Genomic DNA, 454,023 nt, shown 5'->3' with positions numbered 1-454,023 from the left:
CCCAGGAGATACGCGAGAAGCTGGCCGGGCTCCTCTTCGGCGACGACGGCCTGGCCCTGAACATCGCCCGCTACAACATCGGAGGCGGCAACGCCCCCGACGTCAAGGACTATCTGCGCCCCGGGGGCGCGGTCGAGGGCTGGTGGAAGGCCCCGGCGGGCACCACCCGCGAGGACACCGACTGGTGGAGCGCCACGGACCCGGCCGCCTGGAACCCGAAGGCCGACGCCACCCAGCGCTGGTGGGTCGACCGGATCAAGGACGACGTCGACCACTGGGAGACGTTCAGCAACTCGCCGCCGTGGTTCATGACCGAGAGCGGTTATGTCTCGGGCGGCTTCGACGCGAGCGACGACCAGCTCAAGACCGAGTCCGTCGACGACTTCGCCTCCTACCTGGTGGGCGCGACCGAGCGTCTTGAGAAGTCCCACGGCATCAAGGTCGACACCCTCGATCCGTTCAACGAACCGAACACGGACTACTGGGGCACCCGCCTGGGAGCGGACGGCGAGCCGGTCGGCGGCCGCCAGGAGGGAGCCCATATCGGCCCCGAGCTCCAGCAGAAGGTGATCCGCGCCCTCGACCCGGCCCTCAAGAAGTCCGGGACCGGAGCGAAGATCTCCGCGATGGACGAGACCAACCCCACCACCTTCACGCGGAACTGGAACTCCTACCCCCAGGAGGTCAGGGACGCCGTCAGCCAGATGAACGTCCACACCTACGGCACCGAAGGACGCACCAGCGTCCGCGACTTGGCCAAGGCGGCGGACAAGCCGCTGTGGATGAGCGAGGTCGAGGGCGACTGGGGCGACGGCCAGGACTTCGACGACATGCGGCCGGGCCTCGGCATGGCCCAGCGGATGGTCGACGACCTGCGTGAACTGGAGCCGAAGGCCTGGGTGTTCTGGCAGCCTGTGGAGGACTACGACAACATGAAGCCCGGCGGCGAGTCCGCCAAGGGCGGCAACTGGGGCAGCATCCAGCTGCCGTTCAGCTGCACCTCCAAGGACACCCTGGAGACCTGCCCCATCCGTACGAACACGAAGTTCGACACGGCCCGCAACTTCACCCACTTCATCAAGCCCGGCGACCGGCTCGTCAAGGTCGACGACACGTCGAGCGCCGCCGCCGTGTCCCGGAAGGGCGACGCGGCGACGGTCGTCCACGTCAACAGCACGGCGGCCGAGCGCACGGTCACGGTCGACCTGTCCAAGTTCGGCCGCGTGCGCGGCGCGGCCACCGTCACCCCCGTGGTGACCAGCGCCGAGGGCAAGCTCGAACGGCACGACGCCATCGACGTCAGCGGCAAGAAGGCCACTTTCACGGTGCCCGCACAGTCGGTTACCTCCTTCCTCGTCAAGGGAGTCTCCGGTGTCGCGAAGGACGCCGCCCCGCTGCAGAAGGACCACACGTACGAACTGACCGGCGTCCAGAGCGGCAAGGAACTCACCGTCGCCGACAACGGCACCGGCCTCGTCATCAAGACCGCCGCGGACACGGCAGGCCAGCGGTGGCGGCTGCGGCAGATCAGCGGTGACCCCGGAAATCAGCGGCGGTACGTGTTCGCCGACGCGGCGCAAGGAAGGCGGCTGGCCGTCCGTGACGGCGCGCCGGTGGCCGAGCCCGACACCGGTCCCCGCGACAAGGCCGCCCAGTGGATCATGTCCACCACGGGTGACGGCACATGGACCCTGGTCAACGCGGCCACGGGCCGACTCCTGGAGGTCGGCGGCCAGGCCACGCACGACGGAGCCGCCGTCACGACGTGGAGACCGAACTCCGGGCCCAACCAGCGCTGGAAGGTGACCGAGCGGTAACCCTGCCCTCGTCGGCACTCCTCACCAGGCATCATCACGCAACGCAATCGCTTGACATGCACTGGGTTACTGCCCATGCCACGATGAGAAAACCAATCCGCCCTCACGAGGAGTGAACTCATGGGCAAGCAAAAGCGGTCCGTCGATCCGTCCCGTCAGGCCCCCGGCCGCCAGGAGCCGGCACAGCGGGGCCGGCGCGAGCAGGATCCCGCACAGCCGGGCCAGAACCGCCGGCAGGAGCGCAACCCGGGCGATGCGCGCGCGCAGCAGCGCCAGGACGTGGACGACGACCTGGTCTGACGCTTGGACCGCGTAGATCCCGAGGGGCGCACCCAGTACATGGGTGCGCCCCTCGGCATGATGGGAGACGCGGCCCCGCATTTTCCGACCCAGGAGAGGTGGCCCCTTTGGTGGATGTGGACGGGTTCACCGACCGGCTCGACTACCCGATGTACGTGGTGACGGCCGCCGCCGACGGCCTGCCCGCGGGCTGCCTGGTGGGATTCGCCTCGCAGTGTTCGCTTGATCCGCCCCGTTTCGCGGTGTGGCTGTCGCGGGCGAACCACACGTATCGAGTGGCCCTTGGCTCCGCGTTCCTCGGCGTGCATCTCCTCGGGCGCGAACAGCACCAACTGGCGCGGCTGTTCGGGGGCGAGTGCGGCGACCGGGTCGACAAGTTCGCCGGCATCCCGTGGGAACCGCGCACGGGCGGGACTCCCGTGCTCGCGGACTCCTGCGCCTGGTGGGTCGGCAAGGTCGAGCGGCGCGCCGACTGGGGAGATCACGTGGGCTTTCATCTCACTCCGGTGGAGGCGGGCGCCGACCCACCGCCGCACCAGGAGCTGCTCCGCCTGAGCGACGTCGCCGACCTCACCCCCGGCCACCCGGCCTGATCCGGGTCCCGTTCGACCCCGGAGGGGCAGCCCGGCAGGACTATCCTTGAGCTTGACGAGAACCAACGGCAGCGCGTGCCCTCAGCTGCTGGAGGTAGCCATGAAAGGCGAACGCCCCGGCCGCCGCGGACACCCGCACACGGCGTCCGGCCTCCCGAACCCTGGACCGCGCGCCCATGGTCAGGACGGCGCGTCCCCGTTGCACACTCAACGCGCCCATCGCCTGCGCCATCTGCTCACCTACGTCTACACACCGCTCTTCCTGGTCCTGGCCGTGCTCTTCGGGGTGTGGGCAAGCGGCGGGCCTCCCAGCCCCTGGGCGTTGGCGGGCCTGGCGATCCTCTTCGCGGTCCTCGCCCTCCTCGCCCTGGCCGTCCACTCGGCCCTGCACCACCGCCACCGTGACCACGGCGGCCCGGGGCACTGAGCCCCTGCGACCCTCCCCCTCCGCCGCGCTCCCCCTCCGGCCCGCGCCTCCGCTACTCCGTCTTGCTTAGTACCGGTAGTCAGCGTTACCGTGTACCGGTACTCAGTGGCGCTGACTAGCGCAGGGATTGCCGTCAACCAACTCACCCCCAGGCACCTCAGCCTCGAACGGGAGCGCCCCATGCCTTCATCTGTCATGCCCACACCCAGGCAGAGCGATGGTCAGCCGTCGTCCGCCACCCTCTCCGCCGCCATCTCCGCCGTCGGTCTGCGCAAGTCCTACGGCGACAAGACCGTGCTCGACGGCATCGACCTGCGCATCCCGGCGGGGTCCGTGTTCGCGCTGCTCGGCCCCAACGGCGCCGGCAAGACCACCGCCGTCAAGATCCTCTCCACCCTCATCGGCGCCGACGCCGGAACCCTGCACGTCGGCGGCCACGACCTGGCGACCGACCCGCAGGCCGTGCGGGCCGCGATCGGCGTCACCGGCCAGTTCTCCGCCGTCGACAACCTCATCACCGGCGAGGAGAACATGCTCCTCATGGCGGACCTGCACCACCTGCCGAAGCAGGAAGGGCGGCTGGCCGCAGCCGAGTTGCTGGAACGCTTCGACCTCACCGAAGCCGCCAAGAAGCCCGCATCCACCTACTCCGGCGGCATGAAGCGCCGCCTCGACCTCGCCATGACCTTGGTCGGCAACCCGCGCATCATCTTCCTCGACGAGCCCACCACCGGCCTCGACCCGCGCAGCCGCCACACCATGTGGGGCATCATCCGCGGGCTCGTCTCGGGCGGGGTGACCGTCTTCCTCACCACGCAGTACCTGGAGGAGGCAGACGAACTCGCCGACCGCATCGCGGTGTTGAACGACGGCAGGATCGCAGCCGAAGGCACGGCCGATGAGCTCAAGCGGCTCATCCCCGGCGGACACATCCGCCTCCGCTTCACCGACCCGGCCGCCTACAAATCCGCCGCCTCCGCACTGCGCGAAGTCACCACGGACGACGAGGCGCTCGCGCTCCAGATCCGCAGCGACGGCAGCCAGCGCAAGCTGCGCTCCATCCTCGACCGGCTCGATTCAGAGGGCATCGAGGCCGACGAACTGACCGTGCACACCCCCGACCTGGACGACGTGTTCTTCGCCCTGACCGGCCCGGCCGACATCCCCAACAAGACCAAGGAGAACGTCCGATGAGCTCCCTCGCCCTCGCCGTCCGCGACTCGAACACGATGCTGCGCCGCAATCTGCTGCACGCGTGGCGCTACCCGTCCGGAACCCTGAACCTGCTGCTCACGCCGATCATGATGCTGCTGCTCTTCGTCTACATCTTCGGCGACGTGATGAGCGCGGGTATCGGAGGCGGCGGCGCGGACCGCTCCGACTACATCGCCTACATCGTCCCCGGCCTGCTCCTGATGACCGTCGGCAGCACCGTGATCGGGGCCTCCGTGTCCGTCTGCGTGGACATGACCCAGGGCCTCACCGCCCGCTTCCGCACGATGGCGATGTACCGGGGCGCCCTGCTCGTCGGGCATGTCGTCGGCGGCGTGCTGCAGTGCGTGATGAGCGTGGTCCTCGTCGGCGCCGTCGGGGCGGCGATGGGCTTCCGGTCCACGGACGCCACGGCACTGGAGTGGCTGGCGGCGTTCGGGCTGATCACCCTGTTCGCCCTGGCACTCACCTGGATCGCGGTCGGCATGGGGGCGGCCAGTCCGAACCCCGAGGCGGCCGGCAACATGGCCATGCCGCTGATCCTCCTGCCGCTCATCTCCAGCGCCTTCATTCCGGCGGACACGATGCCGGGCTGGTTCCGGCCGATCGCCGAGTACCAGCCCTTCACCCCGGCCATCGAGACCCTGCGAGGCCTCCTCCTCGGCACCGAGATCGGCAACAACGGCTGGATCGCCATCGCCTGGTGCGTCGCCCTGATCGCACTCGGCTACCGCTGGTCGACGGCGCAGTTCAACCGCGACCCCAAGTAGGCGCGCGGGCTGTCTCCCCTCCGGCAGCCCGCCCCGCCCCCCGGGCGACGCGCCCCGACACCACGTCAGCCCGGTGACCACTTCTGGACGCTCCACGTCTGGCGGGTCAGCCGCCGTCCGGTCACGCCGTCCGGCCTAGCCGTCCCGCAGCCGGACCGCCGCGCGCCCGGACTCCGGGTCAGCCTCAAGCACCACGTACCGACCGAGGACGGCGAGGGCGACCAGGCAGCCGCTCATCTCCAAACCCTCCTCCACGATCGTTCCCAGCATCAGCACGGTGCTGTGACCGTGCGCGTGCGCCCAGCCGTTGAACGCCTCGGTCAGCAGCGCCCCGCCCAGATACACCCCCAGTGCGGCAAGGAGCCCTCGCCGCAGGTCGCGCGGGAGCTTGCGCGCCCACAGCACGGCGCAGACAGTGCCCGCCCCCGCGAGCACCGCGCCGGGCAGCACCCAGGCGTGCGTGGGAAGTGAGCCCCCGGCCCACTCCTTCCACGACCGGCCGACCTCGCCGAGGCGCTCGTGCAACGAGACCGTCTCGTCGACGCTGAGCAGTGCGGTCGCGCCGACAAGACCCAGCCAGGACAGCCGCCCGGGGCGCGCGTCGCGCCCGCTGAGCAGCGCGGCGGTCAGCGCCATGCCCGCCACGGCCAGCAGCAGCGTGCTGTTCCACCAGGTGGCCAGGTTGGCCTCGACGTCGACGTTCACCAGCCTGCGGACGCCCGGTATCGGGTCGTAATGGTTGTAGGCGCGCGTGGCGAGGTCGGCGAAAAGTAAGGCCGCGGTGCCACCCGCGGCAAGCCACAGGACGCGACGAGCCGGCGGTCTCGCGAGCTCACCCGCGAACCGGTCGCGCGTTTCAATATCGGTCATGCGTACGGAGGTTAGCGGTTTGAGCAGAGGACGAAGGCCCCGGGGCGCCCCGTATGGTGCTCCTTCCGACAGACCTCCTGCGGCTACTCATACGCGATGAACTCAGTCACTGCGTTCCGCGGCCTCAGGCGCGGCCTGCCACGTCATGGCCCGTGACCGCGCGAGCGTAGGCACGCAGGGCGGTGATCACTTCGGCGCGGGTGCGGCGGCCGGCGAGGACTTCCATCTGGTAGCCGTCCTCCATGGCGACGAAGCTGGCGGCGAGCAGGCGCGGCGGGTCCGGCAGGGTGAAGTGCCCCTGAGCCTGCCCCAGGACCAGGATCCCTGAGTAGACGGCGATCTGACGCTCCGTCAGCGCACTGTCGAGGGCCGCGGCCTTGGCGTCGCGCAGGCAGCGCGGCCAGTACTCGAAGAGCAGCCGCGTCAGCGCGTCGTCGGGCCCACTGGCGACCCCCTTGTCGATACAGGCTCCGAGTTGGTCCCGGGCGTCGGCGAAGTGGTGCGCGGCCTCTTCGCGTTGCTGGCTGTAGCGCTCGATGGCCTGCTGGTAGGTCACGTGAACCAGGGCGTCCAGGTCGCCGTAGTAGAGCACCGCGGCGGGCGTGACCCCCGCCTCCTCCGCGACATCGCGCAGCCGCAGCCCCTCAAGACCCCGCGCCACCAGAGCGCGCTCCACGGCCTTGCCCAGCTCGGCCCGGCGGGCCTCCTTGCTACTGCCCTTCCTGGCGGCCACGCCCAACTCCTCTTCAGCCCTGTTGCATCGAAATTTAACGATAGCTCGATGGCTATTGACGATCCAGCGGGCCACGTCTTAAATCTGCGTTTAACAAACCTGCGGCCCACGGAGGCACCATGCCCGACCCAACCGACGCCGAGGCCGGAACGGGGCCCGCGTCCGCCACGGGCAAGGGGCTGCGCGGGGGCTCGGTGGGCCTGCTCGCGTCCGTCACTCTCGGGCTGTCCTGCGTCGCCCCGGCCTACAGCATCGCCATCACCCTCGGCTTCGTGACCCTGACCGTCGGGAACCTCGCGCCGGCCGCACTGCTGCTCGGCTTCGTCCCGATCCTGCTCACCGCGTTCGCCTTCCGCGAGTTGAACCGCGAGATGCCGGACTGCGGCACCACCTTCGTCTGGACCACGCGGGCGTTCGGCCCGCTGACCGGCTGGCTCACCGGCGGCTGGGTGGTGCAGGTCGCCACGCTCATCGCGATGACAGCCCTCTCCCAGGTCGGTGCCACGTACCTGCTCCAACTGCTCGGCCTGCACTCCCTCGCCGGCAGCAGCACGGCCGTGACGATCACCGCGGTGGCCCTGCTCGCGGCGGTCACCTCGATCGCCTACCGGGGCCTGCATCTCGCGGCGTCCGTCCAGTACGTACTGCTCGGACTGCAGTTGACCGCCCTGCTCGGTTTCGGGGCCGCCGCCTTCGCCCGCCACGGCGCCGTCACCCCGTCCCTGAGCTGGCTCAACCCCTTCGCCTTCGACGGCTTCGGCCCCTTCGCCGAGGCGGTGATGCTGTGCCTGTTCATCTACTGGGGCTGGGACGCGCTCATCACCGCGAACGAGGAGACGCGCGACGGGGAGCGCGTCGCGGGCCAGGCCGCCGTCATCTCCACCCTCGTACTCCTTGCGACCTACCTGTTCACCGCCTTCGCGGCGATCAGCTTCGCCGGCATCGGCACCGGCGGCACCGGGCTCGGCAATCCCGACAACGCCGCCGACGTCCTGTCGACCCTCGCCCCACCGGTCCTCGGCACAGCGGCGGCCAAGGTGATGCAGCTGGCCGTCTGCGTGTCCGCGGTCTCCGCCCTGCTCACCAGCCTCGTCGGCTCCTCCCGCGGCACCCTGTCCATGGCCGCCCACGGCGCTCTGCCGGCCGCCTTCGCCCGCGTCCATCCCCGGCACCGCACCCCCGGCTTCGGAACCCTCTTCATCGGCGCGACGGCCGCCGGTCTGCTCGTCCTGCTCACGCTCGTCTCCGCTGACTTCCTCGGCGACGCCATCTTGTGCATCGGGCTGCTGATCGCCTGCTATTACGGCACCACCGCGCTCGCCTGCGTCTGGTACTTCCGCGGGCGGCTGCGCAACTCGCTCCGCGACCTGTTCCTGCGCGGGATCCTGCCCCTGCTCGGCGGGCTGATGATGCTGGCCGCCTTCGCCCGCAGCGCCCACGACATGTACGACCCGGCCTACGGCAGCACCTCCTTCCACGGCATCGGCGGAGTCTTCCTCCTCGGCGCCGGCTCCATCGCCTGCGGAACCCTGGCCCTGGCCGTGGCCCGCACCCGCTTTCACCGCTTCTTCCGCGACGGCCGCACCACGGTGGCCGAACTCACCATCACCGAGGACTGACACACCATGCGCACGCTCGCCATCGCCGCCCTGCAGACCACCCCCGTACCCCACGACCTGGAGGCAAGCTGGCAGCGCTTCGCCGACCAGGTCCGCACCACCCGCGCCCTGTTCCCCCACGTGCAACTCGTCATCGCTCCCGAGCTGCTGCTCGCCGCGGAAGGCGCGCTGCTCCAGCCGGCCGCCGACGACTGGATGGAGCAAGCCGCCGTCGCGATCCCGGGTCCGCTCACCGACCGGATCTGCGCCCTGGCCGTGGAGACCGGCCTGTGGCTCGTCCCGGGCAGCGTGTACGAGCGCGCCGATGACGGGCACGTCTACAACACCGCCCTGGCCGTCTCACCGGAGGGTGAGATCGCCGCCCACTACCGCAAGGTCTTCCCCTGGCAGCCGTACGAGAAGACCACCCCTGGTCACGAGTTCACCGTCTTCGACATCCCCGGCGTGGGCAGGGTGGGCCTGGCCATCTGCTACGACGGGTCGTTCCCCGAAACGGTGCGCCAACTCGCCTGGATGGGCGCGGAGATCGTCATCCAGCCCACCCTCACCCCCACCCGCGACCGGGAGATGGAACTGGTCTGTGCGCGCACCAACGCCTGGACCAACCAGGTCTACGTCGTCAACGTCAACGCCGGCGACCCGGCCGGGGTCGGACAGAGCGCCGTCGTCGACCCAGAGGGCATCGTGCGCCAGCAGGCCGGCCCCGGAGAGGAGATCCTCGTCGACGTTCTCGACCTCGACACCGTCACCCGGGTACGCAGCTACGGCTCCGCGGGCATCAACCGCCCCTGGAGCCAACTCGCCCGCTACGGCGAGTCGGTGCAGCTCCCGATGTACGGCGGCGGAGGATTCCGCACACCGGACTGGCTCAAGGGCGAGACCCGGACTTGAGATCCGACATCAGCGAGTCGGTGATCCGTCAACCCGTGTCAGAGGGCTCAGCCGGTGAACTCGTCGACGCCGAGGGCGAAGTCCCAGTGGCCGACCCCGTTGCGGGCGAGGCTCACCGTGACCAAGCCCATTCCTTCCAGCCAGTGCGCCATTTTCAGGCCGCCGACGTCCAGCGGGCGCAGCCCGAGGCTCTCGACGAATGCCGCCACATCCGCCTTGGCCTGCGTATGGTCGCCAGCGATGAAGACGTTGGGCCGCCCCTTCTCCAGGACATTGCCGAAGATGGTGTTGAACGCCTTCACCACGCCGGCGCCCGCCGGGGCAACCTTGGCGACTTCCCCCGCGATCGAGGTCTCCTCGCCGTGGGCCAGTCCGTCGAACGTGGCGTTGAAGGGGTTGCTGATGTCGACGATGACCTTGCCCGCGAGAGCGTCTCCGTACCAGGTGACGACCGGAACGACACCGTCGTACAACAGGGCCGTGATGACGATGTCCCCGGCCGGGACGGCGCCCCACTTGCCCGCCGTCGTGCCGCCGCCCAGAGCCTTGGCCAGGTCATCGGCCTTGGACTGATCGCGTCCCATGACCTCGACCGTGTTGCCGCCCGCCACTGCGAGCGTGCCGATGGTCCGGGCCATGTTCCCCGTGCCGATGAGAGTGATGCTGCTCATGAGGTGTGCTCTCTCTTCCTGTTGTCAGTTTCGATATGGAATTCTTGTGCTGAATTCACTTCGGCCCCCTAGGTACCAATTCAGCTCGGTACCTATTCAGGTTGTCATTGGCCTGAGTAGGCGTCCAAGACTTCTTTTAGCCGTGGTGATACCTTGAAGGCATCACCGAACTGGGGGCGCCATGGATCTGGACCTGCGCAAACTGCGTTACTTCGTCGCCGTGGCCGACCAGTTGCACTTCGGCCGCGCCGCCGACGAGCTGCATATCGCGCAGCCGGTGCTCAGTCGGCAGATCCGCGCGCTCGAAAAGGATCTCGGCGCCACGCTGTTCACCAGGGATCGCCACGGCGTAGCGCTGACCGACGCGGGCCGGCAACTGCTGGACGATGCCGGCCCGCTGCTCGCCTCCGCGCACGCGGCCCGTCGCCGGGTGTCCGTCGCCGCCCGCGGCAGCCGGCGGCTGACGGTCGGTTTCCGGGCCGGCATCCCGGTCATCCCGGCGGCGCGGGCGTTCGAGGCCCGGCACCCGGACGTGATCGTGGACGTGCAGCGGATCGAAGGGGACGACCAGGCCCCGATGCTGCTCGACGGCCGCATCGACGTCGCCTATGTGCGGCTGCCCATCGACGAGGCCGGCCTGCGCGTCACCCCGCTGTACACCGAGCCGAGGGTGGCGGTGCTCCCCGCCGGCCACCGGTTGGCCGGCAAGGAGGAGGTCACCGAGGCCGACCTGGCCGGCGAACCGCTGGTCTGGCATGCCGACCCGAGCACGCAGCCCACCCGGCGCCCGCACCCCAACGCCGGGTATGTGGTGCGCGGGGTGGACGAGACGCTCGAGCATGTCGCGGCCGGCCGGGGCGTCTCCTTCCTGGCCCGTTCGGCGGCCGTGTTCTCCTCACATCCGGAAGTCGTCTATGTGCCCATCCCGGACCTGGCGCCCGATCAGGTGTGCCTCGCGGCAGCGGAATCGCGCACCTCGCCGGTGGTCGATGACTTCTTCACCGCGGCTCAGGCGACGGCCGAGATCACGGCAGAATGTGGGAACCATGAAATGTGGCAGGCTGGAATCGATGCTGTTTCAAAGCGCGGTTGAGAAGTCCGACTGAAAACAGCTCGGCATCATCGAAACCGCGCCCGATTTGTTTCCGGATCAGTAGCCGTAGATCATTCCTGAGGGATCGCACCACTGGCCGTTGGAACCATTGCCGTGGCGGCTGGTGTCCACGACGTAGAACCCGTCGGTCATGGTCGTCGGGTCGGCCGCGTGGGCGGACGGTGCGGCGGCGAGTGCCAGCGGCAGCCAGGAGAGCGCTCCCACAGGAAGCGCTCCCCACGGCAGAGTCGGTCAGCGGGTCGAGTTGGTCTGGGTCAGGGAGCGCCGCGGGTGGTGGCGGGCGTGCCGCCCAGTGTCGTCAGGACCGCGTTGTACGCCGCCTTCTTGTTGCCGCTGCGGTCGAAGAGCAGCGGATTCTCCGCAGCGCGCCAGGAGTCGCTGTCGCGGATGCCCCAGACAGTGATGCCGGTGCAGCGTGCGACGTTCATGCAGGCCCTGACCGTGTTCGCGTACGCGGTCGGCGAGGCCTGCGCGATGTCCAGTTCGGTGATCTGTACGTCCACGCCGAGGGCGGCGAAGTTCGCCAGCGTCGTCTGGAAGCTGGCGGGCGGGCCGCCGGCGCCGAAGTGGGCCTGGAGGCCGATGCAGTCGATGGGTACGCCCCGCGCCTTGAAGTCGCGCACCATGCGGTAGGCGCCCTGGGTCTTCGCGGCGTTCCAGTCCTCGATGTTGTAGTCGTTGTAGCAGAGCTTGGCCGACGGGTCGGTGGACCGGGCGGTCCGGAACGCCTGCTCGATGAAGCCGTCGCCGAGCACGTCCCGGAAGACCGAGCTGCGAAGCTGGCCGCTGGTGCCGTCGGCGAACGCCTCGTTCACCACGTCCCAGGAGTGGATCTTGCCCTTGTAGCGGTTCATCACGGTGCTGATGTGGTTGTTCATCACGCCCCGCAGGGTGTTCGCGTCCCTGATGGAACTGACCCAGCCGGGCAGTTGGGAGTGCCAGACCAGGGTGTGGCCGCGCAGCTTCTGGCCGCGTGCCGTGGCGCCGTTGACGATCTGGTCGGCAGGGCCGAAGTTGAACGCACCGCGGGACGGCTCGGTCGCGTCCCACTTCATCTCGTTCTCGGGCGTGACCGAGTTGAACTCTCGGCCCAGGATGCCGGTGTACGTGCCGTCCCCGAGCTTTCCGGCGGCCACGGCGGTTCCGAAGTAGCGGCCGGACTGGGCCGCCTGGGCGCCCAGGGTGGATGCCTGGATCGTGGGGTCGGGCGCGCCTGTCGCGGTCCCGGGTGTCACCAGGACGGTCGCGGCCAGCAGGCCCAGGACTGCGGCTCGGCGACAGCCGAGCCGTTTCAACGGGTTCATGTTCTCTCCTCGTGGGGTGGATGGGGATTGCGTGGTGCGATCGGTGGTGGGGAGCCCCGGATTCAGGTACGCGGCGTGGTCCGCGCCGACGTGGGTGAGGAACGCCTTGGGCGCGGGCAGTTCGTCGTACGCCCGCCGGGCCAGGGCCTCGGAGACGTCCTTCGACCATTCGCCTCCATGGACGGAGCCGAGGTTGGTGTTGTCGGAGAACGAGGGGCGGGGCAGATGAAACCGGCGGAGGCCATCGCGTGGGTCTGCGAGGCGTAGGAATCGGAGTTGAGCGGGCGCCACGGCTCCAGTTGAACCGGCGCGCTCCGGGTACCCAGCCCCGCTGTCGCGGCCGCGGTCAGGCCGAGGAAGGTGCGCCGGCTGAACGACATGTGTGACTCCTTGCGTGGGGGGACAGGGAGGCCTCAGCAGATGGAGTTGGTCTGGGTGGCCAGGCCGAGCCGGTAGGGCAACTGCGAGTAATCGCCACTGGAGTTGGGGTCCCGGCCCTGATAGAGGAGCCGGAGCCGGCAGGGGTCGATGGTCATCGTCTGGTCGTTGGTGGCGCGGAGCAGCTCGCCGTGACTGATGTCCTTCGTCCAGGCGCCGCCGGGGAAGGTGACGTTGGTGGAGCGGGCGAAGGGGTTGGCTTCGGTGGCGGCGAGCGGCTGCCACGTGCCGGTCAGACCCTTGGAGGTGAAGGAGCGGTAGTACCGGTTGCCGTCGCTGCCGATGGCCTCCCACATCAGCAGGTAGGTGTCGGTGCCCTTGACGCGGTAGACCGCGCCTCCTTCGAAGAGCGCGAAGCGGGAGTCCTGGAGCACGATCCGGGTGTTGCCGAAGCCGTTCGGGAAGTTGGCGACGGTGGTCTCGGACCGGTACACGTGTCCGTTGTCGTCGGCGGAGAACAGGTAGCACTTCGCGTCGTCGCAGATCACGTAGAAGTCGAGCCAGTTGCCGTTGCCGATGTTCTCCCGGACGACGTCGGGCATGCTGCTCATGAGGTTCTTCGGCGCGGACCAGCTGGTCGGATCGTTGATGTTCTTGGTGGTGGAGTACGACGGCAGACCGGTCTGGTAGACGAGGTACCACTCGTCCTTGGGGGCGAAGTAGAAGGCGTGCGGGGCGGCCCGGTAGCCGGGGCCGATCTTGGAAGCGGTCTCCAGGTGGGTCTGCTTCGCGGCGGCAGCCTGGGACCAGTCGGAGAAGCTGGTCTGCGCCAGGCTCCAGTCGCCGGAGGTTCTCGCGGCGGTGGTCATGAAGACGTGCCACTTGCCGTCCTTGCCCTGGACCACCGAGGGGTCCTTGACGGCGACGGAGTTGCTGCCGTCCTGCTGGGGTGAGATCACCGGTCCCGTGGAAGACCATCGGAAACTGCCCGGCAGGTCCTGCCGGGGGGTGCCCGCCGGTGTCGCTCCCTCGGCGGGCACGGCCAAGAACGCTGCCAGCAGGGCGATGAGCAGGGCCACATAAGCGTGGCGGCGATGGGGACGGGGGCGGAGACGATGCGTCAAGGGCATGGGTAACTCCATAGCGGCTCGACTGGTGCGCATGGGGTGATGCGGGGAGGTGGCCGACTGTCCGGTCCAGGCCGGACCAGCCCGAGGCTTGGTCGGCATACCGAACGACGGACGGATCGTCGGACGTAGGAATAATGGGGCGCTTGACGGAGCCCGGTCAATGCCGTGCGCGCAACATTTTCGGCCTTTCACCGAAAGTCTTACGCGACACTTTCAACACCTACGCTGAGCTGGGGACTTGGTCCCCTGGTGGCGCTGTTCTCAGCCAACCGGAGGGCCCTGCTCCGGCGGACCACGAGTCGCGTGGCGATCTCCAGGCCACGCTGCGGCACCCTCTCGCCGCGGCCGAGTGCGAGGGCCAACTCGGTCGCGGAGGCGGCCATTTCACTGAACGGCTGATGCACCGTCGCCAGCGGAGGATCGGCCGTGCTGCCGGGCCAGGCGCGGGCTACTTGACGCGCGTCTCGCACCACATCCGGCGCTCGTGCCCGACCTCGCGCACCGGTCCGGTCAGGGTGAGCGGCACGGTGTGGTGGGTCCGGGCGCTGGAGGCGGCGACGCGCAGTTCGAGGGCGCCGGGTTCGACGACGCGACGGCCGTCGGCGCCGGTGTACGCGGCGAGGTCGGCGGGGAACGTGGCGTGCACCTCGGCCGCGGCACCGGGCTCCAGCGGGACCCGGGCGTAACCGACGAGCCGGACCTCGGGGCGGGCGACGGTGCCGACCGGGTCGTGCAGATAGAGCTGGACGACTTCGGTTCCGGGACGGTCACCGGTGTTGCGGACGGTCAGGCGCAGCGTGGTCTCGCCGTCGGTCGTGAACTCCGGGGCTTCGCACACCGGTTGGCCCCAGTTGAACGTGGTGTACGACAGGCCGTGCCCGAACGGATACAGGGGTGTCGGGTCCACGGCGCTGGGGAAGCCGTGCCGGCCGAGCGGCGGGGCGAGGTACGGCGCGGGCTGGCCGCCGGGGCTGCGCGGCACCCCGATGGGCAGGCGCCCGGAGGGGTCGACACGGCCGGAGAGGACGCCCGCGACGGCGCCACCACCCTCCTGCCCGGGGAAGAACGCCTGGACGACGGCGGCGGCCCGGTCCGCCCAGCGGCCGAGTGCGTAGGGCCTTCCGCTGAGTACGACGATGACGACCGGCACGCCAAAGGCCATCGCCTCGTCCATCACCTCGCCCTGCCCGTACGGCAGTTGCAGGTCCTCGGCGTCGCAGCCCTCGCCCGACGAGCCGCGCCCGAACAGACCCGACCGGTCCCCGACCACGGCGAGGCAGACGTCGGCCGTCGTCGGATCGTCGACGAACACGGCGTGCGGGAACTCGACGCGCAACGCCTCGTCGAGCGTCGGCACCTCGACACCTGTGGCCAGTTCGGGATGGTGCACGCCCACGTGCCGGGGGAACGTGTAGCAGCCGAGCATGGCGGCCTGTTCGTCGGCGAGCGCCCCGACGACGGCGATGCGCGGCCCGTCACTCAGTGGCAGCACCGCGGAGTCGTTGGCGAGCAGGACCACCGACTCCTCGGCGACCTTCCGCGCCAGCTCCCGCATGTGCGGGGGGTTCAGGTCGACGGTCCCTCCGCCCGCGACGGGCTCCCGGTCGGGGTCGAGCAGCCCCAGTTCGCACTTCTGCGTGAGGACACGCAGCACGGCCCGGTCGAGCAGGTCCTCGGGGAGCGGGTCAGCGGGGTTGAAGCAGCGGGCCGCCGGCAGCTCCACGTCGACACCGGCCGCGAGGGCGAGCCGTGCGGCGTCGCCCTGCCCGTCGGCGATCCGGTGCGCCTCCTCGAGGAGCGAGACTCCGTAGTAGTCCGAGACCACGGTTCCGGTGAACTGCCACTGCCTGCGCAGGAGTTGCGTGAGCAGCTGCGTGTGGGCGTGGGCGGGCAGGCCGTCGATGTCGTTGTAGGCGGGCATCACGGAGCGGGCGCCGCCGTCGCGCAGTGCCATCTCGAACGGCGGCAGGATCACGTCCGCCAGCTCCCGGGAGCCGAGCGAGGCGGGCGCGTGGTTGCGGGCGGCGCGCGAGGCCGAGTACCCGGCGAAGTGCTTGAGTGTGGCGACGATCCCGGCCGATTCCAGGCCTCGCACATAGGCTGTGCCGATGGTGCCGACGAGGTACGGATCCTCGCCGATCGCCTCCTCGGTACGGCCCCAGCGCGGATCCCGCACGACGTCCAGGACCGGGGCGAGCCCCTGGTGGACGCCGACGACACGCATCGACGTACCGATGGCCTGCGCCATCTCGGTGATCAGCGCCGGGTCGTAGGTGGCACCCCAGGCCAACGGGGTCGGAAAGACGGTGGCCTGCCAGGCGGTGAACCCGGTCAGGCACTCCTCGTGGGCGATCGCGGGCAGGGCGAAGCGGTTGCCGGCGCGGATGGTGCGCTGCAGTTCGGCGAGGCGGGCGACGCCCTCGGCGGGTTCGACGGGCACGGTGCCGAAGGGGCGGGTGAGGTGGCCGAGACCAAGGGGCAACAGGGCGTCGAAGGCTGCGCTGCGGGCCGCGTAGGTGTGCTGGCCGGGGGCGACGTCGGAGGCCCCGCTGCCGTCGGGCTCGGCGCCGATCCATACGCCGGACAGCTGAGCGGTCTTCTCCTCGGTGGTCATCCGGGCAAGCAGGTCCGCCGCCCGGGCGTGGGCGGGCAGGGTGGTGTCCTGCCATGGCTCGACCATGGAACTCCTCAAGTGCGGTGCGAACAGGGGGTGTTGGTGCCTGAAGGCTCAGCTGTTGATGCCTGAGGGCTCAGCCCTTGGTGGCGCCCATGGTGATGCCGCCGATCAACTGCCGTTCGGCGACGGCGTAGAAGGCGAGGGCGGGCACCATGGCGAGGATGAGATAGGCGAAGACGCGGGCGATGTCGGTGGCGTACTGCCCCTGGAACTGCTGGACCCCGATGGGGATCGTCCACCAGGTCTGATCACTGAAGACCAGCAGCGGGAGCAGGAAGTTGTTCCAGCTGCTGACGATGGCGAGGATGGACACGGTGCCGAGCGCGGGCCGCGCCATGGGCAGCAGGATCCGCCAGAAGAAGCCGAACGCCGAGCAGCCGTCGAGGGTGGCGGCCTCCTCGAGCTCGCCGGGGATCTCCCGGAAGAAGCCGCGCAGGATGACGATGGTGATGGGCAGTCCGAACGCGGCCTGCGGCAGGATCACGCCCCAGGGGTTGTCGAGCAGACCGAAGGTGCGCAGCAGCACGAACAGCGGCAGGATCGCCACGGCGAACGGGAACATCAGCCCCACGGCGAAGAGGGTGAAGAGCACCTCCCGGCCCCGGAAGGCGAATCGGGCGAGCGCGAAGGCGGCCAGGGCCGCGGCGCCCACCGTAAGGACGGTCGTGCCGACGGCGATCAGTGTGGAGGCGCCCAGCATGCGCCAGAACGAGCCGGAGGCGAGTACGTCGGTGTAGTTGGACGTCACCCACGGCGATGGCAGTCCGAACGCGTTGTCGGAGAGCTGGTCGGTGGACTTGAACCCGGACACGAGCGCGTACAGCAGTGGCGTGACCATGGCGATGCCGACCAGCCACACCATCACGTACAACGGAACGGAGCGCAGCTTTCTGCGCACGCCCGCGCTCATCGGGAGGCTCGCATGGTGGTGAGGGCTCCTTGGGTGTCGCGGCGCAGCACGGAGCGCTGGTAGATGAGAGCGAAGACGAGGCTGATGAGGAACATGCCGATGCTGATCGCGCTGGCGTAGCCGATCTGGTAGCGCTTGAAGCCGAACTGGAACATGGTCACGGCCATGGTCTCGGAGTGGTGGTCCGGCCCGCCCTGCGTGACCACCCACACCAGGTCGAAGAGTTGGATGGCGCCGATCACGGAGAGGAAGACGCTGATGCGGACCGTCGGCCCGAGCAGCGGCAGGGTGATGTGACGGAAGCGCTGCCATGCGCCCGCGCCGTCGATGCGGGCCGCGTCGTGCAGTTCGGCGGGGATGCCCTGCAGTCCGGCCAGGTACAGCATCATGTGGAAGCCGAAGTACTTCCACGTCATGACGAGGAACAGCGTCGGCAGCACATGGTCCTGGTCGGCGAACCACAGTCCGCCGAGGCCGTCGAGGCCGACCGAGCCGAGCACCCTGTCGGCGAGCCCGTCGTCCGGCGCGAACATCATGGAGAACAGGACGCCGGTGATGACCTCGGACAGGACGTAAGGGGCGAAGAACAGCATGCGGTACAGGGCCCGCCCGCGCAGTTTCTGGTTGAGCAGCACGGCCATGGCAAGGGCGAACGGCAGCTGCACGCACACCGAGAACAGCACGAGCAGCAGGCCGCGCCACAGGTCGCCGAGGAAGACCGGATCGCGCAGGAGCCGACTGTAGTTGTCGAGGCCGACGTAGTCCGAAGGGGACCCGAATCCACCCCAGTTGAAGAGGCTGACGTAGAGGGCGTACAGGATCGGGGCGAGCACGAGCGCGCCGAACAGGAGCAGGGCGGGCAGGGTGAAGCAGAAGGGCGTCAGCCAGTCGACGATCCGCCGGGCCAGTGGCCGTCTTGCCCTGGTGACGGGCTGCCGCGGGGGGACGGTGGCGGGCGTGGGGTCTTTCACGTACGTGGAGGCCATGTCGGTCACTGGCTCTTCGCGACCTGGGTGACCGAACGGGTTACCTGCTCGGGCGACTTGGAGCCGGCGATCAGGGCGGCCACCGAGTCGTTGATCTCCTGGCCGACGGCGGGCGGGTATGCCTGGTCGAGGTAGAGCTGGAAGGCGGTGGCCTGGTCGACGGCTTCGGCGACGTCCTTGAGATTGCGGTCGGTCAGGGAACTCTGTGCGTCCTTCACGACGGGCATGATCGCGGCCTCCTTCACGAGGATGCGGTCGGACTCGGCCGTCATGAAGAACTTCAGGAAGTCGACGGCTGCCTTGGGCGCCCCCTTGCGCACCGCGTAGCCGCCTCCTCCGCCGAAGATGTCAGTGCGGGCGCCCTTGCCGCCGTCGACCGCGGGGAACGGGAAGAAGTCGAGATCCTTGCCGATTCCCTTGCCCGCGTCGGCCTGCACGACGGGCCCCCACTGGCCCATCAGCTCCATCGCCGCCTTGCCGTTGCCCATGGCGGCCGCCTCCCCGGTGGGCGTGGAGTACGCGGCACCGAGGTGACCCTTCTGGAACGGCCGGAGCGATACGAGCTCCTTGAGGTGCTCGCCCGCCTTGACGAAGTCGTCGCCCGTGAAGTCCTTGGCGTCAGCGGCCTTCTGCATGCCGTCGACCCCGGCGATCCGCATGGACAGGTAGGCCCAGTAGTACATGCCGGGCCACTTCTCCTTGCCCGCGAGGGCGATGGGGGTGATCCCGGCGCTCTTCAGCTTCTTGACCGCGTCGAGGTAATCGGCCCAGGTGGCGGGCGGCGCCTTGATGCCGGCCTTGGCGAACAGCGCCTTGTTGTACCAGAAGCCCACCGCCCCGATCTCGAAGGGCACGGCGTACGTCTTCCCCTCGATCTCGTACGGCTTCAGCGAAGCCTGCATGAGCGTGTCCGCCCAGGGCTTGATCGAGGGGGTCAGGTCCTCGACAAGACCGGCGTCGATCTGCTGCTCGAGCACACCGCCGCCCCACGTGTGGTAGATGTCCGGCAGCTTTCCGGAACTGGTCAGCGCCGTCATCTTCGACTTGTAGGCGTCGTTCTCCAACGAGACGAGCTTGATGCGCACATCGGGGTTCTCGGCCTCGAACGCCTTGGCCCGTTCGGGCCAGACGGACTGCGACGGCTCCGTGGTCTGGATGTGCCACCACTCCACCACGGTTCGGCCCTGGCTGTCGGTGGTGGTGGACCCTGAGTCCGAGCAGGCGGAGAGACCGGCCGCGCCCAGTCCCACCGCCGACGCGGTCGCCAGGACTCGGCGGCGGGAGAGAGCTGAGGACGCGGCGCCGGACGCGGACGTGACGGCTCGGTCGAAGGCTGGCATGGCGCACCTTCCGGAAGGTTTCCGAGAACTATCGGGAGACGGCCATGGAAATTACGGGCATGCGTAGGGGGTGTCAACGCCCCTGACAGAAAAGGGCGTTGACACCCCCGGAGTGTCCCGTTCCGCTATGCGCGGCGCGGCGCGGCGGTGCTCGCGCGGACCACCAGCTCGGTCGCCAGTTCCACCCGCGGCGAGGCCAGATCGACGCTCCGCGCGAGGTCGAGCAGCATCCGCGCCGCCAACTTGCCCATCTCGGACAGAGGTTGACGGACCGTCGTGAGCGGAGGCGAGGACCAGCGCACCTCCGGCAGGTCGTCGAAGCCGACGACGCTCATGTCCTCCGGCACCCGCAGGCCCCGACGGCGCAGCGCCTCGATCGCGCCGAGCGCCATCTGGTCGCTCGCGGCGAAGATCGCGGTCGGCGGTTCGTCGAGGTCCAACAGCCGCCCCGCGCCGGTGAATCCGGACTCGTGGTAGAAGTCACCAGGCATCACGAGCGCGTCGTCGACGGCGACCCCGGATACATCCAGCGCGGCCCGATAGCCGTCGAGCCGGGCCCGTGAGCACAGCAGCCGCGGAGGGCCCTGGATGAACCCGATCCGCCGGTGCCCGAGCTGGAGCAGATGCTCGGTGGCCGCCATCCCGCCCGCCCAGTTCGTGGCGCCCACGGTCGGCGCCTCGGTGGCGGGGGATCCGGCCGGGTCGATCACCACCAACGGCACTCCCAGGCGCTGCAGTTCGTCCTGGAGCCCGGGTTCGAGCACCGACGTCACGAGGATCACCCCGTCGGAGGCGCGGGCCCGCAGGTTGGTCATCCATTGCCGCGCGTCGCCCGCCCGGTCGTGGATCGCGGAGACCACCGTGCCCACGCTCGCCTCGTGCGCGACCTCCTCCACGCCCCGGATGATCTCGACGGCCCACGGACTGTCCAGGTCGTTGAAGACCAGGTCGAGCAGGGCCGCCCGGGCCCCGGGCGCGGTCGACCGGCGCCGGTAGCCGTGCCGGTGCAGCAGGTCCTCGATGCGGGCGCGGGTCGCGTGCGAGACGTCCGAGCGCCCGTTGACGACCCGCGAGACGGTCGGCACGGATACCCCGGCCTCCCGCGCGATCTCGGTGATCGTCACCTTCGCCACCCCATCCGGGCTCCCCGTGCCTGCCTTGCGCTGAGTGCGTTCCCCGGCCACCATCCCCACCTCCGTAGCTGTACGCCCGGAAAGCCTCCGGACGACTTCCGGAAACCGTAGGACATGCCGTTGGCCGCCCGCCGGTCACCCCGCCCGTCCGTCCGGCCCCTCGAACGTACCGTGCGATGCGTGACGCCGTGTCACTGCCCGAATCGGCAGGCGCAGATCTCCCTGGCAGGATCCCGCTCGTCGGTGGCTGCATCTGCGTCCTCTGCATTGTTCGTCCGTCTCTCGATGCGCTCTTCGGGGGCAACCGGTGCTCGCGACGGCACAGGAGGGCGGGCCTGAGCCGGTCCGTACAATCCCGGGAATGCCGATACCACGCGTCATCAGCCGGGTTGCTCTTGTCTCTGCTTGTGCGCTGCTCGCCGGGTGCGGAACGCAGGGGTCGCGCTCGGCTGACCCGGAGACGAGTGGCTCCCGTTCCGGTGGAGCAGCCGCCCAGCGGGCCTGGGCGTACGAGTACGTCTCCGACGTCGACTCCGTCGGCAGTCAGGTGCTCGACATCGCGGCCGTGTCCCGGCACGAGGCCTGGGCCATGGCGGCGCTCGGTGATCCCGGCGGCTCAGGTCCGCGGACGCGGATGCTGCGGTTCGACGGCTCACGGTGGCAGCGGTACGACCTGGACTCTGATCTGCGTGACGCACTGGGCGGCGGCACGCTCAGTCCGGTGAGTCTGCACGCCGGTGTCGGCAGCGCCTGGCTGTTCGGGCGCGTTCACCACGGGCCGGGCACGTCGCCCACAGCGGTCGCCGCCCGGTTCGACGGCAACCGCTGGGTGGCCGTCGAACCGCCCAGGGCAAGTCAGGTGACCGGGGTCGCGGTGCTGGGGGCCTCGGACGTCTGGGTGCTCGGGCAGCCCGAGCAGCGGACTGCCTGGCACTGGGACGGGCATGGCTGGACCGCCACCCAGTTGCCTGTGGAAGCCCACGCCATCACGCCTGAGACGGCCGGCGGGGATCTCCGGGTGGCCGGGAATGTTCCCGACCCCAAGGCGGACAAGGCGGACGAGGCGGATCCGGACCATCCGAAGCCACGTCCTCTTCGGCTCGGGGCGGCGCGATGGGACGGGCGGCAGTGGCGTGCGGAGTCGATGCCGGACGTCGAGACGGCGGATGCGCGGTTCCGCGGCTGCCGGACGCAGGTGCGCACCCTCGTCGCGCGGGGCGCCGAGGACGTGTGGGCGATGGGGATCGAGTACGGCCCGTACACCGGGCCCCGGTACGCCCCTGTGGGCGATCGTCCCTGCGCTCTGCACTGGGACGGCGAGCGGTGGGGCACGTCGCGTTCCCTGCCTGCGGGAGTCCTTGACGCCAAGAGGGTGCGCGGCGCGGACGGGAAGGTGAGCCGCATCGCACGGCCGCCCTACGTCGCCGGGACCACCGGGAAGGTCACCGGGGTCGACAGGAAGCAGTCGTTCCGGCTGGCCGAGATCGTCCCGGTCCCGGGGACCGATGAGGCATGGGGCGTCGGCTCGGCCGAGCTTGGAGCATTCGGCGAGGCGAACTTCAGCCGCGCCGTGATCGTGCGCCACCGGCCCTAGCACGAGCGGCGGTGTACAAGGTCATCACACCGGGCAGCTGCCCCTGCGCGACCGATATACCGCTCCTCGGTCATCCGCAGGCAGCGGGCGACGTTTCAAAGCCGGACAGTTCGAGCACAGCCCGCGCCACCTGGTGCCTTTCCCTCGATAATGACCTCAGGTCCGGAGTGCGGAACCGCCAAGATCGAGAATTGGAAGTACTTGGTCTGACCTGCGAAGACACTGCCCAGAGGCTCAACTGCTCATCTCACCAGGAGGTACCCATGAAGATGCTGATCAACGTGGCGGAGACAGTCGTCGCGGACGCGTTGCGGGGTATGGCGGCCGCGCATCCCGACTTGACGATCGACGTGGAGAACCGCGTGATCGTGCGCAGGGACGCTCCCGTAGCCGGGAAGGTCGCCCTCGTCTCCGGCGGGGGCTCCGGGCATGAGCCGCTGCACGGCGGCTTCGTGGGGCCGGGCATGTTGTCGGCCGCCTGTCCCGGTGAGGTGTTCACCTCGCCCGTGCCCGATCAGATGGTGCGCGCGGCTGCCGCCGTGGACAGCGGTGCGGGGGTGCTGTTCGTCGTGAAGAACTACACGGGGGACGTCCTCAACTTCGACATGGCCGCCGAGCTCGCCGAGGACGAGGGCATCCAGGTCGCCAAGGTGCTCGTCAATGACGACGTGGCCGTCACCGACAGCCTGTACACGGCCGGGCGTCGCGGCACCGGTGCGACGCTGTACGTCGAGAAGATCGCGGGCGCGGCGGCCGAGGAGGGCATGCCGTTGGAGCGGGTCGAGGCGATCGCGCGGCAGGTGAACGAGAACGCGCGGAGCTTCGGGGTCGCGCTGAGCGCCTGTTCCACGCCCGCCAAGGGCAGCCCGACCTTTGATCTGCCCACCGGCGAGCTGGAGTTGGGCGTCGGGATCCATGGTGAGCCCGGACGTGAGCGGCGCGCGATGATGACGTCCAGTGAGATCGCGGACTTCGCCGTGGACGCCGTACTCGAGGATCTGCGTCCGCGTAACCCGGTGCTCGTGCTCGTCAACGGCATGGGGGCCACTCCCCTGCTCGAGCTGTACGGCTTCAATGCCGAGGTCCAGCGTGTCCTCGCGGAGCGCGGCGTCGTCGTGGCGCACACACTGGTCGGCGACTACGTGACCTCGCTGGACATGGCCGGGGCCTCCGTGACCCTGTGTCAGGTCGACGAGGAGCTGCTGCGGCTCTGGAACGCCCCGGTCCGTACCGCCGGGCTTCGGTGGGGTGTCTGATCCCGGCCGTCACCCGGCCAACCCGACGCCCTGTCATCCCGAACGACTCAGTCCCTCTGCCCAACTGTTCTACCGCGCAAGGAGTTTCCGTGCTCGATGCCGCATTCTTCCGTCAGTGGCTGACCTCGGCCGCCGCACTCGTCGACCGGGAGGCGGAGCGGCTCACCGAGCTGGACTCGCCGATCGGTGACGCCGACCACGGCAGCAATCTGCAGCGCGGGTTCGCCGCCGTGGCGGCCACCCTGGAGAAGGACGCGCCCACCACACCGGGGGCCGTGCTCACCCTGGCGGGGCGGCAGTTGATCTCGACCGTGGGGGGTGCGTCGGGGCCGCTGTACGGGACGTTGCTCCGGCGTACCGGCAAGGCCCTCGGTGATGCCGCCGAGGTCAGCGAGCAGGAGTTCGCCGACGCGCTGCGCACCGGCGTCGACGCCGTCGGCGCGCTGGGCGGCGCCGTGCCCGGCGACAAGACCATGCTGGACGCCCTCGTCCCCGCGGTCGACGCGCTCTCGGAGTCGTTCGGCGCGGCGCGCGAGGCGGCCAACGAAGGCGCCCTCGCCACGACGCCCCTGCAGGCGCGCAAGGGGCGGGCCAGTTATCTGGGCGAGCGCAGCATCGGGCACCAGGATCCGGGGGCGACCTCGTCGGCGCTCCTGTTCGACGCCCTCGTGCAGACCGCGGAGGCCGGCCGTGAGTGACGACAAGCTGGTCGGCATCGTCCTCGTCTCGCACAGCGGTGCCGTCGCCGAATCGGTCGCCGCGCTGGCCACAGGGCTCGCGGGCGGCGGGTCGACCGCGCCCGTGGCCGCCGCGGGCGGCACCGAGGACGGCGGCCTCGGCACGAGCTCGGAGCTCATCGCCCAGGCCGCCGCGAAGGTGGACCGCGGCGCGGGCATCGCGATCCTCACCGACCTGGGCAGCGCGGTCCTCACCGTGAAGGCGCTGATCGCCGAGGGCGACGAGCTCCCCGAGGGCGCCCGCCTGGTGGACGCCCCGTTCGTCGAGGGCGCGGTCGCGGCGGTGGTGGCCGCTTCGGCGGGCGCCGATGTGGACGCGGTGGAGGCCGCGGCCGCGGAGGCGTACTCCTACCGGAAGGCGTGAGCAACCCCGCCGGGCGATCCGGTCAGTTCTGCCGGAGGAACTGCCGGGCCAGCGCGTCACCTCGGGTGACCGCGGCCCGGTGGCTCTGGATGGGCGACGCCTTGGGCCCCTTGAAGACGAGGTAGGTGACGCCCGCGTCGGTGCCGCCGGACCTGGGGTCGGCGCGGATGCCGAGCGACTTCGCCGCCGCGTAGGACGCCTCGCCGATGAGGCGGGTGGGGCCGGTGTCGCCGACGACGGCGTACAGGACCTTGCCCCGGTGGATCACGGCGGCCACCGAGCCCCCCGTGATGCCGTGCGCCGCGTGGTTCCAGCGGCGGCTCGCGCCCGGCACGACGATGTACGGGAGGCGCTCCGCGCTCAGCTGGCGGCCGTTGGATTCCTGGAACGCGGTGGCGTGGAAGAACAACGGGTCCGTGCGCCGGTTGCAGGCCTTGCTCGGCCGGCCGTCGCAGTCGATGTCCATGTCGGCCTTCCAGAACACCGCGCCCCGCTTGCCGCAGACGGGGATGTTCGCGCGGGTGCCGTCGTCCGTACGGTACTTGCCGCGCGAGATCTGTTTGCAGGATCCGACCTTGGCGAGAAGCGCCGAAGCGCTCACACTCCCTTCCCGGGCGGCCGAACCCCCTTTGTTCTCCGCTGACTTGCGGGGCGGCGCGGTCTCCTGTGGATACGCCGCGGCGGGCAGGGACACGGGGGCGAGCAGGGCGGCTCCGGCCGCCACGGCGAGCGCCGTCGTTCTGGTTCGCACGAGAAAGGGCCTTCCTGGGAGGAACTGACGGTTGGTCGGATGAGCGCGGGCAGTCGGCCCGAGCTCGTGACCAGACATCCCAATCTGTCCCGGGTCGTACACCTCGGTCACCGCTCAGGGCCCGGACGGCGGACGCGCACACCCCCTCGAAGTGCGACCCGCCTCTTGATGTGCACTCGACACCCCTGTCAAATAGGTCCGGACCAATGCCGCCCGAGTGGAAGGCACGACCGTGCGACGGACCCCCCACCTGTCCACCCCCTTCTCCGCCCTCCTCCTTGCCACCACCTGCACCCTCACCTCCTGCGCCTGGGGCGGCGGCCAGGACACGAAGGACGTGCAGCCCCCGGCCGCCCCCCGAGGCGTCACCGTCCAGGCGGGCAGCGCCACCACCGCCCACGTCATGTGGAACCAGGCCACGGACGACACGGAAGTCACCGGCTACGACGTGTACCGAGGCGCCACCAGGGTCGAGCGCGTGCCGAGCGCCAAGCACATGGTGGACGTCGTCGGCCTGAAGCCGTCCACGGCCTACAGCTTCACCGTCCGCGCCCGTGACGCCGAGGGGAACGTCAGCCCTGCCAGCAGGAAGCTGACGGTGACCACACCAGCCGCGGCCGCCGCGGACCGCGAACCGCCGTCCCGGCCCGGCTCACCGCGGGGTGCGGCCGAAGGGAGCCGGGCGGTGACGCTGTCCTGGGGTGCCTCGAAGGACGACAAGGGCGTCGCCTCGTACGAGATCTATCAGGGCACGTCGAAGATCCACAGCGTGGCCGGGAGCGAGCGCGAGACCCTCGTCACGGGGTTGCGTCCTGGCACGGCCTACCGCTTCACCGTCAAGGCGCTCGACGCGGCCGACAACGCGTCGCCCGCGAGTCGCGCCGTCCGCCTGACCACCGCGGCGGGCCGGGACGACGGGCGGGGCACGGCGCCGACGGACTTCCGCGCGAAGACCCGCCACGCCGACGGGGCGTACTACATCGACCTGGCCTGGACGCCGCCGCACACCGGCGGCGCGGTGGCGGAGTACCAGATCCACCTCGACGGCAAGACGGCCACCTCGCTGGTGTTCGGCGGCGCCGCACCCCGGAAGAAGGCCACGCACACCTTCTACGTGGGCAAGAAGCCGGGGGACACGCACCGCGTGAAGCTCCGGGCCAAGCTCCCCGACGGGACATGGGGCGGCTACTCCGCCGAACGGACGGTCACCACCGGCTGAAGCCCACAAGGCGACGGACGCCCATAAGGCAACGGACGCCCATAAGGCCACGGACGCCCATGACGCCAGGTCAGCTGTCGGCCGTACGAAGGATTCCGTCACCTGCCCGGTGGCTGTCCGCATGCGGCATCGGCGAAGGGCACGTTGGCTCGTCGTCAGGTAGCACGGGCGCTCCCCGACCCCCGGCGGCGCATGGGATGTACCGCCTCCCGTGCCACCGGAGGGCAGACTCATGCGTACCACTCAGATATTCGTCCGCGCCGGCCTGACCATCGCCGCCGCTGCTGCACTTCCGCTGGCACTGACCGCTCCGTCGGCGTTCGCCGCCGGAGGAATCACGGTCACCGCCACGGGATCGACGGTCACGGTCACCACCGCGGCCTGCGTCAACGGAGGCGACGCCTCGCTGATGAGCAACGGCCAGTCCAGTTTCGCGCAAGGAAGGCAAGTGGAACTGACGGGCGGCAGCGCCTCCTGGCAGAACGTCAGCACCGGCGTCCATACGGTGGCTGTGGTCTGCGAGGACGGTTCGGCGGCCGGTTCCCAGACGGTCACCGTCGGGGCATCGCCGACCACCTCGTCCACGACGGCGCCCGCGCGCGGCGTCCGGGGCGGTCTCGGCGGTGGCAGCGAGGACTACGGCACGCTCACCCTCGCCGCGGGCGGGGCCCTCGTGGCCTTGGCCGGCGTCGGTGGTGGCACCTGGTACCTGCGCCGCCGCGGCGCGCAGCACCGGCTCTGATCCGGATCCAGGGATCCAAGGATTCAGTGCCACAAGGAATGCGGCTGCCGCCGGTCCCGACTCACGTCGGGCCGGCGGCAGCCGTCTCTCACACGAGCACCAGGCGCGAGGCACTGAGGAACGTCAGGCGTCCGGCGTCCCGAGCTCCTCAAGGGTCCGCTCAAGCCACTGCGTCCAGAACGTCTCCAGATCGATCCCGGCCCGCAGCACCACATGCCGCAACCGGTCCTCCACCGCGTCCTTGCCCGGCGGGAAGTCCCGCTTCTCGATCTCCTCGTACTCGGCCAACTGCCGCTGGTGCAGGGCGAGATGGCGGTGCAGGTCCGCCTCGATGCCCTCCGTTCCGACGACCGCCGCCGCCCGCAGGCGCAGCAGCAGCGTGTCCCGCAGCGGCTTGGGGTCCTGGCTCGCGGCCGTCCAGCGGGCCAGCTCGGCGCGGCCCGCGGGCAGGACCTCGTACTCCTTCTTCTGCCCGCGGGTCGTCTGCTGCTGCTCAAGGGCGCGGATGGCCCCGTCCCGTTCCAGTTTCCCCAGCTCGCGGTAGATCTGCTGGTGCGTGGCCGACCAGAAGTAGCCGATCGACTTGTCGAACCTGCGGGTGAGCTCCAGCCCGGACGAGGGCTTCTCCATCAGGGCGGTGAGGATCGCGTGCGGGAGTGACATGGCGGCCATCCTAGGTACGGCGTCCGAGGGCGGACGCCCGGTGTCACAGCGCCGCGGCCAGCTCCGTGCCCTGCTTGATGGCGCGCTTGGCGTCCAGCTCGGCCGCCACGTCCGCGCCCCCGATGAGGTGCGCGCTGTGCCCGGCGGCAAGGAGGTCCTCGTACAGGTCGCGGCGCGGGTCCTGGCCGGAGCAGAGGACGACCGTGTCGACGGGGATGACCGTGGACTGTCCGTCGACCGTGACGTGCAGGCCCGCGTCGTCGATCAGGTCGTAGCTCGCGCCCGCGACCATGGTGACGCCGCGGTGGCGCAGCTCGGTGCGGTGGATCCAGCCGGTGGTCTTGCCGAGGCCTTGGCCGACCTTGGACGTCTTGCGCTGCAGGAGGTGCACCTGGCGCGGCGGGGTGGGGCGGTCGGGCTCGGTCAGGCCGCCGCGGTCCTTGTAGTCCATGTCGACGCCCCACTGACGGAAGTACGTCGCCGGGTCCAGGCTGGCCTTGTCGCCGCCGTCGGTGAGGTACTCCGCGACGTCGAAGCCGATGCCGCCGGCGCCGATGATCGCGACCCGCTCCCCCACGGGCGCGCTGTCGCGCAGCACGTCGAGGTAGCCGACCACGCTGGGGTGGTCGATGCCGGGGATCTCCGGCGTGCGGGGCGTGACTCCGGTGGCGACGACCACCTCGTCGTACGCGGCCTTCGCCAGCCCTTCCGCCGTGGCGCGGGTGTTCAACTGGACGTCCACGCCGTGCCGTTCGAGCTGCGTGCGGTAGTAGCGCAGGGTCTCGTCGAACTCTTCCTTGCCGGGGACCTTGCGGGCGACGTTGAGCTGACCGCCGATCTCGGACGCCGCGTCGATGAGCGTGACGGCATGGCCGCGCTCGGCCGCGGAGACCGCGAAGGCGAGGCCTGCCGGGCCCGCGCCCACGACGGCGACGCGCTTCTTGGTGCGGGTCGGCGCGAGGACGAGCTCGGTCTCGTGGCAGGCGCGCGGGTTCACCAGGCAGGAGGTGATCTGGAGGTTGAAGGTGTGGTCCAGGCAGGCCTGGTTGCAGCCGATGCAGGTGTTGATGGCGTCGGAGTCCTCGGCCTTCGCCTTGGCGACGAAGTCCGGGTCGGCCAGGAGCGGGCGGGCCAGGGAGACCATGTCGGCGGCGCCGTCGGCGAGCAACTGCTCGGCGATCTCCGGGGTGTTGATGCGGTTGGTGGTGACGAGCGGTACGGAGACCTCGCCCATGACCTTCTTCGTGACGAAGGTGTAAGCGCCGCGCGGCACCGACGTCGCGATGGTGGGGATGCGCGCCTCGTGCCAGCCGATGCCGGTGTTGATGATCGTGGCGCCCGCGGCCTCGATCTCCTTGGCGAGGTGCACGACCTCTTCGAGGGTCGAGCCGCCGGGGACGAGGTCGAGCATAGAGAGGCGGTAGATGATGATGAAGTCCGCGCCGACGCGCTCGCGTATGCGCCGGACGATCTCCACGGGGAAGCGGATGCGGTTCTCGTAGGCGCCGCCCCAGCGGTCCTCGCGCTGGTTGGTGGGGGCCGCGATGAACTCGTTGATCAAGTAGCCCTCGGAGCCCATGACTTCGACGCCGTCGTAGCCCGCGAGCTTGGCGAGCTCGGCGGCGCGCACGAAGTCCTCGATGGTCTGCTCGACCTCGTCGTCGGTGAGAGCGCGGGGCACGAAGGGGCTGATCGGCGCCTTGATCGCGCTCGGCGCGACAAGGCCCTCGTGGTAGGCGTACCGCCCGAAGTGCAGGATCTGCATGGCGATCTTGCCGCCCGCGGCGTGCACGGCCGCGGTGACGCCCGCGTGTTCCTGGGCCTCCGCCTCGGTGGTCAGCTTGGCACCGCCGTCCCAGGGGCGGCCGAGCTCGTTGGGGGCGATGCCGCCGGTGACGATGAGGCCGACACCGCCGCGCGCACGGGTCGCGTAGAACTCCGCCATCCGCTCGAAGCCGTTCGGCGCCTCTTCCAGGCCCACGTGCATGGATCCCATCAGGACCCGGTTGGGCAGGGTGGTGAAGCCCAGGTCGAGCGGGTTCAGCAGGTTCGGGTAGCGGCTCATGCGGGCCCTCCGTACGCGGTGTGTCGTCAGGACAGTTCTAGAGGACGCCGACCCCTTGTGCAACTAGTTGCATAAAGACGTGGCGGGCGCCACTTCGGCGCAGCACGCTCCCCCGTGACCGTTTTGACCGCATTGCCGGAAGATTCACCGTGCGCAACAGGGGATTGACCATTCAACGAAGCGCTCCTACGCTCCTCGCACCCCCGCAGGTATATCGATTAACCGCCCTGGTTGGAGACATCCCGCTGTGCGCTCAACGATGAGTCGGCGCGGCTTCCTCGCCGCAGGTTCAGGCCTGGCCGCCGCCACCACCCTGCCCGCCCTCGCCGGCTGTTCCACGCTGGCGTCGGCGGATTCCGATCCCGACACGCTCGTGGTGCACAGCCAGCTCGGCACCACCGCTCCGGGCTCGCCCACGTACCTGTCCGCCCTGAACGCCTTCCGGGACGAGAATCCCGGCCTGAAGGTGAAGAACCTCGTCAACGGCGACGACCTCGCGCAGGTCTACGAGACCTCCCGGCTTGCCCGCAAGGAGCCGGACGTCGTCATGGTGAACCTCTACGACAAGACGCTGGCCTGGACCGATGTCGGGGCGACGGTCGACGTCTTGGGGTACATGGACGACTGGGGGCTGCGGAAGCGGGTCCTGCCCGTCGCCCTCGACGCCTGGACCGACGGCAAGGGGCGCCTTCGGGCTTTCCCGTACTTCGCCACCAACTGGCCCGTCGCGTACAATACCGCGCTGCTCCGCAAAGCCGGTGTCGACGAGATACCCACCACCGGCGACCAGCTGATCTCCGCCGCCCGCAAGCTCCGCGCCAAGGGCATCGCACCGGTGACGGTCGGCGGCAACGACTGGACGGGCCAGAAGCTCCTGGCCCAGATCATCCAGACGTTCCTCTCGCCCGACGAGGCGCGAAAGGTGTTCACGAGCGGCGACTTCAGCGGCAGCCGGGGCGCACGCGAGGGCATCGAGTACTTCGCCGCCCTGCGCGACGCGGGCGTCTTCGCCGACAAGGCACAGGGTCTGACGTCGGACACGATGACGACGCAGTTCAACACCGAGTCCGCCGCCATCGAGTCCGCGATGTCATCGGCCCTTGCCAAGGTCCCTCAGAAGGTCGCCCGGCACACCGAGGTCGGCGGCTGGCCGCTCGCGCCGGACGCCGCGCACACCAAGCCGACGATCCTGCGGACGTACACCCTCATCGGCTTCTGGATCAGCCCGAACGGCACGAAGAAGCTGGACGCCGTCGAGAAGTTCGTGCGCTTCATGTACCGCGAGGACACCGTCTCGCGCTTCATCAAGGAGTCCGGCCGCGACATGGCCCTGCGCTCCGACACCCTCAGCACGGACTTCCCGCTCGTCGCCGAGGCGCAGAAGCTCGGCACCGACGTCAGCCAGGCCCTGCTGCCCGACATCTACGTCCCGCCGGCCGCGACGCAGCCGCTGATCACCGCGACCAGCACGGCGTTCACGCGCGGCACGAGCCCCGCCAAGGTGCGCTCCGTGCTCGAAGCCGCGTACCGCACCGCATGAGCCGCCCGCCCGAGCCTTCTGGGAGTCACCCGAGATGACGACACTGACGTCGACGCCGGGCGGGACCGAGGTCCGCCCCGCACCGTCGAAGCCCCCTGTCCGCAAGCGCCGCCGCGAGGGCGGCACGATCCTCGCCGTCCCCGCCCTGGTCTGGTACCTGGTCTTCATGGTCGGCCCGATGGTCGCGATCTTCGTGATCGCGGCCCTGCACTGGCCGGGCATGCTCCAGCCAGTCTCGTTCGCCGGGCTCGACAACGTCCGTACCGTCTTCGACGACCCGGTGTTCTGGGACGCCGTGCGCAATACGGCGGTCCAGCTCGCCGTCGCACTGCCGATCATGATCGTGTGCGCGTACATGCTGGGCTACTACGTGGCGCAGAAGCCGCCGGGCCACAAGGTCCTGCGCTATCTCCTCTTCATCCCCGGCCTGATCTCCACCCCGGCCAAGGCGATGGTCTTCTACGCGGCGCTCTCCCCCGACGGCCTGGTCAACGGGGCGCTGAAGTCGGTGGGCCTCGGCTCGGTGACCGACGCCTGGCTCGCCTCTCCCTCGACGGCCCTCGCGTGTCTGATCGTCCTTGACATCTGGGGCGGCATCGGCTTCACCGCCGTCCTGTTCGCCGCCCGCCTCGGCAGCGTGCCCGAGGAGATCGGCGAGGCGGCGCAGTTGGACGGCGCCGGGCACTGGCGGACGATGTGGCGCGTGCACTTCCCGGTCATCCGCGAGTACGTGGGCGTGGTGACGATGCTCCAGTTCCTCTGGACGTTCTTCGGTTCCGCCCAGCACGTCCTGCTGCTCACGCAGGGCGGGCCCGGCAGTTCCTCGACGACGCTCTCCTTCCTCGTCTACCAGAAGGCGTTCATCGCGGCCGACCTCGGTTACAGCCAGACCGTGGGCGTGATCCTCTTCCTGGTCGGTCTCGTCGGTCTGCTCACCATCCGCCGCGCGTTCCGCCAGAACTACTGACGCCGCACGACCCCCGATTGGAGCCGGTCACCTTGAAGCACGGAAAGTCCTGGCTGCCCGCGCACATCCTGGCGTGGGCGTACGCGGCGCTGCTCGTCGTCCCCCTCTATTACCTGCTGGCCTCTGCCTTCAAGACGAACGACCAGATCTTCGCCAGCCCCTTCTCCCTCCCCACCTCGCTGTCGTTCGGCAACTTCGGCACGGCCTTCGAGAGCGCCGATCTGGGGCTCGCGGTCGTCAACTCGGCGCTGGTGACGGCCTTCTCGCTCGCGCTGACGCTGGCGCTCGCGATCCCGGCGGCGTTCGCGATCGCCCGCGCGACGGGCCCGCTCGGGGCGTTCGTCGAGAAGGTCTTCTCGCTGGGCTTCCTCATCCCGACGTTCGCCGCGCTCTTCCCGACGTTCCTGCTGGCCGCGGCGACAGGCCTGTTCCACACCCGCCTGTTCATGGTGCTCTTCCTGCCCGCGACCGCGATGCCGCTGTCCGTCGTCATCCTGGTGCAGTTCATGCGGACCATCCCCAAGGAGATGGAGGAGGCGGCCCGGATGGACGGCGCCTCCACCTTCGCGGTCCTGCGCCACGTCTATACGCCGATGTGTCTGCCCGGCATCGCGACGGTGCTGCTCCTGAACTTCCTGACGTTCTGGAACGAGTACCTCTACTCTCTCGTGATCATCGGCCCCGACCCGTCCCAGCGCACCGTCCAGGTCGCCCTGCCCACCCTGAAGTCCCTCACGGGGACGGATTACGGGGTGCTGACCGCCGGTACGGTTCTGACTCTCGTACCGGTATGGGCCGTCTACACGGTGCTGCAGAAGCGGATGCAGCAGGCCCTCGTCAGTGGGGCGGTGAAGATGTGAGCGGGTCGGAGACATCTCGCAGGGACAACGGCAGGGACAGCGGCGCGCGTCCGACGATCAAGGCGGTCGCCGCGGCGGCCGGGGTCTCCACGGCCGCCGTCTCGCAGGCCTTCAACGCCAAGGGCCGCATCTCCGAGGCGACCCGGCGCCGCATCCTGGACGCCGCCGCCGAGCTCGGCTGGTCGCCGAGCGCCACGGCGACGGCCCTGCGCAGCGCGCGGACCCGCACACTCGCCCTCGTGGTGCGCCGCCCCACGGACGTGCTCGGCGCGGACCCGCACTTCAGCGAGCTGATCACCGGTCTTGAGGGCGAACTGGCCCCACGCGGCTACGGCTTGCTGCTCCACCTGGTCACGGACGTGGCCGAGGAGAGCGCGCTGTACGAACGCCTGGCCGCCGAGGGCCGCGTCGACGGCGCCGTCCTGACCGACGCCCGCGCCGACGATCCGCGCCCGCCGCTCCTGCGGGGCCTCGGCCTGCCCGCCGTGCTGCTCGGCGCGCCCCGGCCGGACGCGCTCGTGCCCACGGTGGGCCTGGGCAACCAGGGCGCCGGCATACACGAAGCCGTCGACCACCTCATGGAACTCGGTCACCGGCGCATCGCCTATGTGTCGGGGCCCGGCGAGCTGCTGCACACGGGGCTGCGCCGCGCTGTCTTCGAAGAGACCTTGCTGCTCAAGGGAGCCCGGCCCGCTGCCGTCCTGAGCACCGACTTCTCCGAGGCGGCGGCCGTCGCCGCGACCGAGCGGCTGCTCGGCATGGCGGAGCGTCCCACGGCCGTCATGTACGCCAACGACTCCATGGCGGTGTGCGGCATCGGCGCGGCCCAGCGCGCCGGACTCCGCGTCCCGGACGACCTGTCCGTCGTCGGCTACGACAATCTCCCCATCGGCCGCTGGCTGCATCCGCGTCTGACGACCGTCGACCAGCAGGTGCAGCGGGTCGGCGCCGCCGCCGCGCGTGCGCTCCTTGCGCAGTGCGGCGAGGACGTGCCGCCCGCGGCGCTCGACGACCGGCCACGGCTCGTCGTCCGCGAGTCGACGGGCCCCACCGGCTGACCTCCGCTTCCGATCACCTCTCCATCCCCGTACGGAAAGACCTGAGTACCACCATGCGACGCCACAGCGCCCAGCTCACCCATGACTCCGCCGTCCTGCCCTGGATAGGTGCCAACTTCTGGTCCCGCACCGGCGGTCCGCTGATGTGGCGGAACTACGACCCGAAGACGGTCCGCGAGGAACTGGCCGTGCTGCGCGAGCACGGCCTGACGATGACCCGCTCCTTCTTCTACTGGCCGGACTTCCACCCCGAACCGCACCGCATCGACGAGGAGTTGTGCGAGCGCTTCCGTGACTTCCTCGACGCGCACACCGAGTTGGGGATGGGCACGGTGCCGACCTTCATCGTCGGGCACATGTCCGGCGAGAACTGGGACCCGGCGTGGCGCGGGGACCGCGACCTCTACGAGGACGTGTGGCTGGTCGGCCGCCAGGCGTGGTTCGTCTCGCAGATGACGCGCCGCTTCAAGGACCACGCGGGGGTCACCGGCTGGCTCATCACCAACGAGATGCCGGGCTACGGCCGCATCTACCAAGTGGACCCGCCCTCCAGCGATGTCGTCACCGCCTGGGCGCAGTTCATGTGCGACGCGGTGCGCGCGGCGGGCGGCACGCAGCCGGTGTCGCTCGGTGACGGCGCGTGGGGCATCGAGGTGACGGGCCGCGACAACGGCTTCTCGCTGCGGGACACGGCCGAGTACGTCGATTTCGTGGGCCCGCACGTGTACCGCTCCGACACCGACCGCGTACGCCAGCACTACCGCGCCGCGTTCGAGTGCGAGCTGGCGGCGGTCACCGGACAGCCGGTGATCCTGGAGGAGTTCGGGCTCTCGACGGACACCGTTTCCGCGGAGAACGCGGGCATCTACTACCGCCAGACGCTCCACAACTCCCTCCTCGGCGGCGCGACCGGCTGGATGGCCTGGAACAACACCGACTACGACGACCTGTGGGACCAGTCGCCCTACGACCACCACCCCTTCGAGATGCACTTCGGCATCACCGACAGCAAGGGAGAACCGAAGGCACCGCTCGTCGAACTCGCCGCGTTCTCCCAGGTGTTGGAGCAGGTGGACTTCGCGCACTGCCGCCGTTCGGACGCGGACGCGGCCCTCGTCGTGCCCGCGTTCCTGGAGCGCGGCTACCCCTACAGCCGACCCGCCGACCGGCCCCTGATCTTCACGTCCCTCCACCAGGGTTACGTCGCCGCGCGCGGGGCCGATCTCCCGGTGGGCCTCACGCGGGAGGCGGACGGGATGCCCGGGGACGCTTCCCTGTATCTCCTGCCGTCCACCCGGCAGTTGACCACCCGCACGCGGCGCGAGCTGGAGCGGCGGGCCCGCGAGGGCGCCACCGTGTACCTGTCGTTCTGCTCCGGCGAGCACCCCGGCACGCGCGGCCCGTGGTTCGACGATCTGGACGGGCTCTTCGGCGTCGAGCTCCAGCTCACCTACGGGGTGGCCGAACCCATCGAGGACGACGTCCTGGAGATGACCTTCACCGAGGAGTTCGGCGGCATCCCGGCGGGCGAGACCCTGCGCTTCCCTGTCGCGGGCAACGAGGACAGCCGCGCCTATCTGCCGGTCGTCCCGACGGGGGCGCGGGTCGTGGCGAAGGACGCGCACGGGCGCCCCGCGCTCCTGGTCCACGAGACGGGGCGCGGCCGTACGGTCCTCGCCACCTACCCGCTGGAGCACATGGCCGCAGGCACGGCCCGCGTCAACCCGGAGCAGACGCACCGGCTGTACGCGGCGTTGGCCCAACTGGCCGGTGTGGAGCGGACGGTGACCGTGGACAGCCACTACGTCTCGGCAGACGTCCTCGTCCACGAGGACGGGCGGCGGTTCGTATGGCTGGTCAGCCAGTCGGACGAGGAGCTGACGGTGCGCCCGGCGGTGGACGGTTCGCTGCACGACCTGGTGACGGGTGAGGCGGTGGAGGAGGCGCGGCTCGCCCCGTTCGGCGTGCACGTCCTTCAGCAGCGATGAGCGCGGCGAGCGCGCCCCTGTACCGGGATGCGGGCGCCCCGGTCGCCGACCGGGTGCGCGACCTGCTCTCCCGGATGACGCTCACCGAGAAGGTGGGCCAGGTCAACCAGCGGATGTACGGCTGGGATGCCCATGAGCGGACGCCCGAAGGCCACCGCCTGACGGACGCCTTCCGCGCCGAGGTCGCCGCGTTCGACGGGATGGGCGCGCTGTACGGACTGCAGCGTGCCGACCCGTGGTCGGGGGTGACGTTCGCGGACGGCATCACGGCCGCGGACGCGGCCCGGGTCGCCGACTCGGTGCAGCGGCATGTCATGTCGAGCACCCGGCTCGGCATCCCGGTTCTCCTTGTCGAGGAGGTCCCGCACGGCCACCAGGCCCTGGACGGCACGGTGCTTCCGGTGAATCTCGCGGTGGGCGCGACCTGGGACCCGGATCTGTACGAGGCCGCCGCGGCGGGCGCGGCGGCCGAACTGCGCGCCCGGGGCGGCCATGTCGCCCTCGTGTCGGCGCTCGATCTGGTCCGGGATCCGCGCTGGGGACGCGCGGAGGAGTGCTTCGGCGAGGACCCGTACCTGGCGGCGCGCTTCACGCGGGCGCTGGTGCGGGGCATGCAGGGTGACGGTGCCGCCTACGCCCCCGACCGGGCGGCGGTCGTGCTCAAGCACTTCGCCGGGCAGGGCGCGACGGTGGGTGGCCGCAACAGCGCGGCCACGGAGCTCGGCCCGCGCGAGCTCCACGAGATCCACCTGGTGGCGGCGCGGGCCGGGGTCCGCGCCGGGGCTGCGGGTGTCATGGCCGCGTACAACGAGTACGACGGCCTGCCGTGCGCGGCCAGCCGTGACCTGCTCACCGGCCTGCTGCGCGGGCGCTGGGGGTTCACCGGTCTGGTCATGGCCGACGGGTGCGCCCTCGACCGGCTCGTGCGCCTCGCCGGTGACCCGGTGGCGGCGGGCGCGCTCGCCCTGGACGCGGGCACGGACCTGAGCCTGTGGGACGGCTGCTTCCCGCGGCTCGCCGAGGCGGTGGAGCGTGGCCTGGTCTCCGAGGACGCCCTGGACACGGCGGTCGCCCGCGTCCTGACGCTGAAGTTCCGCCTGGGCCTCTTCGAGCGGCCCTACGTCGACGAGGCTGCCCAACAGACTTCCCAACAGCCAGAGTTGAGTGAACGCCTGGCCCGCGAGTCCGTCGTCCTGCTGAGTCATGACGGGCCGACGCTCCCCCTGGCGGAGCCCTCCCGCATCGCCGTCATCGGCCCCAACGCCGACGCGCTCCCCCAGCAGCTCGGCGACTACACCGCGCCGCAGCGCCCCGGCACCGGGCTCACCGTCCTCGACGGCATCAGGGCGGTGGCGCCGCCGGGCACCGAGGTGGCGTACGCGCGGGGCTGCGATCTGGTCGGCGGCGACCGGGGCGGGGTGGCGGAGGCGGTGGCGCTTGCCGCCGGTGCCGATACCGCCGTCCTCGTGCTCGGCGGGTCGAGCGCGCGGGAGGCCGACACCCGCTTCGACAGCAATGGGGCCGCTGTCGTGGCTTCCGGCGCCCCGGCGGGCATGACGTGCGGCGAGGGGGTCGACCTCGCCGAACTGGAGCTTCCGGACGGGCAGTTGGCGCTGCTCGATGCCGTGGCCGCCACCGGTACGCCCGTCGTCGTGGTCCTCGTCCAGGGGCGGCCGCATGCCGTGCCGGAGCTTTCCGGGCGGGCCCGTGCCGTGCTCTGCGCCTGGTATCCGGGGCCGTGGGGAGGGCGGGCGGTCGCCGACGTGCTCTTCGGGCGCGCGGAGCCCGTGGGGCGGCTTCCCGTCTCCGTGCCGCGCTCGGCGGCCCAGCTCCCGGTGTTCTACAACGCCAAGGATCACGGCTACCGGGGCTACGTGGACCAGCCCGCCACCGCGCTGTACGCCTTCGGTCACGGTCTCTCGTACACGACCGTCGAGTACGGGGAGCCCCGGCTCTCCCGCACCCAGGCTCCGGTCGGCGATCCGGCGCTCACCTGCACGGTTGCCGTGACGAACACGGGTGCGCGGGCGGTGCGGGAGACCGTGCAGCTCTATGTGCGCCGGGTCGCGGGCTCTAGCTCCTGGCCGCGCGTCCGTGAGCTGCGCGGTTTTGCCCGCATCGACCTGGACCCCGGAGAGCTGGCCGAGGTCGTCTTCGTCGTCGATGCGGATACGCTGGCCTCGCTGGACCGCGCTCTGGAGTACGCCGTGGAGCCGGGCGAGGTCCTCCTGGAGACGGGCCCCTCGTCGGATCGCACCCGCTGCGCCCGGCTGACCCTGACGCCCGCCGCGGCCCCCGGGTGAGCGCCACGTCCGAATCCCGCCAGCCGCGCGCCCGCGAAGACCGCAGACTTGTGGGCGTCACCGGGACACCAGGGAGCTCGGGACACTAGGGAGCAACTGATGACCAAGGTCATGGCCAAGGCCGTCTACACGACCGTCGACAGCCCGCTGGGCGAGCTGCTGCTGGTGGGCGAGGAGTCGGCCACCGCGAACGGCGGCACCGCGCTGGCCTCGCTGTCCCTGCCCGGGCAGAAGGGCGGCGCCGTCGTGCGGGACGGGTGGGTGCGTGACGACGAGGCCTTCGCCGTGATCGCCGGGCAGTTGCGCTCGTACTTCGAGGGGACGCGTCGGCACTTCGACATCGAGTACGTGAGCGGCGTCGGCACCGACTTCCAGGAGCGGGTCTGGCACGCCCTCGACACGCTCCCGTACGGCACGACCACCTCGTACGGGAAGCTCGCCGAACAGCTCGGCATCTCGCGCGCCGCGGTCCGCGCCCTGGGCACGGCGATCGGGCGCAACCCGCTGCTCGTCGTCCGCCCCTGTCACCGGGTCCTCGGCGCCGACGGCTCGCTGACCGGGTACGCGGGCGGCCTGGAGGCCAAGCAGCTGCTCCTGGACCTGGAGTCGAAGAACTAACCCGGAGTCGAAGAAGACCGGCCCCGAGTCGAAGATCTAGCGTCCGCCCCGGTGGCCCAGGCGCTCCGAGAGGTCGCCCGCGCCCTTGGCCGCCAGCTCGGCCAGTTCGTCCTCGCGCTGCTCGCTCCAGCGGATCATCGGCACGGAGATGGACAGCGCCGCGACGACGTGGCCCGCGCTGTCGCGGACCGGTGCCGCCACGCAGCTCACGTCCGGGTTGGACTCGCGGTGTTCGGCCGCGACCCCGCGCTCGCGGACCTCGGCGAGCGCTGCCAGCAGTGCGTCCGGCTCCGTGATGCTGTTCTGGGTCATCGCCACAAGGTCCCGTCCCGCGAGGCGTGTCTCCAGCTCGGCCGGGGGCAGCGAGGCGAGCAGCATCTTGCCCACCGACGTGCAGTGCGCGGGCAGTTTGCGGCCCGCGGCGGAGACCATGCGCACCGCGTGCGTGGAGTCCACCTTGGCGATGTAGATGACGTCCGTGTCCTCAAGGACCGCCACGTGGACGGTCTCGTCGCAGGTCTCCGCGACCTCGCGGGCCACCTGCTGGCCCTCGGCGGCCAGGTCGAGCTGTTCCGCGTACCGGCTGCCGAGCTGGTAGGCGCGGACACCGAGGCGGTAGCGGCCCGTCTGGTCCGGGATCTGGACAAGGTACGAACGGGCGGCGAGGGTGGTGAGCAGTTCGTGCACGGTGGTGCGCGGCAGTTGGAGTCTGCGGGTGACCTCGGGGGCGGACAGTGTCCCGTCGCCCTCCAGGAACAGCTCCAGTATGTCCAGCGCCCTGGTCACCGCGGGAACGAGTCGTCCCATGGTCGGCCTCCCACCCCGTGCGTCCGAAAGTCTCGTCCGAAACTTCGGTCAACGATCGATATGACGAACACAGGCTAGACACAGCGAGGTTCGGCGCGCAACGGCCTGAGGGGCACCCGTGGGTCCAAGACCGTTTCGCGCGACCCATTGACACCCTGCCGCCTGCGTGAATACGGTCACGCCAACATTTCGAACGTGTGACGAAATACCGAACAACCAAGGGGCAACTGCCTTGCGTATTACGGGAATCAGCACGCACGTGGTGGGGACGCCGTGGCGCAATCTCACCTACGTCCAGGTCCATACCGACGAAGGCCTCACCGGAGTCGGCGAGACCCGCATGCTCGGCCGCACCGACGCGCTGCTCGGCTACCTCCAGGAGGCGGCGGCCAACCACATCGTGGGGTCCGACCCGTTCGCGGTCGAGGACCTCGTGCGGAAGATGAAGTACGGCGACTACGGCCGGGCAGGCGAGATCGTCATGTCGGGCATCGCCTGCGTGGAGATGGCCTGCTGGGACATCAAGGGCAAGGCCCTGGGCGTGCCGGTCTGGCAGCTGCTCGGCGGGAAGGTGACCGACAAGGTCAAGGCGTACGCCAACGGCTGGTACACCACCGAGCGCACCCCGGAGGCGTACCACAAGGCCGCTCGGGCCGTGGTCGAGCGGGGCTACCGCGCCCTGAAGATCGACCCGTTCGGGACCGGGCACTTCGAGCTCGACCAGGCGGGCACGTCCTACGCGGTCTCGCTGATCGAGGCGGTGCGGGACGCGATCGGCCCGGACGCCGAGCTGATGCTGGAGATGCACGGGCGGTTCAGCCCGTCCACGGCCGTGCGTCTGGCGAAGGACATGGCGCCGTTCCGGCCGGCCTGGCTGGAGGAGCCGGTGCCGCCGGAGAACCTCAAGGCGCTGGAGAAGGTCGCCGCCAAGGTGGACATGCCGATCGCCACCGGCGAGCGCATCCATGACCGGATCGAGTTCCGCGAGCTCTTCGAGTCCCAGGCCGCCGACATCATCCAGCCGGACCTCGGCCACATCGGCGGCATCCTGGAGACCCGCAAGCTGGCCGCGACGGCGGAGACGCACTACACGCTGATCGCGCCGCACAACGTCGGCGGCTCCGTGCTCACCGCGGCCTCGCTCCAACTCGCCGCCTGCACCCCCAATTTCAAGATCCTTGAGCACTTCAACGACTTCGCGGACGCGGAGATCAAGAAGGTGGTCAAGGGCGCGCCCCAGGTGGTCGACGGCTACTTCGAGGTGTCGCACGAGCCGGGCCTCGGCGTCGAGCTCGACACGGACGCGGCGGCCGAGTTCCCGCAGCAGCAGGCGCGGTTCGACCTGTGGGCCGAGGGCTGGGAGAAGCGCGCCCCCAAGACGGCCGGGAAGTGAGCGAAGTGAGCGGCGACTCACGCGCGATCGTCGTCGACCGGCCGGGCTCGCACCGGCTCACGGTCGGTGCGCCGCCCGAGCCCGGACCCGGTGAGGTCCTGGTCAGGGTGGCCGCCGCCGGGATCTGCATGAGCGACCGCGAGGTCTACGACGGTCACCGGGACGCCGCCTATGTGCGCTATCCCGTGATCCCCGGGCACGAGTGGTCCGGCACCGTCGAGGCGGTCGGCGAGGGCGTCGACCCGGCGCTCGTCGGACAGAAGACGGTCGCCGAGGGGTTCCGGGCCTGCGGCACCTGCGAGCGGTGCCGGTGCGGGGAGACGAGCCTGTGCGGCGGCGGGTACGCGGAGACCGGGTTCACCGAGCCCGGTGCCTTCGCCGACCATGTGGCCGTACCCGCCCGCCTGTTGCACCTCCTGCATCCGGACGCGGACCTGGCGGCCGCCGCCCTGCTCGAACCCGCCGCGGTGATCGCCGGCGCGGTGCGGACAGGGCGGCCGAGGCCCGGCGAGCGGATCGCGGTGGTCGGCGCGGGCACCCTCGGGATGCTCGCGGTGCAGCTCCTCGCCGCCTCGTCGCCCGGCGAGCTCGTGGTGATCGACCCGCGGGCCGAACGTGGCAGGCAGGCACTGGACTTCGGGGCGAGCGAGAGTCTGACGCCCGCCGAATCGGAGGCGTACCACGGTCGTTTCGACCTGGTCGTGGAGACCGCGGGCGCGCCGACCACGGCCGCCTCCTCGTGCCTGCTCGCGCGCAGGGGCGGCCGGGTGGTGCTTACCGGCATGTTCACGCCCGGCGCCGTCGGCATCGATCCGGTGCATCTCTCGCTGAGCCAGCTGGAGGTGCGCAGTGTCTTCGGTGCTCCGTCCTCCGCCTGGTCGGACGCGGTGCGGGCGTTCGGGCTCGGTCTGCTCGGCCCGGCCCCGCTCATCACGCACGAGTTCCCGCTTGAGCGGTTCGGCGAGGCCGTCGCGCTGGTCGGCGGCGGTGACCCGAAGACCGGGAAGGTGCTCCTGCGCCCCTGACCCACCGGGGAGTCGTGGCCGTATCGGTATGCGCTCCTTGAACCGACCAACGTACGAAATATCGAACACAGCAGAATTCACTGCGTATGGGAGTCCCGTGACCAGCCCGTCAGCACCCCGCCGTCCCGGCGTCGACGCCCTCGCCCGCATCGGGCACCCCGTACCCGCCATCGACCCGGCCGACGCGTCCCCGCACGCGTTCCCCGACGGTGGCACCTGGCGCACCGAGATCCCCTCCGTGGAGGGCCCCGAAGCGCTGGCCGTCGTCCTCAAGGAGAGCTCGCGGCTCGACGTACCGATCCACCGGATCAGCCAGGGCAGCGGAATCTGGATGCTCTCCGACGACGAGATCACCGAGATGGTGGATGCCTGTGCCGAACGGGACATCGAGCTCTGCCTGTTCACCGGGCCGCGCGGCACCTGGGACATCGGCGCCGCGACCCGCACCGACTCCGGCGGCGGCGGCCTTCGCTCGCGCGGCCACGACGCGCTCGCCGGATGCGTCGAGGACGCCGTGCGCGCCACCGAGCTGGGGGTGCGCTGCCTGCTCGTCGCCGACGAGGGTGTGCTGTGGACACTGCACCGGCTGCGGGTGGCCGGTGTGCTGCCCGCCGACACCACGTTCAAGGTGTCGGCCCTGATCGGCCCGGTCAACCCGGCCTCGTACGCGGTCTACGAACGGCTCGGCGCCGACTCCCTCAACATCCCCTCCGACCTCACCCTGGACCACCTCACGGAGATCCGCCGGGCGAGCCGCGCCCCGATGGACCTGTACGTCGAGGCGCCCGACGACCTCGGCGGCTACGTCCGGATGTACGAGGCGGCCGAGCTGATCCGGCGCGGCGCCCCGCTCTACCTCAAGTTCGGCCTGAGTAAGTCCCCCGGCATCTACCCCTACGGTGCCCACCTGCGCGACCACACCCTGGCCACCGCCCGTGAGCGGGTCCGCCGCGGTCGTCTCGCCCTCGACCTGCTCGCCCGGCACGGAGCGGACGGCGGGATGTCGCCGCTCGGCTCGCGCCTGCCCGGCGAGCTCCAGCGCTTCCCCGTCCCGGAAGGGGACTGACCCATGACCACCCGCACATCGAGAAAAGTACGGCTCACGGCCGCCGTGGCCACCGCTGTCCTGCTCGGCTCCCTGACCGCCTGCGGCCAGGAGGCCAAGGGCGGCAGCCGCTACCAGCCGGAGGAGGGCAAGGGCAGCACCATCGGTCTCGCGATGCCCACCAAGGCCTCCGAGCGGTGGATAGCCGACGGCAACAACATGGCCAAGCAGTTCCAGAAGGCCGGGTACAAGACCGATCTGCAGTACGGCGACGACAAGGTCGAGAACCAGATCGCCCAGCTGGAGAACATGATCACCAAGGGGCGCAGTCTCCTGGTGGTCGCCGCCATCGACGGCTCCGCGCTCACCGAGGTCCTGCAGCGCGCGCACGACGCGGGCATCCCCGTGATCTCGTACGACCGCCTCATCCTCGGCACGCCGTACGTCGACTACTACGCGTCGTTCGACAACGAGCGCGTCGGCCGACTCGAAGCCCAGTACATCGTGAAGAAGCTGAAGCTGGGCGAGCCGGAGAAGGGCGGCGACGCGCACAACATCGAGCTGTTCGCGGGCTCGCCGGACGACAACAACACCAAGTACTTCTGGAACGGCGCCATGAAGGTGCTTGAGCCGTACTTCAAGAGCGGCCAGCTCACCGTGCGCAGCAAGCAGACGAGGATGAACCAGGCCACCACGCTGCGCTGGGACGGCGGCACCGCGCAGAAGCGCATGGACGACCTGATCAGCAAGAACTACGGCTCCCAGAAGGTCGACGCGGTCCTCTCGCCCTACGACGGGATCTCGATCGGCATCATCTCCGCCCTGAAGAGCGCGGGGTACGGCTCCAAGAGCCAGCCGCTGCCGGTGATCACCGGGCAGGACGCCGAGCTCGCGTCGGTGAAGTCCATCATCCGCGGCGAGCAGACGCAGACGGTGTTCAAGGACACCCGCAAGCTGGCCGCGCAGACGGTGTCCATGGGCGACGCGGTCCTGAACGACAAGAAGCCGAAGGTCAACAACACCAAGGACTACAACAACGGCAAGAAGACCGTGCCGTCCTTCCTCCTCGACCCGGTCAGCATCGACAAGTCCAACACCCAACTCCTGGTCGACGAGGGTTACTTCAAGGCTGGGCAGCTCCAGTGAGCGGGCCCGTACTGGAGATGCGCGGCATCACCAAGACGTTCCCCGGCGTCAAGGCGCTCTCCGACGTGAATCTGACCGTGGGCGCCGGGGAGATCCACGCGATCTGCGGCGAGAACGGCGCGGGCAAGTCGACGCTGATGAAGGTGCTCAGCGGCGTCCACGAGCACGGCAGTTACGACGGCGAGATCCACTTCGAGGGCCGTCAGATGGCCTTCAAGGACATCCGCGCCAGCGAGAAGCACGGCATCGTGATCATCCATCAGGAGCTGGCACTCGTCCCGTATCTGTCCATCGCCGAGAACATCTTCCTGGGCAACGAACAGAGCACCCGGGGCTTCATCGACTGGAACGACACGCTGCGCAGGGCGAGTGCGCTGCTCAAGCGGGTCGGTCTGAGCGAGAAGCCGCAGACTCCGGTGGCCGACATCGGCGTGGGCAAGCAGCAACTGGTGGAGATCGCCAAGGCCCTGTCGAAGGAGGTGAAGCTGCTTATCCTGGACGAGCCGACGGCCGCGCTCAACGACGATGACAGCGCCAAGCTGCTCGACCTCATCCTGGAGCTGCGCGATCAGGGCATCGCCTGCATCATCATCTCGCACAAGCTGAACGAGATCCGGGCCATCGCCGACTCGGTGACGATCCTGCGCGACGGGCAGACCATCGAGACGCTGACGGTCCGTGAGACTCCTTCGGCCGACCCGCAGTTGTCGGAGGACCGCATCATCCGCGGCATGGTCGGACGCGACCTCGACCACCGCTTCCCCGACCGCACGCCCTACGAAGGCGACGACGCGGGATCTCTCGCGCTGTCCGTGGCGGGCTGGACGGTGCGGCATCCGATCGACCACCAGCGCAAGGTCGTCGACGACGTGTCGCTGACCGTGCGGCGCGGTGAGATCGTCGGCATCGCGGGCCTGATGGGCGCGGGCCGCACGGAGCTGGCGATGTCCGTCTTCGGGCGTTCCTACGGCTCGTACGTGGCCGGAACGGTGGCCGTCGGCGGGCGCGACGTCGTGACGAAGAACGTGCCCGCCGCGGTCGACGCCGGGATCGCGTACGTGACCGAGGACCGCAAGCAGTACGGCCTCAACCTCATCGACAACATCAACCGCAACATCTCCCTGCCCTCGCTGCCGGGCATGCGGCGGGGGGACGGCTTCGTCGACGAGCACCACGAACGCTCCGTCGCCGAGCGCTACCGCAAGTCGATGAACATCAAGACCCCCACCGTCTTCGAGCAGGTGGGGCGGCTCTCCGGCGGCAATCAGCAGAAGGTCGTCCTGAGCAAGTGGATCCACGCCGACCCCGAGGTCCTCATCCTCGACGAGCCGACGCGTGGCATCGACATCGGCGCCAAGTACGAGATCTACACCGTCATCGACAAGCTGGCGGCCTCGGGCAAGGCGGTGCTCTTCATCTCCTCCGAACTGCCCGAGCTGCTCGGGATGTGCGACCGGATCTACACGATGGCCGAGGGCCGGCTGACCGGTGAGGTCGACCGCGCGGACGCCACCCAGGAACTCCTGATGCGCCACATGACCAAGAACAGAAGCTGAGGCATCCGCCATGACCACCACGACCACGCCGCCACGTGACACCTCGTCCACGCCGCCCGCCAAGGAATCGGCCGGGGCACTGCTGCTGCGGAGCGTGCGCTCCAACATGCGCCAGTACGGCATGCTCGTCGCCCTGGCCTTCATCGTCATCCTGTTCCAGATCTGGACCGACGGCACACTGCTCCTGCCGAACAACGTCTCCAACCTGATCCAGCAGAACGGCTACATCCTCATCCTGGCCATCGGCATGATGATCGTCATCATCGCCGGGCACATCGACCTGTCCGTCGGCTCCCTTGTCGCCTTCGTGGGCGCCATGTCGGCGGTGATGATGGTCAAGCACGACATGCCCTGGGTACTCGCGCTCGTCCTGTCGCTCCTCATCGGCGCGGTCGCCGGTGCGTGGCAGGGCTTCTTCATCGCGTACGTCGGCATCCCGTCGTTCATCGTGACCCTGGCCGGCATGCTGCTCTTCCGCGGTCTCACGCAGATCGTCCTCGAGGGCCAGTCGCTGTCTCCGTTCCCCGAGGGCTTCCAGAACATCGCCAAGGGGTTCATCCCCGAGATGGGCCCGTACACGCAATACCACAACCCGACGCTGCTGCTCGGCACGGTGACGGTCGCGTTCCTGCTCTTCCGTGAGTGGCGCAGCCGCAAGCAGCAGTTGGCCTACGACCTCGACGTGACGCCGACGAGCCTGTGGGTGGCCAAGCTGGTCGCGATCACCGCCGCCGTCGTCGCCTTCACGCTGACCCTCGCCAGCTTCCACGGCGTTCCCGTCGTACTGCTCATCATGTGCGGCCTGCTGATCACCCTCGGCTATGTGATGCGCAACGCGGTCGTCGGCCGCCACGTGTACGCGCTCGGCGGCAACAAGGCCGCGGCGAAGCTGTCCGGCGTCAAGGACAAGCGCGTCACCTTCCTGATCTTCGTCAACATGGGCGTGCTCGCCGCGCTCGCGGGCTGTGTGTACGCGGCGCGCCTGAACGCGGGCACCCCGCAGGCGGGACTGAACTTCGAACTGGAGGCGATCGCGGCCGCGTTCATCGGCGGCGCGTCGATGAGCGGCGGCGTCGGCACGGTGATGGGCGCCGTGATCGGCGGCCTGGTGCTCGGCGTCCTCAACAACGGCATGTCCCTGGTCAACATCGGCACCGACTACCAGCAGGTCATCAAGGGCCTGGTGCTGCTTGCCGCGGTCGGCTTCGACGTCTGGAACAAGCGGAAAGTCGGCCGCTAGTCCTCACCCCCAACTTCGCTGTCTGGAGTCGCACATGGAAACGAGCAGACGCACCGTCCTGGCCTCGGCCGCCGCCGCCGGCCTCACCGCCGCCGTCGCGGGCACCTCGCACGCCTCGGCGGGCCGCACGCCCACCAAGGAGCTCTTCGGGAAGCTGGCCGACGGGACCAAGGTGTACCGCTGGTCCCTCGCCAACGGCGGCACCCGCATGAAGGTGCTCTCGTACGGCGGCATCGTGCAGTCCCTCGAACTCCCGGACCGGCACGGCCGGTACACCAACGTCTCCCTGGGCTACGACACCATCGAGGCGTACGTCGCCGGAACCACCTTCTTCGGCGCGCTGATCGGCCGCTACGGCAACCGCATCGCCAAGGGCCGCTTCACCCTGGACGGCAAGACCCACCAGCTCTCCGTGAACGACGGCGACAACAGCCTGCACGGCGGGGCCAAGGGCTTCAACACGCGGGTGTGGGACGTGGAGCCGTTCGCCGACTCCACCGGCGTGGGCCTCGTCCTGCGGTATGTGAGCGTCGACGGCGAGATGGGCTACCCCGGGACGCTGCGCGTGAAGGTGACGTACACGCTCACCGCGCGCGGCGACTGGCGCATCGACTACGCGGCGACCACGGACAAGGCGACCGTGGTGAATCTGACGAACCACACGTACTACAACTTCGCGGGCGAGGGCAGCGGCGACATCCTGGACCACGAACTGGCCCTGGCCGCCGCCCGGTTCACTCCGACGGACGCCGGTCTCATCCCGACCGGTGAGCTGGCGAAGGTGGCGGGCACGCCCTTCGACTTCCGGCGGGCGAAGACGGTGGGCGAAGACATCCGTGTCTCCCACCCGCAACTGGTGACCGCCAAGGGCTTCGACCACAACTGGGTCCTGGACAAGGGCATCACACAGCGCCCCGAGCCCTTCGCGACGCTGCGCGACCCGGAGTCGGGACGCTCCATGAAGATCGCCACGACCGAGCCGGGCGTGCAGTTCTACTCCGGGAACTTCCTCGACGGCACCCTCACCGGGCCTTCGGGGCGCACCTACCGGCAGGGCGACGGTCTGTGCCTGGAGACCCAGCACTTCCCGGACTCCCCCAACCAGCCGAAGTTCCCCTCGACGGTGCTGCGGCCCGGGCAGACCTACCGGTCCAGCACGGTCCACAGCTTCTCGGCGCGCTGAGCCGTGCGCACCAGAATTCTGATCCCGCTCCTTGCCCTGATGGTCGGTCTGCTCGCAACTCCCGCGCACGCAGAACCCACCCATGCCAAGCAGAAGTACGCGGGCTACCTCTTCAGCTACTTCACCGGTGAGGGCACCGCGGACGGCGAGCAGATCCGCATGGCGCTCAGCGACGGCAACGACCCCACGCGTTACCGGGAGTTGAACGGCGGCAAGCCCGTGCTGACCTCGCAGCTCGGCACCAAGGGGCTGCGCGACCCGTTCATCATCCGCTCGCCGAAGGGCGACAAGTTCTATCAGATCGCCACCGACCTGCGGATGTACGGCGGCAGCGGTGGCAGCTGGGACCAGGTCCAGCGCACCGGCAGCAAGTCGATCATGGTGTGGGAGTCCACGGACCTGACCCACTGGACCGACCAGCGCCTGGTGAAGGTCGCCCCGGACACGGCGGGCAACACCTGGGCCCCGGAGGCGTATTACGACGAAAGGCTCAAGACGTACGTCGTCTTCTGGGCGTCCAAGATCTACGGCGCCGACGATCCGGACCACACCGGATCGACGTACAACAAGATGCTGTACGCGACCACGAAGGACTTCCGTACCTTCAGCAAGGCCAAGGTCTGGAACGACCCGGGCTATTCGGTGATCGACTCCACGGTGGTCAAGGACGGCGGGAACTACTACCGCTACACCAAGGACGAGCGGGACCCTGCGTCGGGCACCCCCTGCTCGAAGTTCATCACCTCGGAGAGGTCGAGGAGCCTGACGGACACGTCGTACGACTTCGTGGCCGACTGCATCGGGAAGGGCGTGATCGACCGGGGCGAGGGGCCCGCGGTGTTCAAGTCCAACTCCGGGGACAAGTGGTACATGCTCATCGACGAGTTCGGCGGGCGCGGCTATGTCCTCTTCGAGACGACGGACCTCGCCTCGGGCACCTGGACCGAGACGAAGGACGCCGCCCTGCCGGCGGGTGCCCGGCACGGCACGGTCCTGCCGGTGACCCAGGCGGAGTACGACCGGCTGCTCGGCACCTGAGCACCGGGCAGCACCTGACACAGCGATGCGGCACGGCCGAGGGTGGCCGTGCCGCATCGCCGTTTCCGCTACTTGTAGCTGATGTCCGAAGCGGTGAACTTGCAGTACTTGCCGTCGGGGCCCGTGCCCGTCTTGGGCGGCTCGGCACCGGTGTTGTTGCCGGTGAAGCGGTCGCAGGTGGCGATCTTCTTGTTGCCGTCGCCGTGGATGCGGATGTTGCGCAGCGCGGCCGTGTCGCCGTAGTTGGTGTTGATGCCGACGATCGACTTGCCGGGGGCGGTGATGTCGACGTCGTTCACGATGATGTTGCGCTGGTACTGCTTGGAGCAGTTGCCGCAGGCCCGCACCAGCTTGCCGAAGTCGGAGACCTGGAACTTGGTCACGACCAGCTTGCCCGCGCCGTTGAACTGGAAGACCTTGTCGTCGGCCTTCTTCGCGCCACCGCCGTAGACGGTGTACGTCGAGTTCGCCGATGTGCCCTTGAACGTGGCCGCGTCCTCGCCGACGTCCTCCCACCACACGTTCTGGAGGGTGCAGCTGCCCGAGCAGTGCACGCCGTCCGCGGCCGGGGAGCCGAGGATGACGTTCTTCAGGACCGCGCCGTCCTTCAGCTTGAAGAGCGGGTCCTGGCCCTCGTCCTGGCCGTCGCCGCCCAGGTCGCCGGTGCCGTAGTGGCGCTTGAGGCCACCGTCGTAGGTGCCGGAGACCTCGATGGTCTTGGACGTCGGCTTCTGGCCCTTGGCCTCGGGCCACGCGGTCGCCGCTCCCGCGCTCGACATCATGGTGCTGGTGACGAGGGCGGCGCCGGTCATGCCGAGCGCGGCGATGCCGCCGACGACGGCACGGCGCTTGGTGAGACCTCGGCGGTGACGGACGCGCTTGGTCGCTCGTGGGGTCATGTTCCCGGATCATTCCTTCGGTGGTGGACGGCTTGCATGTCCTTGTCGCCGCCGCCCGGCGAAGGGTTGCCGCCCGGGTCCGCCCAATCCGCCACCGTGCGCACCGTGAAGGCGCGTGCGCTCCCCTCGGCCGTGACGCGGACCCCAGCGCCGTCCCGTTCCGCTCGGAAGACGGCCGCGGGCCTGCCCTCCAGGTCGGGCACGGTGATCTCGGTGCCGTCCTCCGTGTCCGGGGCGACCAGGAGGGTGAGGTCCTGGAGCCAGTCGCCGTCGGCGCGCTGGTCGTCGGCGCCCAGCGGGAGCAGCGCGCCGGGCCGGACGTACAGGGGCAGGCTGTCGAAGCCGTGGGTCTCGTGCCGCCATGCGGGGCCTGTGACGCTCTCCCCGGTCAGCAGGTGGGTCCAGGTGCCTTCGGGCACGTAGAACTCGACGTCCCCCTCCGCGGTGAGGACGGGGGCGACCAGGAGGTCGGGGCCGAGCATGTACTGCCGGTCCAGGGTGCGGCAGGCGGGGTCGTCGGGGAACTCCAGGAACATGGGGCGCATGACGGGGACGCCCGTGCGGTGGGCCTCGACGGCCACGCCGTACAGGTACGGCATGAGGCGGTGCTTGAGCCGCGTGAACTTCCGTGCCACGTCGACCGCTTCGTCGCCGAACGCCCACGGCACCCGGTAGGAGACGTTGCCGTGCAGGCGGCTGTGCGAGGAGAGCAGGCCGAAGGCGAGCCAGCGTTTGAAGACCGCGGGGTCCGGGGTGCCTTCGAAGCCGCCGATGTCGTGGCTCCAGAAGCCGAAGCCGGAGAGCGACAGGGAGAGGCCGCCGCGCAGCGACTCGGCCATGGCACCGAGCGAGGCGAAGCAGTCGCCGCCCCAGTGCACCGGGAACTGCTGGCCGCCCGCCGTCGCCGACCGGGCGAAGACGACCGCCTGTCCGGGGCCGCGTTCCTTCTCCAGGAGTTCGAAGACCGTGCTGTTGTAGAGCTGCGCGTAGTAGTTGTGCATGCGCTCGGGGTCCGAGCCGTCGTGCCACAGGACGTCGGTGGGGACGCGTTCGCCGAAGTCGGTCTTGAAGCAGTCGACTCCCTGGTCGAGCAGGTTGCGCAGCAGGCCCGCGTACCACTCGCGGGCGGCCGGGTTCGTGAAGTCCACGAGCGCCATGCCCGGCTGCCAGAGGTCCCACTGCCAGATGTCGCCGTTCGGCCGCCGGACGAGATACCCCTCGGCGGCGGCCCCGGCGAAGAGTGCGGACTTCTGCGCGATGTACGGGTTGATCCACACGCTGACCTTCAGGCCGCGCTCGCGGAGCCTGCGCAGCATGCCCTCCGGGTCGGGGAAGACCTCGGGGTCCCAGCGGAAGTCGGTCCACTGGTACTCGCGCATCCAGAAGCAGTCGAAGTGGAAGACGCCGAGCGGGATGTCGCGCTCGGCCATGCCGTCGACGAAGGCGGTGACGGTCTCCTCGTCGTAGGGCGTGCAGAAGGAGGTCGTCAGCCACAGGCCGAACGACCAGGCGGGGGGCAGCGCGGGGCGGCCGGTCAGCGCGGTGTAGCGGCGCAGGACGTCCTTGGGCGTGGGTCCCGCGATGACGTAGTACTCGATCGACTGGTCCTCGACGCTGAACTGGACCTGGCCGACGGATTCGGAGCCGATCTCGTAGGAGACCTTGCCGGGGTGGTTGACGAAGACGCCGTAGCCGCGCGAGGAGAGGTGGAAGGGGATGTTCTTGTAGGCCTGCTCGCTGCTGGTGCCGCCGTCGGCCTGCCAGATGTCGACGTTCTGGCCGTTCTTGACGTACGGGGTGAAGCGCTCGCCGAGGCCGTAGATGTACTCGCCCACTCCCAGGGCGAGTTGGCCGATCATGTGGTGGCTTCCGTCGGGCGCGGTGGCGAAGCCGGTGCCTCTGCGCTCGACCGCTGTCAGCAGCTTGTCGTCGGCGTCGAGGAATTGGAGGCCCCAGGGCTTGCTGGTGTCCAGGCGCACGGTGAGCGGGCCGCTGGCGAGCTCGATGACGGTGCCCTCACGCTTGAGGATTCCCGCGCCCTCGGTCTCGTACAGGCGGAAGTCCGGTCCGTGCGCGGCCTTTCCGGCGTGGTGGGTCGCCCGGACGCCGATCACGCCGTCGGCGGGCGAGAAGCATTCGACGGTGACGAGCGGGGTGTTGAGGGTGTCGCCGCGTTCACGGACCCGGTGGACGGCGGCGTACGCCGTGAACCGCCCCTCGCCCTCCCGCACGTCGCGCACATCGGTCGCGTACGAGGCGCGCACCCCGTCACGCATCAGCCAGAAGCCGTCGGTGAACTTCATGCGGTCTCCCTCGGCTGTGCGGTGGCGGTGAAGGCGAGCCGTGCGAGCCGCAGGGGGCCGCGCAGCCGCACGCGCAGATCGCGCACTCCGGCGGCGGTGAAGCCGGAGGTGCGCAGGCGGTAGTCGTACGCGCCGCCGGTCGCCGGGACGGTGACGGTGGTGGCGGTGCTGCCCGAGATGAGGTCGACGGCTCCCTCCCCCGAAGCCTCGACCGAGACCGCGCACACGCCGTCTCCGAAGTCGCAGTCCCGGAAGAGCAGTTCACCCGTGCCGCCGTCCACCGCGCGCACGGCATCGCCGGCCGTCCTGGTGCGGTCGACGATCTCGGTGGCGTCCTGTTCGTCGTAGCCCGCCGCCGCGAGTCCTGCCTCCCGCACCGGCCTGGCGGCGATCGGGGCGGCGTCGACGTCGACGGTCGCGGCGATGCGGATGTCGGCGCTGGAGGCTCCGGCAAGCATCTCGTACGCACCGGGCGCCACGGCCCACCGGTCGTGGCGCACGTCCCAGAACGCCAGCTCGGAGAGCGGCAGTTGGAACTCCAGGCGGCGCGCGGCCCCGGGCGCGAGGTGGATGCGGCGGTGCGCCATGAGTTGCCGGTGCGGCAGGGCGAGGGCCGCCGCGGGGTCCCGGGGTGCCCGGGTGTAGAGCTGGGCCACCTCGTCCGCGGCGCGGGGGCCGGTGTTGGTGACGGTGAACGCGACCCGGATCAGGTCCCCTTCGCGCGCGGTCACCAGGTCCTCGTACGCGAAGGAGGAGTAGCCGAGGCCGTGCCCGAAGGGGTAGAGCGGGGTGCCGTCGAAGTAGAGGTAGGTCTGCCGGGAGCCGATGACGTCGTAGTCGAGCAGGTCGGGCAGGTCGGTGTCGGCGGCGTACCAGGTCTGCGGGAGGCGTCCTGCCGGGGAGACGTCGCCCGCGACGACCCGGGCGAGCGCGGTGCCCGCGGCCTGTCCGCCGTGCGCGGTCCACAGCAGCGCGGGCAGCTGGGCGTGGGCGTCGGCGACCGCGTACGGATAGGCGGAGACCAGGGCGAGCGCGGTGCGGGGGTTGGCCGCTCGGGCGGCGCGCCAGAGCCGGTCCTGGTGGGGTGGCAGGTCGAGTGTCGTGCGGTCCTCGGTCTCGCGGCCGTTGATGTGGGGGTCGTTCCCGGCGACGACGATCACGGCGTCGGCCTGCGCAGCGGCACGCGCCACGGCCTCGTCGCCGCGCTCCAGGAATTCGAGGGTGAAGACCTGCGGCTCGTCGGCAACCTTCACGCCGTCGGCGGCGACAGAGACGTACCCACCCGTCCCTGTGTGCTCGATGAGGTACCCGTCCCCGTGGCCGACCAGCGCGAACGTCTCCTGTACGACCCAGCCGCCGGGCTGGTCAGCGGACGCGCGCACGAAGCCGTCGTCGGCGACCGAGAGGTAGCGGCCGTCGGGGGCGCGCAGCGTCCATGTGCCGCATCCCCAGTCGACGAGGGCGAACTCGGTCGGCTCGGGGCCGCAGGTCAGGGGGGCCAGGTCGGTGCGGCCGGTGAGCAGGGCCGGGTCCAGGGCGATCTCCGGCCCCTGGGGCGGCACGGTCTGGTCGGAGTCCGGCACCCGGAGCCATCCGGCCGCGCACTTCAGGCGCACCCGGTCCACGCCTTCGGTGAAGGTGATGCTGTCGGCACCGAACCGTTCGCGCAGTCCGTCCAGGGGTGTGCTGCGGCGGATCAGGGTGCCGCTGTACCAGTCGGTCTTGCACGCGTCGGCGAGCAGGCCGACGACCGCGATGCGGGTGCCTTCGGGCAGCGGGAGCAGGCCGTCGTTCTTCAGCAGGACGACGGCCTGCTCGGCTGCCTCCTGGGCGAGCGCCTGGTGTCCGGATGTGTCGAAGGCGTGCGATGCCGGGTCCGCGTACGGGCCCTGGCCGGGGTCGAACTCGCCGAGCCGGAAGCGGACGGACAGGTGACGGCGTGCCGCCGTGTCGATGTCGGCCTCGGTCAACAGGCCCGGCTCAAGCGCGCGTTGGATGCGGCCCGTGATGATGCTCGCGTCGGTGCCGTGGTCGGTGAAGCTGTCGACGCCCGCGAGGAGCGACGCCGCGGTGGCCTCCTCGTGGGTGTCGAAGTACTTCTCGGAGTCGACGAGATTGCTGGGCGCTCCCGCGTCGGAGCAGACGAGCAGGTCCTGGTCCGTCCAGGTGCGCAGGTGCTCGCGCAGGTGGGGCGAGACGTGGTTGGGGCGTCCGTTGACGAGGTTGTACGCGGGCATGACCCCGGCGACGGCCCCGGCCTCGACGGCCGCGCGGAAGGCCCGCAGGTCGTACTCGTGCAGGACGCGCGGGCGCACGGAGGCGGAGGACGTGTCCCTGTCCGTCTCGTTGTTGTGGGCCAGCCAGTGCTTGAGCACGGGGGCCGTGCGCCAGTGGTCCGGGTGGTCGCCGCGCAGGCCACGGGTGTAGGCGACGGCGATGGCGGAGGTGAGCCGGGGGTCCTCCGAGTAGCCCTCCTCGTTCCTGCCCCACAGCGGGTGGCGGAGCAGGTTCATCGTCGGTGCCCAGAGGTTGAGGCCGACGCGGTCGTCGCGCGCCCGCATGGCGCGCGCCTCGGTGGCGACGGCCTCGCCGATGCTGCGGACGAGGTCGTCGTTCCAGGTGGCGCCGAGACCGACCGCCTGCGGGAAGACGGTGGCGGGGCCCATCCAGGCGACGCCGTGCAGGGCTTCTTGTCCGGTGCGGAACGCGGCGACGCCGAGCCGTTCGACGGCCGGCGTGAACTGGTGCAGGAGCGCGATGCGTTCGCCGGTGGTCAGCCGGGACAACAGGTCGTCCACGCGCTGGTCCAGGGGCAGTTCGGGGTCATGGAAGGGCAGCTGTTCCGGGGCGCGGAGCGGCGGCGGGCTTGCGGTCACGTGCGGATCCCCTTGGCGAGCGGTGGGCACGGAGGAGCTGACTCGTTCACGTTCTTGTGCTCATTCTTCGAAGCGCTTCGATGCTCCGTGCCGTCCAGGGCTCATGTCAAGGAGAGGAACGCGAGACACCCACGATCTCGGGCCAGTTGGCGTGTTCTGGGAACTCTCCCGCGCCTGGGAGGAATTCAGAACCGAGTCTTGTTACGGCCCAAGCCTTCACTTAACCTCGCAGCAACATCGAAGCGCTTCGAAAGCCGACCGGCGGTGACCGCCGTGTGTCCGGGCGCGCGCCACGAAGGGTTGACGCAATGACGCCGAACTCCCCCTCCACCAGCTCCCGTTCGGGACGCCCCGGATCGAGCCGGAGAACCTTCCTCGCCCACTCCGGCCTGGCCGCGCTCGTCGTGGCAGGCGGGGCCCCACTGCTCACGGCCTGCGGGGGCAGCGGGTCGAAGAACGAGGGCACCACGACGGGGAAGAAGCTCAAGGGCCTGCTCCCGACGTACGCCGCGTCGTCCCTGGCCAGCCCGGACATCCCCGCCAAGAACGGCTCGGCGGCGGGCTTCACCAAGGCCCTCCCGGCGGCCGACCTGAAGGTGTCGGTTCCTCAGAAGCTCGGCAGGGGCGGCGAGTTCACCGTCATGGCGCCGATCTGGGGGAACGTACCCAAGCAGGGCAATCCCTACTGGGCGGCGATGGACGAGGCGGCCGGCGTCCGCGTCAAGTGGCAGAACCAGCAGGGCGACACGTACGGCCAGAAGCTGGGCGCGGTCCTCGCCTCCAGCGGCGTCCCGGACGCCGTGGTCGTGCCCGGCTGGGAGCTGACCGGCAAGATACCGAGCGCCATCGCCAACAAGTTCGCGGACCTCGGCCCCTACCTGAGCGGCGACAAGATCAAGGAGTATCCGAACCTCGCCGCGATCCCCACCGGCGCCTGGCAGCGCTCCATCTTCGGCGGCAAGCTGCGCGGCCTGCCGATGCCCTCCGCCACCACGCCGAACATCGCGCCGTTCTACCGCACCGACCTCTTCGAGAAGGAGGGGCTCGAAGCGCCCACCAGCGCCCAGGAGTTCTACGACCTGTGCAAGCAGCTCAACGCCCCCAAGAGCAAGGTGTGGGCGTGCGGCGACATGAGCTGGGCGGCCTGGAACATCTTCGGTGTGCTCCCGGAGAAGCCGTACTACTGGAAGCTCGTCGACGGCAAGCTCGTCAACCGCTACGAGACCGATGAGTACCTGGAAGCCCTGGAGTGGTCGCGCAAGCTCTACTCGGCGGGCTTCGTCCACCCCGACGCGAAGGCCGAGACCGGCAGCATCGGCGACCTGTGCGCGGCGGGCAAGGTCTGGATGTACTGCCAGGACCTGTCCGACTGGTACGGCAAGGCGGCCGTGCAGCGCGTGGACAACAAGAAGTTCCGCATGGAGGCGTTCGACTACTTCTCCGCCGACGGCGGCGCGCCCACCCTGTACGCGCGTCCGCCCGCCGACATCTGGACGTTCATCAGCGAGAAGGCCGACGAGAAGACCGTCCGCGACATCCTCGCCCTCGCCAACTACACAGCCGCTCCCTACGGTTCGAAGGAACAGCGCCTTCGCATGTACGGCGTCGAGGGCGTCCACCACACGTTCAAGGACGGCGTCCTCACCAAGAACGGCAAGGGCAACAACGAAGTCTTCTCGACGTACGAGTACCTGGCGTCCCCGGCGCCCTTCGTCGCCTACCCCGATCTGCCGGACGTCACCGAGGGCATGGTCGGGTGGCAGCAGCGCCAGGGCGCGCACACGAAGAAGCCGCTCTTCCACGGCATGATGATCATCGAGCCGACCCGGTACACCGAGCTGAACGCCGAGTTCGAGGACCTGGAGAAGGACGTCGTGCGGGGCCGCAAGAAGGTCTCCGACATGCAGCAGGCGGCTTCGGACTGGAAGTCGGGCGGCGGCGACAAGCTGCGCGGCTGGTACAAGAAGTTGCTCGATCAGACCGGGGCGACCGGCGACTCGGCGTCCTGACATGGCCCAGAGCACGACTCACGCGCGCGACACCACCGAGCGGGCGCCCACCGGGCCCGTCGAAGCCGCGCCCCCCGCGAAGAAGGCACCTGCCCGCGTCCCGCTGCGGCACCGGCTGCGCCGCGACCGCGCGCTGCTCCTCATGGTGCTGCCCGCGCTGCTGCTCCTGCTCGTCTTCAACTACGTACCGCTGATCGGCAACGTGGTCGCCTTCCAGGACTACGACCCCTACATCGCCGACAACGCGTTCCAGGCGATGACGCAGAGCCCCTGGATCGGCATCGAGCACTTCCGGCACATGGCCGACGACCGGCTGTTCTGGCAGGCGGTCAGGAACACCCTCGCGATCTTCGCGATCCAGCTGACGCTGTTCTTCCCGCTGCCGATCGCGCTCGCGCTGTTCATCAACAGCTTCGTGCGGCCCCGGGTGCGGGCGGTCGCCCAGGCGATCCTCTACCTGCCGCACTTCTTCTCCTGGGTCCTTGTCATCACGGTCTTCCAGCAGATGTTCGGCGGGGCGGGGCTTGTCGCGCAGGTCCTTCGGGACCACGGGCACGAGGGCTTCGACCTGATGACCGACCCGGGCCTGTTCAAATTCCTCGTCACCTTCGAGATGGTCTGGAAGGACGCGGGCTGGGGCGTCATCGTCTTCCTCGCCGCACTCGCGGCGGTCAGCCCGGACCTGTACGAGGCGTCGGCGATGGACGGCGCGAACCGCTGGCGGCGCATGTGGCACATCCAGCTGCCCGCGCTGCGCCCGGTGGTGGCGCTGCTGCTCGTGCTCCAGGTCGGCAACGCGCTCACGGTCGGCTTCGAGCAGATCCTGCTCCAGCGCACCGCCGTGGGCCCCACGGCCTCCGAGGTCCTGGACACCTACGTATGGAACACCGGCCTGGACAACGGCAACTTCGGCTACGGCGCCGCCATCGGCATCGTCAAGGGCGTCTTCGGCCTCCTGATGGTGCTCGGGGCCAACAAGGCCGCCCACCTCATGGGCGAGCAGGGGGTGTACAAGCGATGAGTCAGGGCCTCTTGAACTTCGGCATCAAGCCCGGCAGCCGCACCGGCCTGCGCCCCGTGTGGGAGGAGCCCCCGACCCGGGCCGGCCTGGCCACCAAGGGCGTGACGCTGACCCTGGTGTGCCTCGCGGTCCTCTTCCCGGTGTGGGTGGTGGTCGTCACCAGCCTCTCCTCGGTGAAGACGATCACCGAGACGGGCGGTCTGGTGGTGATCCCCCGGGGTGTCACCTTCGTCCACTACCAGGAGCTGCTCGGCGGCGGCCAGGTGGCGCGGGCCACGCTGGTCAGCGTGGGCGTCACGGTCGTCGGCACGCTCTTCAGCATGGTGGTGTCCGTCCTGTGCGCCTACGGCCTCTCGCGCCCGGGATCGGTCCTGCACCGCCCGATCCTGCTGCTGATCGTCGCCACGATGTTCTTCGGCGCCGGACTGATCCCCACCTATCTGGTGGTGCAGGGCCTCGGCCTCACGGACACCTATCTGTCGCTGATCCTGCCGAGCGCCCTGAACGTCTTCAACATCCTCGTCCTGCGGGCGTTCTTCATGGGCACGGCGCAGGAGCTGATCGAGAGCGCCCGCATCGACGGGGCCGGTGACCTGCTCATCCTGTGGCGGATCGTCATGCCCCTGTCCCGGGCGGTGATCGCGGTCATCACGCTCTTCTACGCGGTGGGGTACTGGAGCGCGTGGTTCAACGCGTCGATCTACCTCAGCGACCCGGGCATGATGCCGCTCCAGAACGTCATGCAGCAGCTGGTGATCAAACAGCAGAAGCCGACGGGTCTGGCCCAGGCGATCAACACGGGGCATCTGTCACCGCTCGCCATCCAGATGGCCGTGATGGTCCTGGCGCTCCTGCCGGTCGCCGTCCTCTCGCCGTTCGTACAGCGGCATTTCAAGCAGGGCATGCTCACCGGCGCAGTGAAGGGCTGATCCCACCGATGCCTTCCCTCGACGACACCACCCGCGGCCGGATCCTGTTCGGCGGCGACTACAACCCCGAGCAGTGGCCGGAGGAGGTCTGGCTCGACGACGTACGCCTGATGCGCGAGGCCTCGGTCAACTCCGTCACCCTCGGCGTCTTCTCCTGGGCGAGGCTCGAACCACGGCCCGGCGAGCGGGACTTCGGCTGGCTGGACCGGCTGATGGATCTGCTGCACGCGCACGGCATCGGTGTCGTCCTGGCGACGCCGACCTCCGCTCCCCCGCCGTGGCTGGGCCGCCTGCACCCCGAGACGCTGCCACGGGACGAGAACGGGCAGGTGGAGTGGTGGGGCTCGCGTCAGCACTTCGCGCACTCCAGCGCCGACTACCGCAGATACGCCGCCGCCATCACCGAGGACCTGGCGGCCCGGTACGCGCACCACCCCGCGCTCACGATGTGGCACATCAACAACGAATACTGCACCTACGACTGGGGCGACGAGGCGGCCGTCGCGTTCCGCCGCTGGCTCCGTGCGAAGTACGCCTCCCTCGACGCTCTCAACTCGGCCTGGGGCAGCGCCTTCTGGGGCCAGAGCTACGACAGCTGGGCGCAGATCCTGCCGCCCCGCCGCGCCCACTACCTGAAGAACCCGACCCAGGTCCTCGACTTCAAGCGCTTCACGTCGGACTCCTGGCTGGAGTGCTTCCGCGCCGAGCGGGACATCGTCACCGCGCACACCCCGCACCTGCCGGTCACCACCAACTTCATGCCGCTGTGGTCGGGGCAGGACGCGTGGGAGTGGGCCGCGCACGAGGACGTCGTCTCCGTCGACATCTACCCCGACCCCAGGGATCCGCTCGGAGCCCAACAGGGCGCACTGGTCCAGGACATGACGCGCTCCCAGGCGGGCGGCGGCCCGTGGATGCTGATGGAGCAGGCGGCGGGTCCGGTCAACTGGCGCGGGGTGAACCACCCCAAGCCGCCCGGTCTGAACCGCCTCTGGTCCTGGCAGGCGGTGGCGCGCGGCGCGGACGCCGTCTGCTACTTCCAGTGGCGTCAGTCCCGGCAGGGCGCGGAGAAGTTCCACTCCGGGATGGTCAGCCACGCGGGCGAGCACGGCCGCACCTTCCAGGAGGTCAAGGAGCTCGGCGCCGAACTCGCCGCGGTCGGCCCCGCGGTGGCCGGCATGCGCGTCACCGCCGATGTGGCCGTCCTGCACGACTGGAACTCCTGGTGGGCGAGTCAGCAGGAGGGCCGCCCCTCCACCCTGGTCGACCACGCCGATGTCCTTCGCGCCTGGCACCGCGCGCTGTGGGAGGCGAACACTCCCGTCGACTTCGCCCATCCCGAGCACGACCTGAGCCCGTACCGCGTGGTGGCCGTCCCGCACCTGTACCTCCTCACCGACAGCGCGATCGACAACCTCCTGTCGTACGTACGCGACGGGGGCACCCTCGTCTGCGGCTTCCTCACCGGCGTGGCCGACACCGACGACCGGGTGCGGCCCGGCGGCATGGACGCCCGCCTGCGCGAGCTGTTCGGCATCCGCACCGTGCACGAGTGGTGGCCGCTCGATGCCGGGGAGAGCGTGGACTGCGGGGAGTTCACCGGAACGCTCTGGTCGGAGGAGCTGGAGGCCGACGACTGCGCGAAGACGGTCGCGAGCTACCGGGGCGGCGAGCTCGACGGTCTTCCCGCGGTCCTTCGCCACGACCGCGCCTGGTATCTGTCCACGCTTCCCGAGCCCGAGGCCCTGCGCGAGCTGCTCGCGCGTGTGGCCGCCGAAGCAGGCGTACGGCCTCTGCTCGCAGGCCTCCCCCGCGCGGTGGAGGCCGTACGCCGCGGCGATCTCCTGTTCCTCCTGCACCACGGCCGCGGGCAGGTGACCGTGCCCGTGCCGGGCAGGCACCTCGATCTGCTGACCGGCAAGGAGGCCGAGGGCACGATCACCCTTGGCCGCCACGGTGTGGCCGTGCTGCGCCACGCCGACGACGACCGCGGGCCCGACCCGGACCCGCGGCGCTCCTCCCCCCCCACCCTGGAGACCCCACATGACACGACACCCCCGCCGCACCCTGACCCGCCTGCTGCTCGCCCCCACCCTGGTGGCGGGCGCGGCGCTCGGGCTCGCATCCGCCCCCGCGCAGGCCGCCGTCTGGAGCTCCTGCGACCAGTGGGGCAACACCACCCTGGACGGCTACACCCTCTACAACAACATCTGGGGCTCGGGCGCGGGCAGCCAGTGCGTGTCGGCGGACTCCGGCACCAGGTGGAGCGTGCACGCCGACCACCCGAACACCAGCGGCATCAAGTCCTACCCGAACTCCAAGAAGGTCATCGGCAAGCCGATCGACTCCCTGTCCTCGCTCAAGAGCTCGTACGACGTCAAGGTCCCCTCGGCAGGTGACTACAACTCCTCGTACGACATCTGGGACACCGACCACGACTACGAGATCATGCTCTGGGTCAACTACAACGGGAACGTAGGCCCGCTCGGCACCGCCCAGGGCACCGTCAGCCTGGGCGGCCACACCTGGGCGGTCTACAAGGGCACCAACGGCGCCAACGAGGTCTTCTCCTTCCTGCGCACCTCCGACTCCTCGTCCGGGACCGTCGACGTCCTGCCGATCCTCAAGTGGATCAAGAACACCAAGGGCTGGATGGGTAACGAGACCATCGGCGACGTGCAGTTCGGCTACGAGATCAGCGGCTCGGCCGGAGGGCTCGACTTCACCACCAACTCCCTCACTGTGTCGGGCGGTTAGCCGGAGAGCTGGTCGCCGACCAGGGCGAGATTCTGGATGGCGGCAAGGCCGAACAGTGCGGTCTCATTCGTGTTGATCCGCAGGTTCTCGTACCCGGGCTCCAGGGCCGCAGGGCCTTCCAGGTCCGTCTTGGCCCAGCTCATGGCCTTCGTGTAGCCGTCGCTGTCGTGGAACTTCTGCCAGGCGCGCGTCGCGAGCTTCCCGTCCTTCAACTGGGCGGCGGCGTAAGCGTCCTGGCGGGAGTGGCCCTGGAAGAGCAGCAGGCTGCCGAAGTCCTTGCCGTAGCGCTCCTTCTGCTCGGCCTTGGTGGCGTTGAAGTAGCGGCAGTAGTCCAGCCACGCCGATTTGAACTTCGGCTGGTCGACGAGGTCGATGAGCTCGGCGCACATCTCCACCAGGCCGAACATCGCGGAGAGGTGGGAGACGTTCACGGCGGGCTCGGTGGCCACCGCGAACTTTCCGGTGTCGAGGTCGTAGAGGCCGCTGCCCTGGACGAAGCCGTTCGGCTGGGCGGCGATGGTCTCCATGGTGGAGCGCAGGCGGGCCTCGGCCTTCGCCGCCTTGGGGCCGCCGCGCTCCCATTCCGTGAGCCAGGCCGCCGCCAGGCCGCTCCAGTCGGTGCCGAAGCCTATGGACAGGGCGTTGCGGTCGGGCTCGTACGGCTCGGTGCGGATCTTACGCAGGGGGTCGAGGACGAGGAACGTCTCGTCGGAGTCGACCAGGGCGTGCATCAGGTCGCCGACCCGCTCGTCGGCGGTGAGGAAGTAGTAGGGGCGACGGTAGACGGCCGTGGAGATCCGCTGCTGTTTGGCGCTGTCCGCGAAGTGCTGCACTCCGTGTCGGGTGCCGAGGCCCGCCCACTTGCCGAGGTGGTAGGAGTCGACCTCGCCGGTGTGGCGGGTCATGGCCTCGGCGAAGCGGAAGATGTCGGCGCGGCCCGAGCGCAGGTAGGCGTACCAGAGCCACAGGTCGGGCGAGAGCTCGGAGTTGTCCCAGGCGTAGCCGCCGACGTCGTACCGCCACTGGTGCCGGTCCTCGTCGTAGGTGTGCATGATGTCGCCGTAGTCCCAGAAGCCGTACCAGCGGCGCTGCTCGGCCTGGTCCTTGTAGTACGCGAAGAGGAAGTCCAGGTGGTCCTCGATCGTGGCCTTCGCGGGCGTGGAGCGGTCGACGGGCGAGAAGAGACCGCCGAAGACGCCCGTCTTCGTCACATGCTCGGGGGCGGCGGCCAGTTGGGGCGGAGTGCGCACTGCGGTGGCCTGGTCGACGAGGACGGACGCGGAGGGGGTCGCGGCGTTCGCCCAGAACATCAGCTCGCTGGTGCGGGCGATGCCGTACGGGGTGCCGAAGCCGGGTTCGTAGTCCTCGTAGGTGATGTTGAGGCCCTCGATCTGCTCGGGGAACGTGTCCTGGCCCATGCCGTCGTGGTACGTGCGCAGGTCCATCGGCTGCGCCTCGGGCGACCAGAGCCAGAGCGTGACCTCGGCCGTGTCACCTGCGGCGCCCCTGATGTCCAGCTGGGCGGGGTGCTTCTCCCAGAAGTCCCGCAGGCCGAAGGAGAAGCCGCCGCCGGCCCCGCCGACGTACCCGAATCCGGTCGCACGGCCGCCGCCTCCCGCCGTGATCCAGGTGTGCCCCGGCTTGGTGCGCTTGCGCAGGGTGAAGCCGTCGGCGGAGAGCTGGGCGAGGGTGTAGTCGCCCCACGTGGGGACGTACTGCAGGCGGGTGGTGACCCGCTGGTCCCAGGTCGCCGGGTCCGGCAGCTTCTCGCCCTTGACCTGGGCGGTGCGGATGGCGGCGCCGGGGTCACGGCGCAGGCCGGTGATGCCCTTGACCGCCTCGGTGAGGAATCCCTTGCCCTCGCCGGCGATCCGGATGTGCCGGTCGTACGCCGCGTCGCGCATCGGCACGCTGAAGCGGACACCGAGGCCGCGGATGAAGTCCTTCTCCGCGTCGCCGTCGTACGTGATGGTGTGCACCATGCGGAAGGAGTCCGCGCCCGCGTAGAAGTAGAGACGCACACTGAAGGGCAGCCAACTTCGGCTGCCCTTGCGGTGCTTGCCGTCGATGCGGACGACGGCACGCACCGGCCCGCCCTGCTCCGTCTTCGCGCCGCTGATCTCGCCGTCGAACCGCTCCCACTTGGCGTTGCCGTGGTCGCCGTCGTCGAGGTCGCCCTGGCGCAGGAGCACGAGCCGCCCGTCGGTGGCGATCTTCGTGCCGTCGCGGGTCACGGACTCGACCAGCCGCTCCCCGTCCTTGGCGATGACGGCCTTGATGACGCCGGTGTCGACGGTGATGGCACGGCGGGTCTCGGTGACGCTGACCTTCTTGTCCGGTGCGGCGGGCGTCCCGGCCTTGAGGGTGAACTTCTCGGCGCCTGCCGCCGGGCCCACCGCGTGTGCCGTCCACTTCACCGAGCCGTCCGGCCAGTGGGCGGTGGTCCAGGTCTGTACGGGGATGTCCTTGCCGTCGGCGGTGGCGAGGGCGAACCTCTGCCCGGCGGGGTGGGCACCCTTGGGCCACGGGACGCCGAAGGTGGAGCCGGGCGCGGCACCGAGCCCTCCCTTCTCCAGCCAGCCGACGGAGACGGGGCCGTCGGCAGCCGCCGCGCGGGGAGCGGCTTCGGCGTCACCACGGCCGAGCGCCCAGCTGAACTGCGCGGCGGCACCGGCCACTGCGGCGGCCTTGAGCAGGGACCTGCGGGGAATCGGAGACATCGTGATCCTCTCTCTTTGCGTGGGCATGACAGATGCCGATGTGTGCGGATGGCTCGATGCGGGCCGGTCCGGGAGCGCGGGGCGTCAGACCGCCGTGCCGCGCCGTTCGACTGCCAGCGCCGCCGCCGCGACCATTCCCAGCGCGGGAGCCGCGAGCGGCAGGGCGAACCACGCGGACGCCACGACCACGGCGAAGCCGCACACGATCACCAGTGAACCGGCGGGATCGCGCAGCGTGCGGCGCACCGCTTCGGTCAGGAGCGTGCGCCACGACGCACCGGGGCCCCAGTTCGCGGCCGCCCGCAGGCCGGTGACGACCAGGACGAACAGGGCCACGACCCCGACCGCGCCGACGAACGCGCCGCCGGGCAGACCCGCCCGTACGAACGCGATGTCCGCCAGGAGCAGCGCGAGCGCCGCCCAGCCTGCGAGGCCCACCAGCCAGCCGCGCCGCACCGCCGCCCGCAGATCGGCGGTGAACTCCCGCCACCCCGAGGTCTCGTGGGCCAGATGCCGGTTCAGGTGACGGGCCCCCGCGGCGAAGGCGGCGGGCAGTGTGACCAGGGGCAGGGCGGCGAGCGCGATCCACACCCCGGTCAGCAGACATTCGGCGAAGGTCCCGAAGCGGTCCATCGTCCTGGCCTTCATCGGCGCTCAGCCCTTCAGACCCGACGTGGCCATACCGTCGATCAGGTACCGCTGGAAGGCCAGGAAGAACGCGAGGACCGGCACCAGCGCGACGAGGGACATGGCGATCATCCCGCCGTAGTTGGCAAGGCCCTCCTGGTCGACGAACATCTTCAGGCCCAGCGAAACGGTGTACTTGGAGGGGTCGTTGAGGTAGATCAGCGGACCCATGAAGTCGTTCCAGGAGTTGATGAAGGTGAAGATCGCGCTGGTGATCAGCGCCGGCCTGCACAGCGGAAGGACGATCGACCAGTAGATGCGCAGATGCCCGCAGCCGTCGAGCCGCGCCGCCTCGTCCAGTTCCTTGGGCAGGTTCCGCATGAACTGCACCATCAGGAAGACGAAGAAGGCGTCCACCGCCAGATATTTGCCGAGCAGCAGCGGCGTATAGGTGTTGATCAGGCCCATCTTCTGGAACAGCACATACTGCGGGATCAGGAGCACGTGGTACGGCAGCAGCAGGGTGCCGATCATCAGCGCGAAGAGCACGTTGCGCCCGGCGAACTTGATCCGCGCGAAGGCGTAGCCCGCGAGGGAGCAGGAGAAGAGCACGCCCACGACCGAACCGAGCGCCAGGAACAGGGAGTTGGAGAAGAAGGTGGCGATGGAGATGTCGGCGATGCCGTCGGCGAGTCCGGCGTAGTTGGCGACGATGGGGTCGGTGGGGAACAGGTCGAGGCTTCCGACGATCTCGTCGTTCGCCTTGAACGAGCCGCCGATCGCCCAGATCACCGGGTAGAGGACGACGGCCAGAACCGCCAGGGAGCCGACGTGCCAGGCCAGCGAACCGGCCCCGCGACGACGGCGGCCGGACAGCGCGCTCGGTGCGGTCATCGGGATCCCTCCTCGTAGTGCACCCAGCGCTTCTGGGACCAGAACAGGACCGCCGTCACCAGGGCCACCGCGAGCAGCAGCATCCAGGCCATGGCCGATGCCAGGCCCATCCGGCTGTTCTCGAAGCCCTGGACGTAGAGGTAGCAGGTGTAGACGAGCGAACCGTCCGCCGGACCGCAGGCGTTGCCGCCCGCGCCGCCGCCGACGATGTACGCGGAGGCGAAGATCTGGAAGGAGTGGATGGTCTCCAGGAGGACGTTGAAGAAGAGGACCGGGGAGATCATCGGCAGGGTGATGTTCCAGAACCGCCGCCAGGTGCCCGCGCCGTCGACCTCCGCCGCCTCGTACAGCTCGCGCGGCACCTGCTTCAGACCGGCCAGGAAGATGACCATCGGCGCGCCGAACTGCCAGACGGTCAGCGCGATCAGGCTGTAGATGATCCACTGCGGGTCGCCGGTCCAGCCGCCCACGTCCATGCCGAAGATCGCCCGCTGCGTACGGTCGACGATGGCGTCGTCGGAGAAGATCGCCTTCCAGACGACGGCGATCGAGACGCTGGCGCCGATGAGGGACGGGGCGTAGAACGCGGCTCGGTAGAAGGCCTGTCCGCGCCGCTTCTGGTTGAGAAGGAGCGCCACGCCGAGCGCCGCGGCCAGCTTGAGCGGGGTGCCGACGATCACGTACCAGAGCGTGACCTCCACCGACTTGCGCCAGCGCGGGTCACCGAACATCTCGGTGAAGTTGTCCAGGCCGATCCACTGGGGAGCGTCGAACAGGTTGTAGTCGGTGAACGCGAAGTAGAGCGAGGCGACCATGGGCCCGGCGGTCAGAACCAGGAAGCCCGCGAGCCAGGGCGACATGAAGAGGAACCCGGCGATGTTCTCGCCCCGCCGTCGCCGCCGCGCGGCCTCGGGGAGGCGGGTACCGCGCGGCGGCTTCGGCTTCTCGGGGGTGGCCGGGGCCACGGGGGTCTGCAAGGACGCCATCGTGCCGCCCATCAGGAACCGAGCGCGGTCTTGCACTCGGTGAAGAACTGCTTCACCGCTTCGTCCACCGACCGCTCCCCCAGGGCCAGTTCCTCGGCGATGCGCAGGAACGCCGCCTCGCAGACGTCGGCGCCCGCCGGGTGCGGCGTGATGGGCTCCAGTACATCGGCGTCGACCAACTGCTCCTCGTACGCGGCGATCTCCTTGTTGACCGCGGCGATCACCTTGTCCTTCTCCTCGGCGGGCTTGTACGCCTCGTACTGCGCGGTCGTGGTGGGCACCCCGCGGTCGTATCCCATGATCTTGGCGACCTCGGGGTCGTGCACCATGAAGTCGATGAACTGCGCGACCTCCTTGGGGTGCTGGGTGCGCTTGGAGCCGCTGAGCATCAGCGAGCCGAGGTACTGCCCCGTCTTCTTGCCGTCGGTGGTCGGGAGCGGCGCGAGGCCGTACTCGCTCTTGCCCTCGGCGGTGTAGCGGACGGTGAAGTTGTCCCAGGTGAACTCGCAGGCGGCGATCTCGGCGGCCACGGCCGACTTGGGCTTGATCTGGGCGACCTTCTTCGGGTCGGAGTAGATCCCCGACTTCACCCCGGCGTACCCCTTGGTCCACCACTCCTTGAGGTCGGCCTCGTCGAAGCCCAGGCCGTCCTCGGTGAAGAAGGCCTTGCCCCGCTGGCGCAGGTAGGGGTCGTAGAGGTACATGACACCGTACAGGCCGCTGTCGCCCGACCTGCCCTGCTTGCGGATCTTCTCCATCGCGGAGTGGTAGTCGTCCCAGGTCCAGCCCATCTTCGGGGTGACTCCGGCCTTCTCGAAGACCGGCTTGTCGATCACCAGGGCCATGGAGTTGCTGCCGACCGGAACGCCGAGCAGCTTGCCGTCGACCTCGCCGAACTTCTCCAGGCCCGCGCGGAAGCCTTCGAGGCGCAGGTTGCCCGCCTTGGCCTGTGCGTGCAGGTCGAGCAGCACATTGCGCTGGTCGTACTTGCGCAGGAAGCCGATCGCGTTCTGGAAGACGTCCGGCGGATTGCCCCCGGAGGCCTGGGTGTTGAACTTCTTCCAGAAGTCGAGGTAGGGCTGGAAGTCCGTCTTCACCTTGATCTTCGGGTACTTCTTCTCGAAGAGCTCGATGGTCCGGTTGATCCGCTTGGCGCGGTCGTCGGAGCCCCACCACGCGTACCGGATGGTGACGGTCCCGTCCCCCGACCCGCTTCCACCGCCGCAGCCCGCGGCGGTCAGTCCGAGGGCCGCCAACGAGCCGCCGGCCAGTTTCAACAGGCCGCGCCTGTCAACTTCCCCATGAGTCGGCACAGTTCGTCCTCCGCTACGCGATTGAATCGTTTTAGGAAAGCGCTTGCCGGGACAAGGTAGGGAGCCGGGATGAGTACGTCAACGGTTCGGGCAGGAACGGTCGAAGCGCTTCGAGCCACCGGGCTCCAACTCCGATATTTCGAACGAGTTTTCTTGCGCGAAACGTTGACGCGGGCCGGTCGGCGCCCTAGCTTCATCGCGTCGTACTTCGTACGTCATATATGAGACGCGATACGCGATGACTGCACGACGGCTTCACGCGATGGCTGCACCACGGCTGCACGACGACTGAGAGCTTCGATGAACTTTGCGCCCCACCCCATCCCCTCGCGCACGCAGTACGTGCTCGAGGCGGTCAAGCACCGCATCCTCACCGGGCAGTTGGCGCCCGGCCAGCCCCTCGTCGAGACCGAGCTCGCCGCCCAGTTCGCGGTCTCCAAGACGCCCGTCCGGGAGGCGCTGAAGACACTCGCAGGGACCGGGCTCGTCGTCATGAGCCAGTACAAGGGCGCCACCGTGCGCACGGTGGACGCGGCCATGGCGCAGGAGGTCTACGACGTCCGCCTGCTGCTCGAACCGGAGGCGCTGCGCCGCACCGTCCGCTCCGGCGCCCTCCTGGAGGAGGCGCGCGACGCCCTGGAGCGGGCGGACACCGCCGCGGACGCGGCCGAACGCTCCCTGGCCAACCGGGAGTTCCACCGCGCGCTCTATCTCCCGTGCGGCAATCCGCTCCTTTCCCGCATGCTCGACGAGGTGCGCGACCAGGCGGCCCTGGTCTCCGCCGTCGCCTGGGCCACCCTGCCCTCCTGGGAACGGGAGGCGGCCGAGCACCGGGAGATCCTGCGGCTCGCGCTCGCCGGGGAGGCCGACGCGGCGGCCGCCGGACTCCACGACCACATCGCCTCGTTCGTGCGGCGCGCGTTCCCGGAGGGGGATCCTTCATGACCGGTCCTGGGCCCGACTCGAGCCACAACTCCCGCTTCGAATCACAGCGTTCCGCGCTCGCCGACGTCGTGGCGATCCCGGTGACCCCGTTCGCCGATGACGGCTCCGTGGAGCGGGACACCTACCGCACCCTGGTGCGACGGCTCGTCGACGGCGGCGTGCACACGCTCACCCCGAACGGCAACACCGGCGAGTTCTACGCCCTGGACCCCGAAGAGCGCCGCCTGGTCACCGAGTTGACCATGGAGGAGGCGGGCGACGAGGCCACCGTGCTCGTCGGCGTCGGCCATGACCTGCCGACCGCGGTCGCCGCCGCCCGGCACGCGCGGGACGCCGGCGCCCACATGGTGATGGTGCATCAGCCCGTGCATCCGTACGTTTCCCAGGACGGCTGGGTCGACTACCACCGTGCCGTCGCCGACGCCGTGCCCGAGCTCGGCGTCGTCCCGTACATCCGCAATGCGCGTCTGACAGGGCAACGCCTCGCGGATCTCGCGGAGTTGTGCCCCAATGTCATCGGCGCGAAGTACGCGACCCCGGACGCCGCCGCCTTCGCCGCGTTCGCGCGGGACGCGGGGCTCGACCGCTTCGTGTGGGTGGCGGGTCTCGCCGAGCTGTACGCGCCCGCGTACTGGGCCGTCGGCGCGACCGGCTTCACCTCGGGCCTGGTCAATGTCGCGCCCGAGGTGTCGCTGCGCATGCTCCAAGCCCTGCGGGCGGGTGACTACCCGGCGGCCATGGACGTCTGGGAGCTGATCCGGCGCTTCGAGGAGCTGCGCGCGGCCGACCAGTCCGCCGACAACGTCACCGTCGTCAAGGAGGCTCTCGCCGCGCTCGGTCTGTGCCGCCGCGAGGTGCGCCCGCCGAGCCGGGTCCTGCCCGTCGAGCGGCGCGAGGAGATAGCGTCGCTGGTGAAGGCGTGGTCGCTGTGAGGCCGGACGAACTGCGCAGCCACCAGTGGTACGGCACGGACGGCCTGCGGTCCTTCAGCCACCGGGCCCGCACCCGGCAGCTCGGGTACCTGCCCGAGGAGCATCTGGGCAAGCCCGTCATCGCGGTCCTCAACACCTGGTCCGACATCAATCCCTGCCACGTCCATCTGCGCGACCGCGCCCAGGCGGTCAAGCGCGGCGTGTGGCAGGCGGGCGGCTTCCCCCTCGAATTCCCCGTCTCCACACTCTCGGAGACCTTCCAGAAGCCGACCCCGATGCTCTACCGGAATCTCCTGGCCATGGAGACCGAGGAGCTGCTCCGGTCCTATCCGGTGGACGGCGCCGTGCTGATGGGCGGCTGCGACAAGACGACGCCCGCCCTGCTCATGGGCGCCGCGAGCGCCGACCTGCCGACCGTCTTCGTGCCGGCCGGGCCCATGCTCCCGGGGCACTGGCGCAACGAGGTCCTCGGGTCCGGCACCGACATGTGGAAGTACTGGGACGACAAGCGCGCCGGGCTCATCGGCGACTGCGAACTGGCCGAGCTGGAGAGCGGGTTGGCCCGCTCCCCCGGCCACTGCATGACCATGGGGACCGCCTCCACGCTGACCGCGGCGGCCGAGGCCCTCGGTGTGACGATGCCCGGCGCCTCCTCCATCCCCGCGGTGGACTCCGGGCACGACCGGATGGCGGCCGCGTCCGGGATGCGGATCGTCGAACTCGTCCACCAGAACCTGACGTTGTCCAAGCTGCTCACCCAGGACGCCTACGCGGACGCGGTCGCCACCGTCCTCGCGCTCGGCGGCTCCACCAACGCCGTCATCCATCTGATCGCGATGGCGGGCCGCAGCGGCGTACGGCTCACGCTCGACGACTTCGACCGGATCGCGCGGACCGTGCCGGTCCTGGCCAATCTGCGTCCCGGCGGGCAGTACCTCATGGAGGACTTCCACTTCGCGGGCGGACTCCCGGCGTTTCTGGCCCAGTTGACCGACGTGCTCCATCTGGACCGGCCCACCGTCGCCCACGACACCCTGCGCGAACAGCTCGCGGGCGCCACCGTGCACAACCCCGAGGTCATCCGCCCCCGCGACAAGCCGCTCGCCGACGAGGGCGGAGTGGCGGTGCTCCGCGGCAATCTCTGCCCGGACGGCGCCGTCATCAAGCACATCGCCGCCGAGCCGCACCTGCTGCGGCACACCGGCCCCGCGGTCGTCTTCGACGACTACAAGGAGATGCAGCGCACCATCAACGACCCCGCGCTCGGCATCACCGCCGACCACGTCCTCGTGCTGCGCGGCTCCGGCCCCCTGGGCGGGCCCGGGATGCCCGAGTACGGCATGCTCCCGATCCCCGATCATCTGCTCAAGCAGGGGGTGCGCGACATGGTGCGGATCTCCGACGCGCGGATGAGCGGCACGTCGTACGGCACGTGTGTGCTGCACATCGCCCCCGAGTCGTTCGTGGGCGGGCCGCTCGCCCTCGTGCGTACGGGGGACCTGATCACCCTGGACGTCGAGGCACGCTCGCTCCATCTCGACGTTTCCGACGAGGAGTTGGCGCGGCGACGCGATGCGTGGACGCCGCCGCCCGCGCGCTACGGACGCGGCTACGGCGCCCTCTACAGCGAGCAGATCACCCAGGCCGACACCGGCTGCGACTTCGCGTTCCTGGCCCGCGAGGGCGAGGTCCCCGACCCGTACGCGGGCTGAGCCCTCCCGACCACTCTTTTTGTACGAGATCTCGAACAATGTCTGCGAAGCGCTTCATCTCGCCGACTGTGTGCCGCCCATGAGAACGGAGAAGCAGACATGGCCTCAGCTGTGGCGAAAGCGCCACCGCAGCCACCGCCCCGGCGCCGCACGCCGGGTGCGCACCGGCGCCGAACGGGAGCGACCCCGCGCCGCCTCCCGTATCTGCTGATCGCGCCGGCCGGACTCCTGATGCTGGGCTTCATCGCCTACCCGGTCATCAGCGTCTTCTACTACAGCCTGCGCCACTACAACCCCACGAAGCCCTGGCGTGACGGCTTCGCGGGCTTCGACAACTTCGTCACCGCGTTCACCGAGGACCCGCAGTTCTGGCAGACGCTCGGCTTCAGCCTCCAGTGGGTCGCCGTCGAGGTCGTCCTGCAACTGCTCCTCGGCCTGGGGCTCGCGCTGATCGTCAACCAGACCTTCATCGGCCGTGCGATGGCGCGCGCCCTGGTCTTCTCGCCGTGGGCCGTCTCCGGCGTGCTCACCTCGACGATCTGGCTGCTGATCTTCAACTCGCAGACGGGCATCACCCGTTACCTCGCGGACATGGGGATCGGCTCGTACGGCACGTCCTGGCTCTCGGACACCAGCACCGTCTTCCCTGCCGTCGTCGTCGCCGAACTCTGGCGCGGCGTCCCCTTCTTCGCGATCCTCATCCTCGCCGACCTCCAGTCCGTCTCGAAGGATCTGTACGAGGCCGCGGAGGTGGACGGCGCGAGCCGCTTCCGGCAGTTCTTCCACATCACGCTGCCGCACCTGAAGGACGCGATCATTCTCTCCACGCTGCTTCGCGCGGTCTGGGAGTTCAACAACGTCGACCTGCTCTACACCCTCACCGGCGGCGGACCCGCGGGCGAGACGACGACCCTGCCGCTGCGCATCGCGTCCATCGCCGTCGACTCGCACGACTTCGGCTACGCATCCGCGCTGACGTCCATCGCGTTCGTGATCCTCCTCTTCTGCTCGATGGTCTATCTGCGGCTGAGCAAGTTCGGAGGTCAGGACAAGTGACCACCACTCAGCACCTCGACAGGGAAGCCCACATGGCGGCCACCACCGCACCCACCAGGCCGCGCGACGGCGGCCCGCGCGCCCCCAAGCGGCGCCCTTGGGACGAGGCCCCCCGCTGGCAGATCTACCTCCCGCTCGGCCTCTACCTCCTCTTCACCATCATCCCCTTCTACTGGATGCTGCTCTTCGCCATCCGACCGGCGGGCTCGACCTCGCTGCTCCCCTGGCCGATCACGTTCGAGCACTTCGACAAGGTGTGGACCGAGCGGAGCTTCGCGCTCTTCTTCCAGAACAGCCTCATCGTCGGCGTCCTGTCGATGCTGATGACGACGCTCGTCGCCCTGGCCGGCGGCTATGCCCTCGCCCGTTTCGACTTCAAGATCAAGCGCGGCTTCATGCTGGCGCTGCTGTGCTCGCAGTTCATCCCCGGCGCGCTGATGCTGGTGCCGCTCTTCCAGATCTTCGCCAACCTCCAGATGATCAACTCACTGGGCAGCGTCATCATCGCCGAGGCCGTCTTCCAGCTGCCGCTCTCGATGATCCTGATCAGCGGGTTCATCAAGAACGTGCCGTACTCCCTGGAGGAGGCCGCCTGGGTCGACGGCTGCGGACGCTTCCGCGCCTTCTGCGCCGTGGTCCTGCCCCTGCTGCGGCCGGGTCTGATAGCGGTCGGCTCCTTCGCCTTCGTGCACAGCTGGAACCACTTCCTGTTCGCCCTGATGTTCCTCTCCAACCAGGACAAGCAGACGATCCCGGTCGGCCTCGCCACCCTGATGGGCGCCGACAGCGTCGACCTCGGCGCGCTCGCGGCGGGAGGCGTCATCGCCGCCCTGCCCGTCGTGATCGTCTTCGCCTTCATCCAGAAGTGGCTGGTCACCGGGTTCAGCGCAGGGGCGGTGAAGGGATGAGCCACCTGTCGTCATCCCTTCCGGGGAGGATCCGATGACCCCAGGCCCGGGGCCCGCGGCGCCCCGCACCCCGCTCCCGCTGGTCCTCGCCGGTGCGCGCGGGCACGGCAGATGGCACCTGGAGAACATCCGGCGCCTCCAGCAGGCGGGCCGCGTACGGCTCGTGGGGATCTGTGAGCTCGAACCGCTGGCCGGCGCCGAGCTCGACGGGCTCGGTGAGCCCGCGCAGTCCGCGGACTTCGCCGGTCTGCTCGACGCCACCGGAGCCGCCGTCGCCGTGATCTGCACGCCCATCCCCACCCACGCGGACCTGGCCGTCGCCGCCGCCGCACGGGGCGTGCACCTGCTCCTGGAGAAGCCGCCCGCCCCTTCGTACGCCGACTTCCGGCGGATCACCGACGCGGTGGCCGCAGCGGGGGTGGCCTGTCAGGTCGGGTTCCAGTCACTCGGCTCACATGCCGTGCCCGCGATCCGCGCGCTGGTCGCCGACGGGGTCATCGGCGCGTCGATGGGGGTCGGCGCGGCGGGTGCCTGGGCGCGTGACGAGGCGTACTACCGGCGCGCGCCCTGGGCCGGGCGGCGCCGTCTGGACGGCGTGGACGTCGTGGACGGGGTCCTGACCAACCCCCTCGCCCACGCCGTCGCCACCGCCCTCGCGGTCGACGGCTCCCCGCGGGCCGATGACGTCACGCGGGTGGACACGGAGCTGTTCCGCGCCAACGCCATCGAGTCCGACGACACCTCGTTCGTGGGGATCGCCACCGCGCGCGGCGGCCGCATCGGCGTCGCCGCGACCCTCTGCGCCGAGCGTCCCGACGAGCCGTACGTCATCGTGCACGGCACCCAGGGCCGCATCACGTTCTGGTACAAGCAGGACCGGGTGCTCGTGCAGCGCGCCGGGCACGGGCCCGAGGAGGTCCTTCACGGGCGGACGGACCTCCTGGAGAACCTCGTCGACCATCTCGCGGGCCGCGCCGAGCTGCTGGTTCCGCCGGCGTCCACGGGCGCCTTCATGAAGGTCGTCGAGTCGATACGCCGTGCGCCCGATCCGCGGCCCCTGCCCGTCGAGGCCTGGCGCTCCGTGCCCGGTGAGCACGAGGGCGTGCGGCGCCGCATCGTGCACGGCATCGACGGCCTCGTCGCGGCGAGCGCCGACACGCTGTGCGGCTACGCGGAGCTCGGCACGTTCTGGGCGCTGCCGTACGGGGCCCCGGCCGCTCGGCCCCCCGAGACTCCGGCCCCCGCACCCGAGCACCGCGTCGGCAGTGCGGTGCCAGACCCACGGTCCGGTGGGGGCTGATCGCGCAGTTCCCCGCGCCCCTTACGGGGCGCACTCCCGAGCCAGCCGTCTCTCCATCCCCATCGCCGAGACCCCACCGAGGTGAGAACGCCATGAACAGAACCGCGACCGACACCGCGCTCATGCTGCGCTGCTCGGGCCGCCCCGTCGGCCGCTACGTCATCCACCCCTCGGCCGACGCACGGCTCGCGCCCCGCCCCTACCTCCACCCCGTCCGCACCTTCGGCGGCCTCCCCGTCACCGAGTACGGCCCCGCCGACCACCCCCACCACCTCGGCGTGGGCGTCGCCGTGCCCGACGCGGCGGGCCGCAACTTCTGGGGCGGGCGCACCTACGTACGCGACCAGGGGCCGACCGAACTCGACAACCACGGTGAACAGCGCCACCTGGAGTTCAAGCTGCGCGACCCCGACGGGTTCGTCGAGGAGATCGGCTGGCTCGACGGCGAGTGCGAGCTCCTTCGCGAGCGGCGCACCGTCGCCGTCACACCCCTCACCACCTCCGCCTGGGCCCTCGACTTCACCTTCTCCCTCACCAACCCGGCCGCCGCGGAGATCTCCCTCGGCAGCCCCGCCACCAACGGCCGCTCCGGCGCCGCCTACGGAGGCTTCTTCTGGCGTGCGCCCAAGGAGCGGCAGGCCCCCGAGGTGTTCACCGCGGACGCCGACGGCGAGGCCGCCGTGCATGGCGCCGCTGCCGACTGGCTGGCTCTCGCGGGCCAGGGCTGGACCCTCGTCTTCGCCGGGGCGACGCCCGAGACGCGGCTCGATCCGTGGTTCGTGCGGACCGCGGAGTATCCGGGTGTGGGCTCCTCCCTCGCGCACGCGCGGCGCCTGCCGATCGGCCCCGGCGCGACCGTCGTACGCCGCGTCGTCACCGTCGTCGCCGACGGCCGCCCGAGCCGGGCCGAGGCCGCCGGGCTCGTCCGCAAGGCGGTGACCGCGTGACCGCGCCCCGGGCCGCGGGCCCGTACAAGCTGGGCGACCTCGGTGACGGGACCTATCGCAATCCCGTCCTCGCCGCCGACTGGTCCGACCCCGACGTCGTCCGGGTCGGCGACGACTTCTACCTCACCGCGTCCAGCTTCGGGCGCGCCCCGGGCCTTCCGCTGCTGCACTCCCGCGACCTGGTGAACTGGACCCTGATCGGGCACGCCCTCGATCGCCTCGAACCCGCGGAGTCGTTCGCCGCGCCGCGCCACGACTGCGGGGTGTGGGCGCCGTCGATCCGGCATCACGAGGGGCGGTTCTGGATCTTCTGGGGCGACCCCGACCACGGTGTGTTCCAGGTCAACTCCCCTGACATACGTGGCCCTTGGAGCGCCCCGCACCTCGTCAAGGAGGGCAAGGGTCTCATCGACGCCTGCCCGCTGTGGGACGAGGAGCGCGGCGAGGCGTATCTCGTGCACGCCTGGGCCAAGTCGCGCTCCGGCGTCAAGAACCGGCTCACCGGCCACCGCATGAGCCTTGACGGGCGTGAACTCCTCGACGAGGGGCGGGTGTTGATCGACGCCGACCGGATCCCCGGCTGGTTCACCCTGGAGGGGCCCAAGCTCTACCGCCACGACGGCTGGTTCTGGATCCTCGCTCCCGCCGGCGGGGTGGAGACCGGCTGGCAGGGCGCCTTCCGTTCACGCTCCTTCCACGGCCCCTACGAGGAACGGATCGTCCTGGAGCAGGGCGACACCGCCGTCAACGGCCCCCACCAGGGCGGCTGGGTGCGCACCCCCTCCGGCGACGACTGGTTCCTGCACTTCCAGCAGCGCGGCGCCTACGGCCGTGTCGTCCACCTCCAGCCGCTGCGCTGGGGCACGGACGGCTGGCCGGTGATCGGGGACGGCGGCGCCCCCGTCGACGTACACCAGAAGCCCGGTCTGCCTCCGCAGCCCGTGTCCGCGCCCGCCACCGACGACGACTTCCCCGGCGGGCGCCACGGCCGCCAGTGGCAGTGGTCCGCCAACCCTCGTGACGGCTGGGCCACTTCGCACGCCGCGGACGGTCTGCGCCTTGCCTGCGTGCGCTCCGCGGACGCCCACGACCTGCGCCGCCTGCCGCATGTCCTGACCCAGCGGCTCCCGCTCGCGCCGTGCACCGTCGAGGTCGGTCTGCGGCTCGACGGCACGGCGGCCGAGGCCAGGGCCGGGCTCGCCGTGCTCGGCGACGCCTTCAGCTGGATCGGCCTCGAACGTGACGTCACGGGGACGGTCCGGCTCGTCCACCGGTTCGCCGAGTCCGTCGCCGAGCGGGAGCGGGACGCCGAGCATCCGCGCGCGGCCCCGGACGGCACCGCACGGCTGCGGATCGACATCGCGGACGGCGCCCGCTGCCGCTTCCTGGCCGACACCGGCGACGGATTCCGCCCCTCGGGCCAGGTCTTCGCCGCGACGCCGTGGCGGTGGGTGGGCGCGCTGCTCGGCCTGTTCGCCACGGCCCCGGCGGGACGGAACGGGGCCGGGACGGCGCTGTTCACACACTTCCGCGTCACCACCACCGACTGACCCTTCCCGTACGCCTGTTGGGAGCCGCAATGGAGCAGCACCTGCACAGCACGAGACGCCTGAGGGCCCGTGCCCTCGCCGCGGTGGCCGCGCTGGCCGTCGTCCTCGGCCTGACGACCGTGCACGACCCGGCACGGGCCTCGGCGGCCCCGTCCCACGACCGTCTCTCCGGCACCGCGCACGGCTTCGCCTCGCTGGCCGGGGGCACCACCGGGGGCGCGGGCGGCAAGGTCGTCACCGTCACCGACCGGGCCTCGCTCGCCAGGTACGCGGGCGCCGCCGAGCCCTACGTCATCCGCGTGAAGGGCACGGTGGCCGTCGAGCCGTTCGGCTCGGACATCGTGGTGGCGTCGGACAAGACGATCGTCGGCGTCGGCACGTCCGGCGAGATCGTCCACGGCGAGCTGCACCTGAACCCCGGCACGAGCAACGTCATCATCCGCAATCTCACCATCCGCGACTCGTACGTCGAGGGCGACTGGGACGGCAAGACGCAGGACTTCGACGCGATCCAGATGGACTCCGTCGACCACGTCTGGATCGACCACAACCGGCTCACGCGCATGGGCGACGGCCTGATCGACCTGCGCAAGGACAGCGAGTACGTCACCGTCTCGTACAACCGCTTCGAGAACCACAACAAGGCGTTCGGCATCGGCTGGACCGACCAGGTCAAGACGCAGGTGACCATCGACCACAACTGGTTCAGCGGCACCAAGCAGCGCAATCCGTCCGCGGACAACTGCGCCTATGCGCACCTCTACAACAACTACGTGTCCGCGCAGGTCACCGACGGCGACCCGGTGTGGACCTACGGCAACTGGGCGCGCGGCAAGACGAAGATGGTCATCGAGAACAGCTTCTACGAGGACGTCCAGCACCCCTACCAGGCCGACGAGACGGCCGAGTTGGTGCAGCGCGGCTCGATCACGAAGAACACGACGGGGCGCCACGACACGCACGGCGCGGCCTTCGAACCGCGCGACCTCTACGCCTACGACCTCGACCCGGCGGCGGCCGTGCCCCGCCTGGTGAAGAAGTTCTCCGGGCCGCAGAAGGCGATCGCCCCCTGACCCCACAGCACCTCGCACCACCCGAACACGTACACCCGTACATCTGGAGAAGAGAGCCGACCATGAACTTCACCATCCGTGGAAACAGAAACAGCAGGAGAAACAGAAGCCGTCGCGCGGTGGCCGCCGTCGCCTTCACCGCCGCGTTCGCGCTGACCGCCACCGCCTGTGGCGACGACGGCAGCGGGGCCGGCGGGGACAAGGGCAAGGAGGGTTCGGGGAAGGGCGAGATCACCTTCTGGGACAACAACGGCGGTGTCCGCACCGACGTCTGGAAGGAGATCATCAAGGACTTCGAGGCGAAGAACCCGGACATCCACGTCAAGTACGTGCCGATCCCCGCCGAGAGCGTCCAGTCCAAGTACGACACCGCCATCCAGGGCGGCGGCCTGCCGGACGTCGGCGGTGTCGGCGCCGCGATGCTCGCCGGGATCTCCGCGCAGGACGCCCTGGAACCGCTGGACGACCGGCTGAGCCAGAGCTCCCTGGAGGGCAAGCTGAACCCGGGCATGATCGACAGCGTCCGGGCCGCGGGCGGCGGCAACCGGCTCTTCACGGTGCCGACGTCCGCGAGCAACGGCGTGCTGTACTACCGCACCGACCTGTTCAAGGCCGCGGGCCTCGAAGCCCCCACCACCTGGGGCAAGTTCTACGCGGCGGCCAAGAAGCTCACCGCCAAGGACGACAACAAGTTCGGGTACACCATTCGCGGCGGCGAGGGCTCCATCGCGCAGGCGCTCGACGCGGCGTACGGCCAGTCCGGCATCGGATCGTTCTGGGACGGCGACAAGGCCACCGTCAACGACCCCAAGAACGTGGAGGCGTTGAAGAAGTACGTCGCGCTCTACAAGAACAACACCCCCGCGGCCGACGTCAACAACGACTTCAAGAAGATGAACGCCCAGTGGGACACGGGCCAGATCGGCATGCTCAGCCACAACCTCGGCTCCTACACGGACCATGTGAAGGCGCTCGGTGAGGGCAAGTTCCGCGGCCTGCCCAACCCGACGACGGACGCGGGCGTCCGCGTCCAGGTCTCCAACCCCGTCGACGGGCTCGGCCTGTTCAAGTCCAGCAAGAAGAAGGCCGCGGCCTGGAAGTTCATCGAGTTCGCGGCCTCGCACGAGTCCAACAGCAAGTGGAACAAGTCGGCGGGCGCCATCCCCGCCAACACCGCGGCCTCCAAGGACGCCTGGGTGAACGAGGCCGAGCCGACGAAGCTGGCCGCCGCCGCGCTCAACGACGGCTCGCTGAAGATCGTGCAGCTGCCGTACTACCTGCCCGACTGGAACACCATCAGCAAGGCCGACAACGAGCCGAACTACCAGAAGGTCCTGCTCGGCAAGATGTCCGCGAAGGACTTCCTCGACACCCTCGCCGAGCAGCTCAACAAGGCTCAGGCCGAGTGGAACGACCAGAACAAGTGACAGCGCGCCCCGCGCACGGCGTCGGCCGACGCCGTGCGGTCGCGGCCCTCGCGAGCCTTCCGCTCGCGGCGGCCGCGGCCCCGGCCGCCCTCGCCCGCTCGTCGAAGACCGCTCCCGCGAGCACGCTCTACATCGCCGGGGACTCCACGGCCGCGCAGAAGTACACCGACGCGGCCCCCGAGACCGGCTGGGGCATGGCCCTTCCCTTCTTCCTCCACGACCGCGTCAGGGTCGCCAACCACGCGATGAACGGCCGGAGTTCGAAGAGCTTCGTCGACGAGGGCCGCCTCGCAGTGATCCTTGAGGCGATCAGACCCGGCGACCGGCTCCTCATCCAGTTCGCGCACAACGACGAGAAGACCGCCGACCCGACGCGCTACACCGAGCCGTGGTCCACGTACCAGGACTACCTGAAGCAGTACGTCGACGGGGCGCGGTCCCGTGGCGCGCGGCCGGTGTTCGCCACCGCCGTCGAGCGCAGGAAGTTCGCCGCGGACGGCACCGCGCTGCCCACCCACGGCGACTACCCGGCGGCGATGCGGGCGCTCGCCGAGGCCGAGGGCGTGCCGCTGCTCGACGTCCAGGCCCTGTCGCTCGCCCTGTGGCAGAAGCTCGGCGTCGAGGCGACCAAGGCCTACTTCAACTGGACAGCCACCGAGCAGGACAACACGCACTTCAATCCACCGGGCGCGATCGCCGTGGCCCGCCTGGTGGCGGCCGAGCTGCTGCACCGCGGGGTGCTCGCGCCGCGTGACGTGCGACGGCTCGACGACGCGATACCCGACTCCTGGATCACCTGGCCGGAAGGACCGTGACGATGACGACGACAAGAACGAGGCGCGGGGCTGTCCGCCGATCTCTCACCCTGCTCGCGGGGTGCACCGCCCTGGTCGTGGCCGTCACGAGCGCCCCGGCCTCGGCCGCCGGCGCCCGCGACGTGCTGCCGCCCCGCGACGGCTGGGCGTCCGCCGACGGCGGGACCACGGGCGGCGCCGGTGCCGACCGAGCGCACACCTACACGGTCACCACCTGGGGGCAGCTGCGGGCCGCGCTCGCCGACGACCCCGGGGCTCCCCGTGTCATCAAGGTCAAGGGGACGCTGAACGCGACGGCCGCGGGCTGCGCCGCGTTCGAGGCCGATGGCTACGACTTCGACCGGTACCTCGCCGACTACGACCCCGCCGTGTGGGGCCGTGACACTCCGGTGAGCGGCGCGCAGGAGGACCTGCGGGCGGCATCGGCGGCCCGGCAGGGCGCGGCCATCAAGGCGTACGTCCCGGCCGACACGACCATCGTGGGCGTCGGGAGGAACGCCGGGATCACGGGCGGCAGCCTGCAGATCCAGGGCGTGGACAACGTGGTCGTCCGCGATCTCACGCTGGAGAGCCCCTTGGACTGCTTCCCGCAGTGGGATCCCACGGACGGCGCCACCGGGGCCTGGAACTCCGAGTACGACAGCATGGTCGTCCACGGCTCGACGCATGTGTGGGTCGACCACAACACGTTCACCGACGGCGCGCACCCCGACAGTTCGCTGCCGTCCTACTACGGCGAGATCTACCAGCAGCACGACGGCGAGCTGGACGTCGTGCGCGGCGCCGACCTCGTCACCGCCTCCTGGAACGTCTTCGCCGACCACGACAAGACCCTGATGATCGGCAACAGCGACAGCGCGGGCGCCACGGACCGCGGCAAGCTGCGGGTCACCCTGCACCACAACGTGTTCCGGGACATCGTCGAGCGGGCGCCGCGCGTCCGCTTCGGGCAGGTCGACGCCTACAACAACCACTACATCGTCCCCGCGGGCGGCTATCAGTACTCGTTCGGCATCGGCCAGGAGTCCCGACTGGTCGCCCAGAAGAACGCGTTCACGCTTCCGGACGGGGTCAGCGCCGCGAAGATCCTCAAGAAGTGGAAGGAGGCGCCGGTCACCGCCGACGCCAACTACGTCAACGGCAGGCGCGTCGATCTCATCGCCGTCCACAACGCGGAGCTGCCCGAGGAGACCCTCGCGTCGGGTGCGGGCTGGACGCCGAGCCTCCGGACGCGGGTGGACGACCCGCGCAAGCTGCCCGGCCTGCTCGCGCATCAGGCGGGCGCGGGCAAGCGCCGCTGACCCCTCTCCCTCCCCCTCCCTCTTCCCCTCCCCCGGTACCTCCTCACCTCCTCACCGAGCCGCACAGCGAAGGATCAGCCATGCCCTCGCACCACTCCCACGTCCCCCTCGGAGCGGGCTTCAGCCGGCGCACGTTGCTCACCGCGAGCGCGGGCGCCGGCGCCGCCCTGGCCGTCGGCCACACCTCTCCCGCGCGAGCCGCCGCACCCCGCCCCACCCGTCGGACGCTGTACGTCGACCCGGCGGGCCGCGGCGACCACACCACCGTCCAGGCCGCCGTGAACGCCGCCACCGGCACGGACTGGACGCTCGTCCTCGCCCCGGGCACGTACCGCGAGACGGTGACCGTGCCGGAGGCCCTGGCCGGGCTCACGCTGGTCGGCGCGAGCGGCGACCCGCGCGACACGGTGATCGTGTACGACAACGCGGCGGGCACTCCGAAGCCCGACGGGTCCGGCACGTACGGCACGAGCGGCTCGGCCACCACGACCGTGCGGGCCGCCGGTTTCACCGCCCACGCGATCACGTTCGCCAACGACTGGCTGCGCGCCGACCACCCCGACTACACCGGAACCCAGGCCGTCGCCCTCAAGGTGACGGGCGACCGCTCGGCGTTCTTCCGCTGCCGATTCCTGGGACATCAGGACACCCTCTACGCCGACACCGCGGACCTGGGTGCCTTCGCCCGCCAGTACTTCCGCGACTGCTACGTGGAGGGAGACGTCGACTTCGTCTTCGGCCGGGCCACCGCCGTCTTCGAGCACTGCCGCTTCCACACGCTCACCCGCGGCGACCTGGCATCAGCGCCGTACGGCTTCGTCTTCGCGCCGTCCACCGCCGTCGCCAACCCGCGCGGCTACCTGGTCGTCCGCAGCCGGGTGACGAGCGGCGCCCCGGACGCGTACTACAAGCTGGCCCGCCCTTGGGTCCCCACCTCGGACACGACGGCCCGCCCGATGCTGACGGTGCGCGACACGCATCTGGGGCGCGGCATCGACGCGGTGAGCCCGTACGCGAACATGCGGGAAGCCCATCCCTGGCAGGACCAGCGGTTCGCCGAGTACCGCAACACCGGGCCGGGTGCGGCCGTGACGGTCCCGGCGAACCGGCCCCAACTCACCCGCGCCCAGGCCGGGTCCGCGACCCGCGCCGCCTACCTGAGGGACTGGACGCCGGTACGGAAGGACCGCTGCTGAGCAGCCACAGCCACAGCGCCGCCCCCACGAACTGGAACACGGCGATGCTCAGCATCAGCCCATCCGCACCGAGTTGACCGGCGAACACCCCGGTCAGCGCCGCACCACCGGCGGACGCACCGATCTTCAGGCTGCCGCCGGTGGTGTTGACCTGCCCGAGCCGGTCCGGCGGCGACTCGCGCTGACGGAGCATCAGCGTGGCGGCGAAGAGCGGCCCCTCGGCCAGGCCCGCCCCCACACAGACGGCCCACGCCCAGGGCAGTGACGGCACCACCGCCAGGGCGGCGACCGCCGTGCCGAATCCCAACAGGCCTGCCATGATGGCCCGTTCGGACCTGCCGGGCGTCAGCCACCGTGACGCGGCCAGCGTCCCCACGAGGGATCCCACGGCGAAGAAGGCAATGAGCTGCCCGCCCGCCGCGGGACCCGCCCCGATGTCCTGGCCGAGCAGCACCGCCGCCACCGCGAACCCGCCGTACCCGAACCAGGCGAACATCGTCGACACGGTCAGGGCCCGCAGCACCCGGTTCTTCCCGAGGACCGAGAGCCCGCCCGTCACGACCTGCGCGACACCGGTCCGCGTCCGCTCGCGCGCGACAGGGGGCCGGGCCTCCGGCGGCGGGATCCGCAGCAGAGGGAGGAAGAGCAGGCCGAGCACGGCGGCGGCCACGGTCACGGTCCCGGCCTGTCCCCCGCCCACGAACGCGGCGACCAACGCGGCGAGTCCCGGCCCGGCGATGGCCGCGACGTTGTAGCTCGACGCCTCCAGGCCGTACGCGCGCGAGAGCCGTTCGGTGGGGACGAACCTCGGCAGCAGGCTGGTGAGCGCCGCCACGACCGGCTCGACGCAGCCGACCACGGCGGCCACCATCAGCACGAGCACCAGCGGCGAGCGCCCCGCCGACATCATCAGCAGGGCGATCGCGACGGCATAGCCGCACGCCAGCGCGATCACGAGGCGGCGCGGCCGGTCGGTCCGGTCGAGGGCATGGCCGATGACCGGCCCGCTCAGCACGTACGGAAGCGTCATCGCGGTCTGGACGAACCCGGCGCTCGCCGCGTCCCCGGTGCGCGCCTGCACGGTGAGCACCAGGGCGGTCGCGGCCCCTTCGGCGGACACCCTGAGCAGCGTGGCGGCCGTCAGATGCGAGCGGAGCAAGCGGGTCCCCCCTGAGCCTCGATCCCGAGGACCGATGCATGGGGCACCGATCCATGAGTCGACTCAATCACTCGCCGCCGGTGTCAGGGAGATGTTCCAGAAATCGCGGGTCACTGGCGGCTCGGGGTTCCGCGGCTACTGGTAACTGATGTCCGACGCACTGTACTTGCAGTACGTTCCGTCGGGGCCGCTGCCCGTCTCGTCGGGCTCGTCGCCCGAGTCGTTGCCCGTGTAGCGGATGCAGGGCTTGATCTTCTTGTCGCTGTCGCCGTGGATGCGGATCTTGCTCAGGGTCGCCGTGTCGCCGTAGTTGGTGTTGATGCCGACCAGGGACTTGCCGGGTGCGGTCACGTCCACGTCGTTGATGGTGATCGTGCGCTTGTACTGCTTGGAGCAGTTGCCGCAGGAGCGCACCAGCTTGCCGAAGTCCGAGACCTGGAAGCCGGTGATGTTCAGCTTGCCCGCGCCGTTGAACTGGAGGACCTTGTCGTCGGCCTTCTTCGCTCCGCCGCCGGTCACGGTGTACGTGGAGCTGGTCGACGTGCCCTTGAAGCTGGCCGCGTCCTCGCCGACGTCCTCCCACCACACGTTCTGGAGGGTGCAGCTGCCCGAGCAGTGCACGCCGTCGGCGGCCGGGGAGCCGATCACGACGTTCTTCAGGACCGCGCCGTCCTTCAGCTTGAAGATGGGGTCCTGGCCCTCCTCCTGGCCGTCGCCGCCGAGGTCTCCGCTGCCGTAGAAGCGCTGGAGTGCGCCGTCGTAGGTGCCGGACACCTCGATGGTCTTGGAGACGGCCTTGTCGCCGGTGGGGGTGGGCCAGTCGGCCGCGGCGGTCGCCGCTCCCGCCGGGGAGAGCAGCACGTTGGCGCCCAGGGTGGCGCCGGTCAGCAGGAGCGCGCCGCCCGCCGCGCCCACGGCGCGGCGGCGGGTGAGGCGGCGCTTGCGGCTGTTGCGCAGTTCGGCTCGTTGCGTGGTCATGGGGACCGCTCTTTCGCTGGGGGGGATGACCTTGCGTCTGCTGGTCTCCGCCCGGGTGCGGAAGGTTGCCGCCCTGCGGGATTTTCTCCCCTGGATGCCTCGGTGGTCTCAGGATGTGCGGGCGAAGTCGCCGCGCACCGCGGCCTTCCGGCCCGAGGCCGTCGCCTCCGCCGCGTACGTGTCCTCGCCCGCGTCCCTGCCGCCCTCGGCGTGGTTGTACTGGCCCGCGAAGACGTGCTCCCCCGCGGGGACGGTCCGGCCCGCCTTCAGCGTCCAGCGGTAGACCAGCTCGCCGCCCTGTTGACGTACGGAGATGGTGAAGTCGTCGGCGGGCAGGGAGCGCCAGTTGCCCGCGTCGGCGACGCCGCCGGTCTGCGCGACGCGCAGTTCGACGGTGAGCGCGGTGAGCGGTTTCCCGGTCTTGAAGGTGAGGGTGCTCTGCGCCCAGAAGTCGTTGCTCTGCGGGTCGATGGAGCCGTCGCTCCAGAGGTAGCCGTCCTCGACGCTCCTGGCGTCCGGGGCCACGCGCTGCGTGGGGGGCGACGGATCGGCCTTCTCAGACGGCCGGTCCTCGTCCTTGCCCGTGTCCGGCGCGCCCTTCGTCTCCTTGCCTGACGGGCGCGTGGGCTCGGCCGGCGGGCTCGACTTGGCGTGCGCGTCGTCCGGTACGGATGCCGAGGGGCTCGGCGCGGAGGTGGAGTCGGGGGCGGGCGGCGTGCCCACGGTGCTCGGCGGCGGTTCCTCGCCCTGGACGACGGAGGCCACGGCGTAACCGCCGAGCGCGAAGACTCCGGCAACGGCGGCCGTCGCGCCCGCGATCCGCAGCCAGGGGGCGGGCCGTGGCAGCCTGCCGCGGTGCGGGGCGCCGAGGTCGGCGGCGTCACGCTCCATGCCGCGCTCGACCCGGGCGAGCATCCGTTCCCGGTCGGGGCGGTGCTCGGCCGCGGCATCGCGCAGCCGCTTGCGTACGTCGTCCATCACTGCCTCCCTCCCACGAGTTGCGACGCGGCCAGGTCTCCCAGGAGCCGTTGCAGCTCCGCCATCCCCTTGGACGTCTGGCTCTTCACCGTACCGACCGATATCCCGAGGGTGAGCGCGGTGTCCTTCTCCGACAGGTCGAAGGCGTGCCGCAGGACCACACAGGCTCTCTTACGGAACGGCAGCGTACGCAACGCCTCCTGGACGTCGACGACCGCCGGTACGTCGGGGTCGTCGACGCCTTCCGCGCGCTGCCCCCAGAACAGGGCGACGCGGCGGCGCTCGCGGACGGCGCTGCGGATGCGGCTGCGCGCCATGTTGGCGACGACACCTCGGGCGTACGCGGCCGGGTGATCGGCGGCGCGCACCCGGTCCCAGCGGTGCCAGAGCGCGACCAGGGCGTCCGCCGCGAGGTCGTCCGCGGCGTCCTTCTCGCCGGTCAGCATGTGCGCGAGGCGGGCGAGTTCGGCGTAGTGCCGCTCGAAGAAGTCATGGAACTCCGCGGCGGCTGCGTCATCGACGGCTGTCCCCACGGGTGACCTCATTTCTGTGCTTGCGCGGCTCTGCACACGCGCTGGTGGCCCCCGTGCCGCCGAGTGCGGTGCGCGAGCATAGCAACGTCCGTGCGAGAGATCGAACAACGTCCGGAACCCCAATCAGGTCTGAGCCAGGCGGTTTGGGGCCATCCGGCCCGGTTCGCCTCGGCCCGGCCCGTGGTCCGCACGATGCGGATGTGGTCGTCACCACGCTCGATCTGACGGAAAGTCACTTCTCCGCCCTGGCCTCGCCCCTACGTGTCCACGGCCCGCCGCGAAGAGTTCGTACAAGCGGCAACCTTCCGTGCGTCCTGCGGCGACTGAGTCGAGGCACTGTCTCTCTCCCCGCAGGAGCACCCCATGGCCGAGCATCCGTACGCCGAAAGCCGCCGCCGCAGAGGACGAAGAGGGCGGCGGGCCCGTGGCCGGGTCCTGATCACCGCTGTCGTCGCGGGCGCCCTCGCCGCCGGTGGGCTCATCGCTCTGTCGTCCACCTCCTCCGCGGCCACCACCCGGCAGGCCGAGGCGCTGGACCGGGGTGTGGTCAGCGTGCACACCGACGCCGGGAATCTGGTCAGCTGGCGCTGGCTCGGCACCGATGACGACGACGTGGCCTTCAACGTCTACCGGGGCGGTACGAAGGTCAACTCCTCGCCGGTCACGGGCTCGACGAACTACTTCCACGCGGGCGCCCCCAACAGCGCCGACTACACCGTGCGCGCGGTGGTCGACGGCACCGAGCAGGGCGACTCCGTGCACGCGGTGCAGTTCCGCGCCGGGTACAAGGACGTGCCGATCACGCCGCCCGCCGGTGGCACGACACCGGACGGCGTGGCGTACACCTACGAGGCCAACGACGCCTCCGTCGGCGATCTCGACGGGGACGGCGCCCTGGACTTCGTACTGAAGTGGCAGCCCACCAACGCCAAGGACAACTCCCAGTCCGGCTACACCGGCAACACGGTCGTCGACGGCATCAAGCTGGACGGCACCCGCCTGTGGCGGATCGACCTCGGCAGGAACATCCGCTCGGGCGCGCACTACACGCAGTTCCAGGTGTACGACTACGACGGTGACGGCAGGGCCGAGGTCGCCCTGAAGACGGCGGACGGCACGAAGGACGGCGCGGGCACGGTGATCGGCAGCTCGTCCGCCGATCACCGCAACTCCAGCGGCTACGTCCTGGCCGGGCCCGAGTACCTGACCATGTTCGACGGCCGGTCCGGCGCCGCGATGGACACGGTCGACTACGTCCCGGCGCGCGGCAACGTCGCCTCCTGGGGCGACAGTTACGGCAACCGCGTGGACCGCTTCCTCGCCGGGACCGCCTATCTCGACGGCAGCAGGCCGTCCCTGATCATGGCGCGCGGCTACTACACGCGCTCCGTCATCGCCGCCTGGGACTGGCGTGGCGGAGCCTTCACCCGGCGCTGGACCTTCGACACCAACTCCTCGACGAACACCGGCAAGGGCTACGACGGTCAGGGCAACCACAGCCTGTCGGTCGCGGACGTCGACGACGACGGCAAGGACGAGATCGTCTACGGCGCGATGACCGTCGACGACAACGGCAGCGGCCTGTGGACGACCAAGCTCGGGCACGGCGACGCCGGGCACGTCGGCGACCTCGATCCGTCCCGCACCGGCCTGGAGTACTTCAAGGTGTCCGAGGACAGTTCCAAGCCGGGCTCCTGGATGGCCGACGCCCGCACGGGACAGCGCCTTTGGACCACGGCGTCCGGCTCCGACAACGGCCGGGGCGTGTCCGCCGACATCTACGCCGGTTCGGCGGGCGCCGAGTCGTGGTCCGCGGCGGACAGCACCCTGCGCTCACCGTCGGGTGCGTCGGTCGGCCGCGAGCCGTCCAGCGTCAACTTCGTGAACTGGTGGGACGGCGACACCACCCGTGAACTCCTCGACGGCACCCGGATCGACAAGTACGGCACGGGCGGCGAGACCCGCCTCCTGACCGGGGCGTCGGTCGCGTCCAACAACGGCACTAAGGCGACCCCGGCACTCTCCGGCGACATCCTCGGCGACTGGCGCGAGGAAGTCGTGTGGCGCACCTCCGACAACAAGGCGCTGCGGATCTACTCCACCCCGCACGAGACCAGCACGAAGATCACCACACTGCTCCACGACATCCAGTACCGCACGGCGCTCGCCTGGCAGAACACGGCCTACAACCAGCCCCCGCACCCGAGCTTCTTCATTGGATCCGGCATGGCGAAGGCGCCGCGCCCGGTGGTCTCCACTCCCTGAGCCGCCCCGGCGAGCGGCCCCTACTTCGCGGGACCGGGCCCCGAACTCGCCCGCACCGTCAACTCCGGTACGAGCAGGGCGACTTCATCGGCACCCTGCCCCCGCAGCTTCGCGACGACCTGCTCCACCGCCTGCCGTCCCATCTCCTGTGCGGGGATGGCGACGGAGGTGAGGCGCACCGAGGCCTGGGTGGCGACCTGGTCGGGGCAGATGGCGATGACGGAGACGTCTTCGGGGATGGCACGGCCCTGCCGGCGCAGCAGGCTCAGGAGGGGTTCCACGGCCGATTCGTTCTGCACGACGAACCCCGTGGTGCCGGGGCGTTCGTCGAAGATCCTTGCCAGGGTCGCGGCGAGTGCGTCGTACGTCCCCTCGCAGGGCCGGTGCAGCACCCGCACCCCGTGCTCACGGGCCCGCGCGCGCAGCCCGTCCAGGGTGCGCTCGGCGAACCCGGTGTGCCGTTCGTACACCGCGGGCGCCTCGCCGATCACGGCGATCTCGCGGTGGCCCAGCTCGAAGAGGTGGTCCACGCACTGTGCGCCGGTCGCCACGAAGTCGAGGTCGACGCAGGTCAGGCCCGTGGGGTCGGCGGGCAGGCCGATGAGGACGGCGGGCCGGTCCGTCTCGCGGATCAGCGGAAGCCGCTCGTCGTCCAGCTCCACGTCCATCAGGATCATCGCGTCGGCGAGCGCGCTGCCCTCGATGCGGCGGACCGCCTCGGGGCCCTCCTCGCCGGTCAGGAGCAGCACGTCGTACCCATGGGTGCGTGCGGTGGTGGCGACGGCGATGGCTATCTCCATCATCACCGGCACGTACATGTCGGTGCGCAGCGGCACCATCAGCGCGATGATGTTGGACCTGCTGCTGGCCAGGGCACGGGCGCCGGCGTTCGGGTGGTAGCCGAGCTCCCGGATGGACTGTTCGACGCGGTCCTTGGTGGAGGCCGAGATGGACCGCTTGCCGCTGAGTACGTAGCTCACCGTGCTGGCCGAGACTCCGGCGTGGTGGGCTACCTCGGCAAGGGTGACCATGCGGCTCTCCCAGACAGATCGACAGGTCGTGAGGCGGTGGCGAAGCGCTTCGACGTGGGGCCCTCTCGACCCTAGAGGGACACCCATGTGCTGTCCATAGGCGTGTCGAAGCGCTTCGACTACCCCTGTCAGCCGGGGGAGTTGTCGTCCCCGTAAACAATGCCACGGCCGTTCGTGGACACGTACACCCGCCCGTAGATCCGTGGATCACCGGTGATGGCCGCGCCGGTCCAGCCCCACTGGTGGGCGTCGTCGTTGATGCGCAGCCAGCTCTCGCCCGCGTCGGTGGAACGGAAGATGCCGCGCACCCCGTCGATCCTCGCGCTGGTGTAGAGCGTCTGGTGCTCCGATCCCGGCGCGGCCTTGCCGAAGCCGATCGTGTCGGCCTCCTCGACGCCCTGGACGCGGGTGAAGGTCGCGCCGGAGTCCGTCGAGTGCCACAGACCGTACGTCCCGCCGGCCTTTCCGCCCGCGAGCCAGATGTCCCCCGCCTTCCCCGGTACGGCCTTGAAGCGCACCGGCCCCTCGGCGGGAAGACCGGTGGACGCCTTCGCCGTGAAGCTCGCCCCGCCGTCCGTACTGACATAGAAGGTCCCGGACTTGAAGCCATAAAACGTCTTCGGCTCTGCCCGGTCGGACTCGACGACCGCGCCCTGCGGGATGCCGGAGGACGCCGTCCACGACGCGCCCCGGTCACCGCTGGTGTGTACGCCCGTGCCGTCCGGGCTCCACACGAAGCGGCTGCCGTCGGCGGACGCGGCGACCGTGCCGCCGCCGGAGACTCCCGAAGGCTCCTTGCCCGCAGACCAGTTGGCGCCGTTGTCGCCGGAGAAAGCGATGCGCGGACCGCTGTCGAGCTGGCCGACGCGCACGACCGTGTCCGGGTCGGACTCGGCGTGGTCGAGGCTCGTCGTGGTGGTGAAGTTCGGCTCGGTGTACATCAGGGGCGGCACCGTGGTGACATCCGCGTGCCGGAAGCCGCCGATGTCGCCGAGCGCGCTGAGCAGCGGCGCCCCGGAGGCCGGCACCGCGAGGTCGTTGACTGCGGTCTCCTCCAGACCCTCCACCATCGGGGTGATGGTGAACTTGCCGCCGCTGTCCCACTGTTGAAGGTTTCTGGTGCCGTAGACGGTGGCCCCGGTGCCATACATCATCCGGTCGGAGTCGAAGGGGTCGATCTCCAGGGCCTCGGTCATCCAGCCCAGTTTGGGGCTCTGTTCGGGTGGCGCGGGGTTCGCGCCCCACGACAGCCACGGCACGGACGAGACGTCCATGGTGTAGCGGTTGGTGCGCTCGGGATAGGCCGCGTAGCTCCAGGCGCCGGTCCAGCTTCCGCCACTGTCGGTGGAGCGGAAGATCTGGGTGTCGGGGAACCATGAGCTGTAGCCGGTGACCATGACGGTGCCCGGATGCTGCCGGTCGACGGTCAGTCCGCTGTAGCCGTAGTAGGTGTCGGCGTCGGTGGCGGGGCTGATGTTCTTCCACTCGCCGGTGCGCGTCGCGTACCGCCACACCTGGCCCTTGCCGCCGTCGTAGGGGCCGCCCTTGTCGCTGTAGGCGAGGTAGAGGTAGCCGTTCTCCGCGTCGAGCACGCCCTTGTGGGCGAGGTGTCCCGTGGGCTGGTCCGCGAGGCGGGTCCAGGTGGCGCCCGCGTCGGTCGAGCGGTAGACGGCGTTCTCCTTGTCGGCGACGCCCACGTAGACGGTCCTGGTGGGCGATCCCGACGTGCCCGTCGACTCGTCGAAAGTGACCCAGGCGATGCCCTGGTTGTCGGAGGCGTAGCCGGTGGAGTCCCCCGGATCCTGCTGGTAGTTGCCGGGGTTGGGGAACGCGGTCACCTCCGACCAGCTGGCGCCGGAGTCGGTGGAGCGCCACAGGCCGTGGCCGCTCGGCGCCCCGAGGTACAGCACGCGGTTGTCGTGCGGGTCGACGGCGAGGCGCTCGCCCATGCCGCGGCCCGGCATGTTCCCGCCGAGCTTGAACGGAAGGTCGGCCTTCTTCCAGGTCTCGCCCCGGTCGGCGGAGCGCAGGACGGCGCCCTTGCCGGGGTCCCAGTCGTTCGTGTAGGTGCCCACGGCGGCGTACACCTTGTCCGGTTCGACGGTGTCGGACGCGATGCTCACGACGCCGGTGTGACCCCAGTCGTCCCAGCCCACCGAGTCGAGCAGCGGGGTCCAGGTCCGGGACGACTCCTGCCAGCGGTAGGCGCCGCCGATGTCGGTACGGGCGTAGGCGAGGTTCTTCTCGGCCCGGTTGAAGACGATGCCGGGGACGAAGCCGCCGCCGTCCACGCGGACGTTCTTCCAGGTGTACGCGGCCGATGCCTTCTCCTCGGCGTCGTCGGCCCCCGAGGACGGGGCGGCCACGAGCAGCATCCCCGGGATCAGGCAGAGGGCGCCGAGCAGCTTTCCGCCGCGCGTCCCGCGGCCGGTCACCGCGACCCCGGCCCCGGTTCGAGGAGCTCCGCGTACGCGCCCATGGCCAGCGCGATGTCGGCCTGCGCCCAGAAGCGGTGGTAGGTGAACTGCGGTGCCGCTCCCCCGGCGAGGTAGGCCTCGACCTTCGGCCAGTCGGGGTCGTCGCGGTAGAAGGAGCGGATGGAGGCGAAGTCGGACCCGGAGTCGATGGTGTCGCCGTTCGGCATGGTGCCGGTCCAGCCGCTGGGGACGTACACCGCGTCGTCGAACCGGTTGTAGTCGGCGCGGCTCTCGGGCACGGCGATGCCGAGCGGGTCCTGGTGGTGCTGCCACATGCCGTCCAGGAGGGCCTTGGCCGTGGTGGCGGCCGCGCTGTGGCCGGTGGCGGCGGCGTAGTACGTGAGGGTCTTGGCGTAGGCGGCGGCGACGCCCACGTCGTTCGTGCGGTCGACGACGGAGACGTGAAGTCCCGTGTTGGCGCCGGGGTTTGACGGGGTCCAGGTGTCGGGCTTTCCGGACCACTTCAGGGTCGAGGGGAAGGTGTACGTGCCGTCGGCGGCGATCTTCGTCTCGGACAGCGCCCACGCCACCCACTTGTCCATGACCGTCTTCGCGGCGGGGTCGTCGGTCTCGTGGAGGTACTCGGCGACCCGCTCCATCGACCATGCCTGGAAGCCGAACCACTGGTTGGACGGCGGGTCGTGGTAGACGGGCTTCTCGTCGTAGGCCATGCCGTAGAAGGTGGGGGTCCCGGCCGGGGGCTCGGCGTAGCTGCCCTGCCAGCTGTTGGTGGCGCCGCCCGCGATAGCGCCTTCGGCGGACTGGAGCCAGCGGTAGAACTCGATCTGCCGGGTCAGGCTCTTGGTCCAGTCGGCCTTGCCGGATGCCGACCTGGGGGCAAGCGGGGCGTAGGCGCTCAGGGCGAAGGCGGCCAGGGGGTTCTGGTATCCGCCGTGGCTGTGGCTCGACCCGATGCGCCAGGCCCAGCCCGCCGAGGTGTCGGTGGCGCCGCCCCAGGCGTAGTACCAGGACAGCAGGTAGTGCGAGCTGTTCTTGCCGCTGCCCGGCGCGCAGCCGGACGGGTCGGTGCAGTCGCCGATGGACTTGAAGTACTTGTCGAACAGGGCGTAGCGCAGGTAGTCGCCCATCTTGGCCGCCTTGGCGACCGTGGCCGCGACCTCGGACTCCTTGCCCTGGGCCGAGGCCCACACATGAGCCCAGTAGGCGGCCTGCACGGCGCGGGCGTCGGCGTCGGGGGCGTTGGTGTACTTCCACTGCTTGGCGTAGGAGGCGTCCCCGGTGAACAGGTCGAGGTAGCCGTTCCTGCCGCCGTGCTCGAACTCGTCGCGAGTGGGGTGCGGGACGGTCTCCCAGACCGACTCCTGGGGGCCGCGCTGGAAGGTGTTGATGTAGACGGGACCAGCGGCGTCGCCGCCGTAGCCGTAGACGTTGTCGACGTCCTGGAGCCAGTGCATGCCGTAGATGTCGTCGGTGCCGTACGCGCTCTTCAGCTCGGCGGCTATCGGGTCTGCGCCGGCCTGGATCGCGGGGTCGAGCCGGGCCGGGTACTGCGCGGGCTGGTCGTGCTCGGGGGCGTAGGTGGCCGGTTTCGCCGCATTGTAGAAACTGTTCGTCGGCTGGTCGGCATGGGTCGGGATCATGAATTTCTCCATGGTTTCCCAGGCTGCGTTGAATCGTGTCCAGTCGCCGCTGACCTTGCCGTACATGGCTTGCAGCCAGAGCAGATAGCTGTATGCCTCGGATGTCGTCTCGTGGCCGTGGTCGGGGGCTTCGACAATGAGGGTTTCGACGGAGTGGTACGGAATACCGTCCGGCGAGAAATAGCCGTTCGCGGAATCGGTGATCTTCGCGTAGAGGTCGAGGAAGCGCTGCTCGTACTCGGTGGCCGCGGTCGCCGCATAGGCGCTGTGGCCTGCGGGGTTGAGCGCCACGATGACGGGGGCCAGCGCGGCTCCGGCGCCCAGGGCGAGCAGATTTCGGCGGCTGATTTCCGGTCTGGAGGGGCCGGGGCGGGGGGAACGAGGGAATGCGGACATGCGGGGTTGTCTCCTGAAGGATCGATGGGGGGCGCGCTCCGCTTGGGGAGCGAGGGAACCAGTGGGAGCGCTCCCAAAATTCAGCCGGACGGGCGCGATGTCAAGAGCCCGCACACGAAAGGGAGTTGTCGAATGAATTCGACAGCGGCGATCCGAGAAATCTGAGAAACCCGCCAACCTTTCTGTTCTCGGCGGCGACTTCCTGCTAGCTTCCACGGCACCAGTGGGAGCGATTCCGGTTCGATCCGAGGAGTCGCTCATGCCCCGCCCCCCGCATCTGCTCCGTCCCCCGCGCCTGCTCCGCCCCTCGCATCTGCTCCGCACCCTCGCCGTGCTCGCGGGCGCCGTCCTCATCGCCGCCGGACTCGCGACGCCCTCCGCCCTGCCGACGGCGGTCGCGGCGCAGGCCGCGGCGGCAGCACCCCCCGTGCTGCACGCCGAGGGCAACCGGCTCGTCGACGCCGACGGCGCCGCGCACCGGCTGCTCGGCGTCAACCGCTCCGGCGGCGAGTTCGCGTGTGTCCAGGGCTACGGCATCTTCGACGGCCCCGTCGACGACGCCTCCGTCAAGGCCATCGCGGACTGGAAGGCCAACACCGTACGCATCCCGCTCAACGAGGAGTGCTGGCTGGGAACCGACAACATCGACCCGCGCTACGCGGGCGCCAACTACACATCCGCCATCGAGGAGTTGGCCCGGCGCGTCCAGGACCACGGCATGACCCCGATCGTCGAACTGCACTGGTCCCACGGCCAGTACACCGGCAACTCGGCGGGCTGCCCGGACGTGCACGCCAGCTGCCAGAAGCCGATGCCGAACGCGCGGTACACCCCGGCGTTCTGGACGTCGGTCGCGAACACCTTCAAGGACGATCCGGCGGTCGTCCTCGACCTGTTCAACGAGCCCTATCCGGACCGCGCGACGCCCACCACCGAGCAGGCCTGGGTCTGCTGGCGGGACGGCGGCACCTGCCCCGGCATCGGCTACGAGGTCGCCGGCATGCAGGACCTGCTCGACGCGGTGCGTGACACGGGCGCGAAGAATCTCGTGCTCGCGGCCGGCATCGCGTACTCGAACGATCTCAGCGGCTGGCTGGAGCACGCGCCGACGGACCCGGCGGGCAATCTCGCCGCGGCCTGGCACGTCTACAACTTCAACACCTGCTCCACCAGCAGCTGCTGGGACGCCCAGCTCGCGCCGGTCGCCGCCGAAGTCCCGCTCGTGGCGGGCGAGATCGGCGAGAACACCTGCTCCCACGGCTTCATCGACTCCGTCATGAAGTGGCTCGACGCGCACCAGGCCTCGTATCTCGGCTGGACCTGGAACACCTGGGACTGCTCGTCGGGGCCTGCCCTGATCAGCTCCTACGACGGCACACCCACGGCGTTCGGCGCCGGGCTCCGCGACCATCTGGCCGCGCTCCAAAGCTGACCCGTCCGTCTGACCCGTCCGTCTGACTCGTACGACCCATCCGATCCGTACGACCCATCCGAACCGTCCGAAGGGAAGCACCCCCACCATGAGCCGCACGCACACCAGGCACCGCAGATCCCGCACCCTCTTCCTGGCCGCACTGGCCACCGTCCTCGCCACGACCGGCGGCACCGCGCTCGCCGTGGGCGACAGTCCGGGCGGCACGGCCGCGGCCCAAGCGGCGGCGGCGCGCGTCGACAACCCGTACGCGGGCGCCAAGCCCTATGTGAACCCCGAGTGGTCGGCGAAGGCCGCCGCCGAGCCGGGCGGCGACGCCATCGCGGACCAGCCCACCGGCGTCTGGCTCGACCGGATCGCCGCGATCGAGGGCGCGGGAGACTCGATGGGCCTGCGCGACCACCTCGACGAGGCGCTCCAACAGGGCGCGGGCGTCATCCAGTTGGTCATCTACAACCTGCCGGGCCGGGACTGTGCCGCGCTCGCCTCCAACGGCGAGCTCGGCCCCACCGAGATCGGCAAGTACCAGACCGACTACATCGACCCGATCGCCGCGATCCTCGCCGACGCCAAGTACGCGAACCTGCGCATCGTCACGACCGTCGAGATCGACTCGCTGCCCAACCTGGTCACCAACACCGGCGGGCGCCCCACCGCGACACCCCAGTGCGACGTGATGAAGGCCAACGGCAACTACGTGAAGGGCGTCGGCTACGCCCTGCGCAAGCTCGGCGCCGTCCCGAACGTCTACAACTACGTGGACGCGGGCCACCACGGCTGGATCGGCTGGGACGACAACTTCGCCGCGTCCGCCCAGGTCATGCACCAGGCGGCGACCGCCGACGGCGGCAGCGTCGACAACGTGCACGGCTTCATCACCAACACGGCCAACTACAGCGCCCTCAAGGAGAGCAACTTCAAGATCGGCGACACCGTCAACGGCCGGTCGGTCCGCGAGTCCACATGGGTCGACTGGAACCGCTCCGTCGACGAGCTCTCCTTCGCCCAGTCGTTCCGGGGCCAGCTCGTCTCCACCGGCTTCAGGTCCGACATCGGCATGCTGATCGACACCTCCCGCAACGGCTGGGGCGGCGCGGCCCGGCCTGCGGGCCCCGGTCCCACCACGGACGTCAACACCTACGTGGAGGGCGGTCGCAACGACCGGCGCATCCACATAGGCAACTGGTGCAACCAGTCCGGCGCGGGCCTCGGTGAACGGCCGACGACGGCCCCGGAGACGGGCATCGACGCCTACGTATGGATCAAGCCGCCGGGTGAGTCCGACGGATCGAGCAAGGAGATCCCGAACGACGAGGGCAAGGGCTTCGACCGCATGTGTGACCCGACGTACGAGGGCAATCCCCGCAACGGCTTCAACCCCTCCGGCGCGCTCCCGGACGCGCCGATCTCCGGGAAGTGGTTCTCGGCCCAGTTCCAGGAGCTCCTGAACAACGCGTATCCGGCGCTGTAACAGGCGCTGGGGCGGCAACCTCGCGAGGGCGGGCGGCGACAACCACTTGCCGTACCGCCCCCGCGTAACTCCCTTGAGGTCAGGCGGAGTTGCGCCTCACCGCTTGGAGACCGGAGTGAGCCGCACGCCCAGCCGTACCCCCAGCCGCACCCCCACCGCCTTCCGGCGCAGAGCCCTCGTCACGCTGCCTGCCGCCGCCCTGCTCGCCCTCGTCCCGAGCAGCGCCACCGCCTATCCCAACCCCGGCCAGGTCACCGGCGACGTAGTCGTGCACGACCCGACCCTGGCCCGCACGTCGTCGGGCAAGTACCTGCTCTACTCGACCGGCGACGGCCTGCAACTGCGCACCTCCACCGACCGGATCGCCTTCGGCCGCAGCGGCTCCGCCTTCCCCACGCGGCCGAGCTGGTGGAACAACTACAACTCCACCGGGGACGTCTGGGCCCCCGACATCTCGTACCACGGCGGCAAGTACCTCATGTACTACTCCGTCTCATCGTTCGGCTCGAACAAGTCGGCCATCGGCCTCGCGGCCTCCACGACCGGTGAGCCCGGCTCCTGGACCGACTACGGCGCCGTGTACACCTCAACCACGTCCAGCGACTACAACGCCATCGACCCGAACCTCTTCGTCGACGACGACGGCAAGTGGTGGCTGTCGTTCGGCTCCTGGTGGACCGGGATCAAGATGATCAGGGTCGACCCCTCGACGGGCAAGCAGTACGCGGGCGACACCGCCCGGCGTTCGCTCGCCTCGCGGCCCACCGGCACCAAGGCAGTCGAAGCGCCCTACATCGTCAAGCGGAACGGCTACTACTACCTCTTCGCCTCGTACGACACGTGCTGTGCGGGCACCAGCTCCACGTACAAGATCAAGGTGGGCCGCGCCTCCGGCGTCACCGGGCCGTACGTCGACAAGAACAGCGTCGGCATGATGAACAACGGAGGCACGGCGGTCCAGGAGAGCCACGGCCGCTACATCGGCCCCGGTGGCCAGTCGATCATGAAGGACTCCGACGGCGACCTGCTCGTCTACCACTACTACGACGGCCAGGACAACGGCACCCCGAAGCTCGGCGTCAACCTCCTGAACTGGAGCTCCGGATGGCCCGTCGCCCACTGACCCTGCTCGCGGCCTGAACCGGAGGCGGGCGGGCGGCAACGTCCGCCGCGCCGGTGGAGACAGACAAGGGGGCGGGATCGACCCACCCACCGAATGACCGGAGGACAACTCATGCACGGAGCGCGCAGGACGAGCGCGATGGCCGCACGGATCGGCGTGGCCGCGGTGGCCGGCGCCGCGATCGTCGGGGCGGTCGCCTGGAGCGGGAACGCCGCCGAGACCTCCGGGTCCGACGAGGGCGCCGTCGCGACACCGAAGGCGGCGCCGGCGGCGGTGGGTGTGCCGGTCGGCTTCGGTGCGGGCACCACGGGTGGCGGCAGCGCCACCGCCACCACGGTGAAGTCGCTCGCGGCCTTCGAGGCCGCGGTCGACGGTGAGAGCGCCAAGGTGGTGAAGGTCGACGGTCTGATCTCGCTGTCCGGTCAGGTCGACATCGGCTCCAACACGACGGTGCTCGGGGTCGGTTCGGCCTCCGGGTTCACCGGCGGCGGCCTGCGCATCAAGGAGGCCACCAACGTCGTCGTGCAGAACCTCAACATCAGCAAGCCGCTCGCGCCGGCCGACGGCATCACAGTCCAGGAGTCCACGAAGGTGTGGATCGACCACAACTCCTTCTCCGCGGACCGCGAGCACGACAAGGACCACTACGACGGGCTGCTCGACATCACGCACGCCTCCGACGACGTCACCGTCTCCTGGAACACCTTCAAGGACCACTTCAAGGGCTCCCTCGTCGGGCACAGCGACAACAACGGCGACGAGGACACCGGCCACCTGAAGGTGACCTACCACCACAACCACTTCAGCAACGTCTACTCGCGCATCCCGAGCCTGCGCTTCGGCACCGGGCACTTCTACGACAACTACGTCCAGGGCGCCGACACCGGGGCGCACTCCCGGATGGGCGCGCGGATGCTGGTCGAGAACAACGTCTTCCGTGACACGAAGGTCGCCATCACGACCAGCCGCAGCAGCGACGAGGACGGCTACGCGGTCGCGCGCGGGAACGATCTCGGCGGCGCGGCCACCGAGATCTCCCAGGTGGGCGACTTCACCAAGCCGCCCTACGCGTACACGGCCGAGCCCGCCTCGTCCGTCGTCGGCACGGTGACGGAGGGGGCGGGCGCGGGCAAGCTCTGACCTCGGTGTGAAGGACTCAGCCCAGCCGGATCACGTTCCATGACAGTGGCTCCAGGACGGCGTTCAACGTGCCGTCCTGGAGTGCTGTCCCGGTGACGCCGTGCGGGGTGACGCGCTCGGGATCCGCGAGGGTGTTGCGGGCGTCCGGGTCCGGGTCGGCGAGGGCGCTGTGCTCGACGACGGTCGTCAACTCGATCCTGTGGAGCGCGACTTCGAGCGGCAGGGGTTCGCTCTGGCTGCGGTTGACCGCGAAGACGGTGACGGATCCGTCGTCGGCGCGGACGGCCGTCGCGTGCAGCAGGGGCACCTCACCGAACTTCCGCGTCCCGTGCGCGGGCGATTCCACGCGTACGTCGAGGACCTGGCCACGGCCGTGCCGCGAGGCCTGCGCGAAGGGGAAGAAGGTGGTCTGCCGCCAGGCGGGGCCGCCCGGCTCGGTCAGGATCGGCGCGATGACGTTGACCAGCTGGGCCAGACACGCGACGGCCACCCGGTCGGCGTGCCGCAGCAGGGCGATCAGGAGTGAGCCGACGACGACCGCGTCGGTGACGGTGTAGTTGTCCTCCAGAAGGCGCGGCGCCTCGGGCCAGTCGCGCAGGTTCTCCTCGATCTCGGGGTGCGGCCGGGACTGGTACCAGACGTTCCACTCGTCGAAGGACAGGTTGATCTTCTTCTTGGACTTCAGGCGGGCGCCCACGTGGTCGCAGGTGGCGACGACGTTCTCGATGAAGGACTCCATGTCGACGGCTGAGGCCAGGAACGAGTCCCGGTCGCCGTCGGTCTCCTCGTAGTAGGCGTGCAGGGAGATCTGGTCGACGAGGTCGTACGTCTCGGCCAGGACCGTGGCCTCCCACTCGGCGAAGGTCGCCATGGACTGGCCGGAGCTGCCGCAGGCGACCAGTTCGACGTCCGGGTCGATCTGGCGCATGGCGCGGGCGGTCTCGGCCGCCAGGCGCCCGTACTCCTCGGCGGTCTTGTGGCCGGTCTGCCACGGACCGTCCATCTCGTTGCCCAGGCACCACATGCGGATGCCGAAGGGGTTCTTGTCGCCGTGCGCGGCACGCAGGTCCGAGAGCGCGGTGCCGGCGGGGTGGTTGGCGTACTCCTGGAGTTCCAGGGCCTCTTCGACGCCACGCGTGCCGAGGTTCAGGGCCATCATCGGCTCGGCCTGCGGGCCGATCTTGCGCAGGAAGGCGATGTACTCGGAGAGCCCGAAGCGGTTGGTCTCCGTGGAGTGCCAGGCCAGGTCGAGACGGCGCGGCCGCTCGTCGACGGGCCCGACGGAGTCCTCCCACTTGTACCCCGAGACGAAGTTCCCGCCGGGGTAGCGCACGGCCGTCACGCCGAGTTCGCGGATCAGGTCGAGCACGTCGGTGCGCAACCCCGCCTCGTCGGCCGAGGGGTGGCCCGGTTCGTGGATGCCGGTGTAGACGCAGCGGCCGAGGTGCTCGACGAAGGAGCCGAAGAGCCGGGGGTCGACGTCGCCGACGGCGAAGGCGGGATCGAGCGTGAAGCGGGCGGAACGGGTCATGATCCCCTCAACTTGGTTCGACATACCGGACGTTGAACGAATTCCCGGACAGACCGTAAGGCGGGCGCCGCCGCGGGTCAATGGGTTCAGTGGCCGCGGCGGCTCTTGATGTGCCGTCACACCCCGTCGTCAGGGAGCCGCATCAGGCGCAGGATGTTGCGGTGGTAGATCTGGTCGCGTGCCGTTTCCGTGAGGTCCAGTGCCTCGATGACGCGGATCGTCTCGCGGACATAGAGGGGGCCTCCCTCGGGGTCGAAGGGGCAGTCGGTGCCGAACAGGACGTGCTCGGAACCGAAGAAGTCCAGGCCGCACCGGGTGCCGATGGCGGAGCCCGACAACGCGGTGTCGGCATAGAACCGGCGGAAGTAGTCAAGCGGCCGCTCGGGCAACCGCTCGCGGCGCAGCCGTTCGTATTCCTCCCCGGCCGTGCGGCTGCCGAGCTGGTCGCTCCAGCCCAGGCCGATTCTGCCTTCCAGGTAGGGGATCATCGCTCCCAGGTGGTGGGTGATGATCTTGATGTCCGGGTGCCGCTCGATGAGGCCGGAGAAGACGAGCCGGGCCATGGCCACACTGGTCTCGTAGGGCCAGCCGAGCGCCCACCAGATCTCGTACGCGGAGGTGTCCTCGGTGGCGTAGTCCGCGAAGGCGGCGCTGCGGGTCGGGTGCATCCAGACCGGCAGGTCTCGCGCCGCCATCTCGGCGAACACGGCCCGGAAGGCCGGGTCGTCCAGCGGCCTTCCGTTGACGTTGGTGAAGACCTGCACGCCGCGCGCGCCCAAGTCGTCGATGGCGTAGGCGAGTTCGACGAGCGCGGCGTCGGGGTCGTTCATCGGCAGGGCGGCCACGAACGCCGGGAACCTGTCGGGGTGTCGCGCGCACAGCTCCTGCATCGACGTGTTGGCGAGCCGCGCGAGGGCCGGGGACCGTGACGGTCCCGCGAGCAGTTCGACCGGCGGCGACGACAGGGTGAGCACCTGCTGGTAGCCGTCGCCGAACTCGTCCATCATCCGCAGTCGCGCGTCGAGATCGTGCAGCGCGGACAGGTCGAACCACCGCTTGAGGGCACCCCTGTCGACGGCGAGCTCGCGCATGCGCGCGAAGTACGGTGCGGGCAGGATGTGGCTGTACGCGTCCAGCTTGCGGGCGGTCATCAATGCCCCCTCGACGTCTTCGGAACCCAGCGGGTGACCCTGCGGTCGACGGCCTGGACCAGTGCGGTGGCCGTGAGCGCGACCGCGATCACGACCAGGAGCACGGCGAGGACGCCCGCGCTGTCGAAACGCCCGCCCGCCTCGGTGACGACGTGCCCCAGACCGACGACGGCGATGAACATCTCGCCGTTGATCATCCCGGTGACGGCGCGGCCGACACCGAGCCGCACCCCGGCCAGGATCAGGGGAGCGGCGGCCGGCAGCACGACGCGCAGCAGCACCTGGCCTTCGCCCGCGCCGTAGGAGCGCGCCATCTCCACCAGCTGCGCGGGGGCGGACTGCACGGCCGACGCCGTGTTCACGATGATCACGAACATCGCGTACATGACCACCACCGCGACGATCGAGGCGCGGCCCGCGCCGAGGAGGGCGAAGAAGACCGGCGCGAAGACCAGCGACGGGGCCGTGAGCAGCGCGTACACATACACACCGAGCGCCGCCTCGACCTTTCGTGAGCGGCCCATGGCCATGCCGATGCCGAGCCCCGCGACGAGGGAGACGGCTAACCCCAGGGCCAGGTTGACCAGACTGTCGCGCAGACTCGCGTAGATCAGTCCGTCCGCCGCAAGCTCACGCAGCCGGGCAAGGACCGTGCTCAGCGGCGGAAAGAACGAGGCATCCGCGAGGCGCCCGGTCAGCTCCCAGGCCGCGGCGCCGACAGCGAGGCTGATCGGTGCGGCCGGCGCTTTCACCGGACCGCCTTCGACGGGCGGTGCTCCGTGTGCATGTCGCGGAGCCGGTCCCAGAGGTACGCCGTGATCTCGGTGTACCTGCCCGACCGTTCCAGGGAGCCGACGTCACCGGAGCGCGGCCGGGGCAGATCCACGGGCACGATGTCCGCGATCCGCCCCGGCCGGGCGCTCATCAGGACGACGCGGTCTCCGAGGAGCACGGCCTCCGCCATGCTGTGGGTGATGAACACGACGGTCAGCCGGTGTTCCTCCCAGAGCGACAGAAGCTCCTCTTGCAGCAGGCGCCGGGTCTGCTCGTCCACCGCTCCGAACGGCTCGTCCATGAGCAGTACTTGGGGTTCCACCGCCAAGGCCCGTGCGATGCCCACGCGTTGCTGCATGCCGCCGGACAACTCACCGGGCAGCTTGCTCTCGAAGCCCGCGAGTCCCACCGTCCCGATCAACGAGCGGGCGCGTTCCTCGCGTTCGGCCCGGCCGACACCGCGCATCCGCAGACCGAAGGCGACGTTGTCGAGGACCGTCGCCCAGGGCAGCAGCGCGAAGTTCTGGAAGACCACGCTGCGGTCGGGGCCGGGGCCCCGCACCGGTGCGCCGTCGATGCGGATGTCGCCGGTGTCCCAGGGGGTGAGCCCGGCGACGGCCTTCAGCAGGGTGGTCTTGCCGCAGCCGCTGGGGCCGAGCACGGTCAGGAACTCATTGGCGGCCACCTCCAGGTCGACGCCCCGCAGCGCTTGGACGGTGGTGCCGTCCTGTCCGACGAAGCTCTTGCCAAGGCCTTGGATCGTGATCATCGAGCGCCTCCGGTCGTCTGCGTCCGTGCCCATCGGGTCAGCTTGCGTTCGCCCCACCGGGCGAGAGAGATCAGGAGCAGCGCCTCCGCCAGGATGATCACGACGGTGCCGTAGAGCTGCGGCGCCTGGAGCAGGCCGCGGTATCTCAGGATCAGCCCGCCCAACCCGTCGGAGACCATGAGCAGTTCGACGATGACCATGCCGGTGACCGCGCGGCCGATGCCGAGCCGGGCGCCGGTCATGATCGCGGGAAGGGCGCCCGGCAGCAGGATCCGGGTCCAGATCCGTCCCTCTCCGGCCCCGAAGGAGCGGGCCATCTCGATCAGGGAGGGGTCCACCTGCCGCACGCCGGTCCGGCAGTTCACGACCACCATCACGACCGAGAAGACCGTGACGAGAAGGACCCGCGAGGCCAGACCCACACCCACCGACATCACGAGCAAGGGAATGATCGCGGCCATCGGCGTGACGAGGAGGATGTTGAGGTAGACGTCCGTGTACCGCTCGAGCAGCCGGAACCGGCCGAGGACGATGCCCGCGGGGACACCGACGACGAGGGCGAGGCCGAAGCCGAGTACGAGCGCCTGGTTGCTGACGTACAGGGCACGCCACAGCTCCGCGTCGGCGAGAAGCCAGGACGTGGCCCGGACCGTCTCGGCGAAGCCCGGAAGGAGCAGGCCGCCCCGTTCGCGTGCGTAGAGCTCCCAGGCCGCGGCGAAGAGCACGAACGTGAGGAGCCGGTAGGGCCAGTTGGCGTCCAGGATCCGTCGGCGTGCCGTCACGACGTCTCCCTGATGAGCCGTCATGACGACGCCCCCTCGATGAAGCTGAGGTCGGCCGCGTCCCGCGTGGTCATCCCCCGTTCGATCACGCCGGCGCGGGCGAAGAAGTCGATGGTGCCCTGGACGTTGCGCCGCGTCAGGGCCGCCGCGTCGAAGAGCTTCGCGTCGCGGTAGCGCCGTGCGGTCGTGGCCACGTCCTCCTGGTCCTCCTCCGGCAGGTACTTCCGCACCAGGGCCACCAGGTGCCGCGGATCGGCGTTGATCCTGCCGTGCTCCCGCACCAGGGCGGTGACGAATTCCTGTGCCACCCCGCGGTGTTGGGTGAGGAACGCGGTGTTCGCGTACACGGTCTGCGGATGCAGGTCCGGCAGCGTCTCGGCGAAGTCGACGACCTTGGTGAGCCCGGAGGCGCCCGACGACTCCAGGGCGACCGCGTCGGAGATCTCCAGCGGCGTCGCGTCGATCTCCCCCGAGGCGAGGGCCTGTGCGCGCACGTCCGAGCCGCCGATCGTCAGGTAGTCGGGACGCTTGCCCGCACCGCACTCGCCGGCCACCCAGTCCTTGGCGATGGCGGTCGCCACCGCGCCCTCGCTGAAGATCCCGAACGGGCGTCCGTTCAGGTCGTCGCAGGACGAGACGGCGGACCTGCCGTACAGCGCCCACTGATTGCCGACGACATCGGCGATGATCTTGATGGGGGCGTCCTGCTCGATGGCGCTCAGTGCCGGGCCCGTCGCCTCGGCGGAGATCGCGTAGTCGCCCTTGGCCAGCCCCTCGACGGCCAGTTCCGGTTCTGCCAGTTCCACGACATCGACCTCGTGGCCCTGGTCGCGCAGGGTGTCGACGGCCGCCAGGAGCGGCACGGTCGTGAGGTCCGGTTCGATGAGCGCCACGGTGAACGAGAGCTTCCCGTCCGCGCGGACATGGGTGCCGGGGCCGCCACAGGCGGTCGCGGCGACGACGGACAGGAGCGCGACAGCGGCGAGCCGTTTCGCGCGGGTCCAGACGTGCATGATCTCCCCCTTCGTTCTCCTCCACTTGCTTCGGTGCTTGCTTCGGTCGCCTGCTCTTACTCGTACGTTCTCCAAGGTCATCGCCTAGGAAAACGTCTTCCTTCCTCGGATGGTAGCGAGCCGGAACGGGCAACCGTCAAGAGGTCAACTCAGGTCATCGAGCTGGGAGTTGCTCGCCCCCATTGCGAACCATCGGCGTCCTGTGCCATGTTGAGGCAAACGTTTCCCGTGGAGGTGGGCCGTGACGTCACTGGTGGATGTCGCACGGGCAGCGGGGGTGGCCGTGGCCACCGCGTCGCGGGTGCTGAGCGGATCCGACCATCCCGTCTCGGCGAAGACACGCGCCAAGGTCGTCGCGGCCGCCGAGAAGCTGGACTACTCGCCCAGTGCCCTGGCGCGGGCGATGGTCTCGCCCAACAGCCGTCTCATGGGCGTTCTGGTGAGCGACATCGTCAACCCGTACTTCTCCGTGATCGCCCGAGGCGTGGACGACGTGGCGACCCGGGCCGGCTACGTGACCATGCTGTCCAACGTCGACCGGAGCACCGCCACGGAGATCAGCCGGCTGCAGGCGATGCGGGACTACCGCGCCGCGGGAGTGATCTTCGCGGGCAGCGGTTACGTCGACGACCCGCACAGACCGGGCCTGCTCAAGGCCGTCCGTCAGGCGCGGGAGCAGGGCATCCTGGCCGTGTCACTCGCCGACCGCGACCTCGGCTGCCCGACCATCACCGTCGACCATCACGCCGCCGCCCACGACATCACGGACCACCTCGTCGCGCTCGGCCACCGCCGGATCACGTTCATCGAGGGGCCGTCCGGCATGACCGTCACCCGGCAGCGCAGGGAGGGCTTCCTCGCCCGCATGCGCGACGCGGGACTCGGCGGCGGCGCACGCTGCGTGCCGGGCGGTTTCGACTACGAGGCCGGTCACACCGCGACCCTGCGGCTCATCGCACGCCGGCCGCTGCCCGATGCCGTACTCGCGGCCAACGACGAGGTCGCGGTCGGTGCGCTCGGCGCCCTGCGTCAGGCGGGCATCGACGTGCCGGGCGAGATCTCCGTCGCCGGCATCAACGACCTCAGGGTCGCCCAGCACGTCGGCCTGACCACGGTGAGCCTCCCGCTGTACGAGATGGGCTCCCTGGCCGCCCGCCACATCATCGAGTCCGCACCGGGCGCCGCCACCGATGGCGCTGCGACCACCACGCTCAGCCATCGGCTCGTCCCCCGGGAGACCACCGCCCGGCGCCCGCCGGAGCGATGAGGTCCCGCCGCTTCCCGGCCCGCTACTGCCCGGCCAGACCGGTATGGGCCACGCCGCTGACGATCTGGCGCTGGAAGAAGACGAAGACGACGATCAGCGGCAGGCCCGCCATGAGGCCGCCCGCCATCAGCTGCGCCCACTGGATCCCGTAGGAGTTCATGACGGTCGCGATGCCGTTCGGCATGGTCATCAGGTCGGGGTTGTTCGTCACCATGTAGGGCCACAGGAAGTTGTTCCACGACGCGATGAACGTGAAGATCCCGACGGCCGAGAGCGAGGGGCGGGACAGCGGCAGGACGATGGTGAAGAAGACCCGCCAGCGTCCGGCGCCGTCGATGTACGCGGCCTCCTCCAGCTCGTGCGGGATCGACTGGAAGAACTTGTAGAGGATGTAGACCATCGCGGCCGGCGCGCACTGCGGCAGGATCATGCCCCAGTAGGTGTCGACCATCCCCATGGACTGGACGGTCGTGAAGAGCGGCACGCCGAGCACGGCGGGCGACACCATCAGGCCCGCCATCACCAGGCCGAGGAGTGCGTTCTTGCCGCGGAACTCGGTGCGCGCGAAGCCGTATCCGGCGAGCGCGCTGACGAGTACGACGATGAAGGTGACGCAGACCGAGACGATGACCGAGTTCACGAACCAGTTGGTGATGTTGCCGCTCTCGAAGAGCGCCTTCCACGCCTGGCCCGTCCACTCCTGGGGCACCCAGTGGGTGGGCACCTCGACGGCCTCGGTCTCCGACTTCAGGGAGGTGAACAGGGCCCACAGCAGCGGCGTCATCCACACGGCGGAGACGGCGACGCCGAGCGCGGTGAGCACGATCTGGCTGGGGGTCCACTTGCTCTTCCTGGGCACTGCGGCGGTGCTCATCGCACGCCCTCCTCACGCTTGCGAAGGAGCCACATCCGGCCGAGGGCGACGGCCGCGATGAGCACGAAGAAAATGATGGAGATCGCGGAGGCGTAGCCCACGCGGTAGGCGGTGAAGCCCTCTTCGAGCGTGTACTGGACGAAGGTCCGGGTGCTCTCCTCGGGCCCAGGGCCGAAGTCCTGCATCACCACGGCCTGGTCGAAGACCTGGAGCGAGGCGAGGATCTGCAGCGTGATCACGAGGCCGGTGATGTTGCGCAGCATCGGCAGGGTGATGTGCACCATCCGCTGCCAGGCGCCCGCGCCGTCGAGCTCCGCGGCCTCGTACAGGTGCCGCGGGATGTTCTGCAGGGCCGCGAGGAAGAGCAGGAAGCTGAAGCCGACGGTCCACCACAGGGTGGTGATCACGACCGCGAGCAGGGCGGTGGACTTCTGGGTCAGCCAGGGCGTGTCGAGGCCGAAGACGTGGTTGATCATTCCGGTGCCCGGGTTGAACAGCCACTGCCACAGGTTGCCCGCGACCGTGGACGGCAGCAGGAAGGGGGCGAAGAAGCACAGCCGCCACAGCCACTTGGCGCGCTCGATGTGGTGGGCGAGCATCGCGAGCAGGAACGCGAGGACCACGATGCAGGGCACCACGAGCAGGGTGAAGTACGCGCTGTGGCCGAGGGAGTCCCACAGGAGCGGGCTGTCGAGGGCCTCGCGGTAGTTGTCGAGGCCGACGAAGCGTTCGCCCGTCCCGGAGATGTTGGCGTCGGTGAAGCTCAGCCACAGGCCGCGGCCGATCGGGAACAGCACGAAGAGCGCGAACAGGGTCAGGAACGGGGCGACGAACCAGCCGCCGTGCTGAAGACGGCGGGTCAGCCGGGCCCGGAGCGCATCGGTGCCCGCCGCCGGGACGGTCCGTACGGCGGCCGGTGCGACCGCGGTGTCGACGGCGCTCACGCGGCGGACCCTCCCTCGGCCGCGGACCGGCCTTCCATCGGGTTCTTCATCGCGACCAGCTTTTCGAGTACGTCCTTCATGCGGCGGGCGGTGGCATCCGGCTTGGCGGAGCCGACGTTGGAGGAGGCGATGACGGGGCCGATGCGCTGGGCGAGGAGTCCGGTGGATCCCGCGAACCAGGCGGACGGCTCGACCGCCATGTGGTCCATCGCCGAGACGTACTCGGACTGCGGCTCCAGCGACACGTACTTCTTGTCGTCCAGCGTGGGCAGGTAGGCGGGGATGTGGCCGCCGCGCGCCCAGGCCGTGGCGTTCTTGACGACGTACGCGGCCAGTTGGTGCGCTCCCTCGTTCGTGGCGCCGCCGCGCTGCGACTGGTGCGGCAGGACGAAGCAGTGCGACTCGGTGTGCGTTGCGGGTTCGCCGAAGACGGGCGGCAGCGGGGTCGCGCCGTAGTCGAGCTTCGCGCCGCTGAAGACGGGCACCGACCAGTTGCCCTCCCAGGTGAAGGCGGAGCCGTTGACGAAGGACTCACCGTCGGCGATGCCGATCGCGGTGGAGTAGCCGTCGGTCAGGTGCTGCCGCAGGAACTCAAGGACCTGGGTGGCCTTGTCGGTGTCGAGGGTGACCTCCCGGCCGTCGGCGCTGAGGCAGGTGCCGCCGAGCTGGGTGTAGAAGGAGAGGAAGAACCACCAGGAGAAGTTGGGTTCGTCGGCCTTGATGCCGATGGTGTGGACGGCTCCCTCGACGGCCTTCTTGGCGGCCTTGAGCGCCTTGAACCAGTCCTCGGGCGAGGTGACCTTCGCCAGGTCACCGTCCGCGCCGAGCAGTCCCGCCTTCTCGCACACGTCCCTGCGGTAGAAGCAGAGCTGGGCGTGGATGTCGAGGGGAAGGCCGTAGAGCTTGCCGTCGACCACGGCGCGCTTCCACAGGACGGGGTTGAAGTCCGCCTCGCGCACCCCGTACTCGGCGAGCAGCCGCACGTCCCAGGGGTCGAGCAGCTGTCCGGGGGCGAAGCCGGGGATCCGGCCCAGGTGCATGACGGCAAGGTCGGGGGCGCGGTTCCCGGAGGCTGCCATGGCGAGCTTGGTGTAGTACGGATTGCCCCACTGGAGGGTCGAGTCCAAGACGCCGACCCGGGGGTTCGCGGCGCGGAAGGCGTCGAGCATCGCGATCATGTTGGCGCCGTCGCCGCCGGAGAACAGATTCCAGTAGCGGACCCGTACGTCCGCGTCCGACGCCAGCGCGGAGGCGCTGCGATTCGCGGCGGCGAGTCCGAAGCTGCCCGCGACGGCGAGCGCTCCGATGCCGCCGAGCACACCTCGTCGGCTGGGGAGGGGTGGTGACATTGCGGCTCACTTCTGTTCGATATTTCGAATGCTGCTCGCAACTTCGAACGGGACCGTAAGGTTGAACGCCGGGCACGTCAACGGTTCGGACAGAGCCGGGGCCGAAGTCCCAGGAATTTCACGGAAGTTGTTCGACATCACGAACCTCGGCACGCACCTCGGCCACTTCCTGCGCAATGCGTTGACGTGCCGCTCCGCGCTACCTAAGTTGCCGTTCGACCTACTGATCAGCGTTCGACATACCGCACACAGACTGGGGTACGCATGGCACGCAGACGCTGGAGACTCGGGCTCACCCTCGGAGCCCTGCTCGCCGGAACGCTCGCCGCGGGACCCACCGCCGCGGCCGAACCCACCGACTACACCCTCTCCGTCGACCAGGCCCGCACCGGCGCGAAGATCGACGACTCGATGTACGGCGTCTTCTACGAGGACATCAACCGCGCGGCGGACGGCGGCCTGTACGCCGAGCTCGTCCAGAACCGCTCCTTCGAGTACTCCACCGCCGACAACGCCTCGTACAAGTCGCTGACCTCGTGGGACACGTCCGGCTCCGCCCAGGTCCTGAACGACGACGGCCGCCTCAACGCCCGCAACCGCAACTACCTCTCCCTGGCGGGCGGTTCATCCGTCACCAACTCCGGATACAACACCGGCATCGCGGTCACCCAGGGCAAGCGGTACGACTTCTCGGTCTGGGCCCGCAGCGGCGGGACGGGGAACGGCGCTGCGGGGAACGCGCCGCTGACCCTCACCCTGCGCGACGCCTCCGGCGACCTCGCCCCGGCCCGGCGCGTCACCGCGCGCGGCGGCTGGGCGAAGTACAAGGCCTCGTTCACGGCGGGCCGCACCTCCGCCACCGGCAGGCTCACGGTCGCCTCCGGCGCCCCCGTCGCCCTCGACGAGATCTCTCTGTTCCCCCGCGACACCTACAAGGGCCGCGCGAACGGCCTGCGCGCGGACCTCGCCCAGAAGGTCGCCGACCTGAAGCCCGGCTTCCTGCGCTTCCCCGGCGGCTGCCTGGTCAACACCGGCTCCCACGAGGCGTACGACGAGCAGTCCGGCTGGCAGCGCAAGCGCTCCTACCAGTGGAAGGACACCATCGGGCCGGTCGAGCAGCGCGCCACGAACGCCAACTTCTGGGGCTACAACCAGAGTTACGGCCTGGGCTACTACGAGTACTTCCAGTTCGCCGAGGACACCGGCGCCATGCCGCTGCCCGTGGTGCCCGCCCTGGTGACGGGCTGCGGTCAGAACAAGGCCACGGACGACCCGGCCCTGCTGAAGCGGCACATCCAGGACACCCTGGACCTGATCGAGTTCGCGAACGGCCCGGCGACGAGCGAGTGGGGCAAGAAGCGGGCGGCGATGGGCCACCCCAAGCCCTTCGGCCTCACCCACCTGGAAGTCGGCAACGAGGAGAACCTCCCCGAGGAGTTCTTCGCCCGCTTCAAGGAGTTCCGCTCGGCCATCGAGGCGAAGTACCCGGACATCACCGTCATCTCCAACTCGGGCCCAGACGACAGTGGTTCGACCTTCGACAAGGCCTGGCAGCTCAATCGCGACGCGGACGTCGCCATGGTCGACGAGCACTACTACAACAGCCCGCAGTGGTTCCTGGAGAACAACGACCGCTACGACTCCTACGACCGCAAGGGCCCCAAGGTCTTCCTCGGCGAGTACGCATCGCAGGGCAACAAATTCTCCAACGCCCTGTCAGAAGCTGCCTTCATGACTGGCCTTGAACGCAACGCCGACGTCGTCAAGCTCGCCTCGTACGCCCCGCTGCTCGCCAACGAGGACTACGTGCAGTGGAAGCCGAACATGATCTGGTACGACAACGACCAGTCGTGGGGCTCGGCCAACTACGAGACGCAGAAGCTCTTCATGCGCAACGTCGGCGACGAGGTCGTGCCCTCCACGGCCTCCGGCACCCCCGCCACGTCCGGTCCCATCACCGGCGCCGTCGGCCTCTCCACCTGGGCGACCAGTGCCGCGTATGACGACGTGTTGGTCACCGGTGAGAACGGCGGCACACTCCTGACCGACGACTTCTCCGGCGGTGACGGCCAGTGGAGCAAGGCCGCGGACAAGGGCACCTGGGCCGTCCAGGACGGCGCCTACGTCCAGTCCGACGAGGCCGCCGAGAACACCCTGGTCACGGCGGGCGACAAGGGCTGGCAGAACTACGACCTGAACGTGAAGGCCACCAAGAAGGCGGGCAAGGAAGGCTTCATGGTCGCCTTCGGGGTCAAGGACACCGGCAACCACTACTGGTGGAACCTGGGCGGCTGGAACAACACCCAGTCGGCCGTCGAGAAGACCGTCGACGGCGCGAAGCAGACCATGGTCCAGGACACGACGACCATCGAGACGGGCCGCAGCTACGACCTGCGCGTGGAGGTGCGCGGCCGCCAGGTCACGCTCTTCCTCGACGGCAAGAAGTGGGGATCCTTCACGGACGACAAGCCCGCCGAGCCGTTCCGCCAGGTCGTCACCCGCGACAAGGCCACCGGTGACCTCATCGTCAAGGTCGTCAACGCTCAGGGCTCGGATGCACGCACCAAGGTGGGCCTGGGTTCGGGCTCGAAGGTGGAGCGGAACGCGAAGGTGACCACGCTCGCCGCCGACCCGGCCGCCGAGAACACGAAGGACGCGACGCCGGTCAAACCGGTGACCTCGACGTTCAGGGGCGTGTCCGACACCTTCTCGTACACCTTCCCGGCGAACTCGGTCACTTTTCTGAGGATCAAGACCGGCTGAGGCAACCTTTCCCGCATGCGGCGGGGACAAGGGGGTGGCGGCTGCCCGGAGGTCATGGGGTTTCCCGGGCAGTCGCCGCACCACGTCCCCCCAGGAGAGGAACGACCGCTGTGAGCAGCAGCACCGGACGCCACCGCAGGACCCGCACGATCACCCTCGCCGCCGCCGTCGCCGTGGCGGCGGGCGCGGGAGGCGTCCACCTGGGTCTGGCCCCGGACGACGCGGACGCGGTCGCGGCGAGCAGCACCGTGGTCGTGTCGACCTCCGCGGCGCTCGAGTCCGCGGTGGCGAGCGCGTCGGCGGGGACCACGATCCAGGTCCGCGGCGGCACGTACCACCCGGTCAAGACCCTCAAGTCGACGGCGGACGGGAGCGCGGCCGCGCGCATCACGCTCGCCGCGTACGGCACCGAGAAGGTGAAGATCGACGGTTCGAAGCTCGCCGAGGGCTCCTGGCTCGCCGGGATCCACGGCGACCACTGGACCGTGCAGAATCTCACCTTCCAGAACTCCCCCGCCCAGGGCTTCGTCGCCACCTCCTCCGTCGGCGGCATCTTCAAGAACCTGGTCACCGCCGACAACGGCGACTCCGGGTTCACCCTGCGCGGCGACGGCACGACGGACAACCTGGTGCAGAATCTCGACAGCCACGGCAATTACGACGCCGCCACCCATGGCCAGAACGCCGACGGCCTGGCCGTGAAGTTCGGCTCGGGCACCGGCAACAAGATCACCGGGGCTCGTCTGTTCAACAACGCCGACGACGGCATGGACCTGTGGCAGTACGCGTCCCCCGTCACCGTCGAGCACTCCTGGGCCTTCGGCAACGGCAAGAACCGCTGGAACGACTCCGCCTGGGAGGGCAACGGCAACGGGTTCAAGCTGGGCGGCGGCGGAGCGAGCGCCGCACACCTGGTGAACAACAACGCGGCCTGGGACAACACCCTCCACGGCTTCACCGAGAACTCCAACCCCGGCGCCGCCGGCCTCAACCGCAACACGGCGTACGCGAACAAGGAGACCGGCTTCTACTTCGCCACGGGCAAGGGCCGCCTGGCCCGCAATCTGGCCGTGGCGAACGGCACGGGTACGGCCAAGCTCGGCTCCGGCACGGTCTCGGCCGCCAACAACTGGGACAGCGGCGTGGCCACCCCCGCCTTCAGATCCACGAACGCGGACACGGTGTACGGCGCCCGCCGGGCGAGCGGGGCGCTCCCCGCGACGACGTTCCTGACGACGGGGAGCACCGCCATCGGCTCGACCATGGACTGAATGCCGACGACATCATGCCTGGTCAGCAGGGTGACAGAGGTCTCACCGGGGGGTTCGGTTGGCGGCCGGGTAAGGGGCAGTGACAGGATGAGGTCCATGACCACCAAGGCTTATTTCGACATCACCATCGACGGCCAGCCCGAGGGCCGCATCACGTTCAACCTCTTCGACGACGTCGTGCCGAAGACCGCGGAGAACTTCCGCGCGCTCGCCACCGGCGAGAAGGGCTTCGGTTACGCGGGCTCGAAGTTCCACCGCGTCATCCCGGACTTCATGCTCCAGGGCGGCGACTTCACCGCCGGCAACGGCACGGGTGGCAAGAGCATCTACGGCGCCAAGTTCCCCGACGAGAACTTCCAGCTCAAGCACACCAAGCCGGGCCTGCTCTCGATGGCCAACGCGGGCCCCGACTCGAACGGCTCGCAGTTCTTCATCACCACGATCGTGACGAGCTGGCTCGACGGCAAGCACGTCGTGTTCGGTGAGGTCGCGGACGAGGAGAGCATGGCCCTCGTCAAGAAGATCGAGAGCTTCGGCTCGCAGTCGGGCGCCACCAAGGCCGAGATCGCCATCGCCGCCTCCGGCACCCTCTAGTTCCGGCTGGTACCTGGCACGAGCCCCCGCCGCACCGGCGGGGGCTCACCCATGTCCCGGTCAACGGCCCGGGTCCGGCCGTGGGCCGTCTCTACTGGGCACGGCCGGTCACGTAGCGCAGGCCGCCCAGGAGGTGGGCACGGAAGTCCGGGTCCGCGTAGGCCTCGTCGGCGTGGCCAAGGGCCGTGTAGAACATCGGGCCGCCCTCGTTCTCGTGGCACCACACCAGGGGGTGGTCCGCGCCCATCCCACCGCCTTCGTACGAGGTTTCGTCGGCGGACGCCAGGACCCGCACCGCGCCGCGCGGCGAGGCCCGGAAGTCGTACCATTCGTCGGTGAACTCCCAGGTGGCGGGGAGGTGTTCGGTGGCGGGGTGCGCGCGGTCCTCGACGGTCAGGCGGCCTGGCTGGTAGGCGGGGTGGCGGGCGAAGCGCGCGCCGAGGAGCTCGCCGTAGTACGGCCAGTCGTACTCGGTGCAGGCCGCTGCGTGGACTCCAATGAAGCCGCCGCCCGCCGAACGGTGTGCGCGCAGAGCCTCACGCCCCGCAGGGGTGAGGACGTCGCCGCTGGTGGAGAGGAAGATGATCGCCGCGTAGGCGGACAGGTCCTGCTCGAAGGCGGCCGGATCCTCGGTCGCGTCGGCGGAGCAGCCGCTCCCGGCGGCGAGTTCCCTCAGGGCGGTCACGCCCGCGGGGATCGACGCATGGCGGTACGCGGTCGTTCGGGTGTAGATCAGCAGGCGGGGGCTCATGGCCCCGATCGTAGGAGCCACGGTCATAGTCACGACCACGGTCATGGGCTGATGGACGGCAGCCGTGATGCGGAGGTCGCGGATGCGGAGGTCGCGGATGCGGGCGACCTCTCCCCCGCGCCGGGCGGCCCAAGGTAGCGTCAGCGGCAGTAATTGATTACCGAACATTGTTCCAGGTATCGAACGACCACGGCACAGAGGAATGGCGCCCATGCCCGATCTCACGCCCCCGCCCTCACCCCTGGGACCGATCCGCCTCCGGGCGACCGCGCACACCGCCCTGCGCCCGGCGGTCGCCGCGCGGATCACGGGCGGCTTCTGGGCCGCACGGCGGCACACCAACGCCTCGGTGAGCATCCCGCAGGGGCCCGAGCGCCTCGACCAGGCGGGCAATCTGGCCAACCTCCTTGCGGCGGCGGAGGGTTCGGGATCCTTCGTCGGGGACTTTCCGTTCCAGGACTCCGATGTCCACAAGTGGCTCGAGGCCGCTTCCTGGCAGCTGGCCGACGGGCCGTCGACCGACGGGCAGTCGACCGACGGGCAGCCAGCCCGCGATCCCGGCCAGGGCCGACTCGCCGCGGACGTGGAGCGGCTCGTGTCCCTCGTCGCCTCCGCCCAGGCAGCCGACGGTTACCTCCAGACGTACTACCAGGTCGCCCACCCCGAACGGCGCTGGAGCGAGCTCGACCGGGGCCACGAGCTGTACTGCGCGGGGCATCTGATCCAGGCGGCGGTCGCGCACCACCGGGCCACGGGCCGCCGCGAGCTCCTGGACGTGGCGCTCGCGTTCGCGGCGCACATCGACTCCGTCTTCGGGGCCGACAAGAAGATCGACGGGATCTGCGGGCACCCGGAGATCGAGACCGCCCTGGTGGAGCTGTACCGCGAGACCGGCGCCCGGCGCTTCCTCGATCTCGCCCGCCGCTTCACCGACCGGCGCGGCCACGGACTGCTCGCGGCGGGCAGCGGCAGCGGCACCAGCAGCGGCCACGACGATCCGGGGCCCGCGTACTGGCAGGACCACCTCCCCGTACGTGAGGCACCGACCGTCACCGGGCACGCCGTGCGCCAGCTCTACCTCCTGGCCGGGGTCACCGACCTGGCCATGGAGACCGGTGACGCGACGCTGCGCGAGGCCCTGGAACGGCTGTGGCACGCCATGGCCGCCACCAAGACCTACCTCACCGGCGGAGTCGGCTCGCGCCACGAGGGCGAGGCGTTCGGCGACCCCTTCGAGCTGCCGCCCGACCGGGCGTACGCGGAGACGTGCGCGGCCATCGCCTCCGTGCAGTGGTCGTGGCGGATGGCGCTGCTCACCGGCGAGACCCGCTACTCCGACCTCGTCGAGCGCACCCTCTACAACGGCTTCCTGTCCGGTGTCTCACTCCACGGCGACCGCTGGTTGTACGTCAACCCGCTCCAGGTGCGCGACGACCACGAGACCCGTACCGGCGACCAGGCGGCCCGCCGCACGCCCTGGTTCCGCTGCGCCTGCTGCCCGCCGAACGTGATGCGCCTGCTGGCCTCGCTCCCCCACTACGTGGCGAGCGGCGACGCAAAGGGCCTCCAGCTGCATCAGTACGCGACGGGTTCGTACGCGACGGACGCGGCCGGGGGCGGTGACGAGGCCGGGGCGGTCACGGTGGAGACGGACTACCCCTGGAAGGGCCGCGTCACGGTCACCGTCGACGCCGCGCCCGCGGACCGCGACTGGACGCTCTCGCTGCGCATCCCCTCCTGGTGCGCCGAGTTCACGGTGGCCGCACCGGACCGGCAGGACCGCACCGAGGCGGACCGGGGCTGGCTGCGGATACGGCGCCGCTGGCTTCCCGGCGAGCGCGTCGTCCTGGACCTCGCCCTGGACGTACGGCTCACGGAGCCGGACCCACGGGTGGACGCGGTCCGCGGCTGCGTGGCCGTGGAGCGCGGGCCCCTCGTGTACTGCCTGGAGAGCGTCGACCAGGAGGCAGGCCTGCGGCTCGACGAGGTGACACTGACGCCGACCGCCCGCACCGTCACCGAGCACCGTCCGGACCTCCTGGGCGGCGTCACGGTCGTCACGACCACCGGCCACCGCCGCTCGGGGCGGGCGGAGACTCGCCTGACGGCGGTGCCGTACTACGCGTGGGCGAACCGGGAGGACGGGGCCATGCGGGTCTGGATTCCGGGGAGTTGATGCGTGAGCCGGGGGCGGGAGGGGAGGTCGAGCAAGGCCGGGCGGCGCGTCGGCGTCATCGGGCGATGCCCGCCGCGATCCCCCGGAGCAGGTCCGCCCCCGAGTGGTGACCGACGGCCAGCAGGGGCGCGAGATCCAGTGCCTCACCCCTCCCCAACCCCCGGATCACCTGCGCCACTTGGGGTACGCACTCACCCCGCACCGCGTGCCGGAGCAGCGCTGCCGACACCAGGGGCGTGCGCGCCTCTGCCCCGCCCACCGCGGCCGCCAGAGCGCCGATCGGACGCCCCGTGGCGTGCCGGGCGAGGAGGGCGCCGCAGAGGATGTCGTCGCCGGACGGGGTGAGACCCGGGCCACGGCCGACGAGGGCGCGGGCCGCTTCGAGGACCCGGCCGGTGTCGTCCGTGCGCAGGGCTTCGCGCAGCTCCGCGGAGCACGGCGTGCACGAGTGCGGCGTGGACGAGTGCGGCGTGCACGAGTGCGGCGTGCGGTCACCGCCTCCGGCCGCGGCCCGTGCAAGCTCCGCGCGGCGGGCCTCGCGCACAGGAGCCGTGCAGAGCAGGTCCTGGGCGCGGGGCGGCGCCCAGGACCCGTCCGCCGCGACGCGCCAGGCGCCGAACTCCACCCGCCCGGCACCGAACCGGGCAGGCGTTCCGGGACGCACCCCTGCCCACCCCGGCCCCGGCCTCGCGAGGACGACCGCGTTGGGCACCCTGATCGCGTCCGGGGCGATCACTGCCACGGCGGGCAGTTCCGTGTCGCCCGTGGCGAGGTACACGGCGAACCGGGTACGGGCGGCCACGCGTCCGGAGCGCGGCGGGCCGTGCACGAGTCGGGCGACCGCGTCGCTCACCGCACCGACGATCACGCGGGCGGCTCCTCGAACGAGTCGCACGCGTCGCGCTCCTCGATGTCGTCGCTGTCGTCGAACGCCTTGAGCGCGCCCGTGAAGCACCGCATCGGCGCCACCGTCAGTCCGGCGCCGATCTGTCCGATGCCGGGCTCGCGGTGGGAGATGCCCGTCGTGATGACGGGTTCGATGCCGGTGTCCACGACCTTGCGGATGTCGATCCCGACGGGGCTGCCGACGAAGTCGAGGCCCGGCAGCTGGTAGTCGCGGTGCCTGCCGACCGTGAGGGTGGCCATCTCGCGGCTGATGCGGCGGGCACGCTCGGGGGTGCCGCCGACGAAGCCGACGATCGCGGGCGCGGCGGCGATCGCGAAGCCGCCGAGTCCGTGCACCTCCGCGATGGCGCTGTCGCCGATGTCCGGGTTGGCGTCGTCGGGCCCGAACCCGGCGAAGTACAGGCCGTCCACGGAAGCGGCAGGGGCCCTGAACCAGGCGTCGCCGAGCCCGCTGACCCGGATGCCGACGTCCACGCCGTTGCGGGCGAAGGCGGTCACGAGGGTCGAGTGCTCCACGCCGTGGCCGGCCATCATGGCCAACTTGCTTGCCGCCATGGAGAAGTTGAGGAACCAGTAGTTGTTCCCGCTGAGGAAGTCGAGCGCTTCGACTCCCCCCAGGTCGGCGGCGTGGGCGAGACCGGCGGCCAGTTCACGGGTGAGCAGAGCGCTTGCCGCGGTGTTGCGGCTGTGGCACTCGTCTCCCATCTGGAGCGCCTGTGCGGTGACCGTCCGCAGGTTCACCGGCTCGTCGCGTGCGCGGATCGCGGCGCGCAGGCTCGGCCCGAGACGCTCCCCCATCCACCGCAGCCGGGTCATCACGTCCTCGCCGAGCGCGCCGTAGCGCAGGCAACGCCCTTGCCCCTCATTGAGGTTGGAGTAGGAGCGGCGGCCGGTGACCGTGTCCTCGACCACCAGGAGCGGCATGGACCGGGAGATGATCCCGGCCATCGGACCGACGGCGTCGTGGTGATGGCACGGCTCGAAGCGGATCTCGCCGCCCGCGGCCTGCCGCTCGGCCTCGTCGGGCGTGTCCGCCCACCCTTCCAGGAGCACGGCTCCCGTGACGGCGGCCCGCATGGGCCCGCACATCCGCTCGTACGGGATGGGCGGCCCGGCATGCAGCAGCAGGCGTTCATCGGCGAGCCGGGGAATCACCTCCCCGGCGGGTGCGACGTCCACCAGGAGCGGCTGAACCGCGAGGACCGCGCCCAAAGCACGGGCGTTGGCCGCCTCGATCACGGGATGGGCGGTGAGCCGCGCCAGCTTGCCCCCGAGCCCCGCATCCCCACCGGCGGGCGGCCGCCAGTCGACGGCGTACACCGCGGCGCCCGATTCCCGCGCGGGCCGCGCGAATCCCTCCACGCCGACGGCGACGATGCGCGGCGGCGCGGCAAGCAGTGAGCCGGGACCACGCGATGGGCCCCCGGCCCCGTTCGCCACTGCGGCCCGGGGCACCTCCCCAACCCGGGGCACCTCCGCGACCCGGGGCACCTCGGCCGGACCGGCCATGCCGGCCGAGCTGGAGGCCGTCGCATCAGCGGAGGCGGTCCTTCCGGCCGGGACACCCGTCTCGGCCACACCAGTCACCCCACTCACCTTGCCCGCCCCACTACTGACACTCGCCCCACTCGCCCCACTCGCCCCACTCACCCTGCTCACAAGCCACCTCCCATCCGCGCCCCGGCCGGTTCCGCAGCCGGTTCCGCAGCCCGCGCAAGGGACCGCGCCGCCACCCCGGCGGCGATGGTTCCGCTCTCCACGACCACCGCGCCCGCATCCCTCAACACCCGCTCCTGAAGGTCTAGTTGCTGGGGATCCCGATCGGTCCCCACCACGAACGTCAGCACGGCAGGGCGTTCACCCTCGTGCGATGTCAGCGCTCTCGCCACCTCGCCCGCTGGATCCTCCGCCGCCCCGTGGCCGAGTACCACGTCGAGGATCACCGCAGCGGTCGTCGGGTCGTCCAACGCCGCCCGCAGATACGCGGTGCGCACCCCGGGGTCGATCATCGGGTGCGGTCGGCCCGCCGTGTACGCGTCGTCGCCCAGGTCGAGGACCACGTGCCCGTCGGGCAGCCGCGGCACCTCGGCCGGTACCTGGCCTGACGCTTCGCGCGCGATGTCGCCGAGTGCGGGGCGCAACAGCCACTCCGCCTCGTACGCGAAGGTTCCGCCTGCGTACAGGCCGCGTATCCAGCGGCGCGGGGCGCGCGGGGCCGGGAGTTCGGGCGGCGCCGCGGCTGTTGCCGGGCGGCCGAGCGCCAGGGTCGCCGCACACCGTGCCGCCTCGTGCAGGGTGGGGGCCAGTGTCACCTCCGGTGGAGCGGTGCCGCTGCCGTCCCAGCCGAGGAAGCAGGCGATCACCGGCTTTCCGGTCCCGGCGGCGCGCTCCAGGACCCGCGCCGCGACCTCGGGCGCGGGCGGTTTGGACACCAGCACGACGACATCCGTGGCCGGATCGGCGGCCAGGGCGTCAAGGGCTCCCAGCATCGAAAGGCCGCCCACATCGGCGCTCAGGTCCCTGCTGCCGGTGCCGATGAGGTGGCTGACGCCCGCGCCCATCGCGTGCAGCAGACACGACACCTGCTGGAGCCCCGTGCCGGAGGCCCCGGCGAGGCCCACGCCGCCACGGCGCACGGCGTTGGCGAAGCCCAGCGGGACGCCGTCGATGAGCGACGTGCCGCAGTCCGGGCCCATCACCAACAAGCCCCGGGACGCGGCTTCCTGTTTGAGCATCAGTTCGTCCTCGACCGGGACGTGGTCGCTGAAGACGAAGGCGTGCATCCCTCGGCGCAGGGCCTTGAGCGCCTCAGCCGTGGCGTACGCGCCCGGGGTCGAGATCAGCGCCAGGTCGGCGTCCGCGGGCGCGCCCGCCAGGGAGCGCAGAGGCAGGTCCTCCTCGGGGCCGTCCGACTCCGGTCCGCCCGACTCCGGTCCGCCATCCTCGGTCAGCCCGGCCAGCGCATCCGCGAGCGCGGCTTCCGCCACGGCATCGCCCTCCTCGTCGGAACAACTCACCGCGACGATCAGGTCGTTCGGCCCCGCGCTCCGGCCCTCACCGGCCAGCATGCCCGCGCGGTCGAGCACCTCCTGGTTGGCCGGAGTGCCCATCACCAGGCTCGCGGTCAGGACGCCCGGCCGTTCGGCGAGGCGTGCGGCCACCCTCATCAGGGCGACCGAATCGGCGTACAGATCCTTGTGGACGGCGTTTCGCAGCACCATGCCACCGACTGTAGGGAGCACACCCCACCCGGCGGCATGGCTCCGGATGCCAGCACCGGCCAGGGGTCTACCGGCATCAGGTGACAGTGACCCGGCCGCGCCCGCCCCCTGACGATGGGATCTTCCCGCACCCGACTTCCCACCCGACTCCCACCCCCGCCTCCCCGCCTCCCCGCACTGGCCCCCCGTGCACGCACACCCCGACACGAAGGGACCGCCATGCCCCGTACCGTCAGCGAGGCGACCGAGGACTTCGCCGCCTCCCGTCTGCCCGAGTCCGAACGCCGCTCGACCCTCTCCATCACGCTGGTGCGGATGGGCTTCACCGTGTCGGCGACCGATCTCCTCTACGGCATGTCGCTCGGCCTCTTCTTCGACTTCTGGACGGCCGTGGCGATCGCGCTCGGCTCGTCGCTCGTGGTCAGCGCGGTGTCGGTGCTGTGCGGCCTCATGGGTCAGCGCGAGCGCGTGACGACCGCGATCGGCATGCAGCTGACGTTCGGCAGGGACGGCAGCCGACTGCCGTCCCTGGTGATCGCCGTCCTGTCGGCGGGCTTCGTCGGCTACAGCACCGGCATCACCGCCGGTGTCCTGCCGGGCGGGGACGACCCGGTGACCGGACTCGTCTACTGCGTGCTGCTCAGCGCCGTCTACACCGCCCTGTCGATCATCGGCTTCGGCAAGGGCCTCACCTGGGTGGGCCGGATCAGCGTCCCGCTGATGCTGGCCGCCGTCCTCGTCGCGGTGGTCGCGACCGTGCGGCACGCGGGCGGCCTGGGCGCCGTCCTGGCGAGCGATCCGGTGCGCGGCGGCGAGGTCACCGTACTGGCGATGTTCGCGCTCGGGGTGAACAAGTGGATGACGGGCGCGACCGTCACGCCGGACATCACGCGGTTCGGCAGGACTCCGGGCACGGTGTGGACGACGACGCTCGCCGAGTTCGTCGTCGGCAACTTCGGCTTCAACATGCTCGGGATCCTGATCGGCCTCGGCGTCGGGCTCGGCGACATGGGCGACGCGTTCGCCGTCGTGGGAGTCGCGGGGCTCGCGGCCGTGGCCGTCTTCGTGCAGGGCTTTCCGCACGAGGTGAACAACATGTACGCGGCGAGCCTCGCCGGGCGGTCCGCGCTCGGTCTGCCACGGCTCGTGGTGAACGTCCTGGCTGGTCTCCTCGGCGCGGGTCTCGCGTACTACGGCCTGAGCGCCGGAATCCTGGACGCGTTCCTGACGTATCTGGGCCATCTCGGCTATGCGATCCCGCTGATCCCGGGCATCCTCATCGCCGACTACTTCGTGGTGCGGCGCGGTCGCTACGACCTCGATCTCGCCCAGGTGTCACGGGTCAACTGGCGTGCGATGGCGGCGTACTTCGGTGGGCTCGGCGTCAATCTGTGGCTCGGTTTCGGGCTCGGGGACGAGCTGTGGCACGCGCTGCCGCTGACCGGGGCCCTCCTCTATCTGGCCCTTTCGGCACGGCAGATCCGCGCGGCACGGGACGCGGCGGCGACCGCCCCGGCTCAGCCGCGGTCGCGGGCCGCCAGCATCCGGCGGGCGTGAACGGCGAGTTCGGCCTGCAGACGGCTCATCGGGTGGCGCTCCAAGCCCCCGGTGAGCCGTTCGATCTGGCGCAGGCGGTAGCGCAGGGTGTTGTAGTGGACGTGCAGGCGGGCGGCCACCGTGACGCCGTTGCGGTCGTGCAGCAGATACGCGCCGAGGGTCTCGACGAGGCTGCCCTCGTTGAGGCGGTCGTAGTCGAGGAGCGGTCCCAGGGCGTCGTCGACGAGGCGGCGCAGTTCGCTGTCGGGCAGCTGGCCGAGCAGGCGGTAGACGCCGAGTTCGGTGTAACCGCGGACGAAGTCGGGGCCATGCACCTCGCGGCCGAGGGTCAGGGTCTCCACGGCCTCCTCGTAGCTGTGATGGAAGTCCGCGAAGTCCTCACGGACGGTGCCCGCGGCGACCACGACGTCCCAGGCCGGACGGGCGGCGGCGATGGCGGCGTGCACGGCGCGACAGCGGCCGGTGAGCGAGTCGCCCGGCTCGACGAGCATGGCGAGGCCGCTCTGGCTGCCCCAGACGACGGCGTCCGCGCCCACCACGCCGCGCACCAGCGGCACCAGGCGCTCCTCCAGGGAGAGTTCGGTGACCGGCGCGCCACCTGACGGGTCGTGCACCTCGACGAGGACGGCGGCCCGCGGCACATGCGGGTTCCAGCCCATGGCGGCGGCGCGGCGCACGGTCTCCGCACGGTCGCGGGGCGGCCGGGACACCAGTTCCATCAGCATCAGGGCCCGGTAGCGCTGCTGCCGGCTGGTGACGGCCCGCTCCTGGGCCGCGACGGTGGCCGCGACGGTGGTGGCGTGTTCGAGCGCCACTTGCTGGTGGGCGTCCCCCTGCCCGGCGTCGGCGGTGGTCCACAGTCCGACGCTGCCCACGGGCGCGCCGTCGACGTGGATGGTGCGGGCGGCGGTGGGCGGGCTCTCGGCGGGCGGCGCACCGGCCGAGGCGACGATCGCGCCGTGCTCGTCGCGCACGGCGGCCGCGCAGCCGGAGAGTTCGAACAGGACGTTCATCAGCTCCTGGTAGGAGCCGCCGCTCAGCGCGACCCGGGTGAGCCGCTCGTGGATGGCGCGGGAGCGTTCGAGCTCCAGGGCCTGCCGGTTCAGGACGGTGCCGATGACCTCGGAGAGGATGTCGTTGAACATCACGGCGCCGGGCAGCTTCACGATGGGGAAGCCGAGTTCGTCGGCCGCCGCCAGCATGTCCGGGGGCAGTTCGGGGAGGTAGGGGCCGACCTTCACGCCGAGCCCGGCCAGGCCACGCTCGGCGAGGACCGGCACGAGCGCGGACAGCGCGTCGGTGTCGTCGCGCACCGCGTAGGCGGTGGTGAGGAGGAGTTCACCGCCGCGCATCCAGCGGACGATGTCGGGGACTTCCATGATGTTGACCACGCGGATACGACGGCCGTCACCGCGCGCCCCGGCCACCAGGCGCGCACCGCCGAGGCAGGGCAGGGCCAGGGCCTCGCGCACGGTCAGACCCGCCCCGGGCGCGGTCGGGGCGTCCTGGGCGGAACCGGTCCCGGATATCGTCATGCCCAGTCACTATGCGTCGGCTCGGTGCCCTGGGTAATACCCGCGGCGTAACTTCCGTGTTTCCCGCCGCTCACCTTCCCTCCTGTTGTCGCCGGGTGTCAGTCGGGGCGGCGCCAGGCTGGCATCTCGTGCCCATGACCGGCCCGGATGCCCAGACCTACGGTTTCGGCATGACTCCCCGAACAGCGCACCGTACGGCGGTGGTTGCCATCGGAGGCAACGCGCTGCTGCGGGGTGGCGGTCACGCCACCATCGCCGAACAGTTCGACGCCGCACGGCGCCTGGCCGTCCCGCTCGCCGCACTTGCGGGCACGGGACGGCGGCTCGTGATCACCCATGGCAACGGCCCTCAGGTCGGCTTCATCAAGCGCCGCTCGGATCTGGTAGCGGACCTGGCTCCCGAACTCCCGCCGCTCGACCTGGACATGTGTGTGGCGGACTCGCAGGGCAGCATCGGCTACATCCTGGCGAGCGCGCTCGGCGGAGCGCTGCCCGCCGAGCGGGTCACGGCGCTCGTCACCCACACCCTGGTGGACCCCGACGATCCGGCGTTCGCCCGACCGACCAAACCGATCGGTGCGTTCTACCCACAGGACGTGGCGCGCGTCCTCGCCGCCGAGCACGGCTGGAGCGTCGCCGAGGACGCGGGGCGCGGCTGGCGCCGGGTGGTTCCGTCGCCCCGGCCGCGCCGTGTCCTGGAGACGGAGGCGGTGCGCACGCTGTCGGCCGCCGGGTTCACGGTGATCGCCGGGGGCGGCGGCGGGATACCGCTCGTGAGGGATGCCGACGGCGGCCTCAGGGGCGTGGAGGCCGTCATCGACAAGGACCTCACCTCGGCGTGGCTCGCCGGGGAGCTGGGCGCGGAGCTGCTCGTCATCACGACGGGGGTGGACCGGGTCGCCGTCGACTTCGGGCGGCCGACCCAGCGGTTCCTGGACCGGCTCGGCGCGGACGAGGCCCGACTGCTGCTCGAAGCGGGGCAGTTCCCCGAGGGCAGCATGGGCCCGAAGATCCGGGCCGCCCTGGAGTTCTTGGCCGGCGGGCCCGGCCGCGAGGTGCTCATCACCTCGCCGGAGGGGCTCGCGGCGGCGCTGGGCGGCAAGGGAGGCACCCGGATCACCACAGAAGGAGACACTGATGCTGCTGGCAGCGGGGCAAGGCCCGATCGACGGCGCGCACTACATGGAGGCCACTGAACAGAACGTCCTCTGGGGCCGATTGCCGTGCCGCGAGACGAAGGCGGTCCTCACCGTCGACTCCGGTGACACGGTCACCTTCGACACGGTGTCGCATGAGGGCATCCTGGAGGACCAGGGCCGCGATCCGGTGGCGTTCTTCGGCGGGTACGGGGTTTCGGAGCGCGATGTCCTGCCCGACGCACGGGAGTTGGCCGCGTCCGCGGTCGCACGCGACCCGGGCGCCGACGGGCCCCACGTCGTCCTCGGGCCGGTGCGTGTCCGCTCGGCGCAGCCGGGTGATCTCCTCAAGGTGGAGATCCTCACCCTGTACCGCCGCGCCGACTACGGAATCGTCTCCACTCGGCACGGGCACGGCGCGCTGCCGGGTGAATTCGCCGAGAAGGGCCCGGAGTTCACCTTCTGCAGGGCCGACGGCGACACGGGTTCCATCGCGTACGGCGTCGGCCGCAGCGTCCGCTTCCCGCTCGCGCCGTTCCTCGGCATTCTCGGCGTGGCCACCGACTCCGACACGACGGCGCACACCGTGCCGCCCGGCGCGCACGGCGGGAACCTGGACATCCGGCACCTGGTCACCGGCAGCGCGCTCTACCTGCCCGTGCAGACCGAGGGCGCGGGCTTCCACACCGGCGATCCGCATTACGCGCAGGGCAACGGCGAGGTCGCGCTCACCGCGTTCGAGGCGCCGCTGCGGGCCACGGTCCGCCTCACGGTCGTCAAGCAGGCGGCGACGGACCTGGTGGCCCGCCCCTTCGCCGAGACCGACACGCACTGGATCCCCGTCGGCCTGCACGAGGATCTCGACGAGGCGATGCGGGACGCGGTCCGCGCGGCCCTGGACTTCCTCACCGGGCGCTTCGGGATGGAGCGGCACGCCGCGTACGCGTATCTCAGCGCCGCGGCCGACTTCGAGATCTCCCAGGTCGTGGACCAGGTCAAGGGCGTGCACTGCCTGATCCGCAAGTCCGACTTCGAGACCTGACCGGGAGCGGCACCCATGGCTGATCTGATCCTGCTCGACGCGCGCGTCGAGGACGCGGCGCACCCCTGCGACATCGTCGTCACGGACGGCCGCATCACCGGCCTCGGCGACGCACCGCCCGGCCTGACCTCCGATCTGGAGATCGACTGCGCGGGCCGTGTCGTCGTCCCCGCGTTCGTCGAGCCACATCTCCACCTCGACAAGGCCCTCCTGGACGGGGTGCGCGCCAACCCGGACGGCACCCTCGCCGGGGCGATCTCCGTCACCGGCGCACTCAAGGCCGGCTTCACGCGTGACGACGTACGCGACAGGGCGCGCCGCGTCATCGAGTCGGCGCTCCTGAACGGCACCACCGTCATCCGGGCGCACCCCGACGTCGACCCGATCGCCGGCCTGCTCGGCGTGGAGGTGCTCCTGGAGCTGCGCGGCGAGTACGCGCACGCCCTCGACCTCCAGATCGTGGCGTTCCCCCAGGAGGGTGTCCTGCGCTCACCCGGCACGGAGAAACTGCTGCGTGGCGCGCTGGCCGCAGGGGCCGATGTCATCGGCGGCTGCACGTACAACGAGGCCACGCTCGACGACTGCCGCGCCCAGGTCGAGCTGGTCCTCGACCTGGCGGTCGAACACGGCGTCCCTGCCGATCTGCACGCCGACTTCGGCGACGACGCGTCCGACCCCCGGTACGCCCTGGCCGAGTTCATCGCCGCGCAGACCGCACGGCGCGGGCTCGGCGGCCGGGTCGCGCTCGGCCACATGACCTCGCTCGCGGGGCGCCCGCCCGCCGAACGGGCCCGCGCGACGGCGGCGCTCGCCGACGCGGGCGTGGCCGTGGTGCCGCTGCCCGCCACCGATCTGCACCTGGGCGGCAGGAACGACAAGGCGGCGATCCGCAGAGGTGTCGCCCCGGTGCGTGAGCTGTGGGACGCGGGCGTGGTCACGGCCTGCTCCTCCAACAACATCCGCAACGCCTTCACCCCGTACGGCACCGTCGACCAGCTCGACACCGCTCTGCTGCTCGCCCAGACCGGGCACCTCTCGGGTGCCGACGACCTCGGCCGGGTGCTGCGGATGGTGACCCACGAGGCGGCGCGCGTCGTGGGCATCGCGGACGACTACGGCGTACGGCTCGGTGCCCGCGCCGATCTGCTCGTCCTGGACACGACGTCGTACGACGACATCGTCCTCGACCGTCCCGAGCGGGCGTATGTGATCAAGGCCGGAAGGGTGGTGGCGCGCTCGATCCGGACCCGCGAACTGCTGGGCCCCTGAACCCACTTCGACCCAACTGCCGCACCCCGCACCCCGCACCCCGCACGGCTTTGCGCACTCTCCCCTCCCCCTCCCACCCAAGGAGCCCTCATGCGCGAACGCCTCCCCCATGAAATCGTCGCCTCCGTGCTCGCCGGACTCACGGCGTTCATCGGCGGCAACGCCCTCCATCTGCCGCCCTGGGCCATCTTCATCAGCTGGGCGGGGACCTTCCTGCTCGGCGGCCCGAGCCTGGCCAACGCCAAGCGGCTGTGGCTCGCGATGCCCGCGGGCTCGACGTTCGCCCTGCTCATCGTGCTCATCGAGGAGCACGCGGCGACGGCGCTCGGTGAGGGCCAGTTCGCCCGCAACTGCATGCAGGCGCTGGTGATCCTCTGCGTCAACAGCGCGCTGATGTACGTGGGCAGGATCAAGGCGCTGTCCCTGATCCCCGGCATGTTCTTCGGCTTCGCGAGCTACTTCGCCACGTTCTTCGGCGGCTTCGGGTACGACCCGGGCAACCCCTGGTCGGCGTGGGTCTGCGTCGTCGCGATGAACGCCCTCGGCCCGGTCTTCGCGTATCTGTCGATGAAGCTGACCTTCCCGGTGAAGGAGACTTCGGACACGACGGCTGCGACGCCTGCGACCCCGGCGAAGGCATCCCTGCCCATCAATCACCCCTCACGCCCCACCGGTTGAGCATGCCCACGCCCGCGTACGTATGTACGGGAGACACCACCTTCACCATCCGGAGCTCTCCCATGGCAGACGCGGGCAACGTCACCGCCCTCTTCCGCGCGTCGACCGCGCACAGCCCCTCGTACTCCGCGCTGAACAGGGCGGCGGCGGACGGCGGACGGCCGCTCGTCGACTTCTGCATCCCGTGCAATCCGTACTTCCCGACGACCGAGATGTACGAGGAGCTCGGCGGGCGGCTGCGGGACATCCTCACCTACTACCCGAGCGGCGCCGACACCATCGCGGCCGAGCTCAGTGCCGTGCTCGGGCTCAATCCGCAGACCGTCGTGATGGGCAACGGTTCGACCGAACTCATCACCTGGATCGACCACTTGCTGGTGCGCGACGCGCTCGCTGTGCCCGTGCCGACCTTCGGGCGGTGGACCGACCAGTCGATGGAGACCGGCAAGCGGGTGGACATGTACCTGCTTCCGGAGGCCGACGGCTTCGTGCTCGATCCGGCGGCCTACGTCGACTTCGTGCGCGCCCGCGGCTCCCGCACCGCGGTCATCTGCAACCCCAACAACCCGGACGGAGGTCTGCTTCCGCGCCGCTCCGTGCTCGCGCTGCTGGACGCGCTGCAGGATCTCGACCTGGTCGTCGTCGACGAGTCGTTCCTCGAGTTCGCCGACGCGGGGCCGGAGTCGAGCGTCGCCGACGAGGCGGTGCTTCGCCCCAATGTCATCGTGCTGCGCAGCCTCGGCAAGAACTTCGGGCTGCACGGCGTGCGCTTCGGCTATCTCGTCGCCAATCCGGGCCTGGCGGGACGGGTGCGGGCCGCACTGCCGAAGTGGAACCTCAACTCCTTCGCGGAGACAGTGGTGTTCATGCTGAAGCAGCACCGCCACGCCTACGACCTGAGTCTGCGTCAGGTGCGCCGCGACCGCCAGGAGATGATCTGGCACCTCGGGCGGCTTCCCGGGCTCACCAGCTATCCCTCGCAGGGCAACTTCGTGTACGTGCGGCTGCCCGACGGCGTCGACGGAGCGGTCCTGCGGGACCGGCTGCTCGCGGAGCACGGCATCCTGGTCCGCGAGTGCGGCAACAAGATCGGCAGCTCCAGCCGCTTCCTGCGCCTGGTCGTGCGTCCGCCGGTCGACGTGGAGCACCTGGTGATCGGTCTTGAGAAGGTGCTGTACGCGACCGGGGACGCCGGACTCCTGCCGGTCCCCTACGGCTCGGGGAACCCCGCGGTGGACCGCCTGGTGATGCGGGCCTGAGTCAGGTCATCGGTGCGCGAAAGCGCTCATCGCCTCCGTGGGCACGCCGTCGTAGTCGAAGAGCGCCTGGTTCTCCCAGGCGTTGCCCGTCGAGGGGACCGTCGGGTCCCAGCCGTTGCCCTCGACGGCGGTCCAGGTGGCGTCCCACCAGAAGACGCCGAGCCCACGGCCGGACGGGACCGCCTCGACGACGCTCTGGACGTCGCGGAACCAGGCCGCCTGGCCCGCCTCGGTCGCGGGGTAGCCGCCGACGAGTTCCTCGGCCTTGTCGATGACGTTCTCCCAGTCGTCGTCGCTGTCCAGGCGGAAGGGGTAGGCGGTCTCGGCGACGTAGAGCGGCTTGGCGTAGCGCGCCGCGAGGTCGTCCATGTTGGCCTGGAGGTCGCTGAGGGCGCCGTGCCAGTAGCCGTAGAAGGACAGGCCGATGACGTCGAAGGGCACGTTGCGGGAGACCGCATTGTCGAACCACGTGCGGTACAGGGCGTTGTCGCCGCCGTTGGCGAGGTGGAGGGCGACGAGCGTGCTCGACGAGACGGCCTTCGCGGCCGTGGCCCCCGCCGTCAGTAGACCGGCCAGCTGTGCCCAGTTGGAGGTCGAGCCCGTCGGCCAGAGCATTCCTCCGTTCAGCTCGTTGCCGATCTGCACCATGTCGGCCGTCGTGCCCTGCGCCTTGAGGGCGCTGAGGACGTCGTACGTGTGGTCGTGGACGTCTGTCTTCAGCTGGGCGTAGGAGTGCCCCGACCAGGCCGACGGGATGGTCTGGGCGCCGGGGTCGGTCCAGGTGTCGGAGTAGTGGAAGTCGACGAGGAGCTTCATGCCCCGCGCCTTGACGCGCTTGGCCACGGCGAGTACCCGGGCCTTGTCGCAGTAGCCGTCGGCCGGGTCGACCCATACGCGCAGGCGGGCGTAGTTCATCCCGGCGGACTTGAGCACGGCGAGCGCGTCGGCCGTGGCGCCCGACCCGGTGCGGTAGACGCCGCCGAAGTCCTCGCTCTTCTTGAGTGAGGAGATGTCAGCACCCTTGACGGGCAGGCTGGTTGAGCCCGGGGTGAGCGCGATGTCGTCGAAGTTAGCCCAGTTCCCCGCGTTCGCGTCGGAGTACAGGCGGATGGTGCACGCGTTGCCGGTCACCGTGACGGAGGTGACGAGGCGGATCCAGCTGCCGTTCGGGGTGGGCGGCAGGTCGGTGCGCTGTTCGGCGGAGCCGCTCTTGAGGGCCAGGTAGGCGGAGTTCTGCCCGCCGCTTGAGCGGACCCAGGCGGTGAGCGTGTACGTCCCGTTGGCGAGGCCGGTGAGGTACTGGTACGTCTCGACCTTGTACGCCGACGCCGACCAGTGCGCAAGGCGCAGGCTGCCGCTGCGGCCGCCCGCCTCCGTGAACGAGGCGCCGGTGCTGCCGTAGGTGCTCCAGCCGGTGGTGCCGCTCTCGAATCCCCCGTTGGTGAGGGTGGACGCGGCGCTCGCGGACCGGGCGGGCAGGGCCATGGCGGCGGCGCCTCCGAGGGCGGCCGCCAGGACGGCTCTGCGGGTGGCGCGTGCTCCGCGTGGCTCGCTCGAACCGGGCGTTGTTCCGTTTCCGTGCATCGTCGATGTCCCTTCGACTTCGCGGTACTTGGGGTGGGGATGGGGGGGCGGTGGCGCCGCGCCGGAGGATCTCCGCGCTCAGAGGTCTCCGCGCGACGCCACCGGGCCGGGTGGGGTCCCCCACGGACCCGCCCGGCGTCTGGGGGGGTAGGTCAGCCGTCGAGGCGGACGACCCGTACGGCGCCCGCGGGCACGGCGAGGCGGCCCGCGGCGCGCTCGCCGGTGAGGAGTTCGGTGCCGTGGGCGTCGAGCGGCACCTTGGCCTCGGACTCGGTGTGGTTGATCGCGAAGACGAAGGTGCCGGTGTCGCCCCGCCGGGTCACGACCTCGACGTCACGCGGGAGTTCGGGCCGCTCGGTGACGCCCGCGTCGGCGCAGGCACCGGCGACCAGGGTGTCGAGATCGCGTGCGGTCAGCCGCGTGGAGACGTACCAGGCGGTGCCGTCGCCGATGCGGTGCCGGGTGACGGCGGGCCGTCCCGCGGCCAGGCCGTCCGCGTACGTCCACACGGTCTCGGCGCCGCGCGGCACGACGAACTCGGTCCACACGTCGCCGGTGAGTTCGGCGCCGTCGGGTCCGGTGATGCGCACCGAACGGCCGTCGAGCAGCGGTGAGAACTCCTCGACGGTCAGGCCGAGCACGTCGCGCAGGGCGCCGGGGCAGGGGCCGGGGTGCACGGCGTCGTGCTCGTCGACGATGCCGGAGAAGTAGGAGACGAGGAGGGTGCCGCCCTGCGCCACGTACTCCTTGAGGTTGAGGGCCGCGGCCTCCGTCGCCAGATACAGCGCTGGCACGACCACCAGGGGGTATGCCGACAGGTCGGCCTCGGGGTGGGCGAAGTCGACGGTGAGGTGGCGGTCGTAGAGAGCCTCGTAGAACGTGTCGGCGCGCTCCCGTGCGTCGTGGTCCTCGCTGGGCCGCCACTGCAGGGACTGCGCCCACCAGGAGTGCCAGTCCCACAGCATCGCCACGTCGGCGACGGTCCGCGTGCTCTTCAGCGAAGCCAATTCACTTACTGAAGCGCCCAGTTCGACCACCTCGCTCCAGACCCGGGAGTCCGTTCCCGCGTGCGGCAGCATCGCCGAGTGGAACTTCTCCGCGCCGCTCCGGGACTGCCGCCACTGGAAGAACAGGGCGCCCTCGGAGCCGCGCGCGACGTGGGCCAGGGAGTTTCGGGCCATCTGCCCCGGCGCCTTCGCGGGGTTGCGGGGCTGCCAGTTGACGCCGGACGTGGAGTGTTCCAGGAGCAGCCAGGGGGCGCCGCCCGCGACGGAGCGGGTGAGGTCGGCGGCCATGGCGAGGTTGACGTGGGTGCGGCGGCCGTCGGTGATCAGATAGTGGTCGTTGGTCACGAGGTCGACCTCGCGGCCCCAGGCCCAGTAGTCCAGGGAGTCGCACTGGCTCAGGGCGGTCATGAAGTTGGTGGTGACGGGGGTGCCGGGGGCGAGGCGGTGCAGGATGTCGCGTTCGCGCACGAAGTTCTCGCGCAGGGTGGCGTCGGCGAATCTGCGGTAGTCCAGGGCCTGGGCCGGGTTGCCGACCGTGGGCGTGACACGCGGCGGCTCGATCTCCTCGATGGAGCCGTAGCGCTGCCCCCAAAACGCCGTGCCCCACGCCTCGTTGACCGCCTCCACACTCCCGTACGCCGCCCTGAGCCAGACCCGGAAGTGCGTGGCGCAGGAGTCGCAGTAGCAGGCGGAGACCGGCACCCCGTACTCGTTGTGGACGTGCCACATCGCGAGCGCGGGGTGCTCGGCGTACCGGCGGGCGAGCTGCTCCGTGATGGCGGCGGACGCCTCGCGGTAGGCGGTGTTGCTGTGGCAGATGGCGCCGCGTGAGCCGAATGCGTAGCGCACGCCCTCGGCGGTGACGGGCAGGGCGTCGGGGTGCGCGCGGTAGAACCAGGCGGGCGGCGCGACCGTCGGGGTGCCGAGGTCGGCGCGGATGCCGTTCTCGTGCAGGAGGTCCATGACCCGGTCGAGCCAGCCGAAGTCGTGCGTGCCGGGGGACGGTTCGAGCAGAGCCCAGGAGAAGATCCCGACGCTCACCATCGTGACGCCGGCCTCGCGCATCAGCGCCATGTCCTCGCGCCAGACGGATTCCGGCCACTGCTCGGGGTTGTAGTCCCCACCGAAGGCGAGCCCGGTCAGGCCCGTGGGGGTGGTCTCCGGCATGGATCTCTCCCGAGTCGTCGATCAGTTGGGAACGTGAGTGGAAACATCAATTGGGAACGTGCACACACACTTTCACGGTTCTGAGTTCAACATAACCGCACAGCAACAACCATTGACAAGTGTCCTGGATGTTTCTCTACTGTGAACGCTCACAGATGCGTGGCAGGCCGCTCGACACAGCGGGCACAGCCACCCGGTAAGGGGAGACCATCCATGCCGTTCACGAAGCACCGCCGCTTCTGCGCCACTTCGCTCGCCCTCGCCCTCGGCGCCGCGGCGCTCACCGCCTGCGGCTCGTCGGACGACGAGAGCAAGGGTGATTCGGGCCCCGCCTCCCTGACGTACTGGGCCTGGACGCCCGGCATGGACAAGGTCGTCGACCTCTGGAACAAGGGGCCCGGCAAGAAGGAACAGATCGACGTCACGGTCAAGAAGCAGGCGTCCGGCGACACGCTGGTCACCAAGATCCTCACCGCTCACAAGGCCAAGAAGGCCCCCGACCTGGTCCAGGCCGAGTACCAGGCGCTGCCGACCCTCGTCAGCAACGACGCGCTCGCCGACATATCCGGTGAAGTGGGCGTGGTGAAGGGCGAGTTCCCCGAGGGCGTCTGGCAGCAGACGACACTCGGCTCGGACGCGGTGTACGCGGTGCCGCAGGACTCGGGGCCGATGATGTTCTACTACCGCGCGGACCTCTTCAAGAAGTACGACCTCAAGGTCCCCGCCACGTGGGACGAGTTCGCCGAGACGGCCCGAGCGCTGAAGAAGAAGGCGCCGGACAAGGACCTCACCACGTTCTCCGCGAACGACTCCGGGCTCTTCGCGGGCCTCGCCCAGCAGGCGGGCGCCAAGTGGTGGACCACCAAGGGCGAGAAGTGGAAGGTCGGCATCGACGACGGCGCCACGCGCAAGGTCGCCGACTTCTGGGGCGGCCTCGTCAAGGAGGGCGCCGTCGACAACCAGCCGATGTACACCCCCGCCTGGAACAAGGCCCTGAACACCGGCAAGCAGATCGCCTGGGTCAGTGCCGTGTGGGCGCCCGGCACCCTCACCACCGCCGCACCCGACACCAAGGGCAAGTGGGCCATGGCGCCGCTGCCGCAGTGGTCCAAGGGCGAGCACACCACGGGGAGTTGGGGCGGATCCTCGACCGCCGTCACCACCGACAGCGGGCACAAGGAGGCCGCCGCCAAGTTCGCCGCCTGGCTGAACACCGACCCGAAGGCCCTGGACGCGCTCGCGAAGGAAGGCGGCATCTACCCCGCCGCCACCGCCGCCCAGACCAGCGGCGCGTTCACCGAGCCCCCTGCCTTCTTCGCCGGCCAGCAGGACTTCTACCCCCAGGCAGCGAAGATCGCGAAGACCGCGGCTCCCGGCGCCTGGGGCCCGAACGTGAACGTCGCGTACACCTCGTTCAAGGACGCCTTCGGCTCGGCCGCCAAGAACAGGTCCGACTTCGGCGGCGCCCTGAACACCATGCAGGACACGACCGTGGCCGACCTGAAGAAGCAGGGCTTCGGAGTCGCGCCGTGACCTCCGCACGCCCCCGCCGCCGCACGTCCCACGGGGTCAGGAGCGCTCCGTACGCCTTCCTGCTCCCCGCCACGCTGCTCTTCGCGCTCTTCTTCGCGCTGCCCATCGGCTACGCGCTCTGGCTCAGCCTCCACAAGGTCGAGGTGGAAGGCCTCGGCCTCGGCAAGGACGCCCGGCGCGAGGTGTGGGCCGGGATCGGCAACTACACCGACGCGCTCACCGACTCCGAGCTCCTGCACGGCGCGCTGCGCGTGCTCGGGTACGGCGCCATCGTCATCCCGGTGATGCTCGGCCTCGCCCTGCTCTTCGCGCTGCTCCTGGACACCGAGCGGGTGCGCCTCACCCCCTTCACACGCCTCGCGATCTTCCTGCCGTACGCCGTGCCCGGGGTCATCGCCGCGCTCCTGTGGGGATTCCTCTACCTCCAGGACGTCAGCCCCTTCTTCTACGTCCTCGACAAGCTGGGCCTGCCACAGCCCGATCTGCTCGACGGCGGCCCCCTCTATCTCGCGCTCTCGAACATCGCGGTCTGGGGCGGCACCGGCTTCAACATGATCGTCATCTACACCTCGCTGCGGGCCATCCCGGCCGAGGTCCACGAGGCGGCGAAGCTCGACGGCTGCTCACAGCTCCAGATCGCGCTGCGGATCAAGATCCCGATGGTGGCGCCCTCGCTGGTGCTCACGTTCTTCTTCTCGATCATCGCGACGCTCCAGGTGTTCAGCGAGCCCACCACCCTCAAGCCGCTCACCAACTCCGTCTCCACCACCTGGAGTCCGCTGATGAAGGTGTACCAGGACGCCTTCGGCAAGGGTGACATCAACTCCGCCGCCGCCACCGCCGTAATCATCGCGGTCGCCACGCTCGTCCTGTCCTTCGGGTTCCTGCGCGCCGCGAACTCCCGTACGAAGAAGGAGGCGACCCGATGAGTTCGCCGGGCTCACTCGCCGTCCGCAAGACCCGGCCCGCCGCGGGCACCACCCCCGGCACCGCACAGGGCCCGCCCCCGCCCCGCCGGATCGCCGTGCTTCCGACCGCCGTCCTCGCGCTCGGCGCCCTGTACTGCCTGCTGCCCGTGCTCTGGGTGGTGATCGCCTCCACCAAGTCGGGCCGCGAGCTGTTCTCCACGTTCACGTTCTGGCCCGGCAGCGGCTTCGCCGACAACCTCACGGACCTGTCCGCCTACCGCGACGGCATCTACTGGCAGTGGATGGGCAACTCCGCGCTCTACGCGGGCCTGGGCGCGCTCCTGTCCACGGCCGTCTCCGCGGTCAGCGGCTACGCGCTCGCGATCTACCGCTTCCGCGGCCGCGAGACCGTCTTCAACATCCTCATGGCGGGCGTCCTGATGCCGCCGGTGATCCTGGCCGTGCCGCAGTACCTCCTGCTCGCGAAGGCCGACCTCACCGACTCCTACGCATCGGTCCTGATGCCGCTGATCCTCTCCCCCTATGGCGTGTACCTCGCCCGGATCTACGCCGCTTCGGCCGTGCCCGGCGATGTCGTGGAGGCCGGGCGGATGGACGGCGCGAGCGAGTGGCGGATCTTCACGCGGATCGCGCTGCCGATGATGGTGCCGGGCCTCGTGACGGTGTTCCTCTGCCAGTTCGTGGCGGTGTGGAACAACTTCCTGCTCCCCTACATCATGCTCAGCGACGACGAGAAGTTCCCCATCACGCTGGGTCTGTTCACGCTCCTGGAACAGGGCTCCAACACCCCCGCGCTCTACACCCTGGTGATCACCGGGGCCCTTCTGGCCGTCGTACCGCTCATCGCCCTCTTCCTGGTCATCCAGCGCTTCTGGAGCCTCGACCTGCTGTCCGGAGCCGTAAAGTCGTGACCATGAACGCAACGGGGGGCAGGCGCAGGCCGCCGACGATCCACGACGTGGCCCGCGAGGCCGGCGTCTCGCGCGGCACGGTGTCCCGCGTCCTCAACGGCGGGCACTATGTGAGCCCTTCCGCCCAGGAAGCCGTCAACGCGGCCATCCGCAAGACCGGTTATGTCGTCAACCGGCACGCCCGCTCGCTGATCACCGGGCGCTCCGACTCGGTGGGTTTCCTGCTCACCGAACCGCAGGAGCGCTTCTTCGAGGACCCGAACTTCAATGTCCTGCTGCGGGGTTGCACCCAGGCGCTCGCCGCGCACGACATCCCGCTGCTCCTGATGCTGGCCGGAACCCCGGACGAGCGGCGCCGCATCATGCGCTACATCACCGCGGGCCACGTCGACGGGGTGCTCCTGGTCTCCAGCCACTCCGGCGACCCCGTCGCGGACGAGCTGCGCGATGCCGGAGTCCCGCTGGTGGCGTGCGGGAAGCCGATCGGGCAGGCCTCCAAGGTGAGCTATGTGGCCGCGGACGACCGGGACGGCGCACGCGACATGGTGCGCCATCTCCTCTCCCTCGGGCGGCGCCGCATCGGCACGGTGACCGGGCCCCTCGACACCCCCGGCGGCGTGGACCGGCTCGCGGGCTACCGGGAGATCCTCGCCGAGGAGGGCATCACGGTCGACGAGCGGCTCATCGCGTCCGGCGACTACAGCCGGGCGGGCGGTGAGGCCGCCGCGACCCGGCTCCTTGCCCAAGCCCCCGATCTGGACGCCGTGTTCGTCGCATCGGACCTCATGGCGCAGGGCGTCCTCACCGCTCTGGACCGCGCGGACCGCCGCGTCCCGCAGGACATCGCGGTCGGCGGCTTCGACGACTCGCCCGCCGCCCTGACCGCACGCCCGGAGCTGACGACGGTCCGCCAGCCCTGGGACCGCATCAGCGCCGAGATGGTGCGGGTGCTGCTGGCCCAGATAGGCGGCGAGGACCCGGCCGCGGTCATCCTGCCGACCGAGCTCGTGATCCGCGGCTCCGCCTGACGTACAAGGACGAGGCCGCGGGGTGGGTTTCTGTCCCGCGGCCGTGAGGGAGGGACCCGAACATGACTGACGCCTTGGCCACCGGCCGGGACGGCGCCGTGACCAACTGGGCAGGGAACATCACCTTCTCGGCCCGTGAGTTGCACCGGCCCGCGTCGCAGGCCGCCCTGCGGACCCTCGTCGCGGGCAGCCGCCAGGTGCGGGTGCTCGGCAGCGGCCACTCGTTCAACCGGATCGCCGACGTGGACGGCGCCTGGGCGGACACCGCCCTGCTCTCGCTCGCCGCCCTTGAGCCGTCCGTCGACGTGGACACCACGGCGCGCACCGTGCGCGTGTCAGGAGGCGTGCGGTACGCCGAACTCGCCCGGCACGTCGCCTCGCACGGGCTCGCCCTGCCGAACATGGCCTCGCTGCCGCACATTTCGGTGGCCGGTTCGGTCGCTACCGGGACGCACGGCTCGGGCAACGGCAACCGGTCTCTCGCGGAGGCCGTACGCGCGGTGGAGCTGATGACCGCCGACGGGGAGACGCGCGTACTGAGCCGGGGCGACGACGGCTTCGACGGCGCAGTGGTCTCGCTCGGCGCGCTCGGCGTGGTCCTCGCCCTCACTCTCGACCTGGAGCCAGACTTCACGGTGAGCCAGCAGGTGTTCGGTGAACTCCCCCTGTCGGGACTGGACTTCGATGCGGTGTCGGCGGCGGCGTACAGCGTGAGTCTGTTCACGGACTGGCGTGGGCCGCGCTTCAACCAGGTGTGGCTCAAGCAGCGCGGCGATGCCGCCGCCGCCTTTTCCTGGGCGACGCCCGTGAGCGAGCCGCGGCATCCGGTGCCTGGCATGCCCGCCGTCAACTGCACCGAGCAGCTGGGCGTGGCGGGGCCGTGGCACGAGCGACTCCCGCACTTCCGGGCCGAGTTCACGCCGAGCAGCGGGGCCGAGCTCCAGTCGGAGTACCTGCTGCCGCGCGAGCACGCCATCGCCGCGCTGCATGCCCTGGATGGACTCAGGGGCGAGGTGGCGCCGGTCCTCCAGGTCTGCGAGGTGCGCACGGTCGCCGCCGACACCCAGTGGCTGAGCCCCGCACACGGCCGGGACACCGTGGCGTTCCACTTCACCTGGGTGCCGGACGCGGCGGCCGTGCTCCCGGTGGTCGCACTCGTCGAGGAGCGCCTGGCGCCGTTCGCGCCCCGGCCGCACTGGGGCAAGGTGTTCGCCGCGGACCCCGCCGAGCTGGGCAACCGCTATCCGCACGCGGCCGACTTCGCGACTCTGGCGCAACGCCTCGACCCACAAGGGAAGTTCCGCAATGCCTTCGTGCGCTCTTTCGTGCGTCCCCTTCTCCAGTGACCCGGCCACGTGAGAGCCACGGCTACTCCGGGCCGTCCTCGGAGTTCCGGCGTAGAATTGCAGCAAACCGGTCAATTCGACCAGCAGTGGCAGAGCGCCCCGCCCGCAGCTTCCTGGCCGAAGGATGGGGAGCGAAATGACCGCGCAGACACATGACCTCGACCCGGTGCGGCAGGAGCGGTTCGCGGAGCGGATGGTCGAGGTGCTCAATGACTCCTGCCTGGGATACCTGTGCAGCCTCGGTCACCGGACGAGACTGTTCGACGTGCTGTCCGGCCTGCCTCCGGCCACCAGCGAGCGGATCGCCGAGGCCGCGGGCCTGGATGAGCGCTACGTACGGGAGTGGCTCGGCGGGATGACCGTGGGCGGCTTCGTCGAGTACGCCCCGGACGACGGCACGTACTGGCTGCCGCCCGAGCACGCCGCTTCCCTCGTCCGGGCCGCCGGCCCCGACAACATGGCCTCCTTCCTGCAGGACCTCGCCCTCCTGGGCATCGTCGAGGATCAGGTCCTTGAGGCGTTCCACAAGGGCGGCGGCGTGCCGTACTCGTCCTACCCCCGCTTCCAGGATCTCCAGGCCGAGGAGACCGCGAGGGTGTACGACGCCGCCCTCGTGGAGTCCATTGTCCCGGTGGCGCCCGGCCTGCCGGAGCGGCTGCGTGAAGGCATCGACGCGCTGGACGTCGGTACGGGGCAGGGGCATGCGGTGATCCTCCTGGCCGAGGCGTTTCCCGCCAGCCGCTTCCGCGGCGTGGACATGTCCGAGACCGGCATTGCGGCAGCTCGCGACGAGGCTGCGCGGCGCGGTCTTGCGAACGTCCGGTTCGACGTGGCGGACTCGGCCGAACTGACCGGCTCGTACGACTTGATCACTGCCTTCGACGTGATCCATGACCTGGCCCGCCCGGCGCGCACCCTGTCGGCGATCGCCGACGCCCTGCGCGACGACGGTGTGTTCCTCATGGGGGACATCGCCGCCTCGAGCAAGCTGGAGGAGAACCTCGACCATCCGCTGGGCCCCACCCTTTACACCTTCTCGGTCTTCTACTGCATGACCGTCTCCCTCGGCGAGGGCGGCGCCGGCCTCGGCACGGTGTGGGGCAGGCAGACCGCCCTGCGCATGCTGGCCGAGGCCGGATTCGGCGACGTCGACGTCCGCCAGGTGGAGGGCGACATCCTCAACGTCTACTACGTGGCACGACCGGGACACTGACGGGGCTCATGACCCCCCGGCGGCATCGGCGACGGGGATGCCGAAGTCCGGTGTGCCGTCGGCCTTCCAGCCGAGCCTCTGGATGCGGGTGTGGCGGTTGGGGTCGTGCAGGGGGTCGCCGACGATGTCCTTGTACTGGCGGGCGTGGTAGACGAGGACGTCGGTGCGGCCGTCCTCGGCGACGGTGAAGCAGTTGTGGCCCGGACCGTACTGCTTGGTCGTGTCGTTACTGGTGAAGACCGGGGTCGGCGACTTGGCCCAGGAGGCGGGGTCCATGAGGTCGCTGCGGGTGTCGGCGGTGAGCAGCCCGACGCAGTAGTTGGAGTCGGTCGCGGACGCCGAGTACGAGAGGAAGACGCGGCCGCCCCGCTGGATGACGGAGGGCCCTTCGTTCACCTTGAATCCGACGCACTCCCAGTCGTACTCGGGTGTGGTCAGGCGTATCTGAGGTCCCGTCAGAGTCCAGGGATTCGCCATCCGCGACAGGAAGACGCCGGTGTTGTTGTCCATGCCGGGCTCGTACTGCGCCCAGGCCAGGTAGCGGCTGCCCCGGTGCGTGAAGGTGGTGGCGTCGAGCGAGAAGGTGTCCCAGGCCGTGGTGAGCTGCCCCTTCTCGGTCCAACTCCCCTTGAAGGGATTGGCGTTGGCGTTCTCCAGGACCCAGATGCGGATCTTCCACACGTCGTCGGCGGGGGCCGCGGCGAAGTAGATGTACCACTTGCCGTTGATGTGGTGGAGTTCCGGCGCCCAGATGTGCGAGGCCATGTCGCCGCTCGTGTGCCGCCGCCAGATGACGGACTCGTCCGCCCGCGTCAGGCCCCGCAGGGTGCGGGAGCGGCGCAGAATGATGCGGTCGTACTCGGGAGAGGTCGCCGTGAAGTAGTAGTGGCCGTCGGTGTGGCGGTGGATGTGCGGGTCGGCGCGCTGCTCGACGAGCGGGTTGCGGTAGGCGGCGGCCGCCCGGGACGCGGCGTGGGCGGGCGCCTGGGCGAGGGCCACCGGTGCGGCGGCGAGGGCGCCGGCGGCCAGCGATCCTCTCAACAGGCTTCTACGGCTGGGTACTTCGTTGTGGCTCATGCGGCTCCCTGGTAGGCGGGGTCGGATCTACGGGACGGACTTCTCCGCGGCGGACGGCGCCCCGGGAAGCGGTACGGCTGAGGGCGCGGGCGGCGTACTCAGCGCGCGCCGCAGCAGAGGGACGGCGAGCAGGCCGAGCACGGCCACCGAGAGCAGGAACAGCAGGCCGGTCAGCGCGCTGCCAGTGGAGTCGACGACCGCCGCGATGCCGAGCGGGCCGAAGCCGCCGCCGAGGTTGCCGACGGCGTTGACCGCGGCGATGCCCGCTGCCGCCGCGGCGCCCGTCAGGAAGCGCGGGATCAGCGCCCAGAAGGCGGGCTGCGCCGCGTATCCGCCGACGGCCGCGGCACACAGGCCGAGCATCTGCACAACGGGAGAGCCGAAGAGCGCGGTGACGGTGAACCCGGCGACGGTCAGGCCGAGCATCGCCGCGGTCCACAGATAGGGGGTGTCGCGGCGGGCCACCAGGCGGGGCACGACGACCAGTCCGGCGGCGACGCACACGTAAGGGATGGCGGAGACGAATCCGACCTCGGTGCTCGTCAGGTCACCGAAGCCGTCGATGATCGTGGGCAGCCAGAAGGAGAGGCCGTAGGTGGACAGGGGAAAGGCGAGGAAGAACACGGCGGCCGTCAGGACGCGGCGGTCGCGCAGGACCGCGAGCGCGTGCTGCGGCTGCTGACCCGCTTCCGCCCGGTCGGCGGCCAGGGCGTCGGTGAGCCACTGGCGTTCGTCGGCGGCGAGCCAGCGCGCCTTCTCCGGTCCCGCGGGCAGCCGGGCGAGGACGACCGGGGCGACGAGCACGGCCGGGATGCCGGTGGCCAGGAACACCCACTGCCAGCCGGTCAGGCCCCAGGTCCCGTCGAGGTCCATCAGGACGCCCATCAGCGGGTTGCCGACGATGAAGGAGACGGGCGCGGCGAGCATGAACGCGCCGATGGCCCGGCCCCGGTGGCTGCCGGGGAACCAGCGGGAGAGGTAGTAGAGCACTCCGGGGAAGAACCCGGCCTCGGCGGCGCCGAGCGCGAAGCGGGCCAGGTAGAACTGCCAGGTGCTCTGCACGAGGACCGTGGCGATGGTGACCAGGCCCCAGGTCAGCAGGATGCGGGCGATCCAGCGGTGCGCGCCGACGCGGTGCAGCATCAGGTTGCTCGGCACTTCGAAGAGGGCGTACGCGGTGAAGAAGAAGACCTGGCCGAGGGTGAACGCCGTGGCGCTGACGCCCAGTTCGGCCTGGAGCTCCAGCTTCGCGAAGCCGACGTTCGAGCGGTCGATGTAGGCGATCACATACAACAGGCCGAGAAACGGCAGCAGCCGCCACGCGGTCTTCCTGAGCACTGTGCGCTCCATGGTGCGAGCGTCCCCTCATACCGACGTTCGTGATTTCGAACGCCATCTGATACTCCGAACGCCGAAACGGTAAGGGGGTGTTGGGGCAAGGTCAACGGTTGCGACGAGATACGCCCGCGGGCTCCTGCTGGACCCGCCCGAGCGCCTCCTCGCACGCCTTGATGTACGCGCTGACCAGCGGGCGGCCGTCGTCGCCCGCGCGCCAGGCCAGGGCGAACCGGCTGGGCGAGATGCCGCGGACCGGGCGTGTGACGACGCCACCGAGCGTGATCAGGGGCGCGTTGCCCGCGGCGACCAGGCAGACGCCGCGACCGTCCACCAGCGCCTCGTACGTCTCGTCGGTACTGGCGATCTCCGCGCCGATACGGGGCGCGGTGCCCTCGCGGGCATCCAGGGCGAGCCAGTAGTCCCGCAGCGCGCCCGCGCTCCCGGGCAGGGCGAGGAAGGGCTCGTCGGCGATGTCGGCGAAGTCGACCTCGTCCAGGCCCGCGAGGCGGTGGGTCGCGGGCAGGGCGACGTGGCGCGGCTCTTCGGCGACCACCACCCACGCGTAACGCTCCAGGTCGGGAAGCGGCAGCCAGACGAAGGCCACGTCCGCCGTGCCGTCCGCGAGGCCCGCGCTCGCGTCCTGCCAACTCACCTGCCGCAGACGGATCGTGGCCGCAGGACGGGCCTCGCTGAAGCGGGACCGCACCGCGGGCAGGAGTCCGCCGCGGGCCGGTCTCGTGCTCATGCCCACGGTGAGCGTGGCCCGCTCCTCGGTCTTCGCGCGCTCCACCGCTCCGACCGCCGACTGCCAGCCCTCAAGCACCTGTTGGGCGTGCGGCAGGAGCGCCGCACCCACGGAAGTGAGCCGCACTCCACGGTGGTCCCGCACGAACAGCTCGGCCCCCAGCTGCCGTTCCAGCGTCCGTATCTGCTTGCTCAGGGCGGGCTGCGAGACGAAGAGCCGCTCGGCGGCCCGCGTGAAGTGCAACTCCTGCGCCACCGCGACGAAGTAGCGCAGATCCCTGCTGTGTACGTCCCTGCCGTGTAGGTCCATAACCATCAGCTATCACGTCAGGTCTTGGACGAGCCACCAGATTCTTCCGCAGGATGATCCACACAGCCGGGGAACGTATGACCCGGCCTACATGTCAAGGGAGTTCATGATGACGAAGGTATGGCTCGTGACGGGCGCGAACAGCGGCTTCGGCCGGGCGATCACCGAGGCCGCCGTCGCCGCGGGCGGTGTGGTCGTGGCCACCGCCCGCAACGCGTCGTCCCTGGACGACCTGGTCGCCGCCCACCCCGACCAGGTCGAGGCGCTCACCCTGGACGTGACCGACACGGCGGGCATCGAGGCCGCCGTGCGCGACGTCACCGACCGGCACGGGCGCATCGACGTCCTGGTGAACAACGCGGGCCGCAGCCACGTCGGCGCCCTGGAGGAGGACTCGGACGCCGAGCTGCGCGCCCTGTTCGACGTGCACGTCTTCGGCCCCGCCGCGCTGACCCGCGCCGTGCTTCCGCACATGCGGGCACGGCGCTCGGGCGCGATCGTGCAGATGAGCAGCATGGGCGGGCAGATGTCGTTCGCGGGGTTCTCGGCGTACAGCGGCACGAAGTTCGCCCTAGAGGGAATGTCGGAGGCGCTGGCAGCTGAAGTGGGCCCGCTCGGCATCAAGGTCCTGGTCGTGGAGCCCGGCGCGTTCCGCACAAGCCTGTTCGGCAACACCAGCGCGAGCCCCGTGGAGATCCCGGACTACGCGCAGACGGCGGGCGCCACCCGCGCCATGGTCGCGGGCGGCGACGGCGGGCAGCCCGGCGACCCGGCGAAGGCCGCCGCCGCGATCGTCACCGCGCTCGACGCCGACGACACTCCGCTGCGGCTGCCGCTGGGCGACGACGCCGTGGACGCGGTCGTCGGTCACCTCGACTCCGTCCGTGCGGAGATCGCCACGTGGGAGAAGGTGACGCGGGCGACCGCCTTCGACGCCTGACGCAGTCTCGGAACCGGGGTCAGCGGTCGCGCTTGACCGCCCGCAGAACCACGAACTTCGGGTCGCTGGCCACCACTTGGGAGTTGCCGAAGAGCTTGCGCAGCTTCACGTGGTACCCGAGATGGCGGTTGCCGACGACCCACAGCTCGCCGCCCGGGCGCAGCGCGGCGCGTGCCCCGTTGAACATCCGCCAGGCGGTCGCGCCGGAGGTCGCCTGGTGGCTGTGGAAGGGCGGGTTGTTCAGGACGAGGTCCACCGTCCCGTCGGGGACGGTGGACAGCGCGTCGCCTGCGACGAACTCCGCCCGTGTGGACGCGGTGGCGTTCGCGCGGAAGGTGGCCTTCGCCGACGCGACGGCGGGGTACGACTCGTCGATGAAGGTGACCGTGGCCTCGGGGTCCGCGACGGCGGCGGCCGTGCCGAGCACGCCGTTGCCGCAGCCCAGGTCCACGATGTGCGCGGCGCCCCTGCCGGTCGGCAGGTGGTGCAGGAAGAAGCGGGTGCCGATGTCGAGGCGGTCGGCGCAGAACACGCCCGCGTGGTTGACGACGGTAAGGCCCGAGCCCGCGCCGGAGTCGGCGTCCAGGACGTAGCTGCGTGGCCAGGGGCCGGCGCCGGGCTCGCGCTCCGGATCCGGCGTGCTGAAGATGAGCCGCGCCTTCTGCCGGGCCAGCGACGTCCGCGTAGGACCGATGATCCGCTCGAAGAGGTCGAGCGTCGAGGTGTGGATCTCGTTGACCATGCCGGTGCCGACGACGACCGTGCCCGCGTGCAGGGCGGGCGCGAGCCGGTGCAACTGGTCCTCCAGGAGCGACAGGCTCTTCGGCACCCGGACCAGGAGTACGTCGATCCTGCTCGGCGCGGCGTCGTCGGTCGTCGCGAGCCGTACCGCGTCCGGCGCGAACCCGGCACGTGCCACATTGGCCCGCGTCGCCTCCCGCGCGAGGAACGAATCGGTGATCAGCGTCGGCCCGTACTCGGCCAGCGAGGTGGTCAGCGCGCCCCAGCGGTCACCGACGACCGCCACGGAGCCGGAGAGGTCGACGGGCTTCGCCCCGTCCTCCGTCTCGCCCGCCAGATGCCGCAGCAGGTAGGCGTCGGCGGCGGACCAGGCGCGCAGCGGATCGCGGGAGTCCTCGGGAAATCGTGTGAGGTCGTACGCGCCCCATGACGTGCTCAGTCGGTTCATCGTGCCTTCAGGCTAACCGAGTGGCGGGCGGACGATCTTCGCGGACGCCTGTTCCCGCTGGAGCGGGCCGAGACCGCTGCGCCGAATAGCGGCTCATGTAGTGCGGACGCGGCCCATTCTCCTTACCGTCCTTTCGTGGAGCACCCGCGCATCCCATCCCCGAGGAGCCGTCATGCCGGAGCTGTTCATCGGCGGAACATGGACCACTGCCGTGGACGGGCAGGTACGGGAAATCCGCTGCCCCGCGGACAACACCCTGGTCGCGACCGTCGACGAGGCCGGGCCGAAGGACGCGGCGGCGGCCATCGCCGCCGCCCGTGAGGCCTTCGACCACGGACCGTGGCCCGCCACTCCGGCGGCCGAACGCGGCCGCCTGCTGTTGCGCGTGGCCGACCTCCTCGAACGCGACAAGGACGCGCTCGCCCGCGCCGAATCCCTGGACACCGGGAAGCGGCTCGTGGAGAGCGAGTACGACATGGACGACATCGCGAACTGCTTCCGCTACTTCGGCAACCTGACGGCCGCGGGCGGCACCGACCGGGTCGTCGACGCCGGGAGCCCGGACGTGGACAGCCGGGTGGTGCACGAGCCGGTCGGGGTGTGCGCGCTGATCACTCCGTGGAACTATCCGCTGCTGCAGACCGCCTGGAAGGTCGCACCGGCGCTCGGCGCGGGCAACACCTTCGTCCTCAAGCCCAGCGAGCTGACCCCGCACACCTCCATCATCCTGATGCGGCTGCTCACCGAGGCCGGGCTGCCTGCCGGGGCGGCCAACCTGATCCTCGGCGCGGGCCCCACCGCGGGCGCGCCGCTCAGCGAGGACCCGCGGGTCGACATGGTGTCGTTCACCGGCGGTCTTGTCACCGGACGGCGCATCATGGCCGCCGCGGCGCCCACGGTGAAGAAGGTCGCCCTGGAACTGGGCGGCAAGAACCCGAACATCGTCTTCGCCGACGCCGACTTCGAGGCCGCGCTCGACTACGCGCTGATGGCGATCTTCCTGCACTCCGGCCAGGTCTGTTCGGCCGGGGCGCGGCTGCTCGTCGAGGACTCGCTGCACGACAGGTTCGTCGACGCGGTGGTCGAGCGCGCGCAGCAGATCCGGCTCGGCGGCCCCTTCGACGTCAACGCCCGCACGGGACCGCTGATCTCCGCCGCGCACCGCGACAAGGTCGAGGCGTACGTGGCGGCGGGCATCGCCGAGGGCGCGGTCCTTCGCTGCGGCGGCGCGCGCCCCGACGACCCGGCGCTGAAGGACGGCTACTACTACCCGCCGACCGTGCTCGACGAGTGCACCCCCGGCATGTCCGTGGTCACCGACGAGTCGTTCGGCCCGGTGCTCACCGTCGAGCGGTTCCGGGACGAGGCCGAGGCGATCGCGCTCGCCAACGACACCGTCTACGGGCTCGCGGGCGCCGTCTGGTCGCAGGACACCGGCAAGGCCCAGCGCGTGGCGGCCAAGATGCGCGCCGGGACCGTCTGGATCAACGACTTCCACCCTTATGTACCGCAGGCGGAGTGGGGCGGCATGAAGCAGTCCGGCTTCGGCCGCGAACTGGGGCCGGCCGGCCTCGCCGAGTACCAAGAGGCCAAGCACATCTGGCGCAATCTCGCAGCGACACCGCAGAGGTGGTTCGAATGAGCACGGAATCCGGCCCAGGACCGGACCCCGCCGTCCCGGAGAGGACGCAGGGCCAGCAGGACGACGATGCGCTCGGCGAGCTCGGCTACCGTCCGGAACTCAAGCGGACGCTGGGCAACTTCCACACCTTCGCGGCCGGGATCAGCTACATCTCGATCCTGACCGGCACCTTCCAGCTGTTCTACTTCGGCGTCAGCTTCGGCGGCCCCGCCTACTGGTGGTCCTGGCCGATGGTCTTCGTCGGTCAGCTGATGGTGGCCCTGTGCTTCTGTGAGCTCGCCGCCCGGTATCCGGTCGCAGGCTCCATCTACAACTGGGCCAAGAAGATGGGCGGCCCGCACGTCGGCTGGCTCGGCGGCTGGATGATGATGACGGCCACCATGGTCACGCTCTCCGCCGTGGCGCTCGCCTACCAGATCACGCTGCCGCAGATCTCCGACTGGTTCCAGTTCGTGGGTGACGGCAGCGGCAAGAACGACGCGGCTGCCAACGCCGTGCTCCTCGGCACGGTCCTCATCGTGTTCTCCACCGCGGTGAACGCCTTCGGGGTCAAGCTCATGGCCCGGATCAACTCGGCGGGAGTGTTCATCGAGCTGATCGCCGCGGTCGCGCTGATCATCTTCCTGGCGGCGCACATCACCCGTGGCCCCAGCAGCGCCCTCACCGAGACGAACGGCCTCGGCAGCGGCCAGACGCTCGGGTACTTCGGCGCCTTCCTGACCGCGTCGCTGGCCTCCGCCTATGTCATGTACGGCTTCGACACGGCCTCTTCGCTCGGCGAGGAGTCGCACAACCCGGGCCGCAACGCGCCCCGCGCCATTCTGCGCGCCCTCATCGCCTCCTTCACCATCGGCGCGTTCATCCTGCTGTTCGCCCTGCTTGCGGTGCCGGATCTGCAGGCCGAGGAACTCTCCACCGGCGGACTGCAGTACGTGGTACTCGAAACGCTCGGCTCGACCATCGGTGAGATCTTCCTCTGGGCGGTGGTCGTCGCCATCACCGTCTGTGTCCTTGCCGTGCAGGCCGCCGGCATCCGGCTGATGTTCGCCATGGCACGGGACAACAACCTGCCGGCGGGCACACATCTCGCCAAGGTCAGCCCCCGCTTCCAGACCCCCGTGGTACCCGCCGTGCTGATCGGCGTCGTGGGTGTCGTCATCCTGGTGATCAACATCAACCAGCCGCAGATCTTCTCGGTGATCACGAGCATCGCGATCATCATGATCTACGTGGCCTACCTCCTGGTCACCGTGCCCATGCTGCTGAAGCGGCTGCGCAGGGGGTGGCAGCCCGCCGAAGGCCAGTTCTCGCTCGGCCGGTGGGGGCTGCCGATCAACATCGTCGCGGTGCTCTGGGGCCTGGCCATGTCCATCAACCTCGCCTGGCCCCGCGCGGAGGTCTACAACGCGACGGGACCTCAGCACTGGTACCTGCGCTGGGGCGCGTTCCTCTTCATCGGCATCGTCGCCCTCGGCGGCTTCGCCTACTACTGGTTCGTGCAGCGGCACAAGACGGGCGTCCTCGCCGAGCACCGCTTCGAGGAGCTGGCCGACCCCACCACTCCCCCGTCGCCGCCCGCCGCCCCCTGAACCCCCTGTGATCTGGAGTCACCATGCCCGCAGAGAGTCCCCAGGCCGAGTTCGACTACGTGGTGGTCGGCGGCGGCACGGCTGGCGCCGTCGTCGCCGCGCGGCTGACCGAGGACCCGGACGTCAGTGTCTGCGTCCTTGAGGCAGGACCTTCGGACGTCGGCGACGACAACATCCTCCAACTGACCAAGTGGATGGCGCTGTTGGAGTCCGGTTACGACTGGGACTACCCGGTGGAGCCGCAGGAGAACGGCAACAGCTTCATGCGGCACGCCCGCGCCAAGGTGCTCGGCGGCTGCTCGTCGCACAACTCCTGCATCGCCTTCTGGGCCCCTGCCGAGGACCTCGACGAGTGGGGCTCACTGGGCTGCACGGGCTGGAGCGCGGCGGACTGCTTCCCGCTCTACCAGCGCCTGGAGACCAACGACGCGCCCGGTGACCATCACGGCCGCTCGGGCCCGGTGAACATCATGAGCGTCCCGCCGAACGACCCCTGCGGATCGGCCCTGCTGGAGGCGTGCGCCGCGGCGGGCATCCCCACCACCCCGTTCAACACCGGCAAGACGGTCACGCGCGGCGCCCACTGGTTCCAGATCAACTCCCGTACGGACGGCACCCGTTCGTCCGCGTCGGTGTCGTATCTGCACCCGATCCTCGGCAAGCGGCCCAACCTGGAGGTGCGCACAGGACTCCAGGCCAAGCAGCTCCTCTTCGACGAGAACCGACGCTGCACGGGCGTCGCGTACCTGGAACCCGACACCATTCACAGCGGCAGCGTCACGGCGCGCCGCGAGGTGATCGTGTCCTGCGGGGCCATCGACTCGCCGAAGCTCCTGATGCTGTCGGGCATCGGACCGGCCGCACACCTGCGGGAGTGCGGCGTGGAGGTCCTCGCGGACTCCCCCGGCGTCGGCGCCCACCTCCAGGACCACCCCGAGGGCGTGATCATGTGGGAGGCGAAGCAGCCTATGGTCACCTCCTCCACCCAGTGGTGGGAGATCGGCATCTTCGCGGACACCGAACCGGGCCTCGACCGCCCGGACCTGATGTTCCACTACGGCTCGGTGCCCTTCGACATGAACACCTACCGGCGCGGCTATCCGACCACCGACAACGCCTTCTGCCTGACCCCGAACGTCACCCGGGCCCGCTCCATGGGCACGGTGCGGCTGCGCACCCGTGACTTCCGGGACAAGCCGAAGGTCGACCCGCGCTACTTCACCGACGAGCACGACATCCGCGTGATGACGTACGGGCTGCGCCTCGCCCGCGAGATCGCCGCGCAGGCCCCGATGGCCGACTGGACGGGCGCCGAACTCGCTCCGGGACCGGACGCCACGACCGACGACGAGCTCTTCGCCTACATCCGCCAGACCCACAACACCGTCTACCACCCGGCGGGCACCGTGCGGATGGGCGCGACGGACGACGCGGACTCGCCGCTCGACCCCGAACTGCGCGTCAAGGGCGTCACCGGACTGCGCGTCGCCGACGCGTCGGTCATGCCGTTCCTGCCCGCGGTCAACCCGTGCATCACCACGATGATGATCGGCGAGAAGTGCGCCGACATGATCAAGGCGACCTGACCGGGACAGCCGGGACCGCTCAGCGAATCACTGCCGGTCGAACCAGGTGGGCTGTTCCTCCGCCATGGCCTGCTTGATCCGGAAGAGTCCGAACTCGTGCAGGTCGGGCAGCTGGTCAAGGGCGAACCAGCCCACTTCGAGGGACTCGTCGTCGTTGACGCGGGCCTCGCCGCCGACCGCCCGGCAGCGAATGGTGACGTCCATGAACTGGCAGGTGTCGCCGTTCGGGTACGTCACCGGCTCCAGGGCCTCGACGAGCACGACGCGCTCGGGCACGCAGTGCACCGCGGTCTCCTCGAACACCTCGCGCACGGCACATGCGGCGGGCTGCTCCCCCGGGTCCGGGATGCCGCCGATGACGGACCACTTGCCGTTGTCGCTGCGCCGCCCGAGCAGCACTCTGCCCGCGTCGTCGAAGACGATGGCGGTGACCCCGGGGAGCCACAACAGCTGGTGGCCCGCGTCGGCCCGGATCGTACGGATGAAGTCAGGAGTAGCCATGCCGTCGACCCTAACGGGCGCGCCTGGCCCGGGCCGCGCCCGTCACCGCCCAGCCGAGTCCGCCGGCCGCGATCAGCACGAGGATGCCCTCGGGCAGCACGCCGAACCGGGTGGCCGGGGTCTGCGAGGAGCGCAGCGGCACCTCCTCGACCAGTGAGTCGGCGGTGAACCACTTCGTCTTCTGGGAGACCCGGCCGTCCGGCATGATGATCGCGCTCACCCCGCTGGTCACCGGGACGGTGACGGTGCGGCTGTGCTCGACGGCGCGGATCCGCGACATGGCCAGCTGCTGGTAGGTCATCTCGCTGCGGTCGAACGTCGCGTTGTTGCTGGGCACCGAGATCAGCTGGGCGCCATGGGTGACGGTGTCGCGCACGGCCCAGTCGAAGGCGGCTTCGTAGCAGGTGGCGAGCCCCACCTTCGTGCCCGCCATGGTGAAGACGCCGGGCTTCGTGCCGCGGCTGAAGTCCTGGCGCACCATGCCGACGTCGCTGCTGAAGAAGCCGACGAGGTCGCGCAGCGGGATGTACTCGCCGAAGGGCTGGATCTGCCGCTTGTCGTAGGTGTCCGTGGGGCCCTTCTCCGGGTCCCACAGGATCTGCTCGTTGAAGAGCTTGCCGTCCTTGGACTCGACGACGCCGCCCACCGAGATCGGGGCGCCGACCGCCTTCACCGCGCGCTCGATCGCCTCGCGGGCGTCGGGGTTGGTGAACGGGTCGATGTCGGAGGAGTTCTCCGGCCACAGGACGAAGTCCGGCTGCTTCGCCTTGCCCGCCTTCACCCGGTCCGCGAGCCGCTCGGTCTCCCGCACATGGTGGTCGAGCACGGCGCGGCGCTGGGCGTTGAACTCCAGGCCCGCCTGCGGCACGTTGCCCTGGATGGCCGCGACGGTCGCGGTGCCGTCCTCGGCGTCGTCGCTGACGAGCGGACGCGCGGCGAAGGCACCGGCGACCGGGACGAGCACGCTGAGCAGGGCCGCCGCGGCGGCTCCACGGCGTACGGAGCCGGTGCCGTGTGGGTCGCGGGCCTCGCGCACCTGGCGGACGACCTCGTACAGGCCGAAGCCGCACAGGACCACCGCGAACCCGAGCACCGGGGTGCCGCCGAGCGCGGCGAGGGGCAGGAAGACACCGTCCGCCTGCCCGAAGGCGATCTTCCCCCAGGGGAATCCGCTGAACGGCACGCGCGCGCGTGCCGCCTCACCGGCGATCCAGAGGGCCGCCGCCCAGAGGGGGTAGCCGGGCAGCCGCGAGACGGCGGCGATGCCCGCTCCGACGAGGGCGACGAACATCGCCTCGATGGCGGCGAGCGCCAGCCAGGGACCTGGACCGACCTCCACACCGGTCCACACCAGGAGCGGCAGCAGGAATCCGAGGCCGAAGAGATAGCCGAGCCCGAGGCCCGCCTTCCAGCTGCGGCCGTGCAGACACCAGGCGAACACCGCGAAGGCCGGCAGCGCGAGCCACCACAGGGTGCGTGGCGGAAAGCTGACGTACAGCAGCACTCCGGAGAGTGCCGACGCGGCGGCCGGGACGAGCGCGCGCAGGACGCGGGCCTTGCGCGAGAGGGGCGCGGACTGCGGTCCGAGCTGCTTCGACTCGTCTGCGGAGGTGGTGGTGGCGGTCACTCGGGGAGTGTACGGCGCGTCACTTGGACACGGACAGGATGGTCATGCCCGGCCATCGGGGACAGGCGCCTCGTGGGAGGCCTTCTCCACGCGATAGACGGATCGTTCCTGCGCAAGACGTCCACATCTCACGTTCCCAGCGACTACGGTGTGCCCGAGTCCCTGACCTGCGGCGGATCACGCCACGGCGTTCGGGGCCCGCACACAGCGGGGGGCGACGGGGTGGGGACAACGGGGATGGCCGCGACGGCCGGGCCACCGGGGGCGTACGAACGGCGCAGCGCGTCCGACGCGACGGGCTGCGCCCTGCTGGGCGTGTGCGCGGCCTGGACCTTGATCACAGCCGGGGTGCACGGCGGTCAGCCCGAGGGCGTGCTCCTCGCGGTGCTCGCCGTGGCCGCGGGGTACGCGGGCGGGCGGATCTGCGGCGCGCTCCTGCCCGTCGCCGCGCCCTGTGCCGGTGCGCTGGCCGGGATCGGCCTCGCGGCGGCGGCCCCGCACCTGTCGCCGGGGCCCGCAGGCACGGCACCGCTCGGCCACACCGGCGCCGCGGCCGCGCTCCTGATCCTGGCGTCGGGGGCGGCCTGCTCCGCGGCGTGGGCGGCCCGCAGACCCGCGACGCGGCTCGCGATGCGGCTGCTCGCCGTGGGGATCGTGGTGGCCGCCGTGGCGCTCGGCTCGATGGCCGGTTCCGTCGCGTGCACCGGGATCCTGCTCTGTTCGCTGGCGACCGCCCTGATGCGGCGCCGGGCGCTCGGCCTCGCGGGGCTCGCCCTGGCGACGGCCGTGGTGACCGGTCTGACCTGGGCGATCGCCGATGACGCACTCCCGGAGGGCCTCAGCGCGTCCCTGGTGGGCCAGCTCGACGGACAGCGGGTCCAGCTGTGGCACGACGCGCTCGCGCTCGCGGGCCAGGAACCGGCGCTCGGGGTGGGGCCCGGCCGGTTCGCCGACGCCAGCCCCACGGTGGCGGAGAACCTCCTCACGGACGGCAGGCCCCATTCGGCGCCGCTTCAGCAGGCGGCGGAGCAGGGCCTTGCGGGCGTGGTCCTGCTCGCTGCGGTGTTCTGCTGGCTGCTGTACGCCCTGTACCGCTCGCCGCGCTCCACCCAGGTCGTCCTGTCGGCGGGCGCTGCCCTGACGGCGCTGGCCGCCGTGGCATCGGTCGGCAACGCGCTGAGCGTCACGGCGGTGACGACGGGCGCGGGGTATCTCGCGGGCATCGCCACGGCGAGACCGCTGGGCGACGAACCGGCGCAGGTCAGGCCGCCGGGCTCCCCGCCACTCCCAGCCGCTCCCGGATGATCCGTACGGCCGCTTCGGCGTCGTCGACGGTGACCGTGAACGTGCGGCCGTCGCCCAGGCTCAGGACCAGGCCCTCACCGCGGCGGACCACGACGGCGGTGCCGATCTCGGGCCGCGAGCGGTAGCCCCAGCCGCCCCACTGCCGGGGGCTGACGGCCTGCGCGAACTCGGCGCCCACCACGTGGGAGAGAAGGATGCGGCGGCGCGGCAGTCCCATGTGGCCGCAGCGCACTTCCAGGGAGTCCTTGTCGACCTTCACGGCGACATGGACGAAGGCGAGGGTGCCGAACAGGATCAGCAGCCCGGCGGCGATGCACCCCACGACGGACATGGCCAGGGCCGCGATCCCGGTCGTCCACATGTTGTCGACGGCCAGCTCGATGCCGAGCGCCAGGCAGAGGGCACCGGCCGACGCCAGCAGCCACTGCACGCGGTTGGTCGCGCTACCGGTCCAGACTTCCGGCGGGGCGTCGGCTGTGCTGCCCCGCTCACCGTGGGTGTGGTCCCTCATGCGTCCGAGACTACTCACGTTCCGGAGGGAAGGCACCGCATCGCGGAGCGTTACTGCTCCGGGTGGACGGGCGACACCGTTCTGTACGAGGGATCGGCGGGCCCTCCGCACGCGGGCTCGGCGTGCGTCCGTACGGGACTCAGCGCGCGGGGCTGACCGCCGCGAGCAGCCTGCCTTCGGCGTACGTGTGGGCGGCGACGGGCAGCTCGGACGGCCGCCCGCTCAGGATCACCGTCAGGCCGCCTTCCGTGCCGGTACCGGGGCCGGGGAGCTCTCCGGTCCTGCGCAGCGCCTGGGCGGCGACGGCTCCGGCGGAGCCGTGCAAGGCGAGGGGCGGCAGGTCGGGCTGCTGGAGGGCCGCACGGATGCGCTCGCCGACCAGCTCGTAATGGGTGCAGCCCAGGACGACGGCCCTTACGTCACGCGGAGTCAGGGCGGCCGCGGCGGCGACCGCGCGGTCGATGGCCGCCTCGTCGGCGTACTGCACGGCGTCCGCGAGGCCGGGGCAGGGCACCTCGGTGACACGGGCGCCGCCGGCGAACTCCTCGATGAGGCCGCGCTGGTAGGGGCTTCCGGTGGTGGCGGGAGTGGCCCAGATGGCGACGGGGCCGCCGCCTGCCGCGGCAGGCTTGATCGCCGGTACGGTCCCGATGATCGGCAGGCCGGGCTCGAACCGGGCGCGCAGCGCGGGCAGGGCGACCACCGAAGAGGTGTTGCAGGCCACGATCAGCGCTTCGGGGTGGTGCGCCGCGGCTGCCTCGGCGATGTCGAGCGAGCGCTGGATGACGTCCTCGGCGGAGCGCGGTCCCCAGGGCAGTCCGTCGGGGTCCGAGGAGAGGATGAGATCGGCGTCCGGCCGCAGACGACGGACCGCCGCCGCGGCGGGGAGCAGGCCGATACCGGAGTCGATGAGCGCGATCTTCACCCGGTCACCATAGTCGATCGGCCTCCGACGCCCGATGCCGTGGGGCAGACTTCGGCGGATGAGCGCCGTTGTGTGGACCGCCGCCGCATCGCTTGCCGCCTGGCTGTGGCTCCTGTTGGGGCAGGGCTTCTTCTGGCGCACGGACCTGCGTCTGCCGCCGCGCCGCGAACCGGACACCTGGCCCTCGGTCTGCGTCGTCGTCCCCGCCCGTGACGAGGCCGCCGTACTGCCGCAGAGCCTGCCCTCGCTGCTGGCCCAGGACTATCCCGGGCAGGCCGAGATCTTCCTTGTCGACGACGGGAGTTCGGACGGCACCGGCACGCTGGCCCGCGCGCTGGCCGACCGGCACGGCGGCCTGCCACTGACCGTCGGTTCACCGGGTGAGCCGCCGCCCGGCTGGACCGGCAAGCTCTGGGCCGTACGGCACGGAATCAGCCTGGCACACACGCGTGGGCCCCGGTATCTGCTCCTTACCGACGCGGACATCGCCCATGAGCCGGACAGTCTGCGGGAGTTGGTCGCCGCGGCGGAGACGGCCGGATTCGACCTTGTCTCGCAGATGGCGCGGCTGCGCGTCGCGAGCATGTGGGAGCGGCTCGTCGTCCCGGCGTTCGTGTACTTCTTCGCGCAGCTCTATCCGTTCCGCTGGATCGCCAAGGAGGGCTCGCGCACGGCCGCCGCCGCGGGCGGATGCGTCCTGCTGAGCGCGGCGGCCGCCGAGCGTGCGGGGATCCCCGACTCCATCCGGCACGCCGTGATCGACGACGTGACGCTCGCCAGGGCGGTGAAGCGCTCGGGTGGCCGCATCTGGCTGGGGCTCGCCGAGCGCGTCGACAGCGTGCGTCCCTATCCCGGGCTCGGCGACCTGTGGCGGATGGTCTCGCGCAGCGCCTACGCCCAGCTGCGGCACCATCCCCTGGTCCTGCTCGGTACGGTCCTGGGGCTCGCCCTGATCTATCTGGTGCCGCCGGTCGCGCTGTTCGCCGGCCTGGCGACCGACCGTGCGGTGCCCGCCGTGCTCGGTGGGCTCGCGTGGCTCGTGATGACGGCGACGTACATCCCGATGCTGCGCTACTACCGGCAGACCCTCTGGCTCGCTCCCCTCCTGCCGTTCACCGCTTTCCTCTACCTCCTCATGACGGTGGATTCGGCGGTGCAGCACTACAGGGGGCGCGGAGCGGCGTGGAAGGGGCGGACCTACGCCCGCCCCGATCCCACTCCCGACCAGCGCTGATCACTTCCTGCCGGGCGTCCAGTTCATGCCCCAGCCGTACGCGTAGTCGATGGTGCGCTGCGGGCTCACGCCGCGCTCGGGCACCAGATAGCGGGCCTCGCGCTGGACGAAGAGGTCGCCGTTGTTGTTCGTGAGCAGGGCGAGCGCGCACACCGTGGAGGGCACCGTGCACTCGTCGAGCGAGAAGTCGATGGAGGCGCCGTGCTGCGGCTGCAGGGTGACCGTGGCGTTGAGGTCGGCGAAGCTGCGCGCGCCTTCGTAGATCGTCACGAAGATGACGATGCGCTTGAAGTCCTTGATGTGGTCGAGGTTGACCGTGAGGTTCTCGCCGCTGGCCACCGCTCCGGTGCGGTCGTCGCCGTCGAGCAGGAGGTACGGGGGCTGGTCCAGCGAGCCGAAGGCGTTGCCGAGCGCCTGGACGACGCCCTTGCGGCCGTCGGACAGTTCGTACAGGGCGCACAGGTCCAGGTCGAGGTCCGCGTGCATCGCCACGGCACGGCCGAGCTTGCTGGCCCACCCCTTGAACTGCTTGCGCACCTCCCAGTTGAGGTTCACGCGCATCGCCCCTGAGGTGCCGCCCTGCTTCTTCAGCGAGACGGACGGCGCGTCCTTGGTGAGCGTGACCTTGGTGAGGCGCACGGGCTGGGCCGCGGGAGCAGGAGCGGCAGCGGGCGGCGGCGCCTGGACGGGGGCGACCGGGGCCGCCGGCGTCACCGGGGCCGCGGGGGCCTGCACCGCGGCCGGAGCGGGAGGTGCCGGCGCCGGCTGCGGCTCGTCCACCGAGATCCCGTAGTCCGTGGCAAGGCCCTCGAGCCCGCTGCTGTAGCCCTGCCCGACGGCGCGGAACTTCCACGCGCCCTGGCGGCGATAGAGCTCCCCGAGGACGAACGCCGTCTCCACAGTCGCGTCCTCGCTGTCGTAGCGCGCGATCTCGGCGCCGTTCGCCGCGTCGACGACCCGGATGAAGAGGCCGGGGACCTGCCCGAAGATGCCGCCGTCCGTCGACGCGGCGAGCACCACGGTCTCGACGGCGGGCTCCACGCGCGCGAAGTCCACCACCAGCGCGTCGGTCACGCGTCCGCCGTCGCTCTTCTTGCCCTCGTGGCGCACGGCACCGGAGGTGTGCAGCGCCTGGTTGTAGAAGACGAAGTCGTCGTCCGAGCGGACCTTTCCGGAAGCGGCGAGCAACAGGGCCGACGCGTCGGCGTCCGGCACCCCGGCTCCCGAGTCCCACCCCAATTCGACGCGCACGGCAGGTGCCGGCACAGGAACATTCGATCCCTTAGGCATTGTCATGTCCGCCCCCATCGCAAGTCACATCGTCAGTCGCCACGTCCGGCCAGGCCGCCGTCCCGTTCATGACCAACCTATTACCCGGACCCCGGGCAGGCCCACGTCCACCGCCGACACCCTGCCGCACGGCCTTCCCGTCAACCGTGCGTCAACCGCCGGTAACCCGTACGGAGCTTGGCTTTTACACGATCCCTACGCCCGTGTGCGACCGATTTTTCCTAAGTTCGCTCGCATTGGGGATGCAGAGTCACTACCGACACGTAAAACAACCCTCTTATCGGTCTCCCCAACCAGCACATCAAGGGCTTAACTTATGTGTCATGACCTCCCCCCGCTCCACCTATGGCGGCGGTTACTACTCCGCGCCGTCCTTCCCGGACACTCCGATCTACGACTCCCTTGTCGCCGAGCGGGGTACTCCTCAGATCGCCCCGATCCGGGTCCCCTCCGCGTACGACACGGGCAGTCACCTGCCCGCGCTCCCGGTAGCAGCCCTGCCCGCCCTGCCGGCGGCCCCGTCCCACCACAACCCCGCGTACGGCTACGCGCAGCAGCCCGCGCCGCTGCAACAGGCGCCCGCGCCGTACATCCCGCAGCAGCCTTCGGCGCCGCGCGGATACCCGGGCCCGCAGCAACAGCAACAGCGTCCCCCGGCCGGAACGGGCTACGAGGCCATGCGCCCCGCGGCACCCCGCCCCGCCCCGGCGACGTACGAGGATCCGTACAACCGCCCCTACCGCGGCTACTGATTCGCCCGCATGCGCCCCTGTCGGTGACTGCTGGCAGGATGACCGCATGCACAATCCAGCGCTGCACTCGATCCACTTCTACCCGCTCAAGGCGGTCGGGGGACACGCTCCGCGTGAGGCCGTCGTCGAGCCCTGGGGGCTCGCGGGTGACCGACGGTGGGTCCTTGTGGACGGCGATGGACGGATCATCACGCAACGGCCGCATCCGAGCCTTGCGTTGGCCGCCGCCGAGCTCCTGCCCGGCGGCGGCATACGCATGTCCGCGCCCGGCCACGAGCCGCTGACGGTCGCCGTGCCGCCCTCCGGCGAAACCGTCAGGGTGGAGATCTGGAAGGACAAGGTCGAGGCGGTGCCCGCCGACGCGGCGGCGCACGCCTGGTTCAGCGCCTATCTGGAAACGGACGTCCGGCTCGTCCACCTCGACGACCCCGCGACCCGCCGCCCCATCGATCCGGCGTACGCCAAGGACGGCGAGACCGTCTCCTTCGCCGACGGGTATCCGCTGCTCCTGACCACGCTCTCCTCACTCGACGCCCTGAACTCGCTCATCGCGCAAGGCGACCACTCCGACGAGGGCCCGCTCCCCATGAACCGTTTCCGGCCGAATGTGGTCGTGGACGGGACCGCGCCCTGGGCCGAGGACGACTGGTCGCGCGTCGCCATCGGCGACGTCACCTTCCGGGTGGCCAAGAAGTGCGGCCGCTGCGTCGTGACCACCACCGACCAGCGCAGCGCGGAGCGCGGCAAGGAGCCGCTGCGGACGCTCGCCAAGCACCGCCGCTTCGGTGACCAGCTGGTCTTCGGCCAGAATCTGGTGCCCGAGACGACCGGACCGATCCGGATCGGCGATCCGTTCACGGTCCTCGATTGAAGGTCCCCGGCTCGGGAACTCGAAGGCCGGGCACGGTCGTTGAGCGAGGATGAGACATGGATGAGAAGGGTGATTTCCCTCTCTCTTCTTCCCGCCGACGCGTGGGCCGTGCCGTTCGCGGTTAAGACGGACGCGGAAGGGGGTGCAGGACTGTGCGAGCACTCGTCGGACTCTGGCGCTGGCGGCACAATCCGCTGCGCCGGAAGACCGACCTCGTCGAGGCCTGGGTGGCCTGCGCTGCCGTGCTGCTCATCGTCGTCGCCGCGCCGCTGGCCGGTCTCGCGATCGGCGGACTCACGCAGGACGCCCTGCTCCAGTCGGTGCGGGAACAGCGCGCGATGCGTCACGAAGTCGCGGGCACGGTGGTCAGGAAGGTCTCCAGACCCCCGGTCGACCCCGACCCCGAGACGTCGTCCGCGCGGGACAGGCACAGCCGCGTGCTCGCCGAATGGACGGCCCCGGACGGCACGGCGCACTCCGGCACGGTGCTCGCCGACCTCCGCTCCCCCGACCCGGGCGACCGCTTCCGGCTCTGGACGGACGAGCACGGCCAGGTGGTCGGCCGCCCGCTGGACGACGCGACCGCGACCACGCATGCAGCGTTGGCCGGATTCGGCGTCGCGGTGGCGGTCGCCGGACTCGTCGAGGGGGCGAGGCGGCTCGTCGTCTGGCGGATCGTCCTGCGGCGCTACGACCGCTGGGACCAGGCCTGGGACAGGGCAGGGCCCGACTGGGGACGCACCGGCACCGGCTCCTGAGAACACCGGCACCGGCTTTTGGGACCGGTGAGAGACCGGCGATGACCAGGTGAGAGCCTGGCGATCGGGTCAACTCGCCCTCGCCGCGCGCGCTACGGTGGACCGGCCGAACTCTTCGGCTCCTTGCGCGAGGTCGTGAGGTCCCGGGTACGACAAGGTGGGGGCAGAGCAACTCCATGGCACAGGGCACGGTCCAGGTGACGCACACCGGCACCTCGCGGTGGCGGCGCCGCACGGGTGAGTACGCATCGCTCGCTGCCGCCTTGGAGGCCGCGAGCGACGGGGACGTCCTCACCATCGCCCCCGGCACGTACCGCGAGAACCTCGTCGTCCAGCGGGCGGTGACGCTGCGCGGCCCCGAGGGCTCCCCCGGCTCCGTGCGCATCGCGCCGTCGGACGGGGTGCCGCTCACCGTCCGGTCCTCCGCCGTGGTGCAGGACCTGCACGTCGAGGGGCAGGACTCGGCGGCGCCCGCGCTGCTCGTCGAGGACGGGGCGCCCGAACTCGTCGACGTCCGCGTGGTGACGCGTTCCGCGAGCGGTATCGAGGTGCGCGGCGGCGCGCGCCCGACCGTGCGGCGCTGCACGGTCGACAACCCCGGCGGCATCGGCATCGCCGTGCTCGACGGCGGGGGCGGTGTCTTCGAGGAGTGCGAGATCGTCTCGGCCGGGCAGTCGGGCATCGCCGTGCGCGGGGGTGCGCACCCCCGTCTTGAGCGCTGCCGGGTGCATCACGCGTCCGGCGCGGGGCTCTCGGTGACCGGTGAGCACTCGGGGCTCGAGGCCATCGGCTGCGAGGTGTACGAGGTCAAGGGCTCGGGCGTGCAGATCACCGGGCGTGCGGTGGCGCATCTGACTGACTGCGACGTGCACCGCACGACCTCGGACGGCGTCACGCTCGACACGGACGCCGTGCTCACGCTCGCCGACTGCCGGATCCACGACATCCCGGAGAACGCGATCGACCTGCGTTCGCGCTCGGTCCTCACCCTGACGCGTTCCACCGTGCGGCAGTTCGGGCGCAACGGCCTCTCGGTGTGGGACCCGGGCACGCGCGTGGACGCCAACCAGTGCGAGATCCACGACAGCACGGGCGACTACCCCGCGGTGTGGGTCAGCGACGGCGCGACGGTCGTCCTGGAGTCCTGCCGGGTGCACGACGTGCCGGACGCCCTGTTCGTCCTGGACCGCGGCTCGCGCGCCGACGTCGTCGACAGCGATCTCTCCCAGGTGCGCAACACGGCGGTGTCCGTGAGCGACGGCGCGACGGCGCAGCTGGACGACTGCCGCATCCGCGAGGCCGCCACCGGCGCGTGGTTCCGCGACCACGGCAGCGGCGGCACCCTGGCCAACTGCACGGTCGACGGCGTCCAGACGGGCGTCATCGTCACCAAGGGCGCCGACCCCACCATCGAGCGCTGCACGGTCACTTCACCCGCGGAGGCCGGTTTCTACGTCTCGGCGGGCGGCCGCGGCAGCCTGCACGGCTGCCGCGTGACGGACAGCGGCGGCTACGGCTTCCACGTCATCGACGGATGCCGTACGACGCTGAAGAAGTGCCGTACGGAGCGGTGCGCGCGCGGCGGCTTCGAGTTCGCCGAGGACGGGCCGCTGGTCGAGGACTGCACCAGCGACGAGAGCGGCGGGGCGCGGACCGCGGCGTCCACGGCGTCCACGGCGAAGGAGTCCGCCCCGCAGACGGCCACGCAGTCCGTGGGCCTGCTCGGCGCGATCCCCGGGCAGCGCACCACCGACCCGGCAGCCGAGAAGAGCGCGGCCCCCGAGCAGCCGTCCCGCTCGTCGAAGGACGTGCTCGGTGAACTCGACAAGCTGGTCGGCCTGGAGAGCGTCAAGCGCGAGGTGCGCGCCCTGACCGACATGATCGAGGTCGGGCGGCGCAGGCAGCTGGCGGGGCTCAAGGCGGCATCGGCGCGTCGCCATCTGGTGTTCACCGGCTCCCCCGGCACCGGCAAGACGACCGTGGCGCGGCTCTACGGCGAGATCCTGGCGTCACTCGGCGTCCTGCAGAGCGGGCACCTGGTCGAGGTGTCGCGCGTCGATCTGGTGGGCGAGCACATCGGGTCGACGGCGATCCGCACCCAGGAGGCGTTCGACCGGGCGCGCGGCGGTGTGCTGTTCATCGACGAGGCCTACGCGCTCTCGCCCGAGGACTCCGGGCGCGACTTCGGCCGGGAGGCCATCGACACGCTGGTGAAGCTGATGGAGGACCACCGCGAGGCGGTGGTGGTGATCGTCGCCGGCTACACGGCGGAGATGAAGCGGTTCCTTTCCGTCAACCCCGGTGTGGCGTCCCGCTTCTCACGGACCATCACCTTCGGCGACTACGCCCCCGAGGAGCTGCTGCGGATCGTCGAGCAGCAGGCCGACGAGCACGAGTACCGCCTCGACACGGGGACGGGCGAGGCCCTCCTGAAGTACTTCACCGCGCTTCCGAAGGGTCCCGCGTTCGGCAACGGCCGCACCGCGCGCCAGACGTTCGAGGCAATGGTGGAGCGGCACGCGGGGCGGGTCGCCCAGTTCGACGAACCGAGCACCGACGACCTCACCCTGCTGTATCCGGAGGATCTGCCGGAACTGCCGTGACCGTCGGGGCTTGTCCGGCGGCCTCGGGAGTCTGCGGTCGCGGGGCGGGCACGGCGGGCTTGAGCCGCGCGAGCAGCCGGGCGCGCTCCTCGGCGAAGGCCGGGTCGGCCTGGTAGTCCCCGTGGCCCAGGATCGGTGCGGGCAGCGGGTGTTCCTCCGTGCGTCCGTAGACCAGGGGGTCCTTGAGGGCTTCGCGGTCGACCTGCGGTCCGTCCCCGTCGGGGATGACCCGGACGGGGCCGCCGATCGGGTCGGTGGTGCGGTGCAGGTTGCGCCAGCAGTCGACCTCGCGGTGCAGGGAGCTGAGGGCGGCCGGACCGAAGTGGGCGGGGAACCACCGGCCGTAGAGGCGCTCGAGGGGTGAGCCGTACGTGAGCAGGGCGACCCGCTTGCGGACGGACGGCCACAGCTGCCAGGCAGCAGCGGCGGCCAGGACGCTGCCCTGCGAGTGGCCGGAGATGACGAGTCTGCCGCCCGTGGCGCGCGTCGCGCGGGTCCAGGTGTGCATGCGCCAGGTGAGGTCGGGGACGGCCCGCTCGGCGTAGCAGGGCGGCGCGAAGGGGTGGGCGGCGCGGGGCCAGAACGTGCCGACGTCCCACAGGATGCCGATGGTGCGGCGAGCGGAGGGGTCGCGGTAGGCGCGGCGGCCCCAGGTCACGAACAGTATGAAGCCGAAGCCGATCAGCCAGGAGCCGAGCGCCTGAGAGGTCTCGGCGGCTCCTTCGAAGAAGAGGGGCAGCCCTTGCGCGGCCTTGCTCGGCACCTCCTCGCTCACCCAGGCGCCGACGAGCGCCCCCGCACCGAGCAGCAGCGTCACCGCCGAGGTGATGCCCACAAGGAGCGGGGCCCGGTCGGTGAGGGCGGCACGCGCGCGCGTGCCCGCGATGCGGCGGCTGCGGGCCGCGTCCTTCGGCTCGCCCGGGTATTCGCTCGGGATGGTCGCCCGGTCGCGGCGGGCCCGCCGCACGGTGCGGACGCCGAGCCAGCCGCAGAGCGCCGCGACGACCACGAGGAGGGGCGGGAGCACGGACGCCTGCCAGGTGAGCAGCACGGGCGGGCCGTCGATGGTGCCGCCGGAGCCGGGCTCCCCCGAGCCGTCGAGCCAGTCGGCCACGCGCTGGGCGCCGCCGCCCGACATCACGCCGCCGAGTGCGCAGGACAGCATGGCGACGGCGGGTCCCGCGAAGCCCCGCAGGGCGGTGCGGGGGTCGGGGGCCGTGCGGTAGAGCGCGCGGGCGACCACCGCGAGGGCGATGACCAGGAGCCCCTGGACCAGGGCGATGCCGCCGAAGGTCGCGTTGCCCGGCAGCCTGCCCTCGGAGGTCCAGCCGGGGCGTGACCACCCTGCGTACAGGAGGGTCAGGACGAGGAGGGTGAGCGCGCCCAGGGGCAGCCGGCGGATCAGCTTCTCGTCGAGGTGCCGGTCGAGCTTGTTCTCGCTGCGGCCCCTGCGCCAGACCACGTGGACGACGACGGCCGCTCCCAGGACGAGCGTCACGTCGAGGATCCAGCCGAGGGCGTCGAGCAGCGCGGGTCCGCCGGGCCGCCGGTCGTGGCGCGCGGCCGATGTGCCGACCGCGGCGGCCACCGTGAGGAATCCCGCGGCCGTGTGCGCGGCGCGCAGCCGGGCCACCAGCCTGCGGCCGTACCAGAAGCCGGGCCTGCCGAGCGCGGTGCGCCCGGTCTCCTCCTCCGGGTCGGCCTGGTGGGGCAGCGGCGTCTGGGATTCGTACGCGCTCCAGGTGCGCTGGGAGAGGTACCAGAGCAGGCCGGTCAGCGCGGCGGGCACGAGCGCGGCGAGCGCGAGGCGGCGTCCCGGCTGGCTCCACCAGCCGCCGTGCCCGGAGGCGTCGGGCGCGAGGAAGCCGAGCCAGGAGCGTTCGGCCGCGCACTCGGGGGTGCCCGCGCACTGCCAGGCCGTCAGGTCGATGGCGACCTCGCAGGCGGCGGCGACGAGCAGGACGGTGAGGCTGAGTCCGGTCAGCCGCACCAGGAGGCCGTACGTACGGACCGTCTTCTTCATGCGGCGCGACGTGGGGCGCATCCAGTGCGCGAGGTTGACCACCATGAAGGGCAGCAGCAGGAGCCACAGGGCCCGCGAGCCGTTCCCGGAGGTCAGATTGCACCAGACGTACGCCTCGGGGACCGGCTTGCCGCGGTAGTCGTCCGGGCGTTTCTCGGCGTCGGCGTCCTCGGTGCGGCGGAAGACGGCCGCCGTCTCGTCACCGGAGACGCGGACGGTCCTCGGGTCGCCCAGCATCTCTTCGGGCGTGGTGCCCCCGACTCCGTGGACGAGGAGTTCGAGAGCCGTCTCTTCTCTTTGGTCTGCTGCCACTGGTCCGCTTCCCCCGAATGTGCGCGTGTTCCCCCGAACGTGCGCATGGTCAGGCCACAAGGATCTCCGCTGACGGCCCCGTCCACACCTCCCGTCACGTAATCTCCCCGTTCCGAGTGAGTGCGTGCTCTCGGGCGGTGGACCGCCTGTCGGTGGCGCATGCGAGGATGAGGCAGCGCATTTGACGGGCGCGACGGGTGTGACGAGGCAGAAGGGCCGGGACGGACGTGAGCGAGAATCAGAACCTCCTCGCGGAGCAGCGCCGCGCCTTGATCCTCGATGAGGTACGCCGCAGGGGCGGGGTCCGTGTCAATGAACTGACCCGCAAGCTGGGTGTGTCGGACATGACGGTCCGCCGGGATCTCGACGCGCTGGCCCGCCAGGGCGTCCTGGAGAAGGTGCACGGCGGCGCGGTGCCGGTGGTCGAGGCGAGCACCCACGAGCCGGGGTTCGAGGCCAAGTCGGGCCTGGAGCTGAACGCCAAGGAGGACATCGCGCGCACCGCGGCCTCCCTGGTGGCGCCGGGCACGGCGATCGCACTCTCCGGCGGCACGACCACGTACGCACTGGCCCACCATCTCCTGGACGTGCCGGACCTGACGGTGGTGACGAACTCGGTGCGGGTCGCGGACGTGTTCCACTCCGCGCAGCGCACCTCGGGCCAGCGTCAGGGCGCGGCCACCGTGGTCCTCACGGGCGGCGTGCGCACCCCGTCGGACTCGCTGGTCGGCCCGGTCGCCGACCAGGCGATCGGCGCGCTCCACTTCGACGTGCTCTTCCTGGGTGTGCACGGCATATCGGCGGAGGCCGGCCTGTCCACTCCCAACCTCGCGGAGGCGGAGACCAACCGGCGTCTGGTGCAGTCGGCGCGACGGGTCATCGTGGTCGCCGACCACACCAAGTGGGGCACGGTGGGCCTCAGTTCGTTCGCCACCCTGGAGCAGGTCGACACGCTCGTGACGGACGCGGGTCTTCCCGCGGCGGCGCGGGTGGAGATCTCCGAGCATCTGCGACGCCTGGTGGTCACGGGCGAGCCCGAGGAGCCGGGCGTCGACGAGCGGGGCGAGCACGGCGAGAGCGTCGGGCAGCCGGAGAACGCCGGAAGCACCGCAGACATCTGACGGTCCGCCAGCTATGGTGACGGTGCCCGGTCAACCACCCGATGCCGCTTGGGGGCTGAGTTCGATGGCACGCCGACTGAGGCCCGTGGGGCTCGAGTTCGTCGAGTCCGCTCCGTTGCGTCTGGTCTTCGCCCGTGAGGTGAGCGCGCCCCCGGAGACGGTGTACCGCGCCCTCGCCGACGACATGACCGGCTGGCCCGAGTGGTTCACCGCGGTCACGCTGTGCCGCCCCGTCGACGGCGCGGACGGCGGCAAGGGCCGCGAGGTCCGGCTCAAGGGCGGCACGCGCTTTCGGGAGACGATCGTCGCGACCGACGTGGCGGAGCGGTACGCCTACCGCGCCGACGAGTCGAACGCCCCTGGCCTGCGCGCCCTCGTCGAGGAGTGGCGGCTGACCCCGGCGGGGACCGGCACCCTCGTGCAGTGGACGTTCGCCGCGGACGGCGCCGCACCCTTCCGCTTCGCCATGAAGCTCGGCAGGGCGGGCATGGGCCGCGCCTTCCGGGACGCCGTCACGGCCCTGGACCGACGTCTCGCGGCGGCCAACGCCTGACTCCTGTACGCCGGTTGAAGGTCAGTCGGTCCAGGATCCGGTGGCCAGGAGCGACTTGATGGCGGCCGCGTACGGCGTGATGTCCATGCCCTGCTCGGCCAGCCACGCGTCCGAGTAGTACTTGTCCAGATAGCGGTCGCCCGGGTCGCAGATGAGCGTGACGACGCTGCCCGTGCGGCCCGCGGCCACCATCTCGGCGACGATCTTCAAGGAGCTCCAGAGGCCGGTTCCCGTCGAGCCGCCCGCCTTGCGGCCGATCGCCTGCTCCAGGGCCCGCACGGCGGCGACGCTCGCCGCGTCCGGCACCTTCATCATGCGGTCGATCGCGCCGGGCACGAAGCTCGGCTCCATCCGGGGCCTGCCGATGCCTTCGATGCGGGAGCCGCAGTCGCTGGTGGCGTCCGGGTCGTGGTTGGTCCAGCCGTCGAAGAAGCAGGAGTTCTCGGGGTCGGCGACGCAGAGCTTGGTGTCGTGCTGCATGTAGTGGACGTAACGGGCGATGGTCGCCGACGTGCCGCCCGTGCCCGCCGTGGCGACGATCCACGCGGGCTCCGGATAGCGCTCCAACTTCATCTGCTGGTAGATCGATTCGGCGATGTTGTTGTTGCCCCGCCAGTCCGTGGCCCGTTCCGCGTAGGTGAACTGGTCCATGTAGTGGCCGCCGGTCTCGACGGCGAGAGCGGCCGACTCGGCATACATCGTGCGCGAGTCGTCCACGAAGTGACACTGGCCGCCGTGGAATTCGATCAGTCGGCACTTCTCGGCGCTGGTCGTGCGGGGCATCACCGCGATGAAGGGCACCCCGATCAGTTTCGCGAAGTACGCCTCGGAGACGGCTGTCGAGCCGCTGGAGGCCTCGATGACCGGCCGCCCCGGCCGGATCCAGCCGTTGCAGAGGCCGTAGAGGAAGAGCGAGCGGGCCAGACGGTGCTTGAGGCTGCCGGTCGGGTGGGTCGACTCGTCCTTGAGATAGAGGTCGATGCCCCATTTCTCCGGCAGCGGGAAGCGCAGGAGGTGCGTGTCGGCCGAGCGGTTGGCGTCGGCCTGGACCTTGCGTACGGCTTCTTTGAGCCAGGCGCGGTACTCCGCGTCGCTGCGGTCCACGTCGAGCGTGGTCATCGGCTCATCGGCTTGATCCTGCTGTGTGGTGCTCACGGCGCGGCTCCTTGGCGTCAACCCGGCCGCGCTTCGAGGGGGCCGGACGCCTCGATCATATGCACCTTCCGCACGCTTCTCACCTGCATAAACACACGTTTGAGACCCTCAAAGGCACACCTGGCGCAGTCGATCGGCACAGGGACACGGCACACTGGTGAGGGGGCGGCGTCCACTTATGACCACGTCTTCATACGCACTGGTGCTCGACGTCAGGTGCGTGCAGACTGCACCGCACGGGACGGCGGTCCCGTACGGAACGGCATACCGAATCGCTCAAGGGGGCGGAACGTCATGGCGGAGCCGGATTTCACGGCCACAGGCGTGCGGATCGGACGACGGCTGCGCTCCCTCACCCGGGCGGGTCAAATCCGTATCACTGACGGCAGGTTCGAGCTGCTGACCAGTTACGGCAGGGAGATCGACAGCGCGCCGGTCCAGACCGTGCGGGCCGGCAAGCCGTGGTTCGCCGCCGACGACCGGGCCCTCGCCGAACTGAACGGCACGCGCTATCGCCTCACCCTCGCCGATCATGATCCGGCGCCCGGCAAGGCAGGGCCGCCGACGGTGCGCAAGTTCATCGACGCGGTGCGCCGGGCCGGAGGCAGCAGGGCACGGGTCTGAGGGAGCCCCGCACTCCGGCCGGGGCGGTGCGAGTTGCACGCCCGCACCCCCTGAGTCACTCTGGTGTCACATCACTCTGGGTTCACCGGCGATGACGCTGCGAACCAGCCCGCCGGCCGCGAACAGCAGCCGGCAGACCCCGCGGCCGCTGCTGAATCCGATCGTCGCCTTCTTCCGGACGCAATTCGGGGAGTCGCAGCCGTGATCAGCCAGCCAAGCAGGTATTGCACGGTGGAGCTTCAGGCTCAGCCGTCGCGGATCGGCCAGGTCCGCAGAATCGTATCGGCGCAGTTGCGCTACTGGCACCTCGATCCGTTGATAGACCAGGCCGCGCTCGGTGTGACCGAGCTCCTGACCAACGTGCACCGGCACGCACAGCCGGACAAGGTGTGCACCGTGGAGATCGAGCTGCTGCTCGACCGCCTCACCGTCTCCGTGCACGACCACGACCCCCGCCTCCCCCAGGTGCGCGACGCCGAGCAGTTCGCGACCTGTGGCCGCGGGCTCGCCATGGTCGCCGCCGTCAGTGAGAGCTGGGGGGTGCGCCCCCACGGTGACACGGGCAAAGTCGTCTGGTTCACCCTCCCGGCCCCTACGTCCGACGCGGCACTGCCGTCCAGGTACCCGGCGTACGGCGCGGCCACGGCCGGTCCCTTCGCGGACCTGGGCGCCGGGCCGCAGTCACTCGCCGACGGGCACGCGCCCGGACATGCTCCCGCCCGGTCGGCCGTTGTCGGCTGACCGGGCGGTGACAGGCTCCGCCGGGCGGGCGTCCTACGTCACTCGGTGGCGATGGCACGCAGCACGTCCAGGCGTGCGGCCCGCCGTGCCGGACGAAGACCCGCGAGGGCTCCCGCCGCCAGGCCCACCAGGACGACCACCGCGAGCTGGACCGGCGGCACCGCGAACGCGAAAGCACTGCTCGTCGCGCCGTCCGAGGCCTTGACGAGCACCCAGCCGAGGAAGCCGCCGAGCACCAGGCCTCCGGCCGTGCCGAAGGCGGCGACAAGGACCGACTCCCAGCGGACCATGGCCCGCAGCTGCGCCCTCGTCTGCCCGACCGCTCGCAACAGGCCCAGCTCACGGGTCCGTTCGTGGATCGCGAGGGTCAGTGTGTTGGCGATGCCGAGCAGGGCGATCAGGACGGCGAGCGCGAGCAGGGCGTAGACCAGCGTGAGCATCATGTCGATGCCGCCCGCCGCCGACTGCGCGTACTCACCGCGGGTCTGCACATCCGGATTGCCGTACTCCTGCGCGGTCTTGGAGACCGCCGCCTTGCCGTCGGCCGCGCTCACGCCGTCCTTGACCGTGACGGAGACGAGACTGTCGGCGTCCTGCATGCGGTGCGGCGCCCAGGCCTCACGGGTGATGACGTAGTCCCCCGCGAGCTCCGACTGGCCGAACAGCGCGCGCACGGTGAAGGTCGCCTTCTTGCCGTCGGCGAAGGCGAGCTCGGCCTCGGAGCCGACCTTCAGGTCCTGCTTCTCGGCCTCCGAGCGCGTGATCGCGATGCCGTTGGTGCCGAGGTCGCCGAGGGATCCTTCGACCTTGCCGAGGTCGAAGGACTTGGCGAAGGGACCCGGGTCGGTGACGGTCAGGGCGCGCCCTTCCCCGTCGACCTCCGCGGCGCCCTTGCCGAGCCCGACCGCGGTCTCGACCTCGGGCTGCTCGGCGAGCGCCGGGGCCAGCTTGGGACTGAGCCCGCTGCCGCCCGCGCCGAAGCCCGGGGTGCTGATGGCGAGGTCGCCGGCGAAGGAGCGGTTCACCGTCTGGTCCATGGTCGCCTTCAGCGAGGCGCCGAAGACCGTGAAGAGCGAGACGACGGCGACACCGATCATCAGGGCGCTCGCGGTGGCGGCGGTCCGCTTGGGGCTGCGCAGGGCGTTGCGCCGGGCGAGCCCGCCCGTGACGCCGCGCAGCCGGTCCAGGGGCCCGCCGAGAATCCGTACCGCCCGCGAGGACGCGACCGGCCCGAGCACGACGAACGCGGCGAGCGCGAGCACCGCCCCGGCCCCTGCCAGCCACACGGACGGACTGACCAGGACGCCGGTCAGCGACAGACCCACGGCGGCGAGTACGAGGACCACGCCGGAGACGGCACGCCCCCGCGAAGCCCCGGAGTGGTCGACCGCGGTCTCGCGCAGCGCGGCCAGGGGTGCGGTGCGCCCGGCGCGGACGGCGGGCAGCAGGGCGGAGCCGAGGCAGACCGCGATGCCGACGGCCAGGGGCAGCAGCATCGACAGGCCGCTGATCACCAAGTCGCCCTCGGGGAAGGGGAATCCGATGACCGGGAAGAGCGCCTGAAGCCCGGCCGCGATCCCGATGCCGCCCGCGAGGCCCGCGGCGGACGCCACCACGGCGACCACGCTCGCCTCGACCAGGGTGGACGCGGTGACCTGCCGGCGTGAGGCACCGAGTGCGCGAAGGAGGGCGTTCTCGCGGGTGCGCTGGGCGACGACGATCGCGAAGGTGTTGTGGATGCTGAAGGTGGCGACGAGCAGGGCGACGCCGGAGAAGACGAGCAGGAAGCTGGTGAAGAGCGTCAGGAACTGACCGGAGATATTGTCGGTGTTCTCCGCCGCCGACGCCTCACCGGTGATCGCCTCAACTCCCTTGGGCAGTACGGGACTCAGCGCGTCGACGAGTTCCTGCTCACTCACGCCGGGCCCGGCCCGCACCTGGATGGTGGCGGCCTCGCCGGGCTTCGGCATCAGGTACTTCTCGGCGTCGGCCTGCGTCATGCCGGTGAAGGTGGTCTGCGCCATGCCGTCCTCGCCGCCGAAGGTCGCGAGGCCCACGATCGTCACCTTGACGGGGTCGGGGGTGCGCAGCGTGGTGGTGTCGCCGATCTTCAGGTCGCCGGATTCGGCGGCGCCTCGGTTGACGACGACCTCGCCGGACTTGGCGGGGGCGCGGCCTTCGGCCAGCTGGTAGGCGTTCAGGTCTTTGTCGTCGATCCAGTTGCCGGCGAGGGTGGGCGGGCCTTCGCCGCCGATGGGCTCCTTGTCCTTGCCGAGGAGCTGGCCCGCGCCCTGGATGGCGGGCGCCGCGGCGGCCGCGCCGTCCGTCTGCTCGATCTTCTCGACGAGCGAGGTCTTGACGGGCTGCCGGGTGCCCTGGCTGTCGTCGGGGGTGGTGATGGTGTCCGCGCTGCGGACGACGGCGTCGGTGCCGCTCGTCGCGTTGCCGAACATCGTGTCGAAGCTGCCGCGCAGGGTGTCGCCCATGACGAGCGTGCCCGCCAGGAAGGCGACACCGAGCATGACCGCGAGGAACGTACCCGCGAAGCGCCGCTTGTGGCCGCGCAGCGAGGACAGGCTGATGCGCGCGGAGGCGCTCAGGGAACTCATGACGGTGCCCCCTTGGTTCCTGCTGTGGTGCTACCAGGTGTGGTGGAACCGGATGCGGTGGCGCCCGATGCGGTGGCACCGGATGCGGTGATGCCGGAGGTCGCCGAGGCCTTCGTGTCGAAGGCCTTGAGCCGGTCGAGGACCTTGTCGGCGGTCGGGTCCGCCATCTTGTCCACGAGACGGCCGTCCGCCAGGAAGACGACCTCGTCGGCGTGGGCGGCGGCCACCGGGTCATGGGTGACCATGACGACCGTACGGTTCATCTGCCGCACCGCGCGGCCGAGGAGGCGCAGGACCTCATCGCCGGAGCGCGAGTCGAGGTTGCCGGTCGGTTCGTCGGCGAAGACGACGTCGGGCTGACCGGCGAACGCCCTTGCCACGGCGACGCGTTGCTGCTGACCGCCGGAGAGCTCGGCGGGCCGGTGGTGGAGCCGGTCGCGCAGCCCCACCACGTCGATGAGGGCGTCGGTCCACTCCGCCGCCGCACCGTCACCACGCCTGCCTGCGAGGTCCATCGGCAGCGTGATGTTCTCGGCCACGGTCAGCGTCGGCACCAGGTTGAAGGCCTGGAAGACGAAGCCGATGCGGTCGCGGCGCAGCAGCGTGAGACGTCGGTCGTCGAGGGCGCCCAGCTCGGTGTCGCCGATGTGGGCGGCCCCCGAGGTGAGGGTGTCGAGGCCCGCGGCACAGTGCATCAGGGTGGACTTGCCCGAGCCCGACGGGCCCATGATCGCGGTGAAGCGTCCGGCGGGAAACCCGACGCTCACCCCGTCCAGGGCCCGTACGGCGGTGTCACCACTGCCGTAGACCTTGACGGCCTCGGTGACGCGGGCGGCGTCGAGGGTGGTGGCGCCGCGGTGTCCGGTCGCGGTGGTCATGCCGCACCGCCCTTGGACGTACGCCCGAACTCCTCGTTCAGGACGGACAGACGCCGCCAGTACTCGTCCTCGTCGATCTCGCCGGAGGCGAAGCGACGGCCGAGCACGGCGATGGGCGAGTTCTCGTCGATGCGTACGGTGCGCTCGGCGCCGTCCCGCTGCCACGGAGCCCGGCGGCCGCGCCACACGGTGCGGCGCAGGAGGGTGATGCCGCCGATCACGACGGCCGCCCAGATGAGCGGGAAGAACAGGATCCACGGGCCGGGCCCGCCATCGAAGTGAGCCAGGGTGTTCATGGTGTCCATCTCCTCGGGAGCGATGTCTGCGGTGTGTTGTGCGATGTCTTGAGCCTCGCGCTCCGAGGGGGTCCGAGTCGTCGTACGGCCAGCGGCAGTGCGTGTACCACTGGGGGAGTACGTGGGGGCTGCGGGGCTGCTCCCGGTGAGGTCGGGGCGGCGGCCGGGAGTCGTGGCCGGGCGTTGTACGTACTGGTATGCACAGGGCTTCGTTGGCCGCCGCCTAGACCTCTGTACCTACTAGTATGTACAGTGCGTTCATGAGCACCCCGGAGCGTCTGATCGAGTCCACCCGCGAACTGCTGTGGGAGCGCGGCTACGTCGGCACGAGCCCCAAGGCGATCCAGCAGCACGCGGGCGCCGGGCAGGGCAGCATGTACCACCACTTCGCCGGGAAGCCCGACCTCGCGCTCGCCGCGATCCGGCGCACGGCACAGGAGATGCGCGCCACGGCCGACGGCGTCCTCGGCGGCACCGGATCGGCGTACGAACGCATCGAGGCGTACCTCCTGCGCGAGCGCGACGTCCTGCGCGGCTGCCCGGTCGGGCGGCTGACGATGGACCCGGACGTCGTCGCGAGCGACGAGCTGCGCGCGCCCGTCACCGAGACGCTCGACTGGCTGCGGGACCGGATCGCCGGAATCGTCCAAGAGGGCCAGGAGCGGGGCGAGTTCGCGGCCACGCTCGACGCGCAGGCGATCGCGGCGACGGTCGTCGCCACGGTCCAGGGCGGCTATGTGCTGGCCCGCGCCTCGGCCTCGCCCGCGGCTTTCGACACCGGAGTACGAGGCCTGCTGGCCCTCCTGTTCGCCGCCACCACCCCTGCCCCGTAGGCGCCACCACCCTTACCCCGCAAAGGAATTGAAGACCGTGCGCATCACTCGCAACCGCCCCGAAAGCAAGGCGGGCCCCGCCGAGAACTTCACCGGCACGGTGTGGCTGGACGAGATCGCCGCGCCGCCGTCCCCCTCCCGGCTACGGATGTTCAACGTCCGCTTCGCCCCCGGAGCGCACACCGCCTGGCACCGCCACCCGCACGGCCAAGTCCTGCACGTCCTGGACGGCGAGGGTCTGGTGCAGCGCGGGGGCGCCGAAGCGGAGACGATCCGCGCGGGAGACACCGTCTGGATCGAGCCGGACGAATGGCACTGGCACGGCGCCGCGCCCCGCACCTTCATGACACATCTGGCGGTCGTCGAGGCCACGGACGACGGCACGACCACGCACTGGGACGCGCACGTGGGCGCGGACGATTACGCGGCGGCCGCGGACGAACACCCGGCAGCCTGAGCCCGAGGAGCGAACCACCATGCACGTGATGCAGTACGAGATCACACTTCCGGCCGACTACGACATGGGCATCATCCGCAACCGGGTGGCGACCAAGGGCCACTTGCTGGACGACTACCCGGGCCTCGGCGCCAAGGCGTACCTGATCCGTGAGCGCGGCGTCGACGACTCCCCCGTGAACCAGTACGCGCCGTTCTACCTCTGGAACACCCCCGAGGGCATGAACTCCTTCCTCTGGGGCCCCGGATTCCAGGGCATCGTCGACGACTTCGGGCGGCCTGAGGTGCAGCACTGGACGGGCCTCGCCTTCGCCGAAGGGTCGGCGTCGGGCGAGCCCGCGAAGTCCGCCGTACGCCACCGGATGCGCATCCCTGCCCGCACCCATCTCGGCGGCCTGGCTACCGAACTCGCCGAGGAGGCAGGGCGTTTGGCACAACGCGAAGGGTCTGTGTACGCCGCGGCGGCCATCGACCCGCGCACATGGGAAGCACTGCTCTTCTCCGTCTGGGACCACGACTCCCCCAAGGGAGAGGGCGACGTGTTCCAGGTCCTGCACCTGTCCGCGCCGGAGCGGGGCCTCCTCCCTGGAGGGCGGCAGTGGTGAGCGCGGACCGCACGGATCGTACGGTCGGTGCGGCTCGCACCGTACGTACGGTGCTGGGAGACGTCGCACCCGAGAGCCTCGGGATCTGCGACGCCCACGACCACCTCTTCCTGACGAGCCCTCAACTCCCGGGCCAGGAAATGGACTCGGTCAACGCGGCGGGCCAAGAACTGGCGGCCTTCGGTGAGGCGGGCGGCGAGAGCCTGATCCAGTGGACGCCCTACGGGATGGGACGCCACGCGGGCAAGCTGCCCTCGCTGTCCCGGACGACGGGCGTACACGTCGTCGCGGCCACGGGTCTGCACCAAGCGGCGCACTACACAGCGGAGTTGCTGGACCACCTGAGAGCCGAAGGGCTCGCAGACCTCTTCGTAAGGGAGTTGACCGAGGGCATCGCCGACACCGGCGTACGGGCGGGCCTGACCAAGGTCGCGGGCGGCTTCCACGGCCTGGACGCGCACGCCCGCTGGACGATGGAAGCGGCGTCCGAGGCGCACCACGCCACCGGCGCCCCCATCGCCGTCCACCTGGAGCTGGGCACGGGCGCGCTGGACGTACTCGACCTGCTGTGCGGGAAGTTGGACGTGCCACCGGGGAAGGTGATCCTCGGCCACCTGAACCGTTCCCCCGACCTCGCGATTCACCACCGGGCCGCCGAAGCCGGCGCGTACCTCGCCTTCGACGGCCCCTCCCGCGCCCACCACGCCACGGACTGGCGCATGCCGGAAGCCGTACAGACCCTGACCGAAGCGGGCTTCGCGGATCAGTTGCTCCTGGGCGGCGACACGACGACATCCGGGGCACGCGCGACGAACGGCGGACCCGGGCTGCCGTACCTGCTGCGCGGGGTGCGGCCGCGACTCGAACTCGCCGCGGGGAAGGACGTGGTGGAGCGGATGCTGACGGTGAATCCGGGACGGGCGTTCGCGGTGGAGTGGGCGTAGAAGCGGCCGCGTTCAGACGACGACCTCGGCCCGGAAGTCCGCTGCCAGGTGCGAAAGCAGCCGCGCCGGTGCGTCGTCCTGGATCGTGTGGCCCGCGCCGTCCACCCAGGTCAGTTCGGCGTGCGGGATACGCGCGTGCAGGAACTCGGCGAACTCCGGTGGCAGCAGGCGGTCTTCGCTGCCCCAGATGATGCGGGTCGGCACGGTCACGTCGCCGAGGAGGGGCTCGAGCACGTCCGTCTGGGACTGTGCGAACTGGCGGTACTGACGGTAGAACGCCGCCTGGCCCTCCGTGCCGCGCCACGGGTCGATGTACGCGTCCAGGACACCCGGTCCGTAGCCGGTGTGCGTGGCGTGACGGAGGTGGCTGGCCACGAGTGACTCATGGGCGTAGTCGGGGAGTTGCTCGAAGACGTGCGCGTTCTCGCGGATGAGCTTGAAGTAGCCCGTCCCCCACTCACCCCCGCCGACCGCGTCCACCAGCGTCAGATCTCCGTACTCCGCACCCTCCAGGAGCAGCGCCCGCAGCGCCACCGCACCGCCCACGTCGTGCGCGACGACACTGGGGCGGGACACGCCCCAGTGCGCGAGGAGACCGGCGAAGATCCTCCCCTGTGCCGCAAGGCCGACGTCCTGCCCCTCCCGCTGCTCCGACTGCCCGAAGCCGAGCAGGTCCCAGACGTAGACCTTGCGCGTGCAGGCCAGGGCGGGGGCGATCTCGCGCCAGATGTACGACGAGAAGGGCGAGCCGTGCAGGAGGACCACCGGGTCGCCCTCACCGAGCGATGCCCACCTCACGTATCCGTCCGAGGTCTCGAACCTCTCCGCCAAGTGCCATGTCACTGGGTACCTCCCGCTGATCGGAATCCGCAGTCCGCCCTGTCGTCGACGCGGCCACTCGTCCACGCGGCCTGGAGATCGACGTTACCAGTAGAGCTTCTTAAGAGGTAACCCCCGACAACCCTCGCGGAGTCCTTGATTCGCATATTGCACTGGCCGTTCCAAAACCGGTATCGTACCGACATGGCCCGACCGAGAACCTTCGACGAGGAACGGGCCCTGGACGCGGCGATGCACGCCTTCTGGGCGAATGGTTACGAGGCCACCTCGACCCAGGATCTGTGCGACGCCACCGGCCTGGGCCGCAGCAGCATCTACAACACCTTCAGCAGCAAGCACGAGCTGTTCCGGCGAGCCCTGGCCCGCTACATCGACTCCATGACATCCATCCAGGTCGAGATCCTGGAGGATGCCGGGCGACCCCCGATGGACCGCCTCCGCGCCCTGTTCGCCCGCATCGTCGACTCCGAGTTCGAGTGCCGCAAGGACGGGCACAGCATCGGCTGCCTGACCGTCAACACGACCGTCGAGCTCGCCGGACGCGACCCCGAGGCCGCCGAGATGCTCGCGCGTGACCTCGCGATGCGGCTGTCCGCGATCAGCGCCGTCATCCGTGCAGGACAGAGCGGCGGCGACATCACGTCCGCGCGGGACGCGGCCGACCTGGCCCGCTTCGTGAACGCCATCATCGGCGGCATGCGGATCGCCGCCCAGGGCGGCGCCGATCGAGCCGCCCTCACCGCCATCGCCGAGACCGCCTTGGACGCACTGAACCGCTGAGCCGCTGAGCCGCTGAGCAGCCAAGCCACCCGCATCCCCACCCGTCGACCTGCCGGTTTCCCAGCCCCCCGGCAGCGATCCCGCACGCCTTCATTTTGAACTGATTTTGAACTGCTCAGTCCATAACCCATCACCCACGCCCTCTCCACCCCACCCCTGACAGGAGCCCCCATGCCCCGCGCCGTCTATCTCCTGGCCCTCGGCATCTTCGCCATGGTGACCAGCGAGTTCGTGGTCGCCGGTCTGATGCCGCAGATGGCCGACGGACTCGACGCCACGATTCCGGAGATCGGCTACCTGATCACCGCCTTCGCCGCGGCGATGGCCTTCGGCGGGCCCTTCCTCACCATCGCTCTGCTGAAGATGCGTCAGAAGTCCGCGCTGATAGTACTGTTCGGCATCTTCCTGACGGGCAACGTCCTCGCCGCCCTCGCCCCGGACTACCGCACCATGCTGGTGGCCCGCGTCATCACCGGCGTCGCATCGCAGGCCTTCTTCGGCGTCTCCATCTCGCTGTGCGCACAGCTCACCCGTCCCGAAGTCCGGGGCAGGGCCATCGCGGTGGCTCTCAACGGGCTGATGCTGGGCACGCTCCTCGGTCTGCCGCTCTCCACCGTCATCGGTGAACACCTGGGCTGGCGCGCGGCGTTCTGGGCCATCACCGGCCTGACCGTTCTCGCCGCGCTCGCCACTCTCGTCGGGGTTCCGCGCATCGAGCGCGCCGACGACGACGGCGGCAACCTCCGTCAGGAGCTCGGCGCCTTCCGCAACCCCCGCCTCTGGCTGACCCTCACCACCAGCACCTTCATCATCGGCGCCACGTTCTCCGCCTTCAGCTACCTCAACCCGATCCTCACCGAGGTCACCGGTTTCTCCACGGGCACGGTTCCTCTGCTGCTCATCGCATACGGAGCGGCCACCGTCATCGGCAACACCGTCGTCGGCCGGTTCGCCGACAAGCACGCCGTCCCTGTCCTGCTCACCGGCCTGCTGCTCAATCTGGCATTCCTCGCCGGCTTCGCTCTCTTCGCCCAACTGAGCGTGGCCGCCGTGGTGTTGATGATGGGTATCGGTCTGGTCGGGGTCACGATGAACCCGGCCCTGGTGACCCGCGTGCAGCGCACGGGCAACGCCCGGCCGCTGGTCAACACCGTCCACTCCTCGTTCATCACCCTCGGCATCATCATCGCGACGTCCGTCGGCGGCCCCGCCATCGATACGTTCGGTCTGCGGGCGCCGCTCTGGATCGGCGCCGCACTCGCCGCACTCGGCCTCGTCACACTGCTGCCCGACCTGAAGCGGATGCGCAAGCTGCGCGACGACCGAACTACGCCCGCCGCAAAGGCAGTTGAGGCGCCGATCAGCCCGGCCACGAAGAAGTCCGCGCAGAAGTCCGCGCAGGGGTCCGCAATGGAGTCAGCGAAGGAGTCCGCGCGCCTCTAGCCCAACGCCCCGAGGGGGTCGTCGAGCACCGGCTGCCAGGCCAACTCGGCGGCCCCCACCAGGCTGTTGTGGTCCAGCGTGCAGGCCAGGATCGGTACGCCGCCGCTGCGCCCCCACAGGCTCCGGTCGGCGACGACGGCACGCAGCCGCTCGGGGTCAGCCTCAAGGAGCGCGCGGTGCAGGCCGCCCAGGATGATGCGGTCCGGGTTCAGGATGTTCACCAGGCCCGCGAGCCCCAGGCCGAGGCGGTCGATCAGCTCCTCGGCGGCCGATCGGACCGCTGGGTCACCGCCCGCGTCGCGGAGCAGTTCGCGGGCCTGCTGCAACAGCCCTTCGGGGCCGGGCTCACGGCCCGCCGCCGTGAGGAAGGCCAGCGGGTCCGTCTCGACGTCCAGGCAGCCCCGGCTTCCGCAGTGGCACGGGCGGCCCTCCGGGTTGACGGTGAGGTGTCCGACCTCGAGCGCCAGCCCCGAACTGCCCGTGTGCAGGCGCCCGTCGAGGACGAGCGCGCCGCCCACACCCCGGTGCCCGGTCGCGACGCAGAGCAGATCGCGGGCTCCGCGCCCGGCGCCGTGCCGGTGCTCGGCGAGCGCCGCGAGGTTGACGTCGTTGGCGGCGAACGCGGGTCCCGTGATGCCCGCGTCCCGTACGCAGTCGGCGAAGATCTGGCGCACCTGCGAACCCGCGGGCCACGCCAGGTGCAGCGGATTGAGCGCGGTGCCCTCCGGTTCGGCGACGGCCGACGGCACGGCGAGGCCCGCGCCCACGCACCGCCTGCCCGTCTCCCGCAGCAGTTGCGCACCGGCGTCGATGACCGAGCCGAGCACCTGCGCCGGGTCGGCGTCGATCGTCTCGCAGCCGGGTGCGGTGGCGACGATCCGACCGCCGAGCCCGACGAGAGCGGCCCGGAACCCGTCCGAGTGCACCTGCGCGGCGAGCGCCACGGGGCCGTCCTCCGCGATGGAGAGCCCGTGCGAGGGGCGCCCCTGCGAACCCGCCGGCGCACTCGGCCGCGCGTCGATCCTGATCAGGCCGAGCGCCTCCAGCTCGGCGGCGACGGCGCCCGCGGTGGCACGGGTGACGCCGAGTTCGGCAGTGAGGACGGCACGGGTCGGGGCGCGCCCGGTGTGGACGAGCTCAAGGGCGGGACCGAGCGCGCCGCGCCCGCGCTCCAGGCGCGTACGCGTGGACAGATCCCCCTCGGTACGGGAGGCAGCCTTGCCGTTCATGAGGGCGAGTCTCCCATGATCCGTACGCCGCCTCGCCGTTCACGCGTCATCTGCTCGTGCACTGCGCTTCCGCCACCCTTCCCCTGCCACCTCGCGAGCACCTTCCGCACACCGGTGACCGCCGCCTCACAGGAACTGTCTTGTACGCCATGGGGGCACACCTCTACTCTGACTTTGTGCCGCTCCTAAACAAAACCACGTCCGCAGCGTCGCGGGCCACTCCCCCGGGCCTCGCCCGGCTCCGTGTCGCACTCACCGTCTTCTTCGCGCTCGACGGATTCATCTTCGCCGGGTGGGTCGTCCGCATCCCCGCCATCAAGGAACAGACCGGCGCTTCGGCGAGCGACCTGGGGCTCGCGCTGCTCGGGGTCTCAGCGGGCGCCGTCATCACGATGACGCTCACCGGACGGCTCTGCCGCCGCTTCGGCAGCCATCCGGTGACGGTGGTCTGCGGGGTGCTGCTTGCGCTGAGCATCGCGCTGCCGCCGCTGACGCACTCGGCGCTCGCGCTCGGGCTCGTACTGCTGGTGTTCGGGGCCGCCTACGGCGGGATCAACGTGGCGATGAACAGCGCCGCCGTCGACCTGGTGGCCGCGCTGCGGCGCCCGATCATGCCCAGCTTCCACGCGGCGTTCAGCCTGGGCGGCATGGTCGGCGCGGGGCTCGGCGGACTGATCGCAGGCTCCCTCTCCCCCACACGCCACCTGCTCGCACTCACCGTGATCGGCCTGATCGTCACCGCCGTGACAGGACGCGTTCTGCTGCGCCTCGGGCCCCCGGCCCCGCCGAGCGACGTCCGCCGTGAGGACGCGACCGGTGCCCCACGGCGCCTGGACAGCCGCACCCGCGGCCTGGTCATCGTCTTCGGCCTCATCGCCCTGTGCACGGCGTACGGCGAAGGAGCACTCGCCGACTGGGGCGCCCTGCACCTCGAACAGGACCTGAACGCCCACCCGGGCATGGCAGCCGCCGGCTACTCCTGCTTCGCGCTCGCCATGACGATCGGCCGCCTCAGCGGAACGACCCTCCTCGAACGCCTCGGCCAGACCCCGATACTCGTGGCCGGCGGCACCCTGGCCGCCGCAGGTATGCTCCTCGGCGCACTCGCCCCCTCCGTCTGGCTGGCGCTCATCGGCTTCGCCGTCACCGGCCTCGGCCTGGCCAACATCTTCCCCGTCGCCGTCGAACGCGCCGGCGCCCTGGCCGGCCCCAGCGGAGTCGCCACCGCCTCCACGCTCGGCTACGGAGGCATGCTCCTGGGCCCACCCGCCATCGGCTTCATGGCGGACTGGTTCACCCTGCCCACGGCCCTCACCAGCGTGGCCGTACTCGCGGCCCTCGCCGCGGCCATCGGCTACACCACCCGGCGGTGACCGTCGCCTGCCACCGGCCTGGCCCGGGACGCGCCCTCAGGCAGGGACGAAGACGTCCTCGTGGGCCCCGTCGAGGATGAACCCGTTGTCGAAGCGGACCCGCACGCTCACGCGAGGCGCCCGTTCCTGGAAGGCGGTCCACGCGGGTTCCAGAGAGCCGACCTTCTCTTCGAGCTGTCTCCTGCTCTCCGTGGGCATCTCGCACCCGAAGGCGTCGAGCAGCGACTTGAGCCGCTCGTACTCGCGCACGTCGTCGCTCTCGTCCTGGTGGCCGACCACCTGCTCGACGGTCCCGCCGGTGCCCGCCGCCAGGGACAGGAACCCGATGACGACCCCCGACACCTCGGCCGAATCGGTCAGCGGCGTGTCCGCTGCCAGCACCACCCGCTGGCCTGTCCTCAGAGTCATCTGCTCCCCATCTCCCCTGCGTCGGCTACGTCCGCTACGTCCACGCGGTGGTAGTACGGTCCCACGAGTTGATCGATCTCCGCCGCCGGGTCGAGGTCACAGCATGCGGTCGACCAGCCCGTCGACGTAGTCCGGGGTGATCTCCATGCCGAACAGGACGCGGATGTACATCGGGGCCAGGATGTGGTCCAGCACGCCGAGCGCGTCAGGTGCGTCTTCGCCACGCTCGCGGGCGCGATCGAGCATGGACTGCAGTTGCCGGGTGCGTTCGGCGCGGAGTTCCTCACCCGCCTCCAGACCCTGCTGCCCCTTGCTCGACAGGGCGACAGCCAGGCGCACCAGCAACAGGCCGTCGGGTCCGGTGATCTCGCGGGCCACGTTGGCCGCGTAGGTGCGCAGGTCGCCGGCCAGGCTCCCGGTGTCGGGCATCGGCGACTGCGCGTTGAGGCGGGTGAGCACCACGTCGCTGAGCAGGGTTTCCAGGCTGCCCCACCGGCGGTAGATGCTGCTGTCGGCCACGCCCGCGCGGGCTGCTACCTGGCCGACGGTGAAGTTGCCGTAGCCGCGCTCGTTGATCAGGTCGATGACGGCCTGGTGCACCTCCGCGCCGACGCGGGCGCTGCGCCCGCCCGGCCGCCGGACTCGCTGTCGCTCGTTCATGCCCCCCACCTTAACGCAGTTGCCACTTGCGTTTACGAGCTAACCCTCCTTACAGTCTCCTAACGCAGCCACCGGCTGCTTTAGTGCGCCCGAAGGCTGACCGCGTCGGCCGTGGAGAGGCGCAATTGACGATTGAGAGGAATCCCCATGGCTGCATCGCCTGAGGCCGCAGGCCGTCGGCCGAACCGGGCCGTGCTGCTCACGGTGACCTGCCTGGGCCAATTCATGGTCCTGCTCGACAACACGATTGTTGGAGCAGCGCTGCCCGATATGCAGCACCGGCTGCACACGGGGCTGACCGGTCTGCAGTGGATCGTCGACGCGTACGTACTGCTGGTCGCCATGCTGCTGCTGTCCGGCGGCATCTTCGCCGACCGGTTCGGCCGCAAGCGGGTGTACCTGACCGGCGTAGCGGTGTTCACCGTCGCGTCGGTGCTGTGCAGCCTCGCGCCCTCGGTCGGCTGGCTGGTCGCCGGCCGGGTGCTGCAGGGCATCGGGGCCGCGGCGCTGGCCCCTGCCTCGCTCGCCCTGCTCGTCGCCGCCTGCCCCGATCCGCAGGAACGGGTCAAGGCGATCGGGCTGTGGGCCGGATTCAGCGGAATCGGTCTGGCCGCGGGCCCCGTGGCCGGCGGCGTGCTGACGGATGCCTTCGGCTGGCCCGCCATCTTCCTGGTCAATCTGCCCATCGGCGCGGTCCTGCTGCTGGTCGGTCTGCGCAGCCTTGAAGAGACCCGCAATCCGGGCGCCCCCGCGATCGATGTCCCGGGGACGGTGCTGTCCGTTCTGGGGGTGGGGGCGCTGACCTACGGACTGATCGAGGGTGGTGCCCGCGGCTGGACGTCGCCGGTGATCCTGGGCAGCTTCACCGCCGCGGTGATCCTCCTCGGCGCGTTCGTCGCCGTCGAAGCGCGTCGCTGCGCTCCGATGCTGCCGCTGCCGCTGTTCCGGCAGCGCCTGTTCACCGTGTCCAACACCGCCATGGTCGTGGTGGGGTTCGCGCTCATGGGCTCGTCGTTCTTCTTCTCCCAGTTCTTCGTCTACGTCCAGGGCAGCTCGATCCTGCGCGCCGGCCTCCAGACCCTGCCGATGTCCGTCGCCATGGTGATCGTCAGCCCGTACGCGGGCCGGCTCGCCGCCCGGTACGGCTTCCGCGTCGTGGTCACCACCGGCCTGGCCCTGGCCGGCCTGGGCCTCCTTGCGCTCGGGATGGTGCACGCCGACACCGGCTACGGGAACGTGTGGTGGCGGCTTGGAGTCGTCGGCACCGGCTTCGCCCTGACCATGTCCCCACTGACGGGAGCCGCCATCCAAGCGGTCAGCCCGCAGGAAGGCGGCCTCGCGTCAGGTATCAGCAGCACCACCCGGCAGATCGGCGCGGTGCTCGGCGTGGCGGTACTCGGAGCCGTCGTCCGCACCCGGCAATCCGGCGGCGCCTCCTTCGAGACCGGCCTCAACAGCGCCTTCCTCGCTGCCGGCACCGTCACTGTGGCCACCGCAGTGTTCACCGGCCTGTGGCTGGCGAGGTCCAGTCCCGCGGAAGGCTCCGCGGCGCCGCTACGTCCCACCGACCCAGGTGCGGTCACCACCTCGAACGAGGCATCCGCGAACAGCCGTTGACGGCGACACCGGCCTTGGCCGGGATCGGCCGGGATCGGCCATGGCTTCGGCGAAAGGTACAGAAGGTGCGCCGATCCCGCTCTCCGGCTGCTCCCCCGCGCCTGCGGGAAGGCCCCCAGGACCAGGCCAGATCGAGGTACTGGGCGGAGACGCGACGGCGTCCACTGCCGTCTGGAAGGCGTCCGATCCGCTGCACGGCGAAGGCGGCGTCGAAGATTGGGAGCATGCCCGCGGCTGCGTGCACGACGCCTGGACTCAGTACAGTGCCGCGTCAGCGGCGGTCACTGGACGTCTCGCGGAGCACGACCGGCAGTTCATGGCTGGGTTCGAGGCCAAGAAGCCCCTGGAGGTCGCGTTCCAGGTAGCCGCACGGCGGGCGCTGGGAACCGATACCTGAGTCACCCGAAGCCGAGGAGGTGGCGCACAGCGGAATTCCGGGTCAGCCACCGGTTGCGGACGCGGATCCGAGCCGTCCGGCTCGTGGGTGTACTGCGTCCCGTACAACTGGGGCTCGCCTGCCGCGACCAGAACCCGGTCGGTGAGGCAGGCAAGGTGACGTGCAGATGCCTCTCCTGCTGCGACGGCGGTCTTCATGAGCTCAAGTACCCGCCGCTGGAACGCTGGAGCGCTGGAGCGCGATCCGCATGCTGCGCAAGAAGCCATGCTTCCTCGGCGCCTCGTTCACCGACCATCCCGACTCCCGGCCGCCGGACGCCCCCCGTCATAGGCGGCAGCTGATCTCCATGCCGTCCTCGACGGGGAAGGTCACGCTCTGGTAGCCGTTGGCCGGGTCGCGGACGTAGCTCAGGTAGGGGCGCAGACTGTCGAGATCGACGTCGTCGGCGATGACGAGGGTGCCTGGTTCGAGGCGAGGCTCCAGCAGGTGCAGGACCGGCAGGCAGAGGTCCTTCCAGCCGTCGAGCAGGACGAGATCGGCAGGAGTGTCGAGGTCCCTGAGGGTGTGCCGGGCGTCTCCCTCGAGGACGGTGATCACGTCGTCCAGGCCGGTCTCGGCGAAGGTGCGGCGAGCCGCTGCGATTTTGGTCCTGCTCAGTTCCGTGGTGATGACGCGCCCCGTGCCGTTGTCGCGTACGCCGGCGGCCAGGTACAGCGTGGAGATCCCGAAGGACGTGCCGAATTCCACGACGGTGCTGGGGCGGACGGCTCGGACCAGGTTGTAGAGCAGTTGCCCGCCCGCGGCGGAGATCGGCATATAGATCTCCGCCGCGGCGTCGGACTGTTCCTGTGGCGTCGTCGGGGCGAACCCTTCGGGCAGCTTCTCCCTGGCGAGGGCTGCGGCGTCTGCGTCGTGTGCTGCGCGCGCGAACATCTGGCTGAGTGCGGCCTCGACCCGGGGGTCGGCGAGGGTGTGTGTGCGGGTCATGAATCCTAGAGTAGACGCAACGTTGCGTTTAATCTAGAGCTTCTACCCTGTACCCCAGGGAGGCGCTAATGGGACGCGCGGTACAAGGCGACGAGGCCATCACTGGCTCGTCCGCAGGGCGGCATCACGGCAACCGGCACGGACGCAGCGCTGCGGCCAGGCAGGCGGTGCTCGAGGCGGCCGACGACCTGCTGGCCGAGAAGGGCTATGCCGGCGTCACGATCGAGGGCATCGCGGCGCGCGCCGGCGTGGCCAAGCAGACCGTGTACCGCTGGTGGAAATCCAAGACCGCAGTCCTCATGGACGCCTTCCTGCAGGACGCGACCGAGGAGCTGACACCGGCCGATCTGGGTGACCTGACCGAGGACTTGCGCTCCTATCTGCGCCAACTGGCGCAATTCCTGAGCCAGTCCGACTCGGGAGCCGTCTTCCGGGCCCTGATCGCACAGGCACAGCATGACCCCGTCTTCGCCGAGGACTTCCGGGACAGGTTCCTCAACGAGCAGCGCGTGCGCGACCGTCTACCGCTGGAGCGCGCCATGCAGCGCGGAAGGCTGCCCAGCAGTGTCGACGTGACCGCCGAGACCGACCAACTCGTGGGTCCGCTCTACTACCGCGTCCTGGTCACCGGCGAACCCATCGAGCCCGAGTTCATCGACCGACTCGTCGACGGGTTCCTGCGACGCTCGACCTGACCGGCCACCGCACCGGGACCCGCCCGCAGCAGTGGCGGTACTCGCGCGCACTCCATCCGGCACACTCCATCCGGCACAATCCCCCGTATGAAGACTGCCGGTACGGAGATCGCCGAACACCTTGAAGTCCTCGACGCGGAAGGCAAGTTGCTGGCCCGCGCAGCCGAAGCGGCCGGGACGAGCGCCAAGGTGACCACCTGCCCCGACTGGACCGTGCGCGATCTGCTGCGACACACGGGAGCGGTGCATCGCTGGGCGGCGGCGTTCGTCGCCGACGGGCACACCTCGCCGCGGCCCATCGGCGACGCGCCGGACCTGGACGGCGCGGCCCTGCTCGACTGGTACAGGCAGGCGCACGGCGACCTGGTCGCCACGCTGCGCGCCGCCGCGCCGGACGTGCGGTGCTGGGCGTTCCTGCCCGCTCCGAACCCCCTCGCGTTCTGGGCGCGGCGGCAGGCGAACGAGACGACGATCCACCGCGTGGACGCCGAGTCCGCGCGCGGGGGTGCGCCGTCGCCGATCGGTACGGAGTTCGCCGCTGACGGGATCGACGAGCTGCTCCGCGGGTTCCACGCGCGCGCCCGCAGCAGGGTGCGCACCCAGGAGCCCCGGGTCCTGCGCGTACGGGCGACGGACGCGGGCGCGGACGCCGTGTGGACCGTGCACCTGTCCCCGGAACCGCCCGTCACGGAGCGGGGCGGCGACGGTCCGGCCGAGTGTGAGCTTTCGGGGCCCGCCGAGCACCTCTACCTCGCGCTGTGGAACCGCGCGCCGATCCCGCACGTCACCGGCGACACCGCGCTGAGCACCCTGTGGAGCGAGACGTCGGGCGTGTGAGCCCCGGGGCACTTGCACCCGGGTACTTGCACCCGGGGCCACTTACGCTCAGGGCTACTTGGAGCCGGGTTCCGCCAGCATCCGGCCGAGGACCGCGCGCTGCAGCGGCCGCACCTCCGCGTGCAGTTCGCGTCCCTTGCCGGTGAGCACGACCCGCACCCCGCGCCGGTCCTCGCTGCACATGGCGCGCTCCACGAGGCCGTCCTTCTCCAGCCGGCCGATGAGGCGGGACAGCGCGCTCTGGCTCAGGTGCACCCGGCCCGCGATGTCCTGCACGCGGTAGGCGCAGTCACCGTCCGCCGCGGCGCCCTCGGAGAGCACGTCGAGGACTTCGAAATCGCTGGCCCCGAGGCCGTGCTCACGCAGGGCGTTGTCGAGTTCGCACAGGGTGCGCGCGTGCACCGCGAGGATGCCGCGCCATTGGTCCACGAGCCCTTGCTCGGCCTTCTTCGCCGCCATGACATCGCACGGTAGCAGAAAAGACCCCCTTTGTTGCATCGGAATTAAATGCACTTGCACTCAATGCATGCGCATGTACTGTGCTCCGCATGACTTCTCCGCTCACAGCTGTCTCCGCGTCCCCGGAGCGCTGGTCCCCGCGACTGTGGGGCACACTGCTCGTGCTCTGCGCCGCGATGTTCCTCGACGCGCTCGACGTGTCGATGGTCGGCGTCGCCCTGCCCTCCATCGGCTCCGAACTGAACCTCTCCACCTCGACCCTGCAGTGGGTCGTCAGCGGCTACATCCTCGGCTACGGCGGCCTCCTGCTCCTGGGTGGCCGCGCCGCCGACCTGCTCGGCAGGCGCCGCGTCTTCTTGATCGCGCTCGCCGTCTTCGCCCTCGCCTCGCTCCTCGGCGGGTTCGTCGACTCCGGTCCGCTGCTGATCGCCAGCCGCTTCATCAAGGGCCTGAGCGCCGCGTTCACCGCGCCCGCAGGTCTGTCCATCATCACCACGACGTTCGCCGAGGGCCCGGTCCGCAACCGCGCGCTCACCATCTACACCACCTGCGCCGCCACCGGCTTCTCCATGGGGCTCGTCCTGTCCGGACTGCTCACCGAGGCCAGCTGGCGCCTGACGATGCTGCTGCCCGCGCCCATCGCCGTCATCGCGCTGATCGCCGGACTCAAGCTGATCCCGCGCAGCGCCCGCGAGAAGAACGTCGGCGGATACGACGTGCCGGGCGCCGTCACCGGCACGGCGGCGATGCTGCTGCTCGTCTTCACCGTCGTCGAGGCACCGGAGGCCGGCTGGGCCTCGGCCCGCACCCTCCTGTCGTTCCTCGCCGCGGCCGTGCTGCTCGCCGTCTTCGTACGCATCGAACTGCGCACCGCGAGCCCCCTGATCCGCCTCGGCGTCCTGCGCTCGGGGCCCCAACTCCGGGCGCAGATCGGCGCGATGACGTTCTTCGGCGGTTACGTCTCCTTCCAGTTCCTGGCCACGCAGTACTTCCAGACGCTGCTCGGCTGGTCCGCCCTGGAGACCGCGCTGGCCTTCCTGCCCGCGGGCGCCCTGGTCGCGCTGTCGTCCACGAAGGTCGGTTCTGTGATCGACCGGTTCGGCACACCGCGGGTCATCGTGGCGGGCTTCGTCCTGCTCGTCGCCTCGTACGTCCTGTTCCTGCGCGTCAGCCTCACCCCGTCGTACGCCTCCATGGTCCTGCCGTCCATGATCCTGCTCGGTTTCGCGTGCGCCCTGGTCTTCCCCTCACTCAACATCCAGGCCACCAACGGCGTGCACGACGACGAGCAGGGCATGGTGTCGGGCCTCCTGAACACCTCGATCCAGGTGGGCGGCGCGATCTTCCTCGCCGTCGTCACCGCCGTGATCACCGCGGCCTCGCACGGCGCGGACGCCTCGCCGCAGGCCGTGCTCGACAGCTACCGCCCCGGCCTGATCGTGGTCACGGCGATCGCGGTCGCCGGACTCCTGATCACCCTCACCGGGCTGCGGCCCCGCCGCAGGCGTCCCGCACAGGAGACGATCGTGGTCGTGAAGTCCGTGCAGCGCGAGGCCGACGAGGAGCGGGTGGCCGTCCGCGACTGACCGGGCCGATCATCAATACGCGTCCTCCGGTGGGCAGTTGCTTGCCCGCCGGAGGCGCACCCCTGACACTCGGGGCATGGGGCAAAGGACGCAGGCCCAGCGGGACGAGGCCACCGTGGAGATCGGTTTCGCGCTCTTCGTCGCCACGACGCTCGCGGGTGCCGCCTTCTTCGCCGTGCCGGCGGCGGCCCACTTCATCGGCCTGTCATCGCCCTCGGGGCACACGCTGAACCAGGTCCGCAGGATCGCCGCCGCCGCGGTCTTCGTCGTGTCCGTGGTGACGGTCCTCGTGCGCCACCGGCGGGCGCGTCAGCCCAGCCAGCCGGGGCGCACCAAGCCCGACTCGTAGGCCAGGACGACCAGTTGGGCGCGGTCGCGGGCACCCAGCTTCACCATGGTCCGGCTCACGTGGGTCTTCGCGGTGAGCGGGCTGACGACCAGACGACGGGCGATCTCCTCGTTCGACAGGCCGATGCCGACCAGCGCCATCACTTCCCTTTCCCGCTCGGTGAGTTCGCCGAGCGGCTCGGGGCCCGTGGGCTCCTTGGAGCGGGCGGCGAACTCGGCGATCAGACGCCGCGTCACGCCGGGCGAGAGCAGCGCGTCGCCGTCGACCACCGCGCGGACGGCGCGCAGCAGTTCCTCGGGTTCGGTGTCCTTGACCAGGAAGCCCGACGCCCCGGAGCGGATCGCCTCGAAGACGTACTCGTCCAGCTCGAAGGTGGTGAGCATGACCACCTTCACGTCGTTCAGGTCCGGTTCGTCGGTGATCCTCCGGGTCGCGGCGAGACCGTCGAGCAGCGGCATGCGGATGTCCATCAGGACGACATCGGGGCGCAGTTCGCGCACCATGCGCACCGCCTCCTCGCCGTCCGCCGCCTCGCCCGCGACCTCGATGTCCCGCTGGGCGTCGAGCAGTGCCTTGAAACCGGCCCTGACCAGCGACTGGTCGTCGGCGAGCAGTACGCGGATCACTGGTCCTCCTGAGGTGCCGAGCGGGTGGGCAGTACGGCGGTGACCCGGAATCCACCGTCCGGGCGCGAGCCCGCCTCGATCGTGCCATTCAGGGCGGCGGCGCGCTCGCGCATCCCCGCAAGACCGTTGCCGCTGCCCCCCGCGTCCGCGCCGGTGGCAGGGCCGTCGTCGTCCACGCGCAGGGTGAGCGCCGCGGCCTCGTACCGCACGAGCACGCGCGCGTGCCGCGATCCGGAGTGCCGTACGACGTTGGTCAGGGCCTCCTGGACGATGCGGAAGGCGGCGAGGTCGACGCCGGGCGCCAGCTTCTTGCCGGTCCCCTGGGTGTCGACTTCGACGGTGAGTCCCGTACTTGCGGCCTGCTGCACGAGCTCGGGCAGGCGGTCGAGCCCCGGGGCCGGGGCTCGGGGTGCCTCACCGGGCGTACGCAGGGTGTCCAGGACCTGCCTGACCTCCCCGAGCGCCTCCTTGCTCGCGGCCTTGATGGTGGTCAGGGCGGTGCGGGCCTGCTCGGGATCGGAGTCGAGCAGCGCGAGGCCGACGCCCGCCTGGACGTTGATCACGGAGATGCTGTGCGCGAGGACGTCGTGCAGCTCGCGCGCCATGCGCAGGCGTTCCTCGTCGGCGCGCCGCTTGGCGGCCTGCGCACGCTCGGCACGCTCCTTCATCCACTGCTCGCGGCGCACGCGGGCCAGCTCGGACACGGCGATGATGGCGACCACCCAGACGGCGACGACGGTCTCCTCGCCCCAGGTCCGTGCGTTGTCGCCGTCCGGCGGCAGCCATCTGTAGAGCCAGTGCGCGACAAGGAGATGTCCCGCCCACAGCATCCCGACGGCGCCCCACGCCGCGCGCCGGTGCCCGGAGACGACCGCGGCGAAGCAGCCGACGGCGACGGTGATCAGGACCGGGCCGTACGCATATCCGGCGCCGAGGTACACCAGCGCTGTCCCTGCCGTGAAGTACGCGACCGGGACGGGGTGGCGGTGGCGCAGCAGGAGCGAGAGCGTGCCCGCGAGCAGCAGGAGCCGGGCCCAGACGTCCAGGTCCTGCCGGTCGAGCTGGCCCTCGGCGGCGTACTTGGAGCCGACCTGCACGAACACGGTGATCGCCAGCGTCGTCAGCCAGGGCAGCCTGCTGACGTCCCCCGCGTCGTCGCGTCGGTTCCACCAGGGCGGCCCCTGCCGCCATGCCGGCGGTCCGCCCCAGGGCAGGGGCGGACCGCCGCGCCTGTGTTCGCGCTGCTCGTCCATGACGGCAACGCTAGACCGCGGGGTGGGCGGCGGGCGTCAGCCGAGCGTGGCGATCACGCGTACTCCCGCTGGAGTACCTCGGGGGTCTTGTCACCCTCCGGGACTTCGTGCAGGCCGAAGCGCCGGTGCAGCCGGCGCAGCGGAGCGGGCGCCCACCAGTTGGCGCGGCCCGCGAGCCGCATGGCGACCGGCAGCAGGACGACGCGGATGAGGGTGGCATCCACGAGGATCGTCAGGGCGGTGCCGACGCCCAGTTCCTTGAGGAAAACGACGCCTCCGGTCGCGTACGTGAGGAACGAGAGCGCGAGGATCCCGGCCGCCGCGGTGATCAGCGGGGCACTGCGCCGGATCCCGGTCGCCACCGCCCGCTCCGTGTCGCCGACCCGCTCGTACTCCTCCTTGATCCGCGCCAGCATGAACACCTCGTAGTCCATCGACAGGCCGTAGGCGACGCAGAACATCAGCACCGGGATGCTCGGCTCGATCGACCCGGTGGGCGTGAAGCCGAGGAGCCCGGACAGGTGGCCCTCCTGGAAGACCCATACCAGGCACCCGAACATCACCGACAGGCTGAGCAGATTGAGCACGGTCGCCTTGGCGGGCAGGAGCAGGCTGCCGGTCATCAGGAACAGGATGGCGAAGGTGGCGACGAGGATGAGGCCGACGGCGTACGGGAGGCGGTCCAGGAGGGTGGCGCGGAAGTCGGTGGTCTCGGCCGGGTAGCCGCCGACCAGGGCGGCCGCAGGTTCCGGGGTGTCGCGGACGGCGCCGACGAAGGCGGGTACGTCGCCGCGCATCGCCGCCTGGGTCGGGATCAGCGTCAGGCGGGATCCTCCTCCTCGGGGTGTGACCTCCGAGGGCCCGGTGCGGTGGCCGTCCTGATAGCGGCCGGTCGGGGCGTCCACCTCGAACACGCCCTGGATGCGGGAGAGTTCGGCGGCGTACCGCTGTGTGGCCCCGGCGCTCGCCGCCTCCCGGAGCACGACCTGGACGGCGTCGGTCGGTTCGGCGGGGAACTCCTCGTGGATGGTCTCGGAGGTGGTGCGGGACGAGGTGCCGGTGGGCAGGGCCCGCTCGTCCGGCAGGCCGAACCGCAGGCCGAGCAGCGGTGACGCGGCGAACAGCAGGACGCCGATCACGGCCGCGCCCGCGGCGAGCGGGCGGCGCATCGCGGCGAGCGCGACCCGCTGCCAGAGGCCGCCGGCCGTGCGCTGCGGGCGCTCCACGCGGTGGCCCCAGCGGGCGAGCGCGGCGGGCAGCAGGAGCAGCGCTCCGGCCACCGCGGTCACGACGACGAGTACTCCCGCGTACGCGAAGGAGCTCAGGAAGAAGAACGGGAACACAAGGAGCGCGCAGAGCGAGACGGCCACGGTGACCCCGCTGAAGATCACGGTGCGTCCGGCCGCGGCGGTCGCGCGGACCACGGCGTGCGGCTGCGCGTGCCCCGCGTGCCGTTCCTCGCGGTAGCGGTTGATGACGAAGAGGCTGTAGTCGATGCCGAGTCCGAGGCCCAGGACGAGTGCGAGGTTCGCCGCGAACGTCGACACTTCGGTGACCTGCGCGATCGCCCGGAGTCCTGCGAGCGTGCCGACGACCGAGAGCAGTCCGACGCCGACGGTGAGCAGGGCCGCCACGGTGCGCCGGTAGACGAGGATCAGCAGGAGCACGACGGCGGGCAGGGCGATCATCTCGGCGCGCAGGAAGTCGGCGCGTGCCTGCTCGCCGACCTGCCGGGAGATCTCCTCCTGGCCGCCGACGGAGACCGTCAACTGTGGTGTGGTGCGGGCCAGTTGAGGCGAGAGGGTGGCGAGCCGCTCGCGGGTGTCCGTGGCGCTGCCCTCCAGGCGGGCGAGGATCAGGGCGCGTTCGCCGTCGGAGGCGCGCAGGGCCGGGCTCTTGCCGGTCCAGTAGGCGCTGACATCGGTGACGCCCAGGATGTCCCGCACCTCGGCGGCCAGTTGGCGCGCGGCGGCCGTCGTGCGCGGCGAGTCGACGTCGCCGTCGCGGGCCGTGACGAGGAGCGCGAGGTTGGGATTCCCCGTGCCGTACTCCTCGCGCAGGATGTCGGCCGCGCGCACGGACTCGGTGCCCGGCGCGTCCCAGCGCGCGAGGTCGAGGTCGGCCTGGGCGCCGGCTCCGTAGGCGCCGAGGCCGAGGAAGGCCAGTACCACGCCGATCAGTACGGCGCGGCTGCGCCGCACCACGAAACGGCCGAGCCGGGTCAGCATCGCTGTCTGCCTCTCTCCCGGGACCCCCCGTACGGGATCCGGTGCCGCCACCGTCGCGGCCACCGCTGGAAGGGTCACTGGAAGGCCCGCTGGAAGATCCACTGGAACGCGGGCGGGCGGGTGCGCGCGGGTGCCGGGTTACGCTCGGCGCATGGGTGGTGTGGGGATGTCCGCGGGGATGCGCTTCGAACTGCTGGGTCCGCTGCGGGCGTTGCGCGGCGCCGAGGAGGTGCCGCTCGGGCCGCCGAAGCAGCGCGCCGTGCTCGCGGTCCTGCTCCTCCAGGAGGGGCGGCCTCTCTCGTACGAGGGCCTGGTCGACGCCGTGTGGGGTGACGAACCCCCGGTCCATGTGCGCAATCTCGTGCAGAAGTACGTCTCCGGGGTGCGGCGCGCCTTCGCGTCGGCGGGGACGACGGACGCGACAGGTACGACGGGCGGCCCGGCCCTGACGTGGACCGGCAGCGGCTACCGGCTCTCCGACGCCGTGGCCGACGATCTGCGCGAGCGGCGGCAGTTGGTCGATGCGGCGCTCGCCGCGCGTGAGTCGGGGCAGCTGCGCCACGCGGGCGAACTCGTCGACCGTGCCGAGGCGTTGTGGCGCGGCGAGTTCGCGGAGGGTCTCAACGCCCCGTATCTGGCGGCGGAACGGCTCCGGTGGCGCGAGAAGCGGCTGACCGTCCTGGAGGCCCGGATCGCCGGGGAGATCGAACTCGGCCGCTCCTTCGAGTACGTCCACGAACTGATCAGGCTCGTCGCCGCCCACCCTCTGCGCGAGCGCACGGTCGAACTCCTGATGAACGCCCTGTACCGCACCGGCCGTTCCTCGGACGCGCTGCTCGCCTTCGAGGAGGCACGGCGCCGGATCGCGGACGCCATGGGCGCGGACCCGGGCCCCGCGCTGCGTTCCCTGCACGAGCGGATGCTGCGCCAGGACCCGGAGCTCCTCACCACGCGGACGTCGGCTCCCGTGCCGGCGGCCTGAGGGCACCCATCCCCGATCAATGGGCCGGAGGCTACTTCTGCTCCAACAGGCCCACACCATGGGCGAGTTGAGTGACCGAGTAGGAGAAGAAGGCCGAACGGTCCTCGACGACGCGGTTGAACTGCCCGAACACCTCGAAGCCCACGAGCCCGAACAGCTGGGCCCATGCCGCGACCATCGCCGCGATCACCGCGGGCGGCAGGTCGGGTGCCAGATCAGCGGCCATCCGCTCGGCCTCGGGACGCAGCCCGCCCGGCAGCGGCCGCACGGCGACTCCGCGCCCCTGATGGGCGTCGCGCACGATGCCGATGAGCAGCAGCCCGACGCGGGCCGCGGCTTCGATCGTGGAGGCGGGCGCGCTGTAGCCGGGTACGGGCGAGCCGTAGATGAGGGCGTACTCATGAGGATGCGCGAGCGCCCAGGACCGTACGGCCTCGCACACGACCGTCCAGCGCCGCACGGGTCCGGCCGACGCGACCTCGGCGTGCGCACCCTCGGCGGCGGCACCGAGGGAGTCATAGGCGTCGATGATGAGGGCGGTCAGGAGCTCGTCGCGGCTGGGGAAGTAGCGATAGAGGGCGGAGGAGACCATGCCGAGCTCGCGGGCCACGGCGCGCAGCGAGAGCTTGGCGGCGCCGTCGGCGGCCAGCTGTCTGCGCGCCTCGTCCTTGATGGCGGCGGTGACTTCGACTCGGGCGCGGGCCCTGGCCCCGCTGGTGGCACTACTCATACGGGCAGTGTGCCACGGGTTCGGAGCAGTGCGCTAAAACGGGATCGGCGCACTCATTCAAGAGCACCGCACATTTTCGAGAGCACTGCTCTTGAAATGGGGCACCGATCTCGTGCACACTGCTCTTAAGCGAGAGCAGTGCTCTCGAAACCTCTCCCGACTCTGGCGGTCACCATGTCTTCGTCCTCGGCATCCTCGTCCTCGGCGTCCTCCTCCGGCTCCCCCGCCCCCTACTACCTCAAGGGCAGCCCCCTGAACGTGCGGCTCAACAGCATGATCGGGTGGCTCGCGCGGCGCGGCGTCAGCCTGATGGGGTCGGCCGAGCTCTCCGTACGGGGCCGCAAAAGCGGGCAGATGCAGCGCGTCCCGGTGAACCCGTTCACGTACGAAGGCGGCCAGTACCTGGTCTCGGCCCGTGGGCACTCGCAGTGGGTGCGCAACATGCGCGTGGCGGGCGGCGGCGAGCTGCGCGTGGGGCGCAAGGTCCGCGCGTTCACGGTCGAGGAGGTCGCGGACGCCGAGAAGCTGCCGCTCCTGCGCGGCTATCTGGAGAAGTGGGGCTGGGAGGTCAACCAGTACTTCAAGGGCGTCACCGCCAAGTCCACGGATGCGGAGATCGAGGCGGCCGCCGCCGACCACCCCGTCTTCCGCGTCACCGTCACCAAGTGACCTACCGGTCGAGCGCGCTCAGTGCCCGTCCCGCCAGCGGATGGTTCCGCACCAGCTCGCCCAGCGTCGTCGAGCCACGGGTGATCCTCGCGAACGCGTTCCACGCGGGCCGGAACCCGGTGATCGCCGCGTGCAGCGCGCCCGGACGGCGCTCGAAGAGGGTGAGCATGCGCCGCCCGACACTCATCTCGACGCCGAGTCCCGCCTTGACGGCGAAGGCGTAGTTCAGGGCCTGGCGGCGGGCGTCGACCGCGTCGTGCGCCTCGCCGATCCGCACGGCCCACTCCCCCGCGAGGCGCCCCGAGCGCAGCGCGAAGGAGATGCCCTCACGGGTCCACGGCTCAAGCAGCCCCGCCGCGTCACCGCACACCACGACCCGGCCGCGCGAGAGCGGCGAGTCGTCGCTGCGGCAGCGCGTCAGGTGGCCGGAGGAGATGCTCGGCTCGAAGCCCGCGAGGCCGAGGCGGGCGATGAAGTCCTCCAAGTACCGCTTGGTGGCCGAGCCTTCGCCGCGCGCGGAGATGACACCGACGGTGAGCGTGTCGCCCTTGGGGAACACCCATCCGTAACTGCCCGGCATCGGGCCCCAGTCGATCAGGACCCGGCCCGCCCAGTCCTCGGCGACGCTCTGCGGCACCGGGATCTCGGCCTCAAGCCCCAGGTCCACCTGGTCGAGCTTCACGCCGACATGTGCTCCTATGCGGCTCGCGCTGCCGTCGGCCCCGACGACCGCGCGGGCGAGCACCGTCTCGCCGCCCTGCAGCACCACGGCGACCGTGCGCCGGTCGGGCACCGCGGAGCCGTGCTGCTCCACGCGCGCGACGGTGACTCCGGTGCGCACCTCGGCGCCCGCCTTCTGTGCGTGCTCGACCAGTTGCTGGTCGAACTCGGGGCGGTTGATGAGCCCGAAGAGCATCTGCTTCGAGCGGCGGGTGCGGGAGAACTTGCCGTCCAGGGAGAACGTCACCGCGTGCACCCGGTCCCTGAAGGGCAGTTCGAACCCGGGCGGGAGCGCGTCACGCGAGGGGCCGATGATGCCGCCGCCACACGTCTTGTACCGGGGCAGTTCGGCTTTCTCCAGGATGAGGACGCTGCGTCCCGCGACGGCTGCCGCATAGGCCGCCGACGCCCCGGCGGGCCCTGCTCCCACCACGACGACGTCCCACACGTACTGAGCGTCGTCCGCTGAGTTCTCGCTGCTCACGTTGGTCTACCGCTCCCGATCCAGCTGTTGGCCGCGCTTTCCAAGGCATCCTACGGCGGGCACCTCCGGCACCCTCCTGTGGGAGGATCACCACACCCGCATACGTACAACGTCGCACCTACGAGGAGCGTGCCCATGTCGCCGGATCCGATCGCCGAGACCGTCGCCTCACTCATGCCGAAGGCGAAGGCGGAGCTCACTGAACTGGTGGCCTTCAAGTCGGTGGCGGACTTCGATCAGTTCCCCAGGAGCGAGAGCGAGGCCGCCGCGAACTGGGTGGCGGACGCGCTGCGCGCCGAGGGGTTCCAGGACGTGGCCCTGCTCGACACCCCGGACGGCACCCAGTCGGTGTACGGCCTGCTGCCGGGCCCCGAGGGCGCTCCCACGGTGCTGCTCTACGCGCACTACGACGTGCAGCCGCCGCTCGACGAGACGGCGTGGACCAGCCCGCCGTTCGAGCTGACGGAGCGCGAAGGACGCTGGTACGGACGCGGCAGCGCCGACTGCAAGGGCGGCGTCCTCATGCACCTGCTCGCGCTGCGCGCCCTGAAGGCGAACGGCGGCGTCCCGGTGACCGTCAAGGTGATCGCCGAGGGTTCCGAGGAGCAGGGCACAGGCGGCCTTGAGCGGTACGCCGAGGAGCACCCCGACCTGCTGACGGCGGACACGATCGTCATCGGCGACGCGGGCAACTTCCGGGTGGGCCTGCCCACGGTCACCGCGACACTCCGCGGCATGACCCTCGTACGCGTCCGTGTCGACACTCTTGAGGGCAATCTGCACTCGGGACAGTTCGGCGGCGCGGCCCCGGACGCCCTCGCCGCGCTGGTGCGCGTCCTCGACTCGCTGCGCGCGGAGGACGGCTCGACGACGGTCGACGGGCTCACGGGCGACGAGGTGTGGGACGGGCTTCAGTACGAAGAGGACACGTTCCGCAAGGACGCCAAGGTCCTCGACGGCGTCCGCCTGGTCGGCAAGGGCACCGTCGCCGACCGCATCTGGGCGCGCCCCGCGGTGACGGTGCTCGGCATCGACTGCCCGCCCGTGGTCGGCGCGACGCCGTCCGTGCAGGCGGCCGCGCGGGCGCTGATCAGCCTGCGGGTTCCGCCGGGCGTGGACGCGGCCGAGGCCACCAAGCTGCTGCAGGCGCACGTGGAGGCGCACACGCCGTGGGGTGCGCAGGTGACCACCGAGCAGATCGGGCAGGGCCAGCCGTTCCGCGCGGACACCACGAGCCCGGCGTACGCGGCGATGGCGGAGGCGATGGGCGAGGCGTACCCGGGCGAGGAGATGCAGTACGCGGGGCAGGGCGGCTCGATCCCGCTGTGCAACACCCTCGCCGCGCTCTACCCCCGTGCGGAGATCCTCCTGATCGGTCTGAGCGAGCCCGAGGCGCAGATCCACGCGGTCGACGAGAGCGTCTCCCCCCAGGAGTTGGAGCGGCTCTCGGTCGCGGAGGCGCTGTTCCTCCAGAAGTACGCGGCGAGCTGAGCCACCGACGCTTCGGCGGCGGCGTCATCCTGCTCGCCGCCGTCGACGGGTACGACCCGGGCTGACGCCGGGGGTCGCCGACGGTTACTGGGGGCCGACCGGGACTCCCGCCTCCAGGTACAGGGCGACCCCGCGCTCCCGTGCGCGCAGGGCCCAGCGCAGCCGTTCGTAGCGCACGGGGGGCAGGAGCCGGGCCGCCTCTTCCTCGGTGACGAAGCGGCAGGCGCGGAGTTCGGGTCCTGGCAGGAGCAGCTGCCGGGCCTCGCCGCTGTCGAGGCTGCCGCCGTCGAAGAGGAACCGCATCCCTCCGTAGCCGGGCGGTGTGGGCGGCTCCCAGTCGACGACCAGGAGCCGCGGGGCTTCGGTCAGTTGGATGCCGGTCTCCTCGGCCACCTCGCGCATGCCCGCGCGCGCGGGCGCCTCGCCCGGTTCGACGACGCCGCCGGGGAACTCCCAGCCGGCCTTGTACGTCGGGTCGACGAGCAGCACCCGGTCCTGCTCGTCGAAGAGCAGCACCCCGGCGGCCAGCGTCTCCGCGGTGGGCTCCGGGGTCTGCACGATGTCGCAGACGGACGCGGCCCCGGTGCGTACGGCGTCGGCGATGCGCTCGGCGGTCTCGTACGGGGTGAGCGCTCCGGTGTCGATGCGGTGGGCGTCGGTGCCGAGCCAGCCCGCGAGTGCGGCGCGGTAGGGCTCGATGTGGTCGAACGACCACTGCCGCACACGCATCTCGCCGTCCGGGAGGTCCGGGACGGGGCGGGCGGATATGCGTTGGCGCAGGATCGTTTCATCCGGGGCGAGGACGACGTGTCGTACGGCGATCCTGCGCGAGGCGAGGCCGCCGAAGATCTCGTCACGGTAGTCCTGCCGCAGCAGGGTCATGGGCACCACGAGGACGCCGCCGACCTCGGCGAGCAGGGCCGCCGCGGTGTCCACGACGAGCCGCCGCCAGATCGGCAGATCCTGGAAGTCGCTCACCTCGGCGAGGCGCTTGGGCGGCAGCAGGTCGGGCAGTCCGCCGCCGATGACCTCGGGGTCGAAGAGTGTGCTGTTCGGGATCAGCTCGATCAGTTCCCGTGCGGCGCCGGTCTTGCCCGCACCGAACGCGCCGTTGATCCAGACGATCACGGTTCCCCCTCTTCTGTTGGCCCCCTGTGGCTTGCCCGCAACACCCTGCCACGGAAACCAGGCCCTGATGAGGCGGTCATCGCCCAGGCCTAAAGGCGCCACGACATGTCAAGTGATTCGCACCCACTTCACCCCATCGGGTGGCAGTCACCGTGCATGAATCGTTCCCTCACTCCAGGGGACGCCCTCCCCCGCTAGCGTGATCCGCCTGGCGCCCCAGCCCCTGGTGACCTCCTGAATCCGGCTCCTTCGGTGCACTCTGCTGCCGCGAGGACCGGGCGACGTCAACCCTGGGGGGACACGTGCGACTCGATGCACTGAACGAATTCGCCTTCGAGGACTCCACCCAACAGCCGCGCGTTTACGGCCATGACGGCGCGGTCGTCATCGAACTGCACGGTGAGATCGACCTGTTGGCCTACCAGAAAATGGCCCCGCTCCTCGACCCCATCACCGGTGGAACCGCGACAACCGTGGTCATCGACCTGACCCGGACCACGTTCTTCGACTGCTCCGGTGTCGCCCTGCTGGTCCGCGCGCACCGCCGGACGACCGCGAGGGGCGCTCGCCTCGCCGTGGTCTGCACGCACCACCTGACGCTCCGCGTCCTGCGCCTCACGGGCCTCACTCCCGTACTGTCACCGGTTCCTTCGCTGGAGGAGGCGCTGGAGAGGGCGCTGGAGAAGGACTGAGCCCGCCCGGCAGGGTGGCGAATTCTCCACTGGGGCGGGGCAGGGGTGCTGCGGGGTCCGGGCAGCATCACCAGCCTGCCCTGTGTACGCCGTTGTGGGGAGTAGCCGCGCACGATGCATATATGCATTCCGTTCACACCCCGTGTGAACCGAGGGCTGCCTCAACGCAGTACGGCCGCCAGCAGGTCGCCGCCCAGTGCCGTCAGATCGGGAAGCTTGAGCGTGTAGCGCACGTAACGACCGTCCCGCCGGTCCGTGAGCAGGTCCGCGCGGCGCAGAACGGCGAGGTGACGGGAGACCTCCGGAGGCGAGAGTTCCCAGGCATGGGCCAGCTCGCGGGTGGTGTGCGGGCCGCGGGCCAGGGTGCGAAGCAGCCGCAGCCGTACGGGATGCGACAGGGCCTCGAGGCGCAGCGTGACCGTCTCGAGCGACACCGGCTCCGACGGGCTCGGCTCGGCCACGGGGTACTGCACCACCGGCTGCCACCCCGGGGAGTGGACCGCCACCAGGTGCGGGCGGCCGTAGACACTGGGGATGAAGGTGACCCCGACGCCGTGGGCGGCGGTCGCCTTGTCCTGCAGCTTGTCCACGACGACGCAGACGCCGTCCGGTGTGAGGGAGACCGCGTCGGAGACCGATGCGAGTGCCGCCCCGATGCCCTGGCGCTTCAACAGGTCGTTCTTCAGACGCAGGTCGGCGGCGAGCCGCACGACGATGCCCGCCCAGGCGGCGTCGAAGAAGGCCTCGGCGCACTGTTCGAGGGTGTGGCGCAACCGTGCCCGTACGGCGGCCGGGTCGTCGAGCAGCCGTTCCGCGAAGGCCTCTTGCAGCGGGCCCCGGGCCTGGGCCAGGTCCAGGGCCCGCTCGCGCGCGGTCGGGTCGGTCAGCGGCGACACGGTGGCGAAGTGGGCCCGGGTCCTGCCGCACGTGGTGACGAGCGCGGCGGTCACATACGTCTCGTCGTCGATCCGGTCCACGTCGTCCAGCTCCTCGGCGAGGGTCGGCCGGGGGCGGGCGGGGACCAGGAAGTCGGCCTGCGAGGAACGCCAGAGGAACTCCGCCTCCCGCAACCGCTCGGCCAGCTCGGGCCGCAGCCCGGCCCAGACATCCGCTGCCCAGCCGGCGAGCTGCGGATGGTGCCCCGGTTCGGCCAGCACGTGCAGCATCGCGGTCAGTTCGGCCAGCGGAGACGCGGCGAACCGCAGCCGCTCGGACGGCAGCCCCCTGATGTCGATCCTCAGCGTCATCCCCGCATCATCGCTGACGGGACGGCCCGCGAAGGCGTCGATTGACGGAGTCCGTCAACCGACGTGGCCGGACCGGCGGCCGAACGCACCGTTGTCGCCATGCCAACGCCAATGCCAACCGCCACCAAGATCCGCCCCCGCACTCTCGTCCGTGCCTCCGGAGGCCCGCGCTATGCCGTCGCCCTGGCCGTGGACGCACTCGGCACCGGCCTGCTGCGGCCCTTTCTGCTGCTCTACGGAGTGGCGGTGCTGAGGCTGTCCGCACCGGCCACCGGCATCGCCATGACGGTCGGCGTCGTCACGGGACTCGTGTGCATGCCCGCGGTGGGCCGGTGGCTGGACCGAGGTGCGCGCAGCACGGTCGTGGCGGCGTCGATGCTGGTGCGGGTGGCGGGCGTGGCGCTGCTGCTCGCCACCCCGGCGGGACACGTCTGGCTGTTCGCGACGGCGGCGCTCCTCCTCGGCGTCGGCAACCAGGCGTGGCCGGCCGCCCACGCGGCTCTCGTCGCCACGGTGGCCCACGGCCGGGAACGCGACACCGCTCTCGCGGCAGGCCGCGCCCTGCGCAACGCCGGCATGGGCGTGGGCGCGCTCATCGCCACCGCCTGCCTGGCGGGCGGCACCACCGCGTTGCAGGCATTGGCAGTCGTCACCGGGCTCGCGTACCTCACGGCGGCGGCCTTGGCATGGTCGGTCCACCTGCACGCGCATCCGGCCGCCACCCGGGCCGAGGACTTGGACGGGGAGACCGGTCCCGCACCCCGGATGCGCGCGCTCCTGTCCGCCAACGTGATCTACGTCTTCTGCCTCAACGTCCCCGAAATCGCGCTCCCCCTCATCCTGGTGACACAGTTGCACGCGTCCCCGATGTGGTCGGCGGCCATCTTCGTGGCGAACACCGTGCTGGTGGTCACCCTCCAGGTGCCGGTCACCGTCCTGATGGCCCGCTTCTCCCGGCGGACCGTGCTGGCTCTCTCCGGCGTGGTGCTCACCGCGTCCTACCTCGGCTTCCTCGCGGCCACCTCACTGGGACACGGCTGGGGCGCCCCCGCCGTCGCCGCGGTGTCCGTCGTCTGCACCATCGGTGAGATCGTCTACGCCGGAAGCGCCACCGCGCTCGTCGCCGCCCTCGCACCTGCCCATGTCCTCGGACGCGCACTCGCCCGCTTCCAGCTCTCCACGGGCTTCGGCCTGGCCGTCTCCCCCATGGCCATCACCGCGCTCGCACCCCATGGCCCGGCCGCGCTCTGGGGCAGCCTCGCCGCTGCCACGCTCGTCTCCGCCGGCGCCGTCGCCACCGAGAAGGACCAGGTCGCGCCGGTCACCCGGGTCGCCCCACCCTCCTGACATGCCCTCACCTGCGCTCCGTCGCGGCCCGGGCGGCGCGTGCACGGTTGGGCCACCTGGTTCTGGTGTACGCGTGGAAGTGGTCGCCTGCGTGATCCTGCCCAAGGGTGCAGTGAAGGACATCACCGGGCCTCTCGTCCCAGCACAGGCCGGGAATGTCACGCGCGTACTTCGGGGCTTTCATGCGGAGCGCTCCGTCTGCTGGAGATGGTCGGTGTGCACCGTCCGACGATCTCAATCCCGCTGTTCGGTGCGGGACATGACGGCCCGTGACACGGAGTGCATCATGCGGACGGCCGCGCGCTCGCGGTGCCGTTCGCATGGCGCTCGTTGTCGTTACGGACGCCAGGGCCGCCGCGTGATCCGCGACGGCCCCCGCTCGTCACCCTCCGGTACCGCCCGCACGACCCCTCGACGCGGACCGGCGATGACCGCTCAGCCCGGAGCCGGCCCCGCGCTCCCTGCCTCCATGACCGGTCCCTCCGAGGGCCCTCGCGCCGTGGACCCTCGGGTCTCCTGCGGCTCCTCACCGGGGCGGGCCACCTCTCCGGCGTCGGCGAGCCGGACGAGTTCGGCGAGCCAGCCCGGGGACTCGCCGCCGTCCGTCACGGACCCTGCCGGGCCCTGCTCGGCCCCCGCCGCCGAGGCGGGCCCGGCGTCCACGGCGCCCGCGGCGGCGGTCTCCCGCGCCACGGAGAGCTGCCGCTCCGACGCGGCTGCCGGGGCCGCGCCCGCGTCCTCCGAGATCGTGACATGCACCTTCATGGGCTTCCCCCGCCTAGTTGAGAACCGCGTACCGGCCTTCGAAGTTCATCTGGGTGCTGCCGATGTTCTTCACCGTCAGCCAGTACGTGACCGTCGTGGCCGTGGCCCGTTCGACCTCGGTCTCCCACTCGATCTGCGGGCTGCCCGTCTGCGGTGTCGTCGGCATGAAGTACCAGATGACGTGCCAGCCCTGCGGCCAGTTGAAGGTGAACCAGCGCCCGGTCTGCCCGGGGTTGAGTGTTCCGGTGAACTGTGTGCCTACGCGCATCGTCGTTTTCCTCTCACCATCCGAGAACCGCGAACCGGGCCTCGAAGTCGACCGAGTCGGCCACGAGGTTCGTCACGTCGATCCAGTACGTCGCGTACGTGTCGTTGGCCCGCTCGACCCGGACCTTCCAGCCGATCTGCGGGGCGCCCGTGCGCGGACTGGTCGGGACGACCGTCCACACCACGTGCCAGTGGGCGGGCCAGTTGAAGGTGAACCAGCGGCCGGTGCGGTTCCCCGCGAGGGTGCCGCGGAACTGGACGCCGACCCAGCTGTTCGTCTGGAGGGCCGCCGGGATGAGCTGCCGCAGGTCGGGCCGCCTGCCGATGCGCTGGGTCGCCGGGCGGCCGGGCGCGTCCTGCTGCGGTGAGCCGGTGGCGCGCAGCAGCTGCCGGGCCCGCGAGGGTGACAGCGGGATGCGGCCGCCGGCGCGCAGGACGCCCTGAGTGCTCGCCAGCGCACCCACGACGATCGGCGAGGCGCTGGACGTGCCGCTGAACTGGTCCGTGTACCAGAAGTCCGGATTGGTGCCCGCCTGGAGGTCGCCGTATCCGGTGGTGGTCACCTCGCGTCCCCAGCCCTGCGCGTCCACGCAGGCGCCGTAGTTGGAGAAGTCGAGGCGGGACCGGTCAGGGCCGTGCTGGCGGCCGTGGGTGCCGGGCGGCGGCGCCCCGGCACCGACGATCACGGCGCCGGCGTCCAGCGCGGTGCGCCGGAAGGGGTTGCGCCACCAGGAGGGGAAGCCCGCCCTCGGGGTGTCGTAGTCGGCGTGGTCCAGGTCCTCCGCGCCGTTGCCCGCGGCCTCGACGACGGTGATGCCCTTGTTGACGGCGTAGCGGATGGCCAGATAGTCGTCCGGCCACCACTCGACGGCGATGTACCCCACCTGACCTACGCCGGTCGCGTGCGGCCCCGCGCGGTGGATCTCCAGCAGGATGATGTCGCCGGGGCCCAGACGGTCGGCGGCGTTCCGGATCGCCGTGGCCGTGGGGATCGAGAAGGCGGAGGCACTGGTGACCGCGTCCGGCGCGATCCCGGTGATCCCGAACGCGTTGACGTCGCCGCCGATTTCGCCGAGCACGGCGGTGCCGTGGTTGGTGTCCGTGCTCCCGGTGCCGGAGACGATGCCGCCCTGGTTCAGCCGCAGGTCCTCATGCGTGAAGCGCCAGCCCCACTCGCAGTCGATCACCCGCACGCCGGCACCGCGCCCGCCCGGCTGTGTCCACGCGTAGCGGGCGTCGACGCCACCCGGAGCCGCGTCGAGATAGCCCTGTCGGACGGTGAAGTCCGGGGTCACGGGCGGCGCGTCGGCGCCCGAGGGCTGCATGAGGTTGAGCGGTGAGAGCTCGGCCTCCTCGCTCTCCTTGCTCTCCTCGCTCTCCTTGCTCTCCTTCTTCTTCGGTACGACCTCGGGGACGGCGAGGGCGGCAGCGGGCTTGACGTAGGCGCCCTCCACGGCGTCCGACGCGCGGAGCCGCTCGGCCAGCTCGTCCAACTGGTCGGCCGGCGCGTCGACGTGGAAGAAGAGCGCCATCCTGTCGAGGATCTCCATCGTGGCGTCGTCGGCTCCGGCGCCCACCGCGGCCGTCTCCGCCTGGGCCCGCAGCCTCTCCTGGTCGGCGCCGAAGAGCGGCCTGATGGTGACGTCCTCCTGGGCCGCCACGGCGTCGAGAGCGCTGACGGAGATGTCCGACGCGGCGGTCGCGCCGGTCGGGGTGATGCGTACCCCGGCGTCGGCGCGCGTGACGCACACCAACTCAGGGCGTCCGAAGGGTGGTTCGAATCCTGGAGCCGGGCGGTTGTCCCCCCGGCTGTTCCCCGCACCTGATCGCTGTGGCACAGCTGACTCCTTCACCACGTTACGGAAGGTCCGCCGGTGGTTTCACATAGGCGGCCTCGACTGCCGGGTGGTCGCGCAGAGCCGTGGCGACGGCCTCGGCATCCACGCCGGCGGGGACGGCGACCCGTTGCCATCCGATGAGGGCGGGGTCGCCGACACCGGGGTGCAACGGCTCCGCCGTGACGCCGAAGCGCCGCTCCAGCAGGCGCCGGACGTCAAGGACGTCCGCAGTCCCGGCCTTCGCGGGACGCGCCAACGCACGGAGTTGGACGATGACTTCGGCTTCGGCACCGGCATCGGCATCGGCCACAGGTCTGCCCTCCCCCAGACACTTCCGGAGCCGCGTCCGAGCGGGTCGCTCGCGGTCACCGGGCCCGGCCGACCCTAATGAGGAGCCGTCACCGGACCGTATGCCGCGGCGTCACGGTGCACGGAGCACACCGGTGTGGCGTGCGAACGCGCCCTCCGGTCGGCTGATTTGAGCATGTGCGGCGCGAGGGCATTTCCTTCATTCATCTGTCAGGTCCGGCCCTCCTGGCCGTGCCAGCTACCGCGACGTCGAGCAGTAGCTCCCAGCTCCGCACCCTCTCCCCCTCCGACACCGTCGCGTACGTGAATACGTGAAGACGAGCGGCACGGAGACCGCGAAGTACAGCCTGGATGTCGCAACTCGATCGAACGTGACGTGACTTGGCCTTTACTGAACGTAATATTCTCTGCATTTCGTCTGCACGTTCGGGGCCGCTACGCCGCCATACAGATAGAGGCGCGCATGGTGTCTTCGGTGCTGCGAGCGGGGAATCGCGACACCCAACTGCAACAGGTACAGGGGAGGACCCCGTGCAGCAGAGTGCTGCAGCGTGGCTCGTACAGATCGCGCTCGTCATAAGGGTGTTCGGCCCGGATGTCATCCGAGGCAGCCGCCGGATCCTGACCGCCGGCGTCCGCGTCGGCATCACCAACTTGACCAGTTCCACCCGCAACAGCCCACCGGTGCGCTCCAGCGACATACCGCAGGACACGCCATGAACACCGACAGTGGGCCCGATGAGACCGGCGGAGCAGTCGGCGTGCCGCGCGCGGTCCCCATCGACCAGTGGGACCCCGCCGCACAGATGGCCTACTGGGCCTTTCACCAGCAGCACCGCCAGGACTACATGCGCTATGCGTACCTCCAGCTCAGCTCCGACGCCGACGCCGAAGAAGCTGTCGACCTGACCTTCGACCAGGTCATGGACCGCTGGCTGCACATGCTGGAGATGGAGAACCTCAAGGGCTACGCCTGGACAATCCTGAAGCGCCGCATCATCGACATGCGACGCAAGCGCCGACGCCGACCCGAACCGATGGACACCGCCGCCTTCGAAGCCGCCCTGAACATCGGCAGCGCCGAGGACCCCTTTGATGCTCTGACCGACACGATCGCGCTGTACGGTGCCGTGGCCCGTCTCAGCGAGCGTCAACGGGACGCGATTCTCCTCTACTACGGCATGGGCTACACCTCCGCAGGAGCCGCCGCACTGATGGGCAACGACGGGGCCACCGTCCGCTCCCAGCTCAGCCAGGGGCGCCGCCGCCTCGCTCAACTGTTGAATCTCCACCGCCCGGCCATCAGCCACGGGAAGAGCACCCCATGAGCACCACACAGCCCGACCACCGCCGCACCATCGACGACCTTCTGGGCAAGGCCCGCACCCACGACCGCTACGACAACTACGACATCGCCGCCGCCGAAACCCGGCTACGCCAGCGCCAAGCGACCCGCCAGCGCAGCGCCACCGCCCCTTCCGTGCCCGCATGGACGCCTGTATGGACGGAGCCCGGTGCCGACCGTGCCCCCGACGCCGACAATGCCTGGTGGGACCTGAACGCGGTCAGCCTGCTCATTCTCTTCGGCCCCGACGTGGACCGGCACGTGAGCGACTTCATCACTGCCCAGTACGCCGACAAAACCGGCGCCCTGGTCTTCGCCTGCCTGCTCCACCTGGCCGACGACACCGAAGGCGCCCGCTTCTGGTGGCGCTTCGCCGCCGGCGCCGGCCACCCCATCGCCGAGTACTGCCTCTTCCTTGAGCACGCGCAGACCGGCGAGTACCACGATGCCGACCACTGGGGGCGCCAACTCATCCGCCACCACTTCGAACCCACCTATCTCTGCGGAGACCGTGCGACCGCCCCCCTCCTCAACCCGCCCCTCATCGATCAACTCCGCAACCACATCACCCAAAGCAACCACCCCGACCTCGGCAACGTCCCCCTCCCCCAGCCCCCACTGGTCCAGGAACTACGCCACCTCACCACCCTGTAACCGGCTCTGCCCTGGCAGAGCGGCACGGGTGCTCACCCCTTGCTCGACCCCAACGTCAACCCCGCGATGAAGTGCCGCTGCAGCAACAGGAAGACCAGGACCGTGGGCAGGGCCACCAGGACCGAGCCTGCCGCCAGGAGGTTGTAGTCCGTGAAGAACTGGCCCCGCAGGTTGTTCAGGGATGACGTGATCGGGAGTTTGTCGGGGTTCGAGATGAAGATCAGGGCCCAGAGGAAGTCGTTGTAGATCCAGGTGAATTCCAGTGTGCCGAGCGCTGCCAGCGCGGGGCGGCACAACGGCAGTGTGATGCGCCAGAACTGGGTCCATACCCCCGCGCCGTCCACGATCGCCGCCTCCAGGATTTCCTGCGGCAGCGTCCGCATGAAATTGGAGAGCACGAAGACGCAGAAGCCCACCTGGAAGCCGATGTTGACGATGATGATCGCCCAGTACGAGTCGTACAGGGTGAGGGAGTCGGACATCCACCAGGGAAGGGGGATTTTCAGGAAGAGGACGTAGAGGGGGGTTACGAGCACCTGTGGCGGCAGCAGGTTTCCCGCCGTGAAGAACATCAGCAGGATCATTCCCCCGCGGATGCGCAGGCGGGAGACGGCGAATGCCACGAACGACGCGAGGAAGAGCGTGACGAGGACCGCCGGGACCGCGATGAGCAAGGTGTTGGTGAAGTACTTGCCCATGCCGGAATCGCTGTAGGCCTGGCGGTAGTAGTCGAACGACAGGCTCTTCGGGAACGAGAAATAGCCGTGCTTCGCCGTTTCCTCGTACGGGCGCAAGGAGGCATAGACCGCCAGGAGCAGTGGCGCAAGGAAGCCCAGGGTCACCGCCATCAGGAAGATGTGGATCCCGAAACGGCCGGGGCGGCGGCCTCGGCCGCTCTGCTTCTTTGTGAGCGGCGCGGATGCGGTGGAGCGCGGCGTGGTGTGGATGTCGGCGGTCATCGGTCGCGCGCACCTCGCAGCTCTTGGACCAGGAACGTCACGATGAATCCGAGCGAGACGGTCAGGAGTACGACCGCGATGGCCGAGCCGAATCCGATGCGGCTCGCCTCGCCGATGATGTTGTCGGTGATGAGTACGGAGAGCAGTTCAAGGCCGTTGCGGCCCTTGTTGACCGCGTAGACGATGTCGAAGGCACGCAGGGCCTCGATGACCGTGATGACGCCGACGATCACATTCACGGGGCGGAGTGTCGGGAAGACGACGCGGAAGAACGTCTGGCGGGCGTTCGCGCCGTCTATCTGTGCTGCTTCTTTCAGGGCCGGGTCTACGGATTTAAGGCCGGCCAGGTAAAGGATCATGACGTAGCCCGTGTGCCGCCAGCTCGCCGCCAGCATCATCATCCAGATGTTGATGTCGGAGTTCCCGAGCCAGTCGATCGGGTCGTTCTGGTTGTTGAGGATGGTGTTGATCACGCCCTGGTCGGTGCCGAGGATCAGCTGGGCCATGAAGCCGACCACGGCGAGCGAGAGCACCACCGGCATGTAGAGCACGGACTGGTAGAAACGGCTGAAGCGGACTCCGCGGTCGATGACCACCGCGAGGAGCAGGCCGAACGGCGTTGCCACCAGGCCGAGGAAGGCGATCCACAGCAGGTTGTGGCGGACGGCGGGCCAGAACGCCGGGTAGTTGTCGACCAGGTTCTCGTAGTTCTTTCCGCCCACCCACTGGATGTCGCCTATGCCGTCCCACGACGTGAAGGACAGGCCGACGGAGGCCAGGGTCGGGCCCCATATGATGAAGATGTCAAGGAGGACGGGAATTCCCAGTAGCACGCCGAGCACGGCGATGTCACGGCGCGAGAAGCGCCGTGGTCCTCGCCGTCCGGCGCGCCGCGCGGTTTTCTGCGGCACGGGCGCGATCCCTCGCTACTCAGCTGACGTCCGACGAGAAGATGTCCTTCTTCTGGCGCTCGATGCTGTTGACCAGGCCGTCGACGTCCTTGGGATTGTCGATGAAGTCCTGCAGCGCCTTGATCATGACGGTCTGCGCGAAGTCGGGCCGGGTGTCCCGGTCGAGGAACTGCGAGATCTGTTCGGCCCCGGCGACGAGTTCGGCCGATTTCTTCTGCAGTGGGCTGTACTTGCTGGTGTCGGCGCCCTCATTGACCGCGACGTTGTTGGGGTCGCCCGCGAGATAGATGTCCTCGGCCCTCGGTGTCCCGAGCCACTTCAGGAGTTCCTTGGCGCCGTCGACGTTCTTCGATTTCTTCGCCACCAGGAATCCGTCGATCGGCGCTTCCACGGCGTCCTGCCCGTGCGCCGGATCGATCTCGGGGAAGGCGAAGAAGTCGATGTCGTCGCGTTCGTTCGCCGGGAACTGCTGGCCGGGGTGCGGCATGCCGAAGACGGCCATGGCCGTCTTGCGCTGCTGCAGTCCCTGGCCCGCCTCTTCCCAGGTGCGGCCGAGCGCGCCCTTCTGGTAGTACGGCATGAGTTCGCGCCACAGGTCGAAGACCTTCTTGACCTTCGTGTCGGTCCAGGCTTCCTCGCCGGCCATCAGGCTCTTGTGGAACTCGTATCCGTTCAAGCGCATGTTGATGTAGTCGAAGGTGCCCATGGCGGGCCAGCCGTCCTTGTCGCAGAAGGCGACCGGTATGCCGTCCTTGCTCATCTTCTTGGCGAGCGCGATGAACTGGTCCCAGGTCTTGGCCTGTTCGTAGCCCTGTTTCTCAAAGAGGCTCTTGCGGTGGAAGACGGCCCATGGGTAGTAGTAATACGGCACGAAGTACTGCTTGCCTTCGTGTGTGGACTGCTCACGCAACGCGTCGGAGAAGCCCTTGAAGCCCTTCCATACGTCGCTGATGTCGATCAGCAGGCCCTTCTCCGCGAAGTACTGCATGCGATAGCCCGCGAACCACATGAAGACGTCGTCGGGCGTGCCCTGCAGATAGCGCGTGATGTTCTGCTGGAACTCGTTGTGCTCTGTCGTGTTGACCTTGACGGTCTTCCCGGACTTCTTCTCATAGGCGTCGAAGGCGGCGGCGAACGCCTTCTTGGGAACGGCGTCCGATGAATTGGAGCCCATCGTGACTTCGTTCTTGTTGCCGCCCGGGCCATCGCCACAGGCCGTGAGCAGGGCCGGAAGGGTGACCGCTCCGGCGCCGACGGCCGCACCGCGCAGGACATTCCGCCGTGACATCCGATGTCCTGACATGCTTCGAGGCGTGGCAGGACCCATGAACGATGACTGTGCCATGTCCCCCTCCAAGGGGTGCAAACGAACACAACCGAACGCAAGGGTTGGATCCCACTCCCAAGCGCCACCGCAGTCAAGGGTTTCGGCGTCCGGGTGCTCGAACCGTTACGGCTCCTCTTCCAACAGAGTCCAACACGGCCTACCGTAAGCGCGCACCTCTGACACGTACATGCAGTCCCCCAACTTCTGCGAGTACGGAGGAATGTAACGATGCGTCACATCTCACCCCGCACAGCGCGTCGAAGAGTCGTCGGGTCACTGGCCGCCGCGCTGCTGTGTGCCGCAGGGCTCGCGGCACCGGCGGCGGCGCGCGACACGGGCAGCGCGAATGACACCAGCGGCGCGCGTGACACGGGCAGCCGGAGCACGGCCGAGAGGCCCGCCACCTCCGGGGCGAAGCTCCCCGACGATCTCGCCCTCACCCCGCCCATGGGCTTCAACAACTGGAACTCCACCCATTGCAGGGCCGAGTTCGACGAGGCGATGGTCAAGGGAATCGCGGACATCTTCGTCGAGAAGGGCCTCAAGGAGGCCGGCTATCAGTACGTCAATCTCGACGACTGCTGGGCGCTGCCCGAGCGGGACGCGAACGGCGAACTGGTGCCCGACCCCAAGCGATTCCCCAATGGAATCAAGGGAGTTGCCGACTACGTCCACGCCAAGGGGCTCAAGCTCGGCATCTACACCAGCGCCGGCACCAAGACCTGCAGCGACATCGGCTTCCCCGGAGCACTCGGCCATGAGGTCAGCGACGCCCAGCAGTTCGCCGACTGGGGCGTCGACTACCTCAAGTACGACAACTGCAACAACCAAGGTGTCGACGCCAAGAAGCGGTACAACACCATGCGCGACGCGCTGAAGGCCACCGGCCGCCCCATCGTCTACAGCATCTGCGAGTGGGGCGAGAACAAGCCCTGGGAGTGGGCCGCCGACGTAGGGCACCTGTGGCGCACCACCGGCGACATCAGCGACAACTGGTCCTCGATGCTGTCGATCATGAAGCAGAACCTGCCGCTCGCCCAGCACGCGGGCCCGGGTCACTGGAACGACCCGGACATGCTCGAGGTCGGCAACGGCGGCATGACGGACACCGAGTACCGCACGCACTTCTCGATGTGGTCGATCATGGCTTCTCCCCTGCTCATCGGCTCCGACCTGCGCAAGGCCACACCCGAGACCTTCGAGATCATCGGCAACAAGGAAGTCATCGCCGTCGACCAGGACCCACTGGGCAGACAGGGCGAGGTGCTCTCGTCGGAGGGCGGCCGCTGGGTCGTCGCCAAGGAGATGAAGGACGGCAGCCGGACGGTCGCGCTCTTCAACGAGACGGGCACCGCCCAGTCGATCGCCACGTCGGCGAAGGCCGTCGGCCTCCCGGACGCGGACGGGTACACCCTGCGCGACCTGTGGCAGCACAAGAGCTACAACACGGCGGGCAAGATCTCGGCGACCGTCCCCGCGCACGGCACCGTACTGCTGCGCGTCGCGGCGGACGGCAAGTGGGCCAAGAATCCGCCCGCGGTCGAACTCGGCCTGGACGGCGCCCCGTTGGTGGAGGCGGGCAAGCCGCAGAAGCTGACGTCGAAGGTCACCAACCTCGGCCGCACCCCCGCACAGAAGGTGTCCGCCACCTTCGCCGGACCCTCCGGCTGGCGGATCAAGGCGACCTCGCCCTCGACCGCGAGCGCCCTGGGTACGGGCAAGTCGCTGAGTACGTCCTGGTCGGTGACCGCACCGCAGGGCGCGGCCCCCGGGGCGTACGACCTGACGCTCAAGACCGTCTACCGCTCCCCCGCCGGCACGCGCGCCGAGAGCGTGCTGCCGCTCACCGCCCACGTCGTCGTGGCGCCACCCGCGGGCGAATCGGCGGTCAGTGACCTGCCGTGGATGTCGACGGTCAACGGCTGGGGGCCCGTCGAGAAGAACACCAGCAATGGCGAGAGCCAGGCGGGCGACGGCAACCCGCTCACCATCGGCGGGGTCGTCTACGCCAAGGGTCTCGGGGTGCACGCCGACAGCGCCGTCGAGTACTACACCGGCGGGTCCTGCGAGAAGGTCACCGCGCAGGTGGGCGTCGACGACGAGAAGGATCCGAAGGGCACGGTCACCTTCGAGATCTGGGCCGACGGCAAGAAGGCGGCTTCGACCGGCGTCCTCACCAACGCCGATGCCGCGAAGGGCCTTTCGGCCGACGTGACCGGCGCCCAGGTCGTACGCCTCGTCGTCACGGACGGTGCGGACGGCAGGGACTCCGACCACGCGGACTGGGCGGAGCCGGTGCTCAGTTGCTGAGCTCCTGCTGCTGCTCCCGCTCCTGAACCGCTGAACTGCTGAGCCACGTAGAGCGACAAGTGCGGGCCGGGCCGATCAACTTCGACCCGGCCCGCACTCGACCCGTCTCCTCCGGGCCCCATGGGGGCGGGCCCGGAGCCGGTCAGCTCCCCACAGCGGGGCGCAGGTCCACCGCACCGGCCTCCTGGCTGAGCGCGGCCGCCGCGGCTCCCACCAGCCCCGCGTCCGTCCCCATCAAGGCCGGTCCCACGGTCAGATGACGTACGAACGAGAGCGTGGCGTAGTCCCGCAGCGACCGGCGCAACGGGTCGAAGAGCACGCTCCCCGCCTTCGCCACCCCGCCCCCGATCACGGCGATGTCGATCTCTACGAGCGTGGCCGTGGCGGCGATCCCCGCGGCGAGCGCCTTTGCCGCCCGCTCGAAGGAGGCGACGGCGACCGGGTCACCGGCCCGCGCCGCGACGGCCACCGCGGCGGCGGACATGTCGCCGTCGGCCCCCGGACGCCATCCGCCCTCGATCGCGCGCCGCGCGATGTTGGGCCCACTCGCTATGCGCTCCACGCATCCACGCGCGCCGCACGGGCAAGGGTCACCGTCCAGATCGACGCTGATGTGCCCGATGTGACCCGCGTTCCCCGTGGGGCCGGGGTGCAGCTTGCCGCCGAGGATCAGTCCGCCCCCGACTCCCGTGGACACCACCATGCACAGCGCGTTGTCGTGGCCCCGGGCCGCGCCCTGCCAGTGCTCGGCCGCCGTCATCGCGACGCCGTCTCCGACCAGCTCGACCGGGAGGCCGCCGGTGGCCGCGCGCACCCGCTCGACCAGCGGGTAGCCGCGCCACCCGGGGACGTTCACGGGACTGACCGTGCCCGCCGACGCGTCCACGGGGCCCGCGCTGCCGATGCCGACCGCGCGGGCTCCGCCCCACAGCGGGGAGCGCGTGAGCTCGCCGAGGACCTCCTCCACTGCCCGCATCACGGTGTCGCCGTCCTCGCGCGCGGGCGTGGGCCGCTGGGCGCGCAGCAGGATCCGGCCGCGGCCGTCCACCAGGGCGCCGGCGATCTTGGTGCCGCCGATGTCGAGTGCGGCGACGAGGTCCGTGTGCATCAGTGTCAGATCTCCTGGTGGAAAGGGCAGGCCGCTCTCCTGGTGAAAGTGCAGGCCGGAGAATGTGATGGACAGTCTCTCTCGCATCTGACAACGTTGTCCAGGTTCTATGCTCGACGCCACATCACTTACGCACCACTTTCAGCTCACCTTCGTCGACGACAGGACAGCGCACCGTGGCCGAGACCGCCAGCCGACCCGAGCGACCCGAACCCCGCTACGGCAACCGTCCGACCATGAAGGACGTCGCCGCCCGCGCCGGAGTCGGCCTCAAGACGGTCTCCCGCGTCGTGAACGGCGAGCCGGGCGTCACCCCGGACACCGAACGCCGCGTCCAGGAGGCCATCGACGCCCTGGGCTTTCGCCGCAACGACAGCGCGCGGGTGCTGCGCAAGGGCCGCACGGCCAGCATCGGCCTGGTCCTCGAAGACCTCGCCGACCCGTTCTACGGCCCGCTCAGCCGTGCCGTCGAGGAGGTGGCCCGCGCCCACGGCGCGCTCCTGATCAACGGTTCGAGCGCCGAAGACCCGGACCGCGAGCAGGAGTTGGTGCTCGCCCTGTGCGCGCGCCGGGTCGACGGCCTGGTCGTCATCCCGGCCGGTGACGACCACCGCTATCTGGAGCCGGAGATCGCCGCCGGTGTCGCCACCGTCTTCGTCGACCGTCCCGCCGGGAAGATCGACGCCGATGTCGTGCTCTCGGACAGCTTCGGCGGCGCGCGCGACGGCGTCGCCCATCTCATCGCCCATGGCCACCGCCGTATCGGCTTCATCGGTGACCAGCCGCGCATCCACACCGCCATAGAGCGCCTGCGGGGCTACCGCGCGGCCATGGAGGACGCGGGCATCCCCGTCCAGGAGGAGTGGATGTCGCTCGGTCCCACGGCCCCTGACCGCGTCGAGCAGGCCACCAGGACGATGCTGGGCGGCTCCGAACCCGTCACGGCGATCTTCGCGGGCAACAACCGTGTGACGGTGACGGTCGTCCGCGTCCTCGCCGGGCTCTCCCGCCCCGTGGCCCTCGTCGGCTTCGACGACATCGAGCTCGCGGACCTGCTGCAGCCGGGCGTGACCGTCGTCGCCCAGGATGCCGCGCAGTTGGGCAGGACCGCCGCCGAGCGCCTGTTCCGTCAGCTCGACGGCGCGTCCGACGCCCCGGAGCGCATCGAACTCCCGACGCGTCTGATCCAGCGCGGGTCGGGCGAACTACCGCCCGCGGGCTGACAGTTGGCGGCGCGGGGGCCCTCAGCAGACCGGGAGGCCGGGCAGCGGCTTGTCGTTGTCGCCGCCCTTGATGTAGACGTCGCTGATGAAGACGTCCCTGTTGCCGCTGTCGTCGTCCGTCCTGGCCCACCAGACGTTCGTCCACTCGCCGTGCGTCTCGCGGCGGCCCAGGTTCTGCTGACAGTAGAAGTAGTTCGTGCCCGCGTTCAGTACGCCCGCCTCGGCGCCCGACGCGGTGTACGAGGTGGCGCTGCGCCAGACCGAGCAGTCGTACTTTCCGCCGCCCGCGGCGTGGCAGGCGGCTTCGGGGGCGGGGTCGCCGCCGCCCGATGTGCCGCCGGAGCCGCCGGAGCCGCCGCCTGTCGTGCCGCCGTCCTCGGTCGGCTCGGAGGAGGCCTCGGGGCGGGTCGTCGGTCTCTTCGTGGCCTTGGGGTCGTCCTTGCCGGAAGAGGGCTTCGCGTCCGGCTTCCTGGTCTTCTCGTCGCCCTGCTTCGAGGGCTTGGGGCCGTCCGTGCCGTCCAGCGCGCCCCTGCTGGTGTCGGCTTCCGGCTCGGCCGCGTCCCGGTCCCCGGAGGAGGCCGGTCGCTGGGCCTTGCTGCCGCTGTCGCCTCCGTTGTTCAGGAGGGCCACGGTGACGCCGGTCGCCGCCAGGACGGCGGCGACGGCCACCGCGGCGAGCAGCGCACGGCCGCGGCGCGGTCGTCGCTCGGGGGGCGGTGTGGCCGCCTGGCCGGAGGGAGGCAAGGGCGGTCCGGAGGGGTGCGCTGCCGGTCCGGAGGGGTGCACCGGCGGTCCGAAGTGGTGCACCGGCGGGGCCGACGCGGCGAGCGGTGGGCCGAAGCCCGGGGGTGGCCCGCTCGGGATGCTCCGCTCCGTGGTCTCCCTCGGCCGCGGCTCGGGCTCGCGCAGTGCGGCGGTCACCGCGCCGTCGGCCGCGTCGGCGAGGATCAGCGCCGCCTGCTGTGCGTCCGGCCGTGCCTGCGGGTCCTTGTGCATCAGCTGTTGAAGCACGGGGATCAGGGGGCCCGCCCGCTGCGGCTCGGGCAGCGGGTCGGTGACGATCGCGGTGAGCGTGGACCACGTCGACGTACGGCGGAACGGGGACGCGCCCTCGACCGCCGCGTACAGCGTGGCGCCCAGGGCCCATACGTCGGAGGCGGGTCCTGGGTCCTGGCCCTGGGCGCGCTCGGGCGCCAAGTAGTCCAGGGAGCCGACCAGTTCGCCGCTGCGGGTGAGGTGGGTGGCGGAGCCGTCGCCCGGGTCGTCCATCGTGGCGATGCCGAAGTCGGTCAGGACGACGCGGCCGCCGGTCTCCAGGAGGATGTTGCCGGGCTTCACGTCACGGTGCAGGACTCCGGCGCGGTGGGCGGCGGCGAGCGCCTCCATGACCTTGGCGCCGATGGCCGCAGCCTCGCGGGGATCGAGGGTGCCGCGCTCGCGCAGCACGTCGTCCAGGGAAGGCCCTTCGACCAGTTCCATGACGATCAGGGGCCGCCCGTCGACCTCCGCCACGTCGTGCACGGCGACGACCCCGGGGTGGCGGACGCGGGCTGCCGCGCGGGCCTCGCGCTGCATCCGCACGCGCAGGTCGGCCAGTTCGGGCCCGGCCGCGTCCGTGTACGTGCGCAGTTCCTTGACAGCGACCTCACGGCCGAGCACCTCGTCCACGGCGCGCCAGACGACGCCCATCCCGCCGCGCCCCAGCTGAGCCGTCACGCGATAGCGCCCGGCAAGGAGCCGTCCGACACCGCCCGTCTGTTCCTGATCCCCCGAAGTCACCGCTGCCCCGTTCCTGTGACACCACTTTTCGTGGCTCACAGACTACGGGGCAGGGGTGACAGCGCGTGCCGGGAGTTACTTGCCGTGGGGGGTGAGGTCCCCGCGGCGCGGGCCCGAGAAGCTCTGCAGGCGGGCAAGCGTCAGGCCGGTCAGGCGGGTGACCTCGCCGACGTCCAGGGCGCCGCAGTCCAGGCCGCGCAGGAGGTAGCCCGCGAGCGCCTTGGCCGAGGCCGGCTCGTCCGCCACGTCGCCGCCCTCGCGGTGGGCGGCGTAGGCGGACAGGCGCGCGGCGGCCTGCTCGAAGCCCTCGCGGTAGAAGGCGAACACGGCGGCGTAGCGCGTGGGGATGTGGCCGGGGTGCATGTCCCAGCCCTGGTAGTAGGCGCGGGCCAGGGCGCGGCGCGTGAGGCCGTAGTGCAGCCGCCAGGCGTCGTGGACCTTCTCGGTGGTGCCGACGGGCAGGACGTTGGTGGAGCCGTCCGAGACGCGTACGCCGGTGCCCGCCGCCGCGACCTGCATGATCGCCTTGGCGTGGTCGGCGGCCGGGTGGTCGCTGGTCTGGTAGGCGGCGCTGACACCGAGGCAGGCGCTGTAGTCGAAGGTGCCGTAGTGCAGGCCGGTGGCGCGGCCCTCGGCGGCGCCGATCATGCGGGCCACGGTGGCGGTGCCGTCGGTGGCGAGGATGGACTGGCTCGTCTCGATCTGGATCTCGAAGCCGATCCGGCCGGGCTCCAGGCCGCGCGCCTTCTCGAACTCCTCCAGGAGGCGCACCATCGCGGTGACCTGCTCGGGGTAGGTCACCTTGGGCAGCGTCAGGACGAGGCCGTCGGGCAGGCCGCCGGCCTCCATGAGGCCGGACAGGAAGATGTCCAGGGTGCGGATGGCGCGGTCACGCACCCCCTCTTCGAAGCACTTCATGCGGATGCCCATGTACGGGGCCGCGGTGCCGTTCTTGTAGGCCTCGGCGACCAGGCGGGCCGCGCGGGCGGCGTCCTGGTCCTCGTCCGCGCCCTTGTAGCCGTCCTCGAAGTCGATGCGCAGGTCTTCGATGGGCTCGCGCTCCAGCTTGGCGCGTACGCGGTCGTAGACCGGCGCGGCCAGGTCGTCGGCCAGACCGAGGACGGACGCGAAGGTGGCGGCGTCCGGGGCGTGCTCGTCGAGGGCCTTCAGGGCCTGGTCGCCCCACGTACGGATGGTGTCGGCGCCGAAGAGCTCGCCGGGGACGTACACGGTGTGGACCGGCTGGCGGGTGCCCGGGTCTCCGGGATAGCGGCGCTCGAGCTCCGCGTCCACCGGGGCGAGGGAAGCGCTGATGCCCTCGCTGACCGCGCCCGCGAGACTCGTTGCCACCTTCTCTTGCTGACCCATTCCTGCACCCTCCACACGCTCAGGACCACACACTCAGGACCACTCAGGATTGCCAAGTTTCCGCTTCACGGAATCAACAATCCGTATGGCGAAGTTATCCGGCGACCTTCCCGCTGGTCAACACCCTCTCGTCTGCCGGACCTCGTCCGTTCACCCGTGTCTCAGATCCTGCTTCCGCACTCGTGCGCCCGCACCTCATCCTGACCGTCACCCATCGAAGGAGCCCGCGTGCCGAACGACACCCGAGTTACGCGCCGCCTCGGCCTGCAGACCGCGCTCGCCGCGGTGGCAGTGCCCTTGTTCACCACCGCGCTCGCCGCCTCACCCGTGCACGCCGTGGAGCGCGCGGGGCGCCGCCTGGAGGTCATGTCGTTCAACCTGCGCTACGCGAGCACCACGCCGCCCAACACCTGGGCCGACCGGCGTCCGGTGACCCGGGAGCTGCTGCGCCGCGCGCGCCCTCACGTCATCGGCACCCAGGAAGGTCTCTACCAGCAGGTGCGGGACATCGCCGATGACCTGGGCCCGCACTACGACTGGATCGGCACCGGCCGGGCGGGCGGCAGCCGCGACGAGTTCATGACCGTCTTCTTCGACAACCGCCGACTCGCGCCGATCGAGTACGACCACTACTGGCTCTCCGACACCCCCGACGTGATCGGTTCGAACACCTGGGGCGGCGGCTCCATCCGCATGGTCACCTGGGTCCGCTTCCACGACCTGCGCACGGACGGCGAGCTGTACGTACTCAACACCCACCTCGACAACGCGAGTCAGTACGCACGCGCGCGTGCCGCGAGTCTGATCTCCGAACGGATCGCCGCCCTCGACCCGTCCGTGCCGCTCCTGGTCACGGGTGACTTCAACGTCGCGGCCCACAAGAACCCGGTCTACGACACGATGCTGGGCGCCGGTCTCGTCGACACGTGGGACGCGGCGGACGAGCGCAGCAAGGCGTACGCCACCTTCCACGGCTACAAGCCGCTGGTGCCGGACGGCGACCGGATCGACTGGATCCTGGCGACGCCGGGGGTGCGGGCGCACTCGGCGGCCATCAACACGTTCTCGGCGGGCGGGCAGTACCCGAGCGACCATCTGCCGGTGCAGGCGAGCCTGACCCTGTGACGCGGCGAGGCCCTCACCCCGCGCTGCGGGGTGAGGGCCTCGTGCGGTCGATGAGCTCAGCCCTTGCGGGTGTTGACCTCTTCGGTCAGGGCCGGGACGACGTCGAAGAGGTCGCCGACCACTCCGTAGTCGACGAGGTCGAAGATCGGGGCCTCGGCGTCCTTGTTGATCGCCACGATCGTCTTGGAGGTCTGCATGCCCGCCCGGTGCTGGATCGCACCCGAGATGCCCGAGGCGATGTACAGCTGCGGCGAGACACTCTTGCCGGTCTGGCCGACCTGGTTGGAGTGCGGGTACCAGCCCGCGTCCACCGCGGCACGCGAGGCACCCACGGCCGCACCCAGCGAGTCGGCCAGCGACTCGATGAGGTGGAAGTTGTCCGCGCCGTTCACCCCGCGCCCGCCGGAGACCACGATCGCGGCCTCGGTCAGCTCCGGACGCCCGGTCGACTCCCGCGGCGTACGCCCGGTGACCTTCGTCCCCGTGGCCTGCTCCGAGAACGACACCGCAAGCGCCTCCACGGCGCCCGCGGCCGGAGCGGCCTCCACGGCGGCACTGTTGGGCTTGACCGTGATGACCGGGGTGCCGGTCGTGATGCGCGACTTGGTGGAGTAGGAGGCGGCGAACGCGGACTGCGTGGCCACCACAGCCTCACCGTCGGCCTCCAGGTCGACGGCGTCGGTGATGATGCCGCCCTTGACCCGCAGCGCCAGACGGGCGGCGATCTCCTTGCCCTCGGCGGAGGAGGGCACCAGCACCGCGACCGGCGACACGGCGTCGTAGGCGGCCTGCAGCGCGTCCACCTTCGGTACCACCAGGTAGTCGGCGAACTCGGCGGCGTCACTGGTGAGGACCTTGACCGCGCCGTGCTCGGCCAGCACGGCCGCCGTGTCAGCGGCACCGTTGCCCAGCGCCACGGCGACCGGGTCACCGATGCGGCGGGCCAGCGTCAACAGCTCCAGGGTGGGCTTGCGGACGGCACCGTCCACGTGGTCGACATAGACGAGAACTTCAGCCATGGGACTTCAATCTCCTGCGGTTACAAGGAAGTGCGGCGGATGATGAGGGGGCGGCCCTAGCTCAGATGAACTTCTGGCCCGCGAGGAACTCAGCGAGCTGCTTGCCGCCCTCGCCCTCGTCCTTGACGATCGTGCCCGCGGTGCGCGCGGGACGCTCGGTGGCGGAATCGACCTTCGTCCAGGCACCCTCCAGGCCGACCTCGTCCGCCTCCAGGTCCAGATCCGACAGGTCCCACGCCTGCACCGGCTTCTTCTTGGCGGCCATGATCCCCTTGAAGGAGGGGTAACGCGCCTCACCCGACTGGTCGGTCACCGACACCACGGCAGGCAGCGAGGCCTCCAGCTGCTCGGACGCGGCATCCCCGTCACGGCGGCCCTTGACCACACCGCCCTCGACGGACACCTCGGACAGCAGCGTCACCTGCGGCACACCCAGACGCTCCGCAAGCAGCGCCGGGACCACACCCGCGGTGCCGTCGGTGGACGCCATCCCGGAGATCACCAGGTCGTAGCTGGCCTTCTCGATCGCCTTCGCCAGCACCAGCGAGGTACCGATGATGTCGGTGCCGTGCAGGTCCTCGTCCTCCACGTGGATCGCCTTGTCCGCACCCATCGACAGCGCCTTGCGCAGCGCGTCCTTGGCATCCTCCGGACCCACCGTCAACACGGTGATCTCCGCGTCGTCCGCCTCGTCCGCGATCTGCAAAGCCTGCTCGACCGCATACTCGTCCAGCTCCGACAGCAGGCCATCGACGTCATCCCGGTCGACGGTCAGGTCATCGGCGAAGTGCCGGTCGCCGGTGGCGTCAGGCACGTACTTCACGGTGACAACGATCCTCAAGCTCACGCCGGCTCTCCTACTGCATCGTCTTTACTGGGCTGCTGCCTTGCTCTGGCCACTGCCTTCTTGCAGGCAGCATAGGCGCCTGAAGGGGCGGATCCCGGTCGGGGCGGCCCGCGCTCCGACCAGAATATTACTCGCCAGTACACCCAGTACTTTCCCACTAAGCAAGCGCTTTGAACTGTGACCTTCCCAACGCTCTGTAATCGGGCGCGAAGGGGGCCGTCCGGGAACTCTCAGTCACGCAGCGCGTTGAAGCGCCCCTGGTGGTAAAGCAGGGGTCGGCCCGCGCCCGCGGGGTCCCCCACCACCGCCTCGGCCAGCACGATCCGGTGGTCACCCGCGGGCACCCGCGCCGCGACCCTGCAGGCGAGCCAGGCCAGCGTGCCGTCCAGCACGGGCACTCCCTCAGGCCCCTCGTACCAGCGCGTGCCCGCGCCGAAGCGGTCGGCGCCGCTGCGCGCGAAGGTCGTGGCGAGGTCGCGCTGGTGCTCGCCGAGTATGTGGACGCCGACGTGTTCGGCCTCCGAGACCGCGGGCCAGCTGGAGGCCCCCGTACCGATGCCGAACGAGAGCATCGGGGGCTCGGCGGAGACCGAGACGAGCGAGGTGGCGGTGAAGCCGACGGGCCCGGAGGGGCCCTGGGCCGTGATCACGGCGACCCCCGCCGCGTGCTGCCGGAAGACGGAGCGCAGGAGGTCGGGGGATGCGAGCTGGGGAGTGCGGAGATCGGGCGTGGCCGTCATGGAATTGTCCTTCTGCAGGAGGTACGAGCGATTCCGTGGCTGCTCAGCAGCCCGGACAGCGCGCACTTGCATGACGGGCGAGGTCCACGTGGACGCGCTCGTAGAGAAGGAGCTCCGGAGGCATGGGAGAAGGCTGGCGATAGATGCCGGGCACAGTCAAGTCCGTTCCGCGATGTGAAAGACGGCCGGCCGCGCCCTGGACCTGCGTCGTCACGGTCCCGCGCCCTGCCCTCATCGCGGTCTCCCGCCCCTGTGGCACGCCGCCCCCTCCCTGTCCCGCGCCGTTCCTTCCCTGCCTCATGGCGCTCCTCCCCCATGCACCCCGGTCTCACACGGCCTTGCCGAGGGCGGCGATCACATCGACCTTGCGCGGCTGCCCGGTCGCGCGCAGCACGACCTGTCCGTCCGCGTCGAGCACCAGCACCGTCGGCGTCTTGAGGATGCGCAGTTCCCGTACGAGATCGAGCTCGGCCTCGGCGTCGATCTCCACATGGGAGACGCCGGGAACCATTCCGGCCACCTCGGCGAGGACGCGGCGAGTGGCACGACAGGGCTGGCAGAAGGCGCTGGAGAACTGCACGAGCGTGGCGCGCTCCCCCAGTTCGTGGCCCGCCCACGCGCCCGGTGCCGGCGCGTCGAGCCGGTCTCCCGCGTCGCGTATCCGCACGTCAGCCTCCCGCCCCTGTGTCATGATCCAACCGTCCCCGTCTTCAGCGTCCGCGCGCCCGCAGACATTCCCGACGTGACGAGAATCTCGCGCTCCCCGGGCACGATGGGTGGTCAGCCGTCCGTTCTTGGGGCACGATCTGCGCAACGCCGAAAAACCTACGGCTGCGTAACTTCCCGCCGGGAACCCCCTCCCCAGGCAGAAACGAAGGGCCCTCCCCACCCATGGCAGAGCTTGTCTACCCTCCGGTCATCGGTGCCGCGAAAACGCTGTTCAAGGCATGGGACCTGAAGATCGACTGCAAAGGGTCGGAGAACATCCCACGCTCCGGCGGCGCGGTACTCGTCAGCAACCACATCAGCTATCTGGACTTCATCTTCGACGGCCTCGCGGCCCTGCCGCAGAAGCGGCTCGTGCGCTTCATGGCCAAGGAGTCGGTGTTCCGGCACAAGATCTCCGGCCCGCTGATGCGCGGGATGAAGCACATCCCCGTCGACCGCAAGCAGGGCGAGGCGGCCTACCAGCACGCGCTCGACTCGCTGCGCTCCGGGGAGATCATCGGCGTCTTCCCCGAGGCCACGATCTCGCCCTCGTTCACGCTGAAGTCCTTCAAGTCGGGCGCCGCGCGCCTGGCGCAGGAGGCGGGCGTCCCGCTGATCCCGATGGCCTTGTGGGGCACGCAGCGGCTGTGGACCAAGGGGCAGCCGCGCAACTTCAAGCGCAGCCACATCCCGATCACGATCCGGGTCGGTGAGCCGGTCGAGGCGCCCACGGACCAGTTCGCGGGTGCGATCACGCGGCGCCTTCGCGAGCGCTGTCAGGAGCTCCTCGAAGCGGCGCAGCGCGCCTATCCCGTACGCCCCAAGGGCCCGAACGACACGTGGTGGATGCCGGCGCACCTCGGCGGCACCGCGCCGACTCCGGCCGAGGTGAAGGCCGCCGAGGCGAGCTGAATCGATTACTCCGGGCGCTTCGACGCCCGCTCCGGCGCGTGGACGGTGAGCTGCGCGCCGGGGCTGAACTTCTCGAGCAGTTCGGCGAGTTCGGTGCCCGCGGCCTCGACACCGGAGTCCGGCCCCATCCCCTCCAGCAGGAAGATGGCGTTGACCGACTCCTCCGTGAGGCGGGTGCGCGGACCCTGGCGCCAGTTCCAGCGCCGGCAGGTGACGCCCTCGTCGTCGCACCAGACGACCTCGCCCGCGTCCGGGTGCTCGACGGCCTGCTCGCCCGCGGCCATGGTGACGAAGTCCTCGGTGCCGGTGGCCCGCACCAGGCGCATGCCGCCCTTGATGTGGTCCAGGTCCTCACCGCCGACCGGGATCAGGTGGGCGACGCTGATCGCGTTGTAGACGTCGACGAGGGTGTTGATCCGCGGCAGGCCGCCGTCGGCGAGTGCGCGCTTGGCGAGCGCCTCGGCGGAGTTGCGCGTACGGGACGGCTTCGCGCCGAACGCGGTGTACGCCGCGCGCCAGGCCACCATGTGCGGGTCCTCGTGCGGGGCGCGGCCGTCGAGCCGCTCGGCGAGGCGGCGCGCGGCCTCGTCGAGGAGGACCGAGGTCGCGTCGGTGCTGGGCTGGTTGACGAGTCCGTAGGCCTCGATGGCGACGTGGGTGAAGCCGGGCGCGAGGGCGCGGACCTCGTCGGAGACGGTCAGGTCGATGGTCATGGTCCGTCGTGCCTCACAGTTCGTGCGTCACAGTGCTGAGGGGTAGATCTGCCAGAGGTGCGTCCGGTCCCGGGCTTCCTTGAGGACACGGAGCGCCACCGGGCTCGGTTTAGCATACAGGACTGGATAGTCCACTTCATTGGACTGAGGATCCACGGGCCAGGCCAGCCGTTCCTCGCCGAGACAGAACTGCGCGTCGACCCCGGCCGGGATGTTCCCGCGCGGGTCCTGCCGGTGCCAGGCGCCGTCGAGGCGTACGGCGACGAGGCCGTGCAGGGAGTAACCACTGGTGTTGTCGTCCCGCAGCCGCTGGTAGCAGAACGCCGTCGGGATGTCCTCGGCCCGCAGCAGGGCGGCCAGGGCATGGGACTTGGCGGTACAGATACCGGTGTGCTCCCGAAGGACGTCGGAGGCACGCCAGGTGACCTCCATGCGGCCGGAGTCCTGCGAGTGCGGGATGGCGTCGCGCACGAACTCGAAGGCGGCGCGGGCGTATGCGTACGTATCGACGGATGACTTTGCAAGACCGGCCGCCACCTCGCGGACCAGTGGATGCCGGTGGTCGACCACATCGTCGGCGGCCAAGTACACCGACAGGTCAGGGTTTTCCTGGATCAGCTGCATGGCACGGGAGCATAGGAATACGACCGACCGCACGTCAATGCAATTGCGGTCGGTCGTATATCTATGCACACGGAGGGGTGGTGGCCCCGATCAGCGCGCCATCTCTTCCTTGAGCGCCGCCACGAACCCGTCCACGTCCTCCTCGCGCGTGTCGAACGCGCACATCCAGCGGACGTCGCCCGCCGCCTCGTCCCAGAAGTAGAAGCGGTACTGCTTCTGCAGCCGCTCGCTCACGTCGTGCGGCAGCCGCGCGAAGACCGCGTTGGCCTGCACCGGGTAGAGGATCTCCACGCCGTGGACGGCGCGCACCCCCTCCGCGAGGCGTTGCGCCATCTCGTTCGCGTGCCGGGCGTTGCGCAGCCAGAGGTCCTTGGCGAGCAACGCCTCCAACTGCACCGACACGAAGCGCATCTTGGAGGCGAGCTGCATGGACAGCTTGCGCAGATGCTTCATGTGGCTGACGGCGTCCTGGTTGAGGACGACCACGGCCTCCCCGAAGAGCGCGCCGTTCTTCGTGCCGCCCAGGGACAGGATGTCCACGCCGACCGCGTTCGTGAACGTCCGCATGGGGACGTCGAGGGACGCGGCGGCGTTCGATATGCGCGAGCCGTCCAGGTGCACCTTCATGCCGAGCCCGTGGGCGTGGTCGCAGATGGCGCGGATCTCGTCGGGCGTGTAGAGCGTGCCCAGTTCGGTGTTCTGCGCGATCGACACGACCTGCGGCATCGCCCGGTGCTCGTCGTCCCAGCCGAAGGCCTGCTTGTCGATCAGCTCGGGCGTGAGCTTGCCGTCGGGCGTGGGCACCGTGAGCAGCTTCAGGCCGCCCATGCGCTCGGGGGCGCCGCCCTCGTCCACGTTGATGTGCGCGGACTCGGCGCAGATCACCGCGCCCCAGCGGTCGGTAATCGCCTGGAGCGCGACGACGTTGGCCCCTGTGCCGTTGAAGACCGGGAACGCCTCGGCCGTGGGGCCGAAGTGACCGCGGATGACCTGCTGGAGGTTGGCGGTGTAGTCGTCCTCGCCGTACGCGATCTGGTGACCGCCGTTGGCCAGCGCGATGGCGGCGAGCACCTCCGGGTGGGCGCCCGCGTAGTTGTCGCTGGCGAACCCCCGTACGTCCGGGTCGTGGTGACGGCGTGCGTCGGTCTTCGGAGGGTTCACGGCTTCTCTGTCACGGGTGTCGCGAGCGGTCACGGCTTCTCGGTCAGCCACAGGCGGTTTCCGTTCACTTCTCCGGCGGGCCGCTCCCAGACTCCGGCGATGGCCTCGGCCAGCTCCTTGACGTCCGTGAAGCCCGCGAACTTCGCGTTGGGCCGCTCCGCGCGCATCGCGTCGTGCACCAGCGCCTTGACCACCAGGATGGCAGCCGCCGATGTCAGGCCCTGCTCGGCCCCCGCCTTGCGGAAGGCGTCGCCGAGGGCGAGCGTCCAGGCCTCGGCGGCGGCCTTCGAGGCGGAGTACGCCGCGTTGCCCGCCGTGGGCTTGGAGGCGCCGGCCGCGCTGATCAGGAGATAGCGGCCGCGGTCGCTGCGCTGCAGGCCGTCCTGGAAGGCGAGCGAGGTGTGCTGCACGGTGCGGATCAGGAGCTTTTCGAGCAGGTCCCAGTCGGCGAGGTCGGTCTCGGCGAAGGTGGCGCTGCCGCGCCAGCCGCCGACGAGGTGGACCAGGCCGTCGATCCGCCCGAACTCCTTCTCCGTGCGGGTCGCCCACTCCCGGGTCGCGCCCAGGTCCAGGAGATCGACCGTGTCGCCTATGACGGTGGCCCCGCCGTGCGCGTACCGTGCGGCGTCCACGGCCTCCGCGAGGCGTGCCGCGTCGGCGTCGGACGCCACGACCGTGGCTCCGGCCTCGGCGAGCCTGAGCAGCGTGGCACGGCCTGCCGGACCGCCTGCCCCCGCGACCGCGACCACGGCTCCATCGAGTGCGGACATCGTCCTCGCCTCCTTGGTGCGGTCGCTCATGCGGCGACCTGCTCGGCGCCTGCCGCGGTGATCCCCTTGGTGGAGGCGATCACGTGCTTGAGCTTCTTGGAGAGCGCCTCATAGAACATGCTGAGCGGAAACTCGTCAGGAAGCACCTCGTCGACGAGTTTCCGGGGCGGAAGCTGTGTGTCGAGGGCGTCCGGGCCCTTGGCCCAGCGCGATCCCGGGTGCGGGGCGAGGTACTGGGAGACCAGGTCGTACGCGGCGAACCAGTGGACCAGCTTGGGGCGGTCGATGCCCGCGCGGTAGAGCTCCTCGATCTCGGAGCACAGCTGGTTGGTGACCTGCGGTGCGCGCTCCCAGTCGATCTTGAGCTTGTTGTCGGTCCAGCGGACGACGTCGTGCTTGTGGAGGTACGCGAAGAGGAGCTGGCCGCCGAGGCCGTCGTAGTTCTTGACACGGTCACCGGTGACCGGGAAGCGGAACATCCGGTCGAAGAGGACCGCGTACTGCACGTCACGCGCCTGCGGGACGCCCTCGGCCTCCAGCTTCACGGCCTCCTTGAAGGCGGTGAGGTCGCAGCGCAGCTCCTCCAGGCCGTACATCCAGAACGGCTGGCGCTGCTTGATCATGAAGGGGTCGAAGGGCAGGTCGCCGTGGCTGTGGGTGCGGTCGTGGACCATGTCCCACAGGACGAACGCCTGCTGGCAGCGGTCCTGGTCGCCGATCATCTCGCGGATGTCGTCGGGCAGTTCGAGCCCGAGGATGTCGACGGAGGCCTCGGTGACGCGGCGGAAGCGGGCCGCCTCGCGGTCGCAGAAGATGCCGCCCCAGCTGAAGCGCTCGGGGGCCTCGCGCACGGCGATGGTCTCCGGGAAGAGCACGGCCGAGTTCGTGTCGTACCCGGCGGTGAAGTCCTCGAAGGTGATGCCGCAGAACAGCGCGTTGTCGTAGCGCGTGCGCTCGAGCTCGGCCAGCCAGTCCGGCCAGACCATGCGCAGGACGAGCGCTTCGAGATTGCGGTCCGGGTTGCCGTTCTGCGTGTACATGGGGAAGACCACGAGGTGCTGGAGGCCGTCCTCGCGGTGTGCCGCGGGCTGGAAGGCGAGCAGCGAGTCGAGGAAGTCCGGCACCTGGAAGCCGTCGTCCGCCCAGCGGCGCAGGTCGGCGCCGAGCGCCTGGTGGTACGCGGCGTCGTGCGGCAGGAGCGGGGCGAGCTGGGCGATCGCGGATATCACGCGGTCGACGGCGAGTTCGGCCACGGACCTGGCCGGGGCACCCTCCGCGTCGAAGTCGATCGACCCGTCCGCGGACTGCCACGGGCGGATCTCTTCCACGGCGTCCTTGAGCATCGGCCAAGCCGGGTGCTCCACGACCCTTTGCACGGGGGCACCCCCGCTCACGGGAGGAACCGACCCCTCCGTAACCCTCTGCACAAGAATTTCCGTCACTTGTCAACCTCCACGGGAGAACCTCGCGTTAGAACACCGTATGCGTGCGAGGCTCTCCACCACAAGAGGAGGCTCGGGAAATTATCCTGTGGTACCCCCAACATCACCGCTGTTTTTCCTGTCGTACACCGCTGAGGCAACCGCTTCTGCCACATCTGCCACCGCGGCCCGCGCATCCTCCAGGAGCCGCGTGAAGCCCAGGAAGCCGTGGAACATCCCGGGGTAGTGCCCCTGCGTCACCGGCACCCCCGCCAGACGCAGCCTGACCGCGTAGGCCCCGCCCTCGTCGCAGAGCGGGTCGCAGCCCGCGGTGACGATGTGCGCGGGCGGCAGCGCGGCGAGGTCCGCGCCCAGGGGCGAGGCGTAGGGGTGCGTGCCGTCGCCGTCCGGCCCGAGGTACTGCTCCCAGAACCACCGCATGTGCGCGGCCGTGAGGAAGTAGCCGGTCGCGTTCGACGTATACGAGCCGCTGCCCTGTCCCGCGTCGAGCACCGGGTAGATCAGCACCTGGAGCGCCACGGCGGGCCCGCCCCGATCCCGCGCCATGAGGGCCGCGACGGTGGCGAGGCCGCCCCCGCTGCTGTCCCCCGCCGTCACTACGGCGCCCGGATCCCCGCCGAGCGCACCCGCCCGCGTCTTGGCCGCGGCCCAGCACAGGGCCGCGTACGCGTCCTCGGTGGCCGCGGGGAAGCGGTGCTCGGGGGCGAGGCGGTAGGCGACGGAGACGACGACGGCGCCGGACTCGGCGCACAGGGTGCGGGCCGTGGCGTCGTGGGTGTCGAGGTCGCAGAGGGTGTAGCCGCCGCCGTGGAAGAAGACGACGGTGGGGCGCGGCCGGCTCGCCCCCTCGGGGCGGTAGACGCGCACGGGCAGGTCGGGAGCCCCGGCGGGACCGGGAATGCTCCGGTCCTCGACCGTCCCCACGTGCGGTGCGGCCTTGCCCGAAGGAGGCGTCGCGGCCAGGATGCGCCGGGCCTCGGCCGCGTCGGTGACGGCACCGCCGAGGTCGGGGAACGCGGCGCTCAGCGCGTCGACGAGGGGGCGCGCGCCCGGGGCGAGGCGATCGCCGCCCGCGGTCGGGGCCGTCGTCACCCCGCCTCCTGGGCCCGGAAGTACGGGATGACCTTCTCGCCCCACTGCCGCAGGGTCTCCATGCAGGCCTCCTGCGGGACGGTGCCCATCTGGATGAGGCACATGATCTCGTCGGCGCCCGCGTCGCGAAGCCGCTCCACGTACGCGATGGCGTCGTCGGCGGTGCCATAGGCGTGATCGGCGTTGAAGGTGGCCGTGGAGGTGGGCCGCACCGGGATGTCGTGCTCGTTCAGCCGCGCGACGACCTGCTCGGCGGCCTCGCGCATCGCGGCCGCCTCGTCGGCTCCCTCGACCACGGCCTCATCGGGGATGCCCGCCCCGCCGTACCAGTGCCCGATGGACTGTGCGAAGAACCGCTGTCCGCGGATGCCCACGCGCCGGGCCGCGTCCCCGTCGTCGAGCACGATGGTCGGGCAGAGCACGGAGAAGTGGTCGTTGACGACGCTGGACACGAAACGCTCGTCGCCGCGGCCCGCGATCGCGGAGTCGTACGCCGCGCGCATCCCGGCGATCGACTCGGGCCCCGCGAAGCCCATGACCAGGGCCCCGATGCCGAGTTCGGCGGCCTGCGTCAGGGTCTCGGTCCTGCTGCACGCGAGGAAGAGCGGCGGGTGCGGGGTCTGCTTCGGCCGGGGCAGGATGGGGTGCGGATCGATGTCGAGCAGCGCGCCATGATGCTCCAGCTCCTCGCTCTCCCAGGCCTTCCCGATGATCTGCAGCGCTTCCTCGACCTCTTGCGTCGTACGTTCCTTGTCGACGCCGCAGAGCGAGGTCTCCTGGAGCGTTCCGCCACGCCCCGCACCGAGGTCGAGCCGTCCGCCGGAGAGCAGATCGAGCATGGCGGCCCGCTCGGCGACCCGCGCCGGGTGGTTGAAGTGGAACGGCATGCAGACCACGCCGTGCCCGATGCGGATGGTGCTGGTGCGGGCGGCGACCCAGGTCAGGAAGATCTCCGGGGCGCTCATGTGGGCGTACCACTTGAGGGAGTGGTGCTCGACCGCCCAGATGCGGTCGAAGCCCATCCGCTCGGCGAGGACGGCCTGTTCGACGCTGTCATGGATGAGTTGATGCTCGCGCTCGACGGTGGGGTCGGCGAGCTGCGCTTCGAATATGACGGAGAACTTCACGTGCCCTCCAGGGAGTTGACCCGCTGCGGCCTGACCGCCGCACTTGTTTCGATCAGCCATATGACTAGTCGTCATATGCTGAAGTCGCAAGGGCCGCGCGCAAACAGCTGGGGCCCGCACCTTCCGGTGCGGGCCCCAGCTGCACGCAGTGCACTCCGTGATCAGAGGCCGAACTCCTGCGGCGAGACGCCGAGCGCCGCGCAGGCCTCCCGCAGGACCTGCTCCTCGGCCGGGGCGATGTACCCGTCGGCGCCGGCGACGACGAACCCGGTCTGCACGACCGCCTTGGCCTCCATCGGCTTCTTCGCCGCCTTGGCGATCTCCTGCATGGCCTCGGTCTTACCCTGCTGGAAGTTGAACGTCAGCTGGTCGACGTGCTTGTTGAACCGCTGCTGCAGCTGCTCGGGCGGGAAGTTCTTCAGGACGTCGTTCTGCAGGATCAGCGACTCCACGTGCTGCCGCTCGGCCGGGTCGACCGATCCGTCGGCGGCCGCGACCAGGGCGCACATGGCCATGCTGGCGTCGCGGTACGCGCCGCTCTTGAGCTCCGTCTTGAGGGTGGCGAGCTGGGACTTGAGCACGCCCACGAGCTGGGCCTTCGACCCCCCTCCGGACCCTGACCCCGACCGTCCCTGACCACCGGAGCCGCGCGCCCCCTGGGACTGCTGCATCCCCTTGGCCTGGTCCTTGATCCGGTCCCACATCGCCATCCGTGCCACCTCTGCTACCAGTTCGCTCGTACGCGCACGTTCCACGCGTCCTCCTGCCAACGCCTCCCCGGCCTTCGAAGTTCCTCCGGCGACTCCCCGCACACACGTAGGGTGCCGGCACTGCACCTGCCGAGAGGAGTCACGCATGTCCATCCGCCGGGCCATGCCCGACGTCAGATCAGAGGCCATGGAGGAGAGCCGGGAGTTCTACGGCCTCCTGGGGTTCGAGGAGGTCATGAACCTCGGGTGGGTCATGACGCTCGGCTCTCCCTCCAACCCCACGGCACAGGTCACCTTCATGACCCACGACGCGACCGCGCCCGTCGTGCCCGACATGAGTGTGGAGGTGGACGACGTGGACGCGGCCTACGCGGCGGTGCGCGCGAGTGGCGCGGAGATCGTGCACCCCTTGCAGGACGAGGAGTGGGGAGTGCGCCGGTTCTTCGTGCGCGACCCCAACGGAAAGGTGGTCAATGTGCTGGGCCACCGGTGACCGCGGTGCCGTTCACGCGTCGAGGCCTCCGCGCTTGACCAACTGGCTCGCGATGACGCCCCGCTGGATCTCGTTCGTGCCTTCGCCGACGATCATCAGCGGGGCGTCGCGGAAGTAGCGCTCCACGTCGAACTCGGTGGAGTAGCCGTATCCACCGTGGATCCGCATGGCGTTGAGGGCGATCGTCATGGCGGTCTCGGAGGCGAAGAGCTTGGCCATGCCTGCCTCCATGTCCACGCGGCGGCCCGCCTCGGCCTCCTTGGCCGCGTACAGGGTGAGCTGGCGGGCCGCGGTCAGTGATGTGGCCATGTCGGCCAGGTGGTTGCCGATCGACTGGTGCTTCCAGATCGGCTCGCCGAAGGTCTCGCGCTCCTGGGCGTAGGCGAGGGAGTCCTCGAACGCGGCCCTGCCGACCCCGAGCGCCCGCGCCGCGACCTGGAGCCGTCCGGTCTCCAGGCCCTTCATCATCTGCGCGAAGCCCCTGCCCTCGGCCCCGCCCAGGACGGCGTCGGACGGCGCCCGGTAGTCGTCGAACGACAGCTCGCAGCTCTCCACGCCCTTGTAGCCGAGCTTGGGCAGGTCGCGCGAGACCGTCAGGCCGGGGCCGTGCTCGACCAGGAGGATCGAGATGCCCTTGTGGGCGGGGCTCGCGGCCGGGTCGGTCTTGCACATCAGGGCGATGAGCCCGGACCGGCGGGAGTTGGTGATCCACGTCTTCGACCCGTTCACCACGTACCCGTCCGTGGCCCTGCGGGCGGAGGTTCGCATCGCCTGGAGGTCCGAGCCGCCGCCCGGCTCGGTCAGCGCCATGGTCGCCCGGATCTCACCGGTGGCCAGCTTCGGCAGGTAGCGGCGCTTCTGTTCCTCCGTGCCGAAGTGGAGCAGCAGCTTCGCGACCACGGTGTGGCCGCCCATCGCACCGGCCAGGCTCATCCAGCCGCGGGAGAGCTCCTCGGTGACGAGGACGTAGCAGGGCATGGAGACCGGTGTGCCGCCGAATTCCTCGGGGACGGCGAGGCCGAAGATGCCGAGCCGCTTCATCTGCTCGATCAGGGCTTCGGGGTAGGTGTCGGAGTGCTCCAGTTCCTGGACGACCGGCTTCACCTCCGTGTCGACGAAGTCCCGCACCGTGCTGACGACGAACTGCTCGTCCTCGGACAGGATGTCGAGAGTGCTCATGCTGGGACGCTCCTCGTTGAGTGACAGGTGTGCTCCCCCGGGGATCCGTACGTCGCGCCGGCGGTCCCGCCCGCCGAGCACGGGGTGGGCCGGGAACTCCTCGGGCTTCACGGGAAAGCTCTGCGTTCACCCGGCCCAAGTCTCCGCTGTCGCCGACGGATTCACCCCGTCGGAGCGGGAACTGCGGTGGGCCCGTGCCGTACTCGAAGCCGGTGAATCGGTCACCACCGTCGAGGGGCAGATGGTCGACAAGCCGGTGCTCGACCGCGCGCGGCAGGTGCTCGACGGCTCTTGATGCGGGCAGGACGAAGACATCCTCCTTGCCACTCTCAAGGTATAGCTCACGGGGGGCCTTGCGGCAAGGCCCAGGTCATGCCGCAGAATCAGCGCCTCAAGGCAAGAAACCATGGGGGGTCTTCATGATTGATGTCATCGTCGTCGGTGGCGGACCGACCGGCTTGATGCTGGCGAGCGAGCTGCGTCTGCAGGGGGTGCACACCGTCGTCCTGGAGAAGTTGACCGAGCCGACCGGGGAGTCGCGCGGGCAGGGCCTGCACGCGCGCAGCGTCGAGGTGATGGACCAGCGCGGACTGCTCGACCGGTTCCTCGCGGTCAGTGAGAAGTTCCAGGTCGGCGGTCTCTTCGGCGGCATCATGAAGCCCTGGCCCGACCGTCTCGACACGGCGCACCCGTTCGGTGTCGCCACCCCGCAGCCGCTCACCGAGCAGCTGCTCAACGAGCGTGCGCTCGAACTCGGCGCCGAGATCAGGCGCGGCTGCGAGGTCCGCGGACTGAGCCAGGACGAGCACGGCGTGACCGTCGAGTTGGCGGACGGCACTGCCTTGCGCTCGCGCTACCTCGTCGGGTGCGACGGTGGCCGCAGCGCCGTGCGCAAACTGCTCGGGGTCGATTTCCCCGGCGAGCCCGCCACGGTCGAAACACTCCTCGGCGACATGGAGTTGACCGAGGACGCGGAGACGATTGCCGCCGTCGTCGATGAGGTCCGCAAGACCCAGCTGCGGTTCGGCGCCGGACCTGGCGCGGACGGCACGTACCGCGTCGTGGTGCCCGCCGACGGCGTGTCCGAGGACCGCGCCGCCCCGACCATCGAGGAGTTCAGGCAGCAGCTGCGGGCGGTCGCGGGCACCGACTTCGGCGCGCACTCGCCGCGCTGGCTCTCCCGGTTCGGCGACGCAACCCGGCAGGCCGAGCGCTACCGGGTCGGCCGGGTGTTCCTGGCCGGCGACGCGGCGCACATCCACCCGCCGACCGGCGGGCAGGGGCTCAACCTCGGTGTGCAGGACGCCTTCAACCTCGGCTGGAAGCTGGCCGCCGCGGTCAACGGCTGGGCTCCGGATGACCTTCTCGACACCTACCAGACCGAACGGCACCCGGTGGGCGCCCGCGTCCTGGACAACACCCGCGCGCAGATCACGCTCCTTGGGACCGATGCGGGTCCGACCGCGCTGCGGGAACTGTTCGCGAAGCTGATGGACTTCGAGGAGGTGAACCGGTACGTGACCGGGATGATCACCGCGGTCGACGTCAGCTACGACTTCGGCGAGGGCCACGAGCTGCTCGGCCGGCGGATGAGGGACGTGGAGCTGAAGCAGGGGCGCCTGTACGAGCTGTTGCACGAAGGGCGCGGAGTGCTGCTCGACCGGACCGGCCGTCTCTCGGTCGCCGGGTGGGCGGACCGGATCGATCACGTCGTCGACGTCAGCGAGGAACTGGACGCGCCCGCCGTCCTGTTGCGGCCGGACGGCCACGTGGCGTGGGTCGGTGACGATCAGCAGGACCTGTCCGACCGGCTGCCGAAGTGGTTCGGCGCACCGAGCCGCGACGACTCGGGCACCGGGCCGTCGCCGTCCGCGGCGTGAGCGCGGTGGCCATGGGCGTGGCCGGGCCTCAGCCGACCTGCGTGTGGAACTGCACGAGTCGCTGCTGTACGAGGTTGACCGTGCCCCGCTGGCGGCCCGGCACGCGGCGCCGCAACGCGACCAGCGCCGGGCCGAGTTCGCGCACGGTGTCCGGGTCGCGGACCTGCTCCCACTGATGGTGGGCCAGGTCCGCGGCGGCCTCGACGTCGGGGCCGTCGGGGGCTTGTCCCGCCGTGAGTCTGGCGGAGACCACGTCGAGCCAGATCCGGCAGCTGCGGCCCGGGTCCTTGGCGAAGATCGCCAGATGCCCGCGGACCTCCATCCAGTGCACCACCTCGGGTGAGGACGGCCCGTACGTCCGCAGCGCCTCCTGCTCCCATGCCGCCGCCATGGCCGCGGCCTCGCCGTGCCGTCCCGCCTCCACGGCCTTGGTGATCGCCGCATGCGGATCCGCACCGGCGGTCACCGGGGCCTGCGAAGGCGGTGCGCCGAGGGCGGGGCCCTGCTGCTGGGCGGGCACGGGCACCCGGTTCCGTAGGTCCGCGAGGCCGTTCGCGAGCGGGGCGGCAGCGGGGTCGGCGGCCAGCACGATGTCGGTCGCGCCCTCCTCCAGCGCCTGGGCGACGACGTGTTGATGCAGGTCGGGCAGCGGCGGCCGGTGTCCGCTGCGCAGGACCGTCGCCAGCGCCTTCATGTACGAGGGCACCGCGACGGCACGGCGACCGGGCGAGGGAGCGATCCGCCCGTACAGGGCCACACCCGTCCCCACGTCCAGGGGGCGCTGGGCCAACTGCTGCCAACTGTCCATGTCGGCGTGCAGATCGGCGATGACGGTCGTGCCACCCGGCGGGCGCAGCCGCAGTTCCTGGGCGATCCAGTGCCAGGGGAAGCCGGTGTAGCGCACCGTCGCCGCCGTGGTCCGCGCCAGGGCCACGTGCTGCAGTTGCTGGCGGCGGTCGAGATGCAACTGCCCGACCAGGTACACCGTCAAAGGCCCCGGCGCCATCGCCGCCGCCCGCAGCCGGGTGAGCACGGTCTGCGGATCGAGCGGGTCCGCGAGCTCCACGACACTCGCGGTCGCGGTCCCCGCGAGCACCGCGGGCGACACCGCCGCGAGGACGGGCAGCACGGAAGCCGCGTCCACCATGCGGGCCTTGCCGACCGGCGCCGCCGCGATCAGCAGCGCGGTCCCGGGCGCTGTCCCCTCCCCATCAGTCACCAGAGCACCGTATCCGCTGCTCACCTCGGGAGTGGCAGCGGGAAGACGGTTCACTCCGAGCGCCCGCTCGACGGCAGGGTGTCCGTGTCGGGGCAGCCACAGCATCCTCCCAGTTCACGGCCTCGTGCGACACGCTTTAGGCTGCGCCCACGAGTTACCTACGGGGGAGCAGGGCCGTGCGCATAGAACGCCATCACATCGACGAGGCCGCCGTCCTGGCGGCGCGCGAGGACTTCACCAACCAGATCGGCCGCCGGGTCCGCTCGATGTCGAAGGCGGGCCCCATCACCGGGTACGACTGGGGGCTGCTCGCCGAGGAGTTCGTCAGCTACCTCGGCGCGCTCTCCGTGGAGACCCCGGACCTGCACACCCCCGAGGCGAAGGCCGCTCTGCGCGACGCGTCCGAGGCAGCTGTCGGCAAGGTCGCGTACGCGGCGTACTACCCGGTCGCTTCCTTCCAGGTCTCCCTGGACTACGTGAACTTCGGGATGGGCTACGACGCCGGATCCGACGGCGAGCGCGAGACCGTCTCCGCGTACGAATGGATCGACGCGTTCTGCCTGGCCGTCCTGGCCGGACGGGCCGAATGGCACGGGGAAGCCTTCCACTTCGCCCGTGAGACGCCTCAGCAGGGCGCGGCGGGACGCCCGGCCGTCGAGCTCATCAACGGACTGATGGCGTACGTCATCGGGGACACCGGGGACGACGACGCGAGCTATCCGCCCTCGAAGGAGGAGAAGCTGGCCGCGCTCGACGCCGCGCTCGCCCGGATCAAGGACCTGGACCGCGAACTCGACGCCGGGCTCATCGACAAGCCCGAGTCCACGGCGCTCCGTGGCCTGCGGGCCCTGGCCGCCCATGCCCAGGAGGAGTTCGCCGCCGCGCTGACCACCCTGCTGACCCGGCACAGCAGTGTCTCCGCCCGCAGCACCCAGCCCGACACCCTGCTGCCGCTGCTCCCCCTGACGCTGGCCGCGCTCGCCTACCGCCGCGAGGGGTGGCAGGTGCCGGTCGAGACGGACTACCTGCCGCACGCGCTGGTCACGGGGTTCGAGACGCCGGGCCCGCGGGTGGGTGCCTTCGGACGCGACCGCCGCCCGGACGCGGGGGCTCAACTCGCCGCCGGGCCGGTCGAGTTCGCCCGGCCGGAACATCCCCGGCCGCTCACCGACGAAATCGTGGCGCTGTTCCAGCGGGACACCGATGAGGTGCTCGCGCCGGACCGCGAGGAGCCGGTCTCCGCCGCGGACTGGTCGGACGCGATGAGCGACCAGGAGTCGCTGTTCCGCTTCCGCTCCACGCTGACGTCCGACGTCACCGACGAGCAGCTCGCCAACCTCGCCCTCGCCTCCCGCCTCGGGGCCGAGGCCTTCCTCGCCGCGCACGGCGAGGCCCGCCGCGACCCGCACCACACCGGGCCCTGGCGCTGGCTGACCGCCGTCGATTTCGCGCTGATCACGGGGACGCGCGAACACCTCGCTCCCCTGGTCCTGATCGATCCGGCGCTGCTCGCCGACGGGTCCGCCTACGCGTCGTACTACCAGGCCCTGCACGCCTACCTGCGCGGCACGCACCCAGAGGAGGCCGCCGAGCGGGCCGTGGCCGACCGGGAGAACTGCATCCGGTGGGGTTTCTTCCCGCCGCCGTCCGTCCTCCTGTCCCAGCTCGTCGAGGGCGACGAGGAGAGCTTCAACCTCGCGCTCATCGACGCCCTCGAAGCACACCGCGACCACTACCGCGTGGCGGACCGCGCGGAGGACCCCAACGCCGCGATCAACCTCAACATCCTGGCCCTGACCTGCCACGCGCGTCGCCGGGGCTGGAACATCCACGTCTCGTCCCCGTACCTCCCCGCGCGCCTTCTGCACGCCGCACAGCCGCTGTAGGAAGAGCTCGCGGAGTGCTGCCGGAGCCTGCGGCCGCCGCCGAATCGGGCGGCGGCGGCCGCGGCGCTCCTGAGGGCAGGCTCCCCCTGTCCCCGGAGCAGGTGTCCGCACCGGCTGATGGCCGGGAGCCGCGGGAGTGGCCCCAGATGCACCAACCGGCGGGACGTGCCGGTGTCCGTGCGTCCGCTGCAAGGAAGGACGGAACCGGCGGCCTGCGTCACCGATGTGCTGTCCGCCCGGCGCCGGAGCGTGAGCGGTGTGGTCGGGCCGTTCCAGGGGCTGGGGGCAGGCCTCCGCGCCAGAGTAGAACGAGCGGGCAGGAGCGGACAACGCCTTTCCGACCTCCTGACCGCCACCGATGAGTTCTCGCGTGCACCGCAGTCAGTACCTCCGTAATCGCGAATCAGTACCGCCGTGACCGCGCAGCTGAAGCGGCGACGAGAATCGACTCCCAGGAGATCTTGAGATGCGTACGTTGATCAGCACCGCCTTCGTCTCGCTCGACGGCGTCGTGGAGGCCCCGGGCGGCGAGCCCGGCTACCGGAACTCCGGCTGGACCTTCAAGGACATCGAGTTCCTCCCCGAGGCGTACGAGATCAAGGGGAAGGAGCAGGAGGAAGCCACGGCGCTGATGCTCGGCCGGGTCAGCTACGAGGCGTTCAGCCCGGTCTGGCCCGGCATGGCGGAGTTCGCCGACTACAAGGTGATGCCCAAGTACGTCGTCTCCACCAGCCTCACCGAGGGCGATCTGGTGTCGGGCTGGGGCGAGACCACGATCCTGCGCTCCCTGGACGAGGTGGCCGCGCTGAAGAAGACCGAGGGAGGACCGATCATCATGCACGGCAGCGCCGCCCTGAACCGCAGCCTCTCCGACGCCGGCCTGATCGACCGCTACCACCTGCTCGTCTTCCCGCTGCTGCTCGGCGCGGGCAAGCGGCTGTTCAGCGATACGGACAAGGACACCCAGAAGCTGCGGCTGGTCGAGCACGAGGCGTACGCCAACGGCCTGCAGAAGAACGTCTTCGACGTCGTCCGCTGACGCGACGCCACCGCCCTCGGCCGCCCCGTCCGCTAGCCGGCCCGCACGACACAGTCCTCCGGCTGCGGCTTGCCGGCCGGCCGGGCCAGGTCCACGAAGTCCAGCGTGCCCGGCCGCTGGTGCCGTTCACGCGGTTCTTCGACTGCATCGTGGCCCAGCGGTTGCCGACCTGTTCGGCGGAGGGTGCCGCCTCGCCGGTGGGCTTCGCGCCGCGGATCGCCTCGAGTCATGCGGGGCTTGCCCGAGCCGGAGACCACGGTGAACCTCCGCTCCGCGCAGGCCTCCTTGGCGAGGCGTCAGGGCCTGCCGGTCCGTCCTCCGGCAGCCCGTGGAAGGCGCGGGCGAGCGAGCGGACGTAGGGGGCGGGGCGGGTGTCGCGGACCAGGACGGTCTGGCGGTCCTTGCGGCTGCCGTTGAAGGCGGCAAGCGCACGCGCCTGTTCCTCGTTGGTGGGAATGATCCGGGCGAGGCCCTTGAAGTCGTACGTCCCGTCCTTGCTCTCCCGATTGGCCAGGGAACTCGCCGAAGCCCTCGCCACGACGTTCCACCGATCATCGGGGCGGCGATGCTCGGCGGGGTGTTCCTGATGGAGGGCCTGTACTACGCGTGGACCCTGCACTACTACGGAACGGCATCGGCTAGAAATCAGCGGAGCACCTCTTGGGCGGGCCAGGCGCCACCTGCCGTGAGGGTGGCCGCTTGTGGGGCGTTGCGGCTATCGTCCGCGGTGCAGTGCAGTGAGAGGCAGGGAGCCCGTGCCGGTCATCGACGCGTGGATGCAGCACCCCACGCTCCGCCACTCCAACCACGAGATGTTCGAGTCGTTGCGTCGGTGGACGGGACTTGAGTCGCTGGAGGAGCCGTTGCCGGTCGGGGCCACCGTGGCCGCGATGGCCGCCGCCGATGTCGAGACCGGCCTTTCAGCGGCCTGGTACGGGCCGCAGGGACCGCTGATCAGCAACGACGAAGTGGCCGATTTCGTCGCCCGGTCCGAGGGGCGGCTGCGCGGGGTCGCGGGCGTGGACCTCACCCGGCCGGTCCGGGCCGTGCGGGAGCTTCGCCGGGCGGTGGAGGAACTCGGCTTCGTGGCCCTGCGGATCGTGCCCTGGCTGTGGCAACTCCCGCCCACCGACCGGCTGTACTACCCGTTGTACGCCGCCTGCGTCGAGCTCGGGGTTCCGTTCTGCACCCAGGTCGGGCACACCGGTCCGCTGCGTCCGTCCGAGACCGGGCGGCCCATCCCGTACATCGACCAGGTCGCGCTCGACTTCCCCGAACTGACCATCGTGTGCGGGCACATCGGCTACCCGTGGACCACGGAGATGATCGCGGTGGCCGACAAGCACGCGGGCGTCTTCATCGACACCAGCGCCTACACCACCCGCCGCTACCCGCGCGAACTGGTCGACTACCTGCGCGGCCGGGGCCGCGGGAAGGTCCTGTTCGGCTCGAACTACCCCATGATCACCCCGGGCAGGGCACTGGAGCACCTTGCTGAGCTGGAGCTCGACGAGGAGACCACCGAGCTGTTCCTGGCCGGCAACGCGCGGCGGGTCTTCGCGCTCTGACCGGTCCTGACCAGTCCTGGACCGGTCCTGGACCGGTTCCAGGGGGCTGGTCAGCGGGTGTTGGTGCGCGGCCCCTCGTATGTGGCGTCGGTGACCTTCTCCAGCCAAGTGGTCTCCGGGCTGCCGTCGGTGGTGCCCTCCCACAGGGCCAGGTGCTGCATGAAGCGGTCGGGGGTGGCCCCGTGCCAGTGCTCCTCGCCGGGCGGGCAGGTGACCGTCTCCCCGGGGTGAGCCTCGATGACGGTGCCGTCGCGGGTGCCGATGAGGGCGACGCCTTCGACGACGTGCAGGGTCTGGCCGACGGCGTGGTGGTGCCAGTCGGTACGGGCGCCGGGGGCGAACCGGACCATGTTCATGCGCAGGCGGGAGGGCTCTTGTCCGGCGCAGATGACGTCGAACCAGACGTCGCCGGTGAACCAGTCCGCGGGGGCCTTCACAGTGGGCTGCTGCTTGAGGAGTTCCATGCGGTCGTTCCTTGCGTAGGTGGGAGCAGGTGGGCGTAGGTGGCGGAGGTCAGGCCGCCACGTCGTCGGGGGTCAGGCCGCCGCTTCGTCGTGGGCCAGGTCCGCGCCGAGCGCGCGGGAGGCGCGGGCCTGCGCGATCAGTTCCTCGCCCTTGGCCTCGGCGGTGGGGATGGCATCGGCACCGGCGACGAACCGCAGCGGCGGCTGCTCCAGAGCGGCGACCTTCAGGAGGGCGTCGGCCAGCTTGGCGGGGTCACCGGACTGCTGACCGTTCATGGACTCCCACACCTTCCTGGTGGCGGCGGTGCGCTCGGCGTAGTCGTCGATGGACAGCTCCGCCCAGGTGGTGGAGGCGTCCACGAGCAGCTCGGTGCGGAAGAAGCCCGGTTCGACGACGGTGGTGCGGATCCCGAACGGCTCGACGTCGAAGCGCAGGGACTCCATCCAGCCCTCGACGCCGAACTTGGCGGCGGCGTAGGCCACGCAGAACTCCTGGCCGACCAGGCCCGCGATGGAGGAGAGGGTGATGACGTGGCCGTCGCGCTGGGCGCGCATGACGGGCAGGACGGCGCGCGTGACGTTCATCGGGCCGAACAGGTTCGTCTCGATCTGGTGGCGCATCTGCGCGTCGGAGATCTCCTCGAAGTAGCCGGCGTAGAAGTTCGCGGCGTTGTTGACCAGGACGTCGATCCGGCCGAACGTCTCCACGGCCCGCCGCGCGGCCTGCCGGGCCTGCTCGGGGTCGGTGATGTCGAGCGCGGTCACGAGCAGGTTGTCGTGCTCGCCGCCGATAGCTTCGCGGACCTGGGCGGGCCTGCGTCCCGTGGCGACGACCCGGTGTCCGGCGGCCAGGGCCTGGCGGGCGATGTCGGTGCCCAGGCCGCGGCCCGCGCCGGTGATGAAGAAGACCTTGCTCATGGGGGTGTGCTCCAGAGGGGGGGGGGGGAGGCTGGACAAAGGGAATTCACCGGGATGTCCGGTGACCTTTCTCCGCGGCTTCTTCTTCACGTTCACACAGGCCACCGGGTGCGGAAAGAGGAGAATTCTTTCCCGGGAGGAGAACATCCTGGGAGTAATTGCTCCTCCCCACGATCGGCGGGGCCGGTGGGAGACTGGAGAACATGACCAGCAGCGCGCATCTCAAGGAGCTGGGCGAGTTCCTCAAGGCCCGGCGGAGCGAGCTCAGCCCCCGGACCGTCGGCCTGCCCGACAGCGGCACGCGTCGCCGCGTGTCGGGTCTGCGCCGCGAAGAGGTCGCGCAGCTCGCGTCCATCAGCACGGACTACTACACCCGCCTTGAGCAGGGACGCATGCAGCCGTCGGTCCATGTGCTACAGACGTTGGTGCGGGTGCTGCAACTGGAGGACGACCAGCGGGACTACCTCCTCGACCTGGCCGGCAAGTCCGGCGCACGTCCGCGCACGATGGCGCGGCAGAAGGTCCAGCCGCAGCTGCGGCGCCTGCTGGATCTGACCGCCACTCCCGCGATCGTCCTTGGACGGCGCATGGACGTGCTCGCCTGGAACGCACTCGGCGCGGCCCTGGTCACCGATTTCGCCGAGGTGCCGGAGAAGGAACGCAATTACGTCCGGCTGATGTTCACGGACCCCGCCCTCCGGAAGCTGTATCCGGACTGGGAGACGGTCGCCCGCACCGCTGTGGCGCAGCTGCGGAGGGAAGCGGGGAAATATCCGCAGGACCCGCGCCTTGTGTCGCTGGTCGGTGAACTCTCCGTACGCGACGAGGACTTCCGCACCTGGTGGGCGAGCCACGAGGTCTCCGCCCTGAGCGTGGGCACGAAGAAGCTGCGGCATCCCCTGGTCGGCGAGCTGACCCTGGACTGGGACACGCTGACCGCGAGCACCGACGCCGACCAGCAGCTCGTCGTGTGGACCGCCGAACCCGGCACACCGTCCTACGACGGCCTGCGCATCCTGGCCTCCCTGGCGGCCGACCCCACGGACGTGCGCCGACCCGGCTGACGGGCAGCGCGAGGCCCCTACGCGTCTCCGTCGAGGTAGCGCTTCGGGGATGTGCCGACCGTCCGGCGGAACGCCGCGAGGAACGCGCTCGCCGTCGCGTATCCCACGGCGTGCGCGACCCGGGAGACAGGTTGGCCCTCGGCGAGCAGGGGCAGTGCGGCCCGCAGTCGCACGTGGGTGCGCCAGCGGTCGAAGCTCATGCCCGTGTCGCGCACGAAGAGCCGCGTCAGGGTGCGCCGGCTGACTCCGACGACCCGTGCGTGCGCCTCGAGACCCCGCGGGTCGGCGGGATCGGCGAGCAGCGCGTCGGCCACGGCGCGTACGCGCTCATCGACGGGATACGGCACGTCGATGGGCAGGGTCGGCAACGGGTGCAGCAGATCCAGCACGACCGCCTCGGCCCGCAACCGCGCCTCGTCGGCGAGGTCCTGCCGGTTGAGGTGGTCGATCAGATGGGCAAGGAGACCGTCCACGCCGACCGGCGTGGGCTCCGCCCAGTTCAGGGCGCACCGGTCCGGTTCGAGGTAGAGGCTGCGCAGCACCGCGTCGCGGGTGGCGCCGGTGCGGTGGACGACACCGGCGGGGATCCACAGCGCCCTGGTGGGCGGCAGGACCCAGTGGGTGTCGTCGACGGCGATACCGAGCACGCCGCGCCGTGTCCAGGCCAACTGGTGCTGCGGGTGGCTGTGCGGGGAGATCCACTGCCCCGCCGACAGGGGGAAGTTCCCCACGACGATAGCCCCCGCCCCCGTCGGGGCGGCGCCGAATTCGGGCTCGGTCATGCCCTTCAGCGTATGTCCTCAACACGACATGGTGTGGCCCCATAGCGGATTGTGGCCATCAGAGCCTGTCCATAGCGTCGTTCCATGCCGCCAAGTCGCCCGCCCCGTCACGTACGCAGCCTCCATCGCCCGCGTGAGGACCAACGCCCCGCGCCGACCGGCGCGGGACGCCGCGGACCGGCGCTGATCGTGCTGTGCCTCGTGCAGTTCATGCTCGTCCTGGACGACAACGTGGTGAGTGTCGCGCTGCCGAGCATCCGGGACGAACTCGGGTTCGGCTCCGCGGGCCTCGCCTGGGTCGTCAACGCGTACTTCCTCGCCTTCGGCGGGCTGCTGTTGCTGTCCGGCCGGGCCGCCGACCTGCTTGGCCGCCGACGCGTCTTCCTCGTCGGCGTGGCCCTCTTCGGTGCCGCGAGCCTGGCCTGCGGAGTCGCGCAGGAGCCCTGGCAGCTCGTCGCGGGGCGGTTCGTCCAGGGCGCCGGATCGGCCATGGCGAGCCCGGCCGCGCTGTCACTGATCACCCTCCTGTTCACCGGAACCGAGGAGCGCGCCAAGGCCTTCGGCATCTGGGGCGGGATCGCCGCTCTGGGCGGCTCGACGGGCCTGGTCGTCTCCGGTGTGCTGACCGGCCTGACCTCCTGGCGCTGGATCTTCCTGATCAACCTGCCGGTGGTCGCCCTGGCCCTGGTGCTGCTCCCGCGCCTGGTCGCGGAGAGCCGGGCCACCCGCCGGACACGCCTGGACGTACCCGGTGCGGTCCTCGGCACCGGCGCCGTCCTGTCCCTGGTCTACGGTCTGCTCCAGGCCGGGGAATCGGGGTGGGACGACGCGGCCGTCGCCGGGCCGCTGCTCCTCGCCGCCGTCCTGGCCGTCTCGTTCCTCGTGACCGAGGCCCGCGTGGCCGAACCGCTGGTGCCGCCGGCGTTCCTGGCCTCCCGCACCCGCGCCGTCGCCAACGGCGCGACCCTGCTGTTCTCCGCCGCCATGTACGCGATGGCCTTCCTCCTGATGATCCATCTGCAGACCGTGCTCGGTTACGGCCCGCTCAAGGCAGGCCTCGTCTACCTGCCCTTCGGTGCCGGGATCCTCTCCGGCATGTGGCTCTCGTCCCGGGCGGTGATCAGGCTCGGGACGCGGCCGGCCCTCGTCATCTCCTTCCTGATCACCTCGGCCGGGCTGCTTCTGCTCTCCGGTGCGGCTCCGGGCGACGGCTACGCTACGGGCGTACTGCCCGGCATGCTCGTCACGAGCGTGGGGTGCGGCCTGAGCCTGCCCGCCCTGACCATCGCGGCGGTCACGGGCACCACCGAGGAGAACGCCGGCCTCGGCTCGGCCGTCGTCAGCTCCGTCCAACAGGTCGGCGGCGCCGTGGGGTTGTCCGTCCTGGTCACGCTGGCCGCGCGCCGCAGCGACGCCGTGGCCGACTCGGCAGGACCTCTGCACGCCGCGACGGAGGGCTACTCACTGGCGCTCACCGTCGCGGCCGTCCTGCTCGCCATCGGCGCCGGGTTCATCGCCGCACTCCTGGGGAGGGGCCGCGGGTGACGGCTCCCGCGGCGGTCGGGCCTCCCGGCCCGGCCCCGCCGGTCAGACGATCCTGCCGTGCTCCCCCACCGCGATCCGGGCCAGCTTCGTCAGCATCATGCCGTTGCGGACCGCGACCACGTAGTCCACGGGCAGTCCGTGCATCCGGGTGCCCGGCCCCCGCAGCGGATGCCAGTCCAGGATGACGAGAGTGTGCTCGCCCCAGGGGATCAGACGCATGGCGATGCGGGCCGCTCCGAAGGGACCCGCCTTCGCCTCCAGCTCCAGGCGGCTCTCCGGTTCGCTGATGCGCACGACGCAGGTGTCGTCGAGGACCAGCGGGCCGACGCCGACCCGTACCTGGAGGCGGGCGCCCACCGCCGGCCAGTGCGGGTCCGCGGCGAGGACCTCCTGGGTTCCCGTCACCCACTCCCCGTACCGGTGGCCGTCGGACAGCAGGCTCCAGACCTCGCCCGGCGAGGCCAGGATCAGGCGGCGGTTCCGGGACACACTGACCACGCTCCTCCTGGAGGTTCTGGCACGATTTTTGCACTTTGTCACCCGAGGCACCTTCCGAGACGGCCCTGCCGGGCAGCTGCCGGGCGGCACGCCCTGTGCGAGGGTGAATGCCTCACCGAACGCCTCACCCGCCTCGGACGCAAGGAGTCGCATGCCCCCGGCAGCCACCACCGCAGCGAGCCTGGCCCTGGACGTGACCTCAGGGTTGAAGACGCGTGACCTCGAGGATCTGTACCAGGACCTGCACCGCCACCCCGAGCTCTCGTTCCAGGAGCACCGCACGGCCGGCCTCCTCGCCGAACGGTTGCGGAGTGCCGGGTTCGCGGTGACCACCGGTGTGGGCGGGACGGGCGTCGTGGGCGTCCTGCACAACGGTGACGGGCCCGTGGTGTGGCTGCGCGGCGACATGGACGCGCTGCCCGTCACGGAGACCACGGGCCTCGCGTACGCCTCCACCGTCGACGGCGTGATGCACGCCTGCGGCCACGACATGCACGTCACCTGGCTGACGTTCGCGGCCGAGGCGCTCGCGGCCGCCCGGGAGACCTGGTCGGGCACGCTCGTGGTGATCGGGCAGCCCGCCGAGGAGGCGGGCGGCGGGGCTCGGGCGATGGTCGCCGACGGGCTGCACGAACGCTTCCCCCGGCCCGACGCCGTCTTCGGCCAGCATGTCGCCCCCGGTCCCGCGGGGCTCGTCGCCCATACGCCGGGGCTGATCATGTCGGCCGCCGACGACCTGCACATCGTGGTGCCCGGCGTCGGTGGCCACGGTTCACGGCCCGAGGCCACCGTCGACCCGGTGGTGACGGCCGCCTACATCGTCACCCGGCTCCAGACCGTCGTGTCCCGTGAGGTGGCCGCATCGGATGCGGTGGTGCTCACCACGGGGCAGTTCCACGCGGGTCAGCGGCCCAACATCATCCCGTCGGAGGCGCGGCTCGGGCTCAATCTCCGTACGCAGGACGTGAACGTGCGCGAGCGGGTCCTGTCCGCCGTCCGCCGCATCGTCGAAGGAGAGTGCCAGGCCGCCGGGTGCCCCGCGCCGCCCGAGGTGAGCATCGGCGCGAGCTTCCCGGCCACCGTGAACGACGCGGACCTCGACGCGGAGATCGCGGCCCTGCACCGCGAACTGTTCGGTGCGGGCAGCGTGATCGACTTCGGGCCCGCGATGGGCAGCGAGGACTTCTCCCTCCTCGTGCCCACCGGGGTGCCCTACGACTTCTGGTTCGTGCCCTCGACCCCGAAGGACGCCTGGCAGGCGGCCGCGGGCCAGGAGCTCAGCCAGAAGATCACCGCGGTGCCGGCCAACCACAGCCCGCTGTTCGCCCCGGACCTCTCGGTCCTGTTGCCGGGCGTGCGGACGCTGGTGGGCGCCGCGCTGCACAAGCTGGCCGCCTGAGACCTGGGCCCGGCGGTCAGCGGAAGGCCGCGTGGCCGGTGAGCGCCTGGCCGAGGGCTAGCGTGTGCATCTCACTCGTGCCCTCGTAGGTCAGCACCGACTCGAGGTTGTTGGCGTGCCGGATCACCGGGTACTCCAGCGAGATGCCGTTGGCGCCGAGGATCGTGCGCGCGGTGCGGCAGATCTCGATGGCCTCGCGTACGTTGTTCAGTTTGCCGAAGCTGATCTGTGCCGGGTGGACCCCGGCCGGTGAGTCCTTGAGGGCGGACAGGTGCAGGGCGGTCAGCGTCGCCTTGTGCAGTTCGAGGGCCATGTCCACCAGCTTCTGCTGCGTCAGCTGGAAGCCCGCGATCGGCCTGCCGAACTGCTCGCGCTGCAGGGCGTAGTCGCGCGCCGACCGCCAGGCCGAGCGTGCGGCGCCCGTGACGCCCCAGACGATGCCGTAGCGCGCCTCGTTCAGGCAGGTGAGCGGGGCGCCGATACCGCTCGCCCCGGGGAGCAGTGCGGATGCGGGCAACCGGACGCCGTCCAGGACGAGTTCACTGGTGACGGACGCGCGCAGCGACATCTTGTGCTTGATGACCGGCGCGGAGAATCCGGGGGTGTCGGTGGGCACGACGAAGCCGCGTACGCCGTCCTGCGTCCGCGCCCAGACGACGGCGACGGCCGCCACCGAACCGTTCGTGATCCACATCTTGCGGCCGTCGAGGATCCAGCCGTCGCCATCACTCCGGGCGCGGGTGGTCATGGAGGACGGGTCGGAGCCGTGGTCGGGCTCGGTCAGGCCGAAGCAGCCGATGGCCGAGCCTTCGGCCATGCGCGGCAGCCACTCCTGCTTCTGCTCGTCGGAGCCGAAGCGGTGGAGGGCGAACATCGCCAACGACCCCTGCACGGAGACGAAGGAGCGCAGACCGGAGTCGGTCGCCTCCAGCTCGCGGCAGGCGATGCCGTAGGCGCGCGCCGACATCCCGGCACACCCATAGCCCTCCAGATGCATGCCGAGCAGGCCCATCTTGCCGAATTCCCGGGCGAGTTCGGGCAGGCCGGGCAGCTCGCCGGACTCGAACCAGCCGGCGATGTGCGGCTCGACCTCGGCGTCGAGGTACTGGCGGACCGTGTCGCGCACGGCGCGTTCCTCGTCGGTGAGGAGCGCCTCCAGGTTCAGCGGGTCGACGGCGTCGAGGGCGGGGAACGGCATGGTCAGGCTCCTTGCGGGTTCTTCGAGTGCTGGGGGTGCTTCGGGTGCTACGGGTGGCCGAGCAGACGGTCCATGTCCGCTTCGTCGTAGCCGAGTTCGGCGAGTACGTCCCTGCTGTGCAGGCCGAGGGTGGGCGGGGCGGTGCGTACGGCGGGGCGCTCGCCGCGGAAGCTGACGGGGAAGGCGACCTGCTGGAGCGGGCCCACGTCCGGGTGGTCGACCTTCTGGACCATGCCGAGCGCCTCGGTCTGCGGGCAGTCGTAGACCTCGTCGAGGGTGCGGATGGGCGCGACGGGCACACCGCGCGGCTTGAGCAGGGCGCACCAGTGGGCCACCGTCTCGTCGGCCAGGACCGCCTCCAGCTTGGCGTTGAGGGCCCTGCGGTGGGTGACGCGATCGCGGTTGGTGGCGAAGCGCGGGTCGTCGGCCCACTCCGGGTGGCCGAGTGACTCGCTCAGGCGGCAGAAGAGGCCGTCGCTGCCCACGGCGATCACGAAGTGCCCGTCGGAGGCCGGGTAGGCCTGGTACGGGACGAGGCTCGGATGCCCGGAGCCAAGACGGGTGGGCCGTTCCCCGGTGGCGAAATAGCCGGTGGCCCAGTTGATGTGCAGGGCGAGTTGGGACTCGTACAGGGAGGTCGTGACGTACTGGCCGCGTCCGGTGCGTTCGCGCTCGACGAGGGCCGAGGTGACGCCGATGAGCCCGAAGAGGGCGGCGCCGAGGTCGCCCATCGCGTAACCGGCCTTGACGGGCGGTCCGTCGGGTTCACCGGTGAGGGACATCAGGCCCGCGCTCGCCTGGGCGACCATGTCGTATCCGGGCTCGTCGCGCAGCGGTCCCGTGTCGCCGAACGCCGAGATGTGGAGCAGGACGAGGCGCGGGTAGCGCTCGCTGAGGGTGCGGTAGTCGAAGGCGTCGGCGAGGGAGCTGCCGGGGCGGAAGTTCTCCACCATGACGTCCGCGTCGGCGAGCATCCGGTGGACCGCCTCCTGACCCTCGGGGGACTTGAGGTCCAGGGTCACCGAGCGCTTGTTGCGGTTGGCCGCCAAGTAGTAGGTGGCCTCCGGGCCGTTGAAGGGCGGGCCCCAGGCGCGGGTCGGGTCGCCGCCCTCGGGGTGCTCGACCTTGATGACGTCCGCGCCCAGGTCGGCGAGGGACATGGTGACGTAGGGACCGGCGAGGATCTTGGAGAGGTCCACGACCTTCATTCCGGCCAGCGGGGATGCGGGGCGGGCGGCCTCAGCGGGCGTGGGACGGGTCTCAGGGGATGCGGGGCGGGACTCAGCGGGCATGTGCGGCGGCCTCCTTGGCCGTGGCGAGCGGGACCTGCCCACCCTCGGCCAGCTCGGCCAGGTGGTCCAGGGCGGTGCGGGGCAGGGCGTCCGGGTCGTCGAGGAGCGCCGCGTAGGTGTGGGCGACCAGGAGGGCGCGGCCGTTGCCTGTCGTCCGCTCCTCGTGGTCGGCCTGGTCGTACAGGAGCGTCGCCATGACGGCGCGCGTGAGCCGGTCGGCGTACCGACCGACGCCCATCTCCTGTTCCTCTTCCGGGAGTTCGAGAATGGCGTCACCCTGCTTGCGCATGAGCTCCCAGCGGCCACGCACCGGATCGCGGTCCCCGTAGGTGTCGGCGAGGATGCGGTGGGAGCCGAAGCGGCGCATGCAGCGCAGCACGTCGAGCGCGATGACGTTAGATGAGCCCTCCCAGATGGATCCGAGGTGGGCGTCGCGCACGAGCCGCGGGTTGACCCAGTCCTCGATGTAGCCGTTGCCGCCTCGGATCTCCATGGCCTCGCCGGTGACGGTGCGGGCGCGCTTGCACAGGGTGTGCTTGGCCAGCGGCGTGAGGACGCGGACCAGTGCCTTGGCCCGCTCGTCCCCGTCGTCGGCGGCCGTGAGCCGGGCCGCCGCCTCCAGGACGAGGCCGAGTGCGGCCTCCGTGTCGAGGATCAGCGGCAGGAGCGTGGCGCGCATCAGGGGCTGGTCGAAGAGGGGCTTGCCGAAGACGTGACGGGTGCGGGTGTGGTCGACGGACTCGCGGACGGCGCGCCGCATCAGGGCCGTGGCGCGCATGGCGTTGGACAGGCGGGAGACGTTCAGCATCTCGGCCATCTGCCGGAATCCGTGGGTGAGTTGACCGACCGGGGTCGCGTAGGCCTCCTCCAGCGTCACCTCGCCGCTGGCGATGGACCGCGAGCCGAGCTTGTCCTTGAGGCGGTCGATGCGGATGGCGTTGCGGGTGCCGTCGGGGCGAAGGCGCGGGACGAGGAACATGCCGAGACCCCGGGTGCCCTCCCCCTGTCCGGGGACGCGGGCCAGGGTGAGGATCACGTCGGCGGCGGGGTTGGACGCGAACCACTTCTTGCCGGTGAGCGTCCAGTGCGTGCCCCGGTCGGTGGCGAGGGTCCGCGTCAGGCCGACATCGGTTCCGCCCTGCTGTTCCGTCATGAACATCGCGCCAGTGGCCCGGAGTCCGGGATCCGTCGAGGAGAGCGCGGCGATCTCGGCCGCGTACCGCTCGGGGTCGAACAGGCGCAGGATGCGGGCGGCCGAGTCGGTCATCGACAGCGGGCAGGCCATGCCGAACTCGGACTGTACGTAGAGGTAGGAGAGGGCGTACTTGATCGTGTGCGGGATCTTGGTGGGCCAGCCGTGGACGCCGGGACGGTGGGACATGGCGGCGAGGCCGAAGCATTCGTAGGCGAGGGCGGCGGCGCGGTCGTGGGCCGGGTGGTACTCGATCGCGTCGACACGGGTGCCGTCCGGGGCGTACGGGATCAGGCGCGGCGGATGGGCGTCGGCGAGGGCGGCCTGCCGGTCGAGGTCGCCCGCCGCCAGCTCGCCGAGTTCCGTGAGCAGGGGCTCGACGCGGGCGCGGTCGTCGGCGGGCAGGAGGCGGTCGAGCAGGGGGCGCAGGGCGGGATCGCGGTCGGCGAAGTTCACGGGAGACGGCGAGGACACAGGTGGCTCCAGGTCAGGCGGGCTGTGCGGTACGGGAGTTGGCAACGTCGGCGGTGTCGTCGGCCGCGTCGCCGGTGCGGGCGAGGAGGGGCAGCACGCCGGCGAGGGTGAGCGCGGTGTAGCCGAGGCCGAGGGCGACGACGGGCCAGATCGAGTGGAAGGTCGTCAGCAGGTACTGCGAGACGATCGGCGCGGTCCCTGCGAACAGGGTCGTGCACAGCTGGTACGAGAGGGACATGCCGGTGTAGCGGACCTCGACGGGGAATACGCGGGCGAGGATCCCGGCGAGCGCGGCGTAGTACATGGCGTGCGGGAAGGTCGCGAGGCCCATGCCGAGGACGGCGAGCCAGAAGTCACCCGTCCCGACGAGGACGAACATCAGCGGCAGCAGGACGAATTCCGGCAGGAGCATCCACAACACGGCTTTGCGCACGGGCCACTTGGTGGCGAGCACGGCGCCGAAGGGCTGCACGATGACCTGCACGACCAGGGCGAGCGAGATGACCGTGAGGAATGTCGTGCGGTCGAAGTCCAGGTCGGCGGTGGCCTAGGAGAGCGCGAAGGTCGTCTTGACGTAGGTGATCGCGACGCCTGCCGTGCCGGCGAGCACGCCGAGGAACACGAGCATCGGGGAGCGCGTGAGCACTTCCTTGATGGGCAGCTTGATGGTCTTCTTGCGGGCCAGCGCGGCCTGCATCTCGGGGGTCTCCGCGAGCCTGAGCCGGATGAAGAGCCCGACGGCGACCAGGACGGCGGAGAACAGGAACGGCACGCGCCAGCCCCACGACTCGAAGGCGGCGTCGGGGAGTTGGGCCATACCCAGGAAGGCGAGGGTCGCCAGGAGGTTGCCGACCGGGGAGCCCTGCTGGGCGAAGGCGCCGTAGAGGAGCTTGCGGCCCGGCGGGGCGTACTCGGTGGCGATGAGGACGGCTCCGCCCCACTCGCCGCCCATCGCCACGCCCTGGATCATGCGCAGCAGGACGAGGAGGACCGGCGCCGCGGCGCCGATCTGCGCGTACCCCGGGAGCAGTCCCACGCAGAACGTGGCGCCGCCCATCATCGTCAGGGTGGTGACCAGGGCCTTCTTGCGGCCGTACTTGTCGCCGAAGTGCCCGAATATCAGCCCGCCGATGGGGCGGGCGAGGAAGCCGACCCAGAAGGTGGCGAAGGCCGCGAGGGTGCCCACGGCGGGTGAGGCCTCGGCGAAGAAGATCTTGCCGAGGACCAGGGCCGACGCGGACCCGTAGATGTAGAAGTCGAACCATTCGATGGTGGTGCCGACGAACGCGGTGGCGCCCGCGCGGCGCGCCTCGCGGACGAGTCGTGGATCGGGGGCTTCCTGTGCCCCCGGGGCCGGGGCACCGTTCGGGTCCCCGGAAGCCGGGGCGTCTTGCTGCATGACGAGCGTCCTCTCGTGGCGGCAGATCCCGCGACGGAGGGCGACGAGGTGGGGATGGGGAGCCGAGCGGCCGGCTGCCGGTCCTCGCTCCGTCGCGAGACGTGGATCACTCTGCCTTCCGGCATTAGGAGGTGTCCAAGACCGATAACGGCCCGCACTGAGACGTCATCCAGCAGAATCAGGGGCGTCGGCGGGTACGGGCAGGACCTCCTCGGCCACCCGGAGCACCGCGTGCAGCGCCGCCGACCGGTTGCCGGTGCGCCAGCCGAGCGCGATCGGAAGGACCGGCACGTCGTCCCCGGCGAGCGGCCGGAACACGACGTGCTCCAGATGGATGTTGCGGGCCGACTCCACCACCACCGCGAGGCCCACGCCCGCCCCCACCAGGGCCAGCATGTTGTACGAGTCCGGCGCCTCCTGCACGATCCGGGGCGCGAACCCGGCCTCGTGGCAGGCCTGCACCATGGCCTCGCGCACCGCGGACTCGCGGGACAGCGGGAACGTCACGAGCGGCTCGCCGGCCAGTTCGCTCACCGGGACCTCGGGTCGCGCGGCCAGCGGATGGCTGTCGGGCAGGGCGAGCACGAGCCGCTCCATGCGCACCACGCGGGCCGTGATGCCGCGCCGCACGGGAAGCGCCACGAACCCGATGTCGAGCGTCCCATCGGCGACCCTGCGCAGTGCCTCGCCCGTGTACGTCTGGCCCTCAAGGACCAGCTCGATGCCCGGGAGCTGGGAGTTGACGGCGCGGGTGAGCAGCGGCAGCGCCGAGTAGCTGCTGGCCCCGGCGAAGCCGACGCTGACGCGGCCGACCTCGCCCAGATGCGCGGCCCGCACCGTGCGCCGCACCGCCGACGCGTCGGCGAGCAGCCGCCGGGCGGGCTCCAGGAGCGCCTGGCCCGCGGGGGTGAGGCGGACGGTGCGGGTGGTGCGGTCGAACAGCTTGACCCCGAGGTCGCGCTCCAGGAGCTTGATCTGCTGGCTCAGGGGCGACTGGGCGATGTGCAGGCGGTCGGCGGCGCGGCCGAAGTGCAGTTCCTCGGCGACGGCGACAAATCCGGACAGGTGTCTGAGCTCCACGCCGGTGACCCTACGGCGCCGGTCGGGGACGCACCGGGCAGGGGCGCGCGGCCCGCACCACCCTGATGGCCGGGTCGCCACCGGCAATTCGCCTGATCGTCTTCCGCTGTCCGCGCCGATGTGGGAGAACGCTCTGATGTGCGATGACGAACTGATACCGCCCCGCGCGGACTTGACCGAGAAGCAGTGGCTGCGGGCCGACGCGCCGCTCGCCCGGGACCTCGCCGACAGGTGGGGGCCGCAGGCCCTCACGCTGCACCGGCGCACGCTGCTCGGCGGTGCGGCCGCCGGAGCCGCGCTCGCGGTCCTGCCGTTCGGCGGGCGGCAGGCCACGGCGGCGCAGGGCGTGGCGAAGTTCCCGTTCCCCGACGGGCCGAATCAGAAGGGGGAGTTCGCCGTCCTGGTGACCGGCGACGCCGGCACGGGCGGCGAGGAGCAGCTGGCCGTGACGGAGGCCGCCCGGCGGGTCTGCCGTGACGAGGGGATATCACTGGCCGTCGGCCTGGGCGACAACATCTACGAGAACGGGCCCGAGTCCGACCACGACTCCGAGTTCCGGACCAAGTTCGAGACCCCCAACACCGGCATCGACGTCCCCTGGCTGATGGTCCTCGGCAACCACGACTGCTCGGGCCTGATCCCGGGCAGCGGCGGCGACCCCTCGCGCGGGGACCGCGAGGTCTCGTACGCGGCCTCCTCACCGCGCTGGTACATGCCGAGCCGCTACTACAACGTCACGCTGCCGTCCTCCGAAGGCCAGGGCGCCGGTGACGACCCGGTGGTGGAGTTCTTCGCCCTCGACACCAACCCCGTCGCGTCGACCGTCGCCCAGATCTCGCCCCACTACCGGTGGGACGGCCCTTACATGCGCGCCCAGCGCCAGTGGCTCGACGCCGCGCTGTCCGCGTCCCGGGCCCGCTGGAAGGTGGTCCTCGGCCACCACCCCTACCTGAACAACGGGAAGCACGGCAGCGCCGGTTCGTACGACGGATTCGTCATCGGCCACTACACGAGCGGGATCCACCTCAAGGAGCTGTACGAGGAGGTGGTGTGCGGCAGGGCCGACCTGATCCTGTCCGGGCACGACCACACCCTCCAGGTTCTGGAGCCCACGACCCGCACGGCGGGCACCCGCCAGATCGTCTGCGGGGCGGCTGCCAAGTCCGGTGACGGAAAGGCCCACTTCGACCACCCCGCCGCCTGGGAGAACTTCTCCGACGTGGGCTTCATGGTGCTCAAGGTCTCCGAGCGGGCCATGACCGTGGACACCTACACGGTCGACGTCCCGGCACGGACCGCGCACCTGGCGCACACCACGACGACCTCCACCGCGGTCGCGGGCCGCAGCAGCGTGGGCTAGGACCGGGCGTTCCCCGCCACGTTCCTGGCCCACAGCACGAGCGGGACCTGGAGCGGGAGGCGGCCGATCGCCGCGGCCCTGAGCGGGGCGGGGCGGCGCCGCCAGTCCACCGCCATTTGTACGTTGGCGGGGAACACGCCCACGAAGAAGGCCGCCGTGGCGAGCGCCGCGGTGCGCCGGGTGCGGGGCAGCGCCACTCCGGCCGCGAGAGCCAGCTCTACCGCGCCGCTCGCGTACGTCCAGGTGCGCGGCGATCCGGGCAGGACGCGCGGAATGGTGGCGTCGAACGGCTTCGGGGCGGCGAGATGGGCGACCCCGGCCCCGGCGAGCAGACCGGCCAGGAGCAAGGGGGAACGGGGCGCCAGCGGCATGCTGCCTCCTCAAGAGGGGACGGGGAGGCTGACCTTACTCGACAGTAAGTAATGAGTCACCGGTCCCTGGGCGTCAGTCCGTCCAGCGTGAGGTCGACGAGGCGCTCGGCCTGTTCCCGCTGCTCCGGCTCGCCCGAGGTGAGCGCGATGCCGGCCAGCGCGGCGAACAGGTCGGTCGGACGGATGTCGGAGCGGATGACACCGGCGGCGACCCCCGCATCCATGAGCGAGGTGAGGGCCGCCTGGATCATCTCGCGGCTCTCGCCATAGGGGTTGACCCCCGAGGCGACGACGGACCGCAGCGCTTCGGCCATGCCGAGCTTGGCGCTCACGTAGTCGAGGAAGCGGCGCATCCACGCGTGCAGGGCGTCCCGTGGCGGCATCGTCGCCAGGAGGTCGGGGACCGCGTCGCACAGCCGGGCCACTTCGTTGCGGTAGGCGGCCTCGATCAGCGCCTCCCGCGTCGGGAAGTTCCGGTAGAGGGTGCCCGTGCCCACGCCCGCCTCCCGTGCGATGCGCTCGAAGTGGGCGTCGAGCCCCTCCTCGGTGAACACCCGCACCGCGGCGGCCAGGATCTTGTCCCGGTTGCGCTGCGCGTCCGCCCTCAGTGGGCGGCCTGCCTCTCGGACCATCGGCGGTTCTCCCCTGCCTTCGTTCGGCTTCCCAAGTCTCCGCGCACCGTCGCACGCCTTCGTACGCCGCCGCTTTGCCGCCGTCGCCCGCCGTCGCTTGCTAAGTGGAGGAGCCTCCGCTTAGCCTGACCGAGCGAAGTGGCGGCGCCTCCACTTTAACCACCCAGGGCACAGAACCGCCCCGCCCCTCCCCATTTCCGCGGGAGGACCCCCCAGGAAAGGACTGCCGATCATGTCGGGAATCGCAGGCAAGGTCGTGGCCATCACCGGCGCCAGCAGCGGCATCGGCGAGGCGACCGCGCTGCTCCTCGCCGGGCGCGGCGCGAAGGTCGTCCTCGGGGCGCGCCGCCCCGAACGTCTCCAGGCGCTCGCCGCCCGCATCGAACAGACCGGAGGCGAAGCCGCATGGGCGCGCACGGACGTGACGCGGCGCGCGGATCTGACCGGCCTCGTCGAGCTGGCACGCGAGCGGTTCGGGCGGCTCGACGTCCTCGTCAGCAACGCCGGGGTCGGGCCCATCTCACCCCTCGACGACCTCCGCGTCGAGGACTGGGAGCAGATGATCGACGTGAACCTCAAGGGCGTCCTCTACGGGATCGCCGCCGCCCTGCCCGTCTTCCGCGAACAGGGCTCAGGACACTTCGTCAACACCGTCTCCACCGCCGGGCTGCGCATCGTTCCGCTCCAGTCGGTGTACGCCGCCACGAAGAACGCCGTCCGCACCGTCTCGGAGGGCCTGCGCCAGGAGGCGGGTGACAGTCTGCGCGTCACCGTCGTCTCCCCCGGCTTCGTACGGACGGAGTTCGCGGACCACATGGACCCCGAGGTGAAGGCCCGGATCCGCGACAGCATGGACACGGTCGGCCTCTCGCCGGACGCGGTGGCCCGCGCCATCGCCTTCGCCGTCGAGCAGCCGGACGGTGTCGACGTGGGCGACATCGTCGTCCGCCCCACCGCGCAGGCCTGAGACCTCACGCCTCAGAGCAGCCGGGCGCCTCGCCTCGCGAGGTAGCTGACCGGATTGACGTCCGATCCGTAGCCGCGCCGGGCCCGGATCTCCAGGTGGAGGTGGGGTCCGGTGGCCCGCCCCGTGGCCCCGCTGCTGCCGAGCCGGTCGCCGGTGCCGATGCGGGCCCCCTGGCGCACGGAGATGCGGGAGAGGTGCGCGTACACGGCGTAGTGCCCGTCCCGCAGCCGCACCGTCACCGCCTTGCCGTACGCCCCCGACCAGCGCGCCAGGACCACGGTGCCCGCGCCGACGGCGTGCACCGGGGTCCCCGAGGGGACGGCGAGGTCGATGCCGGTGTGGTGCCCGGCGAGCCAGTTGCCCCGTACTCCGTACCGGGCGGTGACGCGGAAGCGTCTGCGGAGCGGCAGCGCGAATCTGCCGGGAGGTCCTTGGGGGGCGAGCGCGCGGTCCTCGGGGATCGCCTCGTCCGCCTCGGCGAGGGCTTCCTCGAACTCCTCGTCGTAGCCGGCGCCGCAGCCGCCCTCACCGCCGTCATCCTCGGATTCCGCGGCGGCGTGCGGCGCGGGTCCCGCCACCGTGAAGGCGCCGCCGGCCAGGAGGACCGCGGCGACGCTCAGTACGTCACGTCGTGTGGTGCCCGCTTCACGCGGGCTGTCTATGTCGTAGCCCATGCCCGCAAGGACACGCGCGACGGGCCCGGCGCGCACGCCGAATGCGCCGCTTGGCGTAACGCGTTCGGCGCGCGCCGCGGTCAGTCGGAGCTCGGCCGGTACACGGTGAGCGCTTCGGGGAGCTTGTCGAGGAGCAGCGCGGAGGGCGCGGGGGCGAGTTCGCCGTCGTACGCCATTTGTGTGTCCTCGGGCAGACCGGAGATGACCAGGCGCTGGGCCTTGGCGGACGCGTACAGGCGGGTCTTGGCCAGCTGCCCGGCCAGCGCCGCGACAAGGAGGCGGGTGCGCGCGAAGTGCCCGCCGTGCGCGATGCGGACGTCGAGCACGCCGTCGGCGAGGTCGTGCCGGCGCACCGGGGCGATGCCTGCGCTGCGGTAGGCGCCGTTGCCCGCGAAGAGCAGCCACATCGAGCGGGCCTTGCCGTTCACCACCGCGCGCAGCGGCTGTCCAGTGTGCAGGATCTGGGCGACGCCGAGCAGCGCGGCGGGCGGACCGCCGACCTTCGGGGACCATTCCTCCCTGATGCGTACGAGCTCCGGGTAGGCGCCGAGGCTGAACGTGTTCAGGAAGTACACCGGCTCGGTGTGCGTCCGGCCGTCGGGCCCGGTCCCGGCCAGGGACTTGATCCGGCCGACGTCGGCCCGTACGGCGCTGCCCTCGGCGAGGGCGGCGCAGGCGTCCGCGACCGTGTCGACGCCCAGGTCCGCGGCGAAGTGGTTGAACGTTCCGCCGGGCAGCACCATCAGGGGCACGTCGTGGCGCAGGGCCGGTGTCACGGCGGCGTTCACCGTGCCGTCTCCCCCGCACACGCCGAAGACCCCGCCGCGCCGGGCCGCGTCCCTGGCCGCTTCCTCCAGGACCTTGGGCAGCGGCCCCGCGTCCTCCTCGTACAGGACGACCTCCGCACGGGGCAGGGCCGTCTTCAACTGCCGGACGGGGTCCATGAGTTGCGGCTGGGCGCCGGAGGAGGGGTTGACCACCACGACGAGGCCCTCGCCGTCCGGCAGCGCGGGCGCGTCCGTCCGGGGCCGCGCGGGCGGCGGCATCTGCGCCCTGGAGGGCACCATGCCGCGCACCGCGTAGGCGGCGCCCACGCCGAGGGCCGCGCCGACCAGGACGTCACTGGGGTAGTGCACGCCGGTGTAGACGCGGGAGAAGGCCACCGACGCGGCGACCGGGGCCACGGCCGCGCCAAGGCCCCGTGACTCCAGCGCCACACCCGTGGCGAAGGCCGCCGCCGATGCCGAGTGCCCGGAGGGGAAGGAGCTGGTGATCGGCTGGCTGGAGAGGTGCCTTATCACCGGCACCGCGTCGAGTACGGGCCGCGAGCGGCGCACCGCACTCTTGCCCAGGGTGTTCACCGTGCCCGAGGCGAGAGCCAGGGAGGCGACGCCGCGCACCGCGGCACGCCTGCCGCGCGCACCGCCGAACGCCCACATCCCCGCGGCGATGCCGAACCACAGCAGCCCGTGGTCGGCGCTGCGGCTCAGCCGTGGCAGGACGGGCTGCGCCGCCGGCCAGGAGCGGGCGGCCACGCGGTGGAACGCCAACCGGTCGGTGGCCCCGAACAGTCTGCGGATGTGCGGTCGCGGAAGATCACTCATGAACCCCCTATACCCCCGCACGCCCTTCGCACCGCACACATCTTGCGCGGGCACTGTGACGTTCACTTCAATCAGTCATATGGCAGCCCCTCGCCCCACCCCGCAGCGCCCCTCCGAGCTGCCCCCGACCGCATGGGCCGTGCTCGGCCTGCTCTCCTTCCCCGGGGAGCGGACCGGGTACGAACTGAAGAAGTGGGCCGACGCGTCGCTGCGCCACTTCTACTGGTCACCCGCCATCAGCCAGATCTACGCCGAGCTGCGGCGCCTCGAAGCGCTGGGGTACGCCACGTCACGGCGCTCGGGCCCCGAGGAGCCCCGCGCGAAGCGCTCGTACGCCATCACTCCCGAGGGGCGCGCGGCGCTCGTCGGATGGGCGGGGGGCGCCGAGGACGCGGGGCCGCCCGTCCTCAAGCACCCGCTGCTGCTGCGGGTCTGGCTCGGGCACCTCGCGGCTCCCGATCACCTGCGGGCCCTGGTGAGCGAGCACATCGCGCACACGCGGGGCGAGCTGAAGGAGGTGCACGACGCGCTCGCCCGCGCGGACGGGCAGGAGGCGTGGACGCACCCGCAGATCGCGCTCCGGTGGAGCGGGCGACGGCTTGAGGCCGAGATCGAACTGGCGGAGGCGATGCTCGCCGATCTCGCTCGCGTCGACCTCGCGGAAGTCTCCGGTCAACCCTCCGAGGACTCGCCCACCCACGGGTGACGTGGCTCGCGGCGCCGGGCCCTTGGCCGGTAGGACGGACGGGGTCAGCCGCCCCCGCCGTATGGAGCAGTGCACCTGTGACCACCCGTGCCGTACTTGTCGCCGCCGTCATCACCGGGCTCCTTCTCGGGATCGTGGGAAGCAGAGCGGACGACTCCGATTCTTCGGGGCACCCCGGTACGGGCGGTTCCTTCACGGAGGCGGGCCGTTAGGCTGCGACCGCCGCGTGGCACCTCCGTCCTCGCCGCGTGGCCACCGAGCCGCCGTCGACGGAAGCGAGTGAACCTTGAACTTCCTCACCATCGGTCATCGCGGGGTCATGGGTGTCGAACCCGAGAACACCCTCCGGTCCTTCATCGCCGCGCAAGCCGCGGGCCTCGATCTCATCGAGCTCGATCTGCATCTGAGCAAGGACGGCGCCCTCGTCGTCATGCACGACGCCGACGTGGCCCGTACGACCGACGGCAAGGGACCGATCGCCGAGAAGACCCTGGCCGAGCTGCGGGAGCTCGACGCGGGGCGCGGCGAGCGCATCCCCGTCTTCGAAGAGGTCCTCGACGCCGTGAAGGCGCCGCTGCAGGCCGAGATCAAGGACGTGGCCGCCGCCCGCGCCCTCGCCGAGGTGATGCACCGCCGCGATCTGGTCGGCCGCGTCGAGGTGATCTCCTTCCACGACGAGGCGATCGCCGAGATCGCGCGCCTCGTCCCCGGCGTACGCACCGCGCTCGTCGCGAGCCGCTACGGCACCGACGTCGTGGAGCGCGCCACGGCGGTCGGTGCCACCACTCTCGTGCTGAACATCAGGCGCCTGACGCTGGAGATCGTCGAGCGTGCCAGGAAGGCCGACCTGCGGATCATCGGCTGGGTCGTGAACACGCAGGACGATCTGCGGCTCGTGCGCGCGCTGCAGCTTGACGGCGCGACCACGGACTACCCGGAGATCAAGCGGACGGGCCGCTTCACGGCCTGACCCGGCTCAGCACATGCGGACGCACGCGCTCAGACCAGGGACTTGACCAGCAACTCGAACTGCAGGTCGTCCCGCTGCGGAATACCGAAGCGCTCGTCGCCGTACGGGAAGGGAGTCATCTTTCCCGTACGGCGGTAGCCGCGCCGCTCGTACCAGGCGATGAGGTCGTTGCGTACGGAGATCACGGTCATGTGCATCTCCTGCGCGCCCCATGCCTCGCGGACGGTGCGCTCGGCCTCCGCCATGATCACCTTGCCGAGGCCCGCGCCCTGGAGCGCCGGGCTCACCGCGAACATGCCGAAGTAGGCGTGCTCGCCGCGGTGTTCGAGCTGGCAGCAGGCGACGACCTCGCCGTCGCGCTCGACGGTGAGCAGCTTGCTCGCGGGCGACTTGATGACGTCGACGACACCCTGCGGGTCGGTCCGCTGCCCCTGAAGGATGTCCGCCTCCGTGGTCCAGCCCGCCCGGCTGGAGTCACCGCGGTACGCCGACTCGATGAGCGAGACGAGCACGTCGGCGTCCGCGTCGGTGGCATCCCGGAAGGTGAGGTCGCTCGTGCTGGGGCGCGGTGCGGTGTCCATGGGGCGGATTCTCCGATCTCTCTGGCCCACCGCTGTCGGCCGCGGCGTGGGCGAGGCACCGCCGAGCGTATCGCCCCACTAAGGTGCGGCTGCATGGTGCATGTACTGAGCAGCAGGATCCTTCTCCGCCCCACCGACCCCGAGCGCTCACGTGCGTTCTACGGCGAGGCACTGGGCCTGGCCGTCTACCGCGAGTTCGGCACGGGCCCCGAGCGCGGCACGGTCTACTTCCTGGGCGGCGGCTTCCTCGAGGTCTCCGGCCGCTCCCCGACACCGCCCGCCCCCGGCCTTCAGCTGTGGTTGCAGGTGGCGGACGCACGGGCGGCACACGCGGACCTCGTGGCGCGAGGGGTGGCGGTGGTGCGGGAGCCGGTGAAGGAACCCTGGGGCCTGGTGGAGATGTGGATCGCGGATCCGGACGGCGTCAAGATCGTCATCGTCGAGGTGCCGGAGGACCATCCCATCCGGTACCGGCCTGGAATCTGAAGGCGAGCCCTCCTCTCTTCTCTCCCTACCTGACCTCTTGTTCTCTCTAGACCGGTCGGTCTAGAGTCCCCTGTGTGACCAAGACACGCGGCGACACCCGCGCCCGCATCCTCCGTACAGCCGCCGATCTGTTCCAGCGGCAGGGGTACGGCGCGACGGGACTCAATCAAGTGCTCGCGGAGAGCGGCGCCCCCAAGGGGTCGTTGTACTTTCACTTTCCGCAGGGCAAGGAGCAGTTGGCCGCCGAGGCCGTGGCGCTTGCCGGGGGTGAGATGGGGGCTCGTATGGCCTCCGTCGTGGGCTCCGCGGGCGGGGTGGCCGATGCCGTCGTCGGGGTCGGCGAGTTGCTCGCCGGAGGGCTGCGGGCTTCCGACTTCCGGGACGGGTGCCCCGTCGCCACCGTCGCGCTCGAACAGTCCGGGGGCGACGGGCCCATCAGCGATGCCTGCCACGTCGCCTATGACTCCTGGCTTGCGGGGCTCGCCGAAGCCTTGCGGGGGTGGGGGGCCGCCGATGACGAGGCCGCCGAGCTCGCCGAGCTCGTGATGTCCTCGTTGCAGGGGGCGCTCCTCCTCGCGCAGGTGCGGCGTGACACCACCGTCATCTCGTCGGTCGCCCGGCGCGTCGGCTCGGTCGTCGCGCAGAGCCTTGAGAAGCAGAGCCTTGAGATGGGGAGGGACGTATGAGGGTTCATCATCTCAACTGCGGGTCCATGATGAAGATCGAGGCCACCTATGACGGGCCGCCTCCGCTGCACGCCGTATGCCACTGCCTGTTGGTGGAGACCGACACGGAGGGGCTCGTGCTCGTCGAGAGCGGGCTCGGCCGTGACGATGTGCGCAGGCCGCTCGAATCCCTCGATCCGGAGTGGACCGAACTCGCCGCTCCTGAGCTGGACTTCGCCGAGACCGCGCTTTCGCAGGTCGAGCGGCTCGGGTATGCGGCGTCCGACGTGCGGCACATCGCCCTCACGCATCTCGACGTCGACCACAGCGGTGGCCTTCCCGACTTTCCCCAGGCGCGTGTGCACCTCATGGCCGCCGAACTCGACGCGGCGCTCACCGAGGCGCCCAGCCGTCGCTACCGGCCCGCGCACTGGGCCCATGGCCCGCGCTGGCAGACGTACGAGGAGAACGCGGGCGAGGAGTGGGCCGGGTTCGCCGGGGTGCGCCAACTGGCGGGGCTGGGCGAGGAGTTCCTCATCGTGCCGCTCGGCGGGCACAGCGCCGGGCATGCCGCCGTGGCGGTGCAGGATCGCGGGCGGTGGCTCGTGCACGCCGGGGACGCGTACTTCTACCACCGTGAGATCGCGCAGGACGCCCCGCACTCGCACCCCCTGATGGACATCATCCAGCTGGACGCCCAGGTGGACGCCGAGCTGCGGGTCGCCAATCAGGAGCGGCTGCGGGAGGTGGCCACCCGGACGGACGAGTTCACCGTGCTCAACGCCCACGATCCGTGGGACTATCTCCGGCTCGCGGGGGCAGGGGGCTGATCCGACGGTTCGGGTGTGGTCGTCCGACGGTTCGGGGGTACTCGGGTTCCTCGCCCGGCGCATCCGACGTGCGCCGGGCCACCCCTCGTCGGAGGATTGACCGGACCCCTCGCCCAACCCTGGAGCGATCTCTTATGCAACGTCCCCGGATTCTGATCATCGGCGGCGGTTTCGCCGGTATGGAGTGCGCGCACAAGCTGGAGCGGACGCTCAAGGCGCAGGACGCCGAACTGCGGCTCATCAGCCCGCAGGACCATCAGCTGTATCTCCCGCTGCTCCCCCACGTCGCCTCGGGCGTCCTCACCCCGCAGGCGGTCGCGGTGCCGCTGCGCCGCATGCTGCGCCGTACGGCGATCGTGCCGGGCGGGGCCATCGGGGTCGACCCGCACGCGAAAGCCGTGATCGTACGCAAGATCAACGGCGAGGAGGTCGTGGAGCGCTACGACTACCTCGTCCTGACCCCGGGCAGCGTGACCCGGCAGTTCGACATCCCCGGTGTCGACCGGCACGCCGTGGGCGTGAAGACGCTGGCCGAGGCCGCCTGGATCCGTGACCACGTGATCTCGCAGCTCGACCTGGCGTCGGCGAGCTCGGACCGCGCGGAGCGGGAGGCCCGGCTGCAGTTCGTGGTCGTCGGCGGCGGGTACGCGGGCACGGAGACGGCGGCCTATCTGCAGCGTCTGACGAGCGCCGCCGTCAAGCGGTACCCGGGGCTCGACGTCTCGCAGATCAAGTGGCATCTGGTCGACGTGGCGCCGAAGTTGATGCCCGAGCTGGGCGACCGGCTCGGGGAGAAGGCCCTCGCCATCGTGCAGCGACGCGGGATCGAGGTGTCGCTCGGGGTCACGGTGGAGAAGGCGACGGAGGACACCGTCACCCTGACCGACGGGCGCACGCTGCCCTGCCACACCCTGATCTGGACCGCCGGCGTGGCGCCGAGCCCGCTCATCGCCACGCTGGGCGCCGAGACCAACCGGGGGCGCCTGGTCGTCGACCCGGAGCTGACGGTGCCCGGCCTCGACGGTGTGTTCGCGCTCGGCGACGCGGCGGCCGTACCCGACCTCGTCAAGGGCGGCGACGCGATCTGCCCGCCGACCGCGCAGCACGCGATGCGGCAGGGGTGGGCCGCCGCGAAGAACGTCACCGCGGCACTGCGGGGCGCGCCGCTGACCCCCTACCGGCACAAGGACATGGGTCTGGTCGTCGACCTGGGTGGTATTCAGGCCGTATCGAAGCCGCTGGGCGTGCAGTTGACCGGTCTGCCCGCTCAAATCGTCGCGCGCGGCTACCACTTGGGCGCCCTGCGCACCGTCACCGCGCGTTTCCGCACGGCCGCGAACTGGGGGCTCAACGCCCTCGCCGGCGACGACTACGTACGCACCGGGTTCCAGACCCAACGGCCCGCCACACTCAAGGACTTCGAGATGACGGATGTCTATCTGTCGCCCGAGGAGATCCACGCGCGGGTGACGGCGGAGGTGGCGGGGCGTTCGATGGCTCCGGAGAAGCCGCTGCTGCCCTGACGGCGGCAACCGGAGCGGCCTCCGGGTGGTGACCGGGGGCGTACCACCGAGGAACACGCGCACGCCGGGGCGGTCGCCGCCTCCCTGGTCGTGCGGCTGAGCGGCGACTACCAGTGGTGGGTGGTCGCCGCTCTCAACTTGCCCCGGGTCCGGCTGCGTCGGAGCAAAGGGCGCACGCGCAAGGCTCCGGAAAGGGGCGGCCGTCGTCTGAAGGTCGATGCTGCCGTCAGGTGGCCGATGGACGCCCCTCCAGGGCGCCGTCCCGCCGCCTGGTTGATCACGGCGTGCGTCACGTCCGTACTACGCATCACCCGTCGTCACACGAAGGACTCCACCACCATGCGTATCGGCATCGATGTCGGTGGGACCAACACCGACGCCGCCCTCCTGGGGCACGACGACCGCGTGCTCGCGGCCGTCAAGTCACCGACCACCCCCGACATCACCTCCGGTGTCACCGCAGCGATCCGGGCGCTCGCACCGCCCGTCGAATCCGTCGCCGCGGTGATGATCGGCACGACGCACTTCGTCAACGCGCTCGTCGAGGGCGCCCGGCTCACTCCCGTGGCGGCCGTACGTCTCGGTCTGCCCGCCACCGCCGCCCTGCCGCCCATGGCGGACTGGCCCGCGCGGCAGCGGGACGCCGTCGGCGGGCACGGCTACCTCTGCCACGGCGGACGGGAGTTCGACGGGCGGCCGCTCTCGCCGCTCGACCCGGACGAGCTCAAGCGGACGGCCGCCGACATCGCCGCGCGCGGGCTCACCTCGGTCGCCGTGTCGTCGGTGTTCTCGCCGGTGGCGAAGGCCGACGAGCAGCGCGCCGCCGAGATCCTGCGGGACGAGCTGGGCGAGGGCGTGCACTTCTCGCTCTCGCACGATCTGGGCCGGGTCGGGCTGCTCGCGCGGGAGAACGCCACGATCATCAACGCCTCGCTGCGTGACCTGGCCACCGTCATCGTCGAGTCGTTCGGGAAGGCGCTGGCCGAGATGTCGATCACGGCGCCGTTCTTCCTGTCGCAGAACGACGGAACGCTGATGGACGCCGACTTCGCGCGCGCGTGCCCCGTGGCGACGTTCGCGTCGGGGCCGACCAACTCGATGCGGGGCGCGGCCTTCCTCTCCGGGCTCGGAGACTGCGCGGTCGTCGACGTGGGCGGCACGACGGCCGACATCGGCATCCTCACCGGCGGCTTTCCGCGCGAGGCATCGGGCGAGAGCGAGGCCGCGGGGATCCGCACCAACTTCCGTGTCCCTGACGTCCTTTCGCTCGGCATCGGCGGTGGGTCCTGGGTGTCGCCCGACGGCGAGAGCGGGCCCCGGTCGGTCGGCTACCTGCTCACGGAGGAGGCGCTCGTCTTCGGCGGCACGCGGCTCACGGCGACGGATCTCGCGGTGGCCGCGGGCCGGGCCGACATCGGGGACAGCTCCCATGTGGCCCATCTCGACCGGGAGTTCACCGAGCGCGCCCTGGAGCGTATCGCCGAGCGGCTCGCCGAGGGCATCGACCGGATGCGGACCTCGGAGGCGGTGCTTCCGGTGGTCGCCGTCGGCGGCGGCTCCGTCCTCGTCCCCGACGGGCTGCCCGGCTTCGCCGATGTGCGCAGGCCTTGGCACTTCGACGTGGCCAACGCGGTGGGCGCGGCGATCGCGCAGGTCGGCGGCGAGGTCGACCGGGTCTTCCACGTCCCCGACGGCCGCCGGGACGCGGTGCTCGCCGGGGCCCGCGAGGACGCCGTCGGGCGTGCGCTGGATGCCGGGGCACGGCCCGGCAGCGTACGCGTCGTCGACATCGAGGAGGTGCCGCTCGCCTATGTGCCAGGCGGTGCGACGCGCATCCGCGTCAAAGCGGTGGGCGATCTCGACCTGGGGCGTCTGCCCGCGGCCACGGGGGCCGATGCCGGGGCGATCCGCGATGCGTGAGGTCACCCTCGACAACCTCGACGACATCGCCCGGGGCGCGGGCATCCTCGGCACGGGCGGCGGCGGTGACCCCTACATCGGAAAGCTGCTCGCCCGCGAGGCGATCCGCGCGCACGGTCCGGTGCGGGTCGTGCGCATCGACGAGGTCGACGCCGACGCGACCGTCGTCCCCATCTCCGGCATGGGCGCGCCCACCGTCCTCCTGGAACGCATACCCAACGGAAGCGAGGAACTGGCCGCGCTGCGCGCCCTGGAGAGACACCTCGGGCGCCGGGCCACGCACCTCACCGCCCTTGAGGTCGGCGGGGTCAACTCGATGCTGCCGATCGCGTGTGCCGCACGGGCCGGGCTTCCCCTCGTGGACGGGGACGCGATGGGGCGGGCGTTCCCCGAGGCGCAGATGGTGCTGCCCGGCCTCGCCGGGATCACCAACTCGCCGATGGCGCTGGCCGACGACAAGGGCAACACGGTCATCGTCGAGGCCGTCGACAATCACGCGGCCGAGCGGATCGCACGCGCGGTGTGCGTGGAGCTCGGCTGTCAGATCAGCTGCGCGGACACGGTGCTGCGCGGCGATCAGCTCGCCGACGGCCTTGTCCCCGCGACGCTGACGCTCGCCGCGCGGCTGGGCGCGGTGGTGCGCGAGGCGCGCGCCGCGCACGGCGATCCGGTGGAAGCGGTGCGGGCGACGCTGGACGGCAAGGTCCTCCTGGCGGGCAAGGTCCTCGACGTCGACCGTCGCACGGAGGGCGGCTTCGCGCGCGGTCACGCCCGCGTCGAAGGGACGCGGGACGACGCGGACCGGGTGCTCGAACTCGGCTTCCAGAACGAGCACTTGATCGCCACGCGCGACGGGGCGACGGTGGCGACCACGCCCGACCTCATCTGCGTCCTGGACAGCGACACCGGCGACCCGGTGACGACGGAGGGCCTGCGTTACGGCCGGCGCGTGAGCATCGTCGGCGCCCGCTGCGATCCGCGCTGGACCACTCCCGGCGGCCTCGCGCTCGCCGGTCCCCGCTCCTTCGGGTACGAGGTGGACTACCTGCCCTTCGGATCGGCCGCCTGAGACGCCCCTTGAGCCGCCCCCTGAACCGCCTCGGCGGACGGTCGCAGCGTGATCGTCCGCCGTGTGTGCTTCTCCACCGCCTCCCGCGAGTAGAGCAGCGGGAAGGAACCGTCGGCGGCCCAGCTCGCGAACAGGTCGTCGTAGTGCGGGCTGCCCGGAACGCCGGACTGCCCCGGCGAGTTCATCGCCACGGAGTCGTCCCAGGAGCCGACGTCCACGACGATCCGGAAGGTGGCCCCCGCGGTCTGCCGGAACCCGGCACCGTAGGCGGCGGCCCCCACGGTGTCCCCGCTGCCGCCGCGCGGCACGGGGCCCACAGAGGCCCACTGGGGGGCGGGCCCGTCGAGCAGGGCGGCGATGGGGTGGTGCGGGTGGGCGTGGTGGAGCGCGCCCCAGGACCAGGCGTCCGGATCGGCGCCCAGGAGCCCGGTGAGTTCCTCCACGGCCGCGGCGAGCGTGCCGAGAAGCAGTGCGGGATCCGGGTCGCCGTCCAGGAGTTCCAGGTCGACGCGGGCGTCCGCCGCCGCGTCCTCGGCGGGCAGGATCCGCGCCAGGGCCCGCTCGTGCTGCTCCTCGTCCACGACCGCGCCGAGGGCCCGCGCGAGGAGGGCGGGGCGCAGGTGCCGCCGGTACCAGACCTCGAAGAGGGCGGCGGCCGGTGATTCGGCGGTGAGGCGGGCGTCCCAGCCGCGGAGGAGGGCGAGGGCTGCGGTGAGGCGGACGCCGGGGGCACTGACGCCGCCCTCCGCACCCGGCTCACCCAACCCCGCGAGCAGCCCCTGTATCCGCCGCCCCGGCGGGCTCACGTAGTCGGCCTGGAGCCGTACGCACTCCTCGACCGTCCAGGCCTCGTGCGCGCTCAGTTCCTCCGTGATGCGGTCGTGGCGGGTCGGCGCGTACCAGTCGTACGTCACCGTCTTCTCCGCGTTCGGGTACGTCGGCGGCAGGTTCAGCTCGTTGGCCGTGGCGAACCAGCCCTGGGCCGGGTCGCGGACCGAGGGGAGTTCCTCCACGTCCAGGAAGCCGTCCCATTCGTAGCGGCCGTCGCCCGGCACGGGGAGTGTGCCGTCCCAGCCGGGGCGGACGGGGACGCGTCCTGCAGGGCGCCAGCCGATCGTGCCGTCGGGGGACGCGTAGACCTGGTTCTCGCCGGGGGCTCCCCAGCGGCGCATCGCCGCCACGAACGCGTCGGGGCTCGCAGCCCGCATGTAGTCCATGCTGCCCAGGTAGGGGGCCATGCCGGGGCCGAGCCACGCCGCGCGGACCGCGAACGCGGCTTTCTTGTCGGGGAGTTCGCGGATGACCGGGCCGTGGCGGGTGAACCACAGCTCTGCCTCGACGGGTTGGCCGCCGCGCACCGGGATCGGCTCGGTGACGCGCGTCATCGGCTCCCAGTGGTCCTGGTACCAGTACTCGTGCGGGTTCGCCGGGTTCGTGCGGTAGACGTACAGGTCCTCCTGGTCGATCGGGAAGATCGTCAGACCGAAGGCGACGTGGCCGTTGTGGCCGATGGAGATGCCGGGCAGGGCCGGTTCGCCCGCTCCGATGGCGTCGATGCCCGGTGCCGAGAGGTGTGCGAGGTAGCGGAGGGCGGGCAGGGCGATCCCGCGGTGCGGGTCGTTGGCCAGGAGCGGGCGGCCGGTGGCCGTGCGGGACGGGGCGATGACCCAGTTGTTGGAGCCGTCCAGGCCCTGGCGGGGCGCCGCGCCCGCCGCCCACGGGGGCGTGGTGGCCATCTCGTACACGCGCAGGACGTCGGCCGGGATGACGGACAGGTCGAGGCCTTCGGGGACACGCAGCCGGTGCGGGGCGGGCTCGCGGCGGCGCCTCAGTTCCTCCGCCCCGGGGCCGTGGTCGCGCAGGGTGAGGGCGCGGGCGACCTCGTCGCGGAGGTTGTACTGGAGGCCGTGGCTGCGGATGCGGGCCACGTCGGAGGGCTGCCAGTAGGCCGGTTCGTACTTCAACAGGGCGCATTCGGGTGGGAGTTTCGTCGCGTCGGCGCGGCACAGCGTCACGTACGCGTTGATGCCGTCGACGAACGCCGTCGTCACCCGCTCCGTGTCGCCCCCGTACGCGCGCCACTCCTCGGCCATGTCACCGCGATAGAGGAACAGCCGTGCCGCACGGTCGTGTTCGGCGTACCGCTCCCCCAACACCTCGGCGAGCAGGCCGAGTCCGCGGCGCCGCCACAGGTCGAGCTGGAAGAGGCGGTCGCGGGCGGCGTTGAAGCCCTGGGCCAGGAAGAGGTCGTCCTGCGATGCGGCGTACAGGTGCGGGACGCCCCACTGGTCGATCCGGATCTCCACGGGCTCCCGGAGGCCCGGCACCTCGTAGACGTCCCTGTCGGTCATGCGCGCCCTCACTCCCCCTTCATCGCGTGCACCCGCTCGCCACCCACATAGGTGGCCCGCACCGCGATCCCCGCGATGCCGTGCGGATCGATCACGAGCGGATTCTCGTCCAGTACGACGAAGTCCGCCAACTGCCCTGCGGTGAGGCGCCCCTTGTACTGTTCGGTGCCCTCCGCCTCGGCCGATCCGAGCGTGAAGATCCGCAGCGCCTCCGCGGCGGTGACCCGCTGGCCGGGGCCCACGGCCACGCCGTCGTCCATGCCCTCGCGGGTGACCATCGACTGGAGGCCGAGCAGCGGCTGATAGGGACCGCAGGGGTAGTCGGAGGATCCGGCGACGGCCACCCCCGCGTCCAGGAACGAGCGGTGCGCGAACATGCGCTCGGTGCGGTCCTCGCCGTACCAGGTGTTCAGGGCGCCTCCGTGGTAGCCGGGGTATCCGGCGAACGGCACCGCTATCGCACCCAGTTGTCCCATCCGGGCGAGGATCTCCTCGTCCACGAGGCTGCAGTGCTCGATGCGGTGGCGCAGGCCCGGCCGAGGCAGTTCGCGTGCGGCTTCCTCGAAGGCGTCGAGCACGAGACGGATGGCGGCGTCGCCGTTGGCGTGCACGCCGATCCGGTTGCCGTCACGGTGGACGGCGCGCACGTGCGTGAACAGCTCCTCGGTGGAGGTGGTCTGCAGGCCGTGCCCGCCGTGATCGGCGAAGGGCTCGCTGAGCAGGCAGGTGCGGCCGCCGACGGCACCGTCCAGGAAGGCCTTCACCCCGACGAGCCGCAGCAGATCGTCACCGAAGCCGCTGCCGACGCCGAGCGCCCGCGCCTTGGCGTAGTGATCGACGGAGAGCAGCATGCCGACGCGCAGGGTCAACTCCCCTGCCGATCGGGCACGTTGCAGGAGCGCGATGTCGTCCGGTGCGATCAGCGCGTCGCACACCGAGGTGAGCCCGGCGGCGTGCCACAGCTCCTGCGCGCGGCCGAGCCCCCGCAGCTTGTCCTGGACCGAGCTGGGCGCGAGCGCGGTGTCGCCGCGTGCGGTGGCGGGATAGACGACGTTCATCAGGGCCCGCTCGACCAGCCGCCCGTCGAGACGGCCGTCCGCGCCCCGCCCGTACGCGCCGCCGTCCGGGTCGGGCGCGCTCTCGTCGATCCGCAGCTCGCGCAGCGCCGCGGAGTTGACGACGCCCCAGTGCCCGGCGACGTGCACGACGAGCGCGGGGTGATCGGGCGCGACCCGGTCGAGTTCGGTGCGGGTGAGGGGGCCGGTCTTCACGTCGTCGTAGCGGCTGCCGCGCACCCAGGCACCCGGGGGTGTCCTCGCCGCCTCGGCGGCCACCGTGGCGAGCAGGCCGTCGACGCCGTCCACGGCCGCCGCCGACAGGTCGAGGTGGAGCAGGTCCTCGGCCGTCATGACGAGGTGGATGTGCGCGTCGTTCAGGCCTGGTACGAGGGTGGCGTCCCCGAAGTCGACCTCCTCGGCGCCGGGGAACCGGTCCCGCAGCGCGGCCACCGAACCGGTCGCCCGGACGCGGCCGTCGGCGACGGCGATCATCTCCGGCTCGGGCCGCCCGTCGGCGCGCTGGCTGACGATGTGGGCGGCCCGGTGGAGGACGGGTGCGGTCTCGTCGATCATCGGGACTCCTTCACCGAGGCCTGCGCCGAACTCTCGCCCGGAACGGCCGGGTCGGCGGCCGCCACGGCGGCCGGTCCGGGCCCCGGCGCCAGCCGGACGACCGCGAGCAGCACGACGAGGTTGGCGGCGAGCGCGATGATGCCGCCGTTCACGCCGTGGTACGGGTCGTTGTCGGTGGCCCACAGCGCGGTCATCACCACGAGCCCGGTGACCATCCCCGCGACGGCGGCCCTGGCGGTGAGACGCCGCCAGAACAGGGCCAGCAGCACGACCGGCACGAGCTGCGCCAGACCCTCGTACGACAGGACGGAGAGCTCCACGAGGGTGTTCGGGTAGAAGAGACTGCCCGCGAGGGCGATCAGCCCCGCGATGACGCAGACCAGTTGGGAGAGCCGCTTGGTGCGCATGTCGTTCGCGTCGCCGGACTTCCCGAGCGCGCGGCGGCGCGCCCGCGGGTCCGCGCCGTTGCCGCCGCCGAGGATCGTGCGGCCCCACAGCGTGCCGATGGAGAGCATGAAGACGCTCATCGGCACGATCGCCGAGAGGGCGCCCGCGACGCCGATGAGCGCGACGACGGGTGAGGGCAAGGAGTCGGTGACGAGGCTGAAGAGGGCCAGGTCGGGATTGCCCAGGGTCGGCATCACGAACAGCGCCGTGGCGCCGACCACCATCGGAACGAACAGGAGCAGCTGGTACCAGGGCAGGAGCAGCGCGTTGCGGCGCAGCGCGTTCGGGCTCTTCGCGCTCAGGTAACCGGCCACGGTGGTCGGGAAGATGGTGATCGTCACGGCGTTCAGGACCACGGTGCTGAGGAACCACATGGCGTTGCGCCCGCCGGACTCGTGCCCGGGGAAGGTCAGCCACTCGGGCTTCTCGGTCACCATGCGCTGCATGAAGTCGCTGAACCCGCCGAGGTAGTGCATCGGGATGTACACGGCGAGGAACACGACGGCGACGATCACCAGCATGTCCTTGAGCGCGCTCACCCACGCCGAGCCGCGCAGGCCGGACACGAGGATGAACACCTCGGCGACGACGAAGGAGATGACGGCGGCGACCTTGAGGTCGACGCTGCCGTACGTCATCGCGTTCACGACGACGCCCATGCCCTGAATCTGCACCTGGATGTAGGGGACGATGAAGACGGTCGCGACGACGGCGACGAGGATCCCCACCGGGCGTGAGCGGAACCGGAATTCGGCGATGTCCGCGATCGAGATGAGGCCGTGCCGGGACGCGTACGTCCACAGGGCGGGGCCGACGACGTACGCGACGGCGAAACCGACGGTCAGATAGGCGACCAGGTAGAGGATCGGCGCGCCGAAGGAGTACGACCAGCCCGCGGTGCCGAGGAACGAGAAGCTCGTGTACGTCTCGCCGGCCATGAGCAGCCAGATGAACAGGACGCCGAGCCCGCGGCTGGAGACGGACCACTCGGCGAGGCCCTTGGACCGGCCGCGGGCGCTCCATACGCCGATCCCGATGGTGGCGACCATGGCGAGACCGAAGATGGTGGTCGCGACTGCTGCGGAGCCGTTCATCGGCGGCCTCCTTCGGTGTAGGGGCCGGTGCCCGCGAGGTCGTCGGCGAGGTCGTCGGCCGGGATGGGCTCGACGGCGTTCGTGCGGTACGCCGGGTCGAGCCGGGCGGCGAGCCAGATGACCAGGGGGCTGATCACCGTGGCGGCGATGACCCAGGCCAGGAGGAAGGGGACGCCGAGGATGCGCGGCTCGATGCGGTTGGCCACGAGCGGGGCGGCGCCGTAGAGCAGGACGGGGACGAGGAGCAGCCAGAGGGAGGGGCGGGCCACGCCGCGGACGGTGGGGAGGCCGTCGAGGGGCGAGGCCGCGGGGTCGCTCGTGCTGTCTCCGGCGCTGTCTTTCACGCCGTCATCAGCTGTCGGGGGCATGGGGAACTCCTTGAGGGGCGGCATCAAAGGCACACCGGGGGAAAGGGAGGGAGAAGCAGCAGGGGGAGGGCTACACGGAGGGGTCGTAGCGGCCGTCGACCGCGGTCCAGCCGCCGTCGACGCTCAGCACGGTGCCGGTGACGAACGTGGACGCGTCCGACACGAGATAGGCGACGGCGCCTGCGAGTTCGTCGGCACGGGCCCACCGCTTGAGCGCGGAGGCCTGGGCGTAGGCATCGAACCATGCGGGGTCGGCGGCGATCTGATCGGTGAGCGGAGTACGGACGACGCCGGGCGCGACCGCGTTGAAGCGCACGCCCTGCGGCCCCCATTCTGCGGCGGCGGTCCGCAGCAACTGGACGAGGCCCGCCTTGGACGCGGCGTAAGGCCCCTGCCCCGGCTCCACCTGGAAGGCCCGCATCGAGGCGAACCCGACCACGCTCCCGCGCCCCCGCTCGGCCATGCCGGGGGCGACGGCCTGGATGAGCGTGAGATAGGAGCGCAGGTTCAGCGCGATGACACGGTCGAACTCGTCGAGGCTGTAGTCGGCGATGCGCTTGCGCACATTGGCCCCGACGGTGACGACGAGCCCGTCGAGCGGCCCCCATGCGGCGACCGCGGCACGGACGGCTTCGGGGTCGAGAACGTCCAGGGGGTGGGTCTCGGCGGTACCGATGCCCTGGGCCGCCGCCTCGCCCACCCCCTCCCCCACCGCGAGTGCCGCAGTCCGGGCCGCGCCCTCCGTGTCCCGGTCGGCGACGACGACGTGCGCGCCCTGGGCGACAAGGGCGCGGACGGCCTCGCGGCCGATGCCGCTCGCGCCGCCCACGACCGCGACGCGGCGGCCGTCGAGCCGGAACAGATTGCCGTAGTCCATGGTGGTGATGCCTCTCTTGCCGGGCCGTCGGTCCATCGGGTCGGTCGGGTGGTGGTGTCGCTGCTGAAGGCTGCCGGGTGCCTGCTGTCGCTGCTGAAGGCCTAGGGGCGTACGACGACCATCCGTGTCACCGTCAGTTCCTCGATGGCGAACCTGGGGCCCTCGCGTCCGATGCCCGAGTCCTTGACGCCTCCGTAGGGGGCGATGTCGCTGCGGTAGCCGGGGACTTCGTTCACCACGACACCGCCGACCTCAAGCCGGTCCACAGCGCCGAGCGCGGCGCGCAGGTCGCGGGTGAAGACGGCCGCGTGCAGGCCGTAACGGCTCGCGTTGACGAGGTCGTACGCGGTGTCCAGATCCGGCACCGCGCGCAGGCAGACGACCGGGCCGAAGATCTCCTCGTCCCAGGCGGGTTCCCCGTCGGGGACCTCCGCGAGCAGGGTCGGGGCGATGCACCGGCCGCCCGTGTCACGGACTCCCCCGGCCACCAGGCGCGCTCCCGCCGCCCGTGCCCGCTCGACCCAGTCGAGCACCCGCCGCGTCGCCGTCTCGTCGATGAGCGCCGAGACGCGGGTCCCGGGGTCCCGGGGATCGCCGACCACCACGTCCGGCAGCCGCTGCGCGAGCAGCTTCTCGAACGCCTCCGCCACCGCGTCCACGACGATCACCCGCTGTACGGAGATGCAGGCCTGGCCCGATGCGTAGAACCCGCCGCGCACCACCGCGTCCGCGGCCGCTTCGAGATCGGCGTCCGCGGCCACGACGAGGGCCGCGTTGGAGCCGAGTTCGAGGACCACCTTGCGGGGTGCCGCGTCGCGCGCGATGTGGTGGCCGACGGCCGCGGACCCGGTGAAGGAGACCGCCGCGACCTCCGGGTGCGTGGTGAGCGTACGGCCGACCTCCGCGTCCCCCGTGACGAGTTGCACGGCCCCCGCGGGCGCACCCGCCGCCACGAGCTGCTCCCGTACGAGATGGACGAGCCGCAGGGTGGCGAGCGGTGTCGCGGGGGCGGGCTTGACGATCACCGGGCAGCCCGCGGCGAGCGCCGGTGCGATCTTGTGGGAGGCGAGCAGGACCGGGTAGTTGAAGCCCGCGATGCCGACCACGACGCCGACGGGCTTGCGCGTCCAGAAGCCGAAGAGGCCCTCCCCGGAGGGCTGGAGGTCCAGCGGCACGGTCTCGCCGTGCAGATGGGCCACCTCGTCCGCGGCCGACTGCCAGGTGGCCACGGCCCGCTGCATCTCGACCCCGCAGTCGACGCGGGGCTTCCCGGTCTCCAGGACGAGCAGGTCCACCAGCTCCGCCGCCGCGTCGGCGAGGGACGCGGCGACCCCGGCGAGCACCTGCCGCCGCACCCCGGCGGTCAGCCTGCCGACTTCCACCCGCACTGCCGCGGCGTGCTCGACCGCGCGCACCGCGAGGTCCTGGTCACCGACAGGCGCCACGGCGATCTCAGTGCCGTCGTACGGAAAGCGGACGGGCTGCCCGGCGGGCGCGGTCACCCAGCCGTCCCCGACCGGCAGCCCTTCGGGGCACGTCCCGGGGCGGGTCATCGCGCACCTCCGGTGGCGCCGTTCAGGAAGGAGCGGGCCGCGGCGGCGTACACCCGTGTGTACTCGACGATCTCGCGCACCTCGACGAACTCGTCCTTCTGGTGCGCGATCCACTTCCCGCCGGGGCCGTAGACGACGGTCGGCAGACCGGCGTCCCGGGTCAGGATGGTCCCGTCCGTGGTGCCGGGTACGGCACCGAACGGCGGTGGGTCACCGTGCACTTGACGGTGTCCGTCGACGAGCGCGGCGACCACCGGGTGGTCCTCGGGGAGTTCGATGGCGGGCCGGTCGTCGACGACGGTGAGCCCGACGCCCACCCCCACGCTCCCGGCCGCATCGACCGCGAACTGCCGTACGCGCTCGATGAGTTCCGCGTGATCGGTGCCGGGGATCGTGCGTACGTCGATGCCGACGAGCCCATGGGCGGGGATGACGTTGAGCTGGTCCGGGTCCCCGCCGAGCAGCACGGTGGGCGTGACCGTCACACTCCCGGCGTGCGGGTGGGTGCCGTACCGCTCCTGGGCCCAGTCCTGCGCGCGGCCGAGCGCCTCGACGATGCGCGCGCCTGCGACGATGGGGCTCTTGGCCTCCTGCGGCATGGCGCCGTGGGCCATCACCCCGTCGAGATCGAGCCGGAGCCGGATGCCGCCACGGGCGGAGGTGCACACCTCGTACCCCTCCGGCTCGCAGACGATCACCCCGTCCACCTCGCGCGCGAGCGGGGTGGCGGCGAACGCCTTCGCGCCGAGCATCAGCCCTTCCTCGTCGCAGAGCACGCCGAGGACGACGCGGCCCGGGAAGGGACCGGCGAGCTGGAGGGCCCGCACTCCGTAGATCATCGCCGCGACACCGGACTTCATGTCGGCGGAGCCGCGGCCCCACAGCTTGCCGTCCCGGATCTCGGCTCCGTAGGGGTCGACGCTCCAGTCGCCCGGATCGCCCTCCGTGACGACGTCGATGTGCCCTTCGAACATCAGGGTCGGCCCGTCGCCTCCCCCGCCCTCGATGACGGCGACGGTGTTGGGCCGGCCCGGCGCGACCTCCACCACGTCGTAGGCCCAGCCGAACTCGGTGAAGAGCCGGGCGACGAGTTCGGCGGCGGGCCGCTCGACCTCGGTGGCTCCGGCCGCGTTGACGGTGCGCAGCCGGACCAGATCCTGGGTGAAGGCGACGACGGCGGCGGAGTCGACGGCCGGGTCGGTGAGGGGCCCGGCGGATCCGGAGTGCCCGGAGCCGGTGTCCCGTGAGCCGGTGCCCCGTGAGCTGGTGTCCCCTGAGCCGGTGTGCCGTGAGCTGGTGTGCATGGAACCTCCAAGTCGGCCGACCACGAGGCCAGTCGACTGGTCAGACCAGTTGAGTTCCCGTACTCTGCCTCCACGTTCACGGCCGGGTCAACCACCAGATCTTGGTTTTCCCGCGCCGATGTCGCGTATCAGCTACGTACGTGGAGGGGGCGGGCCGATGGCCGCCGACGACACCGACCTGTTCCGGCCGGTCACACCGGTCCGCGCCTATCAGCGGGTGGCGGAGCAGATCGAGGAGCGCATCCTCAGCGGTGATCTGCCACCGGGCTCCCGGCTGCCCGCCGAGCGCGAGCTGGTCAACCGCTTCGGCGTGGGCCGCTCCACGGTCCGCGAGGCACTGCGCGTCCTGCAGTCGGCGGGCCTGATCCGCTCCCGGCCCGGCGATCCGCTGGGAGCCGAGGTGCTCGGCGTCTCGCCCGACAACCTCAGCCAGGCCCTGGGCCGCCTCACCCGCTCCAGCGTGTCCACGCTCGGTGAACTGGTGCAGTTCCGCATGGTGTTGGACGCCGAGAGCAACCGTCTGGCGGCGCGCCTGCACGGCGCGGACGACCTCGCCCGGATGCGCGAGCAGATCACCCGGATGGAATCCCTCAGCGGCGGCGGTCCCGCCTCCCTGCACGCGTTCAGTGAGGCGGACGCGCTCTTCCACCGCGCGATCGCCGAGGCGAGCGGCAACTCCCTCCTCGGCCTGTGCGCACGCGCCGTGCACGAGGCGGTGGTCGAGGTCATCGAGAAGAAGATCGCGGGCGTCACGGACACGACGGCCTGGATGGAGCGCTCCATAGCCCATCACCGCGAGGTCCTGGCGGCGATCACCGCGGGCGACGGCCCCCTCGCGGCCCGCCTGGGCCGCACCGCGCTGCACGAGTACTACGCGGAGCATGTCGAGCCCGAGACAAGGGAGTTGCTGGCGGCTTCCGTCGAGGATCACTGAGCGGGCGGGAAGTGCCCCTCAGCCCCGGAAGCCGGGCGAGAGACCGAGTCGCCCCTCCAGCTGCGCGAGCAACTCGCCCAGCAGATCGCTGAGTTGACCCTGGCCGTTCTCGTCGAGGCCTGCGAGTACCACGGTCTCGTAGGCCAGTTGGTCGGGCAGGATCGAGTCGACCAGTTCGCGGCCCGTTGCGGTCAGACCGACGTGCGAGACGCGGCGGTCACGGGTGTCGGCGCGCCGGTCGACCAGGTCGCGCTCCTGGAGCTGCTTGAGGCGCTTGGTGACGGCGGCGCCCGACGAGAAGGTCTCGCGGGCCAGTTCGCCGGGGGTCAGCTCGTGGCCGGTGCGGCGCAGCGCGCCGAGGAGGTCGAACTCGGGGCGGGTCAGGCCGACGCGGCGCAGCGGGGCGTCCTCGGCCTGCTGCAGGAGGGCCGCGCAGCGGTTGATGCGGCCGATGACCTCCATGGGGCCGGTGTCGATGTCCGGCCGCACCGCCTGCCACTGCCGCACGACGGCGGCGACGGTGTCGCGGGGCGCTCCCGGGGCACTGCCCGCCGCGCCCGCGGGGCTGCTCGTGGGACTGGTCGCGGGACCGTCCGCGCCGCTCGCACCGCGTACACCGCCCGCACCGCCGTCTCCCGCATGGGCCGCGGCGTCCGACGTCGCGTCCCGTTCGCTCCCGTTCCTCATGTGCCCCTGTCCTCACCCTTGCGCCTCGCCCGGCTCGTCACACCCGTACGCGCTCGCCGTGCTCCGTGCCGCGTACCGTCGCCGCGAGCGTACGGTGTCCTGCCTGCTCGGCGACCATCACCCGCTGTTCCGGCAGGGCGCGCTGCCACCATTCGCCCGCCGCCGCGTCATGGGCGGTGCGCAGGTCCACGAGGGCGGCCGTCAGGCCGCGGCGCGCCGGGCGCAGGGCGTCGGGGCCGGTGAGCGGGGCCGCCAGGGCCTGCTCGGCGCGGGCGCGGGCCCGGTCGGTGGCGTCGATGGCCAGCTCGATGTGGTCGGCGGCGCGCCGGTTGGTGACGGCGATCGCCGCGACGATGCCGAGCAGTGCCCCCACGAACGTGTCCACGACCCGGTCGAGGATCAGCTCTCCGGGCTGCTGGAAGCGGGCGAACTCGGTGACCAGGAGCGCCATCGGCGTGACGCACACGCTGCCCAGCCAGTAGTTGCGGCCGATCAGCGCCTCCGCCCCGAAGGCCAGGGCCAGGCAGCAGACGATCAGCGCGGCCTGGCTCAGGTGGGCCAGCGGGACGATCGCGGCGAAGGCGAGCACTCCGACGAGGTTGCCGACCACGCGCTGCACTCCCCTGTTCCAGGTGAGCGTGACGTTGGCCTGGTAGAGCGAGGCCGCCGTGACAAGAGCCCAGTAGGGGCGGCCGACGCCGAGCGCCAGCGACGCGTACCCCGCGAGCGCGCAGCCGACCGCCGTGCGCAGCGCGATGGGCAGCAGCGGCGACCCGGGGCCGAGGCGCCGCCACAAGGAGCCCTTGGCCGAGCCCGCCGCCAACTCGGCTTCCACTCCCAGGAGTTCGTCCTCCGCTTCGGGCCGTACGTCGCCGGGGCGCGGCACCGCACCCGTGCCGCGCAGGCCCGCCGCCCAGTCGCGCAGCTGGGCGGGATCCGCCGCCGCGGGGGCCGCCAGGGCCTCCTCGGCGCGGATCACCAGGCGCTCCAGGGCGCGGCGGGCCGCCGTGCGGGCACCTGTGGCGAGCAGTGACTGCCAGGCCGCGTGCACGGCTGCGGCCGCCCCCGGCCGGGCGCGCTCACGGCCGGGGCCCGAGGCCTCGGCGTAGGCGGCCGCCGCGCGCAGGGCCCGCGCGGTGGCTCGGCGCTCGGGGCCGTGGGGCCGGAGCAGGGCCGGAGCCATGCCGACGAGCCAGGCCACGGCGCCCGCGCCGAGGGTCAGGGCCAGGTGGCCGGGGACCTGCCCGATGGCCTGCGGCGCGAACAGCGTGGCGGAGCTGATGAACGTGAAGATGAGGTGGCCGGGCGGGCCGATGCGGGTCGCGTCGCAGAGCGTCTTCTGCGCGGCGGCGAGCAATGCCCCGACCGCGACGAGCACCGCCGCCGACGTGGTGAGCGAGGCGGCGACCATGGCGATCCCGACGCTCGCGAGCATGCCGACGACGACTCCGGCGAGGGCGCGGGCCCGCGCGGCGTAGGGGAGGTTGTGGGTGTAGAGCGCGCAGAACGATCCGGCCATCGTGTACATGACGAGGTCAAGGCGGCCGATCGCGAGGAGCGTCAGATTCGGTATCGCGGTGGCGACGACGACGCTGGACGCGGGCTTGAACCAGATGTCGGAGGGCTTGCCCGGACGCAGCACACCGGCCAGCGGGAGGCGGCGGACGCGGGAGTGGCCGGAGGTGGGGGACGTACTGGGTGTACTGCTCATGGCGAGAACCTTAGCAAGTGTTTTACTCGAAAACGATTTAGGTCGCCGCGGCTCACCGCGGCCCCGTCCGCTCCCCTCCGCGCTCCCCGCGTACACCCATGCGCTCGCGTACGAGGCCCCGTGCGAGGGCATCGACCCGACGACACCGTCGATCGGGGAGGTGCGCGGTGCACGGACCGGTGCATGCCGGCTGGCTGCTCGTCGCGCTGTGCGCGGCGACCGGGTCCTACTGCCTGCTGCGGATGCGCAGCAGGATCGAGGAACAGCGCCGGACGGCCGGCGGCGAGGCGCTCATGGGGTTCGGGATGGCGTTGATGGCCCTGCCCGCAGCCGTGCTGACCCCGCCGCGGTGGGCCTGGCTCGCCTATGTGGCCGTGTTCGGCGCGGCGGCTCTCCGCGCGCTCTGGGCGGCCCGGCAGAACCGCCACCACCTGCATCATCTGGTCGGCGCCTGCGCCATGGTCTACATGGCAGCGGCCATGGCCGCGACCCCCACCGCCCACACGGGCCACGGCGGCGGAGGCGCGCCGGCGCTCACCGGAGCACTGCTGCTCTATTTCGCCGGGTACGTGCTCTGGTCGGGGGTGCGCCTCCTGCCCGTACCGACGCTCGCGGCGGCGGAGGGAGCCGGCGGCGGCACGGTCACGGGGTGGGCCGATCGCACGGAGCTCGCGATGGTGTGCCGTCTCTCCATGGGGATCACCATGATCGCGATGCTCCTGACGCTGTAGACCGCCTCTGGAGGCCCAGGAGCGCGGAAGGCACGAGGCCGTGCGGGCCGTAAGGGGTGATATCCCGCGATCGGCCGTGGCGTGCGTCACTTGAGGCGATAGGCCATACCCTCCGGCAGCGCCGCCCTCATAGTCTTGACGCATGTTGCTCCCCGTTGCGCTGTTGCTGCTGGGCGCCCTCACCGCCGTCGTCGCCCCGCGCCTCCTCGCACGCGCCGACTGGCCGGAGCGCGAACCGGTGGTCGCGCTGTGGGCGTGGCAGTGCGTCGTGGCGGGTGTGCTCATGTGCTGTGCCCTGTCGATGACCCTCAGCGCCGCCGCCGCGTGGCAGGCCGTGCGGGGCCACGTCTTCGCCCCCGCGCCGCACGACGTGGTCGACGCGTACGCGCTCGGGGCGGGCGGCGTCTGGGCGCCCGCGACCGCCGTGGCGCTGGCGCTGGGCGGCGTGTGGACCGCCGCGATGCTGACCCGGGAGATCGTTCGCGCGCGGGCCAGGCGCCGCAAGGGGCGCAGCGAACTACTCCGGCGCGCACCGCTGTTGCCCGGCGAGGAGCCCGGCGCCGACCGTCTCGTCGTCCTGGAGGGCGAGCGCCCCGACGCATGGTGGCTGCCGGGCGCGGCGCCCCAACTGGTCATCACCACCGCGGCGTTGCGCCGCCTCAAGGGCCGTCAGCTCGATGCCGTGCTCGCCCATGAGCAGGGGCACGCGCAGGCGCGGCACGACTGGCTCCTGCACTGCTCGGGCGCGCTGGCCACGGGGTTCCCGCAGGTACCGGTCTTCGCCGCGTTCCGGGGCGAGATGCACCGCCTGGTCGAGCTGGCCGCCGACGACGTGGCTTCGCGGCGCTTCGGGCGCCTGACGATCGCCCTCGCGCTGATCGAGCTCAACGAGGACCGGGGCGTCTTCGGCCCCTGCCCGACCCCGCAGGCGCACGTGCCGCAGCGGGTGCACCGGCTGCTGTCCGCACGGCCGCGGCTCACTGCGGGGCGGCGGCTTCGGCTGACCGCGGCCGCGGCGCTGGTTCCGGTGGTTCCGCTCCTGGTGACGTTCGTGCCGGGGCTGCGCGCGCTGGGCTAGTGGCCCGCCGCCGGAGAGCGAGGCGACCGGGGCTCACTCCAGGGGAGCACGCCCCGGGATGGCCCCCGGCACCGCGCGTCGGCGAGGATCTCCCCATGCACTCCGCCGCACCCCTCGACTCGCCGCCCAGTCCACCCCGTCCGCGAAAGTCCCGTGCCGCGCTCGTCGCCGCGGTCCTGTGCGTCCCCTCGCTCCTGCTGATCCTCCTGGTGGAGCTGGAGTGGGGCCCGCTGGGCACCGTCGACGGCGACATCGCGCGCACCACGCACCGCTGGGCCGTCGCGCACGACGGCCTCACCCATGCGAGCCGCATCCTGACCGACTGGGTGTGGGACCCCTGGACGATGCGCGCGCTGTGCGCGGTGGCCGTGGTGTGGCTCGCCCTGCGCGGCGCGTACTGGCTGGCGCTGTGGATCGCCGCCACCTGCGCGGTGGGCACCCTGGTGCAGCAGGGCCTCAAGGCCGCGGTCGACAAGCCGCGCCCGACATGGCCGGACCCGGTGGACTCCGCGCACTTCGCCGCCTTCCCCTCGGGGCACGCCATGACGGCGACGGTCGCCTGCGGGCTGTTCCTGTGGCTCCTGCGCACGTACGGCGCCGGGCCCGCCGTGTGGCGCACGGGCGTGACGATCACGGTGGTCTCCGTGATCGGGGTCGGTGTGACCCGGATCTGGAACGGCGTTCACTGGCCGTCGGACGTCGTGGGCGGCTGGCTCCTGGGCGCCCTGATGGTGGCCCTCGCGATCGCGACGTACGAACACCGACCCGGCACCCGCACACCGGAGACCACATAACGAGCCCACCTCGTCGACCGGGGGTCAGGCGTCAGGCCTCGCCGGACGTTCCGCAGGGGCCCGAGTGATCGCAGTACGGCTGGTTCCCGCTCGCCCCGCAGCCGCACAGCATCACGCGCGTCTCCCGCACCTCGGGGCCGCCCGCCGCCGCGATCCGCAGATCGCCGCGGAGCACGAGCGTGCCGTCGGCCGTGCGCTCGACGGTGGTGGGGCCGGTCGGCCGCTCCGTCGTCCCGTCCGCCTCCTCGTACTGCAGCGCCCCGGACGGACAGCGGCGCACGACATCGGCGACCTCGTCCGCGGGGGCCGCGTCGGGGGAGATCCAGGGGCGGCGCCCGGTGTCGAAGACCTGGGGGAGCCCGCGTACGCACTCCGCGGCGTGCAGACACCGCCGCGCGTCGAAGGTGACGGTGATGCGCTGTCCTCGGTACGGCTTGCCCCGCTCGGCGCCCATACGGCTCCTCGGCCTGCGGTTCGGGTGACGGCTGGGGTCTCTCGTTTGGATCAGGCCGGATCAGGGAGCGGGGTCTGATCCAAACGAGAGACCCTAGAGTGCGGGGCTGTTCATGAGCGGTAGCCCTCGACCTCGGCGGCGGGCCGCACCCGCGCCTCGTCCGGGTTCTCGCCGAACTCCGCCTTCGCGCGCCGCTGGCGCAGCAGGTCCCAGCACCGGTCCAGTTCACGTTCGAGCGCGCCGAGCCTCGCGCGCTCCGTCGCCTCGTCGATGGCTCCCGACGCCAGGGAGTCCCGCAGCGTCCGCTCGTCGTCGACCATCGACGAGATCCGGGACAGAATCTGCTCTTGATCCATCTCAGTACGCCTCCTCGGCCCCCCGGCCCACTGTAAGGAGGGTTCGGCCGATCGGCACCTGTGAGCAGGCAACACTCCCCCGCGGTGTTGCCTGCCCCAGGCCACACCGGACCATGAGGGACCCACTGGGGGTCTTGGTCCGAGACACGCTGAGTATACTGGCTCGAAGCCAGTCAACGCAGGAGTTACAGGATGTCCCCGCGTAGCGCATCGGTCAATGAAGAGTTGCGAAGGCGTTCCAGGGAACGGCTCCTGCAGGCCACGGTCGAGCTGGTGAGCGAGCGCGGCTACGAGGCGACGACACTCGGCGACATCGCGGACCGCGCGGGCTCGGCCCGCGGTCTGGTGTCGTACTACTTCCCCGGCAAGCGCCAGCTCCTCCAGTCGGCGGTGCACCGCCTGATGCACCGCACGCTCCAGGCCGCCCTGGAACGGGAACCGCGGACGACGGACGGGGACGAGCTCCTGGCCCGCGCCATCGACGCGATCCTGGGCCTGGCCCGGGATCAGCCGCTCCTCATGCGCACGCACATGGCGGGGATCCTCCAGGCCGACGGGTTCGTGCGCTGCCCGGAGCAGCAGCACCTCGCCGAGCTGCTCCGCGACACCGTCGTACGCCATGGGTCGCCCGACGTGGACACCGACTATCCGCTGCTGCGCGCCCTGCTGATGGGCGCCGTCTTCGCGGTGCTGCTCCCGGGGGCGCCGATGCCCGCGGGAGCGCTGCGGGGCGAGCTGTTCCAGCGGTACGGGCTCGCGTGGGAACTCGGCGTCCCGCCGGGCGATGAGCCGCCCGACGGGACGCATGCGCGAGTGGACGATCAGGCCGCGCAGGAGACGCGGTCCGCTCGGCGGCCGACTCAGTCGAAGTAGTCCGGCTGGGTCTGGACGTTGAGCTCACGGACGCGGACCCGCTCGGCGGGGTCCGTCCGCTTGTCGTCGATCTTCAGGACGTCGAAGCCCTTCGCGATGTCGTTCGAGTAGACGTAGCCGTTGTAGTAGTACGCCGACCAGGAGCCGCCGGTCTGGATCGTGTCGGCGCTGAGGGGACCGCGCTCGAAGTAGCCGATCTCCTTCGGCTTCGAGGAGTTCGTGAAGTCCCAGACGGAGACGCCGCCCTGGTACCACGCCTGGACCATCAGGTCCTTGCCCTTGACCGGGATCAGCGAGCCGTTGTGGGCCACGCAGTTCTCGGTCGCGGCCTGGTGGCGCGGGATCTTGTAGTAGCTCTTGAAGACGAGCTTGCGCTTGTCGCCCTTGCCGGTGACGTCGTAGATGCCGTTGGCGCCGCGCTCCGGGCCGGTGGCCTCGTCACAGGTGGCGGCGCCGCCGCCGCCCAACTCGTCGGTGAAGACGACCTTGTCGGCCTTCTGGTTGAAGGTCGCCGAGTGCCAGAACGCGAAGTTCTTGTTGTCCTGGACGCGGTCGATGACCTTCGGGTTCTCCGGGTCCTTGACGGAGAACAGGATGCCGTCGCCCATGCAGGCGCCCGCCGCGAGATCCTTGGAGGGCAGCACGGTGATGTCGTGGCAGCCGGTGGTCTTGGAGACGCCCGGGTTGGTGGGCCCGCCCGGGTTGCCGCCGCCGTCGGGGCCCTCACCCGGGAAGAGCACGGGGAAGTCGACGACCGCCGCCTTCTGCGGGGCCTTGCGGGGCACCTTGATGACGGAGATGCCGTCGTGCGGCGGCTGGCAGTCCGGGAACGTCGCGCTCGGGGAGTACGAGGAGACGTACACGTAGACGTTCCGCTTCTCCGGCACCAGGGTGTGCGTGTGCGAGCCGCAGGCGGTCTCGACGGCGGAGACGTACCTCGGGTTGGCCTTGTCGCTGATGTCGAAGACCTTCATGCCCTCCCACGAGGACTTCTCGGTCGCGGGCTGCGAGGTGCTGCTGCAGGAGTTGTCGCTGCGCGAGGAGTCGGTGGAGAGGAAGAGCAGGTTCCCGGAGACGGAGATGTCGTTCTGCGAGCCGGGGCACAGGACCTGGGAGACGGTCCGCGGCTTCTTCGGGTTGCTGATGTCGAAGATACGGAAGCCGTCGTAGTTGCCTGCGAAGGCGTACTTCCCCTGGAACGCGAGGTCGGAGTTGGTCCCCGGCAGCGCGTCCTTGGGGATGTTGGCGAGATGTTTGATGTTGTCCGAGTGCACGATCTCGTCGGGCGCCGGTATCTTGCCGCTCTTGATCGCCGCCTTCGCGTCGGCGGCGTCACTCTTCGACACGCTCTTGGGCGCGGCGGGCGAGTCGCCCGGGTCGGGCGTCGCTCCGGCGGGCGCCGCGCTGAACAGTGCGGCAATCAGACCGAGCGCGGCCGCGCCGACGCCGAAGCGTCTGCGCCGTGTTCGGGGGTTGTTCAACAGGGTCACTGCGTCCTCCCTAGTAGCCGTTCGTAGTTGAACGGTTCACGGACACCCCGCAGTATCGTGCTCTGCATGCACAGATCAACAGATGGCAACGCATCTGTAATGAAAGTTTTTGATCATTCACGCGCCGAAGCGTGCTAGGACGGTCCCCAACTCCCCCGCGCGCCACAGGAGGCAGCCGTGCTCAACCGTCGTACGCCCGCCGTCACCGTGTTCCTCACGGCCGCTGTTCTGGCGCTCGGCGCCTGCGATTCAGGTGGTTCCGACGCCGGATCCGAAACCGCCGAGAAGGCCGCGCCAGGACCCTCGGTGATCGCTCCGGGCAAACCGGGCGAGACGGCCGCGACGATGTCCGCCGAGGACGCGGCCAAGAAGAGAACCGACGACGACAGCCCCAACTCGGCCGACTTCACCTACACACAGATGATGATCACGCACCACGGCCAGGCCCTGAAGATGACCGGACTCGCCCCGAAGCGCGCCGATTCCGCGAAGGTCAAGCGCCTGGCCGATCGCATCGCTGCCGCGCAGCGCCCGGAAATAGGCGCCATGAAGGGCTGGTTGAAGAACCACGGCGGCGCGAAGAAGCAGCAGGGGCACGACCACGGGACGATGCCCGGCATGGCCACGGAGGGCCAGCTGAAGCAGTTGCGCGCCGCACAGGGCAAGACGTTCGACGAGCTCTTCCTGAAGCTGATGATCACTCACCACAACGGCGCGATCACGATGGCCACGGAAGCGCTCACCGACGGCAACAACATCCAGGTCGAGGAGATGGCCAACGACGTGATCGCGCAGCAGACGGCGGAGATCGGCCGGATGCGCAAGATGTGAGGTGCCCGGCGCGGGGGCCGTCAGGAGGGCCGTAGGGCGCGGGACGTCAGGCGTGGCTTCGGGCGGCGGCGTCCCGCTCTTCGTGCGGCGCGTGCTCGCGTCGCGGCAGCAGCAGCGGCGTGGCCAGGATGAGGATCCCGGCGATCCCGACCGCGGTGCGCGGGCCGGTCGCGGCGGCCAGCAGGCCCCACACGCCGGTCATGGCCGCGATGCTGAGCTTGCTGGTGACCGACCACGCGGACAGGGTGCGGGCGACACGGTCCGCGGGAGTGTGGTCGAGCCGGTAGGTGGCGAACACCGGGTTGAACACCCCCGAGCAGGTGATCAGGCCGAACTCGACGACGACGACAAGGACGAGCCCGGCGACACCGGGACCGATGAAGGCGAGGCCGATCAGCCAGCACGCCCGCAGTGCCCCGGCGGTGCGCAGCACCCGGTGGCGTCCGAACCGCCCGACGAGCGGCCGGGCGAGCCGCGAGCCGAGCAGGCCGCCGACGCAGGGCGCGGCGAAGGCCAGGCCGTACTGCCAGGGCGCGAAGCCGAGTTCGCCGACCATCAGGACGATCAGCAGGGGCGATGTCGCCATGATCAGGCCGTTGTTCAGCACGGTGTTGAAGAACAGCGGGCGCAGCGCCGGGGCCGCCAGGATGTAGCGCCAGCCGTCGAGCAGATCGCCCGCCCGGAACCGGGCTCGCGGCTCGGTGCGCACGGGGTGCGGCTCCTTTCCGCCGATCGCGCGGATCCCCAGGGCCGAGAGCAGGAAGCTGACTGCGTCGGCCACCACGGTCACCACCGGACCGAACAGCCCGATCACCGCGCCGCCCAGCGGCGGCCCGATCACCAGGGCGGTCCAATTCGTCGATTCGAGGCGGCCGTTCGCGACGAGCAGGTCCTGCGGCCGTACGAGCGCCTTGAGGCACGCACCGCTCGCCGAGCTGAACGCGATGTCGGCCGCACCGACCACGACCGCCACGAGCAGGAGCTGGCCGAAGCCCAGCAGGCCGAAGGCGTACGCGGCGGGGATGCTGAGCAGCGCCGCGCACCGGACCAGGTCCATCGCGATCATCACCGCCCGCTTGCGGCGGAACTCCACCCACGGCCCGAGCGGCACCGCCACCACCGCGCCGACCGCGAACCCCGCGGCCGCGAGGACCGACACCTGCGTCGGCCCCGCGTCCAGGGCGAGGATCGCGATCAGGGGGAACGCGTCGAACGCGATCCGTGTCCCAAACGCGCTGACCGTGTAGGCCGCCCACAGCCATCCGAACTGCCGCCCGAGGGGCCTCCTGGCTCCCATGCCCGGTGCCACCCCCCGCCGTCGCGCTCGAACAACCTCACCTTGACCTGCGGCATCCAATCCGGCGGCGGGTCCGCGGGTCAAACAACCGCATCGCGTGGGCGGCCACAACCGCTGGTTGTGCCTCTTAGGATGTCCGGCGTGGACCTTCATGCTGTGCGCACCTTCGTCGCCGTCGCGGACGCCGGTCAGTTCCAGGGGGCGGCCTCCGCGCTCGCGGTGACCCAGCAGGCCGTCTCCAAGCGCGTCGCCGTGCTGGAGAAGGACCTCGGTGTGCGGTTGTTCACGCGGACCGCGCGCGGGGCCCGGCTCACCATCGACGGACAGGCGTTCCTGCCCCATGCCCGTGATCTCCTGCGGGCCGAGCAGCGGGCGGCGGATTCCGTGCGGCCCGGCCGCCGGGCGCTGCGTGTCGACGTGATCGGCCGGCGGCTCGCGCCCGCGGGGCTCCTGAGCGGCTTCCGCCGTGCGCATCCCGGCACCGAGCTCGACGTCGTGACACTCTTCGACGCCGACACGGCGCTCGCCGCCGTCCGCTCGGGCACGATCGACGCGGCCTTCCGCGCCCTCACCCTGCCCGCGCGGCAACTGCCCGACGGCATCGAGGCGGCCCGGGTGTACGACGAGCCGGTGCAGCTCCTCACCGGGCCGGACCACGCGTTCGCCGCTGCCCGCGCGGTGACGCCCGCCGAGCTCGCCGGGCACCGGATCTGGATGCCAGGCATCGTCGCCGGTACGGAATGGGCCACGTACTACGAAGATCTCGCCGCGGCGTTCGGGCTCACGATCGAGGTGACAGGGCCCGATTTCGGCACCGAACCGCTCCTCGACACGATCGCGGGATCCTCGGTCATCGCGACGTTCGTCGGCGAGCGGACCCGCCTCGTCTGGCCCGCCGACCACGACCTGCGGCGCGTCCCGGTGCACGGCCCGACCCCGGTCTACCCGCACTCGTTGATCTGGCGCGGCGACAACCCGCACCCCGCCCTCACCGCGCTCCGCGACCACCTCGCCACCACGCGGCCCGAACACCACGACGCGGATACGTGGACGCCGAGATGGGCGCGGTGACCAGTGCGGAGATCAGCGCGCAGATCACCGCGGAGATCACCGCGGCGTTCGGCGCACCGGGCGCGGGCTAGCGGCGATTGTGGCGCGGGGGCAGGGCCCCTGCGTCCCGCGCGGAGGCGATGAGCTTGAGGGACCTGCGGCGGCTGCGGCCGGTCGCGTACATCACGGCGAGCACGGGATCCCGGCCGTCGGCCTGCGCCGCGCGGTACTCCTTGGCCACCATGAGCCGCCCCTCGCGCCCGCGCGGCCACGACGGGCGGGCGCGCCGCACGGCGGGCTGGCCGTGGGCGGGCGTGAGCACGTGCGGATGCGGAAGCGGATCATCAGCCGGATGCGGATGCGGCGGCCGGGCGTGCAGGCCCTCCAGGGTGATCCGCCCTTCCGACACCACGGCCCGCGCGTCGATGGCCGCTCCGTCACCGAAGGTCAGCCGTACATGGAATGAGGGCGAGCCAGTCGAACAGGCAGGATTCGGTCGATAGTGATCAGAAACGCCAAGAAAGGGGCTCTCAAGCACAATCAAAAGGTAGCCGTGCGATCGCATTAGGTCACGAACGGCACGCAGGGCCGCGCGGCGGTCCGCACGGGAACGGGGCACCCGGATCAACCCGCCCCCTCACCGCATCTCCCCCTCGACGCACCTTGGTGCGATGCTGAAGCCATCCCCCGAGGCCGCCTCGCGGAAGGAGCACCGCCGTGCTGCAGGTCGCCGTCGTCGGATCGGGCCCGAGCGGGGTCTACACCGCGCAGTCCCTCGTCCAGCAGGACCGCGTGCCGGGGGTGCGCGTCGACGTCATCGACCGGCTGCCCTGCCCCTACGGCCTCGTGCGGTACGGCGTCGCACCCGACCACGAGAAGATCAAGTCCCTCCAGAACAACCTGCGTACGGTCCTGGAGCACGACCGCGTCCGCTTCCTCGGTGGCATCGAGATCGGCCCCGGCGGCTTCCCCGTCGCGCGACTGCTCGGCCTCTACCACGCGGTGGTCTACTGCGTGGGCGCGGCAGCCGACCGCAGGCTCGGCGTACCGGGCGAGGATCTGCCGGGGAGCCACTCGGCCACGGAGTTCGTGTCCTGGTACAGCGCGCACCCGGACGCGGCGGCCGACGGTTTCGTGGGGGGTGTGGAGTCCGCCGTGGTCATCGGCGTCGGGAACGTCGCGGTGGACGTCGCGCGGATGCTGGCCCGCGGCGCGGCCGAGCTGCGGCCCACCGACATGCCACAGGCAGCGCTCGGCGTGCTCGCCGAGAGCCGGGTGCGCGAGGTTCACATGGTGGGGCGGCGCGGCCCTTCGCAGGCGCGCTTCACCACCAAGGAGCTGCGCGAGCTCGGTTCGCTGCCGGACACCGAAGTGATCGTGGATCCCGCGGAGTTGGCGCTCGATCCCGCGTACGCCGACCCCTCCGGCCTACCCCCGGCGGGCCGCCGCAACGTCGAGGTGATGCGCGGCTGGGCCGAGCGCCCGGCGCGGCACCTGCCGCGCAGCATCCGGCTCCGCTTCTTCCTGCGCCCCGTGGCCGTCACGGAGGCCGCGGGCCGCGTCGGCGGGGTGCGGTTCGAGCGGACGCTGCCGGACGGGCGGGGCGGGGTGACGGGGTCGGGGCGGTACGAGGACATCGCGGGGCAGCTCGTCCTGCGCTCGGTCGGCTACCGCGGGGTACCGATCGACGGACTGCCGTTCGACCCCCGGCTCGGCACGGTTCCGCATGCGGCGGGGCGGGTGCTGCGAGAGGGGGCGGCCTCCCCCGGCGAGTACGTGGCGGGCTGGATCAAGCGGGGCCCGACGGGCGTCATCGGGACCAACCGCCCGTGCGCCAAGGAGACGGTGCTGTCCTTGCTCGACGACGCCCCCGCGCTCGTACGCAGAGGAGTGCCCGAGGATCCGCTGCCCGCTCTCCTCGACGCGGGGCTGCACCCCGTCGAGTGGCAGGGCTGGCTGGGGATCGAGCGGGCGGAGGCCGCGGTGGGCGCGGCGCTGGGGCGTGGGCCGGTGAAGATCCCCGACTGGCCGGGGCTGCGGGCCGCTGCGCGGGGCGAGCAGCCGTAGGCTCCGGGCCGGGCTCGGGTGGACATGGATCCGCGGGCCCGGCGGGGGCTTGGCGCGCAGCTCCCCGCGCCCCTTACGGGGCGCTCGTGCGCTCTGCCTGTGCCGTCGCCGCGGTGAGGATCGTGTCGAGGAGTCCGGGGAAGAGCGCGTCCAGGTCGTCGCGGCGCAGGCCGTTGAGCTTGGCCGTGCCGCGGTAGATCTGCTGGATCACGCCGCTCTCGCGCAGCACCCTGAAGTGGTGGGTGCTCGTGGACTTCGTGACGGGCAGGTCGATCTGCGAACAGGAGAGACCGTCGAGGCCCGGCTCGCACCCGGCCAACTGCCGTACGACCCGCAGGCGCATCGGGTCCGACAGCGCGTGCAGCACACCCTCGAGCCGGATCTCCACCCGCGCCGGATGGTCGAGCGCGCGGGTGCTGATCGGTGCGGCGGTCGTCATGACGGCTCCACTTCGTCCGGGCTTCACGTCTCCTCGAAGGCCTCCATAGTACGAGAGTCATCGTAGTTTGACATCTGGCGTACTACGAGGGCTACCGTACGAGCCGTACCGAAGTCCGTCACGAATGGAGTCCGCCGTGAGCGCGCTGTTCGAGCCCTACACCCTGCGATCCCTGACCGTCCCCAACCGGGTGTGGATGGCACCGATGTGCCAGTACTCGGCCGAGGTGTTCGGGCCGAACGCGGGTGTGGCGAACGACTGGCACTTCGCCCACTACGGAGCGCGCGCCGCCGGCGGCACCGGCCTGATCCTCGTCGAGGCGACGGCCGTGAGCCCCGAGGGCCGCATCAGCCCCGCGGACCTCGGGATATGGAACGACACGCAGGTCGAGGCGCTGCGCCGCATCACCGGCTTCCTGAAGACCCAGGGCACCACTCCGGGCATCCAGCTCGCCCACGCGGGCCGCAAGGCGTCCACCGACCGCCCCTGGAAGGGCGGCGGACCCGTCGGCCAGGAGGAGAACGGCTGGCAGCCGCTCGCGCCCAGCGCGCTCCCCTTCGACGAGGGCCACCACCTGCCGCACGAGCTCACCACGGACGAGATACGCGACGTCGTCGGCCAGTTCGCCGCCGCGGCCCGGCGCGCCCTCGACGCCGGATTCCAGGTGGTCGAGATCCACGGCGCCCACGGCTACCTCATCGGTGAGTTCCTCTCGCCGTTCACCAATCACCGCACGGACGAGTACGGCGGCTCCTTCGAGAACCGCTCCCGGCTCGCCCTCGAAGTCGTCGACGCCGTCCGCGCCGTCTGGCCCGAGGAACTGCCCCTCTTCTTCCGGATCTCCGCGACCGACTGGCTGACGGAGAACCCCGAGGACGAGCGCGACGGCTGGACGGCCGACGACACGGTCCGCCTCGCGAAGGAACTGCACGCCCACGGCGTGGACCTCCTCGACGTCTCCAGCGGAGGCAACGCCCCGAGGGCCCGCATCAAGACGGGCCCCGGCTACCAAGTCCCCTTCGCGGCGCGGGTGAAGGCCGAGACGTCCCTCCCCGTGGCGGCCGTCGGCCTGATCACCGACCCCGAGCAGGCCGAGAAGATCCTCGCCAACGGGGAGGCGGACGCCGTGCTCCTGGGCCGCGAACTCCTGCGCAACCCCTCGTGGGCCCGGCACGCCGCGAACGAACTCGGCGGCGATGTGGCCACTCCCCAGCAGTACCACCGCATGGTGTGAGCCCAGCCGGGGGCCGCCGCCTTGCTTTCCTGCCCGTCTGCCCGGCGGAGCCTTGGCCAAGGGTTGCCGACTGGGGACATCCCTAGGTGACTCCCCGAAGCGACGGGCCGGCCAGCGTTCGTACCGTGGCGCTGTCGCGATGTGTCACGGTTCGGGGCCCGTACCGGCCCTCGGGAGGGCGTTGTGCGCTACGTCATCGAGGTGTTCCGCTCGCCTGCGGGCGTGCACGGGAACGTGGTGGATGAGTGTGAAGAGGAAGGAGACACGGGCCGTTGCACGCCGTTCCACGGCTGGCTCGAGCTGCTCTCGCTCCTCGAACCGCCGCCGGACCCGGCGTCCACGGAGACCGGAGAGCCGGCCTCCGCGACGGATGGCGACTCCTGTGACGCCTGATCCGACGGCACGGCAAACTGCTCCGCGGGAGCGGGGAATCTGCTTGTACCGGGACCCGTTCGGGCATCATCGTGGACGTTCAGGGCCATGCGCCCGGCACGGGTCGCCGTCACAGTCCTGGCGTCCGTACCGGGTGCCGACATGTGGGGGCGGTGATGACGTCCGGCGGCATTCTGAACGGCCATGCCCACGCACCGGCACCCCATGAGGCCTTCTCCGGCCGGCGCCACGAACTCGAGGCGCTTCAGGAGGAGTTCCGCCAGGCGTGCGACGGTGTGCCGCGGCTCGTCCTGATCGACGGCCCTGGCGGCATCGGCAAGTCCGCGCTGGTGCGCAGGTTCCTCGACACGGCGGGCGACGCCTGTGTGCTCCAGGCCAGCGGCGAGGAGAACGAGAGCGCGCTGCCCTGCGGGGTGCTCGCCCAGTTCGTCGGGCAGAGCCCCATCCCGCTGCCGGACTGCCTCGGCTCGCTGGTCCGCACGCCCCGCTCGGCGCCCGGCACCCTGCCGCCGCTCGCGGCCGGCTTCGGGCTGCTCGACCTGCTGAGCGAGCTCCAGGACAAGGGCCCCGTCATCCTGGTGCTCGACGACGCCCACTGGGCCGACTCCGCCTCGCTGAACGCGCTGACGTTCGCGCTGCGGCGGCTGCGCGTCGACAAGGTCCTCGCGATCGTGACGGCGCGGGACCCGCAGGCGCCCCAACTCCCGGACGGCATCCGCCGGTTGCTCTCCGACGTCCGCACCCGGCGCATCCCGCTGCACGGGCTCACACCGGACGAACTGGGCTCCCTCAGCGCACAGATGGGCTCCGACCGGCTGCCGCACTCCGCGTCCGTGCGCCTCCACGGTCACACGCACGGCAATCCGCTGCACGCCCGAGCACTCCTCGACCAGGTGCCCGCGCACGTCCTGCGGGACGTCGCCACGCCCCTGCCCGCGCCCCGTTCGTACGCCATGCTGGTGCTCGCCAATCTCGCGGAGTGCGGCTCCCAGGCACAGCGGCTCGTCCAGTCGGTCAGTGTGCTCGGGCTCTCCTGCCCGCTGGGCGTGGCCGCCTCGCTCGCCCGCGTCACCACACCCCTGCCCGCGCTCGAACGGGCCGTCAAGGCAGGCCTGTTGAAGGAGACGCATCCGGGGGCCGCGCCCGAGATCGCCTTCCCGCATCCTCTCGTCCACGCCGCGGTCTACCAGGACATCGGGCCCGCGCACCGGGCCGACCTGCACACCAGGGCCGCGGCCCTGGTCGACGACGAGTACGCGAGCCTGCGGCACCGCGTACTCGCGGCCACCGGACCCGACGAGCACCTCGCCGCCGCCCTCGCCGCGTGCGCCCGGCGCGAGGCGGCCACCGGACAGTGGGCGGTCGCGGGCACGCACCTGCGGCACGCGTCACGGGTGGCGACGACCGACATGGAACGCGACCGGCTCGCCGTCGAGGCGGTCGAGGCGCTGCTGCTCGACGGCCGGGTGCACGAGTCGGCCGAACTGGCGGCGGGCCTTCCGGCCGGCGCGGACCCGGCGCTGCGCGGGTACGTACGCGGCTATGTCGCGCGCGTCCAAGGGCGCATGGAGCAGGCGCAGACGCTGCTCGTCGACGCCTGGAACCAGTGCGATCACGAGAGCGATCCCTCGCTGGCCGCGCGGGCGGCCGAGCAGCTGAGCTACGCCGCCGTGATGCGGGGGCGCTCGGCCGACGCCGCCCAGTGGGCGGAGCGCGCCCAGCGGCTCTCCACCCTCCAGGGGCCGAGCCGGATGCTGCGCTTCAACCACCTCCTCGCGCTCGGCCTCAGCGGGTTCGCCAAGAAGGGCATCGAGCTCGCCGGTGACCTGCCCGATCCCCTACTCGTCCCGCCCGCGAGCATTGATCTGCTGCTCGCGCGTGGCCAGTTGAGGCTGTGGTCGGACGATCTCCTGGGCGCACGCGCCGACTTGCTGGGGGCAGTGGCCAACTGCCGCAGGGGAACGGTGCCGTTGCGCCTCCTCTCCGCCTCCGCGCTCGCGCAGACCCTGCACCGGCTCGGCGACTGGGACGAGGCGCTGATCCACGCCGAGGCGTCCGCGTCGATCGCCGACGACACCGAGCAGTCGTGGCTCAAGCCCGTCACGCACGCCATCGCCAGCTGGATCCTCTCGGCACGCGGCACCTGGGACCGCGCCTCGGCCCACCTGCGGCTCGCCCTGGACGCGCCGGGCTGCGACGAGAGCGCCCTCGCCTACGCGTACGCGGCGTCGGCGCACGGGGCCTTCGCCGAGGCGCGCGCGGAGCCGGAGCGCGTCGTCGAGGCGCTCCGCCCGCTCCTGGACTTCGCCACGCACGACGGCGTGAACGAACCCGGCGTGGTCTCCTGGCGTGAACTCCTGGTCGACGCGCTCATCCAGCTCGGCGACCTCGACGAGGCGGAGGCGGTGCTCCTGCCCTACGAGGAGCGGGCATCGGCGCGCGGACAGCACTCGGCACTGTCCGCCGCGGCCCGGGTGCGCGGCAATCTGCACGCGGCGCGCCGGGACACGGACCGCGCCCAGGCCTCGTTCCTGCGTGCGCACGACCAGGCGGCGCAGATCCCCTCACCGTTCGGCCGCGCCCGCGTGCAGCTCGACCACGGGGCGTTCCTGCGCAGGATCGGCCGCCGCTCGGTCGCCGTGGCCCAGCTCCAAGCGGCGTACACGACCATGCGTGAGCTCGACGCCGCGCCCTATCTCGCCCGGTGCGAAAGGGAGTTGGACGCCTGCGGGCGTGCGGCGCCGCCGCGGCCCGCGCACGATCCGGCGGCCGCCGACCCCGCCTCCGCCGCCGAGGGGCTCACGCCGCAGGAGCTGGCCGTCGCGCGTCTGGCGTCGCAGGGCTTCACCAACCGGCAGATCGCCACCGCGCTCGCGCTGAGCGTGAAGACCATCGAGTACCACCTGGGCCACACCTATACGAAGCTCGGCATCGCCTCGCGCATCGGGCTCGTGCAGCACTTCGCCCCCCAGGAGCGGCGCACGTCCTCCTCCTAGCCCGTCCCCTGGCCGGAGCCCTGGCACACCGGGGTTATCCCTGGGCGGTTCCCTGAGGCACCCCTGCCCTGCCCGGCGTAGGTTCTTGGCTGGTCAGGGCACGGAATGCACAACTGGGGGTGGACAGATGGCTGTCACGGAATGTGCGGCGGTACGCGACGACGCGCCACCGGCCCTGCGTCTGCGGCTGCTGGGGGGATTTCACCTCAGCCGCGGCGAGGGCGACGGCGGCGAGCAGGTCGACGTGTCCGCCAGCGGGCAGCAGTTGCTCGCCCTGCTCGGGCTTCGTGGCCCCACGACGCGTTCGGTGCTCGCGGGGACGCTGTGGCCCGAGGTCACCGAGGAGCGTGCGCGTGCCTGCCTGCGCACCGCCATCTGGCGCCTGAACACGGCGGGTTCGGCCGTCTGCGACCCCCGGCCCGGGGTGCTCGCGCTCAGCCGGCGCGTCCGGATGGACGTCGAGGACTTCACCGCCACGGCACACCACATACTCGCGGCCTCGGCAGAGGGGACCGGGGCCGCGTGCGCCTCGCTGATGGGCATGGGTGAGCTGCTGCCCGGCTGGTACCAGGACTGGGTGGTCTTCGAGCGTGAGCGGCTGCACCAGCTGCGACTGCACGCGCTCGAGGCGCTCTCGGCCCGCCTCGTCGAGCAGGAGCAGTACGCCCCCGCCCTGGAGGCCGCGTTGGAGAGCACCCGCATCGATCCACTGCGCGAGAGCGCGCGGCGGGCGGTCGTGACGGTGCACCTCGCCGAGAACAACCTCGCGGAGGCGGTGCGCCACTTCAAGGCGTTCCGCGGGCTGCTCCGCACGGAGCTCGGCATCGAACCCTCGGAGCAGTTCCTCACGATGGTGCGCCACGCGCTGACCTGACGTGCACGACGGGGAGGCGAGGCAGCCATGGCGACCATGACCGCAGCGGGAGTTGCCGCAACCGGAGTCCCCGCAGCGGGGGTTCCCCAAGAACGGGTGACGCGCCATCACGTCACCGCAGGCCTGGCTGTCCGTGCGCGCTCGGGGGCGCACGGGCCGCAGGTCGGCCCACCCACCCCTGCCGGCCGTGTTGGGGGACGCGGCCGGCAGGCCACCGACGCTCCACCACGCACGGACACGGGGGTGCCGCGCGCGGCGAAGGAGCCGTCGGGAGCCGCGACGGCCGGGGCACGACTTCCCGGCCGTCGCGGCCTCACGCTGCCCCCTGCGGGCTGTGCTGCGGGCTGTGGGCCTCACTCTCCTTGCGGCTTCCCCTGCGGGCGCCTGAGCTCCCCGATGGCCTTGTCCACCGCCTTGTGCGGCATGCCGGTCCTGCGGGACAGGTCCTTCGGCTCCATGCTCCGCAGGACGTCTTCGACACTCTTGTCCTCGACGCTCGCGATCTCCCGTACGTAGCGCTGGACCCGCTCGACCGGATCGGCTCCCCGCGGTCGCCGGGCCGCGCCTGCGGGACCGGACACCGGCGGGACCAGGCCACCGCGCGCCGCGATGCCCGGCCCGTGCTTCCGCTCCTGCTTCTGCTCCTGTTCGAGCCAGGTCGTCCAGACGCCGCGTCCGACCATGTGTTCCGCCGCGCTCTCGGCCACCGAGCCGTCCTGGAGGATCCCCGGGTCCGCCGAGTCCGCCCGGACGAGCAGGCGGCAGGAGGCCGCGAGCATCGGCGGTGACGCGACCGGCGGGACCTGCTCGCCCAGCAGGGTGCACAGTGCGGCGATGTCCGGCTGGGCGGGGGCATGGTGGACGAGGCGCTCCAGGATGCTGCCGATCCGCCCCAGGTCGGGGGTCGGGTGCAGCAGCAGGGCGTGCGCCCCGATGATGCCGAGGAAGGGGTTGACGCTCTTGGCGTCGAGCAGGCCGAGCAGTTGCCGCGTCGACACCAGGTCGATCCCCTGCCGCAGCCCCGAGAGCGCCGCCTCCAGGGCGAGGTCCAGGGTGCGGTCCGCCGGCTGCCAGCCGATGCCGCGGGGCACCATCTGGATCGAGGCGAACTGCGGCTGCGGTCCCTGCGGTCCGTTGCTCACGAACACCAGGGTCGTCCACCCGTCGAGCACGTGCAGCGCCTGCGCGAGGGTCAGCCCGTCCGCGGGCTTCCTGCGCATCCTCAACCGGTAGCCGCCGGGCGGCAGTTCACCGCTCCAGGCCGACCACTCCTGGCCGCCGGCCGGCTCCCAGCCACCGGCGCCGCCGTCCACCGGCGTACCGCGCTCGTCGGCGATCTCCAGGGCGAACGGGTCGAGCTGCCAGCCCCTGCGCAGATTGCGGATCAGGACCATCAGGGTCGGCGGGCCCCCGCCGTGCGTCGCCTCGGTGCTCCAGCGCACCGCCGCCGCGCGGTGGTCCTCACGGGTCGTGGGGGTGCCTTCGACCGGGGTGGCCGTGGGCATGTCGGGCAGCGCGAGCCGCTCGACGAAGGGCTCCGTGCCGACCTCGACGAACCGGCTCTCCACCGCGCCGCCGAAGCGCTGCTCGATGCGGTAGATGCCGGGCGGCAGCGTGGTGTCGATGGTGCCCATCGCGTGCGCCACCTCGTGGAACGCGGAGTCCGTGACCGTGACGAGGACCGACGGGGTGTCCGGTATGACGACGAACGGCACGCGCCTGGCCGTCTCCTCCCGTGAGCGCCGCCGCTCTTCAGAGCTGGACACCATTCCCACCGCCCGTCATTACCTCGAAGAATCCAGCGTTCTGGAAGTCGTCCGCCGCCCAGCTCTCCGGCGTGACCCGGTACAGGCCGGGAGCGAGCTTCTCGACGTGCTCCGCGGCGTCGACGTGCCACCTCAGCGGCGGCTCGTCGGGGTCGCCGCCGCGCAGCTGCACCCAGCCCCGGAACCCCTCCGGGAAGCGCAGCGTGACGAAGGGCATCCCGTTCTCCACGTCCCGCACGAAGACCATCGGGGCGCTGCCCTTGACGAACCTGGGCTGCTGCGGGACCAGCAGGTGCCGGGTGCGGTCCTCCACATGCCGTACGACGTAGTCCGCGAGGCTGTCGGAGGTGATGAGCCCCTTGCGGGTGACGCTGCGCCCGCCGAGACCGTCCAGGAGCGCGGTCGTGAAGTGCCCGCGCGCGAGGTCGGGGTCGGGGTTCTGCTCCTCGTAGGCGGGGTCGCCTTGCGAAGTGGCGTACCCGACGAAGCAGTCGACCTTCTCGAGCGCCCCCACGGTGGTGGTGAAGGGCGGCCCGAAGGGGAAGACCGAGCCGTTGCCGTTGCTCGTGCGGCAGCAGTCCGCGAAGCAGACGATCTCGCGGAACGGCGACGACGACTCGTACCAGTCCAGGTACTGGCCCACGGCGAGGTGATTGCCCAGGAGGTCGAACGCGGCGTTGGCCATGAGCAGTGCGGTGCTGTTGGGGGGCGTCATGAAGCCGTGCCCCGCGAGGAAGAAGTAGAGCCGGGTCCGCTGCCTGGCGGCCTCCCACTCCTCCTCGGGCCGGTCCTCGATCGCCCGCTGGACCGCGATGTTCGTCCGGTAGAGCGCCAGGTCGACGTTCTCCCTGGTCGGTACGGCCGTCATGAAGTCCGCGGTGCGCTCCTGCTCCTCGGTGGCGGTCACCAGCGTGACGTTGCCTTCGGGCACATCGCCTCCCTTGGGGTCGACGAGCCACTCACGGAACCGGACCGCATCACCCCGCGCGGCCTGCAGGTCACCGATGGCCGGATAACGGTTGATGCCGACGACCACGGCGTAATGCAGGTCGTTCATCGGACTCTCCCCCTCGTTCAGCCTCGCGCCGTTCAGTCGGCGAGCATGGCGGCCACGCTCGCGAGGACCTGCGGGTCGTCGTCGAACGCGACGTGGCTGCGCGCCCCCGCGCGCAGACCGGGGCCGACGTCGCCGGGCGACCAGACCGTGCGGGCGGGGTCCGCCCGCAGGAAGCCGCGCAGGTCGTCGGATTCGGGTCCCGTGGCGGCGGGGTCGAGGTACCAGTGCTGCATGCCCGCGATCGGTGTGACGACGGACCGCTGGGCGGGCCCGCGCTCCAGGACTCCGGAGATGAAGTAGAGCAAGGACCTCGGATACAGGAACGGCACCAGGTGGTCGGCCTGCTCGGCCGCGTCGGTCATGGTGAACATCCGGAACCGGTCGAAGAGTTCGGCCTGGCGGCGGACCACGGGCGCCAGTTGAGCCACCGTGCAGGCGGGTGCGAGGAGCACCACGTCCCGCAGCCGGAAGTCGGCGGGGAGGGGGTCGTCGTCCTCGGCGCGCCTGCGCGCGAGGTCGTCGAGGAGGTTGGAGATGAACACGGCGCCCGCGCTGTGGCCGACCACGGTCACCTGGGGGCGGGTGCCGGAGGCGAGCAGCTCGGCGAACCGGTCGAGGAAGTACCGTCCGGCGCGGACCTCGTCGCCCGCGGCGGTGAACGTGTCGGCGGTCTGCCGCTTCATCGCGCCCCAGATCGCGGCGCCCGCGTTGGCGAGGTAGAACTCGCGCAGGATCTCCTCGACGACCGTCGGATAGAGGCCGTGGTCGTTGCGCTGCCGGAAGCGGCCCACGACGGCGGCCACCACCCGCACGGTCTTGCGCACGACCAACGCGGTGCTCACCAGGGCACGTTCCCCCGTGCCCGCCCTGGCCGCGAGATCGGCCACGACGTCGGGTGACATCAGTGTGGCCGCCGCGGCACGCCCCCCGATGACTTCTCGCGCCGCGGCGACCGGCTCTGTGGGGTGGACCTGGGCGGGTGGCACCACCGAGTTCACGATCTCCCGGGTGCGCTCGGCCAGTTCGGTGTCCGCCGAGAGTTCGGCGGCGATCTGCTTCTGCTCGGCCTCGCTCAGCGGCGGCACGTCCGGCGGCGCGGTCAGCCGCGCGTACGGCTCCTGCCCCGCCCGCACCTGGGCGAGTTCGGCTGCTACCGCCCTCGGGGAAGGGGTGGCCACCACCCCGAGGGCGCGCTGTCCCGGCTGCCGGAAGACGGTGCCGGTGGCGTAGCGGGTGACGCGGTTGAGCAGCGTACGGAAGACGCTCTCGTTCAGGATCTGCGGAAGGTTGCCCCGCAGGGTCTCCAGGAGTCCGCTGCTCCACACGAAGAAGACGGGATCGGCGCCGGCCGCCTCGTACACGGGCGTGAGCCGCTCGGCGGTGGCGAACCCCAGCGTGTCGTCGATGAGTCCACCGTGGAAGTGCAGCACGACGCGCGGCCGGTCCTTGAGCCCGGCCACGAGCTCGTCAATGTCGGCGGTGGTGGTCGAGGCGAGCCGACCACCCTGCCGGCTGTGGATGCACCGTTCACGGAAGGAAGCCATGCCCAGGAAGGTAGGACGGCCGCGCCGCCCGGACATCGGGGGCGGGCTCAGGGAAACCCCTGGCTAGGAACCCGAGGGGGTGCCCATCCACTCGGCCTCGTACTCGGCGTACGTCCCGTCGTGCGTCGCCAGGTGCGTGAACTGGTCGACGTACTCCTTGAATTCCTCGTCCCCGCGCGGCAGTGCGTAGGCCTTCTCGGAGAAGGTGAAGGGCTTCTCCGGGTGCAGGGAGCAGAGTTCGGGGTGGATCTTGGCCTGGTAGCGGGTCTCGCTCGCGTCCGTCATCATCACGTCCGCGCGGCCCTCGATGATCTCCTGGAAGATCGTGGTGTTCTCGGGGTGCTGCTTGATCGTGGCCTGCTTGATGTGGGCGCGTGCGAACTGCTCGTTCGTGCCACCGGGATTGACGATGACGGTGGTGCCCGTCTTGTCGATGTCCTTGAGTGTGCCCTCGCCGAACTTCTCCTTGTCGGCGCAGCGGATGATCGGCGTCTTGCCGTCCTCGCGGGTCGGCTCGCTGAAGTAGACCTGGCGGGCGCGCGGCAGGGTGATGGAGACGCCGCCGACCGCGATGTCGCAGCGGCCCGCCGCGACGTCCTTGGTCAGGTTCGCCCAGGTGGTGGCCACGTACGTGGGCTTGGCTTCCAGACTTTTCGCCAGGTCCTCGGCCATCTTGATGTCGACGCCGCTGTATGTGCCGTCGGCGGGGTCGAGGTGGGTGAACGGGCGGTAGTCGCCCGTGGTGCACACCTTCAGGATGCCCGTCTTGGGCACGGAGTCCAGCAGGCTGCCGTGGTGGCGGTCCTTGCCGCGCCCGGCGTCGGGGGACGCGGGCGCGGCAGCCGTGACGGCGAGCAGACAGACCAGGGCGGACAGGGTGGCGGCACGCTTCACGGGGGCTCCTCCGGGCGGGTTCGCGGCTCGAAGGGATCACCCTCGCAGAACCGTTCTGGCCGGTGAAGCCCCTTCTCATCAGGCGATCACCGGGTTCTTCAGGCGAGCGGCGTCAGCCGGGCCGCCCTCAGGACGGGGCCGTCCCCGCCCTCGCCCCCGTCGTCGTACGCGTCCTCGTCGAACGGGTACAGCGGGCGCTCCACCCGGTGGTGACCGAGCCGCAGCAGGTCCTGGTCGACGCCGCCCGGGGTGAGGGCGAGGAGCCAGTCGGCGGCCATGTCATGGAGCTCGGGCTCCAGATAGCCGATCTTGACCACGACCAGGTCGAAGGTGCGCGGGTCGACGCCGAGGCCGCCGTCCGCCGGTCCCATGAAGTCCGCGAGGGTGTGGAAGGGCTTGCGCCGCTCGACCAGGATCACGGTCACGCCGCCGGTCTTCACGGCCGCCATGTCGACGCCCCGGTCGTACGCGCCGCCCTCCGCCCGGTCCTTCTGCTCGGCCGCGCGCTGCAACGCCACGACGGTGCCCGTGAGTTCGTAGGGGCCCCCGTGGTTCGCGTCGACCTTGCCGCCGACGCTCAGGGCGACCTCGGCGCCCACTCCCGCTTCGAAGCAGCGGGCGACGGCGACGGGGTCGGTGATGCCGGGGTGGACCGCGGTGACCTTCCCGGAGCGGATCGCGTCGTTCTCCAGGAGCTTGCCCAGCATGTACGCCAGGTCGCCGGCGCCGCCCGCCGTGGGGTTGTCGCCGGAGTCGCTGATCAGGAAGGGCCGCTTCGTCGAGGCCACCGCCTGGGCGATGCACTCCTCGGCGCCGCCGGTGGGGCCGACGAAGAGGAAGTCGCGGCGCGCGTCCCAGTAGCGGCGGGCAAGCTTCTCGGCCTCGGCGGCGGCAAGTTCGGCGTCTTCCCCGGTGACGACGATCGCGGCCTTGCAGCGCGGTTCGTCCGCCCAGGCGTAGCCGACCCACATCGCCGCGTCGAGGATGCCGGGCAGCTGCTCGATGTCGGCGAGCGAGGCGTAGAGGGATTTGGCGGGCTCCAGGCGGGTGCTGGTCTTCTCGCCGGGCAGGAGCACCGGCACCTGCACCCAGGCGCGGTGCGGCCGGGTGCCCTCGCGCAGGCAGCGCACGAGATTGCGCGCGGCGCGCTCGCGGGTCTCCCAGGCGTCCTCGTGCGGGGCGAGGCGGTGGGCGGTGAGCAGGTCGATCGGCTCGGCGAACCGGCGCGAGACGTTGCCGTGCAGGTCCATGGCGGTCGACATCATGGGGCGGCCCCCGTCGGGGGTGCCGACGGCGTCGAGCGCGGCGCGGACGGCTTCCGTCAGATCGGCCTCGGCATCGGTCAGGCCGACGACGCTCATCGCGCCGTGGATGTCGTAGACGAGACCGTCCAGGGGGCCCGACTCCCGTATGCGCGTGACCAGTTCGTCCTTGAGGACCAGGTACGACTCGGCCTCCACCGGGCCGCCGGGCAGCGAGGTCGCGTGCAGGAGGGGCACCCACTCGACCGTGCGGGCCAGGTCCGAGTCCGGCCGGGTCCAGGTGTAGCGGTCCAGGAGGTCCTGGCCGCGGGTCTGACGGAAGTCGTCGGTGGTGGAGCGGTGCGGGCAGAAGGTGGAGGACTCGATGCCGATGCCGCCGATGCCGATGCGGAGGCGACGCTGGTTCGTCGTGGGGGTGGTCGTGCCGGTCATGCGCGGGCGCTCTCTTCCTGGGACGACGGGTCCTGGGGTGCCGGGGAGTGGGGTGCCGGGGAGTGGGGGAGGTTCTGGCGCAGGGCGGTGAGTCCGGCGCCGAGGAGGCCCGCGTCGCGCCCTGTCACGGTGGTGGTGATCTCCAGGTCCGCGGTGGCCAGGGGCAGGCAGCGCTCGTAGAGGACGCCTCGTACGGCGGCGACGAGCGGTTCGGCGGTGGCCAGGACACCGCCGAGGGCGACGGCCTGGGGGTTGAAGAAGTTCACGACGACGGACAGGACCGTGCCGATGTGCCGTCCCGCGGTGCGGACGAGGGTGGTGGCCTGCGGGTCGCCGTCGGCGACGAGGCGCAGGAGTTCGGTGGTGTCCTCCACCTCGACGCCCTGGGCGGCGAGTTCGCGGATCAGGGCGGCGCCGCTGGCCACGGTCTCCAGACAGCCGATGTTCCCGCAGCTGCACGGGCGGTCGCCCGCCGCCTCGATGCGTACGTGACTGATGTCGCCCGCGGAGCCGTTGGCGCCGTCGTGCGGGCGCCCCGCCACGATGACCCCGCTGCCGATGCCGCGGCCCGCCTTGACGACGACCATGTGGTCGAGGCCGGGGCGTGCGGTGCGGTGCTCGCCGACGGCCATCATCGTGGCGTCGTTGTCGACGGTGACGGGGATGCCGAGCCGTTCGGCGAGGACGTCGCGCAGCGGGTAGCGGTGCCAGCCCGGCATGCGGGACGGGCTCAGGACGCGGCCCTCGGCGGGCTGCACGGGGCCGGGGAAGGCGACTCCGAGGGCGCGGACGGCGCGGCCCGCCTCGCGCTGGCGGGCGCCCATGTCGGCGACCTGGCCGCAGAGCCAGTCGACGGCGGACTCGGGGCCCGCGGTGATGTCGTGCGGCAGGTCGACGGCGTCGAGGACCGTGCCGCCGAGGTCGACGACGCCGATGCGCGCGTGGTGGCTGCCGAGGTCGGCGGCGAGTGCGACGCCGCCCTGCGCGTGGACTTGGAGCAGCCGGGGCCGGCGGCCTCCGCGTGAGGCGCCCTCGCCGGACTCGGTGAGCACGCCGGCGCTGACGAGTTCCTGCACGCGCAGCGACACGGTGGAGGGGGCGAGCCCCAGCTCCCGTACGAGATCGGCCCGGGAGGAGGCGGCGCCCGAGGAGACCAGCTGCAGGATGTGCTGCGCCGACCCCGGTTCGCCGTGCGGTGTACCGGCCATGCCGCCCCCAGTTGCTTCGATCAGTTCGTTCGACATCGAGACGAACACTAAGTCCACTCAAAGCAAGTTGGCCAGACCCTCCCGATTTTGAGACTTCTTGCCGAACGAAGCTCTTGACTTGATTTTGTCGCCAGACCTAGCGTTCAGGCGCCGCCCGTCGATCTCCGGCACGGTCCGGCTCTCGCATCCTTGGAGGCCCTTCGCCATGCGCTCAAGGCGATCATGTCCCCGCGCGCGGCGCCGCGCTCTCATAGCCGCGGCGGCGTCCGTCGCCGCGCTCGCCCTCACGGCAGTGACCGGCTGCACGAAGGAGGGCGGCCGCGTCGACATGGGCCCCACCGGCGGCACCCCGGTCGAGGGCGGCACCGCCACGATGGCGCTGCAGCCCGCCGCGACGCCGAACTGGATCTTCCCGATCGGCGCCCCCGGCTACGGCGCCTCGTACAACTACGGGATCCAGTCGCTGCTCTTCATGCCGGTGTACGACGCCGTGCAGGACAAGGGCGAGCTGACCACGCACGGCCCGAGCACGCTCGGCGGGAAGCCGAGGTTCAGCGACGGCAACAAGACCGTGACGGTGCCGCTGCGCGAGGGCGTGAAGTGGTCCGACGGAAAGCCGGTCACCTCACGCGACATCGAGTTCTGGTTCAACCTCGTCAAGGCCAACAAGGCGAGCTGGGGCAACTACTCGGTCGGCACGATGCCCGACAACGTCAAGCGCTTCGAGACGGTCGACGACCACACCGTGCGCCTGCACCTGAGCCGCGCGTACAACCCCGACTGGTTCACCGCCAACCAGCTCACTCTGATGCGGGCCCTGCCCCAGCACGCCTGGGACGCCAGGACCGACGGCGGCGAGGTCGGCGACTGGGACCGCACCAAGGACGGCGCCAAGACCGTCTTCGCGCGGCTCACGCGGCACGCCAAGAGCCTGGGCTCGTACGGCTCCGACCCGCTGTGGAAGACGGTCAACGGCCCCTGGAAGCTGGCGGGCTGGCGCGACAGCGGCCAGGTCACCATCGTCCCGAACGAGAAGTACACCGGCCCCACGTCGCAGCGCCCGCACCTCGACAAGGTCGTCTTCAAGCCCTTCACCACCGCCGACTCCGAGTACAACGTGCTGCGTTCGGGAGGCGTCGACTACGGCTACATCCCGCCGTCGGTGATGGCGCAGAAGGAGAAGTTCGAGGAGAAGGGCTACCGCACCGACCCCTGGGAGGGCTGGGCGGCGACGTACATCGTCTACAACTTCAACTCCACGCACGCGGGCCCGATGATGGACCAGCTCTACATCCGCCGGGCGATGCAGCATCTCGTCGACCAGAAGGCGATGAGCGACGTCATCTGGCAGGGCAGCGCGACACCGACGCTCGGTCCTGTGCCGGTGACACCGAAGAGCCAGTACCTGTCCGAGGCGATGGAGAAGAACCAGTACCCCTTCGACGTGAAGAAGGCTCAGCGGCTGCTCAGCGAGCACGGCTGGAGGACGGTGGACGGCACCGCACGGTGCCTACGCCCCGGAACGGGCGCCGACGCGTGCGGCAAGGGCATCGCGAAGAACGCTCCGCTCGAACTCACCCTGCTCTCCCAGTCGGGCTCCACCGAGACGACGAACATGATGCAGGAGCTCAAGTCCTCGCTCTCCAAGGGCGGGATCGACCTCACCGTGCGCCAGCAGCCGCTGAACTCGGTGCTCGGCAACTCCGTGCCCTGCAAGGCCAAGGACCCCGGCTGCGACTGGGACATGTCGTTCTTCGGGACGGCGGGCAGCTGGTACTACCCGCTCAACCCCAGCGGTGAGCAGCTCTTCTCCACCGGCGCATCCGCCAACTTCGGCAACTACAGCGACAAGAAGGCCGACCGGATCATCCGCGCCGTGCAGTACTCGCCCGACATGAAGGCGATGCACGCGTACGGCGAGTACCTCGCCGAGCAGCTCCCGGTGATGTGGATGCCCAACCCCGCCTACCAGGTCTCCGTGATCCGCAACGACTTGCGGGGCATCGGCCAGAACCCGACCGTCACCTTCGCGCCGCAGGACTGGTACTACGTCAAGAAGAAGGGAGCCGACAAGTGACCGGCTTTCTGGTCAAGCGCTTCCTTCAGGCGCTCGTCGTGCTGTTCCTGGTCTCGATCATCGTCTTCACCCTGCTCCACATGCTGCCCGGCGGCCCCGCACGCGCCATCCTCGGCCCCAAGGGCACCCCGCAGCAGATCGAGCACTTCAACCACCAGCAGGGGTACAACCGTTCGCTGCCCGCGCAGTACGTGATGTACCTGAAGCGGCTGTTCACCGGCGACCTCGGCGAGTCGTTCAAGCTCAACTCGCCGGTCTTCGACCTGCTCAAGCAGCGCCTGCCGAAGACCCTGCTCCTGACGGTGCTCTCCACCGCGCTCGCGGTGGTCATCGCCGTCCCGCTCGGTCTGCTCCAGGCCGTGCGGCGCGGCAAGGCGTCGGACTACGCCCTGACGGGGCTCGCCTTCCTGCTCTACGCGACGCCGGTGTTCTTCCTCGGCCTCATCATGATCATCCTGTTCGCGCAGGTGATGCCGATCCTCCCGGCTGAGGCACCGCAGGGCGAGAGCGTCGGTGAACTCCTCGGCGACTTCACGGGGTTGGTGCTTCCGGTCGTCACCATGGCGTTCGGCATCGTGGCGATGTTCAGCCGCTACATGCGCTCGGCGGTCCTCGACAACCTCACCGAGGAATACGTCCGTACGGCGATGGCCAAGGGCCAGTCGAGCCGCCGCATCATGGTCCGCCACGTCCTGCGCAACGCGCTGATCCCGCTGGCCACCCTGCTCGGCCTGTATCTGCCGACGCTCTTCAGCGGGGCGCTCGTCGTCGAGTCGATGTTCAACTACCCCGGCATGGGGCTGCTGTTCTGGAACGCGGCGCAGGGCTCCGACTTCCCGGTCCTTCTCGGCGTGACGCTCGTCGTCGGCGTCGCCACCGTCGTCGGCTCGCTGCTCACCGACATCCTGTACGCCGTCCTCGACCCCCGGATCCGGAGCGTGGCATGAGTACCGCGACCGCAGACGTCACCCCAGAGGCCGCTCCGGGGAACGAGGCGGCGGCCCAGGCCACGCCCTCGCTCGCCCGCCGCACCCTCCAGGTCTTCACCGGCAACAAGCTCGCCCTGACGGGCGTGGTGGTCCTGGTCCTGCTCCTTGGCTTCAGCTACCTCGGACCACTGCTCTTCTCGACAGAACAGACGCACACCGACCTCTCGCAGGCCAACCTGGCGCCTGGCAGCCCCGGCCACCTCCTGGGCACCACCGACCTGGGCTACGACATGGTCGGGCGGCTGATGGTCGCCGGGCAGACCTCGCTCGAAATAGGCCTGGCGGCAGGGCTGTTGGCGACGCTCTTCGGGACCGTGTACGGCGCGGTCGCGGGGTACTTCGGCGGCTGGGTGGACGCGGCCATGATGCGGATCACGGACGCCGCGCTCGCGATCCCGGCGATGTTCCTGCTCGTCGTGGTCGCCGCGATCATCACGCCCAGCAAGGGCGTCCTCATCGTCATCATCGCCTCGGTCGCCTGGCTGTCCCCCGCCCGCCTGGTGCGCGGCGAGGCGCTCTCGCTGCGCGACCGCGAGTACGTCCAGGCGATGCGGATGATGGGCGGCGGTGGCGCGCGTGCGGTGTTCAAGCACATCGTGCCGAACGCGATCGGCACGGTCATCGTCAACTGCACCTTCCAGATCGCCGACGCCATCCTCTACGTCAGCTACCTGGCCTTCCTCGGTCTGAGCATTCCGCCGCCCTCGGCCGACTGGGGCTCGATGCTCTCGGCCGGCATCACCTACACGCAGAACGGCTACTGGTGGCTGATCTTCCCGCCGGGCATCGCGATCGTCCTGGTCGTCGCCGCGTTCAACTTCATCGGTGACGGGCTGCGGGACGCGTTCGAAGTACGGCTGCGGAAGTAAGGGAGAACCCACAAGATGACCGAGCCTCTGCTCAAGAACGAGTCCCTGATCAAGAACGAGCCTCTGATCAAGAACGAGCCTCTGCTCAGGATCGACGATCTGCGCGTCGACATCACCTCGCGCGACCGCACCGTCCACGCCCTCGACGGCGTCAGTCTCGAACTCGCCCCGGGTGAGGCCCTGGGCATCGTCGGCGAATCGGGCTGCGGCAAAACCATGACCGCGCTCAGCGTCCTCGGCCTTCTGCCGCCCGGCGGCGAAGTCACCGGCGGACGCGTCCTGTTCGACGGACAGGACCTGGCAACCGCCCCCGCCCCGGTCCTTCAGGACGTACGGGGCAACACCATCGGCATGGTCTTCCAGGACCCGCTCACCTCGCTGAACCCGACGATGACGATCGGGGCGCAGGTGGCCGAGCCGCTCGTCCTGCACCGCCCCGACCTGAGCAGGAAAGAGGCGTGGGCGCGGGCCGAGGAGATGCTGCGCCTGGTCGGCATGCCGCAGCCCGCCGAGCGCATGAAGGCCTACCCGCACCAGCTGTCGGGCGGCATGCGCCAGCGCGTGGCGATCGCCATGGCCCTGGTCTGCGAGCCGAAGCTGCTCATCGCGGACGAACCGACCACCGCCCTGGACGTCACGACGCAGCACCAGATCCTGGAGCTGATCGACGGCCTGCGCGAGCGGCTCGGCATGGCGATGATCCTGGTCACGCACGACCTGGGCGTCATCGCCAACCGGGTCGACCGGGTCGCGGTGATGTACGCGGGCAAAGTCGCCGAACAGGCGGACGTGCGCGCCCTGTTCGCGCGACCCCGGCACCGCTACACGGAGGCGCTCTTCGCCTCGCTCCCCGAGCGCGCCGCGGACAGCGGCACCGCGCTCCACACGATCCCGGGCCTGCCGCCGAACCTGGCGGCGCGCCCCACGGGGTGCCGCTTCGCCCCGCGCTGCACCTTCGCGACCGACGAGTGCGGCGCGAGCGAGCCGCAGCTGACGGACGACGAAGTGCGCGGCGGCGAGCACCGGTTCGCCTGCTTCCACCCGGTGCCGGACAACGCCACGGAGGCGGAGGTCGTGATCCCGCCGACCGTGCCGGCGCCGCGCGCCCCCGGCAACGTACTCCTCGAACTCGACGCCCTGGCCAAGGACTTCCCCCTCAAGGGCGGCGCCTTCTCGCGCAGCCGGGGGACGGTCAGCGCGGTGGGCGGGGTGTCCCTGGAGATCCGCAGGGGCGAGACCTTCGGCATGGTCGGCGAGTCCGGGTGCGGCAAGACCACGCTCGGGCGGATCGTCGCGGGCCTGGAGGAGCCGACGGCCGGACACGTGCGCTTCGACGGGCACGACCCCGCCCGGATGTCCCGGACGGAACGGCGGGCGCACCGGCGGCGCGTGCAGCTGATGTTCCAGGACTCCACGGCCGCCATGGACCCCCGGATGCGGGTGGGCGAGATCCTGCGGGAGCCGCTCGTCATCCAGGGCGTCGGCAGCCGCGGCGACCAGGAGAAGCTGATCGGCGAACTCCTGGACGCGGTCGGCCTGCCGCGCGGGGCCGTGCACCGCTACCCGCACGAGTTCTCCGGCGGTCAGCGTCAACGCCTCGGCCTGGCACGGGCGTTGACGCTCTCCCCCGACCTGGTGGTCGCCGACGAGCCGGTCTCCGCGCTCGACGTCTCCGTCCAGGCGCAGATCCTGAACCTGATGCGGGAGTTGCAGCGGGAACGCGGCCTGACGTATCTGTTCATCTCGCACGACCTGGCGGTGGTGCGCCACCTGGCGGACACGGTCGGTGTGATGTACCTGGGCAAGCTCGTCGAGTCGGGCCCGGCCGCACAGGTGTACGCGCACCCGCTGCACCCCTACACACGGGGACTCCTGGACACGGTCAACCTGCCGGACCCACAGGCCGCGGACGGCGTGGACCGCACTCCCCTGGAGGGCGAGACACCCTCGGCCGCGAAGCCCCCGTCGGGCTGCCGCTTCCGCACCCGGTGTCCCATGGCCCAGGAGGTGTGCGCCACCACGGAGCCGCTGGTGAGCACCCCGAACGGTGCGGGACACCAGGTCGCGTGCCACTTCCCCCTGTCCGCGCCTCGGCTAGCGTCGGCAGTGTGAAACTCGCGGATGCACTCACCCGCCGCCCGCTCGTGCTCGACGGCGGCCTCTCCAACCAGCTGGAGGCCGCCGGGCACGACCTGAGCGATGCCCTCTGGTCGGCGAGGCTCCTTGCCGACGAGCCGGAGGCCATCGCGGCGGCGCACCGGGCGTACTACGAGGCGGGCGCGGACATCGCCACCACGGCGAGCTATCAGGCGACGTTCGAGGGCTTCGCGAAGCACGGCATCGACGCGCTGAGCACCGCCGAGCTGCTGCGCCTGAGCGTGGAGTTGGCGCGCGAGGCGGGCACGTACGTGAGGCGCCAGGTGTGGGTGGCCGCGTCTGCGGGCCCGTACGGGGCGATGCTCGCGGACGGCTCCGAGTACCGGGGCCGCTACGGCCTGACGGTGGCGGAACTCGAACGCTTCCACCGCCCGCGCCTGGAGGTCCTGGCCGACGCGGAACCGGACGTCATCGCCCTGGAGACGGTCCCTGACACGGACGAGGCGCGGGCCCTGCTGCGGGCGGTGCGCGGTCTGGGCGTGCCCGCCTGGCTCTCGTACACCGTCTCCGGCGGCTACACACGGGCGGGCCAGCCCCTGACGGAGGCCTTCGCCCTGGCGGCCGACGCCGAGGAGATCCTCGCGGTCGGCGTCAACTGCTGCGATCCGCAGGACGCGGACGCGGCGGTGCGCCTCGCCGCGCGCATCACGGGCAAGCCGGCGGTGGCCTACCCCAACAGCGGCGAGACGTGGGACGCGGCCGCCAGGGCGTGGCGGGGTCCGGCCCACTTCACCGCGGGCCGGGTCACGGGATGGCGGGACGCGGGGGCGCGGCTGATCGGGGGGTGCTGCCGGGTGGGGCCGGAATCGATCGCGCAGGTGGCCGCGGAGCTGTCCGGCGGCGAGGGCCACGGTGAGGGGCCGCAGTGAGGGCTCAAGGACGCGCACCACGTCCGTCACCCCCGACCTGACCTGCGAGAACGCCCGGCCCAGGGGTGACTGTCAGTGCCGAGGTGCAGACTGAGCCCTACCTGTGACAACGACGTCCCGGAGGTGGCTCACCATGGCCGAGATCATTCTCACCGTAGGCACCCGCAAAGGCCTCTTCATCGGCCGTAAGCGCAGCGGCGCGAGCACCTGGCAGTTCGACGAGAGTCCGTACTTCAATGCCCAGGCCATCTATTCGGTGGCCATCGACACCCGAGGCAGTTCCCCCCGCCTCCTGGTGGGCGGCGACAGTTCCCATTTCGGCCCGTCCGTCTTCCACTCCGACGACCTCGGCAGGACGTGGACGGAACCGCCCAAGGCGGCCGTCAAGTTCCCCAAGGACACCGGGGCCTCCCTGGAGCGGGTCTGGCAACTGCACCCCGCGGCGGCCGAACCGGACGTGGTGTACGCGGGCACGGAACCGGCCGCCCTGTACAAATCGCGGGACCGCGGCGAGACGTTCGAGCTCGTGCGCCCACTCTGGGAGCACCCCACACGCGACAAGTGGGTGCCGGGCGGCGGCGGAGAAGGCCTGCACACGGTACTGACCGACCCGCGCGACCCGGACGCGGTGACGGTCGCCGTCTCCACCGCCGGAGTCTTCCGCACCCTGGACGGCGGCAAGAGCTGGGCCCCGTCGAACAGCGGCGTCTCGGCGGTCTTCCTGCCGGACCCGGACCCGGAGTTCGGCCAGTGCGTGCACAAGGTCGCGCGGGACGCGGTCGATCCGGACCGGCTGTATCTGCAGAACCACTGGGGCGTGTTCCGCAGCGACGACGCGGGCGCGCACTGGACGGACATCGGCGAGGGCCTCCCCTCCGACTTCGGTTTCGCGGCCGTCGCCCACCCGCACCGCGCGGACACCGCCTATGTCTTCCCGATCAACGCCGACATGGACCGCGTCCCCGCCGACCACCGATGTCGTGTCTACCGCACGAGCGACGCGGGCAAGAGCTGGGAGCCGCTCAGCGCGGGCCTCCCGTCCGGCGACCACTACGGCACGGTGCTGCGCGACGCGATGTGCAGCGACGACCAGGATCCGGCGGGCATCTACTTCGGCAATCGCAACGGCGAGGTGTACGCATCGGCGGACGACGGGGACAGCTGGCAGGAGTTGGCCTCCCACCTGCCCGACGTACTGTGCGTCAGGGCGGCGGCCATCGGTTGATCGACGCCCCCGTTACGGCAGTAGGGTGACGCCGTGGCACCACGACCCTTGCATGAAATCGTCGAAGCGGGCTGGGCGAAGGCCCTCGAACCCGTCGCCGGGAAGATCACCGAGATGGGCGGCTTCCTGCGCTCGGAGATCGCCGCGGGACGCACCTACCTCCCGTCCGGGCCGAACGTCCTGCGGGCGTTCCAGCAGCCCTTCGACGAGGTGCGGGTGCTGATCGTCGGCCAGGATCCCTACCCGACCCCCGGGCACGCGGTGGGTCTGTCGTTCTCGGTCGCGCCCGAGGTGCGTCCGCTGCCCGGCAGCCTCATCAACATCTACCGCGAGCTGGGCTCCGACCTGGGGCTCCCGTCGCCGACCAACGGCGACCTCACGCCCTGGACCCAGCAGGGCGTCCTGCTGCTCAACAAGGCGCTCACCACGGCCCCGGGGCGTCCCGCCGCGCACCGGGGCAAGGGGTGGGAGGAGGTCACCGAGCAGGCCATCAAGGCGCTCGCCGCGCGCGGCCGTCCCCTCGTCTCCATCCTGTGGGGGCGCGACGCCCGCAATCTGCGGCCGCTCCTTGGCCCGCTGCCTTCGGTCGAGTCGTCGCACCCCTCGCCGATGTCGGCGGACCGCGGCTTCTTCGGCTCGCGCCCCTTCAGCCGGGCCAATGACCTCCTTGTCCAGCAGGGCGGGCAGCCGGTGGACTGGCGGCTTCCGTGACGGTCGCCTCGTGTGTCATCGGAGTCGACTCGGGCGGCTCCGGGATGCGGGTCGCCCTCGCCGGTGCGGACGGGTCGGGCCGGTCCGCCCAGGTGAGCTCGGAGGACCCGGTGCGCACCGGTGCGCGCGGCATCGACGCCGGGCACTTCACGGAGCAACTGGCGCCCATGGCACGGGAGTTGCTTGAGCGGTCGGGCAACGCCCGCGTCACTGCCGTGGCCATCGGCGCCGCGGGCATGGCGACCCTCGGTGACGACCTGCGCGCGGAGCTGCCGTCCGCGCTCCACCGGGCGCTGGGCGTCGGTCGTCTGGCGCTCGCCGCCGACGCCGTCACCGCGTACGCGGGCGCGCTGGGCGATCGCCCCGGCGCGGTCGTCGCCGCGGGCACCGGCATGATCGCGATCGGCACGGATCTGACCGCCTGGCACCGCGCCGACGGCTGGGGGCATCTGCTCGGCGACTGCGGCGGCGGCGCGTGGATCGGCCGCGCGGGCCTCGATGCGGCGATGCGCGCGTTCGACGGCAGACGTCGCGGTTCGAAGGCGCTGCTCGCCCGCGCCGAGGAACTCTTCGGCCCGGCGCCCGGTCTGCCCGGACAGCTCTATCCCCGTACGGACCGGCCCGCGATGCTCGCCTCGTTCGCGCCCGAAGTGGCGCGCTGCGCCCCCGACGACCCCGTGGCCCAGGCGATCCTGCGGGACGCCGCCCGGCACATCGCCGATGCCGCGGCGGCCGTCTGCCCGTCGTCCGACGCGGTGGGCCAGGGTGAGCAGCCCGAAGTCGCCCTGACGGGAGGCCTGTTCAAGATGGGGGACGCACTGCTCGGCCCGGTGCGGGCGGAGCTGAAGGACTGTCTGCGGCACGTGCGTCTCGTTCCGGCCGCGGGCGACCCGCTGGACGGGGCCGTGCGTATCGCCCGCGACATCGCCGCGCAGCGGTTGCGCCTGCCGCTCGACCCGCGCATGCTCAGCGTCCACATCGGGCACACCGGGTACGACAGTTGACCACTTACATAGTGTGACAGTTGAGCACTACGTAACTCATAAGACAAAAGCGGACTTATACCGCCCACCTGTACCCTCCCCGAACAGCGAAGCCCCAGAGACCAGTAGCATGCGGGGCCATGAGCTCCCCCACCGGGCCCGCATCAGGCCTGCCCGTACGAATGCCGCGACCCCGCCAGCCCGGTCGGCACCGCCGCCCGGAGCCCGTGGCGGCTCCCGAGAACGCGCCCGCGCTCGTTCTCGCCGTACCGGGCGTACCCAGCACCGCCACGCGCAGCCTCGCCGAAGAGGTCGTGAGCATCGCCCGCTCCGAGCTGCCCGGCCTCGACGCACGCATCGGGTACCTCGACGGCACCGAGGACGCCACGACCACCTCGTTCCCGGAGTTCCCCTCGCTGCAGTCCGTGCTCGCGCACGCCGCGACCGAGCGCACCGCCCGCTATGAGCAGGCGCGTGCCGCGGGGTCGGACGCCGCCGAGCCCGACGGCCCCGTCGCCGTCGTGGTGCCCCTCCTCGCGGGCCCCGACAACGCGCTGATGCGGCGCGTGCGCCAGGCCGTGATGGACAGCCGTGCCCCGGCCGAGCTGACGGACGTCCTCGGCCCGCACCCGCTGCTCGCCGAGGGGCTGCACGTGCGTCTGTCGGAGGCCGGGCTCGCCCGCGCCGACCGCGCCCGGCTGTTCACGGTGGCCACCGCCGCGGACGGCATCGTCCTGGCCACGGTCGGCGGCGAGGAGGCCGTGCAGGCCGCCGGGATCACCGGCATGCTGCTCGCGGCCCGCCTCGCGGTGCCGGTGATGGCCGCCGCGCTCGACCAGGAGGGCGCCATCGCGAACACCGCGGAGGAGCTGCGCGGCTCCGGCTCGACGCAGCTGGCGCTCGCCCCGTACCTGATCGGTCCCGAGATCGACGGCAGCCTGCTCGACGCCGCCGCCAAGGAAGCCGGCTGCTCGGTGGCCGAGTCGCTCGGCGCCTACCCCGCGATCGGCAAGCTGGCCCTCTCCAAGTACACGTCGGCGCTCGGGATCGCCCCGCAGCAGCCGTCGGGCGCGCCGGTCCACTGACCGCACCGCGCCGGCAGACCTGATGCCGTCACGCCGCCTGGCCCGCCCCCTGATGCAGGGGGCGGGCCAGGCGGCGTGAGCGGGGCGCGGCGGCTCAGCCGAAGATCACGCAGGACGCGGCAGGGGCCTCGACGGAGCCCGCGCGGCGCGGGATGCCCGTCGCCGGGTCGATCACGAACCAGGTCACGTCGCCAGACCGCTCATTGGCCGCGTACAGGAACCGCCCGGACGGGTCGATGGCCAGGTCACGCGGCCAGTGGCCGCCGCAGGGCACGGTGGCGGTGAGCCGCGGCCTGTCCCCCGCCTCGTCGAGCGCCAGCACCGAGATGACGTCCTGGCCACGGGTGGCGGTCCACAGGAACCGGCCGTCGGGTGCGATGACGGCCTCCGAGGGGAAGGCCTCGCCGTCGCCGTCCGCGGGGCCCGGCAGGACGGCCGCCTCGCCGAGCGGCCTGAGGGCGCCGTCGGCGGCGTCCCAGGCGCAGATCGTGACGGTGGGGGCGAGTTCGTTCAGGACGTACGCACGGTCGCCGCGCGGGTGGAACACGAGATGCCGCGGGCCGGATCCCGGCCGCAGCGCGATCTCGCGGTGCAGGGTCGGCTCGCCCGCCGCGGTGAGCTCACAGACACGTACGGAGTCGGTGCCGAGGTCGACGCTGACCACCCAGCGGCCGCTCGGGTCGGGCAGGACCTGGTGGGCGTGCGGCCGCTGCTGGCGCTGCGGGTGGGGCCCCGCGCCGGTGTGCCGCAGGACGCCGGAGAGGGCGGGGGCGAGACTGCCGTCGGAGCGCACGGGCACGGCGGTGACGCTGCCGGAGCCGTAGTTGGCGGTGAGGACGTGCCCGGCGTGCAGGGCGATGTGGGTGGGCGCCTCCCCGCCGACCGCCACCGGCGGCCCGGCCTGCTCGGCCTTGTCGCCGCTGAGGCGGTACGCGGCGACGGCGCCGTCGGACGTCTCGCTGACGGCGTAGAGCATGTCGCCCGCGGCCGACAGCGCGAGGTACGAGGGGTCGGCGACCGTGTCCGTGGCGCCGAGGACGGTCAGCGCACCGCTGTCCGTGTCGACCGCCGCGGTGAGGATCCCCGGCCCGCCCGCCGCGGTGAAGGACCCGATGTACGCCCGTTGAGAGCTCCCGTACCTGCCGACCACTGCGTTCCCCTCTCGACTCTCGACCGAGCACCGTGTCCAGGGGGCACTCGTGCGGCAGACGCTAGCAGGCGGTCTAGACCAAGGCGCTCTAGAGCGGGGCGTCCTGGACCAGGGATTCGCCGCACTCACCCCGCGTCCTGGCGAGGGCCTCGGGGTGGTGGACGTAGGCCGGATGCCGCTCCACGGTGTCGTACGTGCGGTGGAAGACAGGGGTCGTGCTGCCGGAGAGGGGCGGCACGATCCAGGACCAGTCGGCGCCGACGGCGCGGCCCTTGCTCTCCTCGCGGCCGAGGTGGGTCAAGAAGCGCCGGGACTCGGTGTGGTGGTCGGACATGGTGACACCGGCCCGGTCGAAGGAGTGGAGCACCGCGCGATTGAGCTCGACGAGGGCGCGGTCCTTCCAGAGCGAACGGTCGCTGGCCGTGTCGAGCCCGAGCCGTTCGGCGACGCGCGGCAGCAGATCGTAGCGGTCGCTGTCGGCGAGGTTGCGGGCGCCGATCTCGGTGCCCATGTACCAGCCGTTGAAGGGAGCCGCCGGGTAGCAGACGCCCCCGATCTCCAGACACATGCAGGCCAGCGCGGGCACGGCGTGCCAGCGCAGTCCGAGCCCCGCCCACCAGGCGTGGTCGGGGTGCTCGATCGGGACCTCGAGCACGGCGTCGGGCGGCAGCCGGAACCAGCGGGGCCTGTCCCCCGAGCCCTGGATCACCAGGGGCAGTACGTCGAAGGGGGTGCCGGGGCCGCCCGGCCAGCCGAGGCTCCGCGCGAACGCGGTGATCCCGGCGTTGCGCGGGTCGCCGACGACATCTCCGCCGGGGCGCGCGTACCCCGCGTACCGGATGAGCTGCTCGTTCCAGATGCGGGGCCCCGGACGGCCGGGCGCGTCGGGCGCGAAGACGGTGATGAGGGGCCTGATCCGCCGTCCGTCGCTGACGGCCGCCCGCAGATGATCCGCCGACGCGGCGGCCACGTCGTCGGCGGCGGTCAGCTCCCTGCGGTCCAGGACGCGCAGCGAGCGCCAGTAGAGGCGTCCGATGCAACGGGCGGCGTTGCGCCAGGCGAGCCGGGCGCCGAAGACCAGCTCTTCGTGGGTGTGGCGGTACGTCCCCGTCTCCGCGATCTCGGCGAACACCTGGGCGATCCTTGGCGCGGGGTCACCGCGGTGGGCCTCGCCATGGTGGAGGCGGACGAAGTCGGCCGCGGCCCGGCGCAGGGCGGGCCCGGCCGGCGCGCCGTCCGCGGGGCGCGGCGCCGACGGGGCGGCGGTCTCCTCGTGGCCCGCGGCACGCTCCGGGCAGGCCGTGTCGGCGGCGCGCTGATGGAGGTCGGCGGGGATCCCGGCACCCCGCGTACCGCGGTCCGCAGGGGCTTCGTGTCCGGCCCTGCGCAGGTACTTCCGCATGGTGCACCCCCTGGGGCGGCTCGGGGGCACGGACCGCTCCCGCGCGGTCCGCACGTCTGTTAGCCGCGCAGTTACCCCTCCCACGGGGTGATCCACCCTGTGCGTGCCCGGTGAACATGGCTCAGACGGGGGCGAATTGTCCACCGCGACCGCGCACAGCAGGTCGGGGGGTCAAGGTGAGGTTGCCGCGGCCGTGGGCCGCGCGGCGTCCTTGATGGCGGGCAGTGCGAGGGCGCCGGCCAGCTCGGCCAGTTCCTCTTCGGTCGGGCGGACGGGCCCCTCGGCGCCGTCCTCGGCGAAGGCCCGGATGCGCGGGGTGCGGATCCCGGTCTTGTCCGCGATCGCCTGCGGCGTCAGATGACGGCGGCGCATGGTCTGTTGGAGTAGCTGAGACAGGTCATCCATTGACCTCTCCTGCCCCGCCCGCGTGCTCTCATGCCCCGCACCTCGCCGCACGGCGTCGACCGCACGGCGGGCCGCCGACATCGGGGCTGCCGTCATCGGGGCCGCCGTCATCGGGGCAGAACGGCCCGGATGGTCTTGCCGCGCGGCCCGCTGGTCACGGTGACCGCCTTGGCCATGTGCTGGACCATGGGCCAGCCGAACCCGCCGGTGCCGCCGACCAGGTCGGGCGCCCGCTCCCGCGGCGGCCGCGGATCGGCGTCGCCGACCACCACCGCCACACCGTCCGGCTCTGCCTGCAGGCGCAGGGAGCACGAAGCCCCGCGTGCGTGGCGTACGGCGTTGGTGACGAGTTCGGACACCGCGAGTTCGATGCTCGCGGCGTCCTGGCTGCCCACCGGGGGGTGGAGCCTGTCCACGAAGGCACGGGCGAAGTCCCGCGCGTGGGCGACGGCTTCCGGCCGCTTGTCGAAAACCGCCTGGTCCGACGGTCCTGTGTCCAGTCGCATCCCGTGCGTCTTCATGAGCCCTCCTCGTACGGGGTGGCCTCTGTCCGAATATGGGGTGGCCGCTGTCAGAGATGCACACTTGCCCGGCAATGCGGAACCTATAACGCTCGAACACATAACGGATCTTGTTGCACGACGGGGCGCATGAAGCACCGGCGTCTGGGTACGTGCGCTTCACCGGCCGGTCGGGGGACGACGGAGGGCCGGTACGGACAGGGGAGGGCAACCATGACTACGGCCACCGGGACATCCACGGACATCGGCATCGCGGAACTTCCGGAGATCGTCTCCCCGCAGGGGGTCGAGCCCAAGGACGCCCGCGACCTGTCGAAGCTGTTCTTCACCAGGCTCGCCGTGCTCGAAGAGGGCACACCCGAGTACCAGTACGCCCGCAACACCCTCGTCGAGATGAACATGTCGCTGGTCCGGTACGCCGCCGGGCGGTTCCGTCACCGCAGCAACGACATGGAGGACATCGTCCAGGTCGGGACGATCGGTCTGATCAAGGCCATCGACCGCTTCGAGCTCTCCCGCGAGGTCCAGTTCGCCACGTTCGCCGTGCCGTACATCGTCGGTGAGATCAAGCGGTTCTTCCGCGACACCTCCTGGGCCGTCCACGTTCCGCGCCGCCTCCAGGAGGCCCGCGTCGAACTCGCCAAGGCCACCGACGAGCTCAGCACCCGCCTCGGCCGCGCCCCCAAGGTCAGTGAACTGGCCGAGCTGATGGACCTCACCGAGGACGAGGTCATCGAGGCCCGCACGGCCTCCAACGGCTACAACTCCACCTCCCTCGACGCCACCCTCCACGGCGAACGCGACGACAGCGAGGCGGCACTCGCCGACTTCATCGGCGCGGAGGACCCCGCCATGGAGCTCGTGGAGGACTTCCACGCCCTGGCACCGCTCCTCGCCCAACTCGAGGAGCGCGACCGGGAGATCCTGCGCCTGCGGTTCGTCGACGAACTCACCCAGTCGCAGATCGGCGTACGCCTCGGCGTCTCCCAGATGCACGTCTCGCGCCTCCTGTCCCGGACCCTGGCCCGCCTGCGCGCCGGGATGCTGACCACGCGCTGACGCTCCGCGGTCGGGGGACGGCACACGCGCTGACGCTCCCCGGTCGGGGGACGGCCAAGGAAAGGCGGGGTTCGGGCCGCTCACGGGGCGTTAGCATCACTGCGCCGCTGATGTCCGACCGAGAAGGCGAATTCCCGCGATGGCCGACGACGCTTACCTCTTCCTCCTTCCTGACCGCCACCCCCGGCTGGGGACCGCGCTGGCCGCCGTCGGCGCCCTTCAGTGCGCCGAGACCCCCGCCGTGCACGGCTGGCTTCAGGCTCACGACGTGTCGGCCTCGTCCGAACTGGTCCGGATCCTGCCCGCCGACGCGGAGGCGTTCATCCCCGAGGACGCCGAGCGCCTGCCCATTCCGTTGAGCGAGGAGGAGGCGCTGCGGGTCCAGCAGGAGTGCGCGCCCCAGTCCGTCACGGACATGGAGGGTGAACTGCTGCAGTTCCGCGAGACGACCCAGGACTGGGAGGCGCTGGTGCACAGGGCGCTGGCCGCGGGCGTCCCCGGGCCGCGCATCGCCCAACTGACCGGTCTCGACCCGCAGGTCATCGGCCGTCTGACCGTGTGACCGTGTGACCTCGCGCCTTAGTCGGCGGCGGTCGGCCGCTTGGTGAAGCGGTGCCACCAATGCCGGCGGCGGGGATGCACGGCGCGGCCGAGCCTGCGGCCGAGGAGCAGGTAACCCAGCACGGCGCCCGACGTGTTGAGCAGGACGTCGTCGATGTCGAAGGCCCGCCCGGTCACGAGGAAGCCCTGGGCCAGCTCGACAAGCAGCATCACCAGCGCCGTGACGGCGATGACGCGCAGGAGACCCCGGGCCCGGGGCACGAGCACCGGCAGCAGCATGCCGAACGGCAGGCCCAGGACGATGTTGCCGCCGAGCTGCTTGACGGTGTCGCGGAACGCGGGCTGTGCGAGATAGTCACGGATCGAGTCGCCGGGGCGCAGATTGCTGTGCGTCAAGGGCTCGGAGGCGGCCGACGGTTCCAGCGTCAGCCGGGCAAGGAGCACGGCGAAGACCAGCGTGCCCGCGAAGGCCAGCAGCATGGCCACGCCACGCGCCCATCGGGACAGCGGCGGCGCACCGGGAGCGCTCCCGCTCCCCGCTTCCTTCACGGTCTTGCCCTGCGGAACCGTCCGTGCCATCACGAGCCTCCATTCAGGGAGTGTCTTGTCTGCGCTTTCCCCTGCCCGTCGGGCGGGGCCGTACTCGGTGGGGCCGCACGCGGTGCGCGGGAATCATGTGGGGTCCGTACGGCCGAACAGACCGGCGTGCCCCGGCGGAAGCTGCGTGAGGATGCGGCGCAGCAGTGCGTCGTCGGCGACCTCCGCGACCGTGGCGAGCACCGCGGTGACGGCACGGCGGGCCTGCCCCGCGTCGACGTCCACGTGTGCGCCCACCGCCGCGATGAAGGCCGCGGGCGTCAGGGGTTCACTGGCCGGTGAGCTCTCGGTGAGCAGCGGACCGCACGGCCGGGGCAGCAGCCGGGCGAGATCCGTGCGGTCGTCCCCCACCAGGTGCGCGCCCAGGACCTCCAGGACGCTCTGCACCGCCCCGGCCGCCTCCTGCCGTTCCGCATAGCCTCCGCGGTCCTGGACGCGGTCAAGCAGCACTTCCACGGACTCGTTCACGGCCGCTCCTTCCTTCGGGCTCGTCGCCGTGGTGGGCGCGGGAGGGCTGCAGGACGGTGTCGGCCACGTCGAGCAGCGAGAGGCCGTCGCGTGCGCTCACCCCCTGGAGCCATGCCAACGCCTCGGCCACGGCGCAGTCCTCGCGGGCGGCGACGTAGTCGGCCGCCTGGTGGATGCGCTCCCAGCGCGCCGCGCGCGTGCTGGTGGTCCACACCGGGCGGCGGCTTCCGGCACCCGCGTGCACGGGCCGCCAGCGCATCAGTGCCTCGAGGGCGAGACCGGCGGCGCGCTGCGCGTGGGTGATGTGGGTGGAGGTCACGTCGGCGTGCTCGGTGTAGTAGAGACACAGCACGCCGACCGGCGTGTGGCGGGAGTGCAGCGGCAGCGCCAGCACGCGCCGGGTGTCGGGCAGTTCCTCGGTCAGGGGCGGTCCGGTGCGGCACGGATAGTCGCGCAGGTCCGGCACGAACACGGGCTGCATGCCCAGTGCGGCGCTGACCGAGGGGCCGTCGGCGCGGGTGAACTGCGCGGCCTCGGCCTGGAGTGCGGGCTCGTCGGTGGCGTGCAGCAGCTGCCAGTGCTCAAGCCGTGGCAGCCAGGACAGGGCCGCCCGCTGCGCACCCAGGGACTCCGTGAAGGCGGTGCAGAGCCGGTTGGGCAGCGCGCGTCGCCCGACAGCCGCCGCTACCGACACGTCGTGCACGATCGACGGTGATTCCTCCGGCATGGTCAGCATCCCTCTCAGTCGCGCGCCTCACGGTCCGGCAGCACCCTCCGGACTGAGGCGCACGGCTGGGCCCGGCGCCCGAAGGAGCGGAAGTTCGTCTACCACGCGACGGGCCAACCATGTGTCATCGGCCGGAGTCATCGATCGATGTGACCGGTCCGGCATCGGGCGACCGAGGGACGGTGCCTGCTCAGGCGCCTCAGGCAGGCCCCTCAGGCCGACCCCCGCAAGCCGATCCCTCAGGCCCCGATCAGAGGCGTACGCGTCGGACTGCGCAGCGGCACGGCCAGTTCGACGAGTGCCTTCTCCAGGCCGTGCAGGTGGGCGAGCACGGGCTCGACGGTGGAGGGATGCGGCAGGGCGACGGCGTCGGTGGCCGGTCCGCCCGCGGCCTTTGGCGCGGTGAGCGCCTCCACGGCGGCCTCCACGCGCCAGCAGGCGGCGGCGAGCCGGTCGTCGTGCGAGGCCTCGGGGTCCGCGGCGATCGAGGCGAGCCCGCGCACCTCGCGGGCGCAGGCGTCGAGCAGCGCGAGCACCTGCCGGGCGCGCTCCTTGCGGGCCCGCAGCGGACTGAACGGGTGCACCAGCGGGGCGAGCGAGAACCGCACCTTCCCGAGGAGCTGCTCCAGCTCGGCGACGCGCGGCGCGGGATCGGCGCTCTCGGACCCGGCGAGCCGGGCCGCGGCCTCCGCCGTGCAGGTGTGCACGCACCGCAGGGCGCGCTCGATCCAGGCGTTCGTCGTGGCGTGCGTGGTGACGGGCAGGACGAGGAGCACGGCGAGTACGGCGCCGAGCGCCCCCACGCCGGTCTCCGCGACCCGCAGCGCGAGCAGCCCCGGGTTCAGCACCCCGAGCAGTCCGTAGAGCACCCCGGCCATGACGGTGACCGCGAGCATCATCCAGGTGTACGAGACCGCGGCCGTGTAGAAGATCCCGAAGACGCTGACGGCGACGATGACCGCCGAGGGCACCGGCGCACCGTGCAGCGGGACCGCGAGGACGAAGCCCGCGCCGATGCCGATGACCGTGCCGAGCACCCGCCGGAAGCTCCGCACCAGCGTCTCCCCGCTCGACGCGGTGTTCACGAACACCCACCAGGTGGCGCCCACGGCCCAGTACCACCGCTCGTGGGAGAGCACCTGTCCCGCGGCGAGCGCGAAGGCGCCGCCGAGCGTCGCCTGGACCGCCTGCCGGGTGGTCGTCCTGGCAAGACCCCTGCCCCCCGGCACGGTGGGCGCGAGGACGGGCGGCAGGCGGCGCTCGTAGCACCAGAGCCCGAACCGGACGGCCGACGACGCGCACAGCGACAGCAGGATGGCGGCGAACAGTTCGGGCAGTTGCTCCGGCACCGTGTGCAGGAACTGCGTCGCGAAGAAGGTCATGAACGCGAAGACCCCGAGCGAGTGCCCGCGCGGCCCCCACCGCCGCGCGTACACGCCCGCGCCGAGCACGGCGAGGAAGGCGACGTCCCGTGCGACGGGTACGTCGTGCAGGAACGCCGCGAGAGCGAGCACGGGAAACCCGACGACGGGCAGCAGGGCCGTGGTGACGGCCTGGCCCCGCACGGTCGCGTCGCCCACGGTGAACAGAGCGAGCAGCGCCGCGAGCCCACCGGTGATCGCCGCGACGAGCGAGTGCCCGGCCAGCCCGCACACGGTCACCGCGAGACCGATGCCGATGACGGCCCGCGCGGCGAACCGCAACCGCACCCGCCCCGGATCCGGCGCCACGAACACCCTCTTCAGCACGGCTTCCCCGCCCCTTTCGCGTCCAGCTCGACCTGCCCACATGGAAAAGGCGCCGCGGGGATCCGCAGCGCCATCGACAGACACATCACACCATCCAGGGCCCTACTGGCTCAACCGACACCAGTTTCACTGGGCCATTGGCCCACTCTCACGCCGTCACACCGAGCCACAGGAGGGCCATCGGACCATTCCCGTCGCCGCCGCTCTCCGCACCGGCGGCACGCCGGGGTACCGCGCGAACACCCCGTCGTAGGCTGTCAGTTCTCACGACTGAGGAGTCGACATGGCCGGAGTCATCAACCGCATCAAGCAGTTCATCCGAAGCCCTCAGGGGCAGCGGGCGATCCACCAGGCCCGTCAGGCATCGGCCGACCCCAAGAAGCGCGCCCAGGCCAAGCGGATGCTCGGCAAGTTCCGAGGGCGCCGCTGAGCCCCTGGGGAACGGTGTGAGATGGCGGCGAGGTCAGGCACCCTCGCCCCGGCCTCCCGGCGAGATCAGTCCCGTCTCGTAGGCGAGCACCACGGCCTGGACGCGGTCCCGGAGGTCCAGTTTGGACAGGATGCGGCCTATGTGCGTCTTGACCGTGGTGGGGCTGAGGAACAGGCGGTCGGCGAGCTCGGCGTTGCTCAGGCCCGTCGCGAGCAGCCGGAGCACCTCCAGCTCGCGGGGCGTCAGGCCGGACAGGTCACGGTGGAGGGGCGCCGCTTCGCCCTCCTCCTGGCGGGCGAAGCGTTCGATGAGGCGGCGGGTGATCGCGGGCGCGAGCAGGGCGTCGCCGGACTGCACCAGGCGTACGGCGGCCACCAGGTGCTCGGGGGTGACGTCCTTGAGCAGGAAGCCGCTGGCACCCGCGGTGAGCGCCGCGTAGACGTAGTGGTCCAGGTCGTACGTGGTGAGGATGATGACCCGCGTCGTGTGCGGGCCCTCGCCGCCCAGGATCCGCCGGGTGGCCTCGATGCCGTCCATCTGCGGCATGCGGATGTCCATGAGGACGACGTCGGGCCGGGTGCGCCGGACGGCGGCGACCGCCTCGGCCCCGTCCGCCGCCTCGGCCGTCACCTCGATGCCGTCGGCGGCAAGGATCATCCCGAAACCGGTGCGCACGAGGGCCTGATCGTCGGCGATGACGATGCGCAGCGGGGACCGGCTCATGCGGTGCGCCAGGGTATGAGGGCCTTGATGCGGTAGCCGCCCGTGAGGGTCGGTCCTGCGGTGAGTTCGCCGCCGTAGACCGCCAGGCGCTCGCGCAGGCCGATGAGACCGCGGCCGTTGCCGTCCGCCGGCGGGGCGTCGCGCACGCCGCCGGTGTCGACGACCTCGATCTCCAGGCGGCCGTCGGCGCAGCCGATGGTGACGGACGCCTCGGCGCCGGGCGCGTGCTTGATCGTGTTGGTCAGCGCCTCCTGGACGACGCGGTACGCCGCGAGGTCCACGCCGGGTGACAGCGGGTCCTGCGGCAGGCCCACCGTGACGCCGACCGGCGTCCCCGCGGCACGGACCCGTTCGATCAGGGCGTCGAGCTGACCTAGGCCAGGCTGTGGTTCGAGGCCGTCCGCAGGGCTGTCGGGCCTGCCGGTGTCCGGGGCCGCCAACAGGCCCATCACGTGCCGCAGTTCGGCCATCGCGGCCCTGCCACCGGCCTCGACCGCCAGGAGCGCCTGCTTCGACCGTTCCGGTGCCGCGTCCATCACCTTGCGTGCCGCGCCCGCCTGGATCACCATCACGCTCACATTGTGGGTCACCACGTCGTGCAGCTCGGCAGCGATGCGGGATCTCTCCTCGTCCACCGCCCGGCGCATGGCCTCCGCCTGCGCCCGCTGAAGCTGTGCGTACCGGTCCTTGCTCGCCGTCAACTGCCGCTGCCAGAGCCGGACCAGGCCGGCCAGCACCCCCGCCACCAGGAGCACGACCGCCGGGCTCGACCAGCCCGGCAGGACGGGCTCCGTGTCCCGGAAGCCGATGCCCGCCAGGATGGCGGCGACGAGCAGCACGACCAGCGCCCACATCCGGTGGCGGCTGTACGTGACCGCGCTGTAGGCGCCGATGACGCAGGTCAGCACGTTGATCCAGGAGGTCCTGTCCTCGCCGACGGCCAGCGCGAGGCCCAGCACCGCCGCGAACGCGGCCAGCGGATACCGGCGCCGGTATGCCAGCGGAAGCGCCGAGAGGGCGACGAGCGGCCAGGGCGCGGCATAGGTCTCGTGGTCCGGTATCCCGGGCCCCGGAGGCGGCGGTTCGGGCATCGGAGGCGGCTCCCCCGGCTCCGGGGGCGGATCCGATGCCGCGGACGAGATGTCCTGCCCGATCGTGACCGGCCCGCTGTCGGGGTAGCGCGCCGCCACGATCAGGGCGACGACGGTCAGCAGGACCGCGAGGGCCACATCGATCCATACCGCCCGGCGCGACAGCGGGGCGGGCCTCGCCTCCGGCCGGAACGCGTCCCGCAGTTGCTGACACCGTCCGCGCCGCTCTCCCGTCTCCACCGGCTCATTGTGCGACCCGCCCCCGCCGGACCGCATCAGCCTGCGCGGCCGGACTGCCGTACCACGGGAGTACGTCGCTGTGATGACCCCGCGGCGGGGTCATCCGCGGGGAGCACCGCATGTCGGTGCCGCGGCCGACGCGCCCGAGCGGCGCCCGCTCCTACGTTCGCTGAGCCGGCACCGCATGAGCCATCGACCGCAAGGACGGACACCTGCCATGACTCACGTGATCGAACTGAAGGCCGTGGCCAAGCGCTACGACAGCGCGGGCGCGCCCGCGCTCGGCCCGCTCGACCTCGGCGTCGCCCAGGGCGAGGCGCTGGCGGTGACCGGCCCCTCCGGCAGCGGCAAGTCCACGCTACTGAATCTCGTCGCAGGGCTGGACAAGCCGACGGACGGCACGGTCACGGTGGCGGGGCGGCGCATCGACCGGCTGAGCGAGCACGCGCTCGCCCGCTTCCGCCGCGAACAGGTCGGCATGGTCTTCCAGTTCTTCAACCTGCTCGACGACCTCACCGTCGCCGACAACATCCAGCTCCCCGCCCAACTGACCGGAACGGCACGGAAGAAGGCGGCGGCCCGCACCGTCGAGCTCATGGAGATCCTCGGCATCCAGAAGCACGCCCGCGCCTACCCGGGCCGTCTCTCCGGCGGCGAGCGCCAGCGCGTCGCGGTCGCGCGGGCGCTGGTCAACCGCCCCGCGCTGCTCCTCGCCGACGAGCCGACCGGTGCGCTCGACACCGCGTCGGGCCACGACGTCCGGGAGTTGCTCGTGGATCTGCACCGCGGCGGGCAGACGATCGTCCTCGTCACCCACGACCTGGCGCTCGCGCAGGCCTGCGCGAGCCGCACGATTCACCTGGTCGACGGCCATCTCGCCCTCGACACGCATGCGCAGGCCGTGCGGTGAGCGGCTTCGGCAGCGGCGCGCTCGGCCGCGTCGTACGCTCCGGGGTGGGGCGGCGCCGGGTGCAGACCCTGGTGATCGCCGTGGCCACGATGATGGCCGTGGCCTCGGCCGTGGTCGCCGGGTCCCTCATGGTCGCCGCGAACGCCCCCTTCGACCACGCCTTCGCGCAGCAGCACGGCGCGCACCTCACCGCCCAGTTCGATCCGGCGAGGACGAGCACGGCACGGATCGAGGCCACCGGGCGCCTTGACGGCGTCACCGCGAGCGGTGGCCCTTACCCGCTCACGACGATCCACCCGGTGGCCCCGGACGGCGGTCACCTGCCGGCCACGACACTGGCGGGGCGCTCCGAACCGACGGGCGCCGTGGACGACCTGGACCTCAAGTCCGGCCGCTGGGCGACGAAACCGGGCGAGATAGTCCTTGACGAGTCCTTCGCCGGACCCGCCTTCGAGCCCGGCTCCACCCTGAAGACGTCGGACACCGCCGACGGCAGGACCCTCAAGGTCGTCGGCCTCGCGGTCTCGGTCAGCAAGACCGCGGGCGCCTGGGCGACGCCCGCACAGGTCAGGGCGCTGGCGTCCAAGGACAGTCCTGTCACGAGCCAGATGCTCTACCGCCTCGACTCGGCGGACACGAACGCACAGATCACCCAAGGACGGAAGGAGATCGCCGCCGCGGTGCAGTCCGGGGCGCTGCTCGGCACCCAGTCCTATCTGGACACCAAGCGCGCCGCCGATCAGGGCGCGGCGCCGACCATTCCGTTCCTGATCGCGTTCGGTGTGCTCGGCATCGCGATGTCCGTGATCATCGTCGGCAGTGTGGTCAGCGGCGCGGTCGGCACGAGCCTGCGCAGGATCGGCATCCTCAAGGCCATCGGCTTCACACCGCGCGAGGTCGTGCGCGCCTATGTGGCCCAGGCCCTGATCCCGGCGGGCGTCGGCATCGCCCTTGGGGTCGTGCTCGGAAACCTGCTGGCCGTCCCGCTCCTGGACGACACCGAGGAGGTGTACGGCACGGCGTCGCTCTCGGTGGCCTGGTGGGTGGACGTCGTGGTGCCGGCCGCGGCGCTGCTCGTCGTCGGCGTCGCGGCGCTCGTGCCCGCGCTGCGGGCCGGGCGGCTGCGCACGGTGGAGGCCATCGCGGTGGGCCGGGCGCCGCGCACGGGGCGCGGCCAGTGGGCACACCGGGCGGCGGGGCGGCTGCCGCTGCCGCGGGCGGTGACCTACGGTCTCGCCAGCCCCTTCGCGCACCCGGTCCGTACGCTCGCGATGCTGCTCGCGGTGGCCTTCGGCACGGTCGCGGCGACCTTCGCGGTGGGTCTCACGGCGTCGCTCAACGCGGTCGGTACCGCGTCGGACCCCGAGGAGCGCGCCGCCGTCACCGTGTTCAGCGGGGGCGGGCCGCCCCAGGGCCCCGCCAAACCCCGCTCCTCGGAGGCCGGATCGGCTCCCCCGGCCGCCGACCCGGCGAAGGTGCGCGCCGCCGTCGAGGCGCAGGCGGGCACCGCCTCGTACTACGGCCTGACGGAGACCGAGGCCACCGTGGGCGGGATCTCGGGACCGGTCCGGGCCAGCCTCTACCAGGGTGACATGGGATCGGGCGGGTACGAGATGATCGCCGGCCACTGGATCAGCGGTGCGGGGCAGCTCGTGGTGTCCACGCGTTTCCTGGAGAGGACCGGGACCGAGATCGGTGACACCGTGCGGGTGGCCCTCCGGAAGGAGAGCCGGACCCTGCGGATCGTCGGCGAGGCCTTCGACACCTCGGACGACGGTCTGCACCTCCACGCGGGCCTCGCGGACTTCCCCGCGGTCGAGCCCCAGACGTTCCTCGTCGAGGTGGAGACGGGCGTCTCCCCCGCCGCGTACGCCGAGAAGCTCTCCGCGACGCTCGAACCGCTGGGCGGCGACGCCGTGGCCAATTCCCCGTCGGAGCAGGAGGGCACGATCCTCCTCCTGAACACGATGGCGGTGCTGCTCACCTTGATGCTGGTGTCCGTGGCGGGCCTCGGCGTGCTCAACTCCGTCGTCCTCGACACCCGGGAGCGCGTCCACGACCTCGGCGTCTGCAAGGCGATCGGCATGTCACCTCGGCAGACCGTGAGTCTCGTACTGGCCTCGGTGGCGGGGATCGGCGTGGTCGGCGGTCTTGTGGGCGTGCCCGCCGGGTTCGCGCTGCACGGCTTCGTGCTGCCGGTGATGGGGCGCGCCGCGGGCACCGCTCTGCCTCCGTCGGTCCTCGACGTGTACGCGACGTCGCACCTGGTCCTGCTGGGTCTCGCCGGGGTGGTCATCGCGCTCCTGGGCGCGCTGCTCCCCGCGACCTTGGCGGCCAGGGCCCGCACGGCCACGGCTCTGCGCACGGAGTGAGGGCCCGCCCGCCGCGGACTGCCGAGGGGGCTACGGCTCCCTCGGCGGCCACTGGGGACGCTGGTCTTCGGGCAGGGTCAGCAGGGCCTGGCCGACCGTGCGGTGGGCGGGGAGCAGTTCCGTGCTGCCGGTCAGCGTCAGCATTTCCGAAAGACGCCGGCCCGCACCCGCGAGCAGCAGTCTTCCCTCGCGGCGGGCGAGCAGCCAGCGCACGGCGAGCAGGCAGTTGAGCCCGCGCGAGTCGCAGAACATCAGCGCCGTCACGTCGAGGACCAGGTGCAGGTGGCCGGCCTCGACGGAAGCGCCGAGGGTACGCAGAAAGTACTCCTCGCAGGACTGGTCGAGCTCGCCGCTGACCCGCAGCACCGCGGAGTCGGAGCAACTCGCGAGCTCGGTGATGGTCAGGCGATGGGTCTCAGTGGACATCGCACCCCCATGAGCCATCGTACCGAGATCAACCCAGTGGCCTCTCCCGAAACAGCCCGGCGGGGCTCGCGGGTTTCCGCGTGGCGCTACTACCTCTTCGCTACTACCTCTTGTCGAGGAGCTTGGCCCGCAGCCGCCCGAGGATCCTGGTGAGGATGCGCGAGACGTGCATCTGGGAGATGCCGAGCTCCGCGCCGATCTCGCTCTGCGTCATGTCGGCGGCGAAACGCATCGCGAGGATCCTGCGCTCGCGTTCCGGGAGGGCGGCGATGAGCGGCTTCAGGGTGTGCAGGTCCTCGACCTTGTCCAGCTCGGGATCGCGGTAGCCCACGTGGTCGGCCAGCGTGTCGTCGGAGTCGACCCCGTCGGCCGGAAAGTCCAGGGAGGCCGTGGTGTAGCCGTTGGCCGCGGTGAGGCCCTCGCTGATCTCGGCCTCGTCCAGGTCGAGGTGCTCGGCGAGTTCGGCCGTGGTCGGGGCGTGCCCGTTGGTCTGCTCGAGATCGGTGGTGGCCTTGACCAGGTCGAGGCGGAGTTCCTGGAGCCTGCGGGGAACGCGCACGGCCCAGGTGGTGTCGCGGAAGAAGCGCTTGATCTCGCCCATGATGGTCGGCAGCGCGAAGGTCGGGAACTCCACGCCCCGCTGCAGGTCGAAGCGGTTGATCGCCTTGATCAGACCGATCGTGCCGACCTGGACGACGTCTTCGTACGACTCGTCGCGCGGGCGCATCCGGTGCGCGGCGTACCGCACGAGGTTGAGGTTCAGCTCCACCAGCGAGTTGCGTACGTAGGAGTGCTCGGGAGTGCCTTCCTCCAGCGCGTCCAGGCGGGTGAAGAGCGTCTTGGACAGGGCCCGCAGATCGGCCGTGCGCTGCCCGCCGCCCAGGGGCAGGGGGTGCTCGGTGGCCGTCGGCTCGGCTGCGGCGACGTCGGGGCCGGCGGTATGTCGCTCGGCGAACGCCACCGTGGGTGCTGGGCTGCTGGGCGTCGGGGCCACCATCGTCACTCCCGGAACACATGGCGCCCTCGGGGTGAGAGCGCGCCGTGCACGGGCTCTTACCCGCCATCTCCCGTTACATACCTGTGACTTGACTCTCCGTATAAGAAGCTACTTGCGGATAAGAAGCCGCTTCCGGGGAACTCGGTTCGAGCGCGGGATGACACGGGAGGTGGACGGCTGTGATCTGGTGGATGTGGCTGACCGTCGTGGTGGTCGCACTGCTCCTGCTGGCCGGTGCGGCCTTGGGGACGCAGGCCCGGCGCCGGGGCGGGGGCGCGATCGTGGTCCGTCGAGGGCGTCGTGCGGGACGCGGGAGGATCCGATGACCACGCTGATGCTCGCCGCCGGGCTGACCAAGCGGCCCGTGGTCACGCTCGGCGGGGAGGCGGTGGCCCAGGTCAAGGACACCGTCTTCGACGCGGCGGGCGGACAGATCACCGGTTTCACGCTGGCGGGCCGCGGGCTGTTCTCCGGTCCGCTCAAGCAGAGCCTGCCCTGGTCCGGCGTGCACGCGCTGGGGCCTGACGCGGTGATGATCCCCGCCGTCGAGGTCCTGCAGGCCAGGGACGCGGTGGTCGACAGGGGCGAGGCCGACACCGGGCAGGTGCGCGGCGCCCGGGTGCTGAGCGATGCCGGTCTCGAGTTGGGCACCGTGCTCGACGCGGTGGTCGAGGGCGGCACCAGCGGCCGGGTGGTCGGCTTCGAGGTCGCCACCACCGAGGCGATGGGCCGCCATGAACGCCGGGTCTTCCTGCCGGCGCACGGCCAACTGGCCATGACCGGCGACACCTTGGTGATCCCTGCCCTGCTCGCCGAGCAGGCGGTGGACGACCTCGGCGCGCTGACCGCCGCCTGGGAGCGGATCCGCGCCACCGGTGAGGCGGGGTTGCGGAAGGGGGACGACCGATGATGCTGCTCAGTCAGGTACTGGGTCACCCGGTGATCAGCGCCGAGGACGCGCGCCCGGCCGGGGAGGTGGCCGGAATCGGCATCGATCCGCGGACCCGCCGGATCACGGAGCTGTATCTGCGGGACACCAAGACCGGCGACAGCGTGCCGTGGACCGCGGTGCGCGGGGTGGGCCCGGACGCGGTGATCATCGACACCGGCGCCGCGGCCGAGGACTCCCGGAGCAGCTCGCACTCCCGGGCGCACAAGAGGCTGCTGGGCAAGCGGGTCCTCACCGAGTACGGCGAGGACATCGGCACGCTCACCGAAGTCACCTTCGACCCGGACACCGGCACCGTCGGCGACCTCTACGTCGGACGCGAACAGACTCCCGGCAACCGCCTGATCGGCCTCGGCCCCTACGCGCTGGTCCTCGGCGCCGGGCCCGCGCTGTGATCCAGGCCCACGGGGCGATCACCCGGCCGAGCCGCTGCGGCAGAAACGCTATGTTTTGAGTGAAGCAATATGTGTGTCGGCCGTGAGAGAAATCAGCGTGAGGCGCTCTGAGAGTTTCTTGCGCGCCAGCCGGAACGGCATTTTCTACCACCCGGGGCCGACCGTGGCGTGCTACTGTCGATCTCAGTTGCAGTTGTGGTTCCCAAAAAACTTCAAGTGCCCTCACCGCTCTTTTGTGCAGGTGAGAGCACTTTTGTATTTCCGGTCATTTCCGGCGGGGCGATCATCGCGGCGACACGGAGTGCGCACAGTGCGGACTCCGGGCACTGCCCCGAAGGAGATTTGACATGGCTATTGGCACCGTGAAGTGGTTCAACGCTGAAAAGGGCTTCGGCTTCATCGAGCAGGACGGCGGCGGCCCCGACGTCTTCGCCCACTACTCGAACATCGCCGCCCAGGGCTTCCGTGAGCTCCAGGAAGGCCAGAAGGTGAACTTCGACATCGCCCAGGGCCAGAAGGGCCCGACGGCCGAGAACATCGTTCCCGCCTGACGCTCACGCGTACTTCGCAGCTGGGGCCCGCACCTTGGGGTGCGGGCCCCAGCTCGTGCATTTCCCGCACCATCCAGGGCCACACATTCTCTGCGCGAACACCGTGTCATCGACCCTTTGTTCGCCGTGCCCCTGTCCGGAACGTAACTCGTTCCCGCGCATCCGCCCGCAGAACACCTGCCGCCGGCCGGATTCGCTTTACGCATTTTCTCCGGCCCGTTCTCGTGATTCTCCGCGCTGCGTTCTCGCTGCGGAATTTCCTTGGTACGTGCCGCATCAAGGAAGGTTCCGCATGAACCGCACACGCACGAACGACCGCTCTTCCCGCGCACGCTCCGGCGGCTACGGCTCGGGCTCCGGCTCCAGCTACGGCTCCGGCTCGGGCGGCGGCAGGAGCGGAGGCCGCTTCGGCGCCCCGTCCGGCGGCGGCCGCTCCGGCGGCTCGAACCGTTCGGGTGGCTACGGCCGCCGACCGTCCGCACCCCAGGGCGAGTTCGCCCTGCCGGTCACGGTCACCCCGGCGCTCCCGGCCGTCGAGGCGTTCGCCGATCTCGTGATGCCGGCGCCGCTGCTCGCCGCGCTCGGCCGCGAGGGCATGAGCGTGCCGTTCCCGATCCAGGGGGCGACGCTGCCCAACTCCCTCGCGGGCCGCGACGTACTCGGCCGTGGCCGCACCGGCTCGGGCAAGACCCTCGCCTTCGGCCTCGCACTGCTCGCCCGTACGGACGGTCAGCGCGCCGAGCCGCGCCAGCCGCTGGCCCTGGTCCTGGTCCCCACCCGCGAACTGGCCCAGCAGGTGACCGACGCGCTCACGCCGTACGCCCGCGCCCTGAAGCTGAAGCTCGCCACGGTGGTCGGCGGCATGTCCATCGGCAAGCAGGCCGGTGCGCTGCGCGCGGGAGCGGAAGTCGTCGTCGCCACGCCCGGCCGGCTCAAGGACCTCATCGACCGCGGCGACTGCCGGCTGAACCAGGTCGGCATCACCGTCCTGGACGAGGCCGACCAGATGGCCGACATGGGCTTCATGCCCCAGGTCACCGCGCTGCTCGACCAGGTGCGCCCCGAGGGCCAGCGGATGCTGTTCTCGGCCACCCTGGACCGCAACGTCGACCTGCTGGTCCGCCGCTACCTCAACGACCCGGTCGTCCACTCCGTCGACCCCTCGCAGGGCGCGGTCACCACGATGGAGCACCACGTGCTGCACGTGCACGGCGCGGACAAGCACCAGACGACCACCGAGATCGCGGCCCGCGACGGCCGCGTGATCATGTTCCTGGACACCAAGCACGCCGTCGACAAGCTGACCGAGCACCTGCTGAACAGCGGTGTCCGCGCGGCGGCGCTGCACGGCGGAAAGTCGCAGCCGCAGCGCACGCGGACCCTGACCCACTTCAAGACCGGTCATGTGACGGTGCTCGTGGCGACCAACGTCGCCGCGCGCGGGATCCACGTCGACAACCTCGACCTGGTCGTGAACGTCGACCCGCCCACCGACCACAAGGACTACCTCCACCGCGGCGGCCGTACGGCCCGCGCCGGTGAGTCCGGCAGTGTCGTCACCCTGGTGACGCCGGGTCAGCGCCGCGACATGAGCCGCCTGATGGCCGCCGCGGGCATCACCCCGCAGACCGCCCAGGTGCGCTCCGGCGACGAGGAGCTGAGCCGCATCACCGGCGCCCAGGCCCCTTCGGGCGTCCCGGTCACCATCACCATGCCGGCCTCCGAGCGCCCCCGGCGCGGCAGTTCGTCCTCGTCCCGTGGCCGCCGCAGCCGCAGCGCCCAGGACCGGCGCACCGACCGCGCCCCGCGCCGCGCCGCCCAGGGCCCGTCCGCCGCGGCGGCCTAGGCTCCGCGTTCACCAGGCTCATCCATCCCTGCAGGAGGTACCTTTGACACCGGTTCAGACGCAGCCCCGCCCGGCGGATCCCGCCACCGTCCCCCTGACCGGCGCCGAGAGCGCCGGCGGTACGGACGCGAGCGGACCTCAGGTCCGTGACGACATGACCGTGGAGCTGGCTCTGTCGGTCATGTCCGGCTCGGGCGCGGGCCATCTGTTCCTGTGCGACGAGGACGACCAGTGCACGGGCCTGATCACTCGGGCCCGGCTCATCGCCGTCCGCGAAGGCCCCGCCTACACGGACCAGGTCCGCCTACGGGACGTCCTCGCTCTCACGCGTTGATCGCCCCACCCTCTCAACCGGCCCCTCTCCTCACCTGTGAGGCATCATGCGCTGCGTCATCGCCCGTTTCCCGTTCGACCTCACCAAGAGTGGGGTGCTGGACGCGATGAAGGGCATCAAGCCCGAGCCCATCACGGGCGACTCCGTCATCGTCGGCCGCCGCCACTACCCCATCAAGCAGGTGGGAGCGGTCATCACCCGCCAGGACCGTCGTGACTTCAGCGCCGGTGAGGTCACCCGCGCCATGACGCTCCTCGGCTTCACCTGCCGCACCCCCTCCGAGGACGCCGCCCCGCGCGACCTCACCCCGTTGCAGACCGCGTCGGCGATGCTCGGAGCCTCCACGCCCGTGTAACGACGAGGAACAGCCAAGAGGGCCCTGCCGGCGCGCGCCGGCAGGGCCCTCTTGCGTGCCCGCAGCCATACGCGCAGCCCTGCCCGCGACGCTCGCAATCGGCCAGCAGCGCACAAAATCTGCTCTCGCGGGAGTAGACATTGAGCGGTCGCATGATTAGGGTTTCTCTCGTACCCATAGACCAGAGGAGAACGGAGGAGCAGACGCCATCAGGATCGCCCGGCCCGAGATCGATTCGGCCGGGTGCCGCAAGACCCCGGATTGGAAGGTGGTCCCCGGTCACGCATCAGCGATCCCCGCAATCCCGCCCAATTCTCGGGCCGGACGGCGGAAACAAGAGGTCGGCGCAGCACTAGGGCCGACAGATGGTGTTGAATTTCCTTCGGGGCCTTGGTGCCGTACGGCGCCAGGGCCCCTCGACGCGTTGGCACAAGAGGTGACATGACTGCAGATATTCCGCTCAGTGGTCGTCTGGACGACGACGACTACCCCGCCTACACCATGGGGCGGGCCGCCGAGATGCTCGGCACCACACCCGGCTTCCTGCGGGCCATCGGTGAGGCCCGGCTGATCACGCCGCTCCGCTCGGAAGGCGGGCACCGGCGGTACTCCCGCTACCAGCTGCGGATCGCCGCGCGCGCCCGCGAACTGGTGGACCAGGGCACCCCCGTCGAGGCGGCGTGCCGCATCGTCATCCTCGAGGACCAGCTAGAGGAGGCCCAGCGCATCAACGCCGAGTACCGCCGCACAGCGGCCGACACCAGCGACGCCCCGGGCTGACCCCACAGGCTTCACGCGGCCGGAGGCCACACCCCCGGGACGAGAACCCCCAGCGCGTACGCCCGCGCCACCAGTTCCGTCCGGTTCGCCGCGCCCCAGCGCTCGGTCAGTCGGCGCAGGTGGTAGGTGACCCCGTCGCGGGTGAGGCCCGTCTCGCGGGCCGCCTGAGCCGTGGTGGCGCCACCGGCCAGCAGGGCCAGGATGCGGGCCTCGGCCGCCGTGGCGGCTTCGACGGACTCCGGAGCCGGAGCGCGCTCCTCGGCGCGCTCTTCGCCCAGGACGCGCAGCAGCACCAGCAGGCCGGGCACCGCCTCGACCGTGTCGCTGACCGGCTCCGCCGTCAGCTCGCCGTGGCGCCGTACCCCGTCGGCCGCATCCCAGTGCACGGCGACCGGATAGCGCGAGCGGTGGCGCAGCCGTACCGCCTCGGCGATCCGCAGGACCTGGGTCTTCTCCTCGGGGCGGAACAGCTCAAGGACGTTGCGGCCCCGCAGGGTCCCGGAGGTCTCACCCCACTCCGCCGCCATCGCCGGGTTGGCGAGGATGATCGCCCCGCTCGCGTCGCAGACCGCGACCGGCATCGGGATGCGGTTGAAGAGGAGCATGGCGCGGTTGCGCCACAGCACGGAGTCCGCGGAGTCCACAGGGCGACTCCTTCCAGCCAGGGGCAGTCAAGAGCGGGGCGTCATTCGCCACTACACAATCATGTAGCGCCGCGGCGCCGACCCGCGGGGACCGGCGATCAAGCTGGGGATCAGTGACTTCCGTACGGCGAAAGGCAGTTGTCACGCCATGCCCCCCACCACCACCGCACCGCTCCCCCAGGACGCCGGGTCCGACCTCGACGGTGTACCGCTGATCGACATCTCCGCCACCGGGCCGGGGTCCGCCCCGCTGCAGCAGGCCATGGAACTGGTCCGCCGCCACGGGCCCGTGGTGCGGCGACGGCTGCACGGCCGCGACGCGCTGTTCGTGAGCGATCTCGATCTCGTCACCGAACTCGCCGACGAGACCCGCTTCGCCAAGCACGTCGGCCCCGCCCTGGAGAACGTGCGCGAGTTCACCGCCGACGGCCTCTTCACCGCGTACAACGACGAGCCCAACTGGGCCCGCGCGCACGACATCCTGATGCCCGCGTTCGCGCTGGGCTCGATGCGCACCTACCACCCGATGATGCTGCGCGTCGCCCACCGGCTGATCGAGTCGTGGGACCGCGGCGCGCGCAACGGCCTCCCCGTGGACGTGCCGGGCGACATGACCCGGATGACGCTGGACACGATCGGGCTCGCCGGGTTCGGCTACGACTTCGGTTCGTTCGAGCGGGCCGAGCCGCATCCCTTCGTCGACGCCATGGTCCGCTGCCTGGAGTGGAGCATGACGCGGCTGAGCCGCACGCCGGGCAGTGACCACGCGGCGGCGGACGCGGCCTTCCGGGCCGACGCCGACTATCTGGCGCAGGTGGTCGACGAGGTCATCTCCGCGCGGGCCGGTGGCGCCCTGGGCGCCGAACCCGCCGATGACCTGCTCGGCCTCATGCTCAGCGCCGCGCACCCCGGCGACGGCTCCAAGCTGGACACCGCCAACATCCGCAACCAGGTCATCACCTTCCTGATCGCGGGGCACGAGACGACGTCCGGCGCGATGTCCTTCGCGCTGTACTACCTCGCCAAGCACCCCGCCGTCCTCGACCTCGTGCGGCGCGAGGTCGACGCCCTGTGGGGCGACACGGCCGACGTCGAGCCGACCTTCGACGAGGTCGGGCGGCTCACCTACACCCGTCAGGTGCTGAACGAGGCGCTGCGGCTGTGGCCGACGGCCGCCGCGTTCGGCCGGCATGCCCGCGAGGACACGCTGCTCGGCGGCCGGATCCCGCTGCGCGCGGGCCAGGGCGTCACCGTGCTCACGCCGATGCTGCACCGGCAGCCCGTGTGGGGCGACAACCCGGAGCTCTTCGACCCGGAGCGTTTCACCGCCGAGGCGGAGGCGGCGCGTTCCCCGCACGCGTTCAAGCCGTTCGGCACCGGCGAACGGGCCTGCATCGGGCGGCAGTTCGCGCTGCATGAGGCGACCATGCTGCTGGGGATGCTGGTGCACCGCTACCGGCTGCACGACCACGCCGACTACCGGCTCACCGTCAAGGAGACGCTCACCCTCAAGCCCGACGGCTTCACGCTCACGCTGACGCCGCGCACCTCCGCCGACCGCGTGCACGGCGAGCTGCCGGGCAAGGCAGCGGGCCAGGCCGTCGCGGAGCCCGACGCCACCGTGCTGCCCGCACGCGTCCTGCCGGGCACGCGCGCGCTCTTCCTGCACGGCAGCAACTACGGCACCTGCCGGGACTTCGCCGCCCAACTCGCCGACGAGGCCGCTTCGGTGGGCTGCGAGACGGAGGTCGCGCCGCTGGACGCGTACGCGGGCGCGCTGCCCGCCGACCGCCCGGTCGTGATCACCGCCGCCTCCTACAACGGCCGGCCCACCGACGACGCTGCGGTGTTCGCCTCCTGGCTCGACGGCGCCCCCGCGGCCACCGCCGAGAACGTCACGTACGCCGTCCTCGGTGTGGGTGACCGCAACTGGGCCGCCACGTACCAGCACGTCCCGACGCGCTTCGACGAGCGGCTCGCGGAGCTGGGCGGCGCCCGGCTCGTGGAGCGGACGGCGGCCGACGCCTCGGGCGATCTCGGCGGCTCCGTACGCGAGTTCACGGCCCGGCTGCGCAGGGCGCTTCTTGAGCGGTACGGCGATCCCGACGCGCTGGACGCCCCGGGGGACACTGCCGCCTCCGATGCGTACGAGGTGCGCGAGGTGACCGGCGGCCCGCTGGACGCCCTCGCCGCGCGGCACGGGCTCGTTCCGATGACGGTCAGCGAGGCGTACGACCTCACCGCGCCCGGTCACCCCCGTACGAAGCGCTTCGTACGGCTCGCCCTGCCCGACGGCGTGACCTATCGCACCGGCGACCATCTCACCGTGCTTCCGGTCAACGACCCGGCGCTCGTCGACCGGGCGGCCGCCGCGCTCGGCGTCGACCTGGACGCGGTGCTCGACATCCGCGCGAGCCGCCCGCGCCGCGACGGCCTCGCCGTGGACCGCCCCCTGACGGTGCGCCAACTCTTCTCCCGCCACGTCGAGTTGCAGGACCGGCCCACCGCAGACCAGCTGGCCGTGCTCGCCGCCGCCAACCCCTGCCCGCCCGAACGGGCCGCTCTCACCGCCCTCGCCGACGACGCCGAGGCCCGCGCGGCCGACGGGCGCACGCTGCTCGAACTGGTCGAGGCCTGCCCTGCCCTGCGCGGCGCGCTTGAGTGGGCCAAGCTCCTGGAGGTGCTCACGCCCCTGCGGCCCCGCCACTACTCGGTGTCCTCGTCGCCGGGCGTGCGCCCCGGACACGCCGACCTGATGGTGTCCCTCCTGGAGGCCCCGGCCCGCTCGGGCAGCGGGCTGCTGTACCGCGGCACGGGCTCCGGGCACCTGGGCGGGGTGCGTCCGGGCGACACCGTCCTGGCCCGCGTCCAGCCCTGTCGCGAGGCCTTCCGCATCGACCACGCGGACACGGCGCCCGTCGTCATGGTCGCCGCGGGCACCGGCCTCGCCCCGTTCCGCGGCACGATCGCGGACCGCGCGCAACTGATGGCTGGGGGGACCCAACTCCCGCCCGCGCTCTGCTACTTCGGGTGCGACGCGCCGGACGCGGACTTCCTGCACGCCGATGAGCTGCGCGCCGCGGAGTCCGCGGGAGTTGTCTCGCTGCGCCCCGCCTTCAGCGCCGCCCCCGTCGACGGGGCGGCCTTCGTCCAGCACCGCATCGCGGCGGAGGGCGACGAGGTGTGGGGCCTGCTGGCCGCCGGAGCCCGGGTGTACGTGTGCGGCGACGGCTCACGCATGGCGCCGGGCGTGCGCGACGCCCTGCGCACCCTGCACCGGGACCGTACTCCGGGAGCCACGGCGGCGGACTCCGAGCGGTGGCTGGACGAGCTGACCGCGGAAGGGCGTTACGTCGAGGACGTGTACGCGGCCGGGTAAGGAAGGCAGGCGGCTCACGCCGGGTCCGGCACACCGGGCCCGGCGTGCGGGCCGACTTCCGTACCGGCTTACGTACCGGCTTACGTACCGGCCTGCTTACCGGTGGCGAACAACTCCCCCAGGGCGCGGGCTGTTTCGTCGCTGTCCACGTGGTGCAGGCTCCGGATGCCGAGGCGTGCCGCCCCGCGCAGATTGTGCTCCAGGTCGTCGATCATGACGCAGGCGGTCGGTTCGACGCCGAGGCGGTCGCAGGCCGTCCGGAAGATGCGGCGGCCCGGCTTGCGCGAGCCGATGTCGCTGGAGATCACGACGACGTCCGCGAGCGCGTCCAGGTCGTATCCCTGGTAGCAGTCGTCGCCCAGCGCGTTCGACACGATCGCCACCGGGACGCCCTGGGCGCGCAGCCCCTTCAGCGCGCCGAGCATCTTCTCGTCCGGTCGCATCCCCGCCCCGATCGCGGTGACGAGGCCCGCCGCCTCCACCTCCACGCCCTTCTCGCGCAGCCGCCCCGCGATGCCCCGCTCGAACTCGGCCTCGCCCATGCGCCCGCACTCGTGCTCCACAAGGAGCGCCGACGCCTCCGCGTCCTCCCGGAACAGCCGCTCGATCAGCAGCGGATCGTCGCTCACCCGCGCGGAGTACGAGCGGAACGAGTCGAGCACACTGGTGGTCAGCACACCGCCGAAGTCGGTGAGCACCGCACGCGGCGACGCGTCCGGCCGCACCTCAGGCGCGTCGTCCACTTCTGCCTCCTCTACATCCCGCCCTTGTCGGCGTAGTCGAATCGTCGGTCGAGGATCTCAAGGACCCGCTCGCCCCAGCGTAGGTTCGACTCCTCCAGGGACCGGCCCGCCATCAACGTGAGGTAGGGGCCGATCCGCTCGGCCTCGCGCAGGTACCGCGCCTCGTCGCGGCCACCGAGGAGGTGGAGGCGCAGCCGTTCGTACCGGGCGAGTTTGCCGCGCGACCACTCCATGCGCTCCTCGATGAGCGCGCGGGTGGCCGCCGGGTCGCCGCCGTCCATGGCCTGCACCTTGACCATGAGTTCGTCCCGGATGGCGATGGGCCGGGGCGGCTCGGCGGCGAAGGCGTGCAGGTCGCGCAGGCCGGCCTCGGTGAGCGTGAACATCCGCTTGTTGGGCCTGCGTTCCTGCTGCACCACGCGGGCGTCGATCAGACCGTCGCCCGCGAGTCGCTCCAGCTCGCGGTAGAGCTGCTGGGGAGTCGCGGACCAGAAGTTCGACACGGACACGTCGAAGATCTTGGCCAGGTCGTAGCCGGACGACTCGCCCTCCAGGAGCGCCGCGAGCACCGCGTACTTGAGAGACATCTGGACACCGTACACCGATGTGATTACTCTCCTCCACACCTACTCAACAAATTGACTATCAGCACGATCAAGCACGATCAACGATGACGCGAGGTGTGGGCATGCAGGCATTCCGCAAGGCCGTTGAGGCCGACGATCACGAGGCCATCGAGGCGCTCCTGGCCGACGACGTGGTCTTCTCCAGCCCGGTGGTGTTCCGGCCCTACCCGGGCAAGGCGACGACCGCGGCGATCCTGCGCGGCGTCACGCGGGTCTTCGAGGACTTCCGGTACGTACGCGAGATCAACGACGCCTCGGGGCGCGACTCGGCGCTCGTCTTCGAGGCGCGGGTCGGCGACCGGCAGATCACCGGCTGCGACTTCCTTCACGTGAACGAGGACGGACTGATCGACGAGTTCATGGTGATGGTCCGCCCCCTGTCGGCCGCCCAGGCGCTCGCCGAGGCCATGGGCGCCCAGTGGGAGCGGATCACGCGGGAGGCGGCGGGCGCGTAGCCGGTGCGGGCGGCTACCAGGCGCGGGCCGACTGGATGAGGTGGTCGCGTACGAGGGCGACGTGCGGGTTGTCCGCTGATCCGGGGCGCTGCACGAGGTAGCCGGTGTTGATCGGGGCGTCCTCCGGGTCGTGCAGGAGCACCAGGGCGCCGGCGGCCAGTGCGTCGCGGCAGAGGTAGCGGGGCAGCACGGAGAATCCGGCGCCCGCGACGACGGCCGCAAGGACACCGCGCAGATCGGGGACCGTGACGGAGGCCTCGCAGGCCAGCCGCTTGCCGAAGACGTGACGCCAGTAGCGCCGGGCGATCGGCAGGTCGTCGGCGTACGTGATCAGCGGGACGCCGAGCAGCACCCCGGGCCCATCGGCGGCGATCCGCGTGGCGCCGCCGATGCGCTCGGCCCAGGAAGCCGAAGCGACCAGGACGAACTCCTCGTCCGCCAGCGGCACGGAGCTCAGGGAGCGCCCGCGGGGGCGGGCCGTGGCGATCACCAGGTCGTGCCGCCCCGCCCGCAGCCCGTCCAGGAGCCGGTCGGTCAGGCCCGTCGTCACGCGCAGCCGGACCCCCTTCTCGATCAGCGGGGCGAGCGCGGGCAGCGCGCAGTGGCAGAGCATCTCCGCCGGGCCCGCCAGCTGGACGGGCTCCGCGGGGGCGCCGTCCAAGGGGCCGCCGTGCCCGGTGACCGCGGCGAGGGCGTCGAGGGGATCGACGACGCGGGCGGCGAGCGCGTCCGCGTACGGCGCCGGGGCGACGCCGCGCGGCAGCCGCTCGAACAGCTCCCGGTCGACCTGCCGCTCAAGGGCTCGGATCTGTGTGGTGACGGTGGGCTGCGAGAGGCCGAGCAGACGGGCCGCGGCGGTGAAGGAACCCGACCGGTACACGGCCAAAAACGTACGCAGCAGGTTCAGGTCCAGTGGGCCCCCGGCGGCGCTCCGCGCCACGGCCGCCCCGTCAGGACCCTCCGGTGCGGCCACCGGAGCTATTCCCGTCGACCCATCGGAATTCCTATCTCCCATATGGGTCAGCCTATTGGATTTCGTTGGGTACGCCCACCTACCTTCGAGGACAGCACCACCTGACGCTCTGAGCACAGAACGTCAGAGCTTCCAGCCTCGGAGAGACACCATGGCCAAGATTCTGTTCGTCGTGACCGGCGCCGACCACTGGACGCTGGCCGACGGCACCCAGCACCCGACCGGCTTCTGGGCCGAGGAGGCCGTCGCGCCGTACGAGGCGTTCAAGGCCGCAGGGCACGAGATCGTCGTCGCGACACCGGGCGGCGTCGTGCCGACCGTCGACCAGGCGAGCCTGGCGCCCGAGTTCAACGGCGGCCAGGAGGGCGCCGACAAGGTCGCCGTGACCCTCGCGGAGATCAGCGAGTTCCTGCGGCCGCTCAAGCTGGCGGAGGTCGACCTCGCCGACTACGCCGCCGTCTTCTACCCCGGCGGTCACGGCCCCATGGAGGACCTCGCCGTCGACGCCGATTCCGGCAGGCTCCTCACCGCCGCCCTGACGTCCGGCAAGCCGCTCGGTGTCGTCTGCCACGGCCCGGCCGCGCTGCTCGCCGCCACCAAGGAGGACGGCTCGAACGCGTTCGCCGGGTACGAGGTGACCGGCTTCACCAACGTCGAGGAGACGCAGTCCGGCTTCGCCGAGAAGGCCAAGTGGCTGCTCCAGGACCGGCTCGTCGCGGCGGGCGTCGACTTCCAGGAAGGTGAGCCCTGGGCCCCCAAGGTGGTCGTCGACCGCAATCTGATCACCGGTCAGAACCCGGCGTCCTCAGCCCCGTTGGCGGCCGAGCTCGTCAAGAAGCTGGCCTGACCCTCATGGGTACCGACCGGCTCGACGAGGTCCTCGACGCCGCCTACGACTCCCTCACGCGGTATGGCGTACGGCGCACGACGATGGACGACATCGCCTCCACCATGGGCGTGTCCCGGTCAGCCGTCTATCAGTACGTCCGCAACAAGGACGACGCCTTCCGCAAGCTCGCCGAGCGCCTGCACGCCGAGGCGCTCGCGCGGGCCCGGCAGGCGGCGGCCGGTGACGCCCCCAGCGCGGAGCGCATCCGCGGTGTCCTCGCCGCCAAGCTCGACCTGGTCCTGCGCCTCGCCGGGGACTCGCCGCACTCCGCCGAGCTCCTCGATGCCAAGGCCCGCCTCTTCGGCGACATCTGCCACGGCTTCACCGGATCGCTGCGGAGCCTGCTCGTCGACCTGTTCACCGAGGCGGGGACCCCGGCATCGGTGGAGCCCGCCCAAGCGGCCGACATCTGCATCGCCCTGGTCATGGGCCTGGAGTCCGTGTCCGACGCCCGCGAACTCTTCGGCCCGGCCACCGACGCGCTCCTGACCGGCCTCCTCGGCTCGCCGGTCACCACGATCACCACGGCGACCGACTGACCGAACCCCCTCCCCCTCCCCCTCCCTGCCTCTCCCCCACCCCCCATGCACCGGCTCATCTGAGACCTCCCGAGGAGACCCCTCATGCACCACCCCGAAGCGCCCGCCTCCGAAGCTGTCGGCCCCGAGGCGCTCGTCGCCAAGCTCCGTGCCACCTTCGCCACCGGCCGCACCAGGCCGCCGGCCTGGCGGGAGGAGCAGCTCACCCAGCTGCGTTCCCTGTTCACCGAGCACCGCGAGGACATCGCGGACGCCCTGTACGCCGATCTGCACAAGCCGCGCACCGAGGCCTACACCGCCGAAGTCGACTTCCCCGTACGGGAGATCGACCACACGCTGGCCCATCTGGAGGAGTGGCTGCGCCCGCAGCCGCTCGCGCCCGGCGCCCTCGCGGGGCTGCCCGAGGGATCGACCGCGGGCACGCAGTACGAGCCGCTCGGCACCGTCCTGATCATCGCGCCGTGGAACTACCCCGTGCAGCTCCTCCTCGTGCCCCTGGTGGGCGCGCTGGCCGCGGGCAACACCGCCGTCCTGAAGCCGAGCGAAGTCACCCCGGCCACCTCGGAGCTGATCGCCCGCCTGATCCCCGAGTACCTGGACACGGACGCGGTCGCCGTCGTCGAGGGCGGCGTGCCGGAGACCACCGCGCTGCTCGCCCAGCGCTACGACCACATCTTCTACACCGGCAACGGCGCCGTCGGCCGCATCGTGATGCGCGCCGCCGCCGAGCACCTCACCCCGGTCACCCTCGAACTCGGCGGCAAGTCACCGGTGTTCGTGGACCGGGACGTCGACGTGGCCGCCGTCGCCACGCGTCTTGCCGAGGCCAAGTTCCGCAACGCCGGGCAGACGTGCGTCGCCCCCGACTACGTCCTCACCGACCCGGACACCGCACCCGCCCTCGCCCGGGAGCTGCGCACGGCCGTGGAGCGGGTGTTCGGCGCGGACCCGAAGTCCTCCCAGACCTACGGACGCATCGTCAACGAACGGCACTTCGACCGGGTCTTCGCCCTCCTCGGCTCCGGGACGACCGCGTTCGGCGGGCAGAGCGACCGCGACGACGTCTACATCGCGCCGACCGTGCTCACGGACGTGAAGCCCGACGAGCCCGTGATGCAGGAGGAGATCTTCGGTCCCGTACTGCCGATCGTGAATGTCGACGGCCTCGACGAGGCCATCGCCTTCATCAACGACCGCGACAAGCCGCTCGCCCTCTACGGCTTCACCGAGAACGAGACGACACGGCAGCACCTTGCCGCGGAGACGTCGTCGGGCGGGCTCGGCTTCGGCCTTCCGATGGCTCATCTCCGCGTCCCCGAGCTGCCGTTCGGCGGCGTCGGCGAGAGCGGCGTGGGCAACTACCACGGCCCGCACTCCATCGCCACGTTCAGCCACCGCAAGGCGCGGCTCGACGTGCCGCTGGGCTGAATCCCGGCCACTGGCTGTGGCGGCCCTGTGCAGTTTCCGCCCTCCCTGTGCTCCTCTCGGCTACCGCGCCATAAGCTGCGCGGTTGATCAACGCAACGCCACCGTCCAGGTCGTTCGCGTTCCCCGGGAGGAGCACACATGGCAGAACAGCGCCGCTGGGCACAGGAGGGCGAGCCCGAGGAGCCGGGCCGCCGCAGGGTTCTCGCATATCTGCTCGCGGCGCCGACACTGGCCGTCGGCGTACGGCTCGGCGTCGACTCGGCCGGCGGGGAGTCGGCCGAGGCCGTCGTGCCGTCGCCTCCGCAGCCCGAGAACCTGCTCGATCTGGGCGACCTGCAGAACCTGGCGGCGGCGCCGACATCGGGCCTGATCTCCGTCCAGGTGCACGCGGACGGCACCGCGTCGTTCGCGGTGCCCCGCGCGGAGGTGGGCCAGGGCATGACCACGGCGGTCGCGATGATGATCGCCGAGGAGATGGACCTGCCGCTCGCCAAGATCAAGGTCACACTGGCCGACGCACGGCCTGAGTTGATGATGAATCAGCTGACCGGCGGCTCGAACTCGATGCGCAGCATCTACCGCCCCGTGCGCGTCGCGGCGGCCGTCGCCCGGCAACGCCTCGTCTCGACGGCCGCCGAGCAGTGGGGCGTCGCCGCGTCCGAGTTGTCCACCAAGGACGGCGTCATCTCGTACGGCTCCGCGAAGAGCGCCACGTACGGCTCGCTCGCCAAGGCCGCGGCCAGCGCCCATGTCGTGGCGGCGTCGGCGCGGCTGAAGGAGCCGTCGGAGTTCACCGTCATCGGCACCCCGCAGAGCCGTGTCGACGCGCTGGCCGCCGTGACCGGCCGCAAGACGTTCGGCATGGACCTTCAAGTCCCCGACGCCAAGCCGACGATGGTGCGCAGGCCGCCGACGATCAACGGCACCGTCGTCTCCGTCGCCAACGCCGAGGCGGTGCGCGCCATGCCGGGCATCACCGATGTCGCGACCGTCAGGCACGGGGTGGCGGTCCGGGGCGAGACGTTCGGCCAGTGCATCGACGCGCTCCGGGCGCTGGAGGTGAACTGGGGCCCCGGCACGGTGGACAAGGAGTCGGACGCCACCGTCCTGGCCAAGCTGAGGAAGGCCGCGCTGCCTCTCGTCGTGCCCCCGCTCCTGACGAAGAAGGTCGAGGCCGAGTTCACCTTCGCGTTCGCCAGCAACAGCCCCCTTGAGCCGGACAACGCGATCGCCGACGTGCGCTCCGACCGGGCCGAGATCTGGTCGAGCCTCAAGGTGCCGATCGTGGCGCAGCGCGAGATCGCCACTCAACTCGGCCTGCCCCAGCGGGCCGTGACCGTGCATGTGGTGGAGGGCGGCGGTTCGTTCGGGCGGCATCTCTTCCACGACGTGGCCGCCGAAGCCGCCGAGATCTCGCAGAAGATGGGCAAGCCGGTCAAGCTCTCGTGGTCCCGTACGGACAACTTCCGGCAGGGCCGCACCCACCCCATGTGCATCTCGCGGGTCCGCGCCACCTACGCCCTCGGCAATGTCCTCAGCTATGAGCAGCGGCACACCAGTTCACGGACGGACTTCGGCCACGGCCTCGGCGAGGTGCTCACGTCGACGGCCGCGAAGCTGCCCGTGGTGGGCAATCCGACGTTCGCCCAGACCATCTTCCAGCTCACGCAGTCCTCGCCCTACCACTTCGGCGCCACCACGCAGCTCCTGAACGAGGTGCCGCTGAAGTTCAACACGGGCAGCATGCGCAACATCTACTCGCCGAACGTGGCGTGTGCGCGGGAGCTCGTCGTCGACCGGCTCGCGGAGAAGATGGGCAAGGACCCGGTGGAGTTCCGCCGCGAGTTCGTCAAGGACAAGCGGCTGCGCGCCGTCCTGGACAAGGCTGCCGAGGTCGGCGAGTGGGGCAGGGCGCTGCCCTCGGGCGTCGCGCAGGGGATCGCGCTGCACGCCGAGTACCGGGGAGCGGTCGCCTCGCTCGTCGAGATCGACTGCCGCCCCGAGACGGTGAACCGCGAGGTCAGGGACGGAGTCACCGGGCCTCGCGTCACGAAGGCGCTGATGGTCGTGGACGCGGGCTTCGCCATCAACCCCCGCGGCATCGAGGCCCAGATGATGGGCGGGATGAACGACGCCATCGCCATGGCGCTCACCTCCAGCCTGCACATCAAGGACGGCATCCCGCTGGAGGGAAGCTGGGACAACTACTTCTACACGCGGCAGTGGAACACCCCGCCCGAACTGGACGTCGTCGTGATGGGGACGACCACCGGAAAGCCTGCCGGGGTAGGCGAGTTGGGGGTCGCGCCCGCCTTCGGCGCGATCGCCTGCGCCTACGCGCGCGCCACGGGGACGATGCCGACCAGCTTCCCGATCAACCACGGGACGCTCTCCTTCGAGCCGCTGCCGCTCGAACCGTCCACGCCGCAGTCCCCGACCGACGGTCTCGACCGTGCTTACTGACTCGCCCGCGCCTACTGACTCGCCCGCGCCTTCTGAGGAGCCTTCCGTGCCAAGCCACACCTTCAAGCTCAACGGCGAGCAGATCACCGTCGAGGCCGAGGACGACGTACGCCTCCTGTGGGTCCTGCGTGACCTGCTCGGCGTGACCGGGCCGAAGTACGGCTGCGGTCTCGGCGTCTGCCAGGCCTGTACGTCGCACATCAACGGCAAGGCGTTCAACCCCTGTTCGGTGCCGGTGTCGAAGATCGGCACCGACGACGAGGTCACCACCATCGAGGGCCTGCCCGGCACCGTCGGCAAGGAGCTGCACCCGATGCAGGAGGCCTGGCTCGAGCTGGACGTCTCGCAGTGCGGGTACTGCCAGCCGGGCCAGATCATGGCCGCCGTCGCCACAGTACGGCAGGCCGCCGCCGCTGGTCGTGAGATCAGCGACGGCGACCTGGACGAGATCCGCAACATCTGCCGGTGCGGTACGTACACCCGGATCCGCGAGGCCATCAAGGCCGGGGCGAAGCGGATGTGAACTCCTCTGCCCCTACGGCGGGTTCCGGCGCCTGCGCGGCGTCGGGGCCCGCCGCCGCGCGCCGGGCGGGGACGCCGTGCCTGCGGGCGGCGAGCATGCCCGGGCGTCCGCCGCCTCATGTCCCGAGCAACGCGTCGAGCCCCGCGGCCAGTTGCTCCGGCCCGCCCTGCCCGTCCAGGGAGATGGCGGTGGCCCGCAGTCGCGGGAACTCCTGGGCGGGCATGCGGTGCAGGCCGAGCCGGAAAGCCGGGTCCGGCTCGCCCGGCTCGTCGTCCATGGCCCGCAGTTCGACGAGGAGATAGCCGAGCAGCCACGCCGTGAACGCCCGGTGGACCTGCACGGTACGGCGGTCGCCCAGACCGGCGTCATGGAGCAGGGCCAGGATGCGCTCGTCGCTGCGCAGCACGGCAGCGGGGCGGCGGGCCAGCGGGGTGGACAGCAGGCGGGTGGCGAGCAGCGGGACCATGTTCGGGTGCCGCTGGGCGACGCGGTAGGTGGCGAGCGCGATGCGGTGCAGCTCCCGTCTCCAGTCGTCGGCCTGGGGCTCGGCGTCGGCTTCAAGCTCGGCCTCGGCTTCAAGCTCGGCGTCGGCTTCAGGCTCGGCGTCGGCTTCAAGCTCGGCGTCGGCTTCAGGCTCGGCGGCTTCGCGGCTGGCGTCGGCTTCAAGCTCGGCGGCTTCGCGGCTGGCGGCGGCTCCGGGCTTGGCAGGGGCTCCGGGCTCGGCAGGGGATCCGGGGGCGGCAGCGGCTCCGGGGTCGGCAGCGGCCAGATCACCCTCCAGCTCCTCGCAGAACGCCTCGACCAGGCCGTCGAGCAGCGCCCCCTTGCCGGCCGCGTACCGGTACAGGGCCATGGCCTCCACGCCCAGCTCCGCACCGAGCTTGCGCATGCTCAGGCCCGAGAGCCCGTCACGGTCGACGACGTCCAGGGCCGCGGCCAGGACGCGCTCCCGGCTGAGCCGTCCGTAGCGCCCCCGGTCGCTGGCGCGCCGCCCCTCGGTCCCGGCCGTCTCTTTCCCCTTCGGCCTGTCCGCCGCCTCTTTCGGCATCTCCGCCGCCTCCGCCTCTCTGGCCCCCTTGACCTCAGGGAACATCGGGTGCAAAGTCGTACATATACGACGTAAACGTACGTAGTCAGCGTACAGCGTCAGACCTCTCAGGAGCGTCTCGCCATGACGCACAGCGAGCCGATGTCGGCGGATCTGGTCCAGGTGGAGCGCGAACTCGCGCGGATGTCGGACGGCAACGTCGTCCGCGTCACCGCCGGCGGCCCCGTCTTCGGACATCCGTTCCCGGTGCGCACCGTCCGGCCGACGACCTTCGTGCCCGCACTCCCCCGGCGCGACCGGGCCGCCCTCATGGTGATCGCCGCGGGCTGGGCGCTGAGCTTTCTGTGGTTCTGGATCTGGTGGCTGCAGCCCGAGCACCGCGTCGGCTGGGCGGGCCTGATCGTCAACAGCGCCCTCCTGCTCTACCTCACCGGCCTGCCCTGCTACTTCTTCGTCACCGCCCTGCGCCTGCGCCGCGTCGACCCGGATCTTCCGGTGCCCGCACTCCCGGTCGCCTTCGCCGTGACCCGCGCCCCCTCGGAACCGTGGCCCAGCGCCCGGCAGACGCTGGAAGCGATGCTGGCCCAGGACTTTCCGCACCCCTACGACGTGTGGCTGTGCGACGAGGACCCCACCGAGGAGATCACCGGCTGGTGCCGCACGCACCGGGTGCGGATGTCCTGCCGCCGCGGCGTGGACCCGTACCACCGCAGCGACTGGCCGCGCCGCACCCGCTGCAAGGAAGGCAATCTCGCCTACTTCTACGACAACTGGGGCTACCGCCGCTACGACGTGGTCGCGCAGCTCGACTGCGACCACGTGCCCGCGCCGACCTACCTCTCCGAGATGGTCCGCCCCTTCGACGACCCCGCCATCGGCTACGTGGCAGCGCCCAGCATGTGCGATGCCAACGGCGCGGTGTCATGGGCCGCCCGGGGGCGGCTGCACCGCGAAGCCGTCTGGCACGGCGCGGTGCAGCTCGGCCACAGCGACGGGCTCGCCCCGATGTGCATCGGCTCCCACTACGCCGTGCGCACCCGCGCGCTGCGGGACATCGGGGGCCTGGGCCCCGAGCTCGCCGAGGACTTCTCGACCACGTATCTGCTCAACTCGGCGGGCTGGCACGGTGCGTTCGCCATCGACGCCGAGGCTCACGGGGACGGACCGCTCACCTTCGCCGACATGATCACGCAGGAGTACCAGTGGTCGCGGAGCCTGACCACGATGCTCCTGGGTCTGCTGCCGCGCCATCTGCGCCGGCTGCCCCTCCTGCTGCGGCTGCGCTTCGCGTACGCCCTCGCCTACTACCCGCTCCTCGGCCTGATGATCACCGCGGGGCTCACCCTGCCGCCGATCGCCATACTCACCGGCCTGCCGTGGATGAACGTCAACTACTTCGACTTCCTGATCCACTTCTGGACCATGCCCGTGTGGCTGCTCCTGACCCTGTACCTGATGCGCCGCCGTGGAATGCTCCGCCCGCGCACCGCCCCGCTGATCAGCTGGGAGACGTGGCTGTTCGCGCTCGCGCGCTGGCCGTTCGTCATCCTCGGCCTGTTCGGCGCCGTCGGGCAGAAGCTGCGCCCGCGGCCCGTGACCTTCAAGGTCACGCCCAAGGACACCGGCGGACCCCGGCCCCTGCCCGCCCGGCTCACCCTGCCCTTCGTCGCACTGGCCGTCTCCCTGTCCTCGATCGCCCTGATCGGCGAGCTGACGAGCCCCTCGGCCGGGTACGTATTCCTCTGCCTGCTCGCCGCCACGTCCTACGCGGCCGTCGCCCTCGCCGTCCCGCTGCTCCACGTACGGGAGGCGGCACGGGCCGCGGACGTCCGCTTCACCCGCGCGCTGGCGCCCGCGCGGCTGCCGCTGGCCCTCGGCCTCCTTGCGGCACTGCCGGTCGCCACCGCCCTGGTCTTCTACCCGGCGTACGCCGCCGCCGTCCTGAGCTGGTGAACGGCCATGAGCGCACCCTCCACGATCCTCGTCACCGGCGGTGCCGGTTTCATCGGAAGCCACACCTGCGTCGAACTCCTCGACCACGGCTACGAATTGATCGTGATCGACGACTACTCCCACAGCACCCCGCAGGTCTTCACGCGGGTGGAACGGATCGCCGACCGCTTCGTCGGCGCCGTCTATGAGCTGGACATCCGTGATCGGCGCGCTCTGTCGGCCGTATTCGACCGCCACTCCGTGGACGCCGTCGTGCACTTTGCCGCGCACAAGGCCGTGGGCGAGTCGACACGGATGCCCATCGAGTACTACGACACCAACGTCGGCGGCACGACCGCGCTGCTGCAGGTCATGCGCGAACACGGCGTGCACCAGCTGGTGTTCTCCTCCTCCTGTTCCATCTACGGCGACGCCGGGCGCGGGCCGCTCGACGAGTCGACCCCCGCCGGGCCCACCAATCCGTACGCCGCCTCCAAGTGGATGTGCGAGCAGGTGCTCGCCGATGTGTGCGCACGCTGCCCGGAGTTCACCGTGCTCGCGCTGCGCTACTTCAACCCCGTCGGCGCCCACCCCAGCGGCCTCCTCGGCGAGGACCCCGGCGGTGTCCCCGACAATCTGATGCCGTACGTGGCGCAGGTCGCCGTCGGACGGCGTGAGCGGCTCCCCGTGTTCGGCGACGACTACCCCACGCCCGACGGCACCGCGATCCGCGACTACCTCCACGTCATGGACACCGCGGAGGCCCACCGCATCGCCCTGGACCACCTCGCCGACGGACCGGGCCTGCGAGTGTTCAACCTCGGCGTGGGAACGGGCCGTTCGGTCCTCGACGTGGTCTCCGCCTTCGGCTCGGCCTGCGGAAGGGCCATCCCGTACCAGATCATGCCGCGCCGCCCCGGCGACGTCACCGAACTCGTCGCCGACGCGGACGCGGTGGCGCGCGCCTGGGGCTGGCGCCCCACCCGGGACCTGCACGACATGTGCCGGGACGCATGGCGGTTCCAGCAGCTCAACCCCCATGGATACGCCGGTCCCGGCCGGCACATCAACAGCAAGCACCACAGCCCGTGAGGCACGACCCGTAAGGAGCGACGTCATGCGGATGACAGTGATCGGCACCGGTTACGTGGGAACGGTGCACGCCGCGTGCATGGCCGACATCGGCCACCAGGTCCTCGGCATCGACATCGACGCCGAACGGATCGCATCCCTGTCGGCGGGCCGGGCGCCCATCCACGAGGACGGCCTCGACGAACTGCTCGCCAGGACCGTCGCCTCGGGCAGGCTGCGCTTCTCCACCTCGCTCGCCGAGGGCGCCGCGTTCGCCGGGACGCACTTCATGTGCGTGGGCACGCCGCAGCGCCCCGACAGCAAGGCGGCCGACCTCCGGTACGTGGACTCCGTCGTGGACGGCCTGGCCCCGCATCTGCGGCCCGGCACTCTGATCGTGGGCAAGTCGACCGTGCCGGTGGGCACGGCGGCACGGCTCGCCGAGCGCCTCGCCGACATGACGCCCGGCACGGAGGTCGCCTGGAACCCCGAGTTCCTGCGCGAGGGATCCGCCGTCGAGGACACCATGCGGCCCGAGCGGCTCGTCGTGGGCGTCACGTCGCAGCACGCCGAGGCCGTCCTGCGGGCGATCTACGCGCCGATGATCGCCGCCGGAGTGCCGTTCTTCTGCACCGACCCGGCGACGGCGGAACTGGTCAAGGTGGCGGCGAACTCCTTCCTCGCCACCAAGATCTCCTTCATCAACGCCATGGCCGAGGTGTGCGACGCCGCGGGCGCCGACGCATCGGTCCTGGCCAGGGCCATCGGCGCGGACTCGCGGATCGGCCCCCGCTTCCTCGCACCGGGGCTCGGCTTCGGCGGCAGCTGCTTCCCCAAGGACATCCGGGCCTTCGCGGCCCGCGCCGAGGAGATCGGCGCCGGTGAGGCCGTGGCGTTCCTGCACGAGGTCGACCGGATCAACACCCGGCAGCGGCAGCGCACCGTCGAGCGGGCACGCCGGCTGCTAGGCGGCTCGTTCACCGGGCGCAGGATCGCCGTGCTCGGCGCCGCGTTCAAGCCGGGCAGCGACGACGTCCGCGACTCGCCCGCCCTGGTCGTGGCGGCGGCCCTGCACCAGCAAGGCGCGGAGGTCCGCGTGCACGACCCGGAGGCCGTCGACAACGCCCGCGCCGTCCATCCCGAGCTGACCTACGCCCTGGACGTCGACAAGGCGTGCGAGGACGCCGATCTGGTCCTGCATCTGACCGACTGGCCGGAGTACCAGGACATCGACCCCGCCGCGCTCGCCACGCTGGTGCGCTCCCCCGTCCTCCTGGACGCCCGCAACAGGCTCGACCCGCGGTCCTGGGCGGCGGCCGGCTGGGCCGTGCACGCCCCGGGCCGGCCGCGGCTCTCCCCGCCCGTCCCTTCCCAGGCCAAGGTGGCCGCGCTCGCCGGAGGTGCGTCATGAGGGTCGTGGTGACGGGCGGCGGCGGATTCGTCGGCTCCCATCTGTGCGAGGCCCTGCTGCGCAGAGGAGACACGGTCTGCTGCCTGGACAACTTCTGCACCGGTGAACCGGAGAACGTCGCCCACCTGCGCGGCGCACCCCGCTTCCGGCTGCTGCGCACCGACGTGACGGAGCCCTTCGACGTGCCGGGCCCCGTGGACGCCGTCGCCCACCTCGCGAGCCCCGCGTCCCCGCCGGACTACCACCGCCTCGCCCTTCAGACCCTGGCCGTCGGCAGCCGCGGCACCGAGAACGCCCTGCGCCTGGCGCAGCGGCACGGCGCCCGCTTCCTGCTCACCTCCACCAGCGAGGTCTACGGCGACCCCGAGGTCCACCCGCAGCCCGAGGAGTACTGGGGCCACGTCAATCCGGTCGGCCCGCGCAGCGTCTACGACGAGGCCAAGCGGTTCGCGGAGGCGCTCGCCATGGCATATCGGCGCAGCCTCGGCGTCGACGTCGGCATCGTACGGATCTTCAATACGTACGGTCCGCGGATGCGGCCGCACGACGGACGCGTGGTCTCCACCTTCGTCCGCCAGGCCCTGGCGGGCAGGCCGCTGACGCTCTACGGCGACGGCAGTCAGACCCGCAGTTTCTGCTACGTCGACGACCTCGTCCGGGGCCTGCTGGCGATGCTGGACAGCGACCGCAGCGGACCGGTGAACCTGGGCAACCCGAGCGAGCGCACCGTACGCGAGCTCGCGGAGCTCGTCCTGCGCATCACCGGATCGCCCTCGCGCATCGCCTACCGCCCGCTGCCCGTCGACGACCCGACCCGCCGCCGCCCGGTGATCAACCGGGCCGTGGAACAGCTCGGCTGGATGCCGCGCGTCCCCCTCGACGAGGGGCTGCGGCGCACGGTGGCGTGGTTCGCCACACGGTCCGGACCGCCGCTCCCTCGGATACCGGTGGAGGCCTGATCCCCATGCGCAGGAAAGCCGCCACAGCCGCCGCCAGGCGCTGCACCGGTCCTGGCGTCCTCACCGCCGCGATCGTGCTGATCGGCGCGAGCGGCTGTGCGGCCACGCCCCACTACGCGCCCGAGACGAAGGCCGGTTCGTACTACGTCAGCCCCGAGGGCGACGACCAGAACGACGGCTCGTCGCCCGGTCAGGCCTGGCGGACCCTCGCCCGTGCCGAGCGCGTGGCGCTCGAACCCGGCGACCGGCTGCTGCTCGAAGGCGGCGCCCGGTTCACCGGCACCATCACCGTGAACGGCACCGAGGCGGGCAGTGCGGACCGGCCGGTGGTGGTCGGGTCGTACGGCGAGGGGCGGGCGACGGTCGAGGCCGAGGGCTCTCCCGGCATCTCCGTGCACAACACGGCGGGCGTGGAGATCCGCGATCTCACCGTCAAGGGGGACCGCGCCGCCTACGCCCGCGACGGCGGCATCAATCTCTACGCCGACCGTCCGGGCGGCGGAAAGCTGGACCGTGTCTCCGTCTCCGGCGTCACCGTCTCCGGATTCCAGGTGGGCATCGCGGTCGGCGGCACCGAGAAGGGCAACGGATTCAAGAATGTGACGATCCGCCAGGCGCAACTGCACGGCAACAAGGACGCCGGCCTCCTGACGTACGGCCCGCAGTTCGACCCCGGCCAACCCTCCTACGCGCACGAGGACTTCGACATCTCGGACGTCGACGCGTACCGCAACACCGGTGATCCCGAGGCGGTCGAGCGCCACACCGGCGACGGCATCATCCTCGGCGCCGTGCGCCACGCCACGGTGCGCGACTCCAGCGCCCACGACAACGGATCGACCTCGGCCACCGAGGCACCATCGGGTCCGGTGGGCATCTGGGCCTACGACGCCACGGACGTGCTCCTGGAGCACAACACCGCCTACCGCAACCACACGGGCTCCGACGTCGACGGTGCCGGGTTCGGATTCGACGAGAACGTCTCGGACTCGACGATCCAGTACAACCTGGCGTTCCACAACGACGGCCCCGGCTTCTACGCCTACACCCGCAAGGCGAACGGCGCGCACACCGACAACACGATCCGCTACAACATCACGTCCGACGACGGCCGCAAGCTGCCGCGCTTCGGCGGGCTCGCCGTCTACGGCCACGACGTGCGCAACCTGCGGATCTACCAGAACACCGTGGTCATGACGGCTCTGGAGAACGGAAAGAGCGGTCCCGCCCTGCGCCTGATGGACGGCCAGACGGGCGTCACCGTGCGCAACAACACCTTCGTCACCGACGGCTCCCCGCTGGCCCTGGTGGACCGGGGACTCACGGCCAAGAATGTCCTGGTGCAGGGCAACAACTACCGTGCGCCGCAGGGACAGTGGGTCGTGCAGTGGGGCGACCACGCCTACACCGGCCTCGACACATGGCGGAAGGCGACCGGCCAGGAACGCGTCGACGGGAAGCCGTCCGGCCTGACCGTCGACCCCTGCTTCGCCGGTGGCGAGCTGCCCGCCGTCGAATCCCCCGGCGACGCACCCCGCCTCGCACCGGACTGCGCCGCCCTCGCGGACAAGGGCCTCGACCTGCGCAAGCTGTTCGGCATCGACCCCGGATCCGTCGACTACTTCGGCCGCACCGTCGGTACGCCTCCGCCGGTCGGGGCCGCGGTGCCCGCGCCGGACTGAAGCCGGCAGAAGATGCAGGCGCCCGCCGCCCAGGCCTACGATCGAAGCAGCGAGACCCCAGGTTGACGCGTGTTCTCGGCCGGGTGTCCCTGCCACGCAGGGAGGCGCTTTGCCATTGCTTCGGGCACATCCTCGGGGACACCCGCGCGCCCATCGGCTCATGGCCGCCTATCTCGCCCTGGTCGCCGTTCTCACCGCCGTCTACATGACGGTGCCGGGCCTGCGCGCCCCGCTCTGGGCGCTCATCGGGCTCGGCGGTGTCGCGGCCGTCCTCGTCGGGGTGCGCGTCCACCGCCCCGCGCACCGCTGGCCGTGGTGGGTCCTTGCGGCCGGGCTGTTGGCCTTCGCCGCGGGCGACACGTACTACAACGTGGTCGAGCAGTACTTCCAGGCGTCGAATCCCTTCCCCTCACCGGCGGACGCCTGCTACCTCGCGGTGTATCCGCTGCTCGCGGCGGGCCTCTTCGGCCTCGTCCGCTACCGCTGGGCAGGCCGTGACCTGCCGAGCCTCCTGGACGCGCTGATCATCACCGGCGGGCTCGCACTGCCCGTCTGGGTCTACCTCGTCCAGCCGCTCACCGAGGTCGAGGGCCTGACCTGGCCGCAGCGCGCCATCAGCATCGCCTACCCGCTGGGTGACGTCCTGGTCCTGGCCCTCCTGGCCCGGCTGCTCACGCCGGGCTTCGTGACCGGCCACAATCCCGCCGTACACCTGCTCGTCCTCGGCACGCTCACCCTGCTCGTCTTCGACATCGCGTACGGGATTCTGCAGCTCAACGGCCTGTGGCAGGCGGGCACGCTCCTGGACACCGGCTGGATCGTGTTCTACACGGCGTGGGGCCTCGCCGCGCTGCACCCCTCGATGGTGGAGCTGACCGCCTACACGCATCAGCGCCAGAGCCTGCTCCCGCCGCCGCGCAGGCTCGTGCTGCTCGCCGCGGCCACCCTCATCGCCCCGGCGATCCTGCTCGCGGAGGGGCTGCTCGACAGGGCCCATGACGCGGCCGTGATCGCCGCCTTCTCCGGCACGCTGTTCCTCCTGGTGATCCTGCGGCTCGCGGGCATGGTCGTGGCGCACCGCAAGGCCGTGGACCGTGAGCTCGCGCTGCGCGGGGCTGCCGCATCGCTGGTGGCCGCGATCACCACGGAGGAGATCACCGAGACCTGCGAGACGACGGTCGCCGCGCTGTCCGGTCCCGGAACCCGCTCCTGGACCCTGGTCCTGGAGCCGGGCGACGCACCACCGGCCCCCTACGCCGCCCTCGACCTGCACCGCACGCATCTGGTGCGGGCCGCCGCCCTCGGCCCGGAGATCGCCGCCCGCTTCGGGGCAGAGCAGCGCGCGCTGCTCTGCCCGATGATCCAGCGCGACCGCCCGGCCGGGGCGGAGCCGCCGGGTGTGCTGATCGCGGGCGGCGCCGAGAAGCAGCTCACCGAGATCTGGGGCTCCCTGGAGATCCTCGCCTCGCACGCGGGCCTGGCCAAGGAGCGCATCACACTGCGCCAGGAGATCATCCGGCGGGAGAGCGAGGCGTATTTCCGTACGTTGGTGCGCAACGCCTCCGACGTCATCCTCATCGTCGACGACGACGACACCGTCCGGTACGCAAGCCCGTCCGCGCAGGCCGTCTTCGGGGACGCCCCGCTGATCGGTGCGGAGCTGCCCGCCCTTGTGGACCCGCGCGACAGCGACCGGGCGGCGCGGGTGCTCGTAGCCATGCGCAGCGGCGCGCGGCACGAGCCCCACGACTACTGGTGGATGCCGCGGGACGGCGGGCGCATCGAGGTGGAGGTGCGGTGCAGCGACCTGCGCGACGACCCGACCGTCCGCGGGCTCGTCGTCACGCTGCGGGACGTGACCGAGCAGCGTCAGCTGGAGCACGAGCTCACCCAGCGGGCCTTCCACGACGCGCTGACCGGCCTTCCCAACCGGACGCTGCTCCTGGAGCGCATCGAGCGCGCACTGCTGCGAGGCCGCCGCGAGTCGACGCTGACCTGCGTGCTCTTCATCGACCTCGACGACTTCAAGGTCGTCAACGACACGCTGGGGCACTCGGTCGGCGACCGGCTCCTGACCGCGGTGGGATCGCGCCTCTCGCGGTCGCTGCGCCGCAGCGACACCGCGGCCCGCCTCGGCGGCGACGAGTTCGCCGTCCTGATGGAGGACGCGAAGCGGCCCGTCGACGCCGAGATCCTCGCCGCGCAGGTGGTGCAGGCGCTCAGCAGGCCGTTCCACCTGTCCGGCGACTCCGTGAGCGTCTCGGCGAGCGTGGGCGTGTCCACGGCCGCGGACAGCGCGGGCGCCGAGGAGCTCCTCGCCCACGCCGACCTTGCGCTGTACGCCGCCAAGGCCGCGGGCAAGCGCCAGTGGCGCCGCTTCCAGCAGCGGCTGCACGTACGCATGCGGGAGCGGCACGACCTGCAGGCGGGCCTGGACCGGGCCATCGCCGACGAGGAGTTCGCGCTGCGCTATCAGCCCGTCGTGGACATCAGCGCGAACGGCGGCCGGGCGGGCGGTGCGGCGGACGCGGCCGAGATCGTCGGCTTCGAGGCCCTGGCCCGCTGGCCGCACCCCCGGCGCGGCCTGGTCCCGCCGCAGCAGTTCATTCCGCTCGCCGAGGAGACCGGGCACATCACGCCGCTGGGCGCCTGGGTCCTCGGCAACGCCGCGGCGGACATCGCCGGACTGCAGGGTGTGGGGCCCTCCCGGGCCCGTCGCCCCTACATCAGCGTCAACGTGTCCGCGCGGCAGTTCCGTGACGCGGGCTTCCTCGACGAGGTGCGCAAGGCCCTGGACACACCCGGACTCGCCCCGGGTTCCCTGCAGTTGGAGCTCACCGAGTCAGTACTGATGCGGCGGGACGGACAGATACAGGCGGTCATGCAGGCGCTGAAGGACCTGGGCGTCCGGATCGCGGTCGACGACTTCGGCACGGGATACTCCTCGCTGCGCTACCTCCGCGAGTTCCCCATCGACGTACTCAAGATCGACAAGACGTTCATCGACGACATCGCCGACGACGCCCGGCAGCTCGCCCTCGTCGAGGGAATCGTGCACCTCGCCGACACGATGGGCCTGCAGGTCATCGCCGAGGGGATCGAGCAGTCCGCGCAGCGCGACCTGCTGGCCGGGATGGGCTGCGGGTTCGGGCAGGGCTATCTCTTCGCACGGCCGCTGACGGCCGAGCAGGGGGAGCGGCTGCTGCGCCTGCGCCGGGGCAGCAACGGTGCCGCCACGGGCCCCAGGGCCGCGCGGGGCAGCCGGGTGGCGCCTGCCACTCCCGCTGTCGCCGTCGCTGTCGCCCCACCGGCCGCCCCGGCCGCCCCGATCCCCTCGGAGAGGCAGAGCACCATGAGCGAACCGGACACCGAACTCCTGGAAGCGCCGCGGGATCCGCGCTGGGGCGATCTCGACCACCTGCGGCGGACCAGCCCGATGAGCGACTGCGTCCTGGACGAGGTCCGCGGCCGGCACATCCGCAGCGGGGACCACTGGCTCATCGACTTCGCCTCCTGCAACTACCTGGGCTTCGACTGCGATCCGGAGATCATCGACGCCATCGAACCCGCCGTACGCCGCTGGGGAACGCACCCCAGCTGGTCCCGGCTGCTCGGCAGCCCCCGGCTCTACCCCGAGATCGAGGAGCGGCTCGCCGCGCTGCTCGGAGCGCCCGACACCCTGCTGCTCCCGACGGCCACGCTGATCCACGCCTCGGTGATCCCCGTCCTCGCCGACAAGGGCGAGGTCTTCGTCGAGGCCACGGCGCACCGCACGGTGTACGACGGCTGCGTGGCGGCCCGCGGTCAGGGCGCGACGCTGCGGCGGTTCCACGCGGAGCGCCCCGACGAACTGGCCGCCCTGCTGCGTGCGGCACCCAGCGGCACGGCCCGCCTGGTCTGCCTCGACGGCGTCAACAGCATGAGCGGGAACATCGCCGACATCCCCGAACTGGCCGGGATGTGCCGGGACTTCGGCGCCACGCTGTACATCGACGACACCCACGGATTCGGCGTCGTCGGAGAGCGCGGCGCCGACGAGCCCTGCCCGTACGGACTGCGCGGCAACAGCGTCGTACGGCACACCGGCGAGACGTACGACAACATCGTGCTCGTCGGCGGCTTCTCCAAGGCCTACTCGTCGCTGCTCGCCTTCCTCGCCCTGCCGTCCCGGCTCAAGGACCACCTGAAGGTCTCCGCCGCCCCCTACCTCTACTCCGGGCCCTCGCCCACGGCCTCGCTCGCCACCGCGCTCGCCGGCCTGGAGGTCAACGACCGGCGCGGCGACGCCATCCGCGCCGATCTGCACCGCAAGACCCTCCGGGTGCTCGACCACGTGGCCGGGCTCGGCATCGACACGCTCAACTCCGATCAGCTGCCGATCGTGGAGATTCCCCTGGCCGACGGATCCGACCTGGACGCGGTGGCCGGATTCCTGTGGGAGCAGGGCATCTACGTGACCCTTGCGGCCTATCCGCTCGTGCCGCACGACCGCGTCGGCTTCCGCGTGCAGCTCACGGCCCTGAACTCGGACGAGGACATCGACCGGCTGAACGCGGCCCTGACGCGCCTGTCCGAACGGTTCCCGCTGCGACCGGGGAGCTGACACGCCATGGCCCCGACCCGTAACGACGACGTGGACTGGGACAGTTGGCCCGTGCAGGACTATCTCGGCGAGAACTACCGCGAGTTGCACCCCTCCGACGCCGCGGTCATCGCTCACCACTGCGCCTTCTACCGGCAGTTCGCCCCGGCAAGCGCCGCACGCTCCCTGGAGTTCGGGGCCGGACCCAACCTCTATCCGCTGATCCTCGCCGCCGCCGCGAGTCGCCGCATCGACGCCGTCGAGGCGAGCGCGGCGGGCGTCGCCTATCTGACCCGGCAGCTCGAACAGGGGCCGGACGAGAGCTGGTTGCCGTTCCACGCGCTGTGTCGCCGCCTCAACCCCGATCTGCCCCCGACGCTTGTGGAGGCGCTCGCGGGTGTGCGCGTGGTGCACGGCGACATCCGGGCGCTGCCGCCCGGCACGTACGACATCGCGTCGATGAACTTCGTGGCCGAGGGCGTCACCGAGGACTTCACGGAGTTCACGGACTTCTGCCACCGCTTCGTGCGCTCCGTCGCGCCGGGCGGCCATCTCGTCGCGGCGTTCATGGAGAACATGCCGACGTACCGCATCGGGCCCGCGTCGCGCTGGCCCGGCTGCCCGGTGAACCCGGCCGTCGTCACCGAGGTCTTCGCGCCGCTCACCGAGCACCTCACGGTCACGAGGATCGACGCCGACCCGACGCTGCCGGACTACGGGGACTCCGGAATGGTGCTCCTGACGGCGGCGAGGCGCGGTGCGTGACCTCGCTGCTCAGGCGCCCGCCTCCTGGAGTGCGAACGCCGTCTCCACCAGCGCGATGTGGCTGAACGCCTGGGGTGCGTTGCCCAGTTGGCGACGGCCGACCGGATCCCACTGCTCCGCGAGCAGGCCCACGTCGTTGCGGACGTCCAGGACGCGCTCGAAGGTCTCGCGCGCCTGACGGAGGTGGCCGGTCGCCGCAAGCGCGTCGGCGTACCAGAGCGAACACGCCACGAACGTGCCCTCGGATCCACGCATGCCGTCCACGTCGTGCGTGCCCCCGCCGTCGTACGCGTACCTCCGCACGAATCCGTGGTGGTCCAGTGCCTCCATCGCCCGGACGGTGTCGCGCACGCGCACGTCGTCGGCGGGCAGGAAGCCGACCTTGGGGATCAGCAGGGCCGATGCGTCAAGGACGGGCGATCCGTAGGACTGCACGAACGACCTCCGTCCGTCGTCCCACCCCTCGTGGCACACCTCCCGGTGGACCGCGTCCCGCATGGCGCGCCACTCCCCCGCGGACTCGTCCCTGCCGAGCAGCTCACCCATGCGCAGGGCACGGTCGGCGGCGACCCACGACATGACCTTGGAGTGGACGAACTGCCGCCGGGAGTCCCGGACTTCCCACAGGCCCTGATCCGGTTCCCGCCAGTGCTCCTGCAGATGGCTCATCAGTGATTCCACCAGGCTCCACAGATGGGGCTGCATCGGAATGCCCGCCCGCAGGGACAGGTAGAGCGTGTCGAGAACCTCGCCGTAGACGTCGAGCTGGAGCTGATCGACCGCGGCGTTCCCGAACCGTACGGGCCGCGACCCCTCGTACCCGGGCAGCCACGGCGCCTCGGCCTCCGGCAGCCGCCGCTGTCCCTCCACCCCGTACACCGCCTGGAGATCGGCGGGGTCACCGGCCACGGCACGCACCAGCCAGTCGAGCCAGGCCGTGGCCTCGTCCCGGTAGCCGCTGCGCAGCAGGGCGGACAGGGTCAGCGTGGAGTCGCGCAGCCAGCAGAAGCGGTAGTCCCAGTTGCGCTCGCCGCCGACGCACTCGGGCAGGGAAGTCGTCGGTGCCGCGACGATGCCGCCCGTGGGCGCGTAGGTGAGGGCCTTCAGCGTGATCAGCGAGCGGGTGACGGCCTCCCGCCAGGGGCCCTGGTAGCGGCACTGGGCCGTCCAGCGCCGCCAGAAGTCGCCGGTCGCCTTGAGCGCCGTCTCCGCCGGGACGCTCAGGGGCGCGGGCGGATCGGGCAGATGCGAGGGCGCCCACACGAGCTGAAGCGTGAGGCGCTGGCCCGCCGATACGGTGAAGTCAAGGACGGTGGAGGCGGTGTGGTCGCCGCCGCGTATCTCCATCGGGCCGTCGGCGCTCAGCCAGAGTGCGTCCGGCCCGGCCACGGCGACCGTGCAGTGCTCCTGGGTCCGCACCCACGGGACGACACGGCCCTGGTTGAAGCGCGGCCGCAGTTCGCTGCGCATCGCCACGGCGCCGGAGAGGCCCTCGACGACGCGCACGATGCAGGGCAGCTGCGCGCGGGGCGGCATGAAGTCCGTGACGCGAACGGCACCGGCCGGGCACTCCCAGTGGGAATCCATGACCAGGGTGTCCTGGCGGTAGGCCCGCCGGTCGCACGGGCCTGCGCCGACGGGGGAAACCCGCCAGAATCCGTTGTCCGCCGTGCCGAGCAGCGCGGCGAAACAGGCCGGTGAGTCGAAGCGCGGCAGGCAGAGCCAGTCGATCGACCCGTCCGTGCCGAGCATGGCAGCGGATTCCAGGTCACCGATGAGGGCGTAGTCCTCGATGCGTGCGTTCATGATCGAGTCACGCCGTCATGCACATTGCCGCCCTTCCAGTCTACGGCGGACGGGCGGTGTACGGCGGGCGCGCAGTCAGGCCCCGGGCCTGGGCTCAGGACCCTGCCCTCGGCACCACGAGCCCCGATTCGTACGCCGCGACCACCGCCAGATGGAGATCGCCGGGCGGCTGCACGTCAGCGAGGAGACGCGTCAGGGCCGCGCGGGCGGTGTCGCCGATGGCCAGGAAGCGCTCGGCGCCGACGGCGGGCACGGCGGGCGGCCCCCGCGACGGCCGGGCTCGCGATCCAGGCGACCGTCGACCTGGACCAGCTGCCGATCGGACCGTGGGCGGGGATCGGGGTGCTCGCCGCGTACGCGGGCGCGGCGCTCGTCGCGGGTGGGGCGGTGCCGCGGATGCGGGACGCCTGAGGCGTTGCGCGGGCCGCTTGCCCCCATGGACAGCGCCCGAGCTGCTGTGATCTCATCCGTCCGGGCGGATCGATCGACCTTCGGCGTGGATCGACGGACCTGCCACGCCGGTCAGCAGGCGATCCCTGCGTGCGGTGTGTGACCGGCCACCGTCCTGGCCCGCGCGCCCGTGGGCCGGTCATTGCACGCCTCCGCTCAGGCCCGAAAGACCCCCACACATGCAGAAGACCAAGTCCGCGCTCTGGGAATTCCTCCAGGGCCTCGGCAAGACGTTCATGCTCCCGGTGGCCCTGCTCGCGTTCTGCGGGATCATGCTGGGCATCGGCTCGTCGCTCTCCAGCGAGGCCGTCACCGACAACCTGACCTTCCTCCAGGGCGAAGGCTTCCACCTCGTCTTCACGTGGATGGCCAGCACCGGCCTCGTCGCCTTCAAGTTCCTCCCCGTGATGTTCGCGATAGCCATCCCGCTGGGCCTGGCCCGCGAGGACAAGGGCGTGGCGGCGTTCTCCGGTTTCGTCGGGTTCGCCGCGATGAACCTGGCGGTGAACTTCTACCTCACCGCCAAGGGCGTCGACTTCGATGACAACGATGCCATCGCCCATTACGGCATCGCCGACGTCATCGGGATCCAGTCCATCGACACGGGACTGCTCGGTGCCGTGGCCGTTGGCATCGTTGTCAGCGTCCTGCACCGGCGCTTCCGCGGCCAGCGGATGCCGGACGCGCTCGCGTTCTTCGGCGGGCTGCGGTTCGTACCGATCATCTCCACGCTCACGCTCAGCCTGCTCGGCCTGCTGATCCCGCTGGTGTGGCCGACGTTCAACGGCTGGATCACCGACCTCGGGCGCGCGATCGGTCACGCGGGCGTCTTCGGCCCGTTCTTCTTCGGCATGGGCGAGGTGCTGCTGCGCCCGATCGGCCTGCACCACATCCTCGTCGCGATGTTCCGCTTCACGGACGTGGGCGGCTCCGGCGCGGTGTGCGGGGACAACGTCTCCGGCGCGCTCAACCTCTTCTACGCGCAGCTCAACTGCTCCCACGCGCCCAACGAAGCGGTCACCGACGCCACCCACTTCCTGTCCCAGGGCAAGATGGCGGTCTACCTGGGCGGACTGCCGGGCGCGGCCCTGGCGATGTACCACTGCGCGAACAAGAAGATGCGCCCCGAGATCAAGGCACTCCTGATCTCCGGCGTCGTCGCCTGCGTGGTCGGCGGCATCACGGAACCGCTGGAGTTCCTGTTCCTGTTCATCGCGCCGTGGCTGTACTTGATCCACGCCGTCCTTGTCGGCCTCGGGTTCCTGACCGCCGCCGTGCTCGGGGTGTTCATCGGCAACACGGACGGCAACGTCATCGACTGGCTCGTCTTCGGCGTCCTGCAGGGCACGACCACGAAGTGGTACCTGATCCCCGTCATCGCGGCGGTGTGGTTCGCCGTGTACTACTTCCTCTTCCGCTGGGCCATCGTCCGTTTCGACCTCAAGACGCCGGGCCGCGACGAGCCGGCGGCGGAGGAGGCCGACGCCGAGGGCTCCGACCCGGTCGCGGCCGAGGAATCTGGCACCGAGGAGGCTCCGCGCGAGCTGATCGCCGGAAAGTACGACGCGGTGGCGATCCTGAAGGCGATCGGCGGCGCCGAGAACATCCAGTCCCTCGACAACTGCATCACGCGCCTGCGCATGACGGTCGCGGACGCCGAACAGGTCGACGAGGCCCGCCTCAAGAAGCTCGGCGCGGTCGGCGTCATCAAGCTCGACGCGCACAACGTGCAGGTCATCATCGGCCCGCAGGTGCAGTCGGTGAAGGACGCGATCGCGTCGCTGGTAGGGGTGGGCTGAGCAGTGCACCACCCGTCACACACCGACGAGTCCGGCGACGCCTTCGACTTCGACACCCCCGTGGACCGGCACGGCACCTGGTGCACGCAGTGGGACTACGTGGAGGACCGCTTCGGCGTCCCCGGCCTCCTGCCCTTCACCATCTCGGACATGGACTTCGAGACGGCACCCGAGGTCCTGTCCGCACTGCGCGGCCGCCTGGATCACGGCGTGCTCGGCTACTCCCGCTGGCGCCAGGACGACTTCCTCTCGGCGATCGTCGACTGGTACGGCACGCGCCACGCCACCGAGGTGGCCCCGGAGTCGATCGTCTACGGCCCGTCCGTGATCTACCAGATCGCCCGGCTCCTGGGACTGTGGTCGGCCCCCGGCGACGGCGTCGTGGTCCACACCCCCACGTACGACGCGTTCCCCAAGACCGTCGCCGCGAACGAGCGACGCCTGCTCGGCTGCCCGCTCGGCGACTGGGCCGCACTGGAACGGCTGCTCGCGCTGCCCGACACGTCGGTCCTGCTCCTGTGCTCGCCCCACAACCCCACGGGCCACGTGTGGACGGAGGCGGAACTGAACCGCATCGCGGGACTGTGCGCGCGGTACGGCGTCGCGGTGATCAGCGACGAGATCCACTCGGACCTCGCGCACCCGCCGTACGTCCACCGCCCCTGGGCCCTGCACGGCGGCCCCGACGAGCGGTGGGCGGTGGTGACGTCGGCGTCCAAGTCCTTCAACATCCCTGCCCTGACCGGCAGTTACGGAATCATCGGCGACCGCGCCACACGCGAGGCGTACCTGCGCCACCTCAAGGAGGCCGACGGCCTGTCGTCCCCGGCGGTGCTGTCACTGGTCGGACACATCGCGGCCTACCGAGAGGGAGAGCCCTGGCTGAACGCCCTCGGCACCTACCTCCACGGCAACCTCCAACTGGTCGCCGACCACCTCAACAAGGCGTTCCCACCCCTGAACTGGACTCCACCCCAGGCCGGCTACCTGGCCTGGATCGACGTCCGCCCCCTGGGAGTGGACGACGAAGCGCTACAGCGCGAACTCGTCGAGACACAAAAGGTGGCCATCATGCCGGGCACCCCATACGGCTCCCCCGGCCACCTACGCCTGAACGTGGGCTGCCCCCGGAACAAGGCCGAGCGGGGGGTCACCGCGCTGATCGAGGCGGTACGAGCGGTTCAGCGGAGGGCCGACGGCAGCTGAGGCGTGAGGCGGCACCGGTTTGGTATCCGCAGGTCAGACCGGCCGCCTCGGGCTGCCCGCACGGTTCCGTTGGTACAGTCACGAGGTTCATCCCTCGTACCCGGGAGCCCCCGCACCATGGCCGTCGACGAACTCGACACCCGCATCCTGCGTCTCCTCCTGGAGCAGCCCCGCACCAGTGTCCGTGAGTACGCGCGTGTGCTCGGTGTCGCTCGTGGCACCCTGCAGGCCCGGCTCGACCGGCTTGAGCGGGATGGAGTCATTACCGGGACGGGGCCGTCCCTGTCTCCTGCCGCGCTCGGGCATCCCGTGCTCGCCTTCGTGCACATCGAGGTCACTCAGGGGCATCTGGACGAGGTGGGCGATGCGCTCGCCGCCGTGCCGGAGATCATCGAGGCCTTCTCGATCACCGGTGGCGGCGATCTCCTGACCCGCGTGGTCGCACGGGACAACGGCCACCTGGAAGATGTCGTCCAGCAGCTGATCCAGATGCCGGGCGTTGTCCGTACCCGTACGGAGATGGCCCTGCGCGAGCGTGTCCCGCACCGGCTGCTGCCGCTCGTCGAGTCGATCGGGCGGGCCTCCGCGGCGCAGAAGTGATCCTGGTGCCCGTGCGGCGGTGATCTGCGGCTTTGGCATGCTGGAGGGCATGAGCAACCTCGGCACCATCTCGGTCATCTTCGATCTCGACGGCACACTCGTGGACAGCGAGCCGAACTACTACGAGGCTTCGCGCGAGCTGCTGGCCGAGCACGGCGTCGAGTACACCTGGGCCGACAACGAGCAGTACGTGGGCATCGGCACCCAGGAGACCCTCGCCACCTGGAAGCACCGGTACGGCATCGGCGTACCGGTGGCCGAGCTGCTCACCGAACTCGACCGGCGCTATCTCGCGCTCGCCCGCGCCGACACGCACGTCTTCCCGGAGATGCGGAAGCTCGTGGAGCAGCTGCACGGAGCGGGGGTGCCGATGGCCGTGGCCTCCGGGTCCTCGCGGGCGGCCATCGACGCGATCCTCGCGGGCACCGGCCTCGACACTCTCCTGACCAGCGTCGTCTCCGCCGACGAGGTCGCGCGGGGCAAGCCCGCGCCCGACGTCTTCCTGGCCGCCGCCGCGCTCCTCGGCGCCGAACCGGCCGCCTGCGTGGTCCTGGAGGACGCCGCCCCGGGCGCGACGGCGGCGCACGCGGCGGGCATGCGCTGCATCGCGATCCCCTACGTCACCGCCCACGCGGACGCACCCGCGTTCACCGCGGCGGATCTGCTGCTGCGGGGCGGACAGGCCGAGTTCACCGCGCGGGCGGCCTGGGACTACCTGGCGTCGGTGTCGCGACCGTAGGTGTCGCCGGACGCGTAGGCGCAGCCGTCGCCGCGGCTCGTTCCGCCAGTTCCGTCTTCTTGATCTTGCCGGTCGCCGTGAGGGGCAGCTCGTCCAGGATCTCCACCACGGGCACCTTGTACGTCGCCATGGAGGCCGCGGCCCAGGTCCGCAGCTCCTGCGCCGTGACCGCACTGCCCGCCACCGTGCGTATGTACGCATGAGGCCGCTGGCCCGTCTCCGCGTCCTCCACGGCCACGACGGCCGCGGCGACGACATCGGGGTGGCGGGCGAGCAGGGTCTCGACCTCGGCGGGGAAGACGCTCATGCCCTTGACCTTGATCATGTCCTTGTCGCGGCCCAGGTAGTGCAGGCAGCCGTCCTCGTCCAGGCGCCCGATGTCGCCGGTGTGCAGCCGGCCGTCGCGCAGGGCGGCCGCCGTCGCCTCGGGGGCCCGCCAGTAGCGGGTGAGGACCGAGGGGCCGCTGACCGTGATCTCGCCGGGCTCCCCGATCGGCAGCGGTTCGCCGGTCGCGAAGTCGAGGATCAGGACGTCGGTACCGGGCACGGGAAGGCCGCAGAACGTCGCGTCGCCCGACAGGTCGTGGTCGCCGTCCTGGAAGCCGAGCGTGTTGGTGTCACTGGTGTGGGTCTCGGTCATTCCGTACGACGCCTCGCGCAGCACGCTGTCCGCGCCGACGGCCGCGCGCCAGCGGGCCCGCAGTTCGGGAGTGAGTCCGCGGATGAAGGACACGGTGAGCGGGGACGTCAGCGAACTCAGGTCGTGGCGCGCGAAGTCGGGGTGGGCGAGGAGTTCGAGGTAGTTCTCGACCGTTCCCGCCATGGTGGTGACCTTGTGGTGCGCGACCGCCGCGAGCACGGCGGCCGGGTCCCAGCGGGGCAGCAGCACGCTGGTGCCGCCGGAGACGAGCGGGGCGAGGATCCCGAGGTTCTCCCCCGCGATCCAGAAGACCGGCAGGAAGCAGAGCGAGACGATGCCGTCGTCCGACGGCCGTGGCCCGCGGCCGTTGTCGAGCGCGGTGGCCGTGTAGACCATGTGCCGCTGGGTGTGCTCGCAGCCCTTGGGCATTCCGGTGGTGCCGCCGGTGTAGTTGAGGGCGGCGAGCGCGTCCAGGTCGTCGGCCGTCCGGCCGAGCGGCGCGTGACCGACGGCGGCATCCCAGGCCGCGCTGTCGTCGGCGACGAGGACCTCCCGTACGGCCGTCCCCGCGCGCACCTCGTCGAGCAGCCCCACCAGTGAGCTGTGCGTGACGACGATCTCGGGCCCGGCGTCCCGCAGTTCATGGCTCAGCTCCGCCGCGCGGAACATCGGGTTCACCGGCACGTGCACCGCGCCGGCCCGCAGCACGGCGAGCATCGCGATCACGAACTGCGGGCAGTTGGGCAGCTGCACGCCCACCCGGTCACCGGGCCGCACACCCCGCGCGTCGAGCCAGCCCGCCAACCGGTCGGTGAGCTCGTCGAGTTGGCGGTACGAGATGACCTCGTCGCCGAAGACCAGCGCGGCCCTGTCCGGCGCGGTCCGCGCCCAGTGCTCCACATGCCCCGGCACGGTGCGCACTCCCGCGCGGTGCTCCGCGGTGTCCTGCTGGCGTCCGCGCCGCGCCCCGTCCTGGCGGGCCCGCAGGTCGCGTAGTTGGTCCTCGACTCGCAAACGCAGCGGCCGGTCACCAGGAGGCAGCGGCTGGTCATCTGTACGCATGGGGGCGGCTCCTCAGCGTGGGGGATCGACTCCGAGCAGGTGCAGGAACATGGCGGTCACATCGCGCACGGCCGCCTCGTACGTCTCCGGGGCGGCCGCCGTGAGCCGGGCGAACTGGATGCTCATGCCGCCGACCGCGCGGGCCACGGCGAGCGGATCGGCGACGGGCCGGGCCTTGCCCTCGGCCGCGAGCCGCCGGATGTAGCGGGCGGAGCGGTGGACGGGGCGCTCCTGGGTCTCCTCCCACAGTGCGCGCACGTCGTCGTCGGTCTGCGCCTGCTGCTCCAACAGCCTGAGCAGCGGCAGGTGTCGGGCGTACGCGGCAATGAAGGCGGCGGTGGAGGCCGCGACGACCTCACGGGCGTCGTCCCGGTCGACGCCCGGCACGTCCTGCGCGGCGAGGAACGCGTCCCGTACGCGCACCGCGAGGACGCGGAAGATCTCCTCCTTGGACGCGAAGTACACATAGAAGCCTGCCCGCGAGACCTCCGCCTCCGCCGTGATGTCGGCGATCGTCGTCGCCCCGTACCCGCGCCGCGCGAAGACGGCCTCGGCGGCGTCAAGGAGCCGCCCGTGGGCCGGGGCGTCGGTGCGGTCGCGGGCTGTGCGGGTCGCCCAGGGCTGCTGATGTCGTGCCACGCGGCGAGCTTATTGACGTTGACGCCAATGTCAATGAGCATGGCGGCGCCGGATACTTCAGGAGGGCTCCAGGAGGGCTTCATGGGTGCTGCCGCCGTGCTCGTCGCGAACCGCGGGGAGATCGCCGTCCGCGTTCTGCAGGCCGCCGCGGAGGCCGGACTGCGGACCGTCGCCGTGTACGCCGAGGACGACGCCGCCGCGCGGCACGTCCAACTCGCCGACAAGGCACAGCCGTTGGGCGGCACGGGTCCGGCCGCGTATCTGGACGCGGACGCGGTGCTCGCAGCGGCCCGGCGGTCCGGATGCGAACTGCTCCACCCCGGCTACGGCTTCCTGAGCGAGGACGCGGACTTCGCGGCGCGGTGCGCGGAGGCCGGACTGCGGTTCGTGGGGCCTTCACCCGAGGTGCTCGGCCTGTTCGGGGACAAGGGCCGGGCGCGTGCGCTCGCCGAGCGGCTCGGGGTGCCCGTCCTGGCGGGCACCCAGGGACCGACGAGCCTGGCCGAGGCCGCCGATTTCCTTGCCGGGCTCGGTCCTTCGGGCGCGGTGATGGTGAAGGCCGTCGGTGGCGGAGGCGGGCGCGGCATGCGGGCTGTGCGGCAACCGGACGCGCTGGCGGAGGCCTGGGAGCGCTGCCGCTCCGAAGCCCTGCAAGGCTTCGGGCGTGCGGAGTTGTACGTGGAGGAGCTGCTGACCGGCGCCCGCCACGTCGAGGTCCAGATCCTGGGCGACGCGTCCGGCGAGGTCACCCACCTCTGGGAACGCGACTGCAGCGCCCAGCGCCGCCACCAGAAGCTCGTCGAGATCGCTCCGGCGCCCGCACTCCCCGCGGCCGTCCGGGAGCAGATCCTGTCCGCCGCCCTCCGCATGGCCCGCGCGTGCGGCTACGTGGGCCTCGGCACCTTCGAGTTCCTGCTCCACGGCTCGGAGTTCCACTTCATCGAGGCCAACCCGCGCCTCCAGGTCGAGCACACGGTCACAGAGGAGGTGACGGGCGTCGACCTCGTCGTGACGCAACTGCGCCTGGCCACAGGCGATTCGCTCGCGTCACTCGGCCTCTCGGGCCCTCCGCCCGAGCCCCGCGGATACGCCCTCCAGGCGCGCGTCAACGCCGAGTCGCCGACGGCCGACGGCACCGCGCTCCCCTCCACGGGCACGCTCACCCGCTTCGACGTGCCGACGGGCCCGGGGGTGCGCGTGGACACCGCGGCACGCAACGGCACGGAGATCGGGGCGCGTTACGACTCGCTGCTCGCGAAGGTCATCACACACGCGCCGCACGGGGACTTCGCGGCGGTCTGCGAACGCGCGTCGCGCGCGCTCGCGGACTTCGCCGTCGAGGGCGTACACACCGGAATTCCGCTGCTCCGCGCGCTGCTCGCCCACCCGGGGTTCACCGCGGGCGGCGCACACACGGACTTCGTGGCCGAGCACATGGCGGAGCTGCTGCCCGAAGAGCCTCCCCAGGTGCCGCCGCAGGCACTCGCGGGCGATGCGCCGATCACCGCCCCCATGACGGGGACGGTCGTCAGCGTCGATGTGGCGGTGGGCGAACAGGTGGCGGCGGGACAGCAGTTGCTCGTGCTCGAAGCGATGAAGATGGAGCACGTGCTGCGCGCGGACGCCTCCGGAACCGTGACCGCCCTGCACGCGCGCGTGGGCGACACGGCGGCGGAGGGCCACCCCTTGGTGACGGTGGACGCCTCGGCCGCGGGCGAAGGGCCCACGGCACACGCCGAGGAGACCGCCGACCCGGACACCATCCGCCCCGACCTGGCCGAGACCCTGGCCCGGCACGCGTTCGGCCTGGACGAGCACCGCCCCGACGCCGTCGCCAAGCGCCACCGCATCGGGCGCCGCACGGCACGCGAGAACATCCAGGACCTGTGCGACGACGGCACGTTCACGGAATTCGGCGCCCTCGCGATCGCCGCACAGCGCCGCCGCCGCTCCCTCGACGACCTGATCGCGTCGACGCCCGCCGACGGCATGGTCACCGGCACGGGGCGGATCGACGGCGTGCGGTGCGTGGCGATGTCGTACGACTACACCGTGCTGGCCGGCACCCAGGGCCTGCAGAACCACCGCAAGACGGACCGGATGCTCCAGCTGGCGGAGGTACGCGGGCTGCCCGTGGTGCTGTTCGCGGAGGGCGGCGGCGGACGCCCCGGGGACACCGACACGACGTCCGTCGCCGGGCTCGACGTGACGACGTTCCATCAGATGGGCCGTCTGAGCGGCCGAGTCCCCTTGGTGGGCATCGCGTCGGGGCGCTGCTTCGCGGGCAATGCCGCCCTGCTCGGCTGCTGCGACGTGGTGATCGCGACTCCGGAGGCGAGCATCGGCATGGGCGGCCCCGCGATGATCGAGGGCGGCGGCCTCGGCGTGTACCGCCCCGAGGAGGTCGGCCCGCTGTCCGTCCAGGTGCCGAACGGCGTCGTGGACATCGCGGTGGCGGACGAGGGCGAGGCGGTGCGGGTGGCGCGGAAGTACCTTGCCTACTTCTCGCACGGCGACTTCTTGTACGCCCCTGGGGCGGGCCGCAGTTGGGAGGCGCCGGATCCGCGGCTGCTGCGGCACGCGGTTCCGGAGAACCGGCGTCGCGCCTATGACGTGCGGGCCGCGATCGAGGGCATCGCGGACACGGACTCGGTCCTTGAACTGCGGCGCGGCTTTGGCGTCGGCATCGTCACGGCTCTCGTCCGCGTCGAGGGCCGGCCGATGGGGCTGCTCGCCAACAATCCAGGGCACCTGGGCGGGGCGATCGACCGCGACGCGGCGGACAAGGCGGAACGCTTCCTGCGGCTGTGCGACGCGTTCGGGCTCCCCGTCGTCTCGCTCTGCGACACACCGGGTTTCATGGTCGGCCCGGACGCCGAACGGACCGCCACCGTACGGCACTTCTCCCAGCTCTTCGTGACCGGCGCCCAGCTGCGCGTGCCCCTGGTGAGCCTGGTGCTGCGCAAGGCGTACGGGCTCGGCGCGATGGCCATGATGGGCGGCTCCACCCGCGCGCCCGTGGCCACGGCGGCGTGGCCCAGCGGCGAGTTCGGGGGGATGGGACTGGAGGGCGCCGTCCGTCTGGGCTACCGCAAGGAGCTGGCCGCGATCGCCGATCCCGAGGAGCGCCGACGGGTGTTCGACGCCCATGTCGCGGAGTTGTACGAGCACGGCAAGGCGGTGAACGCCGCGGCGGCGCTGGAGATCGACGCGGTCATCGACCCTGCGGAGTCGAGGAGTTGGATCCTTGCGGCGCTGGAGGGGGCGGGCGGGGGCGGGACTCGGGCGTAGTCGCTTGGCGGGGGCGGCGTCGCAGACCAGGTGAATCCTGCTGGTCAGCCTGCCCCCAGGATGCGGGAGAGTCCGTAGTCGAAGCGCTCGTCGAAGGAGGTGTCCTCGAAGTACGCGGCGGCTCGGGATAGTGAGGGGTATTCGCCCGTGTCCAGCCGTCGTGCGAACGCAGGACCCATCGCGTCAGGAAGCGCCTGTTCCTCCTGCGCCAGCCCCAAGGCGAAGTAGACAAGGCTCCAGCCGGTCCAGACCGCCTCGCGTTCCGCGAGACCGCCGGTCAGCAGCGCCTCGGTCATCAGGTCGGCGAAGCGGAGTGTGGCGGGTTCGGCAGCGTACGTACCTGCCACGATCCTGGCCCCGTCCCGGTGGGCCAGCAGGGCGCGGCGGTAGCGGTGGAGCAGTTCGCGGACCCGTGGTTCCCAGGGCTCGGGCAGTCCGTCCACCGACGCCCCGGCCACGATCGCGTCCGCCATCAACTCCGACAGCCGCGCCTTGCTCTTCGCATGCCAGAGCACCGTGTTCATCCGGACGCCGAGCCGGTCCGCGATGCCGCGGATCGAGAGCCCGTCCGCTCCTTTCTCCTCCAGCAGTTCCAGGGCCGCTCGCACCACCGTTGCGGGGTCGAGCCGGGTCCGGGCGAGATCCTCCGCTTGCTTCTTGGTCACCGACCTAGTCTACTGGGCACACCCCGTCTTGGTCACTGACCAAGACATTCCTGAGGAGCTGCCATGGAGCACGAGCACGTAGTCATCGCAGGAGGCGGCCCCACCGGGCTGTGGCTGGCCGCCGAACTGCGGCTTGGCGGGACGCCCGTCACCGTCCTGGAAACCCGCCGCGAGCGGGATCCCCACTCCAAGGCCCTCACCATCCATCCGCGCACACTGGAGGCCCTGGCCACTCGCGGAGTGCTGGAGCCTTTCCTCACGGAGGGTCGGCGCATCCCCAGCGGCCACTTCGGCGGGCTCGACGACCGGATGGACTTCGGGGTCCTCGACACTCCCTACCCCTTCACACTCGCCCTGCCGCAGGCCCGCACCGAGGAGCTCCTTGAGGAGCACGCGCATGCGGCCGGAGCCACGATCCGGCGCGGGCACCAAGTGACCGGACTCGCCCAGGACGAAGACGGGGTGAGCGTCGAGGCAACCGGCCCCGACGGCCCGTACACACTGCGCGCCGACTACCTCGTCGGCTGCGACGGCACCCGGAGCACCGTGCGCGAGGCGGCGGGCATCGACTTCCCGGGCAACGACGCCACCACCTGGGGCTTCCTGGGCGACGTCGTCCTGGACAACCCGCCGCGGGAAGCGGTGTCGGCCATGTCAGGCCCGACCGGCGGCGTCATGATCGTCCCGCTGCCTGGCGGCATCCACCGGATCGTCGGCGGCGACCCGGACGGTACCGCTACCGGCCACCCCGGCGAACTCACCCTCGACGTGCTGCGCGCCAAGGTGACCCGGATCACCGGCAGTGACTTCGGCATGCGCGACCCGAGCTGGCTCTCCCGGTTCGGCAACGCCACCCGCCAGGCCGCCGAGTACCGCAGGGGCCGCGTCCTCCTCGCGGGCGACGCGGCGCACATGCACTACCCGGCCGGAGGCGTGGGCCTCAACGTCGGCATCCAGGACGCCACGAACCTCGGCTGGAAGCTGGCCGCCACCGTGGCAGGCACCGCCCCCGCGGGACTCCTGGACAGCTACCACGCCGAACGCCACCCGGTCGGCGCCGACCTACTGCGCAGCACCCGCGCCCAGACGGCACTGATGAACGCCTACTCGGCGGAGGGCCAGGATCTGCGCGCACTCCTGAGCCAACTCATCGCCACCGTGCCCGAGTTCTCCCGACGCCTGGCCGAACGGCTCTCCGCACTGGCCGTCACCTACCCGGGCCCCGCACATCACCACCCCTTGACCGGTCACCGCGCACCCAACCTCGAACTCTCCGACAGCACAGACCTCTTCACGCTGCTCCGGACCGGCCGCCACGTCCTGCTGCACTTCACCGGCACCCCGGCACCGACCTCCACCCCCCACGTCATCACGCATACCGCACACCGGCCCGACCCACGCCCCGCCTGGTCCACCGTGCGTGCCGCGCTCATCCGCCCCGACGGCCATGTCGCCTGGGCGAGCGAACAGCCCGACGCCGAAGTCCTGCGGGCCGAGGCGCACGCGGCGGCATCCGCGACGCACCGCTGACCAGGACGCCGTCGACGTCCACGGCGCGCGGCCGCAGCTCAGTACATGATCCCCACGAGGCCGTCCCCCTGCTCGGCACAGGCGAGCCCGCCCGCACAGCAGGCGCCCCAACTACCGGATCCAGGACCGACCAGGGTCACCCGCTCCCAGTGCTCCGCCGTCGGCGTGGCCCGTGAGAGGCGCAGGCCCAGCTCGTCCACCGCCATCTCGGCCGGCGGCGGGCCGCCGGGCGCGGGGATCCCGGGCAGCACGGCCGCGATCTCCGCGGCGGGATAGCCGAACAGGTCGATGTCGTCCCAGGCCACGGGAGTCGACTCCGGGCCGTCCACCTGGGGCCGCGCCTGGATCTCCACGCGGGCGAGCCGGTCCGTGGCCCCGGGCCCGCCACCGCCGAATCCCAGGACGACGCCGTCGAGTTCGGCGTCGAAGCTCCAGTCCGGTTCGAAGAGGAGGCCGCCGAGCCAGGCGTCGTGCGCGTGCCGAAGCTCCGCGTACTGGTCCAGGGTCAGCCCCATGCACTGCCGGTGGTGCGTGACCCTGTCGGGCGGCAGCAGTTCCAGGACCTCGCCGGGTGTCATCCCGAACTTCAACAGTCCAGCGCCGCCCGGCAGTTCCACGCCGACTTCTCGCAACAGCTCCAACATTGCACCATTGTTCACCCGTTGACACAGGTGGCAAGGGTGTTCACGGGATCACACAGAAACCGGTGCGCGGTCGGTGATCAGGACTGGGGACGGCTGCCGTGGTTGGCCGCGTGCTTGCGGCGCGCCTTCTTCTTGCGGCGTCGCTTCGATGACATGCGATTCCCCTCTCACCAGGTTCGCCAAGCCAGTATTGGCATTTAGGACATTTTCTACCGTTTCATACGACACCTCGACCGGCGACCGGACTGGGTCGGGATGGACTGGGCCAGGCCGGGCTGAGCCAGGCCAGGCTGGGCTGGGCTGGGCTGAACCCCCTCGCCGTATCGCGGAGCGCCACGCGGACATCACCGCGGCGCTGACGCTCATGCCGGCGGCGCGCGGCGAGATGGACGAAGTGGAGGCCGGGCTCCTGCAGATGGCGCGCGGTCGCGGCATGACCTGGCCGGAGATCGCCTTCGGGCTCAGCCTCGGCACCCCGCAGGCGGCCCGGCAACGCTACGAACGGCTGGTCGGCCGTACGTCGATCGACCCGGAAGCTACTCCCCAGGGCCAGTAAGACGCTCCACGACGGTCTCCCCGATCCCGGCGAACGCCTCGATCTGCTCCGGGGTCAGGAGATCCACGAAGTGCCTGCGCACGGACTCGACGTGCGGCACGGCCGCGGCCTCGATGGTGCGCACCCCCTTGTCCGTCAGCGCGACGAGAGCACCCCGGCCGTCGGTCTCGCACTCCTCGCGCACGACGAGACCGCGCTGCTGCATGCGGGCCAGGTGGTGGGACATACGGCTTCTGGACCAGAGCATCCGGTCCGCGAGTTCGGTGATCCGGCGGCGGTGACCGGGGCTCGCGCCCAGGTTGGACAGCACGTCGTAGTCGGGCTCGGAGAGGCCGCTGTCCTTGGCGAGGTCGCGCGCCAGCTGGGCGTTGAGCAACAGCGTCATCCGCCGGTACGCCTGCCAGGCGCGCTGCTCGCGATCCGTCAGCCACCGTGGGTCCTGGTTCACGGATCCACCCTACCCACCAACGGTTGACACGTCACCTACATCGCCTAGAGTCATAGGTGACACGTCAACTAGGTAGCCCTGACCGGCTGGAGACAGAGGGTGGTGCTGTCGCCGTGACCACTGCCCCAGCGTCGACGTCCGGAATGACGCGCCGCCTTTCGCGGCTGTTCGTGGGCCTCGTCCTGTTCGGCGTCAGCCTCGCCCTGATGATCGACGCGGGCCTGGGCGTCTCGTCGTGGGACGTCCTCCACCAAGGCCTGGCGCGCAGCTCCGGCCTGCCCTTCGGCTGGGTGGTGAACGGCGTCGGCGTCCTGGTCCTGCTCGCCTGGATACCGCTGCGCGTGCGTCCGGGCATCGGGACGGTCAGCAACGTCCTGGTCGTCGGCCTGGTCGCCGACGCGGCACTCGCCGTGCTGCCTTCGCCCGGCGACATCGCGGTGCGTGTGCCGCTGCTCCTCGCGGGCATCGCGCTCAACGCGGTGGCGACCGGACTGTACGTGGGAGCGGGGCTCGGCCCCGGCCCCCGTGACGGCCTGATGACCGGCCTCGCGCGGCGCGGCATCTCGATCCGGGCCGCGCGCACGGCGATCGAGGTCCTCGTGCTCACGGCCGGCTGGCTGCTCGGCGGCACGGTCGGCGTGGGAACGCTCCTGTTCGCCGTGGCCATCGGCCCGCTGACCCAGCTCTCGTTGCGCCGTTTCGGCCTGACCTCACCCTCACGCCCGCACCTGACGCCCTGACCTGACGACCCAGCCGATTCCGCCTGACCTACCTCACTCACCTGACGACCAAGGGATCCGCGACCATGGCCACGCACCGCCTGCACATCGTCTCCGCCAGCACCCGCCCGACGTCGGCGGGGCGCCCCCTGGCCCATTGGCTGACCGAACGCGCCCGCGTACACGGGGAGTTCGCGCCCACGCTGATCGATCTCGGCGAGGTGGCCCTGCCCTTCCTCGACGAACCCGAGCACCCTTCCGAAGGCCGTTATCTCCACCAGCACACCAAGAACTGGAGCGCGACGGTCGGCGCTGCCGACTCCTTCGTCTTCGTCATGCCGATGTACAACGGCGGCTTCAGCGCCCCGCTCAAGAACGCCATCGACTTCCTCCACCAGGAGTGGCAGGGCAAGCCGGTGGGCCTGATCAGCTACAGCGCGGGAACCTCCGGCGGCGCCCCCGCCGTCGAGATGCTCCGCCCCGTGCTCGACCGGGTGGGCCTGCGCCCCGCGCCGAGGACCCTGTCGATCCCCGGCATCGAGGGGCACCTCACGCCCGACCGCCGGTTCCGCGCGACCCCCGCCCTCACCGGGGACGCCGACGCGGTGCTCGACGCGGTGGCGACACTGCTCACGCCGCAGCGCCCGCGTGCCGGAGCCACACGTAGCTGACGGGCTGCGGGGCGTTCCACTCCGCGGCCAGAGCGGGGTCGACCGGCCGGAACCCGGCCGCGCGATAGCAGCGCAAGGCCGCGGAGTTCCCCGGATGGACGCGCATGAAGATCTCCGCGAACCCGACCCGCAGGGCCAGCTCGGCCAGCCGCCTCACCAGCACACGCCCGGCGCCCTCCCCACGGGCGCCGGGCGCGACGATGATCCGGGCAAGCTCCGCTTCCCCCTCCTCGGCATCGCACCAGACCTCCCCGTAGCCGACGAGCCGCTCCCCTGCCGTGAGCACGCACCCCCGCACATCCCCGTCCAGCTGCCACCCGGCGACCACGCCCGCATCCACTGGAAAGTCCCGCAGCCCGCACCACAGGGCCACCTCACCGGCAGAGGCCGGCCAGCTCGCCACGGTGGCCGCATCCGCCACGGCGAAGGCTCGAAGCTCCATGTACGATCGCTCCCGCCATGCAGATGAATGACAACTACACCAGTCTCGTCGCGGTCGGCGACTCCTTCACCGAGGGCATGTCGGACCGGCTGCCCGACGGCAGCTACCGCGGCTGGGCCGATCTGCTCGCCGCCCGGATGGCTGCCGCCTCCCCCGGTTTCCGGTACGCGAACCTCGCGGTGCGCGGGAAACTCATCGGGCAGATCGTGGCCGAGCAGGTGGACGTCGCCGCCGCGATGCAGCCCGATGTGATCACCCTGGTGGGCGGCCTCAACGACACGCTGCGCCCCAAGTGCGACATGGTCCGCGTACGCGACCTCCTGGAGGAGGCGGTGGAACGCCTCGCCCCCTCGTGCAAGAAACTCGTCCTGATGCGCAGCCCCGGCCGGAACGGCCCCGTGCTGGCGCGTTTCCGCCCGCGGATGGAAGAGCTCTTCGCGCACATCGACGAGCTGGCGGTGCGGCACGGCGCCACGGTCGTGGACCTGTACGGATCGGCCGCGCTCGGCGACCAGCGCCTCTGGGACGTGGACCGGCTGCATCTGACGCCCGAGGGGCACCGCCGGGTCGCGGAAGCGGTGTGGCAGGCGCTCGGCTACGCCCCCGAGGACGACTGGAACTCCCCGCTCCCGGCCACCGCCCCGCCCAACTGGACGGCGCGCCGCATCGCGGACGCCCGCTTCGCCAGGCAGCACCTCGCCCCATGGATCGTCCGCCGCCTCACGGGCCGCTCCTCCGGCGACGGCCTCCCGGCCAAGCGACCGGATCTGCTGCCTTACGAGGATCCGTTCGCGTAAGACTCGTAAGACTCCGGGAGGCAGCCTCCTCCTACTCCTACTCCTACTCCTCCACCTCGTCCTCGAAGTGCAACGCGATGGACTGCAACACGTCCGCCGACGTCACATCGGTGCGGCCCTCGTCGTGCGCCTCAGCGAGCTGTGCGAAGGAGAAGGCGAAGGCCGACGTGATCTGCTCGATGACGGGGCTCAGTTCGCGGCCCACCACCTCGGCCACCTCGATGGGGGTGGCGTCGGCGGGGATTTCGATGCGCGGCAGCATCTCCTCCAGCATCGTGCCGACCGCGCCGCTGGGTTCGACCTCGCCGTCCGGGTTCTCTCGTACCTGTCGGCGCATCTCGATCCCCTCGGTCAGGATGCCGACGACTCTTTGGATGATCTCGCGCTGCTCCATACGTCGAAGCCTAGACGTACGTGGATCACCAGGAGCCGGAGCACGCCCGGGCGGCCCGCCCGCCATCGGTGGGCCCGGAGGGCGAGTTGGGTAGTGGCGTGGGTCATGTGCCTCGGTCCGGTGAGCGGCTCGGGGCGACCCCGCGTACGGGCCGGAGCAGCCGCTTCCCGGCCTCTTGTCGCTGCGCACGTCGGCGCACGAGTCTCTGGCCCGCGTGCTGTCCGAAGACTCGGAGCTCCGGGGTGGGCGGACGTACTGCGCGGTCTTCTCCCGCACCGCGCCCAGCCCCCTGGACGATGCTCCAATGACCTGCGCTCTCCGGACTGTACGGACGGTCAAAGAGCAGGTCGGACGGCAGGTAAACTCCGTACACGTGACTGCCGCGCCTGCAAAGCCCCGTATCCCGAACGTCCTCGCCGGGCGTTACGCCTCCGCCGAGCTCGCCACCCTCTGGTCGCCCGAGCAGAAGGTCAAGCTGGAGCGTCAGCTCTGGCTCGCCGTTCTGCGGGCCCAGAAGGATCTGGGCATCGAGGTGCCGGACGCCGCCCTCGCCGACTACGAGCGCGTCATCGACGACGTCGACCTCGCCTCGATCGCCGAGCGCGAGAAGGTCACGCGCCATGACGTGAAGGCCCGCATCGAGGAGTTCAACGCGCTCGCCGGGCACGAGCAGGTCCACAAGGGCATGACCTCCCGTGACCTGACCGAGAACGTGGAGCAGCTCCAGGTCCGGCTCTCCCTGGAGCTGGTGCGCGACCGCACCGTCGCGGTGCTCGCGCGGCTCGGGAAGCTCTCGGGCGAGTACGCCGAACTCGTCATGGCCGGCCGCTCGCACAACGTCGCCGCGCAGGCGACGACGCTCGGCAAGCGTTTCGCGACGACCGCCGACGAGCTGCTCGTCGCGTACCGCCGCGTCGACGACCTGCTGCGCCGCTACCCCCTGCGTGGCATCAAGGGCCCCGTCGGCACCGCCCAGGACATGCTCGACCTCCTCGGCGGCGACGCCGAGAAGCTCACCGAGCTCGAGCAGCGGATCGCCGGGCACCTCGGCTTCGACCGCGCCTTCACCTCGGTCGGCCAGGTCTACCCGCGCTCGCTCGACTACGAGGTCGTCACCGCCCTGGTGCAGCTCGCGTCCGGGCCCTCCTCGATGGCCAAGACGATCCGGCTCATGGCCGGGCACGAGCTCGTCACCGAAGGCTTCAAGCCGGGCCAGGTCGGCTCGTCCGCGATGCCGCACAAGATGAACACCCGCTCCTGCGAGCGCGTGAACGGCCTCACCGTCATCCTGCGCGGCTACGCCTCGATGACCGGCGAGCTCGCGGGCGACCAGTGGAACGAGGGCGACGTCTCCTGCTCGGTCGTACGCCGTGTCGCCCTGCCCGACGCGTTCTTCGCGCTCGACGGGCTCCTGGAGACCTTCCTGACCGTGCTCGACGAGTTCGGCGCCTTCCCTGCCGTCGTCGCGCGCGAGCTGGACCGCTACCTCCCCTTCCTCGCCACGACCAAGGTCCTGATGGCCTCGGTGCGGGCGGGCGTCGGCCGCGAGGAGGCCCACGAGGCCATCAAGGAGAACGCCGTCGCCTCCGCGCTCGCCATGCGCGAGCAGGGCGCCGAGCGCAACGAACTCCTCGACAAGCTCGCCGCCGACTCGCGGATTCCGCTGGACCGCGCCGAGCTCGACGAGCTGATGGCCGACAAGCTGTCGTTCACGGGCGCGGCCGGTGACCAGGTCGCCGTCGTCGTCGCCCAGATCGAGGCGCTGCTCAAGGAGCACCCCGAGGCCGCTGCCTACACCCCGGGCGCGATTCTCTAGTCCCCGTCAGTCCCCGTCCGGGACGCCGCTCGTCCACAACAGGAGCCGAGGCCCGATGGCCTCGGCTCCTGCGCTACAGGCCGATGTCCCTGCTGCGGAAGTCCTCCAGGGACTCGCGCCGCACCAGGAGCCGCGCGCGCCCGTCGGCCGCGGCCACCACAGGCGGGCGCCCGACGAGGTTGTACCCGGACGCCATGGAGAGGTGGTAGGCACCCGCCACCGGCACACCCAGGATGTCTCCCGGCCTTATGTCACCCGGCAGTTCGATGTCGGAGGCCAGCACGTCGCCCGCCTCGCAGTGCCGCCCGACGACGGTCACCGGCGCGGACGGCACCATGGAGCGCCGGCCGATCAGGCGCGGCGCGTACCGCACGCCGTACAGCGCGGGCCGCGGGTTGTCGCTCATCCCGCCGTCCACGGCGACGAAGGTGCGGCCACTGGTGCGCTTGACGGCGAGCACACGGTAGAGGGCCACGCCTGCGGGGCCCGCGATGGCACGCCCCGGTTCGATGAGCAGCTTGGGCACGGTGAGTCCGGCCGCCGCGCAGCTCTCGATCAGTTCGCCGCGCACCTTGCGGGCGAGCGCGGTGATGTCGAGGGCCGCCTCGCCGGGCCGGTAGGCGATGCCGTGGCCGCCGCCCAGGTCCAGCTCGGGAAGGGTGATCCCGTGCTGTTCCTTGATGCGGGCCATCAGGCCGACCAGTCGGCGTACGGCGGCGAGGAACGGCTTGTCGGTGGTGATCTGCGAGCCCAAGTGGCAGTGCAGGCCGGTCAGTTCGAGACCGGGCTGGTCGATGATGCGGGCGATGGCGTGCTGCGCCGATCCGTCGGTGATCGACAGGCCGAACTTCTGGTCGTCGGTCCCGGTGCGGATCTTGGCGTGGCCGCCCGCGGCGATCCCCGGCACCACCCGGACCATCACCTTCTGGCGGCTGCCCGGCGGCACGGCCGCGGCAAGCCGCGCGATCTCGGACGCGCTGTCGATGACGATGCGCCCGACGCCGAGCCGCAGCGCGGCCTGAAGGTCGTGCGGGCTCTTGGCGTTGCCGTGCAGCACGATGCGCTCGGCGGGGAAGCCCGTGGTGACGGCCAGCTCCAGCTCTCCGGCGGAGCAGACATCGAGCCCGAGCCCTTCCTCCGCCACCCAGTGGGCCATCGCGCGGCACAGGAACGCCTTGGCGGCGTAGTGCACTTCGGCGTCGGGGAAGGCGTGCAGGTAGGTGCGGCAGCGCGTGCGTACGTCGCCTTCGTCGATGAGGTAGGCCGGGGTGCCGAAGCGTTCGGCGATCTCGGTGAGCGGTACGCCGCCGACGGCGAGGTCGCCGTGGGCGAGACGCGCGGTCGACGCGGGCCAGACGGACAGGTCGTCGTCGGCGGTGGCGTCCGGGGTCACGGGTTCGTGCAGGGTGGTCATGGGCAGGTTCTCTCTTCGCCTCGTCCGGTGGCTGCTGCTGTGGTGGCTGTTCCTGTTCCGCTGCTGCTCCGCGTCCTCAGCCGATCCAGGTGGTCAGGGCGCCGACCAGCGCCGCGGCCCCGGTGACGCGCAGCGCGCCGACCGCCTGCGGGTCCCACTCGCGCCAGGCGGGGGTGCGCCGCCCGGGTGCTTCGACGGGGTGCGCGGCGAGCCGCGGGTCGACGGTGACTTCCTGGACCCCGAGCGGCTCGGTGAGCGCCCGCAGCGCGGGCTCCGAGAGCCTGATCCAGGCCTGGCGGTCACCGAGGGCCGCGCTCAGGCGCTGAGGGGTCGTGAAGGCGACAGCGGTACGGCCGCCGACGGGCGTGCGGAACAGGCGGGCGACGCAGCCCGCGGGTCCCGGCCGGACGGGGACGAAGAGCGGTCCGGCCGGGCCGGGTTCAAAGGGCTCGGGGTCCTCGCCGCACTGGAGCTCTGCCATGGGATTCCTCCTTGAGGATCCTGTTGTTCCGTGAACTGATCCGCGAACGGGCGGGGCCCCCGGGACCGGGCAGGAACCCGGAGGCACGTGGTGACGCTATGCCCGGTGCCGGGTGTCTCCGGCCCCTCCATGACGCGACATTGACGGTCATGCGACCCGCGTTGACGAGGGCTTGACGTGCGCCCCGTACGCACGTCAGAGGCCCGTAAATACCCAGGTGCACCAGCCGTTCGGGGGCATCCCCGAAGCTACGTTTCCTGTTCGCACCCGGCCGCGCATGCCGTCCCGCTCGACGCGTGGCCGCGTTCGCGATCAGCCGGTCCTGCGCAGGGGCCCCTGCGCAGGACCGGCCTCATGACCACCGCACGGTCCCTCACCAGAAGGTCACACCCCGATGCTTCCCGCCGCCCCGCAGCAGGCTCCGACCCCGTCCACGAAGCCTCCGTCCAGAGGCAGTTCAGCGGTACGGGCCGGCCGCATCGACGGCGGGCGCGTCCGCTCCGGGGTCCTCCTCGATCCCGTACAGGTGATGAAGTCGTTCCCCGATGCGCTGCACAAGCTGCATCCCCGGGCGCTCGTCAGGAAGCCGGTGCTCGCGGTCGTCGCCTGCGGTTCGATCCTCACCACGCTGTCCGCGCTGCTCGATCCGTCCGTGTTCGCCTGGGTGATCAGCGCCTGGCTGTGGCTGACGGTGATCTTCGCGAATCTCGCGGAGGCCGTGGCGGAGGGCCGCGGCAAGGCGCAGGCACGCGCGCTGCGGAAGGCACGCACGGACACGGTGACCCTCCGTCTGCGCGACAACTGGCGCATGGGGGTCGACCTCGATCACGCGGAGACCGAGGCGGTGGCCGCCACCGACCTCAAACCCTTCGACTTCGTGCTCGTCGAGGCCGGTGGGCCGATCCCGGCCGACGGCGATGTCGTCGACGGCGTCGCGGCGGTCGACGAGTCCGCCGTCACCGGCGAGTCGGCTCCGGTCATCCGCGAGTCGGGCGGCGACCGCAGCGGCGTGACGGGCGGCACGGTGGTCCTGTCCGACCGCATCGTCGTACGCGTGACCTCGCGGGCCGGGGACTCCTTCCTGGACCGGATGATCGCGCTCGTCGAGGGAGCGTCCCGGCGCAAGACCCCGAACGAGACAGCGCTGAACATCCTCCTGTCCGCCCTCACCATCGTCTTCGTCCTGGTCGTCGTCGCGCTCCAGCCGATGGCCTCGCACGCGGACGCGGCCCAGTCCACGACCGTGCTCGTCGCCCTCCTGGTCACACTCATCCCGACGACGATCGGAGCGCTGCTCTCGGCGATCGGCATCGCGGGCATGGACCGGCTCGTGCAGCGCAACGTGCTCGCCATGTCGGGCCGCGCGGTCGAGGCGGCGGGGGACGTCAACACTCTGCTGCTCGACAAGACCGGCACGATCACCCTCGGCAACCGTGAGGCGACGGCCTTCGTGCCGCTGCCCGGCCTCGACGAGCTGCAGCTCGCGGATGCGGCGCAGCTCTCCTCCCTCGCCGATGCGACGCCGGAGGGTCGCTCGGTCGTCGTACTGGCCAAGAACAAGTACGGACTGCGCGAGCCGGCGCGCGGCGAGCTGGCCAACGCCACGTTCGTCGAGTTCAGCGCGCAGACCCGGATGAGCGGTGTCGATCTGCGCTGGGACAACGGCGCGGCCTGCGTCATCCGCAAGGGCGCCGCCGCCCAGGTGATCACCTGGGTGGAGCTGAGGGGTGGTCACGTGCCCACAGAGGCACGGCTGTTCACCGATTCCATCGCGGCGTCCGGCGGCACTCCGCTGCTCGTCGCCGTGCACGACTGGGACGGTCCGCGCGTCCTTGGCGTGATCCACCTCAAGGACGTCATCAAGGACGGTATCCGCGAGCGGTTCGCCGAGCTGCGCCGCATGGGCATCCGTACGGTCATGATCACGGGCGACAATCCGCTGACGGCGCGCGCGATCGCGTCGGAGGCGGGCGTGGACGATTTCCTCGCCGAGGCCACGCCCGAGGACAAGCTGGAGCTGATCAAACGCGAGCAGGAGGGCGGCAAGCTCGTCGCGATGACCGGCGACGGCACCAATGACGCCCCGGCTCTCGCGCAGGCGGACGTGGGGGTGGCCATGAACACCGGCACCTCGGCCGCCAAGGAGGCCGGGAACATGGTGGACCTGGACTCCAACCCCACCAAGCTCATCGAGATCGTCGAGATCGGCAAGCAACTCCTCATCACCCGGGGCGCGTTGACGACCTTCTCGATCACCAACGACGTCGCGAAGTACTTCGCGATCATCCCCGCCATGTTCACGGGCGCGTATCCCGGCCTGGAGTCCCTGAACGTCATGGGCCTGCACAGCCCGACCTCCGCGATCACCTCGGCGATCATCTTCAACGCGCTGATCATCGTGGCGCTGATCCCGCTCGCGCTGCGGGGCGTGCGCTACACGCCGGCGTCCGCGCACGACCTGCTGCGCCGCAACCTCGCGCTGTACGGCCTCGGGGGCCTCGTCCTGCCCTTCGTCGGCATCAAGGTGATCGATCTGCTGGTCTCGACGGTGCCGGGGCTCGGCTGACCGACTTCTTCGATACGACCCTCCGTGCACCAGGACGTGCGGGGATGCGGCACACTCCGCATGACTGTGCCGCAGAGGGCCGCTCCGGGCGCCCGCGCCGCAACACACTCTGGAGGACCGACCCGTGATCCAGCTTCCGCCCCACAAGCTGCCCGCGCTCGCTCGCTGGTTCCCCGCCGGGTCACCCGGTGTCGCCTCCTTGCCCGAGCACGCGTTCACCACCGGCGTGGGCACGTGGTGGGCGGACCGGGTGCTGAATCCGCGGGCCGTGGCCGTCAGTTGCGCGGGGCACGTCCTGCTACGCGGCGCCCCGGAGGCCGTCGACCCCGCGGGCCTGGCTCCCTTCGCCGGCAGCCATGTCGGGGCCCTGGCCCGCTTCCTTCCCGTGCTCGGCGCCGCGTTCGACCGCATCGTGCCCGCCGAGCGCATGCTCTACGTGCATCGCGAACCGGTGTCCGCGCCGCAGCCGCCGCGGAGCCTTGCCGTGCGCCGGCTGGTCGGCGCCGACGCCCCCGCGCTCGCCGCACTCACCGATCAGGTTCCCGACACCTCCTGGATCCACGACAGCTGGGGCGGTCCCGAGGGGCTCGCCGCCTCCGGCCACGGCTGGGCCGCCTTCGACCGGGACGGCCGGATCGCCACCGTCGCCTGCGGCTACTTCGCCGGTGACACGTACGAAGACGTCGCCGTCGTCACCGCGCCCGAGCACCGCCGCGAGGGCCTCGCCCTGGCCTGCGTCACCGCCCTGTGCGGGGACATCGCCGCCCGCGGCCACACCGCGAGCTGGTCCTGCGCACGCGACAACCGGCCGAGCCGCCTCCTTGCCTGGACCGCGGGATTCCGGCTCCATCGCGAGTACGTCCACTACGTCACCGGCAGACCGGCGGCGCGCCCCGCGTCCAAGGCGAGCGCGAGCCCGAACCCGAAGCCGAGCCCGAAGCCGAACCAGGATCTCGGCATGAAGCCCTTCCGCGAGCCTGTCGGCGGACGCCCCACCCTTGCCGTGCCCGGCAGCCGCAGCACCCCGGAGGGCGTCGCCTGACATCAGGCGGTCGTCAACGCGGCCGGGCGCGGCATCAGCGGTGCGTCAAGGGTCGCGCGCGGCTGCGCGGCTCCCGGCAAGGCGCCCCTAGCGTCGCCTCATGGCCCGACGTACGACGCGCCCCGCACGGCGCACCCCCGGCGCTCCCCCGGAGCGCGTTCCCTGGACGCACGACAGCGCCTGGGCCGGTGACGCCCGCTCGGCGGCCGCCTGTTCCCTCCTGCTCCTCGGGCTGCTGCTCGCGCTCGACGCGGCGGTCGGCAGGCTCACCGGCTGGCGTGCACTGCTCTGGCTGGGTCTTGGGGTGCTCCTGTTCGCCGTCCTCACGCCGCCGCGCGTGGCGGCGCGGGACAGGACCCTGGTCTCGCGCGGGCCGCTGCGCGTCCGGTCGGTGCGCCTCGATCAGCTCATTGCGGTACGCCGGTCCGACGGCATCTCGCCCCGCCTCACGCTGCGGGACGCGGCCGGTGGGGAGGTCGTGCTCGATCCCGAGGTGCTCGTCGTCAACCCGGAGCTCTGGCACCTCGTGTCCGACGGCGCCCGCGCATCAGTGGCCCGCGGCTCGCTCCTGTGCGGGGCGACCGCGCTGCGCCGGCTCTCGGAACGTATCGACCGCGATACGGCCGAGGGGGTCTTCAGGGCCTCTGGCCTGGAGTGACTCCGGAGCGGGCACGGAGGGGCCCGGTCCCCGCCCCGCCGTAGCCGCCCGCTCGTTCGAGATCAAGAGCGACCGGAAGAGGTCAAGGTCACAGCCCTGCACTCCACCGAGCTCCGAGTGTTCCGCCCTAGCATCATGCCCATGACGGTCCTGCCTGACGACGGGCTTTCCCTGGCCGCCGAGTTCCCTGATGCGACCCATGAGCAGTGGCAACGCCTCGTAGAAGGCGTGCTGCGCAAATCGGGTAAGGACGTATCGGGGTCGGCCGCGGAGGAAGCGCTGTCCACCGCACTCGAGGACGGGCTCAGCACCCGCCCCCTGTACACCGCCCGCGAAGCCGCGCCCGACGCCGGCTACCCGGGCTTCACCCCCTTTGTCAGGGGCGGCACCGCCGCAGGCAGTGCCGCGGCCGGCTGGGACGTACGGCAGCGGCACGCGACCGCGGATCCCGCGGGCACGAACGAGACCGTGCTCGCGGACCTGGAGAACGGCGTCACCTCGCTGTGGCTCGGCGTCGGCCCCGGCGCGCTCCCGGTGTCCGGCATCGAGCGCGCCCTCGACGGCGTCTTCCTCGACCTGGCGCCCCTCGCCCTGGACGCGGGCAGCGAAGTCGGCCCCGCGGCACGCGAGTTGTTCCGTCTCTACGAGGAGCGGGGCATCCCGAAGGACACCGTGCGCGGCACCCTGGGCGCGGACCCCCTCGGCCACGAGGCCCGCACCGGCGAGCGGCTCGACCCGGCCGCCGCCCTCGAACTGGCGCGGAGGTGCGGCGAGGAATACCCGCACCTCCGCGCCTTGAACGTCGACGCCCTGCCGTACCACGAGGCGGGCGGCTCGGCCGGGCAGGAGCTCGGCGCCTCGCTCGCCACGGCGGTCGCCTACCTGCGCGAGCTGACCGAGGCCGGGCTCACGGTCGAAGCGGCCTGCGCCCAGCTGGAGTTCCGGTACGCGGCCACCGCCGACCAGTTCCTGACCATCGCCAAGCTGCGGGCCGCGCGGCGGCTCTGGGCGCGCGTGGCCGAGGTCTGCGGCGCCCCGGACGCGGGTGCGCAGCGCCAGCACGCCGTGACCTCGCCCGTGATGATGTCGCGCCGCGATCCGTGGGTGAACATGCTGCGGACGACGGTGGCCTGCCTCGGCGCGGGCGTCGGCGGCGCCGACTCCGTGACCGTCCTGCCCTTCGACCACTCGCTCGGCCTGCCGGACGCGTTCGCGCGCCGCATCGCCCGCAACACCTCGACGATCCTCCTGGAGGAGTCGCACCTCGCCCGCGTGATCGACCCGGCGGGCGGCTCCTGGTACGTGGAGCGGCTCACCGACGAACTCGCCCACGCGGGCTGGGAGTTCTTCCAGGAGATCGAGCGCGCGGGCGGCCAGGCCGCGGCCCTGCGCTCCGGCCTGATCGGTGAGCGCCTCGCCGCCACCTGGGCCAAGCGCAGCGAGAAGTTGGCCAAGCGGCGTGAACCGATCACCGGCGTCAGCGAGTTCCCGAACCTGACGGAGCGTCCGGTCGAGCGCGTGGCCCCGCCCGCCCCCGAGGCGTCGGGCGGCCTGCCGCGCGTCCGCCGCGACGAGGCGTACGAGATCCTGCGCTCCCGCTCGGACGCCCACCTCGCATCGGCGGGGGCCCGGCCCCGGGTGTTCCTCGCCGCGATCGGCCCCGCCGCGGCGCACACCGCGCGGGCCTCCTTCGCCGCGAACCTCTTCCAGGCGGGCGGCATCGAAGCCGTCCACGACCCGGTGTCGGTGGACGCGACGACGGCCGCCGACGCGTTCAAGGCGAGCGGTGCCACGGTGGCGTGCCTCTGCTCCAGCGACGCGCTCTACGAGGAGCAGGCCGAAGCGGTCGCCGAAGCTCTCAAGTCGGCAGGCGCGCAGCGGGTGTTCCTCGCGGGACGGCCCGCCGAGTATGAAGCCGTCGACGCGTACGTCTTCGCGGGCTGCGACGCCGTGTCCGTGCTCTCCTCCACCCTCGACCACATGGGAGTGGCGTAATGGCGATCCCCGACTTCTCCGGCGTCGGCCTGACGCCGGACGCCTCCCCCGAGGTCTCCAAGGAGCAGGTCTCCAAGGACCAGTGGCGCAGCGCCGTCAAGGAGACCACCGGCAAGGCGGACGACGACCTCCTGTGGGAGACCCCGGAGGGCATCGCGGTCAAGCCGCTGTACACCGGCGCCGACCTCGAAGGCCTCGACTTCCTTCAGACGTATCCGGGTGTGGCGCCGTACCTGCGCGGCCCCTACCCCACGATGTACGTCAACCAGCCCTGGACGATCCGCCAGTACGCGGGGTTCTCCACCGCCGAGGAGTCCAACGCCTTCTACCGCCGCAACCTCGCGGCAGGTCAGAAGGGCCTCTCGGTCGCCTTCGACCTGCCGACCCACCGCGGCTACGACAGCGACCACCCGCGCGTGACGGGTGACGTCGGCATGGCGGGCGTGGCGATCGACTCGATCTACGACATGCGTCAGCTCTTCGACGGCATCCCGCTGGACAAGATGACGGTGTCGATGACGATGAACGGCGCGGTGCTCCCCGTGCTCGCCCTCTACATCGTGGCCGCCGAGGAACAGGGCGTGGCGCCCGAGAAGCTGGCCGGGACCATCCAGAACGACATCCTCAAAGAGTTCATGGTCCGCAACACCTACATCTATCCGCCCAAGCCCTCGATGCGGATCATCTCCGACATCTTCGCGTACACCTCGCAGAAGATGCCGCGCTACAACTCCATCTCGATCTCCGGCTACCACATCCAAGAGGCGGGCGCGACAGCCGACTTGGAGCTGGCGTACACCCTCGCCGACGGCGTGGAGTATCTGCGGGCCGGCCAGGAAGCGGGCCTGGACGTCGACGCGTTCGCGCCGCGGCTCTCCTTCTTCTGGGCCATCGGCATGAACTTCTTCATGGAGGTCGCCAAGCTCCGCGCGGCGCGCCTACTTTGGGCGAAGCTGGTCAAGCAGTTCGACCCGAAGAACGCCAAGTCGCTCTCGCTGCGCACCCATTCGCAGACCTCGGGCTGGTCGCTCACCGCGCAGGACGTGTTCAACAACGTCACGCGTACGTGCGTCGAGGCGATGGCGGCGACCCAGGGCCACACCCAGTCGCTGCACACGAACGCCCTGGACGAGGCGCTCGCCCTGCCCACCGACTTCTCCGCGCGCATCGCCCGCAACACCCAGCTGCTCATCCAGCAGGAGTCGGGCACGACGCGCACGATCGACCCGTGGGGCGGCAGCGCGTACGTCGAGAAGCTGACGCACGACCTGGCGCGCCGTGCCTGGCAGCACATCGAGGAGGTCGAGGCGGCGGGCGGCATGGCGCAGGCCATCGACGCGGGCATCCCGAAGCTGCGCGTCGAGGAGGCCGCGGCCCGTACGCAGGCGCGGATCGACTCGGGGCGCCAGCCCGTCATCGGCGTCAACAAGTACCGCGTGGAGACCGACGAGCAGATCGACGTGCGCGCGGTCGACAACTCCTCCGTGCGCAACCAGCAGATCGCCAAGCTGAAGCGCCTGCGCGAGGAGCGCGACGAGGCGGCCTGCCAGGACGCGCTGCGGGCCCTGACGGCGGCGGCCGGGCGGGACCCCGGTCCCGGTCTGGAGGGCAATCTTCTCGCCCTCGCGGTCGACGCGGCGCGCGCGAAGGCGACCGTGGGCGAGATCTCCGACGCACTGGAGGCCTCGTACGGGCGGCACGCGGGCCAGATCCGTACGATCTCCGGTGTGTACCGCACCGAAGCAGGCTCGTCGCCGTCCGTGGAACGCACCCGCACGCTCGTCGAGAACTTCGAGGAGGCCGAGGGGCGCCGTCCGCGCATCCTGGTCGCCAAGATGGGCCAGGACGGCCACGACCGCGGCCAGAAGGTCATCGCCACCGCCTTCGCCGACCTCGGCTTCGACGTGGACGTCGGCCCGCTCTTCCAGACGCCCGCGGAGGTCGCGCGCCAGGCGGTCGAGGCGGACGTGCACATCGTCGGCGTCTCGTCGCTCGCGGCGGGACACCTCACGCTCGTACCGGCGCTGCGTGCGGAGCTCGCCGCCGAGGGCCGCGAGGACATCATGATCGTGGTGGGCGGCGTGATCCCGCCGCAGGACGTGCCGACCTTGCTGGAGATGGGCGCCGCGGCCGTCTTCCCGCCCGGCACGGTGATCCCGGACGCCGCGTACGACCTGGTGAAGCGGCTGGCGGCCGACCTCGGCCACGAGCTGTGAGCATGGCGGCACCGCGGATCGACATCGACGCGTACGTCAAGGGCGTGCTCGACGGGAAGCGGGCGCAGATCGCGCGCGCGATCACGCTCGTCGAGTCGACCCGGCCCCAACACCGGGCTCTCGCACAGGAGTTGCTGACCCAGCTGCTTCCGCACAGCGGGCGGGCGCGGCGGATCGGCATCAGCGGGGTGCCCGGCGTGGGCAAGTCGACGTTCATCGACGCGCTCGGCACGATGCTGACCGGGCTCGGGCACCGGGTCGCCGTCCTCGCCGTCGACCCGTCGTCGACCCGTACGGGCGGCTCGATCCTCGGCGACAAGACGAGGATGGAGCGCCTCGCGGTGGACCCGTCCGCGTTCGTGCGTCCATCGCCGACCGCCGGGACGCTCGGCGGTGTCGCGAAGGCGACGCGCGAGTCGATCGTGGTGATGGAGGCGGCGGGCTACGACGTCGTGCTCGTGGAGACGGTGGGCGTGGGCCAGTCGGAGACGGCGGTCGCGAACATGGTCGACTCGTTCCTGCTGCTGAGCCTGGCCCGCACCGGCGACCAGCTCCAGGGCATCAAGAAGGGCGTACTCGAACTGGCCGACGTCCTCGCCATCAACAAGGCGGACGGCCCGCACGAACGCGACGCGCGCTCTGCGGCTCGTGAACTCGCGGGCGCCCTGCGCCTCATGCACCCGGCGGACGCCGCGTGGACCCCGCCGGTGCTCAGCTGCAGCGCACGGGAGTCCAGCGGCCTCGACGAGGTCTGGGACCGCCTGGAGCAGCACCGCACGCTCCTGGACTCCACGGGCCGCCTGGCCGCCAAGCGGCGCGACCAGCAGGTCGACTGGACGTGGACGATGGTGCGGGACGAGCTGCTCGACCGGCTGCGGGGGAACGGGGCCGTGCGGGAGCTGGCCCCTGGCCTTGAGCAGCGGGTACGGGAGGGCACGTTGACGGCCACTTTGGCGGCCGAGCGGATTCTGGAGGCGTTTCAGGGTCGGGGGGATGGGGATTCCGGGGCCGGCTAGGGCGGCAAACCCCCTACGAAAGTAGTGGGTTGCTCCACACCTTCGTCTGTACCGGACGTCTCCCGCGGTTCCTACGCTCCTGTGCATGATCCGAATCCGCACACGGCGCAGCGCCGTCACCGCCCTGTTGGCCGTCTCCCTCCTCACCCCGACCGTCGCGGCCTGCGCCGAGGCCGAGGCGTCGTCGCCGGCTGGGCAGGCTTCCCCGTCGGCACCATCGGCACCGTCGGTTCCGTCGACGACCTCGGAAGCCGCGCTCTCCCTTCCCCGTCCTTCCGGTCCCTACGGGATCGGAAGGGACACCCTCCACCTCGTGGACGAGAAGCGCGGTGACCCGTGGGTGCCGTCAGCGGGGCACCGAGAGCTGATGGTGTCCGTCTTCTATCCGGCCCGGCCCGGTGACGGCGACACCGACCGAGACGGTGGCCGTGCTCCGTACCTGGCGGCCGAGGAGGCGGAACTGCTCCTGAAGGGGCTGAAGCTGGACCAGAGGATCGACGCCGGTCAGCTGACCTCCGTCCGGACGAACGCCCGCACCGCCGCCCGTCCCGCCGGGGGCAAGCACCCTCTCGTCGTCCTCTCCCCGGGGTTCACGCTGCACCGCGCCACCCTCAGCACACTCGCGGAGGAGCTGGCCTCCCACGGTTATGTCGTCGCTGTCGTCGACCACGCGTACGAGTCCTACGGAACAGCGTTCCCGGGCAAGGGCAAGAAGGACTCCTCGCGCATGCGCACCTGCATCGCGTGCGAGAAGGTCGAGCACGCGCCGGGCGGGGACGCCGGGGAGAAGAGGATGCTGGCCAAGGCCGCACGGACCCGTGCAGCGGACATCTCGTACGTCGTCGACGCGTTGACCGGCCGATCCCGCCCGGCCGGCGGGCGGCACCCCGACTACGCGGCGCTCGTCGACACCCGGCGCATCGGGGCCGCGGGCCACTCGCTCGGCGGGAACGCGGCGGCCGTGGCCACCGGGACGGACCGCCGGATCCGCGCCGCCGCCAACCTGGACGGCTCGTTCTTCGCCCCGGTCCCGGCCGCGGGCACCAGCCGCCCCGTCCTCATGCTCGGCACCCGCAAGGATCACAACCCCCTTGCCGATGACGTCACCTGGCCTCGCCAGTGGCGCGGCCTGCACGGCTGGAAGCGCTGGCTCACCGTCGCGGACTCCGGGCACCTCACCTTCACCGACATGCCCGTACTCGGCGCCCAGCTCGACATGACCGACCCGTCGGCGCCCCTCTCCGGCGAACGCTCGGGACAGATCACCACCGCCTACGTCACGGCCTTCTTCGACAAGCATCTCGACGACCGGCACCGCCCCTTGCTGAACGGCCCCTCACCGGCCAACCCGGAGGTCGCCTTCCACTCGCCCTGACAAAGCCGGACGGCCCCCGCCGCCGCTCGCCGGGCCCACGACGTAGATTCGATCTGTGCGGGCACAGTCCTCGTGTGCCCGCCGAGCGAACCGACCGCCTTCGAAGGAGCCATTCGCCCCATGCCCACCGCCGACTCCGACGAAGCTCCCGTTCTCCTGCGTGTCCAAGGCCGCGCGGGGCACATCACGCTCAACCGCCCCCGTGCCATCAACGCCCTCAATCACGAGATGGTCCGCCTGATGGACGGCGCCCTGACCGGCTGGGAGCAGGACGACGCCGTCGCCACCGTGGTCCTCACCGGCGCCGGTTCCCGCGGGCTCTGTGCCGGGGGTGACATCCGTTCCATCCACGACGACATCCGGGCGGGCGGCGGCGCCGCGTCCCTGGCCTTCTGGCGTGACGAGTACCGGCTCAACGCCCGCATCGCCCGCTTCCCGAAGCCGTACGTCGCCGTCATGGACGGCATCGTGATGGGCGGCGGAGTCGGCGTCTCGGCGCACGGCAGCGTGCGGATCGTCACCGAGCGCTCCCGGATCGCCATGCCGGAGACCGGGATCGGCTTCGTGCCGGACGTCGGCGGTACGTATCTGCTGACGCGGACGCCCGGCGAGCTGGGCACCCACCTCGCGCTGACCGGCTCGGCGGTGGGCGCGGGCGACGCGCTGCTGTGCGGCCTCGCCGATCACTACGTGCCCTCGGAGCGGCTGGAGGAGTTCACCGCGGCGCTGGCCGACACCGAGGTGAGCGAGGCGGTCGCGCGGTACGCCGCCGCCCCGCCCGAGGGCGAACTCGCCGCCCACCGCGAGTGGATCGACTCCAGTTACGCGGCCGACTCCGTGGAGGAGATCGTCGACCGGCTGTACAACTCCGGTGACCAGGCCGCGAAGGAGACGGCCGAGACCATCCTCGGCAAGTCGCCGACCTCCCTGAAGGTCACTCTCGCCGCCCTGCGCCGGGCCCGCGCCCTCGCCTCGCTCGAGCAGGTGCTCGACCAGGAGTACCGCGTCTCGGCCACCGCGATCACCGCGCCGGACATGGTGGAGGGCATCCGCGCCCAGGTCGTCGACAAGGACCGCAGTCCGCGCTGGTCCCCCGCCGGGCTCTCGCAGGTGACCGAGGCGGAGGTGGCCCGTCACTTCGCGCCGCGCGACGGCGACGAGCTCGGCCTCGCCCCCGAGGCGGCCCCGCGATGCCCCTGATCCTGACGCCCCGCCTCGTCCTGCGGCGCTGGCGCGAGTCGGACATCGCCCCGATGACCGCCATCAACTCGGATCCCGATGTGATGCGGTGGATCGGCGACGGCTCCGTCCACGACGAGGAGCAGACCCGGTCCACCATGGCGAGGTGGGAGCACGGGTGGGAGACCGAGGGCTTCGGGCTCTTCGCGGTGGAGGTCCGCGCCACCGGTGAACTCGCCGGATTCACCGGTCTGTCCGTGCCGCACTACCTCCCCGAGGTGCTGCCCGCGGTGGAGATCGGCTGGCGGCTCGGGCGCTCCTTCTGGGGGCGGGGCCTTGCCACAGAGGCGGCACGGGCCGCCCTCGACTTCGGCTTCGCCGACCGCGGTCTGGAGCGGGTCGTCAGCATCGCCCAGGTGGGCAACGACGCGTCGGAACGGATCATGAACAAGCTCGGCATGCGCGTCGAGCGAGCCACCCTCGACCCCTACTGCGGCCGCGCCATCCGCGTCCACGCCCTGAACGCTCCCGCTACGGTGGATCGATCTCCGTGACGACGGCGAGCAGTTGGAACGGCAGCTCCTTGTCCCACTGGGAGACGCCGAGAGCGATCCACCGTCCGTCGACCCGCCACAGGTGGAGGTCCGGCACCGAGGAGCTCAGCGAACCCCACGGCTCTGGTATGTCCTCGCCCGCCCCTTCCTTGCTTTCGCTGTCACTGTCGCCTTCGTCGTCGCCGTCGCTCAGCGTTCTCTCGAAGAGGCTCGCCAGGCTGAACATCTGGGGCGCTCCCCAGCGCTCGGCCAGCAGGACCGTCAGGCCGTCGCGCTCCGCCTCGTACTGATCGGCGGTCGCCTCCCACTGGGTGCCGTCGTCCTCCCAGAAGTCGCCACTCGTCAGTAACTCGGCGATGTGATACCCCGGACCGCCGGTGCCGCACGGCGACCTGCCGTGCTCCGCGGGGAACTCCCGTGAGCGCAGCAGGTCGATCGCGGCGAGATGCTGTGCGGTACTCATGACACCCAGTAAAGCGGCCGCCACTGACAACTGGCCCGCCGTCAGGCCCTCGGCGTCACCATCCGGACACACGCCCCGCGCGGCACCCCGCACGGCACCCCGCGCGGCGCCTCACGCATCGCGCCTGCGCACCGCCCACCAGCCCGCGATCAGCGCCGCGGCGGCCCACGCCGCCGAGACGGCAAGTCCCGCCCAGGGGCCGAGAGTTCCCGACGGGTTCTCGTGGAGCACCTGCTGGCCCGCCTTGTCCGGCAGGAACTGCGCGACGCCGCTCGCGACATCCCCGACCACGAAGGACACGATGAGCGTGAACGGGATGAGAATGCTCAGGACGGCGACCCCGCTGCGCAGCACCATGGTGAGCCCCGCGGCGAGCAGCGCCATGAGCGCGAGGTAGATGCCCCCGCCGACGCATGCCCGCAGGGCGCCGTCATGGCCGAGCCCGATGGCGTACTCCCCCATGAAGGCCTGCCCGGCCAGGAAGCCCGCGAAGCTGGTGAGGAGCCCCACGCCCAGGGCCAGGGCGCCCACCACGGCGACCTTGGACCCGTAGAAGAGCCCTCTGCGCGGCACCGCGCAGAGCGAGATCCGCAGGGCGCCGTTCAGGTACTCGGACGACATCGCCGTCGTACCGAAGGCGATGGCGGCGATCTGGCCGAAGTTGAGTGCGTAGAAGGCGCCGAAGAGGGGCTCGAAGTCGGCGTTGTCCGCCTCCGCCGTGCCGACCGCGGCGAACGCGAGCACGGTGATGGCGACGGTGGCCACGAAGACGGCGATCAGCGAACCCAGGCTGGCGCGCACCGACTTGATCTTGATCCACTCCGAGCGGAGCACGGCGGTCGTCGACATGGTCAGGCCTCCTGGCGGGACGTCGGGGTGGCGGCGGCGAACTCGGTGTCGTCGGCCGTGAGGGCGAGGTAGGCCTGCTCCAAGGAGGCCTGCTCGTCGGAGAGTTCGAGGAGGGGGATGCCGTGACCGGCCGCGATGGACCCGATCTCCCCCGCCTTCGCGCCGTCCACCGTCCAGCGGCCGTCGTCCCCCGCGGCCATCGCGTACCCCTTGTCCGTCAGGAGGCCGCGCAGCCGGTCGATCGAAGGGGTGCGCAGCCTGACCCGCGGGCTGCTGTGCGCCGCGATGAAGTCCGGCATCGAGGTGTCCGCGAGCAGCTTGCCCCGGCCCAGGACCACCAGATGGTCGGCGAACGTGGCCGTCTCGTTCATGAGGTGGCTGGACACGAGGACCGTCCGGCCCTCACGGGCGAGGCGCCGCATCAGTTCGCGGATCCAGATGATTCCTTCGGGGTCGAGTCCGTTGGAGGGCTCGTCCAGCATGACGACGCGCGGGTCGCCGAGCAGCGCCGCGGCGATGCCCAGGCGCTGGCGCATGCCGAGGGAGAACGTCTTGATCCGGCGCCCTGCCACGGTGGCGAGTCCGGCCTCTTCGAGGACCTCGTCCACGCGCCGCACGGCGATGCGGTTGCTGACGGCGAGGGCGAGGAGGTGGTGGCGGGCGGTACGCGATCCGTGCGCGGCCTGGGCGTCGAGCAGGGCTCCCACGTGGCGCAGGGGTTCGTCGATGGCCGCATAGGAGCGGCCGCCCACCGTCGCGGTGCCCGAGGTGGGCCGGTCGAGGCCGAGCACGAGGCGCATGGTGGTGGACTTGCCGGCGCCGTTGGGGCCGAGGAACCCGGTGACCTTTCCCGGGCGGACGGTGAAGGTCAGTCCGTCCACCGCGCGGGTGGTGCCGTACTCCTTGGTGAGGTCTTGGACGTCGATGCTGGTCATGGCTTCAGCGTCGCGGTGGAGGGTGTGCCGGGTCTTCCCCCGCCCGGGGAGGCGCTCTCCCCCGCACGGGGGAACCGTGCGGCCGGGCGCGGCTGGCACGATGACGGGATGCCCCGCTTCCTCAGGCCGCTCACGCAGGCGGTGACCTACACGCGCTGGCTGCATCTGCTGATCGGCTCGGCCATCGCCTTGATCGCCGCGTTCATCTCGCCGGGTCTCAGCAGTCCCTCGGCCGGGGACTGGGTCCTGATCGCGCTCCAGCCGATCCCGCTCGTGGCGGCGGCCGCTCTGCTGCTGCCGTCGCTGCGTCGGGCGGAGGGACTCCAGGCGCGGCTGATGCTGTTCGCGGGGCAGCACGCGCGCGTGCCGGGCGGTGAAGAGGATCCCGGCGTCTCCGTGGCTCCCTCGGCCTCGTGGCGCGACCGGGGCAGGACCGCGTTGTGGGCCGTGCTGCGCCTGGAGGCCGGTTGCGCGGCGATGCTCGTCACGGTGCAGCTCCTGGGGATCGCACTGGCCCTGCTGGGATCGACGTCCGAGCCGGGCGACGCCTCCGGACTGTTCGTTCCGCTGCCGGACCAGAACCCGCTGAACGCGCTGTTCGTGCCCGTCCCGCTGGCGGTGCTCCTGGCGGTGATGGTGGTCGCGGGCCGCCTGATGGCCTCGGCCGCCCGGCAGTTGCTCGGCCCCTCCCCCAAGGAGCGCCTCGCCGCCCTGGAGGAGCGCACCGAGCAGCTCCTCGAACGCAACCGCATCGCGCGGGAACTGCACGACTCCATCGGGCACGCGCTGACCGTCGCGGTCGTCCAGGCGGGCGCCGCGCGGGCCGCCGCGGACCCGGAGTTCACCGACCGCGCGCTGGATGCCATCGAGGAGACCGGCCGGGCCGCCCTCGAAGACCTGGAGCGTGTCCTGCGCGTGCTCCGTGAGGACGAGCGGCCCGCGAGCCGGCGGCCCACGCTCGCCGACGCCGACCGCCTCCTGGAGTCCGCGCGCGCGTCGGGCGCGAAGGTCGACACCGAGGTGACGGGCCCCCTGGAGAGCGTCCCGGGACCGGTGTCCCGCGAGGGCTACCGCATGCTCCAGGAGTCGCTCACCAATGTGCTGCGCCACTCCGGTCCTGTCCCGGTGCGGGTGCGGATAGCCGTCGGCGACGGCGTGCTCGGCATGGAGGTGCTCAACACGCTGCCCGGGGGGAGAGCTCCGACCGGCCGGGGCGGCAGCGGGCTTCGCGGCATCCGGGAACGGGCCACGCTGCTTGGCGGCCGGGCCACCACGGGCCCCCGTGAGGGCGAATGGCAGGTGCACGTCGAGCTGCCCCTGGGGTGATCTAGGCTGACCGGATGCCGGTCACTGTCCTGCTCGTCGACGACGAACCCCTCGTACGCGCCGGTCTGCGCGCCGTCCTGGAGGCGCAGCCCGACATCGAGGTGGTCGGCGAGGCGGCCGACGGCGCCGCGGTGATTCCGCTCGTGCGCCGACTGCGGCCGGATGTGGTCGCCATGGACGTGCGGATGCCGCTCCTCGACGGCATCGAGGCCACGCGCGCGGTCCTGCGCACGGTGCAGGACCCGCCGAAGATCCTCGTGGTGACGACCTTCGAGAACGACGAGTACGTGTACGAGGCGCTGCGCGCGGGTGCCGACGGTTTCCTGCTCAAGCGCGCCCGTCCCGCGGAGATCGTGAACGCCGTCCGTCTGGTCGCCGAGGGAGAGTCGCTGCTGTTCCCCGCCGCGGTGCGGCAGCTGGCGGGCGAGTACGGGCAGCGCCCCGGAAACGCGCAGGCCAGGGCCGCCCTGGAGCGGGCGGCGCTCACCGAGCGCGAGGCGGACGTACTGCGTCTGATGACGCGCGGCCTGTCGAACGCGGAGATCGCCGCGGAGCTGATCGTCGGCGCCGAGACCGTCAAGTCCCACGTGAGTTCCGTGCTCGCGAAACTGGGGGCCCGGGACCGGACGCAGGCGGTCATCGCCGCGTACGAATCCGGTTTCGTCGCGCCCGGGTGAGCACTCCTGATCGGCACTCTGCGTCACAGGTGGGCCCGGCACTCGCAGCGGTCGGCCCCGGCGAGTACGATCCGCCCATCATGCGCACGAGCTGGGAGGACGGACGTTGGGGCGGCTGACCGGCGGGGATCCCTCTCTGCTGCGGCGGATCAACTCCGCGGTGGTGCTGCACGCGCTGCGTGGGGCGGACTTCGCGACACTCACAGAGGTCACCCGGGTGACCGGGCTCTCCCGGCCCACTGTCGAAGGCGTGGTCGAGGGGCTCATCGATGCCGGGCTCGTGGTGGAGACCGCCGCCGAGGAAGGCGCGGCCAGACGCCAGGGACGGCCCGCCCGGAGGTTCCGCTTCCGGGCCGAGGCGGGGCATCTGCTCGGCCTGGAGATCGGCCCGCACCGGGTGGCCGCGGTCCTTTCCGACCTGGACGGCCGGGTGCTCGGCACGACGGCCAAGGACGTGGACGAGACGGCCCCTGCGGACGAACGCATCGAGCGCCTGCGCACCGCGGTCGCCGATCTGCTGCGCCGTGGCGGGATCGCCCGCAGCTCACTGCGCGCGGTGGGCGTCGGCAGCCCCGGCATCGTGGAGGCGGACGGCACGGTCCGGCTCGGCACGGCGCTGCCCGAGTGGACGGGACTCCCGCTGGGCGAGCGCCTTCGCCGGTCCTTCAAGTGCCCGGTCCTGGTGGAGAACGACGCGAACACGGCGGCCGTGGCCGAGCACTGGAAGGGCGCCGCGACCGAGGTGGACGACATGGTGTTCGTCCTCGCGGGCCTCAGCCCGGGGGCCGGGGCGCTGATCGGCGGGCGACTGCACCGCGGGTACGGCGGCGCCGCCGGTGAGATCGGTGCCCTGCATCTGCTGGGCCGTGACGTGACCCCGGAGACGCTCCTTTCGACCACGGACGAGCCGCTGCACCCGCTCGACGAGCAGGCGGTGGCGGAGGTGTTCGCCCACGCGCGCGAGGGCGACGAGCGGGCGCGGCAGGCCGTCGAGCGGTTCATCCAGCGCCTGGTGCACGACGTGGCGGCGCTGGTGCTCGCCCTGGACCCCGAACTGGTCGTCGTGGGCGGCTGGGCGGCCGGTCTGGACGGCGTACTGGAGCCGCTGCGCCGGGAGTTGGCCCGCTACTGCCTGCGGCCGCCCCGGGTGGCCCTTTCGGTGCTCGGCGAGGCCGCCGTCGCGACGGGCGCGCTGCGTCTTGCCCTCGACCATGTCGAGGAGCAGCTGTTCGCGGTCGAGGGGACGGTCACGGCGCGGCGCTGAGGCGCCGCGCCGACGCCGAGGTCAGGAGGCCCGGCGCTCCGGGCCGTGGTGGATCTCGACGCCGCCCGCGTCACCGAACGTGAGGCGGCAGGTGTCGGCGCGGTACGTCGCCACGGACACCGCGGCGGTGCGTCCCTCGGCGAGGAAGCGGGTCGTCACGACGAGGACCGGGGCTCCGGGGAGACGGTCGAGCGCCTTGGCGTCGTCCGCGCGGGCGGAGCCGAGCTCGACGGCGCGGTCCTGTCCTTCGAGGCCGAGCCGGTGCAGTTCGCGCAGCACGCCACGCGCGCGTGACGGTCCGGACGGGGCGTCGATGGCGGAGAGCTCCGGGACGGACGACGTCGACACGTACAGCAGCTCGGCGGCCACGGGCTGGCCGTGCGAGACGCGCGTACGACGCACCACGTGCACCTGCTCGTCGGGGCCGGTCTCCAGCATGCGGGCCACCTCGGCGGGCGGGACCGCCGGTGCGCAGTCAGCGGGCTGCCAGGCGTCGCCGACCTCGCCCGGCCACGTGCCTTGTGCGGATCCGACGGCCACACCCATCCGCGGCGGGGCGACGGTCGTGCCGACCCCGCGGCGGCGATGCAGCCTGCCTTCCAGCTCCAGCTGCTCCAGTGCCTGGCGGAGCGTGGCGCGGGCCACGCCGAACCGGGCCGCGAGATCACGCTCGTTGGGCAGGATCTCGCCGACGGCGAACTCTGAGTCGAGTGCCTCGCTGAGCACGGTCTTGAGGTGCCAGTACTTCGGCTCCGGTGCCGTTTCCAGCTGCGTGGTCCCCACCCTGTCCTCCGCAATCGCCGTGTGCCGGCGGCTTTTTAGCGCCCTTGTTTATTAAAGGTTCCTGCACTATCTCTGCGACGATAGAGCGGCACCCACCCTTGGTCAAGACCAATCCTCGATCCGTTACAGCGCGCACAGGGACGATGCCACAGAGCATTCACGCGGTGTTGATGTCGGGTCGCGCGCGCGTAGCGAACAAGACAAAACCCCCGCTCTGCGTGAACGGGGGTGACGGGGGGCCTGCCACCTGTTGTCCGGGAGGCTGCCGGGGAGCCCTCTAGGAGGAGAACCCGACCAGCTTGTCCGGGTTGCGGATGATGTAGACGCTCGCGATCTGCCCGTCGACGACGTCCAGTTGGAAGACGGAGTCCGGTTTGCCGTCCACCAGGAGAAGCACGGAGTCCGCGCCGTTGAGCTCCAGGAACCGGACCTCCAGTTCCGCCCCCTCCCGCAGGCCCGAGCGGGCCACGCCGTCGAGGAAGCGGCCCACCTTGTCGGCCGTCTCGATGACGCGCAGCGGCGCCTTGGCCTTTCCGCCGCTGTCGCCGACCAGGCGTACGTCCGGCGCGAGCAGGGACATCAGCCCTTCCAGGTCGCCGTCGGCCGCCGCGGCGAGGAACCGCTCGGTCAGGTTCCGGCGTTCGTCCGGATCCACCTCATAGCGCGGCCTTCCCTCGTCGACGTGCTTGCGGGCCCGCGCGGCGAGCTGCCGCACGGCCGGCTCGCCGCGGTCCAGCGTGAGGGCGATCTCGGAGAACGGGAACCCGAAGGCCTCCCGCAGCACGAACACCGCGCGCTCCAGGGGCGAGAGGGACTCCAGGACGACCAGGACGGCGATGGACACGGAATCGGCGAGCACGGCCTGCTCGGCGGTGTCCGGGACGGTCGGTCCGTAGTCGGTGACGAGTGGTTCGGGCAGCCAGGGGCCCACGTAGTGCTCGCGCCGCGCCTGCACGTGGCGCAGCCGGTCGATGGCGAGCCGGGTGGTGACGCGCACCAAGTAGGCACGCGGTTCGCGTACTTGTGCCTGGTCGGCCGCCGACCAGCGCAGCCAGGCGTCCTGCACGACGTCCTCCGCGTCGACCACCCTGCCGAGCATGCGGTAGGCCACGCCCATCAGGACGGGCCGGTGCTCTTCGAAGACGTCGATAGCGGTGTCGGTTGCTGCCACCTCTCCATCCCAGCCGACGGGCCACCGGCTGTCCAGGCAATACAGGTGCGGCGCGCCCCACATCCGCCCGGCGACCGTTGCCCCCCCTCTTGAACTGGGGGCTACTGAGCGGTAATTGTTGCTGACAAGGTGTCTAAGGTATCTGAGGACCGTCGCCAGGCGGCGGGGACTGGAGCAGCAATGGCCGCAGAGGTGTCCTTCAGCGTCGATTCCCCCGGCGGCCCGCGGACGCTGTCCGTCGCCTACGAACGCGCGGGCGAGGGCGAGCCGCTGCTCCTGCTGCACGGCATCGGCCACCACCGCCAGGCGTGGGACCCGGTGTTCGGCATTCTGGCCGCCGAGTACGACGTGATCGCCGTGGACCTGCCGGGCTTCGGGGAGTCCCCCGCGCTCCCCGAAGGGCTGCCCTACGACATAGCGACCGTGGTGTCCGTGCTCGGCGCGCAGTGCGAGGCGCTGGAGATCGAGCGCCCGCACGTGGCGGGCAACTCACTGGGCGGCCTGCTCGCCCTGGAGCTCGGCCGCGAGAAGCTCGTGCGCTCCGTCACCGCGCTGTCCCCCGCCGGTTTCTGGACGCCCGGGGAGCGGCGGTACGCGTTCAACACCCTGCTCGCGATGCGGCACGGGGCGCGGCTGCTTCCGCTGCCGCTGATCGAGCGGCTCTCGCGGACGGTGGCCGGGCGGGCGGCGCTCACCAGCTCCATCTACGCCCACCCGGGGCGCCGTTCACCCGAGGCCGTCGTCGCCGAGACGCTCGCGCTGCGCGACGCCGAGGGGTTCGAGCAGACCCTCGCCGCCGGGCGCGACGTGCTCTTCAGCGACGACGTGCCCGGACTCGCGGTCACCGTCGCGTGGGGCACGCGCGACCGGATCCTGCTGCGCCGCCAGGGCGTCCGCGCCAAGCACGCCGTGCCCGACGCCCGCCTGGTGCGCCTTCCCGGCTGCGGGCACGTCCCGATGAACGACGATCCGGCGCTCGTCTCGCGCGTCGTCCTCGACACGTGCCGCCGCGTGCCGTCGGCGTAGCACCCCGGAGCCCAGGGCCACCCCGGCACCGACGAGCGCACTGCCCACGGCCTGCGGGACCCCGTAGGTGCCGGTGCCGACCAAGGGCGCGGTGAAGGCCGCCGCGACGGGGATCAGACCGGAGAAGAGGGTGGCCCGCTCGGCGCCGATGTGCTGGATGCCCGAGTACCAGCAGACGAAACCGATGACGGTGACGATCGCCGCCTGCCACAGCAGGGCCGCCGCCTCGGTGGTGTCGGGCACCCGCAGCCACTGGCCGCCGTCGACCACGACGCCGATGACGGCGGACTCGGCGGCGGCGATCCCGCACACCGTGGCAGAGAGCAGCTTCGGGCCGAGCGGCCGCAGCACGGGGACGGCCAGCACCGCGAAGCCGACCTCACCCGCGAGCGCGCCCACGGAGAAGAGGATGCCGAGCGCGTCCGTACGGCCCCACCCCTGCACGGTGAAGGCACCCGCGGCCACGATCAACGCCCCGTACATGACGACCCGTTGCGGCTGCCGCCCCTCAAGGAGCGGCACGATGACCGCCACGACGACCGGGGCGCAGCCTACGAAGACGCCCGGTACGGCAGGTTCCGCCGTGCGTTCGGCGGCCAGGATCGCCAGGTTGAAGCCGACCATGCCGACAGCGGCGAGGACCGAAAGACGCCCCCACTGGCGCCGCGTCAGACGGCGGAGCGGCGCCGCGGAGCCCCGCCCGAGCAGCGGCAGGAGCAACAGGCAGGCCAGGCCGTAGCGCAGGAACTGGCCGCCCGCGTACGGATAGTCGCCCAGGAGGCTGTTGGCTGTGAAGGAGCCGCCTACGAGGAGGCAGGCGAGGGCCGCGAGCAGGGACCCGCGTGTGAGGTTCGCGTTCATGTCCCTGACGCTAGGAAGAGAAGCGGACCGGTTTAAGGTCCACTTCCGGGGCTGGCTCGGGGACCACTTCGGGGAACCACTTCCTCCCTTCTCTCCTCTGGAGGCGCATCCGGTGACATCGAGATCGGTCAAGGCCGGGACAGCCGCCTGGGAGCTGCTGCTCCCCGCCGCTTCCGCGCCCGCCCGCAGCCGTGGCCGCAGCCTCCGGTCGGCGCTGCGCGACGCGGTCAGGTCGGGGCGGCTCGCACCGGGCACGCGGCTGCCCTCCAGCCGTGAGCTCGCCGCCGATCTGGGGGTGTCACGGGGGCTCGTCACCGAGGCGTACGAGCAGTTGACGGCCGAGGGCTATCTGCGCAGCGACCGCGGCGCGGGGACCTGGGTGGGCGGCGCCGCGCGCACGGCCGCGCGAGGCGCACGCGATCTGGCGCCACGTCCCGTCCACGCGCGCGTGGACTTCATCGCGGGCACCCCCGACCTCTCCCTGTTCCCGCGCGCCGCGTGGGCCGCCGCTCACCGCGGCGTCCTGGCCGAACTGCCCCACGACGCTCTCGGCTACCCGGATCCACGCGGGCTTCCCCGGCTGCGTACGGCCCTGGCCGAACTGCTCGTACGCCGCCGTGGCGTGGTCGCGGACCCCGAGTCGATCGTCGTCTGCTCCGGAGTGGCGCAGGCCATGGCGCTGGTCGGATTCGTGCTCCACGCGCGCGGGGTGCGCGCCGTGGGCGTCGAGGACCCCGGAAGCCCCCAGCACGGCGAGCTGTTCGCATCGGCGGACGTCGCCACGGTGCCGGTCCCCGTCGACGACGAGGGCGTCGTCACCGGCGTACTGAAGGAGCGGGGTCTGCGCGCGGTCGTCACCACGCCCGCCCATCAGTTCCCCCTGGGCATCGGCTACTCGGCACGGCGGCGCACCGAACTCCTCGACTGGGCGCGCTCCGTGGACGGCCTCGTCGTCGAGGACGACTACGACGGGGACTTCCGCTACGACCGCGCCCCGGTGGGCGCGCTGCAAGGACTCGACCCCGGGCACGTCGCGTACACGGGCTCGGTCAGCAAGTCGCTCGCTCCGGGGCTGCGCCTCGGCTGGCTGCTCGTGCCGGAGTCGATGACCGACGAGGTCGTCGCGCGCAAGCGCATGATGGACCTGGGCAATCCCGCGCTCGACCAGGCGCTGCTCGCCCGCTTCGTCGAACGCGGGGACTACGACCGCCAGTTGCGCCGCTGCCAGCGCGCCTACCGGGAGCGCAGGGACGTGCTCGTCGCGGCGCTCGACGAGCACTTTCCCGGCACACAGGTGACCGGCATCGCCGCCGGTCTGCACGTCATCGCCCGGCTGCCCGGACGCCGGGGGCCGCAGGAGGCCTTCCTGCGGCGGGCGTCGGCAGCCGGGGTCGCGGTACGGCCGCTGAGTGATTACGCCGACGACCAGGGCTCGCTGGACGACTCCGGAGTGGGACACGGCCCGGCGGCCGGCTCCGGAGTGAGCCTTGTCCTCGGCTACGCCCATCTGACGCCCGCCAGGATCGCCGAGGGAGTGCGGCTGCTCGCCGATGCTGCCCGGACGGACTGATCAGGAGTTGGACCACGCGCGCGTGCAGAGCACCAGGCGGTAGCCGTCCGGGTCCTCGACGGTGACGCCCCACTCGTTCCAGTACGGGTTGGGCGACGGGACGCGTGTGCCGCCGTGCGCCTCGAGGCGGGCCACCAGCGCGTCCGGGACGGGCTCGTCGAGGTAGATCACGAGCAGGTCCTCCTCCGTGGGGCGGGGCAGGACCGGCTTGTCCGCATCGTGCACGAGTTCGAGGTGCCAGGAGGCGTCGGGCCATCCGGCCATGAGCAGGTCGTGCTCGCCGGGAGCGGCGCCGCCCTCCGAGCGCCATACGACGTCCAGACCGAGGCCCGTCACCCAGAACCGCTCGGCCGCCGCGAGGTCGCGGGACGGGCGGGCGATGCGGATGTGGCTCTGACCGTTGACCGGCATGGGGCTCCCCCTTCGCACGCGGCGCGCTCGGGCGCGCACCGCTGACGCCGAGCCTAGACAGCGAACGATCTTCGGGCATCGGCCGTCCGGCCCCGGTCGCGCGCCCGGGTACCTACGACCGGGGACCTCCGACCGGAGATGTAGCCGACACCTCGGGCGATGATGCGGACAACGATGTGGGCGACATAGCGTTCGCACACCGGTTCCCTTGCCCCCATGGGCAGTTGTTCACTTGTGGTTTGTGTGTGCGCCGCCGCGCACCACTAGTTGTGGCCCTGCACACTGGTCCGACCTGTCACTGGAGGCGCATTCATGTCCCACCCTCAGCCGAGCCCGTCCCCTCGCCGCCGCAGTGTGCTGCGCGGCTCGCTCGCCGTTCCGGCGGCGCTGGCCGTGCCGTCCCTGGCCGGGGCCGCTCCCGCGTTCGCCCTGTCGGGACGTCCGCGCGCCGAGTGGGGTGTGCAGGCCGGTGACGTGACCGCGCACGCGGGCCTGGTGTGGGTGCGTTCCGACCGTCCGGCCCGCATGACCGTGGAGACGTCCGCCACCGAGTCGTTCCGCAACCCCACCCGCTGGAAGGGCCCGGTGCTCGGCCCGGACACCGACTTCACGGGGACGACACGGCTGCGCGGGCTGCCCGCGGGCGAGCAGATCCACTACCGCGTGATCCTGGCCGACCCCGACGACCCCAGACGCACCGGAGAGCCGGTCACCGGCACGTTCCGTACGACTCCGAAGGGGCGCAAGGAAGGGGTGCGCTTCCTGTGGTCGGGCGACATCGCGGGCCAGGGGTGGGGCATCAACCCGGACCGCGGCGGCTGGCGCGTCTTCGAGGAGATGCGCCGCAGGGACCCGGACTTCTTCCTGTGCAGCGGCGACAACATCTACGCCGACGGGCCCATCCTGCCCAGCGTCACCCTGCCCGACGGCAGGGTGTGGCGGAACGTGACCACGGAGGAGAAGTCCAAGGTCGCCGAGTCGCTCACGGAGTTCCGCGGCGCCTTCCGCTACAACCTGCTCGACGAGAACCTGCGGCGTTTCAACGCGCAGGTGCCCTCCATCGTCCAGTGGGACGACCACGAGGTGAGGAACAACTGGTATCCGGGGCAGATCCTGACCGACGCCCGCTACACGGAGAAGAACGTGGACGTCCTCGCCGGGCGCTCCCTGCGGGCGTTCAGCGAGTACTACCCGATCTCGACGCTCCCGCCGGGCGACGAGGACGGCCGTGTGTACCGCGTGCTGCGGCACGGACCGCTCCTCGACGTGTTCGTCCTGGACATGCGCTCCTACCGCAACGCCAACTCGCCGGGCCGGCAGCCCGACGACGCCACCGGCATCCTGGGCGCCCGGCAACTGCGGTGGCTCAAGCGCGAGCTGTCGCGCTCGCGCGCCACCTGGAAGGTCATCGCATCCGACATGCCCCTCGGCCTCGTCGTGCCGGACGGCTCAGCCAACTTCGAGGCCGTCGCGCAGGGCGACCCGGGTGCGCCGCTGGGCCGCGAGCTGCAGATCGCCGAGCTGCTGCGGCACATCAAGCACCGCAAGGTCACCGGAACGGTGTGGCTGACCGCCGACGTGCACTACACGTCGGCGCAGCACTACGACCCCTCGCGCGCGGCGTTCAAGGACTTCGCGCCGTTCTGGGAGTTCGTCTCCGGTCCACTCGCGGCGGGCGGTTTCCCGGCGCTCAAGCTCGACGGGACGTTCGGCGCCGAGCAGAAGTTCGTCAAGGCTCCGGACCGTGCCAACACCTCACCGGCCGAGACCCCGCAGTACTTCGGCGAGATCGACATCGACGGCGACAGCGGCGAGCTGACCGTGCGGCTGCGGCAGGAGGGCGGCGGAGTGCTGTTCACCAAGGTGCTGCAGCCGGGCCGGGTGGGACAGCAGTGATTTCGCCCCCGAACGCACACCAAGGGGTCACGCCCGCACACCAAGCGCGAGCAAAGAGGAATTAAACGGGCAGAAGGCCTCTTAACTCGTCAGTCACAGAACGTTCGTGATCACGCAACACCCTTCCTCCACAGTGGCTGTATGAGTGCTGACATGTCTGATGTGACGCGAACCAAACATGGCCGTCCCGTTCACCACTGGCGGCGGGATCTGGTGGAGCTCGCCGCCCTGTTCACGGCCGTGGCCGTGGCGGACGCGGTGGCGAACATGATCGGGCACGGCCCCGAAGGACCCGCCCTTCTCGTGATCTCGGCCGTGGTGCTGTGCGCCACGGTCGGGTTCCACACATGGTGGGCACGCCGCCACAACCACGCACCCCCGACGGCGGACGATACCGGCGCCCGGCCGGACACCGCCGGGCAGCGGACCGGGCCCCCGACGGCCATGGAGCGGGCCGGGGCCCTCGCCACGGAGTCGTCCGCAGGGGCGACGACGCTGTGGCGGATGCGCACCACGGTGCGGGACGAGCCGGGCTCGCTCGCCGCCCTGTGCACGGCGCTGGCCCACGGCAAGGTCGACATCCTGAGCCTCCAGGCGCACCCGCTGGCCGAAGGCACCGTCGACGAGTTCCTGCTGCGGGCCCCCGCCGATCTGCCCGCGGCCGAGATCACCCGGGGCGTCGCGCACGCGGGCGGCTCGGGCACCTGGATCGAGCGTGCGGACGCCCACGACCTGGTGGACGCCCCCACCCGCATCCTCGGCCTGGCCACCCGCACCGCCCTGGACGCCGCCGAACTGCCGCTCGCGCTGCGCCAGCTGCTGGGCCGCTGCACCATCCGCTCGCTGCCCGCGAAGGCCCAGGGCACCGCGTCCGGGCCGCGGGCCGACAAGCCCGCGGACGGCGCGCCCGTCGAGGGCGGTCTCGAAGGTGAGGGGACGGTGCTGCGGCTGCACGCCCCGGACGGCGAAGTGATCACCGTGGAGCGGCCCTACCTGCCGTTCACGCCCACCGAGTTCGCCCGCGCGCGTGCCCTGGTCGAGCTCGACACCCGGCTCGGCCCGCGCATCCCGCGCAGTCAGGACGTACTGACCCTCGCCGAGGGCAGCTCCATCACCGTGCGCCGGGCCGACACCGCCGACGTCGACGCGGCCAAGGCCATGCACGAGCGCTGCTCGCAGCGCACGCTCGGCATGCGGTACCACGGCCCCGTGCGGGACGCCGACCGCTACCTCAACCACCTGCTCAGCCCGCGGTTCGGCCGCACCCTGGCGGTGCAGACCGCGTCCGGGCGCATCGTCGGCATCGGCCATCTGCTGTGGGACGGCGACGAGACCGAGATCGCGCTGCTCGTCGAGGACGACTGGCAGCGCCGCGGCATCGGCAGCGAGCTGCTCGGCCGTCTGGTGACGCTGGCGGTCGAGGCGGGCTGCGAGAGCGTGTACGCGGTGACGCAGGCGTCCAACACGGGCATGGTCGCGGCGATGCGCGGCCTCGGCCTTCCCCTCGACTACCAGATCGAGGAAGGCACGCTGGTCATCACCGCTCGCCTCGAAGCCACGCCGGTCAACTCGCGACTGCCGTACGACCAGCCGCAGGGGCGGTCGGAGCAGCGCTGACCCGAGGAGCCGCGGCCGGCACGTCGCTGCGGGACGGCCGCGGGCCGAGGGCACGGTCGAGGTCCTGCCACAGGTCGTCGACGTCCTCGAGCCCGGCCGACAGGCGCAGCAGGCTGTCGCTCACGCCCGAGGAGCGCCGGTCCGCCGCGTCCACGACCCGGTGGCTGATGGACGCCGGATGCTGGATGAGCGTGTCGACGCTGCCGAGGCTGACCGCCGGGGTGATCAACCGCACCCCGGCGGTCACCGCGTGCGGGTCGCCGTGGACCTCGAAGGCGACCATGGCGCCGCCGAGCCGCGGATAGTGCACGCGGCGCACGCGCGGGTCTGTGGCAAGGCGGCGGGCCAGCTCCGCCGCGTTCGCGGATGCGGCACGCACCCGCACCGGCAGCGTGGAGAGGCCGCGAAGGAGCAGATACCCGGCGAGCGGATGGAGCACCCCGCCGGTGGCGAACCGGACCTGCCGCAGCCGGCGCGCGAACTCCTCGTCGCACGCGACCACACCACCGAGTACGTCGCCGTGGCCGCCCAGGTACTTGGTCGCGCTGTGCAGCACGAGCCGCGCCCCGCTCTCGGCGGGCCGCTGCAGGACGGGCGTCGCGAAGGTGTTGTCGGCGAGCAGCGGCACCGTGCCGCAGTCCTTGGCCACCGCACGCAGATCGAGTTCGGCCAGGGTCGGATTGGCGGGCGACTCGACGAGCACCAGGCCCGTGTCGGGGCGGATGGCGTCGGCGATGCCCGCGGGGTCGACCCAGGTCACCTCGGAACCCAGGAGTCCCGCCGTCAGCAGGTGGTCGCTGCACCCGTACAGCGGGCGGACCGCGACGACATGGCGCAGGCCCGCCGCTCCCCGTGCGAGAAGGACCGCGGTCAGCGCCGCCATGCCGCTCGCGAACGCGACCGCGCTCTGCGTGCCTTCGAGCCGGGCCAGGGCGGTCTCGAAGCGGGCGACGGTCGGGTTCGCGAGGCGGGCGTAGACGGGCGGCCCGTCGTCCAGGGCGCCGTCGGCGGCGAAGGCGTCGATGCGCGCCGCCTCGCCGCGGGTGTCGTACGACGGGTAGGTGGTGGACAGGTCGATCGGCGCGGCGTGCAGGCCGAGCCCGGCGAGGTCGTCGCGTCCGGCGTGCACGGCCTCGGTCGCGAGGGCGCGCGGCCCCGGCGGTGCTGACGCCTGTGCGGCCATGTGGCCGGATCCGGTACGGGATGCGGTGTTCGGGTCCATGCCGTACAGCCTGAACAAAGGCCGGTGCCTGGTAGTTGAACCCCGTGCTACGTTCGGCGAGTGGCCGAATCTGTCGTACTTGACCCGGTGGATCTCCGCATACTGCGGCTGCTGCAGAACGATGCCCGGATCACCTACCGCGATCTCGCGGCCCAGGTCGGCGTCGCCCCGTCGACCTGTCTGGACCGGATCTCCCGGCTGCGCCGCTCCGGTGTGATCCTCGGGCACCAGCTGCGGCTCGACCCGACGAAGCTCGGTCGCGGCCTTGAGGCGCTGCTCTCGGTGCAGGTGCGACCGCACCGACGGGAGCTTGTCGGGCCGTTCGTGGAGCGGATCAGGGCGCTGCCCGAGTCCCGGTCGGTGTTTCATCTCGCGGGGCCCGACGACTATCTGGTGCATGTGGCGGTGGCCGACACGGCAGACCTCCAGCGGCTCGTCCTCGACGAGTTCACGTCGCGGCGCGAAGTGGCCCGCGTGGAGACACGGTTGATCTTCCAGCAGTGGGAGTGCGGGCCGCTCCTGCCGCCGGGCGCCGGGGCCGATGACCAAGGGCAGGCCCCCGGCCCATCCTGATGACGCGGACGGGTCCCTCGTACGAGGATGTCCGCATGTCAGACACGAAGATCCCGAACGCGAGCGAGGGCAGGAGCCCGCTGCCTCGCCAGGTCGCCGACGCCTACGTCGACGAACTCATCGCCCTCGACCCCATCAACGGCACGTTCCTCGGCGTCAAGGCCAGCCACAGCAGACTCCCGGACACCTCACCGGCGGGCCAGGACGCCGTCGCGGAGCTTGCGCGCACGACGCTCGCCCGGCTCGACGACGCGGAGCGTACGCCCGGAGCCGACAGTGACGCCGAGCGCCGGTGTGCGCGGCTGCTGCGCGAACGGCTCACCGCCGAACTCGCCGTGCACGAGGCCGACGAGGGGCTGCGCGCGGTCGGAAATCTGCACACGGTGCCGCACGCGGTGCGCGAGATCTTCACGGTGACGCCCATGGAGACGGACGAGGACTGGGCGGCGATCGCCGAGCGGCTGCGGGCCGTGCCGGCCGCGTACGAGGGCTATCGGGCCTCGCTCGAACTGGGCCTGGAGCGCAAGCTGTTCGCGGCTCCGCGCCCCACCGCCACCTTCATCGGGCAGCTCGGCGAGTGGGCGGGTCCCGGCGGCAGCGAGGGCCGCGGCTGGTTCGAGGAGTTCGCCGCGGACGGCCCCGACGCGCTGCGCGCCGAACTGGACGACGCGGCGCGGGCCGCCACCGCGTCGGTCGTGGCGCTGCGCGACTGGATGCGGGACGTGTACGCGCCCGCGATCGAGGGCGCTGCGGACACGGTGGGCCGCGAACGCTACGCCCGCTGGTCCCGCTACTTCAACGGCGCCGACCTGGACCTCGACGAGGCGTACGCGTACGGCTGGTCCGAATTCCACCGGCTCCTGGCCGAGATGCGCACCGAGGCCGAGAAGATCCTGCCCGGCGCGGCCACGCCGTGGGTGGCGCTCGCCCACCTCGACGAGCACGGCACGCACATCGAGGGCGTGGAGGAGGCACGGGTCTGGCTCCAGGAGCTGATGGACGAGGCGATCGAGGCGCTGGACGGCACGCACTTCGACCTCGCCGCGCGGGTGCGCAGGGTGGAGTCCCGCATCGCCCCTCCGGGCGGCGCGGCGGCCCCGTACTACACCGGCCCGTCGGAGGACTTCTCGCGCCCCGGGCGGACCTGGCTGCCGACGATGGGCGAGACGCGTTTCCCCGTCTACGACCTGGTCTCCACCTGGTACCACGAGGGCGTGCCCGGCCATCACCTCCAGCTCGCCCAGTGGGCGCACGTCGCGGAGAACCTCTCGCGCTACCAGGCGACGATCGGCCTCGTCAGCGCCAACGCGGAGGGCTGGGCGCTGTACGCGGAGCGGCTCATGGACGAGCTCGGCTTCCTTAACGACGCCGAGCGCAGGCTGGGCTATCTGGACGCCCAGATGATGCGGGCGCTGCGCGTCATCGTCGACATCGGCATGCACCTGGAGCTGGAGATCCCGGCGGACGCGCCCTTCCACCCGGGCGAGCGCTGGACCCCTGACCTCGCGCAGGAGTTCTACGACGCGCACTGCAGCCGCCCCACGGAGTACGTGGAGAGCGAGATGACCCGCTATCTCTCCATCCCCGGCCAGGCCATCGGCTACAAGCTGGGCGAACGGGCCTGGCTGCTCGGCCGCGAGAGGGCACAGCGGCGCCTGGGCGAGGCGTTCGACGCGAAGGCGTGGCACATGGCCGCGTTGTCGCAGGGGTCGCTGGGGCTCGATGACCTGGTGGACGAGTTGTCGGCGCTCTAGAAGTGCGCGGCGCCCGCCACGCCGGGGGCGCCCGCCACCCCGTCTCAGCAGCCGCAGTCGTCCGCGTCCAGCGGGGCCGTCAGGGGGTCGGGCGTGCGGCGCTCGTCGCCCTCCCAGGTCTCGAAGGCGAAGCCCTCGCGGGCCCAGTACTCGAAGCCGCCCAGCATCTCCTTGACCTGGAAGCCCAGTTGGGCCAGGGCGAGGGCGGCGCGGGTGGCTCCGTTGCAGCCGGGGCCCCAGCAGTACGTGACGACGGGGACGGCCTTGTCGAGGAGTTGCTCGGCCTGCTCCGGGATGAGCGCGGTGGGCAGGTGGACGGCGCCCGGGATGTGCCCCTGGTCCCAGGACTCGGTCGAGCGGGAGTCGACCACGACGAAGCCGGGGTCGCCGTCGGCGGCGAGCGCCGAGGCGACGTCGGACACGTCGGCGTGGAAGGCGAGGCTCGCGCCGAAGTACGCGGCGGCGGCAGCCGGGGAGGCGGGGGCGACCCGCAGGACGGAGTTCGGGGCGTGCTGTGTCTTCGTCGTTGTGCTCATGGCCAAAAATCTACGGGCGAAGCCGCGGACCCAGAAGAGCCGATCACCGGCGTACCCCTTGATCAGCCGGGGATTCCCCTGTTACCTCTCCGTCATGACCGGTTATTCCACGGACGCCACCGACTGGCGCATCCTCGATGTCCTCCAGCGTGAGGGCCGCGCCAGCTACGCCGAGCTGGCGCGTGCCGTCTCCATGTCCGCAAGCGCCGTCACCGAACGGGTCCGCCGCCTTGAGGAGGCGGGCGTGATCCAGGGGTACGCGGCCGTGGTCGATCCGGAGCGGCTCGGCCTGCCCATCCTGGCGTTCGTGCGGCTGCGGTACCCGAACGGCCATTACAAGCCGTTCCACGACCTGGTCGAGACGACCCCCGAGGTCCTTGAGGCGCACCACGTCACCGGCGACGACTGTTTCGTGATCAAGGTCGCGGCACGCTCGATGAGCCACCTGGAGGAGGTCGCGGGGAAGATCGGCGCGCTGGGGTCCGTGACCACCAGCATCGTCTACTCCTCGCCCCTGCCGAGGCGCCCGCTGGGCCGCTGACCGCGCTCCCTCACACCCCGCCGCGCTGCCGTACGACAGACCCCGCGCGCCCCTTCTCGACCTCCAGCTGCGCGTGGACGCGGCGCCGCAGGTCCGCCACGTGGCTCACGATGCCGACGCTGCGGTCCCGCTCGCGCAGGGAGTCCAGTACGTCGAGGACTTCGTCGAGCGTCTGGTCGTCGAGGCTGCCGAAGCCCTCGTCGATGAAGAGCGTGTCGAGGCGTACGCCGCCCGCCTCGTCGGTGACGACGTCCGCGAGGCCGAGGGCGAGGGCGAGCGAGGCGAAGAAGGTCTCGCCGCCGGAGAGCGTGGACGTGTCGCGTTCGCGGCCCGTCCACGCGTCGACCACGTGCAGGCCGAGGCCCGAACGGCCGCGCCCCGTGCGGTCGTCGGAGTGGACGAGGGTGTAGCGGCCCGACGACATGCGCCGAAGGCGTGCGGTCGCCGCGGCGGCGACCTGTTCGAGCCGGGCGGCCAGGACGTAGGACTCCAGGCGCATCTTGCGTTCGTTGTCCGCCGACGTGCCCGCGGCCAGGCCCGCGAGGCGCGCCACGCGGTCGTACTCGGCGCGCAGCGGCGCGAGCCGCCGGGCCCCGGCGGCCGACCGCTCGGAGAGCCGGTCGAGTTCGGTGCAGCGCCGCGTGGCCGCGTCGAGCGCGGAGGCGGCGGCCCGGGCCAGCCCGTCGGCCTGCTCGGCGGCTTCCTGGGCGGCTCGCAGGTCGGCGGGCGGCTGCTGGGCCGCGGCGGCCGCGTCCGGCTCGGCGAGGAGCGAACGCACCGCCGCCTCTTCGTTCTGCCACGCGTCGATACGGTGCTGGAGCTCGCGGTGGCGCGCGTCGTCGAGCAGGGCTTCGGCCGCGGCCCTCGGCGTGTCGAACCCGGCGCGGAAGGCGGCGTCGGCGAGTCGCGCGTCGGCGTCCTTGAGCCGCTGGGCGGTGTCGTCGGCGACACGTGCGGCTTCCGCCGCCTCGCTCAGGAGCGCGGTCTGCCGCTCCAGCTGGGAGGCGCGGGCGGCGACACTGCCGCTTGCGCCCCGTGCGCGAGTCAACTCGACGTCCAGGGCCGCCTGTTCGCGGTCGAGGGTGTCCCGAAGAGCGGCGCGCGACGCGGCCCGCACGGCGGCCTCCTGCTGCACGGCGACCCTGCGGTCGTGCTCGCGCTCGGCCTGGGCGAGGGCCTCCCTGGCGGCATGCAGGCCCGACGCGCGGCCCCGCGCCTCGGCGTGTTCCCCTCGCACCTTCTCGACAAATGCGGCGAGTTGCTCGACCGAGGGGCCTTCCGGGAGCGCCCTGGCCGCCGATCGACCGCCGTCCGAGTCCTCGGTGGCGGCGTCCGCCTCGGTGGCGGCGTCCCCGCCGGACGATCCGAGCGCCGCCGCCCCGGCCGCCGCCAGCGACTCGCGCACCTCGCCGAGGTGCCGCTCCTGCTCCGTGCGCCGCTCCTCCGCCTGCCGGTACGCGGCGAGCGCCGACTCCTCCGTGGCGTGGTCGACATGACCTGCGGTCTTCGGTGCGGGCGCGGGGTGTTCGGTGGCTCCGCAGACCGCGCAGGGGGCGCCGTCGCTGAGGCCCGCGGCCAGTTCCGCCGCGATGCCGGTGAGGCGCTGTTCCTTCAGGGTCAGCCAGTGTTCGTGGGCCGTGGTGGCGTGCTCGCGGGCCGCGAGGGCGCGTTCGTGGGCGGCGGTCGCCTCCTGGGCGAGTCGGTCGCGACGGCGGGCCGCGTCCAACCGGCCCTGAGCGGGCTCCAGTTGTCCCGCGAGGTGCTCCGCGCACGTGGCCGCTTCCTGGGCGGAATCGATGCGCTCCTGGAGTGCGGTCCGGTTCGCGTCCCAGCCCTCCAGCCAGTCCGCCGCCTCGCGCAGCAGCTCGCCGTCGGCGCGCTCCTCGCGCTCCAAGGAGGCACGCTCCGTGGCGAGTTCGGCGAGGCGCCGCTCGGCGCGCCGGGCGGAATCGAGGCCGCCGAGCTCTTCGGCTGCCTTGCGCGCGGCGGCGGCGAGCCCCGACGCGCCGGAGTCGGCGAACGTGGCGGGCAGGTGGCTGCGCGCGCGTGCCTCTTCGGCGGTCGCGCGGCGGTGCTCCTCCTCGGCGGCCCGGCGAAGCCCAAGCGTGGGGGCGACCGTCTCGGCCTTGCGCGCCCGGTCCATCCGGGTCTGCCTCTCCCGGTGTTCCTCCGCGCGCTCCTCAAGGCGCGCGGCACGCTCCTGCGCCTGGTCGAACCGCCTTTGCAGCCGGTCGAGCTCGCGTACGTCGTCCAGTCGGCGCCCCGCGGCGGCCTGCACGGATTCCGCGGCCGTGAGAGCGCACCCGGCGATCGTGCGCCGTTCGCGGGCGTCGGCGCGGGCTACGGCGGCCCAGGCGAGGACGGACTCGGCGAGCCCGGGATCGCCGGGCGAAAGCTCCGGCAGCGGCGACTCGGCGTTCTCAGGGGCCTCAAGGGTGCCCCCTGCGGCCTGCTGCATCCGGTGCGCGTCGGCGAGGAGCTCCCTGTCGCCTTCCCGCACCGCGCCCTCGGCATCGCGCCGCTGCTCGGCGAGTCGCTGCTCGACCGCGGCGAACCTGCGCGTGTCGAAGAGCCGCCCGAGCAGTTTGCCGCGGGCCTCGGCGTCGGCCCGCAGGAAGCGCGCGAAGTCGCCCTGGGGCAACAGCACCACCTGGCAGAACTGCTCCTTGCTCATGCCGAGCAGCTGGGTGATCTCCTCGCCGATCTCCTGGTGGGAGCGGCTGAGGTCCTTCCACGCGCCGCCGTCGTCGGCCGCGTCGTACTCCCGGAGCCAGCTCTGCGCCTTCTCCATGGTGGTGCCGGTGCCGCGCTTCTTCGGGCGCTCCCACGGCGGCTGCCGGGTGACCTCCAACCGGCGCCCCGCCACGGTGAGTTCGAGGCACACCTCCGTCCGCACGGCGGGCTGCGCGTGGTCGCTGCGCAGGGTCACGCCCTGGCCGCTGCCCTGCCGGGGTCCCGGCACCGAGCCGTACAGGCCGTAGCAGACGGCGTCCAGGACCGAGGTCTTCCCGGCGCCGGTCGGACCGTGCAGCAGGAAGAGCCCGGCGGCGGAGAGCTCGTCGAAGTCGATGTCCTGGGTGGTGCCGAAGGGGCCGAACGCGGTGATCCGGAGCCGGTGCAGCCTCATCGGGCCACCTCGCGCACCGTGTCGTCGGTGCGCACGGTGTCGAACGCCGCCCGCAGCACCGCCTGTTCGGGCACGTCGGGTCCCGCGCCCCGCACATGGGTCACGAAGTCCTCCGCGATCTGCTGGTCGCTGCGGCCCTTCAGACGCTGGGCGTACGAGACGTCCGGGTCCTCGGGGGTGCGTTCCGGGTCGAAGACGAGGCTGAGGGTGTGCGGGAAGCGCTCGCAGAGGCGGGCCATCGGGTCGTCGGGGCGCACCGGGTCGGTGAGCGTCGCCTCGACCCAGGCCTCCTCGTGGCGGGCGAGGTCCGGATCGGCGAGCAGCGTCTCGATGTCGCCCCGGATGCGGGCGAGCGGGCGCGGCACCGGGCAGTCGATCCGCTCGGCCTCGACCTCTCCCGTCGCGCCGAGGTCGACGAGCCACATGCTCTTGCGGTGCGTGGACTCGGAGAACGAGTACGGCAGCGGGGAGCCCGAGTAGCGGACGCGCTCGCTGAGGGCCTGGCTGCCGTGCAGGTGGCCGAGGGCCACGTAGTCGACGCCGTCGAAGACGCCGGAGGGCACGGCGGCCACCCCGCCGATCGTGATGTCCCGCTCGCTGTCGCTTGCCTCGCCGCCGGTGACGAAGGCGTGGGCGAGGACGACGGAACGAGTGCCCTTCGCCCGGGCGGTCAGGTCGGCGCGCACCCGGTCCATGGCGGCGCCGAGCACCGCCTCGTGGCCCGCCCGCTTCACCCCGAACTCGTCCTTGACCAGCGCCGGTTCGAGGTAGGGCAGGCCGTAGAACGCCACGTCCCCGTGGGCGTCGGCCAGGACCACCGGGTCCGCGCAGGCGGCGGGCGCGGTGCGCAGGTGGATGCCCGCGCGGCCGATGAGTCCGGCACCGACACCGAGGCGGCGCGCCGAGTCGTGGTTGCCGGAGATCATCACCGTCGGGACGCCGAGGTCCGCGAGCCGGTGCAGCGCGTGGTCGAAGAGCTCGACGGCGGCGAGCGGGGGCACCGCCCTGTCGTACACGTCGCCGGACACGACGACGGCGTCCACCTCGCGCTCACGCGCCGTGGCGACGAGGTGGCCGATGAACTCGGCCTGGGCGCCGAGCATGTTCACGCGGTGGAACGACCGGCCCAGATGCCAGTCGGACGTGTGCAGAATTCTCAAGACGCCGCTCCGGCCCGCATGCTCGCTCAACCCCTCCTGTGCCGCGGATCCAGCACCGCCCCAGCACGGGCCTCGCCGACAGCACCCACCACGCTAGCGCCTGTCGGCACCTGCTCGATCACGAACCTCAATCTGCCACCGGTGACGACGGCGGTTGCGCGGACTGCGAGGTGGGCGGCTGCTCCTGTTGCGAGGAGGGTGTCTGCGGCACGGACGAGGCAGGCGGCGAGGAGGGCTCGCCGGATGACGGGGGCGGGGACGAGGAGGAGGACGTGGAGGCCGACGGAGACGGCTCCGTCACCGGCGGTTCGGTCTTCGTGTCGCCGGCGCCCGTGTCGCCCTTGTCACGTTCGAACCAGTCGCCGCTCTTCGGGTCGTACATGACGAACACGTTCACGACCTGGACGGCGGGCGCCACGACCACGACGTTCGACGACTGGTATCCGGGCCACGCGTCGCCCGTCCGCTTCGGGGTCTTCTGCGCGACGGGCGGCAGCAGCGGGTTTCCGCAGGCGCAGCGCACGCGCGGCACACCACGGTCGTCGACGAGCACGGCGGTGCCCGCCTGGAGGACGGCCTGGTAGGAGGTGGGGGCGCCGTCGCGGTAGCCGTGGTTGGTGACGCGCGTGTCCATGCGCAGTTGCACGGGCGTGAGCGCCCGCAGGTAGGCGGGGACGGCTGCCGCGTCGATGTCGAGGACCGACGCGAACGCCTTGTTCTTCGCCGGGTCCTTCTTGAGGGCGGTGACCTGCTGCTCCACGTCGCAGCTTCCGACCTTCCGCGTCCCGCCGTAGAGGCCGGGGGCGGAGCCGTCGACGCCGCGCGTCACATTGGCCGATGCCGATGAGCTCGGCAGCGCGCTCGGTGACGCGGGCGTGGCGTCGTCCCGTGCCGTCGACTCGGTGAAGGGGTCGGGGCCCGACTTCGCCGCGGGCTGGAGGATGACCTCGCCGCCGGCGTCCTTGGTGCCGTCCGAGCTGTCGGGCCGCGTGAGTACGACGGTCAGCACGACCGCGGCCACGATCACGAGGGAGATCGCCGCCACGCGCGGCGCCGACCTCCACCAGGGGCGGTCCGGCTCCGGGCCCCCGCCGGGACCCTCCTCCGGGCTCGCGCCGCCGGGAGGGCCGCCCGGAGTGTCACCCGGAGGGCCGCTCGGCGGACCGCCCGGGGGCGGCGACGGCCGGTCCCCGCTGGGCGGTGGCGTCGAACCTGTCTGGGTCTCCCCCGGCTGCGAAGGGCCCGAGAGCGGGCCTGACGGGGGTCCTGTGGGGCGTCCTGACGACGGCGGTTCGACGCTCACGAACACTTCTTCCCTGGGTAGGGGGCCTGCTGCGGCACGCGTATCCGGTCACCTTTCGACCGCTCCGCACTCATAAATCCGTTACGCGCCTATTGTCTGTCCCGGCTCCCGGGGACCCGCAAGCCGACGCGGTCGGCCCTCCCGACGGGCGGGCGGCCCCGGCGCTGCTTAGCGTGACAACGTGAGCCACCAGACACCGCCTGAGCGGGCAGGAGCGCAACGCGCCCAGCAGAGCCGGCGGGCCCCCCACGGCTGGCCCCACGCCTTGGTCACCGTGCTCGCCGCGCTGGTGGCCATGGCCGTCGTCGCCGCGCTCGGCCTGTGGGCCGCCGGGGCGGCGGACCTGCCGGACGGCGCGTTCCCCAGCGTCGTCGCGGCCGTCGTGGTGATGGCGGTCGGCGGCTCCGTCGGACTCTCCGGCGACGCCGGGGCCATCGCCGAGACGAACGCGGGGCTCTCCGTGCTCCCCCTCTCGGTCACCCTCGCCGGAGCTCTGGTGGTCGGTGCCGGATTCCTCAGGCCGCTGCGGCACCGGGCCGTCGCCGACGCGAAGGAACTCGTCGGCTGGGCCGCCCGGTTCGCGGTGCTCTGGATCCTGCTCCTCATCGGCCTTGGCCTGCTGGCCCGCCACCGGTTCACGATCTCGCTCGGGGAGGGGGACGCGGCCGACGTCGGTGACCTGCTGGGCGCGGGATCGCCCAAGGTCGGCTTCGAGACCGATGTGCCGCTGACCCTCGTGTTCGGGCTGCTGTGGCTGGTGGGCGTCCTCGCCGTGGCGCTGCTGGTCTCGCGCGGGGCCCCGCTCCCCGGCCGCCTGGTGCGGTTCCAGGAGTCGGTGCGTCCGGCTGCCTACGCCATGGTGGTCCTGCTGCTCGCGTACGTCGCCCTGGGGCTGGTCATCGGCCTGGTCGTGGCGGCGACCAAGGGGCATGCCGCCGAGACGCTCGCGGTGCTGCTGCTGGGGCTGCCCAATCTCGTCTGGCTCGCGTTCACCCTGGGGCTCGGCGCGTCCTGGGAAGGCCGCGTGGACGGGCCGTTCGGACTGCCCATGCCGCGTGTCCTGGACGACGTCCTGCGTACTCCGGACGACTCCACGCTCAGTCTGCGGACGCTCTCCGAGTACGACGGCCGGGTGTGGTGGCTCCTTGTCGTCGCGGCGGTCATGGTCCTGGGCGCCGCGTTCCTCATGGCCGCGCGCTCGCCCGCCCGGATGCGGGCCTGGCAGCACGCCGTGCACATGGCGGTGGCGCTGGCCCTCACCGTGCTCGCCGTGTGTCTGCTCGCCCGCCTCTCCGCCCACTACGGCCTGTCGCTCCTGGGCATCGGGGATCTCGGCGGCGGCCTGTCCGGCCTGGTGAAGCTGGATCCGCGGCTGGGTACCGCGCTGATCCTCGCCGTGGCCTGGGGCCTGGTCACCGGGTTCATCGGCGGCCTGCTCGCGCGGCGGGTCCACCGGCGCGGCGACGTGGCGGACGACGGGCCGTCACAGCCCGAGAGACCTTAGCCGGGCAGCCGCCGGAAGACGGGCCGTGCCCAGTCCGGCGGCTCCGGGGGCGCTCCCGGGTCCTGCCGGGCGCCCACGACGTGGACGTCCACCTGTGTCGGGGGGTGCCCCTCCGCGCTTCCGGTGACCGCTGCCCGCAGTGCGGCCGCGAACTCCAGGCAGGAGCCGTACCGGTCGTCCGGGCTCTTGGCCAGGGCCTTCGCGAGGACGCCGTCGAGCGCCGCGGGGACCTCGGGGCGCTTCTCGGTCAGGCGGGGCGGCTGGTCGTACTGGTGGGCCCAGAGCAGGGCCATGTCGTCGTCGCGCTGGAAGGGCGGGCCGCCGGACATGGTCTCGTGGACGACGCAGGCCAGGCTGTAGACGTCGCATCTGCCGTCCACGGGACGGCCCGAGATCTGCTCCGGCGCCACGTAGTCGAGGGTGCCGACGAACTGCCCGACGGTGGTGAAACCGGTCAGCGAAAGGGACTTCTTCGTCAGGCCGAAGTCCGTGAGGTAGACGTGCTCAGGGTGGTCGCTGTCCGTGCCCTTGGCCACGAGGATGTTGCCGGGCTTGACGTCGCGGTGGACCAGGCCGTGGTCGTGGGCCGCGTCGAGCGCGGACGCGACCTGCGCGGCGATGCGGAGGGCGGCTCCGACGGGGAGCGGGCCCGATTCGTCGAGCAGGTGGCGCAGGTCGAGCCCGGGAACGTACCGCATGGCGATGTAGAGCAGACCGTCCGTCTCGCCCGCCTCGAAGACCGGCACGATGTGCGGGTGCTCGATCGCGGCGGCCACGCGCGACTCGTGCGTGAAGCGCTGCCGGAACGTGTCGTTGCGTGCGAGCTCGGGGGCGAGCAGCTTGAGGGCGACGGTCCGGCCGAGCCGCAGATCCTTGGCGCGATAGACGACGGCCATGCCGCCGCGCCCGATCTCACGCTCGACGCGGTAGCCCGCGATCTGCCTCCCGACCAGGTCGGAGGGCCGCCCGGAGGGGGGACTCGCGCTCGCCGACACGTCGTCGCGCGGTGCGGTCCCCATCAGGCGTCACCGGGCCGAAGGGGCGGATCGGGGTCGCCCGTGACGGGCGGGATGCGACGGGTGGCTTCTTCGCCGTACGGATCAGGATCGGAAGCGGGATCGAGGCGGGAACTCGCACTGGGGACGGCTTCAACCACTTGCGTAGGCTCCGCCGCGCCACTCAAGGGCGCGTCACGACGGGCGCTGTCTTCACGGGGTGACGCGTGCGCCGCGCCCACGACCCGCGTCGCCTCCGGACTCACCGCGCCACCCGAGCCCACGCCCCGACCACTCGCCGACCCCACCTCACTCACGGGCGCCACCCGACGGGCGCCGTCCTCGCCATAAGCCACCTGCGCCACACCCTCCCCAGCCGCAGGCACGACCTGCGTCGCCCCCGGCCCCCCAGCGCCGGACCGCTCATCCGCCTGCCTCACACCACCGGACCCCACACCCCCACCGCCCACCGCCCCCACCTCACTCACGGGCGCCACCCGACGGGCGCCGTCCTCGCCATAAGCCACCTGCGCCACACCCTCCCCAGCCGCAGGCACGACCTGCGTCGCCCCCGGCCCCCCAGCGCCGGACGGCTCATCCGCCTCCACCACCCGCGTCGGCTCCGGGCTCACCGCATCACCCGAGGCCACACCCCCGCCGCTCACCGGCCCCGTCCCGTTCGCGGCGGGCTGTGCGCTCGGGGGCTCCCCCGCCGCGTACGTGCTCAGGCGTGTCCCGTCGCAGTACACCCACCGCTCGTGTTCCGCGTCGTAGAGCCACATCGACTCGCCGTCCACCACCATGCCCACCCGCAGTCCGTGCGTCCGGCTGCGGAAGGACTCTCCGTCGGTGCCGCCGGTCGCCAGGTCCTGCGTCGCGCGGCGGTAGCTGCCCAGCGCCTCCTCCGTTCTCGCGAGGAGCGGGCCGGGATCCGCCGTGCGGGTCAGGGGCTGGCCCGCTGCCGGAGGGTCGCGGGGTACGGCGATCAGGAGGCGGGCGTCGATCCAGGCCGACCAGCCGTTGGCGCACACGATCCGGCCCCAGTCGCCGAGCCGGTCGGCCAGGTGCACGGGCAGCAGCGCGTCGAGCGGCGTCGTCGGGCGGTTCACGTCCGGCGCCTCCCAGGCGGGCAGCCCGTCCTGGGGGACGACATGTGTGGGCCGGAAGTCGGCGGTGGTCATCCCGTCCGCCCCTACTTCCGCATGACGGCGGGTTCGTGCCGTCGCAGGAGCCTGGCGACCGCGTATCCGAAGACGACGCAGAGAGCCACCAGCATGCCCATGTTGAGCAGCCAGACACCCGCCGAGTGGCGGAACAGCGGATCGGCCGTCAGCTCACCGGGCACGATCCTGCCGAGGCCGATGGTCCCCGCCATCGCGCCCAGCGCCCACCGCGAGGGCACGAGCCACGCCAGCTGCTCGACGCCGGGCACTCCGTTGAGCTTCAGGAGCGCGCCGCAGAACACCACCTGGACGATGGCCAGGAGCACCAGCAGCGGCATCGTCACCTCTTCCTTGCGCACCAGGGCCGAGACCAGGAGCCCCAGCATCATGGCCGTGAACGCGAGGAGGGCCACCGCCAGGGTGATCTCGGCGAGCGGCGGCAGCAGCACGCCCTCGCCGCCGGGTGCGTTGAGATCGACGCCGAGCAGCGCCACCAGGGTCAGCACGACGGCCTGCAGCACGGTGATCGTTCCCAGGACGACGACCTTGGACATCAGGTACGCCGATCTGGAGAGCCCCACGGCCCGTTCGCGCCGGTAGATGACGCGCTCCTTGACCAGTTCCCGCACCGCGTTGGCCGCGCCGGTCAGGACTCCGCCGACGCACAGGATGAGCAGCGCGTTCATCGCCGTCTCCTGCGTCAGTTTGCTCCCGGCCAGCGCGCGGGCCATGGCACCCATCACGAACGGCAGCGCGACCATGATCGCGAGGAACGTCCGGTCCGCGCCGAGCGCGGCCGCGTACCGCCGCACCAGCGTCCGCAGCTGGGAGCCCCAGCTCTGCGCCTTCGGCGGCGGCGCGTAGCCCGCGGCCGGAGCCGCGGCCCCCTGCGGCAGGTAAGGCTGCGCGGAGGCGTTGACGATGTACTGCTGGTGGAAAGGCGAGCGCCGGTACTCCCCGGCCCAGTCCCGGTCGCGGTCCCCCTCGAAGGCCTCGAACGCCTCGGGCCACTCCTCGAAGCCGAAGAACGGCAGCGCGTCCTGCGGCGGACCGTAGTAGGCGATTCTGCCGCCCGCCGCGAGCACGAGGAGCCGGTCGCAGCCGTCGAGGCTGAGCACACTGTGCGTGACGACGATGACCGTACGGCCGTCGTCGGCGAGGCCGCGCAGCATGTGCATCACCGAGCGGTCCATGCCGGGGTCGAGCCCGGACGTCGGCTCGTCCAGGAAGAGCAGGGACGGCTTGGTGAGGAGTTCGAGGGCGACGCTCACGCGCTTGCGCTGTCCGCCGGAGAGGCTGTGGATGGGCTGGTCGACGCGCTGCTCCAGGCCGAGCTCACGGATGACCTCGTCGACCCTGGCCCGGCGTTCCGCCTTCTCGGTGTCCTGGGGGAAGCGCAGTTCGGCAGCGTACCCGAGGGCACGGCGCACGGTGAGCTGCGCGTGCAGGATGTCGTCCTGCGGCACGAGACCGATGCGCTGGCGGAGCTCGGCGTAGTCGCGGTAGAGGTCGCGGCCGTCGTAGAGGACGGTGCCGTCGTCGGCGGGGCGCAGGCCGGTGAGGGCGTTGAGGAGGGTGGACTTCCCGGCGCCGCTGGGACCGACCACGGCGAGCAGGCACTTCTCGCCGACGGGGAAGGAGATCTTGTCGAGGAGCGTCTTGCGGCCCTTGTCGACGGCGACCGTCAGCTCCTGGACGTCGAGCGACACCTCGCCCGTGTCGACGTACTCCTGCAGCTCGTCGCCGACGAGACAGTACGCACGGTGGCCGACGCCGACGATGTCCCCGGGCAGGACCGGGGCCCGCGAGACCGGCTGGCCGTTGAGGTAGGTGCCGTTGTGGCTGCCGAGGTCCACGATCTCGTACGCGCCGTCCGCCAAGACCCGCAGTTCGGCGTGGCGGCGGGAGACGACCAGGTCGTCGATGACCAGGTCGCTGTCGGCGGCGCGGCCGATGCGGACGGTACGGGCGGGCAGCGGGCGCACGGTCGTGGGCTGCCGGAAGGTGCCGGTGGCCGACGGGGTGCGGACGGCGGACGGGCGCTCGGGAGCGGCCGGCGGGGGTGGTGCCCGGCCGACGAGCACCGCGCGCGGGCCGTCCGCGACGCTGCCGAAGCGCAGAACGCTGCCGGGTCCGACGCCCCACTCGTGGATGCGCCGCCCGTCGGCGTAGGTGCCGTTCGTGCTGTGCTCGTCCTCGATCGTCCAGTGGTCGAGCTCGGCGTGGAGGACGGCGTGGTGCCAGGAGACGCGGGCATCGTCGATGACGATGTCGCTCAGTGGATCGCGCCCGACGTGATAGTCCCGGCTCGGACTCATCACGGTGGAACCGGTATCGGTCTCCAGGACGAGTTCGGGCGCAGTCGGCGCTCCAGGCCGCTCTCCCATGCCCGAATTCTACCCATTCGGACGCATTCACGCCTGGGGTCGATGGCCGCAGCCGGGGCCAAGCGCCCCACCGGGCGCCCCGCCGGGAGCCCCGCCGAGCATCAGGCGTCCCCGTACGCCTCCCCGCCGAGCTCGAACACCGCGCTGCCCGCGGTCGCGTCCGCGAGCCAGGCCGTGAAGGCCTCCACGTCGGCGTCGGGCAGGCCGATCTCGATGGTCACCGCGTCCCCGTAACGGACGTCACGCACCTCGCGCCCCGCCGACCGCAGATCGTTCTGGATCTTGCCCGCGCGCTGGTGGTCGACCGTGACGGTGGCGAGCCTGAAGCGCCTGCGGGTCAGCGTGCCGACCGCGTCGAGCGCCTCGCCGACCGCTCCTCCGTAGGCCCTGATCAGCCCGCCCGCGCCGAGCTTGACCCCTCCGTAGTAGCGGGTCACGACGGCGACGACGTACCGCATGTCGCGGCGAAGCAGCATCTGGAGCATCGGCACACCGGCGGTCCCGCCGGGCTCGCCGTCGTCGCTGGCCTTCTGCACCCCGGCATCGGCCCCGATGACGTACGCGAAGCAGTTGTGCGACGCGGACGGGTGCTCCTTGCGGATGCGCGCGACGAAGTCCTGGGCCTCGCCCTCGGTGGCCGCGGGCGCGAGGGCGCACAGGAAGCGCGAGCGGTTGATCTCGGTCTCGTGCACGGCCTCGCGGGCCACTGTGCGGTACTCGTCGTGCATCACGCCAGGGTAGGCCCCCGCGCAGGCCACGACCCCGGTACGGTGATCCGTTGTGACGTCACCTTCGAATCGCATACGCCAAGTCCCCCGCGGTACCGACGTGTTGGAGTCGCTGCTCGCCGCTGCGCCCGTCACCGTCGTGGAGACCCGCGAGGACCCGGCCGATCCCTTCCTGTTCCCCGAGGAGGCGAACGTCGTGGCGCGGGCCGTGGACAAGCGGCGCCGCGAATTCGCCACGGTCCGGCAGTGCGCCCGCAGCGCCCTGTCCGAACTCGGCATACCGCCCGTGCCGATCCTGCCGGGCCCCAAGGGCGCACCGCGCTGGCCCGACGGCATCGTCGGCAGCATGACGCACTGCGCGGGCTACCGCGCCGCGGTCGTGGCCCGGTCCTCGGCGGTCCGGTCCATCGGCATCGACGCGGAGCCGGCCGCTCCGCTCGCCGACGCCGACGTCCTGAAGCTGGTCTCGGACGAGACGGAGCGCGCGGCCCTCGCCGGCCTCGGCATCCGGCATCCGGACGTCCCCTGGGACCGGCTGCTCTTCAGCGCCAAGGAGTCCGTCTACAAGACGTGGTTCCCGCTCACCGGGCGCTGGCTCGGCTTCGAGGACGCCCGCCTCGACCTCGATCCGGACGGCACGTTCAGCGCGGCGCTCCTCGTCCCCGGGCCGCGCGTGGCGGGCCGCGAGCTGACGGGGTTCCGGGGCACCTGGCGGATACGGGACGGCATCGCCGTCACCGCCATCGTCCTGCCGCTCACTCCTGCGGAGTCCGGTACGTAGGGACGCCGCCCAGCCACGTGCCGAGCACCCGCACATGCCGGATGGCCATCGGGTCGACCGCGCGCGGGTCGGCGGAGAGCAGGACCAGATCCGCGGGCGCACCGGGCACGAGCGCGACGCGGTCGTCGGCGCCCGCCTGATGGGCGACGCCGCTGGTGGCCGCGGCAAGGGCCTGCTCGACGGTGAGCCGCTGGTGCGGGGTCCAGCCGTCCCGCGGCATCCCGTCGAACGTGCGCCTGGTGACGGCGACTTGGATGCCCTCCAGCGGCTCGTGCGAGCTGACGGGCCAGTCGCTGCCGAAGGAGAGCCGCACCCCGTCGCGCGCCAACTCCCCCATGGGGTACTGCCGGTCGGACCGTTCGGCGCCGATCCGCGGCATCGACAGATCGGTCTGGAGCGGGTCGGGCTGCGCCCACAGGGGTTCGAAGTTGGCGATGACGCCGAGCGCGGCGAAGCGCGGCAGGTCGGCCGGGTCGACGAGCTGGACGTGAGTGATCACGGGCCGCCGGTCCCAGGCCGGATTGGCGAGGACCGCGGACTCAACCGCATCGAGCGCGGCCCGTACGCCCGCGTCCCCGATGGCGTGGATGTGTGTCTGGAAGCCGTCGGCGTCGAACGCGCACACCGCTTCGGCGAGCGCGCGCGGCTCCCACACCGGCATGCCGCAGCTGTGCGGCGCGTCCAGATAGGGGTCGAGCAGCGCGGCCGTGCCGCCCTCGATCACGCCGTCGCTGAAGTACTTCACCGTGCGCGCCGACAGCAGCGGGCCTCCCTCCGCCGCCACGCGCCCGCGCACCGCGTCGAACTGCTCCCGCTGTTTGCGCCAGTGGTCGGGGTCGGCGCGCTGGGCCAGGTCGACGCGGACGCTCAGGGCGTCGTGCCGGACCGCCGCGAGGTAGGCCTCGACCATCTCCGGTTCGACCCAGGCGTCCTGCACCCAGGTGATGCCCGCGCGCGCGTACGTCCGACCGGCGCGGCGCACGGCTTCGACCAGTTCGGCCTCGTCGCGGGCCGGCACCTGGTCGAGCACCAGGTCGCAGGCGTGCCACTCGCGCAGGGTGCCCATGGGTGAGCCGTCGGGGCGCCGGACGATCCAGCCGAGGCGCGGATCCGGCGTCGCGTCCCGCACGCCGGCCCGGCGCAGCGCCTCCGTGTTGCACCACACCGTGTGGTAGTCGTACGCCCGCAGCACGACGGGCCGCCCGGCCACCGCCGCGTCGAGCCACCGTGCGTCGAACTCGCCGCCGGGCGCGAGCGCGGGGTCGTAGGACGCGCCGACGATCCACTCCGCCTCCGGGTGCGCGGCGGCCCACCGTCCGACCTCAGCGACGATCGCGTCGACCGAGGTGAGGTCCTTGATCTGCGGCCCGAAGCTCTCCAGACCGCCGAAGAGGGGATGGGCGTGCCCGTCACCGAAGGCGGCGAGGAGCAGCCCGTCCCCCAACTCGACCACGTCGTCCGCCACTTCGGCGAGCGCGCGGGCCTCACCCCCGAGCGCGACGACGCGTCCGTCGCGCACGGCGAGTGCCGTGGTGTCCGGGTCGGCCTCGCTTCCGGTGCGCACCGCCCCCAAGAACACCCGCGTTCCCGTCTCTTCCCTCATGCCGCCCTGCCCCTCCGTCACACGCTCTCGGCGTCCACCGTCGTCAGCCGTTCGTACGCCCGCGGATCACGCCGCCGGATCCACCGGGCCCTTGCCACTCCCGCCGCGAACAGGACGGGCAGCGGTGCGACGAGTGCCGCGTTGACGCCGTTCGAAGCCCCCGTCAGGAGATCGAGGTTGGCACACACCAGGGCGATCAGTACCGCGAGGCCCGCGCAGGCGGTCAGCGGGGCCGCGACCACCCGCCAGGCGGGCATGCCCCTGCGCTCGCGCCGGAAGAATCCGTACACCGCGAGCGCGGCGAGCGCCTGAAGCAGCATCACGCCGAGGATTCCGGCGCCGTTGCTCCACAGGAAGGTGACGGTGTAGGGGTCCGCACCGCTGACGACGGTGACGGCGACCACGGCCAGCGCGATGGCCGACTGCGTCACGACCGCTGTCACGGGGGCCCGCGTCTTCGGGGACACGGCGGCGAGGCGGCGCGGCAGCAGACCTTCGCGGCCCAGGGCGTAGAAGTAGCGGGCGGCGCCGTTGTGGAAGGCGAGCGTCGCGGCGAAGGCGCTGGTGATGATCAGTACGTCCATGGCGTCGGCGGCCCAGGCCCCGGCGAACCGCTCGGTGGCCGTGAAGACCATGTCGGCGCCGCCCTCCCCGTTGGCGATGTCCTGGGCGCGGTCGGCTCCGTGGGCGTTGATGATCATCCACACCGTGAAGGTGTAGAAGAGCGCGAGGAACGCCACGGCGATGTACATGGCGCGCGGCACCGTCCGCGCCGGCTCCCTCGCCTCCTCCGCGTAGATGGCCGTCGCCTCGAACCCGACGAAGGCGCCGACGGCGAGCACGAACATGCCGCCGACGCCCGATCCGCCCAGGTGCTCCGGGGAGAGCGTGCCCAGGTCGAGCCCGCGCGGCCCGCCGCCGTGCGCGAGCAGCCCGGCCTCGAAGACCAGCAGCACGAGGACTTCGAGGACCAGCGCCGCACCGAGGACCTTGGCGCTGAACGTGACCTTCAGATAGCCGAGCACACCGATGGCGACGAGCCCGGCGAGCGCCCAGATCCACCAGGCGACGCGTACCCCGGTCAGGTCCTCGAACCCGGACTCGGTGAACCACCCGAAGGCGACGAGCAGTCCGACCTCGATGGCGTTGTACGAGAAGAGCGCGACGTAGGCGGACCCCGCCCCCGCCGGGCGTCCGAGACCGCGGCCGATGTAGGCGTAGAAGGCTCCGGCGTTGCGGACGAAGCGGCTCATCGCGGTGAATCCGGCCGCGAAGACGATGAGCAGCAGCCCCGACATCAGATAGCCCAGCGGCGCCGCCTCCCCCGCCATGCCGATCGCCAGCGGGGCCACTGCGGCCATCACGGTCAGCGGCGCGGCCGCGGCCACGACGAAGAAGACGAGATCGCCGGTGCCGACGGCGCCGCCGCTCAGGCCCTTGGCGGCGCGGGAGGTGGGTGCGGTCACGCGGACACTCCAAGAGGTCGGGCACGCAGGTCCGAAAACTAAAGTCTTTAGTCCGGGCTTGGCAGGACCGTACTCTGCACTCGGGCGGCCGTGAAGACCGCGTCCGAAGAAGGGAGTTGCCAGGCCATGGGCAGAGGGAGACCTCGCATACCGGTGCTCAGCGCCGACCTGATAGCGCGGGAGGCCCTCGCGCTGATCGACGCCGAGGGGGCCGCCGCGTTCAGCCTGTCCCGCCTGGCCGAGCGGCTCGGGGTGAAGACCGCCTCGCTCTACAACCATCTGGACGGCCGTGCCGAGGTCATCGAGGGCGTACGGCGCAGAATCGTCGAGGAGATGGACGTCTCCGCCTTCGACACGCTGCCGTGGCCCGACGCCCTTGCCGCGTGGGCCCGTTCGTACCGCGACGCCTTCGCCGCGCACCCGCACGCGATCGACCTGCTGGCCACCACGACCATCAGCTCGCCGGCCACGCTCAGCATGTACGAGGCGGTCGTCGCGGCGCTGGCCCGTGGCGGCTGGCCGCAGGAACGTCTGGTCGCGGCGCTGACCAGCGTCGAGTCCTTCCTCCTCGGCTCGGCGCTCGACCTCGTGGCGCCGCCGCTGATGATCGACCCCGCCGGACACGCGCCCCGGGTGCCCGTCCTGGCGGCCGCCCTGGGCAGTGCGGTCGGCGGTGACAAGGCGGGGCGGGCCGAGGAGGCGTTCGCGGCCGGGCTCGACGCGCTGGTCCGCGGCCTCGTGGCTCAACTCGCGGAGTTCCGCGGGGAGTAGAACCCCCGGTGAGTTCCGGGGGCGCGCGTGAGGGCGATCAGAGATCGCGCGCCGGGTCGGCGAGCGTCTCCCAGAACATCGCCTCGTAGCGTTGCAGCAGCTTGCCGTGGCGCAGAGCGGTCCCTGTCGCGTCCAGGCCCCGGTCCATGCCCGCGCGCACCGCGGCGAGCGCCTGCTGCTCCAGGTCGGGCGCGGGCTCCGCGAAGAAGGCGAAGAACGCGCAGGCCTCGTCGCTGAAGCCGTAGTGGGCAGGCAGCGCCTGGGCCAGCGTCGCGCAACAGGCGCCCCAGGCAGCGAAGTTGGCGGTCAGGGCGAGGACCACGTCGACGGGGGTGCCGTTCAGGGCGAGCCAGGCCACGTACGCCGGATAGGCCTGGCAGCCGGCGCGCGGTTCGTACGCGTCGGCGTCGGCCTTGTCCACGCCGCACGCCGCGACCAGGGCGCCGAGCCGTTCGAAGGCGAGCGTCTCGCCTTCGGCGAGGGTGCGGAAGACGGCCGCGCACTCGGATTCCCCCGCGGCGGCCGAGCGTTCGGCCAGGTGCAGGAAGGAGCGGCGGTCGGCGGGGATCACGGAGCGCTGCTCCAGAGCGAGAGCGGTGATCGCGGAACGGTGGGCGGTGCCGTCCGCGAACCGCGGGACGAGTGGGTTGGCCGCCGGGTCCGGTGCGAGCCGCGCGGCCACGGCGTCGAGCAGGTCCTGTGCGGTCCGTGTCATCGTCCGTCCTGTCTGCCGTCGGCGGAACTTCTCGGCACTCCTGTTAGTTTCTACACTGCTGTAGAAACAAGAAATCAACGTACGGAGCTCTCATGGCCCTGTGGGACCGCGTCAAGGAATCCGCATCGACGATGCAGACCCAGCTCATGGCGAAGAAGAACGACCTCAAGAGCGGCGCCTTCCGCGACTCCAGTATGGCGATGTGCGCCCTCGTGGCGGCCGCTGACGGCTCGATCGACCCGTCCGAGCGACAGCGCGTGGCCCAGCTCATCGCCACCAACGAAGTGCTGCAGAACTTCTCCGCCGACGAGTTGCGCCACCGCTTCGAGGAGTACGTCGACAAGCTGACCGCCGACTTCGCGTTCGGCAAGGTCAGCGTGTTGCAGGAGGTCGCCAAGGCGAAGAGGAAGCCCGCCGAGGCGCGCGCCGTGATCCAGATCGGCATCGTCATCGGCGGCGCGGACGGCGACTTCGACCGGACGGAGCGGGCCGTCGTGCGGGAGGCATGCTTCGCGCTCGACCTGCCGCCGCACGAGTTCGACCTCTGAACCACCGCCGCCGGAGGGGCTCGCGGTGCGGCCGCCCAGGTGGCGGGCCGCCTCCGTTCACCGCGAGCCCTCGGGTCGCAGGCCCGCTACACCGCGCCCGTCGGCCCCAGGAGCCCCCGCAGCATCCGCTCGTCGTCGGCCGAGAGCGCGGTGACGAAACTGGCGAGGACGGCCCCGCGGTCGCGTTCGCCGTCGAGCACCTTGCGCATCCGCAGCGCGGCGAGCCCCGCCCCGCCCGCCGCCGAACTCCACGCGAACGACCGGCCCACGCGCTCGCGCGTGACGGCACTCTTGGCCAGTAGCCGGGTCAGGATCGTCATCACCGTGGTGTACGCGAGATCCCCGCCGATACGTTCCTGCACCCAGGCCGCGTTCACGGGCCCCGCCGCGCCGTGCAGCGCCGCGAGCACCTGCGCCTCCAACTCGCCCTGCGCGCGCCGACGGAGGCGGGGCTGCCGCGCTCCGTGTTCGTGCCGCTCCATGCCCGTGTCCCTCCTGGATGCCCGGCCACCTGTCCCGACGGCTGCCCCGACGGCTGTCTTGACGGCTCTCTTGACGGCCCCTTGAGGAGCGCCACATCGTAACGGGACGCAGTACCGGGACGAGGTGCCGGGACGCGGCACACCGGTTACTTCTACAGTGCTGTAGATTTTCCACTCCGGCCCTGACCACGGCCGGTACGCACTTCACCTCAGGACATCAGGAGGACATCGTGGGAGTTTCCCTGGCCAAGGGCGGCAATGTCTCGCTCAGCAAGGAGGCCCCCGGCCTCACCGCCGTCCTGGTCGGCCTGGGCTGGGACGTCCGCACGACCACCGGCACGGACTACGACCTGGACGCGAGCGCACTGCTCTGCGACGAATCGGGGAAGGTCGTCTCCGACGAGCACTTCATCTTCTACAACAACCTCAAGAGCCCCGACGGTTCCGTCGAGCACACCGGCGACAACCTCACCGGCGAGGGCGAGGGCGACGACGAGGCCGTGAAGGTGAACCTCGCGGCGGTCCCCGGCACGATCACGAAGATCGTCTTCCCAGTCTCCATCCACGACGCCGAGAACCGCGGCCAGAGCTTCGGCCAGGTCCGCAACGCCTTCATCCGTGTGGTCAACCAGGCGGACAACGTGGAGATCGCCCGCTACGACCTCTCCGAGGACGCCTCGACCGAGACCGCCATGGTCTTCGGCGAGCTCTACCGCCACGGCACGGAGTGGAAATTCCGCGCGGTCGGCCAGGGTTATGCCAGTGGGCTGCGCGGCATCGCGTCGGACTTCGGCGTGAATGTCTGACGTACGCCCATCCACCATCGGCGGCAGAAGGAGCGGGACGTGTACGGCGATCCGGCAACAGTGCGCAAGATCCTGACGGAGCTCGGGGACACCTGGGCGGTCGTGGGCCTCTCCACGAACGAGGAACGAGCGGCGTACGGGGTCGCGGGCGTCCTGCAGCGCTACGGCAAGCGCATCGTCCCCATCCACCCGAAGGCCGAGACGGTGCACGGCGAGAAGGGCTACCCGTCCCTCTCCGCCGTGCCGTTCAAGATCGACGTCGTGGACGTCTTCCTCAACAGCGCCCTCGCGGGCCAGGCCGCCGAGGAAGCCGTCGCGATCGGCGCGCAGGCGGTCTGGTTCCAGCTGGGCGTCGTCGACGAGGCGGCGTACGAGCGGACGCGGGCGGCAGGCCTTGACATGGTGATGGACCGCTGCCCGGCGATCGAACTGCCGATGCTGGGGTAGCGCTCCGCCGGGGGTGCGGCGCGGGTGGCGCGGGCCGGTGATCGACCCGCGGGCCGGTGGAGGCTCGTCGCGCGGTTCCCCGCGCCCTTGACGGGGCGCGGGGAACCCCACCGTCACCCCACCCGCCGCAGCGCCCTCTCCCGTCGCGCCGCCACGCTGGAGCCCGACTCCCTGCGTGCCATGCGGCGCAGCACGACGGGGGCCACGAGCAGGCCGAGCACGGCCCAGGCCCCGAGCACCCCGGCCGTCTCCCAGTGCCGCCAGGATGCGGCGATCTCGATGGCGGCCGCGCCGTCCGGCAGCAGGGCCGAACGCATGCCGAGACCGAGCCAGTAGATGGGGAACGCCTGAGCGACCCATTGCAGCCAGTCCGGCATCGCGGTGATCGGGTAGAAGATGCCGGAGATCGCGATCATGCCCAGGACCGGCAGCTGGATCAGGCCCTGACTGCGCGCGCTGGTGAACACCGAGCCGAGGACCGCGCCGATGGGCAGGGTCGCGACCATGCCCAGGAGAAGGACCCAGGTCAGCGTCGCCCAGGAGCCGGGGCCGCCGATCGCGAGGCCCCCGACGACGAAGATCCCCGGAATCAGCAGGATCGCCAGGTCGGCGAGCAGGCCGCCCGCCACGGAGACGACCTTGCCGATGAGGTAGCCCGGCATCCCGTTCGGCGTCGCCTTGGCGCGCAGCAGGGTGCCGTCCTCGCGTTCGGCGGTGAGCGCCTGGCTCATGCTGACCATGCCCATCGCGGCGTTCATGCCCAGGATGCTCGGCAGGGCGAGGGTCCCCAGCAGGAGTCCGCTGGTGCCGAACGCCGTGTCCCGCAGGAAGAACAGGACGGTCAGCATCAGGACCGGCCAGAGCAGATGCGACAGCACGTCACCGCCGTTGGTGAAGGACTGCCGCAGTTCGATCAGGCCACGGCTCCAGCCCGCACGGACCGCCACGCTCGCCGCCTTCACTGTGCCACCGCCTTTGCGGCCCCGTACGCCGTCCCCGTCTCGCCCTGGCCTCGGACCAACGCCAGATAGGTGTCCTCCAACGAGGCCCTGCGGACCTCCAGTTCGCCCACTCCATCGCCGTACTCACGGAACAACTCACGGACGAACGCCGTCGATTCGGCCGTCGACTTCACGAAGTGCCGCCCCTCGCACGTCCAGCGCACCTCGTCCTCGCCCGCGATCCGCCGCGCAAGGTCGTCCGCCGAACCGTCCGCGATGATCCGTCCCCCGGAGAGGATCATGATGCGGTCGGCGAGCCTGCCCGCCTCGTGCAGGTCGTGCGTGGTGAGCAGGATCGTGGTCTCGTGATCGTCGGCGAGGCGGTGCACGAGTTCGTGGAACTCCTGCCTGGCCTCCGGGTCGAAGCCCGCGGTGGGCTCGTCCAGGAACAGCAGTTCCGGTCGGCCCACGATGCCGATCGCCACGTCCAGCCTGCGCCGCTGGCCGCCGGACAACGTCTTGATCTTCTTGCCCGCGTGCGCGGTCAGGCCGACCGCCGCCATGAGCTCATCGGTGTCCCACGGCCGCCGGATCGTGCCGGTGGAGTAGGGGGCGTAGTACGTCCCGAGGTGCGCGAGCAGCTCGCGCACCCGCCACTTGCCGTGGTCGCGCCAGGACTGCAGGACGACCCCGATGCGCGCACGCCATGCCTCGGTGCCGAGCGCCGGGTCCGTGCCTAGCACCCTGACCCGGCCCGCCGAGCGCATGCGGAACCCTTCCAAGATCTCGATGGTGGTGGTCTTGCCCGCCCCGTTGGGCCCGAGCAGGGCGACCACTTCGCCGTGCCGGGCCCGGAACGTCACGTCGCGCAGCACGTCCGCCGTGCCGTAGCGCATGCGCAGCCCCTCGACATCGAGCACGACGTCCTCGCTCGTCGTCGTCACGTCAACTCCTCGCCATATCCGTACAGATGTCGGCGAAGCTACGTTGCGTTCAGTGGGCCATCAATGAATAACTGACCTGGAAACCCTCCCCAGTAGGGGATTTCGAGGTTCTGTTGCAATGAACGTGCCGATGAACGCAAGGAGGTCCACGCGTATGCCGGGAGGCAGGCTGACGCACCAGGACCGCAGGGACATCGGCGCGGGTCTCGCCGAGGGGCTCAAGTACACCGAGATCGCCAGGAGCCTCGGCAGACCGACGTCGACGATCAGCCGTGAGGTGACCCGCAACGGCGGGCCCGACGCGTACCGCGTCGACCACGCCCACCTCGCCACCGGGCGACGCGCCCGTCGGCGCAGGCAGGTCCCTCGCCGTGAGCCGACCGCCCCCGCCGACGCGTACGGACGCGATCCCGATGCCGTACGCGACTTCGCCGAGCAGCTCGCGGCGCTCATGGTCAGGACCGGGGTGCCCCGCATGGCCGCGCGGGTCCTTGCCCGCCTGATCACCGACGACTCGGGCAGTCTCACCGCCGCCGACCTCGTCCAGCGGCTGCGGGTCAGTGCCGCTTCGGTGTCCAAGGCCGTGGGCTATCTGGAGGGCCTTGAAGTGATCGGCCGCGTACGCGAACCGGGCCGGCGTCGCGAGCGGTACGTCATCGACGACGACGTCTGGCTCAGCGCGTGGATGGCGAGCGCCCAGAAGCACGCGATGTGGGCGGAGACCGCACAGCGAGGGGTCGACGTCCTCGACGCGGCGACCCCCGCGGGCTCCCGGCTGGCCCGGATGAGCCAGTTCTTCGCGACCCTCAGCGACGACATGAGCGGCGGCACGGCAACCGTCGACGACGCCCTGACCGTGCTCGCCGCACTGCGGCACGCGGGCGCACCCCTGACGGAGCACCAACTGGCCACAGCGCTGGGCTGGCCCCGGGACCGCGTCACCGGTGCGCTGCTCCTCACCGGACCGGACCGGCTCACTCCGGAGCAGCTCAAGGCCTTGGGGCGACCTGCCTCGTAGCCGTGGCCGCCGGGGACAGGGGAAGCGCCCCGCACGCCGGGCAGTCAGGGTGCGGGGCGCTTCGTGCGGGGGCCGCTACGGGATGTCCGCGCGGAACTTCTTCGTCAGGTCCGCGCCGCGGATCACGTCGCCCGAGTGGTACTTGAGACCCCACGCGTCGATCACCGAACCGTCGGCGAACATGCAGGAGGAGACGACGTTCGAGGGGTTGGTCTCGCCCTTCTTGGCCCAGCCTCCGCCGTCCGTCGACTTCGGGCCGTACAGGGCGGTGCCGTTGATGGACTTGCAGTAGCCGAGGGACGGGTTGCCGGGGTGGCCGCCCGGGTCGGCGGGCTTGTGGACGTAGGCGAGCGCGGCCAGCGTGGGCTTGTCCGCGGCGAGGCTGTCGGCGCCGATCGTGATCTTGGTGCCGTCCGCGCCGGTGAAGACGCACATCTCGCGTTCGCCGCCGAGCCGGACGATCTGCGTTCCGGTCTTGGTGTAGTACGGGACCTGCTTCTGCGCGGTACCGCCCTGCTTCTTGCACCAAGTGGCGTCGGCGGGCACCCGCTTGGCGGCGGGCCCGGCCGCGGGCGCGGCAGGGCTGTCGGCGGCGTTGGCCGCGACGGCACTGCCCGAGAGCAGCAACGCGGCGCCCAGGGAAAGGACTTGGGAACGCTTCACGCTTCCTCCAGAGAGGGGGACACAGGGGACGGCAGCCGTGATCGGCAATATCTTCGGGAGGGTTTCTCCGCAGGTCAACGCGTTCTCGTGAGCTCGTGGGCGGCCGTGCGAAGTCGACGCGATCAGGTGTGCGGGACCCGTCTGACGTGGGGCTACGAGGGGCGTGATCCGGCCAGTAATGCGCCGGTAACAGGCCGGTGGGAGCGAGCGGTTAGAGTGACTGCCCTCATGAGCGGCACGGGCGGCACGGCACACGCGTACGACATTCAGGGGAGCCCAGACACCTCTCCCCCCGTGCTCCGCATCCAGCTGCTCGGCGGCTTCCGTGCGGAGCGGACCGACGGGGTGCAGCCCGCCGAGCGGTGGCCGCGCCCCAGCGCCCGGACGCTGGTGAAACTGCTCGCCCTCGCTCCGGGGCACCAGCTGCACCGCGAGCACATCATGGCGGCGTGCTGGCCGCACGCGGAACTCCCGGCCGCCCAGCGGAGCTTGAGGGTGGCGGTGCACACGGCACGCCACGCCCTCGAACCCGAGCTGACGCCCCGGTCGGCTTCCTCGTACCTGGTGGCCGACGGGGCACTGCTGCGCCTGGCCCCGGGCGCGGTCCAGGTCGACACGGACCGCGCCCGATCCCTGGCCGAAAGCGCGCTGATCGAGGGCGACGCACCCCAACTGGCCGCCGCGCTTGCCGCGTTCACCGGTGAGCTGCTCCCCGAGGACCGCTACGCCCCCTGGGCCGAACCGCACCGTACCCGCCTCGCCGAGCTGCGCGACCGGGTCGTGCTCGCCCTCGCGGAGGCGCAGCTCGCGGCGGGCGAGGCACAGGAGGCCTGCGGGAGCGCGCGCCTCCTCCTGGAGTCCGCCCCCGCGGACGAGCGGGCCCACCGCGTCCTGATCAGGGCCTGGCTGCGGCAGGGGATGCGGCGCGCGGCGATCCGGCAGTACGAGCTGTGCGCGCAGGCCCTCGACGCCGCCGACCCGGGAGCGCGCCCTGGCCCCGAGACGGCAGGGCTCCACCGCGCGGCGCTCGACCGGCCCGCCGAGCCCGAGGCGGACGCGGCACGGGTGCGCGTGGCCTTGGCCCGCACCCTGGAGCGTTCGGGCCGCTACGCCGAGGCGATCCGTGTCCTGCGGGAGGCGCTGACGGCGTACGAACTCCAACGCGGCGCCGACGCCTGTACGTTGACGGCCACCCGCCTCGCGGAGATCCTGGCCCACACCGCGACGCCGCAGGAGGCCCGCACGGTCCTCGACGCGCACCCGCCGGGTCCTGACGCCGCGGCGGACGTGCGGGCGGCGCACCGCATGGCGGAGTCGATGATCCTGTTCCACGAGGGGCGGTACGCGGCGGGGCTCGCGGCGGCGCGCGGCGCGCAAGCGGTTCTCGGGCCGGACGCGGACGGCACCCTGCTCGCGCGATGTCTGTCCCAACAGGCCATCTGCCACGGCCTGTTGGGATGCCACGAGGCTGCCATCGCGCCCGCCGAGCAGGCGCTCGCACCGGCCGAGGAGTCCGGCGACCCGGCCCTCCTCGCCACCGTCCTGTCCGTCCTGCGCGAGAACGCGCGCCGCGCGGGGCTGCACCGCAAGGCGCTCGGCCACGGGCGGCGCGCCCTCGCCCTCGCCGAGCAGGCCGGGCGGCCCACGGCCACCGCCTTCGAGCGCGCCAACCTCGCGGAGATCCATCTGCTCCTTGGCGAGGTGGACGAGGCGGAGCAGCTCGCGGACGCGGCCGTCGGTCTGGCCGAGCCGTTCGGCGGCACGGTCCTCGCGTTCGCGCTCACGGCGCTCGCCCGGGTGCGGACGGCCGCCGATCCGGACCGCGCCCGCGCCCTCCTCGACCGGGCCGAGCGGTGTGCCGCCGACGGCGGGCACCAGCAGGCCGTGGACGAGGTGCGGGCGGCGCGCGCGGAGCTGGCCGCCCGCACGGGCTGACGGCCGCCCGGCGTCTTGACCGGGCGGCCTCAGGACGGCGCGTCAGGCCGCGGCGCCCGCGAGCGCGGGGCGCTCCGCCTCCCGCAGCCGCTCCATCAGCGCGATGCGGGCCCGCGCCACACGCGAGCGGACCGTGCCCACCGGACAGCCGGTGAGCAGCGCGGCCTCCGCGTAGGGCAGACCCAGGAGCTGGGTGAGGACGAAGGCCTCACGCCGCTCTTCGGGCAGCGTCGCGAGCAGGTCGGCGAGGACCACGCCGTCGTCGAAGCCCGGCAGCCCTCTGGGCTGGGCCCGCTCCGCGGCGGACTGCCAGTCGTCCGTGTCGGAAAGACGGGGCCGGGCCGCGGCGTGCCGCAGGCTGTCGATCACCGCCCGCCGGGCGATGGAGAGCAGCCAAGTGCGGGCGGACGAGCGCCCTTCGAAACGGTGCAGGCTGCCGAGGGCCCGCAGGAACGTGTCCTGCGTCAGGTCGTCGGCGGCCTGCGGGTCGCCGCCGAGGTACGTCACGTACCGGCGGACGTCCCGGTGCAGGGCGCGTACGAAGTGCTCGACCGCTTCGGGGTCTCCGGCGCGGGCGGCGAGCGCCCAGGCCGTTATCGACTCGTCGGGTGAGCTGGGCAGGGCAGGAATGATCACCTGGTGTCCTTCTCGGGATCCGGGATCCGGGTACGCCGTACCTACGTGCGTCCGGCGTATCCGGTGAGGGGGGTACGGTCGCGCGCGAGTGCGTACGACCGATGCCCGAGCCGCCCGGCCGCGTGCGATGCGGCGCGCGGGAACGGCGTCGGGGAACCGGCTGTCAGGCGACAGCGGTCCCCGCGGGCGGACCCCGAGAAGTGATGGCGTGCACGAGGAGCAACTGCCGCGGCCGGCCCGCCGCGCGGGGGCGATGGCGCCGGATGCGGGGGCGGTGGGCGGGTGCCGGCAGCGTGAGGGGCACCCGCAGCGGCGCGACGAGCCACCCGGCGAAGGCGCGTGCGATGCGGAAGACCGCGCGTTCGCCGTGCGCGAGCCAGAGGCCGCAGAGGAGGGCGGCGAGAAGGTGGGCGGCGAGCATGCCGGTCGGCGACATGCCGCTCATGTCGTGGCCGCCGCCCATGTGTTCCATGTGCTCCATGGAGGAGGCCGAGGGCATCGGCGTCGTCCCCGATGCGGTCATCGGCGCCGCCATGGCCGAGCCCTGGCCCGTCCCCGTCGCGTCGGCGCCCATCGGCGCCGCGCAGAGCATGTGCTGCACCCACCGCCGCACGAGCGTGACTCCGCCCGCGGGCTGCGCGGCGGCCTGCGCCAGGGAGAACCCCGAGTGCAGCGCGGCCTGTGCGGCCACGGTCACGGAGACGACCAGCGGCAGCCCCCGCTCGCGCCCGGCCAGCGTCCACGCCGTGCCGCCGACCGCGACGGCTCCGGCACCCAGCGCCCACGAGGGCACCGAGGTCCCGGACATCAGCACGTGCCCCAGGGCAGCGAGCAGTACACAGGCGGCGGCGAACACCGCAGCCCGCACCGCGCGAGAACACCACCCGTCAGTCATGGCGGGGCCATCTTTGCATTCGCGCCCCTCCTTTCACGGAGGGGTACGCGAATTCGACCCGGACCGCTCACCCGCCCCGTACGTGTGAGCCACGGCACACCGACCCCCGGGAACTGGGCGGACCTCCGCTCCGACCTCTGGGGAGGACCGCTAGCGCGGCCGGACCACGACCGCGTCGGCGCGGATGCTGCCCCCGTCCCGGAAGTGCAGCGTGAACGGCACCGTGTCGCCCGCCTGCCACCGGCCGCGGGCCCGCAGCATCACGTTGGTGCCGAGCGGCGACATCGCCAGGGCCCCGTGCGCCGGGACCTCCACCGACGCGGCGCCGCTCATGTACGCAGCCCGGCCTTCCGTGGTCCGGTGGCGGCCCAGCATGGTCCGGTCGGCGGCCGGGGAGTCCGAGGTGATGCCGGTGAGACGGTCCGCCGATCCGCCCTTGTTGGTGATGCGGAAGTACGCGGAGGTGTCCCTCGTGTCCCCGTAGGGCAGGAACACCCGCCCCGTGCCGACCTCGATCCGCGGGGGCCTGCCCGCACCGCCCGTGCCCACCCACGTGGTGAGCCCGCCGAGCGCGACGGCACACGCCGTGACGGGTGCGAGCGCCGCGAGCAGGGGTGCGCGCAGGCGGCGGGCCGCCGACCCGAAGTCCTCGCTCATCGCGTGCCGCCCTTCCGCGCCCGCGCCGGACCCGGCCGCCAGGTCCGCAGCCGCAGGCTGTTGCCCACCACCAGGAGCGAGCTTGCCGACATCGCGGCGGCCGCGACCATGGGGTTCAGCAGGCCGACCGCCGCCAGGGGCACGGTGACCGCGTTGTAGCCGAAGGCCCATCCGAGGTTCGTCCGGATCGTGCGCAGGGTGCGCCGGGCCAGCAGGACCGCGTCCGCGACGGTCTCGATGTCGCCGCGTACGAGTGTGACGTCGGCGGCCCCGATGGCCGCGTCGGTGCCGCCGCCCATGGCGATGCCGAGATCCGCTCCCGCGAGGGCCGCCGCGTCGTTCACGCCGTCCCCGATGACCGCGACACGGTGGCCCTGCTCCCTCAACTCCCTTACGAGGTCGGCCTTCCCCTCGGGTGTGCAGCGTGCGTGAACCTCGGTGATGCCCAGGTCGGCGGCGACCGCGCGGGCGGTCGGCTCGCGGTCCCCCGTGGCGAGCACCGGACGCACGCCGAGGCGGCGGAGCCGGTCGACGGCTCGGTAGCTCCCGGGGCGCACGACGTCGCCGATCGCGATCAGGGCCTGGGCCGTGCCGTCCACGCGGACCACGACCGGGGTGTGCGCGGCGGATTCGGCGTCGGTCAGCGCACGGGACAGGTCCTCGGGCAACTCGCCCTCGGGGGCGCCGACTTCCACGAAGCGGCCCTCGACGCGGCCGCTCACCCCGCTGCCCGGCGTGGCATGGAACTCGGTCACCTGCGGCAGCGGACGCCCCGCGTACGCGACGACCGCCCGGCCCAGCGGATGTTCCGCGCCCCGCTCCACCGCACCGGCGAGCCGCAGTACGTCCTCGCGCCCGACGCCGTCCGCCGTCACGGTGACGCGGGCGACGCTCATCCGCCCGGAGGTGAGCGTGCCGGTCTTGTCCAGGACGACGGCGTCGACGTCCCGCAGCGTCTCCAGGGCGCGCGGCCCCCGTACCAGGACGCCGAGTTGGGCTCCCCGGCCCGTGGCGGCGAGCAGGGCGGTGGGCGTCGCGAGGCCGAGCGCGCAGGGGCAGGCCACGACCAGGATCGCCACGCATGCCGTCACCGCGGACTGCGGGGCGGCTCCCGCGCCGAGCCAGAAGCCGAGCACCGTGACGGCCAGCGCGAGCACCACCGGCACGAACCCGCCCGCCACCGTGTCCGCGAGCCGCTGGGCGCGCGCCTTGCCGGCCTGGGCCTCGGTGACCAGACGGGTGATGCGGGCGAGCCGGGTGTCGGCGCCGACCGCCGTGGCGCGCACCAGGAGCAGCCCGCCGACGTTGACGGCGCCACCGGTCACCGACGCTCCGGGGCCGACCTCGACGGGCTCACTCTCCCCCGTGACGAGGGAGAGGTCCAAGGCCGAACTGCCCTCACGCACCACCCCGTCGGTGGCGACCCGCTCCCCCGGGCGCACGACGAAGCTCTGGCCCACGCGGAGGCGGGCGAGGGGGATGCGCCGTTCCGTGCCGCCGTCGCGGACCTCGACGTCCTTGACGGTCAGGCCCGCGAGCGAGCGCAGCGCGGCACCCGTCCCGTGCCGGGCGCGCGCCTCCAGATACCGCCCCGTCAGGACGAACAGCGGTACGGCGACCACCGCTTCGAGATAGATGTGCGCGGCCCCGTCCGGCGCGGACGGCAGCAGGCTGAACGGCATCCGCATGCCGGGGTCGCCCGCACCGCCGAGGAAGAGCGCGTACGAGGACCAGGCGAAGGAGGCGACGACGCCGAGCGAGACGAGGGTGTCCATGGTCGCCGCCGAGTACCGCAGGCCCCGCAGCGCGCGGGTGTGGAAGGGCCAGGCTCCCCAGACGGCGACGGGCGCGGCCAGCATGAAGCACAGCCACTGCCAGTTGCGGAACTGCAGGGCGGGCACCATCGAGAGGATGAGCACGGGGGCCGCGAGCAGGGCCACGATCAGCAGACGGTCGCGGTCGCCTCGCGACTGCTCTGCGGGCGCTTCAGGCTCTGAGGGCGCTTCAGGCTCTGAAGGCTCTGCGGGCGTCGGCTCGGGGAGCGGCCGTTCCGGCTGCCGGACGGGTTTTGCCGTGCAGCCCGCCCGCTCCACCGCCGCGACGAGTTCACCGAGGGGGACGGTGCTCGGATGGGTCACCCGGGCCCGCCCGGTGGCCAGGTTCACCACCGCGCTCACACCGTCCAGTCTGCCGAGCCGCTTCTCGACACGCCCCACGCAGGCGCCGCAGGTCATCCCGCCGACGGTCAGATCGGTGATGACGTCGGTGTCCGCTCCGGCGGCGGCCGCGGAGCCGCTCATCGGCCGCCGCCGGAGTGCATGTCCCCCATGCCGTCGCCCCCATACGATCCGCCGTCACCGCCGCCGGGCCCCTTGTCCGTCCCGGTCTCGGTCTCGGTCCGCTGCATTCCGGGTGCGACAGGACCGACGGCATCCCCCACGGCGTACGACACCGCGAAGATCACCGCGAGCAGCGCGAGAAACCCGCAGAGCAGGGGCAGTTGGGGGCGATCGCTCATCGCCGCTCTCCTGACACTCGTGAACGCGAGGGCGCGGATCCGTCGCGCCCGCGCCTGTTCAGGTCAGGAGTCGGCCGCGGAGGAGCCCCAGTTCCCGTGAGCACGAGACGGACGCACGAGACCGACGCACGAGACACTTGACCTCGACCAAGCTTCAGGAATGAGGCTTGCCCCATGAACAGGACATCAGCGACAGCCGCGGAAGCCGTCGCGGACTGGCTGGCCCAGCAAGCCCACCCCATCAACTCCTTCGACACCAACGCCGCGTCGGACGACCTGCGCCCACTGGCCGACGCGGTGGCCGATGCCGAGATCGTCGCGCTCGGCGTGGGATCCCGCTCCACGCACGAACTGTCCGTCCTCCAGCACCGGATGCTGCGCCTGCTGGTCGAGGAGCACGGGTTCAGGTCGCTCGTCCTCGAAGGGGACGATCCGGCACGGCTCGGCCTCGACACGTACGTCCTCACCGGGGCGGGCGATCCACAAGCGCTGCTCGCCGAGGCCCGTTCCTTCTGGCGGACCGGGGAGATCCTCGACGTACTGCGCTGGATGCGCGCCCACAACGAACGCAACCCTCACGACCCCGTCCAACTGGCCGTGCCCTCCTCGCAGTCGCCGCCGCCCGGCGCCGGTCTCGCGGAGATCGAGCGGGCCATGGCCGACGAGGCGATCCGGTGGCGCGAACGCACCCGCCAGAAGACCGTCTACTGGGGCGGCCTCGCTCACACGGCCGTCGGCGACCCCCGGTCGGTCTCCTCCCCTGCGCCCGAGACCCACCGCAACCTGGGCGGCCACCTGCGCGAGCACTTCGGCAGCGGCTACGCGTCCGTCGGTCTGACCTTCCACCACGGCATCGACCACCCGGTTCCGCGCAGGGAGTTCGCCGAGGCGCTGCTCGGCGCGGCGGACCTCCCCGCGTACTCCCTGGACCTGCGCGCACGGCGCCCCGCCGACGTCGACGCCTGGCTCGGCGCCCCGGCCATGACCCGCGTCGTCGGTCCCTTCTACGACGCGCGCGAGGACGCCGACCAC

General features: G+C 71.2%; 399 protein-coding genes and 8 pseudogenes (2 of these 407 running past the window's edge). 214 read left to right on the top strand and 193 right to left on the bottom strand.

The window, feature by feature from the left end; genetic code table 11:
- The 6 genes from M4V62_RS37705 to M4V62_RS37680 all read left to right on the top strand — a co-directional run.
- Nucleotides 1–1,817, top strand: partial view of an RICIN domain-containing protein gene (locus tag M4V62_RS37705; protein WP_249591675.1) — the 3' portion only. Its footprint begins 223 nt before the window's first position; 1,817 of the gene's 2,040 nt are visible here — the last part of the coding sequence; its start codon lies off the left edge, out of view; the stop codon is at nucleotides 1,815–1,817.
- A 120-nt stretch (nucleotides 1,818–1,937) separates the two neighbouring features.
- Nucleotides 1,938–2,117, top strand: coding sequence for a hypothetical protein (locus M4V62_RS37700; RefSeq protein WP_249591674.1), 180 nt, complete (start codon nucleotides 1,938–1,940; stop codon nucleotides 2,115–2,117).
- A 107-nt stretch (nucleotides 2,118–2,224) separates the two neighbouring features.
- A complete protein-coding gene (locus M4V62_RS37695) occupies nucleotides 2,225–2,710 on the top strand; it encodes a flavin reductase family protein (RefSeq protein WP_249593175.1) in 486 nt (161 codons plus the stop codon).
- Between the two features lie 100 nt (nucleotides 2,711–2,810).
- Nucleotides 2,811–3,137 (top strand): hypothetical protein, encoded by a 327-nt coding sequence (locus M4V62_RS37690; protein ID WP_249591673.1) that lies wholly within the window; start codon nucleotides 2,811–2,813, stop codon nucleotides 3,135–3,137.
- A gap of 195 nt (nucleotides 3,138–3,332) precedes the next feature.
- Entirely contained in the window at nucleotides 3,333–4,331 is a 999-nt protein-coding gene (locus M4V62_RS37685) for an ATP-binding cassette domain-containing protein (RefSeq protein ID WP_249593174.1), read from the top strand.
- Nucleotides 4,328–5,119 (top strand): ABC transporter permease, encoded by a 792-nt coding sequence (locus M4V62_RS37680; protein WP_249591672.1) that lies wholly within the window; start codon nucleotides 4,328–4,330, stop codon nucleotides 5,117–5,119. Before M4V62_RS37685 ends, M4V62_RS37680 begins: the two co-directional genes overlap by 4 nt.
- Before the next feature lie 135 nt (nucleotides 5,120–5,254).
- Here the strand turns inward: M4V62_RS37680 and M4V62_RS37675 are convergent, their stop codons facing one another.
- Entirely contained in the window at nucleotides 5,255–5,989 is a 735-nt protein-coding gene (locus M4V62_RS37675; RefSeq protein ID WP_249591671.1) for a hypothetical protein, read from the bottom strand.
- 124 nt (nucleotides 5,990–6,113) lie between these two features.
- Nucleotides 6,114–6,722, bottom strand: a complete 609-nt coding sequence (locus M4V62_RS37670) for a TetR/AcrR family transcriptional regulator (RefSeq protein WP_249591670.1) — start codon at nucleotides 6,720–6,722, stop codon at nucleotides 6,114–6,116.
- Between the two features lie 119 nt (nucleotides 6,723–6,841).
- Between M4V62_RS37670 and M4V62_RS37665 the strand changes: the two genes are divergently transcribed.
- Nucleotides 6,842–8,341, top strand: a complete 1,500-nt coding sequence (locus tag M4V62_RS37665) for an APC family permease (RefSeq protein ID WP_249591669.1) — start codon at nucleotides 6,842–6,844, stop codon at nucleotides 8,339–8,341.
- 6 nt (nucleotides 8,342–8,347) lie between these two features.
- Nucleotides 8,348–9,232, top strand: coding sequence for a carbon-nitrogen hydrolase family protein (locus M4V62_RS37660; protein WP_249591668.1), 885 nt, complete (start codon nucleotides 8,348–8,350; stop codon nucleotides 9,230–9,232).
- A 47-nt stretch (nucleotides 9,233–9,279) separates the two neighbouring features.
- On the opposite strand, the gene M4V62_RS37655 is transcribed toward M4V62_RS37660, so the two are convergent.
- Nucleotides 9,280–9,903, bottom strand: a complete 624-nt coding sequence (locus tag M4V62_RS37655) for an NADPH-dependent F420 reductase (protein ID WP_249591667.1) — start codon at nucleotides 9,901–9,903, stop codon at nucleotides 9,280–9,282.
- Nucleotides 9,904–10,084: 181 nt separating this feature from the next.
- Here M4V62_RS37655 and M4V62_RS37650 point away from each other — a divergent pair, with 181 nt between their 5' ends.
- Entirely contained in the window at nucleotides 10,085–10,996 is a 912-nt protein-coding gene (locus M4V62_RS37650; protein ID WP_249591666.1) for a LysR family transcriptional regulator, read from the top strand.
- Nucleotides 10,997–11,053: 57 nt separating this feature from the next.
- Here M4V62_RS37650 and M4V62_RS37645 read toward each other — a convergent pair whose 3' ends face one another.
- The 9 genes and pseudogenes from M4V62_RS37645 to M4V62_RS37610 form a co-directional block, all read right to left on the bottom strand.
- A complete protein-coding gene (locus M4V62_RS37645) occupies nucleotides 11,054–11,221 on the bottom strand; it encodes a hypothetical protein (RefSeq protein WP_249591665.1) in 168 nt (55 codons plus the stop codon).
- A gap of 53 nt (nucleotides 11,222–11,274) precedes the next feature.
- Nucleotides 11,275–12,321 (bottom strand): annotated as a pseudogene (locus M4V62_RS37640) (glycoside hydrolase family 10 protein); the annotation flags it as partial.
- Between the two features lie 413 nt (nucleotides 12,322–12,734).
- Complete coding sequence (locus M4V62_RS37635) at nucleotides 12,735–13,829, bottom strand: glycoside hydrolase family 62 protein (protein WP_249591664.1); 1,095 nt, start codon at nucleotides 13,827–13,829, stop codon at nucleotides 12,735–12,737.
- A gap of 200 nt (nucleotides 13,830–14,029) precedes the next feature.
- Nucleotides 14,030–14,299, bottom strand: coding sequence for a substrate-binding domain-containing protein (locus M4V62_RS43770; RefSeq protein WP_347277101.1), 270 nt, complete (start codon nucleotides 14,297–14,299; stop codon nucleotides 14,030–14,032).
- A complete protein-coding gene (locus M4V62_RS37630; RefSeq protein WP_249591663.1) occupies nucleotides 14,278–16,509 on the bottom strand; it encodes a glycoside hydrolase family 3 N-terminal domain-containing protein in 2,232 nt (743 codons plus the stop codon). Before M4V62_RS37630 ends, M4V62_RS43770 begins: the two co-directional genes overlap by 22 nt.
- A 70-nt stretch (nucleotides 16,510–16,579) precedes the next feature.
- Complete coding sequence (locus M4V62_RS37625; RefSeq protein ID WP_249591662.1) at nucleotides 16,580–17,416, bottom strand: carbohydrate ABC transporter permease; 837 nt, start codon at nucleotides 17,414–17,416, stop codon at nucleotides 16,580–16,582.
- Nucleotides 17,413–18,402, bottom strand: coding sequence for a carbohydrate ABC transporter permease (locus tag M4V62_RS37620; protein WP_249591661.1), 990 nt, complete (start codon nucleotides 18,400–18,402; stop codon nucleotides 17,413–17,415). The genes M4V62_RS37625 and M4V62_RS37620 overlap by 4 nt, the downstream gene beginning before the upstream one ends.
- Nucleotides 18,403–18,407: 5 nt before the next feature.
- Complete coding sequence (locus tag M4V62_RS37615; RefSeq protein ID WP_249591660.1) at nucleotides 18,408–19,742, bottom strand: extracellular solute-binding protein; 1,335 nt, start codon at nucleotides 19,740–19,742, stop codon at nucleotides 18,408–18,410.
- 125 nt (nucleotides 19,743–19,867) lie between these two features.
- Nucleotides 19,868–20,929, bottom strand: coding sequence for a LacI family DNA-binding transcriptional regulator (locus M4V62_RS37610; protein WP_249591659.1), 1,062 nt, complete (start codon nucleotides 20,927–20,929; stop codon nucleotides 19,868–19,870).
- Nucleotides 20,930–21,236: 307 nt separating this feature from the next.
- Between M4V62_RS37610 and M4V62_RS37605 the strand changes: the two genes are divergently transcribed.
- The 4 genes from M4V62_RS37605 (at nucleotide 21,237) to M4V62_RS37590 (ending at nucleotide 24,826) form a co-directional block, all read left to right on the top strand.
- The gene (locus M4V62_RS37605) at nucleotides 21,237–22,469 is read left to right on the top strand and encodes a hypothetical protein (protein ID WP_249591658.1); all 1,233 of its coding nucleotides are present in this window, start codon (nucleotides 21,237–21,239) and stop codon (nucleotides 22,467–22,469) included.
- Between the two features lie 263 nt (nucleotides 22,470–22,732).
- Entirely contained in the window at nucleotides 22,733–23,725 is a 993-nt protein-coding gene (gene dhaK, locus M4V62_RS37600) for a dihydroxyacetone kinase subunit DhaK (protein ID WP_249591657.1), read from the top strand.
- A gap of 89 nt (nucleotides 23,726–23,814) precedes the next feature.
- A complete protein-coding gene (gene dhaL / locus M4V62_RS37595) occupies nucleotides 23,815–24,423 on the top strand; it encodes a dihydroxyacetone kinase subunit DhaL (protein ID WP_249591656.1) in 609 nt (202 codons plus the stop codon).
- Nucleotides 24,416–24,826: a PTS-dependent dihydroxyacetone kinase phosphotransferase subunit DhaM gene (locus tag M4V62_RS37590; RefSeq protein WP_249591655.1), complete on the top strand. Its 411-nt coding sequence runs from the start codon at nucleotides 24,416–24,418 to the stop codon at nucleotides 24,824–24,826. The genes dhaL and M4V62_RS37590 overlap by 8 nt, the downstream gene beginning before the upstream one ends.
- 22 nt (nucleotides 24,827–24,848) lie before the next feature.
- Here M4V62_RS37590 and M4V62_RS37585 read toward each other — a convergent pair whose 3' ends face one another.
- A complete protein-coding gene (locus M4V62_RS37585) occupies nucleotides 24,849–25,577 on the bottom strand; it encodes a glycoside hydrolase family 75 protein (RefSeq protein WP_249591654.1) in 729 nt (242 codons plus the stop codon).
- Between the two features lie 232 nt (nucleotides 25,578–25,809).
- On the opposite strand from M4V62_RS37585, the gene M4V62_RS37580 reads away from it, so the two are divergent.
- Both M4V62_RS37580 and M4V62_RS37575 read left to right on the top strand, forming a co-directional pair.
- A complete protein-coding gene (locus tag M4V62_RS37580; protein ID WP_249591653.1) occupies nucleotides 25,810–26,796 on the top strand; it encodes a fibronectin type III domain-containing protein in 987 nt (328 codons plus the stop codon).
- A gap of 232 nt (nucleotides 26,797–27,028) precedes the next feature.
- Entirely contained in the window at nucleotides 27,029–27,538 is a 510-nt protein-coding gene (locus M4V62_RS37575; protein ID WP_249591652.1) for a hypothetical protein, read from the top strand.
- Nucleotides 27,539–27,661: 123 nt separating this feature from the next.
- On the opposite strand, the gene M4V62_RS37570 is transcribed toward M4V62_RS37575, so the two are convergent.
- Together M4V62_RS37570 and M4V62_RS37565 are read right to left on the bottom strand one after the other, a co-directional pair.
- The gene (locus tag M4V62_RS37570) at nucleotides 27,662–28,201 is read right to left on the bottom strand and encodes a PadR family transcriptional regulator (protein ID WP_249591651.1); all 540 of its coding nucleotides are present in this window, start codon (nucleotides 28,199–28,201) and stop codon (nucleotides 27,662–27,664) included.
- Nucleotides 28,202–28,244: 43 nt separating this feature from the next.
- Nucleotides 28,245–30,266: an NADPH-dependent 2,4-dienoyl-CoA reductase gene (locus tag M4V62_RS37565; RefSeq protein WP_249591650.1), complete on the bottom strand. Its 2,022-nt coding sequence runs from the start codon at nucleotides 30,264–30,266 to the stop codon at nucleotides 28,245–28,247.
- A gap of 247 nt (nucleotides 30,267–30,513) precedes the next feature.
- Between M4V62_RS37565 and M4V62_RS37560 the strand changes: the two genes are divergently transcribed.
- From M4V62_RS37560 to M4V62_RS37530, 7 genes are all read left to right on the top strand, one after another.
- Nucleotides 30,514–31,806 (top strand): ABC transporter substrate-binding protein, encoded by a 1,293-nt coding sequence (locus M4V62_RS37560; protein WP_249591649.1) that lies wholly within the window; start codon nucleotides 30,514–30,516, stop codon nucleotides 31,804–31,806.
- A gap of 34 nt (nucleotides 31,807–31,840) precedes the next feature.
- The gene (locus M4V62_RS37555) at nucleotides 31,841–32,773 is read left to right on the top strand and encodes a carbohydrate ABC transporter permease (RefSeq protein ID WP_249591648.1); all 933 of its coding nucleotides are present in this window, start codon (nucleotides 31,841–31,843) and stop codon (nucleotides 32,771–32,773) included.
- 32 nt (nucleotides 32,774–32,805) lie between these two features.
- A complete protein-coding gene (locus tag M4V62_RS37550; protein WP_249591647.1) occupies nucleotides 32,806–33,633 on the top strand; it encodes a carbohydrate ABC transporter permease in 828 nt (275 codons plus the stop codon).
- The gene (locus M4V62_RS37545; protein WP_249591646.1) at nucleotides 33,630–34,691 is read left to right on the top strand and encodes a LacI family DNA-binding transcriptional regulator; all 1,062 of its coding nucleotides are present in this window, start codon (nucleotides 33,630–33,632) and stop codon (nucleotides 34,689–34,691) included. The genes M4V62_RS37550 and M4V62_RS37545 overlap by 4 nt, the downstream gene beginning before the upstream one ends.
- A 53-nt stretch (nucleotides 34,692–34,744) precedes the next feature.
- On the top strand, nucleotides 34,745–36,679 hold the full coding sequence (locus M4V62_RS37540; RefSeq protein ID WP_249591645.1) for a glycoside hydrolase 5 family protein: 1,935 nt from the start codon (nucleotides 34,745–34,747) through the stop codon (nucleotides 36,677–36,679).
- Nucleotides 36,676–38,982 (top strand): glycoside hydrolase family 3 N-terminal domain-containing protein, encoded by a 2,307-nt coding sequence (locus tag M4V62_RS37535; protein WP_249591644.1) that lies wholly within the window; start codon nucleotides 36,676–36,678, stop codon nucleotides 38,980–38,982. Before M4V62_RS37540 ends, M4V62_RS37535 begins: the two co-directional genes overlap by 4 nt.
- A gap of 99 nt (nucleotides 38,983–39,081) precedes the next feature.
- Entirely contained in the window at nucleotides 39,082–39,600 is a 519-nt protein-coding gene (locus M4V62_RS37530) for a methylated-DNA--[protein]-cysteine S-methyltransferase (protein ID WP_249591643.1), read from the top strand.
- Between the two features lie 36 nt (nucleotides 39,601–39,636).
- On the opposite strand, the gene M4V62_RS37525 is transcribed toward M4V62_RS37530, so the two are convergent.
- On the bottom strand, nucleotides 39,637–40,407 hold the full coding sequence (locus M4V62_RS37525) for an IclR family transcriptional regulator (RefSeq protein WP_249591642.1): 771 nt from the start codon (nucleotides 40,405–40,407) through the stop codon (nucleotides 39,637–39,639).
- A 232-nt stretch (nucleotides 40,408–40,639) separates the two neighbouring features.
- Here M4V62_RS37525 and M4V62_RS37520 point away from each other — a divergent pair, with 232 nt between their 5' ends.
- From M4V62_RS37520 to M4V62_RS37485, 8 genes and pseudogenes are all read left to right on the top strand, one after another.
- The gene (locus tag M4V62_RS37520) at nucleotides 40,640–41,800 is read left to right on the top strand and encodes a mandelate racemase/muconate lactonizing enzyme family protein (protein ID WP_249591641.1); all 1,161 of its coding nucleotides are present in this window, start codon (nucleotides 40,640–40,642) and stop codon (nucleotides 41,798–41,800) included.
- A 5-nt stretch (nucleotides 41,801–41,805) separates the two neighbouring features.
- Nucleotides 41,806–42,825 (top strand): zinc-dependent alcohol dehydrogenase, encoded by a 1,020-nt coding sequence (locus tag M4V62_RS37515; protein ID WP_249593173.1) that lies wholly within the window; start codon nucleotides 41,806–41,808, stop codon nucleotides 42,823–42,825.
- A gap of 97 nt (nucleotides 42,826–42,922) precedes the next feature.
- Nucleotides 42,923–43,891 (top strand): hypothetical protein, encoded by a 969-nt coding sequence (locus M4V62_RS37510; protein ID WP_249591640.1) that lies wholly within the window; start codon nucleotides 42,923–42,925, stop codon nucleotides 43,889–43,891.
- 3 nt (nucleotides 43,892–43,894) lie between these two features.
- On the top strand, nucleotides 43,895–45,016 hold the full coding sequence (chvE, locus tag M4V62_RS37505; RefSeq protein WP_249591639.1) for a multiple monosaccharide ABC transporter substrate-binding protein: 1,122 nt from the start codon (nucleotides 43,895–43,897) through the stop codon (nucleotides 45,014–45,016).
- A 17-nt stretch (nucleotides 45,017–45,033) separates the two neighbouring features.
- The gene (gene mmsA, locus M4V62_RS37500) at nucleotides 45,034–46,572 is read left to right on the top strand and encodes a multiple monosaccharide ABC transporter ATP-binding protein (protein ID WP_283779173.1); all 1,539 of its coding nucleotides are present in this window, start codon (nucleotides 45,034–45,036) and stop codon (nucleotides 46,570–46,572) included.
- 10 nt (nucleotides 46,573–46,582) lie between these two features.
- A complete protein-coding gene (mmsB, locus tag M4V62_RS37495) occupies nucleotides 46,583–47,812 on the top strand; it encodes a multiple monosaccharide ABC transporter permease (RefSeq protein WP_249591637.1) in 1,230 nt (409 codons plus the stop codon).
- Nucleotides 47,813–47,846: 34 nt separating this feature from the next.
- Nucleotides 47,847–48,995, top strand: a complete 1,149-nt coding sequence (locus M4V62_RS37490) for an aldose epimerase family protein (RefSeq protein WP_249591636.1) — start codon at nucleotides 47,847–47,849, stop codon at nucleotides 48,993–48,995.
- A 39-nt stretch (nucleotides 48,996–49,034) separates the two neighbouring features.
- A pseudogene (locus M4V62_RS37485) lies at nucleotides 49,035–50,024 on the top strand (glycoside hydrolase family 43 protein); the annotation flags it as partial.
- A gap of 77 nt (nucleotides 50,025–50,101) precedes the next feature.
- Here the strand turns inward: M4V62_RS37485 and M4V62_RS37480 are convergent.
- The 3 genes from M4V62_RS37480 to M4V62_RS37470 are packed head-to-tail and all read right to left on the bottom strand — an operon-like array spanning nucleotide 50,102 to nucleotide 56,111.
- Nucleotides 50,102–50,932, bottom strand: coding sequence for a pectate lyase (locus M4V62_RS37480; protein WP_249591635.1), 831 nt, complete (start codon nucleotides 50,930–50,932; stop codon nucleotides 50,102–50,104).
- Nucleotides 50,929–53,235: an alpha-xylosidase gene (gene yicI, locus M4V62_RS37475; RefSeq protein ID WP_249591634.1), complete on the bottom strand. Its 2,307-nt coding sequence runs from the start codon at nucleotides 53,233–53,235 to the stop codon at nucleotides 50,929–50,931. Before yicI ends, M4V62_RS37480 begins: the two co-directional genes overlap by 4 nt.
- Nucleotides 53,232–56,111, bottom strand: a complete 2,880-nt coding sequence (locus M4V62_RS37470; protein ID WP_425575159.1) for a glycoside hydrolase family 3 protein — start codon at nucleotides 56,109–56,111, stop codon at nucleotides 53,232–53,234. The genes yicI and M4V62_RS37470 overlap by 4 nt, the downstream gene beginning before the upstream one ends.
- Before the next feature lie 308 nt (nucleotides 56,112–56,419).
- On the opposite strand from M4V62_RS37470, the gene M4V62_RS37465 reads away from it, so the two are divergent.
- The 5 genes and pseudogenes from M4V62_RS37465 (at nucleotide 56,420) to M4V62_RS37445 (ending at nucleotide 62,827) form a co-directional block, all read left to right on the top strand.
- Complete coding sequence (locus tag M4V62_RS37465; protein WP_249591633.1) at nucleotides 56,420–58,120, top strand: extracellular solute-binding protein; 1,701 nt, start codon at nucleotides 56,420–56,422, stop codon at nucleotides 58,118–58,120.
- 1 nt (nucleotide 58,121) lies between these two features.
- Nucleotides 58,122–59,141 (top strand): ABC transporter permease, encoded by a 1,020-nt coding sequence (locus M4V62_RS37460; RefSeq protein ID WP_249591632.1) that lies wholly within the window; start codon nucleotides 58,122–58,124, stop codon nucleotides 59,139–59,141.
- On the top strand, nucleotides 59,138–60,070 hold the full coding sequence (locus tag M4V62_RS37455; RefSeq protein ID WP_249591631.1) for a carbohydrate ABC transporter permease: 933 nt from the start codon (nucleotides 59,138–59,140) through the stop codon (nucleotides 60,068–60,070). Before M4V62_RS37460 ends, M4V62_RS37455 begins: the two co-directional genes overlap by 4 nt.
- An 8-nt stretch (nucleotides 60,071–60,078) precedes the next feature.
- Nucleotides 60,079–62,043, top strand: a pseudogene (locus M4V62_RS37450) (beta-galactosidase); the annotation flags it as partial.
- 70 nt (nucleotides 62,044–62,113) lie between these two features.
- The gene (locus M4V62_RS37445; protein ID WP_249591630.1) at nucleotides 62,114–62,827 is read left to right on the top strand and encodes a glycoside hydrolase family 12 protein; all 714 of its coding nucleotides are present in this window, start codon (nucleotides 62,114–62,116) and stop codon (nucleotides 62,825–62,827) included.
- Here the strand turns inward: M4V62_RS37445 and M4V62_RS37440 are convergent.
- From M4V62_RS37440 to M4V62_RS37420, 5 genes are all read right to left on the bottom strand, one after another.
- Nucleotides 62,824–65,547 carry an exo-rhamnogalacturonan lyase family protein gene (locus M4V62_RS37440; RefSeq protein WP_249591629.1) on the bottom strand — a complete coding sequence of 908 codons (2,724 nt, stop codon included), beginning with the start codon at nucleotides 65,545–65,547 and terminating at the stop codon, nucleotides 62,824–62,826. The genes M4V62_RS37445 and M4V62_RS37440 overlap by 4 nt on opposite strands.
- An 84-nt stretch (nucleotides 65,548–65,631) precedes the next feature.
- Nucleotides 65,632–66,195 (bottom strand): hypothetical protein, encoded by a 564-nt coding sequence (locus tag M4V62_RS37435; RefSeq protein WP_249591628.1) that lies wholly within the window; start codon nucleotides 66,193–66,195, stop codon nucleotides 65,632–65,634.
- A gap of 6 nt (nucleotides 66,196–66,201) precedes the next feature.
- Nucleotides 66,202–67,068, bottom strand: a complete 867-nt coding sequence (locus M4V62_RS37430; RefSeq protein ID WP_249591627.1) for a carbohydrate ABC transporter permease — start codon at nucleotides 67,066–67,068, stop codon at nucleotides 66,202–66,204.
- Nucleotides 67,065–68,054: a carbohydrate ABC transporter permease gene (locus M4V62_RS37425; protein WP_425575183.1), complete on the bottom strand. Its 990-nt coding sequence runs from the start codon at nucleotides 68,052–68,054 to the stop codon at nucleotides 67,065–67,067. The genes M4V62_RS37430 and M4V62_RS37425 overlap by 4 nt, the downstream gene beginning before the upstream one ends.
- 11 nt (nucleotides 68,055–68,065) lie before the next feature.
- Nucleotides 68,066–69,367: an ABC transporter substrate-binding protein gene (locus M4V62_RS37420; protein ID WP_249591625.1), complete on the bottom strand. Its 1,302-nt coding sequence runs from the start codon at nucleotides 69,365–69,367 to the stop codon at nucleotides 68,066–68,068.
- 300 nt (nucleotides 69,368–69,667) lie between these two features.
- Here M4V62_RS37420 and M4V62_RS37415 point away from each other — a divergent pair, with 300 nt between their 5' ends.
- The 13 genes and pseudogenes from M4V62_RS37415 (at nucleotide 69,668) to M4V62_RS37355 (ending at nucleotide 84,529) form a co-directional block, all read left to right on the top strand.
- On the top strand, nucleotides 69,668–70,312 hold the full coding sequence (locus tag M4V62_RS37415) for a GntR family transcriptional regulator (RefSeq protein ID WP_249591624.1): 645 nt from the start codon (nucleotides 69,668–69,670) through the stop codon (nucleotides 70,310–70,312).
- Nucleotides 70,309–71,244, top strand: coding sequence for a dihydrodipicolinate synthase family protein (locus tag M4V62_RS37410; protein ID WP_249591623.1), 936 nt, complete (start codon nucleotides 70,309–70,311; stop codon nucleotides 71,242–71,244). Before M4V62_RS37415 ends, M4V62_RS37410 begins: the two co-directional genes overlap by 4 nt.
- Complete coding sequence (gene araD / locus M4V62_RS37405; RefSeq protein ID WP_249591622.1) at nucleotides 71,232–72,956, top strand: L-arabinonate dehydratase; 1,725 nt, start codon at nucleotides 71,232–71,234, stop codon at nucleotides 72,954–72,956. Before M4V62_RS37410 ends, araD begins: the two co-directional genes overlap by 13 nt.
- A 99-nt stretch (nucleotides 72,957–73,055) precedes the next feature.
- On the top strand, nucleotides 73,056–74,012 hold the full coding sequence (locus M4V62_RS37400; protein ID WP_249591621.1) for a carbohydrate ABC transporter permease: 957 nt from the start codon (nucleotides 73,056–73,058) through the stop codon (nucleotides 74,010–74,012).
- Between the two features lie 32 nt (nucleotides 74,013–74,044).
- Nucleotides 74,045–74,920: a carbohydrate ABC transporter permease gene (locus tag M4V62_RS37395; protein WP_249593171.1), complete on the top strand. Its 876-nt coding sequence runs from the start codon at nucleotides 74,045–74,047 to the stop codon at nucleotides 74,918–74,920.
- A gap of 34 nt (nucleotides 74,921–74,954) precedes the next feature.
- A complete protein-coding gene (locus M4V62_RS37390) occupies nucleotides 74,955–76,220 on the top strand; it encodes a Gfo/Idh/MocA family protein (RefSeq protein WP_249591620.1) in 1,266 nt (421 codons plus the stop codon).
- Between the two features lie 92 nt (nucleotides 76,221–76,312).
- A complete protein-coding gene (locus M4V62_RS37385; protein ID WP_249591619.1) occupies nucleotides 76,313–77,167 on the top strand; it encodes a DUF6807 domain-containing protein in 855 nt (284 codons plus the stop codon).
- Nucleotides 77,164–78,717 carry a glycoside hydrolase family 43 protein gene (locus M4V62_RS37380; RefSeq protein WP_249591618.1) on the top strand — a complete coding sequence of 518 codons (1,554 nt, stop codon included), beginning with the start codon at nucleotides 77,164–77,166 and terminating at the stop codon, nucleotides 78,715–78,717. Before M4V62_RS37385 ends, M4V62_RS37380 begins: the two co-directional genes overlap by 4 nt.
- A gap of 29 nt (nucleotides 78,718–78,746) precedes the next feature.
- Nucleotides 78,747–79,781, top strand: a pseudogene (locus M4V62_RS37375) (pectate lyase family protein); the annotation flags it as partial.
- A 71-nt stretch (nucleotides 79,782–79,852) separates the two neighbouring features.
- A complete protein-coding gene (locus tag M4V62_RS37370) occupies nucleotides 79,853–81,217 on the top strand; it encodes an ABC transporter substrate-binding protein (protein ID WP_249591616.1) in 1,365 nt (454 codons plus the stop codon).
- Nucleotides 81,214–82,032: a rhamnogalacturonan acetylesterase gene (locus M4V62_RS37365; RefSeq protein ID WP_249591615.1), complete on the top strand. Its 819-nt coding sequence runs from the start codon at nucleotides 81,214–81,216 to the stop codon at nucleotides 82,030–82,032. The genes M4V62_RS37370 and M4V62_RS37365 overlap by 4 nt, the downstream gene beginning before the upstream one ends.
- A gap of 2 nt (nucleotides 82,033–82,034) precedes the next feature.
- Nucleotides 82,035–83,333: a pectate lyase family protein gene (locus tag M4V62_RS37360; protein ID WP_249591614.1), complete on the top strand. Its 1,299-nt coding sequence runs from the start codon at nucleotides 82,035–82,037 to the stop codon at nucleotides 83,331–83,333.
- 80 nt (nucleotides 83,334–83,413) lie between these two features.
- A complete protein-coding gene (locus tag M4V62_RS37355; RefSeq protein ID WP_249591613.1) occupies nucleotides 83,414–84,529 on the top strand; it encodes a pectinesterase family protein in 1,116 nt (371 codons plus the stop codon).
- On the opposite strand, the gene M4V62_RS37350 is transcribed toward M4V62_RS37355, so the two are convergent.
- The 4 genes from M4V62_RS37350 to M4V62_RS37335 form a co-directional block, all read right to left on the bottom strand.
- Nucleotides 84,450–85,688: an MFS transporter gene (locus M4V62_RS37350; protein ID WP_249591612.1), complete on the bottom strand. Its 1,239-nt coding sequence runs from the start codon at nucleotides 85,686–85,688 to the stop codon at nucleotides 84,450–84,452. The two genes, M4V62_RS37355 and M4V62_RS37350, sit on opposite strands and share 80 nt — an antisense overlap.
- A gap of 135 nt (nucleotides 85,689–85,823) precedes the next feature.
- A complete protein-coding gene (locus tag M4V62_RS37345) occupies nucleotides 85,824–86,666 on the bottom strand; it encodes a pectate lyase (RefSeq protein ID WP_249591611.1) in 843 nt (280 codons plus the stop codon).
- A 108-nt stretch (nucleotides 86,667–86,774) separates the two neighbouring features.
- Nucleotides 86,775–87,644, bottom strand: coding sequence for a hypothetical protein (locus M4V62_RS37340; protein ID WP_249591610.1), 870 nt, complete (start codon nucleotides 87,642–87,644; stop codon nucleotides 86,775–86,777).
- Nucleotides 87,644–88,177 (bottom strand): SigE family RNA polymerase sigma factor, encoded by a 534-nt coding sequence (locus M4V62_RS37335; RefSeq protein WP_249591609.1) that lies wholly within the window; start codon nucleotides 88,175–88,177, stop codon nucleotides 87,644–87,646. Before M4V62_RS37335 ends, M4V62_RS37340 begins: the two co-directional genes overlap by 1 nt.
- A gap of 363 nt (nucleotides 88,178–88,540) precedes the next feature.
- Between M4V62_RS37335 and M4V62_RS37330 the strand changes: the two genes are divergently transcribed.
- Nucleotides 88,541–90,442 (top strand): rhamnogalacturonan lyase, encoded by a 1,902-nt coding sequence (locus M4V62_RS37330; RefSeq protein WP_249591608.1) that lies wholly within the window; start codon nucleotides 88,541–88,543, stop codon nucleotides 90,440–90,442.
- Nucleotides 90,443–90,462: 20 nt separating this feature from the next.
- Here the strand turns inward: M4V62_RS37330 and M4V62_RS37325 are convergent, their stop codons facing one another.
- The 3 genes and pseudogenes from M4V62_RS37325 to M4V62_RS37315 form a co-directional block, all read right to left on the bottom strand.
- Complete coding sequence (locus M4V62_RS37325) at nucleotides 90,463–91,473, bottom strand: LacI family DNA-binding transcriptional regulator (protein ID WP_249591607.1); 1,011 nt, start codon at nucleotides 91,471–91,473, stop codon at nucleotides 90,463–90,465.
- A 128-nt stretch (nucleotides 91,474–91,601) separates the two neighbouring features.
- Entirely contained in the window at nucleotides 91,602–93,848 is a 2,247-nt protein-coding gene (locus tag M4V62_RS37320; RefSeq protein WP_249593170.1) for a beta propeller repeat protein, read from the bottom strand.
- A gap of 56 nt (nucleotides 93,849–93,904) precedes the next feature.
- Nucleotides 93,905–95,788 (bottom strand): annotated as a pseudogene (locus M4V62_RS37315) (glycoside hydrolase family 48 protein); the annotation flags it as partial.
- 418 nt (nucleotides 95,789–96,206) lie between these two features.
- Between M4V62_RS37315 and M4V62_RS37310 the strand changes: the two are divergent.
- The 4 genes from M4V62_RS37310 (at nucleotide 96,207) to M4V62_RS37295 (ending at nucleotide 101,113) form a co-directional block, all read left to right on the top strand.
- Nucleotides 96,207–97,379, top strand: a complete 1,173-nt coding sequence (locus M4V62_RS37310; protein ID WP_249591606.1) for a glycoside hydrolase family 5 protein — start codon at nucleotides 96,207–96,209, stop codon at nucleotides 97,377–97,379.
- A gap of 88 nt (nucleotides 97,380–97,467) precedes the next feature.
- Nucleotides 97,468–98,850: a glycoside hydrolase family 6 protein gene (locus M4V62_RS37305; RefSeq protein ID WP_249591605.1), complete on the top strand. Its 1,383-nt coding sequence runs from the start codon at nucleotides 97,468–97,470 to the stop codon at nucleotides 98,848–98,850.
- A gap of 115 nt (nucleotides 98,851–98,965) precedes the next feature.
- Complete coding sequence (locus M4V62_RS37300) at nucleotides 98,966–99,973, top strand: arabinan endo-1,5-alpha-L-arabinosidase (RefSeq protein WP_249591604.1); 1,008 nt, start codon at nucleotides 98,966–98,968, stop codon at nucleotides 99,971–99,973.
- 111 nt (nucleotides 99,974–100,084) lie between these two features.
- Nucleotides 100,085–101,113 (top strand): pectate lyase family protein, encoded by a 1,029-nt coding sequence (locus M4V62_RS37295; RefSeq protein WP_249591603.1) that lies wholly within the window; start codon nucleotides 100,085–100,087, stop codon nucleotides 101,111–101,113.
- A 16-nt stretch (nucleotides 101,114–101,129) separates the two neighbouring features.
- On the opposite strand, the gene arfA is transcribed toward M4V62_RS37295, so the two are convergent.
- From arfA to M4V62_RS37265, 6 genes are all read right to left on the bottom strand, one after another.
- Entirely contained in the window at nucleotides 101,130–102,644 is a 1,515-nt protein-coding gene (gene arfA / locus M4V62_RS37290; protein WP_249591602.1) for an arabinosylfuranosidase ArfA, read from the bottom strand.
- Between the two features lie 116 nt (nucleotides 102,645–102,760).
- A complete protein-coding gene (locus tag M4V62_RS37285; protein ID WP_249591601.1) occupies nucleotides 102,761–103,795 on the bottom strand; it encodes an amidohydrolase family protein in 1,035 nt (344 codons plus the stop codon).
- Complete coding sequence (locus tag M4V62_RS37280) at nucleotides 103,795–104,547, bottom strand: ABC transporter permease (protein WP_249591600.1); 753 nt, start codon at nucleotides 104,545–104,547, stop codon at nucleotides 103,795–103,797. The genes M4V62_RS37285 and M4V62_RS37280 overlap by 1 nt, the downstream gene beginning before the upstream one ends.
- On the bottom strand, nucleotides 104,544–105,338 hold the full coding sequence (locus M4V62_RS37275; RefSeq protein ID WP_249591599.1) for an ABC transporter ATP-binding protein: 795 nt from the start codon (nucleotides 105,336–105,338) through the stop codon (nucleotides 104,544–104,546). The genes M4V62_RS37280 and M4V62_RS37275 overlap by 4 nt, the downstream gene beginning before the upstream one ends.
- Entirely contained in the window at nucleotides 105,335–106,144 is an 810-nt protein-coding gene (locus M4V62_RS37270; protein WP_249591598.1) for an ABC transporter permease, read from the bottom strand. The genes M4V62_RS37275 and M4V62_RS37270 overlap by 4 nt, the downstream gene beginning before the upstream one ends.
- A complete protein-coding gene (locus tag M4V62_RS37265; protein WP_249591597.1) occupies nucleotides 106,141–107,133 on the bottom strand; it encodes an ABC transporter substrate-binding protein in 993 nt (330 codons plus the stop codon). Before M4V62_RS37265 ends, M4V62_RS37270 begins: the two co-directional genes overlap by 4 nt.
- 241 nt (nucleotides 107,134–107,374) lie before the next feature.
- On the opposite strand from M4V62_RS37265, the gene M4V62_RS37260 reads away from it, so the two are divergent.
- Nucleotides 107,375–108,400 carry a LacI family DNA-binding transcriptional regulator gene (locus M4V62_RS37260; protein ID WP_249591596.1) on the top strand — a complete coding sequence of 342 codons (1,026 nt, stop codon included), beginning with the start codon at nucleotides 107,375–107,377 and terminating at the stop codon, nucleotides 108,398–108,400.
- A gap of 22 nt (nucleotides 108,401–108,422) precedes the next feature.
- Here M4V62_RS37260 and M4V62_RS37255 read toward each other — a convergent pair whose 3' ends face one another.
- Genes M4V62_RS37255 through M4V62_RS37245 form a run of 3 tightly spaced genes read right to left on the bottom strand, consistent with a single transcriptional unit; the run spans nucleotide 108,423 to nucleotide 111,567 of the window.
- Nucleotides 108,423–109,274, bottom strand: a complete 852-nt coding sequence (locus tag M4V62_RS37255; RefSeq protein ID WP_249591595.1) for a carbohydrate ABC transporter permease — start codon at nucleotides 109,272–109,274, stop codon at nucleotides 108,423–108,425.
- A complete protein-coding gene (locus M4V62_RS37250) occupies nucleotides 109,271–110,218 on the bottom strand; it encodes a carbohydrate ABC transporter permease (protein WP_249591594.1) in 948 nt (315 codons plus the stop codon). The genes M4V62_RS37255 and M4V62_RS37250 overlap by 4 nt, the downstream gene beginning before the upstream one ends.
- Nucleotides 110,215–111,567 carry an extracellular solute-binding protein gene (locus tag M4V62_RS37245; RefSeq protein WP_249591593.1) on the bottom strand — a complete coding sequence of 451 codons (1,353 nt, stop codon included), beginning with the start codon at nucleotides 111,565–111,567 and terminating at the stop codon, nucleotides 110,215–110,217. The genes M4V62_RS37250 and M4V62_RS37245 overlap by 4 nt, the downstream gene beginning before the upstream one ends.
- A gap of 264 nt (nucleotides 111,568–111,831) precedes the next feature.
- On the opposite strand from M4V62_RS37245, the gene M4V62_RS37240 reads away from it, so the two are divergent.
- The 3 genes from M4V62_RS37240 to M4V62_RS37230 all read left to right on the top strand — a co-directional run bounded on the left by M4V62_RS37240 (nucleotide 111,832) and on the right by M4V62_RS37230 (nucleotide 116,195).
- Nucleotides 111,832–114,330 (top strand): alpha-L-arabinofuranosidase C-terminal domain-containing protein, encoded by a 2,499-nt coding sequence (locus M4V62_RS37240; RefSeq protein WP_249591592.1) that lies wholly within the window; start codon nucleotides 111,832–111,834, stop codon nucleotides 114,328–114,330.
- A 110-nt stretch (nucleotides 114,331–114,440) separates the two neighbouring features.
- Entirely contained in the window at nucleotides 114,441–115,601 is a 1,161-nt protein-coding gene (locus M4V62_RS37235; RefSeq protein ID WP_249591591.1) for a right-handed parallel beta-helix repeat-containing protein, read from the top strand.
- A gap of 96 nt (nucleotides 115,602–115,697) precedes the next feature.
- Nucleotides 115,698–116,195: a peptidylprolyl isomerase gene (locus tag M4V62_RS37230; RefSeq protein ID WP_249591590.1), complete on the top strand. Its 498-nt coding sequence runs from the start codon at nucleotides 115,698–115,700 to the stop codon at nucleotides 116,193–116,195.
- A gap of 91 nt (nucleotides 116,196–116,286) precedes the next feature.
- Here M4V62_RS37230 and M4V62_RS37225 read toward each other — a convergent pair whose 3' ends face one another.
- Nucleotides 116,287–116,946 (bottom strand): ThuA domain-containing protein, encoded by a 660-nt coding sequence (locus M4V62_RS37225; protein ID WP_249591589.1) that lies wholly within the window; start codon nucleotides 116,944–116,946, stop codon nucleotides 116,287–116,289.
- A 211-nt stretch (nucleotides 116,947–117,157) separates the two neighbouring features.
- On the opposite strand from M4V62_RS37225, the gene M4V62_RS37220 reads away from it, so the two are divergent.
- Entirely contained in the window at nucleotides 117,158–119,122 is a 1,965-nt protein-coding gene (locus M4V62_RS37220) for a glycoside hydrolase family 127 protein (protein WP_249591588.1), read from the top strand.
- Between the two features lie 55 nt (nucleotides 119,123–119,177).
- Here the strand turns inward: M4V62_RS37220 and M4V62_RS37215 are convergent, their stop codons facing one another.
- From M4V62_RS37215 to fdrA, 3 genes are all read right to left on the bottom strand, one after another.
- Nucleotides 119,178–120,017: an oxamate carbamoyltransferase subunit AllH family protein gene (locus M4V62_RS37215; RefSeq protein WP_249591587.1), complete on the bottom strand. Its 840-nt coding sequence runs from the start codon at nucleotides 120,015–120,017 to the stop codon at nucleotides 119,178–119,180.
- Complete coding sequence (locus M4V62_RS37210; protein WP_249591586.1) at nucleotides 119,987–121,615, bottom strand: YlbE family protein; 1,629 nt, start codon at nucleotides 121,613–121,615, stop codon at nucleotides 119,987–119,989. Before M4V62_RS37210 ends, M4V62_RS37215 begins: the two co-directional genes overlap by 31 nt.
- Nucleotides 121,616–121,683: 68 nt before the next feature.
- Entirely contained in the window at nucleotides 121,684–123,249 is a 1,566-nt protein-coding gene (gene fdrA / locus M4V62_RS37205) for an acyl-CoA synthetase FdrA (RefSeq protein WP_249591585.1), read from the bottom strand.
- 219 nt (nucleotides 123,250–123,468) lie between these two features.
- Between fdrA and M4V62_RS37200 the strand changes: the two genes are divergently transcribed.
- Complete coding sequence (locus tag M4V62_RS37200; protein WP_249591584.1) at nucleotides 123,469–124,806, top strand: purine-cytosine permease family protein; 1,338 nt, start codon at nucleotides 123,469–123,471, stop codon at nucleotides 124,804–124,806.
- On the opposite strand, the gene M4V62_RS37195 is transcribed toward M4V62_RS37200, so the two are convergent.
- Nucleotides 124,767–126,341, bottom strand: a complete 1,575-nt coding sequence (locus M4V62_RS37195) for a PucR family transcriptional regulator (protein WP_249591583.1) — start codon at nucleotides 126,339–126,341, stop codon at nucleotides 124,767–124,769. The two genes, M4V62_RS37200 and M4V62_RS37195, sit on opposite strands and share 40 nt — an antisense overlap.
- A 170-nt stretch (nucleotides 126,342–126,511) precedes the next feature.
- Between M4V62_RS37195 and M4V62_RS37190 the strand changes: the two genes are divergently transcribed.
- The 5 genes from M4V62_RS37190 (at nucleotide 126,512) to M4V62_RS37170 (ending at nucleotide 131,725) form a co-directional block, all read left to right on the top strand.
- The gene (locus M4V62_RS37190; RefSeq protein ID WP_249591582.1) at nucleotides 126,512–127,537 is read left to right on the top strand and encodes a carbamate kinase; all 1,026 of its coding nucleotides are present in this window, start codon (nucleotides 126,512–126,514) and stop codon (nucleotides 127,535–127,537) included.
- Nucleotides 127,479–128,519, top strand: a complete 1,041-nt coding sequence (locus tag M4V62_RS37185) for an acetamidase/formamidase family protein (RefSeq protein ID WP_249591581.1) — start codon at nucleotides 127,479–127,481, stop codon at nucleotides 128,517–128,519. Before M4V62_RS37190 ends, M4V62_RS37185 begins: the two co-directional genes overlap by 59 nt.
- A 15-nt stretch (nucleotides 128,520–128,534) precedes the next feature.
- Entirely contained in the window at nucleotides 128,535–129,788 is a 1,254-nt protein-coding gene (locus M4V62_RS37180) for an amidohydrolase family protein (RefSeq protein WP_249591580.1), read from the top strand.
- Between the two features lie 90 nt (nucleotides 129,789–129,878).
- Complete coding sequence (locus tag M4V62_RS37175; RefSeq protein ID WP_249591579.1) at nucleotides 129,879–130,466, top strand: DUF1097 domain-containing protein; 588 nt, start codon at nucleotides 129,879–129,881, stop codon at nucleotides 130,464–130,466.
- A gap of 62 nt (nucleotides 130,467–130,528) precedes the next feature.
- A complete protein-coding gene (locus tag M4V62_RS37170; protein WP_344646356.1) occupies nucleotides 130,529–131,725 on the top strand; it encodes a pyridoxal phosphate-dependent aminotransferase in 1,197 nt (398 codons plus the stop codon).
- Between the two features lie 6 nt (nucleotides 131,726–131,731).
- Here the strand turns inward: M4V62_RS37170 and M4V62_RS37165 are convergent, their stop codons facing one another.
- The gene (locus M4V62_RS37165) at nucleotides 131,732–133,309 is read right to left on the bottom strand and encodes a glycosyl hydrolase 53 family protein (RefSeq protein ID WP_425575160.1); all 1,578 of its coding nucleotides are present in this window, start codon (nucleotides 133,307–133,309) and stop codon (nucleotides 131,732–131,734) included.
- A 152-nt stretch (nucleotides 133,310–133,461) separates the two neighbouring features.
- The gene (locus M4V62_RS37160) at nucleotides 133,462–135,483 is read right to left on the bottom strand and encodes a beta-galactosidase (RefSeq protein WP_249591578.1); all 2,022 of its coding nucleotides are present in this window, start codon (nucleotides 135,481–135,483) and stop codon (nucleotides 133,462–133,464) included.
- Between the two features lie 213 nt (nucleotides 135,484–135,696).
- Here M4V62_RS37160 and M4V62_RS37155 point away from each other — a divergent pair, with 213 nt between their 5' ends.
- From M4V62_RS37155 to M4V62_RS37130, 6 genes are all read left to right on the top strand, one after another.
- The gene (locus M4V62_RS37155; protein WP_249591577.1) at nucleotides 135,697–137,016 is read left to right on the top strand and encodes an ABC transporter substrate-binding protein; all 1,320 of its coding nucleotides are present in this window, start codon (nucleotides 135,697–135,699) and stop codon (nucleotides 137,014–137,016) included.
- Entirely contained in the window at nucleotides 137,013–137,945 is a 933-nt protein-coding gene (locus M4V62_RS37150) for a carbohydrate ABC transporter permease (protein ID WP_249591576.1), read from the top strand. The genes M4V62_RS37155 and M4V62_RS37150 overlap by 4 nt, the downstream gene beginning before the upstream one ends.
- The gene (locus M4V62_RS37145; protein ID WP_249591575.1) at nucleotides 137,942–138,856 is read left to right on the top strand and encodes a carbohydrate ABC transporter permease; all 915 of its coding nucleotides are present in this window, start codon (nucleotides 137,942–137,944) and stop codon (nucleotides 138,854–138,856) included. Before M4V62_RS37150 ends, M4V62_RS37145 begins: the two co-directional genes overlap by 4 nt.
- Complete coding sequence (locus M4V62_RS37140; protein WP_249591574.1) at nucleotides 138,853–139,884, top strand: LacI family DNA-binding transcriptional regulator; 1,032 nt, start codon at nucleotides 138,853–138,855, stop codon at nucleotides 139,882–139,884. The genes M4V62_RS37145 and M4V62_RS37140 overlap by 4 nt, the downstream gene beginning before the upstream one ends.
- A gap of 62 nt (nucleotides 139,885–139,946) precedes the next feature.
- Nucleotides 139,947–141,230, top strand: coding sequence for an FAD-binding protein (locus tag M4V62_RS37135; RefSeq protein ID WP_249591573.1), 1,284 nt, complete (start codon nucleotides 139,947–139,949; stop codon nucleotides 141,228–141,230).
- Nucleotides 141,231–141,366: 136 nt separating this feature from the next.
- On the top strand, nucleotides 141,367–142,443 hold the full coding sequence (locus M4V62_RS37130; protein WP_249591572.1) for a class I SAM-dependent methyltransferase: 1,077 nt from the start codon (nucleotides 141,367–141,369) through the stop codon (nucleotides 142,441–142,443).
- Nucleotides 142,444–142,449: 6 nt separating this feature from the next.
- On the opposite strand, the gene M4V62_RS37125 is transcribed toward M4V62_RS37130, so the two are convergent.
- From M4V62_RS37125 to M4V62_RS37115, 3 genes are all read right to left on the bottom strand, one after another.
- Nucleotides 142,450–143,520 (bottom strand): glycoside hydrolase family 43 protein, encoded by a 1,071-nt coding sequence (locus M4V62_RS37125; RefSeq protein ID WP_249591571.1) that lies wholly within the window; start codon nucleotides 143,518–143,520, stop codon nucleotides 142,450–142,452.
- Between the two features lie 27 nt (nucleotides 143,521–143,547).
- Entirely contained in the window at nucleotides 143,548–144,870 is a 1,323-nt protein-coding gene (locus M4V62_RS37120; RefSeq protein ID WP_249591570.1) for an MFS transporter, read from the bottom strand.
- A 91-nt stretch (nucleotides 144,871–144,961) separates the two neighbouring features.
- A complete protein-coding gene (locus M4V62_RS37115) occupies nucleotides 144,962–145,912 on the bottom strand; it encodes a LysR family transcriptional regulator (RefSeq protein WP_425575161.1) in 951 nt (316 codons plus the stop codon).
- 109 nt (nucleotides 145,913–146,021) lie between these two features.
- On the opposite strand from M4V62_RS37115, the gene M4V62_RS37110 reads away from it, so the two are divergent.
- Nucleotides 146,022–146,852, top strand: a complete 831-nt coding sequence (locus M4V62_RS37110; protein ID WP_249591568.1) for an oxidoreductase — start codon at nucleotides 146,022–146,024, stop codon at nucleotides 146,850–146,852.
- Nucleotides 146,853–146,871: 19 nt separating this feature from the next.
- Here the strand turns inward: M4V62_RS37110 and M4V62_RS37105 are convergent, their stop codons facing one another.
- A complete protein-coding gene (locus tag M4V62_RS37105; RefSeq protein WP_249591567.1) occupies nucleotides 146,872–148,041 on the bottom strand; it encodes a methyltransferase in 1,170 nt (389 codons plus the stop codon).
- Between the two features lie 172 nt (nucleotides 148,042–148,213).
- Here M4V62_RS37105 and M4V62_RS37100 point away from each other — a divergent pair, with 172 nt between their 5' ends.
- The 3 genes from M4V62_RS37100 to M4V62_RS37090 are packed head-to-tail and all read left to right on the top strand — an operon-like array spanning nucleotide 148,214 to nucleotide 152,858.
- The gene (locus M4V62_RS37100; RefSeq protein WP_249591566.1) at nucleotides 148,214–149,683 is read left to right on the top strand and encodes an aldehyde dehydrogenase family protein; all 1,470 of its coding nucleotides are present in this window, start codon (nucleotides 148,214–148,216) and stop codon (nucleotides 149,681–149,683) included.
- On the top strand, nucleotides 149,680–151,272 hold the full coding sequence (locus M4V62_RS37095; RefSeq protein ID WP_249591565.1) for an APC family permease: 1,593 nt from the start codon (nucleotides 149,680–149,682) through the stop codon (nucleotides 151,270–151,272). The genes M4V62_RS37100 and M4V62_RS37095 overlap by 4 nt, the downstream gene beginning before the upstream one ends.
- 23 nt (nucleotides 151,273–151,295) lie before the next feature.
- Nucleotides 151,296–152,858 (top strand): GMC family oxidoreductase, encoded by a 1,563-nt coding sequence (locus tag M4V62_RS37090; RefSeq protein WP_249591564.1) that lies wholly within the window; start codon nucleotides 151,296–151,298, stop codon nucleotides 152,856–152,858.
- 27 nt (nucleotides 152,859–152,885) lie between these two features.
- Here M4V62_RS37090 and M4V62_RS37085 read toward each other — a convergent pair whose 3' ends face one another.
- A complete protein-coding gene (locus M4V62_RS37085; RefSeq protein ID WP_249591563.1) occupies nucleotides 152,886–153,359 on the bottom strand; it encodes an NUDIX hydrolase in 474 nt (157 codons plus the stop codon).
- Between the two features lie 10 nt (nucleotides 153,360–153,369).
- On the bottom strand, nucleotides 153,370–154,986 hold the full coding sequence (gene lnt, locus M4V62_RS37080) for an apolipoprotein N-acyltransferase (RefSeq protein ID WP_249591562.1): 1,617 nt from the start codon (nucleotides 154,984–154,986) through the stop codon (nucleotides 153,370–153,372).
- A gap of 237 nt (nucleotides 154,987–155,223) precedes the next feature.
- On the opposite strand from lnt, the gene M4V62_RS37075 reads away from it, so the two are divergent.
- The gene (locus M4V62_RS37075; RefSeq protein WP_249591561.1) at nucleotides 155,224–156,291 is read left to right on the top strand and encodes an O-antigen ligase family protein; all 1,068 of its coding nucleotides are present in this window, start codon (nucleotides 155,224–155,226) and stop codon (nucleotides 156,289–156,291) included.
- Here the strand turns inward: M4V62_RS37075 and M4V62_RS37070 are convergent.
- Both M4V62_RS37070 and M4V62_RS37065 read right to left on the bottom strand, forming a co-directional pair.
- Nucleotides 156,248–156,802: a hypothetical protein gene (locus M4V62_RS37070; protein WP_249591560.1), complete on the bottom strand. Its 555-nt coding sequence runs from the start codon at nucleotides 156,800–156,802 to the stop codon at nucleotides 156,248–156,250. The two genes, M4V62_RS37075 and M4V62_RS37070, sit on opposite strands and share 44 nt — an antisense overlap.
- 139 nt (nucleotides 156,803–156,941) lie before the next feature.
- Nucleotides 156,942–157,727: a glutamate racemase gene (locus M4V62_RS37065; protein ID WP_249591559.1), complete on the bottom strand. Its 786-nt coding sequence runs from the start codon at nucleotides 157,725–157,727 to the stop codon at nucleotides 156,942–156,944.
- A 58-nt stretch (nucleotides 157,728–157,785) separates the two neighbouring features.
- Between M4V62_RS37065 and M4V62_RS37060 the strand changes: the two genes are divergently transcribed.
- On the top strand, nucleotides 157,786–158,961 hold the full coding sequence (locus M4V62_RS37060) for a glycosyltransferase (protein ID WP_249591558.1): 1,176 nt from the start codon (nucleotides 157,786–157,788) through the stop codon (nucleotides 158,959–158,961).
- On the opposite strand, the gene M4V62_RS37055 is transcribed toward M4V62_RS37060, so the two are convergent.
- A complete protein-coding gene (locus tag M4V62_RS37055; RefSeq protein WP_249591557.1) occupies nucleotides 158,962–160,269 on the bottom strand; it encodes a TerD family protein in 1,308 nt (435 codons plus the stop codon).
- Nucleotides 160,270–160,574: 305 nt separating this feature from the next.
- On the opposite strand from M4V62_RS37055, the gene M4V62_RS37050 reads away from it, so the two are divergent.
- From M4V62_RS37050 to M4V62_RS37035, 4 genes are all read left to right on the top strand, one after another.
- Nucleotides 160,575–161,003, top strand: a complete 429-nt coding sequence (locus M4V62_RS37050) for a DUF6643 family protein (protein ID WP_249591556.1) — start codon at nucleotides 160,575–160,577, stop codon at nucleotides 161,001–161,003.
- Nucleotides 161,004–161,049: 46 nt separating this feature from the next.
- Nucleotides 161,050–161,874 carry an MOSC domain-containing protein gene (locus tag M4V62_RS37045; RefSeq protein WP_249591555.1) on the top strand — a complete coding sequence of 275 codons (825 nt, stop codon included), beginning with the start codon at nucleotides 161,050–161,052 and terminating at the stop codon, nucleotides 161,872–161,874.
- Nucleotides 161,875–162,026: 152 nt separating this feature from the next.
- Nucleotides 162,027–162,632 (top strand): Rv1733c family protein, encoded by a 606-nt coding sequence (locus M4V62_RS37040; RefSeq protein WP_249591554.1) that lies wholly within the window; start codon nucleotides 162,027–162,029, stop codon nucleotides 162,630–162,632.
- 176 nt (nucleotides 162,633–162,808) lie between these two features.
- Complete coding sequence (locus M4V62_RS37035; RefSeq protein ID WP_249591553.1) at nucleotides 162,809–165,235, top strand: right-handed parallel beta-helix repeat-containing protein; 2,427 nt, start codon at nucleotides 162,809–162,811, stop codon at nucleotides 165,233–165,235.
- Here M4V62_RS37035 and M4V62_RS37030 read toward each other — a convergent pair.
- Complete coding sequence (locus tag M4V62_RS37030) at nucleotides 165,195–167,495, bottom strand: hypothetical protein (protein WP_249593168.1); 2,301 nt, start codon at nucleotides 167,493–167,495, stop codon at nucleotides 165,195–165,197. The two genes, M4V62_RS37035 and M4V62_RS37030, sit on opposite strands and share 41 nt — an antisense overlap.
- A 302-nt stretch (nucleotides 167,496–167,797) precedes the next feature.
- Here M4V62_RS37030 and M4V62_RS37025 point away from each other — a divergent pair, with 302 nt between their 5' ends.
- Nucleotides 167,798–168,691 (top strand): DeoR/GlpR family DNA-binding transcription regulator, encoded by an 894-nt coding sequence (locus M4V62_RS37025; protein ID WP_249591552.1) that lies wholly within the window; start codon nucleotides 167,798–167,800, stop codon nucleotides 168,689–168,691.
- Nucleotides 168,692–168,755: 64 nt separating this feature from the next.
- Complete coding sequence (locus M4V62_RS37020; protein WP_249591551.1) at nucleotides 168,756–169,244, top strand: SRPBCC family protein; 489 nt, start codon at nucleotides 168,756–168,758, stop codon at nucleotides 169,242–169,244.
- Nucleotides 169,245–169,265: 21 nt separating this feature from the next.
- On the opposite strand, the gene cds1 is transcribed toward M4V62_RS37020, so the two are convergent.
- Entirely contained in the window at nucleotides 169,266–170,363 is a 1,098-nt protein-coding gene (cds1, locus tag M4V62_RS37015) for an L-cysteine desulfhydrase Cds1 (protein WP_249593167.1), read from the bottom strand.
- Nucleotides 170,364–170,693: 330 nt separating this feature from the next.
- Between cds1 and M4V62_RS37010 the strand changes: the two genes are divergently transcribed.
- Both M4V62_RS37010 and M4V62_RS37005 read left to right on the top strand, forming a co-directional pair.
- Nucleotides 170,694–171,023, top strand: coding sequence for a hypothetical protein (locus M4V62_RS37010; RefSeq protein ID WP_249591550.1), 330 nt, complete (start codon nucleotides 170,694–170,696; stop codon nucleotides 171,021–171,023).
- A gap of 201 nt (nucleotides 171,024–171,224) precedes the next feature.
- Nucleotides 171,225–171,764: an ATP-binding protein gene (locus M4V62_RS37005; protein WP_249591549.1), complete on the top strand. Its 540-nt coding sequence runs from the start codon at nucleotides 171,225–171,227 to the stop codon at nucleotides 171,762–171,764.
- A gap of 38 nt (nucleotides 171,765–171,802) precedes the next feature.
- On the opposite strand, the gene M4V62_RS37000 is transcribed toward M4V62_RS37005, so the two are convergent.
- The 3 genes from M4V62_RS37000 to M4V62_RS36990 are packed head-to-tail and all read right to left on the bottom strand — an operon-like array spanning nucleotide 171,803 to nucleotide 175,547.
- Nucleotides 171,803–174,364: an ABC transporter permease gene (locus M4V62_RS37000; protein ID WP_249593166.1), complete on the bottom strand. Its 2,562-nt coding sequence runs from the start codon at nucleotides 174,362–174,364 to the stop codon at nucleotides 171,803–171,805.
- Nucleotides 174,365–174,369: 5 nt separating this feature from the next.
- Entirely contained in the window at nucleotides 174,370–175,251 is an 882-nt protein-coding gene (locus tag M4V62_RS36995) for an ABC transporter ATP-binding protein (RefSeq protein WP_249591548.1), read from the bottom strand.
- Complete coding sequence (locus M4V62_RS36990) at nucleotides 175,248–175,547, bottom strand: SHOCT domain-containing protein (protein ID WP_249591547.1); 300 nt, start codon at nucleotides 175,545–175,547, stop codon at nucleotides 175,248–175,250. Before M4V62_RS36990 ends, M4V62_RS36995 begins: the two co-directional genes overlap by 4 nt.
- Before the next feature lie 260 nt (nucleotides 175,548–175,807).
- Here M4V62_RS36990 and M4V62_RS36985 point away from each other — a divergent pair, with 260 nt between their 5' ends.
- From M4V62_RS36985 to M4V62_RS36970, 4 genes are read left to right on the top strand one after another with little or no spacing between them, the layout of a single operon-like run.
- Nucleotides 175,808–176,380, top strand: coding sequence for a TetR/AcrR family transcriptional regulator (locus M4V62_RS36985; RefSeq protein ID WP_249591546.1), 573 nt, complete (start codon nucleotides 175,808–175,810; stop codon nucleotides 176,378–176,380).
- 37 nt (nucleotides 176,381–176,417) lie between these two features.
- A complete protein-coding gene (locus M4V62_RS36980) occupies nucleotides 176,418–176,837 on the top strand; it encodes a (R)-mandelonitrile lyase (protein WP_249591545.1) in 420 nt (139 codons plus the stop codon).
- Between the two features lie 19 nt (nucleotides 176,838–176,856).
- Nucleotides 176,857–177,441 (top strand): DUF4865 family protein, encoded by a 585-nt coding sequence (locus tag M4V62_RS36975; RefSeq protein WP_249591544.1) that lies wholly within the window; start codon nucleotides 176,857–176,859, stop codon nucleotides 177,439–177,441.
- 50 nt (nucleotides 177,442–177,491) lie between these two features.
- The gene (locus M4V62_RS36970) at nucleotides 177,492–178,385 is read left to right on the top strand and encodes a phosphotriesterase family protein (protein ID WP_249591543.1); all 894 of its coding nucleotides are present in this window, start codon (nucleotides 177,492–177,494) and stop codon (nucleotides 178,383–178,385) included.
- Nucleotides 178,386–178,397: 12 nt separating this feature from the next.
- Here M4V62_RS36970 and M4V62_RS36965 read toward each other — a convergent pair whose 3' ends face one another.
- The gene (locus tag M4V62_RS36965) at nucleotides 178,398–179,228 is read right to left on the bottom strand and encodes an alpha/beta fold hydrolase (protein WP_249591542.1); all 831 of its coding nucleotides are present in this window, start codon (nucleotides 179,226–179,228) and stop codon (nucleotides 178,398–178,400) included.
- 180 nt (nucleotides 179,229–179,408) lie between these two features.
- On the opposite strand from M4V62_RS36965, the gene M4V62_RS36960 reads away from it, so the two are divergent.
- Nucleotides 179,409–180,005, top strand: a complete 597-nt coding sequence (locus M4V62_RS36960; RefSeq protein ID WP_249591541.1) for a TetR/AcrR family transcriptional regulator — start codon at nucleotides 179,409–179,411, stop codon at nucleotides 180,003–180,005.
- 171 nt (nucleotides 180,006–180,176) lie between these two features.
- Nucleotides 180,177–181,448, top strand: a complete 1,272-nt coding sequence (locus M4V62_RS36955; RefSeq protein WP_249591540.1) for an MFS transporter — start codon at nucleotides 180,177–180,179, stop codon at nucleotides 181,446–181,448.
- Here M4V62_RS36955 and M4V62_RS36950 read toward each other — a convergent pair.
- Complete coding sequence (locus M4V62_RS36950) at nucleotides 181,445–182,677, bottom strand: ROK family protein (protein ID WP_249591539.1); 1,233 nt, start codon at nucleotides 182,675–182,677, stop codon at nucleotides 181,445–181,447. The genes M4V62_RS36955 and M4V62_RS36950 overlap by 4 nt on opposite strands.
- 176 nt (nucleotides 182,678–182,853) lie before the next feature.
- Here M4V62_RS36950 and M4V62_RS36945 point away from each other — a divergent pair, with 176 nt between their 5' ends.
- Nucleotides 182,854–184,050 (top strand): MFS transporter, encoded by a 1,197-nt coding sequence (locus M4V62_RS36945; RefSeq protein ID WP_344646357.1) that lies wholly within the window; start codon nucleotides 182,854–182,856, stop codon nucleotides 184,048–184,050.
- A gap of 36 nt (nucleotides 184,051–184,086) precedes the next feature.
- Here M4V62_RS36945 and M4V62_RS36940 read toward each other — a convergent pair whose 3' ends face one another.
- Together M4V62_RS36940 and M4V62_RS36935 are read right to left on the bottom strand one after the other, a co-directional pair.
- Entirely contained in the window at nucleotides 184,087–184,458 is a 372-nt protein-coding gene (locus M4V62_RS36940; protein ID WP_249591537.1) for a hypothetical protein, read from the bottom strand.
- A gap of 96 nt (nucleotides 184,459–184,554) precedes the next feature.
- Nucleotides 184,555–185,118: a TetR/AcrR family transcriptional regulator gene (locus tag M4V62_RS36935; protein ID WP_249591536.1), complete on the bottom strand. Its 564-nt coding sequence runs from the start codon at nucleotides 185,116–185,118 to the stop codon at nucleotides 184,555–184,557.
- A gap of 147 nt (nucleotides 185,119–185,265) precedes the next feature.
- Between M4V62_RS36935 and M4V62_RS36930 the strand changes: the two genes are divergently transcribed.
- A complete protein-coding gene (locus M4V62_RS36930) occupies nucleotides 185,266–186,735 on the top strand; it encodes an MFS transporter (protein WP_249591535.1) in 1,470 nt (489 codons plus the stop codon).
- A gap of 255 nt (nucleotides 186,736–186,990) precedes the next feature.
- Here M4V62_RS36930 and M4V62_RS43985 read toward each other — a convergent pair whose 3' ends face one another.
- Nucleotides 186,991–187,329 (bottom strand): hypothetical protein, encoded by a 339-nt coding sequence (locus M4V62_RS43985; RefSeq protein WP_430626884.1) that lies wholly within the window; start codon nucleotides 187,327–187,329, stop codon nucleotides 186,991–186,993.
- Nucleotides 187,330–187,456: 127 nt separating this feature from the next.
- Complete coding sequence (locus M4V62_RS36925; protein ID WP_249591534.1) at nucleotides 187,457–188,119, bottom strand: O-methyltransferase; 663 nt, start codon at nucleotides 188,117–188,119, stop codon at nucleotides 187,457–187,459.
- Between the two features lie 68 nt (nucleotides 188,120–188,187).
- Here M4V62_RS36925 and M4V62_RS36920 point away from each other — a divergent pair, with 68 nt between their 5' ends.
- Together M4V62_RS36920 and M4V62_RS36915 are read left to right on the top strand one after the other, a co-directional pair.
- Nucleotides 188,188–188,814, top strand: a complete 627-nt coding sequence (locus M4V62_RS36920) for a TetR/AcrR family transcriptional regulator (protein WP_249591533.1) — start codon at nucleotides 188,188–188,190, stop codon at nucleotides 188,812–188,814.
- Nucleotides 188,815–188,901: 87 nt separating this feature from the next.
- Complete coding sequence (locus M4V62_RS36915; RefSeq protein WP_249591532.1) at nucleotides 188,902–189,651, top strand: maleylpyruvate isomerase family mycothiol-dependent enzyme; 750 nt, start codon at nucleotides 188,902–188,904, stop codon at nucleotides 189,649–189,651.
- A gap of 54 nt (nucleotides 189,652–189,705) precedes the next feature.
- Here the strand turns inward: M4V62_RS36915 and M4V62_RS36910 are convergent, their stop codons facing one another.
- Nucleotides 189,706–190,110 carry a MarR family winged helix-turn-helix transcriptional regulator gene (locus M4V62_RS36910; protein WP_249591531.1) on the bottom strand — a complete coding sequence of 135 codons (405 nt, stop codon included), beginning with the start codon at nucleotides 190,108–190,110 and terminating at the stop codon, nucleotides 189,706–189,708.
- 89 nt (nucleotides 190,111–190,199) lie between these two features.
- Here M4V62_RS36910 and M4V62_RS36905 point away from each other — a divergent pair, with 89 nt between their 5' ends.
- Both M4V62_RS36905 and M4V62_RS36900 read left to right on the top strand, forming a co-directional pair.
- Nucleotides 190,200–191,696 (top strand): MFS transporter, encoded by a 1,497-nt coding sequence (locus M4V62_RS36905; protein ID WP_249591530.1) that lies wholly within the window; start codon nucleotides 190,200–190,202, stop codon nucleotides 191,694–191,696.
- Nucleotides 191,697–191,772: 76 nt separating this feature from the next.
- Entirely contained in the window at nucleotides 191,773–192,045 is a 273-nt protein-coding gene (locus M4V62_RS36900) for a DUF6332 family protein (protein WP_249591529.1), read from the top strand.
- Here M4V62_RS36900 and M4V62_RS36895 read toward each other — a convergent pair.
- The 3 genes from M4V62_RS36895 to M4V62_RS36885 are packed head-to-tail and all read right to left on the bottom strand — an operon-like array spanning nucleotide 192,006 to nucleotide 196,152.
- A complete protein-coding gene (locus M4V62_RS36895; protein ID WP_249591528.1) occupies nucleotides 192,006–192,671 on the bottom strand; it encodes a response regulator transcription factor in 666 nt (221 codons plus the stop codon). The genes M4V62_RS36900 and M4V62_RS36895 overlap by 40 nt on opposite strands.
- Nucleotides 192,668–193,924 carry a sensor histidine kinase gene (locus M4V62_RS36890; RefSeq protein WP_249591527.1) on the bottom strand — a complete coding sequence of 419 codons (1,257 nt, stop codon included), beginning with the start codon at nucleotides 193,922–193,924 and terminating at the stop codon, nucleotides 192,668–192,670. Before M4V62_RS36890 ends, M4V62_RS36895 begins: the two co-directional genes overlap by 4 nt.
- Before the next feature lie 53 nt (nucleotides 193,925–193,977).
- On the bottom strand, nucleotides 193,978–196,152 hold the full coding sequence (locus M4V62_RS36885; RefSeq protein WP_249591526.1) for an MMPL family transporter: 2,175 nt from the start codon (nucleotides 196,150–196,152) through the stop codon (nucleotides 193,978–193,980).
- A 151-nt stretch (nucleotides 196,153–196,303) separates the two neighbouring features.
- On the opposite strand from M4V62_RS36885, the gene M4V62_RS36880 reads away from it, so the two are divergent.
- On the top strand, nucleotides 196,304–197,134 hold the full coding sequence (locus M4V62_RS36880; protein WP_249591525.1) for an AfsR/SARP family transcriptional regulator: 831 nt from the start codon (nucleotides 196,304–196,306) through the stop codon (nucleotides 197,132–197,134).
- A gap of 31 nt (nucleotides 197,135–197,165) precedes the next feature.
- On the opposite strand, the gene M4V62_RS36875 is transcribed toward M4V62_RS36880, so the two are convergent.
- Entirely contained in the window at nucleotides 197,166–197,864 is a 699-nt protein-coding gene (locus tag M4V62_RS36875; RefSeq protein WP_249591524.1) for a TetR/AcrR family transcriptional regulator, read from the bottom strand.
- A gap of 174 nt (nucleotides 197,865–198,038) precedes the next feature.
- On the opposite strand from M4V62_RS36875, the gene M4V62_RS36870 reads away from it, so the two are divergent.
- Entirely contained in the window at nucleotides 198,039–198,533 is a 495-nt protein-coding gene (locus M4V62_RS36870; protein ID WP_249591523.1) for a nitroreductase family deazaflavin-dependent oxidoreductase, read from the top strand.
- A gap of 1 nt (nucleotide 198,534) precedes the next feature.
- On the opposite strand, the gene M4V62_RS36865 is transcribed toward M4V62_RS36870, so the two are convergent.
- On the bottom strand, nucleotides 198,535–199,737 hold the full coding sequence (locus M4V62_RS36865; RefSeq protein WP_249591522.1) for a geranylgeranyl reductase family protein: 1,203 nt from the start codon (nucleotides 199,735–199,737) through the stop codon (nucleotides 198,535–198,537).
- 135 nt (nucleotides 199,738–199,872) lie between these two features.
- Here M4V62_RS36865 and M4V62_RS36860 point away from each other — a divergent pair, with 135 nt between their 5' ends.
- On the top strand, nucleotides 199,873–201,228 hold the full coding sequence (locus M4V62_RS36860) for a dipeptidase (protein ID WP_249591521.1): 1,356 nt from the start codon (nucleotides 199,873–199,875) through the stop codon (nucleotides 201,226–201,228).
- A gap of 84 nt (nucleotides 201,229–201,312) precedes the next feature.
- Here the strand turns inward: M4V62_RS36860 and M4V62_RS36855 are convergent, their stop codons facing one another.
- Entirely contained in the window at nucleotides 201,313–202,356 is a 1,044-nt protein-coding gene (locus M4V62_RS36855) for an NUDIX hydrolase (RefSeq protein WP_249591520.1), read from the bottom strand.
- Between the two features lie 302 nt (nucleotides 202,357–202,658).
- Between M4V62_RS36855 and M4V62_RS36850 the strand changes: the two genes are divergently transcribed.
- Nucleotides 202,659–203,048, top strand: coding sequence for an STAS domain-containing protein (locus M4V62_RS36850; protein WP_249591519.1), 390 nt, complete (start codon nucleotides 202,659–202,661; stop codon nucleotides 203,046–203,048).
- A gap of 161 nt (nucleotides 203,049–203,209) precedes the next feature.
- Here M4V62_RS36850 and M4V62_RS36845 read toward each other — a convergent pair whose 3' ends face one another.
- Nucleotides 203,210–204,295, bottom strand: coding sequence for a helix-turn-helix domain-containing protein (locus tag M4V62_RS36845; RefSeq protein ID WP_249591518.1), 1,086 nt, complete (start codon nucleotides 204,293–204,295; stop codon nucleotides 203,210–203,212).
- Between the two features lie 111 nt (nucleotides 204,296–204,406).
- On the opposite strand from M4V62_RS36845, the gene M4V62_RS36840 reads away from it, so the two are divergent.
- Nucleotides 204,407–205,642, top strand: a complete 1,236-nt coding sequence (locus tag M4V62_RS36840; protein ID WP_249591517.1) for an MFS transporter — start codon at nucleotides 204,407–204,409, stop codon at nucleotides 205,640–205,642.
- 435 nt (nucleotides 205,643–206,077) lie between these two features.
- On the opposite strand, the gene M4V62_RS36835 is transcribed toward M4V62_RS36840, so the two are convergent.
- From M4V62_RS36835 to M4V62_RS36820, 4 genes are all read right to left on the bottom strand, one after another.
- Nucleotides 206,078–206,407, bottom strand: a complete 330-nt coding sequence (locus M4V62_RS36835) for a hypothetical protein (protein ID WP_249591516.1) — start codon at nucleotides 206,405–206,407, stop codon at nucleotides 206,078–206,080.
- A gap of 13 nt (nucleotides 206,408–206,420) precedes the next feature.
- Nucleotides 206,421–206,675 carry a hypothetical protein gene (locus tag M4V62_RS36830; protein WP_249591515.1) on the bottom strand — a complete coding sequence of 85 codons (255 nt, stop codon included), beginning with the start codon at nucleotides 206,673–206,675 and terminating at the stop codon, nucleotides 206,421–206,423.
- 13 nt (nucleotides 206,676–206,688) lie between these two features.
- Nucleotides 206,689–208,425, bottom strand: coding sequence for a S8 family peptidase (locus tag M4V62_RS36825; RefSeq protein WP_249591514.1), 1,737 nt, complete (start codon nucleotides 208,423–208,425; stop codon nucleotides 206,689–206,691).
- 106 nt (nucleotides 208,426–208,531) lie between these two features.
- Nucleotides 208,532–208,822, bottom strand: coding sequence for a hypothetical protein (locus tag M4V62_RS36820; protein ID WP_249591513.1), 291 nt, complete (start codon nucleotides 208,820–208,822; stop codon nucleotides 208,532–208,534).
- A gap of 530 nt (nucleotides 208,823–209,352) precedes the next feature.
- Here M4V62_RS36820 and M4V62_RS36815 point away from each other — a divergent pair.
- The 3 genes from M4V62_RS36815 to M4V62_RS36805 are packed head-to-tail and all read left to right on the top strand — an operon-like array spanning nucleotide 209,353 to nucleotide 210,820.
- Nucleotides 209,353–209,541, top strand: a complete 189-nt coding sequence (locus tag M4V62_RS36815; protein WP_249591512.1) for a hypothetical protein — start codon at nucleotides 209,353–209,355, stop codon at nucleotides 209,539–209,541.
- Nucleotides 209,538–210,149, top strand: a complete 612-nt coding sequence (locus M4V62_RS36810) for an RNA polymerase sigma factor (protein WP_249591511.1) — start codon at nucleotides 209,538–209,540, stop codon at nucleotides 210,147–210,149. Before M4V62_RS36815 ends, M4V62_RS36810 begins: the two co-directional genes overlap by 4 nt.
- Nucleotides 210,146–210,820, top strand: a complete 675-nt coding sequence (locus M4V62_RS36805) for a hypothetical protein (RefSeq protein WP_249591510.1) — start codon at nucleotides 210,146–210,148, stop codon at nucleotides 210,818–210,820. Before M4V62_RS36810 ends, M4V62_RS36805 begins: the two co-directional genes overlap by 4 nt.
- A gap of 32 nt (nucleotides 210,821–210,852) precedes the next feature.
- Here the strand turns inward: M4V62_RS36805 and M4V62_RS36800 are convergent, their stop codons facing one another.
- The 3 genes from M4V62_RS36800 to M4V62_RS36790 are packed head-to-tail and all read right to left on the bottom strand — an operon-like array spanning nucleotide 210,853 to nucleotide 213,978.
- The gene (locus M4V62_RS36800; protein ID WP_249591509.1) at nucleotides 210,853–211,779 is read right to left on the bottom strand and encodes a carbohydrate ABC transporter permease; all 927 of its coding nucleotides are present in this window, start codon (nucleotides 211,777–211,779) and stop codon (nucleotides 210,853–210,855) included.
- A complete protein-coding gene (locus M4V62_RS36795) occupies nucleotides 211,776–212,690 on the bottom strand; it encodes a carbohydrate ABC transporter permease (RefSeq protein ID WP_249591508.1) in 915 nt (304 codons plus the stop codon). Before M4V62_RS36795 ends, M4V62_RS36800 begins: the two co-directional genes overlap by 4 nt.
- Nucleotides 212,691–212,709: 19 nt before the next feature.
- Nucleotides 212,710–213,978 carry an ABC transporter substrate-binding protein gene (locus tag M4V62_RS36790; RefSeq protein WP_249591507.1) on the bottom strand — a complete coding sequence of 423 codons (1,269 nt, stop codon included), beginning with the start codon at nucleotides 213,976–213,978 and terminating at the stop codon, nucleotides 212,710–212,712.
- 267 nt (nucleotides 213,979–214,245) lie between these two features.
- Here M4V62_RS36790 and M4V62_RS36785 point away from each other — a divergent pair, with 267 nt between their 5' ends.
- Entirely contained in the window at nucleotides 214,246–216,327 is a 2,082-nt protein-coding gene (locus tag M4V62_RS36785) for an NPCBM/NEW2 domain-containing protein (RefSeq protein WP_249591506.1), read from the top strand.
- 142 nt (nucleotides 216,328–216,469) lie between these two features.
- Here M4V62_RS36785 and M4V62_RS36780 read toward each other — a convergent pair whose 3' ends face one another.
- A complete protein-coding gene (locus M4V62_RS36780) occupies nucleotides 216,470–217,435 on the bottom strand; it encodes an ROK family protein (protein ID WP_249591505.1) in 966 nt (321 codons plus the stop codon).
- A gap of 176 nt (nucleotides 217,436–217,611) precedes the next feature.
- On the opposite strand from M4V62_RS36780, the gene M4V62_RS36775 reads away from it, so the two are divergent.
- The gene (locus M4V62_RS36775; RefSeq protein WP_425575169.1) at nucleotides 217,612–218,658 is read left to right on the top strand and encodes a LacI family DNA-binding transcriptional regulator; all 1,047 of its coding nucleotides are present in this window, start codon (nucleotides 217,612–217,614) and stop codon (nucleotides 218,656–218,658) included.
- A 21-nt stretch (nucleotides 218,659–218,679) separates the two neighbouring features.
- Here M4V62_RS36775 and M4V62_RS36770 read toward each other — a convergent pair whose 3' ends face one another.
- Both M4V62_RS36770 and M4V62_RS36765 read right to left on the bottom strand, forming a co-directional pair.
- The gene (locus M4V62_RS36770; RefSeq protein ID WP_249591504.1) at nucleotides 218,680–220,437 is read right to left on the bottom strand and encodes a serine/threonine-protein kinase; all 1,758 of its coding nucleotides are present in this window, start codon (nucleotides 220,435–220,437) and stop codon (nucleotides 218,680–218,682) included.
- A gap of 75 nt (nucleotides 220,438–220,512) precedes the next feature.
- Nucleotides 220,513–221,805 (bottom strand): DUF6986 family protein, encoded by a 1,293-nt coding sequence (locus M4V62_RS36765; RefSeq protein ID WP_249591503.1) that lies wholly within the window; start codon nucleotides 221,803–221,805, stop codon nucleotides 220,513–220,515.
- A gap of 228 nt (nucleotides 221,806–222,033) precedes the next feature.
- On the opposite strand from M4V62_RS36765, the gene M4V62_RS36760 reads away from it, so the two are divergent.
- A complete protein-coding gene (locus tag M4V62_RS36760; RefSeq protein WP_249591502.1) occupies nucleotides 222,034–222,930 on the top strand; it encodes an endonuclease/exonuclease/phosphatase family protein in 897 nt (298 codons plus the stop codon).
- Nucleotides 222,931–222,986: 56 nt separating this feature from the next.
- On the opposite strand, the gene M4V62_RS36755 is transcribed toward M4V62_RS36760, so the two are convergent.
- The 4 genes from M4V62_RS36755 to M4V62_RS36740 form a co-directional block, all read right to left on the bottom strand.
- The gene (locus M4V62_RS36755; RefSeq protein ID WP_249591501.1) at nucleotides 222,987–223,949 is read right to left on the bottom strand and encodes an electron transfer flavoprotein subunit alpha/FixB family protein; all 963 of its coding nucleotides are present in this window, start codon (nucleotides 223,947–223,949) and stop codon (nucleotides 222,987–222,989) included.
- Nucleotides 223,950–224,010: 61 nt separating this feature from the next.
- Nucleotides 224,011–224,796: an electron transfer flavoprotein subunit beta/FixA family protein gene (locus M4V62_RS36750; RefSeq protein ID WP_249591500.1), complete on the bottom strand. Its 786-nt coding sequence runs from the start codon at nucleotides 224,794–224,796 to the stop codon at nucleotides 224,011–224,013.
- 230 nt (nucleotides 224,797–225,026) lie between these two features.
- Entirely contained in the window at nucleotides 225,027–225,536 is a 510-nt protein-coding gene (locus tag M4V62_RS36745) for a flavin reductase family protein (protein ID WP_249591499.1), read from the bottom strand.
- A 328-nt stretch (nucleotides 225,537–225,864) separates the two neighbouring features.
- Nucleotides 225,865–226,227, bottom strand: coding sequence for a thioredoxin family protein (locus tag M4V62_RS36740; protein ID WP_249591498.1), 363 nt, complete (start codon nucleotides 226,225–226,227; stop codon nucleotides 225,865–225,867).
- Nucleotides 226,228–226,427: 200 nt separating this feature from the next.
- Here M4V62_RS36740 and M4V62_RS36735 point away from each other — a divergent pair, with 200 nt between their 5' ends.
- The gene (locus M4V62_RS36735; protein ID WP_249591497.1) at nucleotides 226,428–227,156 is read left to right on the top strand and encodes a lysophospholipid acyltransferase family protein; all 729 of its coding nucleotides are present in this window, start codon (nucleotides 226,428–226,430) and stop codon (nucleotides 227,154–227,156) included.
- 5 nt (nucleotides 227,157–227,161) lie between these two features.
- Here the strand turns inward: M4V62_RS36735 and M4V62_RS36730 are convergent, their stop codons facing one another.
- The 8 genes from M4V62_RS36730 to M4V62_RS36695 all read right to left on the bottom strand — a co-directional run bounded on the left by M4V62_RS36730 (nucleotide 227,162) and on the right by M4V62_RS36695 (nucleotide 234,795).
- The gene (locus M4V62_RS36730) at nucleotides 227,162–227,869 is read right to left on the bottom strand and encodes a B3/B4 domain-containing protein (RefSeq protein ID WP_249591496.1); all 708 of its coding nucleotides are present in this window, start codon (nucleotides 227,867–227,869) and stop codon (nucleotides 227,162–227,164) included.
- Between the two features lie 27 nt (nucleotides 227,870–227,896).
- Nucleotides 227,897–228,493, bottom strand: a complete 597-nt coding sequence (locus M4V62_RS36725) for a transglutaminase-like domain-containing protein (protein ID WP_249591495.1) — start codon at nucleotides 228,491–228,493, stop codon at nucleotides 227,897–227,899.
- Nucleotides 228,494–228,583: 90 nt separating this feature from the next.
- Nucleotides 228,584–229,654 (bottom strand): threonine aldolase family protein, encoded by a 1,071-nt coding sequence (locus M4V62_RS36720; RefSeq protein WP_249591494.1) that lies wholly within the window; start codon nucleotides 229,652–229,654, stop codon nucleotides 228,584–228,586.
- A 29-nt stretch (nucleotides 229,655–229,683) separates the two neighbouring features.
- Nucleotides 229,684–230,454, bottom strand: coding sequence for an SDR family NAD(P)-dependent oxidoreductase (locus M4V62_RS36715; protein WP_249591493.1), 771 nt, complete (start codon nucleotides 230,452–230,454; stop codon nucleotides 229,684–229,686).
- Nucleotides 230,451–231,866 carry a DUF6421 family protein gene (locus M4V62_RS36710; RefSeq protein WP_249591492.1) on the bottom strand — a complete coding sequence of 472 codons (1,416 nt, stop codon included), beginning with the start codon at nucleotides 231,864–231,866 and terminating at the stop codon, nucleotides 230,451–230,453. Before M4V62_RS36710 ends, M4V62_RS36715 begins: the two co-directional genes overlap by 4 nt.
- 81 nt (nucleotides 231,867–231,947) lie before the next feature.
- Nucleotides 231,948–232,958, bottom strand: a complete 1,011-nt coding sequence (locus tag M4V62_RS36705) for an alpha/beta hydrolase (RefSeq protein WP_249591491.1) — start codon at nucleotides 232,956–232,958, stop codon at nucleotides 231,948–231,950.
- On the bottom strand, nucleotides 232,955–234,085 hold the full coding sequence (locus M4V62_RS36700; protein WP_249591490.1) for an LLM class flavin-dependent oxidoreductase: 1,131 nt from the start codon (nucleotides 234,083–234,085) through the stop codon (nucleotides 232,955–232,957). The genes M4V62_RS36705 and M4V62_RS36700 overlap by 4 nt, the downstream gene beginning before the upstream one ends.
- 161 nt (nucleotides 234,086–234,246) lie before the next feature.
- Entirely contained in the window at nucleotides 234,247–234,795 is a 549-nt protein-coding gene (locus M4V62_RS36695; protein ID WP_249593164.1) for a tellurite resistance TerB family protein, read from the bottom strand.
- A 145-nt stretch (nucleotides 234,796–234,940) separates the two neighbouring features.
- Between M4V62_RS36695 and M4V62_RS36690 the strand changes: the two genes are divergently transcribed.
- Nucleotides 234,941–235,288, top strand: coding sequence for a VOC family protein (locus tag M4V62_RS36690; protein ID WP_249591489.1), 348 nt, complete (start codon nucleotides 234,941–234,943; stop codon nucleotides 235,286–235,288).
- Between the two features lie 12 nt (nucleotides 235,289–235,300).
- Here M4V62_RS36690 and M4V62_RS36685 read toward each other — a convergent pair whose 3' ends face one another.
- Nucleotides 235,301–236,467, bottom strand: a complete 1,167-nt coding sequence (locus M4V62_RS36685; protein WP_249591488.1) for an acyl-CoA dehydrogenase family protein — start codon at nucleotides 236,465–236,467, stop codon at nucleotides 235,301–235,303.
- Between the two features lie 16 nt (nucleotides 236,468–236,483).
- On the opposite strand from M4V62_RS36685, the gene M4V62_RS36680 reads away from it, so the two are divergent.
- Nucleotides 236,484–236,762, top strand: a complete 279-nt coding sequence (locus tag M4V62_RS36680) for a hypothetical protein (RefSeq protein ID WP_249591487.1) — start codon at nucleotides 236,484–236,486, stop codon at nucleotides 236,760–236,762.
- Nucleotides 236,763–236,886: 124 nt separating this feature from the next.
- Nucleotides 236,887–238,347, top strand: coding sequence for a rifampin monooxygenase (rox, locus tag M4V62_RS36675; protein WP_249591486.1), 1,461 nt, complete (start codon nucleotides 236,887–236,889; stop codon nucleotides 238,345–238,347).
- Nucleotides 238,348–238,375: 28 nt separating this feature from the next.
- Here the strand turns inward: rox and M4V62_RS36670 are convergent, their stop codons facing one another.
- On the bottom strand, nucleotides 238,376–239,566 hold the full coding sequence (locus M4V62_RS36670) for a hypothetical protein (RefSeq protein WP_425575235.1): 1,191 nt from the start codon (nucleotides 239,564–239,566) through the stop codon (nucleotides 238,376–238,378).
- 176 nt (nucleotides 239,567–239,742) lie between these two features.
- Between M4V62_RS36670 and M4V62_RS36665 the strand changes: the two genes are divergently transcribed.
- Together M4V62_RS36665 and M4V62_RS36660 are read left to right on the top strand one after the other, a co-directional pair.
- Complete coding sequence (locus tag M4V62_RS36665) at nucleotides 239,743–241,452, top strand: immunity 49 family protein (RefSeq protein WP_249591485.1); 1,710 nt, start codon at nucleotides 239,743–239,745, stop codon at nucleotides 241,450–241,452.
- A 466-nt stretch (nucleotides 241,453–241,918) separates the two neighbouring features.
- Nucleotides 241,919–242,491 carry a dihydrofolate reductase family protein gene (locus tag M4V62_RS36660; protein ID WP_249591484.1) on the top strand — a complete coding sequence of 191 codons (573 nt, stop codon included), beginning with the start codon at nucleotides 241,919–241,921 and terminating at the stop codon, nucleotides 242,489–242,491.
- Nucleotides 242,492–242,717: 226 nt separating this feature from the next.
- Here the strand turns inward: M4V62_RS36660 and M4V62_RS36655 are convergent, their stop codons facing one another.
- Nucleotides 242,718–243,029, bottom strand: a complete 312-nt coding sequence (locus M4V62_RS36655) for a hypothetical protein (RefSeq protein WP_249591483.1) — start codon at nucleotides 243,027–243,029, stop codon at nucleotides 242,718–242,720.
- 217 nt (nucleotides 243,030–243,246) lie between these two features.
- Here M4V62_RS36655 and M4V62_RS36650 point away from each other — a divergent pair, with 217 nt between their 5' ends.
- Nucleotides 243,247–244,059: an amidohydrolase family protein gene (locus M4V62_RS36650; protein ID WP_249591482.1), complete on the top strand. Its 813-nt coding sequence runs from the start codon at nucleotides 243,247–243,249 to the stop codon at nucleotides 244,057–244,059.
- 50 nt (nucleotides 244,060–244,109) lie between these two features.
- Here M4V62_RS36650 and M4V62_RS36645 read toward each other — a convergent pair whose 3' ends face one another.
- Nucleotides 244,110–244,523, bottom strand: coding sequence for a (R)-mandelonitrile lyase (locus M4V62_RS36645; protein WP_249591481.1), 414 nt, complete (start codon nucleotides 244,521–244,523; stop codon nucleotides 244,110–244,112).
- A gap of 72 nt (nucleotides 244,524–244,595) precedes the next feature.
- The gene (locus M4V62_RS36640; RefSeq protein ID WP_249591480.1) at nucleotides 244,596–245,441 is read right to left on the bottom strand and encodes an SDR family oxidoreductase; all 846 of its coding nucleotides are present in this window, start codon (nucleotides 245,439–245,441) and stop codon (nucleotides 244,596–244,598) included.
- 203 nt (nucleotides 245,442–245,644) lie between these two features.
- Between M4V62_RS36640 and M4V62_RS36635 the strand changes: the two genes are divergently transcribed.
- Nucleotides 245,645–246,505: a helix-turn-helix domain-containing protein gene (locus tag M4V62_RS36635; protein ID WP_249591479.1), complete on the top strand. Its 861-nt coding sequence runs from the start codon at nucleotides 245,645–245,647 to the stop codon at nucleotides 246,503–246,505.
- A 17-nt stretch (nucleotides 246,506–246,522) separates the two neighbouring features.
- Here the strand turns inward: M4V62_RS36635 and M4V62_RS36630 are convergent, their stop codons facing one another.
- Nucleotides 246,523–247,287, bottom strand: coding sequence for an AraC family transcriptional regulator (locus M4V62_RS36630; protein ID WP_249591478.1), 765 nt, complete (start codon nucleotides 247,285–247,287; stop codon nucleotides 246,523–246,525).
- A gap of 84 nt (nucleotides 247,288–247,371) precedes the next feature.
- Here M4V62_RS36630 and M4V62_RS36625 point away from each other — a divergent pair, with 84 nt between their 5' ends.
- Nucleotides 247,372–248,832: an MFS transporter gene (locus M4V62_RS36625; RefSeq protein WP_249591477.1), complete on the top strand. Its 1,461-nt coding sequence runs from the start codon at nucleotides 247,372–247,374 to the stop codon at nucleotides 248,830–248,832.
- Nucleotides 248,833–248,874: 42 nt separating this feature from the next.
- Here M4V62_RS36625 and M4V62_RS36620 read toward each other — a convergent pair whose 3' ends face one another.
- Entirely contained in the window at nucleotides 248,875–249,321 is a 447-nt protein-coding gene (locus M4V62_RS36620; protein WP_249591476.1) for an SRPBCC family protein, read from the bottom strand.
- Nucleotides 249,322–249,481: 160 nt separating this feature from the next.
- On the opposite strand from M4V62_RS36620, the gene M4V62_RS36615 reads away from it, so the two are divergent.
- Nucleotides 249,482–250,729 (top strand): amidohydrolase, encoded by a 1,248-nt coding sequence (locus tag M4V62_RS36615; RefSeq protein WP_249591475.1) that lies wholly within the window; start codon nucleotides 249,482–249,484, stop codon nucleotides 250,727–250,729.
- 16 nt (nucleotides 250,730–250,745) lie between these two features.
- Here the strand turns inward: M4V62_RS36615 and M4V62_RS36610 are convergent, their stop codons facing one another.
- From M4V62_RS36610 to M4V62_RS36585, 6 genes are all read right to left on the bottom strand, one after another.
- Nucleotides 250,746–251,927, bottom strand: coding sequence for an acyl-CoA dehydrogenase family protein (locus M4V62_RS36610; protein WP_249591474.1), 1,182 nt, complete (start codon nucleotides 251,925–251,927; stop codon nucleotides 250,746–250,748).
- A gap of 47 nt (nucleotides 251,928–251,974) precedes the next feature.
- Nucleotides 251,975–253,219 (bottom strand): CaiB/BaiF CoA transferase family protein, encoded by a 1,245-nt coding sequence (locus M4V62_RS36605; protein WP_249591473.1) that lies wholly within the window; start codon nucleotides 253,217–253,219, stop codon nucleotides 251,975–251,977.
- A complete protein-coding gene (locus tag M4V62_RS36600) occupies nucleotides 253,209–254,885 on the bottom strand; it encodes an acyl-CoA dehydrogenase family protein (RefSeq protein ID WP_249591472.1) in 1,677 nt (558 codons plus the stop codon). Before M4V62_RS36600 ends, M4V62_RS36605 begins: the two co-directional genes overlap by 11 nt.
- A gap of 13 nt (nucleotides 254,886–254,898) precedes the next feature.
- Nucleotides 254,899–255,369 carry an MFS transporter gene (locus M4V62_RS36595; protein WP_249591471.1) on the bottom strand — a complete coding sequence of 157 codons (471 nt, stop codon included), beginning with the start codon at nucleotides 255,367–255,369 and terminating at the stop codon, nucleotides 254,899–254,901.
- 63 nt (nucleotides 255,370–255,432) lie between these two features.
- Nucleotides 255,433–256,284: an MFS transporter gene (locus M4V62_RS36590; RefSeq protein WP_249591470.1), complete on the bottom strand. Its 852-nt coding sequence runs from the start codon at nucleotides 256,282–256,284 to the stop codon at nucleotides 255,433–255,435.
- Nucleotides 256,285–256,449: 165 nt separating this feature from the next.
- The gene (locus tag M4V62_RS36585) at nucleotides 256,450–257,364 is read right to left on the bottom strand and encodes a LysR family transcriptional regulator (protein ID WP_249591469.1); all 915 of its coding nucleotides are present in this window, start codon (nucleotides 257,362–257,364) and stop codon (nucleotides 256,450–256,452) included.
- Nucleotides 257,365–257,500: 136 nt separating this feature from the next.
- Here M4V62_RS36585 and M4V62_RS36580 point away from each other — a divergent pair, with 136 nt between their 5' ends.
- The gene (locus M4V62_RS36580; RefSeq protein WP_249591468.1) at nucleotides 257,501–258,724 is read left to right on the top strand and encodes a metallophosphoesterase; all 1,224 of its coding nucleotides are present in this window, start codon (nucleotides 257,501–257,503) and stop codon (nucleotides 258,722–258,724) included.
- Here the strand turns inward: M4V62_RS36580 and M4V62_RS36575 are convergent.
- Together M4V62_RS36575 and M4V62_RS36570 are read right to left on the bottom strand one after the other, a co-directional pair.
- On the bottom strand, nucleotides 258,721–259,095 hold the full coding sequence (locus M4V62_RS36575) for a DoxX family protein (RefSeq protein WP_249591467.1): 375 nt from the start codon (nucleotides 259,093–259,095) through the stop codon (nucleotides 258,721–258,723). The genes M4V62_RS36580 and M4V62_RS36575 overlap by 4 nt on opposite strands.
- A 56-nt stretch (nucleotides 259,096–259,151) precedes the next feature.
- A complete protein-coding gene (locus tag M4V62_RS36570) occupies nucleotides 259,152–259,727 on the bottom strand; it encodes a TetR/AcrR family transcriptional regulator (RefSeq protein ID WP_249591466.1) in 576 nt (191 codons plus the stop codon).
- Nucleotides 259,728–259,959: 232 nt separating this feature from the next.
- On the opposite strand from M4V62_RS36570, the gene M4V62_RS36565 reads away from it, so the two are divergent.
- On the top strand, nucleotides 259,960–260,694 hold the full coding sequence (locus M4V62_RS36565; RefSeq protein ID WP_249591465.1) for an SDR family oxidoreductase: 735 nt from the start codon (nucleotides 259,960–259,962) through the stop codon (nucleotides 260,692–260,694).
- Nucleotides 260,695–260,705: 11 nt separating this feature from the next.
- Here M4V62_RS36565 and M4V62_RS36560 read toward each other — a convergent pair whose 3' ends face one another.
- Together M4V62_RS36560 and M4V62_RS36555 are read right to left on the bottom strand one after the other, a co-directional pair.
- Nucleotides 260,706–261,368 (bottom strand): M23 family metallopeptidase, encoded by a 663-nt coding sequence (locus tag M4V62_RS36560; protein WP_249591464.1) that lies wholly within the window; start codon nucleotides 261,366–261,368, stop codon nucleotides 260,706–260,708.
- An 80-nt stretch (nucleotides 261,369–261,448) separates the two neighbouring features.
- On the bottom strand, nucleotides 261,449–262,972 hold the full coding sequence (locus tag M4V62_RS36555; RefSeq protein WP_249591463.1) for a bifunctional phosphatase PAP2/diacylglycerol kinase family protein: 1,524 nt from the start codon (nucleotides 262,970–262,972) through the stop codon (nucleotides 261,449–261,451).
- Nucleotides 262,973–263,051: 79 nt separating this feature from the next.
- Between M4V62_RS36555 and M4V62_RS36550 the strand changes: the two genes are divergently transcribed.
- The 3 genes from M4V62_RS36550 to M4V62_RS36545 all read left to right on the top strand — a co-directional run bounded on the left by M4V62_RS36550 (nucleotide 263,052) and on the right by M4V62_RS36545 (nucleotide 264,648).
- Nucleotides 263,052–263,678: a PadR family transcriptional regulator gene (locus M4V62_RS36550; protein WP_249591462.1), complete on the top strand. Its 627-nt coding sequence runs from the start codon at nucleotides 263,052–263,054 to the stop codon at nucleotides 263,676–263,678.
- Nucleotides 263,679–263,755: 77 nt separating this feature from the next.
- Nucleotides 263,756–263,890, top strand: a complete 135-nt coding sequence (locus M4V62_RS43650) for a hypothetical protein (RefSeq protein ID WP_283779131.1) — start codon at nucleotides 263,756–263,758, stop codon at nucleotides 263,888–263,890.
- A gap of 74 nt (nucleotides 263,891–263,964) precedes the next feature.
- Complete coding sequence (locus tag M4V62_RS36545; protein ID WP_249591461.1) at nucleotides 263,965–264,648, top strand: glycerophosphodiester phosphodiesterase; 684 nt, start codon at nucleotides 263,965–263,967, stop codon at nucleotides 264,646–264,648.
- A gap of 29 nt (nucleotides 264,649–264,677) precedes the next feature.
- On the opposite strand, the gene M4V62_RS36540 is transcribed toward M4V62_RS36545, so the two are convergent.
- A complete protein-coding gene (locus M4V62_RS36540) occupies nucleotides 264,678–265,229 on the bottom strand; it encodes a GNAT family N-acetyltransferase (RefSeq protein ID WP_249591460.1) in 552 nt (183 codons plus the stop codon).
- 93 nt (nucleotides 265,230–265,322) lie between these two features.
- On the opposite strand from M4V62_RS36540, the gene M4V62_RS36535 reads away from it, so the two are divergent.
- From M4V62_RS36535 to M4V62_RS36510, 6 genes are all read left to right on the top strand, one after another.
- A complete protein-coding gene (locus tag M4V62_RS36535; protein WP_249591459.1) occupies nucleotides 265,323–265,715 on the top strand; it encodes a VOC family protein in 393 nt (130 codons plus the stop codon).
- Nucleotides 265,716–265,789: 74 nt separating this feature from the next.
- On the top strand, nucleotides 265,790–266,401 hold the full coding sequence (locus M4V62_RS43645; RefSeq protein WP_283779130.1) for a TetR/AcrR family transcriptional regulator: 612 nt from the start codon (nucleotides 265,790–265,792) through the stop codon (nucleotides 266,399–266,401).
- A complete protein-coding gene (locus M4V62_RS36525; RefSeq protein WP_249591458.1) occupies nucleotides 266,398–267,210 on the top strand; it encodes an MBL fold metallo-hydrolase in 813 nt (270 codons plus the stop codon). Before M4V62_RS43645 ends, M4V62_RS36525 begins: the two co-directional genes overlap by 4 nt.
- Before the next feature lie 134 nt (nucleotides 267,211–267,344).
- Nucleotides 267,345–268,733 carry an NAD(P)/FAD-dependent oxidoreductase gene (locus tag M4V62_RS36520; RefSeq protein WP_249591457.1) on the top strand — a complete coding sequence of 463 codons (1,389 nt, stop codon included), beginning with the start codon at nucleotides 267,345–267,347 and terminating at the stop codon, nucleotides 268,731–268,733.
- Nucleotides 268,734–269,072: 339 nt separating this feature from the next.
- Nucleotides 269,073–270,653 carry a hydantoinase/oxoprolinase N-terminal domain-containing protein gene (locus M4V62_RS36515; RefSeq protein ID WP_249591456.1) on the top strand — a complete coding sequence of 527 codons (1,581 nt, stop codon included), beginning with the start codon at nucleotides 269,073–269,075 and terminating at the stop codon, nucleotides 270,651–270,653.
- Entirely contained in the window at nucleotides 270,646–271,722 is a 1,077-nt protein-coding gene (locus M4V62_RS36510; RefSeq protein ID WP_249591455.1) for an S-methyl thiohydantoin desulfurase family protein, read from the top strand. The genes M4V62_RS36515 and M4V62_RS36510 overlap by 8 nt, the downstream gene beginning before the upstream one ends.
- Here the strand turns inward: M4V62_RS36510 and M4V62_RS36505 are convergent.
- From M4V62_RS36505 to M4V62_RS36475, 7 genes are all read right to left on the bottom strand, one after another.
- The gene (locus M4V62_RS36505) at nucleotides 271,695–274,073 is read right to left on the bottom strand and encodes a penicillin acylase family protein (RefSeq protein ID WP_249591454.1); all 2,379 of its coding nucleotides are present in this window, start codon (nucleotides 274,071–274,073) and stop codon (nucleotides 271,695–271,697) included. The genes M4V62_RS36510 and M4V62_RS36505 overlap by 28 nt on opposite strands.
- Nucleotides 274,074–274,081: 8 nt before the next feature.
- The gene (locus M4V62_RS36500) at nucleotides 274,082–275,704 is read right to left on the bottom strand and encodes an amidohydrolase (protein ID WP_249591453.1); all 1,623 of its coding nucleotides are present in this window, start codon (nucleotides 275,702–275,704) and stop codon (nucleotides 274,082–274,084) included.
- The gene (locus M4V62_RS36495) at nucleotides 275,701–277,245 is read right to left on the bottom strand and encodes a sodium:solute symporter family protein (RefSeq protein ID WP_249591452.1); all 1,545 of its coding nucleotides are present in this window, start codon (nucleotides 277,243–277,245) and stop codon (nucleotides 275,701–275,703) included. The genes M4V62_RS36500 and M4V62_RS36495 overlap by 4 nt, the downstream gene beginning before the upstream one ends.
- Complete coding sequence (locus M4V62_RS36490; protein WP_249591451.1) at nucleotides 277,242–277,613, bottom strand: DUF3311 domain-containing protein; 372 nt, start codon at nucleotides 277,611–277,613, stop codon at nucleotides 277,242–277,244. Before M4V62_RS36490 ends, M4V62_RS36495 begins: the two co-directional genes overlap by 4 nt.
- A 70-nt stretch (nucleotides 277,614–277,683) precedes the next feature.
- Nucleotides 277,684–278,526, bottom strand: coding sequence for an SDR family NAD(P)-dependent oxidoreductase (locus M4V62_RS36485; protein ID WP_249591450.1), 843 nt, complete (start codon nucleotides 278,524–278,526; stop codon nucleotides 277,684–277,686).
- A 65-nt stretch (nucleotides 278,527–278,591) separates the two neighbouring features.
- Nucleotides 278,592–280,043, bottom strand: coding sequence for an aldehyde dehydrogenase family protein (locus M4V62_RS36480; RefSeq protein ID WP_249591449.1), 1,452 nt, complete (start codon nucleotides 280,041–280,043; stop codon nucleotides 278,592–278,594).
- Nucleotides 280,040–281,347, bottom strand: a complete 1,308-nt coding sequence (locus M4V62_RS36475) for a M20 family metallopeptidase (RefSeq protein WP_249591448.1) — start codon at nucleotides 281,345–281,347, stop codon at nucleotides 280,040–280,042. Before M4V62_RS36475 ends, M4V62_RS36480 begins: the two co-directional genes overlap by 4 nt.
- 157 nt (nucleotides 281,348–281,504) lie before the next feature.
- On the opposite strand from M4V62_RS36475, the gene M4V62_RS36470 reads away from it, so the two are divergent.
- Nucleotides 281,505–282,281: a FadR/GntR family transcriptional regulator gene (locus M4V62_RS36470; RefSeq protein ID WP_249591447.1), complete on the top strand. Its 777-nt coding sequence runs from the start codon at nucleotides 281,505–281,507 to the stop codon at nucleotides 282,279–282,281.
- Nucleotides 282,282–282,299: 18 nt separating this feature from the next.
- Here M4V62_RS36470 and M4V62_RS36465 read toward each other — a convergent pair whose 3' ends face one another.
- Nucleotides 282,300–282,968: a MarR family winged helix-turn-helix transcriptional regulator gene (locus tag M4V62_RS36465; RefSeq protein ID WP_249591446.1), complete on the bottom strand. Its 669-nt coding sequence runs from the start codon at nucleotides 282,966–282,968 to the stop codon at nucleotides 282,300–282,302.
- A 37-nt stretch (nucleotides 282,969–283,005) separates the two neighbouring features.
- On the bottom strand, nucleotides 283,006–284,679 hold the full coding sequence (locus tag M4V62_RS36460; protein WP_249591445.1) for an FUSC family protein: 1,674 nt from the start codon (nucleotides 284,677–284,679) through the stop codon (nucleotides 283,006–283,008).
- Nucleotides 284,680–284,846: 167 nt separating this feature from the next.
- On the opposite strand from M4V62_RS36460, the gene M4V62_RS36455 reads away from it, so the two are divergent.
- The 3 genes from M4V62_RS36455 to M4V62_RS36445 all read left to right on the top strand — a co-directional run bounded on the left by M4V62_RS36455 (nucleotide 284,847) and on the right by M4V62_RS36445 (nucleotide 287,282).
- Complete coding sequence (locus M4V62_RS36455; protein ID WP_249591444.1) at nucleotides 284,847–285,410, top strand: DUF5134 domain-containing protein; 564 nt, start codon at nucleotides 284,847–284,849, stop codon at nucleotides 285,408–285,410.
- 142 nt (nucleotides 285,411–285,552) lie between these two features.
- Nucleotides 285,553–286,488: a M56 family metallopeptidase gene (locus M4V62_RS36450; protein WP_249591443.1), complete on the top strand. Its 936-nt coding sequence runs from the start codon at nucleotides 285,553–285,555 to the stop codon at nucleotides 286,486–286,488.
- A gap of 95 nt (nucleotides 286,489–286,583) precedes the next feature.
- Nucleotides 286,584–287,282, top strand: coding sequence for a phosphatase PAP2 family protein (locus M4V62_RS36445; protein WP_249591442.1), 699 nt, complete (start codon nucleotides 286,584–286,586; stop codon nucleotides 287,280–287,282).
- A gap of 31 nt (nucleotides 287,283–287,313) precedes the next feature.
- Here the strand turns inward: M4V62_RS36445 and M4V62_RS36440 are convergent, their stop codons facing one another.
- Together M4V62_RS36440 and M4V62_RS36435 are read right to left on the bottom strand one after the other, a co-directional pair.
- On the bottom strand, nucleotides 287,314–287,736 hold the full coding sequence (locus M4V62_RS36440; RefSeq protein WP_249591441.1) for a (4Fe-4S)-binding protein: 423 nt from the start codon (nucleotides 287,734–287,736) through the stop codon (nucleotides 287,314–287,316).
- Nucleotides 287,737–287,846: 110 nt separating this feature from the next.
- Nucleotides 287,847–288,092: a DUF2630 family protein gene (locus M4V62_RS36435; protein ID WP_249591440.1), complete on the bottom strand. Its 246-nt coding sequence runs from the start codon at nucleotides 288,090–288,092 to the stop codon at nucleotides 287,847–287,849.
- A 192-nt stretch (nucleotides 288,093–288,284) separates the two neighbouring features.
- Between M4V62_RS36435 and M4V62_RS36430 the strand changes: the two genes are divergently transcribed.
- Nucleotides 288,285–288,965, top strand: a complete 681-nt coding sequence (locus M4V62_RS36430; RefSeq protein WP_249591439.1) for a TetR/AcrR family transcriptional regulator — start codon at nucleotides 288,285–288,287, stop codon at nucleotides 288,963–288,965.
- Here the strand turns inward: M4V62_RS36430 and M4V62_RS36425 are convergent.
- Nucleotides 288,953–290,455, bottom strand: a complete 1,503-nt coding sequence (locus M4V62_RS36425; protein WP_249591438.1) for an LVIVD repeat-containing protein — start codon at nucleotides 290,453–290,455, stop codon at nucleotides 288,953–288,955. The genes M4V62_RS36430 and M4V62_RS36425 overlap by 13 nt on opposite strands.
- 177 nt (nucleotides 290,456–290,632) lie before the next feature.
- On the opposite strand from M4V62_RS36425, the gene M4V62_RS36420 reads away from it, so the two are divergent.
- Nucleotides 290,633–291,286 (top strand): DUF305 domain-containing protein, encoded by a 654-nt coding sequence (locus M4V62_RS36420; protein WP_249591437.1) that lies wholly within the window; start codon nucleotides 290,633–290,635, stop codon nucleotides 291,284–291,286.
- A 46-nt stretch (nucleotides 291,287–291,332) separates the two neighbouring features.
- Here the strand turns inward: M4V62_RS36420 and M4V62_RS36415 are convergent, their stop codons facing one another.
- Nucleotides 291,333–292,583, bottom strand: coding sequence for an MFS transporter (locus tag M4V62_RS36415; RefSeq protein WP_249591436.1), 1,251 nt, complete (start codon nucleotides 292,581–292,583; stop codon nucleotides 291,333–291,335).
- Between the two features lie 141 nt (nucleotides 292,584–292,724).
- Between M4V62_RS36415 and M4V62_RS36410 the strand changes: the two genes are divergently transcribed.
- Nucleotides 292,725–293,654 carry a LysR family transcriptional regulator gene (locus M4V62_RS36410; protein WP_249591435.1) on the top strand — a complete coding sequence of 310 codons (930 nt, stop codon included), beginning with the start codon at nucleotides 292,725–292,727 and terminating at the stop codon, nucleotides 293,652–293,654.
- 67 nt (nucleotides 293,655–293,721) lie between these two features.
- Here M4V62_RS36410 and M4V62_RS36405 read toward each other — a convergent pair whose 3' ends face one another.
- The gene (locus M4V62_RS36405) at nucleotides 293,722–294,171 is read right to left on the bottom strand and encodes a DUF6214 family protein (RefSeq protein WP_283779129.1); all 450 of its coding nucleotides are present in this window, start codon (nucleotides 294,169–294,171) and stop codon (nucleotides 293,722–293,724) included.
- Nucleotides 294,172–294,350: 179 nt separating this feature from the next.
- Between M4V62_RS36405 and M4V62_RS36400 the strand changes: the two genes are divergently transcribed.
- Nucleotides 294,351–295,700, top strand: a complete 1,350-nt coding sequence (locus tag M4V62_RS36400; protein WP_249591434.1) for an FAD-dependent oxidoreductase — start codon at nucleotides 294,351–294,353, stop codon at nucleotides 295,698–295,700.
- Nucleotides 295,701–295,773: 73 nt separating this feature from the next.
- Here M4V62_RS36400 and M4V62_RS36395 read toward each other — a convergent pair whose 3' ends face one another.
- On the bottom strand, nucleotides 295,774–296,139 hold the full coding sequence (locus M4V62_RS36395; RefSeq protein ID WP_249591433.1) for an ArsR/SmtB family transcription factor: 366 nt from the start codon (nucleotides 296,137–296,139) through the stop codon (nucleotides 295,774–295,776).
- Between the two features lie 136 nt (nucleotides 296,140–296,275).
- Between M4V62_RS36395 and M4V62_RS36390 the strand changes: the two genes are divergently transcribed.
- The 4 genes from M4V62_RS36390 (at nucleotide 296,276) to M4V62_RS36375 (ending at nucleotide 301,636) form a co-directional block, all read left to right on the top strand.
- Nucleotides 296,276–297,373, top strand: a complete 1,098-nt coding sequence (locus M4V62_RS36390) for an NADH:flavin oxidoreductase/NADH oxidase (protein WP_249591432.1) — start codon at nucleotides 296,276–296,278, stop codon at nucleotides 297,371–297,373.
- 183 nt (nucleotides 297,374–297,556) lie between these two features.
- The gene (locus M4V62_RS36385) at nucleotides 297,557–297,766 is read left to right on the top strand and encodes a hypothetical protein (protein WP_249591431.1); all 210 of its coding nucleotides are present in this window, start codon (nucleotides 297,557–297,559) and stop codon (nucleotides 297,764–297,766) included.
- A 155-nt stretch (nucleotides 297,767–297,921) separates the two neighbouring features.
- On the top strand, nucleotides 297,922–300,762 hold the full coding sequence (locus M4V62_RS36380) for a helix-turn-helix transcriptional regulator (protein WP_249591430.1): 2,841 nt from the start codon (nucleotides 297,922–297,924) through the stop codon (nucleotides 300,760–300,762).
- 127 nt (nucleotides 300,763–300,889) lie between these two features.
- Nucleotides 300,890–301,636, top strand: a complete 747-nt coding sequence (locus M4V62_RS36375) for an AfsR/SARP family transcriptional regulator (RefSeq protein ID WP_249591429.1) — start codon at nucleotides 300,890–300,892, stop codon at nucleotides 301,634–301,636.
- 353 nt (nucleotides 301,637–301,989) lie between these two features.
- On the opposite strand, the gene M4V62_RS36370 is transcribed toward M4V62_RS36375, so the two are convergent.
- From M4V62_RS36370 to M4V62_RS36345, 6 genes are all read right to left on the bottom strand, one after another.
- The gene (locus tag M4V62_RS36370) at nucleotides 301,990–303,402 is read right to left on the bottom strand and encodes a hypothetical protein (RefSeq protein ID WP_249591428.1); all 1,413 of its coding nucleotides are present in this window, start codon (nucleotides 303,400–303,402) and stop codon (nucleotides 301,990–301,992) included.
- Nucleotides 303,389–304,459, bottom strand: a complete 1,071-nt coding sequence (locus M4V62_RS36365; RefSeq protein WP_249591427.1) for a caspase family protein — start codon at nucleotides 304,457–304,459, stop codon at nucleotides 303,389–303,391. Before M4V62_RS36365 ends, M4V62_RS36370 begins: the two co-directional genes overlap by 14 nt.
- Before the next feature lie 32 nt (nucleotides 304,460–304,491).
- Nucleotides 304,492–306,003: a hypothetical protein gene (locus M4V62_RS36360; protein WP_249591426.1), complete on the bottom strand. Its 1,512-nt coding sequence runs from the start codon at nucleotides 306,001–306,003 to the stop codon at nucleotides 304,492–304,494.
- 63 nt (nucleotides 306,004–306,066) lie between these two features.
- Nucleotides 306,067–306,897 carry a transporter substrate-binding domain-containing protein gene (locus M4V62_RS36355; protein WP_249591425.1) on the bottom strand — a complete coding sequence of 277 codons (831 nt, stop codon included), beginning with the start codon at nucleotides 306,895–306,897 and terminating at the stop codon, nucleotides 306,067–306,069.
- A 98-nt stretch (nucleotides 306,898–306,995) separates the two neighbouring features.
- Complete coding sequence (locus M4V62_RS36350) at nucleotides 306,996–308,591, bottom strand: M81 family metallopeptidase (protein WP_249591424.1); 1,596 nt, start codon at nucleotides 308,589–308,591, stop codon at nucleotides 306,996–306,998.
- Nucleotides 308,588–309,835, bottom strand: a complete 1,248-nt coding sequence (locus tag M4V62_RS36345) for an ROK family transcriptional regulator (RefSeq protein WP_344646396.1) — start codon at nucleotides 309,833–309,835, stop codon at nucleotides 308,588–308,590. Before M4V62_RS36345 ends, M4V62_RS36350 begins: the two co-directional genes overlap by 4 nt.
- 169 nt (nucleotides 309,836–310,004) lie before the next feature.
- Between M4V62_RS36345 and M4V62_RS36340 the strand changes: the two genes are divergently transcribed.
- The 9 genes from M4V62_RS36340 (at nucleotide 310,005) to M4V62_RS36300 (ending at nucleotide 320,764) form a co-directional block, all read left to right on the top strand.
- Entirely contained in the window at nucleotides 310,005–311,876 is a 1,872-nt protein-coding gene (locus tag M4V62_RS36340; protein WP_249591423.1) for a peptide ABC transporter substrate-binding protein, read from the top strand.
- The gene (locus M4V62_RS36335) at nucleotides 311,873–312,823 is read left to right on the top strand and encodes an ABC transporter permease (RefSeq protein ID WP_249591422.1); all 951 of its coding nucleotides are present in this window, start codon (nucleotides 311,873–311,875) and stop codon (nucleotides 312,821–312,823) included. The genes M4V62_RS36340 and M4V62_RS36335 overlap by 4 nt, the downstream gene beginning before the upstream one ends.
- Nucleotides 312,820–313,734, top strand: coding sequence for an ABC transporter permease (locus M4V62_RS36330; protein WP_249591421.1), 915 nt, complete (start codon nucleotides 312,820–312,822; stop codon nucleotides 313,732–313,734). The genes M4V62_RS36335 and M4V62_RS36330 overlap by 4 nt, the downstream gene beginning before the upstream one ends.
- A 15-nt stretch (nucleotides 313,735–313,749) precedes the next feature.
- Nucleotides 313,750–315,846: an ABC transporter ATP-binding protein gene (locus M4V62_RS36325; RefSeq protein ID WP_249591420.1), complete on the top strand. Its 2,097-nt coding sequence runs from the start codon at nucleotides 313,750–313,752 to the stop codon at nucleotides 315,844–315,846.
- Nucleotides 315,843–316,760 carry a homocysteine S-methyltransferase gene (mmuM, locus tag M4V62_RS36320; RefSeq protein WP_249591419.1) on the top strand — a complete coding sequence of 306 codons (918 nt, stop codon included), beginning with the start codon at nucleotides 315,843–315,845 and terminating at the stop codon, nucleotides 316,758–316,760. Before M4V62_RS36325 ends, mmuM begins: the two co-directional genes overlap by 4 nt.
- 133 nt (nucleotides 316,761–316,893) lie before the next feature.
- Entirely contained in the window at nucleotides 316,894–317,985 is a 1,092-nt protein-coding gene (locus M4V62_RS36315) for a WD40/YVTN/BNR-like repeat-containing protein (RefSeq protein WP_249591418.1), read from the top strand.
- Between the two features lie 33 nt (nucleotides 317,986–318,018).
- Nucleotides 318,019–318,696, top strand: coding sequence for a uracil-DNA glycosylase (locus tag M4V62_RS36310; RefSeq protein WP_249591417.1), 678 nt, complete (start codon nucleotides 318,019–318,021; stop codon nucleotides 318,694–318,696).
- Nucleotides 318,693–319,700 (top strand): N-acetylglucosamine kinase, encoded by a 1,008-nt coding sequence (locus M4V62_RS36305; protein ID WP_283779128.1) that lies wholly within the window; start codon nucleotides 318,693–318,695, stop codon nucleotides 319,698–319,700. Before M4V62_RS36310 ends, M4V62_RS36305 begins: the two co-directional genes overlap by 4 nt.
- Before the next feature lie 119 nt (nucleotides 319,701–319,819).
- Complete coding sequence (locus tag M4V62_RS36300; protein WP_249591416.1) at nucleotides 319,820–320,764, top strand: sirohydrochlorin chelatase; 945 nt, start codon at nucleotides 319,820–319,822, stop codon at nucleotides 320,762–320,764.
- A 94-nt stretch (nucleotides 320,765–320,858) separates the two neighbouring features.
- Here the strand turns inward: M4V62_RS36300 and M4V62_RS36295 are convergent, their stop codons facing one another.
- From M4V62_RS36295 to M4V62_RS36280, 4 genes are all read right to left on the bottom strand, one after another.
- Complete coding sequence (locus tag M4V62_RS36295; protein ID WP_249591415.1) at nucleotides 320,859–321,914, bottom strand: lactonase family protein; 1,056 nt, start codon at nucleotides 321,912–321,914, stop codon at nucleotides 320,859–320,861.
- 88 nt (nucleotides 321,915–322,002) lie between these two features.
- On the bottom strand, nucleotides 322,003–323,316 hold the full coding sequence (locus M4V62_RS36290; RefSeq protein WP_249591414.1) for a nitric oxide synthase oxygenase: 1,314 nt from the start codon (nucleotides 323,314–323,316) through the stop codon (nucleotides 322,003–322,005).
- 171 nt (nucleotides 323,317–323,487) lie between these two features.
- On the bottom strand, nucleotides 323,488–323,721 hold the full coding sequence (locus tag M4V62_RS36285) for an XRE family transcriptional regulator (protein ID WP_249591413.1): 234 nt from the start codon (nucleotides 323,719–323,721) through the stop codon (nucleotides 323,488–323,490).
- A 107-nt stretch (nucleotides 323,722–323,828) separates the two neighbouring features.
- Nucleotides 323,829–324,242, bottom strand: coding sequence for an ATP-binding protein (locus tag M4V62_RS36280; protein ID WP_249591412.1), 414 nt, complete (start codon nucleotides 324,240–324,242; stop codon nucleotides 323,829–323,831).
- 213 nt (nucleotides 324,243–324,455) lie between these two features.
- Between M4V62_RS36280 and M4V62_RS36275 the strand changes: the two genes are divergently transcribed.
- Entirely contained in the window at nucleotides 324,456–325,301 is an 846-nt protein-coding gene (locus M4V62_RS36275) for an RNA polymerase sigma factor SigF (RefSeq protein WP_249591411.1), read from the top strand.
- A gap of 139 nt (nucleotides 325,302–325,440) precedes the next feature.
- Nucleotides 325,441–325,863 carry a DUF6003 family protein gene (locus tag M4V62_RS36270; RefSeq protein ID WP_249591410.1) on the top strand — a complete coding sequence of 141 codons (423 nt, stop codon included), beginning with the start codon at nucleotides 325,441–325,443 and terminating at the stop codon, nucleotides 325,861–325,863.
- A 17-nt stretch (nucleotides 325,864–325,880) separates the two neighbouring features.
- Here M4V62_RS36270 and M4V62_RS36265 read toward each other — a convergent pair whose 3' ends face one another.
- The 4 genes from M4V62_RS36265 to M4V62_RS36250 all read right to left on the bottom strand — a co-directional run bounded on the left by M4V62_RS36265 (nucleotide 325,881) and on the right by M4V62_RS36250 (nucleotide 329,402).
- The gene (locus M4V62_RS36265) at nucleotides 325,881–326,441 is read right to left on the bottom strand and encodes a VanZ family protein (RefSeq protein ID WP_344646395.1); all 561 of its coding nucleotides are present in this window, start codon (nucleotides 326,439–326,441) and stop codon (nucleotides 325,881–325,883) included.
- Nucleotides 326,442–326,534: 93 nt separating this feature from the next.
- Nucleotides 326,535–326,927 carry a DUF2267 domain-containing protein gene (locus M4V62_RS36260; protein WP_249591409.1) on the bottom strand — a complete coding sequence of 131 codons (393 nt, stop codon included), beginning with the start codon at nucleotides 326,925–326,927 and terminating at the stop codon, nucleotides 326,535–326,537.
- The gene (locus M4V62_RS36255; RefSeq protein WP_249591408.1) at nucleotides 326,899–327,654 is read right to left on the bottom strand and encodes a GAF domain-containing protein; all 756 of its coding nucleotides are present in this window, start codon (nucleotides 327,652–327,654) and stop codon (nucleotides 326,899–326,901) included. The genes M4V62_RS36260 and M4V62_RS36255 overlap by 29 nt, the downstream gene beginning before the upstream one ends.
- A 239-nt stretch (nucleotides 327,655–327,893) precedes the next feature.
- Nucleotides 327,894–329,402: an FUSC family protein gene (locus tag M4V62_RS36250; RefSeq protein WP_249591407.1), complete on the bottom strand. Its 1,509-nt coding sequence runs from the start codon at nucleotides 329,400–329,402 to the stop codon at nucleotides 327,894–327,896.
- Nucleotides 329,403–329,685: 283 nt separating this feature from the next.
- Between M4V62_RS36250 and M4V62_RS36245 the strand changes: the two genes are divergently transcribed.
- Complete coding sequence (locus tag M4V62_RS36245) at nucleotides 329,686–329,832, top strand: hypothetical protein (protein WP_249591406.1); 147 nt, start codon at nucleotides 329,686–329,688, stop codon at nucleotides 329,830–329,832.
- Between the two features lie 33 nt (nucleotides 329,833–329,865).
- Here M4V62_RS36245 and M4V62_RS36240 read toward each other — a convergent pair whose 3' ends face one another.
- Together M4V62_RS36240 and M4V62_RS36235 are read right to left on the bottom strand one after the other, a co-directional pair.
- On the bottom strand, nucleotides 329,866–330,555 hold the full coding sequence (locus M4V62_RS36240) for a response regulator (RefSeq protein WP_249591405.1): 690 nt from the start codon (nucleotides 330,553–330,555) through the stop codon (nucleotides 329,866–329,868).
- Nucleotides 330,552–331,886 carry a sensor histidine kinase gene (locus M4V62_RS36235; RefSeq protein ID WP_249591404.1) on the bottom strand — a complete coding sequence of 445 codons (1,335 nt, stop codon included), beginning with the start codon at nucleotides 331,884–331,886 and terminating at the stop codon, nucleotides 330,552–330,554. Before M4V62_RS36235 ends, M4V62_RS36240 begins: the two co-directional genes overlap by 4 nt.
- Before the next feature lie 217 nt (nucleotides 331,887–332,103).
- On the opposite strand from M4V62_RS36235, the gene M4V62_RS36230 reads away from it, so the two are divergent.
- Together M4V62_RS36230 and M4V62_RS36225 are read left to right on the top strand one after the other, a co-directional pair.
- Nucleotides 332,104–332,796, top strand: coding sequence for an ABC transporter ATP-binding protein (locus M4V62_RS36230; RefSeq protein ID WP_249591403.1), 693 nt, complete (start codon nucleotides 332,104–332,106; stop codon nucleotides 332,794–332,796).
- Nucleotides 332,793–335,168 (top strand): ABC transporter permease, encoded by a 2,376-nt coding sequence (locus tag M4V62_RS36225; RefSeq protein ID WP_249591402.1) that lies wholly within the window; start codon nucleotides 332,793–332,795, stop codon nucleotides 335,166–335,168. Before M4V62_RS36230 ends, M4V62_RS36225 begins: the two co-directional genes overlap by 4 nt.
- A 30-nt stretch (nucleotides 335,169–335,198) precedes the next feature.
- Here the strand turns inward: M4V62_RS36225 and M4V62_RS36220 are convergent, their stop codons facing one another.
- Together M4V62_RS36220 and M4V62_RS36215 are read right to left on the bottom strand one after the other, a co-directional pair.
- Entirely contained in the window at nucleotides 335,199–335,594 is a 396-nt protein-coding gene (locus M4V62_RS36220; RefSeq protein WP_249591401.1) for an STAS domain-containing protein, read from the bottom strand.
- A 103-nt stretch (nucleotides 335,595–335,697) separates the two neighbouring features.
- Nucleotides 335,698–336,591, bottom strand: coding sequence for an RNA polymerase sigma factor SigF (locus M4V62_RS36215; RefSeq protein WP_249591400.1), 894 nt, complete (start codon nucleotides 336,589–336,591; stop codon nucleotides 335,698–335,700).
- 322 nt (nucleotides 336,592–336,913) lie between these two features.
- Between M4V62_RS36215 and M4V62_RS36210 the strand changes: the two genes are divergently transcribed.
- The 7 genes from M4V62_RS36210 (at nucleotide 336,914) to M4V62_RS36180 (ending at nucleotide 341,801) form a co-directional block, all read left to right on the top strand.
- Nucleotides 336,914–337,501: a PRC-barrel domain-containing protein gene (locus M4V62_RS36210; RefSeq protein ID WP_249591399.1), complete on the top strand. Its 588-nt coding sequence runs from the start codon at nucleotides 336,914–336,916 to the stop codon at nucleotides 337,499–337,501.
- Nucleotides 337,498–337,935 carry a PRC-barrel domain-containing protein gene (locus M4V62_RS36205; RefSeq protein WP_249591398.1) on the top strand — a complete coding sequence of 146 codons (438 nt, stop codon included), beginning with the start codon at nucleotides 337,498–337,500 and terminating at the stop codon, nucleotides 337,933–337,935. Before M4V62_RS36210 ends, M4V62_RS36205 begins: the two co-directional genes overlap by 4 nt.
- A gap of 347 nt (nucleotides 337,936–338,282) precedes the next feature.
- On the top strand, nucleotides 338,283–338,486 hold the full coding sequence (locus M4V62_RS36200) for a cold-shock protein (protein WP_249591397.1): 204 nt from the start codon (nucleotides 338,283–338,285) through the stop codon (nucleotides 338,484–338,486).
- A 292-nt stretch (nucleotides 338,487–338,778) separates the two neighbouring features.
- Entirely contained in the window at nucleotides 338,779–340,332 is a 1,554-nt protein-coding gene (locus M4V62_RS36195) for a DEAD/DEAH box helicase (protein WP_249591396.1), read from the top strand.
- A 43-nt stretch (nucleotides 340,333–340,375) separates the two neighbouring features.
- On the top strand, nucleotides 340,376–340,666 hold the full coding sequence (locus M4V62_RS36190) for a CBS domain-containing protein (RefSeq protein WP_249591395.1): 291 nt from the start codon (nucleotides 340,376–340,378) through the stop codon (nucleotides 340,664–340,666).
- A gap of 46 nt (nucleotides 340,667–340,712) precedes the next feature.
- Entirely contained in the window at nucleotides 340,713–341,021 is a 309-nt protein-coding gene (locus tag M4V62_RS36185; RefSeq protein WP_249591394.1) for an SCO5918 family protein, read from the top strand.
- 441 nt (nucleotides 341,022–341,462) lie between these two features.
- Nucleotides 341,463–341,801 carry a MerR family transcriptional regulator gene (locus tag M4V62_RS36180; RefSeq protein ID WP_249591393.1) on the top strand — a complete coding sequence of 113 codons (339 nt, stop codon included), beginning with the start codon at nucleotides 341,463–341,465 and terminating at the stop codon, nucleotides 341,799–341,801.
- An 11-nt stretch (nucleotides 341,802–341,812) separates the two neighbouring features.
- Here M4V62_RS36180 and M4V62_RS36175 read toward each other — a convergent pair whose 3' ends face one another.
- Complete coding sequence (locus M4V62_RS36175) at nucleotides 341,813–342,406, bottom strand: PAS domain-containing protein (protein ID WP_249593158.1); 594 nt, start codon at nucleotides 342,404–342,406, stop codon at nucleotides 341,813–341,815.
- Between the two features lie 187 nt (nucleotides 342,407–342,593).
- Here M4V62_RS36175 and M4V62_RS36170 point away from each other — a divergent pair, with 187 nt between their 5' ends.
- The gene (locus tag M4V62_RS36170) at nucleotides 342,594–345,824 is read left to right on the top strand and encodes a bifunctional cytochrome P450/NADPH--P450 reductase (RefSeq protein WP_249591392.1); all 3,231 of its coding nucleotides are present in this window, start codon (nucleotides 342,594–342,596) and stop codon (nucleotides 345,822–345,824) included.
- 80 nt (nucleotides 345,825–345,904) lie between these two features.
- On the opposite strand, the gene M4V62_RS36165 is transcribed toward M4V62_RS36170, so the two are convergent.
- Nucleotides 345,905–346,567 (bottom strand): HAD family hydrolase, encoded by a 663-nt coding sequence (locus M4V62_RS36165; RefSeq protein WP_249591391.1) that lies wholly within the window; start codon nucleotides 346,565–346,567, stop codon nucleotides 345,905–345,907.
- An 11-nt stretch (nucleotides 346,568–346,578) separates the two neighbouring features.
- Nucleotides 346,579–347,154 (bottom strand): PadR family transcriptional regulator, encoded by a 576-nt coding sequence (locus M4V62_RS36160; RefSeq protein WP_249591390.1) that lies wholly within the window; start codon nucleotides 347,152–347,154, stop codon nucleotides 346,579–346,581.
- Between the two features lie 101 nt (nucleotides 347,155–347,255).
- On the opposite strand from M4V62_RS36160, the gene M4V62_RS36155 reads away from it, so the two are divergent.
- Nucleotides 347,256–347,648 (top strand): nuclear transport factor 2 family protein, encoded by a 393-nt coding sequence (locus M4V62_RS36155; RefSeq protein ID WP_249591389.1) that lies wholly within the window; start codon nucleotides 347,256–347,258, stop codon nucleotides 347,646–347,648.
- Nucleotides 347,649–347,661: 13 nt separating this feature from the next.
- Here M4V62_RS36155 and M4V62_RS36150 read toward each other — a convergent pair whose 3' ends face one another.
- On the bottom strand, nucleotides 347,662–348,663 hold the full coding sequence (locus tag M4V62_RS36150; protein ID WP_249591388.1) for a LysR family transcriptional regulator: 1,002 nt from the start codon (nucleotides 348,661–348,663) through the stop codon (nucleotides 347,662–347,664).
- A 109-nt stretch (nucleotides 348,664–348,772) separates the two neighbouring features.
- Here M4V62_RS36150 and M4V62_RS36145 point away from each other — a divergent pair, with 109 nt between their 5' ends.
- From M4V62_RS36145 to M4V62_RS36125, 5 genes are all read left to right on the top strand, one after another.
- Entirely contained in the window at nucleotides 348,773–349,468 is a 696-nt protein-coding gene (locus M4V62_RS36145) for a type 1 glutamine amidotransferase domain-containing protein (RefSeq protein WP_249591387.1), read from the top strand.
- A gap of 5 nt (nucleotides 349,469–349,473) precedes the next feature.
- A complete protein-coding gene (locus M4V62_RS36140; RefSeq protein WP_249591386.1) occupies nucleotides 349,474–350,049 on the top strand; it encodes a TetR/AcrR family transcriptional regulator in 576 nt (191 codons plus the stop codon).
- A gap of 84 nt (nucleotides 350,050–350,133) precedes the next feature.
- The gene (locus M4V62_RS36135; RefSeq protein ID WP_249591385.1) at nucleotides 350,134–351,477 is read left to right on the top strand and encodes an aldehyde dehydrogenase family protein; all 1,344 of its coding nucleotides are present in this window, start codon (nucleotides 350,134–350,136) and stop codon (nucleotides 351,475–351,477) included.
- 138 nt (nucleotides 351,478–351,615) lie between these two features.
- Nucleotides 351,616–353,940, top strand: a complete 2,325-nt coding sequence (locus M4V62_RS36130; RefSeq protein WP_249591384.1) for a xanthine dehydrogenase family protein molybdopterin-binding subunit — start codon at nucleotides 351,616–351,618, stop codon at nucleotides 353,938–353,940.
- Between the two features lie 46 nt (nucleotides 353,941–353,986).
- Nucleotides 353,987–354,463, top strand: a complete 477-nt coding sequence (locus M4V62_RS36125) for a (2Fe-2S)-binding protein (RefSeq protein WP_249591383.1) — start codon at nucleotides 353,987–353,989, stop codon at nucleotides 354,461–354,463.
- Between the two features lie 115 nt (nucleotides 354,464–354,578).
- Here the strand turns inward: M4V62_RS36125 and M4V62_RS36120 are convergent, their stop codons facing one another.
- Nucleotides 354,579–355,511 (bottom strand): TetR/AcrR family transcriptional regulator C-terminal domain-containing protein, encoded by a 933-nt coding sequence (locus tag M4V62_RS36120; protein WP_249593157.1) that lies wholly within the window; start codon nucleotides 355,509–355,511, stop codon nucleotides 354,579–354,581.
- Nucleotides 355,512–355,634: 123 nt separating this feature from the next.
- Between M4V62_RS36120 and M4V62_RS36115 the strand changes: the two genes are divergently transcribed.
- From M4V62_RS36115 to M4V62_RS36085, 7 genes are all read left to right on the top strand, one after another.
- A complete protein-coding gene (locus tag M4V62_RS36115) occupies nucleotides 355,635–357,464 on the top strand; it encodes a glycosyltransferase family 2 protein (protein ID WP_249591382.1) in 1,830 nt (609 codons plus the stop codon).
- A 6-nt stretch (nucleotides 357,465–357,470) separates the two neighbouring features.
- The gene (gene galE, locus M4V62_RS36110) at nucleotides 357,471–358,535 is read left to right on the top strand and encodes a UDP-glucose 4-epimerase GalE (protein ID WP_249591381.1); all 1,065 of its coding nucleotides are present in this window, start codon (nucleotides 357,471–357,473) and stop codon (nucleotides 358,533–358,535) included.
- A gap of 25 nt (nucleotides 358,536–358,560) precedes the next feature.
- Complete coding sequence (locus M4V62_RS36105; RefSeq protein WP_249591380.1) at nucleotides 358,561–359,925, top strand: UDP-glucose dehydrogenase family protein; 1,365 nt, start codon at nucleotides 358,561–358,563, stop codon at nucleotides 359,923–359,925.
- The gene (locus M4V62_RS36100) at nucleotides 359,922–360,884 is read left to right on the top strand and encodes a UDP-glucuronic acid decarboxylase family protein (protein WP_249591379.1); all 963 of its coding nucleotides are present in this window, start codon (nucleotides 359,922–359,924) and stop codon (nucleotides 360,882–360,884) included. Before M4V62_RS36105 ends, M4V62_RS36100 begins: the two co-directional genes overlap by 4 nt.
- Nucleotides 360,885–360,889: 5 nt before the next feature.
- Entirely contained in the window at nucleotides 360,890–362,566 is a 1,677-nt protein-coding gene (locus M4V62_RS36095) for a right-handed parallel beta-helix repeat-containing protein (RefSeq protein ID WP_249591378.1), read from the top strand.
- 160 nt (nucleotides 362,567–362,726) lie between these two features.
- Nucleotides 362,727–367,169 carry an aminotransferase class I/II-fold pyridoxal phosphate-dependent enzyme gene (locus M4V62_RS36090; protein ID WP_249591377.1) on the top strand — a complete coding sequence of 1,481 codons (4,443 nt, stop codon included), beginning with the start codon at nucleotides 362,727–362,729 and terminating at the stop codon, nucleotides 367,167–367,169.
- 6 nt (nucleotides 367,170–367,175) lie between these two features.
- A complete protein-coding gene (locus M4V62_RS36085; protein WP_249591376.1) occupies nucleotides 367,176–367,913 on the top strand; it encodes a class I SAM-dependent methyltransferase in 738 nt (245 codons plus the stop codon).
- 9 nt (nucleotides 367,914–367,922) lie between these two features.
- Here the strand turns inward: M4V62_RS36085 and M4V62_RS36080 are convergent, their stop codons facing one another.
- Both M4V62_RS36080 and M4V62_RS36075 read right to left on the bottom strand, forming a co-directional pair.
- The gene (locus tag M4V62_RS36080; protein ID WP_249591375.1) at nucleotides 367,923–369,719 is read right to left on the bottom strand and encodes a glycoside hydrolase family 15 protein; all 1,797 of its coding nucleotides are present in this window, start codon (nucleotides 369,717–369,719) and stop codon (nucleotides 367,923–367,925) included.
- Between the two features lie 94 nt (nucleotides 369,720–369,813).
- Nucleotides 369,814–369,972, bottom strand: a complete 159-nt coding sequence (locus tag M4V62_RS36075) for a hypothetical protein (protein WP_249593239.1) — start codon at nucleotides 369,970–369,972, stop codon at nucleotides 369,814–369,816.
- A gap of 376 nt (nucleotides 369,973–370,348) precedes the next feature.
- Between M4V62_RS36075 and malX the strand changes: the two genes are divergently transcribed.
- The 4 genes from malX to M4V62_RS36050 all read left to right on the top strand — a co-directional run bounded on the left by malX (nucleotide 370,349) and on the right by M4V62_RS36050 (nucleotide 374,513).
- Nucleotides 370,349–371,968 (top strand): maltose/glucose-specific PTS transporter subunit IIBC, encoded by a 1,620-nt coding sequence (gene malX, locus M4V62_RS36065; protein ID WP_249591374.1) that lies wholly within the window; start codon nucleotides 370,349–370,351, stop codon nucleotides 371,966–371,968.
- A 3-nt stretch (nucleotides 371,969–371,971) separates the two neighbouring features.
- The gene (locus tag M4V62_RS36060; protein ID WP_249591373.1) at nucleotides 371,972–373,174 is read left to right on the top strand and encodes a MalY/PatB family protein; all 1,203 of its coding nucleotides are present in this window, start codon (nucleotides 371,972–371,974) and stop codon (nucleotides 373,172–373,174) included.
- A 117-nt stretch (nucleotides 373,175–373,291) separates the two neighbouring features.
- The gene (locus tag M4V62_RS36055; RefSeq protein WP_249591372.1) at nucleotides 373,292–373,774 is read left to right on the top strand and encodes an Lrp/AsnC family transcriptional regulator; all 483 of its coding nucleotides are present in this window, start codon (nucleotides 373,292–373,294) and stop codon (nucleotides 373,772–373,774) included.
- A 49-nt stretch (nucleotides 373,775–373,823) separates the two neighbouring features.
- Nucleotides 373,824–374,513 (top strand): HAD family hydrolase, encoded by a 690-nt coding sequence (locus tag M4V62_RS36050; protein ID WP_249591371.1) that lies wholly within the window; start codon nucleotides 373,824–373,826, stop codon nucleotides 374,511–374,513.
- Here the strand turns inward: M4V62_RS36050 and M4V62_RS36045 are convergent.
- Entirely contained in the window at nucleotides 374,464–376,215 is a 1,752-nt protein-coding gene (locus tag M4V62_RS36045) for an AMP-binding protein (protein WP_249591370.1), read from the bottom strand. The genes M4V62_RS36050 and M4V62_RS36045 overlap by 50 nt on opposite strands.
- Nucleotides 376,216–376,227: 12 nt before the next feature.
- On the bottom strand, nucleotides 376,228–376,854 hold the full coding sequence (locus M4V62_RS36040; protein WP_249591369.1) for a TetR/AcrR family transcriptional regulator: 627 nt from the start codon (nucleotides 376,852–376,854) through the stop codon (nucleotides 376,228–376,230).
- 81 nt (nucleotides 376,855–376,935) lie between these two features.
- On the opposite strand from M4V62_RS36040, the gene M4V62_RS36035 reads away from it, so the two are divergent.
- On the top strand, nucleotides 376,936–380,145 hold the full coding sequence (locus tag M4V62_RS36035) for an acetyl-CoA carboxylase family protein (RefSeq protein ID WP_249591368.1): 3,210 nt from the start codon (nucleotides 376,936–376,938) through the stop codon (nucleotides 380,143–380,145).
- Nucleotides 380,146–380,189: 44 nt separating this feature from the next.
- Here the strand turns inward: M4V62_RS36035 and M4V62_RS36030 are convergent, their stop codons facing one another.
- On the bottom strand, nucleotides 380,190–380,810 hold the full coding sequence (locus M4V62_RS36030) for a TetR/AcrR family transcriptional regulator C-terminal domain-containing protein (protein ID WP_249591367.1): 621 nt from the start codon (nucleotides 380,808–380,810) through the stop codon (nucleotides 380,190–380,192).
- 63 nt (nucleotides 380,811–380,873) lie between these two features.
- On the opposite strand from M4V62_RS36030, the gene M4V62_RS36025 reads away from it, so the two are divergent.
- Nucleotides 380,874–382,340: an FAD-dependent monooxygenase gene (locus tag M4V62_RS36025; RefSeq protein ID WP_249591366.1), complete on the top strand. Its 1,467-nt coding sequence runs from the start codon at nucleotides 380,874–380,876 to the stop codon at nucleotides 382,338–382,340.
- Between the two features lie 38 nt (nucleotides 382,341–382,378).
- Here the strand turns inward: M4V62_RS36025 and M4V62_RS36020 are convergent, their stop codons facing one another.
- Both M4V62_RS36020 and M4V62_RS44095 read right to left on the bottom strand, forming a co-directional pair.
- The gene (locus tag M4V62_RS36020; RefSeq protein ID WP_249591365.1) at nucleotides 382,379–382,984 is read right to left on the bottom strand and encodes a hypothetical protein; all 606 of its coding nucleotides are present in this window, start codon (nucleotides 382,982–382,984) and stop codon (nucleotides 382,379–382,381) included.
- Nucleotides 382,985–383,061: 77 nt separating this feature from the next.
- Nucleotides 383,062–383,139 (bottom strand): 50S ribosomal protein bL37, encoded by a 78-nt coding sequence (locus tag M4V62_RS44095; RefSeq protein WP_466231358.1) that lies wholly within the window; start codon nucleotides 383,137–383,139, stop codon nucleotides 383,062–383,064.
- Nucleotides 383,140–383,321: 182 nt separating this feature from the next.
- Here M4V62_RS44095 and M4V62_RS36015 point away from each other — a divergent pair.
- Nucleotides 383,322–383,540: pseudogene (locus M4V62_RS36015) on the top strand (DNA-binding protein); the annotation flags it as partial.
- On the opposite strand, the gene M4V62_RS36010 reads toward M4V62_RS36015, so the two are convergent.
- Entirely contained in the window at nucleotides 383,521–383,988 is a 468-nt protein-coding gene (locus tag M4V62_RS36010; protein WP_249591364.1) for a MarR family winged helix-turn-helix transcriptional regulator, read from the bottom strand. The pseudogene M4V62_RS36015 and the gene M4V62_RS36010 overlap by 20 nt on opposite strands.
- Before the next feature lie 143 nt (nucleotides 383,989–384,131).
- Between M4V62_RS36010 and yczE the strand changes: the two genes are divergently transcribed.
- Both yczE and M4V62_RS36000 read left to right on the top strand, forming a co-directional pair.
- Nucleotides 384,132–384,728 (top strand): membrane protein YczE, encoded by a 597-nt coding sequence (gene yczE, locus M4V62_RS36005; protein ID WP_249593156.1) that lies wholly within the window; start codon nucleotides 384,132–384,134, stop codon nucleotides 384,726–384,728.
- Between the two features lie 65 nt (nucleotides 384,729–384,793).
- The gene (locus tag M4V62_RS36000; RefSeq protein WP_249591363.1) at nucleotides 384,794–385,378 is read left to right on the top strand and encodes an NADPH-dependent FMN reductase; all 585 of its coding nucleotides are present in this window, start codon (nucleotides 384,794–384,796) and stop codon (nucleotides 385,376–385,378) included.
- Here the strand turns inward: M4V62_RS36000 and M4V62_RS35995 are convergent.
- The gene (locus tag M4V62_RS35995) at nucleotides 385,338–385,820 is read right to left on the bottom strand and encodes a GNAT family N-acetyltransferase (RefSeq protein WP_249591362.1); all 483 of its coding nucleotides are present in this window, start codon (nucleotides 385,818–385,820) and stop codon (nucleotides 385,338–385,340) included. The two genes, M4V62_RS36000 and M4V62_RS35995, sit on opposite strands and share 41 nt — an antisense overlap.
- Nucleotides 385,821–385,837: 17 nt before the next feature.
- On the opposite strand from M4V62_RS35995, the gene M4V62_RS35990 reads away from it, so the two are divergent.
- Nucleotides 385,838–386,617 carry an SGNH/GDSL hydrolase family protein gene (locus tag M4V62_RS35990; RefSeq protein WP_249591361.1) on the top strand — a complete coding sequence of 260 codons (780 nt, stop codon included), beginning with the start codon at nucleotides 385,838–385,840 and terminating at the stop codon, nucleotides 386,615–386,617.
- A 43-nt stretch (nucleotides 386,618–386,660) separates the two neighbouring features.
- On the opposite strand, the gene M4V62_RS35985 is transcribed toward M4V62_RS35990, so the two are convergent.
- Nucleotides 386,661–387,011 (bottom strand): hypothetical protein, encoded by a 351-nt coding sequence (locus M4V62_RS35985; RefSeq protein ID WP_249591360.1) that lies wholly within the window; start codon nucleotides 387,009–387,011, stop codon nucleotides 386,661–386,663.
- Nucleotides 387,012–387,384: 373 nt separating this feature from the next.
- On the opposite strand from M4V62_RS35985, the gene purB reads away from it, so the two are divergent.
- A complete protein-coding gene (gene purB, locus M4V62_RS35980; RefSeq protein WP_249591359.1) occupies nucleotides 387,385–388,827 on the top strand; it encodes an adenylosuccinate lyase in 1,443 nt (480 codons plus the stop codon).
- A 73-nt stretch (nucleotides 388,828–388,900) separates the two neighbouring features.
- Here purB and lysA read toward each other — a convergent pair whose 3' ends face one another.
- Nucleotides 388,901–390,241, bottom strand: a complete 1,341-nt coding sequence (gene lysA, locus M4V62_RS35975; RefSeq protein WP_249591358.1) for a diaminopimelate decarboxylase — start codon at nucleotides 390,239–390,241, stop codon at nucleotides 388,901–388,903.
- A gap of 76 nt (nucleotides 390,242–390,317) precedes the next feature.
- The gene (locus M4V62_RS35970) at nucleotides 390,318–390,722 is read right to left on the bottom strand and encodes an SAV_915 family protein (RefSeq protein ID WP_249591357.1); all 405 of its coding nucleotides are present in this window, start codon (nucleotides 390,720–390,722) and stop codon (nucleotides 390,318–390,320) included.
- 394 nt (nucleotides 390,723–391,116) lie between these two features.
- On the opposite strand from M4V62_RS35970, the gene kdpB reads away from it, so the two are divergent.
- The 9 genes from kdpB to M4V62_RS35925 all read left to right on the top strand — a co-directional run bounded on the left by kdpB (nucleotide 391,117) and on the right by M4V62_RS35925 (nucleotide 403,323).
- On the top strand, nucleotides 391,117–393,288 hold the full coding sequence (gene kdpB / locus M4V62_RS35965) for a potassium-transporting ATPase subunit KdpB (protein WP_425575234.1): 2,172 nt from the start codon (nucleotides 391,117–391,119) through the stop codon (nucleotides 393,286–393,288).
- A gap of 124 nt (nucleotides 393,289–393,412) precedes the next feature.
- The gene (locus M4V62_RS35960) at nucleotides 393,413–394,330 is read left to right on the top strand and encodes a GNAT family N-acetyltransferase (protein ID WP_249591356.1); all 918 of its coding nucleotides are present in this window, start codon (nucleotides 393,413–393,415) and stop codon (nucleotides 394,328–394,330) included.
- A gap of 100 nt (nucleotides 394,331–394,430) precedes the next feature.
- Entirely contained in the window at nucleotides 394,431–394,988 is a 558-nt protein-coding gene (locus tag M4V62_RS35955; protein WP_249591355.1) for a hypothetical protein, read from the top strand.
- A 141-nt stretch (nucleotides 394,989–395,129) separates the two neighbouring features.
- Nucleotides 395,130–396,983 carry a methylmalonyl-CoA mutase small subunit gene (gene mutA, locus M4V62_RS35950; RefSeq protein ID WP_249591354.1) on the top strand — a complete coding sequence of 618 codons (1,854 nt, stop codon included), beginning with the start codon at nucleotides 395,130–395,132 and terminating at the stop codon, nucleotides 396,981–396,983.
- On the top strand, nucleotides 396,983–399,199 hold the full coding sequence (gene scpA / locus M4V62_RS35945) for a methylmalonyl-CoA mutase (protein WP_249591353.1): 2,217 nt from the start codon (nucleotides 396,983–396,985) through the stop codon (nucleotides 399,197–399,199). Before mutA ends, scpA begins: the two co-directional genes overlap by 1 nt.
- A gap of 2 nt (nucleotides 399,200–399,201) precedes the next feature.
- Complete coding sequence (gene meaB, locus M4V62_RS35940) at nucleotides 399,202–400,215, top strand: methylmalonyl Co-A mutase-associated GTPase MeaB (RefSeq protein WP_249591352.1); 1,014 nt, start codon at nucleotides 399,202–399,204, stop codon at nucleotides 400,213–400,215.
- Between the two features lie 85 nt (nucleotides 400,216–400,300).
- Nucleotides 400,301–401,590, top strand: a complete 1,290-nt coding sequence (locus M4V62_RS35935) for an alpha/beta hydrolase family protein (RefSeq protein ID WP_249591351.1) — start codon at nucleotides 400,301–400,303, stop codon at nucleotides 401,588–401,590.
- Between the two features lie 120 nt (nucleotides 401,591–401,710).
- On the top strand, nucleotides 401,711–402,790 hold the full coding sequence (locus M4V62_RS35930; RefSeq protein ID WP_249591350.1) for an enoyl-CoA hydratase/isomerase family protein: 1,080 nt from the start codon (nucleotides 401,711–401,713) through the stop codon (nucleotides 402,788–402,790).
- The gene (locus M4V62_RS35925; protein ID WP_249591349.1) at nucleotides 402,781–403,323 is read left to right on the top strand and encodes a GNAT family N-acetyltransferase; all 543 of its coding nucleotides are present in this window, start codon (nucleotides 402,781–402,783) and stop codon (nucleotides 403,321–403,323) included. The genes M4V62_RS35930 and M4V62_RS35925 overlap by 10 nt, the downstream gene beginning before the upstream one ends.
- Here the strand turns inward: M4V62_RS35925 and M4V62_RS35920 are convergent.
- The 3 genes from M4V62_RS35920 to M4V62_RS35910 all read right to left on the bottom strand — a co-directional run bounded on the left by M4V62_RS35920 (nucleotide 403,301) and on the right by M4V62_RS35910 (nucleotide 405,570).
- The gene (locus M4V62_RS35920) at nucleotides 403,301–403,786 is read right to left on the bottom strand and encodes a hypothetical protein (protein WP_249591348.1); all 486 of its coding nucleotides are present in this window, start codon (nucleotides 403,784–403,786) and stop codon (nucleotides 403,301–403,303) included. The genes M4V62_RS35925 and M4V62_RS35920 overlap by 23 nt on opposite strands.
- A 111-nt stretch (nucleotides 403,787–403,897) precedes the next feature.
- Nucleotides 403,898–404,635, bottom strand: coding sequence for an ABC transporter permease (locus tag M4V62_RS35915; RefSeq protein WP_249591347.1), 738 nt, complete (start codon nucleotides 404,633–404,635; stop codon nucleotides 403,898–403,900).
- Between the two features lie 2 nt (nucleotides 404,636–404,637).
- A complete protein-coding gene (locus tag M4V62_RS35910) occupies nucleotides 404,638–405,570 on the bottom strand; it encodes an ATP-binding cassette domain-containing protein (protein ID WP_249591346.1) in 933 nt (310 codons plus the stop codon).
- A gap of 108 nt (nucleotides 405,571–405,678) precedes the next feature.
- Between M4V62_RS35910 and M4V62_RS35905 the strand changes: the two genes are divergently transcribed.
- The 3 genes from M4V62_RS35905 (at nucleotide 405,679) to M4V62_RS35895 (ending at nucleotide 408,837) form a co-directional block, all read left to right on the top strand.
- Nucleotides 405,679–406,896, top strand: a complete 1,218-nt coding sequence (locus M4V62_RS35905) for a sensor histidine kinase (RefSeq protein WP_249591345.1) — start codon at nucleotides 405,679–405,681, stop codon at nucleotides 406,894–406,896.
- A gap of 14 nt (nucleotides 406,897–406,910) precedes the next feature.
- Nucleotides 406,911–407,573, top strand: coding sequence for a response regulator transcription factor (locus M4V62_RS35900; protein WP_249591344.1), 663 nt, complete (start codon nucleotides 406,911–406,913; stop codon nucleotides 407,571–407,573).
- 106 nt (nucleotides 407,574–407,679) lie between these two features.
- Entirely contained in the window at nucleotides 407,680–408,837 is a 1,158-nt protein-coding gene (locus tag M4V62_RS35895) for an ROK family transcriptional regulator (protein WP_249591343.1), read from the top strand.
- A 21-nt stretch (nucleotides 408,838–408,858) separates the two neighbouring features.
- Here the strand turns inward: M4V62_RS35895 and M4V62_RS35890 are convergent, their stop codons facing one another.
- Both M4V62_RS35890 and sigJ read right to left on the bottom strand, forming a co-directional pair.
- The gene (locus M4V62_RS35890; RefSeq protein WP_249591342.1) at nucleotides 408,859–409,620 is read right to left on the bottom strand and encodes a GntR family transcriptional regulator; all 762 of its coding nucleotides are present in this window, start codon (nucleotides 409,618–409,620) and stop codon (nucleotides 408,859–408,861) included.
- A 277-nt stretch (nucleotides 409,621–409,897) separates the two neighbouring features.
- Nucleotides 409,898–410,791: an RNA polymerase sigma factor SigJ gene (sigJ, locus tag M4V62_RS35885; RefSeq protein ID WP_283779127.1), complete on the bottom strand. Its 894-nt coding sequence runs from the start codon at nucleotides 410,789–410,791 to the stop codon at nucleotides 409,898–409,900.
- 180 nt (nucleotides 410,792–410,971) lie between these two features.
- On the opposite strand from sigJ, the gene M4V62_RS35880 reads away from it, so the two are divergent.
- Nucleotides 410,972–411,817, top strand: a complete 846-nt coding sequence (locus M4V62_RS35880; RefSeq protein WP_249591341.1) for an alpha/beta fold hydrolase — start codon at nucleotides 410,972–410,974, stop codon at nucleotides 411,815–411,817.
- Nucleotides 411,818–411,841: 24 nt separating this feature from the next.
- Here the strand turns inward: M4V62_RS35880 and M4V62_RS35875 are convergent.
- A pseudogene (locus M4V62_RS35875) lies at nucleotides 411,842–412,678 on the bottom strand (DMT family transporter); the annotation flags it as partial.
- A 112-nt stretch (nucleotides 412,679–412,790) separates the two neighbouring features.
- On the opposite strand from M4V62_RS35875, the gene pdxR reads away from it, so the two are divergent.
- Entirely contained in the window at nucleotides 412,791–414,248 is a 1,458-nt protein-coding gene (gene pdxR / locus M4V62_RS35870; RefSeq protein WP_249591340.1) for a MocR-like pyridoxine biosynthesis transcription factor PdxR, read from the top strand.
- On the opposite strand, the gene M4V62_RS35865 is transcribed toward pdxR, so the two are convergent.
- Nucleotides 414,249–414,659, bottom strand: coding sequence for a VOC family protein (locus M4V62_RS35865; RefSeq protein WP_249591339.1), 411 nt, complete (start codon nucleotides 414,657–414,659; stop codon nucleotides 414,249–414,251).
- A 312-nt stretch (nucleotides 414,660–414,971) separates the two neighbouring features.
- Here M4V62_RS35865 and M4V62_RS35860 point away from each other — a divergent pair, with 312 nt between their 5' ends.
- Nucleotides 414,972–416,555 carry an alkaline phosphatase D family protein gene (locus M4V62_RS35860; protein WP_249591338.1) on the top strand — a complete coding sequence of 528 codons (1,584 nt, stop codon included), beginning with the start codon at nucleotides 414,972–414,974 and terminating at the stop codon, nucleotides 416,553–416,555.
- A gap of 153 nt (nucleotides 416,556–416,708) precedes the next feature.
- The gene (locus M4V62_RS35855) at nucleotides 416,709–418,172 is read left to right on the top strand and encodes a GNAT family N-acetyltransferase (RefSeq protein ID WP_249591337.1); all 1,464 of its coding nucleotides are present in this window, start codon (nucleotides 416,709–416,711) and stop codon (nucleotides 418,170–418,172) included.
- Here M4V62_RS35855 and M4V62_RS35850 read toward each other — a convergent pair.
- Nucleotides 418,120–419,355, bottom strand: a complete 1,236-nt coding sequence (locus tag M4V62_RS35850; RefSeq protein WP_249593153.1) for a trans-sulfuration enzyme family protein — start codon at nucleotides 419,353–419,355, stop codon at nucleotides 418,120–418,122. The two genes, M4V62_RS35855 and M4V62_RS35850, sit on opposite strands and share 53 nt — an antisense overlap.
- A gap of 99 nt (nucleotides 419,356–419,454) precedes the next feature.
- Here M4V62_RS35850 and M4V62_RS35845 point away from each other — a divergent pair, with 99 nt between their 5' ends.
- Both M4V62_RS35845 and M4V62_RS35840 read left to right on the top strand, forming a co-directional pair.
- On the top strand, nucleotides 419,455–419,967 hold the full coding sequence (locus M4V62_RS35845) for an Lrp/AsnC family transcriptional regulator (protein WP_249591336.1): 513 nt from the start codon (nucleotides 419,455–419,457) through the stop codon (nucleotides 419,965–419,967).
- A 35-nt stretch (nucleotides 419,968–420,002) separates the two neighbouring features.
- On the top strand, nucleotides 420,003–421,721 hold the full coding sequence (locus M4V62_RS35840) for a DUF885 domain-containing protein (protein ID WP_249591335.1): 1,719 nt from the start codon (nucleotides 420,003–420,005) through the stop codon (nucleotides 421,719–421,721).
- A 44-nt stretch (nucleotides 421,722–421,765) separates the two neighbouring features.
- On the opposite strand, the gene M4V62_RS35835 is transcribed toward M4V62_RS35840, so the two are convergent.
- Nucleotides 421,766–422,257, bottom strand: a complete 492-nt coding sequence (locus M4V62_RS35835) for a rhodanese-like domain-containing protein (protein WP_249591334.1) — start codon at nucleotides 422,255–422,257, stop codon at nucleotides 421,766–421,768.
- 94 nt (nucleotides 422,258–422,351) lie between these two features.
- Here M4V62_RS35835 and M4V62_RS35830 point away from each other — a divergent pair, with 94 nt between their 5' ends.
- Nucleotides 422,352–422,798, top strand: a complete 447-nt coding sequence (locus tag M4V62_RS35830; RefSeq protein WP_249591333.1) for an Lrp/AsnC family transcriptional regulator — start codon at nucleotides 422,352–422,354, stop codon at nucleotides 422,796–422,798.
- Between the two features lie 10 nt (nucleotides 422,799–422,808).
- Here the strand turns inward: M4V62_RS35830 and M4V62_RS35825 are convergent, their stop codons facing one another.
- From M4V62_RS35825 to M4V62_RS35815, 3 genes are all read right to left on the bottom strand, one after another.
- Nucleotides 422,809–425,925, bottom strand: coding sequence for an AAA family ATPase (locus M4V62_RS35825; protein ID WP_249591332.1), 3,117 nt, complete (start codon nucleotides 425,923–425,925; stop codon nucleotides 422,809–422,811).
- Entirely contained in the window at nucleotides 425,922–427,085 is a 1,164-nt protein-coding gene (locus tag M4V62_RS35820; protein ID WP_249591331.1) for an exonuclease SbcCD subunit D, read from the bottom strand. The genes M4V62_RS35825 and M4V62_RS35820 overlap by 4 nt, the downstream gene beginning before the upstream one ends.
- A gap of 127 nt (nucleotides 427,086–427,212) precedes the next feature.
- Complete coding sequence (locus tag M4V62_RS35815; RefSeq protein WP_249591330.1) at nucleotides 427,213–428,388, bottom strand: DUF6777 domain-containing protein; 1,176 nt, start codon at nucleotides 428,386–428,388, stop codon at nucleotides 427,213–427,215.
- A gap of 181 nt (nucleotides 428,389–428,569) precedes the next feature.
- Here M4V62_RS35815 and M4V62_RS35810 point away from each other — a divergent pair, with 181 nt between their 5' ends.
- Nucleotides 428,570–429,892 carry a streptophobe family protein gene (locus M4V62_RS35810; protein ID WP_249591329.1) on the top strand — a complete coding sequence of 441 codons (1,323 nt, stop codon included), beginning with the start codon at nucleotides 428,570–428,572 and terminating at the stop codon, nucleotides 429,890–429,892.
- Here the strand turns inward: M4V62_RS35810 and M4V62_RS35805 are convergent.
- From M4V62_RS35805 to M4V62_RS35790, 4 genes and pseudogenes are all read right to left on the bottom strand, one after another.
- Nucleotides 429,889–430,911, bottom strand: a complete 1,023-nt coding sequence (locus M4V62_RS35805) for a serine/threonine-protein kinase (RefSeq protein ID WP_249591328.1) — start codon at nucleotides 430,909–430,911, stop codon at nucleotides 429,889–429,891. The two genes, M4V62_RS35810 and M4V62_RS35805, sit on opposite strands and share 4 nt — an antisense overlap.
- A gap of 557 nt (nucleotides 430,912–431,468) precedes the next feature.
- Nucleotides 431,469–432,068: pseudogene (locus M4V62_RS35800) on the bottom strand (hypothetical protein); the annotation flags it as partial.
- 11 nt (nucleotides 432,069–432,079) lie between these two features.
- Nucleotides 432,080–434,437: an FHA domain-containing protein gene (locus M4V62_RS35795; protein WP_249591327.1), complete on the bottom strand. Its 2,358-nt coding sequence runs from the start codon at nucleotides 434,435–434,437 to the stop codon at nucleotides 432,080–432,082.
- 101 nt (nucleotides 434,438–434,538) lie between these two features.
- Complete coding sequence (locus M4V62_RS35790) at nucleotides 434,539–435,165, bottom strand: YigZ family protein (protein WP_249591326.1); 627 nt, start codon at nucleotides 435,163–435,165, stop codon at nucleotides 434,539–434,541.
- A 100-nt stretch (nucleotides 435,166–435,265) separates the two neighbouring features.
- On the opposite strand from M4V62_RS35790, the gene M4V62_RS35785 reads away from it, so the two are divergent.
- Nucleotides 435,266–435,946, top strand: a complete 681-nt coding sequence (locus M4V62_RS35785) for a 4'-phosphopantetheinyl transferase family protein (RefSeq protein WP_249591325.1) — start codon at nucleotides 435,266–435,268, stop codon at nucleotides 435,944–435,946.
- Here the strand turns inward: M4V62_RS35785 and M4V62_RS35780 are convergent.
- Both M4V62_RS35780 and M4V62_RS35775 read right to left on the bottom strand, forming a co-directional pair.
- On the bottom strand, nucleotides 435,921–437,549 hold the full coding sequence (locus tag M4V62_RS35780) for an amidohydrolase (protein ID WP_249591324.1): 1,629 nt from the start codon (nucleotides 437,547–437,549) through the stop codon (nucleotides 435,921–435,923). The two genes, M4V62_RS35785 and M4V62_RS35780, sit on opposite strands and share 26 nt — an antisense overlap.
- A gap of 17 nt (nucleotides 437,550–437,566) precedes the next feature.
- Nucleotides 437,567–439,015, bottom strand: a complete 1,449-nt coding sequence (locus M4V62_RS35775; protein WP_249591323.1) for an APC family permease — start codon at nucleotides 439,013–439,015, stop codon at nucleotides 437,567–437,569.
- A 126-nt stretch (nucleotides 439,016–439,141) separates the two neighbouring features.
- Here M4V62_RS35775 and M4V62_RS35770 point away from each other — a divergent pair, with 126 nt between their 5' ends.
- A complete protein-coding gene (locus tag M4V62_RS35770; RefSeq protein WP_249591322.1) occupies nucleotides 439,142–439,786 on the top strand; it encodes a TetR/AcrR family transcriptional regulator in 645 nt (214 codons plus the stop codon).
- A gap of 37 nt (nucleotides 439,787–439,823) precedes the next feature.
- On the opposite strand, the gene M4V62_RS35765 is transcribed toward M4V62_RS35770, so the two are convergent.
- Nucleotides 439,824–440,501 (bottom strand): TenA family protein, encoded by a 678-nt coding sequence (locus tag M4V62_RS35765; RefSeq protein WP_249591321.1) that lies wholly within the window; start codon nucleotides 440,499–440,501, stop codon nucleotides 439,824–439,826.
- Between the two features lie 92 nt (nucleotides 440,502–440,593).
- Between M4V62_RS35765 and M4V62_RS35760 the strand changes: the two genes are divergently transcribed.
- Nucleotides 440,594–441,049, top strand: a complete 456-nt coding sequence (locus tag M4V62_RS35760) for a tellurite resistance TerB family protein (protein WP_249591320.1) — start codon at nucleotides 440,594–440,596, stop codon at nucleotides 441,047–441,049.
- Between the two features lie 86 nt (nucleotides 441,050–441,135).
- Here the strand turns inward: M4V62_RS35760 and M4V62_RS35755 are convergent, their stop codons facing one another.
- Nucleotides 441,136–441,531, bottom strand: a complete 396-nt coding sequence (locus M4V62_RS35755; protein ID WP_249591319.1) for a BlaI/MecI/CopY family transcriptional regulator — start codon at nucleotides 441,529–441,531, stop codon at nucleotides 441,136–441,138.
- 230 nt (nucleotides 441,532–441,761) lie between these two features.
- Here M4V62_RS35755 and M4V62_RS35750 point away from each other — a divergent pair, with 230 nt between their 5' ends.
- Together M4V62_RS35750 and M4V62_RS35745 are read left to right on the top strand one after the other, a co-directional pair.
- Nucleotides 441,762–442,337, top strand: coding sequence for a TerD family protein (locus M4V62_RS35750; RefSeq protein ID WP_249591318.1), 576 nt, complete (start codon nucleotides 441,762–441,764; stop codon nucleotides 442,335–442,337).
- Between the two features lie 39 nt (nucleotides 442,338–442,376).
- Complete coding sequence (locus M4V62_RS35745) at nucleotides 442,377–442,784, top strand: CoA-binding protein (RefSeq protein ID WP_249591317.1); 408 nt, start codon at nucleotides 442,377–442,379, stop codon at nucleotides 442,782–442,784.
- Nucleotides 442,785–442,897: 113 nt separating this feature from the next.
- Here M4V62_RS35745 and M4V62_RS35740 read toward each other — a convergent pair whose 3' ends face one another.
- Both M4V62_RS35740 and M4V62_RS35735 read right to left on the bottom strand, forming a co-directional pair.
- Nucleotides 442,898–443,731: an ABC transporter permease gene (locus M4V62_RS35740; RefSeq protein ID WP_249591316.1), complete on the bottom strand. Its 834-nt coding sequence runs from the start codon at nucleotides 443,729–443,731 to the stop codon at nucleotides 442,898–442,900.
- Nucleotides 443,732–443,742: 11 nt separating this feature from the next.
- Nucleotides 443,743–444,621 carry an ABC transporter ATP-binding protein gene (locus M4V62_RS35735; protein WP_249593152.1) on the bottom strand — a complete coding sequence of 293 codons (879 nt, stop codon included), beginning with the start codon at nucleotides 444,619–444,621 and terminating at the stop codon, nucleotides 443,743–443,745.
- A 202-nt stretch (nucleotides 444,622–444,823) separates the two neighbouring features.
- On the opposite strand from M4V62_RS35735, the gene M4V62_RS35730 reads away from it, so the two are divergent.
- Nucleotides 444,824–445,687, top strand: coding sequence for a GbsR/MarR family transcriptional regulator (locus M4V62_RS35730; protein WP_249591315.1), 864 nt, complete (start codon nucleotides 444,824–444,826; stop codon nucleotides 445,685–445,687).
- Nucleotides 445,688–445,762: 75 nt separating this feature from the next.
- On the opposite strand, the gene M4V62_RS35725 is transcribed toward M4V62_RS35730, so the two are convergent.
- Nucleotides 445,763–446,350, bottom strand: coding sequence for a hypothetical protein (locus tag M4V62_RS35725; protein ID WP_249591314.1), 588 nt, complete (start codon nucleotides 446,348–446,350; stop codon nucleotides 445,763–445,765).
- Nucleotides 446,351–446,578: 228 nt separating this feature from the next.
- On the opposite strand from M4V62_RS35725, the gene M4V62_RS35720 reads away from it, so the two are divergent.
- A complete protein-coding gene (locus M4V62_RS35720; protein WP_283779126.1) occupies nucleotides 446,579–448,285 on the top strand; it encodes an AfsR/SARP family transcriptional regulator in 1,707 nt (568 codons plus the stop codon).
- Nucleotides 448,286–448,327: 42 nt separating this feature from the next.
- Here M4V62_RS35720 and M4V62_RS35715 read toward each other — a convergent pair whose 3' ends face one another.
- The 5 genes from M4V62_RS35715 to M4V62_RS35695 all read right to left on the bottom strand — a co-directional run bounded on the left by M4V62_RS35715 (nucleotide 448,328) and on the right by M4V62_RS35695 (nucleotide 452,991).
- The gene (locus tag M4V62_RS35715) at nucleotides 448,328–448,921 is read right to left on the bottom strand and encodes a sigma-70 family RNA polymerase sigma factor (protein WP_249591313.1); all 594 of its coding nucleotides are present in this window, start codon (nucleotides 448,919–448,921) and stop codon (nucleotides 448,328–448,330) included.
- A 163-nt stretch (nucleotides 448,922–449,084) separates the two neighbouring features.
- Nucleotides 449,085–449,816, bottom strand: a complete 732-nt coding sequence (locus M4V62_RS35710; RefSeq protein ID WP_249591312.1) for a hypothetical protein — start codon at nucleotides 449,814–449,816, stop codon at nucleotides 449,085–449,087.
- A gap of 150 nt (nucleotides 449,817–449,966) precedes the next feature.
- Nucleotides 449,967–450,473, bottom strand: coding sequence for a copper chaperone PCu(A)C (locus M4V62_RS35705; RefSeq protein WP_249591311.1), 507 nt, complete (start codon nucleotides 450,471–450,473; stop codon nucleotides 449,967–449,969).
- Nucleotides 450,470–452,773 carry a heavy metal translocating P-type ATPase gene (locus M4V62_RS35700; RefSeq protein WP_249591310.1) on the bottom strand — a complete coding sequence of 768 codons (2,304 nt, stop codon included), beginning with the start codon at nucleotides 452,771–452,773 and terminating at the stop codon, nucleotides 450,470–450,472. The genes M4V62_RS35705 and M4V62_RS35700 overlap by 4 nt, the downstream gene beginning before the upstream one ends.
- The gene (locus tag M4V62_RS35695; protein WP_249591309.1) at nucleotides 452,770–452,991 is read right to left on the bottom strand and encodes a hypothetical protein; all 222 of its coding nucleotides are present in this window, start codon (nucleotides 452,989–452,991) and stop codon (nucleotides 452,770–452,772) included. Before M4V62_RS35695 ends, M4V62_RS35700 begins: the two co-directional genes overlap by 4 nt.
- A gap of 174 nt (nucleotides 452,992–453,165) precedes the next feature.
- Between M4V62_RS35695 and M4V62_RS35690 the strand changes: the two genes are divergently transcribed.
- A protein-coding gene (locus M4V62_RS35690) for an erythromycin esterase family protein (protein WP_249591308.1) crosses the window boundary here: on the top strand, nucleotides 453,166–454,023 show its 5' portion. 90 nt of this gene lie beyond the right edge of the window; 858 of the gene's 948 nt are visible here — the first part of the coding sequence; it begins with the start codon at nucleotides 453,166–453,168; its stop codon lies off the right edge, out of view.

The organism is Streptomyces durmitorensis, assembly GCF_023498005.1.
Lineage (GTDB): Bacteria > Actinomycetota > Actinomycetes > Streptomycetales > Streptomycetaceae > Streptomyces > Streptomyces durmitorensis.
Note: the sequence above shows the minus strand (reverse complement) of the source record. Positions and strands in the feature narration are given on the sequence as shown.

Excerpts from the sequence above, each read along its gene's own strand:
- M4V62_RS37700 (WP_249591674.1), top strand. The coding sequence starts at position 1,938 with ATGGGCAAGCAAAAGCGGTCCGTCGATCCGTCCCGTCAGGCCCCCGGC.
- M4V62_RS37690 (WP_249591673.1), top strand. The coding sequence starts at position 2,811 with ATGAAAGGCGAACGCCCCGGCCGCCGCGGACACCCGCACACGGCGTCC.
- M4V62_RS37685 (WP_249593174.1), top strand. The coding sequence starts at position 3,333 with ATGCCCACACCCAGGCAGAGCGATGGTCAGCCGTCGTCCGCCACCCTC.
- M4V62_RS37680 (WP_249591672.1), top strand. The coding sequence starts at position 4,328 with ATGAGCTCCCTCGCCCTCGCCGTCCGCGACTCGAACACGATGCTGCGC.
- M4V62_RS37675 (WP_249591671.1), bottom strand. The coding sequence starts at position 5,989 with ATGACCGATATTGAAACGCGCGACCGGTTCGCGGGTGAGCTCGCGAGA.
- M4V62_RS37665 (WP_249591669.1), top strand. The coding sequence starts at position 6,842 with ATGCCCGACCCAACCGACGCCGAGGCCGGAACGGGGCCCGCGTCCGCC.
- M4V62_RS37660 (WP_249591668.1), top strand. The coding sequence starts at position 8,348 with ATGCGCACGCTCGCCATCGCCGCCCTGCAGACCACCCCCGTACCCCAC.
- M4V62_RS37655 (WP_249591667.1), bottom strand. The coding sequence starts at position 9,903 with ATGAGCAGCATCACTCTCATCGGCACGGGGAACATGGCCCGGACCATC.
- M4V62_RS37650 (WP_249591666.1), top strand. The coding sequence starts at position 10,085 with ATGGATCTGGACCTGCGCAAACTGCGTTACTTCGTCGCCGTGGCCGAC.
- M4V62_RS37635 (WP_249591664.1), bottom strand. The coding sequence starts at position 13,829 with ATGCCCTTGACGCATCGTCTCCGCCCCCGTCCCCATCGCCGCCACGCT.
- M4V62_RS37630 (WP_249591663.1), bottom strand. The coding sequence starts at position 16,509 with ATGGTCGAGCCATGGCAGGACACCACCCTGCCCGCCCACGCCCGGGCG.
- M4V62_RS37625 (WP_249591662.1), bottom strand. The coding sequence starts at position 17,416 with ATGAGCGCGGGCGTGCGCAGAAAGCTGCGCTCCGTTCCGTTGTACGTG.
- M4V62_RS37620 (WP_249591661.1), bottom strand. The coding sequence starts at position 18,402 with ATGGCCTCCACGTACGTGAAAGACCCCACGCCCGCCACCGTCCCCCCG.
- M4V62_RS37615 (WP_249591660.1), bottom strand. The coding sequence starts at position 19,742 with ATGCCAGCCTTCGACCGAGCCGTCACGTCCGCGTCCGGCGCCGCGTCC.
- M4V62_RS37610 (WP_249591659.1), bottom strand. The coding sequence starts at position 20,929 with ATGGTGGCCGGGGAACGCACTCAGCGCAAGGCAGGCACGGGGAGCCCG.
- M4V62_RS37605 (WP_249591658.1), top strand. The coding sequence starts at position 21,237 with ATGCCGATACCACGCGTCATCAGCCGGGTTGCTCTTGTCTCTGCTTGT.
- dhaK (WP_249591657.1), top strand. The coding sequence starts at position 22,733 with ATGAAGATGCTGATCAACGTGGCGGAGACAGTCGTCGCGGACGCGTTG.
- M4V62_RS37575 (WP_249591652.1), top strand. The coding sequence starts at position 27,029 with ATGCGTACCACTCAGATATTCGTCCGCGCCGGCCTGACCATCGCCGCC.
- M4V62_RS37570 (WP_249591651.1), bottom strand. The coding sequence starts at position 28,201 with ATGTCACTCCCGCACGCGATCCTCACCGCCCTGATGGAGAAGCCCTCG.
- M4V62_RS37565 (WP_249591650.1), bottom strand. The coding sequence starts at position 30,266 with ATGAGCCGCTACCCGAACCTGCTGAACCCGCTCGACCTGGGCTTCACC.
- M4V62_RS37555 (WP_249591648.1), top strand. The coding sequence starts at position 31,841 with ATGACGACACTGACGTCGACGCCGGGCGGGACCGAGGTCCGCCCCGCA.
- M4V62_RS37540 (WP_249591645.1), top strand. The coding sequence starts at position 34,745 with ATGCGACGCCACAGCGCCCAGCTCACCCATGACTCCGCCGTCCTGCCC.
- M4V62_RS37535 (WP_249591644.1), top strand. The coding sequence starts at position 36,676 with ATGAGCGCGGCGAGCGCGCCCCTGTACCGGGATGCGGGCGCCCCGGTC.
- M4V62_RS37530 (WP_249591643.1), top strand. The coding sequence starts at position 39,082 with ATGACCAAGGTCATGGCCAAGGCCGTCTACACGACCGTCGACAGCCCG.
- M4V62_RS37525 (WP_249591642.1), bottom strand. The coding sequence starts at position 40,407 with ATGGGACGACTCGTTCCCGCGGTGACCAGGGCGCTGGACATACTGGAG.
- chvE (WP_249591639.1), top strand. The coding sequence starts at position 43,895 with ATGACCACCCGCACATCGAGAAAAGTACGGCTCACGGCCGCCGTGGCC.
- mmsA (WP_283779173.1), top strand. The coding sequence starts at position 45,034 with ATGCGCGGCATCACCAAGACGTTCCCCGGCGTCAAGGCGCTCTCCGAC.
- mmsB (WP_249591637.1), top strand. The coding sequence starts at position 46,583 with ATGACCACCACGACCACGCCGCCACGTGACACCTCGTCCACGCCGCCC.
- M4V62_RS37490 (WP_249591636.1), top strand. The coding sequence starts at position 47,847 with ATGGAAACGAGCAGACGCACCGTCCTGGCCTCGGCCGCCGCCGCCGGC.
- M4V62_RS37480 (WP_249591635.1), bottom strand. The coding sequence starts at position 50,932 with ATGACCCCACGAGCGACCAAGCGCGTCCGTCACCGCCGAGGTCTCACC.
- yicI (WP_249591634.1), bottom strand. The coding sequence starts at position 53,235 with ATGAAGTTCACCGACGGCTTCTGGCTGATGCGTGACGGGGTGCGCGCC.
- M4V62_RS37465 (WP_249591633.1), top strand. The coding sequence starts at position 56,420 with ATGACGCCGAACTCCCCCTCCACCAGCTCCCGTTCGGGACGCCCCGGA.
- M4V62_RS37460 (WP_249591632.1), top strand. The coding sequence starts at position 58,122 with ATGGCCCAGAGCACGACTCACGCGCGCGACACCACCGAGCGGGCGCCC.
- M4V62_RS37455 (WP_249591631.1), top strand. The coding sequence starts at position 59,138 with ATGAGTCAGGGCCTCTTGAACTTCGGCATCAAGCCCGGCAGCCGCACC.
- M4V62_RS37445 (WP_249591630.1), top strand. The coding sequence starts at position 62,114 with ATGACACGACACCCCCGCCGCACCCTGACCCGCCTGCTGCTCGCCCCC.
- M4V62_RS37440 (WP_249591629.1), bottom strand. The coding sequence starts at position 65,547 with ATGTCTCCGATTCCCCGCAGGTCCCTGCTCAAGGCCGCCGCAGTGGCC.
- M4V62_RS37435 (WP_249591628.1), bottom strand. The coding sequence starts at position 66,195 with ATGAAGGCCAGGACGATGGACCGCTTCGGGACCTTCGCCGAATGTCTG.
- M4V62_RS37430 (WP_249591627.1), bottom strand. The coding sequence starts at position 67,068 with ATGACCGCACCGAGCGCGCTGTCCGGCCGCCGTCGTCGCGGGGCCGGT.
- M4V62_RS37425 (WP_425575183.1), bottom strand. The coding sequence starts at position 68,054 with ATGGCGTCCTTGCAGACCCCCGTGGCCCCGGCCACCCCCGAGAAGCCG.
- M4V62_RS37415 (WP_249591624.1), top strand. The coding sequence starts at position 69,668 with ATGAACTTTGCGCCCCACCCCATCCCCTCGCGCACGCAGTACGTGCTC.
- M4V62_RS37410 (WP_249591623.1), top strand. The coding sequence starts at position 70,309 with ATGACCGGTCCTGGGCCCGACTCGAGCCACAACTCCCGCTTCGAATCA.
- M4V62_RS37400 (WP_249591621.1), top strand. The coding sequence starts at position 73,056 with ATGGCCTCAGCTGTGGCGAAAGCGCCACCGCAGCCACCGCCCCGGCGC.
- M4V62_RS37395 (WP_249593171.1), top strand. The coding sequence starts at position 74,045 with ATGGCGGCCACCACCGCACCCACCAGGCCGCGCGACGGCGGCCCGCGC.
- M4V62_RS37390 (WP_249591620.1), top strand. The coding sequence starts at position 74,955 with ATGACCCCAGGCCCGGGGCCCGCGGCGCCCCGCACCCCGCTCCCGCTG.
- M4V62_RS37385 (WP_249591619.1), top strand. The coding sequence starts at position 76,313 with ATGAACAGAACCGCGACCGACACCGCGCTCATGCTGCGCTGCTCGGGC.
- M4V62_RS37370 (WP_249591616.1), top strand. The coding sequence starts at position 79,853 with ATGAACTTCACCATCCGTGGAAACAGAAACAGCAGGAGAAACAGAAGC.
- M4V62_RS37360 (WP_249591614.1), top strand. The coding sequence starts at position 82,035 with ATGACGACGACAAGAACGAGGCGCGGGGCTGTCCGCCGATCTCTCACC.
- M4V62_RS37355 (WP_249591613.1), top strand. The coding sequence starts at position 83,414 with ATGCCCTCGCACCACTCCCACGTCCCCCTCGGAGCGGGCTTCAGCCGG.
- M4V62_RS37345 (WP_249591611.1), bottom strand. The coding sequence starts at position 86,666 with ATGACCACGCAACGAGCCGAACTGCGCAACAGCCGCAAGCGCCGCCTC.
- M4V62_RS37340 (WP_249591610.1), bottom strand. The coding sequence starts at position 87,644 with ATGGACGACGTACGCAAGCGGCTGCGCGATGCCGCGGCCGAGCACCGC.
- M4V62_RS37330 (WP_249591608.1), top strand. The coding sequence starts at position 88,541 with ATGGCCGAGCATCCGTACGCCGAAAGCCGCCGCCGCAGAGGACGAAGA.
- M4V62_RS37325 (WP_249591607.1), bottom strand. The coding sequence starts at position 91,473 with ATGGTCACCCTTGCCGAGGTAGCCCACCACGCCGGAGTCTCGGCCAGC.
- M4V62_RS37320 (WP_249593170.1), bottom strand. The coding sequence starts at position 93,848 with ATGCTGCTCGTGGCCGCCCCGTCCTCGGGGGCCGACGACGCCGAGGAG.
- M4V62_RS37310 (WP_249591606.1), top strand. The coding sequence starts at position 96,207 with ATGCCCCGCCCCCCGCATCTGCTCCGTCCCCCGCGCCTGCTCCGCCCC.
- M4V62_RS37305 (WP_249591605.1), top strand. The coding sequence starts at position 97,468 with ATGAGCCGCACGCACACCAGGCACCGCAGATCCCGCACCCTCTTCCTG.
- M4V62_RS37295 (WP_249591603.1), top strand. The coding sequence starts at position 100,085 with ATGCACGGAGCGCGCAGGACGAGCGCGATGGCCGCACGGATCGGCGTG.
- arfA (WP_249591602.1), bottom strand. The coding sequence starts at position 102,644 with ATGACCCGTTCCGCCCGCTTCACGCTCGATCCCGCCTTCGCCGTCGGC.
- M4V62_RS37285 (WP_249591601.1), bottom strand. The coding sequence starts at position 103,795 with ATGACCGCCCGCAAGCTGGACGCGTACAGCCACATCCTGCCCGCACCG.
- M4V62_RS37275 (WP_249591599.1), bottom strand. The coding sequence starts at position 105,338 with ATGATCACGATCCAAGGCCTTGGCAAGAGCTTCGTCGGACAGGACGGC.
- M4V62_RS37270 (WP_249591598.1), bottom strand. The coding sequence starts at position 106,144 with ATGACGGCTCATCAGGGAGACGTCGTGACGGCACGCCGACGGATCCTG.
- M4V62_RS37265 (WP_249591597.1), bottom strand. The coding sequence starts at position 107,133 with ATGCACGTCTGGACCCGCGCGAAACGGCTCGCCGCTGTCGCGCTCCTG.
- M4V62_RS37255 (WP_249591595.1), bottom strand. The coding sequence starts at position 109,274 with ATGAGCACCGCCGCAGTGCCCAGGAAGAGCAAGTGGACCCCCAGCCAG.
- M4V62_RS37245 (WP_249591593.1), bottom strand. The coding sequence starts at position 111,567 with ATGTCACCACCCCTCCCCAGCCGACGAGGTGTGCTCGGCGGCATCGGA.
- M4V62_RS37240 (WP_249591592.1), top strand. The coding sequence starts at position 111,832 with ATGGCACGCAGACGCTGGAGACTCGGGCTCACCCTCGGAGCCCTGCTC.
- M4V62_RS37230 (WP_249591590.1), top strand. The coding sequence starts at position 115,698 with ATGACCACCAAGGCTTATTTCGACATCACCATCGACGGCCAGCCCGAG.
- M4V62_RS37225 (WP_249591589.1), bottom strand. The coding sequence starts at position 116,946 with ATGAGCCCCCGCCTGCTGATCTACACCCGAACGACCGCGTACCGCCAT.
- M4V62_RS37220 (WP_249591588.1), top strand. The coding sequence starts at position 117,158 with ATGCCCGATCTCACGCCCCCGCCCTCACCCCTGGGACCGATCCGCCTC.
- fdrA (WP_249591585.1), bottom strand. The coding sequence starts at position 123,249 with ATGGTGCTGCGAAACGCCGTCCACAAGGATCTGTACGCCGATTCGGTC.
- M4V62_RS37200 (WP_249591584.1), top strand. The coding sequence starts at position 123,469 with ATGCCCCGTACCGTCAGCGAGGCGACCGAGGACTTCGCCGCCTCCCGT.
- M4V62_RS37195 (WP_249591583.1), bottom strand. The coding sequence starts at position 126,341 with ATGACGATATCCGGGACCGGTTCCGCCCAGGACGCCCCGACCGCGCCC.
- M4V62_RS37190 (WP_249591582.1), top strand. The coding sequence starts at position 126,512 with ATGACTCCCCGAACAGCGCACCGTACGGCGGTGGTTGCCATCGGAGGC.
- M4V62_RS37185 (WP_249591581.1), top strand. The coding sequence starts at position 127,479 with ATGCTGCTGGCAGCGGGGCAAGGCCCGATCGACGGCGCGCACTACATG.
- M4V62_RS37180 (WP_249591580.1), top strand. The coding sequence starts at position 128,535 with ATGGCTGATCTGATCCTGCTCGACGCGCGCGTCGAGGACGCGGCGCAC.
- M4V62_RS37175 (WP_249591579.1), top strand. The coding sequence starts at position 129,879 with ATGCGCGAACGCCTCCCCCATGAAATCGTCGCCTCCGTGCTCGCCGGA.
- M4V62_RS37170 (WP_344646356.1), top strand. The coding sequence starts at position 130,529 with ATGGCAGACGCGGGCAACGTCACCGCCCTCTTCCGCGCGTCGACCGCG.
- M4V62_RS37165 (WP_425575160.1), bottom strand. The coding sequence starts at position 133,309 with ATGCACGGAAACGGAACAACGCCCGGTTCGAGCGAGCCACGCGGAGCA.
- M4V62_RS37160 (WP_249591578.1), bottom strand. The coding sequence starts at position 135,483 with ATGCCGGAGACCACCCCCACGGGCCTGACCGGGCTCGCCTTCGGTGGG.
- M4V62_RS37155 (WP_249591577.1), top strand. The coding sequence starts at position 135,697 with ATGCCGTTCACGAAGCACCGCCGCTTCTGCGCCACTTCGCTCGCCCTC.
- M4V62_RS37145 (WP_249591575.1), top strand. The coding sequence starts at position 137,942 with ATGAGTTCGCCGGGCTCACTCGCCGTCCGCAAGACCCGGCCCGCCGCG.
- M4V62_RS37135 (WP_249591573.1), top strand. The coding sequence starts at position 139,947 with ATGACTGACGCCTTGGCCACCGGCCGGGACGGCGCCGTGACCAACTGG.
- M4V62_RS37130 (WP_249591572.1), top strand. The coding sequence starts at position 141,367 with ATGACCGCGCAGACACATGACCTCGACCCGGTGCGGCAGGAGCGGTTC.
- M4V62_RS37125 (WP_249591571.1), bottom strand. The coding sequence starts at position 143,520 with ATGAGCCACAACGAAGTACCCAGCCGTAGAAGCCTGTTGAGAGGATCG.
- M4V62_RS37120 (WP_249591570.1), bottom strand. The coding sequence starts at position 144,870 with ATGGAGCGCACAGTGCTCAGGAAGACCGCGTGGCGGCTGCTGCCGTTT.
- M4V62_RS37115 (WP_425575161.1), bottom strand. The coding sequence starts at position 145,912 with ATGGACCTACACGGCAGGGACGTACACAGCAGGGATCTGCGCTACTTC.
- M4V62_RS37110 (WP_249591568.1), top strand. The coding sequence starts at position 146,022 with ATGACGAAGGTATGGCTCGTGACGGGCGCGAACAGCGGCTTCGGCCGG.
- M4V62_RS37105 (WP_249591567.1), bottom strand. The coding sequence starts at position 148,041 with ATGAACCGACTGAGCACGTCATGGGGCGCGTACGACCTCACACGATTT.
- M4V62_RS37100 (WP_249591566.1), top strand. The coding sequence starts at position 148,214 with ATGCCGGAGCTGTTCATCGGCGGAACATGGACCACTGCCGTGGACGGG.
- M4V62_RS37095 (WP_249591565.1), top strand. The coding sequence starts at position 149,680 with ATGAGCACGGAATCCGGCCCAGGACCGGACCCCGCCGTCCCGGAGAGG.
- M4V62_RS37090 (WP_249591564.1), top strand. The coding sequence starts at position 151,296 with ATGCCCGCAGAGAGTCCCCAGGCCGAGTTCGACTACGTGGTGGTCGGC.
- M4V62_RS37085 (WP_249591563.1), bottom strand. The coding sequence starts at position 153,359 with ATGGCTACTCCTGACTTCATCCGTACGATCCGGGCCGACGCGGGCCAC.
- M4V62_RS37075 (WP_249591561.1), top strand. The coding sequence starts at position 155,224 with ATGGCCGCGACGGCCGGGCCACCGGGGGCGTACGAACGGCGCAGCGCG.
- M4V62_RS37070 (WP_249591560.1), bottom strand. The coding sequence starts at position 156,802 with ATGAGGGACCACACCCACGGTGAGCGGGGCAGCACAGCCGACGCCCCG.
- M4V62_RS37060 (WP_249591558.1), top strand. The coding sequence starts at position 157,786 with ATGAGCGCCGTTGTGTGGACCGCCGCCGCATCGCTTGCCGCCTGGCTG.
- M4V62_RS37055 (WP_249591557.1), bottom strand. The coding sequence starts at position 160,269 with ATGGGGGCGGACATGACAATGCCTAAGGGATCGAATGTTCCTGTGCCG.
- M4V62_RS37050 (WP_249591556.1), top strand. The coding sequence starts at position 160,575 with ATGACCTCCCCCCGCTCCACCTATGGCGGCGGTTACTACTCCGCGCCG.
- M4V62_RS37045 (WP_249591555.1), top strand. The coding sequence starts at position 161,050 with ATGCACAATCCAGCGCTGCACTCGATCCACTTCTACCCGCTCAAGGCG.
- M4V62_RS37035 (WP_249591553.1), top strand. The coding sequence starts at position 162,809 with ATGGCACAGGGCACGGTCCAGGTGACGCACACCGGCACCTCGCGGTGG.
- M4V62_RS37030 (WP_249593168.1), bottom strand. The coding sequence starts at position 167,495 with ATGCTGGGCGACCCGAGGACCGTCCGCGTCTCCGGTGACGAGACGGCG.
- M4V62_RS37020 (WP_249591551.1), top strand. The coding sequence starts at position 168,756 with ATGGCACGCCGACTGAGGCCCGTGGGGCTCGAGTTCGTCGAGTCCGCT.
- cds1 (WP_249593167.1), bottom strand. The coding sequence starts at position 170,363 with ATGACCACGCTCGACGTGGACCGCAGCGACGCGGAGTACCGCGCCTGG.
- M4V62_RS37010 (WP_249591550.1), top strand. The coding sequence starts at position 170,694 with ATGGCGGAGCCGGATTTCACGGCCACAGGCGTGCGGATCGGACGACGG.
- M4V62_RS36995 (WP_249591548.1), bottom strand. The coding sequence starts at position 175,251 with ATGACCACCGCGACCGGACACCGCGGCGCCACCACCCTCGACGCCGCC.
- M4V62_RS36990 (WP_249591547.1), bottom strand. The coding sequence starts at position 175,547 with ATGAACACCCTGGCTCACTTCGATGGCGGGCCCGGCCCGTGGATCCTG.
- M4V62_RS36985 (WP_249591546.1), top strand. The coding sequence starts at position 175,808 with ATGAGCACCCCGGAGCGTCTGATCGAGTCCACCCGCGAACTGCTGTGG.
- M4V62_RS36975 (WP_249591544.1), top strand. The coding sequence starts at position 176,857 with ATGCACGTGATGCAGTACGAGATCACACTTCCGGCCGACTACGACATG.
- M4V62_RS36960 (WP_249591541.1), top strand. The coding sequence starts at position 179,409 with ATGGCCCGACCGAGAACCTTCGACGAGGAACGGGCCCTGGACGCGGCG.
- M4V62_RS36955 (WP_249591540.1), top strand. The coding sequence starts at position 180,177 with ATGCCCCGCGCCGTCTATCTCCTGGCCCTCGGCATCTTCGCCATGGTG.
- M4V62_RS36950 (WP_249591539.1), bottom strand. The coding sequence starts at position 182,677 with ATGAACGGCAAGGCTGCCTCCCGTACCGAGGGGGATCTGTCCACGCGT.
- M4V62_RS36940 (WP_249591537.1), bottom strand. The coding sequence starts at position 184,458 with ATGACTCTGAGGACAGGCCAGCGGGTGGTGCTGGCAGCGGACACGCCG.
- M4V62_RS36935 (WP_249591536.1), bottom strand. The coding sequence starts at position 185,118 with ATGAACGAGCGACAGCGAGTCCGGCGGCCGGGCGGGCGCAGCGCCCGC.
- M4V62_RS36930 (WP_249591535.1), top strand. The coding sequence starts at position 185,266 with ATGGCTGCATCGCCTGAGGCCGCAGGCCGTCGGCCGAACCGGGCCGTG.
- M4V62_RS43985 (WP_430626884.1), bottom strand. The coding sequence starts at position 187,329 with ATGAAGACCGCCGTCGCAGCAGGAGAGGCATCTGCACGTCACCTTGCC.
- M4V62_RS36925 (WP_249591534.1), bottom strand. The coding sequence starts at position 188,119 with ATGACCCGCACACACACCCTCGCCGACCCCCGGGTCGAGGCCGCACTC.
- M4V62_RS36920 (WP_249591533.1), top strand. The coding sequence starts at position 188,188 with ATGGGACGCGCGGTACAAGGCGACGAGGCCATCACTGGCTCGTCCGCA.
- M4V62_RS36915 (WP_249591532.1), top strand. The coding sequence starts at position 188,902 with ATGAAGACTGCCGGTACGGAGATCGCCGAACACCTTGAAGTCCTCGAC.
- M4V62_RS36910 (WP_249591531.1), bottom strand. The coding sequence starts at position 190,110 with ATGGCGGCGAAGAAGGCCGAGCAAGGGCTCGTGGACCAATGGCGCGGC.
- M4V62_RS36905 (WP_249591530.1), top strand. The coding sequence starts at position 190,200 with ATGACTTCTCCGCTCACAGCTGTCTCCGCGTCCCCGGAGCGCTGGTCC.
- M4V62_RS36900 (WP_249591529.1), top strand. The coding sequence starts at position 191,773 with ATGGGGCAAAGGACGCAGGCCCAGCGGGACGAGGCCACCGTGGAGATC.
- M4V62_RS36890 (WP_249591527.1), bottom strand. The coding sequence starts at position 193,924 with ATGGACGAGCAGCGCGAACACAGGCGCGGCGGTCCGCCCCTGCCCTGG.
- M4V62_RS36885 (WP_249591526.1), bottom strand. The coding sequence starts at position 196,152 with ATGCTGACCCGGCTCGGCCGTTTCGTGGTGCGGCGCAGCCGCGCCGTA.
- M4V62_RS36880 (WP_249591525.1), top strand. The coding sequence starts at position 196,304 with ATGGGTGGTGTGGGGATGTCCGCGGGGATGCGCTTCGAACTGCTGGGT.
- M4V62_RS36875 (WP_249591524.1), bottom strand. The coding sequence starts at position 197,864 with ATGAGTAGTGCCACCAGCGGGGCCAGGGCCCGCGCCCGAGTCGAAGTC.
- M4V62_RS36870 (WP_249591523.1), top strand. The coding sequence starts at position 198,039 with ATGTCTTCGTCCTCGGCATCCTCGTCCTCGGCGTCCTCCTCCGGCTCC.
- M4V62_RS36860 (WP_249591521.1), top strand. The coding sequence starts at position 199,873 with ATGTCGCCGGATCCGATCGCCGAGACCGTCGCCTCACTCATGCCGAAG.
- M4V62_RS36845 (WP_249591518.1), bottom strand. The coding sequence starts at position 204,295 with ATGACGCTGAGGATCGACATCAGGGGGCTGCCGTCCGAGCGGCTGCGG.
- M4V62_RS36840 (WP_249591517.1), top strand. The coding sequence starts at position 204,407 with ATGCCAACCGCCACCAAGATCCGCCCCCGCACTCTCGTCCGTGCCTCC.
- M4V62_RS36835 (WP_249591516.1), bottom strand. The coding sequence starts at position 206,407 with ATGAAGGTGCATGTCACGATCTCGGAGGACGCGGGCGCGGCCCCGGCA.
- M4V62_RS36830 (WP_249591515.1), bottom strand. The coding sequence starts at position 206,675 with ATGCGCGTAGGCACACAGTTCACCGGAACACTCAACCCCGGGCAGACC.
- M4V62_RS36810 (WP_249591511.1), top strand. The coding sequence starts at position 209,538 with ATGAACACCGACAGTGGGCCCGATGAGACCGGCGGAGCAGTCGGCGTG.
- M4V62_RS36805 (WP_249591510.1), top strand. The coding sequence starts at position 210,146 with ATGAGCACCACACAGCCCGACCACCGCCGCACCATCGACGACCTTCTG.
- M4V62_RS36800 (WP_249591509.1), bottom strand. The coding sequence starts at position 211,779 with ATGACCGCCGACATCCACACCACGCCGCGCTCCACCGCATCCGCGCCG.
- M4V62_RS36790 (WP_249591507.1), bottom strand. The coding sequence starts at position 213,978 with ATGTCACGGCGGAATGTCCTGCGCGGTGCGGCCGTCGGCGCCGGAGCG.
- M4V62_RS36785 (WP_249591506.1), top strand. The coding sequence starts at position 214,246 with ATGCGTCACATCTCACCCCGCACAGCGCGTCGAAGAGTCGTCGGGTCA.
- M4V62_RS36780 (WP_249591505.1), bottom strand. The coding sequence starts at position 217,435 with ATGCACACGGACCTCGTCGCCGCACTCGACATCGGCGGCACCAAGATC.
- M4V62_RS36765 (WP_249591503.1), bottom strand. The coding sequence starts at position 221,805 with ATGGGTCAGCAAGAGAAGGTGGCAACGAGTCTCGCGGGCGCGGTCAGC.
- M4V62_RS36755 (WP_249591501.1), bottom strand. The coding sequence starts at position 223,949 with ATGGCTGAAGTTCTCGTCTATGTCGACCACGTGGACGGTGCCGTCCGC.
- M4V62_RS36745 (WP_249591499.1), bottom strand. The coding sequence starts at position 225,536 with ATGACGGCCACGCCCGATCTCCGCACTCCCCAGCTCGCATCCCCCGAC.
- M4V62_RS36740 (WP_249591498.1), bottom strand. The coding sequence starts at position 226,227 with ATGACACAGGGGCGGGAGGCTGACGTGCGGATACGCGACGCGGGAGAC.
- M4V62_RS36735 (WP_249591497.1), top strand. The coding sequence starts at position 226,428 with ATGGCAGAGCTTGTCTACCCTCCGGTCATCGGTGCCGCGAAAACGCTG.
- M4V62_RS36730 (WP_249591496.1), bottom strand. The coding sequence starts at position 227,869 with ATGACCATCGACCTGACCGTCTCCGACGAGGTCCGCGCCCTCGCGCCC.
- M4V62_RS36725 (WP_249591495.1), bottom strand. The coding sequence starts at position 228,493 with ATGCAGCTGATCCAGGAAAACCCTGACCTGTCGGTGTACTTGGCCGCC.
- M4V62_RS36715 (WP_249591493.1), bottom strand. The coding sequence starts at position 230,454 with ATGAGCGACCGCACCAAGGAGGCGAGGACGATGTCCGCACTCGATGGA.
- M4V62_RS36695 (WP_249593164.1), bottom strand. The coding sequence starts at position 234,795 with ATGGCGATGTGGGACCGGATCAAGGACCAGGCCAAGGGGATGCAGCAG.
- M4V62_RS36690 (WP_249591489.1), top strand. The coding sequence starts at position 234,941 with ATGTCCATCCGCCGGGCCATGCCCGACGTCAGATCAGAGGCCATGGAG.
- M4V62_RS36685 (WP_249591488.1), bottom strand. The coding sequence starts at position 236,467 with ATGAGCACTCTCGACATCCTGTCCGAGGACGAGCAGTTCGTCGTCAGC.
- rox (WP_249591486.1), top strand. The coding sequence starts at position 236,887 with ATGATTGATGTCATCGTCGTCGGTGGCGGACCGACCGGCTTGATGCTG.
- M4V62_RS36660 (WP_249591484.1), top strand. The coding sequence starts at position 241,919 with ATGCGTACGTTGATCAGCACCGCCTTCGTCTCGCTCGACGGCGTCGTG.
- M4V62_RS36645 (WP_249591481.1), bottom strand. The coding sequence starts at position 244,523 with ATGGAACTCCTCAAGCAGCAGCCCACTGTGAAGGCCCCCGCGGACTGG.
- M4V62_RS36640 (WP_249591480.1), bottom strand. The coding sequence starts at position 245,441 with ATGAGCAAGGTCTTCTTCATCACCGGCGCGGGCCGCGGCCTGGGCACC.
- M4V62_RS36635 (WP_249591479.1), top strand. The coding sequence starts at position 245,645 with ATGACCAGCAGCGCGCATCTCAAGGAGCTGGGCGAGTTCCTCAAGGCC.
- M4V62_RS36630 (WP_249591478.1), bottom strand. The coding sequence starts at position 247,287 with ATGACCGAGCCCGAATTCGGCGCCGCCCCGACGGGGGCGGGGGCTATC.
- M4V62_RS36625 (WP_249591477.1), top strand. The coding sequence starts at position 247,372 with ATGCCGCCAAGTCGCCCGCCCCGTCACGTACGCAGCCTCCATCGCCCG.
- M4V62_RS36615 (WP_249591475.1), top strand. The coding sequence starts at position 249,482 with ATGCCCCCGGCAGCCACCACCGCAGCGAGCCTGGCCCTGGACGTGACC.
- M4V62_RS36610 (WP_249591474.1), bottom strand. The coding sequence starts at position 251,927 with ATGCCGTTCCCCGCCCTCGACGCCGTCGACCCGCTGAACCTGGAGGCG.
- M4V62_RS36605 (WP_249591473.1), bottom strand. The coding sequence starts at position 253,219 with ATGCCCGCTGAGTCCCGCCCCGCATCCCCTGAGACCCGTCCCACGCCC.
- M4V62_RS36590 (WP_249591470.1), bottom strand. The coding sequence starts at position 256,284 with ATGCAGCAAGACGCCCCGGCTTCCGGGGACCCGAACGGTGCCCCGGCC.
- M4V62_RS36580 (WP_249591468.1), top strand. The coding sequence starts at position 257,501 with ATGTGCGATGACGAACTGATACCGCCCCGCGCGGACTTGACCGAGAAG.
- M4V62_RS36575 (WP_249591467.1), bottom strand. The coding sequence starts at position 259,095 with ATGCCGCTGGCGCCCCGTTCCCCCTTGCTCCTGGCCGGTCTGCTCGCC.
- M4V62_RS36570 (WP_249591466.1), bottom strand. The coding sequence starts at position 259,727 with ATGGTCCGAGAGGCAGGCCGCCCACTGAGGGCGGACGCGCAGCGCAAC.
- M4V62_RS36565 (WP_249591465.1), top strand. The coding sequence starts at position 259,960 with ATGTCGGGAATCGCAGGCAAGGTCGTGGCCATCACCGGCGCCAGCAGC.
- M4V62_RS36560 (WP_249591464.1), bottom strand. The coding sequence starts at position 261,368 with ATGGGCTACGACATAGACAGCCCGCGTGAAGCGGGCACCACACGACGT.
- M4V62_RS36555 (WP_249591463.1), bottom strand. The coding sequence starts at position 262,972 with ATGAGTGATCTTCCGCGACCGCACATCCGCAGACTGTTCGGGGCCACC.
- M4V62_RS36550 (WP_249591462.1), top strand. The coding sequence starts at position 263,052 with ATGGCAGCCCCTCGCCCCACCCCGCAGCGCCCCTCCGAGCTGCCCCCG.
- M4V62_RS36540 (WP_249591460.1), bottom strand. The coding sequence starts at position 265,229 with ATGGACACCGCACCGCGCCCCAGCACGAGCGACCTCACCTTCCGGGAT.
- M4V62_RS36535 (WP_249591459.1), top strand. The coding sequence starts at position 265,323 with ATGGTGCATGTACTGAGCAGCAGGATCCTTCTCCGCCCCACCGACCCC.
- M4V62_RS36525 (WP_249591458.1), top strand. The coding sequence starts at position 266,398 with ATGAGGGTTCATCATCTCAACTGCGGGTCCATGATGAAGATCGAGGCC.
- M4V62_RS36520 (WP_249591457.1), top strand. The coding sequence starts at position 267,345 with ATGCAACGTCCCCGGATTCTGATCATCGGCGGCGGTTTCGCCGGTATG.
- M4V62_RS36515 (WP_249591456.1), top strand. The coding sequence starts at position 269,073 with ATGCGTATCGGCATCGATGTCGGTGGGACCAACACCGACGCCGCCCTC.
- M4V62_RS36510 (WP_249591455.1), top strand. The coding sequence starts at position 270,646 with ATGCGTGAGGTCACCCTCGACAACCTCGACGACATCGCCCGGGGCGCG.
- M4V62_RS36505 (WP_249591454.1), bottom strand. The coding sequence starts at position 274,073 with ATGACCGACAGGGACGTCTACGAGGTGCCGGGCCTCCGGGAGCCCGTG.
- M4V62_RS36500 (WP_249591453.1), bottom strand. The coding sequence starts at position 275,704 with ATGATCGACGAGACCGCACCCGTCCTCCACCGGGCCGCCCACATCGTC.
- M4V62_RS36495 (WP_249591452.1), bottom strand. The coding sequence starts at position 277,245 with ATGAACGGCTCCGCAGCAGTCGCGACCACCATCTTCGGTCTCGCCATG.
- M4V62_RS36490 (WP_249591451.1), bottom strand. The coding sequence starts at position 277,613 with ATGCCCCCGACAGCTGATGACGGCGTGAAAGACAGCGCCGGAGACAGC.
- M4V62_RS36485 (WP_249591450.1), bottom strand. The coding sequence starts at position 278,526 with ATGGACCGACGGCCCGGCAAGAGAGGCATCACCACCATGGACTACGGC.
- M4V62_RS36480 (WP_249591449.1), bottom strand. The coding sequence starts at position 280,043 with ATGACCCGCCCCGGGACGTGCCCCGAAGGGCTGCCGGTCGGGGACGGC.
- M4V62_RS36475 (WP_249591448.1), bottom strand. The coding sequence starts at position 281,347 with ATGCACACCAGCTCACGGCACACCGGCTCAGGGGACACCAGCTCACGG.
- M4V62_RS36470 (WP_249591447.1), top strand. The coding sequence starts at position 281,505 with ATGGCCGCCGACGACACCGACCTGTTCCGGCCGGTCACACCGGTCCGC.
- M4V62_RS36465 (WP_249591446.1), bottom strand. The coding sequence starts at position 282,968 with ATGAGGAACGGGAGCGAACGGGACGCGACGTCGGACGCCGCGGCCCAT.
- M4V62_RS36460 (WP_249591445.1), bottom strand. The coding sequence starts at position 284,679 with ATGAGCAGTACACCCAGTACGTCCCCCACCTCCGGCCACTCCCGCGTC.
- M4V62_RS36450 (WP_249591443.1), top strand. The coding sequence starts at position 285,553 with ATGTTGCTCCCCGTTGCGCTGTTGCTGCTGGGCGCCCTCACCGCCGTC.
- M4V62_RS36445 (WP_249591442.1), top strand. The coding sequence starts at position 286,584 with ATGCACTCCGCCGCACCCCTCGACTCGCCGCCCAGTCCACCCCGTCCG.
- M4V62_RS36440 (WP_249591441.1), bottom strand. The coding sequence starts at position 287,736 with ATGGGCGCCGAGCGGGGCAAGCCGTACCGAGGACAGCGCATCACCGTC.
- M4V62_RS36435 (WP_249591440.1), bottom strand. The coding sequence starts at position 288,092 with ATGGATCAAGAGCAGATTCTGTCCCGGATCTCGTCGATGGTCGACGAC.
- M4V62_RS36430 (WP_249591439.1), top strand. The coding sequence starts at position 288,285 with ATGTCCCCGCGTAGCGCATCGGTCAATGAAGAGTTGCGAAGGCGTTCC.
- M4V62_RS36415 (WP_249591436.1), bottom strand. The coding sequence starts at position 292,583 with ATGGGAGCCAGGAGGCCCCTCGGGCGGCAGTTCGGATGGCTGTGGGCG.
- M4V62_RS36395 (WP_249591433.1), bottom strand. The coding sequence starts at position 296,139 with ATGACGACCGCCGCACCGATCAGCACCCGCGCGCTCGACCATCCGGCG.
- M4V62_RS36380 (WP_249591430.1), top strand. The coding sequence starts at position 297,922 with ATGACGTCCGGCGGCATTCTGAACGGCCATGCCCACGCACCGGCACCC.
- M4V62_RS36375 (WP_249591429.1), top strand. The coding sequence starts at position 300,890 with ATGGCTGTCACGGAATGTGCGGCGGTACGCGACGACGCGCCACCGGCC.
- M4V62_RS36365 (WP_249591427.1), bottom strand. The coding sequence starts at position 304,459 with ATGAACGACCTGCATTACGCCGTGGTCGTCGGCATCAACCGTTATCCG.
- M4V62_RS36360 (WP_249591426.1), bottom strand. The coding sequence starts at position 306,003 with ATGGCTTCCTTCCGTGAACGGTGCATCCACAGCCGGCAGGGTGGTCGG.
- M4V62_RS36350 (WP_249591424.1), bottom strand. The coding sequence starts at position 308,591 with ATGACCGGCACGACCACCCCCACGACGAACCAGCGTCGCCTCCGCATC.
- M4V62_RS36345 (WP_344646396.1), bottom strand. The coding sequence starts at position 309,835 with ATGTCGAACGAACTGATCGAAGCAACTGGGGGCGGCATGGCCGGTACA.
- M4V62_RS36340 (WP_249591423.1), top strand. The coding sequence starts at position 310,005 with ATGCGCTCAAGGCGATCATGTCCCCGCGCGCGGCGCCGCGCTCTCATA.
- M4V62_RS36330 (WP_249591421.1), top strand. The coding sequence starts at position 312,820 with ATGAGTACCGCGACCGCAGACGTCACCCCAGAGGCCGCTCCGGGGAAC.
- M4V62_RS36325 (WP_249591420.1), top strand. The coding sequence starts at position 313,750 with ATGACCGAGCCTCTGCTCAAGAACGAGTCCCTGATCAAGAACGAGCCT.
- M4V62_RS36315 (WP_249591418.1), top strand. The coding sequence starts at position 316,894 with ATGGCCGAGATCATTCTCACCGTAGGCACCCGCAAAGGCCTCTTCATC.
- M4V62_RS36300 (WP_249591416.1), top strand. The coding sequence starts at position 319,820 with ATGAGCTCCCCCACCGGGCCCGCATCAGGCCTGCCCGTACGAATGCCG.
- M4V62_RS36290 (WP_249591414.1), bottom strand. The coding sequence starts at position 323,316 with ATGCGGAAGTACCTGCGCAGGGCCGGACACGAAGCCCCTGCGGACCGC.
- M4V62_RS36285 (WP_249591413.1), bottom strand. The coding sequence starts at position 323,721 with ATGGATGACCTGTCTCAGCTACTCCAACAGACCATGCGCCGCCGTCAT.
- M4V62_RS36280 (WP_249591412.1), bottom strand. The coding sequence starts at position 324,242 with ATGAAGACGCACGGGATGCGACTGGACACAGGACCGTCGGACCAGGCG.
- M4V62_RS36275 (WP_249591411.1), top strand. The coding sequence starts at position 324,456 with ATGACTACGGCCACCGGGACATCCACGGACATCGGCATCGCGGAACTT.
- M4V62_RS36270 (WP_249591410.1), top strand. The coding sequence starts at position 325,441 with ATGGCCGACGACGCTTACCTCTTCCTCCTTCCTGACCGCCACCCCCGG.
- M4V62_RS36265 (WP_344646395.1), bottom strand. The coding sequence starts at position 326,441 with ATGGCACGGACGGTTCCGCAGGGCAAGACCGTGAAGGAAGCGGGGAGC.
- M4V62_RS36255 (WP_249591408.1), bottom strand. The coding sequence starts at position 327,654 with ATGCCGGAGGAATCACCGTCGATCGTGCACGACGTGTCGGTAGCGGCG.
- M4V62_RS36245 (WP_249591406.1), top strand. The coding sequence starts at position 329,686 with ATGGCCGGAGTCATCAACCGCATCAAGCAGTTCATCCGAAGCCCTCAG.
- M4V62_RS36240 (WP_249591405.1), bottom strand. The coding sequence starts at position 330,555 with ATGAGCCGGTCCCCGCTGCGCATCGTCATCGCCGACGATCAGGCCCTC.
- M4V62_RS36230 (WP_249591403.1), top strand. The coding sequence starts at position 332,104 with ATGACTCACGTGATCGAACTGAAGGCCGTGGCCAAGCGCTACGACAGC.
- M4V62_RS36220 (WP_249591401.1), bottom strand. The coding sequence starts at position 335,594 with ATGTCCACTGAGACCCATCGCCTGACCATCACCGAGCTCGCGAGTTGC.
- M4V62_RS36215 (WP_249591400.1), bottom strand. The coding sequence starts at position 336,591 with ATGGTGGCCCCGACGCCCAGCAGCCCAGCACCCACGGTGGCGTTCGCC.
- M4V62_RS36210 (WP_249591399.1), top strand. The coding sequence starts at position 336,914 with ATGACCACGCTGATGCTCGCCGCCGGGCTGACCAAGCGGCCCGTGGTC.
- M4V62_RS36205 (WP_249591398.1), top strand. The coding sequence starts at position 337,498 with ATGATGCTGCTCAGTCAGGTACTGGGTCACCCGGTGATCAGCGCCGAG.
- M4V62_RS36200 (WP_249591397.1), top strand. The coding sequence starts at position 338,283 with ATGGCTATTGGCACCGTGAAGTGGTTCAACGCTGAAAAGGGCTTCGGC.
- M4V62_RS36195 (WP_249591396.1), top strand. The coding sequence starts at position 338,779 with ATGAACCGCACACGCACGAACGACCGCTCTTCCCGCGCACGCTCCGGC.
- M4V62_RS36185 (WP_249591394.1), top strand. The coding sequence starts at position 340,713 with ATGCGCTGCGTCATCGCCCGTTTCCCGTTCGACCTCACCAAGAGTGGG.
- M4V62_RS36180 (WP_249591393.1), top strand. The coding sequence starts at position 341,463 with ATGACTGCAGATATTCCGCTCAGTGGTCGTCTGGACGACGACGACTAC.
- M4V62_RS36175 (WP_249593158.1), bottom strand. The coding sequence starts at position 342,406 with ATGCTCCTCTTCAACCGCATCCCGATGCCGGTCGCGGTCTGCGACGCG.
- M4V62_RS36170 (WP_249591392.1), top strand. The coding sequence starts at position 342,594 with ATGCCCCCCACCACCACCGCACCGCTCCCCCAGGACGCCGGGTCCGAC.
- M4V62_RS36160 (WP_249591390.1), bottom strand. The coding sequence starts at position 347,154 with ATGTCTCTCAAGTACGCGGTGCTCGCGGCGCTCCTGGAGGGCGAGTCG.
- M4V62_RS36155 (WP_249591389.1), top strand. The coding sequence starts at position 347,256 with ATGCAGGCATTCCGCAAGGCCGTTGAGGCCGACGATCACGAGGCCATC.
- M4V62_RS36150 (WP_249591388.1), bottom strand. The coding sequence starts at position 348,663 with ATGGGAGATAGGAATTCCGATGGGTCGACGGGAATAGCTCCGGTGGCC.
- M4V62_RS36145 (WP_249591387.1), top strand. The coding sequence starts at position 348,773 with ATGGCCAAGATTCTGTTCGTCGTGACCGGCGCCGACCACTGGACGCTG.
- M4V62_RS36140 (WP_249591386.1), top strand. The coding sequence starts at position 349,474 with ATGGGTACCGACCGGCTCGACGAGGTCCTCGACGCCGCCTACGACTCC.
- M4V62_RS36135 (WP_249591385.1), top strand. The coding sequence starts at position 350,134 with ATGCACCACCCCGAAGCGCCCGCCTCCGAAGCTGTCGGCCCCGAGGCG.
- M4V62_RS36130 (WP_249591384.1), top strand. The coding sequence starts at position 351,616 with ATGGCAGAACAGCGCCGCTGGGCACAGGAGGGCGAGCCCGAGGAGCCG.
- M4V62_RS36120 (WP_249593157.1), bottom strand. The coding sequence starts at position 355,511 with ATGCCGAAAGAGGCGGCGGACAGGCCGAAGGGGAAAGAGACGGCCGGG.
- M4V62_RS36115 (WP_249591382.1), top strand. The coding sequence starts at position 355,635 with ATGACGCACAGCGAGCCGATGTCGGCGGATCTGGTCCAGGTGGAGCGC.
- galE (WP_249591381.1), top strand. The coding sequence starts at position 357,471 with ATGAGCGCACCCTCCACGATCCTCGTCACCGGCGGTGCCGGTTTCATC.
- M4V62_RS36105 (WP_249591380.1), top strand. The coding sequence starts at position 358,561 with ATGCGGATGACAGTGATCGGCACCGGTTACGTGGGAACGGTGCACGCC.
- M4V62_RS36100 (WP_249591379.1), top strand. The coding sequence starts at position 359,922 with ATGAGGGTCGTGGTGACGGGCGGCGGCGGATTCGTCGGCTCCCATCTG.
- M4V62_RS36095 (WP_249591378.1), top strand. The coding sequence starts at position 360,890 with ATGCGCAGGAAAGCCGCCACAGCCGCCGCCAGGCGCTGCACCGGTCCT.
- M4V62_RS36090 (WP_249591377.1), top strand. The coding sequence starts at position 362,727 with ATGGCCGCCTATCTCGCCCTGGTCGCCGTTCTCACCGCCGTCTACATG.
- M4V62_RS36085 (WP_249591376.1), top strand. The coding sequence starts at position 367,176 with ATGGCCCCGACCCGTAACGACGACGTGGACTGGGACAGTTGGCCCGTG.
- M4V62_RS36080 (WP_249591375.1), bottom strand. The coding sequence starts at position 369,719 with ATGAACGCACGCATCGAGGACTACGCCCTCATCGGTGACCTGGAATCC.
- malX (WP_249591374.1), top strand. The coding sequence starts at position 370,349 with ATGCAGAAGACCAAGTCCGCGCTCTGGGAATTCCTCCAGGGCCTCGGC.
- M4V62_RS36055 (WP_249591372.1), top strand. The coding sequence starts at position 373,292 with ATGGCCGTCGACGAACTCGACACCCGCATCCTGCGTCTCCTCCTGGAG.
- M4V62_RS36050 (WP_249591371.1), top strand. The coding sequence starts at position 373,824 with ATGAGCAACCTCGGCACCATCTCGGTCATCTTCGATCTCGACGGCACA.
- M4V62_RS36045 (WP_249591370.1), bottom strand. The coding sequence starts at position 376,215 with ATGCGTACAGATGACCAGCCGCTGCCTCCTGGTGACCGGCCGCTGCGT.
- M4V62_RS36035 (WP_249591368.1), top strand. The coding sequence starts at position 376,936 with ATGGGTGCTGCCGCCGTGCTCGTCGCGAACCGCGGGGAGATCGCCGTC.
- M4V62_RS36025 (WP_249591366.1), top strand. The coding sequence starts at position 380,874 with ATGGAGCACGAGCACGTAGTCATCGCAGGAGGCGGCCCCACCGGGCTG.
- M4V62_RS36020 (WP_249591365.1), bottom strand. The coding sequence starts at position 382,984 with ATGTTGGAGCTGTTGCGAGAAGTCGGCGTGGAACTGCCGGGCGGCGCT.
- M4V62_RS44095 (WP_466231358.1), bottom strand. The coding sequence starts at position 383,139 with ATGTCATCGAAGCGACGCCGCAAGAAGAAGGCGCGCCGCAAGCACGCG.
- yczE (WP_249593156.1), top strand. The coding sequence starts at position 384,132 with ATGACGCGCCGCCTTTCGCGGCTGTTCGTGGGCCTCGTCCTGTTCGGC.
- M4V62_RS36000 (WP_249591363.1), top strand. The coding sequence starts at position 384,794 with ATGGCCACGCACCGCCTGCACATCGTCTCCGCCAGCACCCGCCCGACG.
- M4V62_RS35995 (WP_249591362.1), bottom strand. The coding sequence starts at position 385,820 with ATGGAGCTTCGAGCCTTCGCCGTGGCGGATGCGGCCACCGTGGCGAGC.
- M4V62_RS35990 (WP_249591361.1), top strand. The coding sequence starts at position 385,838 with ATGCAGATGAATGACAACTACACCAGTCTCGTCGCGGTCGGCGACTCC.
- M4V62_RS35985 (WP_249591360.1), bottom strand. The coding sequence starts at position 387,011 with ATGGAGCAGCGCGAGATCATCCAAAGAGTCGTCGGCATCCTGACCGAG.
- lysA (WP_249591358.1), bottom strand. The coding sequence starts at position 390,241 with ATGACCACCCTGCACGAACCCGTGACCCCGGACGCCACCGCCGACGAC.
- M4V62_RS35970 (WP_249591357.1), bottom strand. The coding sequence starts at position 390,722 with ATGGCAGAGCTCCAGTGCGGCGAGGACCCCGAGCCCTTTGAACCCGGC.
- kdpB (WP_425575234.1), top strand. The coding sequence starts at position 391,117 with ATGCTTCCCGCCGCCCCGCAGCAGGCTCCGACCCCGTCCACGAAGCCT.
- M4V62_RS35955 (WP_249591355.1), top strand. The coding sequence starts at position 394,431 with ATGGCCCGACGTACGACGCGCCCCGCACGGCGCACCCCCGGCGCTCCC.
- mutA (WP_249591354.1), top strand. The coding sequence starts at position 395,130 with ATGACGGTCCTGCCTGACGACGGGCTTTCCCTGGCCGCCGAGTTCCCT.
- scpA (WP_249591353.1), top strand. The coding sequence starts at position 396,983 with ATGGCGATCCCCGACTTCTCCGGCGTCGGCCTGACGCCGGACGCCTCC.
- meaB (WP_249591352.1), top strand. The coding sequence starts at position 399,202 with ATGGCGGCACCGCGGATCGACATCGACGCGTACGTCAAGGGCGTGCTC.
- M4V62_RS35935 (WP_249591351.1), top strand. The coding sequence starts at position 400,301 with ATGATCCGAATCCGCACACGGCGCAGCGCCGTCACCGCCCTGTTGGCC.
- M4V62_RS35930 (WP_249591350.1), top strand. The coding sequence starts at position 401,711 with ATGCCCACCGCCGACTCCGACGAAGCTCCCGTTCTCCTGCGTGTCCAA.
- M4V62_RS35925 (WP_249591349.1), top strand. The coding sequence starts at position 402,781 with ATGCCCCTGATCCTGACGCCCCGCCTCGTCCTGCGGCGCTGGCGCGAG.
- M4V62_RS35920 (WP_249591348.1), bottom strand. The coding sequence starts at position 403,786 with ATGAGTACCGCACAGCATCTCGCCGCGATCGACCTGCTGCGCTCACGG.
- M4V62_RS35915 (WP_249591347.1), bottom strand. The coding sequence starts at position 404,635 with ATGTCGACGACCGCCGTGCTCCGCTCGGAGTGGATCAAGATCAAGTCG.
- M4V62_RS35910 (WP_249591346.1), bottom strand. The coding sequence starts at position 405,570 with ATGACCAGCATCGACGTCCAAGACCTCACCAAGGAGTACGGCACCACC.
- M4V62_RS35905 (WP_249591345.1), top strand. The coding sequence starts at position 405,679 with ATGCCCCGCTTCCTCAGGCCGCTCACGCAGGCGGTGACCTACACGCGC.
- M4V62_RS35900 (WP_249591344.1), top strand. The coding sequence starts at position 406,911 with ATGCCGGTCACTGTCCTGCTCGTCGACGACGAACCCCTCGTACGCGCC.
- M4V62_RS35880 (WP_249591341.1), top strand. The coding sequence starts at position 410,972 with ATGGCCGCAGAGGTGTCCTTCAGCGTCGATTCCCCCGGCGGCCCGCGG.
- M4V62_RS35865 (WP_249591339.1), bottom strand. The coding sequence starts at position 414,659 with ATGCCGGTCAACGGTCAGAGCCACATCCGCATCGCCCGCCCGTCCCGC.
- M4V62_RS35860 (WP_249591338.1), top strand. The coding sequence starts at position 414,972 with ATGTCCCACCCTCAGCCGAGCCCGTCCCCTCGCCGCCGCAGTGTGCTG.
- M4V62_RS35855 (WP_249591337.1), top strand. The coding sequence starts at position 416,709 with ATGTCTGATGTGACGCGAACCAAACATGGCCGTCCCGTTCACCACTGG.
- M4V62_RS35850 (WP_249593153.1), bottom strand. The coding sequence starts at position 419,355 with ATGGCCGCACAGGCGTCAGCACCGCCGGGGCCGCGCGCCCTCGCGACC.
- M4V62_RS35840 (WP_249591335.1), top strand. The coding sequence starts at position 420,003 with ATGTCAGACACGAAGATCCCGAACGCGAGCGAGGGCAGGAGCCCGCTG.
- M4V62_RS35835 (WP_249591334.1), bottom strand. The coding sequence starts at position 422,257 with ATGAGCACAACGACGAAGACACAGCACGCCCCGAACTCCGTCCTGCGG.
- M4V62_RS35830 (WP_249591333.1), top strand. The coding sequence starts at position 422,352 with ATGACCGGTTATTCCACGGACGCCACCGACTGGCGCATCCTCGATGTC.
- M4V62_RS35825 (WP_249591332.1), bottom strand. The coding sequence starts at position 425,925 with ATGAGGCTGCACCGGCTCCGGATCACCGCGTTCGGCCCCTTCGGCACC.
- M4V62_RS35805 (WP_249591328.1), bottom strand. The coding sequence starts at position 430,911 with ATGGGGACCGCACCGCGCGACGACGTGTCGGCGAGCGCGAGTCCCCCC.
- M4V62_RS35795 (WP_249591327.1), bottom strand. The coding sequence starts at position 434,437 with ATGGGAGAGCGGCCTGGAGCGCCGACTGCGCCCGAACTCGTCCTGGAG.
- M4V62_RS35790 (WP_249591326.1), bottom strand. The coding sequence starts at position 435,165 with ATGCACGACGAGTACCGCACAGTGGCCCGCGAGGCCGTGCACGAGACC.
- M4V62_RS35780 (WP_249591324.1), bottom strand. The coding sequence starts at position 437,549 with ATGAGGGAAGAGACGGGAACGCGGGTGTTCTTGGGGGCGGTGCGCACC.
- M4V62_RS35770 (WP_249591322.1), top strand. The coding sequence starts at position 439,142 with ATGGGCAGAGGGAGACCTCGCATACCGGTGCTCAGCGCCGACCTGATA.
- M4V62_RS35765 (WP_249591321.1), bottom strand. The coding sequence starts at position 440,501 with ATGACACGGACCGCACAGGACCTGCTCGACGCCGTGGCCGCGCGGCTC.
- M4V62_RS35760 (WP_249591320.1), top strand. The coding sequence starts at position 440,594 with ATGGCCCTGTGGGACCGCGTCAAGGAATCCGCATCGACGATGCAGACC.
- M4V62_RS35755 (WP_249591319.1), bottom strand. The coding sequence starts at position 441,531 with ATGGAGCGGCACGAACACGGAGCGCGGCAGCCCCGCCTCCGTCGGCGC.
- M4V62_RS35735 (WP_249593152.1), bottom strand. The coding sequence starts at position 444,621 with ATGCGCTACGGCACGGCGGACGTGCTGCGCGACGTGACGTTCCGGGCC.
- M4V62_RS35730 (WP_249591315.1), top strand. The coding sequence starts at position 444,824 with ATGCCGGGAGGCAGGCTGACGCACCAGGACCGCAGGGACATCGGCGCG.
- M4V62_RS35720 (WP_283779126.1), top strand. The coding sequence starts at position 446,579 with ATGAGCGGCACGGGCGGCACGGCACACGCGTACGACATTCAGGGGAGC.
- M4V62_RS35710 (WP_249591312.1), bottom strand. The coding sequence starts at position 449,816 with ATGACTGACGGGTGGTGTTCTCGCGCGGTGCGGGCTGCGGTGTTCGCC.
- M4V62_RS35705 (WP_249591311.1), bottom strand. The coding sequence starts at position 450,473 with ATGAGCGAGGACTTCGGGTCGGCGGCCCGCCGCCTGCGCGCACCCCTG.
- M4V62_RS35700 (WP_249591310.1), bottom strand. The coding sequence starts at position 452,773 with ATGAGCGGCTCCGCGGCCGCCGCCGGAGCGGACACCGACGTCATCACC.
- M4V62_RS35695 (WP_249591309.1), bottom strand. The coding sequence starts at position 452,991 with ATGAGCGATCGCCCCCAACTGCCCCTGCTCTGCGGGTTTCTCGCGCTG.